At 55.4% G+C, this 452,273-nt stretch carries 421 protein-coding genes, 9 tRNA genes and 1 pseudogene; 196 read left to right on the top strand and 235 right to left on the bottom strand.

The features are described from left to right. Positions 1–184, top strand: a 184-nt coding sequence (locus ABJN86_RS01170) for an antirestriction protein ArdA (RefSeq protein WP_348364655.1), incomplete at its 5' end; no start/stop codon positions are given. 11 nt (positions 185–195) lie between these two features. On the opposite strand, the gene ABJN86_RS01175 is transcribed toward ABJN86_RS01170, so the two are convergent. The 3 genes from ABJN86_RS01175 to ABJN86_RS01185 are packed head-to-tail and all read right to left on the bottom strand — an operon-like array spanning position 196 to position 1,340. Then, entirely contained in the window at positions 196–375 is a 180-nt protein-coding gene (locus tag ABJN86_RS01175) for a hypothetical protein (protein ID WP_348364654.1), read from the bottom strand. Between the two features lie 36 nt (positions 376–411). After that, positions 412–960 (bottom strand): relaxase/mobilization nuclease domain-containing protein, encoded by a 549-nt coding sequence (locus ABJN86_RS01180; protein WP_348364652.1) that lies wholly within the window; start codon positions 958–960, stop codon positions 412–414. After that, positions 957–1,340, bottom strand: a complete 384-nt coding sequence (locus ABJN86_RS01185; RefSeq protein ID WP_348364651.1) for a hypothetical protein — start codon at positions 1,338–1,340, stop codon at positions 957–959. Before ABJN86_RS01185 ends, ABJN86_RS01180 begins: the two co-directional genes overlap by 4 nt. Before the next feature lie 440 nt (positions 1,341–1,780). On the opposite strand from ABJN86_RS01185, the gene ABJN86_RS01190 reads away from it, so the two are divergent. Further along, positions 1,781–2,152, top strand: a complete 372-nt coding sequence (locus ABJN86_RS01190; protein ID WP_348364649.1) for a hypothetical protein — start codon at positions 1,781–1,783, stop codon at positions 2,150–2,152. Here the strand turns inward: ABJN86_RS01190 and ABJN86_RS01195 are convergent. The 3 genes from ABJN86_RS01195 to ABJN86_RS01205 all read right to left on the bottom strand — a co-directional run bounded on the left by ABJN86_RS01195 (position 2,137) and on the right by ABJN86_RS01205 (position 6,245). Beyond that, positions 2,137–2,568 carry a universal stress protein gene (locus ABJN86_RS01195; protein ID WP_348364647.1) on the bottom strand — a complete coding sequence of 144 codons (432 nt, stop codon included), beginning with the start codon at positions 2,566–2,568 and terminating at the stop codon, positions 2,137–2,139. The two genes, ABJN86_RS01190 and ABJN86_RS01195, sit on opposite strands and share 16 nt — an antisense overlap. Next, entirely contained in the window at positions 2,565–5,180 is a 2,616-nt protein-coding gene (locus tag ABJN86_RS01200; protein ID WP_348364646.1) for a TRAP transporter permease, read from the bottom strand. Before ABJN86_RS01200 ends, ABJN86_RS01195 begins: the two co-directional genes overlap by 4 nt. A gap of 93 nt (positions 5,181–5,273) precedes the next feature. Next, positions 5,274–6,245 carry a TAXI family TRAP transporter solute-binding subunit gene (locus ABJN86_RS01205; RefSeq protein WP_348364645.1) on the bottom strand — a complete coding sequence of 324 codons (972 nt, stop codon included), beginning with the start codon at positions 6,243–6,245 and terminating at the stop codon, positions 5,274–5,276. A 225-nt stretch (positions 6,246–6,470) separates the two neighbouring features. Between ABJN86_RS01205 and ABJN86_RS01210 the strand changes: the two genes are divergently transcribed. The 5 genes from ABJN86_RS01210 to ABJN86_RS01230 all read left to right on the top strand — a co-directional run bounded on the left by ABJN86_RS01210 (position 6,471) and on the right by ABJN86_RS01230 (position 11,770). Then, on the top strand, positions 6,471–7,802 hold the full coding sequence (locus ABJN86_RS01210; protein WP_348364643.1) for an aspartate aminotransferase family protein: 1,332 nt from the start codon (positions 6,471–6,473) through the stop codon (positions 7,800–7,802). Positions 7,803–7,838: 36 nt separating this feature from the next. After that, a complete protein-coding gene (locus ABJN86_RS01215; protein WP_348364642.1) occupies positions 7,839–9,779 on the top strand; it encodes a cache domain-containing protein in 1,941 nt (646 codons plus the stop codon). Positions 9,780–9,812: 33 nt separating this feature from the next. After that, the gene (locus ABJN86_RS01220) at positions 9,813–10,451 is read left to right on the top strand and encodes a response regulator (RefSeq protein WP_348364640.1); all 639 of its coding nucleotides are present in this window, start codon (positions 9,813–9,815) and stop codon (positions 10,449–10,451) included. Between the two features lie 294 nt (positions 10,452–10,745). Next, positions 10,746–11,192 carry a hypothetical protein gene (locus tag ABJN86_RS01225; protein WP_348364639.1) on the top strand — a complete coding sequence of 149 codons (447 nt, stop codon included), beginning with the start codon at positions 10,746–10,748 and terminating at the stop codon, positions 11,190–11,192. A gap of 107 nt (positions 11,193–11,299) precedes the next feature. Then, positions 11,300–11,770, top strand: coding sequence for a DNA starvation/stationary phase protection protein (locus ABJN86_RS01230; RefSeq protein ID WP_348364638.1), 471 nt, complete (start codon positions 11,300–11,302; stop codon positions 11,768–11,770). A gap of 30 nt (positions 11,771–11,800) precedes the next feature. On the opposite strand, the gene ABJN86_RS01235 is transcribed toward ABJN86_RS01230, so the two are convergent. The 6 genes from ABJN86_RS01235 to ABJN86_RS01260 form a co-directional block, all read right to left on the bottom strand. Continuing rightward, positions 11,801–12,058 carry a DUF1289 domain-containing protein gene (locus ABJN86_RS01235; RefSeq protein WP_348364636.1) on the bottom strand — a complete coding sequence of 86 codons (258 nt, stop codon included), beginning with the start codon at positions 12,056–12,058 and terminating at the stop codon, positions 11,801–11,803. 126 nt (positions 12,059–12,184) lie between these two features. Then, the gene (locus ABJN86_RS01240; RefSeq protein ID WP_348364634.1) at positions 12,185–12,712 is read right to left on the bottom strand and encodes a YcnI family protein; all 528 of its coding nucleotides are present in this window, start codon (positions 12,710–12,712) and stop codon (positions 12,185–12,187) included. 240 nt (positions 12,713–12,952) lie between these two features. Beyond that, positions 12,953–13,420 (bottom strand): hypothetical protein, encoded by a 468-nt coding sequence (locus ABJN86_RS01245; protein ID WP_348364632.1) that lies wholly within the window; start codon positions 13,418–13,420, stop codon positions 12,953–12,955. A gap of 146 nt (positions 13,421–13,566) precedes the next feature. Beyond that, positions 13,567–14,334 (bottom strand): TIM barrel protein, encoded by a 768-nt coding sequence (locus ABJN86_RS01250; protein ID WP_348364630.1) that lies wholly within the window; start codon positions 14,332–14,334, stop codon positions 13,567–13,569. Then, complete coding sequence (locus tag ABJN86_RS01255) at positions 14,334–14,978, bottom strand: aldolase (RefSeq protein WP_348364629.1); 645 nt, start codon at positions 14,976–14,978, stop codon at positions 14,334–14,336. Before ABJN86_RS01255 ends, ABJN86_RS01250 begins: the two co-directional genes overlap by 1 nt. 71 nt (positions 14,979–15,049) lie before the next feature. Continuing rightward, positions 15,050–16,240, bottom strand: a complete 1,191-nt coding sequence (locus ABJN86_RS01260; RefSeq protein WP_348364628.1) for a crosslink repair DNA glycosylase YcaQ family protein — start codon at positions 16,238–16,240, stop codon at positions 15,050–15,052. 104 nt (positions 16,241–16,344) lie between these two features. Here ABJN86_RS01260 and ABJN86_RS01265 point away from each other — a divergent pair, with 104 nt between their 5' ends. Then, positions 16,345–17,529, top strand: a complete 1,185-nt coding sequence (locus tag ABJN86_RS01265) for an FAD-dependent monooxygenase (RefSeq protein WP_348364627.1) — start codon at positions 16,345–16,347, stop codon at positions 17,527–17,529. A 21-nt stretch (positions 17,530–17,550) separates the two neighbouring features. Here ABJN86_RS01265 and ABJN86_RS01270 read toward each other — a convergent pair whose 3' ends face one another. The 22 genes from ABJN86_RS01270 to ABJN86_RS01375 all read right to left on the bottom strand — a co-directional run bounded on the left by ABJN86_RS01270 (position 17,551) and on the right by ABJN86_RS01375 (position 47,247). Beyond that, a complete protein-coding gene (locus tag ABJN86_RS01270; protein ID WP_348364625.1) occupies positions 17,551–19,158 on the bottom strand; it encodes a hypothetical protein in 1,608 nt (535 codons plus the stop codon). After that, positions 19,155–21,365 (bottom strand): hypothetical protein, encoded by a 2,211-nt coding sequence (locus tag ABJN86_RS01275; protein ID WP_348364624.1) that lies wholly within the window; start codon positions 21,363–21,365, stop codon positions 19,155–19,157. The genes ABJN86_RS01270 and ABJN86_RS01275 overlap by 4 nt, the downstream gene beginning before the upstream one ends. Next, a complete protein-coding gene (locus ABJN86_RS01280; protein ID WP_348364622.1) occupies positions 21,362–22,537 on the bottom strand; it encodes a patatin-like phospholipase family protein in 1,176 nt (391 codons plus the stop codon). Before ABJN86_RS01280 ends, ABJN86_RS01275 begins: the two co-directional genes overlap by 4 nt. 3 nt (positions 22,538–22,540) lie before the next feature. Continuing rightward, positions 22,541–26,401 (bottom strand): DUF4157 domain-containing protein, encoded by a 3,861-nt coding sequence (locus ABJN86_RS01285; RefSeq protein ID WP_348364620.1) that lies wholly within the window; start codon positions 26,399–26,401, stop codon positions 22,541–22,543. 90 nt (positions 26,402–26,491) lie between these two features. Then, positions 26,492–29,848 carry a DUF6519 domain-containing protein gene (locus ABJN86_RS01290; RefSeq protein WP_348364619.1) on the bottom strand — a complete coding sequence of 1,119 codons (3,357 nt, stop codon included), beginning with the start codon at positions 29,846–29,848 and terminating at the stop codon, positions 26,492–26,494. A 21-nt stretch (positions 29,849–29,869) separates the two neighbouring features. After that, a complete protein-coding gene (locus ABJN86_RS01295; protein ID WP_348364617.1) occupies positions 29,870–31,510 on the bottom strand; it encodes a hypothetical protein in 1,641 nt (546 codons plus the stop codon). Continuing rightward, complete coding sequence (locus ABJN86_RS01300; RefSeq protein ID WP_348364615.1) at positions 31,503–34,508, bottom strand: hypothetical protein; 3,006 nt, start codon at positions 34,506–34,508, stop codon at positions 31,503–31,505. The genes ABJN86_RS01295 and ABJN86_RS01300 overlap by 8 nt, the downstream gene beginning before the upstream one ends. Next, positions 34,505–35,713: a hypothetical protein gene (locus ABJN86_RS01305; protein WP_348364613.1), complete on the bottom strand. Its 1,209-nt coding sequence runs from the start codon at positions 35,711–35,713 to the stop codon at positions 34,505–34,507. The genes ABJN86_RS01300 and ABJN86_RS01305 overlap by 4 nt, the downstream gene beginning before the upstream one ends. Then, the gene (locus tag ABJN86_RS01310) at positions 35,713–36,111 is read right to left on the bottom strand and encodes a GPW/gp25 family protein (protein WP_348364612.1); all 399 of its coding nucleotides are present in this window, start codon (positions 36,109–36,111) and stop codon (positions 35,713–35,715) included. The genes ABJN86_RS01305 and ABJN86_RS01310 overlap by 1 nt, the downstream gene beginning before the upstream one ends. Beyond that, on the bottom strand, positions 36,111–36,935 hold the full coding sequence (locus ABJN86_RS01315; RefSeq protein ID WP_348364610.1) for a phage baseplate assembly protein V: 825 nt from the start codon (positions 36,933–36,935) through the stop codon (positions 36,111–36,113). The genes ABJN86_RS01310 and ABJN86_RS01315 overlap by 1 nt, the downstream gene beginning before the upstream one ends. Before the next feature lie 11 nt (positions 36,936–36,946). Then, positions 36,947–38,116: a hypothetical protein gene (locus tag ABJN86_RS01320; protein ID WP_348364609.1), complete on the bottom strand. Its 1,170-nt coding sequence runs from the start codon at positions 38,114–38,116 to the stop codon at positions 36,947–36,949. Next, positions 38,116–38,451, bottom strand: coding sequence for a hypothetical protein (locus ABJN86_RS01325; RefSeq protein WP_348364607.1), 336 nt, complete (start codon positions 38,449–38,451; stop codon positions 38,116–38,118). Before ABJN86_RS01325 ends, ABJN86_RS01320 begins: the two co-directional genes overlap by 1 nt. A 4-nt stretch (positions 38,452–38,455) precedes the next feature. Further along, positions 38,456–39,085, bottom strand: coding sequence for a hypothetical protein (locus ABJN86_RS01330; RefSeq protein WP_348364606.1), 630 nt, complete (start codon positions 39,083–39,085; stop codon positions 38,456–38,458). Beyond that, entirely contained in the window at positions 39,075–39,287 is a 213-nt protein-coding gene (locus ABJN86_RS01335) for a hypothetical protein (protein ID WP_348364604.1), read from the bottom strand. Before ABJN86_RS01335 ends, ABJN86_RS01330 begins: the two co-directional genes overlap by 11 nt. Then, a complete protein-coding gene (locus ABJN86_RS01340) occupies positions 39,284–40,669 on the bottom strand; it encodes an ATP-binding protein (protein ID WP_348364603.1) in 1,386 nt (461 codons plus the stop codon). Before ABJN86_RS01340 ends, ABJN86_RS01335 begins: the two co-directional genes overlap by 4 nt. After that, positions 40,666–41,625 carry a Pvc16 family protein gene (locus ABJN86_RS01345; protein WP_348364602.1) on the bottom strand — a complete coding sequence of 320 codons (960 nt, stop codon included), beginning with the start codon at positions 41,623–41,625 and terminating at the stop codon, positions 40,666–40,668. The genes ABJN86_RS01340 and ABJN86_RS01345 overlap by 4 nt, the downstream gene beginning before the upstream one ends. Position 41,626: 1 nt before the next feature. Further along, positions 41,627–42,607: a hypothetical protein gene (locus tag ABJN86_RS01350; protein ID WP_348364601.1), complete on the bottom strand. Its 981-nt coding sequence runs from the start codon at positions 42,605–42,607 to the stop codon at positions 41,627–41,629. Then, positions 42,604–43,401, bottom strand: a complete 798-nt coding sequence (locus tag ABJN86_RS01355) for a hypothetical protein (RefSeq protein WP_348364600.1) — start codon at positions 43,399–43,401, stop codon at positions 42,604–42,606. Before ABJN86_RS01355 ends, ABJN86_RS01350 begins: the two co-directional genes overlap by 4 nt. Further along, positions 43,401–43,913, bottom strand: a complete 513-nt coding sequence (locus ABJN86_RS01360) for a phage tail protein (RefSeq protein ID WP_348364599.1) — start codon at positions 43,911–43,913, stop codon at positions 43,401–43,403. The genes ABJN86_RS01355 and ABJN86_RS01360 overlap by 1 nt, the downstream gene beginning before the upstream one ends. A 54-nt stretch (positions 43,914–43,967) precedes the next feature. Further along, positions 43,968–45,566: a phage tail sheath C-terminal domain-containing protein gene (locus tag ABJN86_RS01365; RefSeq protein WP_348364597.1), complete on the bottom strand. Its 1,599-nt coding sequence runs from the start codon at positions 45,564–45,566 to the stop codon at positions 43,968–43,970. 515 nt (positions 45,567–46,081) lie between these two features. Next, complete coding sequence (locus ABJN86_RS01370) at positions 46,082–47,056, bottom strand: ROK family protein (protein ID WP_348364595.1); 975 nt, start codon at positions 47,054–47,056, stop codon at positions 46,082–46,084. Between the two features lie 5 nt (positions 47,057–47,061). Next, a complete protein-coding gene (locus ABJN86_RS01375; protein ID WP_348364593.1) occupies positions 47,062–47,247 on the bottom strand; it encodes a family 1 glycosylhydrolase in 186 nt (61 codons plus the stop codon). 152 nt (positions 47,248–47,399) lie between these two features. On the opposite strand from ABJN86_RS01375, the gene edd reads away from it, so the two are divergent. Next, positions 47,400–49,205: a phosphogluconate dehydratase gene (gene edd, locus ABJN86_RS01380; protein ID WP_348364592.1), complete on the top strand. Its 1,806-nt coding sequence runs from the start codon at positions 47,400–47,402 to the stop codon at positions 49,203–49,205. Positions 49,206–49,281: 76 nt separating this feature from the next. Next, positions 49,282–49,923, top strand: a complete 642-nt coding sequence (gene eda / locus ABJN86_RS01385) for a bifunctional 4-hydroxy-2-oxoglutarate aldolase/2-dehydro-3-deoxy-phosphogluconate aldolase (protein WP_348364591.1) — start codon at positions 49,282–49,284, stop codon at positions 49,921–49,923. 8 nt (positions 49,924–49,931) lie between these two features. Here eda and ABJN86_RS01390 read toward each other — a convergent pair whose 3' ends face one another. Further along, a complete protein-coding gene (locus tag ABJN86_RS01390; protein WP_348364589.1) occupies positions 49,932–50,429 on the bottom strand; it encodes a thioredoxin family protein in 498 nt (165 codons plus the stop codon). A 112-nt stretch (positions 50,430–50,541) separates the two neighbouring features. Here ABJN86_RS01390 and ABJN86_RS01395 point away from each other — a divergent pair, with 112 nt between their 5' ends. Beyond that, positions 50,542–51,246 carry an SOS response-associated peptidase gene (locus tag ABJN86_RS01395; protein WP_348364588.1) on the top strand — a complete coding sequence of 235 codons (705 nt, stop codon included), beginning with the start codon at positions 50,542–50,544 and terminating at the stop codon, positions 51,244–51,246. Between the two features lie 6 nt (positions 51,247–51,252). Here the strand turns inward: ABJN86_RS01395 and ABJN86_RS01400 are convergent, their stop codons facing one another. The 4 genes from ABJN86_RS01400 to ABJN86_RS01415 form a co-directional block, all read right to left on the bottom strand. Then, entirely contained in the window at positions 51,253–52,815 is a 1,563-nt protein-coding gene (locus tag ABJN86_RS01400) for a trimethylamine methyltransferase family protein (protein WP_348364586.1), read from the bottom strand. Between the two features lie 223 nt (positions 52,816–53,038). Beyond that, positions 53,039–54,193, bottom strand: coding sequence for a TPM domain-containing protein (locus ABJN86_RS01405; RefSeq protein WP_348364584.1), 1,155 nt, complete (start codon positions 54,191–54,193; stop codon positions 53,039–53,041). Between the two features lie 40 nt (positions 54,194–54,233). Next, complete coding sequence (locus ABJN86_RS01410; RefSeq protein ID WP_348364583.1) at positions 54,234–55,028, bottom strand: isocitrate lyase/phosphoenolpyruvate mutase family protein; 795 nt, start codon at positions 55,026–55,028, stop codon at positions 54,234–54,236. Then, positions 55,025–56,197, bottom strand: a complete 1,173-nt coding sequence (locus ABJN86_RS01415; protein WP_348364581.1) for a pyridoxal phosphate-dependent aminotransferase — start codon at positions 56,195–56,197, stop codon at positions 55,025–55,027. Before ABJN86_RS01415 ends, ABJN86_RS01410 begins: the two co-directional genes overlap by 4 nt. Positions 56,198–56,457: 260 nt before the next feature. On the opposite strand from ABJN86_RS01415, the gene cysS reads away from it, so the two are divergent. From cysS to ABJN86_RS01430, 3 genes are read left to right on the top strand one after another with little or no spacing between them, the layout of a single operon-like run. Beyond that, the gene (cysS, locus tag ABJN86_RS01420; RefSeq protein ID WP_348364579.1) at positions 56,458–57,798 is read left to right on the top strand and encodes a cysteine--tRNA ligase; all 1,341 of its coding nucleotides are present in this window, start codon (positions 56,458–56,460) and stop codon (positions 57,796–57,798) included. After that, a complete protein-coding gene (gene cimA, locus ABJN86_RS01425; protein WP_348364578.1) occupies positions 57,795–59,411 on the top strand; it encodes a citramalate synthase in 1,617 nt (538 codons plus the stop codon). The genes cysS and cimA overlap by 4 nt, the downstream gene beginning before the upstream one ends. Further along, positions 59,401–60,153: a squalene/phytoene synthase family protein gene (locus ABJN86_RS01430; RefSeq protein ID WP_348364576.1), complete on the top strand. Its 753-nt coding sequence runs from the start codon at positions 59,401–59,403 to the stop codon at positions 60,151–60,153. The genes cimA and ABJN86_RS01430 overlap by 11 nt, the downstream gene beginning before the upstream one ends. On the opposite strand, the gene ABJN86_RS01435 is transcribed toward ABJN86_RS01430, so the two are convergent. Genes ABJN86_RS01435 through cobA form a run of 3 tightly spaced genes read right to left on the bottom strand, consistent with a single transcriptional unit; the run spans position 60,146 to position 63,528 of the window. Continuing rightward, complete coding sequence (locus ABJN86_RS01435) at positions 60,146–61,384, bottom strand: MFS transporter (RefSeq protein ID WP_348364575.1); 1,239 nt, start codon at positions 61,382–61,384, stop codon at positions 60,146–60,148. The genes ABJN86_RS01430 and ABJN86_RS01435 overlap by 8 nt on opposite strands. A gap of 9 nt (positions 61,385–61,393) precedes the next feature. Beyond that, on the bottom strand, positions 61,394–62,680 hold the full coding sequence (locus ABJN86_RS01440; protein ID WP_348364573.1) for a cobyrinate a,c-diamide synthase: 1,287 nt from the start codon (positions 62,678–62,680) through the stop codon (positions 61,394–61,396). Beyond that, complete coding sequence (cobA, locus tag ABJN86_RS01445; RefSeq protein ID WP_348364687.1) at positions 62,677–63,528, bottom strand: uroporphyrinogen-III C-methyltransferase; 852 nt, start codon at positions 63,526–63,528, stop codon at positions 62,677–62,679. The genes ABJN86_RS01440 and cobA overlap by 4 nt, the downstream gene beginning before the upstream one ends. A 97-nt stretch (positions 63,529–63,625) precedes the next feature. Between cobA and ABJN86_RS01450 the strand changes: the two genes are divergently transcribed. From ABJN86_RS01450 to ABJN86_RS01465, 4 genes are read left to right on the top strand one after another with little or no spacing between them, the layout of a single operon-like run. Next, positions 63,626–64,669, top strand: a complete 1,044-nt coding sequence (locus ABJN86_RS01450) for a cobalt-precorrin-5B (C(1))-methyltransferase (RefSeq protein ID WP_348364572.1) — start codon at positions 63,626–63,628, stop codon at positions 64,667–64,669. Continuing rightward, on the top strand, positions 64,666–65,397 hold the full coding sequence (locus tag ABJN86_RS01455; RefSeq protein ID WP_348364571.1) for a cobalt-precorrin-6A reductase: 732 nt from the start codon (positions 64,666–64,668) through the stop codon (positions 65,395–65,397). Before ABJN86_RS01450 ends, ABJN86_RS01455 begins: the two co-directional genes overlap by 4 nt. Next, a complete protein-coding gene (locus ABJN86_RS01460; RefSeq protein ID WP_348364569.1) occupies positions 65,384–66,007 on the top strand; it encodes a DNA-3-methyladenine glycosylase 2 family protein in 624 nt (207 codons plus the stop codon). Before ABJN86_RS01455 ends, ABJN86_RS01460 begins: the two co-directional genes overlap by 14 nt. Further along, positions 66,004–66,675: an alpha/beta fold hydrolase gene (locus ABJN86_RS01465; RefSeq protein ID WP_348364568.1), complete on the top strand. Its 672-nt coding sequence runs from the start codon at positions 66,004–66,006 to the stop codon at positions 66,673–66,675. Before ABJN86_RS01460 ends, ABJN86_RS01465 begins: the two co-directional genes overlap by 4 nt. Here the strand turns inward: ABJN86_RS01465 and ABJN86_RS01470 are convergent. Next, entirely contained in the window at positions 66,641–67,156 is a 516-nt protein-coding gene (locus ABJN86_RS01470; protein WP_348364566.1) for a hypothetical protein, read from the bottom strand. The two genes, ABJN86_RS01465 and ABJN86_RS01470, sit on opposite strands and share 35 nt — an antisense overlap. Positions 67,157–67,382: 226 nt before the next feature. Here ABJN86_RS01470 and ABJN86_RS01475 point away from each other — a divergent pair, with 226 nt between their 5' ends. Continuing rightward, complete coding sequence (locus ABJN86_RS01475; RefSeq protein ID WP_348364565.1) at positions 67,383–67,967, top strand: HNH endonuclease; 585 nt, start codon at positions 67,383–67,385, stop codon at positions 67,965–67,967. Here the strand turns inward: ABJN86_RS01475 and ABJN86_RS01480 are convergent. Then, positions 67,964–68,923 carry a radical SAM protein gene (locus tag ABJN86_RS01480; protein ID WP_348364564.1) on the bottom strand — a complete coding sequence of 320 codons (960 nt, stop codon included), beginning with the start codon at positions 68,921–68,923 and terminating at the stop codon, positions 67,964–67,966. The two genes, ABJN86_RS01475 and ABJN86_RS01480, sit on opposite strands and share 4 nt — an antisense overlap. Before the next feature lie 194 nt (positions 68,924–69,117). Here ABJN86_RS01480 and zwf point away from each other — a divergent pair, with 194 nt between their 5' ends. Genes zwf through pgi form a run of 3 tightly spaced genes read left to right on the top strand, consistent with a single transcriptional unit; the run spans position 69,118 to position 72,811 of the window. Beyond that, complete coding sequence (gene zwf / locus ABJN86_RS01485; RefSeq protein WP_348364562.1) at positions 69,118–70,569, top strand: glucose-6-phosphate dehydrogenase; 1,452 nt, start codon at positions 69,118–69,120, stop codon at positions 70,567–70,569. Beyond that, entirely contained in the window at positions 70,569–71,216 is a 648-nt protein-coding gene (pgl, locus tag ABJN86_RS01490; RefSeq protein WP_348364561.1) for a 6-phosphogluconolactonase, read from the top strand. The genes zwf and pgl overlap by 1 nt, the downstream gene beginning before the upstream one ends. Then, positions 71,216–72,811 carry a glucose-6-phosphate isomerase gene (pgi, locus tag ABJN86_RS01495; RefSeq protein ID WP_348364559.1) on the top strand — a complete coding sequence of 532 codons (1,596 nt, stop codon included), beginning with the start codon at positions 71,216–71,218 and terminating at the stop codon, positions 72,809–72,811. Before pgl ends, pgi begins: the two co-directional genes overlap by 1 nt. On the opposite strand, the gene ABJN86_RS01500 is transcribed toward pgi, so the two are convergent. The 3 genes from ABJN86_RS01500 to ABJN86_RS01510 all read right to left on the bottom strand — a co-directional run bounded on the left by ABJN86_RS01500 (position 72,808) and on the right by ABJN86_RS01510 (position 75,430). Next, a complete protein-coding gene (locus ABJN86_RS01500; RefSeq protein ID WP_348364558.1) occupies positions 72,808–73,278 on the bottom strand; it encodes a thioesterase family protein in 471 nt (156 codons plus the stop codon). The genes pgi and ABJN86_RS01500 overlap by 4 nt on opposite strands. A gap of 9 nt (positions 73,279–73,287) precedes the next feature. Continuing rightward, positions 73,288–73,361: transfer RNA gene (locus ABJN86_RS01505), tRNA-Gly, on the bottom strand. A 35-nt stretch (positions 73,362–73,396) separates the two neighbouring features. Beyond that, a complete protein-coding gene (locus ABJN86_RS01510) occupies positions 73,397–75,430 on the bottom strand; it encodes an ASKHA domain-containing protein (RefSeq protein WP_348364557.1) in 2,034 nt (677 codons plus the stop codon). 381 nt (positions 75,431–75,811) lie between these two features. Between ABJN86_RS01510 and ABJN86_RS01515 the strand changes: the two genes are divergently transcribed. Beyond that, the gene (locus ABJN86_RS01515; RefSeq protein WP_348364555.1) at positions 75,812–76,126 is read left to right on the top strand and encodes a hypothetical protein; all 315 of its coding nucleotides are present in this window, start codon (positions 75,812–75,814) and stop codon (positions 76,124–76,126) included. A 13-nt stretch (positions 76,127–76,139) separates the two neighbouring features. On the opposite strand, the gene ABJN86_RS01520 is transcribed toward ABJN86_RS01515, so the two are convergent. After that, entirely contained in the window at positions 76,140–76,901 is a 762-nt protein-coding gene (locus ABJN86_RS01520) for a helix-turn-helix domain-containing protein (protein WP_348364553.1), read from the bottom strand. A 113-nt stretch (positions 76,902–77,014) separates the two neighbouring features. Here ABJN86_RS01520 and ABJN86_RS01525 point away from each other — a divergent pair, with 113 nt between their 5' ends. After that, entirely contained in the window at positions 77,015–77,449 is a 435-nt protein-coding gene (locus tag ABJN86_RS01525) for a hypothetical protein (protein WP_348364551.1), read from the top strand. Between the two features lie 47 nt (positions 77,450–77,496). On the opposite strand, the gene ABJN86_RS01530 is transcribed toward ABJN86_RS01525, so the two are convergent. From ABJN86_RS01530 to ABJN86_RS01545, 4 genes are all read right to left on the bottom strand, one after another. Then, on the bottom strand, positions 77,497–78,639 hold the full coding sequence (locus ABJN86_RS01530; protein WP_348364549.1) for a sterol desaturase family protein: 1,143 nt from the start codon (positions 78,637–78,639) through the stop codon (positions 77,497–77,499). 100 nt (positions 78,640–78,739) lie between these two features. Further along, the gene (locus ABJN86_RS01535; protein WP_348364547.1) at positions 78,740–79,822 is read right to left on the bottom strand and encodes a methyltetrahydrofolate cobalamin methyltransferase; all 1,083 of its coding nucleotides are present in this window, start codon (positions 79,820–79,822) and stop codon (positions 78,740–78,742) included. Positions 79,823–79,834: 12 nt separating this feature from the next. Continuing rightward, entirely contained in the window at positions 79,835–80,764 is a 930-nt protein-coding gene (locus ABJN86_RS01540) for a methylenetetrahydrofolate reductase (RefSeq protein ID WP_348364546.1), read from the bottom strand. A 31-nt stretch (positions 80,765–80,795) separates the two neighbouring features. Beyond that, positions 80,796–81,095: a virulence factor gene (locus ABJN86_RS01545; protein WP_348364545.1), complete on the bottom strand. Its 300-nt coding sequence runs from the start codon at positions 81,093–81,095 to the stop codon at positions 80,796–80,798. Positions 81,096–81,357: 262 nt separating this feature from the next. Here ABJN86_RS01545 and ABJN86_RS01550 point away from each other — a divergent pair, with 262 nt between their 5' ends. After that, a complete protein-coding gene (locus ABJN86_RS01550) occupies positions 81,358–82,500 on the top strand; it encodes a Ppx/GppA phosphatase family protein (RefSeq protein ID WP_348364543.1) in 1,143 nt (380 codons plus the stop codon). Positions 82,501–82,572: 72 nt separating this feature from the next. Continuing rightward, positions 82,573–83,316: an RlmE family RNA methyltransferase gene (locus ABJN86_RS01555; protein WP_348364541.1), complete on the top strand. Its 744-nt coding sequence runs from the start codon at positions 82,573–82,575 to the stop codon at positions 83,314–83,316. A gap of 245 nt (positions 83,317–83,561) precedes the next feature. On the opposite strand, the gene ABJN86_RS01560 is transcribed toward ABJN86_RS01555, so the two are convergent. Next, on the bottom strand, positions 83,562–84,707 hold the full coding sequence (locus ABJN86_RS01560) for an AraC family transcriptional regulator (protein ID WP_348364539.1): 1,146 nt from the start codon (positions 84,705–84,707) through the stop codon (positions 83,562–83,564). A gap of 185 nt (positions 84,708–84,892) precedes the next feature. Here ABJN86_RS01560 and ABJN86_RS01565 point away from each other — a divergent pair, with 185 nt between their 5' ends. Next, entirely contained in the window at positions 84,893–85,588 is a 696-nt protein-coding gene (locus ABJN86_RS01565; RefSeq protein WP_348364537.1) for a hypothetical protein, read from the top strand. Positions 85,589–85,713: 125 nt separating this feature from the next. After that, complete coding sequence (locus tag ABJN86_RS01570; protein WP_348364535.1) at positions 85,714–86,235, top strand: hypothetical protein; 522 nt, start codon at positions 85,714–85,716, stop codon at positions 86,233–86,235. A 52-nt stretch (positions 86,236–86,287) separates the two neighbouring features. Here the strand turns inward: ABJN86_RS01570 and ABJN86_RS01575 are convergent, their stop codons facing one another. Continuing rightward, on the bottom strand, positions 86,288–87,232 hold the full coding sequence (locus ABJN86_RS01575) for an alpha/beta hydrolase (protein ID WP_348364533.1): 945 nt from the start codon (positions 87,230–87,232) through the stop codon (positions 86,288–86,290). 84 nt (positions 87,233–87,316) lie between these two features. Between ABJN86_RS01575 and ABJN86_RS01580 the strand changes: the two genes are divergently transcribed. Beyond that, positions 87,317–88,030 carry a WYL domain-containing protein gene (locus ABJN86_RS01580; RefSeq protein ID WP_348364531.1) on the top strand — a complete coding sequence of 238 codons (714 nt, stop codon included), beginning with the start codon at positions 87,317–87,319 and terminating at the stop codon, positions 88,028–88,030. A 25-nt stretch (positions 88,031–88,055) separates the two neighbouring features. Here the strand turns inward: ABJN86_RS01580 and ABJN86_RS01585 are convergent, their stop codons facing one another. Both ABJN86_RS01585 and ABJN86_RS01590 read right to left on the bottom strand, forming a co-directional pair. Next, positions 88,056–88,280 carry a hypothetical protein gene (locus ABJN86_RS01585; RefSeq protein WP_348364530.1) on the bottom strand — a complete coding sequence of 75 codons (225 nt, stop codon included), beginning with the start codon at positions 88,278–88,280 and terminating at the stop codon, positions 88,056–88,058. A gap of 333 nt (positions 88,281–88,613) precedes the next feature. Beyond that, positions 88,614–89,069, bottom strand: coding sequence for a YaiI/YqxD family protein (locus ABJN86_RS01590; RefSeq protein WP_348364528.1), 456 nt, complete (start codon positions 89,067–89,069; stop codon positions 88,614–88,616). 112 nt (positions 89,070–89,181) lie between these two features. On the opposite strand from ABJN86_RS01590, the gene guaB reads away from it, so the two are divergent. The 3 genes from guaB (at position 89,182) to ABJN86_RS01605 (ending at position 94,187) form a co-directional block, all read left to right on the top strand. Then, on the top strand, positions 89,182–90,630 hold the full coding sequence (guaB, locus tag ABJN86_RS01595; protein WP_348364527.1) for an IMP dehydrogenase: 1,449 nt from the start codon (positions 89,182–89,184) through the stop codon (positions 90,628–90,630). After that, complete coding sequence (locus tag ABJN86_RS01600; RefSeq protein WP_348364525.1) at positions 90,631–91,812, top strand: RsmB/NOP family class I SAM-dependent RNA methyltransferase; 1,182 nt, start codon at positions 90,631–90,633, stop codon at positions 91,810–91,812. 101 nt (positions 91,813–91,913) lie between these two features. Next, positions 91,914–94,187, top strand: coding sequence for an ATP-binding protein (locus tag ABJN86_RS01605; protein ID WP_348364523.1), 2,274 nt, complete (start codon positions 91,914–91,916; stop codon positions 94,185–94,187). 7 nt (positions 94,188–94,194) lie between these two features. On the opposite strand, the gene ABJN86_RS01610 is transcribed toward ABJN86_RS01605, so the two are convergent. Beyond that, entirely contained in the window at positions 94,195–94,809 is a 615-nt protein-coding gene (locus ABJN86_RS01610) for a sulfotransferase family 2 domain-containing protein (RefSeq protein ID WP_348364521.1), read from the bottom strand. Positions 94,810–94,989: 180 nt separating this feature from the next. On the opposite strand from ABJN86_RS01610, the gene recA reads away from it, so the two are divergent. The 3 genes from recA (at position 94,990) to ABJN86_RS01625 (ending at position 99,194) form a co-directional block, all read left to right on the top strand. Continuing rightward, positions 94,990–96,084, top strand: a complete 1,095-nt coding sequence (gene recA, locus ABJN86_RS01615) for a recombinase RecA (protein ID WP_348364685.1) — start codon at positions 94,990–94,992, stop codon at positions 96,082–96,084. Between the two features lie 169 nt (positions 96,085–96,253). Continuing rightward, entirely contained in the window at positions 96,254–98,902 is a 2,649-nt protein-coding gene (gene alaS / locus ABJN86_RS01620) for an alanine--tRNA ligase (protein ID WP_348364683.1), read from the top strand. Between the two features lies 1 nt (position 98,903). After that, positions 98,904–99,194 carry a DUF1330 domain-containing protein gene (locus ABJN86_RS01625; RefSeq protein ID WP_348364520.1) on the top strand — a complete coding sequence of 97 codons (291 nt, stop codon included), beginning with the start codon at positions 98,904–98,906 and terminating at the stop codon, positions 99,192–99,194. Between the two features lie 56 nt (positions 99,195–99,250). Here the strand turns inward: ABJN86_RS01625 and ABJN86_RS01630 are convergent, their stop codons facing one another. Then, positions 99,251–101,659: an FAD-dependent oxidoreductase gene (locus tag ABJN86_RS01630; RefSeq protein ID WP_348364519.1), complete on the bottom strand. Its 2,409-nt coding sequence runs from the start codon at positions 101,657–101,659 to the stop codon at positions 99,251–99,253. A gap of 184 nt (positions 101,660–101,843) precedes the next feature. On the opposite strand from ABJN86_RS01630, the gene ABJN86_RS01635 reads away from it, so the two are divergent. Both ABJN86_RS01635 and ABJN86_RS01640 read left to right on the top strand, forming a co-directional pair. Next, complete coding sequence (locus ABJN86_RS01635) at positions 101,844–103,400, top strand: right-handed parallel beta-helix repeat-containing protein (protein WP_348364517.1); 1,557 nt, start codon at positions 101,844–101,846, stop codon at positions 103,398–103,400. A 98-nt stretch (positions 103,401–103,498) separates the two neighbouring features. Then, positions 103,499–105,910 (top strand): FAD-dependent oxidoreductase, encoded by a 2,412-nt coding sequence (locus tag ABJN86_RS01640; RefSeq protein ID WP_348364516.1) that lies wholly within the window; start codon positions 103,499–103,501, stop codon positions 105,908–105,910. On the opposite strand, the gene ABJN86_RS01645 is transcribed toward ABJN86_RS01640, so the two are convergent. From ABJN86_RS01645 to ABJN86_RS01680, 8 genes are all read right to left on the bottom strand, one after another. Beyond that, positions 105,907–106,269 carry a DUF1304 domain-containing protein gene (locus tag ABJN86_RS01645; protein ID WP_348364515.1) on the bottom strand — a complete coding sequence of 121 codons (363 nt, stop codon included), beginning with the start codon at positions 106,267–106,269 and terminating at the stop codon, positions 105,907–105,909. The genes ABJN86_RS01640 and ABJN86_RS01645 overlap by 4 nt on opposite strands. A gap of 72 nt (positions 106,270–106,341) precedes the next feature. Continuing rightward, positions 106,342–107,646 carry a branched-chain amino acid ABC transporter permease gene (locus tag ABJN86_RS01650; RefSeq protein ID WP_348364513.1) on the bottom strand — a complete coding sequence of 435 codons (1,305 nt, stop codon included), beginning with the start codon at positions 107,644–107,646 and terminating at the stop codon, positions 106,342–106,344. Next, on the bottom strand, positions 107,643–108,653 hold the full coding sequence (locus ABJN86_RS01655; RefSeq protein ID WP_348364511.1) for a branched-chain amino acid ABC transporter permease: 1,011 nt from the start codon (positions 108,651–108,653) through the stop codon (positions 107,643–107,645). The genes ABJN86_RS01650 and ABJN86_RS01655 overlap by 4 nt, the downstream gene beginning before the upstream one ends. Next, positions 108,653–109,015 carry a hypothetical protein gene (locus ABJN86_RS01660; protein WP_348364509.1) on the bottom strand — a complete coding sequence of 121 codons (363 nt, stop codon included), beginning with the start codon at positions 109,013–109,015 and terminating at the stop codon, positions 108,653–108,655. The genes ABJN86_RS01655 and ABJN86_RS01660 overlap by 1 nt, the downstream gene beginning before the upstream one ends. A 1-nt stretch (position 109,016) precedes the next feature. Beyond that, the gene (locus ABJN86_RS01665; protein WP_348364507.1) at positions 109,017–109,763 is read right to left on the bottom strand and encodes an ABC transporter ATP-binding protein; all 747 of its coding nucleotides are present in this window, start codon (positions 109,761–109,763) and stop codon (positions 109,017–109,019) included. 39 nt (positions 109,764–109,802) lie between these two features. Continuing rightward, on the bottom strand, positions 109,803–110,309 hold the full coding sequence (locus tag ABJN86_RS01670; protein ID WP_348364505.1) for a hypothetical protein: 507 nt from the start codon (positions 110,307–110,309) through the stop codon (positions 109,803–109,805). After that, the gene (locus ABJN86_RS01675; RefSeq protein ID WP_348364503.1) at positions 110,306–111,085 is read right to left on the bottom strand and encodes an ABC transporter ATP-binding protein; all 780 of its coding nucleotides are present in this window, start codon (positions 111,083–111,085) and stop codon (positions 110,306–110,308) included. Before ABJN86_RS01675 ends, ABJN86_RS01670 begins: the two co-directional genes overlap by 4 nt. Before the next feature lie 74 nt (positions 111,086–111,159). Further along, complete coding sequence (locus ABJN86_RS01680) at positions 111,160–112,344, bottom strand: ABC transporter substrate-binding protein (RefSeq protein WP_348364501.1); 1,185 nt, start codon at positions 112,342–112,344, stop codon at positions 111,160–111,162. A 200-nt stretch (positions 112,345–112,544) separates the two neighbouring features. On the opposite strand from ABJN86_RS01680, the gene ABJN86_RS01685 reads away from it, so the two are divergent. The 5 genes from ABJN86_RS01685 to ABJN86_RS01705 all read left to right on the top strand — a co-directional run bounded on the left by ABJN86_RS01685 (position 112,545) and on the right by ABJN86_RS01705 (position 118,076). Further along, positions 112,545–113,630, top strand: coding sequence for a PQQ-dependent sugar dehydrogenase (locus ABJN86_RS01685; protein ID WP_348364500.1), 1,086 nt, complete (start codon positions 112,545–112,547; stop codon positions 113,628–113,630). A 219-nt stretch (positions 113,631–113,849) separates the two neighbouring features. Continuing rightward, complete coding sequence (locus ABJN86_RS01690) at positions 113,850–114,599, top strand: aldolase/citrate lyase family protein (RefSeq protein ID WP_348364498.1); 750 nt, start codon at positions 113,850–113,852, stop codon at positions 114,597–114,599. 62 nt (positions 114,600–114,661) lie between these two features. Continuing rightward, the gene (gloB, locus tag ABJN86_RS01695; protein ID WP_348364497.1) at positions 114,662–115,417 is read left to right on the top strand and encodes a hydroxyacylglutathione hydrolase; all 756 of its coding nucleotides are present in this window, start codon (positions 114,662–114,664) and stop codon (positions 115,415–115,417) included. 29 nt (positions 115,418–115,446) lie between these two features. After that, positions 115,447–117,096, top strand: coding sequence for a sulfatase-like hydrolase/transferase (locus ABJN86_RS01700; protein ID WP_348364495.1), 1,650 nt, complete (start codon positions 115,447–115,449; stop codon positions 117,094–117,096). Between the two features lie 581 nt (positions 117,097–117,677). Beyond that, on the top strand, positions 117,678–118,076 hold the full coding sequence (locus ABJN86_RS01705) for a hypothetical protein (protein ID WP_348364493.1): 399 nt from the start codon (positions 117,678–117,680) through the stop codon (positions 118,074–118,076). Between the two features lie 178 nt (positions 118,077–118,254). Here ABJN86_RS01705 and ABJN86_RS01710 read toward each other — a convergent pair. Next, a tRNA-Ser gene (locus tag ABJN86_RS01710) sits at positions 118,255–118,344 on the bottom strand. A 182-nt stretch (positions 118,345–118,526) separates the two neighbouring features. On the opposite strand from ABJN86_RS01710, the gene ABJN86_RS01715 reads away from it, so the two are divergent. From ABJN86_RS01715 to ABJN86_RS01750, 8 genes are all read left to right on the top strand, one after another. Beyond that, the gene (locus ABJN86_RS01715; RefSeq protein ID WP_348364492.1) at positions 118,527–119,348 is read left to right on the top strand and encodes a DUF2059 domain-containing protein; all 822 of its coding nucleotides are present in this window, start codon (positions 118,527–118,529) and stop codon (positions 119,346–119,348) included. Positions 119,349–119,559: 211 nt separating this feature from the next. Further along, positions 119,560–120,249, top strand: coding sequence for a 50S ribosomal protein L21 (locus tag ABJN86_RS01720; protein WP_348364490.1), 690 nt, complete (start codon positions 119,560–119,562; stop codon positions 120,247–120,249). 11 nt (positions 120,250–120,260) lie between these two features. Then, positions 120,261–120,530, top strand: a complete 270-nt coding sequence (gene rpmA / locus ABJN86_RS01725) for a 50S ribosomal protein L27 (protein WP_073141622.1) — start codon at positions 120,261–120,263, stop codon at positions 120,528–120,530. A gap of 81 nt (positions 120,531–120,611) precedes the next feature. Further along, positions 120,612–121,211 (top strand): LysE family translocator, encoded by a 600-nt coding sequence (locus ABJN86_RS01730; protein ID WP_348364489.1) that lies wholly within the window; start codon positions 120,612–120,614, stop codon positions 121,209–121,211. After that, positions 121,211–121,747, top strand: a complete 537-nt coding sequence (locus ABJN86_RS01735) for a GNAT family N-acetyltransferase (RefSeq protein ID WP_348364487.1) — start codon at positions 121,211–121,213, stop codon at positions 121,745–121,747. Before ABJN86_RS01730 ends, ABJN86_RS01735 begins: the two co-directional genes overlap by 1 nt. Before the next feature lie 55 nt (positions 121,748–121,802). Then, entirely contained in the window at positions 121,803–122,840 is a 1,038-nt protein-coding gene (gene obgE / locus ABJN86_RS01740; protein ID WP_348364485.1) for a GTPase ObgE, read from the top strand. Further along, a complete protein-coding gene (gene proB, locus ABJN86_RS01745) occupies positions 122,828–123,946 on the top strand; it encodes a glutamate 5-kinase (protein WP_348364484.1) in 1,119 nt (372 codons plus the stop codon). Before obgE ends, proB begins: the two co-directional genes overlap by 13 nt. A gap of 31 nt (positions 123,947–123,977) precedes the next feature. Continuing rightward, the gene (locus tag ABJN86_RS01750) at positions 123,978–125,243 is read left to right on the top strand and encodes a glutamate-5-semialdehyde dehydrogenase (RefSeq protein WP_348364482.1); all 1,266 of its coding nucleotides are present in this window, start codon (positions 123,978–123,980) and stop codon (positions 125,241–125,243) included. A gap of 125 nt (positions 125,244–125,368) precedes the next feature. On the opposite strand, the gene ABJN86_RS01755 is transcribed toward ABJN86_RS01750, so the two are convergent. The 14 genes from ABJN86_RS01755 to ABJN86_RS01820 all read right to left on the bottom strand — a co-directional run bounded on the left by ABJN86_RS01755 (position 125,369) and on the right by ABJN86_RS01820 (position 139,984). Then, positions 125,369–126,550, bottom strand: coding sequence for a Hint domain-containing protein (locus tag ABJN86_RS01755; RefSeq protein WP_348364480.1), 1,182 nt, complete (start codon positions 126,548–126,550; stop codon positions 125,369–125,371). Between the two features lie 1,061 nt (positions 126,551–127,611). Next, positions 127,612–128,307 carry an RraA family protein gene (locus ABJN86_RS01760; RefSeq protein ID WP_348364478.1) on the bottom strand — a complete coding sequence of 232 codons (696 nt, stop codon included), beginning with the start codon at positions 128,305–128,307 and terminating at the stop codon, positions 127,612–127,614. Next, a complete protein-coding gene (locus ABJN86_RS01765) occupies positions 128,304–128,990 on the bottom strand; it encodes an alpha/beta hydrolase (protein ID WP_348364477.1) in 687 nt (228 codons plus the stop codon). Before ABJN86_RS01765 ends, ABJN86_RS01760 begins: the two co-directional genes overlap by 4 nt. Before the next feature lie 42 nt (positions 128,991–129,032). After that, on the bottom strand, positions 129,033–130,004 hold the full coding sequence (locus ABJN86_RS01770) for a cupin domain-containing protein (protein WP_348364475.1): 972 nt from the start codon (positions 130,002–130,004) through the stop codon (positions 129,033–129,035). A 3-nt stretch (positions 130,005–130,007) separates the two neighbouring features. Further along, on the bottom strand, positions 130,008–130,976 hold the full coding sequence (locus tag ABJN86_RS01775) for an ester cyclase (protein WP_348364473.1): 969 nt from the start codon (positions 130,974–130,976) through the stop codon (positions 130,008–130,010). Continuing rightward, on the bottom strand, positions 130,973–131,992 hold the full coding sequence (locus ABJN86_RS01780; protein WP_348364472.1) for a LacI family DNA-binding transcriptional regulator: 1,020 nt from the start codon (positions 131,990–131,992) through the stop codon (positions 130,973–130,975). The genes ABJN86_RS01775 and ABJN86_RS01780 overlap by 4 nt, the downstream gene beginning before the upstream one ends. Further along, positions 131,992–132,756, bottom strand: coding sequence for an SDR family oxidoreductase (locus ABJN86_RS01785; protein ID WP_348364470.1), 765 nt, complete (start codon positions 132,754–132,756; stop codon positions 131,992–131,994). Before ABJN86_RS01785 ends, ABJN86_RS01780 begins: the two co-directional genes overlap by 1 nt. Then, positions 132,753–133,787 carry an ester cyclase gene (locus ABJN86_RS01790; RefSeq protein ID WP_348364468.1) on the bottom strand — a complete coding sequence of 345 codons (1,035 nt, stop codon included), beginning with the start codon at positions 133,785–133,787 and terminating at the stop codon, positions 132,753–132,755. Before ABJN86_RS01790 ends, ABJN86_RS01785 begins: the two co-directional genes overlap by 4 nt. Continuing rightward, on the bottom strand, positions 133,788–135,116 hold the full coding sequence (hisD, locus tag ABJN86_RS01795) for a histidinol dehydrogenase (RefSeq protein ID WP_348364467.1): 1,329 nt from the start codon (positions 135,114–135,116) through the stop codon (positions 133,788–133,790). Further along, complete coding sequence (locus tag ABJN86_RS01800) at positions 135,116–135,649, bottom strand: ester cyclase (RefSeq protein WP_348364465.1); 534 nt, start codon at positions 135,647–135,649, stop codon at positions 135,116–135,118. Before ABJN86_RS01800 ends, hisD begins: the two co-directional genes overlap by 1 nt. Beyond that, positions 135,646–136,527, bottom strand: coding sequence for a carbohydrate ABC transporter permease (locus ABJN86_RS01805; protein ID WP_348364463.1), 882 nt, complete (start codon positions 136,525–136,527; stop codon positions 135,646–135,648). The genes ABJN86_RS01800 and ABJN86_RS01805 overlap by 4 nt, the downstream gene beginning before the upstream one ends. Continuing rightward, positions 136,527–137,558 (bottom strand): sugar ABC transporter permease, encoded by a 1,032-nt coding sequence (locus tag ABJN86_RS01810; RefSeq protein ID WP_348364461.1) that lies wholly within the window; start codon positions 137,556–137,558, stop codon positions 136,527–136,529. The genes ABJN86_RS01805 and ABJN86_RS01810 overlap by 1 nt, the downstream gene beginning before the upstream one ends. 56 nt (positions 137,559–137,614) lie before the next feature. Next, on the bottom strand, positions 137,615–138,850 hold the full coding sequence (locus ABJN86_RS01815) for an extracellular solute-binding protein (RefSeq protein WP_348364459.1): 1,236 nt from the start codon (positions 138,848–138,850) through the stop codon (positions 137,615–137,617). Positions 138,851–138,934: 84 nt separating this feature from the next. Continuing rightward, complete coding sequence (locus tag ABJN86_RS01820; RefSeq protein ID WP_348364457.1) at positions 138,935–139,984, bottom strand: ABC transporter ATP-binding protein; 1,050 nt, start codon at positions 139,982–139,984, stop codon at positions 138,935–138,937. A gap of 157 nt (positions 139,985–140,141) precedes the next feature. Between ABJN86_RS01820 and ABJN86_RS01825 the strand changes: the two genes are divergently transcribed. The 11 genes from ABJN86_RS01825 to ABJN86_RS01875 all read left to right on the top strand — a co-directional run bounded on the left by ABJN86_RS01825 (position 140,142) and on the right by ABJN86_RS01875 (position 152,244). Further along, entirely contained in the window at positions 140,142–141,137 is a 996-nt protein-coding gene (locus ABJN86_RS01825; protein ID WP_348364455.1) for an ester cyclase, read from the top strand. 1,318 nt (positions 141,138–142,455) lie between these two features. Beyond that, entirely contained in the window at positions 142,456–142,887 is a 432-nt protein-coding gene (locus tag ABJN86_RS01830) for a recombinase family protein (RefSeq protein WP_348364453.1), read from the top strand. A 15-nt stretch (positions 142,888–142,902) separates the two neighbouring features. Then, positions 142,903–143,034: a helix-turn-helix domain-containing protein gene (locus tag ABJN86_RS01835; protein ID WP_348364681.1), complete on the top strand. Its 132-nt coding sequence runs from the start codon at positions 142,903–142,905 to the stop codon at positions 143,032–143,034. Between the two features lie 178 nt (positions 143,035–143,212). After that, the gene (locus ABJN86_RS01840; RefSeq protein ID WP_348364451.1) at positions 143,213–144,091 is read left to right on the top strand and encodes a LysR family transcriptional regulator; all 879 of its coding nucleotides are present in this window, start codon (positions 143,213–143,215) and stop codon (positions 144,089–144,091) included. Positions 144,092–144,185: 94 nt separating this feature from the next. After that, positions 144,186–145,010, top strand: coding sequence for a putative hydro-lyase (locus ABJN86_RS01845; protein WP_348364449.1), 825 nt, complete (start codon positions 144,186–144,188; stop codon positions 145,008–145,010). Between the two features lie 22 nt (positions 145,011–145,032). After that, on the top strand, positions 145,033–146,064 hold the full coding sequence (locus tag ABJN86_RS01850; protein ID WP_348364447.1) for a TRAP transporter substrate-binding protein: 1,032 nt from the start codon (positions 145,033–145,035) through the stop codon (positions 146,062–146,064). A 27-nt stretch (positions 146,065–146,091) separates the two neighbouring features. After that, positions 146,092–146,640 (top strand): TRAP transporter small permease, encoded by a 549-nt coding sequence (locus ABJN86_RS01855; protein ID WP_348364445.1) that lies wholly within the window; start codon positions 146,092–146,094, stop codon positions 146,638–146,640. Next, positions 146,637–147,920, top strand: coding sequence for a TRAP transporter large permease (locus ABJN86_RS01860; protein ID WP_348364443.1), 1,284 nt, complete (start codon positions 146,637–146,639; stop codon positions 147,918–147,920). The genes ABJN86_RS01855 and ABJN86_RS01860 overlap by 4 nt, the downstream gene beginning before the upstream one ends. 69 nt (positions 147,921–147,989) lie before the next feature. After that, positions 147,990–151,568 carry a hydantoinase B/oxoprolinase family protein gene (locus ABJN86_RS01865; RefSeq protein WP_348364441.1) on the top strand — a complete coding sequence of 1,193 codons (3,579 nt, stop codon included), beginning with the start codon at positions 147,990–147,992 and terminating at the stop codon, positions 151,566–151,568. 105 nt (positions 151,569–151,673) lie between these two features. Continuing rightward, a complete protein-coding gene (locus ABJN86_RS01870) occupies positions 151,674–151,886 on the top strand; it encodes a DUF2848 family protein (protein ID WP_348377609.1) in 213 nt (70 codons plus the stop codon). Then, positions 151,858–152,244 (top strand): DUF2848 family protein, encoded by a 387-nt coding sequence (locus ABJN86_RS01875; RefSeq protein ID WP_348364438.1) that lies wholly within the window; start codon positions 151,858–151,860, stop codon positions 152,242–152,244. The genes ABJN86_RS01870 and ABJN86_RS01875 overlap by 29 nt, the downstream gene beginning before the upstream one ends. Before the next feature lie 768 nt (positions 152,245–153,012). On the opposite strand, the gene tdh is transcribed toward ABJN86_RS01875, so the two are convergent. From tdh to ABJN86_RS01890, 3 genes are all read right to left on the bottom strand, one after another. Beyond that, positions 153,013–154,041, bottom strand: a complete 1,029-nt coding sequence (tdh, locus tag ABJN86_RS01880) for an L-threonine 3-dehydrogenase (RefSeq protein WP_348364679.1) — start codon at positions 154,039–154,041, stop codon at positions 153,013–153,015. Between the two features lie 11 nt (positions 154,042–154,052). After that, the gene (locus tag ABJN86_RS01885; RefSeq protein WP_348364437.1) at positions 154,053–155,240 is read right to left on the bottom strand and encodes a glycine C-acetyltransferase; all 1,188 of its coding nucleotides are present in this window, start codon (positions 155,238–155,240) and stop codon (positions 154,053–154,055) included. Positions 155,241–155,339: 99 nt separating this feature from the next. Further along, positions 155,340–155,903, bottom strand: a complete 564-nt coding sequence (locus ABJN86_RS01890; RefSeq protein ID WP_348364435.1) for an XRE family transcriptional regulator — start codon at positions 155,901–155,903, stop codon at positions 155,340–155,342. A 214-nt stretch (positions 155,904–156,117) separates the two neighbouring features. Here ABJN86_RS01890 and ABJN86_RS01895 point away from each other — a divergent pair, with 214 nt between their 5' ends. From ABJN86_RS01895 to ABJN86_RS01920, 6 genes are all read left to right on the top strand, one after another. Continuing rightward, positions 156,118–156,927 carry an alpha/beta fold hydrolase gene (locus tag ABJN86_RS01895; protein ID WP_348364433.1) on the top strand — a complete coding sequence of 270 codons (810 nt, stop codon included), beginning with the start codon at positions 156,118–156,120 and terminating at the stop codon, positions 156,925–156,927. Between the two features lie 87 nt (positions 156,928–157,014). After that, entirely contained in the window at positions 157,015–158,733 is a 1,719-nt protein-coding gene (locus ABJN86_RS01900) for an ATP-binding protein (RefSeq protein WP_348364432.1), read from the top strand. Further along, positions 158,726–160,030 carry a sigma-54 dependent transcriptional regulator gene (locus ABJN86_RS01905; RefSeq protein WP_348364430.1) on the top strand — a complete coding sequence of 435 codons (1,305 nt, stop codon included), beginning with the start codon at positions 158,726–158,728 and terminating at the stop codon, positions 160,028–160,030. The genes ABJN86_RS01900 and ABJN86_RS01905 overlap by 8 nt, the downstream gene beginning before the upstream one ends. 110 nt (positions 160,031–160,140) lie before the next feature. Further along, positions 160,141–161,151: a TRAP transporter substrate-binding protein DctP gene (gene dctP, locus ABJN86_RS01910; RefSeq protein WP_348364428.1), complete on the top strand. Its 1,011-nt coding sequence runs from the start codon at positions 160,141–160,143 to the stop codon at positions 161,149–161,151. Positions 161,152–161,225: 74 nt separating this feature from the next. Continuing rightward, complete coding sequence (locus ABJN86_RS01915) at positions 161,226–161,849, top strand: TRAP transporter small permease (RefSeq protein ID WP_348364426.1); 624 nt, start codon at positions 161,226–161,228, stop codon at positions 161,847–161,849. Continuing rightward, the gene (locus ABJN86_RS01920) at positions 161,849–163,249 is read left to right on the top strand and encodes a TRAP transporter large permease (RefSeq protein ID WP_348364424.1); all 1,401 of its coding nucleotides are present in this window, start codon (positions 161,849–161,851) and stop codon (positions 163,247–163,249) included. The genes ABJN86_RS01915 and ABJN86_RS01920 overlap by 1 nt, the downstream gene beginning before the upstream one ends. A 54-nt stretch (positions 163,250–163,303) precedes the next feature. Here ABJN86_RS01920 and ABJN86_RS01925 read toward each other — a convergent pair whose 3' ends face one another. After that, a complete protein-coding gene (locus ABJN86_RS01925; protein WP_348364422.1) occupies positions 163,304–164,062 on the bottom strand; it encodes a PhnD/SsuA/transferrin family substrate-binding protein in 759 nt (252 codons plus the stop codon). 302 nt (positions 164,063–164,364) lie between these two features. Between ABJN86_RS01925 and aroQ the strand changes: the two genes are divergently transcribed. Both aroQ and ABJN86_RS01935 read left to right on the top strand, forming a co-directional pair. Beyond that, the gene (aroQ, locus tag ABJN86_RS01930; RefSeq protein WP_348364420.1) at positions 164,365–164,802 is read left to right on the top strand and encodes a type II 3-dehydroquinate dehydratase; all 438 of its coding nucleotides are present in this window, start codon (positions 164,365–164,367) and stop codon (positions 164,800–164,802) included. Next, on the top strand, positions 164,799–165,572 hold the full coding sequence (locus ABJN86_RS01935) for a LuxR family transcriptional regulator (RefSeq protein ID WP_348364418.1): 774 nt from the start codon (positions 164,799–164,801) through the stop codon (positions 165,570–165,572). Before aroQ ends, ABJN86_RS01935 begins: the two co-directional genes overlap by 4 nt. A gap of 383 nt (positions 165,573–165,955) precedes the next feature. Here the strand turns inward: ABJN86_RS01935 and tsf are convergent, their stop codons facing one another. Continuing rightward, a complete protein-coding gene (tsf, locus tag ABJN86_RS01940; RefSeq protein ID WP_348364416.1) occupies positions 165,956–166,831 on the bottom strand; it encodes a translation elongation factor Ts in 876 nt (291 codons plus the stop codon). 79 nt (positions 166,832–166,910) lie between these two features. Beyond that, positions 166,911–167,672 (bottom strand): 30S ribosomal protein S2, encoded by a 762-nt coding sequence (rpsB, locus tag ABJN86_RS01945; protein WP_348364415.1) that lies wholly within the window; start codon positions 167,670–167,672, stop codon positions 166,911–166,913. 450 nt (positions 167,673–168,122) lie between these two features. Here rpsB and ABJN86_RS01950 point away from each other — a divergent pair, with 450 nt between their 5' ends. The 4 genes from ABJN86_RS01950 (at position 168,123) to ABJN86_RS01965 (ending at position 171,300) form a co-directional block, all read left to right on the top strand. After that, positions 168,123–168,683, top strand: coding sequence for a hypothetical protein (locus ABJN86_RS01950; protein ID WP_348364413.1), 561 nt, complete (start codon positions 168,123–168,125; stop codon positions 168,681–168,683). A 40-nt stretch (positions 168,684–168,723) separates the two neighbouring features. Next, positions 168,724–169,599, top strand: coding sequence for a PfkB family carbohydrate kinase (locus ABJN86_RS01955; protein WP_348364411.1), 876 nt, complete (start codon positions 168,724–168,726; stop codon positions 169,597–169,599). Further along, positions 169,596–170,510: a pseudouridine-5'-phosphate glycosidase gene (locus ABJN86_RS01960; protein WP_348364410.1), complete on the top strand. Its 915-nt coding sequence runs from the start codon at positions 169,596–169,598 to the stop codon at positions 170,508–170,510. The genes ABJN86_RS01955 and ABJN86_RS01960 overlap by 4 nt, the downstream gene beginning before the upstream one ends. Before the next feature lie 91 nt (positions 170,511–170,601). Continuing rightward, positions 170,602–171,300 (top strand): DUF502 domain-containing protein, encoded by a 699-nt coding sequence (locus ABJN86_RS01965; protein ID WP_348364408.1) that lies wholly within the window; start codon positions 170,602–170,604, stop codon positions 171,298–171,300. A 99-nt stretch (positions 171,301–171,399) separates the two neighbouring features. Here ABJN86_RS01965 and ABJN86_RS01970 read toward each other — a convergent pair whose 3' ends face one another. Together ABJN86_RS01970 and ABJN86_RS01975 are read right to left on the bottom strand one after the other, a co-directional pair. Then, positions 171,400–173,211 carry an extracellular solute-binding protein gene (locus ABJN86_RS01970; RefSeq protein WP_348364406.1) on the bottom strand — a complete coding sequence of 604 codons (1,812 nt, stop codon included), beginning with the start codon at positions 173,209–173,211 and terminating at the stop codon, positions 171,400–171,402. Between the two features lie 234 nt (positions 173,212–173,445). Next, a complete protein-coding gene (locus ABJN86_RS01975; RefSeq protein WP_348364405.1) occupies positions 173,446–174,345 on the bottom strand; it encodes a calcium-binding protein in 900 nt (299 codons plus the stop codon). Between the two features lie 127 nt (positions 174,346–174,472). Between ABJN86_RS01975 and ABJN86_RS01980 the strand changes: the two genes are divergently transcribed. From ABJN86_RS01980 to ABJN86_RS01990, 3 genes are all read left to right on the top strand, one after another. Continuing rightward, on the top strand, positions 174,473–175,258 hold the full coding sequence (locus tag ABJN86_RS01980; RefSeq protein ID WP_348364404.1) for a 3-hydroxybutyrate dehydrogenase: 786 nt from the start codon (positions 174,473–174,475) through the stop codon (positions 175,256–175,258). 31 nt (positions 175,259–175,289) lie between these two features. Continuing rightward, a complete protein-coding gene (locus tag ABJN86_RS01985) occupies positions 175,290–176,318 on the top strand; it encodes a patatin-like phospholipase family protein (RefSeq protein WP_348364402.1) in 1,029 nt (342 codons plus the stop codon). Positions 176,319–176,410: 92 nt separating this feature from the next. Next, complete coding sequence (locus ABJN86_RS01990; protein WP_348364400.1) at positions 176,411–177,067, top strand: MIP/aquaporin family protein; 657 nt, start codon at positions 176,411–176,413, stop codon at positions 177,065–177,067. Here the strand turns inward: ABJN86_RS01990 and ABJN86_RS01995 are convergent. Beyond that, a complete protein-coding gene (locus ABJN86_RS01995) occupies positions 177,051–177,674 on the bottom strand; it encodes an XRE family transcriptional regulator (protein ID WP_348364399.1) in 624 nt (207 codons plus the stop codon). The genes ABJN86_RS01990 and ABJN86_RS01995 overlap by 17 nt on opposite strands. A 57-nt stretch (positions 177,675–177,731) precedes the next feature. On the opposite strand from ABJN86_RS01995, the gene ABJN86_RS02000 reads away from it, so the two are divergent. The 4 genes from ABJN86_RS02000 to ABJN86_RS02015 are packed head-to-tail and all read left to right on the top strand — an operon-like array spanning position 177,732 to position 181,510. After that, positions 177,732–179,216 (top strand): class I adenylate-forming enzyme family protein, encoded by a 1,485-nt coding sequence (locus ABJN86_RS02000; protein ID WP_348364398.1) that lies wholly within the window; start codon positions 177,732–177,734, stop codon positions 179,214–179,216. Then, positions 179,209–179,853 carry a DsbA family oxidoreductase gene (locus tag ABJN86_RS02005; protein ID WP_348364396.1) on the top strand — a complete coding sequence of 215 codons (645 nt, stop codon included), beginning with the start codon at positions 179,209–179,211 and terminating at the stop codon, positions 179,851–179,853. The genes ABJN86_RS02000 and ABJN86_RS02005 overlap by 8 nt, the downstream gene beginning before the upstream one ends. Beyond that, on the top strand, positions 179,850–180,326 hold the full coding sequence (locus tag ABJN86_RS02010) for a metal-dependent hydrolase (protein WP_348364394.1): 477 nt from the start codon (positions 179,850–179,852) through the stop codon (positions 180,324–180,326). Before ABJN86_RS02005 ends, ABJN86_RS02010 begins: the two co-directional genes overlap by 4 nt. After that, on the top strand, positions 180,323–181,510 hold the full coding sequence (locus ABJN86_RS02015; RefSeq protein WP_348364392.1) for a multidrug effflux MFS transporter: 1,188 nt from the start codon (positions 180,323–180,325) through the stop codon (positions 181,508–181,510). The genes ABJN86_RS02010 and ABJN86_RS02015 overlap by 4 nt, the downstream gene beginning before the upstream one ends. Here ABJN86_RS02015 and mfd read toward each other — a convergent pair whose 3' ends face one another. Both mfd and ABJN86_RS02025 read right to left on the bottom strand, forming a co-directional pair. Next, on the bottom strand, positions 181,511–184,954 hold the full coding sequence (gene mfd / locus ABJN86_RS02020; RefSeq protein ID WP_348364390.1) for a transcription-repair coupling factor: 3,444 nt from the start codon (positions 184,952–184,954) through the stop codon (positions 181,511–181,513). Between the two features lie 31 nt (positions 184,955–184,985). Continuing rightward, positions 184,986–185,507 (bottom strand): component of SufBCD complex, encoded by a 522-nt coding sequence (locus ABJN86_RS02025; protein WP_348364389.1) that lies wholly within the window; start codon positions 185,505–185,507, stop codon positions 184,986–184,988. Positions 185,508–185,673: 166 nt separating this feature from the next. Here ABJN86_RS02025 and hemB point away from each other — a divergent pair, with 166 nt between their 5' ends. From hemB to ABJN86_RS02045, 4 genes are all read left to right on the top strand, one after another. Next, complete coding sequence (gene hemB, locus ABJN86_RS02030) at positions 185,674–186,672, top strand: porphobilinogen synthase (protein ID WP_348364677.1); 999 nt, start codon at positions 185,674–185,676, stop codon at positions 186,670–186,672. Continuing rightward, entirely contained in the window at positions 186,669–187,055 is a 387-nt protein-coding gene (locus tag ABJN86_RS02035; protein ID WP_348364388.1) for a hypothetical protein, read from the top strand. Before hemB ends, ABJN86_RS02035 begins: the two co-directional genes overlap by 4 nt. A gap of 127 nt (positions 187,056–187,182) precedes the next feature. Beyond that, complete coding sequence (locus tag ABJN86_RS02040) at positions 187,183–187,740, top strand: YSC84-related protein (RefSeq protein ID WP_348364387.1); 558 nt, start codon at positions 187,183–187,185, stop codon at positions 187,738–187,740. A 565-nt stretch (positions 187,741–188,305) separates the two neighbouring features. Continuing rightward, positions 188,306–189,022, top strand: coding sequence for a hypothetical protein (locus tag ABJN86_RS02045; protein ID WP_348364385.1), 717 nt, complete (start codon positions 188,306–188,308; stop codon positions 189,020–189,022). A gap of 65 nt (positions 189,023–189,087) precedes the next feature. Here ABJN86_RS02045 and ABJN86_RS02050 read toward each other — a convergent pair whose 3' ends face one another. Then, positions 189,088–189,966, bottom strand: coding sequence for an NAD(P)-dependent oxidoreductase (locus ABJN86_RS02050; RefSeq protein WP_348364384.1), 879 nt, complete (start codon positions 189,964–189,966; stop codon positions 189,088–189,090). A gap of 100 nt (positions 189,967–190,066) precedes the next feature. On the opposite strand from ABJN86_RS02050, the gene ABJN86_RS02055 reads away from it, so the two are divergent. Then, the gene (locus ABJN86_RS02055; RefSeq protein WP_348364382.1) at positions 190,067–192,535 is read left to right on the top strand and encodes a penicillin acylase family protein; all 2,469 of its coding nucleotides are present in this window, start codon (positions 190,067–190,069) and stop codon (positions 192,533–192,535) included. Positions 192,536–192,546: 11 nt separating this feature from the next. Here the strand turns inward: ABJN86_RS02055 and hflX are convergent, their stop codons facing one another. The 9 genes from hflX to dusB all read right to left on the bottom strand — a co-directional run bounded on the left by hflX (position 192,547) and on the right by dusB (position 204,501). Then, a complete protein-coding gene (gene hflX, locus ABJN86_RS02060) occupies positions 192,547–193,824 on the bottom strand; it encodes a GTPase HflX (RefSeq protein WP_348364676.1) in 1,278 nt (425 codons plus the stop codon). Then, a complete protein-coding gene (gene hfq / locus ABJN86_RS02065; protein ID WP_298256306.1) occupies positions 193,817–194,056 on the bottom strand; it encodes an RNA chaperone Hfq in 240 nt (79 codons plus the stop codon). Before hfq ends, hflX begins: the two co-directional genes overlap by 8 nt. A gap of 142 nt (positions 194,057–194,198) precedes the next feature. After that, complete coding sequence (locus tag ABJN86_RS02070) at positions 194,199–195,659, bottom strand: potassium transporter TrkG (protein ID WP_348364380.1); 1,461 nt, start codon at positions 195,657–195,659, stop codon at positions 194,199–194,201. An 89-nt stretch (positions 195,660–195,748) separates the two neighbouring features. Beyond that, complete coding sequence (gene trkA / locus ABJN86_RS02075) at positions 195,749–197,125, bottom strand: Trk system potassium transporter TrkA (RefSeq protein ID WP_348364379.1); 1,377 nt, start codon at positions 197,123–197,125, stop codon at positions 195,749–195,751. Positions 197,126–197,261: 136 nt separating this feature from the next. Beyond that, the gene (locus tag ABJN86_RS02080; RefSeq protein WP_348364377.1) at positions 197,262–198,683 is read right to left on the bottom strand and encodes a sigma-54 dependent transcriptional regulator; all 1,422 of its coding nucleotides are present in this window, start codon (positions 198,681–198,683) and stop codon (positions 197,262–197,264) included. A 25-nt stretch (positions 198,684–198,708) separates the two neighbouring features. Next, on the bottom strand, positions 198,709–200,967 hold the full coding sequence (locus ABJN86_RS02085; protein ID WP_348364375.1) for a PAS domain-containing sensor histidine kinase: 2,259 nt from the start codon (positions 200,965–200,967) through the stop codon (positions 198,709–198,711). A gap of 86 nt (positions 200,968–201,053) precedes the next feature. Then, positions 201,054–202,424, bottom strand: coding sequence for a response regulator (locus ABJN86_RS02090; RefSeq protein WP_348364373.1), 1,371 nt, complete (start codon positions 202,422–202,424; stop codon positions 201,054–201,056). 26 nt (positions 202,425–202,450) lie between these two features. After that, positions 202,451–203,527 (bottom strand): ATP-binding protein, encoded by a 1,077-nt coding sequence (locus tag ABJN86_RS02095; RefSeq protein WP_348364372.1) that lies wholly within the window; start codon positions 203,525–203,527, stop codon positions 202,451–202,453. Beyond that, positions 203,524–204,501 carry a tRNA dihydrouridine synthase DusB gene (gene dusB, locus ABJN86_RS02100; RefSeq protein WP_348364370.1) on the bottom strand — a complete coding sequence of 326 codons (978 nt, stop codon included), beginning with the start codon at positions 204,499–204,501 and terminating at the stop codon, positions 203,524–203,526. Before dusB ends, ABJN86_RS02095 begins: the two co-directional genes overlap by 4 nt. A gap of 170 nt (positions 204,502–204,671) precedes the next feature. Here dusB and ABJN86_RS02105 point away from each other — a divergent pair, with 170 nt between their 5' ends. The 8 genes from ABJN86_RS02105 to ABJN86_RS02140 all read left to right on the top strand — a co-directional run bounded on the left by ABJN86_RS02105 (position 204,672) and on the right by ABJN86_RS02140 (position 210,533). Continuing rightward, on the top strand, positions 204,672–205,811 hold the full coding sequence (locus ABJN86_RS02105) for a bifunctional 2-C-methyl-D-erythritol 4-phosphate cytidylyltransferase/2-C-methyl-D-erythritol 2,4-cyclodiphosphate synthase (RefSeq protein WP_348364675.1): 1,140 nt from the start codon (positions 204,672–204,674) through the stop codon (positions 205,809–205,811). 4 nt (positions 205,812–205,815) lie between these two features. After that, a complete protein-coding gene (locus ABJN86_RS02110; RefSeq protein ID WP_348364368.1) occupies positions 205,816–206,304 on the top strand; it encodes a phosphatidylglycerophosphatase A in 489 nt (162 codons plus the stop codon). Next, entirely contained in the window at positions 206,297–206,767 is a 471-nt protein-coding gene (locus ABJN86_RS02115) for a CinA family protein (RefSeq protein ID WP_348364367.1), read from the top strand. The genes ABJN86_RS02110 and ABJN86_RS02115 overlap by 8 nt, the downstream gene beginning before the upstream one ends. 158 nt (positions 206,768–206,925) lie before the next feature. Further along, positions 206,926–208,107, top strand: a complete 1,182-nt coding sequence (locus ABJN86_RS02120) for an ammonium transporter (protein WP_348364365.1) — start codon at positions 206,926–206,928, stop codon at positions 208,105–208,107. A 139-nt stretch (positions 208,108–208,246) separates the two neighbouring features. Then, the gene (locus ABJN86_RS02125; RefSeq protein ID WP_348364364.1) at positions 208,247–208,660 is read left to right on the top strand and encodes a DUF2852 domain-containing protein; all 414 of its coding nucleotides are present in this window, start codon (positions 208,247–208,249) and stop codon (positions 208,658–208,660) included. A 63-nt stretch (positions 208,661–208,723) separates the two neighbouring features. Next, complete coding sequence (locus tag ABJN86_RS02130) at positions 208,724–209,185, top strand: RDD family protein (RefSeq protein WP_348364362.1); 462 nt, start codon at positions 208,724–208,726, stop codon at positions 209,183–209,185. A gap of 119 nt (positions 209,186–209,304) precedes the next feature. Beyond that, the gene (locus tag ABJN86_RS02135; RefSeq protein WP_348364360.1) at positions 209,305–210,132 is read left to right on the top strand and encodes an arginyltransferase; all 828 of its coding nucleotides are present in this window, start codon (positions 209,305–209,307) and stop codon (positions 210,130–210,132) included. Beyond that, positions 210,129–210,533 (top strand): VOC family protein, encoded by a 405-nt coding sequence (locus ABJN86_RS02140; protein WP_348364359.1) that lies wholly within the window; start codon positions 210,129–210,131, stop codon positions 210,531–210,533. The genes ABJN86_RS02135 and ABJN86_RS02140 overlap by 4 nt, the downstream gene beginning before the upstream one ends. On the opposite strand, the gene ABJN86_RS02145 is transcribed toward ABJN86_RS02140, so the two are convergent. The 4 genes from ABJN86_RS02145 to ABJN86_RS02160 form a co-directional block, all read right to left on the bottom strand. Continuing rightward, a complete protein-coding gene (locus ABJN86_RS02145) occupies positions 210,510–211,217 on the bottom strand; it encodes a Crp/Fnr family transcriptional regulator (protein ID WP_348364357.1) in 708 nt (235 codons plus the stop codon). The two genes, ABJN86_RS02140 and ABJN86_RS02145, sit on opposite strands and share 24 nt — an antisense overlap. Positions 211,218–211,459: 242 nt before the next feature. Then, positions 211,460–213,814 (bottom strand): TRAP transporter large permease subunit, encoded by a 2,355-nt coding sequence (locus tag ABJN86_RS02150; protein WP_348364355.1) that lies wholly within the window; start codon positions 213,812–213,814, stop codon positions 211,460–211,462. Between the two features lie 12 nt (positions 213,815–213,826). Further along, entirely contained in the window at positions 213,827–214,738 is a 912-nt protein-coding gene (locus ABJN86_RS02155) for a TRAP transporter small permease subunit (RefSeq protein WP_348364353.1), read from the bottom strand. Positions 214,739–214,901: 163 nt separating this feature from the next. After that, on the bottom strand, positions 214,902–215,987 hold the full coding sequence (locus ABJN86_RS02160) for a TRAP transporter substrate-binding protein (protein WP_348364352.1): 1,086 nt from the start codon (positions 215,985–215,987) through the stop codon (positions 214,902–214,904). A gap of 256 nt (positions 215,988–216,243) precedes the next feature. On the opposite strand from ABJN86_RS02160, the gene ABJN86_RS02165 reads away from it, so the two are divergent. The 4 genes from ABJN86_RS02165 (at position 216,244) to ABJN86_RS02180 (ending at position 220,234) form a co-directional block, all read left to right on the top strand. Next, on the top strand, positions 216,244–217,689 hold the full coding sequence (locus ABJN86_RS02165) for a cache domain-containing protein (RefSeq protein WP_348364350.1): 1,446 nt from the start codon (positions 216,244–216,246) through the stop codon (positions 217,687–217,689). Further along, a complete protein-coding gene (locus ABJN86_RS02170; RefSeq protein WP_348364348.1) occupies positions 217,686–218,330 on the top strand; it encodes a response regulator transcription factor in 645 nt (214 codons plus the stop codon). Before ABJN86_RS02165 ends, ABJN86_RS02170 begins: the two co-directional genes overlap by 4 nt. A 73-nt stretch (positions 218,331–218,403) precedes the next feature. After that, a complete protein-coding gene (locus ABJN86_RS02175; protein WP_348364347.1) occupies positions 218,404–218,769 on the top strand; it encodes a hypothetical protein in 366 nt (121 codons plus the stop codon). 70 nt (positions 218,770–218,839) lie between these two features. Continuing rightward, on the top strand, positions 218,840–220,234 hold the full coding sequence (locus ABJN86_RS02180) for a PepSY domain-containing protein (protein WP_348364346.1): 1,395 nt from the start codon (positions 218,840–218,842) through the stop codon (positions 220,232–220,234). Between the two features lie 55 nt (positions 220,235–220,289). Here ABJN86_RS02180 and ABJN86_RS02185 read toward each other — a convergent pair whose 3' ends face one another. The 4 genes from ABJN86_RS02185 to ABJN86_RS02200 all read right to left on the bottom strand — a co-directional run bounded on the left by ABJN86_RS02185 (position 220,290) and on the right by ABJN86_RS02200 (position 222,024). Beyond that, complete coding sequence (locus ABJN86_RS02185; RefSeq protein ID WP_348364345.1) at positions 220,290–220,808, bottom strand: redoxin domain-containing protein; 519 nt, start codon at positions 220,806–220,808, stop codon at positions 220,290–220,292. Positions 220,809–220,914: 106 nt separating this feature from the next. Then, positions 220,915–221,277 carry a Lin0512 family protein gene (locus tag ABJN86_RS02190; RefSeq protein ID WP_348364344.1) on the bottom strand — a complete coding sequence of 121 codons (363 nt, stop codon included), beginning with the start codon at positions 221,275–221,277 and terminating at the stop codon, positions 220,915–220,917. Beyond that, a complete protein-coding gene (locus tag ABJN86_RS02195; RefSeq protein ID WP_348364343.1) occupies positions 221,277–221,624 on the bottom strand; it encodes a Lin0512 family protein in 348 nt (115 codons plus the stop codon). Before ABJN86_RS02195 ends, ABJN86_RS02190 begins: the two co-directional genes overlap by 1 nt. A 13-nt stretch (positions 221,625–221,637) precedes the next feature. After that, a complete protein-coding gene (locus ABJN86_RS02200; protein ID WP_348364341.1) occupies positions 221,638–222,024 on the bottom strand; it encodes a VOC family protein in 387 nt (128 codons plus the stop codon). Between the two features lie 297 nt (positions 222,025–222,321). Here ABJN86_RS02200 and ABJN86_RS02205 point away from each other — a divergent pair, with 297 nt between their 5' ends. The 3 genes from ABJN86_RS02205 to ilvN are packed head-to-tail and all read left to right on the top strand — an operon-like array spanning position 222,322 to position 225,038. Then, positions 222,322–224,082: an acetolactate synthase 3 large subunit gene (locus tag ABJN86_RS02205; protein ID WP_348364673.1), complete on the top strand. Its 1,761-nt coding sequence runs from the start codon at positions 222,322–222,324 to the stop codon at positions 224,080–224,082. Positions 224,083–224,086: 4 nt separating this feature from the next. Then, entirely contained in the window at positions 224,087–224,455 is a 369-nt protein-coding gene (locus ABJN86_RS02210; RefSeq protein WP_348364340.1) for a hypothetical protein, read from the top strand. A gap of 19 nt (positions 224,456–224,474) precedes the next feature. After that, positions 224,475–225,038 carry an acetolactate synthase small subunit gene (ilvN, locus tag ABJN86_RS02215; protein ID WP_348364339.1) on the top strand — a complete coding sequence of 188 codons (564 nt, stop codon included), beginning with the start codon at positions 224,475–224,477 and terminating at the stop codon, positions 225,036–225,038. 2 nt (positions 225,039–225,040) lie between these two features. Here the strand turns inward: ilvN and ABJN86_RS02220 are convergent, their stop codons facing one another. Further along, complete coding sequence (locus ABJN86_RS02220) at positions 225,041–226,846, bottom strand: hypothetical protein (RefSeq protein ID WP_348364338.1); 1,806 nt, start codon at positions 226,844–226,846, stop codon at positions 225,041–225,043. 176 nt (positions 226,847–227,022) lie between these two features. Further along, positions 227,023–227,262 (bottom strand): hypothetical protein, encoded by a 240-nt coding sequence (locus tag ABJN86_RS02225; protein WP_348364336.1) that lies wholly within the window; start codon positions 227,260–227,262, stop codon positions 227,023–227,025. A gap of 349 nt (positions 227,263–227,611) precedes the next feature. Between ABJN86_RS02225 and ABJN86_RS02230 the strand changes: the two genes are divergently transcribed. Further along, complete coding sequence (locus ABJN86_RS02230) at positions 227,612–228,766, top strand: SRPBCC family protein (protein WP_348364334.1); 1,155 nt, start codon at positions 227,612–227,614, stop codon at positions 228,764–228,766. A gap of 11 nt (positions 228,767–228,777) precedes the next feature. Beyond that, the gene (locus ABJN86_RS02235) at positions 228,778–228,969 is read left to right on the top strand and encodes a hypothetical protein (RefSeq protein WP_348364333.1); all 192 of its coding nucleotides are present in this window, start codon (positions 228,778–228,780) and stop codon (positions 228,967–228,969) included. A gap of 306 nt (positions 228,970–229,275) precedes the next feature. Here the strand turns inward: ABJN86_RS02235 and ABJN86_RS02240 are convergent, their stop codons facing one another. Further along, positions 229,276–229,818, bottom strand: a complete 543-nt coding sequence (locus tag ABJN86_RS02240) for an AAA family ATPase (protein ID WP_348364332.1) — start codon at positions 229,816–229,818, stop codon at positions 229,276–229,278. 421 nt (positions 229,819–230,239) lie between these two features. Here ABJN86_RS02240 and ABJN86_RS02245 point away from each other — a divergent pair, with 421 nt between their 5' ends. Beyond that, entirely contained in the window at positions 230,240–230,962 is a 723-nt protein-coding gene (locus ABJN86_RS02245; RefSeq protein WP_348364330.1) for a dienelactone hydrolase family protein, read from the top strand. 268 nt (positions 230,963–231,230) lie between these two features. Here the strand turns inward: ABJN86_RS02245 and ABJN86_RS02250 are convergent, their stop codons facing one another. Beyond that, positions 231,231–232,109, bottom strand: a complete 879-nt coding sequence (locus ABJN86_RS02250) for a LysR family transcriptional regulator (protein ID WP_348364328.1) — start codon at positions 232,107–232,109, stop codon at positions 231,231–231,233. Between the two features lie 134 nt (positions 232,110–232,243). Here ABJN86_RS02250 and ABJN86_RS02255 point away from each other — a divergent pair, with 134 nt between their 5' ends. From ABJN86_RS02255 to ABJN86_RS02310, 12 genes are all read left to right on the top strand, one after another. Beyond that, positions 232,244–233,278 carry a TRAP transporter substrate-binding protein gene (locus tag ABJN86_RS02255; protein WP_348364326.1) on the top strand — a complete coding sequence of 345 codons (1,035 nt, stop codon included), beginning with the start codon at positions 232,244–232,246 and terminating at the stop codon, positions 233,276–233,278. 10 nt (positions 233,279–233,288) lie between these two features. Beyond that, positions 233,289–233,822 carry a TRAP transporter small permease gene (locus tag ABJN86_RS02260; protein ID WP_348364324.1) on the top strand — a complete coding sequence of 178 codons (534 nt, stop codon included), beginning with the start codon at positions 233,289–233,291 and terminating at the stop codon, positions 233,820–233,822. After that, complete coding sequence (locus ABJN86_RS02265; protein ID WP_348364323.1) at positions 233,819–235,099, top strand: TRAP transporter large permease; 1,281 nt, start codon at positions 233,819–233,821, stop codon at positions 235,097–235,099. The genes ABJN86_RS02260 and ABJN86_RS02265 overlap by 4 nt, the downstream gene beginning before the upstream one ends. 15 nt (positions 235,100–235,114) lie before the next feature. Next, a complete protein-coding gene (locus ABJN86_RS02270) occupies positions 235,115–235,768 on the top strand; it encodes a DUF2848 domain-containing protein (protein WP_348364321.1) in 654 nt (217 codons plus the stop codon). Further along, positions 235,765–237,009, top strand: coding sequence for an amidase family protein (locus tag ABJN86_RS02275; RefSeq protein WP_348364320.1), 1,245 nt, complete (start codon positions 235,765–235,767; stop codon positions 237,007–237,009). The genes ABJN86_RS02270 and ABJN86_RS02275 overlap by 4 nt, the downstream gene beginning before the upstream one ends. After that, complete coding sequence (locus tag ABJN86_RS02280; protein ID WP_348364318.1) at positions 237,002–238,195, top strand: M24 family metallopeptidase; 1,194 nt, start codon at positions 237,002–237,004, stop codon at positions 238,193–238,195. Before ABJN86_RS02275 ends, ABJN86_RS02280 begins: the two co-directional genes overlap by 8 nt. Beyond that, positions 238,192–239,082 (top strand): LysR family transcriptional regulator, encoded by an 891-nt coding sequence (locus ABJN86_RS02285; protein ID WP_348364317.1) that lies wholly within the window; start codon positions 238,192–238,194, stop codon positions 239,080–239,082. The genes ABJN86_RS02280 and ABJN86_RS02285 overlap by 4 nt, the downstream gene beginning before the upstream one ends. 168 nt (positions 239,083–239,250) lie before the next feature. Continuing rightward, positions 239,251–239,919, top strand: a complete 669-nt coding sequence (locus ABJN86_RS02290) for a hypothetical protein (RefSeq protein ID WP_348364315.1) — start codon at positions 239,251–239,253, stop codon at positions 239,917–239,919. A gap of 76 nt (positions 239,920–239,995) precedes the next feature. After that, on the top strand, positions 239,996–240,955 hold the full coding sequence (locus ABJN86_RS02295; RefSeq protein ID WP_348364313.1) for a TRAP transporter substrate-binding protein: 960 nt from the start codon (positions 239,996–239,998) through the stop codon (positions 240,953–240,955). An 88-nt stretch (positions 240,956–241,043) separates the two neighbouring features. Further along, positions 241,044–241,553 (top strand): TRAP transporter small permease, encoded by a 510-nt coding sequence (locus tag ABJN86_RS02300; RefSeq protein WP_348364311.1) that lies wholly within the window; start codon positions 241,044–241,046, stop codon positions 241,551–241,553. Between the two features lie 2 nt (positions 241,554–241,555). Continuing rightward, positions 241,556–242,854, top strand: coding sequence for a TRAP transporter large permease subunit (locus ABJN86_RS02305; RefSeq protein ID WP_348364310.1), 1,299 nt, complete (start codon positions 241,556–241,558; stop codon positions 242,852–242,854). Then, a complete protein-coding gene (locus tag ABJN86_RS02310) occupies positions 242,854–243,717 on the top strand; it encodes a hypothetical protein (protein WP_348364308.1) in 864 nt (287 codons plus the stop codon). Before ABJN86_RS02305 ends, ABJN86_RS02310 begins: the two co-directional genes overlap by 1 nt. Before the next feature lie 185 nt (positions 243,718–243,902). Here ABJN86_RS02310 and ABJN86_RS02315 read toward each other — a convergent pair whose 3' ends face one another. The 5 genes from ABJN86_RS02315 to pdxH all read right to left on the bottom strand — a co-directional run bounded on the left by ABJN86_RS02315 (position 243,903) and on the right by pdxH (position 250,147). After that, a complete protein-coding gene (locus tag ABJN86_RS02315) occupies positions 243,903–247,589 on the bottom strand; it encodes a vitamin B12-dependent ribonucleotide reductase (RefSeq protein WP_348364306.1) in 3,687 nt (1,228 codons plus the stop codon). Between the two features lie 672 nt (positions 247,590–248,261). After that, positions 248,262–248,338: transfer RNA gene (locus ABJN86_RS02320), tRNA-Pro, on the bottom strand. A gap of 46 nt (positions 248,339–248,384) precedes the next feature. Then, positions 248,385–248,870, bottom strand: coding sequence for a DUF192 domain-containing protein (locus ABJN86_RS02325; RefSeq protein ID WP_348364305.1), 486 nt, complete (start codon positions 248,868–248,870; stop codon positions 248,385–248,387). Beyond that, positions 248,851–249,381 carry a cold shock domain-containing protein gene (locus ABJN86_RS02330; RefSeq protein WP_348364672.1) on the bottom strand — a complete coding sequence of 177 codons (531 nt, stop codon included), beginning with the start codon at positions 249,379–249,381 and terminating at the stop codon, positions 248,851–248,853. The genes ABJN86_RS02325 and ABJN86_RS02330 overlap by 20 nt, the downstream gene beginning before the upstream one ends. Positions 249,382–249,541: 160 nt before the next feature. Then, positions 249,542–250,147: a pyridoxamine 5'-phosphate oxidase gene (gene pdxH / locus ABJN86_RS02335; RefSeq protein ID WP_348364303.1), complete on the bottom strand. Its 606-nt coding sequence runs from the start codon at positions 250,145–250,147 to the stop codon at positions 249,542–249,544. A 239-nt stretch (positions 250,148–250,386) separates the two neighbouring features. Here pdxH and fabI point away from each other — a divergent pair, with 239 nt between their 5' ends. The 6 genes from fabI to trpE all read left to right on the top strand — a co-directional run bounded on the left by fabI (position 250,387) and on the right by trpE (position 256,968). Further along, on the top strand, positions 250,387–251,190 hold the full coding sequence (gene fabI / locus ABJN86_RS02340; RefSeq protein ID WP_348364302.1) for an enoyl-ACP reductase FabI: 804 nt from the start codon (positions 250,387–250,389) through the stop codon (positions 251,188–251,190). A gap of 7 nt (positions 251,191–251,197) precedes the next feature. Next, the gene (locus tag ABJN86_RS02345) at positions 251,198–251,812 is read left to right on the top strand and encodes a LysE family translocator (RefSeq protein WP_348364300.1); all 615 of its coding nucleotides are present in this window, start codon (positions 251,198–251,200) and stop codon (positions 251,810–251,812) included. 14 nt (positions 251,813–251,826) lie between these two features. Beyond that, a complete protein-coding gene (gene gpt, locus ABJN86_RS02350; RefSeq protein ID WP_348364299.1) occupies positions 251,827–252,327 on the top strand; it encodes a xanthine phosphoribosyltransferase in 501 nt (166 codons plus the stop codon). A gap of 23 nt (positions 252,328–252,350) precedes the next feature. Further along, entirely contained in the window at positions 252,351–253,529 is a 1,179-nt protein-coding gene (locus ABJN86_RS02355) for an aminotransferase (RefSeq protein WP_348364670.1), read from the top strand. Positions 253,530–253,596: 67 nt separating this feature from the next. Beyond that, positions 253,597–255,453 carry a peptidyl-prolyl cis-trans isomerase gene (locus tag ABJN86_RS02360; RefSeq protein ID WP_348364297.1) on the top strand — a complete coding sequence of 619 codons (1,857 nt, stop codon included), beginning with the start codon at positions 253,597–253,599 and terminating at the stop codon, positions 255,451–255,453. A gap of 3 nt (positions 255,454–255,456) precedes the next feature. Then, a complete protein-coding gene (trpE, locus tag ABJN86_RS02365; protein WP_348364295.1) occupies positions 255,457–256,968 on the top strand; it encodes an anthranilate synthase component I in 1,512 nt (503 codons plus the stop codon). Positions 256,969–257,889: 921 nt separating this feature from the next. Here trpE and ABJN86_RS02370 read toward each other — a convergent pair. Then, entirely contained in the window at positions 257,890–259,470 is a 1,581-nt protein-coding gene (locus ABJN86_RS02370) for a divergent polysaccharide deacetylase family protein (RefSeq protein WP_348364293.1), read from the bottom strand. Positions 259,471–259,656: 186 nt separating this feature from the next. Here ABJN86_RS02370 and ABJN86_RS02375 point away from each other — a divergent pair, with 186 nt between their 5' ends. The 6 genes from ABJN86_RS02375 (at position 259,657) to lexA (ending at position 264,501) form a co-directional block, all read left to right on the top strand. Beyond that, positions 259,657–260,250, top strand: coding sequence for an aminodeoxychorismate/anthranilate synthase component II (locus ABJN86_RS02375; RefSeq protein WP_348364291.1), 594 nt, complete (start codon positions 259,657–259,659; stop codon positions 260,248–260,250). Beyond that, positions 260,247–261,266: an anthranilate phosphoribosyltransferase gene (gene trpD, locus ABJN86_RS02380; protein WP_348364290.1), complete on the top strand. Its 1,020-nt coding sequence runs from the start codon at positions 260,247–260,249 to the stop codon at positions 261,264–261,266. Before ABJN86_RS02375 ends, trpD begins: the two co-directional genes overlap by 4 nt. Then, positions 261,263–262,078, top strand: a complete 816-nt coding sequence (trpC, locus tag ABJN86_RS02385; RefSeq protein ID WP_348364288.1) for an indole-3-glycerol phosphate synthase TrpC — start codon at positions 261,263–261,265, stop codon at positions 262,076–262,078. Before trpD ends, trpC begins: the two co-directional genes overlap by 4 nt. Before the next feature lies 1 nt (position 262,079). Beyond that, complete coding sequence (gene moaC, locus ABJN86_RS02390; protein WP_348364286.1) at positions 262,080–262,562, top strand: cyclic pyranopterin monophosphate synthase MoaC; 483 nt, start codon at positions 262,080–262,082, stop codon at positions 262,560–262,562. Further along, positions 262,559–263,731, top strand: coding sequence for a gephyrin-like molybdotransferase Glp (gene glp, locus ABJN86_RS02395; RefSeq protein WP_348364285.1), 1,173 nt, complete (start codon positions 262,559–262,561; stop codon positions 263,729–263,731). The genes moaC and glp overlap by 4 nt, the downstream gene beginning before the upstream one ends. 83 nt (positions 263,732–263,814) lie before the next feature. Beyond that, the gene (gene lexA / locus ABJN86_RS02400; protein ID WP_348364283.1) at positions 263,815–264,501 is read left to right on the top strand and encodes a transcriptional repressor LexA; all 687 of its coding nucleotides are present in this window, start codon (positions 263,815–263,817) and stop codon (positions 264,499–264,501) included. Positions 264,502–264,507: 6 nt separating this feature from the next. On the opposite strand, the gene ABJN86_RS02405 is transcribed toward lexA, so the two are convergent. Continuing rightward, positions 264,508–266,607, bottom strand: coding sequence for a ComEC/Rec2 family competence protein (locus ABJN86_RS02405; protein WP_348364282.1), 2,100 nt, complete (start codon positions 266,605–266,607; stop codon positions 264,508–264,510). Positions 266,608–266,707: 100 nt separating this feature from the next. On the opposite strand from ABJN86_RS02405, the gene gltX reads away from it, so the two are divergent. Together gltX and gltA are read left to right on the top strand one after the other, a co-directional pair. After that, a complete protein-coding gene (gltX, locus tag ABJN86_RS02410) occupies positions 266,708–268,111 on the top strand; it encodes a glutamate--tRNA ligase (RefSeq protein ID WP_348364280.1) in 1,404 nt (467 codons plus the stop codon). A 116-nt stretch (positions 268,112–268,227) separates the two neighbouring features. After that, on the top strand, positions 268,228–269,517 hold the full coding sequence (gene gltA, locus ABJN86_RS02415) for a citrate synthase (protein ID WP_348364279.1): 1,290 nt from the start codon (positions 268,228–268,230) through the stop codon (positions 269,515–269,517). Positions 269,518–269,573: 56 nt separating this feature from the next. Here gltA and ABJN86_RS02420 read toward each other — a convergent pair whose 3' ends face one another. The 8 genes from ABJN86_RS02420 to ABJN86_RS02455 form a co-directional block, all read right to left on the bottom strand. Further along, on the bottom strand, positions 269,574–270,350 hold the full coding sequence (locus ABJN86_RS02420) for an enoyl-CoA hydratase-related protein (protein ID WP_348364277.1): 777 nt from the start codon (positions 270,348–270,350) through the stop codon (positions 269,574–269,576). An 80-nt stretch (positions 270,351–270,430) separates the two neighbouring features. Then, positions 270,431–270,895, bottom strand: coding sequence for a holin family protein (locus ABJN86_RS02425; RefSeq protein WP_348364275.1), 465 nt, complete (start codon positions 270,893–270,895; stop codon positions 270,431–270,433). Further along, the gene (locus ABJN86_RS02430; RefSeq protein WP_348364274.1) at positions 270,886–271,497 is read right to left on the bottom strand and encodes a holin-associated N-acetylmuramidase; all 612 of its coding nucleotides are present in this window, start codon (positions 271,495–271,497) and stop codon (positions 270,886–270,888) included. Before ABJN86_RS02430 ends, ABJN86_RS02425 begins: the two co-directional genes overlap by 10 nt. Positions 271,498–271,554: 57 nt before the next feature. Beyond that, the gene (gene ccmE / locus ABJN86_RS02435) at positions 271,555–272,001 is read right to left on the bottom strand and encodes a cytochrome c maturation protein CcmE (RefSeq protein ID WP_348364272.1); all 447 of its coding nucleotides are present in this window, start codon (positions 271,999–272,001) and stop codon (positions 271,555–271,557) included. A gap of 10 nt (positions 272,002–272,011) precedes the next feature. Continuing rightward, entirely contained in the window at positions 272,012–273,040 is a 1,029-nt protein-coding gene (argC, locus tag ABJN86_RS02440) for an N-acetyl-gamma-glutamyl-phosphate reductase (protein WP_348364270.1), read from the bottom strand. Positions 273,041–273,094: 54 nt separating this feature from the next. Continuing rightward, a complete protein-coding gene (locus ABJN86_RS02445; protein ID WP_348364268.1) occupies positions 273,095–273,907 on the bottom strand; it encodes an aspartate/glutamate racemase family protein in 813 nt (270 codons plus the stop codon). 169 nt (positions 273,908–274,076) lie between these two features. After that, positions 274,077–275,018, bottom strand: a complete 942-nt coding sequence (gene speB / locus ABJN86_RS02450; RefSeq protein ID WP_348364267.1) for an agmatinase — start codon at positions 275,016–275,018, stop codon at positions 274,077–274,079. Positions 275,019–275,152: 134 nt separating this feature from the next. Then, positions 275,153–276,313 (bottom strand): M20 aminoacylase family protein, encoded by a 1,161-nt coding sequence (locus ABJN86_RS02455; RefSeq protein WP_348364265.1) that lies wholly within the window; start codon positions 276,311–276,313, stop codon positions 275,153–275,155. A gap of 58 nt (positions 276,314–276,371) precedes the next feature. Between ABJN86_RS02455 and mazG the strand changes: the two genes are divergently transcribed. Further along, complete coding sequence (gene mazG / locus ABJN86_RS02460; protein WP_348364264.1) at positions 276,372–277,181, top strand: nucleoside triphosphate pyrophosphohydrolase; 810 nt, start codon at positions 276,372–276,374, stop codon at positions 277,179–277,181. Here mazG and ABJN86_RS02465 read toward each other — a convergent pair whose 3' ends face one another. After that, entirely contained in the window at positions 277,182–278,741 is a 1,560-nt protein-coding gene (locus tag ABJN86_RS02465; RefSeq protein WP_348364262.1) for a helicase HerA-like domain-containing protein, read from the bottom strand. A 431-nt stretch (positions 278,742–279,172) separates the two neighbouring features. Between ABJN86_RS02465 and ABJN86_RS02470 the strand changes: the two genes are divergently transcribed. Then, positions 279,173–279,823, top strand: coding sequence for an invasion associated locus B family protein (locus tag ABJN86_RS02470; protein WP_348364261.1), 651 nt, complete (start codon positions 279,173–279,175; stop codon positions 279,821–279,823). A gap of 53 nt (positions 279,824–279,876) precedes the next feature. On the opposite strand, the gene ABJN86_RS02475 is transcribed toward ABJN86_RS02470, so the two are convergent. Beyond that, positions 279,877–280,161 carry a hypothetical protein gene (locus ABJN86_RS02475; protein WP_348364260.1) on the bottom strand — a complete coding sequence of 95 codons (285 nt, stop codon included), beginning with the start codon at positions 280,159–280,161 and terminating at the stop codon, positions 279,877–279,879. Positions 280,162–280,218: 57 nt separating this feature from the next. After that, complete coding sequence (locus ABJN86_RS02480; protein WP_348364259.1) at positions 280,219–282,993, bottom strand: glutamine-synthetase adenylyltransferase; 2,775 nt, start codon at positions 282,991–282,993, stop codon at positions 280,219–280,221. Positions 282,994–283,069: 76 nt separating this feature from the next. On the opposite strand from ABJN86_RS02480, the gene ABJN86_RS02485 reads away from it, so the two are divergent. Then, positions 283,070–283,540, top strand: coding sequence for a YbaK/EbsC family protein (locus ABJN86_RS02485; protein WP_348364257.1), 471 nt, complete (start codon positions 283,070–283,072; stop codon positions 283,538–283,540). A 2-nt stretch (positions 283,541–283,542) separates the two neighbouring features. On the opposite strand, the gene lpxB is transcribed toward ABJN86_RS02485, so the two are convergent. The 12 genes from lpxB to pyrH form a co-directional block, all read right to left on the bottom strand. Continuing rightward, entirely contained in the window at positions 283,543–284,715 is a 1,173-nt protein-coding gene (lpxB, locus tag ABJN86_RS02490) for a lipid-A-disaccharide synthase (RefSeq protein WP_348364256.1), read from the bottom strand. After that, positions 284,712–285,575: a UDP-2,3-diacylglucosamine diphosphatase LpxI gene (lpxI, locus tag ABJN86_RS02495; protein WP_348364254.1), complete on the bottom strand. Its 864-nt coding sequence runs from the start codon at positions 285,573–285,575 to the stop codon at positions 284,712–284,714. Before lpxI ends, lpxB begins: the two co-directional genes overlap by 4 nt. Beyond that, positions 285,575–286,360 carry an acyl-ACP--UDP-N-acetylglucosamine O-acyltransferase gene (gene lpxA / locus ABJN86_RS02500; protein ID WP_348364252.1) on the bottom strand — a complete coding sequence of 262 codons (786 nt, stop codon included), beginning with the start codon at positions 286,358–286,360 and terminating at the stop codon, positions 285,575–285,577. Before lpxA ends, lpxI begins: the two co-directional genes overlap by 1 nt. Continuing rightward, the gene (gene fabZ / locus ABJN86_RS02505) at positions 286,357–286,812 is read right to left on the bottom strand and encodes a 3-hydroxyacyl-ACP dehydratase FabZ (protein WP_348364250.1); all 456 of its coding nucleotides are present in this window, start codon (positions 286,810–286,812) and stop codon (positions 286,357–286,359) included. Before fabZ ends, lpxA begins: the two co-directional genes overlap by 4 nt. A 66-nt stretch (positions 286,813–286,878) precedes the next feature. Beyond that, positions 286,879–287,499, bottom strand: coding sequence for an OmpH family outer membrane protein (locus ABJN86_RS02510; RefSeq protein WP_348364249.1), 621 nt, complete (start codon positions 287,497–287,499; stop codon positions 286,879–286,881). Between the two features lie 2 nt (positions 287,500–287,501). Beyond that, on the bottom strand, positions 287,502–289,841 hold the full coding sequence (gene bamA / locus ABJN86_RS02515) for an outer membrane protein assembly factor BamA (protein WP_348364248.1): 2,340 nt from the start codon (positions 289,839–289,841) through the stop codon (positions 287,502–287,504). A 330-nt stretch (positions 289,842–290,171) separates the two neighbouring features. Beyond that, entirely contained in the window at positions 290,172–291,506 is a 1,335-nt protein-coding gene (rseP, locus tag ABJN86_RS02520) for an RIP metalloprotease RseP (RefSeq protein WP_348364246.1), read from the bottom strand. A gap of 30 nt (positions 291,507–291,536) precedes the next feature. Further along, positions 291,537–292,712, bottom strand: a complete 1,176-nt coding sequence (gene dxr, locus ABJN86_RS02525) for a 1-deoxy-D-xylulose-5-phosphate reductoisomerase (RefSeq protein WP_348364245.1) — start codon at positions 292,710–292,712, stop codon at positions 291,537–291,539. Further along, a complete protein-coding gene (locus ABJN86_RS02530) occupies positions 292,712–293,500 on the bottom strand; it encodes a phosphatidate cytidylyltransferase (protein ID WP_348364243.1) in 789 nt (262 codons plus the stop codon). Before ABJN86_RS02530 ends, dxr begins: the two co-directional genes overlap by 1 nt. Positions 293,501–293,533: 33 nt before the next feature. Further along, positions 293,534–294,259 carry a polyprenyl diphosphate synthase gene (gene uppS / locus ABJN86_RS02535; RefSeq protein WP_348364241.1) on the bottom strand — a complete coding sequence of 242 codons (726 nt, stop codon included), beginning with the start codon at positions 294,257–294,259 and terminating at the stop codon, positions 293,534–293,536. A 103-nt stretch (positions 294,260–294,362) separates the two neighbouring features. Beyond that, positions 294,363–294,926 (bottom strand): ribosome recycling factor, encoded by a 564-nt coding sequence (gene frr / locus ABJN86_RS02540; RefSeq protein ID WP_348364239.1) that lies wholly within the window; start codon positions 294,924–294,926, stop codon positions 294,363–294,365. A gap of 98 nt (positions 294,927–295,024) precedes the next feature. Beyond that, a complete protein-coding gene (pyrH, locus tag ABJN86_RS02545; RefSeq protein ID WP_348364238.1) occupies positions 295,025–295,750 on the bottom strand; it encodes a UMP kinase in 726 nt (241 codons plus the stop codon). Positions 295,751–295,883: 133 nt separating this feature from the next. Here pyrH and miaA point away from each other — a divergent pair, with 133 nt between their 5' ends. From miaA to ABJN86_RS02580, 7 genes are all read left to right on the top strand, one after another. After that, a complete protein-coding gene (gene miaA, locus ABJN86_RS02550; RefSeq protein ID WP_348364236.1) occupies positions 295,884–296,762 on the top strand; it encodes a tRNA (adenosine(37)-N6)-dimethylallyltransferase MiaA in 879 nt (292 codons plus the stop codon). 114 nt (positions 296,763–296,876) lie between these two features. Beyond that, positions 296,877–297,659, top strand: a complete 783-nt coding sequence (locus tag ABJN86_RS02555; protein ID WP_348364234.1) for an AraC family transcriptional regulator — start codon at positions 296,877–296,879, stop codon at positions 297,657–297,659. A 270-nt stretch (positions 297,660–297,929) separates the two neighbouring features. Further along, positions 297,930–299,612 (top strand): ABC transporter substrate-binding protein, encoded by a 1,683-nt coding sequence (locus tag ABJN86_RS02560; protein WP_348364233.1) that lies wholly within the window; start codon positions 297,930–297,932, stop codon positions 299,610–299,612. A gap of 126 nt (positions 299,613–299,738) precedes the next feature. Next, positions 299,739–300,788: an ABC transporter permease gene (locus ABJN86_RS02565; protein WP_348364232.1), complete on the top strand. Its 1,050-nt coding sequence runs from the start codon at positions 299,739–299,741 to the stop codon at positions 300,786–300,788. Continuing rightward, positions 300,788–302,239: an ABC transporter permease gene (locus ABJN86_RS02570; RefSeq protein WP_348364231.1), complete on the top strand. Its 1,452-nt coding sequence runs from the start codon at positions 300,788–300,790 to the stop codon at positions 302,237–302,239. The genes ABJN86_RS02565 and ABJN86_RS02570 overlap by 1 nt, the downstream gene beginning before the upstream one ends. Further along, entirely contained in the window at positions 302,235–304,328 is a 2,094-nt protein-coding gene (locus ABJN86_RS02575) for an ABC transporter ATP-binding protein (protein WP_348364669.1), read from the top strand. The genes ABJN86_RS02570 and ABJN86_RS02575 overlap by 5 nt, the downstream gene beginning before the upstream one ends. Next, the gene (locus tag ABJN86_RS02580; protein ID WP_348364229.1) at positions 304,329–305,018 is read left to right on the top strand and encodes an SMI1/KNR4 family protein; all 690 of its coding nucleotides are present in this window, start codon (positions 304,329–304,331) and stop codon (positions 305,016–305,018) included. 55 nt (positions 305,019–305,073) lie between these two features. Here the strand turns inward: ABJN86_RS02580 and ABJN86_RS02585 are convergent, their stop codons facing one another. From ABJN86_RS02585 to ABJN86_RS02595, 3 genes are read right to left on the bottom strand one after another with little or no spacing between them, the layout of a single operon-like run. After that, entirely contained in the window at positions 305,074–306,543 is a 1,470-nt protein-coding gene (locus ABJN86_RS02585) for a carboxypeptidase M32 (RefSeq protein WP_348364228.1), read from the bottom strand. A gap of 5 nt (positions 306,544–306,548) precedes the next feature. Next, positions 306,549–307,685, bottom strand: coding sequence for a heme A synthase (ctaA, locus tag ABJN86_RS02590; RefSeq protein ID WP_348364227.1), 1,137 nt, complete (start codon positions 307,683–307,685; stop codon positions 306,549–306,551). A 54-nt stretch (positions 307,686–307,739) separates the two neighbouring features. After that, positions 307,740–308,513, bottom strand: a complete 774-nt coding sequence (locus ABJN86_RS02595; protein ID WP_348364226.1) for an RNA methyltransferase — start codon at positions 308,511–308,513, stop codon at positions 307,740–307,742. A 115-nt stretch (positions 308,514–308,628) separates the two neighbouring features. Between ABJN86_RS02595 and ABJN86_RS02600 the strand changes: the two genes are divergently transcribed. Further along, positions 308,629–309,270, top strand: coding sequence for a thiamine phosphate synthase (locus tag ABJN86_RS02600; protein WP_348364225.1), 642 nt, complete (start codon positions 308,629–308,631; stop codon positions 309,268–309,270). On the opposite strand, the gene ABJN86_RS02605 is transcribed toward ABJN86_RS02600, so the two are convergent. Genes ABJN86_RS02605 through ABJN86_RS02615 form a run of 3 tightly spaced genes read right to left on the bottom strand, consistent with a single transcriptional unit; the run spans position 309,230 to position 311,153 of the window. Further along, a complete protein-coding gene (locus ABJN86_RS02605) occupies positions 309,230–310,084 on the bottom strand; it encodes a lysophospholipid acyltransferase family protein (RefSeq protein WP_348364223.1) in 855 nt (284 codons plus the stop codon). The genes ABJN86_RS02600 and ABJN86_RS02605 overlap by 41 nt on opposite strands. Continuing rightward, a complete protein-coding gene (locus tag ABJN86_RS02610) occupies positions 310,081–310,866 on the bottom strand; it encodes a GNAT family N-acyltransferase (protein ID WP_348364221.1) in 786 nt (261 codons plus the stop codon). Before ABJN86_RS02610 ends, ABJN86_RS02605 begins: the two co-directional genes overlap by 4 nt. 23 nt (positions 310,867–310,889) lie before the next feature. After that, positions 310,890–311,153 (bottom strand): DUF3553 domain-containing protein, encoded by a 264-nt coding sequence (locus ABJN86_RS02615; protein ID WP_348377612.1) that lies wholly within the window; start codon positions 311,151–311,153, stop codon positions 310,890–310,892. On the opposite strand from ABJN86_RS02615, the gene ABJN86_RS02620 reads away from it, so the two are divergent. Next, positions 311,065–311,715, top strand: a complete 651-nt coding sequence (locus ABJN86_RS02620; RefSeq protein WP_348364219.1) for a histidine phosphotransferase family protein — start codon at positions 311,065–311,067, stop codon at positions 311,713–311,715. The two genes, ABJN86_RS02615 and ABJN86_RS02620, sit on opposite strands and share 89 nt — an antisense overlap. Here the strand turns inward: ABJN86_RS02620 and ABJN86_RS02625 are convergent. Genes ABJN86_RS02625 through ABJN86_RS02635 form a run of 3 tightly spaced genes read right to left on the bottom strand, consistent with a single transcriptional unit; the run spans position 311,712 to position 313,752 of the window. Further along, on the bottom strand, positions 311,712–312,239 hold the full coding sequence (locus tag ABJN86_RS02625; protein WP_348364218.1) for a gamma carbonic anhydrase family protein: 528 nt from the start codon (positions 312,237–312,239) through the stop codon (positions 311,712–311,714). The two genes, ABJN86_RS02620 and ABJN86_RS02625, sit on opposite strands and share 4 nt — an antisense overlap. Next, entirely contained in the window at positions 312,236–312,877 is a 642-nt protein-coding gene (gmk, locus tag ABJN86_RS02630) for a guanylate kinase (protein ID WP_348364216.1), read from the bottom strand. The genes ABJN86_RS02625 and gmk overlap by 4 nt, the downstream gene beginning before the upstream one ends. 2 nt (positions 312,878–312,879) lie before the next feature. Beyond that, on the bottom strand, positions 312,880–313,752 hold the full coding sequence (locus ABJN86_RS02635; protein WP_348364214.1) for a YicC/YloC family endoribonuclease: 873 nt from the start codon (positions 313,750–313,752) through the stop codon (positions 312,880–312,882). Positions 313,753–313,938: 186 nt separating this feature from the next. Here ABJN86_RS02635 and ABJN86_RS02640 point away from each other — a divergent pair, with 186 nt between their 5' ends. After that, positions 313,939–314,637, top strand: a complete 699-nt coding sequence (locus tag ABJN86_RS02640) for a PAS domain-containing protein (protein WP_348364213.1) — start codon at positions 313,939–313,941, stop codon at positions 314,635–314,637. A gap of 53 nt (positions 314,638–314,690) precedes the next feature. Here the strand turns inward: ABJN86_RS02640 and ABJN86_RS02645 are convergent, their stop codons facing one another. Beyond that, complete coding sequence (locus ABJN86_RS02645) at positions 314,691–316,061, bottom strand: 3-deoxy-7-phosphoheptulonate synthase class II (RefSeq protein WP_348364211.1); 1,371 nt, start codon at positions 316,059–316,061, stop codon at positions 314,691–314,693. 175 nt (positions 316,062–316,236) lie between these two features. Between ABJN86_RS02645 and ABJN86_RS02650 the strand changes: the two genes are divergently transcribed. Then, the gene (locus ABJN86_RS02650) at positions 316,237–317,247 is read left to right on the top strand and encodes a GlxA family transcriptional regulator (protein ID WP_348364209.1); all 1,011 of its coding nucleotides are present in this window, start codon (positions 316,237–316,239) and stop codon (positions 317,245–317,247) included. A 21-nt stretch (positions 317,248–317,268) separates the two neighbouring features. Here ABJN86_RS02650 and ABJN86_RS02655 read toward each other — a convergent pair whose 3' ends face one another. Continuing rightward, positions 317,269–317,718: a DUF4399 domain-containing protein gene (locus tag ABJN86_RS02655; RefSeq protein ID WP_348364208.1), complete on the bottom strand. Its 450-nt coding sequence runs from the start codon at positions 317,716–317,718 to the stop codon at positions 317,269–317,271. A 135-nt stretch (positions 317,719–317,853) separates the two neighbouring features. Between ABJN86_RS02655 and ABJN86_RS02660 the strand changes: the two genes are divergently transcribed. Together ABJN86_RS02660 and ABJN86_RS02665 are read left to right on the top strand one after the other, a co-directional pair. Next, entirely contained in the window at positions 317,854–318,324 is a 471-nt protein-coding gene (locus ABJN86_RS02660; protein ID WP_348377618.1) for an RNA polymerase sigma factor, read from the top strand. After that, positions 318,321–319,052, top strand: coding sequence for a hypothetical protein (locus ABJN86_RS02665; protein WP_348364206.1), 732 nt, complete (start codon positions 318,321–318,323; stop codon positions 319,050–319,052). Before ABJN86_RS02660 ends, ABJN86_RS02665 begins: the two co-directional genes overlap by 4 nt. On the opposite strand, the gene ABJN86_RS02670 is transcribed toward ABJN86_RS02665, so the two are convergent. The 4 genes from ABJN86_RS02670 to ABJN86_RS02685 all read right to left on the bottom strand — a co-directional run bounded on the left by ABJN86_RS02670 (position 319,049) and on the right by ABJN86_RS02685 (position 323,346). Next, positions 319,049–320,257: a beta-ketoacyl-[acyl-carrier-protein] synthase family protein gene (locus ABJN86_RS02670; protein ID WP_348364205.1), complete on the bottom strand. Its 1,209-nt coding sequence runs from the start codon at positions 320,255–320,257 to the stop codon at positions 319,049–319,051. The genes ABJN86_RS02665 and ABJN86_RS02670 overlap by 4 nt on opposite strands. Before the next feature lie 7 nt (positions 320,258–320,264). Next, positions 320,265–320,528, bottom strand: coding sequence for an acyl carrier protein (locus ABJN86_RS02675; RefSeq protein ID WP_348364202.1), 264 nt, complete (start codon positions 320,526–320,528; stop codon positions 320,265–320,267). Between the two features lie 67 nt (positions 320,529–320,595). After that, on the bottom strand, positions 320,596–321,660 hold the full coding sequence (gene lpxD, locus ABJN86_RS02680; RefSeq protein ID WP_348364200.1) for a UDP-3-O-(3-hydroxymyristoyl)glucosamine N-acyltransferase: 1,065 nt from the start codon (positions 321,658–321,660) through the stop codon (positions 320,596–320,598). Positions 321,661–321,735: 75 nt separating this feature from the next. Continuing rightward, positions 321,736–323,346, bottom strand: a complete 1,611-nt coding sequence (locus ABJN86_RS02685) for a L,D-transpeptidase family protein (protein WP_348364198.1) — start codon at positions 323,344–323,346, stop codon at positions 321,736–321,738. A gap of 341 nt (positions 323,347–323,687) precedes the next feature. On the opposite strand from ABJN86_RS02685, the gene ABJN86_RS02690 reads away from it, so the two are divergent. Beyond that, positions 323,688–324,257: a DUF882 domain-containing protein gene (locus ABJN86_RS02690; RefSeq protein ID WP_348364196.1), complete on the top strand. Its 570-nt coding sequence runs from the start codon at positions 323,688–323,690 to the stop codon at positions 324,255–324,257. 71 nt (positions 324,258–324,328) lie between these two features. Here the strand turns inward: ABJN86_RS02690 and ABJN86_RS02695 are convergent, their stop codons facing one another. The 12 genes from ABJN86_RS02695 to ABJN86_RS02750 form a co-directional block, all read right to left on the bottom strand. Further along, on the bottom strand, positions 324,329–325,009 hold the full coding sequence (locus tag ABJN86_RS02695) for a hypothetical protein (RefSeq protein WP_348364195.1): 681 nt from the start codon (positions 325,007–325,009) through the stop codon (positions 324,329–324,331). Positions 325,010–325,053: 44 nt separating this feature from the next. Beyond that, positions 325,054–325,130: transfer RNA gene (locus ABJN86_RS02700), tRNA-Arg, on the bottom strand. A 54-nt stretch (positions 325,131–325,184) separates the two neighbouring features. Beyond that, positions 325,185–326,405, bottom strand: coding sequence for a cysteine desulfurase (locus ABJN86_RS02705; RefSeq protein WP_348364193.1), 1,221 nt, complete (start codon positions 326,403–326,405; stop codon positions 325,185–325,187). Then, positions 326,398–326,994: a Yip1 family protein gene (locus ABJN86_RS02710; protein WP_348364192.1), complete on the bottom strand. Its 597-nt coding sequence runs from the start codon at positions 326,992–326,994 to the stop codon at positions 326,398–326,400. Before ABJN86_RS02710 ends, ABJN86_RS02705 begins: the two co-directional genes overlap by 8 nt. Beyond that, positions 326,994–327,482, bottom strand: a complete 489-nt coding sequence (locus ABJN86_RS02715) for a YIP1 family protein (RefSeq protein WP_348364191.1) — start codon at positions 327,480–327,482, stop codon at positions 326,994–326,996. Before ABJN86_RS02715 ends, ABJN86_RS02710 begins: the two co-directional genes overlap by 1 nt. A gap of 3 nt (positions 327,483–327,485) precedes the next feature. Further along, a complete protein-coding gene (locus ABJN86_RS02720) occupies positions 327,486–328,757 on the bottom strand; it encodes a SufD family Fe-S cluster assembly protein (protein ID WP_348364190.1) in 1,272 nt (423 codons plus the stop codon). 1 nt (position 328,758) lies between these two features. Beyond that, on the bottom strand, positions 328,759–329,514 hold the full coding sequence (gene sufC / locus ABJN86_RS02725; RefSeq protein WP_348364188.1) for a Fe-S cluster assembly ATPase SufC: 756 nt from the start codon (positions 329,512–329,514) through the stop codon (positions 328,759–328,761). A 79-nt stretch (positions 329,515–329,593) separates the two neighbouring features. Beyond that, entirely contained in the window at positions 329,594–330,175 is a 582-nt protein-coding gene (locus tag ABJN86_RS02730) for a hypothetical protein (RefSeq protein ID WP_348364186.1), read from the bottom strand. A 93-nt stretch (positions 330,176–330,268) separates the two neighbouring features. Continuing rightward, positions 330,269–330,697: a hypothetical protein gene (locus ABJN86_RS02735; protein WP_348364185.1), complete on the bottom strand. Its 429-nt coding sequence runs from the start codon at positions 330,695–330,697 to the stop codon at positions 330,269–330,271. 9 nt (positions 330,698–330,706) lie between these two features. Then, positions 330,707–332,233 (bottom strand): Fe-S cluster assembly protein SufB, encoded by a 1,527-nt coding sequence (sufB, locus tag ABJN86_RS02740; RefSeq protein ID WP_348364184.1) that lies wholly within the window; start codon positions 332,231–332,233, stop codon positions 330,707–330,709. Positions 332,234–332,247: 14 nt separating this feature from the next. Further along, positions 332,248–333,294 carry an aminotransferase class V-fold PLP-dependent enzyme gene (locus ABJN86_RS02745; protein WP_348364182.1) on the bottom strand — a complete coding sequence of 349 codons (1,047 nt, stop codon included), beginning with the start codon at positions 333,292–333,294 and terminating at the stop codon, positions 332,248–332,250. Between the two features lie 3 nt (positions 333,295–333,297). Then, positions 333,298–333,759 carry an Rrf2 family transcriptional regulator gene (locus ABJN86_RS02750; RefSeq protein ID WP_348364180.1) on the bottom strand — a complete coding sequence of 154 codons (462 nt, stop codon included), beginning with the start codon at positions 333,757–333,759 and terminating at the stop codon, positions 333,298–333,300. 174 nt (positions 333,760–333,933) lie between these two features. On the opposite strand from ABJN86_RS02750, the gene ABJN86_RS02755 reads away from it, so the two are divergent. From ABJN86_RS02755 to ABJN86_RS02770, 4 genes are all read left to right on the top strand, one after another. After that, on the top strand, positions 333,934–334,590 hold the full coding sequence (locus ABJN86_RS02755) for an alpha/beta hydrolase (RefSeq protein WP_348364178.1): 657 nt from the start codon (positions 333,934–333,936) through the stop codon (positions 334,588–334,590). Next, complete coding sequence (locus tag ABJN86_RS02760) at positions 334,590–334,838, top strand: hypothetical protein (RefSeq protein ID WP_348364177.1); 249 nt, start codon at positions 334,590–334,592, stop codon at positions 334,836–334,838. The genes ABJN86_RS02755 and ABJN86_RS02760 overlap by 1 nt, the downstream gene beginning before the upstream one ends. Positions 334,839–334,873: 35 nt before the next feature. Beyond that, positions 334,874–335,452 (top strand): HD domain-containing protein, encoded by a 579-nt coding sequence (locus tag ABJN86_RS02765; protein ID WP_348364176.1) that lies wholly within the window; start codon positions 334,874–334,876, stop codon positions 335,450–335,452. Between the two features lie 113 nt (positions 335,453–335,565). Then, complete coding sequence (locus tag ABJN86_RS02770; RefSeq protein WP_348364174.1) at positions 335,566–336,774, top strand: NADP-dependent isocitrate dehydrogenase; 1,209 nt, start codon at positions 335,566–335,568, stop codon at positions 336,772–336,774. Between the two features lie 3 nt (positions 336,775–336,777). On the opposite strand, the gene ABJN86_RS02775 is transcribed toward ABJN86_RS02770, so the two are convergent. After that, entirely contained in the window at positions 336,778–337,986 is a 1,209-nt protein-coding gene (locus ABJN86_RS02775; RefSeq protein WP_348364173.1) for a DUF4375 domain-containing protein, read from the bottom strand. Between the two features lie 159 nt (positions 337,987–338,145). On the opposite strand from ABJN86_RS02775, the gene ABJN86_RS02780 reads away from it, so the two are divergent. After that, positions 338,146–338,739, top strand: a complete 594-nt coding sequence (locus tag ABJN86_RS02780) for a nucleotidyltransferase family protein (protein ID WP_348364171.1) — start codon at positions 338,146–338,148, stop codon at positions 338,737–338,739. A gap of 111 nt (positions 338,740–338,850) precedes the next feature. On the opposite strand, the gene ABJN86_RS02785 is transcribed toward ABJN86_RS02780, so the two are convergent. Then, entirely contained in the window at positions 338,851–345,261 is a 6,411-nt protein-coding gene (locus ABJN86_RS02785; RefSeq protein WP_348377613.1) for a cadherin-like domain-containing protein, read from the bottom strand. Between the two features lie 1,084 nt (positions 345,262–346,345). Further along, a tRNA-Leu gene (locus ABJN86_RS02790) sits at positions 346,346–346,429 on the bottom strand. Positions 346,430–346,754: 325 nt separating this feature from the next. Between ABJN86_RS02790 and ABJN86_RS02795 the strand changes: the two genes are divergently transcribed. The 5 genes from ABJN86_RS02795 to gluQRS all read left to right on the top strand — a co-directional run bounded on the left by ABJN86_RS02795 (position 346,755) and on the right by gluQRS (position 353,020). Beyond that, complete coding sequence (locus ABJN86_RS02795) at positions 346,755–347,330, top strand: YqaA family protein (RefSeq protein WP_348364167.1); 576 nt, start codon at positions 346,755–346,757, stop codon at positions 347,328–347,330. Continuing rightward, complete coding sequence (locus ABJN86_RS02800) at positions 347,327–347,791, top strand: disulfide bond formation protein B (RefSeq protein WP_348364165.1); 465 nt, start codon at positions 347,327–347,329, stop codon at positions 347,789–347,791. Before ABJN86_RS02795 ends, ABJN86_RS02800 begins: the two co-directional genes overlap by 4 nt. 98 nt (positions 347,792–347,889) lie before the next feature. Further along, positions 347,890–350,661 carry a DNA gyrase subunit A gene (gene gyrA / locus ABJN86_RS02805; RefSeq protein WP_348364163.1) on the top strand — a complete coding sequence of 924 codons (2,772 nt, stop codon included), beginning with the start codon at positions 347,890–347,892 and terminating at the stop codon, positions 350,659–350,661. Positions 350,662–350,736: 75 nt separating this feature from the next. Then, positions 350,737–352,086 carry a methylenetetrahydrofolate--tRNA-(uracil(54)-C(5))-methyltransferase (FADH(2)-oxidizing) TrmFO gene (gene trmFO, locus ABJN86_RS02810; RefSeq protein WP_348364162.1) on the top strand — a complete coding sequence of 450 codons (1,350 nt, stop codon included), beginning with the start codon at positions 350,737–350,739 and terminating at the stop codon, positions 352,084–352,086. A gap of 76 nt (positions 352,087–352,162) precedes the next feature. Continuing rightward, positions 352,163–353,020 (top strand): tRNA glutamyl-Q(34) synthetase GluQRS, encoded by an 858-nt coding sequence (gene gluQRS / locus ABJN86_RS02815; RefSeq protein ID WP_348364161.1) that lies wholly within the window; start codon positions 352,163–352,165, stop codon positions 353,018–353,020. Here the strand turns inward: gluQRS and hisI are convergent. Beyond that, entirely contained in the window at positions 353,017–353,379 is a 363-nt protein-coding gene (gene hisI / locus ABJN86_RS02820) for a phosphoribosyl-AMP cyclohydrolase (protein ID WP_348364159.1), read from the bottom strand. The genes gluQRS and hisI overlap by 4 nt on opposite strands. A gap of 82 nt (positions 353,380–353,461) precedes the next feature. Here hisI and ABJN86_RS02825 point away from each other — a divergent pair, with 82 nt between their 5' ends. Beyond that, a complete protein-coding gene (locus ABJN86_RS02825; RefSeq protein WP_348364157.1) occupies positions 353,462–353,914 on the top strand; it encodes an iron-sulfur cluster assembly scaffold protein in 453 nt (150 codons plus the stop codon). Positions 353,915–354,082: 168 nt separating this feature from the next. Here the strand turns inward: ABJN86_RS02825 and ABJN86_RS02830 are convergent, their stop codons facing one another. From ABJN86_RS02830 to ABJN86_RS02850, 5 genes are all read right to left on the bottom strand, one after another. After that, positions 354,083–354,205, bottom strand: a complete 123-nt coding sequence (locus tag ABJN86_RS02830) for a hypothetical protein (RefSeq protein WP_348364156.1) — start codon at positions 354,203–354,205, stop codon at positions 354,083–354,085. A gap of 120 nt (positions 354,206–354,325) precedes the next feature. Then, positions 354,326–356,416 carry an ATP-dependent DNA helicase RecG gene (recG, locus tag ABJN86_RS02835; protein ID WP_348364664.1) on the bottom strand — a complete coding sequence of 697 codons (2,091 nt, stop codon included), beginning with the start codon at positions 356,414–356,416 and terminating at the stop codon, positions 354,326–354,328. 5 nt (positions 356,417–356,421) lie between these two features. Beyond that, positions 356,422–358,647 (bottom strand): NAD-dependent DNA ligase LigA, encoded by a 2,226-nt coding sequence (gene ligA, locus ABJN86_RS02840; RefSeq protein WP_348377614.1) that lies wholly within the window; start codon positions 358,645–358,647, stop codon positions 356,422–356,424. A 72-nt stretch (positions 358,648–358,719) separates the two neighbouring features. Continuing rightward, the gene (locus tag ABJN86_RS02845) at positions 358,720–359,442 is read right to left on the bottom strand and encodes a response regulator transcription factor (protein ID WP_348364152.1); all 723 of its coding nucleotides are present in this window, start codon (positions 359,440–359,442) and stop codon (positions 358,720–358,722) included. 87 nt (positions 359,443–359,529) lie between these two features. Next, positions 359,530–359,814, bottom strand: a complete 285-nt coding sequence (locus ABJN86_RS02850; RefSeq protein ID WP_348364151.1) for a DUF1153 domain-containing protein — start codon at positions 359,812–359,814, stop codon at positions 359,530–359,532. 129 nt (positions 359,815–359,943) lie between these two features. Here ABJN86_RS02850 and mnmA point away from each other — a divergent pair, with 129 nt between their 5' ends. Beyond that, entirely contained in the window at positions 359,944–361,092 is a 1,149-nt protein-coding gene (mnmA, locus tag ABJN86_RS02855; protein WP_348364150.1) for a tRNA 2-thiouridine(34) synthase MnmA, read from the top strand. A 3-nt stretch (positions 361,093–361,095) separates the two neighbouring features. On the opposite strand, the gene ABJN86_RS02860 is transcribed toward mnmA, so the two are convergent. Next, positions 361,096–361,551, bottom strand: a complete 456-nt coding sequence (locus tag ABJN86_RS02860) for a type II toxin-antitoxin system RatA family toxin (RefSeq protein WP_348364149.1) — start codon at positions 361,549–361,551, stop codon at positions 361,096–361,098. Between the two features lie 76 nt (positions 361,552–361,627). Between ABJN86_RS02860 and hpt the strand changes: the two genes are divergently transcribed. Together hpt and ABJN86_RS02870 are read left to right on the top strand one after the other, a co-directional pair. After that, positions 361,628–362,164 (top strand): hypoxanthine phosphoribosyltransferase, encoded by a 537-nt coding sequence (gene hpt / locus ABJN86_RS02865; RefSeq protein WP_348364147.1) that lies wholly within the window; start codon positions 361,628–361,630, stop codon positions 362,162–362,164. Continuing rightward, a complete protein-coding gene (locus ABJN86_RS02870) occupies positions 362,161–362,340 on the top strand; it encodes a hypothetical protein (RefSeq protein ID WP_348364146.1) in 180 nt (59 codons plus the stop codon). Before hpt ends, ABJN86_RS02870 begins: the two co-directional genes overlap by 4 nt. Here the strand turns inward: ABJN86_RS02870 and lipA are convergent. Both lipA and ABJN86_RS02880 read right to left on the bottom strand, forming a co-directional pair. Beyond that, positions 362,337–363,296, bottom strand: a complete 960-nt coding sequence (gene lipA / locus ABJN86_RS02875; protein ID WP_348364144.1) for a lipoyl synthase — start codon at positions 363,294–363,296, stop codon at positions 362,337–362,339. The two genes, ABJN86_RS02870 and lipA, sit on opposite strands and share 4 nt — an antisense overlap. A 163-nt stretch (positions 363,297–363,459) precedes the next feature. After that, positions 363,460–364,347, bottom strand: coding sequence for a DUF6456 domain-containing protein (locus ABJN86_RS02880; RefSeq protein WP_348364143.1), 888 nt, complete (start codon positions 364,345–364,347; stop codon positions 363,460–363,462). A 495-nt stretch (positions 364,348–364,842) separates the two neighbouring features. On the opposite strand from ABJN86_RS02880, the gene ABJN86_RS02885 reads away from it, so the two are divergent. Further along, the gene (locus ABJN86_RS02885) at positions 364,843–365,166 is read left to right on the top strand and encodes a DUF6477 family protein (protein ID WP_348364141.1); all 324 of its coding nucleotides are present in this window, start codon (positions 364,843–364,845) and stop codon (positions 365,164–365,166) included. Positions 365,167–365,172: 6 nt separating this feature from the next. Here the strand turns inward: ABJN86_RS02885 and ABJN86_RS02890 are convergent, their stop codons facing one another. Then, positions 365,173–366,714 (bottom strand): trimethylamine methyltransferase family protein, encoded by a 1,542-nt coding sequence (locus ABJN86_RS02890; RefSeq protein WP_348364140.1) that lies wholly within the window; start codon positions 366,712–366,714, stop codon positions 365,173–365,175. A 174-nt stretch (positions 366,715–366,888) separates the two neighbouring features. Here ABJN86_RS02890 and guaA point away from each other — a divergent pair, with 174 nt between their 5' ends. From guaA to ABJN86_RS02945, 11 genes are all read left to right on the top strand, one after another. After that, positions 366,889–368,469, top strand: a complete 1,581-nt coding sequence (gene guaA / locus ABJN86_RS02895; RefSeq protein WP_348364138.1) for a glutamine-hydrolyzing GMP synthase — start codon at positions 366,889–366,891, stop codon at positions 368,467–368,469. Positions 368,470–368,586: 117 nt separating this feature from the next. After that, on the top strand, positions 368,587–369,474 hold the full coding sequence (locus ABJN86_RS02900; protein ID WP_348364137.1) for a DMT family transporter: 888 nt from the start codon (positions 368,587–368,589) through the stop codon (positions 369,472–369,474). A 150-nt stretch (positions 369,475–369,624) separates the two neighbouring features. Next, positions 369,625–370,740, top strand: coding sequence for an outer membrane protein transport protein (locus ABJN86_RS02905; RefSeq protein WP_348364136.1), 1,116 nt, complete (start codon positions 369,625–369,627; stop codon positions 370,738–370,740). A 136-nt stretch (positions 370,741–370,876) separates the two neighbouring features. Further along, the gene (locus tag ABJN86_RS02910) at positions 370,877–371,788 is read left to right on the top strand and encodes a DMT family transporter (RefSeq protein ID WP_348364135.1); all 912 of its coding nucleotides are present in this window, start codon (positions 370,877–370,879) and stop codon (positions 371,786–371,788) included. A 54-nt stretch (positions 371,789–371,842) separates the two neighbouring features. Beyond that, a complete protein-coding gene (locus ABJN86_RS02915; protein ID WP_348364133.1) occupies positions 371,843–372,706 on the top strand; it encodes an ATPase in 864 nt (287 codons plus the stop codon). 40 nt (positions 372,707–372,746) lie between these two features. Beyond that, positions 372,747–373,667, top strand: a complete 921-nt coding sequence (gene metA / locus ABJN86_RS02920) for a homoserine O-succinyltransferase (protein ID WP_348364132.1) — start codon at positions 372,747–372,749, stop codon at positions 373,665–373,667. Further along, on the top strand, positions 373,660–374,625 hold the full coding sequence (locus tag ABJN86_RS02925) for an alpha/beta hydrolase (protein WP_348364130.1): 966 nt from the start codon (positions 373,660–373,662) through the stop codon (positions 374,623–374,625). Before metA ends, ABJN86_RS02925 begins: the two co-directional genes overlap by 8 nt. Positions 374,626–374,673: 48 nt before the next feature. Further along, on the top strand, positions 374,674–375,549 hold the full coding sequence (gene ppk2, locus ABJN86_RS02930; RefSeq protein WP_348364663.1) for a polyphosphate kinase 2: 876 nt from the start codon (positions 374,674–374,676) through the stop codon (positions 375,547–375,549). Continuing rightward, a complete protein-coding gene (locus ABJN86_RS02935) occupies positions 375,542–376,159 on the top strand; it encodes a TetR/AcrR family transcriptional regulator (RefSeq protein WP_348364129.1) in 618 nt (205 codons plus the stop codon). Before ppk2 ends, ABJN86_RS02935 begins: the two co-directional genes overlap by 8 nt. Then, complete coding sequence (locus tag ABJN86_RS02940; RefSeq protein ID WP_348364127.1) at positions 376,156–377,124, top strand: hypothetical protein; 969 nt, start codon at positions 376,156–376,158, stop codon at positions 377,122–377,124. The genes ABJN86_RS02935 and ABJN86_RS02940 overlap by 4 nt, the downstream gene beginning before the upstream one ends. Positions 377,125–377,303: 179 nt before the next feature. Then, a complete protein-coding gene (locus tag ABJN86_RS02945; RefSeq protein WP_348364125.1) occupies positions 377,304–378,689 on the top strand; it encodes a DUF3179 domain-containing (seleno)protein in 1,386 nt (461 codons plus the stop codon). Between the two features lie 101 nt (positions 378,690–378,790). Here the strand turns inward: ABJN86_RS02945 and rpsI are convergent, their stop codons facing one another. The 3 genes from rpsI to ABJN86_RS02960 all read right to left on the bottom strand — a co-directional run bounded on the left by rpsI (position 378,791) and on the right by ABJN86_RS02960 (position 381,344). Next, positions 378,791–379,285: a 30S ribosomal protein S9 gene (gene rpsI, locus ABJN86_RS02950; RefSeq protein WP_348364123.1), complete on the bottom strand. Its 495-nt coding sequence runs from the start codon at positions 379,283–379,285 to the stop codon at positions 378,791–378,793. A 2-nt stretch (positions 379,286–379,287) separates the two neighbouring features. Next, on the bottom strand, positions 379,288–379,749 hold the full coding sequence (rplM, locus tag ABJN86_RS02955; protein ID WP_348364122.1) for a 50S ribosomal protein L13: 462 nt from the start codon (positions 379,747–379,749) through the stop codon (positions 379,288–379,290). A 152-nt stretch (positions 379,750–379,901) separates the two neighbouring features. Continuing rightward, entirely contained in the window at positions 379,902–381,344 is a 1,443-nt protein-coding gene (locus ABJN86_RS02960; protein WP_348364120.1) for a PLP-dependent aminotransferase family protein, read from the bottom strand. A 97-nt stretch (positions 381,345–381,441) separates the two neighbouring features. On the opposite strand from ABJN86_RS02960, the gene ABJN86_RS02965 reads away from it, so the two are divergent. Next, positions 381,442–381,675: a DUF1127 domain-containing protein gene (locus ABJN86_RS02965; RefSeq protein ID WP_348364118.1), complete on the top strand. Its 234-nt coding sequence runs from the start codon at positions 381,442–381,444 to the stop codon at positions 381,673–381,675. Positions 381,676–381,768: 93 nt separating this feature from the next. Here the strand turns inward: ABJN86_RS02965 and ABJN86_RS02970 are convergent, their stop codons facing one another. Beyond that, on the bottom strand, positions 381,769–382,191 hold the full coding sequence (locus tag ABJN86_RS02970; RefSeq protein WP_348364116.1) for a PaaI family thioesterase: 423 nt from the start codon (positions 382,189–382,191) through the stop codon (positions 381,769–381,771). Positions 382,192–382,260: 69 nt separating this feature from the next. Here ABJN86_RS02970 and ABJN86_RS02975 point away from each other — a divergent pair, with 69 nt between their 5' ends. Continuing rightward, complete coding sequence (locus ABJN86_RS02975; protein ID WP_348364115.1) at positions 382,261–383,046, top strand: enoyl-CoA hydratase; 786 nt, start codon at positions 382,261–382,263, stop codon at positions 383,044–383,046. On the opposite strand, the gene ABJN86_RS02980 is transcribed toward ABJN86_RS02975, so the two are convergent. From ABJN86_RS02980 to ABJN86_RS03010, 7 genes and pseudogenes are all read right to left on the bottom strand, one after another. Next, positions 383,043–383,999: a DUF3179 domain-containing protein gene (locus ABJN86_RS02980; protein ID WP_348364113.1), complete on the bottom strand. Its 957-nt coding sequence runs from the start codon at positions 383,997–383,999 to the stop codon at positions 383,043–383,045. The two genes, ABJN86_RS02975 and ABJN86_RS02980, sit on opposite strands and share 4 nt — an antisense overlap. Positions 384,000–384,075: 76 nt before the next feature. After that, positions 384,076–384,624 (bottom strand): peptidylprolyl isomerase, encoded by a 549-nt coding sequence (locus tag ABJN86_RS02985; RefSeq protein ID WP_348364112.1) that lies wholly within the window; start codon positions 384,622–384,624, stop codon positions 384,076–384,078. A 64-nt stretch (positions 384,625–384,688) separates the two neighbouring features. Beyond that, positions 384,689–385,192: pseudogene (locus tag ABJN86_RS02990) on the bottom strand (peptidylprolyl isomerase); the annotation flags it as partial. Positions 385,193–385,289: 97 nt separating this feature from the next. Next, positions 385,290–385,781: a pantetheine-phosphate adenylyltransferase gene (coaD, locus tag ABJN86_RS02995; RefSeq protein WP_348364111.1), complete on the bottom strand. Its 492-nt coding sequence runs from the start codon at positions 385,779–385,781 to the stop codon at positions 385,290–385,292. A gap of 87 nt (positions 385,782–385,868) precedes the next feature. Further along, positions 385,869–386,309, bottom strand: coding sequence for a GFA family protein (locus ABJN86_RS03000; RefSeq protein ID WP_348364110.1), 441 nt, complete (start codon positions 386,307–386,309; stop codon positions 385,869–385,871). A 4-nt stretch (positions 386,310–386,313) separates the two neighbouring features. Further along, positions 386,314–386,748, bottom strand: coding sequence for a CBS domain-containing protein (locus ABJN86_RS03005; RefSeq protein WP_348364108.1), 435 nt, complete (start codon positions 386,746–386,748; stop codon positions 386,314–386,316). Between the two features lie 71 nt (positions 386,749–386,819). Then, positions 386,820–387,719, bottom strand: coding sequence for a LysR family transcriptional regulator (locus ABJN86_RS03010; protein WP_348364106.1), 900 nt, complete (start codon positions 387,717–387,719; stop codon positions 386,820–386,822). Between the two features lie 98 nt (positions 387,720–387,817). On the opposite strand from ABJN86_RS03010, the gene ABJN86_RS03015 reads away from it, so the two are divergent. From ABJN86_RS03015 to mmsB, 4 genes are all read left to right on the top strand, one after another. After that, entirely contained in the window at positions 387,818–389,317 is a 1,500-nt protein-coding gene (locus tag ABJN86_RS03015) for a CoA-acylating methylmalonate-semialdehyde dehydrogenase (RefSeq protein ID WP_348364104.1), read from the top strand. Between the two features lie 77 nt (positions 389,318–389,394). Then, positions 389,395–390,531: an acyl-CoA dehydrogenase family protein gene (locus tag ABJN86_RS03020; protein WP_348364102.1), complete on the top strand. Its 1,137-nt coding sequence runs from the start codon at positions 389,395–389,397 to the stop codon at positions 390,529–390,531. A 370-nt stretch (positions 390,532–390,901) separates the two neighbouring features. Beyond that, positions 390,902–391,933 (top strand): enoyl-CoA hydratase/isomerase family protein, encoded by a 1,032-nt coding sequence (locus ABJN86_RS03025; RefSeq protein WP_348364101.1) that lies wholly within the window; start codon positions 390,902–390,904, stop codon positions 391,931–391,933. Further along, positions 391,930–392,802, top strand: coding sequence for a 3-hydroxyisobutyrate dehydrogenase (gene mmsB, locus ABJN86_RS03030; protein WP_348364099.1), 873 nt, complete (start codon positions 391,930–391,932; stop codon positions 392,800–392,802). The genes ABJN86_RS03025 and mmsB overlap by 4 nt, the downstream gene beginning before the upstream one ends. A 159-nt stretch (positions 392,803–392,961) precedes the next feature. On the opposite strand, the gene ABJN86_RS03035 is transcribed toward mmsB, so the two are convergent. The 7 genes from ABJN86_RS03035 to ABJN86_RS03065 all read right to left on the bottom strand — a co-directional run bounded on the left by ABJN86_RS03035 (position 392,962) and on the right by ABJN86_RS03065 (position 396,694). Next, positions 392,962–393,038, bottom strand: a tRNA-Asp gene (locus ABJN86_RS03035). Between the two features lie 34 nt (positions 393,039–393,072). Further along, positions 393,073–393,149: transfer RNA gene (locus ABJN86_RS03040), tRNA-Asp, on the bottom strand. Positions 393,150–393,414: 265 nt separating this feature from the next. After that, a tRNA-Val gene (locus ABJN86_RS03045) sits at positions 393,415–393,490 on the bottom strand. A 76-nt stretch (positions 393,491–393,566) separates the two neighbouring features. Further along, the gene (locus tag ABJN86_RS03050) at positions 393,567–394,145 is read right to left on the bottom strand and encodes a histidine phosphatase family protein (RefSeq protein WP_348364097.1); all 579 of its coding nucleotides are present in this window, start codon (positions 394,143–394,145) and stop codon (positions 393,567–393,569) included. A 122-nt stretch (positions 394,146–394,267) separates the two neighbouring features. Then, entirely contained in the window at positions 394,268–394,699 is a 432-nt protein-coding gene (locus ABJN86_RS03055) for an HU family DNA-binding protein (RefSeq protein WP_348364096.1), read from the bottom strand. Positions 394,700–394,796: 97 nt separating this feature from the next. Beyond that, positions 394,797–395,987: a class I SAM-dependent methyltransferase gene (locus ABJN86_RS03060; protein WP_348364094.1), complete on the bottom strand. Its 1,191-nt coding sequence runs from the start codon at positions 395,985–395,987 to the stop codon at positions 394,797–394,799. Then, positions 395,984–396,694, bottom strand: coding sequence for a DUF3445 domain-containing protein (locus ABJN86_RS03065; protein ID WP_348364093.1), 711 nt, complete (start codon positions 396,692–396,694; stop codon positions 395,984–395,986). The genes ABJN86_RS03060 and ABJN86_RS03065 overlap by 4 nt, the downstream gene beginning before the upstream one ends. Positions 396,695–396,877: 183 nt before the next feature. On the opposite strand from ABJN86_RS03065, the gene dddP reads away from it, so the two are divergent. Both dddP and ABJN86_RS03075 read left to right on the top strand, forming a co-directional pair. After that, positions 396,878–398,215 carry a dimethylsulfonioproprionate lyase DddP gene (dddP, locus tag ABJN86_RS03070; protein ID WP_348364091.1) on the top strand — a complete coding sequence of 446 codons (1,338 nt, stop codon included), beginning with the start codon at positions 396,878–396,880 and terminating at the stop codon, positions 398,213–398,215. A 102-nt stretch (positions 398,216–398,317) separates the two neighbouring features. Further along, a complete protein-coding gene (locus tag ABJN86_RS03075; RefSeq protein ID WP_348364089.1) occupies positions 398,318–399,526 on the top strand; it encodes an alpha/beta fold hydrolase in 1,209 nt (402 codons plus the stop codon). 12 nt (positions 399,527–399,538) lie between these two features. Here ABJN86_RS03075 and ABJN86_RS03080 read toward each other — a convergent pair whose 3' ends face one another. From ABJN86_RS03080 to ABJN86_RS03120, 9 genes are all read right to left on the bottom strand, one after another. Next, the gene (locus tag ABJN86_RS03080; protein ID WP_348364087.1) at positions 399,539–399,904 is read right to left on the bottom strand and encodes a hypothetical protein; all 366 of its coding nucleotides are present in this window, start codon (positions 399,902–399,904) and stop codon (positions 399,539–399,541) included. Further along, positions 399,901–402,780, bottom strand: coding sequence for an excinuclease ABC subunit UvrA (uvrA, locus tag ABJN86_RS03085; protein ID WP_348364085.1), 2,880 nt, complete (start codon positions 402,778–402,780; stop codon positions 399,901–399,903). The genes ABJN86_RS03080 and uvrA overlap by 4 nt, the downstream gene beginning before the upstream one ends. Before the next feature lie 92 nt (positions 402,781–402,872). Then, positions 402,873–403,982: an MFS transporter gene (locus ABJN86_RS03090; protein ID WP_348364083.1), complete on the bottom strand. Its 1,110-nt coding sequence runs from the start codon at positions 403,980–403,982 to the stop codon at positions 402,873–402,875. 156 nt (positions 403,983–404,138) lie between these two features. After that, positions 404,139–405,536: a dihydrolipoyl dehydrogenase gene (gene lpdA, locus ABJN86_RS03095; RefSeq protein WP_348364082.1), complete on the bottom strand. Its 1,398-nt coding sequence runs from the start codon at positions 405,534–405,536 to the stop codon at positions 404,139–404,141. 112 nt (positions 405,537–405,648) lie between these two features. After that, positions 405,649–406,344, bottom strand: a complete 696-nt coding sequence (locus ABJN86_RS03100; RefSeq protein ID WP_348364080.1) for an SGNH/GDSL hydrolase family protein — start codon at positions 406,342–406,344, stop codon at positions 405,649–405,651. A gap of 13 nt (positions 406,345–406,357) precedes the next feature. Next, positions 406,358–406,933, bottom strand: coding sequence for a DUF924 family protein (locus tag ABJN86_RS03105; RefSeq protein ID WP_348364078.1), 576 nt, complete (start codon positions 406,931–406,933; stop codon positions 406,358–406,360). Positions 406,934–407,020: 87 nt separating this feature from the next. Then, positions 407,021–408,316: an MFS transporter gene (locus ABJN86_RS03110; RefSeq protein WP_348364077.1), complete on the bottom strand. Its 1,296-nt coding sequence runs from the start codon at positions 408,314–408,316 to the stop codon at positions 407,021–407,023. A gap of 108 nt (positions 408,317–408,424) precedes the next feature. Next, positions 408,425–409,462, bottom strand: coding sequence for a tRNA preQ1(34) S-adenosylmethionine ribosyltransferase-isomerase QueA (queA, locus tag ABJN86_RS03115; protein ID WP_348364076.1), 1,038 nt, complete (start codon positions 409,460–409,462; stop codon positions 408,425–408,427). A gap of 10 nt (positions 409,463–409,472) precedes the next feature. Next, positions 409,473–412,847, bottom strand: coding sequence for a DUF3971 domain-containing protein (locus ABJN86_RS03120; protein WP_348364074.1), 3,375 nt, complete (start codon positions 412,845–412,847; stop codon positions 409,473–409,475). A 113-nt stretch (positions 412,848–412,960) separates the two neighbouring features. On the opposite strand from ABJN86_RS03120, the gene bcp reads away from it, so the two are divergent. The 5 genes from bcp to ABJN86_RS03145 all read left to right on the top strand — a co-directional run bounded on the left by bcp (position 412,961) and on the right by ABJN86_RS03145 (position 417,746). After that, on the top strand, positions 412,961–413,422 hold the full coding sequence (gene bcp / locus ABJN86_RS03125) for a thioredoxin-dependent thiol peroxidase (protein WP_348364073.1): 462 nt from the start codon (positions 412,961–412,963) through the stop codon (positions 413,420–413,422). Positions 413,423–413,424: 2 nt separating this feature from the next. Beyond that, a complete protein-coding gene (locus tag ABJN86_RS03130; protein WP_348364662.1) occupies positions 413,425–414,237 on the top strand; it encodes a ferritin-like domain-containing protein in 813 nt (270 codons plus the stop codon). Between the two features lie 173 nt (positions 414,238–414,410). Further along, positions 414,411–415,757 carry a M23 family metallopeptidase gene (locus ABJN86_RS03135; RefSeq protein WP_348364072.1) on the top strand — a complete coding sequence of 449 codons (1,347 nt, stop codon included), beginning with the start codon at positions 414,411–414,413 and terminating at the stop codon, positions 415,755–415,757. Then, entirely contained in the window at positions 415,747–416,265 is a 519-nt protein-coding gene (locus tag ABJN86_RS03140; RefSeq protein ID WP_348364070.1) for a polymer-forming cytoskeletal protein, read from the top strand. Before ABJN86_RS03135 ends, ABJN86_RS03140 begins: the two co-directional genes overlap by 11 nt. A gap of 5 nt (positions 416,266–416,270) precedes the next feature. Next, positions 416,271–417,746, top strand: coding sequence for an MFS transporter (locus ABJN86_RS03145; protein ID WP_348364069.1), 1,476 nt, complete (start codon positions 416,271–416,273; stop codon positions 417,744–417,746). A gap of 9 nt (positions 417,747–417,755) precedes the next feature. On the opposite strand, the gene prfB is transcribed toward ABJN86_RS03145, so the two are convergent. The 4 genes from prfB to ABJN86_RS03165 all read right to left on the bottom strand — a co-directional run bounded on the left by prfB (position 417,756) and on the right by ABJN86_RS03165 (position 424,033). Continuing rightward, positions 417,756–418,883: a peptide chain release factor 2 gene (gene prfB / locus ABJN86_RS03150; protein ID WP_348364067.1), complete on the bottom strand. Its 1,128-nt coding sequence runs from the start codon at positions 418,881–418,883 to the stop codon at positions 417,756–417,758. A gap of 101 nt (positions 418,884–418,984) precedes the next feature. Then, on the bottom strand, positions 418,985–421,507 hold the full coding sequence (locus tag ABJN86_RS03155; protein ID WP_348364065.1) for a penicillin-binding protein 1A: 2,523 nt from the start codon (positions 421,505–421,507) through the stop codon (positions 418,985–418,987). Between the two features lie 119 nt (positions 421,508–421,626). Further along, complete coding sequence (locus ABJN86_RS03160) at positions 421,627–422,835, bottom strand: N-acetylmuramoyl-L-alanine amidase (RefSeq protein ID WP_348364064.1); 1,209 nt, start codon at positions 422,833–422,835, stop codon at positions 421,627–421,629. A gap of 61 nt (positions 422,836–422,896) precedes the next feature. Next, entirely contained in the window at positions 422,897–424,033 is a 1,137-nt protein-coding gene (locus tag ABJN86_RS03165) for an aminotransferase class I/II-fold pyridoxal phosphate-dependent enzyme (RefSeq protein WP_348364063.1), read from the bottom strand. Between the two features lie 89 nt (positions 424,034–424,122). Here ABJN86_RS03165 and ABJN86_RS03170 point away from each other — a divergent pair, with 89 nt between their 5' ends. Beyond that, complete coding sequence (locus tag ABJN86_RS03170; RefSeq protein WP_348364660.1) at positions 424,123–425,457, top strand: M48 family metalloprotease; 1,335 nt, start codon at positions 424,123–424,125, stop codon at positions 425,455–425,457. A 57-nt stretch (positions 425,458–425,514) separates the two neighbouring features. On the opposite strand, the gene ABJN86_RS03175 is transcribed toward ABJN86_RS03170, so the two are convergent. From ABJN86_RS03175 to purC, 7 genes are all read right to left on the bottom strand, one after another. Continuing rightward, the gene (locus tag ABJN86_RS03175; protein WP_348364062.1) at positions 425,515–428,433 is read right to left on the bottom strand and encodes an Rne/Rng family ribonuclease; all 2,919 of its coding nucleotides are present in this window, start codon (positions 428,431–428,433) and stop codon (positions 425,515–425,517) included. A 512-nt stretch (positions 428,434–428,945) separates the two neighbouring features. Beyond that, positions 428,946–430,277 carry a sigma-54 dependent transcriptional regulator gene (locus ABJN86_RS03180; protein ID WP_348364060.1) on the bottom strand — a complete coding sequence of 444 codons (1,332 nt, stop codon included), beginning with the start codon at positions 430,275–430,277 and terminating at the stop codon, positions 428,946–428,948. Positions 430,278–430,305: 28 nt separating this feature from the next. Continuing rightward, complete coding sequence (locus tag ABJN86_RS03185) at positions 430,306–432,147, bottom strand: ATP-binding protein (protein ID WP_348364058.1); 1,842 nt, start codon at positions 432,145–432,147, stop codon at positions 430,306–430,308. A 54-nt stretch (positions 432,148–432,201) separates the two neighbouring features. Then, positions 432,202–432,870: a phosphoribosylformylglycinamidine synthase subunit PurQ gene (gene purQ / locus ABJN86_RS03190; RefSeq protein ID WP_348364056.1), complete on the bottom strand. Its 669-nt coding sequence runs from the start codon at positions 432,868–432,870 to the stop codon at positions 432,202–432,204. Between the two features lie 62 nt (positions 432,871–432,932). Then, a complete protein-coding gene (gene purS / locus ABJN86_RS03195; RefSeq protein ID WP_348364055.1) occupies positions 432,933–433,163 on the bottom strand; it encodes a phosphoribosylformylglycinamidine synthase subunit PurS in 231 nt (76 codons plus the stop codon). 2 nt (positions 433,164–433,165) lie between these two features. Next, positions 433,166–433,549 carry a ribonuclease E inhibitor RraB gene (locus ABJN86_RS03200; RefSeq protein ID WP_348364053.1) on the bottom strand — a complete coding sequence of 128 codons (384 nt, stop codon included), beginning with the start codon at positions 433,547–433,549 and terminating at the stop codon, positions 433,166–433,168. Between the two features lie 13 nt (positions 433,550–433,562). Then, on the bottom strand, positions 433,563–434,327 hold the full coding sequence (purC, locus tag ABJN86_RS03205) for a phosphoribosylaminoimidazolesuccinocarboxamide synthase (RefSeq protein WP_348364052.1): 765 nt from the start codon (positions 434,325–434,327) through the stop codon (positions 433,563–433,565). Between the two features lie 194 nt (positions 434,328–434,521). Here purC and ABJN86_RS03210 point away from each other — a divergent pair, with 194 nt between their 5' ends. The 3 genes from ABJN86_RS03210 (at position 434,522) to ABJN86_RS03220 (ending at position 436,747) form a co-directional block, all read left to right on the top strand. Next, positions 434,522–434,836, top strand: a complete 315-nt coding sequence (locus tag ABJN86_RS03210) for a DUF1476 domain-containing protein (protein ID WP_348364050.1) — start codon at positions 434,522–434,524, stop codon at positions 434,834–434,836. A 240-nt stretch (positions 434,837–435,076) separates the two neighbouring features. After that, a complete protein-coding gene (bmt, locus tag ABJN86_RS03215) occupies positions 435,077–436,090 on the top strand; it encodes a betaine--homocysteine S-methyltransferase (protein WP_348364048.1) in 1,014 nt (337 codons plus the stop codon). A 171-nt stretch (positions 436,091–436,261) separates the two neighbouring features. After that, the gene (locus ABJN86_RS03220) at positions 436,262–436,747 is read left to right on the top strand and encodes a hypothetical protein (RefSeq protein ID WP_348364046.1); all 486 of its coding nucleotides are present in this window, start codon (positions 436,262–436,264) and stop codon (positions 436,745–436,747) included. A gap of 72 nt (positions 436,748–436,819) precedes the next feature. On the opposite strand, the gene ABJN86_RS03225 is transcribed toward ABJN86_RS03220, so the two are convergent. From ABJN86_RS03225 to ABJN86_RS03250, 6 genes are all read right to left on the bottom strand, one after another. Further along, positions 436,820–437,899 (bottom strand): DUF1513 domain-containing protein, encoded by a 1,080-nt coding sequence (locus ABJN86_RS03225; RefSeq protein WP_348364045.1) that lies wholly within the window; start codon positions 437,897–437,899, stop codon positions 436,820–436,822. Position 437,900: 1 nt separating this feature from the next. Beyond that, positions 437,901–438,917: an imelysin family protein gene (locus ABJN86_RS03230; protein ID WP_348364043.1), complete on the bottom strand. Its 1,017-nt coding sequence runs from the start codon at positions 438,915–438,917 to the stop codon at positions 437,901–437,903. Further along, positions 438,914–440,467 carry a di-heme oxidoredictase family protein gene (locus ABJN86_RS03235; protein WP_348364041.1) on the bottom strand — a complete coding sequence of 518 codons (1,554 nt, stop codon included), beginning with the start codon at positions 440,465–440,467 and terminating at the stop codon, positions 438,914–438,916. The genes ABJN86_RS03230 and ABJN86_RS03235 overlap by 4 nt, the downstream gene beginning before the upstream one ends. 141 nt (positions 440,468–440,608) lie before the next feature. Next, positions 440,609–441,871 carry an imelysin family protein gene (locus tag ABJN86_RS03240; protein ID WP_348364039.1) on the bottom strand — a complete coding sequence of 421 codons (1,263 nt, stop codon included), beginning with the start codon at positions 441,869–441,871 and terminating at the stop codon, positions 440,609–440,611. Between the two features lie 11 nt (positions 441,872–441,882). Beyond that, positions 441,883–442,374, bottom strand: coding sequence for a hypothetical protein (locus tag ABJN86_RS03245; RefSeq protein ID WP_348364038.1), 492 nt, complete (start codon positions 442,372–442,374; stop codon positions 441,883–441,885). Beyond that, positions 442,371–442,538 carry a hemin uptake protein HemP gene (locus ABJN86_RS03250; protein ID WP_348364037.1) on the bottom strand — a complete coding sequence of 56 codons (168 nt, stop codon included), beginning with the start codon at positions 442,536–442,538 and terminating at the stop codon, positions 442,371–442,373. Before ABJN86_RS03250 ends, ABJN86_RS03245 begins: the two co-directional genes overlap by 4 nt. Before the next feature lie 674 nt (positions 442,539–443,212). On the opposite strand from ABJN86_RS03250, the gene ABJN86_RS03255 reads away from it, so the two are divergent. The 3 genes from ABJN86_RS03255 (at position 443,213) to ABJN86_RS03265 (ending at position 444,843) form a co-directional block, all read left to right on the top strand. Continuing rightward, complete coding sequence (locus ABJN86_RS03255; RefSeq protein WP_348364035.1) at positions 443,213–443,917, top strand: B12-binding domain-containing protein; 705 nt, start codon at positions 443,213–443,215, stop codon at positions 443,915–443,917. A gap of 115 nt (positions 443,918–444,032) precedes the next feature. Further along, positions 444,033–444,224 carry a hypothetical protein gene (locus ABJN86_RS03260; RefSeq protein ID WP_348364033.1) on the top strand — a complete coding sequence of 64 codons (192 nt, stop codon included), beginning with the start codon at positions 444,033–444,035 and terminating at the stop codon, positions 444,222–444,224. A 25-nt stretch (positions 444,225–444,249) separates the two neighbouring features. Next, on the top strand, positions 444,250–444,843 hold the full coding sequence (locus ABJN86_RS03265; protein WP_348364659.1) for a DUF1638 domain-containing protein: 594 nt from the start codon (positions 444,250–444,252) through the stop codon (positions 444,841–444,843). A gap of 7 nt (positions 444,844–444,850) precedes the next feature. Here the strand turns inward: ABJN86_RS03265 and ABJN86_RS03270 are convergent, their stop codons facing one another. Then, on the bottom strand, positions 444,851–445,258 hold the full coding sequence (locus ABJN86_RS03270; RefSeq protein ID WP_348364032.1) for a SufE family protein: 408 nt from the start codon (positions 445,256–445,258) through the stop codon (positions 444,851–444,853). A gap of 139 nt (positions 445,259–445,397) precedes the next feature. Here ABJN86_RS03270 and ABJN86_RS03275 point away from each other — a divergent pair, with 139 nt between their 5' ends. After that, positions 445,398–445,856, top strand: coding sequence for a hypothetical protein (locus ABJN86_RS03275; RefSeq protein WP_348364031.1), 459 nt, complete (start codon positions 445,398–445,400; stop codon positions 445,854–445,856). A 22-nt stretch (positions 445,857–445,878) separates the two neighbouring features. Here the strand turns inward: ABJN86_RS03275 and rnd are convergent, their stop codons facing one another. The 4 genes from rnd to ABJN86_RS03295 all read right to left on the bottom strand — a co-directional run bounded on the left by rnd (position 445,879) and on the right by ABJN86_RS03295 (position 449,311). Further along, positions 445,879–447,039 carry a ribonuclease D gene (rnd, locus tag ABJN86_RS03280; protein ID WP_348364657.1) on the bottom strand — a complete coding sequence of 387 codons (1,161 nt, stop codon included), beginning with the start codon at positions 447,037–447,039 and terminating at the stop codon, positions 445,879–445,881. A 113-nt stretch (positions 447,040–447,152) separates the two neighbouring features. Continuing rightward, the gene (gene purN / locus ABJN86_RS03285) at positions 447,153–447,743 is read right to left on the bottom strand and encodes a phosphoribosylglycinamide formyltransferase (protein WP_348364030.1); all 591 of its coding nucleotides are present in this window, start codon (positions 447,741–447,743) and stop codon (positions 447,153–447,155) included. Continuing rightward, positions 447,740–448,792 carry a phosphoribosylformylglycinamidine cyclo-ligase gene (gene purM / locus ABJN86_RS03290; RefSeq protein ID WP_348364028.1) on the bottom strand — a complete coding sequence of 351 codons (1,053 nt, stop codon included), beginning with the start codon at positions 448,790–448,792 and terminating at the stop codon, positions 447,740–447,742. The genes purN and purM overlap by 4 nt, the downstream gene beginning before the upstream one ends. A gap of 60 nt (positions 448,793–448,852) precedes the next feature. Further along, on the bottom strand, positions 448,853–449,311 hold the full coding sequence (locus ABJN86_RS03295; RefSeq protein WP_348364027.1) for an ABZJ_00895 family protein: 459 nt from the start codon (positions 449,309–449,311) through the stop codon (positions 448,853–448,855). A gap of 112 nt (positions 449,312–449,423) precedes the next feature. Here ABJN86_RS03295 and ABJN86_RS03300 point away from each other — a divergent pair. Then, positions 449,424–449,500: transfer RNA gene (locus ABJN86_RS03300), tRNA-Ile, on the top strand. 19 nt (positions 449,501–449,519) lie between these two features. On the opposite strand, the gene ABJN86_RS03305 is transcribed toward ABJN86_RS03300, so the two are convergent. Both ABJN86_RS03305 and ABJN86_RS03310 read right to left on the bottom strand, forming a co-directional pair. Next, positions 449,520–450,626 carry a tyrosine-type recombinase/integrase gene (locus ABJN86_RS03305; protein WP_348364025.1) on the bottom strand — a complete coding sequence of 369 codons (1,107 nt, stop codon included), beginning with the start codon at positions 450,624–450,626 and terminating at the stop codon, positions 449,520–449,522. Further along, positions 450,623–450,796: a hypothetical protein gene (locus ABJN86_RS03310; RefSeq protein WP_162798509.1), complete on the bottom strand. Its 174-nt coding sequence runs from the start codon at positions 450,794–450,796 to the stop codon at positions 450,623–450,625. Before ABJN86_RS03310 ends, ABJN86_RS03305 begins: the two co-directional genes overlap by 4 nt. A 420-nt stretch (positions 450,797–451,216) precedes the next feature. Between ABJN86_RS03310 and ABJN86_RS03315 the strand changes: the two genes are divergently transcribed. Next, positions 451,217–451,633, top strand: a complete 417-nt coding sequence (locus ABJN86_RS03315; RefSeq protein ID WP_348431977.1) for a helix-turn-helix transcriptional regulator — start codon at positions 451,217–451,219, stop codon at positions 451,631–451,633. A gap of 2 nt (positions 451,634–451,635) precedes the next feature. After that, positions 451,636–451,911, top strand: a complete 276-nt coding sequence (locus tag ABJN86_RS03320) for a hypothetical protein (RefSeq protein WP_348377616.1) — start codon at positions 451,636–451,638, stop codon at positions 451,909–451,911. Positions 451,912–452,273 lie beyond the last annotated feature (362 nt).

Consider the following 452,273-nt stretch of genomic DNA (forward strand, 5'->3'; position numbering starts at 1 on the left):
TGATATTTATCATGCCCGCAGCATGAAGGACCTAGCCGAGGAGTTCGTGGCGGAAGGTCTATTCGGTGACATCCCAGACCATCTGGCCCATTACATCGACTATGACGCCATCGCCCGCGATCTGGCTGTGGATTACAGCGAAGTTAATGTTGCGGGTGATTTTTTGATCTATCGGAACGCTTGAACAGCTATAACTTAATCAAGACCTATCAGACTAGAAAGAGTGTCATAGTCGAACCAGAACACACCTACGACAGCGATGACCACGCATGCTATGGCATGAACATTGCCATCGACATCCAATGCGACAAAGCCGCGACGATCACCACGGGCAAGGAAATAGCCACGACCTTTGAGGGCATTCTTGAATCCCATCTGGCTGTCACATCGCTCCCATGCTTGCTGAAACGCCTACTTGATCTCACGGGGATCAATGCCTTGCCGTTTGGCTTGCTGCCATTCTTCTAGTGTGAAGTTCAGGGGGCTTTTGTTGCCGTAGTTTGCGAGGCCGTTTGGCAGCACCCAGCCATGATCCAAAAACAGATCACGCGACAAATCCCGCAGCTTGGTTTTGAAATGCGGCAAGTTGATTGCTTTCATCTCATCACCATCAATGCGCGACCACACGACATGCGCGTGGCGACGACCGTCTTTCTCGTGAATGACGATAGCGCGGGGCTGACCATTGAGACCCAATTTGTCTTCGGAGCGATCTGCTGCATCCATGAAGTCGGCTTCTGTCGCAATATGATCTTGCGGCGGGCTCAGGCTAAGAGAAAACATGAACTGCTTACATTGAGTAGCCTTGGATATGGCGAGGGCTTCTGACAGCGCTCCGTGCAGGTCATTTGCTACAAATCCCCTTAGTTCCAAAACGCTGACATGATCGTTGCCGCGCTCATTCATCAAGTGATCTGCCAGTGCCGATGCGCCCGCACGCTGAGAACCTTTCAAGATCATGACTTGATCCCTAGAGCCTGCATCAATGTGGCGCGCATCCACGCGACTTCGGCGATTGCGGCATTCAAATCTGCCTCCAATTCTTCATCAACAACAAGCGTGCCTTGGTTCAACCCCTTAGCAATCTGATTGAGGTTGCTTGCCGTGCGGCTAGAGCCAAGTTTAGCCAGAACCGCAGCAAGAAGCTGTTGCTCCGCAACAGGTGGTCTAGTCCTCTTACGGTATTTGGGGGCCTCATCGGACAAAACCACAGACTTGATATATGACGCCAAGGGCATCGCCCCCGATTGCGCTTCAAGCCGTTCCCGTTCCTCTGGCGTCAACCGCAGGGAAAATGGTGCAGGGCGCAAAGGTTTGGAATTTGATTGCGAGACACTCATGGCCGTGGTCCCCGCAGATGTTTTTTGTGGGGTTTGAGAACCTTGTTCCAGTTTTCCAATTCGTCAAATAAGGTGTTCGAACAAAGTTGCTCTTTGTCCGCCACCACCCTTTATTTTTGAGTTTTATCGGTCGCCTTTGGCGGCAGTTTTTGTTGGTTTTAGGATTGTAGTTGCAATTGTTGTTTTGATTGAATTTTTTCGATGTTGCCTAAATTCGTTCCTTAAATTGCATGAATAGTGGTATTTTAGAATGGCTCTGACGGGGAAGCTGTCAAAGAAGCCGATCGAGAACCTTGATGCGGGCCGTTATGGCGATGGTGATGGCGCGTTGGTCTGGATTCGCAGCAGGAAATGGTGAAAAGAATGGTTGAGCTTTCCACAGTCCTTGAGATCATCGACTACAAGAGTTTCCCAAGTCATTAGGGGCTGGAGCCATTGGAATGGTTTTTGATAAGCTCACCAATGGGCTGGCTGATAATTTTTCGGAACTGATCTATCCTTTCCACCTAGACGCCAACGGGTATCCGTCAGTCGTCATTGGCTTTGGCTCAACGCTATCAATTCCAACGCAATGTCAGAGGTGCTTGTTGCAGCTCGATACTTGCACGGTCACGGATGGTTTGAGAGCGAAGTTGAATTTTTTACAAATGGTTTGGACCCATATGATGAAATTCTCTGCAAAAGGCGGAAAGAGTGAAAGAGGCTCTGGTGAGGAAGCAGACGTACACCGCAGTCGACAGGAATGGCGCAACTCAAGTGCAAAGCGAGCAATTCGCAAAATCGCAGCGAATTTCGGCTACCTTACAACATAGACAGAACATTCTGAATGTCGAACAACACGTGCCGCATTTGGTCCGAGCAGGTAGTCTTTGAGATCAGCTCGATTTGCGCCGATCACGATCAGGCCTGCGTCGGAAATTTTGGCAGCTTTCAACACTTCTTCGTAGGCGCTTCCGACGGCGACCAAATGTCGAACTTTCTTATTTGCCTCCGTGCCTATCGCATCCACGACCATCTCATTGAGCAGGGTTGCTGCGCCGTCTTGGGCAGACTTAATGTCATGGTCCTTAAAATAGGCACTCACGACGTTTGCACCGAAATCAGGGACGACCGTAATTACGTCCAGCTGTGCCTTATTCAAATCGGCCATCTTCTTGGCTTCCTTGAGTAATGGAACTTCTTCTTTGGGGCGGTTGATGTCTACTGCACAAAGTACTGTTTTGGTCATGCCGCTTCTCCTTCACGTTGAACATTTGCTGCTGCACGGTTCTTTTGTAGGTATGCGATCAATGCAAGCAGCAGCAGGGCTGGGATCCAGATGAGCTCCTTTGGCATCTGGTTGGAAGCGACCTGCACAGAGCTGATTGCAACGGGTTCGTCGCCATAGAAATCAAAGGATGACAGCGCGTCAGATAGCTCCGTGCCGAAACCCGGTTCATCCATATTCTGCGCGTCACCGTCTGGAATCAGGGTGATCCCAAGAGCGCTAAGGCGGGCGTCGGCCCCGTCGACATCTGGAACGGTCAAAGGCACGGTTACATCCTTCATTTCGAACGTGTCAAAATCAGGCCCTGAGATGATCGTTCGCAACGTGCTACCGGGTTCAGCATTGGCCAAGGCCTGTGAGAATCCAGCGGGCTCGATCTGTTCGAATGGTGGTTGGATCTGGTTCATGAAGAACCCTGGGCGGAACAGCGCAAATGCAATCACCAACAGCCCAACTGTTTCCCAGATGCGGTTCTTCGTCAGGAACCAATTCATCGTCGCAGCCGTGAACACCAAAATACCGATGGTCGCAGTGATGAAGACAATTATGCCTTGGGTCACGGTTACATCAATCAACAGCAGATCTGTGTTGAAGATGAACACGAAGGGCAGTGCCACGGTCCGCAGGCTGTAGAAGAACGCGGTAAAGCCGGTGCGGATCGCGTCTCCGCCAGAGACGGCAGCGGCTGCGAAACTTGCCAAGCCAACAGGCGGCGTCACATCCGCCATAATGCCAAAGTAGAACACGAAGAGGTGGACCGCGATGAGTGGCACCACAAGGCCGCTTTGTGCGCCGAGTTCGACCACAACAGCCACCATCAGGGATGATACAACAATGTAGTTCGCCGTTGTCGGCAGCCCCATACCAAGGATCAGAGACAAGATTGCCACGAAGATCAGCATCAGGATCAGATTGCCGCCAGAAAGGAATTCGACAAAATCCGCCATCACTTGGCCGATGCCGGTCAAGGACACTGTGCCAACGATGATACCTGCCGTCGCGGTCGCGAGGCCGATACCGATCATGTTGCGTGCGCCGTCGATCATCCCGTCGATCAGATCCATAAGGCCAATTTTCAAACGGCTGATCGGATTGTCTTCGCCGCGGAAAAATGCCTTGACCGTTTTCTGTGTCAACAGAATGCCGAACAACAGGAACGTAGCCCAGAACGCCGATAATCCGGGGGACTTGCGTTCGATCATCAAGAAGTAGACCAAGACGACAATCGGCAGGAGATAGTACAGGCCGGACTTGTAAATTTTTGCGAGGTCCGGAAGCTCTACGACCTCTGCATTCGGGTCATCGGGTTCTAGATCTTCCACTTGTGAGGCAAGGTATACCAAGCCGACATAAACCACTCCGAGCAAGGCGGCCAAAATCCAACCGGATCCTTCAGGGAACAGAGATACGATCGCTGCCACCGGATATTGCGTGGCATAGCACAGCAGCGCGAAACCGGCGAAGAAGCCAAACATCCCAAGCACGGTATTGAACATGTTAACAACTTTGTTGCCGATGGTTGGCATGTTGTTTTTCACGGCTTCAAGGTGAACGATGTAGACCAGAGCAATATAGCTGATGATCGCTGGCAGGAATGCGTGCGTAATCACTTCCACGTAAGAAATGCCCACATATTCCACCATCAAGAAGGCCGCAGCCCCCATAACCGGAGGCATGATCTGGCCGTTCACTGATGACGCAACTTCAACGGATCCCGCTTTCTCAGCGCTGAATCCAACGCGCTTCATCAATGGAATGGTGAAGGTACCTGTTGTCACAACGTTCGCGATGGATGACCCAGAAATCAGGCCTGTCGCAGCGGATCCAACAACTGCCGCTTTGGCAGGGCCGCCGCGCAGGTGGCCCAAGGCACCAAAGGCCATTTTGATGAAGTAGTTCCCCGCACCAGCCTTATCTAGCAGTGCGCCGAACAGAACGAACAGAAAAACAAATCGGGTCGAAACGCCAAGAGCGATACCGAACACGCCCTCGGATGTAATCCACATGTGGCTCATGGCTTTGCGCAGTGATGCACCGGCCCAACGTATCTGATCGGGGACGACTTCGGATGAGCCAAAGAAGACGTAGCCGAGGAAGACCACCGCCAAGAGCACCATAACAGGCCCCAGTGTCCGGTAGGCTGCGATGAACAAGAAGATCAAACCCGCCAAAGCAAAGTAGGAATCCGAATGATCAGCAAGGCCGCCGTTGCCGACGATCTTGTCGTAGAAGAAGTAGCCATAGAGCGCGAGGAATGCGCCACCTATTCCTAGAATCCAATCGTACCAAGGGATTTGGTCACGTGGACTATTCTTGAAAAGGGGGTAGGCCATTGCAGACAAAAAGATAGCGAATGCGAGGTGGATCTGGCGGGAGTTGTTGATCAAATCCCCCGGCAAAACATAGGGACCAATTGGGGACGCCAACAGAACCTGAAAGGACGACCATAACAACGCGGTAATCGCGATCATTTTACCGACCGCGCCGGTGGGGCTTCGCGCGCCACTATCGCTGGCAGCGACGAGCTCTTGAAGTTCTTCTTCACTCAGCGCACGGTTTTCTGAATTCGTCATAATGTCCCCCAGTCGCCGCTATTACGGCTAATCGTCGTTGGAATTCCGGGGGCAGGGTTAGCTGCCCCCGGACGTGTTCACTCAAGAGTGCTGTTATTCGATCAGACCAGCTTCTTTGTAGTACTTGGCAGCGCCGTCATGCAGCGGTGCGGACAGGCCAGCGGATGCCATATTTGCGGCTTTCAAGTTTGCGAATGCTGGGTGCAGACCGCGGAAGTCGTCGATATTGTCAAAGACGGACTTCACCAAAGTGTATACGACCTCTTCAGAAACATCGGCAGAGCTCACAAACGTTGCACCGACACCAAACGTTGCAACGTCGTTGTCGTTGCCGCGGTACATGCCGCCGGGAATACTCGCGGACCGATAGAAGGAGTTTTCTTCGATCAACTGAGCCACAGCATCGCCGGACACTTCAACCAGTACGGAATCACAAGCTGTTGTTGCTTCGGAGATTGAGCCAGACGGGTGGCCAACTGTGTAAACCATCGCGTCAATCTGGTTGTCGCAAAGTGCTGCGGACTGTTCAGACGCTTTGAGTTCTGTTGCCAGAGCGAAATCGTCAGTTGTCCAACCAAGTGCTCCCATCAGGACTTCCATTGTGCCGCGCTGACCTGAACCCGGATTGCCGATGTTGACGCGCTTACCTTTGAGGTCTGCGAAGTTTGTGATGCCACTGTCGGCTCGGGCCACAACCGTGAACGGCTCAGGGTGGACGGAGAATACAGCCCGAAGGCCTTCAAAGGCACCAGCCTCTTCAAACCGCGAACTGCCGTTGTATGCGTGGTACTGCCAGTCGGATTGGGCAACACCGAATTCCAATTCGCCTTCGCGGATCGTGTTGATGTTGTAGACAGAACCGCCTGTGGATTCGACTGAACAGCGAACGCCGTGGTCGCGGCGGCCTTGGTTCACCAAGCGGCAGATTGCGCCACCTGTTGGATAATAAACGCCGGTGACGCCACCGGTACCGATGGTGATGAATTCTTCGGCCATAACAGCAGGGGCCGACAGTGAAGCCGCCACCGCAACAGCGGCAAAGGTTGAGATTTTGATTTCGAACATAGACGTTCTCCCAAAAGACTAAGTTGTTTCAGGACGGGAAAAACGCGGACATGGGCTGTGTGCCGTTGTCCGTCTCATTGATCCACCCCAGTGCAGCAGCAGGGGATTCCTGCTTCTCCCTTGACTGTCTCAGCGGCAACGAAACCTGTCTATGCGCGTAACTACCTATATCCAGTTTTGGTGAGCCATGAGAAAGTTCGAGGAAAATAGGTGAGAGTTCCCGCAATGAATCACGTCTTTCCTCGTCATTCAAAGTCCCTGCCGCCGATGGGCCACGCAGGTGACGGCGTCTATCTTGTCGATACGAACGGCAAAAGTTACATTGACGGTTCCGGAGGCGCAGCTGTGTCTTGTCTGGGCCACAGCGACCCAGACGTGATCAATGCGATCAAAGATCAGCTTGATGCCATGGCTTTTGCTCACACCAGCTTCTTGTCGTCGCAACCAGCCGAAAAACTTGCGGATAAACTGATCGAGCATGCACCAAAGGGCCTAGACCGCGTTTACTTCGTGTCTGGTGGCTCCGAAGCCGTTGAAGCCGCGCTCAAGCTGGCGCGCCAGTATTTTGTTGAGACCGGACAGCCTGAACGGTCCAAGATCATCGCCCGCAGGCAGAGCTACCACGGCAACACCTTGGGCGCGTTGGCGGTTGGGGGCAACGAGTGGCGGCGCGCGCCGTTTGCTCCGCTGCTCATGGACGTCAGTCATATCTCACCCTGCTACGCCTATCGTGGTCAGCATGAAGGAGAGAGCGAGGCCGAATTTGGTCTGCGTATGGCCAATGAGCTGGAAACAGAAATTCTTCGACTTGGTACGGATAACGTCATGGCCTTTGTCGCCGAACCTGTCGTCGGGGCAACCCTTGGGGCGGTGCCCGCTGCGGACGGCTATTTCGCGCGTGTCCGCGAAATCTGCGATCAGCATGGCGTGCTTCTGATCCTTGATGAGGTCATGTGCGGCATGGGGCGCACGGGCACATTGTTTGCCAGTGAGCACGACAAAATTAGCCCTGATATCTGCACTATCGCAAAGGGTCTCGGCGCTGGATACCAGCCCGTCGGGGCTATGCTGTGTTCCGCGAAGATCTACGACGCAATCGAGCAGGGCAGCGGTTTTTTCCAACATGGGCACACTTATGTTGGGCATCCGACGGCCTGTGCGGCGGGGTTGGCAGTGCTGGAAAAGCTCACCTCCGGATTGGTCGATGGCGTCTCAGCCAAAGGCAAGATGTTACAAGACATGCTGCGGTCGGTCCTTGGTCAGCATGCCAATGTAGGGGATATCCGCGGCCGTGGATTGTTCGTTGGAGTTGAATTCGTAAAAGACCGCGACACAAAGGCCTGCCTTGATCCGGAAATGAAGTTTAATGCCAAGCTCAAGAAAGCGGCCTTCGCACACGGCTTGATTTGTTATCCCATGGGCGGGACGATTGATGGTGTCCAAGGGGATCACGTGCTGCTCGCTCCCCCCTTCATTTCCACGCAGGATCACTTGGGCGAAATCGTGCAAAAGCTGACGTTGGCTGTTGGCTCGGTGACAGTGGATCTAGGTCTATGACTTGATCTGCAACAAAGAAACAATCACAGTTTGAGCATGAAGTACTCATTAGGGTTTATCCTAGCTCTGAGCCTTGCGGGGCTTCAGTTCGTCGCGATCTTAATCGTTGTATCCACGTCTTACGTGTCGTCCGAGCGCGCCATGCTCGAACATGCACGCGGGTTGATGGATGAGGCAGGCGCGAACGCGGCAGAGCACACCAAACAGTTTCTAGAGCCGGCCACCGAAATCACTGAACAAGCCCGCCGTATTTTGAATGAGGGGCTTGTCTCTACGATGGAGCCGGGAGTGATGGAGCAGTACTTCTTTCAATTGCTGCGCACTGAAACTCAGCTTGCCGGGATCTACTACGGCGACGAAGACGGCAATTTCATTTACGTCATGAACAGTGATGGCCCGGGCCCATATCGCACCAAATTCATTGCCGTTGAGGACGGACAACGTTCAACGGAGTATATTTGGCGCGATGATGAATTTGCGATTGTCGAACGTCGTTTTGACTCCAGCGATACCTTCGACGCGCGGGGCCGCCCATGGTATATTGAGGCGCGCCAGCTTGGGTCTCGTATTTGGACTGACCCCTATATCTTCTTTTCGTCCCAGCAACCCGGAATCACTGTGGCGGCGTCGATCCAAGGCAGCGAAGACGCCCCAGATGGCGTTGTGGGGATTGATCTCGATATCGCGGACATCTCTCTTTTCCTTTCCGACCTTACCATAGGCGACTCAGGAGCTGCCTTCATCCTCAGTGATGATGGTCGCGTCATCGCCCACCCTGATCCAGCGCGCATAAGCACACAAAACGAGGACGGAACGATCGGCTTCATCGGTGTCAACGACTTTAGTGACCCGATCGTCCGAGCAGCTTTTGCGGGTTTTGACAGCAGTGTTTCAGCGCCGAACCAATCGGTGCGGGACGAGTTTGAGTTCGCGGGCGACAAGTTCATGACGTTGCTGCTACCCATCCCAGATATTGACCTGCCGTGGAACATCGCTGTCTTTGTCCCGGAAAACGATTTCATCCACGGCATCCGGGACAATCTTTTCCGCAATATCTGGATCGCCGCAATTATATCGATAGCGACTGCGGTTGCTGGTTTAATCCTTGCAGAACTCATCCTGAAACCTGTGCGGGCCTTCGCCGTAAGGACGTCGTTGGTATCCCAAGGAGAGGTTTCAACCAATGATCCACTGCCGCGGACGTACAAAGAACTCAGTGCGGCGAATGCAACCTTGATCGATGAGATTGCACAACGGCGGCGATTGGATGGGAAACTGCAGAAACTTAATCGCGAACTGTCACATGTGACCCGTGTGAACATGATGGGGCAAATGGCGACTGGCCTGGCCCATGAACTCAGCCAACCTCTGACCGCGATCTCGCAAAACCTTGATACAGCGCTTTCCATTGCCAAGATGGATACGGCGCCCAATAAAGAACTGGTCGCTATTCTATCCGAACTTGACGAGCAGGCGCACCAAGGCGGCGACATCATTCGCGCATTGCGCAGCTATATGCGCAAAGATATTGGCCAGGCTCAGCCCTTCGATTTCAAAGAGCTCGTGGAACAAACCCAACGACTGCTTCGTCAAGAATTGGAAGGCGGCGACGTCACCATCGATACCCAGATACCGGATCTACGACTGGCATTCGGCAACCGCGTGCAAATCGCTCAAGTTCTGATCAACCTTCTTCGCAACGCGATCGATGCCATAGTTATGGCGGAAAGCACGACAAGAGAAGTCTCGATCATCGCGGTGCAATTGGACCATATGATCGAGATCAGGGTGCACGATTCCGGCCCGGGAGTTGACGCCGAAATGACGTTGTTCAAAGAGTTTAAGACCAGCAAACCTGACGGCTTGGGATTGGGGCTTTCAATCTCGCGGACTATCGTCGAGACGGGGGGCGGCAACCTTTGGTATGATGCGCCGACACACCAGTTCCGTTTTACAATCCCATCTGAAGCGCCATAAAACTTGCCAACCATCGAACCGAGAAAGTCCACTATGATAGATGCCGCCCGTAACACTTCGATAGTCTTCTTGATCGATGATGATGTTAAGGTCCGCACAAGCCTGTCTCGGGCCCTTATCACGCGTGGCTTTAAAGTTAAGACGTTTGAGACAGCGTTCGATTTCCTCGACGCATACGATCCGTCGCAACCCGGCTGCCTAGTGTTGGACTATGGTCTCCCTCAAATGGATGGTCTGAAACTGCAACAAGTCCTCGCAGAGAGGCAGATCAATATTCCAATCATCTTTATTTCTGGCCATGGTGGCGTTCCGGAGTCTGTCCAAGCGATGAAGGCAGGGGCGGTTGATTTCCTTGAGAAGCCGTTTCGGCAAGGCGCCCTAGTTGACTGTATCAATGCGGCAATTCTGGCTGATGGGGCAAAAAGAGCTGAGGACAATCAGCGCATTTCGGCGCTACAACGATTTGCTAGGTTGACGCTTCGGGAGAAGGAAGTCGCTAATTTCATGATCGCTAATCCGTCCAGCACCGCAAGCAAAGAAATCGGAAGAGAACTAAACATAAGCCCTAGAACTGTGGACCATCATCGTGCACGCATCCTTGAAAAAATGGAAATCGGGTCGGTGGCAGAATTAATTGATCTCTCAATCCCTGAGGCTGATCGCATGGGCTGAAGTGGGTACAGTGAACGACCGCTTAACGAGCCGCCGCACAGAATTGTTGTGACGGAGTGAACATCAGTTAAGGGCCGGGAACGTCGATCGACGCGAAGGACAGCAAGCAATCGAGTTTAGCGTCCCAGACATAGGTGTAGCGATCATCCCTAAAGAATAATGTGGTACACAAAAATATTGACCAGCTTCATTTGCAACTTCTTGTGACACAGATTGTAAAATGCACTAATTCAGATAGATATACTCAGGTATGTGAGAATCTACAGTGGTATCAACCGGAAGCTGGCGAATTTAATGCTGAATACTCAAACAAGTTTAGACTTCACCGGTGTTGAAAAGGCGTCGCTACGCCCAGTGTACCTGTCAGACTATCCGAAAAGTTCACAAGCGTTCCTGAACCACCTTCGATTGACGGCGCGTGAGTGCCGCAGTGCAGCTCATACTGATCTGTTTACCGCCTGTGCCGTCTTGTCGGTATCGGCGCCAGTGTCGCGCAATGCCCACGCTCAGGTGCTTATGAAATGTCTCGCCCAAGCCTTGGGGAAAACCCCGTTGATGTACCGCCCTGACGTGGAAGAGGTCTCCTTCGACGAGGCGTGGCTGATCCGAACAGGGGAGGCGGCCGCGTCAAAGGATTGGGACTCATTTGAGTTCCTCATCCGCTCGCGGGTGCCCAAAATATCTAGGCGTAATGTTGGTGCGCTGCTTGTGTCCATTTCCGATCAATTCGCCCTGACTTAGAATTATTCTAAAAAGGCTTGGCTTTTGAGATTGAGGCGTTAAGTTAGCGTCAAGCAAGCCAGCATCCCGCCAGCCAGCATTTTTATTGATTGCTTGGAGATAGCACAATGACGCAGCCCGCAGCCGCTCTTTCAACTGATGCAAAAACTCAAATTGTAGAAGCGCTGAACCAATCAGTCGCTGAAACCGCCGTGACAACCATGTTGGCGCAGAACTTCCATTGGAACGTCAAAGGCATGGCATTTGGCCCGCTGCACGAGATGTTTCAAAAGATCTACGAAGACCACTTCGTCGCGCAAGATGATCTCGCGGAGCGTATCAAAGCCCTCGATGCCCATGCTGAGGGCACCCTTGCAGGGATGATCGCACGTTCAAAGGTGCAAGAGAACGATGGTCACGCCACCGACAAGCAGATGATCAAAATGATGCTTGATGCGCAAGAAACACTGGCGGCAACCCTTGCCGGCTGCGGCGAGATTGCGTCAAAGCACGGCGATACATTGACGGAAGATCTATGCATTGCGCGTGGGCAAGAGCACGAAAAACTGGCTTGGTTCTTGCGCTCGCATCTGGCCTAAGCGAGACCAAATCTTACAAACTCTTGTCGCCTAGTCTTTAGGCGACAAGAACGCCATCGGCTGAACCTTCTTCTTCTTTAGTTTCTTGATGTAAGCTTGGTTCCAATGGTCGTATTGCCCCATGCTGCCTTGTTGAGTGACCACCATTTCTACAAATGCCGTGCGATGCGAGTTTTTCTTGAGCTCTTTGAACAGGGATTTTTGTACTTTCGTCATAGAGCAGCCAAGGCAATGGCCTTCGCGTTTGAATTTGCAGACATCAATACAAGGGCTGGGAGTTTTGGGCATGTCTGTTCTTGCCTTCAAAATAAGCGAGGCAGCATATCCAAGCTGCCATTAAATGCCGTCGTTCCCCAAAAGAGCGCGTAGATGTGGCACCTTACGAAACCTGAGGTGTTTCGCAAGGTGCTGTTCTCAATGGTTGTGGTGGTGCTCCGGCTTGGTGATCTTCAAACCGGGCGCGGGGTCGTCAATGTCATGGGCGTCTTGACCGGCTGCGGGGATGTAGACCCAGTCGTGTGACCCGCTTGCGCATTCCTGAATGGTAGGGAAATAGATCGTCGATCCAGCTTCAAGCGTATCGGTCAGTTTACCACGAAAAGAGAACTGATCGAAATGCGCATCTGACAGCTCGCCTGTCCAGATCAGTTCTTTCACGCCTTCCGACGTAGGGGTGCCGAAATAGTCATAGGTGTTGGCGTAGGCCCCTGTGATTATTTCAACGGACCACCCGGCCTTCGGCACTGGCTTAACTGCAATCACACCTTCAGGGATTTGCACGCGAACTTTTAGCGTCGGCTCGCCCTCACACCCGTGGCCAATCCCCAATGTCCCAATATATGTTGAGCCTTGTTGAGCTTGCTTGGTCTCAAAATTTACATGCGCAAAGGCCGCAGGAGCAGTGACTGCAATGGCTGCTAGGATGGTAAGAACTGTCTTCATATTACGTTTCCAACGGGCAAGATAATTTGAAAGTGCAGGGGCCCCAACCTGCCTTTTCATCACGGCCTGTTTGGCCAGCGAATTTGCCTCCGCGCAATACAGGATGTGCGAAGGGGTCGCGGCAATACAAACGGAAATTGGCGAGGTTCCACAAGGCAAGTTTCAGGGAAATTGGTAACGATTCTGATACTGCCGCCCGATGGTGAGTAAATCCCTACAGCTTTGTTAATGCGTAGCGTCCTACAGCCACCACTTATCTTCCCAATTCCGCTTTAGCCACCCGCCAACCGAGAAATGGTCGCGGTGGATCAGCAGCAGCAACACGATGAATGCGCACATAACGGCCGCACTGTCCGAGACGTTGCGGTTTACCGGAAATCCACGGGCATTGATCTCGAAGGGGTCGATGTAGCGCTCCCATTGGCGAAAGATTGTGAAGGCATGGGTGATCGCCATGGCGCCGTAGGTGAATGGCCTGAATATCCCGATCAGCGCCAGAAACAGCACCGCGATCTGCACCGCGCCGATGATTTGCACCGTGCTTGCGTCGATCTCCATCTTGTCAAAGTTGCGGGCAAGATTTTGGTATTGCCCCGTCGCCAAGATCTTGTGGATGGCCCAAAGAAAAAGGAACCAGATAAGTCCCACGCGTAGAAGCAAGACCGCAAATGCATCTCGTTGGTCGACGGCTGTCAGTTTGTCGTTCATCTTGGCGCGGTACCTCTAATTCATTGCCTTGGTGCGGGCAGGTTTGGGTCAGTGCAATCTTATATCTGCGCAGTCGAAAAGGGCCAAGACCAATAGGCTACACGTCAAGAGGCCTGATTTCACCAATGGTCCGAGGGCGTCTACAGCTATTGGTAGGCTTTCATCCAGCCAAGCCCATCTTCCATCTTGGAGCGCGGCTTGTATTCCGCGCCCATAGGGGCGTCCCAGCCTAATTTTACCAATTCTGGCAATAGCTGCGCGTAGTTGACGTCGCCTCTGTCAGGCTCGCCGCGATCAGGCACGGCGGCGAATTGGACATGGCCGACTTGTGACTGGCAGGTCTTGAACAGAGGCAACAAGTCGCCCTGCGTGACTTGCAGATGGTAGCAGTCGAACATGATCTTCAAGTTGGGAAGGTCGACAGCCGCGAGCGCGTCTTGCGCTTGAGGGACTGTGCTGAGGTGGTAGCCCTTGGCGTCTATGTGGTTCAGCGGCTCGATCAGTATCGTGCGCTGCGTAAGGGCCGCTTGGCCGCAGGCGTAGCGCAGGTTTTGAGCGAAGGTGGCTTTGGCGGCGGCGCTTTGGTCCGTAAACCCCGCCATGACATGTACATTCTTCGCGCCGATTTCGCGGGCGTAGGCCAAGGCCTCGTCAATGTATTTGCGCGCCTCGGCCTCGCGGCCCGGAATGGCGGCGCATCCGTTGTCACCTGCGGCCACATCGCCGCGCTGCGTGTTTAGGCCCAAACAGGGCAGGCCGGTCTCTTCCAGTGCGGCGTTCACGTCTGCGGAGGGGGTGGAGTAGGGCCAGTGCAGCTCCACAGCCTTAAAGCCCGCATCTTTGGCTTTGCGGATGGCGTCCGGCAGCGGCAAGTCATTCCACAAAAAGCCAAGGTTGGCGGAAAATTCTACCATCAGTCCCACTCCACATCGAATTTGGTCACAAGGTTTTGCACCTGTTCTGGGCTAAGTGCGTTCGCGTCAAAGCCGCGCATCATCATGGCGAGGCGGGCTGTATCTTCAAGTTCCTCAATGGCATTGCATGCGGCCTCGATATCCTTGCCCGCAACAACCGGCCCGTGATTGGCCAGCATGACCGCCGAACGCTTGCCCGCAAGTCCACGCACGGCGTCGCCCATCGCGGGATCACCCGGCATAAAGAAAGGCAGCAACTTGACCTTGCCCAGTTTCATGATCGCGTAGGGTGTAAGCGGCGGCAGGAAGTTGTCGGCGTCCACATCGGGCATCATTGACAGAGCAACCGAATGGCACGAGTGCAAATGTACCACCGCACCTGCGGTGGAACGGGTGTCGTAGAACGCCATGTGCAGCGGCATTTCCTTGGTCGGCTGATCGCCTGAGATATGCTGCCCAGACGCACCAAAGCGCGACAGGCGGGCAGGGTCCAAACGCCCGAACGACGTCCCCGTGGGCGAGACCAGCAAGCCGCCATCATCGGTGCGCGCAGAGATGTTGCCGGTGGACCCACCGGTTAGGCCGCGATCGAACATGGATTTGGCAAGCAAGCAAATTTGCTCGCGCAGTTGGGTCTCTGACATGGGGCCTCCGTGTACGCTGCCATCTGCGTGTTGCCATGTTCATCGCCGCAAAAGGGCTTTCAATCAAGCTTTTAGCGCACCCAATCGGTGGCGAACTCCAGCTCTGTGACATCTGCCAGCTTTGTGGTGCGCTCTATCGCCGTAATGAGCGATTTCACGCGGCCAGCGCCCATGCGCACGCCGTCCTCTGGCCAGAATGCCCGCACGGTCATTGTGTCGCGCGCGCGGTCAGCCTTCATGTCAATGCGTCCGATCAAGCGCTCGCCTTCCAATACGGGGAAAACGTAGTAGCCATATTGGCGTTTGGGCGCGGGGACGAAGACCTCAATGCGGTAGTGGAAGCCGAACACGCGTTCGGTGCGTTTGCGGTCCCTTAGAGCTGGATCGAACGGGGACAGGATGCGGATGCGCTTGGTTGGCTCGATTGGGTTTGAAGCCAACACATCTGGCCGCGCGAAGGAGCGCCGTGGCTTTCCCTGTGCAGTTTCCAGCATGACCTCGATCAGGGTTCCTTGGGCCAATTCTCGTGCACACCATTCCTTGGTCTCGGCGGGAGAGAGGACATCCCAAAAGGCCGCGATCTCGCCAGAGGTGGCAAAGCCGAGCCGGTTCAATGCAGTAGCGCAACAATGGTTAATGGTGTCCTCCACTGCGAACTCAGCCTCAAGGTGGCGTGCCGGGATCACGCGTTCGGTCAGGTCGTAGAACTTGCGAAACCCCTGCCGGTGGGTGACCGCGATTTTTCCCGACCGCCACAGATACTCCAACGCGGTTTTGGACGGGTGCCAGTCCCACCAGCCGCCCGATCCCTTCTTCTCATCCGTGCCCACATCCGACGAGGAGCACGCCCCATGGTCGGATATATGCTGCAACACGGTGTCAAACTTCGCCTCAAACCCGTCGCGACGCCAGTTCTTATAGCGGGATTTCAAGGTCACCGCATCGCGGGTGAATTTTAGCTTCCAATGGCCGAAGTTTTCCATGTCGATGACGGAGGCATCATGGGTCCAATGCTCGAACCCCAACCGCTCAGACATCAGTTTATCCAACGCTTTGGGGCGGTAGTTGGTGCGCCGTGCATGCATGATCATGTGATGGGCACGCGAGACGGTGTTGATGCTGTCGAGCTGCACAAACGTCAGGTCTTGGAACAACTCGTGTAGGTCATCGCCTTTCCCCGTGCCTGTTGGGGCTTCGCATAGACGGTGGCGCGCCAAATGATGCAGTCGCACAGTCGATAGAGGGATCAGGGGCAGTGTCATTTTGGCGGCTCCGGCAGTGTTTCGCCACTATGGGCAGCAGGGGCCTTTCGCGCCACCCGTATCCTGCGTATCTTCCCGAAAAACAAATCGAGGCAGCGGAATTCATGACCAATAGACGCGCGGTGATTGCTGGGGGTGGCATCGGAGGGCTGGCTTGTGGGCTGGCGTTGGCGCTGAAGGGCTGGAAGGTCGAGGTGCTGGAGCAGGCTCCCGAACTGGCCGAGGTCGGCGCAGGCATCCAGATTAGCCCGAACGGTATGGCTGTGTTGGACCGCCTTGGGGTAATCCCGCGCATTGAGGACACGTTGTTCGAGCCGGAAGCGATAGAGTTGCGCATGGGGCTGTCGGGGCGCCGCGTGTTTCGTTTGCCGATGAAGGGATATGCGCAGGATCGCTGGGGCCAGAGGTTTGTCCAAATCCACCGCGCGGATCTGCACACCGCATTGCTTGATGCTTTGCGTGCGCACCCCACGGCACGACTGCGAACCAACGCCAAGATTACCGGATATGTGCGCGAACGCGGCGGGGCCTCGGTCTATTTGGAGCGCGCGGACCGTGTGTTTGGCGACGTGTTGATTGGCGCGGACGGGGTTCGCTCGGTCATACGCGATCAGATGTGTGGCTCGGATCGTGCGCGGTTCACAGGGCAGGTGGCCTGGCGCACGGTGGTGCCGGTTGATGCTTTGGGTGACGACGCCCCGCCACCGTTCGGCGTCATCTGGGCTGGTCGTGGCAAGCATGCGGTCACAACGCGGGTTCGTGGTGGCAGTCACGTCAACTTCGTGGGCATCGTGGAGCAAGACAACTGGACCGAAGAAGGGTGGTCTATCCCCGGTAGCACGCAAGATGCATTAGAGGATTTTGGCGATTGGCAGCCCTGCCTGCGCGCTGTGTTGCAAGCCTCAAGTGGCTTGTTTCGTTGGGCGTTGTTCGGGCGGCCCACATTGGCGACATGGTGCGACGGGCCGGTGGCCTTGCTAGGGGACGCGGCGCACCCGATGTTGCCATCCATGGCCCAAGGGGCGGTTATGGCATTGGAGGATGCGGTGGTTTTGGCAGATGCTTTGGAGAGCGAGCCTGACCGCGAAGTTGCGTTGAAAACCTATGAGGCGAGGCGCAAACCCCGCACGTCGCAGATGCAGGAACGATCTTTGACCAATGCGCATATGTTCCATCGGCGCACGGGGCTCAAGCAGGTGGCGACTTACGCCCCCATGGCAATTGCGTCGCGGATATCTGCGGCAAGCATCCATCGCCAGCAAGATTGGATTTACTCATATAAAACATAATATTGTGATGCGTATTTGAAGTTAAATTGGCGTATCTGCGACGCTGTATTCAACGGCGAATTGCTCCGCCTTCACAACCTTCTCAAAGTCCTTCCACATGGTGTTGAATTCGGGGCCGGAATGCGCCTCATGGCGTTCCGGCTCATGCGGTTCAATCATCAAGACACGAGACTTGGATTTGCCGATCAAAGCCTGTTCGATGGCCTTCATCGGGTGCCGCCATGGCCGCTTTTTGCCCCACGCCCATGTTTTGTTGGATGGGACCATGGCCACGAACTCATCCGCGTATTTGCCCAGAGCCATCCAACTCAGGTTGGCATGAGGGCTGTCTTGTGAGCCATTGAGCGTGGCGTTATGTGATCCGTGGTGGCCCGCTTTGTAAAATGTGCAGCGTGCCAAAAGGTCTTTGGCCGTGATGGTATTCCCGTCGATATCCCAAGATAAATCAGACCACGACACCCAAGATCCGCGTTGAGCATCGCCGGTGAACAGCAATGTGCGCCCGCTTTTCTCCAACTCAAACGCTAGGACAAGGGAGGTGTTGTTAACTTCAGAATTCAACCTCAAAGCCAAGGCCTGCGCATCGCCCATCCAATCCCCATCGATCCGGCGGGCAGCGTCTTCAGGGTTGAGGTATGTCTCTGACATATAACCGTTTTCCGCATCGTGCGTACCCTCAAAAATCTTATCTTGCGGGATCACATAGCGCGGAGCGAAGGGGGAGGAGCTTGCTGTGTGCTCTCCTCCTTGGAAGGCCGCGAACAAGCCCGCACCTACGTCCCCCAATGCGAAAGGTCCGACATGGAATTCCTCGGCTTTGCGCGGGTTGAGGCTGGTTAACAACTTAGGGTCGCGAGGCGGTCCAAACGGAAAAGCCCGCACGCCTTTGACCCCCTTTAACGGCAATGGCGGATCACCGGGAGATATGAAATGAATGTCACCCTTCACCATCGCACGCAGCCCCGCGAGGCGTTCCTTGTAGCGTTTCCCACGAATTTTAACGCCAAGAGCAGCGGCGAAGGCCGTCTCGGGGCCGGCTTGAATGTCGCGCGGGGCCACACCCATCTCGATGGCTGCTTCTTTTAGCACCGCCTCGCCAGTGGTGTGACCTGTTTCGAGTTCTAGAAACTCGGCGATTTCGTCTGCCATGCCCTCAGGCTCGCCAATTCCCTTGAGTGCGCGCAGCTTCTCATGGGCCAAGGCCAAGGTCAGAAGTTTATCGCCATATTTCTCGCGTATCTCATTGGCAAGCTGATCGGTGCCGTCTTCAGTCCAAGCCAGCCACAGGTCCTCTACGTGAAAGCGGGAAAACGGATGCGTATCATCGCCGTTCTTAGGAAAGCCTGACACGTGATCTTCATGCTCATGGGTGACCACGACAACGTCCAGCTTGCCACCTGTATCCGTCCAAAGCGCATCGATGATATCATCCATGCCCAGATCGGCGTCTTTCAAACCCGCGGGGGTGCTGCCTTTCTTGCGACCACAATCGATGAGCATGAAGAACGGTGTGTTGCCTTGGCTTCGACGAAAGGTCAGCAAGAAGCAGTCCCCATGTCCTTGGCGATACATACGGATACGGACACCGGACCTAGGGGCTTTGATGCGGGGGGATGGGGCGGTGTTCATTGGAAACCGTCCTTGATATGGGCCGGATGATGCAGGTCGGTGAAAGCGGTGCTGCTAGACGATCTTCCCGAATGAAACGCATTGGGAGCCTGCGCGTCCGTGCCGTCCACATATGCGCGGCAGGCGGCGAGGCCTGCGGGGTCGTCCACGCTATGTTTGGTTCTGATCAAGCGCCGGATGTTGAAATTGCGTGCATCGACAAGAAACGTGGTGCCAGCGCGGTATTTGAAGTCGCATGCACGCTTGGAATCATTGGGGTCCACGTCGCGGGCATCCTCATGGGCTTGGCGGTCAGGGTCCAGATAGCCGCGGCGGGTTTGAATGACCTCGATGACATACTCCCGCTCGGGCTGCCCACGTTGACCTTGCCTGCGCGAAACCCGCACGGAGGCCACATGCAATGAAGGCAGGCCGGTTGTGAGAGAGCGGCGAACGGTCGGGGGCGTATCTTCTGACAAGGTCAGTCCGGTCAGCTCGGCAAATCTTGCGGAACTGGTGGAATTCATCATCAGCCACAGCAACCTTTGGTAGTGGGCAGAGGCGTGATAGACGACTTCGCGATCACGGCTGTCGTCAACCTCCAGAAGGTTCACATCCAGCTTAAGGGCGTTGGCTGGCTGATCGTGCAACGTCATCGTGGTACTGGCGTGATTGAACCGGCTGAGGCGTTCGTGAATGAGCATGCCCACTCGATGCGCCTCGTCCTCCGCGCGCTCTACTTCAATTTGGTAGCGCTTGCGGCGCTCGACGCCTTTGATGCTCATTGGGCTGGCGAGGTGGGACAGCATCCTGCGAGGTTGCGACAGCATGAGGCCCAGGTTGGAATGGACCTTGTCCAACCATCCCATATCTTCAGATATGCCGCGCAGTGCTTGGCGGTCGGCTTCGGCATTTCGCAACGTGGGCCAGCAAAGCGCTGGAACCGACACGCTGCTGATCTCCTTTGGTAGAATACCCCAACAGGCGAAGGCCTCGATAAATGCCGCGCGGTATCCTTGGGCATCTACGGGAAACAGGTCGCGGTCAGCTGTGATGAGTGCCCGAAGGTAATCGCCGAAGCTGACGTTGACCGGAGGGGTGTAATCCATCGCGCGGATGCAAATACGCATAACGCGGCGCGCGCATTGGGCGGCCTCCGCCGCGAGACGCCGCTTTAGGTCTGGATCAATGGCCCCGTCGCGCAACACGCCCGAGCCATGAGAGGCGATGCGGAATAGATCGCTGACGCGGGTTTTATAAATCGTCAAGAACGCGCGAAACACCGCCGCGACCAGCACCGCACCTCTGTCGTGCGGCCCACTTGCGTTTTGAAGGGCAGAGGGGTCGGGCTCTTTTGGGACCCACACCCCATGCTCGTTGGTGCTGCCAAGAAAGTCGCGCAGTGCGCAGCCGCGCCCAACGGATTGGCCGAACTCTTGGGCGAGTTCACCCAACAGGTTTTGTCTACTCAGGTCGCCGCGGGTTTTGGCAATCTGATCCTCCAGCACTGAGGGGAAAGAAAACAGCTGAAACAGAGCTATGATGTCGGCAAAACCCTCATGCAGGGCACGCATGTCGGGGTTTGCGTCCTCGGCAAATTTGGGATGCAACCCGTCTAGAATGGCGTGGACGGTCTCATGCACGATGATGTCATGGCTCAGGCAGGTAAACACCGTTGTGCCAGCGGGGGCGCCCGTGCTTGTCTCACCGGCTTGGAAGTAGCCAAACAGCAGCGCCTTCTTATCGGGGTGGTAATAGGCGTTGGCCTCGCGCAAGGCGTGCGGATAGATGCGCAGGCGCGGGGTGAAGTTGTAATTCCACTGGCTGCCGCCTTTGGGGGTAGTAGTTTTGGTCTCTGTCGGCGCCCATTGGATTGAACGGCCCAATGCATCCTCAAAACTGGCAATCGTGTTCATCGAGACGGCGTACACCATCTGCTGGTGGAATTGCGGGTTCTCGGGAGACGGGTCCAGCCCATCACTATACATCACCGCATCGTCGTTCAGGTCAATTGGAGCGTAGAAAGCCTTGCTGGCTGGATCGAAGTCGACGACCTCGACGTAGTTGCCTTTGGGACCAAGGAAGGGCTTGTTCAGCTCGGGAGGGTCCAACTCATAGGGCAGGGTGATCGTGACCGTGCGCGCGTTGCGGTTTGCAAAGCTGCGCGCGGTGGAGGGATCAAAGGCGAAGACATTCAGCTTACGCGGGGGGCGAAAATCTATATTCATGGCAACACCGGCTTGGCTTGTGGTGCAGGTGCATCGGGGCGCAAATATTTGCGGATAGTGCCATCGGTGTAGGAATATCCGGCCAGTACCGCAGCGTGTTGGGTCTCAATCGGGAATTTCTTAAGTCGCGTGGCCATGTCAGCGGCCAATTTCAATTGTGCGGGGCTGGCCTTGTAGCCATCCCATGCCAAGCGGTTGGTCGGGGTCTTAATGGTCCAATAGGCCCCGTTACGTTCCTTCAACCCATCCGCCAACTCATTGCGGTACATGTTGACCAACATTCGCTCTCGCCAATTGACTGACACGTCGAGGAACGTGGAGAGCACACGCGGCATCATGCCCAGCCTGAATTGTGAAACTTTCGCGGGATTGTTGGACCCTGCATTGGAGGCAATCAGGATGCCACAGCGTTTCCAAATGGGTTCCAACCCGATGTTGTCGTAAACCCCGCCATCTACCAAAACAGGCCTTTCTCGCAGGGCAATCGAGTCGTAGCGGGCCCCTTTGGGCGCGGTGACCGTCTCACCGCGCAAATCCAGACGCATGGGGGCCAAGATCGGTGGAAACCCTGAGGAGGCGGCCACAGCGTGGCTCAACTTGATCGTGTTGGTGGTCGAGAAGAAGGCCTGCCAATCGGCGACGTAGTCCTTGGTGAAACGGACCAACCCACCTGTCTGCAGGTTCGCGGCGCAAAACAAGAAGCGGCGGGTGTTGGTGATCTCATTCAGTTTTACGTCATGGAAAATATGTTTGTCATATGTGCGGGCCAATTCGTTGCCGCCGGATATTCCGGGCACAAAGCCAAGCACGGATACACCAATGTCGATGCCGCGAGCGGTGGCGTCCATAACTGGCTTCAGGACGTGTTGGATCATGTCGTCATGAGTGGCCACACCCTCTGACGCACCGTTCCAATCAATTTTGTCCCAGTTCATAGCAAGGATGCCGGTCGTGATTGAGCCTCCTGACACCGAAGAGATGCGGCTGGCTTGGGACAAGATGCCCAACTCGTTTAACCTGAGCAGGGACCCCGCATGAAACAACGTCGCGCGGTATCCACCGCCAGAGAAGGCTAGGCCAATGGCGGAGGGGTCATATTTGCTATCAGGCGCTTGGGAGGCACGAAAGAAACCGGTCTCAGATGAGGCTTGTGGGATAGTGAGCTGGGGCATTTATCAATCCTTTGGTTCCGTGGGTCGGTTGGGTAGCAATAGAATTGTCTCGGTGGATGCGCGGGACAGGCTTAGTCTTGCGCGGCCTATGATGATCGCCATGGCAGTCGCCGCGGCCTTGTTCCCCCCAGGAGAGCCTTGGCTGTTAGAAACAAGGGTTTTGTTCGCGTCATAGCGGTTTTTCACGTAGGTCGCATGGGTTTGGGTGCGTGTCTCCAGCACCTCATTTACAGGGGATTGCGACAGGGCCGCGCCGGTGGCGTAATGAGTTTTTGCTTTGGCAACGTCGGGTTCCAACACGTAGTCGCGAAAGGCGTTCAGGGCGGCCTCTGGCTGCTGCTTGCTGGCGTTGGCGACGTTGCTGGCGGGGGAGCCTTCCCCGGCGAGGTCTTGCTTGACCTCCTCGTTCAAAGTTTTGTGGATGGCCACGGTCCAGCCCGCTTTTCCGCCATTGTCATACTTCGCGATATTGCTGTGCTTGGGGTATAATTTAGAATTCGATAGCCTTGCTAGCCTGCGGCTCATTGTTGTGGTTTTAGTGGTGCCACGCGCAGCCAAAGCGGCATCGACTTTGGCCGAAAGGCGGTCCGCGTTGCCTTCTGGCAGCATGGCCGTGTCGCGGGCTTTTTTGGGGTAGGCTTGGTCGAGAATATGGTCGTTCTCCATGTACCCTTTGATCCCACCTAGGGGTTTTTTGTAGAAGCGGCCGCTGCCCTCATCCATCAGAAAGTTGGGGATCTTTGCATTCCCCTCGAAGGTTTGAAGGTTGGAAGAGACATCACCTGTGTCGACGCTGTTGTCGGGCCCCGCGGCGATATCAAACCCGAAGATATCGGCATTGGTTTTATAGGTGACGTCCAAGCCTTCTTTGATGCTTTGCACCATGACCTTGTCAATGGTCGGATCGGCCTTGGCGCGAGACAGGATGTCTTTGTACTCCATATCCATCTGCTTTTTCAGCGCGGCGGTGATCGCGGCAGGGGCCTTGTCCGGATCGGATTTGATCGCATCTTGGATGATGGCCTGTGGGCCGCCGGTGAAGGTGCTCTTGTTCGGGTTGTGAAGCGTTTGGTGCAAGGCAATCGCGGGCAGCTGGTTGCCTTTTTCATCAATTTTTTCAAAGGAGCCGCCGGCTTTGCCAATTTGCCCCAAGGAGAACTTGTTGGTTTTGTCGGCACGCGCGGTTTTGTCGTTGGGCTGGCCGTTGCCAACATTGCGCTTGGCTCGCCCGGGATTGGCCGGCACGTTTGCGTCTTTGCCTGCGGCCGCATTGGCAGGATCGATCAAATGCAGGCTTTCCAAAACGATCTTGAAGAATTGCTTCTCGATGGTGTGGTCCAGCTCGTAAAATCCGGCCAGATCAGGGTGGGCGGCGAATTGCTGCTTTTTGACATCCTTGAGTTTTTCGTAGCTGGCAGCGACACCCTCAAAACTTTTCATGCGAGGCGGCACGGCGCGGATCAGTGCGTGCTTTACTTCGCCAGGATCGCTGGAGGTTGAAAGCTGTTCGTCAACGCGCATGGCGTCCTCTTGGATTTCTTTCGCGTTGCGCGTCAGCAAGACCCCAACCTTATCATTTATGCGCCGGTTGTTTTGTTTCTCGCTGTCGACCACGACGTTCTCAAACTTGTCGGTTTCTTTCTCGGCTTGATCCAGTTCTTCGAGGGGTTTTTGCGCCTCTGCCTTCTCTGCTGGTAGCTCGATCTTCGCGACTTCCGCCTTGGTGGCTTTCAGCTTTTGTTCCTCTGTTGCTTCCTCAGAGGCGATCATGAAGACCATCTTCTTGCCGGATTTTTTGGCAAAATACTCATGCGGAGTTTTGCCGATCTTGAAACCGACACTCGGCAATTTGCGTTTACCATTGAGCTTGCCGATGATCTTGGAAAACAGCTTTTTGGCCTTTTTAATAACGAAGGCAATCATTTTGCCCATGGCCTTTTTCACAGGGGCCTGAAGCTTGGTGATGACAGCTTTGATTTTGGAGGATATCCCCCCAAGCCCCAATGCCGCAGCCAAAAAGGCGATAACGACAGGGACGGTCCGACCTATGGTTTGTTCGACAAAGTTCGAAGCAGCTTCGGTTTGCCCCCGCGCGATGGCGCCAATGGATGAAAAGATTGACTGTGCCACATCCATGATCTGCTGCAAGCGCTCAAGAAAAGCGACGATCATATCATAAATGCCTAAGACGACCTTTACCACGGCCCCCACGGGGTTCGACAGACCCGCGAGCCACGAGATACCCGCCTTGATCACCGTCGTTACAACCATGCTGGATATGCCGCCAATGAGCGTGGCTTTGAAATTTTCGATCAATTCCAACATCTTTTGCCAGATGCCAGCGAAGCCCTCTTTTAGAAGCACCTTAACGATCTCTACGGACTTTTCGATCATCGCCACCTTGCGCTCGCCGGAAGGGCCAAGTTGCTTGACCAATTGGGCGCGGAAGGTGGCGTAGGTCAGGCCAAGGATTTGCATGACCAATGACATCAACCCCTTGAAATCAAATTTCTCTGGTAGGGTGATCCCTGCGCCAGCTATCGCCCCGAAGAGCCAGCCCAACAGGCCTTTCTTCAGGTGAGTTAGTATATTCGCGCCGAACTTCATGAATCCGCCAACGACGGCTTTGATTAGGTTCTTCGCGAAGGCCAACGGGTTCTCGATGATCAAGTCGAGCACATCTCCCGCTTGCTGGATGATGGCCCAAACCTTGTCAGCATACGGACCGGCCAGTCGCAATGCGCCGCGCACGGTGAATTCCAAGACCTTCTTGCCAACACCGACAACAAAAGTGCCAATGTCGCGCATAAGCGGCACGAACAAGTCTGCGATGTACTTCCTTGCGCCAATTAGGGGCGGGCTAAGTGCCTTGTCGATCACGCCTTTCAACCGCGACCAAGACAGATTGAGATCACTCAACCGCGATTGGACCCATTGGAAGGCTTCTTCAACCATGTTGGTTTCGCGAAGCTTATCGAACAATACGGTTCCAAGTGGGTGTAACCCGAACAAGCCGCCAAGCAAGTTGGTCGCGGTCTTCAATACCCGTGCGCCGGAAAACAACGTGCGCCCCATGATGACCGTGATCAAGGAATATCCCGGCACATAGCGCGCCAACTTCTCGATCGCGCCTGAGCCAAAGCCACCGGCCTCGGGCGCTGCCTCCTCGCGTTGCGCTATTTCGCGCCTCAAGGGGAGTGCCTTAGAGCCTTTGGTTTGCTGGACCACATGGGTTAATTCATGGGCCATTAGTCGCGTGTTCGTCGCACTCTCGCCACGTCCCAACCAAATGCGGTTCTTGTGCGCGAAAGCACGCGCGCCGATGCGCGCGGCGGCATCTTGATCTGCGGGGGTGTCGTGAAGGCGGACGTCTTCGAAACTCGTGCCAAAATGTGGCTCGATACGCTTTCGCACACCACTTGGCAACGCACGTCCGGGGCCGGGGTTGGCAACGATGCGCGACACATCTGCGGGAGCGGCCCCACCGTCGCGCCCGACCACGGCCCTAGGATTTGCAAAGGCCTGAACTTCACCCTCGCCATTGCTGTCAACGGGGTCGCCGCTTTCCAATTCCGCCATATCGGAGGCGTCCAAGCCGTCGGTGGATACGTCGTTTTCTGTTGGAAGATCGAAATCCTGTTGCTCAGTTGGGGCAGGTACTGGGGTTAACTCGTCCAAGTTGGGTTGGGCCTCAGCATCGCGCCTCAAGGGGGCTGCGTTTGCAGGTGTGTTGGGTGCGGCGAGTGTCGGGGCAGGTGCAGAGGCCCCAACGACGCGGGCGGCCATGGCTTCGGCTTCGTGTTCGGCAGGGTCGTTTGACGCGCCAACGATCAATGCAGGTTGTAGCAAGGTTGTGGGGCGCACGACCGGCGCCGGCGGGCGAACAGGAACACTCGGCCGGACGGGCCGAGCGGTCCTAGTCACAATGCGCGACTTTGCGTTCACCCCAAGCCCCTAACGTTTGGGCTTGCGGCGGCTGCCGCGCCCTTTGGTTCCAAGACTAACCTTGCCAATTTTTTTGGCCGCCGCCGTCTCACCGTTTTTTTTGGCCGTGTTGGTCGTCTTATCGCGTTTTCCCACCTGATCTGCTTTGATCTTGGGATTGGGTTTGGGCTCAACCTTTAACGGGATTTTCTTTATCGGTCGGGTGTCTAGCGCCGACTTGATGTCCTTCCGTTCCAAGGTCTTTTTGACCTCTAGGATTTCTGTCTTGGGTCGGTCCTTAACGAGGTCAGTTTGCGTTTTTCCAATGTCTTTGCCTTTGGGCGGGTTCTTTGCTGGTTTGGGGTCAGGTTGCTTGACGTCTTGAGGAGTGATTTTGATGTCTTTCAACGAGATTTCTTTTTGGGGTTCAGCGATGTTTTTCAGGCCGTCCGCAATCTGCGCTCCGAATTTTTTAAGGTCGAAAAAGTTCGTTTTTTGCTTGATCACGATGAACTCAACGGCGCGGCTTTCCTTTTCATTTTGATCAACAATTAACACCACCCCATCACCGGCCTGAGGGCGGCGGTTGAGGAGCGGTGCGTTGCCTGCAAGCTCTACGAGTTGACCAATGTTTGAAGTGCTCAAAACCTCCAGTAGATCGAAGCCCGCTCCTTTCAAGTGTTCTTGTGCGTCTTGGCTGGTCATCCCTGTCACGTTCAAGATTGTCGGGTTATCCGCGCGTTGCCATGTATTGAGCACGGAAAACCCTGTCCCAGTTGAGGAGCCGTACATTGCAGCTCCTCCGTAAGTGGGTTTTGCGGGCCAATACGGCGTGGATTGTGGCGGGTCCCAAGGCGCTTGCCCCGCTTCGCGTAGCCAACGGCGAAGGCGTGACGATGGGCCGTTGTCGTTTCTTAACTGTTCCTCAGAGCAAAGTTCTTTGAAGCCCGACAAAATCTGGCCGACCATATCGCCATTATAGTAGCGATGGCTGCGCGGTGTGTTGGCCTGCTTGCGGCACCACATCATGCTGATGTCTTTTGCGCTCAATCTCCCAGGATCGAAGCTCACCATGTCCACGCAGGCCAATGGGACCAGCGTCCAACCTTCCTCTTGTGCGGGGCAGTCGGGCACGACGTTGGCGCATAAGCAGTCTAGGCGGAACTCCTCGTCTTTCTTCATGATCGCGGCGTATTTCAGGGTGCTACTGACGAGCGTCAGCTGGTCAGATGATCCATTTAGGCCAGAGTTTTTCAACTCTAGGTCCAACGCCTCGTTTATCTCGCGTAGGTCGTTCGCTTTTTCTTTTGCTAGCGGGTCGCCCGTGGCTTTCAACCTATTTTGGTACTCCTTGATCAAGTCTTCAAGAAATGCGTTGGCGAGCTTAATCTCGGCCCCGTTAAACGTCATGTCCGGGAGGGGCCTGATATCATTGCGAAGACACACATGTAGCTTCGTCAGGACCGCGACCATTTTGGGGTTCTTGGACAGGCTTGCAAACAACTCGCTTTGGGTCAGGCTGCCTTTCCCCTTGAGACATGCGTTGACTTGCTCATCCAATGTCAGCTCATTCTGGTCGTTGACCAAATAGGCTGGGGATAGGAAATACGCCTGATCATCGCCGCGAATGCCAAGCGACAGACACACCTCTTGATTGCGGCCTTTGAGGTCTTTGAAGGTCTCTGCATCGGGAAGGAGCTGCTTTTCGTCAAATTTCTCAAGCAAGACGGTCTCGGGGCGGATCTCATGCAGCACGCCTGTGCGGTCCAAGGCCACGCCGCCGCTGACCTCAATCCCTTTGTTGCCAAGGCCGACAGACAGGCCACAAACCACGCCCCAATCCATCATGGTGCGCAGCATCAGCTTTAGCTGTTTATTGTTGTCCGCTTTACACAAAGCGTTCAGCGCCTCATCGACCGATTTGGCGTCGCCAAGGCTTTCACAATCTTTATCTGACGGAGTGAATCCAACATGCGTGGCGTCAATTTCACACACACGATCAAGGGCTTGTTGGACGTTGTTGGTGTCTCCCAATAGATCGCACTCTGGATTGGCATCATAGCCGACATGGGTTGCGGGAATGTCGGTGAGTGTCGGGAACGACATGCGACGGCGGAGCGTATCGGGCAAGGGTTGAATTGTTTCGCCGTCGGAAAACCCGATTGGGCAGAAGTGATGCGTGATACCCAGTGGCGGCTGTGGTTGGCCCAATGGTTGCCCGTTGAGCAACGCTTGCTCGTCCTCGGGGGCGTAACGGCGCAAATCGACCAGCCAGTAGTCGCCAGCAATTATCTGTGCGTCGTCATGCTCCAACGTGAGTTTAAAGAATTCGGTGTCCAAGGTGATATTGGCGGTGGTGACTGTTGGCTTCGCGGTGGCAGCACTAGGCCCCGCAGGCCGACCGCGGGTGTTGAGAGCCACTTGAACCATGCCGTCCCACCTGCGCACATGGGTATAGCCCAGTTTTTCTTCAGCATTGAGCGTGGGGTCGGACGGGGTCTCGGATTGCAGATCGGAGGAGAAAGCTCCACGCAATGGTTTGTGATCGTTGTGGAAATACCCGAGCTGAGTTTCCGTCGCCAAGGAGAAATATTCGTAAACCGCGTCACTTCGCTGGAGCAAGGTGCGGGTTTCAATCGGCTCAATCGCTTCGGCATTCTCGGAGGACCATGCCAAGCGAAGGGAGGTCGCCGCGCCGCTTTTATCACGCTCCACCGATAAAATTTCAACACGGATCAAGGCATTGGGAAGAAGGTTCTCGATACTAATTTGATCTGCGCAGGGGTCGCATGCATCCTGCTCAGTCGCTGCTTTTGCAAGTTGAATGCTAAGGCGGGCATCCCCGTGCGGCATGAACGCAGGGTGGTGCAGGAAAAATTTGGGCAGCTCGCTGAGCTGATTTACATCAGGCAGCGATTTGACCTGCACCATGGTTTGCGTCCGGTAAGATGTCTCCGCGCCGTGAAGCCCAGCATCGGCCAAATAGGGGGCCTCATATGCCATGACAGGCCGCTCCCACAGGTCGACATAGACCAATCCCTTGGTGATATTTGGGCCTTGGGGTAAGTCGATTTGATGGGCGAAGACTTCGGGGAGCTGCTCGGTGGAGCTCAGCTTCTCGTTCAAGCGGAAATGGCCTTGCTTTCCTTGTGCAAACACGGTGCCAGCAGACAACTGCACACGGCCATCATCTTGCAAGGTTACCATGCCCCCAGCCGCGGGGATGCCCGAGCCAGCAAATGCGGCGCCTTGGGCTTCATCGCGGTCTTGATGAATTTGAGCGGCCTCGGTTAGGTCGGCATCGGTAATCATCGCGCCTTGGACGTGTGCCACGTTGGAGTAGCGGTGCGCCTCTTGAAAACTGAGCCTGGAATGTGAGCCCTTCATGTGAAAATCCCTTCTTTGTAATTAGGTTTCGGCGGGGTCCAAAATGGGTGGACTCAGGGCCAGCATTGGATCGTAAAAAATGGCAATCTCTTGCCCAAGGGGCAGGAATTGTTCGAGCTTGTCGCGCAATGCACGCAGGCTGGCGGCGTGGTGCAGGTTGTGACCAACGCCGATCTCGCCTTCATCCTCAGCGCCAGCGGTGATGCTACTGGGGGTGTCAGTGTCCAGAACGGCGTAACCTGCCTCTCCGTAGGTGGAGATGCGCTTGATGCAGCCGTCTTTTTGCTTGTGCCAACGGTCGATGAACTGCGGTAGCGCCGTCGTGTTCGAGCTGCCTTTTGCATCCAAGCAACGGCGTTCCTTGGCGTCTCCTAGGTCGCGCGGGGCAAACCGTGAAAACCGCAAGCAGCTTTGGGGGGCCTGCTTGTCGCCGCAAATGAGCGTATCGGATAAGGTGCCAAATAGGCAATCTGAGGCATCTATGCGCGTCAACTCGGTGCTGCCCATAACGGTGCAATAGGTCATCTGGGCATATCGGGCGGGGGCGAAGATTTCTTCGAAGACCGAATGCTCCGCTAAAACGCTTGGGGCTTTCAGCTTTGTTTTCGCCGGTAGCGAGAGCTTATGCACCGCGCAATCCAAGAAGGTCACGCTGGTATTGGCAGCACCGGATAGGTTGGCCGCTCCCTTGGGGCCTTTGAAGCGAATGCCTTGCAAGGTTATGGCGCGATTGGGCAGGTTTAATTTCGCGGGGACATTTGCAATGACTGCGGGCCCCGTGATGCCGTCGCCGGGAATTTCCTCCCCCAGTAGATCGCTCGCACGGAGGACGTCCTTGTGCTCTTTGAGCAAGGCATTGAATCTTGCTTGTGTCAGCTTAACCTCTGGCAAGCCCTCGTGGAAGATGCCCTGCGGAGGACGCACGTGAATGAGTGTGCGGCGTGGGTGCGGTCCAATGCGGCGGGTGCGTTCAGGGTCGCGCAAGTCGGGGGTGCGGGCCGTGTTGTCGTCATATGCCCGCGGGAAACATGGCACGCCATTGGGGGCAGACACCCGCCAGTAAAGCCCCGCTTCATCAGTTTGGTGGCGCGAAGGTGCTAAATGAAACAACGGGTTGGAGCCGTCTTCATCCACAACTGCGCGGCTGCTTTTGCGAAAGTCGGGTGTGACGATGTTTGCACCTTGCGAGACGTCAGGGCGTTGGGTGAAGGGGGGTAAATCCATGCGCGGGGTTTGCGCCGTCATGCGCCAACCTTCTTTAGCCACGGTTTCGGTGCGGGCAACGACATCCCCAATGTCGTCGATTGAGGCTAAGGTCCCTTTGGATTTGTACCACGAGATGGACCGGTTCAATTCTTGCGCCCGCGCAACGGGATCTGGGGCGGTTAACTCGGCTCCTAACAGCTCCGCCAGATATGGGACGACCCACGGTTGGATGCTGCGACCGTCATCCAGAGGTTCTGCGAAGCTGTCCGCGTGGGCTTGCTCGGTGGTCGCGCGGATTTGGTCCAACAGATGGCCAAAGCCATGCAGCAAGGCCTCTAGGTCACCGAAGTCTGTGCCATCACCATTATCGCGGTAACGGTATTCCTCGGGCAGCTCGTGGTAGAGGATGCGCCCTGCGCGAGACCGAAGCGGATCTATGTCAACGGGATCAGTCATGGAGACCTCGTATGTTTACGGAAATGGATGGAGCCCCCGACAAAGCATCAGCCGCGGAATTCTCGGCGATATGGGCGACCTCATTGGCGCGGGGAAAAATGGTGACGATTTGCGCGTCGCGCACCATGACACGGGGCAAATCACGCGGGGTGTTTGGGCCGTAATCAAAGCGCGTGATTATGCTTGTCGCCACGCCTGTCACGGCCTCCAAGGCGGCGGTGGCCTCCGAGATATAGGCGGGTTGGCCGAAGGTGCGAGCTGACAGGGCAAAACGGTGACGCAAAGCGGCGTCGCAAGCCCCCGCAATATCAGTTGCATCGTAAGACGTCAGGTCCGCGCGTATATCAGCCCAGATGCGCAGGTAGAGCGGGCTATAGGGCGCAAAGGTTAACGCGACACCGGGCAGCATTCTGCCGCTCAGGGCTTCGTGCAAGTTTATGCGCAACAACTCGCTAAGTTCTGCGCCCCCAGCGGGGACGACGTGGAGTTGCACAACGCGGGACCTGCTGGCGCTGGTTACTTCTTGGGCACGAGCGCTCCAGACGGCGGCATGTCTGGTGCATAGCATTTCGATATCGCGCAGGGACACCGCGCGCCCATTGGATGACAGGCGGGCAGGGGCCGAGGTTCGCAAGCTGTCCACCGGTTCACGGTCCGCGCCACCAGATGAGGCAAAGGGTTGATGCACGGCCTGCACATGAGGGTGCTTCTTGGAGGGGTCTTGCAAGGAAAGCGGTGGCATGTCGGAGCCACGTGCACCGGTGCCGATCCGGTGGCGTAGCAAGGCGACATTGTTGGTGCCGGTTGGTAGACGTCTGCGAAAATGAATGGTCAGGTTGCCATCATCCCCTAGGGTAGAGGACCAGCTTTTGGTGCCATCTGCCGCGGGATCAATGTAATCGCTATAGGGCCAAACCTCGCCCTCAACGGTAACATCTAGCGCAGGCATCACGCCGCTTTCAGCAACCGGAGAGGCGACATGAGAAATATCGCTCAATTGCAGTAAGAAACTTTGGCGTAGCTGCTCGCCATCGCCCGATCCCAGTGTTTTTGGCCCCTTGCTTTCGCCGTGGCCCGCAGTGACAGCATTTAAACGGAACACCGTGTCTCCTCGGGTCATTTGGGCCATCGATCCCGCGATTTCCAACCCGATTTCAACCTGAGCGCCGCCCAACGGTTTGATGGAGGTCAGGCTGGCCTGAAGATCAGTCTCCCCGTCGCTGACAATGAGCGCACGTCCCGGGCGCAGAATGTCGAGGGCTGCATCGGGAATGTCTGTCAGCGTGAGCAAGGCGAGATCGCCAAAGGCACGGGGGTTATGATCATGACCAAAGGGGCGCAGCGAATTGCGCATGGGGCCGATGAATTCGGAAAGATGAGGCGCGCCGATTGAGGCGTCGAACTCTATATGGAACTGGCCTCTGTCTTGGCGCAACCCGCGTACGCGCAATGCCTGATGGGTGCCTGTGCGGCGATTGCGCCGGATGAAATAAGACCCGCGACGAAGCCCCTTTGGCAAGGCCCCACGAAAGGACGCCACGCGCGAGCTGTCATCGCTCGTGACCTTGGGGCTGCCAACAAGGCTGACTTTGACCGATTTTTCGCCCTGCTGACGAAGGTACACGACGTCTGGCTTCGATGAGGGCTTGAAGCTGTAACCAACAACTGGCCTTCCGGATTTGTCGGACTGGATTTCTTCGACGCCATCGCGAAGAACGCTGACGTTTCCATGTTCTACGGCGCTTTCACCCCATGCTTGCGCGACGATGGCGTCCTTCCCTTGGTAGAAAACGGTATCAACTTCGGTGGTTGAGGTCTCGAAGCGACCATCCTTGGCAGCGGCAAGCGGGGTGAGCGCGGTGAGGAGAAAATTCTTCGGTAACTTGAGGCCATCGGGCAGCTCGAAAGCCAGTTGGTTCTCATCACGTTGTGTGATGGCGACGATTTGGGGGGGCTCTAAGCCTTGTAGTTCCACCAAATTGCCAGATTGCAGACCAACGGGGGATGAAAGCTCTACGACCACTTGAGTGGAGGAGCTGCGTGGCAAGGCGTTGAACACATCCTTAGGATCGCGCAGCAGCCGTGCATTTGAGGTCTGCGGCCTGCGCGTTAAGGCGGAAGTAAGCCCCAGCTCTAGCACGCTGTCGTCATCTTCAAGGCTGGCGTCAGTGACGTTTGATAGGGTTGCGACCTGTTCGCCCCCTTGGCCGATTATTATCACCAATTCACCTGGGGAAATGCTGTGGCTGTCGGGATTTTCCCATAGCGCGTTTTGGGCCGCGATAGGCGTGGTGTTTTCGTCCCAACCAGACACGCGCGCGGCGTTCAATGAGGGATGTGCCACAAGCTTGCCCAAGGTCTCAAACACCAATGGCTTACCCTCAGGGGGGATGTGTTTCATCGCAAACCCTGCTTTGACTTCAGCGGTGCCTGCGTCAGGCTTCAACTCCAAGGCGACCAAGGCGCTGGCAGATGCGGCAGGTGTGGGCTGGTAATTCACCAAACTTGCCATGCGTCGAAGGTTGTCCCATTGGGTGGCCGTGCGCAGATAGCCTTCGTTTTGGTAGGCGTTTAGGTGCCCGAGCGTCACATGGCTGGCCCGCGCGAATGCCCGCAAAAGATCCCATGCGTAGTCCCCATCGCTCGTTGCCCTATACTGGCTGCGAATACGCTTGGTGCGTTGGCCGCGACTTTCCAGTTTGGCGCCCTCGTCGGTGGAGGGGGGCAGTGCATCTGCGAGGCGTTGCCATATCAAGGCGGCGCGCAAGGCTTCTGTGTCCACCTCATTGCGCATCAGATCGGATGTCTCGCGTAAGAACAGGTCCCGCATGGCATCGGGCTGGCGCATCTCTGCGGGCACGCCCTTGGCATAAAGTCCGGTGAGAATCTCGCGCAGCCGTTCAAGCCACACAGACGCATCACCGTCTACATAGTCAAAGCGGCTACGTCCTGCGCGGTTCCAACGGGTCAAATCGGTGGGGATGTTTAATTGGCTCATCCGACTTCGCCCCCTTGTACGGTTATGCGTAGAACACCTTGCTCGGGAGTGTGGGGATCGCTTTCGCATAGGGCGTAGCTGTCGATATCGATTGGGATAAAGCCCTCGCCACTGCGATCTGCGAAGCCGGAGCCGACACGGCGAAACCGGTTCAGACAAGCGACGGCCACGCCTTCGATTTGCATAGCTGTCTCGATGATGTCGGAGGCATAGACCGTTTCGCCGAAACCAAAGCGGCCCGGCTCGAAGAAGCCGCCTTGATCAGAGGTGAAGACCTCAGCCACGGCCTGACGCAATTCGGAGCGAAAGAAACCGGGTTTGGCGCGAATGGACAGGGTGACATTGATCGGGGCTGGGCGCGCTGGCTCCAAGAACACCTCCGAGCCGATCATCCGGTAAGCCTCTATTAACACGCGTAAAATGGCGCGTCCGGTCAGTTGCGGTCCAACGCGTGGCAAGGCTAGGTTGCGGTTGGAATGGTAGGCCACGATCTGGTCCCAAAGCTCCGCACGCAGCTTGTTTGGCCGTGGCGCATTTAATGGGCCGTCGTGTAGGGCCGCGTCCATGTCAACGCCGTCTTCCAGCAATGAGGCAATGAGGATCGAATTCCATGCCCCTGACCAGACCAGTCGTGCCTGAGCCAACGCCACAAAAGGGTGAGCTTGCAGGGTGGCGCTGTGGTCATCCAAGGTGACCATGCGGTGTTGGGTGGCGATTTGGCTTGGGCCGTCTTGTCGCGCGCGTTCCATCGCAGATGGAGTACGTTGCCAGTACTGCTCAATCGCTTGGGCATCCTTTGGCTCCGCGCCTTCTGGGCGGTAAAGCCTGCGCGCATTCTCCATGTCTGCGTCATCAGGTTGCCAGCCAATCATCGCCAGCAATCTGCGCACCGAGCCAGGGCGGCGGGCCGTGTCCAAGAAACGTTCGGCTTGCACGCGGTCTAAGGCATGGGAGGCGCGGTCTAGGGCGGCTGACAACACCTCGACCAAGACCACTTCCATATCAGCAGGGCTCCAGCGTCTGCGGTCAGGATAGCGCGAGGCGAGTTCTTGCATCATGAACAGGCGGAAACTGTCGTAGTCACGGGTTTTCCAATCGAAGTCGTCTTCTACGCCCGGCAGGGGGAGGGGCAAAATCTGCTCTCTGATCCCGCAATCGGGGCAGGTGCCGTCAAAGACCAGTTTGGCTGGCGCGAGTTGTGCCATTACGTCACCTCAAATCTATGGGTTTCTTCGCGAGCAAGGGCCGCGATCGTGTACCCAATCTCGACCATCAAGACCTCTGGCTTGTCTGGTGGCGCGCCGACATTGACGCGAATGGATTTGGGGTCGACCTCACCGGCCAAGGTTTCAGCTAATGCGCCATAAAGCCGGTTTTGAGCCAACTCCCACATGCCCGTGGAATTGGGCTCAAACACGTGCTGACGGGCCCCAAAGCCGTATTCTGGGCGAAAGACGCGCTCGCCGGGTGAGGTGAACAAGACCTGTTCCACTTGCTGGCGGATATGATCGTATCGAGTCACTTGAGCGCCCCCGTTTTGCGTGATGCGAAACGGGAAGGCCATATAGCCAATGCGCGGTAGGGTGCTTTCATATTGGGACATCAACTTGCCGTGCTTTTGGTGGTTAATACGGACGGGGTGAGTGGGATCAGCGGTGGCGAGGTCGGCGCACCAATAGAGGTCGCGTTATGGGTGTGAGCGTTAAAAAGAGAGAGAAAGGTCGAGCCCTTAATGAGCGGCTCCCCACCAGATCCGGCGATAGTAACCATGGACCCTTGGATGTTGATTGTTGCGGAGGATTTCACTTCAACCCCGCCACCTGACGCGCTGATTTCATTGCCATTTACATCGGTGCATGTAATGCCGGACGAGGTCATTTTCAGCTCGTTCCCATTCCCGTCAACAACAAGCAATTCTCCCGCTGCGGCGTCTAGGGCGACGGTTGAGCCGGCGGAATCAGTTAACACGATGGATCCATCTTCATCCATGACAATTGAGGCATCTGCTGAGGATTTGACGGTTAAGACTTCTGTGTCACCAGTGTCATCGAGAGACAGGACATGCCCGCTTTCGGTTTTGATGAGCTTGATCGCTTGGTCGGTATACTCTTCAGGGACTTCTTCACTGGTTCGCCAGAACGTGCCCGTCCACATCGGGCTTGCGGCATCTCCCTCTAAGAACTCTGCAACCACTTGAGCCCCGAGCGGCGGGACCGCGATCATGCCAAAGCCTTGCCCCCCGCCATAGGGCAGAACGGGCAGCGCCCAATCCGAGGTTTCCGTGCCCAAAACAGAAGGTATTACGAGTTTGCAACGGCCACGCAGCTCTGGGTCATCCACATCCGCGATGAAGGCGCGGTATTTCCCAAAGTAGCTGCGCTGCTGCTTTTTAATCGTGTTTTCTAGGGCTTGGAATATCTCGGACATACAGGGACCCCTCAGAACAGGTTTTTGATAGCGGACAGAACCGTGGACAGCGGGGGAGCGCCCACTGCATCGGTTTCGCCCACCGCGTTTCGGATGAGTTGGAATTGTTGACGGTAGCCGTCCGGGTTGAACTGGTGGGTGACGCTATCCACGTAATAGATCCCGCCATTGCGTGAGCCGACACCGTCCACGCTCACGGTGCCGCCAACACGTAAAACGCGGCCGTAAAGCGTGCCGTCCAACTCGCCGCTGGCTTTGACGCGAAAGCTTGCCTCGTTGACCATGCCTTGGGCGCGGGCTTCAACTTCTTCGACGGTTTCGTCGCCTTCGCCCTTGATGCGGGTAATTGCGGGGGTGCCAAGTCCAGCCCCTTCAGACGCCGCCGCGAATTGACCGAGCAGGGGGAGATCTGCCGTGGCCTCGCCGGTTAATGTCTCATCGCCATCGACGGCGGGGGCTTTTTCCCATGCGACGACGTCGGGCTTGTTGGCTTCATCAGAGACAGAAAAGTTAAGACAATTCGTGGCGTCGCCCGCGTAGACCATGATGGCGGCTTGGGCGTCACCTTCCAAGCGTTTAGGGCCAAAGTAGACCTCGCCGCGTTCAAAAATCATCTCGTACCCATTGGCCTTGGCGCGATCTTGCAGGAATGCAATCGGCGTTGCGTCTTGGGTTAAGGCACGTGTGTTGGAGCCGTCAGGCCCGCCAACGAGTTTCAAGGGCAGGGGCTGGATGAGCTCTTCCAATATGGCGCGATCAGTCATTGGGTTGGTCTCGTTGCCCCATGGTTTTCGCTGATGTTCTCGCGAGAGCGCCGCGCTGTCGTCGAGGCATTCAATGACAAGCTTCGCCTCACCGCCGTTTTGCGGGTAGCTTGGCTTCAACTCCATGATGTAGCCGCGAAAGACCTCCTCTATGTGGGTCTGAAAATCGGCATTGATGACAATTGGCTCCCAGCGGGCAAAAATTCCGGCATCGGCGGCCATGAAGTCACCGTTGGTATCGCGCCGGTCATCAATGGTAATGGTTGAGCTTGCAGCTTCCATGCGCGCGGCGCGGACCTCGATTGAAGAGATCAAGTTTGCAAGCGACCCGAGGTCGGTTTTCCCGCTACCCACCAAAATCTCCACGGAGGCAGCTTGGCGAAATCCAGGATCCAATAGTTGATCAAGCAACCCCATCAGCGCACCTCGCGCTTGCGCGGGACAAGCAACGTGAAGCCGGTTTTTTTCGCGGAAACTTCCGGCTTGTCTGGGTGGGCTTCAGGGCCGTAGATCATATCTTCTGGAAAGATGAGGTCTGGATTGCAATCTGCGAGGCGACGCCAATCCTTTGAATTCGCGTAATAATTTTGGGCCATCTGATCAAGCCGGTCACCAATGGCAACAGAATGTTCTAAGACGGCTTCCGGGTTGGCAATGGCGCGCCCTCGGAGCCCGCGAAATCCGTGTACGCCATCTTCTGGAGGCTCAAATACGGCGGTGGTTTCGTAATAGCTGCCTTTGAAAAATGCCATCGTGCTATCCTCCCAAACCGGACACAAGGTTTAAACCGGTGCCAATGGTCTGGCGGGTTTTGTCAGCAAGGAAGAAGGGGTTTGCACTCTCAATGACCTGCATCGTCAGCCCCATCTCGGCGCGGTAGGGCATAAGGTTTGGCAGGTGGAATGCCTCCTTCTGGGTCACTCCGGTCAGAAATACGGGCAACAATTGCATTCCCCATGCAAAGACCAAGACCGATGCGGTTTCGTCGCGTTCAAACGCCCGCGACCCTGACAGGCCTAGGGAGGCAAGAACCTTCACACCGCCGGGACCTTGCACTTTAGGCTCGGCCATGGACCTGAGAGTATCGATCTGGGGTTGGACCCCAAAAGTCTTTGCGATGGCCTCGCCGTCGTTGAGCGCGTCAGTGGCATCAAGCAAGATGGTGACCGAAAAGCTCTCGGCTTGCATCTCGACGCCTTGCGATACGCGGGAGGTCTCTAGTGGGGACACAAAGTCGTACCCGCCACGCGACCCCGGGGCGTCCCCCGTCTTCACCGTAACGGTGCGCGAGCGGCTGATTTCTTGGGGGTTGAATTGGAACCTCAGCGCCAAGGGGGGCACCGTTAGCCCGTATTCAAACAGCATGCCTTTGGTTTCAATGGCCATGGCGACCACCTTTCAGTCCTGCACCGACTTGACTGGCCAACACGGATCCATTTTGCCCGTGGCTGTTGATATGCACGGGCCCGTCGGGAGAGGCGCCCTTCGCCAATGCTTCCCCCACGGCTTGGGCAATAGCACGAGCATCATGAGGTGCGGTGTTAGCCATCGAAGCAGGCAGCTTTAAGGTGAGGCGTTTCAGTTTCATTCTGCCACCTCAAGGAATTCGGCCAGATAGCCGACTTCGCTGGGGCGCACATGACGTGCATCCTTGGTGAGTTCCGCCCAAATCGCGCGGGAGATGTGGGGAAGATCAATCGTCCCTGTGTCGGAGTAGGACAACACGGCCGCATAGGTGGCTGCGTTGGATATGCTGCCGCCCGATAGGCGGACGGCTGACCCCAACTCCTCTAGATCCACGCGCGCGGCGAGAGGGGCCTTGGGCGGGAGAAGCGTTTTCCAAAGTGCGGCGCGCGCGGCATCATCTGGAGTTGGAAAGTCGACGACCAATTGGAACCGCCGCAAGAAAGCTGGATCGACGTTGGCACGCAGGTTGGTGGTTAAAATGACGGGGCCGCTGTGGCGCTCAAAGCGCGCGAGCATATGGCTGACCTCCAAATTCGCGTAGCGATCACGCGCGTCGGAGACCTCGCCACGTTTCCCCAAAAGCCCGTCGGCCTCGTCGATTTGCAAAATGGCGTTGCGCCCCTCTAAGCTGTCGAGCAGCGCGTTGAGGTTCTTCTCAGTCTCGCCCACATATTTGGACATGATGCGCCCAAGGTCGAGGCTGTAGAGCGCCCAAGGCGCACCTGTCCGCATCCCCAATTCAGTGGCAAGTACAGTCGCGGCAAAGCTTTTCCCCGTGCCCGAAGCCCCAGAAAACAAGGCCAATGGTCCGTGAACCGCGCGGGCGCCCCAGTCGCGGGTCATGGCGTGACGGTGCTCCACCCATGATGCGAATTCGCGAAGTTGACGCAAGGTGGCTGAGGGTAAAACCAGTTGATCCCATGTCCCGCGTGCGGATGAAAGTGACGCGCCGGGGGGCGGGGACAGCTCTGGATCACGATCAAGCATTGTGCGGATCAGAACCGGGCCTGGGCGCAAGGTTTGTGCGGGCGTATCGCCCTCAACCTTGATCAGGCCCGATGTCACCAACGGAGAGGTTGGTGTAAGGCGGGCGATGAGGCCCGCGATATCTTCGGTCGTCTCCAAGAGCAGCAACTCTTGCAACAAGGCCAAGCTGGGCCAAGGGGCCCCAATTTGAGGCTGCAGAGACTGGATGCGCGGCGCGAAAGCTGGGCGTGCAACGGGGGCCAAAGCAAATGCCATGAGGTCCACATCCAACGCGGTGAATTGGTCTAGCACGTCGCCCTCAATTATCGCGCCTAGCCCTTCCCAACTACCAGCATTGCGCGTGGTGCTGACGGTTTCGTTGAGCGCCGCGAAACGCTTCGAGAACCCGTCGTCCAAGCTTGCATTCGTGCGTTGAGCCTCGGCTAGGGAAAGCATCTCGTGGATGCGGGCCCATTCCAAATCCATTGCGGATGACAAAAGTTCGGTGATCTCAAGGGGCGGAGGGGCAAGTGTCATGTGACCTCAATTCCTACGGTATTGCCTGCTGGCATGTCGGCTCCAACAGGACGAATGACCAATGTTGCGACGTCACCAGACGCGGCGTTTTGCAGATCGACAGCAATGAGGGCAGTTTGCAGATCAAGCGCGTTTGATGTGATGACCGCGTTCTGGGGCGACTGGGACTGCGTGGTTTCATCCGCGCGCTGCCATTGAACGGAGATCGCAACCTCTGCGTCGGGCTGGCCCGCAATGGCGAGCTGTACCTGAGACGTTCCCGGCGCGACTGAGGTCTGTGATGTTAACATGTCTGCGACACGGATCATCGAGAAGGGGAGCCAGCTGTGGTTCGAATTCGCGGGCGTGATGGCTATAGGCGTTGAGGAGAATTTGCTGTCCGGCTTCGCATCTGCGCTTAGATCCAAGACCGCATTTTGCACCGGAACTGGTGGTGGGGCATAGGTCAATGGCTCGACGGGGATAAGCGCCAATTCGTACGCCACGGAGAGCCTATAGGATGTGTCGCTGCCTTGGATGGACCAGATATGGTTCATTTCCTCCATCTCGGTTGCCTGAAGGACCGCTTGGATGCGGTATTGGCTAACCTGAGGGGCCGGCGAGTTTCCCGGGAGGACGGTGGGGATCACCGGTTGCGATTGCAGCACCCGCAACGCATGGCCCAGAACCCGTAGATCCTTGTCCTTTATGGCCGCATCTGTTGCATCCGAGAACGCAGTTAATAATACGTGCGCACGAATGAACGTAGGCTCGTTCGGGGTTAAATCAGGGTGGATGCCGGAGGGCGACAAGCGGTAGCAAAACACGTTGAGGACCGCCTTGTCAGAGCCTTTGGCCTGATCGGCTGCAATGTTGGGAGTTCCAACAGTCACGGTGACGTCTTGGGTGAAGCTCGCCGCCAGATGGTCGGCAAACCCTTGAATGGCGATGGATAGGGAACTGGCATCTAATGCCATATCAAATGCCCCCTAAGTATCTGCGCCGGGCCATGGCGGACAAGTCATGTGATGGGGACGCAGGCTGCGCGGCGCGCGCGGGTTCTTGGATCACGACATCAACTTGATCAATCACAACCTTGGCGGGACCTTCGAGGATGTCAGATGTAGGTTGCGGGGATGGGTCAAACGTGGGGGGCGCGTCGTGGAGATCTGGCAAAGTTTGCTCAAAGGTTGGCTGTGGCTGCTCAGGTTGCGGTGCTGGTGTGGCCTCCGGTGCGGGTGCGGGGATGGCTTCCGGCGTTACAGGCGCATTCGGCGTGTTCGACACGGCAGATGATATGGCTGATGGCGTCACCTCGCGGTGAAGTGCCATAGCTGGTGGCGTTTCTTCTAAGTCGGGTAAGGGCGTGTGTGATGGGGCGTCGGGGGGCATTAGGGTGTCGTCTTGTATTTCGGCACGGCTCAGGTCTGGGCTGGATGCGCGGCGTAAAGGTTGCAGGTCTTCGTCCATGCGCATCATTGGCGCGGCCTCAGGTTCATCTGCGGTATCCGTGCGGCTCACATTGGATTTCATGGTCGCATTGGGGGCCGCCATTGGGCGCAAGGCTTGGGCGTCGGCCTCTTCGCTTTCTTCCATACGGTGCAAAGCTTGGACGCTTTCTGTCTCCTCAGGCTCCTCAAGGCGGTGCAGAGGTTGGGCTTCTTCCTCTGTTGATCGACGCATTGGCTGCAGGTCTTCCTCCGGTGCGCGGTGAAGCGGCAGAGCCTCGTCTGGTGCTGCGGCCTCGCGGCTCAGGTCGGCTTGTTCCTCGTCTTGCCGTCTTAAGGGGGCCGCTTGCTCCTCTAGCTCCTCGCGGCGCATGGGGTGCGCTTCTTCATCCTCCATCCGCGACAGAGGGGACGTCATTTGGTGGCTGCTTGGCTGAGGCATACCTTTAGGGCGGATACTGGTCGCCGTGACGTGGCCCGCACGGGGCAAAAGACGGTTAAGTAAACTCATCTGCGCGCGCCTTGAGACATTTGCGTGATGATTTCGGCATAGCGCCGACGCCGCGAGGAGGGCATGTCGAGGATGTCACGTTCATCCCAGTGGTAGGCCCGCGCGATCAGGTGAACTTGGCCCAATAGGTTGCGTGCATCGGGGAAGGCGAAGTTCAGCGGGTCTATATGCGCTGAGGTTTCGGCATCACACAGGGGGCAATGGGTCGTAAGGGCGTCAGGTATGTCTGGGGTCGCGGCGTCCAGTTGGGCTTCGATCAGGTCTAGGTCAGACCGGTTGAACCGAGATGCCTGATCAGCGGCGGCGTGATCCAACCCACATGACGCGGCCAGAACGCGCAACGCGGTGGGGGCGGAGGCGTCTACAAGGGCCCGCTCCGTGGTGCCATTTGGAACCTCGAAACGGCGCGGCCCTAGGGTGGTCTCAACCTCGATAACGGGGAAGGCTTTGGGTATGTCAGATCTTGGGGTGTCGGCCAGAGAGGCTGATATGTCATAGGCTTCGCCGCATGCGCTACAACTTGCTTGGAACCACCGTAAGCCGGGCTGAAACAGCAGGGCGGCCCTTGTCAGGCACCATGCGCGCGCGCCGGTGGCCAAACGATCCACCAACTCGCGGGTGACGGGCAGGCCGCCGATGGTGGAAAACATCGCACCCAAGACGCCGCTTACCTGTTCGGGGCGGGTTGGCAGCTGCAAGGCATCGGCCAATGCGAGCTCAACCCGCCCCGTCAGGGAGCGCGGTGTTGCGGTGGGAAATCCCACGGCAAGGGTCATGGGGGCGCGGTCTGCCATTAGGACTCAGCTGGCTCGGCCACGGCCGTGTCACGTGTGAAGCCTTCATAAGCCAGCGTAATGGACTGAATTCCAACGGCATTCATGCTGTTGGCATCCATTTCAGGTAGGGCTTGGTACTCAGTCACGAAGGCACGGCGCAGCACATATGACATTGCGGGGGTGCCTTGCAAGTTCAACACGTTAATGACCACGTCGCGGCGAAAGTTGAGCAGGCTCATGCCCGCGTCACCATCGGCGACGTTGTTGACGGCGTTGGCCCACTCCTCAAACACTGGATCATGGCTTAGACCTTGCTCGAGCGTTACGTTCTCAAACTTGGTGCCGCCGGGCATGGCGCGTTGGTAGCTGGGATCCCCAGCAGCACGCCAATTGACCACTTCGGTGGTCTTTTTCAAGGCCCCCATTTTGGAGAGGCCTGCGACGGTTTTGCCCGCGATTACCACCTGAAACTTGAACGTTCGATAGGGGTCGTACCGGTGGGCATTTGCGGGAAACATTGGGGCTGTCATTGGACAAAATCCTTCTGAAAAAGTCTTTTAAATCTGAAAACTGGAGCGCTTTTCTTAGGCGGTTTGCCCGACCTTCTGGCTGATCTGAACCACCACAAATTCGGCAGGTTTCAGCGGGGCAAAGCCGACTGACACACGTACAATGCCTGCGTCAATGTCGCCTTGGGTCATGGTCGATCCCAAGCCGCAATTCACGAAATAAGCATCACTTGCCTTCTCTCCTTGGAAGGCGCCGGATCGGTGCAACCCATCCATGAAATTGCCCACAGAGGCGCGTAATCCACCCCAAAGCTTGTGATCATTTGGCTCAAATACGACGGCCTGCAAAGCGTTGTAGAGGCTTTCACCAATCATGTTCTGGGTCCGTCTGACCGAAATATACCGGTATTGCGGTTTTGCTTTCGTGGCTGTGGTGCGGGCGCCCCAAATGACGGTTGGGCCGGTGATTGAGCGCAAGCAATTGACGCCCCATTCATTGAGATTGTCCTGCACGCCATTGCCGACCAAACGCTCAGGCCCAAACGTGCCGCGCACGCCGGCCTCTAGACCGGCAGGAGCCTTCCAAACCCCGCGAGTCCCATCGATCCGTGCCCACATCCCAGCGGCAACCGCTGCGGGACCAACGAGAAAACTGCGCGGCTCTTCTGGGGTCAGCTCTGCATCGAAATGTGGATTTCCCAGCTCCACGCGCGGGTAATACAGCGCCGCATAGGGCGAGTTGGTGAAGACAGCGGCCTGTGCCTGTTTCGGGGTCGTGATTGCCTTGTCGTCTGGATCGACAATGACCATGCGGTTTTGCATTTTTTCTGCATGAGCAATGGCCTTTTGATAGATGACTTCTCTCCCAACGGTGGCCGTGACGACATCAGGCAAGACGATGATTGACACATCGCGATAATCTTCTAGACGGCCTAAAGCTTCGGTGTATTGCGCGTCGGCTGGGGAAGCGGAGTCGGTCCCATTCTCGGTGATGTCCTCGACGGATTTGTCAGCGTTTGGCATCGCGACATCTGCGCCAAAGGAGATATCGATCAAGGTGGATCCCTTATTCACCGCAGCGGTGGCCAAATCGATTGCGGCCTTGAGCTTCGCCGCAGCGTTTCCATCGCCCACTTCCCAGTCAAAGCCGGTGAAGCTTTCAATGGCTTGCTCTAGTTTTTTGGAGCCATCAGGCTGCAAAGCCCAAGTGCCAATCACGAAATCAAAGGTCTTGGTGTCCTTATCGCTGGTCATGGTGACCATTAAATCATTGGCCCATGTGCCAGTATCTTTCGCAACAACACTGACTGACTTGGCCTCAGGCGCGCCACTGATTTTCAGCTGAGCGGCGGCTTTGGCACCTCCCGATCCTTGAACCGGCACAACATAAGCCTTGGTGCCGCCATTGGCGAAATAGGTGTTCACCGCAAGGCCAAACAAGTCTGCTTGCTCGCCGCTCAGGTTTTTTACCCCTCCTGCAGACCCATCACCGGGGCCAAACAGGGTATTGTATTGTGCAGGTGAGGTAATGAAGGTCGGAGTGCCTGCGGATTTGGTGACTGGGGCACCACGGCGGACGTGGCCGATGAAGGCTGTGACAGATGTGGATGCGGCCTCAATGGCCAATGCGTTAGATGGGACATGTTCGATGTAGACGCCGGGATGTTGGTACATGAGGCTCTGGCTCCTTGGCAGTGTGACGGTCAGCAGAATTGGTCCAGCCCCGAGCCGACAGGCACGGAACAGGGGCTTCAAATTTTAGCTTTGCCGAAATCCCGAAGCCTTCGGTCCTCTCGACTGGGAAGAGCTCAGCGAGAGGACCAGCATTTTGGCGGTTTTGGGACAGTGCAGGGATGCACTTAGCGCCAGAATGCGGGCTTGCGGTGCCCGGCGGCCTGCAAAGGGAAAATCCTCGTCGAAAGCAGTGCGGCCGGGCGGCAAGTAGAGTTAGGTAATAAAATAAATGGATCACTCACCATCTATGAAAAAACTCTGCGATATTCCTCGCTGGCCGATCAAGAGTGGAATCTGCGCACGTGGAGTTCATCGTTAAATTTACATTAAAAACAACATGTTAATAGGTGTGAATAAGGTGTGAAATGAATTTCACACCCGAAATTAAGACAATTTCGCTAGAGTTTTGTGGGAATGTTGCGACTGCGGCGACGCCGTTGCAGTCGGATTCTTTGCTAGCTGAGGGCGCAAAGATAGTTGGCGCAGCCCGTGAGTGCTGCGTAGTCATCCTCGATTACGCCAACTTCAAATTGGGTTATGAAGTCGGTAAATCGACCTTTATCGCGAAAGGCCTCCTCGAAGCCCAATGGGGCGAAGTGTTGGGCAAAGGCCCGCGCCACGCCACCAGAGAAGTAAATACCGCCAAAGGGAAGGTGGATGAGGGCCATATTTCCCGCAACAGTCCCAAGCATGCGCACAAACATTGTCGCGGCCTCGCGGGCGCGATCGTCGGTTCCAGCCTCGAAGCCCGCCATGATGTCAGCCGCATTTATATCGCGGGGCTCACCGGCCTCTATTCCAAGCCATGAGTAGAGGCGCTCCAATCCGCGGCCCGATAACATGTCTTCGACGGCGGGAAATCCGTGGGTGGTCTCAAAGTACTGCGCTAATCGCAGGTCCTGGGCATTTCGAATGGGTAAGTTAATGTGGCCACTTTCGGAAGGGGGCACATGGCGGCCGCCGCGCGTTTCATAGACGGGGGCTACGTTGAACCCGGTGCCAACGCCGATCACCAGTTTGGTGTCGCTGGCGGAAGGCTGATCGCTGCTTGCGGCGACCAAAGATGTGACAGCCCCTTGAGACAGTGAGCCCAAAGCATAGCCTTGGGCTTGCAAATCGTTCAACAGATAGGCGGTCTTGGATTTCGTCGCCCGAACCAATGTAGCCTCGTCCAACTCCCAGTCCAAGTTTGTCATGGAGCCACGCCCGTCCGCCACAGGACCAGCCAAGGCCACACATGCACCTTGGCAGTCCACGCTTTGCGCGTCGATGTATGTACTGAGGACGGCCTCCAATCCCGGGTAGTCCACATTGGAGTAGCGGGTGACTGTGTCTTTTAGCAGCCGTGTCCCTTGTGCGAGGGCGACACGCGTGTTGGTTCCGCCTATGTCGGCAACAAGGGAGTATGTACTATTGGCTGGGCGGGTCATCTTGATCAGGCTTTCAATGGCGTTGCCAACGCGTGGTAAGAGGCTTTGGGCGCGCGTTCAAGCGTCTCGAAGTTCACAGGAGCAAAACCAAAGCATTTTTCACAACCCAACACCCGTTCAAACTTGCCCAACAGGACCCAAAATGTATAGCCCTTCAGTGGCGCACCATAGGCGATGGATTTCTGCGTCATCAACGGTGCATTCGTTTGTCGAACAGCAATTGATGCTCTACCGTTAATACATGGGCCATAGGCGCGACAATCAGGCGCAATAGTATCAGCCGTCTAGTGTTTACTGTTAGCGCTAACGGTTTTATACGGAAGCCAGCCCCAAGGAGGATGCCATGCCGCTAAATTCAACCGTTCAAACTGTCACGCAACGGATCATCGATCGCTCTAAAGGCACACGTAGCGCTTATATGGCGCGTATGCGTCAAGCTATGGACGAAGGCCCGCGTCGAGCGCATCTGACATGTGGCAACCAAGCGCACGCTTATGCGGCGATGGAAGGCGATCAGGCTCCAATGCTTGAGGGGCAGGGCGGCAATATCGGCATCATTTCCGCATACAATGATATGCTGTCTGCGCATCAACCGTTCAAAGATTACCCAGACCTAATTAAGGCGACCGCACGCGCCAACGGCGGAACCGCGCAAGTCGCGGGCGGCGTTCCAGCGATGTGTGATGGCGTCACGCAAGGCCAAGTGGGGATGGAGCTGTCGCTATTTTCGCGCGATGTCATCGCGTTGGCGGCGGGGGTCGCGCTGAGCCATAACACCTTCGATTCTGCCGTGTACCTTGGTGTGTGCGACAAGATTGTACCGGGCCTTGTCATGGCAGCGGCAACCTTTGGCTACCTTCCGGGTATCTTCCTGCCCGCAGGTCCAATGGCCTCTGGCCTGCCCAACGATGAGAAAGCTAAGGTCCGCCAGCAATTCGCTGCGGGTGAAGTCGGCCGCGACAAGCTTATGGAAGCGGAGATGGCGTCCTACCACTCGCCGGGCACATGTACCTTCTATGGGACGGCCAACTCCAACCAAATGCTGATGGAGTTCATGGGGCTGCATTTGCCGGGTTCTAGCTTCGTGAACCCGAACACCGAGATGCGCGACGCGTTGACAAACTACGGCGCTAAGCGGGCGTTGGAGATCACGGCGCTTGGCAATGAGTTCACTCCGGTGTGCGACATCTTGGATGAGAAGACATTCGTGAACGGGCTGGTTGGCCTCATGGCAACAGGTGGATCGACCAACTTGGTGATCCACATTATCGCGATGGCGCGGGCTGCGGGCGTGATTTTGGACCTGCAAGATTTGTCTGATCTGTCGGACGCGACCCCATTGATGGCGCGAGTTTATCCAAACGGCTTGGCGGATGTGAACCACTTCCATGCAGCGGGCGGGCTGACCTATATGATTGGTGAGCTGCTTGAGGCAGGCTTGCTGCACCCCGACACGCGCACGGTTATGGGCGACGGGATGGGGCTTTACGCCAGAGATCCGAAGCTGCGCGACGGCGTGTTGACATGGGAAGACGCCCCGCGCGAGACCCAGAACGACCGCATTTTGCGCCCCGCAAGTGATCCCTTCGCACCTGAGGGGGGCTTGAAGCAGCTGCAGGGCAACTTGGGGCGCGGGGTGATCAAGGTCTCTGCCGTGGCACCTGAGCGCCGCGTGATCGAAGCGCCTGCACGCATCTTCCACACGCAAGATGCGGTGAAGGCGGCGTTTAAGAATGGCGAGTTCACCCAAGACACCATCGTTGTGGTGCGCTTCCAAGGGCCAAAGGCCAACGGGATGCCAGAGCTTCACGGCTTGACGCCTGTTCTTGCGGTTCTGCAGGATCGCGGGTTGAAGGTGGCTTTGGTCACGGATGGCCGCATGTCAGGTGCCTCGGGCAAGGTGCCGGCGGCGATCCACGTGTGTCCAGAGGCGGTTGACGGTGGACTTATCGGCAAACTGCAAGACGGTGACCTGATCCGATTGGATGCAACAACCGGCACATTGCAGGTGCTAACGGAGGGTGTGGATGCCCGCACCGCAGCTAGCCCAGACCTGAGCGACAATTCGCACGGGATTGGCCGCGAGCTGTTCTCGATCTTCCGCGAAACGGCGGGTATTGCGGCTGATGGTGCGGGGGTGGTGGTCTAATCGGGCGAGTTGTTTTAAAAGGCGCCCGACAAGGCCGCTTACGCGGCTATTCTGACCTCCTAAAAGGACTTTGACTATGACACCTATGCAAGCCAGCCAACTCGCCCGTGAAATTTGCGAACTTGCGCCAATCGTACCGGTATTGGTTGTTGATGATGCAAAAGACGCGCAGCCGTTGGCAAAAGCACTGGTCACCGGTGGCTTGCCTGCACTGGAGGTCACACTTCGCACGCCTGCTGCGCTCGACGTGATCGCTGAGATGGCAAAGGTAGAGGGCGGCGTTGTTGGTGCTGGCACTTTGCTGACGCCCGAAGATGTTCACGCGGCCATCGATGCGGGTGCTAAGTTTGGCGTGTCCCCGGGCGCGACGGATCGTTTGTTGGATGCGTGCGAGGAAGCAGGCCTGCCATTGCTGCCGGGTGTTGCATCCGCGACCGAAGCTATGCGCCTGTTGGAGCGTGGCTACACCATGCTGAAGTTCTTCCCAGCTGAGGCTGCGGGCGGTGCACCTGCTGTTAAGGCAATCGGCGCGCCAATCCCACAAGTGAGCTTTTGCCCGACAGGCGGCGTAAGCCCCTCCAACGCAAACGGCTACCTCAGCTTGCCGAATGTGACTTGCGCTGGCGGGTCTTGGGTTGCACCAAAAGACAAAATCCAAGCAGGCGACTGGGATGGTATCACGGTGATCGCCAAAGACGCCGCAGCACTGAAGGCCTAAGTCAAAATCTACCCGTGCGCGTCCTCATGGGCGGCCAATGCTTGTTGCAATTGGTCGTCCCCAATCGGGCCGCGCACGACCCGCACCATCTCGCCATCGCGGTCGAACAACAGCAAGGTGACATGCGGCACGCCGTATTTTGCAGCAAATTCTGCCCCGCTAGGTGACTTGATGTTAGCAACTAGGAAGTTGAACTTACCCTGCCTAAAGTCCTTCAAGGCCCTGCGGGTTTGGTTTTGCAATGTCTTGCAAAGCGGGCATTGCGGGTCATGAATTTGAACAACGCTCAATGACCCGTTCCCGATTTTGCTGAAATCCCCCTCACCAATCGTCGCTTGGACGGAGCGCACAGAAAAATAGCCGACAGCGCCGAGCACAGGTAGAGCGATAGCGCCATTGCGTGCAAGTTTCAGAAAGTCGCGACGGCTGCGCTTGGCAGGTTGCGGGGCGTTTTGTTCAGCGTTCTTTGACTTCTTGCCCTTGGGTTTTCTGTTTTGCTTTTTCATGTAGCGTTCCTTCACAAGGGGCAGAACTTCGCGCGATCTGGCGGGGAGGGCAAGTCACATTTCGTTGAATCCGTCGCTGGACAAGGGCACGGTAAGTTCTCATTCTGCGACCATGTGCGGAAGACTTATAGGTGGCGACAGGACGCAAGCCGAGATGGCGGAGTTAGTTAACGGATTTTTGTATCCGACTAAGGCCATTTCAATTGATGCCTCCGCCCCAGATCCCGCGACCGGATATAACATCGCGCCGACCCAGCAGGTCAGTCTGCTTTACCCTGAGGCCGATGGGCAGTTGATCGCCAGCAGCGCGCGGTGGTGGTTTGTCCCGCCTTGGCACAAGGGCGATGTGAAGGACTGGAAGGCCACCACCTTCAACGCTAAGATCGAGACGGCCTTTGAGAAGCCGACGTTTCGGCAATCATGGAACAGCGGTCGCTGCCTGATCCTTGCATCTGGATATTACGAATGGAGCGGGCCTAAAACAGATAAGCAACCGCACCGGATTTATGTTGAACAAAATCAGCCGATTATGCTGTTCGCAGGGCTTCAGTCCAAACGCAGGGACGGTATGCGGTCCTGCACCATCCTGACGCGTGCCGCTTTGCCCGAGATACAGGAGCTGCATCCGCGCATGCCAGTTGTCTTGAATAGCGATGAAGCGGAGCGGTGGCTTAGCGGGGCGGATAGTAACGATACCATTCAGGCCGAGTATGGCACCCAGTGGCAGGGCCGTTTTCGCCATCACCGCGTGGCCAAATTTGGCGCGCGCGATGATGGGCCCGAACTGATTGAAGAGTTCAACGACAGGTTGTTTTAAGCCGGATTATTGAGGCAAGTGAATGTTGAACCGCTCGCGAATGGCTTGATCCAGTATCGGGTCAAACTGCGCTATCGATGGCTCGGCTAAAATCGCTTCTTTCTTTGCCGTAGCGTTCACGATCAGGTCGGGTTTTTCGTTCTCAAGCCATTCCTTTGGCGAGGTTCGGTCACCTAAGTTGGGGTAGACATAATCGCTTTCCATCCGGCCCAAGGTCTGCTGTGAGCCCAGATAATGGCCAACGCCGTCGGTCCCGTCGGTGCCAAGGCAAGTCTTGCGCATCACGTCTAGGGCAAGGGTTTCTTCATTGACTTCAATGCCGCGTACGCAACGCAAGGCCTGACCGATCAAGTCGTCCCCAAGGATTAGGCTTTCATGGCAAAACCCAAGCAGTGACGCATGCATGCCAGCGGCCTCATATACCATATTCAGCCCCGATAACCCAGCCATGACGCTGGAACACATCTGCTCCCAACCTGCCTGCATGTCCGGCAACTTGGAGTCTGATGCGCCTGCCGCCGCACCGCCCGGGATGCCGTAGAACTTATGCATCTGAGCGCAGCCCGAGGTCAGCAATGCCTGCTCGCCGGAACCCACCGACATAGCGCCCGTGCGCAGGTCCAACCCGAGGGGCCAAGTGCCAAAGATCGCCGGATGGCCCGGTTTGATCGCGTTGACATAGACGACACCTGCCAAGCATTCCGCCACTGCTTGCACGATGGCGCCCGCGACGGTGGATGGGGCCGTGGCGCCCGCCATGCCGGCTGAGAGCAGCAAGACGGGCATACCGCCCGCGATACATTCCTCCATCACGCGGCAGGCCTCGGTGGCGAATTTCATCGGAGGGACGACAAAGCAGTTGCTGTTGGACACGAAGGGCCGCGCGCGCCATGCTTCCTCGGAGCCTGCGATCATGTGCAACATGTCCAAAGCGCCCGCGACGTAGTCGGGTTCCGTGAAGGACACGCCGATATGTTTGGTTGTGCCGCGCGAGCAGGCATAGATCGTGTTGAGGTCCATCTCGTAGTTGTCGAGGATGTCGCGACACACCATTGGGCGTTGCAAGAAGTGCAGATTGTCCAGACGGTCCGCGATGCGCGCCGCATCAAACAGGTCTTGCACCGTGCTTTCGCGGTAGTCGCGGCCATTCACATCCACCAAGTGAACAGCAGCGCCTGCGGTGCCGAAATGCACGCGTGCGCCGTTGAGGTGCAGGTCGTTTTCGGATTTGCGCCCATGAAGGGTCACGTCCTTACAGGCCACGCTCAACATGTCCTCGACCAAAGCGCGGGGGAAGCGGATACGGCCATCATCGCCCAAAATGGCACCTGCACCGGTCAGGATTTCGACCCCTGTGTCTGGGGCGTCAGCGAGGCCGATGTCCTCAAGCGCTGTTAGGGCCGCCTCGTGGATGTTGGCGATGTCGATGTCGGAGAGGACGCGCAACTGGCCGCCCTGCATTCCGGGGGAAACGGCGCGTTTTTCGGCCGATAGGGGGGCAGCACGCAGTGCGCGGCGCGCGGCGCGACCGCCAGAGCGGCGGGAGGTCGTTGGAGTTTGATCATTCATGATGTAGGCCTTTGCAAAGATGTCAGGGCTGGCTATTCGCGCTCACATCTTTGTCGGACGCCCTCGGGCGGCACGGCCTCTGCGTGCCCCAATGGTGCGGGCCACAAGAACGGTTTTGCATCCGTGTCGTTGCATTGGTCTCCTCCTAGGGCCAGCATTTGGCTGAAAAGGAGGGCAATCTGTTCTATTTACGCCAAATCAGTCTATTTGCGTCATCAAAACGCTACCAGCTGCCTGATGCGCCGCCTCCAGAAGAGCTGCCGCCGCCGAAGGACGAGGAGGACGAGCTGCCAATGCTTGACGACCCGCCATCTGAATTGTTTTCGGGAAGGCGCGGGGTAGAGACCTTCTCGCTGGCAGTGTGATCGCAGTTGTGGCAGCGGTGATCGAGTTGATCTATGCCCATGCTGGCCGTGGATGCTGGGGTGACTACAAATCGTGTGGTCTCATAGGTGTGGTAGTTACAGTTGGGGCAGGCGGACTTCTTGGAGAACAGCGTTGAGTAGCCGATGACCGTGATATGCTCGTCGTTGGGGCAAATCCAAACGCCATAGTTTTTTGATTTGATCCTTTCCTCCACCAATTGGCCATGGTCCAGATATTGGTCTTCCTGCGCGTCACCTAACCGCAGCATTATGGTGCCGCATTCGGGGCACTTCCTCGGGCGATATTGCTGCACACCGCGAAAGCCGAAAAAACCGCCCAATGACGTGAGAACAGCCACGATGATGGCCCCCAGCGGATTGCCGGAGATATAAGCGAGAATGTTCGCTATGATCCCAACGGGGCGTGGTTCAGGTGGCTGCTCTAGAACCACTGGTTGCGGTGGTTGCGGGACTTGAGGTTGCGACGCTTTCGGTGTCGCAGCTTGAGTGGGTGCGTCGTTGGGATGTTTGATCCTGCTAAGGCTTGCGTTTGTTCCAGCCAAAATACCGTCTGCAATGCGTCCTTCGCGAAAGGCAGGAAGGATTTGGGTCTGGATGATGCGCGCTGCAATGCCGTCTTGGCGGGCAGGGTATCCCGCGCCCAAGGCAATGCGAATTTCGCGGTCCTCGATTGCGACCAAAAGCAAAATGCCGTCGTTCAGCTCGGCGTTACCGATGCCCCATCCATTGAACAGGTCTTTTGAAAAGCTGGTGATGTCATTTGAGGGCAGGTAATCCTCTCGCGAGCGTATCGTCACGACGGTCATCTCGCGGCCACGTTCCTCACGTGCCGTCAGCAAAACCGCGTTGATCTGGGCTTCTGCCTCATCGCTAAGGATGCCCGCAAAGTCGTTGGTCAGGACGGTATAATGCTCGGGGTAGGGCAGCTTTTCTTGTGCCGTGGCAAAGCAGGGCAGCATCAACGCGATCAAAAGAGCAAAAAAACGAACCATCAAATTATCCTTGTCGAAACACTTGATGGTGTGATGCCCCTTAACCCATGAGCTTGTCCACCTTTGCGCTAGAAATTCCTTTTGTTAACCCTGTGAAATCGCCATCACCGAACATGGATTGGCCAGCTTCAACAATCACACGGTGCGTTGCACTCGCAAGAGCCGAGCCCAGAGATATACGCGCAGCGCCCAACGCGGCGAATTCGGCGAGGCTATGTTTGGCGTAAGGGCCTGCCGCCAAGACGTTCACCGGTTTGTCTGTGGCATCGATCACCCGCTTTAAATCGTTCATTGTTTTGGGGATAGGGACATAAAGCCCATCAGCGCCAGCCTCGTCAAAGGCACGGATGCGGCGCAAGGCCTCTTCAATGTCATATGCGCCGGTCAGGACGCCGTCCGCACGGGCCACAAAGAAGAAATCATCTTTAAGGGCGCGTGCAGCACTCGCGGCGGCGCGCACACGTTCCACCGCGAGGTCAAAATCATAGACGCGATTGGAGGCCTCGATGGTGTCCTCTATGCAAATGCCAGCCAAGCCAACCTCGCCAGAGAGGCGCACGGTCGTGGCACATTCATCCGGGGCTTCGCCAAAGCCATCCTCAAAGTCACCCGACACTGGGACGCTGACGGCACCAATGAGGTCTTGCGCGTGGGTCAAGGCCTCGTCCCGCGAGACATTGCCGCCGTCGGAGCGGCCCAAGGTGAAGGCATGCGCTGCGGAGGAGGTGCCGATCGCCTTGGCGCCCAGACCTTGCAATACCTTTGCAGAGCCAATGTCCCATGCGTTGGCCAAGATAAATGGCTCACCGGGTTTGTGCAGGTCGCGAAACGTCATGGTTCTATCTCCTTTGCAAAGTCTACGATGGACTGAAGGGCGGTCTCAAAGGCGGCGTCCTCTACGGTCATTGCGACGCGGACATGGCCTGCAGCAGAGCTGCCGAAGCTTTCACCGGGCATGACTGCGATGTGGTGTGTGTCCAGTAATTTATCCGCGAAGTCCTCGCCGCTGAGGCCAGTGTTGCGAATGTCGAGCATCATGTACATAGCGCCCGAAGACGGCACCAAGCTGACGGCGTTCTGTTTGGCAATAACAGCTTTGCCCAAGGCGCGGCGGCGCTCGAACGGTGCGCCAACGTCTTGCTCCAGCGCGGTGCCCTCGCCCAAGGCGAAGGTGGCCGCGTCTTGGATGTAGCCCGGAACGCCGTAGGTTGTGTGGGTGGCGAGGGTGACCAAATGCGTGATGACCTCCTTGGGTCCTACGACCCAGCCCACGCGACTGCCGGTCATCGCGTGGCTTTTCGACATGGAGCCTATGACCAATGTGCGCTCGGCCATCCCGTCAAGCGTGCGGGGGCTGATATGGGTGCCGTCCCAGATTTGGGTGTCATAGACCTCGTCCGAGATGCACCACATGTCATTGTCGCGGCATGCGCGGGCGATGCCCTCAACCGTGTCCTTGGAGTAGACCACGCCAGTTGGGTTGTTGGGGGTGTTGACCAGCAGCGATTTGGCGCCTGCGCAGTTGTCGGTGATATCCGCGTAACTGGGTTCAAAAGCGTTTTCAGGATGACAGGGCACCGCACGCGGAATCGCACCTACGCCGCGCAATGTGCCGGGGTAGGTGGCGTAATAGGGGTCGCAGAACAGCGCCACGTCACCTTCGTCGCACACCGCGCTATGGGCCGCAAACAGGGCTGATTGCCCGCCTGGCGTGATCAGCACATTGTCGCGGGTCGTTGGCACGCCGGTGCGTGTTGTGAGCCGTTCTGCGACCGCGTCGCGCAGGGCGTCGGTTCCCGGAACCATAGCATAGCCCGTGTGCCCGCCACTGGCGGACCGGTGCATCGCGTCTAAGATGCTTTGATGTGTGCGGATGTCATGTTCTCCGATGGTCAACTCGATCACATCGGTGCCGTCAGCTACCATTCGGCGGGCCTTGTAGAACACATCCCACCCATCCGAGCCGCCACCCGTTAGGCCTTGTATCCGCTTTGATAAATCCATCGGTCACTCCTGTGGTATTGTCGCGAGAAGGCACTGCCAAAGTCGTGCCTGTCAATTCGATTTTTGTGATAGTCAATATAACTGACCTAAATACGCACTCGACCCCGCGCGGCGTGACTGCTATCGAAGACATATGACGACACGCACACTCATTATTTGCTGCTGTATTACCATCTGAGAATTCTCAGGCGGGTCGTTTCTGTTTTCCATCTTAGGTCAGTTTCGCTAAACCCGCCGCAACACCTGCGCGCGAGGCCACCATGACGATCAAGCTATATAACACCAAGACCCGCTCTAAGGAGGTCTTCACGCCGATCGAAGCTGATAGGGCGAGCATGTATGTCTGCGGCCCAACCGTCTACGATCGCGCGCATATGGGCAACGCACGCGCCGTGGTGGTGTTTGACACGCTTTACCGCTTGCTGCGCCATGAATTCGGCGCGGACCATGTCAAATATGTGCGTAATTTCACGGATGTGGACGATAAGATCAACGCGCGTGCAGCTGAGACCGGCCGCGCCATTTCCGACATCACCGAAGAAACCATCGGCTGGTTCTTGGACGACATGGGCGCCCTGGGCGCGCTGGAGCCCACGGACGCGCCACGGGCCACGAATTACATCGACCAGATGATCGCGATGATCGAGGATTTGATCGCCAAGGGCCATGCCTATGCGGCGGAGGGACATGTGCTTTTCAAGGTGCGCAGCTACAGCGATTACGGCACCCTGTCTGGGCGCTCGGTCGACGATATGATCGCGGGCGCGCGCGTGGAGGTTGCTCCTTATAAAGACGATCCAATGGATTTCGTGATGTGGAAGCCGTCCTCGGATGATTTGCCGGGATGGGACAGCCCTTGGGGGCGCGGGCGCCCGGGATGGCACATTGAATGCTCGGCTATGGCCTTTGACCTGCTGGGCGGTACATTTGACATCCACGGCGGGGGCAACGACCTGACCTTCCCGCACCACGAAAACGAGATTGCGCAAAGTAAATGCTGCGGCCACGACTTCGCCAACGTCTGGATGCACAACGAGATGTTGCAGGTGGAGGGCAAGAAGATGTCCAAGTCCTTGGGCAACTTCTTCACCGTGCGCGACCTGTTGGACCAAGGTATTGCGGGCGAGGTGATCCGCTTTGTGATGTTGAGCACGCATTACCGCAAGCCAATGGACTGGACCGAGAAGAAGCGCGACGAGGCGGAGAAGACGCTTCGCAAATGGGCGCAACTCGTCGACGGTGTGTCAGCGGGGCAGGCGGACGCGAAGTTCATCGAGTTCTTGTCTGACGACCTGAACACGTCGGGGGCCATTTCGCGTTTGCATGAGCTTGCGAGCGCCAATGAGCGTGAAACCCTTGCAGGGTCTCTCCAAATGCTTGGCTTCGAGTTAAAGGCGGAGGCTGGCGTTGATCTATCCGAACTCGCAGCGCAACTTCATAGCACTAGGGTGGCCGCAATGGAATCGAAGGATTTCTCGCAGGTGGACGCAATGAAGGCCGCCCTGGCTGAGGCTGGCGTCGAAGTCCGCATGAGCAAAGAGGGCGTCGAGCTGGACGCAGGTCCTAGTTTTGATGCGTCCAAGCTGGAGGGGCTGTCATGACGCGTGAACGCCTAACACTTTTCGACACCACATTGCGTGATGGCCAGCAAACACAAGGCGTGCAGTTCTCTACGCCAGAGAAGCTCGAAGTCGCCCAAATGCTCGACGGCTTGGGTATCGACTACATTGAAGGCGGCTGGCCCGGAGCGAACCCCACGGACAGCGAGTTTTTCGCCAATGCTCCCAAAACAAAAGCCACGATGACGGCCTTTGGGATGACCAAACGGGCGGGGCGCTCGGCCGAGAATGACGATGTGTTGGCGGCGGTTATGAATGCGGGGACGCCAGCGGTCTGCTTGGTGGGCAAGACCCATGAATTCCACGTCACAACGGCGCTTGGCATCACGCTTGACGAGAACTTGGAAAACATCGCCAAGAGCTTTCAGCACCTTGCAGCTCAAGGCCGCGAGACTTTGTTTGATGCCGAGCATTTCTTCGACGGTTTCAAATCCAACCCTGACTATGCGCTGTCATGCATTCATGCGGCCTATGACGCGGGCGCGTTGATTGTTTTGTGTGACACCAATGGCGGCACATTGCCGGCAGAGATGGCTGAAATCGTTGGGAAAGTCATTGAGAGCGGCATCCCCGGGGCGCGCCTTGGTATCCACACCCATGACGACACCGGAAATGCGGTGGCTGCATCGCTGGCGGCGGTGGATGCGGGCGTGCGCCATATCCAAGGCACGTTGAACGGGTTGGGGGAGCGTTGTGGCAACGCAAACCTGACGTCGATCATCCCAACCTTGCTGCTCAAGGAGCCTTACAAATCACGCTATGAGATTGGCGTGAAGGAAGAGAATTTGCCTCTTTTGACACTTGCCTCGCGGAAGCTAGACGACATTTTGAACCGTGTGCCCAACAAGCACGCGCCTTATGTCGGTGGCTCAGCGTTCGCACATAAAGCTGGGTTGCATGCCTCGGCGATCCTGAAAGACCCGACCACATATGAGCACATCGACCCTGCCAGTGTGGGCAACGCGCGCATCATCCCGATGAGCAATCAAGCAGGGCAGTCAAATCTGCGCAAGCGCTTGACTGAGATGGGGGTAGAAGACTTTGATGCTAGCGCCTTGCCGCGTATTCTTGATGTGATCAAGCAGCGTGAAGATGCAGGGTACTCCTATGACACGGCACAAGCGTCCTTTGAGCTGTTGGCGCGGGGCGAGTTGGGCCTGTTGCCAAACTTCTTCGAGGTGAAACGCTACAAGGTCACGGTGGAGCGTCGCAAAAACAAATATGACAAGATGATTAGCCTGTCGGAGGCCGTTGTGGTCGTAAAAGTCGGCAAGGAAAAGATGCTGTCCGTGTCCGAAAGCATGGATGAGACGGGATCGGATCGCGGGCCTGTGAACGCCCTGTCGAAGGCCTTGGCGAAGGACCTTGGCCCGTACTCGTCATTGATCGACGACATGCGGCTGATCGACTTCAAGGTGCGCATAACCCAAGGCGGCACCGAAGCCGTCACGCGGGTCATTATCGACAGTGCAGACGACAAAGGCCGCCGCTGGTCAACGGTTGGCGTATCTCCAAACATCGTTGATGCCTCCTTCGAGGCATTGATTGACGCGGTCAACTGGAAGCTGGTGCAAGAGGGTGCGAATGTCTCTTGAGGCCTGCCGCGCCCTAGTCGAGCGCGCTGATCCAGACCGCTTTGCGGCAGCAGAGCTGGCACCAGAGGCCGCACAACGCGTGCTTTGGCCGCTATACGCGATGAACGTGGAAGTCAGCCGCGCCCCTTGGGTCACCAAGGAGCCGATGATCGCCGAGATGCGCCTTCAATGGTGGCGGGACGCGTTAGAGGAAATTGCAGACGGCAAACCGGTGCGCGCGCATGAGGTGACGACAGCCTTGAGCGTGGCGATTGGTACCGACGAGGCGCGGCGCTTGGACAGTTTGGTGTCGGCCAGACGTTGGGACATCTACCCTGACGCCTTTGAGGATGAATTGGACCTGCTGAGCTACCTTGACCAAACCACAGGGTGCTTGATGGGTGCAGGGGCCACGGCGTTGGGTGCCCCAATGGAGGTGCTGCCTAATGTGGTCCTATACGGGCGCGGAGTTGGCCTTGCGCGCTTCTTGCAAGCAGCCCCTGAGCTGGAGGCCCGTGGCAAACACCCTCTGGTGGATGGTCGCCCCGAAGGTATCGCGGCCCTGTGCTATCAGGTGTTGCAGAGCATGCCCAGCCTTGGCGCGTTGAAGCGCGAGCTTGGTCCCCAAGCGGCACCTGTTTTGCGAGAAGGCTGGCAGGCACGCGGTGTGCTCAAGCAAGCCATAGCCAACCCAACCCGCGTGGCCGAGGGGGCTTTGGGGCTTAGCGAGTTCGGCAAGCGTTGGCGTTTGCTGCTTAGCTAGGGGCGGCGTCCTTGGGGCGTAGCGCCAGCCAGATCAATGCCGCACCTGCCAAGGTTAGGAATGGGATCATCGCGATGTTCACGGAGCTCCAACCCTGAGCGGCGTCCGCGCCGGAATTAATCAACCCGCCAGACGCCAGTGACGCCAGTGTGACGCAGCCAAACACGATCGAGTCGTTCATGCCTTGCACGACCCCACGCTCCGCCGTGGTGTGGGAGGATGCCAACATCGTCGTCGCACCGATGAAGCCGAAATTCCAACCAAAGCCCAGAAGGATCAAGGCGATAAAGAAGTTCTCGAGCGTCACTCCAGTTAGCGCGACAACCCCAGCCAGGCCAAGGATGACGAGCCCCGCGGCCACGATCTTCTCTACGCCGAAACGATTGATCAAATGGCCTGTGAAGAACGAGGGGATGAACATGGCGAGTACGTGGGCCGACACAATGTCGTTGGCATCATCAGACGAGAACCCGCAGCCCATGACGGCCAAGGGGGTGGAGGTCATCACCAAGTTCATGAGCGCATAAGACACCATGCCACAAATCACTGCCACGGCCACGCGAGGGGTTTTTAGCAGCTGCATTTTGCTCCGCACAGGCGCATCTGATCTGGCGGCGGCCATGGCTGCAGCATTGGGCAGATCGAGCAAGAAGAACAAGAAAAGGCCTGCAAGGTTCAAGACCACAATCGCCACGTAGCTGCCCAAGAAGGGGATGACGCTAAAGTCGAACATGAATTTGTTGAGCTGCGGGCCGATGATGGCCGACATGAGCCCGCCCGCCATAACGTAGGAAATCGCCTTGGCGCGGAATTGGTCCGAGGCTCCGTCGGCCGCCGCGAAACGGTAAAAGCCTTGGGCGGACATGTAGATGCCGCTGATGTAGCTGCCCAAAAGCAGCAGCAGGAACGAACCCAGATAGAGGCCAATACCCGCAACTAATGCGCCCGTTGCACCCGCGAGCGCTCCGATGATGAAGCCGGTTTGGCGGCCTCGGCGCTGCATCAAGGGGCTGATCCACAGGGCTGTGGTCATGGAGCCGAACACGATCAGAGAGATCGGTAGCGTGGCAAGGTAGGGGTTGGGCGTCAGGGCATTGCCAACCAATCCGCCCACCACAAAGAGCATTGGCATCTGACTGCCTAAGATCGCTTGGGCTGCGACCAGCACCGCGACGTTGCGGCAGGTGCGGGGATCGGATTTGGCGGGGGCTATTGTTGCTGCATCACTCATACGTAATGGCTAAGCCTTGTCGCGGGATGTGTCCAGACGATCAATGACATGCGCGAAAGAGCCGCAGACGCGCCCTTGGCGTAGTCCCATCGCGGGCAGCGACGTCCCTTCGGCATCACTGGCATGAAACAGCGGCAGCCCTTCGGCCTTTATCGTGGTGGCGTAGTGAAACTCGTGGCCTTTCAAATGCCCCTTGAATGGTCCATCCTGTGCGGTGAGGTTTCGATAACCCAGATGCAGTTTTCGGTGCGCGAAGCTAGTCTGCAACTCCAACAATTCCGCCATTTTATGTGTGGTGCCATCGGCGTCTATTAGGCTTTCTCCCAACATCATGTACCCGCCACATTCTCCATATATATCAGAGCATTGTGACGCTTTTCTCAAACTGTCTAGGAAGATCGAATTGCTAGCCAATTGGGCCGCGTGAAGCTCTGGGTAGCCTCCTGGAAGGAAGATTAAATCGCTCTCGGGGACGGGGTCGTCGTTTAGTGGAGAGAAGGTTTTGATTTGGGCCCCACCAGCCCGCCAGTCCTCAAGGAGATGCGGATAGGCAAAGGCAAAGGCCTGATCTTGGGCCACCGCGATGCGGCTATAATGAGACCTAAACGGTTGAGGTGCACTTGCGCGGGTAATTGGAGCCGAAGGCAGGGCATCAAGATCAACATGCGCCTCAATCATATCCGCGACTTGGTCCAGCCACCAAACAAGGTCGGGCCGCTCGGCGGCTTGCACCAAGCCCAAATGACGCGAGGGGTGTGCCAGATCGCTGCATCGTGGCACAGCGCCAAGCACCGGAATGTCGTCAGGAAAATGACGCCGCAACATCGCCTCATGTCGGGGGCTGGCAACCTTGTTTAGAATGACGCCCGCCACATGAAGGCCCGCGCGGTGCATGGCAAAGCCTTGCGCAATGGCGGCCGCACTTTGCCCCATGCCAGAGCCGTCGATGACCAGAACCACAGGAATGCCTAAGATTTGCGCGACATCTGCCGCGGATCCCTTGCCATCGGGCATGGCACCATCAAAGAGGCCCATGGCGCCCTCAACAACTAGGAAGTCGTCGCTTCGGGTGGCCAATGTGCGGATTCGGCTGGGTGACATGGCCCAAGCATCGAGGTTGGGGCAGGGGGTGCCACAAGCGGCCTCATGAAAGCGCGGGTCAATGTAGTCGGGGCCGGATTTGGCCCCTTGGACCTTACCACGCCGTGAGAGCGCGCGCAGCAATCCTAATGTGACGGTGGTTTTGCCAGTGCCGGACGCAGGTGCCGCGATGAGCAGCCCATGACCGGGTTTCATGCGCTCTCAGCGGGGCGACCCCGCCCAAGTGGGTCAAGGTTGCGCGGCTGGGTGCCGCCAATTTGTGATTGCCAGTCAAGCACTTGGCGCATGGAGACCGCATGCCCGACGCAAATAATCGCGGGGGGCTGCATGTTGGCCGCCTGCGCGTCGGCTACGCATGTGCCCAAGGTTGTCTCTAGGACTTGTTGGTTTGGGGTGGTGGCGCTGGTGACAATCGCCACAGGCTCTGAGGTAGGGCGTCCAGCCTCGATCAGTTGCGCGGTGATGTGGGCGATGTGCTTCATCCCCATGTAGATCACCAACACTTGCGAACCCTTGGCGATTGAGGCCCAGTCAAGGCTACCTGTGGCGGCGCCGGATTGGTCATGGCCCGTGACGAAGGTAACGGATTGGTTCACGTCGCGGTGGGTGACGGGGATGCCCGCGTAGGCCAAGCCGCCAATGCCGGCGCTAATACCGGGAATAATGCGGATGGGGATGCCGTGCTGCACAAGGGTTTGCCCCTCCTCGCCGCCACGCCCGAAGACGAACGGGTCGCCCCCTTTGAGGCGCAGCACGCGTTTGCCCTCCTTGGCCAGCTCGACCAGTCGCAGCGAGATGTCGCGTTGCTTTGCGGATGGTTTGCCACCGCGTTTGCCCGCGTAGATATGTTCGGCCTGCGGGGCCCAATCCAAAATGGCCTCTTGCACCAAGGCGTCATAAATCACCACATCCGCCTGCCGCAAAGCGTTCAGCGCATGTAGGGTCAGCAGTCCCGGATCACCGGGGCCTGCGCCGCAAAGCCAAACCCAGCCAGGTTCAAGAACCGGCCATTGGCTGTCGGGAAGGGGCATTGAGTCGTTCATAGGCTCATTATGACCTGTAAGCCGCCGATGCAAAAGCGAAAGAGCGACCCCGCAATGGCCATTGGCGGCGCGGTGGCGCGGCGTTAAGGTCGCGGTCATGACGAATGAGATCGCTCCACAATTGCGCCGAGGCTGGACCACGGGCGCCTGCGCCACCGCCGCCGTCAAGGCGGGGTTGCAGATTTTGTGGGGGGGGCGCGTGCCCAACGACGTCACAATCACCCTGCCCAAAGGCGAGACGCCGTTGTTTGCCTTGGCCCACATGGCGCAGGGCGACGGTTGGGCTGAGGTGGGCATCGAGAAGGACGCGGGCGACGACCCTGACGTCACCCATGGCGCGCTTATCAAGGCGCGAGTGTGCGCCTCCGATGGTGGGGTGGTGTTCCGCGCGGGCGAAGGTGTGGGGACGGTGACCAAAGCAGGGTTGCCAATTGGGGTCGGTGAGCCTGCGATCAACCCCGTGCCACGCGCGATGATGGATGAGGTCGTGGCGGAGATGGCCGTGGAGTTTGGCCAAAATCCAGATGTGGAGATCACGATATCTGTCCCTAATGGCGCGGAAATCGCCAAGAAAACGTGGAACCCGCGGCTGGGGATCAAGAGCGGCCTGTCGATCCTTGGAACCACGGGCGTGGTGCGCCCGTTCTCTTGCGCGGCTTGGATCGCGTCTATTCATCGCGGTGTTGATGTCGCGCGCGCCGAAGGGCTGCGTCACGTCGCAGGCTGCACAGGCGCGACCTCCGAGAAGGTTGTGCAGGAGCTGCTGGGCCTACCGGAGCAAGCGATGCTTGATATGGGGGACTTTGCGGGCGGCTTGCTGAAATACTTGGCGCGCCATCCGGTTGAGCATGTGACCATCGGCGGCGGCATTGGCAAGATCAGCAAATTGGCCCAAGGGGCGCGGGATTTGCACTCCAAACGGTCTCAAGTTGACTTTTCCTTGCTGAATGAGTGGGTTGACGTCGATATCTCAGGTGTAAATACGGCGCTGGAGGCGGTCACGATTGCACCCGAATTGGCGTTGCGCGTCGCGGATGAAGCCTTGGCGCAGGTGAAACTTATCCTGAAGGATGCGCCGGTGGAGCCTAGCATCGTAGTGATTGACCGCGCGGGCAATTTGCTCGCGAAGGCTGGGCTATGAAGATACTGCTGTTGGCGGGCACCAGCGAAGCACGTGATTTGTCGCGGGCGCTTGTGGCGCGGGGGCACCATGTCGTGGCCTCGCTTGCGGGCGCAACACGCGCCCCGCGAGATTTGGGTTGCGAGACCCGCGTGGGCGGTTTTGGCGGCGAGCAGGGGTTTCGTGACTGGCTGGCGAACAATCCGGTTGATCTGGTAATTGACGCCACGCATCCATTCGCGACGAATATTACCAAGCGCACGGCGCGGGTTTGCGGCGACCTTGGGGTGCAGAGCCTGCAGGTGCGTCGCGGCCCTTGGGCGCCGGAGGCGGGTGACAATTGGCGCTTCATTGACCACCCGCAACAGGCCGGCGACGTTATTCCAAACGGATCACGGGTGTTTCTTGCCACGGGGCGTCAAACGCTAAAGCAGTTCTCTGGTCTTGCCTCCTGCTATCTGATTTGCCGCCAGATTGACCCGCCGGAAGGGCCGTTCCCCTTTGAAAATGGGGAGTTCCGTGTCGGCCGCCCGCCTTTCTCGGTGGAGGATGAGGTGGGGCTGTTCACAGACCTGAAAATCGACTGGTTGGTTGTCAAAAATGCGGGTGGGGCGATGTCACGCTCGAAACTGGACGCGGCGCGGCGGATGGGGATGCCTGTGCTGATGATCAACCGAACAGCGCCCCCTGACGGGCCGCAAGTGGCCACTGTCGACGCAGCATTGGAGTGGCTAGATGCGCATTATTAAGGGTGACGACTGCGTGGCCGAAGGGGCCGCGTGGTTGGCCGAGAAAGAGCCGCTGTTTGCACAGGCCTTGTCTGAGGTCGGGCCACTTCCACTGCGGTTGAAGCCGGAAGGGTTTTCGCAGTTGTTGTCGGCGATCATGGGGCAGCAGGTCTCCATCGCTTCTGCTGCAGCGATCAACGGGCGCTTGCAGGATGCGGGATTGATCGACGAGGCCAGCGTCGCGGCGGCCAGCGAAGACGACTTGCGCGCGTGCGGATTGTCCCGTCAAAAGATAAAATACGCCCATGCCTTGGCCAATTCAGGCATTGATTTCAATGGATTGCGCGGCCAAAGCACGGCAGAGGTCGTCAAAACCCTCACCGCCGTATCCGGGATCGGGTCGTGGACGGCCGAGATCTACGCGATGTTCTCGTTGGGGCATGCGGATGTGTTTGCATCGGGGGATTTGGCGTTACAGGAAGCCGCGCGCATCCTGTTTGAGCTGCCTGAGCGCCCGAAGGAAAAGCAGATGCGTCAGATGGCGTTGGACTGGTCCCCGTGGCAAAGCGTTGCAGCCCGCATCTTGTGGGCCTATTACCGAGTTGCAAAAGACCGAGAGGGGATCACATGACACGGATTTTGGAAAGCAGCCGCAAGGCATCGAAATCGGGCGAAGACAGCTCGTTGGTGATTTTCTTGCACGGCTACGGTGCGGATGGCGCTGACTTGTTGGGCCTTGCGGACCCATTGTCCGAGCATTTGCCTGACACCGTATTCGCGGCCCCCAATGCGCCGGAAGTGTGCATCGGCAATCCTGCGGGCTTCCAGTGGTTCCCGATCCCTTGGATCGATGGCTCCTCGGAGGAAGAATCCGAGCGTGGCATGATGCAAGCGGTGGACGACTTGAACGCCTATATCGACGCGACAATGGAGGAAGAGGGGCTGTCCGAGGCGGAGACAATCCTCGTCGGTTTCTCGCAAGGCACGATGATGGCGCTGCATATCGCGCCGCGCCGTGCGGATCAGTTCGCGGGCATCGTTGCGTTCTCTGGCCGTTTGTTGCGCCCTGAGTTGCTGGCGGATGAAGCCATATCAAAGCCGCCCGTCGTGTTGATCCACGGGGACCAAGACGATGTCGTGCCGCCGGTGTCCATGCCGGAGGCGGGTGACGCGCTGCAAGAAGCGGGCTTCCCAGTGTTCGGGCATGTCATGAAGGGGACTGGCCACGGCATCGCGCCAGATGGCCTAGGCGTCGCACTTTCCTTTATCGGGCAGCAGCTTGGGTTGGACCTCGGCTAAGCCGTTTTGCCGCGCCCTTTAACAGGGCGTGGGAATACGCAACATGCAGCCACGTTGTGGCCTTGATGAATAGGCCTACGGTTTCACTTTCTTGGTTTGGGGTGACTGCGGAGCCGAAAAACAAATGTGTGCCGCCCTCATGGGGGCGGGTCATGAACCATGATCGCGTTTTTGATGCCAAGTCGCACATCAGCAGTTGGGTTTCGGTGCGGTCTTCGACGTCCCAAGCTGAAAACCGAGTTGTCGCCCCATGGGCAACATCAACAGCGTCCTCGTCGGTGGATGGACGGTTCACAGCAAATCGCAGGATAACCCGCTCGCTGCGAAACAGAGGCGCTGTATAGAACGCGGTCACAAATTGAGGCAGGGTGACGATGCCATCCATGTGGCAGCAAAAACAATCGGTGTAGTTTCCTGCCTTAGTTGCATAGCGCTGAAGTAAGGCGTCAGCGGGGAGGGGGTGGGCTGCCGTGTCGGGCATTGTAAGCGCCTTTCAGTGTGATGACTGGAAGCTACATCGCAGGTGGATCTGTAACAACGAGGTGATGTGTCACGCCTCAATCGAGGAGCTGCCTAAAATTGCACCACATTCCGTTATGTAGCGGGGTTGTCAGGTTAAAATAACGATATATAGTTTTAAGGGACTGGGGCGGGGCTCCCCGCTCTGGTGTTCTAACAGGCACGACAGAGCAGGAGACTTCTTCTCTATGGACGGCGACTTTAGACACGATTTTGTCCGAGAACCGGGCAGTTTGAAACATAATCCGGCACTTGTACTCAACGCGGATTACCGCCCTTTATCTTATCTGCCGCTTTCACTTTGGACGTGGCAGGAGGCCGTGAAGGCCGCGTTCTTGGATCGTGTGACGATTCTGAGCGAATACGAGCAGGTGGTGCGATCCCCTACGATGGAAATCCGTATCCCCAGCGTGGTGGTGCTGAAGGACTATGTGAAGCCGCAAAAGAAGGTGGCTTTCACGCGGTTTAACTTATTTCTACGCGATGAATTTTGTTGCCAATATTGCGGGGCACGGGGCGAATTGACGTTTGATCACGTGGTCCCGCGGGCTCATGGTGGAGTAACGTCGTGGGAAAATGTGGTCGCGGCTTGCTCGCCCTGCAACCTGCGTAAAGGGTCGCAGTGGCTGCACAAATCGGGCATGTCGCTTCGCAAGCCACCGGGGCAGCCAAGCGTGGGGCAATTGATGAATGCAGGGCGAAAGTTCCCGCCGAACCACCTCCATGACAGCTGGATCGACTTCTTGTATTGGGACGCGGAATTGGAGCGTTAAGCGGAGCAACTCGCGCCGCCAAGAACGCAGAATTTGGCGCAATGGGGGTGGTTGAGCTGCACATCGCGCTCAGCCTCCTCCAAGGTTTCGCCAAGTTCAAATTCTGGGCTGTAGGCCAGCAAAGTACACGCCAAAACGGCAGGCTTTTCCGCGCCCTTACGTTTGACGACCATGCGTGAGGAGGAGCACATGATGGCGTCAGGCGACTTGTCGAGGATGCTCCAACACTCGGACGTGATTTCCGGCACTTCAACCGTTTCATCCATTTCAGGGAAAAGTACTGTTATCCCAGGGTCTTGAGCATCGATATTGAAGTTATTTTTCGCGAATATTTCCGCATATCCCTCGCGGGCTTGGGCGTCGCTTTCGGCCCAGATGGAGCGCCCAGCAACAGCCATGCGTGCACCTTCGTCGCGTAGCCATTCCATGCCCTCGATGGTGCGCGCAAACGCGTCTTTGCCACGCTCTTTATCATGAACTTCGGGGGACCAGTGATCTAGCGAGATGCGGAAGGTCAGTTTGTCGCCAAATTCCGCGATAAGCTTGCTCAGCTCTACACGGACGGATTTGCGCATCATCGGGCGCATTGCGTTCGTCAAGATCAACACGTCATAGCCACGATCCAAGGATGCACGGGCCATGTCGCACATGTCAGGGTTCATAAACGGCTCGCCACCAGTGAAGGCGATCTCGTTTACGCCCCATTTGCGCGTATCCAGCTGGTCCAAGTAGTCTTCGACCTCAGCCGTGGTGATATAGACTAGTGCGTCATTCTTCGGCGATGACAGGATATAGCAGTTTTCGCAGGCAATGTTACAAAGGGTTCCGGTGTTGAACCAAAGCGTTTGCGGATTGGTAAGTGCTACAGAAGCCCGAGTTTCACCCTTTGCGGTGACGAGGGGATTTGTGAATTTACCAGCATTGGCCAATTGTATTGAATCGACTTGGTCTTTCATTCGGCCTGCTCCGTTTTATGTCTACCGATGGCTAACGCGTCGAGATGTGAAGAGAAAGTACTCTGTGTATCATCTGACAAGCTTGTGACCGGTGGTGGGAGTGTTAGGATCATTTCGTGCAGAATGCACTAGAATAGATAGCTCGTTAGCGCTAACAGTGCGGCGATCTTAATCCATAGAGTAAGGGTAGCCCAATGGTCTCACGCGTCATTCCAGTCGAGAGCTTTGATCTTGTGATTTTTGGCGGGACAGGCGATTTGGCCCGTCGCAAAATTTTGCCGGGGTTATATCGGCGATTCCTGTCTGGGCAGATGCCTGAGGATGCACGCATCATCGGTGCGGCTCGCAGTGATTTGGACGACGAGGGCTTCCGCGCCATGATCCGAGATGCGATCAACGAGTTCGTCGCGAAGGAAAAGCGCAAACCCAAGGTGATTGAAGCCTTCCTTGCGCAATTGCACTACACCCCGATCGACGCCAAAGGCGAAGGTGGGTGGGATACACTGTCGAAACTGGTTCGCAAAGACAGGGTTCAGGCCTTCTACTTCTCGGTTGGTCCAAGCCTGTTTGGTGATTTGGCAACGCGCCTGCACAAGCACGACATTGCCAAAGACGACAGCCGTATCGTGGTGGAAAAGCCGTTTGGCCGCGATCTGGAAAGTGCCAAAGCTCTGAACGCCGTTTTGGCTGCCAGCTTTGACGAGCACCAGATTTACCGCATCGACCACTATCTCGGCAAGGAAACGGTGCAAAACCTTATGGCGGTTCGTTTCGCCAACATGCTGTTTGAGCCACTGTGGAACGCGCAGTACATCGATCACGTCCAAATCACTGTGGCTGAAACGGTCGGTGTCGGCGGGCGCGGGGGCTACTACGACAAATCTGGCGCGATGCGCGATATGATCCAAAACCACCTGATGCAATTGCTGTGCCTGACCGCAATGGAGCCGCCATCAGAGTTTGAGCCAGATGCTGTTCGTGACGAAAAGTTGAAAGTTATCCGTGCCTTGGATGCCGTAACTTCCGAGAATATCGTGCGGGGACAATACGAGGCGGATAAGGATCAAGACAGCTACATCACCCATTCCGAGAACCCGGATAGCAAGACCGAAAGCTACATTGCGATGAAGGTCGATATCTCGAATTGGCGCTGGAAAGGGACACCGTTCTACCTGCGCACAGGGAAGCGTCTGAAAGGGCGCATGTCCGAAATTGTTGTCCACTTCAAGGAAGTGCCACACTCGATCTTTGGTGAAGACGCGGGCAGCAAGGCCAATGTCTTGGCCATTCGCCTGCAACCAGATGAGGGTATGGACCTGCGCGTCACCATTAAGGAGCCTGGCCCAGGCGGCATGCGCTTGGTTGATGTCCCGCTTGATATGACATTTGCCGATGCCTTGGGGCCGGAGGGGGCGGATGTACCTGACGCCTATGAGCGGCTGATTATGGACGTGATCCGTGGCAACCAAACATTGTTCATGCGCGGTGATGAAGTTGAGGCAGCATGGGCATGGACCGACCCGATCATCAACGGCTGGAAGGACCGCGGCGATAAACCGGCGCAATACGAGCCGGGGACAAGCGGGCCGGAGGATGCGTTGATGTTGTTGCACCGCGACGGGCGACGCTGGCGGGAGATAAAGTAATGGAATTCGTTGAATACCCAGACCGTGACCTGATGATGATCGACCTTGCCAACCATTTGGCGGGGGAGCTGGCTGAAACATTGATGACCCATGATCGGGCCAGTTTCGTGGTGCCTGGCGGCTCCACCCCCGGACCGGTTTTTGACGCGCTTTGTGCAGCTGATATTGACTGGTCGCGCGTCGATATTCTGGTCGGTGACGAGCGGCGCGTGCCTGCGGACCATGAGCGCTCCAACGAGCGGATGATCCGCGCGCGTATGCTGACCTCTCGGGCGGAGGCCGCGAATTATGTGTCGATCAGGCCGGATGGGGATCAACTGCCTGATATCTCGGCCTATCTGCCAATCTCGGTTTTGGTCGTTGGTATGGGGGCTGATATGCACACGGCCTCCTTGTTCCCCGGCTCGCCTGATTTAGAGGCCGCCTTGGCGCCCGACGCTGCTGATTTAATGCTGGTCGAGGCCTCCGACGGGCTAGAGCCACGGGTCACTTTGACGGGTCGCGTTTTGGCTGAGGCCATGAATGCACATGTTTTGATCACCGGAGCCGAAAAACGCGAAGCGTTAAATCGAGCGACTGATGCCACGCGCCTAGACGCCCCGATCCGAACCGTTCTTCCTAACGCAACAGTACACTGGGCCCCGTGATGAACTGGACTGACCTAAAGAACCGCGCCGACAACCGAGCGACCCTCGCCACGCTGTTTTCGCAAAATGATACCCGTGCGCAGGACTACTCGGTCCGTCACGGGGATATGTTATTAGATTTCTCCAAGACCCATATCGGTGCCGATGACCGCGCGTTGCTTTTGGCAATGGCTGCGAACGCTGGTGTCGAGGCGCGGCGTGCGGACATGTTTTCGGGCGTGAAGATCAACGAGACCGAAGACCGCGCGGTGCTCCACACGGCGCTGCGCAACATGGGCGACGACGACATCGAGGTTGATGGCGAAGGCGTCATGGCAGGCGTGCGCGAAACCCGTGGCCGTATGGCCGAGTTTGCGACTGCCGTGCGGTCGGGTGTGATCAAAGGGCAGGGCGGCCAGATCACGGATGTGGTCAACATTGGCATCGGCGGCTCTGACCTTGGGCCCGCAATGGCTGTGCTGGCCTTGGCCCCATATTGCGACGGACCACGGGTCCATTTCGTCTCCAACGTCGATGGCGCGGACATTGCGGACACGCTGCACGGGCTTGACCCAGCGACAACGCTGGTCATTGTGGCCTCCAAGACCTTCACCACCATTGAGACCATGACCAACGCGCGCACCGCGCAGGCGTGGATGGGTGAGGTGGTCAAAGACACAGGCGCGCAATTTGCAGCGCTGTCGACTGCTGAGGAAAAGACCGCAGAGTTCGGTATCGCGCCCTCAAGCGTGTTTGGCTTTGAGGATTGGGTCGGCGGGCGGTATTCCCTTTGGGGGCCGATTGGCCTGTCGATCATGATCGCCGTTGGGGCGGATGACTTCGACGCGTTTTTGCGCGGCGCATATGATATGGATTGCCACTTCCGCGACGCGCCATTGGATGAAAACCTGCCGATCTGGCTGGCGCTTACTGGTGTTTGGAACAACCAAGGTTGTGGCCATTCAACCCGCGCCGTGCTGCCATATGACCAGCGTCTGACACGCTTGCCCGCGTATTTTCAGCAGTTGGAAATGGAGAGCAACGGCAAGTCGGTTGCGATGGATGGCTCCTCGCTAGAGGTCAACTCAGGCCCCGTAGTTTGGGGCGAGCCGGGCACCAATGGTCAACATGCGTTCTACCAGCTGATCCACCAAGGCACGCGGGTGATCCCATGCGAATTTATGGTGGCGAAAAGCGGCCATGAGGAAGACTTGGCGCATCAGCACGAGTTGCTGGTTGCAAACTGCTTGGCGCAATCCGAGGCGCTCATGGTCGGCCGATCCTTAGAGGAGGCCACGGGCATCATGGCGAAGCGCGGGCTAACCGGCGCCGAATTGGACCGCCAAGCCCGCCACCGCGTGTTCCCAGGCGACCGCCCGTCCACCACGCTTGTGTACCCGAAGCTGACACCGTTCGTTTTGGGCCAGATCATCGCCCTCTATGAGCACCGCGTGTTTGTGGAAGGCGTGATGCTGGGCATCAACTCCTACGACCAATGGGGTGTGGAGCTTGGCAAAGAGCTGGCGAATGCCTTGACGCCAGTGCTGCGTGGCGAAGCGTCAGAAGAGGGCAAAGACAGCTCGACCCGCATGTTGCTGGATTACTTGCGCAGTTAAGCGTCGGTCGCGCCATCACGATCTTTGAAAATCTCGCGTAGATTGGCGGGGATGGGGTATTTCCCATCCTCGTTCACCATCACCAAAACCGCGTTGGACGTCGTGCGCAAAGCGCCACCTGACCACACGGCATATTCCATCTGAAAGCTGGAATTGCGAAGCCGCGTAGTGCGCCCTGTGACGACGTAATCATCGTCCAGCTTCATCTCGGCAAGATAGTCCACCTGCACTTGGCGCAACACCACCATAAGGGCGTCGCGGCCCGTGAGAGGCACGCCATAAGTCTTCATATATTGCAGGCGGAAGTTCTCGAACCACCCCAGATAAGCGGCGTTGTTCACATGCCCCAATGGGTCCAACTCGGTGAAACGCACACGGTCGGCAAAGCCAATTGGCCACGGCTCGGGGATGCCCAGCGTTCGCAGGGCGTTGGCGTCGAGCGGGGTGAGATGGGTAAGGTCAGTCATAAGAATTTTTGGAGCGGGTAACGAGAATCGAACTCGTAACTAAAGCTTGGGAAGCTGCCGTGATACCTTTTCACCATACCCGCTGATAGGTTTGAATTAAGTGAGCCACAGCGCGGCGTCAAGAGCGCCTGCGCCTGCGACGGCCACCTTCTTTGTCGCCACCACCCGTGTTGAAGTTCACATCGGGTAGTGTGACGATTGTGGACAGGATCGGGAACGGCTCCACTGCGTTGGGGATGTTGGAGGCATTGACGAAATGCTCCTGAAAACGCGGCTCAATGGCGGTTTCGATCTTAAGGATGTTGTGCACGGTCTGCTCGATTTCACGGCGAGCCTTGGTGTTGAGAAGTGCTATACGCGCGCCCGTGCCAGCCGCGTTGCCTGCCGAGGTGACCTTATCAAGTGGCGCATCAGGGATCATGCCCAGCACCATCGCGTGTTTGGGGGAGATATGTGCCCCAAACGCGCCCGCAAGTACCACGTGGTCGACGTTATCGACCTCAAATTTGTCCATCAACAAACGCGCCCCCGAATAGAGCGCAGCCTTGGCCATCTGGATTTCGCGAATGTCGCGGTTAGTGACTGTGATTTGGCGCTCGCCATCCTCATAGATCAAATAGCTGTAGGTTCTTCCGTCAATAAAACAACGACTTGTGCCGGTTTGTTCAGGTGATCCAATGAGGCCGGGACCATCGACAATGCCCGCCATGCGCATCTCAGCCACCATCTCGATAATGCCGGAGCCACAGATGCCCGTGATGCCAGTGCTGGCGATGACCGCGTCAAAACCTTCCTCATCCGACCAAACGTCGGAGCCAATCACGCGAAAGCGCGGCTCTTTGGTGACCGGATCAATTTCCACGCGCTCAATCGCACCAGGGGCCGCACGTTGGCCGGAACTGATCTGAGCACCTTCAAATGCTGGGCCTGTTGGGGAGGAACAGGCAAGCACCTTGTCCTTGTTGCCCAGCAAGATTTCCGCATTGGTGCCCACATCGACGACCAAAACGAGATCGTCGGACTTATCGGGGGCCTCGGACAACGCCACGGCGGCCGCATCAGCGCCCACGTGGCCCGCGATGCAAGGCAGCAGATAGACGCGCGCGGCGGGGTGCAGGTTTAGGTCCAACTCTATGGCGCGCAAGGACAAGGCCTCGGATGTGGCCAACGCAAAGGGGGCTTGGCCCAACTCGAAGGGATCAATGCCAAGGAACAAGTGGTGCATCACAGGGTTACACACGAAGACCGCATCGACGATCAGGTTGCGGTCAATCTCCGCCTCGGAGGCGATTTGCACAAACAGCGCGTTCATGCCTTCACGAACGGCTTGGGTCATTTCATCGGCGCCGCCCGTGTTCATCATCGAGTAGCTGACGCGGCTCATCAAATCCTCGCCGAAACGGATTTGCGGGTTCATGATGCCTGATGAGGCTACAACTTCGCCGGTCGTCAGGTCACACAGGTGCCCCGCGATGGTGGTCGAGCCCAGATCGACGGCAAGCCCATAAACTGTACCCTCATAGAAGCCCGGCCAGATGTGCATGATGCGAGGGCCGAACATCTCATCGCCCATGTGCACGGCACAAGTTACCTTCCATTCGCCTTTGCGCAGAATAGGTTGCAGGGTTTTCAGCAAGCCTAAATCGGCCTCAAGTGCGGGTAGGTCCCATTCTTTGCGAAGCGCTTTGATCAATCGCTCTAGATCGCCCGAAGGCTCGTGCATGTCGGGTTGCTCCACCTCGACATAATAGAGCTTGGTGGAGGGGTTTAGGGTGATGTCCCGCGCCTCGGCCCGTTTTCGAACCACTTGGCGGTGGACTTGGCTGCTTTCGGGCACGTCGATGACGATGTCGCCTTGAACTTGCGCTTGGCACCCAAGACGGCGACCTTTCGTGAGGCCACGCTTGTCGTCGTAGCGTTGCTCAACGCTGTTCCACTCGCTAAGCGCGTCGTCTTTAACGGTCACACCATGCTTAGGGAACTCCCCAAAGGACGGGGTGATCTGACATTTCGAGCAAATCCCGCGCCCGCCGCACACGCTATCAAGATCCACGCCCAATTGCCTTGCAGCTGTCAGCACAGGCGTGCCCGCAGGGAAATGCCCGCGCTTGCCGGATGGGGTGAAGATTACGAGAGGGTCTTTGTCGGACATTTTGGCACCGAAGCAGTTGTATTCACGTTAAAGTAGTAGGGGATTGGCTGGCCGGTGCAATGGCTGTCTGCGACGTGATATTGTCGGATTACGCATGGTTTTTATGAATGTTTAGGAGGGCTGGCTTTGCATGTGTCAAAGCCAGCGACCAAATGGTATTGATGAACTATTATGAAAAATTACTTTATTACATCTGCTTTGTTCATGGTTTTAGCGCCGTGTTCACAACTTTTTGCGCAGGACTTTCGATACCCTCAGTTTCAAAGCGAGCCGACGTGTGGGGACGGTCCTCCGCTTCCGGAGAAGCATCAGTTCAAATTGGGGGAGGTCACCGGAACTACTTATATCGCGCATTACCGTAGAGATGGTCGTGTGAAGGAAATGACGTTCTCTGTCAAAACCCCTGGCGCGTTTCAGGGGGATGAATTTCCCAATGATATCTGTGGTTCCAAAATAGTTTTGTCCATGGATGGCGGGCCAGACATCCGTGGTGTGATGGAATACATGCCTCCCGATCCCAAAAGCGAGCATCGGCCTTGGCCCTACGCTATAAAGTTGGAAGGAAAACCCATGCGTGAAATGCGGTTCGCTGGAAGCTACTTCACTGCAATTCGTGGGGCGGTTGAGACGGTTGGTGTAGATGGCAGCGTTGAGCGATTGTTTTTCACCGGAGCGGCGGAACATAAGTGGGAGTAACTAGGCTTTTAGCCTAGGCCATGCTTTGCAACAGCTTCGCCGTGTCTTCGTCCGCAGGAAACATCAACTCGATCTTCAGGTCGGTTATAGTGAGGTCCTCCGCGCCACCAAATTGCGCGATTGTGGAAAACATCGGCAAGCGTAAACCGCCCACGGAATAGATCGTAGAGATCACAGGTGGCAGTGGCGTTGGCGGATCATAGGCCGCAATCATGGGGTCGCGGGATAGGGCGTCTATGGCCTTGTCCAATGCGCGCAACCCACCCGCTGCGCGGCTTTCAGCGTTGAGGCGTTGTAGCATGTGGTAGCCAACCTCGCCCCAATTCTCGATGGCCTGTTTTGCGACGCCGCTGCCTGCAATAAAGTCGAGCAGGCTCGAGCCACACCCAAGCCCCACCACTTTGAACAGTAACTCTGCAGGTGCATTTAGCTGCACGATCACCCAGTTGGCATCGAAGACCATAGCGGGGTAAGGCGCATGGCGCTCCAGCATATGCGCCATTGCGGAGGACACCATTTGCATATGCTCATCGGTGAGGGCGGATTGCGTGTAATAAGGTGAAAAGCCAGCCGCATCATAAAGATCGTTACGGCGCGCTTGGGGCACATCGAGAATATCGCTTAGATGGTGGACCATGTCGCGGCTGGGTTTGGCGCGACCGGTCTCAAGAAACGATATGTGGCGCGAGGAGACGTCAGCCTCAGTCGCGAGTTGCAACTGGCTTAACCGGCGGGCTTTGCGCCAGAACTGGAGTTGGGGTCCGAATTTGCTCATGGAGTTAAGCTACACCATGAAGGAAAGGGTATCACTTACTTTAGAGGTAATTGTTTTGCGTCAAATGGGATGGGTATGGTCGCCCAGATAATAATTTTGCTGGAGTGCATCCTATGACGACTGAAACCATGAGCCGCCGCTTAAAGATTGTGGGGGTGGTTAACCTGATCTTTGGAGCGAGTTTCGCCTTGGCCGCTTTGCCAGCGCTGAGCCTGCCCGCCATGCTGTTCGCAGATGTTGTGATTTGGCCCATTGGCGGCGCGGAGGACGGCACATCTCCGGTCGCGCGGCTAATGCTGGCAATTGCCGGTGGGGTGATCGCGGGGTTCGGCGCACTCTGGTACGCCGCATCTGGACGCGCGTGTGAAGAGGCCCCATTGTTGGTGAGAAAGATGCTGATGACGGGGGCATTGACGTGGTTTGTCGTCGACAGCCTTGGGTCCGTCTTGGCAGGGGCGCCGGTCAATGTTCTTGGGAACGCAGGCTATTTGGCGTTTTTGCTTTGGCCAGTTTGGAGTGTCGGGAAGGTGAAGACCGCAACCGCTTAATAGACAAGCTGGCCCTAATCGACAGGGCCAGCTTGTTGTCTGGGCGCTTACTTCGCTTCAGGCTCTTTCTTCTTGGTGAACGGGTGGAGGAACTGCTTCACAAAACCGCGCGGAACCTGCTCACCAGCCACGCCGTAGCGCTTGGGCCAGCGGCCTTCCGGCATGTGGTAGGTGCCAAACATGCGGTCTAGGATTGGGAAGTGGATGGCGTAGTTTATGTCGATCGCTTCACGCTCCGCCCCGTGGTGCCAGTGGTGGAAACGGGGGGTGGCGAAAGTGCTTTCCACGGCTTTCAGGTCCCAACCAATGTTGGAGTGAATGAAGTGCGAGTAGAAATACACAATCAAAACATAGGCTTGGATTGCGGCCGGATCGAATCCCAAAGTGAACATCGGAACGGCGGTGAAACCACGTAAAATAGCGATCTCAATAAAATGCATGCGCGAGCCGGCCAGCCAGTCAAGATGCTCCACCGAGTGATGTACCGCGTGGAAGCGCCATAGCGCTGGCACCATATGGAATGTGCGGTGCACCCAGTATTGCACGAAGTCCGAAAAAATAAGGATCGCGATGAGCTGCACAACGAAGGGCAGGGCATAGACCCAGTCCTGTATGGCGCTCATGTCGATGTAGCTGGTGATTAGGTTGGACGGCATGAACGTCAGGAAGGTCAGGACTTGCACCATCAAGGATGACACGAGATAGTAGAACATGTCCTCCTGCCATTCGGGGCGGAAGACGGTTTGGTCTTCGTCTTGGGGGAAGTAGCGCTCTAGTGGGACAAAGAGGAAGCCGAGGAAAACCACGTTCAGAATGAAGAAATCGAGACCAAAATATAGCGGTGCGGTTGTGACTTGGCCATCGTCTGGCGTGCCGATCAGCGAGACGCTGATGATCAGGAATAGGGCGGTCCAGCCTAGGATTTTGTCCCTTGATAGCAACAAGGACAACAGTGCGAAGGCGTAGCCAAGGAGCAGCACCACTTGTAGCAGGAATTGAAGGTTCGCAGGTGTCGCGACTGTCTCCAGATCTGGGGTGGAGAACAGCCCTGGATAATACATGATCGCCAGTAGGGCGGTGGCGGTCAGGCCTGCAAGTAATGCGCCACCGCCAGATAACCAACCGCTGCCAAAGGGGCGATCCTCGCGTGGGCGTTCGAGTTGAGTTTTAAGGCGTCGAATAAATGACATTAACAATCTCCGGAAATTATCCAAAGAGATTGCCAAATGTTTAATGGCGGGCAAAGCCTATAGTGTCACTTCGCCCGCTTTTAGAATGCAGCGTGTCAGATTAACCGCGACGGCGGCGACCACCTGCGCGCCCACCGCGTGCAGAAGCCACGGAGCCGTCAGCGTTCTTTGGCTTGTTGAAGTCGATCCATGCACCTCCCGACGGGTCTTGGTTCATCAAGAAATTCGCGGCGCGGATGGCCTCCATCTCTTTGCCGGGTTGTGGCTTGGTCGAGCCCATGCCGGTGAGCTGCGCCAGCAATTCAGGATCAATGTCGTCTGGAACAATGATGCCAGCCTTGGCCAATGCATCCAGCTTTTCTTGCATCTTCTTTGGCCCAACAGGCAGCGCCACCGGGTTCATGATCGCGGAAGTCATGCCCGCGGCCATCGCCATCGGCAAGAAGGCGTTGTTGATGCCGTGGCGGTTTGGCAAGCCAAAGGAGATGTTCGACGCACCGCAAGTGGTGTTGACGCCCAGCTCCTCGCGCAAACGGCGCACAAGGGTGAATACTTGCAAGCCAGCCGTGCCCATCGCGCCAATAGGCATAACAAGAGGGTCGACCACAATGTCGTGGGCAGGGATGCCAAAGTCAGCCGCGCGTTCCACGATCTTCTTGGCAACCGCGAAGCGCACGTCTGGGTCTTCCGAGATGCCGGTGTCATCGTTCGAGATTGCTACAACGGGGACGTTGTATTTCTTCACCAGTGGCAGAACCAGCTCAAGGCGTTCTTCCTCACCAGTGACGGAGTTCAGCAGGGGGCGGCCCTCGGCGACCGCAAGGCCATTTTCCAACGCACCGGGAACCGAGCTGTCGATGCACAGCGGGATGTCTGAGACCTTTTGAACCCGTTCAACCAGCTCTTTCATCAGTGTAGGCTCAACAAAGTTATTGTCGGCGTAACGCGGATCTTCCGCCATTTTGTTGGAAAAGACCGCGCCGGAGTTGATGTCCAGCACGTTGGCCCCAGCCAAAGTTTGGGCAATGGCGTCAGCCTCAACGCGGGAAAAATCGCCTTTTTCTAATTCCTCATTGAGGATTTTGCGGCCAGTTGGGTTGATGCGTTCACCGATGACGCAGAACGGTTCGTCAAACCCGATAACTGTCGTTTTAGTTTTAGATTCCAGTACGGTACGGGTCATTGTTGATCTTTCTTAAGCTTGGTCGGCTGGGACGGCAGAAGCGCCGCCATTTGAGATGGCCCAGTTGGCGTTGGTCTTGATCCCGCCAAGTGGGAAGAAGTGGACGGATTCGATGTTGAAGTCAGGATTGTTGGCCTTGTGCGCGGCCAATGTGTTGATCACATCCGTTGGCTCGTAAGGCAACAGCAGTTTCGTGACATCCATCGCCCGCTTTTGCAGCACTTTCAGCGAGGGACCGACGCCGCAAGCGATCGCGAATTTGATCAAGGTTTGCAGCTTCGCGGGGCCTGCGATGCCAATGTGGACGGGCAGATCGATGCCGGCGGCTTTGATCGAGTTGGCCCAGTCGATGATTGGATCAGCCTCAAAGGCGAATTGTGTGGCCAGTGCCATTTTGGCGTCGGATGTCTCGGAAAAGCGTTGCTTCCACGCCAGCGCCTCATCGACGTTTTTCATGCCGCCGTCAGGATCGATGTCGCGATTTCCCTCAGGGTGACCTGCAACGTGAAGGCGCTCGAAGCCAGCTTCGCCGAACAGGCCAGTTTCCAGCATTTGCATGGAGCTGTCGAATTCGCCATGCGGCTCCGTCACGCCGCCAGCCAGTAGCAGCGCCTGTTTCACGTCGGCCTCGCCTTGGTAGCGAGCGATCCAATCTGCCAAGGTGGCTTTGTCCTTGATGATACGCGCAGGGAAGTGCGGCATGACCTTAAAGCCGTCCTCATTGAGGCGGGCAGCAGTCGCGACCATGTCCTCAATTGGAGTGCCTTCGATGTGCGCGACATAGACGCGGGTGCCTTTAGGTAGGAGGGTGCGGAAGTTTTCTACCTTCTCGGCGGTGCGGGGCATCACCTCGATGGAATAGTCTTGTAGAAAGCTCTCAACCTGCGGGTTGACCGTGGTGGTAGTGGCATCCGTCTTACGTTTGAAATTCAACAAGGCCATGAGCCCCTCCTTTATGCGCGTTGCGATCGGGTCAGGCGGCATTGCCGTCGTTCGCGATCAGTTGCTTGATCTTTTCGCCGTCGTATTCGGCTTCCAGACGTGCCGCTTCTGCCTTTGCGACCTCTTGGGGGTCGCCATCGACAGAGTAGGGCGCGGCTTTACGCCAATCGGCCAAATATGCGTCGGCATCCTTGGCCCCAACCTTCATGGCGGCGCGGTCAATGGCTTGCTCAAAGCGTTCCTCAAGCTGAACCTTATGGCCGCGTCGGCCTTTGCCCACGATGACCTGAGCAGGAATATCGCGCCAGTAAACTATGGTCACATCAGGCATAGGTTCGAATCCTTTGTTATCGAGCCGTTTGGTTGAGACTAGGCGTCCACAACTGCAAGCTAAGGTGCATTTTCGACATTTAATTAGGGCAGAGCGACCCCAACGCGTCATACGCCCTTGCTATGTGGGATCGGGAATGGGGGCCAGCTATCCCGGTCCTCATATTTCTCATGGTTTTTATGAGCTTGCCGCAGGTCTATGCTTGCCTCAGCGCATTTGCGCTCATACGGTGAGGGTAACCCATCATTGGAGGCCTAGCGCCATGGCGAAGAGACCGCCACATAGCGCGGGCCCGTTCGTCAAGCCGGCTTTAGTGCCGAGCGCGCGGCCCGCGACCAAGCCTGCAACAGCGGGCAAACCTGACCCAGCCGACCTTTACGCGGCGCTGGACCTCGGGACGAACTCATGCCGTATGCTGGTTGCCCAACCCAAAGGCAGCCAATTTCACGTCGTCGACAGTTTTTCCAAGTCGGTGCAACTGGGCGCGGGCCTAGAGAGCACGGGCAAGCTGTCGCGCAACTCCATGGCGCGGACCGTGGGCGCGCTGAAGATCTGCCAAAAGAAGCTGCGTCACCACGAAGTGAAGCGGATGCGCCTTGTCGCAACCGAGGCCTGCCGCCGCGCAAGCAACTCGGATGAGTTCTTGAAGCTGGTGCACCGCGAGACGGGCATTGACCTTGAGATCATCAAACCGGAGGAAGAAGCCCGCTACGCCGTGATTTCTTGCGCACCATTGGTGTCGGTGAATACGGAGCAGTTGCTGGTGGTGGACATCGGCGGTGGCTCCACCGAGCTGGTATGGATCGACCTGAGCCGTGTTCCTAAAGTGGATCGCCCACGTGCCATCATGCGGCTGCACACCGGCTTTGACAGCAAGGACAGCGAATTTCCGGCCGCCAAGGTGGTCGACTGGATTTCCGTGCCATTGGGCGTGGCGACGCTGCGCGACCAATTTAACGACGTGGATGACGACGGGGCGCGGTTTGCGTTGATGTCGTGGTTCTTTGAGGAAAACTTGGCCGAGTTCACGCCCTACATAGATGCCGATCAGGTACGCGAAGGCTTCCAGATCGTGGGCACCTCGGGCACAGTGACCACCGTTGCGGCGTCACACCTTGGGCTGAAACGCTATGACCGTAACAAGGTGGACGGGCTGCGGATGACGTCCGACCAGATCGACCACGTGATCCAAGGTTACCTGCATATGGGGCCGGAAGGTCGCCGCGCTGATCCGCGTATTGGCAAGGACCGCCACGCGCTCATCATGTCTGGGGCGGCGATTTTGCAAGCCTTGCTGCGGGTTTGGCCCACGGATCGCTTGTCCGTGGCGGATCGTGGCCTACGTGAGGGGCTGCTTTATGCCCAAATGTCCAGCGACGGCGTGCTGGAAGAGGGGCCTTACTAGGCTGGTCTTTAGGGGCTTAGGCAGGTAGGGAGTGCCTTCGCGGTTCAACAACAGCTAAGTGAAGTAGACATCATGGCCAAATCACCAACCGGACCAAAAGGCGGCAAGGGCGGCAATACTTCGGGGCGCGGGCAACGCGACTTGAAGGTTAAGGTGAAATCTGCCCGTGGGCGGACCATGTCCTCCACGCTTTGGCTGCAACGCCAGCTGAATGACCCTTACGTGAAACGCGCCAAGGCCGAAGGGCTGCGTGGCCGTGCGGCGTATAAAATTTCCGAGACGGATGACAAATACCGCTTCCTGACGCCGGGCAAGCGCATCGTAGATCTTGGCTGCGCGCCCGGTGGTTGGTGCCAAGTCGCCGCTCGCCGTGTGAACGCACTGGGCGAGCGTCAAGGCAAGGCCCAAGGCACCGTGCTGGGGATTGACATACAAGAGGTCGAGCCAGTTCCGGGGTGTGATATCCATGTGTTGGATTTCCTCGAAGAAGGGGCGGACGATAAGGTTAAAGAATGGCTGGGCGGTACGGCTGACGTGGTGATGAGCGACATGGCCGCCGCATCCTGCGGCCACAAGCAAACCGACCACCTGCGTATCATCGCGTTGTGTGAGGCTGCGGCGTATTTCGCTTTCGATGTGTTGGACGAGGGCGGCGTGTTCGTGGCCAAGGTTCTGGCTGGTGGCGCCGAGGGTGAGTTGCAACATATCTTGAAGCAAAAGTTCAAGAAGGTGGCGAACTTCAAGCCGGGGGCAAGCCGCTCTGACAGCTCCGAGAAGTTCGTGGTGGCGACGGGCTTCAAGGGGCGCGACGCTTAGGGGGCAGTTTCAGGTGGTTTCGTATTATGGGTAGCATCGAATGACTGCTTCGAGCCCAACTTGTAACTTGGTTTTCTCGCTGCGTGCGCTCGCAGCGTCAGTAATGCCGCGTGAGCAAAGAAAATGGTGCGTTCGCGCGGCAGAAGAAACGGTCATTCATGTAAACCGCAGCGAAGATCATAGCTCGGATCTACAAGTCGTGGTAAATGGTCCTGTCGCGATTTCGTATCGCCCAAAGCGCTCGTTTAAGTCGTATGCCGTGCCGCTGCATCTCGATAGGCCTTAGGTGTCACGCCAGTTGCCCGCTTGAACGCTTTGTAAAACGTTGAGCGTGAGTTGAAACCAACATCCAAAGAGACCGTCAGTGAGTTTGCCACGCCCTCAGCAATCAACGGCTTAGCAACCTCAATTCGGTGATGTGCAATATAGTCGAAGAACGTTGACCCGATTTGTTCGTTGAGCGTCTGGGAAACCTGATTGGGTAAAGCGCCTACGTGGCGTGAAAGTTTTTGCAAAGATAGGTTCGGATCAAGATACAAAGCATCTTGTGTCATTGCTGATCTAATCCGCGTCGCAAGCTGTTCCGCGTGCGCTTCTGTCAGAGCAGATCGCGCATACTTCGGCTCCGACGTATCGTTTGATGGCGCAGGTTCTTCAATTTCCGCTTTTGGTGGTGCAATTGGCGCAAACGCCATCCCGAACAACAGCAAGCAGGCCGTCAGAACGTAAAGGAGTTCCTTAACGACGACCCGTTCGAATCCTGTATTATCGGCGACAAACATGAATGCTGTTACGGTCCACAAGCTCACGAGTGAAACCACAAACCAGTCGAGCCACCGCAACTCATGGTCATCGAGGTTGGAATAGAGCGACCGAAGTTTGGTCCGGTAGCTGTGCAATCGCCTAAGTGTCGCGACGAGATACAGACAAGATGAAATCACCCAACAAAAAATCAGGATGAACGTGACCAAAACCAGCGTTGAAGAAACAATCCCTGCTGGCAGTTCCCCCGCTATGAACATCTCAGTTTTGGCTTGTGCGGGCTGCAACCAGTAGCCGATCATCACCATACCGCCCACTATCGGCAAAACGATGTCGCGTCGCCGCATAACCGTGGATCGGAGTTCAATCGTCTTTGCTGCAACGTAATAAAAAACTGCGGGCGGCAGGATCAGAAGCAGTACCAATACAACCGGCAAGTAGAAGCCGTATATCGATGGGACGTAGGCAAATACGAGCGGTATTGAAACGATGCCACCTAACACACCAAAAATCACCGTGAGGTAAAAACGTGCAGGCCCGTCTTGCGCGCCACGAACTGCAGACATTGCGCCCGCCAGCGCGATGCCCAAGCAGGCGGCAGAAAGGGCTATGGTTCCATCAGCTTGCATACTGATGGATAAGCTCAATGCTCTACCAACATCAATGCTCTACCAACATCATTGTACGAAATGCCACTCCGGACATGCAAATGTGTTCGCGCCGTCACTCGCGGACGAAAGACAAGAATCCCTGGGGCAGAAAGAGTTCTAATTTCACGGCCATAAGTGTTGGGCCACAGCCGAAAAGTACCCCAATGACTATTCTTGTGACACTCATCACCATCGCCCATATCGCATCCGGCACCATCGCCGTTGGGATGGGCGCCATCACACTCGCCGCCCAAAAAGGAGCGAGGTCCCATATCAACATTGGCCGCGTGTTCACTGCCTGTATGGTCCTTTCGTCACTCCTTGGTGCGGCGCTCGGGTTGGTCAAATTTGAGACCTTCTACATCACGTTTCACGCAGGTATGTTGGGAATGACCTTGGTCCTGAGCGGACGGATACTTGCAAGGGTGCAGAACCGCGATCTCGGTGCTCCGTTCGTTGCAATTGGATCTGTGAACTTTCTCAATACCGCAGGCTTGGTCGCCGCCGGTTTCTGCGCGTTGACTTTACCAGAGCAAACTCTGCGTGGATTTGCTGCCGCCGACTACTTTTTCTTGGCGGGAATGGCGAGTGTCGCCTTGCTCAACGACCTTGTCATTCTCTTGCGAAAGACCCTGTCTGATAGACATCGGATCGCCCAGCACTTGTGGCGCATGTGTATCGGGTTTTTCATCGCAGCGGGCTCCGCGTTCACGGGGCCGGGAGCGGGCATTTTCCCCGAGGTCGTGCGCAACAGTGGCGTTCTTTCGCTGCCCGAACTCACAATCATCCTGCTCATGCTGTTTTGGCTTTTCCGCATCCTGTTTGGGAGGCACCGCTGTACGCTCCTGACGCCGGCTTGATCCAAGACATACTTGTTCGGTTTTGTATTCCTCGTGTCCGTCTTGGCCCCTTTGAGATTCGGCAGCGGTAACACGGACGCATCCGCCATTGTAGCATTCATTGACGCGCACCTGAGGGGTTGATCGTGTTTAATACTGTCATCCATATTCTAAATGCCTTTGCCTTGGCGGTCTTTGTCGTCGCACTGGAAGCACGCCTCAAATCCACCACACCTGATTGGGCGGCCATCACCCGTGCACTCGAATTGATGTGTGCAACTTTAGTCCTTGATGCAGGTATGATGGCGATCGTAACAGCCGAACACGCGGCTGCCCTTTTTGTAATTAATCCTATGCAAGCCGCAGAAGACTGGGCGCTGCTCCAAGTTGTTGAGACGGGTCTTGGCGGCGGCAATGAAATCGCCGCTGGGATGTGGATCTTGCTCGTGAGTATCGCCGGCATGATGGGTCGCAGCTTGGGCAAGATCTCAATTGGCCTAGGATTACTGACCGGTGCGGGTGGCCTTGCAACCCTTATGCCAGCAATCGAGGATATGGCGGGTGCCGTATTCGGGTTGGGCGCAATCGGATGGTTTATTGCTATTAGCCTGTCCCTCACCTTTAAACGGCAGGCAATGGTGGAACCAAGAATTGCATTGCGAACATAGAGACTATTTGCTGCGGCCTGAATTACGGGCCGCAGCCAGTTTGATTCAAAATCTACGTCGCGGTGTTTGCCCCCAACCACTCAAGCATCGCACGCGTCGTTTCGCTTGGCTTTTCCTGCTGAATCCAATGCCCGCAATCAAGGCTGACCACATCCGCGTTTGGCACGAAGTCCGCCAGAGTTTCGGATTTGGGAATCATGTCCTGCTCACCATAGATCATAAGCGTAGGCTGCTTGATGAACGGGGTAACGTCAGTCAAAATCTGCCAATTGCGATCCATATTCCGGTACCAATTGATGCTACCTGTAAATCCGGTTTCCTCAAAGGCCGCGACGTAGACGGCCAGTTCGTCTTCTTGCAAGATTGGCTCACCCACTGGTGTTTCGGCTTGTGCAAGATTAATCATCATCATGCCCGGTTCAGGCGGCATTGGCGGGACGTTCTTGCGGTACAAATTACGCAGGAACCGAGCCGTATTCCGGTCGAGCACGGCATCAGCAACACCCGGCTGCCTGTTGAAATGAACGAAGTAGTTGTCAGCCCCAAAGAACTCTTCCATGAACGCGATCCAAGGCTTTGGGGTACGTGCCTGATACGGCAATGCGAGGTTGATGATCTTTGACACCCGTTCTGGATGCAGCCGAGCCAAGCTCCACACGACATTCGCGCCCCAATCGTGGCCAACAAAAACAGCTTCCTCATATTCGAAATGATCAAGCAGGGCTGCAAAATCTCCAGTCAGTTGTGTGATGTCATAGTCTGCGACCTGATCGGGACGTGATGACTTGCCATAACCCCGTTGGTTCGGGACGATGACATGGTATCCGGCTGCGGCAAAGGCCGGCATCTGGTGGCGCCAGGAAAATGCGTGCTCTGGCCAACCATGGCAAAGGACAATCGGGTTGCCCGCATTTTCCTGTCCCGCTTCAAACACTTCGAGTTCGACACCGTTCACGGGGATGATTGTGGGGGTTGGGAAGTTGGCGATCTTTGTCATTTTCAGGTTCCTTTTTGATTGTGTCCTGATCGCCTAAGATAAAAACATTCCAAAATTTGACACCTTTTGTGCTAGGCTCGCGTTATGAAGACACGCAGCCGACAAGACGCCATTGTGCGTAACCTCCGACGGAATAGCGCCTCAACGATCGAAACGCTTGCATCAACGGTCGGGGCCTCACGCAGCACGATCATCCGCGACATCGCTGCATTGCGTGACGAAGGGTTCGTCATTCAAACCGAACCGGGGCGCGGTGGCGGGCTCAGCCTAGATGGGTCATCCATCCAAACCACCGCGCGCCTATCTGTGGCTGAGGTATTCGCATTGATCATCGGTGTGTCAGCCATGCGTGCTGCGGGAAACCTGCCGTTCTCAAGCCTTGCTGACGCGGGACTATCCAAAATCGAGAAAGCCCTTCCAATTGACAAAGTCCGCGATCTACGCCGCTTGCTGGATTGTCTTTATGTCGGGCCTCTCGCGCCGCAAGTCGACACATCCAACCTCGCAGAGATGGAACCTGATTTGCTTCCCGCGTTTGAAGCAGCATTTCTCAAAGGGTTCTTCTTACAGTTTCGATATCGCGACGCAAAAGGGGCGGAAACCACGCGGCATATCGAACCGCAAGCGATGCTGATCCTTCCGCCACTTTGGTATCTGGTCGCTTGGGATCCGACACGTAAGGATTTTCGCCATTTCCGCATGGACCGAATCCGCGACCCTCAATTAGTGGAGGGATCCTCATTCCGCCGGCGCGCTGTTCCCTTTGATGATGGTGTCCGGCCCATTCGCATCGTTTAGCGCCAATCTACCCCGTGCGCCGAACTCATTGTACCGCCGTACAAAACCCAATCAAGATGGTAACAATCACTGCGATTGTCGTCAGGCCAGATTTGGCGATCGTCGCAATGCTGCTTGCATGGACTAGCGATGCAGAGAGATTGGGCGAGCTCAAGATCATGGCGGTAATGCCAAGGTTTTCAACATAGTCGCAAAGAGCCGCCCCGACCGAAAGGATGATGCCAAGCCGGACGAACCGATGGGCGGGCATGTTTTGTCCAAACCACCGCCTCAAAGATACGAGAGTAAGTGCAAACAAAGTGGGATAGATAGAATTGATCTTAGCTGGTGGAATGCATCCGCAGTCCGCCAACTCGGAAGCAAACACGGGCGCACCTCGGCACTATTTTATCCCGGTTGGCTATCACAGCAACAGCAACGACATTTTTATATCGAATGGCCGATCTGGTGAAATACCAGACTTCGAGGCAATAGACATGTCGCACCTGCAAAGAAATGCTACGTCAGCAATAGCCGCATCTGCAAAAGTCCGCTTTGTCCGCACAGCGGCCATCTGTCACTTTTAGATGAAGGGCAGTGGGGCCTAAAATCCCTCCCGCTTTAACCTCTGCAACTCCCGATCCAAGGCGTTCAAAAACTGGGAGCGATCTTTGTTGGAGAACGGGGCAGGACCGGAGGTCTGCTCTAAACCTGCCCTCAAATCTGCCATGATCGCCCGCGTCGCAATGGCCCCGCCGATGTTGGATGTGTTAAACGGCTTGCCTGTTGGCCCAAGCACTGTGGCACCCACCTCGATGCAGCGGCCCGCCAGCAAGATGTCGGCGGTAATGACCACGGATGACGGCGTGGCGTTCTCCGCGATCCAATCATCCGCCGCATCAAACCCGTCGGAGACCACCTGCATGGAAATCAACGGGTGATTGGGCGTGCGCAGGTAGCTGTTGGCCACCAAAGTGACCGGTGTGTTTAGGCGGTAGGCGACCTTGAAGACCTCCTCCTTCACGGGGCAGGCGTCAGCGTCGACGAGGATATTGGGCATAAATGGTGCTCCGAATGCGTTTGTGCCCCTTTGCCACAAAATCTGCCCTTTCGCATCTGCGAAATCCATGAAATAGGAAACTGCCAAACGAACCCTCCCCAAGGAGTACCCCATGGAGATTCGCGAGGCCCTCACCTTCGACGACGTATTGCTTGTTCCAGGCGCATCCAACGTGATGCCGTCCACCGCGGACACGCGCACCTTTGTGACCAAGTCGGTTGCGATGAATATCCCGCTTTTGTCCTCTGCGATGGACACGGTGACCGAAGCCCGCATGGCGATTGCCATGGCGCAGGCAGGGGGCATTGGCGTGATCCATCGTAATCTGGATTTGGACGAACAGGCCCGACAGGTGCGCCGCGTAAAACGGTTTGAAAGTGGTATCGTCTACAACCCGATCACTTTGACGGCGGACCAGACACTGGCCGACGCCAAAGCGCTACAAGAGCGCTACAAAGTGTCCGGCTTTCCCGTGGTGGATGGTAGCGGCCGCGTTTTAGGCATCGTGACCAACCGCGACATGCGCTTTGCCAGCGACGATAACACTCCGGTCTCTGCGATGATGACCAACGAAAACTTGGCCATGCTGCGCGAACCGGCTGATCTGGGCGAGGCCAAATCCCTGATGGAAGCCCGTCGCATCGAGAAGCTCTTGGTCGTTGACGGTGACGGCAAGTTGACTGGCTTGTTGACGATCAAGGATCTGGAGCAAGCGGTTCTTAACCCGCAAGCATGTAAGGACGACTTGGGTCGCCTTCGCGTGGGTGCTGCCACGACGGTTGGCGACGCAGGGTTTGAGCGCTCCGAAGCCTTGATCGACGCTGGCGTTGATCTGGTGGTGATCGACACGGCGCATGGGCACTCCGAAGGGGTGGCCGTCGCGGTGGAACGTGTGAAAAAGCTGTCCAACACCGTGCAGGTTATCGCGGGCAACGTGGCCACCGCTGAGGCCACTCGGGCGTTGATTGGTGCGGGTGCCGACGCGGTGAAAGTCGGGATCGGACCGGGGTCCATTTGCACCACACGCATGGTTGCAGGTGTCGGTGTTCCGCAACTGACTGCCATCATGGATTGCGCATCTGGTGCGGGTGATATCCCCGTTATCGCTGATGGGGGCATCAAATTCTCCGGCGATTTCGCCAAGGCGATCGCGGCGGGCGCCAATTGCGCCATGGTTGGATCAATGATCGCTGGCACGGACGAGTCACCGGGGGAAGTCATTCTTTATCAAGGGCGTAGCTTCAAAAGTTACCGTGGTATGGGCTCGCTGGGTGCGATGGCGCAAGGCTCGGCTGATCGGTATTTTCAGAAGGATGCGGCCTCAGACAAGCTGGTGCCTGAAGGGATCGAGGGACAAGTCCCTTACAAAGGCACCGCCAACGCGGTGATTCACCAGATGGTTGGCGGATTGCGTGCAGCAATGGGCTACACGGGTGCGGCAACGATCCCCGATATGCATGAGCGGGCGAACTTCGTACGCATCACAGGCGCGGGGCTAAAGGAAAGCCACGTTCACGATGTGCAGATCACCCGCGAGTCCCCGAACTACCGGATTGGTTAAATGACCCCTTCGGCACGCCTGTCGGCGGCAATCGAGGTGCTTGACCAATATCTGTCGGGCACCGCCGCCGAGAAGGCATTGACCAACTGGGCGCGCCGGTCCCGTTTTGCTGGATCCAAGGACCGTGCGGCGGTTCGCGACATCGTATTTGATTGCCTGCGCAAGCGGGGTGCTTATGCGCGAATTGGGCTGACAGGACGCGGGCTGGTTTTGTGCCATGCCGTGGAGGTTTGTGAAACCCATGACGAGGTCAAAGCGCTGTTTGATGGAGAGGGCCATGCACCCTCCGTGATAACCGTTGAGGAAGACACCAACCTATTTCAAATGCGCCATCAGGCGAGCGATGAAATGATGTACAACATGCCTGCTTGGTTGTGTGGTGAGTTGAAGGCGTCGTTGGGGGATGACGCGGCGGTGGTTGCACATGCATTAACGGCCCGAGCCGCGGTCTTTCTGCGCGTCAATCTATCGCGGGGTTCTGTGAATGCGGCGATAAAATCCTTGGCGTCGGATGAAATCAAAACCCAGCAGCATGAGCTGTCGCCAAATGCACTTCAGGTTGTTGAAAACCCACGTAAAGTAGCGGGCAGCGCTGCTTACAATTCCGGCAAGGTCGAGCTGCAGGATGTGGCATCTCAAGCCCTTTGCTTTGGTCTTCCAGCGGCCAGCCGCATGCTGGATTACTGCGCAGGTGGCGGGGGTAAAGTGCTGGCTTACGGGGACGCAAATAGCGCCGCTTTGTTTGCACATGACGCCAACCCGCAGCGCCTTCGTGACCTAGAACCCCGCGCCAAAAGGGCTGGCGTAAAGATACGTGTTCTAAGTAAGAAAGCGTGCCAAAAAGCCGAACCATTTGACCTCGTGCTTTGCGATGTTCCGTGCTCCGGAAGTGGCGCTTGGCGGCGCTCACCTGAGGGGAAATGGGCCCTCACAGAAGACGCTTTTCATAAGCTTCTAGACGTTCAACAAGACATTTTACGCGAAGCTGCTCCATTGGTTGCAGAAGGCGGGGTTTTGGCCTTTGCGACTTGTTCTGTATTTCGGCGGGAGAACGAGGAACAAATCCAAAGATTTTGCGCCGAGAATGACGGCTGGGAATGTACTTTTCAGCACCGATTTTCTCCACTTGATGGTGGTGACGGGTTCTATATTGCTTACTTGACGCGCTCTCCACAGGGTTAATAGTGAACAAATATCACCTGTTAATGGCCGCTTAATGGTTATGCAGGAAGATTTGTGAAGTTGATTCTTGTGGGAGTATAGGTGTGGGCCGAAGCATCGGAATGGGCGACATCAGACGTCGGATGCGTCACGGCTTTTTCCCTTGGTCACGAGAATTGATTGCAATTGGGGCTGTCACGGCATTGGCGCTTATTGCAATTCCGGACGTAAAGATTGCATTCCTAATATCGATGTCCTGTGTGGTAGCTTTGCTATCTTGGAAGCTTATGGTCCCTAAAAGGGCCGACACCGTACTGACCGAGGATTTCATCTCCTATGACGAACGCGCCGTTTTCGTCACCAATTCAAGCGGATATGTGATTGCTAAGAACTCGGCAGCCGAAAAATTACTACCCGTTGATGGTGTGCAATCCTTGGATCAAGCATTGGCTCACTTGATCAGTAACGCCAGCGCCATTGCATTCCGCCTCCAGGCTAAGGCCCATAAAGCTGGCGCAGCACATGAGGACGTCGTCACAAGGCAAGGGAGTTTCAGAATCTCCGCCCACCGCATTGCAAATTGCGAAAACTTGATCTGGCGCATGCATGCACAAATTGAGCAATCAAACCCCGGACATGCTGCGGATCGATTGTCTTTGCCAATGTTCACAGTCGGGGGCTCAGGTAGCATTCTATACATGAATGATCCTATGCGGAGGCTGGTTGGTGGGCGCGCTAAAACATTAGATGAGGTTTTCACTGACGTTCCGCTAAACTCCGGCCAAGCAGCGATAGTTGCAGGGCAGGAGGGGCCGACGGATGTTATGGCAATCATCGTGCGTGGCTCTTTGGGACGGACAGAGTACTTTCTCGCGCCTCTAACTGATGTTAGCGCCCCGGAAACCACGATGGCGCAGTTAGAGGATTTTCCAATCGCACTGTTGGAACTCGACGTGTCCGGTCAGATTGTAGACTCAAACAAAAACGCGCGCAGATTGTTGGATTTAAGCGAAGAGCCTGCCAATACGTTTAGTGATTTGATTGAAGGTCTTGGTCGACCAATTTCCGACTGGCTCTCAGAGGCTGCGGAGGGGAAGGGCTTGCATCGCCCAGAAGTGTTAAAATGTAAGCGCGGCCCCGAAGAAATGTATGTGCAAGTTTCCATCGGACGAGTTATCCGAGGTGGGGAAGTGTCGCTTATTGTTTTGTTGAATGATGCTACTGAATTGAAGTCTTTGGAAAAACAATTTGTTCAAAGTCAGAAAATGCAGGCCATTGGCCAACTTGCGGGCGGTGTGGCGCATGACTTCAATAACCTATTGACGGCTATTTCAGGTCATTGCGACCTGTTGATGTTAAGACATGATCCGGGTGATAACGATTACTCAGATCTTGAACAGATAAACCAGAACGCCAACAGAGCAGCATCACTCGTTGGTCAATTGTTAGCATTTTCGCGCAAGCAGAACTTGCAACTCGAAGCACTCGATATGCGCGACACGCTGTCTGACTTGACCCACTTGCTGAATCGTTTGGTGGGGGCGCAAGTTACTCTTTCGTTGTCACATGACCCAAATCTAATGGCTGTTCGAGCTGATCGACGACAGCTTGAGCAAGTACTGATGAATTTGGTGGTTAATGCGCGAGATGCATTGGGCGGGCAGGGAAAAATTGGAATTGAAACGAGGAACGTTAAGTTATCTTCTGATTTGCGCCGAGATCGCGCAGTTGTTCCAGCAGGAGACTACGTGATTGTCAAAGTTAGTGACGATGGGTGCGGTATTCCTTCAGAGAAACTACCCAAGATTTTTGAGCCCTTCTTCACGACCAAAAAAACAGGGGAAGGGACAGGCCTTGGCCTATCTACGGCTTACGGAATCGTGAAGCAGTCCGGGGGGTATATTTTTGCAGATAGTGAAGTGGACATGGGAACTAGTTTTACGATCTATTTCCCGACTTACGACAAACCTGTCGTGACGGTAGAAGCGGCGCAACCGCCGGCTGCACTTTCATCCACACGTGAAGATGGAGTCGTTTTGCTTGTTGAGGATGAGGCGCCAGTAAGAGCGTTTGCTAGCCGTGCATTACAGTACAAAGGATTTCAGGTCGTCGAAGCCGATTGCGGGCAAACTGCTTTGGATTTGCTAAAAGACGATGCTTTTAACATCGATATCGTGCTTACAGACGTGATAATGCCGGGGTTGGATGGCCCTGCTTGGGTGAAAGAAGCGCGAAAAATGCGGCCAACTCTTCGCGTGGTGTTCATGTCAGGCTATGCAGATGGCAGCGCTGTTGAAGAACAGCTTACTTCATCTGATTCGACGTTCTTACCTAAACCGTTTTCCCTGGATGAATTGACGAGCACTGTTCGCAAGCATCTGGCGCCTGCGGCGTAAATTATCGTCATGAGATTGACAAAGGACCATCTTGTAAAGCCTGATAAATCTCATAGTCCAGTTTGCATTCTGAGATGAGTTGGTCGCGCAATGACGAGGAAAGAACCAATTTTAGATGTTGCGATTGATTTACCGACTTAAGTGCTATCGAACAATTTAAACGGCGTTCCATAAATTGGACTGCTGATGTGAAGTCGGAATAGGCAAAAAGGTGGTTGACCAAAAGATCGCCTCCTGCGTCGGTTACGAAGCGAGATTGTCGACCAACTTGTGCATACGGAGGCTGATTGTGGTTTAGGTATGCAGATACGAACTGATCAAAAGTGACATTTTCAGTACTATTTGGATGGCCGCTTAGGGCCGATCGTTGGCGGTACCGGTACCAGCTACCGAGCCACTCTTCGGGTTCTCGAACGATTGCCATTGTCTCCAATGGTGCAAGATCTTTGCGCTCAAACAGCCTGCGAAATTTTTTCTCGAAGCTGCGGGCATTGGTATGTTTGATGCCCGGAGGGTCCCTAAATGTAGCGGAGGCTTTCCCTCCCAATGCTCTCTCCAATGCGGATGTTCCGGTTTTGGGGACCGCTAAATAGGCGAGCCGTTGGGCGAAAAAGATCATCATGGAAGGGTGTGTCCAGCTTATTTTATTGAAGTTTAAACTAGTCCTTAACCCTATGTCTGAAAAGATGCTGGAAGAATTAGCTTGATATGTTCTTATTTTGTACCCATAAAGATGAGAACAAGAAGAGAACGTAAGCAGTCATTGCCGCAATCTGGGTGGTGTGAAATAAGGGACGAAATCATGGCAACAGCAGAACTCCTTAAAATGAACGCAAAAGATCAAAACAATAAACAAAAAGCACTGGATTCGGCGCTCGCTCAAATTGAGCGTCAATTCGGTAAAGGGTCTATCATGAAGCTGGGTGGCGAGAATGCTATTCAGCAAATTGAAGCAACGTCGACCGGTTCTTTGGGACTGGATATTGCACTTGGGATAGGCGGTCTGCCCAAGGGGCGAATTGTTGAAATCTACGGTCCAGAATCCTCTGGTAAGACGACTTTGACACTGCATTGCGTTGCCGAAGAACAGAAAAAGGGTGGTGTTTGCGCTTTTGTAGATGCTGAACACGCTTTGGATCCACAATACGCTAAAAAGTTGGGCGTTGATCTGGATGAACTGTTAATTTCGCAACCCGACACGGGCGAGCAGGCGTTGGAGATTGTTGATACGCTGGTACGTTCCGGTGCGGTGAGCATGGTCGTCGTGGATTCGGTTGCGGCTTTGACGCCTAAGTCGGAGCTTGAAGGTGACATGGGCGACAGCTCGGTTGGTGTGCATGCCCGTTTGATGAGCCAAGCGATGCGTAAATTGACCAGCTCCATCGCGCGATCCAATTGCATGGTGATCTTCATTAACCAAATCCGGATGAAGATTGGCGTGATGTTTGGCAGCCCTGAGACAACAACCGGTGGTAACGCGTTGAAGTTTTACTCATCGGTTCGCTTGGATATCCGCCGCATTGGCGCCCTGAAGGACCGCGATGAAATTGTTGGTAACCAAACCCGTGTAAAAGTGGTGAAAAACAAAGTTGCGCCACCGTTTAAGCAAGTCGAATTTGACATCATGTATGGCGAAGGCATCTCAAAGATGGGTGAACTGCTTGATCTGGGTGTCAAAGCTGGTGTGGTTGAGAAATCCGGATCTTGGTTCAGTTATGGCGATGATCGGATCGGGCAAGGCCGTGAGAACGCGAAGAATTTCCTTAAGGAAAACAGCCATATTGCGCTGGATATCGAGGATAAAATTCGCGCGGCACACGGACTTGAGTTCGATATGCCAGAAATTGAGAAAGGCACACATGCTGATGATGACAAGGACGATCTTGTTGAAGAGTAGTCTCTCAGTGTAGTGTGGCTGTTAAGCCAATATCGATGACGAAGAATTCGAGAGGGACAGTCAAAGGACTGTCCCTTTTTTCATGCGTATTGGGCTATTCGTCACGGATGGGTTTACCTGCACGGCGAGGGGGGATATTTGCTGGTATAAACAACGCAAAGTGATCCAGATGCCAAGCCTGAACGACATCCGCTCGACCTTCCTTCACTATTTTGAGAAGCAAGGACACTCCGTACAAGCCTCCAGTCCTTTGGTGCCGCGCAATGACCCGACGCTTATGTTTGCGAACTCGGGGATGGTGCAGTTTAAGAACCTGTTTACCGGTGTTGAAACGCGTGACTACCAGCGTGCAACAACGGCGCAGAAATGTGTGCGGGCAGGGGGTAAGCACAACGATCTGGACAACGTTGGCTACACGGCCCGCCACCACACATTTTTCGAGATGTTGGGGAACTTTAGTTTTGGCGATTACTTCAAGGATGAGGCGATTGCTTTCGCGTGGGAGCTGATCACGCAGGACTTTGGTATCGACAAAGACCGCTTGTCGGTGACCGTTTACCATACTGATGATGAAGCCTACGACATCTGGAAAAAGCTGGGTGTGCCCGAGGAGCGGATCATTCGCATCGCCACATCGGATAACTTTTGGCAAATGGGGCCAACCGGTCCTTGCGGTCCATGTACCGAAATCTTCTATGATCACGGCGAACATATCTGGGGTGGCCCTCCGGGTAGCCCGGAGGAAGACGGTGATCGTTTTATTGAGATCTGGAACATCGTTTTCATGCAGAATGAGCAATTCGAAGACGGCTCTATGAGTGCGTTGGATATGCAAAGCATCGATACCGGTATGGGGTTGGAGCGGATCGCAGCCCTCATGCAAGGCAGCCACGACAACTATGACACCGACCTGTTTAAGGCACTGATCGAGGCTTCGGCTAATGCGACGTCCACTGATCCGTTTGGCGACCAGAACGTACACCACCGCGTGATTGCGGACCATTTGCGCTCCACTTCCTTCCTGATTGCGGACGGCGTGATGCCATCCAACGATGGTCGCGGATACGTTCTGCGCCGCATCATGCGCCGCGCGATGCGTCATGCGCATTTGCTTGGGGCCAAGGATCCTGTGATGCACCGATTGGTTCCGTCGCTTGTTGGTCAAATGGGGGCTGCCTACCCGGAATTGGGTCAGGCTCAAGCTTTAATCGAGGAGACACTGCGCGCCGAGGAAACCCGATTCAAACAAACATTGGAGCGTGGTTTGCGTCTGCTTGACGATGAACTTGGTGGACTGACGGAAGGCGCTGACCTTCCGGGTGCCGCAGCGTTCAAGCTTTATGACACCTTCGGATTCCCGCTTGATTTGACGCAAGATGCGCTTCGTGAAAAAGGTCGCGGCGTTGACGTCGAGGGCTTTGATGCTGCCATGTCCGAGCAAAAGGCTAAAGCCCGCGCGGCGTGGTCCGGCACTGGCGAAGCCGCGGATAGCACCATTTGGTTTGATATTGCCGACACCCACGGCACGACCGACTTCCTTGGCTACGACACCGAGGTGGCGGAAGGCCAGCTTTTGGCAATCCTTAAAGACGGTACGCAAGTTGACGCTGCAAAGGCCGGCGAGACCGTGCAATTGGTCTTCAATCAAACACCATTCTACGCTGAAAGTGGCGGCCAAGTCGGTGACATTGGGACGGTGAAGACCGACACGGGCGCTGGCACTGTGACTGAGACGCGCAAAGCGGCTGGCGTATTTATCCACTTCGTCGATGTAACCAAGGGCGAATTCAAGGTCGGCACAGGGACCGAACTTGTGGTCGATCATGCGCGTCGTAGCTCTATTCGTGCGAACCACTCGGCGACGCACCTGCTGCATGAAGCGTTGCGTGATGCCTTGGGCGATCACGTTGCTCAGCGTGGCTCGTTGAATGCAGATGATCGTCTTCGGTTTGACTTCAGCCATAGTAAGGCCCTGTCAGCTGATGAATTGAGGAAGGTTGAGGCCGATGTGAACCTCTACATTCGTCAAAATTCCGCTGTTGAGACGCGTATTATGACACCAGACGACGCGCGTGAGATCGGCGCGCAGGCTTTGTTTGGTGAGAAGTACGGTGATGAAGTACGTGTTGTTTCTATGGGCAAAGCGTCGACGGGCAAGGGCACGGACGGCCAAACATACTCGTTGGAACTGTGTGGCGGTACACATGTGAAGCAAACCGGTGACATTGGTTTGTGCGTTATCCTTGGCGATAGCGCGTCGAGTTCTGGCGTTCGCCGGATTGAAGCTCTCACGGGGCAAGTCGCTTTTGATTACCTGCGTGGTCAGGCAGACATCGTGAGCGCTGCAAGCGGTGAGTTGAAAACCACCTCGGATCGTCTTGTCGCGCGGATCAAAGGCGAAGCATTAAAGCTCAAAGAGTCCGAGAAAGAGAACGCACAACTGCGCCGTGACGTGGCGATGAGCGGCGGGGCGGCACAAGTCGCTGACGAAGACGTCAACGGTACGGCCTTCTTCGCGCAGGTTCTGACTGGAGTGTCTGGCAAAGAGTTGCCTGCGTTGATCGATGAGCACAAAGCCCGCATGGGATCTGGCGCAGTTCTGTTGATCGCTGATGCGGACGGCAAGGCTGCAATTGCCGCAGGTGTAACGGATGACTTGACCGACAAGCTTTCTGCTGTTGATCTGCTGCGTGCAGCGGTTGCGGAGTTGGGTGGAAAAGGCGGCGGTGGTCGCCCATCTATGGCTCGCGGCGGCGGCGAGAGTGCCGAGAATTCGGACGCAGCAATCAGCGCGGCCAAGGCCGTCATTGGAGGATAGAATGCCAACAGCTTTGTGGATCGCCCATGTGAAAGTAACGGACCCTGAACGCTATGCCAAATATGCGGCAGGTGCGACGGGCGCAATTGCGGAGCATGACGGTGTGTTTTTGGCGCGAAATGGCGCGTATGAGCAGCTAGAAGGTAATGATCGGGCGCGCAATGTCGTCGTCCGCTTCCCATCGCTTCAACGAGCACATGAGTGTTACTATTCAGATAGTTATCAGGCCGCATTAAAGCACGCTACGGGCGCTGCGGAACGCGATTTGGTGATCGTCGAAGAGCACGAGTAGACGTAGCTACCCTAGACATTTAAAAGCCCGCTAAGATCTCCTTTGGCGGGCTTTTTTCAACCGCGCATGCGCGCGCCATCCGCATCAAATGGTGGTGTGGTCATCAGTTTGGCTGAGCGCATTTCGCCTAGGATTTCAATTTCCACCTGTAGCCCTTCCTTGACCTTCTCACGTGGGATCAAAGCCAATGCGATTGACTTGGCTGAATGATGCGCAAAGCCGCCGGATGTGCAAAACCCTTGGACTTGGCCATCTATGAAGACCGGCTCATAGGCCACAACATCGGCGTCGTTTGCGTCCACCTCAAAGGCACAGAGTTGGCGATCTGGGGGAGTTTCCCGCTCTGCCTCTGCTGCGGTTCTTCCAATAAAATCAACGTCTTTCTTGAAACTGATAAAGCGATCCATGCCCGTTTCAGCTGCCGTATAATCGGGCGAAAACTCCGACAACCACGAGCCGAAGAACTTGTCTAAACGAAGCGACATCATGGCGCGCATGCCAAATGGTGTCAGACCTTTGGGTTGGCCTTCGGCCCATAGGGTTTCCCATAATTGGCGTTGATCCATTGGGTTGCAGTAGATTTCGTAGCCCAAATCACCTGTGTAGCTGACGCGCTGCACGCGGCATGCCACTTGGCCCACGGTCATATCTCGCACGTCCATAAAGCGCATAGCCGTCACGTCGTCGCGGGTGCAGGCCTGCAATATCTCGCGAGACAAAGGGCCCGCAATTTGGAACCCAGTAAGCGCGTCGGAGATGTTTTCGACTGTGACGCCGTCCACTGCGTGCTGTTCAAACCAGCGCTTATGGTAGGATTGTGAGCCGTAGGATGCAGTGAGGTAGAACTCTGCCTCGGAGGTGCAAGAAACGGTGAAATCTCCTATCAAGCGCCCCTTATGGGACAACATTGGCGTGAGCGACAACCGCCCAGCCTTGGGAATGCGCCCCGCCATGATCCGGTCAAGCCATGCGCGTGCACCTGCTCCACTGATGCGGAACTTGCCAAAATTTTGCACCTCATTGATCCCAGCTTTGCTGCGTACGGCCGTGACTTCACGCGCGGTTGCTTCAAACGCGTCGGAGCGGCGGAAGCTTGGGGTCTCAAACGTCGGCTCGTCGCCTTGGGCAAAGTAGTTGGCGACCTCTAGGCCGAATTGTTGGCCCCAAACTGCACCCATCTTGGTGAAAATGTCATACATCGGCGTCGTGCGGTGGGGACGCGCGGCTGGTAGTTCCTCGTTGGGGTAGCTGACCGAGAAGCGGCGTTGGTAGTTTTCGATCACCTTGGGGCGCGTGTAGCCCGGCGTGATCCAATCGCCAAACCGCGATACATCCATGGCGAAGGTGTCGCGCTCGGTTTCACCCTCGATCATCCATTGGGCCAGCATCAAGCCGACTCCGCCACCCTGCGAGAACCCCGCCATGACACCGCAAGCGGACCAGTAGTTGCGCAAACCGGGGACGGGGCCGACCAGCGGGTTGCCGTCAGGGGCAAAGGTGAAGGGCCCGTGGATCACGGATTTGACGCCCGCGCGTTCCAACACGGGGAAGCGTTTAAAGGCAAAATCGATGCTGTCTTCGATCTTGTCGAAATCGTCGGGCAGCAACTCGTGCCCGAAGTCCCACGGCGTGCCATCAACCGCCCACGGGCGGCAAGGCTGCTCGTAAAACCCGATGCACAAGCCGCGACCTTCTTGGCGCAAATAGCTTTCACCAGCGGGGTCCATAACGTGGGGGTGTTCTTCGTCGCGTTCATATATCTCGGGGGTTTCCTCGGTCACCAGATATTGGTGCTCCATCGGGTGCAAAGGTAGGTAGACCCCCGCCATCGCTCCCACTTCACGCGCCCAAAGACCTGCGGCGTTGACTACGTGTTCCGCGTGGATTGTGCCCTTGTTGGTGATCACATCCCATGAGCCGTCGGGGCGTTGCGTTGTGGTCTCTACCTTCACATGGGTCTCAATTGTAGCACCTCCCATGCGGGCGGCCTTGGCGTAAGCGTGGGTCGTGCCAGACGGATCAAGATGCCCATCCAGAGGATCATATAACCCACCAATGATGCCGTCAGTGTTGGTGATGGGGGCAATCTTGGCGATGTCTTCGGGGGTGATGATTTCGGTCTCAAGCCCCATGTAGCGGTGCTTGGCCCGCTCCGCGACGAGCATATCAAAGCGGTCTTTGTTGTCGGCCAAGGTCACACCGCCCACATGGTGCAGCCCGCAAGACATGCCGGTGATTTCCTCTAACTCGCGGTAAAGCTTGATGGTGTAGCCTTGCAGCGCCGCCATGTTCGTATCGCCATTTAGCGTATGAAACCCACCAGCCGCGTGCCACGTAGAGCCTGACGTCAGATCAGAGCGTTCCAGCAGCAAGACGTCGGACCAGCCTAACTTTGTTAGGTGGTACAAGACCGAACATCCGACAACGCCGCCGCCAATGACGGCTACTCTGGTGGTGGTTTGCATCTAGGGTGGTCCTTCTCTGATTGAGCTGTTTTTAGTCTGGCTCAGGGGGCTTTGGGCGCGCTGTCCCGAATGCGACTTATGGTGTCGTGTCTTTGCTAACGGAGGCTTATTGGCTGGAAGGGCTGCGTCTTTTGACTGTATCATTTCAATTAGAATTCATCCACGAATACCGAAGGACCCCGCAGTGAAATACGTGATTGGAATTGGAACCATGCTTATCGCGTTGGCGGGGGGATGGTTTGTGCTGTCTCCGACGCCCGTGGATCGGCCGGAATTTGATCTGTCCCGCATACCGGTCGCCGAGCCGGAGGGATGCGATTTTGTAATCCAGCCAAAGTGGTTCGGCGAAAACAAGGGCGTCATCAGCGCCGCAGTCGCTGAGGCGCAGGAGGGTGCGCGTATTTGTGTGGGGGCGGGCGATTATGTGGATGCGATCCGGGTTGATAAGCCGCTTAGCCTCATCGGGTTTGGTGCGAAACTGCCTCTTATCATCTCCAACACCCCTGCCGATGTGGTGCAATGGCACGCAGACGGCGGCACGTTGGAGAATGTGTTGCTCTTGCAGGCAGGCGGAGTTCCAAGCGGCTCCCCAGTGACGGGACAAAATGGCGGTGCAGCCTTCATTATTGGACAGCCGGATTATTTCAACGACGAGACGCATTCGGGGCTGACCATCATAAACAGCCGCGTATCCATGACAAATGTGGGGATCCAGAATGACGTGTTTTCTGGGGTCTTTGTCAGCGGGCCTAAGGCTGAGGTGCACATGTCGAACTCAGCAGTTTCAAAGAATGCCGAGGCTGGGATTCTGATGATCGGACAGGCCTCCGTTTCGCTGCAAGACACAACCATTGCAGACAACCGCAATGAAGGGATCAGGTTGGATATCGGCGCGCAACTGACGGCCACGGGGCTATTGGTAAAAGGCAACGGAGGCAGTGCTGTGTACAGCCAGAACAATGCGACGTTTGAGATTGCTGGCTCTGTCTTCCAAAACGGGCGTGCTGCGGGAATTTTGATGGGGCACAGGGCAGGGCCTGCGTCAGTCTTTGACACCGAAATCAGCGGGTACCCCGGCCTTGGTGGGATTGCGATGCGGGGAGGGCAGGATTTGGCGCTTCGCGGAGTGAGTGTTTCTGGCGGGGCCACTGGTATCTTGTGCCTGCCCACTATTTCAGGACCCGACAGCCAACCGCAGCGCATTGAGATGCGAGACAGTAAAATTTCGGGAAACAGCCGTTGGGGGGTGTCCACGTCTAGGATCTGTGATGTCCGGATTGGGAACAGCACGATTGCCAACAACAAAGCCGGCGGCATTGAAAATGGCGGTGTGTTGGTCTTGTCAGGGTCCAGCGTCAGCCAGAATGGCGACAATGAATGGGCCGCGGGCATTACGACGGGCCATGTGTCGGTGCTGAAGATATCTAAGAGTACGATCGCAAACAACAGATGGCACGGATTGCTTTTGAAAAGCGGTGCGGCGGTCGAGGTTGAGACCTCACAGATTACCAACAACCAAGACACAGGGGTAATCGTGCCAGTGTTGAACAACTCGGAAGTGAGCAGACAGCAGCAAGGCATGGAGGCATTAATCGCGCGACACGGGCTCAGTGACCTGGGATCAGACATCGTATTTCGCGACGTCGAGATCGGCCCGCACGCGGTCGCCCCTTGGCGGTATGACGAGGGATACGTCCCAGACCCGTCAGACGTGAAGGCCAATGTGGTCGGGCTAAACTAAAGATGTCGCAGTGAGCAAAGCATTTGTCGTCGCAGGGCAGGTTTTTCTGTCGCTGCAACGCCTAGGGTTGGGGTGAACCAGAAAAAGGGATGCTCCTCATGAAAACCCATGCGCAAGCCGTTGTTATCGGGGGTGGGGTCATTGGGTGCTCGATCCTATATCACCTGACCAAATTGGGTTGGACGGATGTGGTTTTGCTGGAGCGCGACGAGTTGACCTCCGGCTCTACTTGGCATGCAGCGGCGAATATTCACGGGCTGCACGACAACAACAACATCACCCGAATCCAGAACTACACGATGGATTTGTACAACGCGCTAGAAGCCGAGACGGGGCAATCTTGCGGTGTGTTCCAGCCCGGATCACTTTATCTGGCGCAGACGGAAGCGCGGGAGCACCAGCTTCGATTGCAAGCGGCCAAAGCAAAATATTACGGGCTGAATTTCTTTGAAGTAGACCGCGCAGAGGCCGAGCGTCTGCATCCATTGGTCAACTACGACGGCATCCGCTGCATCATGTATGAGCCGTCGGGGGGCAATGTGGACCCCTCGGGCGTCACCAATGCCTACGCCGCAGGGGCGCGTCAAAACGGTGCGGAAATACACCGCTTCACCCCTGTGACCGCAACGGACCAACAGTCAGATGGCACATGGGTCGTGAAAACGCCGAAGGGCGATATCGTGACACCGGTGGTTGTGAACGCGGCGGGTCTTTGGGGGCGTGAAGTGGCCGCGATGGCGGGGATTGAATTGCCGCTACAGCCGACTGAACATCAGTATTTTGTTACAGAAACCATTCCTGAGATTGCTGCCTTGACCGACCGCCTGCCATCCGTGGCCGATCGTGACGGCGAGTATTACCTGCGCCAAGAAGGGCAGGGTTTGCTGGTTGGTGCCTATGAGAAAGATCTTCGGTTCTGGGCCGAGGACGGCACGCCACCCGACTTCGGGCATGAGCTGTTTGCCGACGACTTAGAGCGGATCGAAGACAACATGATGCGCGCGATTGACCGCGTACCAGTGGTCGGGACGGCGGGCATCAAGCGGGTCATCAACGGCCCAATGATCTGGTCGCCGGATGCGAATGCGCTGTTTGGGCCGGTGCCCGAGTTGAAAGGATATTTCTGTTGCAATGGCATCATTCCAGGGTTCTCTCAGTCGGGTGGCTTGGGCTCGCTCACGGCGGAATGGATCGTCACTGGCGAGCCTCATTTGGACATGTTCCCGTGGGATATGGCGCGCTTCGGGGCTTGGGCGGATAAGAAGTTCACCAAGGCCAAGGTCGGGGATCAATATGCCAATCGTTTCTCGATCCATTTCCCGAATGAGGAACGTTCGGCGGGGCGCCCCGCCCGCGTGCGCCCGATCTATGAGATGCAACAAAAGATGGGCGCGGTCTTTGGGCTGAACTACGGCTGGGAGCATCCTTTGTGGTTCGCGGAAACCGCTGGGGTCACGGACACCAACGGCTTCACCCGCCAAAATTGGTTCGAACCTGTTGGCAAGGAATGTCGGATTCTGCGGGATAAGGCGGGGATCATCGATATCTCCAACTTCGCGAAATACAGTGTCAAAGGGCAGGGTGCCTCTGAGTGGTTGAATGCGGTCTTTGCCAACAATATGCCCAAGGCCGTGGGGCGGTCTTGCTTGACGCCCTTGATTGGTGTGAGGGGCGGGATAGCGGGGGACTTCACCGTCACCAAACTGGGCGATGAGGATTTCTTGGTCATCGGCTCAGGCATGGCGGAGCGTTACCACCAACGGTTCTTCAACATGGTGCAGCGACCCGACGCGGTGTCTTTCACATCGATGACCGAAAGCATGTGCGGCTTCAACGTGGCCGGACCAGAAAGCCGCGCGATGTTAGCGCGGTTGACCAATGCGTCGTTGGAGACGGAGGATTTTCCTTTCATGCGGTCCCAACAAATCACCCTTGCTGGGGTAGAACTGATTGCTTTGCGGGTGTCGTTCACTGGCGACTTGGGCTGGGAGTTGCATTGCAAAACCGAAGATCAACAACGTCTGTATGAGGCGTTGATTGATACCGGCAAAGAGTTTGGCGCAGGCCCAGTTGGGTCTCGGGCCTTGATGTCGCTTCGGGTCGAGAAGGGCTACGGCAGTTGGTCACGCGAATACAGCCCCGAGTATTGGCCGCAAGAGGTGGGCCTTGATGCGTTGATCAAAACCGACAAGGAGTTCTTGCACAAAGCCGCTTACATGGATGTGAAGGACAACGCCCCGCGCGAACACTTAAGCATCATTGAGGTGCTTGAGGTGGACCAAGCGGATGCGACGGGCGGTGAGCCGATTTTTCTGCCAGACGGGACACCCGTTGGGCGCGTCAGTTCGGGCACTTACGGCTACACTGTAGGTAAGTCGCTGGCGCTTGGGTTCTTGAAAGGTGTCGAGGCTGGGGCTGAAGTGGAGGTGATGATCCTAGGTCGACCCCACCGTGGTATCGTGTTGGCAGAGCCGCCGTTTGATCCCAAAGGTTGGAAGCTTCGCGCTTAGGTCAGATATACTGCCAATAGGGCTGCAACGGCTGGGACGGTTTGCACATAGATGATCCGCTTGGACACTGTTGCGTAGCCGTATGCGCCCGCGATGGCGACACAGAGCAGGAAGAAGGTGGCAACATTCGCCCCCCAACCCGGCGCTTGGATCAGCAGCGACCAGATCAGGCCTGCGGATAGGAACCCGTTGTAAAGCCCTTGGTTGGCAGCCATCGATTTGGTTGGCTCAAACAGATCTTTCGGGAAGCTCGCAAAGATTTTCGGACCACGAGATGTCCATGCGCACATCTCGAACCAAGTGATATAGGCGTGAAGGGCGGCGATCAGAGCGACAAGGATCATGGCTAAAATGGACATAGGAATGCTCCGGTATGTTGGGGAAAAGAGACGCCGACGCGGATAAAGCCGCGTCGGCGTGCGTGTATAGTTCTACCGCTCCGGTATCAAGCCACGCGGGCTAAAGCGCAGCACCAGCAGCAAGACGATACCCATGGTCAGCAGGCGCATATGTGCCGCACTCTCGATCAGGTGGTCTTTTAACCAGTAGCCATCCGACATACCTGCGGTGATCAGGTTCATCAGCCCGAGGCCCATTGGCTCCACCTGAACCCACAAGAACCAGATCAGGAACCCGCCAAGGACCGAGCCGAAGTTGTTGCCGGACCCGCCGACAATCACCATCACCCAGATGAGGAAGGTAAAGCGCAGCGGTTGGTAGCTGGTCGGCGTCAATTGGCCATCCAAAGTGGTCATCATCGCACCAGCAATCCCGCAGATCGCGGAGCCTAGGATGAACACCTGAAGGTGACGGGCGGTGACGTTTTTGCCCATCGCCTCGGCCGCAACCTCGTTGTCGCGGATCGCGCGCATCATGCGGCCCCAGGGAGAGTTCAGCGCCATCTGCGACAACCATAGCAACAGGATCAACACGACCGCGAACAGCACCGAGTAGCCCAGCTTCACGTAAAGCGTCGAGGCGGTGGCCGGATCAAGCCCGAAGCTTGCGGCCTTTTCCACGAAGCCGGCGCTGTTTTGCAGATCAACCTCAAGTGGGACGCCTGTTGGGCGTTTCAGCCCCACCACGTTCTTTACGCCGCGCGCAAGCCACTCCTCGTTCTTCATCACGGAGATGATGATTTCGGCTATTCCCAGTGTGGCAATGGCCAAGTAGTCAGACCGCAAACCTAGCGCCGTTTTGCCGATGACCCATGCAGCACCTGCGGCCAGCAAGCCACCCACGGGCCATGACAGTAAGATCGGTAGGCCAAGCCCGCCAAGGTTGCCAGTGGCCGCAGGGTTCACCGCCTCGATGGCTTCCACGCCACCATCAAAAACGTGGCGGAACAGGAAGAAACCGCCGATGAGAATAGCCACCATCGTCACGTTGCGTGTGCGCCCTTGCGGCAGCTTTTGGTGAGCCATGATCGCCGCAATGATCGTGCCCGCGCCCAGCAAAAGACCGAATAAGACGCGCACACCACCGACGCTCCATTCCTCGGTGTTGGCTGGCATGGAGGTGATCACAGTGGCGAGGCCGCCAAGCGCTACGAACCCCATAATCCCGACGTTAAACAGCCCCGCGAGCCCCCATTGTAGGTTAACGCCCAATGCCAAAATGGCCGAAATTAACCCCATGTTAAGGATGAACAGCGCGGTGTTCCAAGATTGGACAAAGCCCGTGCCAAGGATCAGCAAGGCAACGAATACGAATAGAAGTGCGTCGCGACGGGTCATACGGTTTGTCCTTTGAACAGGCCTGTTGGCTTAAACAAAAGCACGATGATCAGGATCGAGAAGGAGACGGCAAATTTGTAGTCGGTGCTCATCAACTGCGCGAGGCCGTCGGGTGCCAACGCGTCTGGTAGCACGTAGTTGGCTACCTTCTTGAAGGCGTAGGTCACCGTCACCTCCGAGAAGGCGATGACGAAACCACCCGCGATTGCGCCCAATGGGTTGCCTAGGCCACCCACGATAGCGGCGGCAAAGATGGGCAATAGAAGTTGAAAATAGGTGAATGGCTTGAAGGACTTGTCTAAGCCATAAAGCGTGCCTGCAATCGTCGCCAAAGCCGCAACGATCAACCAAGTGTACAGCACCACGCGCTCGGGGTTGATGCCGGACAGAAGCGCCAAATCCTCGTTGTCGGAATAGGCGCGCATCGACTTGCCCGTGCGGGTGCGGTTTAGGAACCAGAACAAAACGGCCACAACGATAATCGCGGTAATCACGGTTAAGCCTTGGCTGCTTTTGATCGCTAACCCTTCCCTAAGGCCTGTCATTTCCTTGAAGTCGCGCGCGGAGATGATGAAACGCTCCCCATCGGCAAAGCGTTGATCGCCTGGCCCAATGATAAAGCGGGTCAGCCCGTTCATGATGAACATGACGCCCAGCGAGACCATCACAAAGACCACGGGCTTCACTCTCCGCCGCCTGTAGAATTGGTAAACCAACTTGTCGGTCCCGATCAGTAACAGGCCGGTCAGCATGATCCCAAAGGGCAGGGCGAGAAGGGCGGTTGGCAGTGGGCCGAAGTTGATGCCGACACTTTGGAAGCCCCAAGTGATCAGGATCACAAACATCGTCCCCATCGCCATAGTGTCCCCATGGGCAAAGTTGGAAAAGCGCAAGATGCCGTAGATCAACGTCACCCCAAGCGCGCCAAGTGCCAGCTGCGCACCATAAGCGGTGCCCGGGACGATGACGAAATTTAAAAGGGCCACAATGGCGTTCAAGAAGTCCATCAGTTGCTCCCTTCGCAGGTGCCAAGGTAGTTCACCATGAGCGGCCCTCCGTTAATGTGGGTGGAGTAGCGGGCGGTGCCATCTGAGCCGAGGCTGAGTAGATGGTAGGCGTTCTCGTTGCCCCCCGCATAGATGCGGAAGTCATCGTTGCCGCTTGAGGTTACTGGAACGGTTTCGGCATCGCTGACCAGCGATACTCGGCCGCTCTGGGCCTCAATTGAGAGGTTGAACGCGGTGTCAGAGCAGCTTTCGGCTTCAAAGCACTCAGCCGTGAAGGTGCATTGATGCGTCTGAGCGGCGATTGGCGTGGCGAGTAGGGCCAAAGCCGTCGCGTAGGTGAATATATGTATGCGCTGTGTCACGTCAGCCTCCCAAGAAACTTTTGCGAACTTCGGGGTCGTTCAGCAAGGCTTGCCCCGTGTCGGTGAAGCGGTTGGCGCCTTGGACCAGAACATAGCCTTTGTCTGCGATCTCTAACGCCTGCCGCGCGTTTTGCTCGACCATAAGGATCGAGATGCCTGTGCGGGCCACCTCGATAATTCGGTCGAACAGCTCGTCCATAACAATGGGCGACACGCCCGCCGTTGGCTCATCCAGCATCAGCACCTTCGGCTGGGTCATCAACGCGCGGCCCACGGCCACCTGTTGACGCTGCCCACCGGACAATTCGCCCGCCGCTTGGTTGCGCTTTTCCTTGAGGATTGGGAATAGATCATAGATCTGCTCGATTGTGCCGCTCAGATCGTCGCGGCGCAAGAAGCCGCCCATCTCTAGGTTTTCCTCGACGGTCATGGAGGTGAAGATGTTGGAGGTTTGCGGCACAAAGGCCATGCCCTTGGCCACACGCGCTTGCGGGGTGAGGGCGGTGATATCCTCGCCTCCCAGCCGCACGGCCCCTTGGCGGACGTTCAACATCCCAAAGACCGCCTTCATAGCCGTCGATTTGCCTGCGCCATTGGGGCCAACGATGACGGCGATTTCGCCCTCGTTCACGGCAATGGTGCAGTCGTGCAGGATGTCGGGTCCTTGGCCGTAGCCGCCGGACACGGCGTCGCCGATGAGGTAGGGTTCGGAGGCTCCGTTTGAGCTTTGATTTTGGTTAGCGCTCATTTCTGTTCCTTTGGGCCTGTATCATCTGAGCCTGTTTCATCAACGCGTTCCCTTCAGCTTAATTAAGGCTCCGAAGGCGCGATGCGCTACTCTATCTGCGTCCGTGACTTGAGTGCCGCGTTGCCACGTCGTAATGCGCAATGTTTCCTTTGCGCCCATCGATAGGGTTGTTACATAAATGTAATCGGTACCGTCTCGCTTGGCGTGAGAGGTGAAAACGATATTTCCGGAAGGCATTTTGCCTCGCGTGAGTATTTCATACTCTTCAGAAGATTTTTTATCACTTTGAGACGCGGATGCTGCTGCATCTTCGACTTCAAGACCATCACCCGTGCCACCTTTGTAAACGAGCAGTTGGCCTTTGAAGGTGTCAGTGTCTCGGAAAAGTATCTCGCCATCCTTGTCGACAACAGCTTCCCACTTTGACCCATCGGTGCAGACAGATAGCCAGTCTTTCACCTCAGTGCATGCCGATGCCGGTGTAGACAAAAGAAACAGCACAGCTATGCCGCAGCAGGCCTTATGCATTTTAGTAAGGACTGTCATCCTGCGGCCACCTTGTTCTTCAGGCCCGTGCCCAAGTAGGCCTCAATCACCTGCTCATTGGCTTTGATCTCGTCCAATGTGCCTTCGGCCAACACGCGCCCCTCGGCCATGCATATCACGGGGTCACACAGGCGGCCGATGAAATCCATGTCGTGCTCGATCACCACGAAGGTGTAGCCGCGTTCTTTGTTCAGGCGAATGATTGCGTCGCCGATGGTGTTGAGCAGGGTGCGGTTCACGCCGGCACCCACCTCGTCTAGGAACACGATCTTGGCGTCGACCATCATGGTGCGGCCCAACTCCAGCAGCTTCTTTTGCCCGCCAGAGATGTTGCCAGCCCGCTCGTCGCTGATGTGGTCGATGGTCAGGAATTCAAGCACCTCGTCGGCCTTGGCAGCCAGTGCGCGTTCCTCATTGGCGATACGTTTTCGTCCCACCCAAGTGTTCCAAAGCGTCTCGCCCGCTTGGTTGCCCGGCACCATCATCAGGTTCTCGCGTAGGGTCATCGACGAGAATTCATGCGCAATCTGGAACGTGCGCAGCAACCCTTTTGAGAACAACGTGTGGGGAGGCAGTCCGGTGATATCCTCGCCGTCCATGATGACTTTGCCAGAAGTGGGTTTAAGAACCCCAGCTATTACATTGAAAAGAGTTGTTTTTCCTGCGCCATTGGGGCCGATCAATCCGGTGATTGATCCCTGCTCAATGGTCAGGGTCGATCCGTCAACGGCATGAAAGCCGCCGAAATGTTTATGGAGGTCGTGTACTTCGATCATAAGGTGCTGCCCCGTTGCAAAAAACAGCCCGAAGCGTTGTGGCCTCGGGCTGCTTTCATAGGTTTTAGATAAGGTTAGCGGTACTTGATCGTGGAGTACGCGCCGTCAGAGAACTCAATCTCCTGGTAGTTGCCAGCGGATTCGCCTGCACCAACCAGCTCCACGGCAGAGGCGCCGACGTAGTTAACCTCTTGACCGTCTGCGATCAATTTAAGCGCCTTTTCCAATTCGCCTGGGAAAATCTCAACACCCGGTGCGTTGGCGACGTCAAAGATGTGGTCCTTGAAGTCTGCGGAGGCCGAGGATTTGGCAGCCTGCATGGACAGCATGATCAGGGCCGCAGCGTCGTAAGATTCAGCCGAGAACGCGGATGTGCCATCAAAGCCAGCGGCTTTCGCCATCTCGCCATAAGTCGCTGCACCAGAGCTGTCTGTGCCAGGGTACGCGCCGTAAGAGCCGTTCAGCTCCGCGCCGAAGACTTCATTCAGCTTTGTGCCAACCATGCCGTCTGGCAGGTAGAACGTATCGAACGCACCTGAATCCAATGCGCCGCGGATCACGCCGGAACCGCCTTGGTCAACGTAGCCAGCAACAACCAGAACGTCGCCACCAGCGGAGGCCAATGCGCCAACTTCAGCGGAGTAATCTGCCTTGCCGTCTTCATGCGCCGCAGAGATGGTGACTTCGCCGCCAGCGGCTTCGAACTCGGCTTTGAATGCGTCAGCCAGACCTTTGCCGTAGTCGTTGTTGGTGTAGGTTAGGGCAACAGACTCGACGCCGCGATCTTGCAAGATGTTGGTGATGATCACGCCTTGGCGTGCGTCAGATGGGGCTGTACGGAAGAACAACCCATCGTCTTCAGCGGTTGATAGGCCAGGAGAGGTTGCAGAAGGCGACACCATGACCACTCCGTTTGCGCGGGCGACGTTTTGCAAAATAGCGCCCGTCACGCCCGAGCAGTCAGCGCCCATGATGGCATTTACTTTATCGGAGGTGACCAAACGCTCGGCTGCGGCAGTGGCGGCCCCCGCATCGATACATGTGCTGTCACCACGGATGGATTCGACTTTTGCGCCACCCAGTAAGGCACCGGAATCGCTGACCTCTTTAATCGCCAGCTCTGCGCCGTCGCCCATTTGAGGTGTGATTGATTCAAGCGGGCCAGTGAAACCCAAGATGACGCCGATTTTAACGTCCTCAGCAAAAGCGGAACCGGCCATGAGTGCGGTTGCTGTTGTTGCTAGCAGCAGTTTTTTCATTTTTTGATCTCCCTGATCACTATTTATTCTTTTTGTGGGAAAACTCTACGCAGCGATTCCTTAAAAGAAAAGAGGGCTTAAGGAGGCCTTCCGTTAGGTTCTACGCTTGTCGTGCGGACTAGACCGCTCACATCTTGTTAAATCGACACCATCCGACATGATGCTATGCTACCGCCACATAGAACAGGTTGGAGTAGATAATGGTCTTGAAAATCGCCGCTTTCGCTGTCGCATTGACAATATGTGGCCCCGCCTTTGCGATGGAGAGCAGCGTCGGCTCGTTGAAGGTATCGCTGATCGCTGACGGATTTGACCAACCATGGTCTGTTGAGCCGCTGCCAGATGGGGCAATATTGGTCAGCGAGCGGGGCGGTGCGTTGACCTTTTTGCGTCGCGATGGCCATCGGACAAACGTTAGTGGTGTGCCAAAGGTGGTTGACCGTGGGCAGGGCGGTCTCTTGGATATCATGATCCCGCGTGATTTCGCAAAAAACCGCGAAGTGTATTTAAGCTATTCCAACATTGACGGGGACAGCTACGGCACAGCCCTAGGCCGTGGAAAATTAAGTAAGGATGGATCGAAACTCATAAACTTTCGACGCATTTTTCAACAAGCGCGCGGCAATACGGACGCCAAGCATTTTGGCTCCCGGATTGTGGAGGCCAAAGATGGCAATATCTTCTTAACCATCGGGGAGCGGGGGCAGCGCAAACAAGCACAAAACCTAGGGAACCATAATGGCACCGTGGTTCGCTTGCAGCGCAGCGGTGCCGCGGTTTCGGACAATCCGTTCATTGGACAGTCCGCGCAGCCGGAAATCTATTCGTACGGTCACCGCAATCCGCAAGGCGCGGCGCTTGATCTCAACGGTAATCTCTATGTCGTTGAGCATGGTGCGCGTGGCGGCGACGAGGTGAACAAGATCAAGGCGGGGGCGAATTACGGCTGGCCGGTCATCAGCTATGGGACGCATTACTCTGGCCTCAAAATCGGCGAGGGGACATCTAAGGCAGGGATGAAGCAGCCAGAGCATTATTGGGATCCGTCAATAGCTCCTTCGGGGATGATGATCTATTCGGGCAAGCTGTGGCCGCAATGGAGGGGGGATATCTTCGTGGGCTCCCTTAAATTCGACATGATCTCGCGTTTGGACGGGAAGTCGTTGGCCGAAGAGCGCCTATCTTCCACCGAAACCGGCCGCGTTCGCGACGTTGTTGAAGGACCAAACGGTGAGATTTGGTTCCTGTCGGTAGAGGACGGGGCGCTGTATGAAATCACAAAATAATCCCAAGTTGGCATAGGGCGCGCCCGCATGAGTTCTAAACAGGCCATATATCTCCATTTGGTACCAAATACTCAAACTCAAAGGCCACTGAGAGCCACCATCTGTTGTTCCCATGATACCAGAATTCGAGCACAAATTTCGCCCCATATGTAAATCTGGCTTGTAAGTTCGCCTCGGGAATGGCCTTCATGTGCGCATGGCATCAGGAGCAGTAACGCAATGGCGACACTAAAGACCCGTTTGACACATGACGTCTGCCTTCGTGGGTGCTGGTTGGGGTTAGGCTCCGCCGCCTCAGCCGAGATTGCGGCGAGTGCCGGCTTTGATTGGTGTTTGATCGACGCAGAGCACGGTGCTTTCGATATTGATGCCATCGCGACACAAGCTCGTATTGTAGGGCCGGATGTATGCGTTCGTGTCCCCAAGGATCGCGATTGGATGATTAAGCAGGTGCTTGATCTCGGAATGCACACGGTGGTCGTGCCGATGATCGACACCGCTGAGCAGGCCCACCAGATGGCCTGCGCGATGCGTTACCCCTCTAAGGAGTTTCCCCAAGGGACGCGCGGCATTGGCGCCTCAATCGTTCGAGCGTCGGGCTACAATCATGACGCGAATTACCTGATGGAGGCCAATCAACGGGTAAGCTTGTTCGTGCAAGCCGAAACCGCGACTGCGCTTGAGAACCTAGAGGACATCTGTGCGGTTGACGGGGTTGACGGCGTTTTCATAGGGCCCGCAGACTTAGCCGCATCTTTGGGGTATCTGCATGATTTGGATGCAGAACCCGTTCAAGCTGCAATCGATGATGCTCTGCGTAGAATTGTGGCGTCTGGCAAGATCGCAGGTTGCCTTAGCTTTGATGCTGAACGTGCTGATCATTATGAAAAAATGGGAGCAAAATTCTTAGCTATTGCCTCCGACGTTGCCTTGTTAGCGGCCTCTCTACGTTGGGTTGCGAGCCGTTAGCTTCACCATCCCCGAAACAAATTATAAACCCTACCGCCAGTCCAAATGTCAAAGGCTTCGAAATGCTCAAAATTCACCAGTTTCCGCATCCACCTTTGGAAAACTACGGCGTCCTACTCCACGACGAGTTGACCGGAGAGACGGCGGCCATTGATGTCGGGCATGGGCCCTCATACATGGACGCGATCAAAGCGACGGGTTGGACGCCGACCCAGATTTGGCTGACACATCACCACCACGACCATGTGACGGGGTTGGACGAAGTTGTAACTGCGACAGGTGCTACTGTTCTTGGGCCATCGGGGATTGCGGGTGTTGATCGGATAATGTCAGGCGGCAACAGCTTCGAGTTTGCCGGAAGGCAGGTAGACATTCTCCATACCCCTGGGCACACGATGGATATGTTGAATTTTCATATTGCATCAGAAGGCATTGTTTTCACAGGAGATACCCTGTTTGTCATGGGGTGTGGCCGATTGTTTGAAGGCACGCCTGCGGATATGTGGAGCAGTTTGCAAAAGCTTATGGCGCTGCCAGAGAACACGGCAGTTTATTGCTCCCATGAATATACATTGGCGAATACACAATTCGCCGTTTCAGTGGATCCGGACAATATAGCACTTCGCAATCGCGCAATTGAGGTAGAGCAGCTGCGCGAGCTAGGTGACCCTACGGTCCCAACCTCTATCGGTGCAGAGCTGGCCACCAACCCGTTCTTTCGCTGCAATGATCCTGCTATCCGTGTAGGGCTAGGATTAACCGACGCAAGTGGCGGCGCTGTCTTCGCCGAATTGCGTCGGCTAAAAGATAATTTCTAACACGTGGGGATAACAAAGAGGGCCCAACCGTGAACATTCTATTCATCATGTACGATCAGTTGCGCTTCGACTATCTGAGCTGCGCGGGCCACCCACATCTGCACACCCCAAACTTTGACAGAGTGGCGGCAATGGGTCTGCAGTTTTCGCAATGTTATGTGCAGTCACCCATCTGTGGCGCAAGCCGGATGAGCTATTATACAGGGCGCTACACCTCTTCGCATGGTGCGCAATGGAACGGCTTCCCTTTGCGGGTTGGTGAGGTGACGCTTGGGGATCATTTGCGCAAGCTTGGCATGCACTCTTGGCTCATTGGCAAAACTCACATGAAAGTGGACGCGGACGGTATGGCGCGGCTGGGTTTGGCAGCCGACAGCATCATCGGGGCGCGGCAGGCCGAATGTGGCTTTGATGCGTGGATCCGCGATGACGGGTTGTGGGGGCAGGGGCCAGAAGGCTTTTATGACGCTAAAAGATCACCTTACAATGAATACTTAAAGTCAAAGGGTTACGATGGCGAGAACCCATGGTCGGATTACGCCAACTCTGGGATTGATGCGGATGGGGACATGGCGTCGGGCTGGATGTTTAAGAACGCGGATAAACCTGCGAACATTCGCGAGGAGGACAGCGAAACCCCGTGGTTGACCAGCGAAACCATCCGCTTCATCGACCAAGCCGAAGGCGATTGGTTGGCACACGTTAGCTATATCAAGCCACATTGGCCCTACATTGTTCCAGCTCCATACCACGATATGTATGGACCACAGCATGTCCTGCCAGCCAAACGCGCCGACCGCGAACGCGAGGAGCCGCATCCGGTTTATGGCACTTTCCTGAGCAACAAGATCGCCGCCGCCTTCCAGCAAGATGCGGTGCGCGAGAAAGTCATTCCCGCCTATATGGGATTGATCAAACAGGCGGATGATCAATTGGGGCGTTTGTTGGATCACTTGGATGAAACGGGGCGTATGAAAGATACGATGATCGTGCTGTGCTCGGATCATGGGGACTACCTTGGGGACCACTGGCTGGGTGAGAAGGACTTGTTTCACGAGGCCTCGGTTAAGGTGCCGATGATCATCTATGACCCGCGCTCTAAGGCCGATAGCACGCGCGGCACCACTTGCGATGCGCTGGTGGAAAGTATCGATCTGGCTGCGACCTTCATCGAGGCCGCAGGCGGGGAGGTGCCGGATCACATCGTTGAGGGGCGCTCGTTGATGCCGTGGCTGGAGGGCAGGGACACCGACTGGCGGGAGTATGTAGTCAGCGAATACGATTATTCGGCGACGCCGATGTGTGTGGCGCTTGGAGTGGCGCCCAAGGACGCGCGCTTGTTTATGGTCTTTGACGGGCGCTGGAAGCTGATCCATGCGGAGGGCGGCTTTCGCCCTATGCTGTTCGATCTTAAGACTGATCCTGACGAGTTCGATGATCTGGCCAAAGGGGCGGCACATTCAACCGAGATCGCCCGACTGTACGATATGTTGGCTGACTGGGGGCGGCGTTGCAATCAACGGGTTACGCGCTCGGACGCAGACATTGTGGCGTCGCGCGGCGGCTCTGCAAAGAAGGGCATCTTGCCCTTCATGGTTGATGGCAAGGAAGTTCCCCAAGAATGGACCGAAAAATACCGAGGTCCTGCGCGCCAGAATTATACAAAGAAGCCGCAATGAACTTAGGGGTATTGGTGGCGGAGAGACAGTCCTCAATACTAATGGTCTATAATATTGTTTTTGATGAATTTATTTGAAATAACTGGCAATTACCCACCTAATAGCCCACCTAAAAACAAGAAGCTAATGAAAGTGTGAAGTATCCGCATCTATTCTTGGCTTTCACAATTCAATCTGAGCGCACCGCACCTGGGGGGCATGCCCTTGTGGCTAGAAGAATGGCAAAGCTACTGAAGGAGGCACAGGATCTGAATTTTTTTAAAAAAAATTGGAAAACAAAACTGACGCAACTGCTCCTTGAGGCAGGCTGGTCGAGTGGGCCGCAAAGCACACACTAACTTATGTTTATACTTCCTGAAGTTCATTTAGAAGAGTCATAACGTGTTCAACATGGAGCAACTACCGATAGCGACAAATCGCCCAATCCTGACCTTAGCTCTTTTCCTTTGATGCTGTGGCTCGGTCCGCCGAATCTGACATTCGTTGTTACAAATACTAATCCATTTGTTTACAAACGCGGCAATGTTAAACAACCTTATCAATTTAGCCCGTATCACTGCTCTGAAATGAGGGAATACAAAATGAACACGCTACTCCCTTCGGCAGCTGTGTGTGTTGCACTATCAACCCCGGCTTTGTCCCAAACTTATAGCGAGGATTTAAACTATGTTTGGGCGGTCAACAGCAATGAAGCAAATGCACAGTTCTGTTATGCCGAAGGCTTTTTGGCCGAAGATCGTATGCATGATATTTGGACCCACCAAGAGCACGCGCGCCGCTACAGCATTGAACTAGGGTATTCCATCGAAGAGATTGATAATGCTGAGATGGCAGGTGCCGATAGCTTTCGCAGCTTTTCTGGACCTTTTTTTAAGGGATTCCCAGAGAAAATTGAAAGCGCCTGCCGCGACTTTGTTCTGCAATTTGATTGGGCTGCTCTCAAGGCCGAAGCCCGACAGATTCTGGCAGGACAACGATAGCTCATCAACATATTTCCCACATTGTAGAGCGCATTTCGGTACCTTGAGTAGCTAACACTGGCTGTATTCCAAATGGGCACAGCACCGAACCGAACCATCGTTTGGATAGAGTTGGGTCATTGTCGGCATGGATAATGGGCACTTAGGGTATTTGTGGGGGTTTCGATAGATGTAGGTGTGGCGGAGAGACAGGGATTCGAACCCTGGGAACCCTCTCGAGCTCAACGGTTTTCGAAACCGTCCCGTTCGACCACTCCGGCACCTCTCCGCAAAGGCTGACATGTGATCAGATGCGCGGGGTTTAGCGGGCTACTTCGTTCGCCGCAAGCCCATCAGTGCCGATTTTCACGCATGCATGTGCCACTCGCAATAAATTCAGAAGCCTAACCATTGTAGCAAGGGGGATTGAGGCATATCCTAGGGGGATAATTCGTCCAAAAAGGATATAGCATGCGTCTTCTTTCCGCCGGTTTTACAGCATTGATGATCTCGGCCTCTGCGGTGGCCGCGCAAAGTGCGACATTGATCGATCGCTACTTCACTGCATTGGACATGGATACGGTTTTCAAGGTGTTGCAAGATGAAGGTGTGGCCGCGGGGCAAGACCTATCAAGCCCAGATGGGGTCCCGCCATCCCCGGCCTGGACCGCTCGTTTGAAGCGCATCTATAGCCCAGAGACAGCCAAGATCGCATTTCTCGAGGGGATGGAGAAGATCAAGGGGATTGAGGAGTCTGAGGCCGCTATCGCGTTTTTTGAAAGCGAATTGGGGGCGCGTATCGTCCAGATCGAGCTTGATGCACGTGAGGCGCTGAACTCTGATGCGGGGGAGGAGGCTGCACAAGCTAACATTGAAATCCTTCGCGCAGAGGATCCAGCACTCTACTTGATGTTCCAAGAGTTCATCCAAGTGAATGATTTGGTTGAGAGCAATGTGGCGGGGGCGTTGAATTCCAACCTTGCGTTCTACCGCGGGATGGCCTCCAACGAGAGTTATACTGAAGGGCTGACAGAGAGTTTCATGCTGTCGACAGTTTGGGAGCAAGAACCCGAAATACGCCAAGAGATGGAGGATTGGACGATCAACTTCTCCTCGGTGGCCTATAGCGCGCTGAGCAAGGCGGAGCTGCAACGCTACATTGATATCTCCAAAACTCCCGCGGGGCAGCGCCTGAACGCGGTTTTGTTCTCCGGCTTTGACCAGATGTTTGAAGAGCAAAGCTATGAATTGGGCCGTGCGACGGCTGAATTCATGGTGGGCGAGGACACATAGGCGCGAAAGCGCGAATTAAGGCTGTATTGTAGACCGCAGCCTGTTGACAGGCGTACGCAATTCCAACATAAGCCCGCATCTGCGCATGATGCGTGGAATTTTTGCAATGACGTCCCGATCCGGGGACGCGCTGTCCGAGGTGGCCTGAACAGGCCCATGAACGCCGTGAAATGCGGGGCCACAGGACGCGGAAGATAAAAGGGTATGCGATATGTTCGCGGTTCTAAAAACCGGCGGCAAGCAGTATAAAGTCGCTTCTGGCGACGTTCTGCGCGTCGAGAAACTGGACGCCGCCGCTGGCGACACAGTTCAATTCAATGAAATTCTGATGGTAGGTGGCACTGTAGGTGCTCCTTTGGTCGAAGACGCAGGCGTTCAAGCCGAAGTTATCGACCAGATCAAAGGCATCAAAACGATTAACTTCGTTAAGCGTCGCCGTAAGCACTCCTCCAAGCGCACCAAGGGCCACCGTCAGCAACTGACGCTGCTCCGCGTGACCGACATCCTTGAAAAAGGCGCGGGCAAGTCCGGCGTTAAAGCTGCCATCAATGGCGCGGGTGTTTCTGTTGCTGCTGTTGAAGCTGCTGCTCCTGCCAAGAAAAAAGCCGCTCCTAAGAAGGCAGCTGCGAAAGCCGCTGCTCCTAAGGCAGAAGCTGCACCGAAGAAAGCCGCTCCTAAGAAGGCAGCAGCCAAATCTGACGGCGCAGATGATCTGACACGCATCAGCGGTGTTGGCCCAGTTATCGTGAAGAAGCTTCACGCGCTGGACGTCACTACATTTGCCCAGATCGCAGCATGGACCCCAGAGGACATTGCTGATATGGACGACAAGCTGAACTTCAAAGGCCGCATCGATCGCGATGAATGGCTGAAGCAAGCAGCAGAATTCGCTAAAGGCTAAGGAGAACACAAATGGCACATAAAAAAGCAGGTGGTTCATCCCGGAACGGTCGCGACTCAGCGGGTCGTCGTCTTGGCGTGAAGAAATATGGCGGCGAGCTCGTCATTCCAGGCAACATCATCGTGCGTCAGCGCGGCACTGTTAAGTGGCCTGGCGAAGGCGTCGGCATGGGCAAAGATCACACGATCTTCGCCAAAGTCGAAGGCAACGTGAAGTTCCATAAAGGCCTGAAAGGCCGCACCTTTGTCTCGATCGTTCCGATGGCCGAGGCCGCCGAGTAACCGAGACCCACAAGGTTTGAAAAATTTGAGGGATCGGTTGAAAAACCGGTCCCTTTTTCCTTTTGTACATAAGGCATGACCATGAGCGTCGCCGCTATTTCATTCGCAGTCTTTGCCGCCTCGCAGGTAGGCACGCCGGGGCCGGCTAATATGACCCTATTGGCCACAGGCGCGCGGTATGGTTTGCGTCGTGCGCTTCCTTTTGTGTTTGGTGTGTGCCTTGGCAAACAACTGGTCATTTGGCCTGTTGGTTTTGGGCTAATGCAACTGGCTGAAACGGTTCCATGGGCGTTTGAGGCCCTGAAATGGGGATCTGCGCTGTATATTATCTGGTTGGCGTGGCGCGTGGCGAATTTGCGTCTGACCGTAGATGCAGATGCGAAGGCACCAGGGTTCGCCGCGGGGCTATTGGTTCACCCGCTGAACCCCAAGGCATGGGCTATTATTACGGCTGGGTTCACTGCGTTCAGTGCGCCCGGTACACCTAGTTTTGAAGCCACAGTTACAATTGCCCTGATATTATTAGGTGTACAGCTTCTCTTTCACCCTATGTGGACTTACGGCGGGGAGCGGATTGCGCGCCTTGTGGCTGGAAAGCCCGAAGAAAAATATTTGATGTGGAGCTTGGCAGCGTTGACCGTAGCAAGTGTCCTTTTTGTACTATTTGCGGGAGGCAAATAATGAGCTTTGAAGGTGTTTATACGCAACCAACTATACAAGCCGATGGCTTTGTGTTGCGCCCGTTGCGCAAAGCGGATGCAGGCCCCATCGGGCTTTATGCGGCAGATGAGCGTATTGCAAAGGCAACCTCGTCCATTCCGCACCCTTTACCTCCGGGCACAACCGAGGGGTTTATCGCGCGCTCGCTTGCTGAGGAACGCGATGAAGACGTTTGGGTGATCGACCCGTCTGATGATCGCTCCGAGGTTCTTGGAGTGATTGGCCTGACCCGAATGGACCGCGAGCAATCCGAGATCGGCTATTGGGTCGCCCCGCAGCTGTGGGGGAACGGGTTGGCGTCCAAGGCTGTTGAGGCGTTGGTTCAAGCCAACCCACAAGCATGCCGCACGTTATTTGGCTCGGTCTTTCAGGACAATCCGGCCTCGGCGCGGGTTCTGACCAACGCGGGCTTTGAGTACATTGGCGACGCGGAAACCTTCTCGGTGGCCCGTGACGCATCTGTATCGACTTGGACCTATATTAAGAAGCTTGATTGAGCGCAGCGGAGGAGTGCGTTAAGGCTGCGCAACCCCGCTTGAAAGGCCAACAGTTATGAAATTCCTCGACCTTGCAAAGGTATATGTTCGCTCTGGCGGCGGTGGCGGTGGCTCTATCAGCTTTCGTCGTGAGAAACACATCGAATATGGCGGTCCTGACGGTGGGGACGGTGGTGCGGGCGGCAATGTGATTGCTGAAGCGGTTGAGGGTTTGAACACCTTGATTGATTTTCGCTATCAGCAGCACTTCTTCGCCAAATCCGGCCAAGGTGGCATGGGGCAGCAACGCACAGGCGCCAGCGGTGATGATATCATCCTGCGCGTGCCCGTCGGCACCGAGATCTTGGATGAGGACGAAGAGACCGTAATCGCGGATGTCACCGAAGTTGGTCAGCGTATCGTTTTGGCACAGGGCGGAAACGGCGGCTGGGGCAACCTGCATTTCAAGTCGGCCACGAACCAAGCGCCACGCCGCGCCAATCCGGGCCAACCGGGGGTGGAGCGTACGCTGTGGCTGCGCCTGAAACTGATCGCCGACTCTGGCCTATTGGGTTTGCCGAATGCCGGTAAGTCGACCTTCTTGGCGGCGTCTTCAAATGCCCGCCCGAAGATTGCAGATTATCCCTTCACCACGTTGCACCCCAATTTGGGCGTTGTGGGCGTGGATCACGCCGAATTCGTTATGGCCGATATTCCGGGTCTGATTGCAGGCGCATCCGAAGGCAAAGGCATCGGCGACCGCTTTTTGGGCCACGTAGAGCGCTGCTCGGTCTTGCTGCATTTGGTGGATGGCAGCTCCGAGGCTGTGGGCGAAGATTACCAAACCATTATCACAGAGCTCGAAGCCTACGGGGGGGAGCTGGCGGATAAACCACGTGTCACCGCGCTCAACAAGATTGATGCATTGGACGACGACGAGCGGGCCGAGAAAAAGGCCGAACTTGAGGCGGCGTGCAGTGGTCCAGTTATGATGATGTCGGGCGTGTCCCGTGAAGGGTTAACAGATGTGCTGCGCGCCGTGCGCGCTGAGATTCAGGAGGATCGCCTGCGCATCGCCAAAGCCAGCGAGGAGCCTGAGCCATGGCGTCCGTAAGCACCACACTTCAAGACGCCAAGCGCGTCGTTATTAAAATTGGCTCGGCCTTACTTGTAGACCGTGACACCGGTTCGCTTCGCCAAGATTGGTTGCAAGCGCTGGCCAAGGACGTGCTTCGGTTGAAGCAGCGTGGTCAGGACGTCGTTTTGGTGTCTTCCGGCTCCATAGCACTTGGCCGCGGGGTGTTGAGCCTTGGGGCAGGGGCCTTGCCACTGGAGCAATCGCAAGCGGCGGCGGCTGTTGGTCAAATCCGACTGGCCCGCGCTTACGAGGACGCGCTTGCGCCGCATGATGTGACGACGGCACAGGTTCTGGTGACCTTAGAGGACAGTCAAGACCGGCGCCGCTACCTCAATTCCCGTGCAACGCTACGCCAACTGCTGAGCATGGGCGTGGTGCCGATTGTGAACGAGAATGACACCATTGCCACAGACGAAATTCGCTACGGTGACAATGACCGTTTGGCGTCGCAAGTGGCGGTGACTGTTGGCGCGGATTTGGTGGTTCTGCTGTCCGATGTGGATGGGCTGTATACGGCCAACCCAAGCGAGAACCCGAGTGCGACGCGCCTTGAGGTCATCAATGACATCACCCCAGAGATTGAGTCGATGGCAGGCGATGCGGTCTCCGGCCTGTCCAAGGGTGGCATGAAGACCAAGGTGATGGCCGCGAAAACCGCGATGGCGGGTGGTGCGGCTTTGGTGATCACAGAAGGCTCGGTTACGGGGCCATTGGATGCGTTGGAAAACGGCGCGAATGCCAGTATGTTTATCTCTGAGACAAGCCCGCAGATTGCCCGCAAGCGTTGGATTTCCGCAATGAAGCCACAAGGGGCTTTGACGCTGGATGACGGCGCAGTGACGGCCCTTGGGCGTGGAAAATCCCTGCTTCCGGCTGGGGTGACACATGTTGAAGGCCCGTTTGAGCGCGGTGATCCGGTGTCTTTAATCGGTGCGAACGGCGCAAACATCGGCATGGGGCTTGCACGGTATAAAAGCGAAGAAGCCGACATGATTAAAGGTCGTCAAAGTACTGAAATAGAAGATATTTTGGGATACCCGGGCCGTGCGGCCCTTGTGCATCGAGACGACATGGTGCTCTAAAGAAACGTTATAAATTCAAAGGCCTGTACTCATGACCCAGATTGACAATATCCCCGCCGCCATGACTGAGATTGGTAAAAAGGCCCGTGCGGCTGCGGCTGAGCTGTCTTTTGCCTCGGCCGAGCGCAAGCACGCGGCGTTGATTGGCGCGGCTCAGGCTGTTTGGGAGAACCGTGCCAAAATCATCGAAGCGAATAAGAAAGACCTAGAGTTTGGCCGCGACAAAGGGCTGTCGCCAGCCATGATGGACCGTCTAATGCTCGATGAAGACCGCATCCGCGCCATGCAAGACGGGCTGCGCACTGTGGCCGATCAGGTTGATCCGGTGGGCGAGGTGATCACCGAATGGGATATGGAATCTGGCCTTCACATCAAACGGGTTCGCACGCCGTTGGGGGTGATTGGCGTCATCTATGAGAGCCGCCCGAATGTAACTGCGGACGCAGGTGCGTTGTGCTTGAAGGCGGGCAATGCTGTTATTCTGCGCGGTGGCTCCGAGGGATTCAATTCATCGCGCGAAATTCATGCATGCCTTGTGAAAGGTTTGCGCGATGCCGGTTTGCCTGAGGACAGCGTGCAATTGGTGCCGACCCGTGACCGTGCGGCAGTGTCTGAGATGCTGACAATGACCGATTACATTGATGTAATTGTTCCTCGCGGCGGCAAAGGGCTTGTCGGACTGGTACAGCGCGAGGCTCGTGTGCCTGTGTTCGCGCATCTCGAAGGGATTGTGCACATCTACGTCGACAAAAACGCCGACGCCGAGAAGACGATGAAGGTTGTGATGAACTCCAAGACACGTCGCACGGGTATTTGCGGCGCTGCGGAATGCCTGTTGATCCACAAGGACGTGGTGGAAACCATCGGTCATGACGTTATCCGTGCCTTGCTGGACAAAGGTGTCACGGTGGATGCAGACATGAACCTGTCGAGCATCTCTGGCGTCAACCCAGCGAGTGCGGAGCATTGGGGGCGCGAGTTTTTGGACATGGAGATTGCAGCCAAGGTGGTTGGCAATGTTGAGGAGGCGATGGATCACATTCGCCAATACGGCTCAAACCATACGGACTGTATTATGACCGAAGATCAAGCGACGGCGGATCTGTTCTTGTCGCGCCTTGATAGTGCGATTTTGATGCACAATGCCTCCACACAGTTCGCCGATGGTGGAGAATTTGGTATGGGCGCTGAGATAGGTATCGCCACGGGCAAGATGCATGCACGTGGCCCAGTTGGGGCTGAGCAGCTGACGTCGTTCAAGTATATCGTCACTGGCGACGGAACTGTGCGGAATTAGGTTTAAATTTTAATGCTTACTATCAGTGAGTTGAGCTTCGTAGTTTTAGTACATGCTTGCGTTTCGTAGAATCTAAAAAGGCCCGCCGTTTGGCGGGCCTTTTTCATCTCTCGAACTGGTGCCTGCTATGCGGACGAAAGTATTGATTTTGCAATATTTGCTTCGAACTTACGCAAGGTTGGGCGCGATGCATTGAATCGCAACGATAAGGCGGGATCATGTAGTTCGGGGAACAAGGCGAAGATCTCGTTTGATTGACCTTGTTCCATGCCGTTCATAATGAAATCACCGGGTTGAAAGCTCTCGGTCCACGTCCCATCTACCAAAAGCACTTCGTGGCGGTCACACAATATGTGAATGTATGACACGTCTTGGGCACCCATCATTTCAACGCCAGGCAGGCCAACAAGATACTTGGCTGCAATCAACATTTCATCCTGGCCAAAGAGAACAACCAATTCCGGGCGGTTGATCAGCATACGGTGGTTGGGCGACACCAACATGTCGGCCATAGGCATATCTGGGCCCAATGCACTTTTGCGGATGCGGATCGGCCGGAAACGCACGTCAGCAACCAATCGGGACTGAGGCAATAGCTTGCTGCCAAGCCAACGTACCTCTTGCAGGCCGTTGTCGCGTGTCATGACGCGGTCACCGATAAGTAGGTCTTCGATGGCGACGAACCCACGAATCGTGCTGACACGCGCCCCAGGTGTGAAGCAAGGTACAAAGGTTGAGTATTCTGTATCACCCTTGCTGGTCCCTGAGATTTTTACGTATCGCACTCCATGTTCCAACTGAACGCTGGAGGTCATGGCCCAGACGTCTGTTAGATTGCCACCTTGCGATAAAACGTTGATGATGATTTCGGGACCTGTAGGGTCGCCGTTTGAATCAAGCGCTCTGACGGTGTGAAAACTCTCAGATTCCACCAGCGCACCATCTTCTATAAGACCACTACCATTGATGATAACGTGGTTCGCTGATTGATCATCATTAAACACATCGGGGGTGGTGCTTAGGTCGTCCAGTCGAATGGTTTGATAGTGAAATCCGTCTGTGAACTGGAAAATTGTTCCAACAGGTGTGTTCGAATTGTTGATAATACCAGTACCCGCAGTAAGAAACGGCGAACTAGGGTCAACAGTAAAGGCTTCGTTATCAAAGGCTGCGAAGTGGCGCACCACCATTTTGGCTTCTCCTGTTTCAACTTTGAGCTGTCTAGTGGCCCAAGGTTTACCAAGAAAATCTACAGGTATTTTTAAGCCGATGAGTTGTACTACAACATGATCTCTCAAGCGCGTCATTGACCGTGCGTCTCGAGTTTTGACTATTTTTGTTGTTGTGTTTGGAGGCTGCGCGCCCGATGAGAGTCATGCGATTTAGGGTTCTGATGTCTATGGCGGTTTCTGTTTTCGGGGGCTCCAACTTGAGGCTAGGCAACAGCTTACCAAAAGAACCAAACTTGAGACCGAACGCGCCTTTAATCCTTGTGCGCGTATTCTTTGAATGTTGCACTGTGTGCATCTACAGGATCGAGTACATTAAACGGATATTTCCCAAGTGACTTTGTATTGTGACGATTCTGACGGTTTCAACCTTAAAGCATCTCGCTTTTAATTTGACGCACATCCAGCTACGCAGAAGTAGTTCCAGCATTCTCGGGGCGTGAACAGATCGCAGACTTCCGCGAGGGCGTCGTTCTTGAGGCGTTTTACAAAGGCTTTGTCGTATTATGCAGGAATGAGACGGACTTCATGAACAGCAGCTTGAGCGATGCGGCGCAGTGATGCGCGGACCCACAGGCTTCCATGATAATGATGCTTGGCGGTAGTTCTAAGAGCGTTTTCTGGAACTGCGGGCGGATCAACTTTTACCGTAACTTTACATAATACTGATTATAGGCGCATTGTATTAAACACGCAGCTTCTGTCGGAACTCGCTAATACTGAGACTCCTCTTTGCGGAACTTCAACAATCTAGAAGATCTGAATATTACCGCAAACTCTCACCAACAACTATTGCCAACCTTTGCGATGCATCAATCATTAGCGGCCAATCATCCTGCATTGCGCTTCGTTGAGGATCTTCGAAGGCAAGTTACTCTGACGTTTGTCAATGTAGCCCGTTGCCGGATCCATCGGGTCATCGCGTGAGAAAACAACAACGATATCCGAAAGTTGCAAGATGCATATTGCAGTTCGGCTGACACACATCAGAGGCTACGGGCGCCCCTGCCCTGATTTCGATGCTATCGGCCCATTTCTGCCGTTGGTTCAATTGGTTGATGCTGCGCAGCTTTCCGATAGCGGACCTTTGTCGCGCTCATAAGTTCGTTCAAAGGAAGAGTGAATCTTCCCCCCCTTGATCAGGTTCGTTGCTTTTCGAATTCTTCCCAAGCCGCTTGAAAGGCTTTGAAGTCGAATCCTTCCCGCTTGGCAGGTTCCAAGATGAGGTTTTCGGTCGCGAGAAGTTTGGAAATTGCTGCTTCAATGCTGTTATAAACGTCGGTTGGAACAACGACAGCACCATGGCGATCTGCGTGGATTAGATCGCCTTCGGAAACACGTAATCCAAAGACCTCAACCGGCGTCTTGATTTCCTTTACATGAACGAAACCGTGACTTGGCCCTATCGATCCTGCGACAACAGGATATCCCGTAGGTACATCGCCAAGGTCGCGCATCACGCCGTTTGTTAACGTCCCCGCAAGTCCGAAACCTTTGTGGACGGTCGTGTTGATTTCGCCCCAAAATGCACCAATGCAGTCGGGAAAATCAGTATCTTCTATCACGACAACCGAGGGATCAGATGCAGATGCCATATACTCATAATATGCCATACGGCGCGTTTTGATGACCTCTGGTTCCTCACTCGGCGGGGCAACCGCCGCGATTTTTGCCGTACGCGCGTAGCCAACAATCGCGAGTTCATCAGGCGCGCTACACAACATTGTTCCGCGCGTAAATCTGTCAAAGCCACGTTGGCCTTGCGCGACCTCGATTGCGTTGCACACTGTTGGGGTGTCCACCGACCTTAATAGTTTAAGCAATGAAGGTGTCATGAAATCTCCAACCAGCGGGCAATCGCTGCGTTTGTGTGTGACGGTTGTTCAAGCGTTGGTAAATGTCCTGCGCCTGCGACGTTTTCTAACGTCGCCTGAGGGATCAATTCAGCCATTTCTTCGTGCGTCAGGACGGGGCAAAGTCGATCCTCGATCCCACACAAAACCAAGGCTGGACAAGTAAGATTACGAAGCGTTTCGCTTTGGTCTGGGCGATCCATCAACGCATGCGATTGATTGACGAAAGCAGCCGCGCCTAAGTCACTCGCCATTTTCAAACACAGATCGATTACCCTATCGGTGTTTGAGCCACCGCTCGCCAAATATCTCGGCACCATAACATTACGCATGATGTCCATCATTTGGCCGTTCTGTGCAGCCTCGATTTGGGGAAAGCGCGCTTGGCGCATTGCTTCCTTTTCGGCAAGGTGATTTGTGTCGAGCAAGGCAATCTTGCTGACCCGTTCAGGGGCCAGTCGCACGACTTCCATTGCAATGATGCCGCCCATAGACAGCCCGAGTAGATCAAATCGATCAGGGCTCGCAGCAAGAACGTCTTGGGCCATCTCTGTAATGGTGGCGAAGTCTGTTGACGTGACAACAATGCTATCGGGAAAGGCATCCAGTTGGGGTTGAAACAATCGCGCATCACACATCATTCCGGGTAAAAATACCAATGTCATCAATTGCTCCCTTTCAAGCCCTTAGTTGTAGTCAACGATGTTTCAACTGTAGGCTGTCCATGTTGGACCCGCAGGATCATCATTTGAAACGACACGGTATAGGCTTGCCTCACCGGTCATCGCAGGGACAAGCGTATAGGGAAAACCGCTGGGCAAAAGGCAGGTATCGCCAGGGTTCAACGTTGCCTCCGCGCCGTCCCATGCCAATTTCCAATGCCCGCGCATTGGCATCAACACTGTAAACTGATCAACTGCGCTTGGTGTTTCAACGGCCGATCCGCGCGTAATGAAATCGACATCAAATCCCGGCTTGTCGGGCAGCAACGCATCGCGACCGATGACTTTGGCGGGGCTTTTTCCCGCTAGCCCCATCAAGTCCAAATACCGCGCGACATGGCGTGGAATAACGTCGATAGTAGAGGGTTCGGGCATTTTCGCTAAGTCGTCATCAGACATAACCGGCATTGCCGCGACGCCGTTTGGGAGGGTCTCCCCTTTCTTGGTGTCATAAAGTTTGCCGTTTTCACCCAAGAGCAACCCATGATCTGCAGCGTCTTCGATAACCTGAGGTGCCCACGTCACGCCGCCCCCAGCATCGTCACCGCCGAGCACGGCCATGATCATTCCGTAATCCGTGCCGATGTTTTCGAACCCTCGGAAGATACCAGTAGGAATGTTGATGATATCGCCCTCTTCTAGCGTAACTTCACCAGCATCACCCCAACGGCCCCAAAAGAATCGCCACCGACCCTTCAGAACAAAGAAAACTTCAGCGGTCGTGTGACTGTGCAGCGAGTTGAGGCATTTAGGAGGCTGTCCAGCGGCTCCGATATTGAAACCGGGCGTGTCACGAATATGAACATGCTGATCGGCACTTTCGCTTACGCCCCCACCAACAATCGTAAAGTTTTCTTTCTGATTGCTGCCCGGTGTGTGCGCATCAATGAACGCTGTTTTGCAGGGTATCAAATCGCCGTAGCGAACGATCCGTTTTTCGATTTCTGCAGGTGTCATAACTTATCCTGTCTTCATTACGATTTGCTTCCAGATCGCGGTCTCATCAAACAACGTGTATTCGCGGCGAATGCCCCATGGTCCGAATTCCACGTGACTTGCGCCCATGACATGAACCTCGGCCCCGCTTGGAGGGCCAAATACACCCCAGCCATCATGATTGCCTGTTAAGCTCCAACGGATTGCTGCACGGGGTGGCATCATTGGATCATCGCGCCCAATTTGGTGTTCGATCTTGAATTCTGCATGCGGAAACGCAGAGCGCAAACCAATCCAAAAACTGTCTACTCCGTCTGTGGAAATCAGCTCCTGCCCGCCCGGATAGTAACCCGTTACTGCGCGGTCATACGCGTTTGGAATTACATTTAGGTCAGCGCCCATGATGCGGTTCAAAACATCTGCATATTTTGTACCCCATTCATTGTCATTGCCGCGACCGGTATAAGGCCCCGCTTTGTCGATAGAAGGATGGAAGGGCGCGATGCATTTGTCTGCGCCGCCCTCGCGTTCAATGAGATCTATCGCGTATTGCTTGGGATCCCAGCCCATCTGACGCACAATTGCGCCTTGGTCGCGGATCAGCCATTCATCGTTGATCTGATTGTTGGCCGCATGGCAGTCAGCGATTATCCGGTAACGCAATTTTTTACCGGTCGCTTTGCCGTAAACGCCATCCCCCAAATGGGTCGCAGTTGAAAGAATGCGGTGCGAGGACAACATCCCCTCTTCGGGGGTGCCGGACCAAATCACGTCTTCACCCAGTAATCTGCGATCTGGAAACTCTGCCAATGTGGCCATTGTCGCCGCTATGACATTTTCGTTTCCGCACACCATCGAGCCGGGTGAGCGAACAGGGATGTCATTGGAATAGTATTCATGGAGCGTCGAAAGCCCGCGATCCTCCCAAATTTCTTTTGTGATACCAACGATATAATCGGGAAAGTCTTTGAACTTGTTCGAGAAACCCTTCATGCGGTCCACCCTTTGGGTATGTTTGCCGACCCTCGTACAATTAGGGGGCTTTCGATCTTGATGTGCTTTGGTTGCGATGCGGGATTGTCTATTTTGTCGATAATCAATGAAACGGTTTCCTCGACCATGACGTTCGCCCGCTGGCGCACAGTTGTCAGATCATAAGCCGCCAACGATGCGGGCGGCACGTCATCGTATCCCACGACACTAACATCCTGTGGAACGCGCAAACCCAACTCGCTGCGCAGAACATCCATAACAGCGAACGCCATGTGATCTGTTGCTACAAAAACCGCGTCAGGCCGGTGTTCTTGTATAAACATCTTGCGCGCCGCATCTTTCGCTCCATCGACAGTGAATTCACCCAAGGCGTGATCGCAGAGCTCAAGCCCCGCTGCGTTTAAACCTTCGCGGAATCCCGCTTCGCGGTCGCGTTGCGTGGATGCGCCTTCCCAACCGCCGATATAGGCGATGCGATGGTGACCACCTGCCGCAAGAAATGTGGCAACTGATCGCCCCCCTGCATGGTTATCCGAGGTCACAGCGGACAGATTGGCAGAATTCTGTGATCGGTTAAACAAGACGACAGGTACGCCTGCGGCCTCGCAACGGTCTGTCAAATCGCTGGAAAATCCGACGCTTGCGGTAATAATTCCATCAACTTGGTAATCTAACAGTTCTCCGATGACCTGATCCGTGGACCCACTGTCATTCGAGGCCATAAAGATCAAAACATGATACCCTTGAGCCTGCAGCGCGTTGGACAGCTTTTCCAAGGCGACCGGATAGAAATAGTTATCCAAGTAGGCCACGACCAATCCGATCATGCGGCTTTTTCCGGTGATCAAAGACCGTGCAAGGACGTTCGGGCGATAGCCCAGTTCCAACGCCGCTTCGCGAACCTTTAACTTGGTTTCGCGGCTGACTGAGGCTCCGGGCGTAAAGACGCGACTGACCGCAGATTGGCTTACGCCCGCTTTTTGCGCGACTTGGGATGATGTAATACGTTCAGCCATTAATCTGCAGTCCAACCCCCATCGACCAGCAAAGACGTGCCAGTCACCATTGCGGATGCCTCGGACGCTAAAAACACCGCTGCCCCCATTATATCTTCGACTTCGCCAACGCGACCAAGTTTGATTTTGCTTTCAATCCACGCCCTTTTTTCAGGATCATCAAAGGTCGAACGCGTCAAATCAGTTAGGATAAATGTCGGGCAAATTGTGTTCACACGGATGTTGTGCTTGCCCCACTCTATGGCCATCGATTTTGTCATTCCCTCGACCGCATGCTTGGTCGCCGAATAGACCGCTCTGTCCTGACCGCCGACATGCGCCATTTGACTGGAAATCGTGATAAGGCTGCCCGATTTGCCAGCCTTAACAAGCCCATGCGCGACCGACTGACTCACAAAAAACGCACCGCGTAGATTGATGTCGCTTACCGCGTCAAAATCAGAGGCCAGCGTGCCAAGCGCGGGAGTATGTCGCGCAAGGCCAGAAGCGTTTAACAAGATATCGAAGGGACCGTTCGTTGCGATCTGCTCTTGTGTGCGCACGGTGTTCGCGACGTCCATCACAAGTGTCGAGGCTTCGATCCCACTCGCCTGAATCTCTACCTGCAGCGTGTTCAATTTTTCCTCTCGACGCGCAGCCAATGTGACAGTTGCACCGGCCTGCCCTAAGGCGACAGCGCAGGCTTTGCCGATGCCGGAAGAGGCCCCAACAACAAGCGCGCGTTTCCCATTTAATTTGAACGAAGGTGTCTGCGGAAGCGTCATACCCGATCTCCAAATGCCATACCAACACGAGCCTTATTGAATTCCAGCAGTCTTGCAAACACATCGACCCCAATCTGATGATATAAATCAAGAAGGTCGACCATGACCCAGTTTTCCCGGATTTTGTTTCCTTCAATTCGCCAGAAATCTAAGGACCGTAACGTGACCTTCTGCCCCGTCGGCGCAATGCCCATCAAACCCGAACCGCTGAGTGTTTGGGCCATATCTGGCCATCCAGTTACAGCGACATAATTCCCTTCGGCGAAGAAATGAAAACTGACCTCATCTGGATATTGCCCGCGATCGGGCATGGCGTTGAGAAACGGGATTTGATGCCAATCGCGAAACCCCTGAATGCCGCGCGCGGTGCCGATACCCGCGGGGCCGTACCATGTCATCTTTGGGTGCCAGAACTTTTCGAGTTCCATCGCCTCAACAGGTTCGCACGGATGGCGCGACAAAGCCGAGAGCATGTCCAACACATGCTGCATGGATTGCTCTGCTAGTTGGGTCTTATCGCTAAAGTCCGTCAGCCCGTCCTGCTCGATCGGGCCGGGAATATGCCATTCGCGCCCAAGGCTCGGTGCCATGGGCCATGCATTGGCCTGCATCATAAGTTCAGGAATATCCCAAATCGCCTGCACTTCGACGATTTTCTGGCCTTCAAACCGATAGAATTCGTGAAAGCGCATGTGGGCCAAATGCCCCGTCGGCGGAATATACAGAAACGGGGCGACGAAGGTTCCGATGTAGGAGCCACAACACCCGACCCAGTCGGCCCCAACATCTGTTTGTCCCGCGAGCACAATAGTGTCGCGTCGTTCAACATCCGGCATCGCCGTTGCAAGTGGCTCAAAGCAGGTCTCAAAAAATTGATTGGCCTTTAGATCACCAAACGGATGGCACATATGGATAATAGCCGCTTCGTCCAACAGCGCCGACACTGCATCTGTCACCGCAGCGCGATCAAAGTCACGCATCGCAGTTAGCAATGGCGCAATAAGTGATTTGTTGGCGCGGGCCGTGTTCATTTACTCAGATCCATCTCGGTAAGGAGCTCCGGTGCCGTAAGGCACATTGATCCCGCCGTAACGACGTACCCGAATGTTGCATTGCTCAGCGTGGCCCATGAACCCTTCAAGCATGCATAATCGGCTGCCATATTCGCCTATAAGAGTTGCGGCCTCATCAGTTGTGATCCTTTGATACGAATGGGTTTTCAAAAACTTGCCAACCCACAACCCACCCGTATAGCGCCCTGCTTTTTTTGTCGGCAAAGTATGGTTCGTGCCAATCACTTTGTCCCCGTTAGACACATTTGTCCGTGCACCCAGAAACAACGCGCCATAGCACGTCATTTTTTCCAAAAACCAATCGTCCCGATCCGTCATGACTTGCACGTGCTCTGATGCTATATCATCGGCCACGGCTAGCATTTCGTCATAGGTCTCGCACAAGATCACTTCACCGTAATCGCGCCAGCTGACTGATGCTGTATCAGCGGTTGGCAGAATACCAAGTAAGCGATCTATTTCACGCAAAGTATCATCCGCAAGAAGGCGCGAATTGGTCAACAAGACCGCAGGGCTATTATAGCCGTGTTCGGCTTGTCCAAGCAGGTCAGTCGCACAAAGTTCACCATCCACCGTATCATCAGCAATAACCATCGTTTCCGTAGGTCCGGCAAATAGGTCGATCCCAACACGCCCAAAAAGCTGTCGCTTCGCCTCTGCTACAAATGCGTTCCCCGGTCCAACCAACATATGAACAGGATCGATGGTTTCAGTACCGATTGCCATCGCGCCAACCGCTTGAATTCCGCCCATGACATAAATCTCATGAGCGCCACCTAAGTGCATCGCTGCAATCACAGCAGCATTTGGCTTACCATGAAACGGCGGTGTACACGCAACGATACGCGGCACGCCTGCCACCGAAGCCGTCGCAACCGACATATGAGCAGAAGCAACCATCGGAAACTTGCCACCCGGCACGTAACACCCGACAGATTGCACAGGAATGTTCTTGTGCCCCAAAATAACGCCCGGCATGGTTTCGATTTCGATATCCAGCATACTATCACGCTGCGCCTGAGCAAAATTGCGGACCTGTTCTTGAGCAAACTTGATATCTGCCAATTCACGTTCTGTTAACGATGCAATCAGCGTCGAAATTTCATTCTCGGATAACTTAAATGATGCAGGCGAGTACCCATCGAATTTTTCCGACAAGGCACGCACGGCTGCATCGCCATTGTCTTCGATCTCTTTCAAAACGGTCTCAACGATCGCTTTAGTTTTTGCATCATCTTGCGCACGTTCCGTATCAGGTTTGCCGCGTTTTAGGTATTCTATTGCCATCACTTGTTCCTTGGTGTCGGCGGCGTCTTTCCACCTCGGTCATAGGCTTCCCAGCCCTGACCGTTAAAAACATCCACGCCCAATTGCGCGAGCACATGAGGAAAATCGACCATCACCCAATTGTCAGTGATTTTACCGTCTTCGACTTTCCAAAAGTCCATGTACCGTATCTGTATCTTCTTACCTGAAGCAGGTACGCCCATAAAATCACCGGAATGCACGGCCTCTTGCCGGCCAAAGGCTGCAGCCCATTCCCCCATATAAAGACGTGCTTCGTCGACGCAGGTCTTATCGGAAAACGCCGCTTGGAATGGTTTTTGCCAATTGTTTTGGAATTCCTTCAGTCCAATCTTGGTGCCACACCCTGTATTGCCCATCCAACGAAACCCTTCGTTGAAAAACTCACCGATGTCGGCAATACGGTGGTCATTTAACCCATCGACCATACCTTCGATCACCGCGCGCGTTTCAGCAGTTTTGGCCATATCGGTGTCGCGACTGAGTGTCGCCTGTTCTGGTCTTGCGCCACTCATCCTTTGACGGCTCCTGCGGTTAGGCCACTTACAATCTGGCGTTGGAAGAAAAGCACCAGTACAAAGAGCGGCGCGGTGGCGGACACAACGGCGGCAACGGCGAACATGACGTTGCCTTCGGTCTGGGTCGTCCCCAAGAAGCTGGCGATTTTGGGCACCATCGTTTGATTGGCTTGGCTCAACAGCGTCGCAGTCACAGTAAAATCGTTGTAAGCCAGCAAGAAAGAAAACAGTCCCGTGGTGATCACGCCGGGCCACATGACAGGCACAATCACGTGGCGAAAGGCTTGGAACCTCGTACATCCGTCGACCATGGCGCTTTCATCTAAATCTTTGGGAATGTTCAGGAAGAAGCTGTGCAACATCCAAAGAGTAAAGGGTTGATTGATCGCAACCATAACGATGATCGCTGTGGGGAGATGGCCCCAAAGGTTCCACTCAAAGAAAGGCAGCAAGTATCCCGACACCAAGGTGATATGGGGCATGGCGCGGAACACCAACGCGAGCATCAAAAGGTAAAACGCGTATCGTTTGCCCGAACGTGCCAGCGCGTAACCACCAAGTGTGCCAAGCGTCAGGGAAATGACAACTACGCAGACGACAACAATGCCAGTATTGAGCGCGGCGCGCCAAAACTCATTGCTCACCCATGCGCCGAAATATCCAGCGCCAGCAAACGCTCCGCCAGTTTCGACCTGCGTGCGCACGCCCGTCAGCGCATTGGTCCAATCCGCCTTTGAAAAGAAATCCCCCTGCACTTTGAAAGAGCCCCAAAGGGTCCACAAGAATGGGAAACCTGCGGCCAAGATCCAGATGAAGACCAGCCCCCAAATGACCGAATTCAGCCAAGGCGATTTACGATGAGCGACGTCAGACATCAGACCACCTTCCTATTAAAGTCACGCCACGTGCGGATCAAAACAGGGATTAACAAGATCGCAACGCCAATGATCGTCAGAACCGACGTTGCCCCGGCCGATCCAAAGCGTTGCTCTACCCCGCCCGCAAGATCATTGTAGATAATCCACGACAACGAGGTTGCGCTTGCTTGCGCGGAAAAGCCTACAATTGGTTCAAATACGCGGAAATTATCCATCAGTTGGATAAGCGCGATGAAAACCGTCAGCGGCATCAAATGCGGCAACACAACGTAGCGCGTGCGCTCCCAGCGCGACGCGCCATCTATCATCGCGGCTTCCATCGTGTCGGCAGGAACCGTCTGCAAACCCGCGTAGAAAACGATAAAGGCGAATGGAGCAGAGTGCCAAACCCCGTACACCATTAAAACGATCCACGTCAGCTTCGGCGAGGCTTTGAGCGACAAGTTCGGATCATCAAACATTCGTTGCAGTGTAGCACCCAATATCCCTTCTGCATCGATCATCCAGAACAGGATAAGAGAGCCAATCAAGGGTGTAACAATCATCGGTAAAAGAGAAACGAAAATCGTTGGACCTTTGATGCGCTTGGGCAAGCTGTTAACGCCAAGCGCCACGAAGAACCCCAAGACTAAAACCAGCGGCGTGACCACAAATGTATAGGTCAACGTGAATGCCAAGGCGCGGTAGAACGGCAAATTCATCGCCTTAGAAATAAATCCGCCTAGACCAACGCTCTCTTGCCAAGCTTGACCTATTTCCATGAAAGCCAAATGATTGCGGTCGGTGTAGGTGCCAAATCCGTTGAACTGCCCAAGCGGTCGCTCCGCCTTGAGTACTTCTGTGGCTTCAACATTGATTTGCACCTCTTGCTTACAGCCAAACGGTCCGCAGCTTTCCACCTCAACAAACACCGCTTCGTGTTCGATATGAAGAGATTGCAAAAAGACGGAAACGATTGGCAACGCAATGAAAAGCAGCATCGTAAAAAGCGATGGTAGAATGAACCAAAAGAAGGTGCGGTTTTTCATTGGACTGCCTGATAAGGATCGAAAAGGAAGGGGAAAACCCCCCTTCCCGATTGGATTTACTGCAAGAAACCTTGCTCTTTTGCTGCTGCGGTATATGCCGCCTCAACATCAGCCAATGCTTGCTCCGCGCTTTCAGAGCCTTGGAGGAAATCAGAAATTTCCGCGCCAAGCGCTGTGTGCAATGCGCCCATAAATGGCAGCATTGGATATGGCGCGGCACCGCCGTTAGCCGTTGCTGTTACACCTGCAGATGCAGGGCTTGCCTCATAGCCATCGATCAACCACACAGCCGCGTCGTTGTTGGCTTTGACCACTTCAGTGGTGATACCGTTCATCATTGCCATGAAGGTTGCTTCAGCATCCGCGTCAGACACGTTTGCGGAAATCGCAATGCCATCCCACCAAAGTGTAGATGCAGGGCGATCGCCCCTGCCCCATGTTGGCGCGCCTGTTAGAACGGTGTTGGACGTCACCATTTCTGTCGACCCTTCAGCGTCCAGAACCGCGTCTCCCCGAGAGCCCCACATAATCGCCAAAGCAAGGTTGCCTGCTTCCCACTCTGCTTGTGTCGCGTTTGAGTCAAAGGTTAGGTAGTCTGGGTTCGAATAAGCCACCAAGGATTTCAACATCTCCAGTGTGGCCACGCCATCTGCGTTATTGATGGCAGCTTCTGCAGTGCCCGGCTTAAAAAATTCTGCGCCTGTCCCCATGTACATGTTGACGAATTCTTCGGCGAGGTTCCAACCTGCTTTGGTGTTCAAAGCGACGGGATGCTCCATTAGCCCAGAAGCGCGAATTGCCTCGGCCGCAGCAATCACATCTTCATATGACGCAGGAATGCCTTCAACACCCGCTTTTTCCAGAACGTCTGTGCGTGCGAACAAGTGCTGTGCGTTTGCCATAAACGCCACTGCCATGACTTCACCGTTTACAGTGATCATTTGACTCTTGTTGAGATGCGCGCCGTGTTCCGCGACTAGATCATCCAATGAACGCACCAAACCGTCATTCATAAGTGTGACCAAGGTCGAGTTGGATACAACAACAGATGAGTACTGCGCAGGGTTGGCGGTCAGAGCAGCAACCATGATGTCCTTGTGATCTTGAGTCAGATTTGCTTCGACGTTTATGCCGTCATCAGCGCATTCTGCTGCAGCGGCTGTTACCGCCTGAATTGCCGGAAAGTCATTCGAAAGGATACTAATGTTGCCAGCTTCAATGCCGCAACCGGCCATAGCTGTGCTTCCCAAGAGCGAAACCGCCCCTGCAAATGTAATCGATCTTAGAAACATGTGTTTCTCCCTGTTATATGTAAGCTGCGCCTTGCAAGTCCGCACCTTGGTTTCCCCCAGTTGTTCAGGGGTTTCGGTTGGGGATTAGCCCCCAATTCGCGCACCTGTTTCGTCATCAAACAGATGGCAAATCTCTGTCGGTATTGAAATTTTGACGATGTCGCCAATTTCGGCGCGGTATTCTTTGCTGGCTTTCACTGACACCAAATCTCCGTTTACGCGGATGGTGATCATTGTGGCTTCGCCCAACAGTTCCATTGAATAAACGGGCGCGATAATTTCGCCGCCAGTTTCAACGATTTCGGCATCTTCAGCGCGAAACCCAAGTTGATACAGACCGTCATTCGCAACTATCCCTGAAACGTGCAGATCACCTGCCGTAAAACTTCCGGCCTCAACGCGGCCGGATACCAAGTTCATTGCTGGTGATCCGATAAAGCTCGCGACGAATGCATTCGCTGGGCGATCATAGATGTCAGTCGGGCTTCCGACTTGTTGAACAACCCCGCCCTTCATCACAACAACGCGGTCGGCCAATGTCATGGCTTCAATCTGGTCATGCGTCACATAGATCGTCGTAACCTTGAGTTCGTGACTCAGGTTTTTGATTTGCGCACGTGTCGAAACCCGCAGTTTTGCGTCGAGATTGGAGAGCGGCTCATCCATCAAAAACACATTCGGTTCGCGTACAATCGCGCGCGCCAGTGCAACGCGTTGTCGTTGACCACCCGATAATTCAGCAGGTTTTCGGTGCAAAAAGTCGTCTAACTCGACCATCGCAGAAGCCCGTCTCACGCGCTCATCGTGTTCCGCTTCGGGAATTTTTCGGACCTTCAAAGGGAAGCGGATGTTCTCATAGACATTCATATTCGGGTACAGCGCGTATGATTGGAACACCATCGACACATCGCGGTCCTTCGGATCCAGATCGTTTACGCGCTTCCCATCGATAAGAATGTCGCCGTTAGTGACATCTTCTAAACCCGCAATCATACGCATCGTCGTCGTTTTACCGCAGCCGGACGGCCCAAGAAGCACAAGAAATTCCTGATCAGCGATAGTCAGATTGAAATCATCAACGCCGACAAAGCTGCCCCACCGCTTGGATAGATTGCGCAATTGAATTTCGGCCATGCGGTCCCCCAGTGAACGACCAGCGGTCGCTTTGCATACGAATGCAAAAAAGATAGACTTGAGAAAGCCTTTGCTGCAAGATATTTTTGCATACGAATGCAAAAAATGCGACGTACCACGAATAAGATATTGATATCAATAATATTTAGGGAATATCATGCTCGACTTTCAGCGAGAAAAAAACACAGTTCTCGGGTACTATGCCGACCTAGATGCAGCCGAAGGGCAAGGAATCACCGACGTTTTGAATGCCCACACGACAGCTGATTATACGTGGCGCGCGTTCCATCCATTTCATTTACAATCAGACGTCGAAACCGTGTCAGAATTGTTCTGGCAGCCGTTCAAACAGGCGTTGACACATAGCCAACGTCGTATGGATGTTTTCTTTGCCGGTCAAAATTTCATGGATGATGGTGCCTCAACATGGGTGTGTTCAATGGGGCACCTGATGGGGCTATTCGATAGCCCTTGGCTTGGCATCAAACCCACTGGCAAGATGACCATGTTGCGTTACGCCGAATTCCATAAGATCGAAGAAAGCAAGATCGCCGAAACCGCCTTCTATTTTGATATCCCTCATTTCATGGCTCAAGCAGGCGTAAATCCGTTTCCGCACCAAAGCGCCGCTCAACTGGTTCAGCCTGGCCCCACGACTCACGATGCGTTGCTATTTGCCGATGCAGATCCAGTAGACGGGCAAAAGACTATGGACGCGATGAATTTCATGATCAGCGATCTTGGCCAATGGCAAAGCGAGCTCCCGCTTGAGGAAGAGCTCGCCCGCAGCTGGCACGATGATATGATTTGGTGGGGACCAACAGGAATAGGCGCTACATTTACTATCGCAAGATATGCCCGACAGCATTCTGGCCCTTTTCGCGCTGGACTAAGTGATCGATCAGGTACAGGACACATCGCGCGGATTGCCGAAGGCGCGTTTAGCGGTTTTTTTGGATGGCCCAACTTCACCGCACGAAACACTGGCGGCTACCTCGGGTTGCCCCCTAACGACAAAGAGTGCGAATTTCGCGTGATCGACATCTATAGGCGCGAGGGCGATAAGCTAAAAGAGAATTGGGTGTTCATCGACATGCTGCATTTCTTCATGCAACAGGGTGTCGATATCTTGGAGCGAGCGCGAGCGACGTAAATTTGACCGATCGCCAAATGGACCGCGTAAAGGCACGAATAATTAAGCCAAGTCATTTCAGTAGTCACACACTGCTTTAGCGTACGTGGTCGCGTATTCGCCCAAAATAGCGACTACTTTTTTTGCTAACTCATTCTGAAATCATAAGCTAGAACGCTCATAATTCTGGACCATTGTTGATCTCTTGGAGAGACTAAATCTCCTTTTAATGCCGAAAGGTTAGAAGGTTCGCATTTGCAGCGAAGGTCTGCTTTCCGTCCCTTTAATACCATTTAGCTGGAAACCTCAGTAATAGTCGGTCCAGCTCCGCATTCTGTTCCGGTTCCAAGTCTGCGCGTAACTCCTGAAAAGTGGGGTCCCTGCCCCACATGCCTCGTCGCAGTCCCTTGACCGAAAACAAGTTTACGCGACATTTCAATAGTGCTGCCATGAGGCCGTGTGTTTTCCGCTGAACAGCAATGGGGGATGCACGGCATGGTCGATCCATGGAAGTTATATTGCGCGGATTGGGACGTGTAGGGAACGCGGCGCTAGCGAACACTTCGATGGGAGCATGTTCACCGTCGCGCGATTTCATCAATATGTTGGCAAACGCGAATGCAAAATCATGAAATTCGCTTTTGTTCTTCTTTTTTCATCGAGCTGCTAGGCTAGTTTCAAGCGCACGTTCAAATTGGATCGTAGTGTTCGATGCCGCTTGAACGCGATTGTTTTTGCTAATGCTCTTCGCCGTTGAAGCGGACATATCCGGTAGCCCGAGCTGTCTTGCATACAGTGACCCACACACACAGCAAGCCAGCGCGACATTGCGGCCGCCAAATACGAAAGATGTGCCAGCCTGTCGATCATTGTATGCAAGACAATGGGTTGTGAGATGCCTTCAATGTGTGTGGCAAAACGTTCGCGGCATCATCCTCCATGACAATCGGAGATATTGATCACCGCCTTCGAGGCCATCGGTCAAAAGACAGCGCGGACACCAAGCGAAAGCAGGGTGTTCACCAAAGCTGGCTCCATTTGCGTTGTTAGGTATCTGACATTTAATCTCCAAGACGAGATTTTTTTGTAGTGGAATCTGTCATGGAAAAAACTTCAAGTAATTGACTTTAATGATAATATTATAGCGCTACCATTGCTCCCAATACCCGCCAATGCCAGTGCAGTAGAAACACGACGAGTGTATCAATATTTTTTGTAACAATAGGCTACACCCAAAGGCGGCATTTAGATGTGACGCCTATAAGTGTCACAAATGGGTGGTCCGATATGTATTGTTACGGCATCAGGGAGAGAACTACCCTAAAGTGACAGGTTACCTATGCCTCGTATCGGATACGCCCGTGTCAGTACATCGAACCAAGATCACGGTATCCAGATAGACATGTTGAAAGGCGCGGGATGTGAAATTGTCCGTTCTGAGATTGTGTCAGGGGTATCCCACGATGATCGCACCGAACTTGAAACGGTTATGGAATTCTTGAGAGCAGGTGATGAACTGGTCGTGCACCGTCTGGATCACCTGGGACGATCTACCCGCGACGTGCTGAACCTCGTGCATGAGTTGGACGCCAAGCGTGCTTCGCTCCGAGTGCTTGAACCTGACGTAACAACCGCAGGCGATATGGGTCGTGTGGTTATCACGGTTCTTGGTATGGTCGCGGACATGGAGCTTAAATTTGTTCGCGATCGCCAACGTGCCGGGATTGATGCTGCCAAAGGCAAGGGTGTTTACAAAGGGAGGCAGAAATGAGTCGATGATGGCGAAATTCGCAGACTAGCATCTGATGGTGTAACCAAAGCCCAAATCGCCCGGGATCTAGGGGTATCGCGTATGACAGTGTACCGAGCGTTAGAAAACGAACAGGGCGAAGCGGAACTCAGCATAAATTGCAGCTAATGGCTCTCAGATCCGATTTTACTCGGCACAGCAACGCACACGAATGTCAACTTTAGGAAAGGCACTAGAGCGGGTGGCCAGCGTGAGATGAGATCCAATAGGTTTTGGGTGTACTATCTTTTTTAGAAGGCGTTCTCTATAGATGTGGGTGCCTTTTGATATGTTTTGCGAATGTGTAATGACCTTTGAACAAATCCGGACCTTTCTTTGGGTCGCTCGGCTCGGTGGCTTTAGGAAAGCAGCAGATCGCCTGCATCTCTCGCAACCTGCGGTGTCCACTCGGATATCTAATCTTGAGCAAGAACTTCGAGTCACTCTGTTTGAGAGAGGAAGTGGAGACCTTGTACTGACAAAACAAGGGATGCTGTTGCTGTCCTACGCAGAGCAGATGCTTTTTGTAGAGGAAGAGATCAAGCAGCGGGTCGCCAATCCAGCCGAGACAGAAGGGCTTTTTCGGGTTGGTGCTTCAGAGACAATCGCACAGGCTTGGCTGCCTGAATTCCTCAAAGCGTTCAGCAAGGAATACCCGCGCGTCAATGTTGATCTCACCGTCGATATTTCCTTGAATTTGCGTACGGCGCTTCTTGATCGCAGGCTTGATCTGGTCTTTCTAATGGGACCTGTGTCTGAATTTACCGTGGAAAACGTATCCCTGCCGTCCTTCGACTTACATTGGTACCGCGCAGCGACTAATCCTATCACCGACATGGCCCAAATTCCTGTCATTTCCTATTCAAGTCAAACGCGCCCTTATCGGGAACTAATCTCGGAGCTTTCTCGTACAGTTGGACCGAAAGCGAGGGTGTTTGCGTCAGCATCTTTATCTGCAAGTTTAAAGATGATTGCGGCGGGAATCGCAGTTGGACCCTACCCCAGAGCGCTTGCGAATGATTTTTTGGCGTCTGAGCAGATCGTCGAATTTGACCCGGGCTTTCAACCGCAGCCCTTGGAGTTTACAGCCTCGTATCTGTCCGAACCGCGTAGCTTTCTTGTTGAAAACAGTGCGGAAATCGCTCGTTCGATCGCGTTAGAATGGGACTCGACGTACCCCAAGTAGTTCCAATTTATTTATCACCTCTGATATAAAATGATAATTTGAATAGATGGATTATCTCATGTGAAGATATTGTAGCATCACATGGACGTTAACAATGAACTCAAAAGCCATAGCTTATTCGGACCTAAAACCGTCATCCGCTGAGCAGGTTCGAGCGGCAATCCGTAGGGGTTTGTATGATGGTCATACTGCTGGTTTAGCGCCAGGTAAGCTCCAATGTAATCTCGCAATTCTCCCTGAAAAATACGCATTGGACTTTCTGCGGTTCTGTCAACGAAACCCAAAGCCTTGCCCTGTCGTCGGTGTGGGCGACACTGGTTGCCCAAACCTGCCAACTCTCGGCCATGATATTGATATCCGTAGCGACGTATCCAAATACCGCATCTTTCGCGATGGGGTGCTGAATGGTGAATTTACAAACGTGTCGGACGTCTGGTCAGATGATCTTGTGACTGTCGCACTTGGGTGCTCGTTCACGTTTGAAAACGCACTTTTGCGCAATGGAATTCCAGTCAGACATATCGAGACGGGGCGCAATGTGCCGATGTATCGATCCAACGTTGATCTGGCACCAGCGGGCCGGTTTTCTGGGCAAATGGTCGTCACAATGCGGCCGATCCCCGAGAACCAAGTTGCGCAAGCGAAAGCGATCAGTAGCAAATTTACTCAGGCGCATGGGTCGCCAATCGCGGTCGGTGACCCCGCGCAGATCGGCATCAAAGATCTATCCAAGCCGGATTGGGGCCATGCTGTCGAAGTTAAGGCGGGCGAAATCCCAGTTTACTGGGCTTGTGGCGTCACGCCCCAGAATGTCCTTCTCGATGCAAAATTACCGATCTGCATAACACATTCACCGGGTCACATGCTGATCTCAGACGTCGCTGAAGATGCTGAAACGACAATTCTACCAAAAAACTAAATCAACACGGAGAACCAAGAAAGTGAAAAAAACAATCGCATTACTCATCGCAACAACGGCACTGGCTTCACCTGCCATTGCTGAAGATCTTTCTGTTGTAGGCAGTTGGTCCAGCCTTCCGCTGCACAATCAATATGAAGCACCATTCTGGAGCACCACTTTGCCAGAAGCGTCTGGTGGAAGCATCAATGTTGAGCTGACAACCCACAACGCTATGAGCCTCGGTCTTGGCGATATTTATCCGTTGCTTGGTCAAGGCGTTTTTGATGTCGCAATGACAGTTGCAGATTACGCCGTCGCTGATGCGCCTGAGCTGGAAGGCTTGGACGTGCCTTTGCTCGCGCTGACAGCCGATGAAGCCCGTGCAATGGTTGATGCGGCTCGTCCTATGGTGGCAGATATCTACCGTGATCGTTTTAACTCGCACGTCCTCGCAATTGCACCATACCCGCCGCAAGTGGTGTTCTGTAACGCAGAGATTTCCAATCTTGCCGACCTTAAGGATCTGAAGATCCGTGCGTCTGGCCGGATGACTGCAAAACTACTGGAGGCTCTTGGTGCTGAAAGCGTCAGCGTTTCGTTTGGTGAAGTTCCTGGGGCCTTGCAAACTGGCACGGTTGACTGTGCCGTCACAGGTGCTGGATCTGGCTACAGTGCGGGCTGGTGGGAAGTGTCGACCCATCTTATGCCAATTCCACTGGGGGGCTGGGATTCAGTCGTAACAGCGATCAACTTGGACAAATGGAACAGCTTGGATGCCGATACGCAGGCCCTTATTTCAAGTGAGGTCGTCAGTGGGTTTGAAGACCCTGCTTGGGCCAGTGCACAAGACGCATTGGTTAACGATATCGCTTGCCTCACTGGAAACGGTGAATGCCCATCTGGTGATGCGCGCTCTATGACCCTTGTTGACGTCAGTGACGCAGACTTTGACACTGCACGTAACATACTGACCAGCGAAGTTTTGCCAGAGTGGGCCGAGCGTGCTGGCGGTGATTGGGCGGAGCGTTGGAACGACAGCGTTGGTAAAGTTGTTGGCGTAACAATCAACTAATCGACAGATCGAAGGACGTACTGAGTTATGGAACTAAGAATGATAAATAGCCTGAGGATTATCAACAAAGGGGTCGCCCTTGTTGTTGGCTTCGGCTTACTGCTTTGCGCAGGATTTGTGCTGGCAGACATCATCATGCGCCAGATCGGTACGTCCTTTGGTGGCACTGAAGAGATCGCGGGCTACGCGATGGCGCTCGCAACCTCATGGGGCATGTCCTTTACATTACTTGAGATGGGGCATGTCCGAATTGATCTTTTACGTAGTCGCGCAGATAGCTTTAAACGCGCGTTATTTGATGTCTTTTCGATGATCGTGATGTCGGGCGTCGTCGTTACAATAGCGATTAAGGCGTGGCCCGTGTTGGAGCGGTCGATCAATAATGGATCACGGGCAAACACGCCGCTTGAAACACCGCTTGTCTGGGTGCAGATCCCATGGTTCGCAGGTTGGGTCTGGTTCGCAGTGATGACGACATTGACGACACTTGCCGCGCTAAGCCTTTTACTGAAACGCCGCCACGCAGAGATGGAAGATTTCGTTGGTGCGTTTGCTGAGCAGGAGACATTGCAATGATCGCATATGTATCCGTAGGGCTATTGGGCCTGCTCGCGCTCTCTATTCCTGTCGGCATTGTGTTGTTCCTATTGGGGTTTGGGATTGATACGTTCTTCTCAAACTTCCCGCTGACCCGCGGTCTTGGCAATATGGTTTGGTCATCTTCAAACTCGGCCACGCTGATCTCAATTCCGTTCTTTGTGCTTCTTGGCGAAATCCTCGTGCGCAGCGGCGTTGCAACCAAAACCTACGCCGCTTTGGATCGTTGGGTATCTTGGCTACCGGGCGGATTGGTCCATGCCAACGTCGCAACGGCGACGATGTTTTCGGCCACGTCTGGGTCATCCGTTGCGACTGCCGCGACAGTGGCAACGGTGGCGATGCCGCAGGCGGAAAAGCTGGGTTATGACCCCAAACTATTCTCGGGCGCAATCGCGGCTGGCGGCACCTTGGGCATTATGATCCCACCGTCGATCAATCTGATCGTCTATGGGTTTCTGACCCAGTCCTCGATCCCGCAACTGTTCTTGGCGGGTCTCATTCCGGGCCTTGCTCTAGCGATCGGCTTTATGGCGATCACGGTCATCATTTGCCTGATCCGGCCTGATCTGGGCGGTACACGCCGCACCTTCCCATTCCCGCAGATGCTACGCGCTTTGATCGATCTGGTTCCGATCCTGATCTTGTTTGGGCTGATTGTCGGTTCAATCTATGCGGGCTGGGCGACCCCAACAGAGGCTGCCGCAGTAGGCGTCGCAGGGGCACTCATCATCGCGTTTGCCTTTGGAGGTGTGTCGTGGTCGATGCTCACGCAGAGCCTCACTGGGACGGTCAAGATCACATCCATGATCATGTTGATCGTTATCGGCGCGTCCTTCCTCAACTTCACGCTGGCCTCAGCTGGGCTTGGTCGCGAGTTGACAGAATTCATGACGGGCCTTGGCCTTACGCCGCTGAAGACAATTCTTGTCGTTGTAGTGCTTTACATCGTCTTGGGGTTCTTCATCGAAACGCTGTCGCTGATGGTTGTGACCATACCGATCATTGTCCCGCTGGTGGTGGCCCAAGGGTATGATGTAGTCTGGTTTGGTATCTTGATGATTGTTCTGATCGAGATGGCGCTGATTACGCCGCCCGTTGGTCTGAACCTCTACGTCGTGCAGGGTGCGCGCAAATCTGGAAGCCTGAATGAGGTCATGCTGGGTGCGCTGCCATACTGTCTGACCATGTTGGTGATGGCCTTCTTACTTATCGCTTTTCCAAGCATTGCTCTCTTCCTGCCAAACGCTTTGCAGTAAAAGAACTTCCCTTCAAAAACTAAACGACTGCGGGCCGCATGGCGCCTGCAAACAAAGGAGATATCTCTCATGTGGCAATTTTGGGTAGATCGTGGCGGCACATTTACAGACATCGTGGCCAAGACGCCCGAGGGTGAATTGCAAACGCATAAACTGTTGTCCGAAAATCCAGAAGTTTACCCTGATGCTGCCGTACATGGCATTCGCGAACTTCTGGGGCTCGGCCCCGATGATGCCATTCCAAGTGGTCAAATCGGTGCAGTAAAAATGGGAACAACCGTTGCGACCAATGCCTTGTTGGAACGTAAGGGCGAACGGACATTGCTGCTGATCACCAAAGGCATGCGCGATCTGTTGCGCATCGGGTATCAGAACCGCCCACGGTTGTTTGATCTTAATATCGAACTCCCCGAATTGCTTTATGAAGATGTGATCGAAATTGAAGAACGGATCGGCGCCGATGGTGAAACCATTGCTGCGCTTGATACGACCCATGCCCGCGAAGCGTTGTCGCGCGCATATGGTAAAGGATACCGATCGGTCGCGATTGCGTTAATGCACAGCTACCGATTTCCCGATCATGAGCAAAAACTCGGGCAGATGGCCGAACAATCTGGCTTTACCCAAGTTTCCCTAAGCCATGAAGCCAGTCCTCTCATCAAGATCGTATCGCGCGGCGATACGGCAGTGGTCGATGCCTACCTGTCTCCGATTTTGGGGCGTTACATCAAACAAGTGGCTGATGCGTTGGGGACTGCAAAAGGCGGCTGCGAACGTTTGATGTTCATGCGTTCAAACGGTGGCCTGACCGACGCGTCCCTTTTTGAGGGGCGCGATGCGATCTTGTCTGGTCCCGCTGGCGGTGTTGTTGGCATGGTTCGCACCGCAGCTGAACTTGGGTACGATAAGCTGATTGGCTTTGACATGGGGGGCACGTCTACGGACGTCTGCCACTACGCGGGTGAGTTCGAGCGTAGTTTCGAGACCGAAGTTGCGGGCGTGCGTATGCGGGCACCGATGATGTCCATTCACACTGTCGCGGCGGGTGGTGGGTCAATCCTGTCTTACCGCGATGGACGTATGCAGGTTGGTCCTGAAAGTGCGGGGGCAAATCCCGGTCCTGCGGCCTACAGGCGTGGCGGCCCCCTTACGGTGACTGATTGCAACGTGCTGCTGGGTAAACTGCAACCAGATCTGTTCCCTCCGGTCTTTGGGCCGAATGCCGATCAGCCATTGGACGTTGATATCGTACGGGCAAAGTTCGATGCCCTCGCAGCCGAGATTGGCAGCGACATGTCCGTTGAGGAACTGGCCGAAGGTTTCTTGCGGATCGCAGTTGAGAACATGGCAAATGCGATCAAGAAAATCAGCGTGCAACGTGGCTATGACGTTACCAAATACACCATGAATTGCTTTGGTGGTGCCGGCGGACAGCACGCGTGCTTGGTGGCTGATGCGCTTGGGATGGAACGCGTATTTATTCATCCGTTTGCGGGCGTCTTATCTGCATTTGGTATGGGTTTGGCCGACGTGCGCGCAATGCGCGAACACCAGTTCGGACATGGGGTTGTCCAAATCAAAGATGCGGAGGACGTGCTAGCTCAGCTGATCGCTGCGGCTGAGGCGGAAGTCATTGGTCAGGGCATCGCCTCTGAACAGATCACAATAGTAACGATGGCGCATATCCGCCCTGATGGCGCGCAGCAGACGCTAGAAGTCCCGTTTGGGACGATGAGCCAGATGACAGAAGCGTTTGAGACTGCACATCTACAAAGGTTCGGGTTCGTTCCTCAAAACGCGACACTTCTGATTGATGTTCTTACCGCCGAAGCAATCGGTGCGACGGGTGAAACCGTGACGCTACCAGACGCGGGCATGACTTCTGGCACGCTTACGCGTTCTCAGATGTGGTCAAACAGTAAGGTGTGCGATGTGCCGGTGATCGACCGGACAACAATGTGTATCGGAGACATCTTTCACGGACCGACAATCATTACGGAACCCACGGGTACCAACATCGTTGAACAGGATTGGGAGGCGGAATGTGTCAGCGGCGGAAACCTCGTGCTACGCAGAACGACTGCGGTTGCGCGCCAAGAGGCCATTGGCACTAAGGTCGATCCCGTCATGCTTGAGGTATTTAACAACCTCTTTATGTCGATTGCTGATCAGATGGGGGCGACGCTTGCCAACACCGCTTATTCGGTCAACATCAAGGAACGCTATGACTTCTCTTGCGCGATTTTTGATGAAGCAGGCGATTTGGTCGCCAACGCGCCGCATGTTCCAGTTCACTTGGGCAGCATGAGCGAAAGCGTGCGGGTCATCTTGCGTCAAAACGCAGGCAAGATCCGCCCCGGTGACGTGTTCATGATGAACAATCCCTTCAACGGCGGCACCCATTTACCCGACGTGACGGTCATCACGCCAGTATTCGATGAAGCTGGAACGCGGATCATCTACACCGTCGCTAGTCGTGGGCATCACGCCGACATCGGCGGCAAGACGCCCGGATCAGCCCCACCAGACAGCCGCGTCATCGAAGAAGAAGGCGTGCTAATCGACAATTTCCTATTGGTCCAACAAGGCCAGTTGCGCGATGCTCAGACTCGTGAATTGCTTGCCTCGGGCAAATACCCCTGCCGCAATATCGATCAAAACATGGCTGACTTGTCCGCCCAGGTTGCTGCCAATGCAACGGGCGCAACTGAATTGACCAAGATCACGCAGCAATTCGGGCTGGTCACAGTTCACGCCTACATGACCCACGTGCAAGACAACGCCGAAGAAAGCGTGCGCCGTGTACTTGATGTGCTGCGAGACTGCGATTTCACCTATCCGCTCGACAGTGGGGACCAGATAAAAGTGGCGATCACAGTCGATAAATCGGCGCGGCAGGCAACCATCGATTTCACCGGAACCTCTGGACAGAATGAGTTCAATTACAATGCGCCAATGGCGATCTGTCGCGCGGTTGTCTTGTATGTGTTCCGCACTTTGGTCGGTAGTGACATCCCAATGAACGAGGGGTGCCTTAAACCTCTCAATCTCGTTGTCCCTGAGGGCAGTATGATCAATCCCAATGCGCCAGCTGCCGTTATCTCGGGCAATACCGAGGTCAGTCAGGGCATCGCTGACACGCTGTACGGCGCGCTTGGGATCATTGCAGGCAGCCAAGGCACGATGAACAACTTTGTCTATGGCAATGATGTGCACCAAAACTACGAAACCATTTGTGGTGGTACTGGGGCTGGCGACGGGTTTCATGGCACAAGCGCGGTTCATAGCCACATGACCAATACACGCATGACGGACCCTGAAGTTTTGGAGACACGGTTTCCGGTGCGAGTTGATGAGTTTTCGATCCGGCAAGGCTCTGGTGGCCTGGGCGAATACGTCGGCGGGAACGGGATTGTCCGTCGGTTGCGCTTTCTTGAACCGATGACAGTGACAGTTCTGTCTTCTCATCGCAAAGTTGCACCGCACGGTGCTGCAGGTGGTGGAGAGGCCTCCGTTGGTGAAAACAGCGTCGAGCGAGCAGATGGGCTTATCAATGAACTGAAAGGCAACGACGAGGTGCAACTTACGATCGACGATGTGTTTGTGATGAAAACACCCGGCGGTGGCGGTTACGGCAAGGCAATGTGAGATCGGTAACGACTGACGCAAAATATCATACGCGTCGGTCGTTGAAATCTTCCGCAATCGGCACGCCTTGGCGCGGGTTGAGAAATGTTAGAAGAGGATGAATTCATGAAATTCTCCATTGGGTCTACGCAAACTGAGACCGATTTAAATCGCCTTGCTGTTGCAGGTTGGACAGGGTGCGATTTAACATCGGTACAGGAGCATATTGATGAACTGAGCAAAATTGGCGTAGCGCGTCCATCTACGACCCCGCTCTTCTATCAAGTATCGAGTTCGTTATTGACGCAGGATGAATCTGTCCAAGATCCATGGATCTGACACATCCGGTGAAGCAGAACCACTCTTAGTTAATCGCGGTGGTAAATTGTGGCTAGGATTGGCATCGGATCACACTGATCGACTTCTCGAAACCGTATCCCTTGCAGCGTCAAAACAAGCCTGCGTAAAAGTTTGTGCGACCGCCTTGTGGGATATCAATGAGATACGCGTCCATATCGATCAACTGAGGTTGCGTTCCTGGATCAAAGAGAAAGGAGATTGGGAGTTGTATCAGGATGGCCTTCTGGAACAAATCCTGCCGCTTACTACGCTAAGCGCCCAAATGCGAAAGCATCGATCATTCGGCGATGTTGCACGGAACACTTCCGGCTATTGGGGGCGTTCGCCCAACGGCTGAGTCTCGTGCCGAACTTTATGATCCCGTTTTAGATTAAAGCACTGAACTTCAATATAGGTCCGAATTCCTAGATTGTATCAGTTGAAATCCAGTCATTCATTGCGATGGTTGGCGATAAAACCCGAACTGCCTTCATGCCAAGAAAGTCAAATTATTTGAGTCCCGCGCATCAAATAGTTGGCATTAGGTTACTCTTGTTTGCTCGCGAAAACGGCCTTTGGAATGTTATCTGCGAGCGGCAACTAAGTCCGCAATGCTGTCACTCGATCTTGAGTGATCTATGACTGCCTCATAGCATAGCATAGCATAGCATAGCATAGCATCGCATAGCGTCGGCGGGAGGTGCGAGAAAATCAAAGGTAACAGTATCATGAAAAAAATAACTGACTATGAACTTGGAAACGATATAGCTGCGCAAGAAAACCCTCTGATGCGCGCGTTTGTGAGTAAGGATGACGAAAATATCGAGTAGGCGCTGATAAGCGTGACGTAGTTTCGCCACATGAAACCGAATGGAACATTAGATTGGCAACGCCCTGAAGCTGAATGAAAAGGTGTGCGTCTTCTTTCGAAACTTTGCTGTCTTCACACTTAAAAGGCGGTTTTGTTCTGTTTACGTCACGAACGTTTTCTTACTCGGGCTTCCTCTCTTCAGGGTATTCAAAGGCAACACTTGAATTTTCCCCCTAGGGTTGAAAAATTCAGTGGAATCCCGAGTCTCACGATTAAAGAACTCCGACAGTTTCCGGTTCACGGCGCTCTATTCGACTAGTTCCAATCCAAGACAACCTTTCCTGAACGGCCTGATTTCATTTCCGAAAACCCGATCTCAAAGTCTGCGACTTTGTAGCGGTGCGTGATGACCCGACTGACGTCTAACCCGTTTTGCAGCATTGCGATCATCTTGTACCAAGTCTCAAACATCTCGCGACCATAGACGCCTTTGATGGTGATGGCCTTAAATACAATGCGGCTCCAGTTCACCGGAGATTTCCCTGGCGGAATACCAAGCATCGCGATCTTGCCGCCCATCACCAAGGTTTCAACCATTTGATCAAAGGCCACTTGATTGCCGGACATCTCAAGCCCGACATCGAACCCCTCGGATAACCCCAATTCATGAGTGACATCGTTTAGATCTTCAGTAGTGACATTTACCGTGCGTACCGTTGGCACTACATGTTCAGCCAGCGTTAACCGATCCGCGTTGATATCAGTTAGAACCACATTGCGAGCGCCAGCATGGCGAGCGACTGCAGCGGCCATGATCCCAATCGGACCGGCGCCGGTGATCAGCACGTCCTCTCCCAACAGGTCAAAACTAAGCGCGGTGTGGACGGCGTTCCCTAATGGATCAAGAATTGCGCCGATCTCGTCGGGAACATCATCGGGAAGTGGCACCACGTTGAATGCAGGCAGTTTCAGGTACTGTGCAAAGGCCCCCTGCTCGTTCACGCCAATGCCACATGTGCCTGGATCAAGGTGGAAGTTTCCTGCGCGCGACTGGCGGCTGACTGTGCCAGTTAAATGTCCTTCACCGGAGCAGCGCTGACCTAAAGTAAGACCTGTAACATTACGGCCCAACTCAACAATTTCGCCTGCGAACTCATGTCCAGTGATCATCGGAACAGGCACTGTGGCCGCTGCCCATTCATCCCAATTCCAGATGTGGATGTCAGTCCCGCAGATGCCTGTTTTCTTGATGCGGATCAAAACTTCGTCTGGGCCGATCTCTGGCACAGGGGCGTTAACCATCCACAAGCCCTCCTCAGCCTTTGACTTGGCCAATGCGATCATCGTGTTGGCGGTCATGAGATCACCCCTAAATCCCGCCCGACGGTGGCGAAGGCTGCTAATGCCCGATCGAGGTCTTGGGTGGTCAGAGCAGCGTTCATCTGTGTCCGAATGCGGGCTTGGCCGTGCGGGACGACCGGAAAGAAAAAGCCAGAGACATAGACGCCTTCGTCAAAAAGGCCCGCCGCCATTTTCTGGGCTAAATGCGATTCGCCCAACATAACGGGAACAATAGGATGCTCGCCAGGAAGCAGGTTAAAACCCAGCTTAGTTAGGCCTGCGCGCCAATGTTTGGCGTTGGCAAATAGTTTAGCTCGCAAATCGGCCCCCTCCTCTACCAGACGAATGGCTTCGATACCCGCTGCGACAATGGCTGGGGGCAATGAGTTGGAGAACAGATATGGCCGTGCCCGTTGGCGCAGAAGGTCGATCACCGGTTGCGGGCCTGCGATATAGCCGCCGATAGCACCACCAAGAGCCTTGCCTAGGGTGCCTGTGACAATCTCAATATCCACATTGAAATGATCGGGTGTGCCAGCGCCATGAGGTCCCATGAACCCCGTAGCATGACAATCATCTACCATCACAATCGCATCATATGTGTCGGCTAAGCCTCTGATTTTCTGCAAGTTAGCCAAGGTCCCGTCCATGGAGAAGACCCCGTCCGTGGCAATCATGATATGACGTGCACCGGCGGCTTTGGCGTCCTGAAGTTTCTTCTCTAGATCGGCCATGTCGTTATTCGCGTAGCGGTACCGTTGGGCCTTGCAGAGCCGAATGCCATCGATAATCGAAGCGTGGTTCAAGCTGTCCGAAATGATCGCATCATCTGGTCCCAGCAACGGCTCAAACAAGCCACCGTTAGCGTCAAAGCAGGCGGCAAACAGGATTGTATCGTCTTTACCCAAAAACTTCGCCAATCGTTGTTCTAGAATGCGATGACCATCTTGGGTGCCACAAATAAACCGGACACTGGCCATGCCGAACCCATGTGCATCCAACGCCATCTTGGCAGCCGAGATCAGATCAGGGTTATCAGCAAGCCCGAGGTAGTTATTGGCGCAAAGATTGATGACGTCACGCCCAGCAACGGACACCGTCCCAGCTTGTGGTGAGGAGATCAGGCGTTCACGTTTATAGAGACCTTCGGTCTCGATTTGGGACAAGGAATTAGTAATATCGGCAATGAATGTGCTAGGCATGAGGTCTCTCCTTCAATGCCTAATAATCTGTCATAACGGAATAATCTGTTCAACCAATTTTCCGTAATTGCGTACAAATTTCCGTTATTGTGAATTTCATTACGACTTTACGATAAGAAACACACGTGCAACACCGTCCAGAGCTGCAATTTCATGAGGTACATCGGCGGAATAGCGTGCCGTATCACCTTCATGAACCTCCACTTTTGCAGTCCCGGAGGTTACACGGACACCGCCCTTAAGGACAGTTAAGTGTTCAACTGCCCCGCTTGCATGAGGTTGACTTTTCAGTGAGCCTTGTTCGGCGAATTTGATGTCATAGACCTCATGCCCGCCCGCTTCTTCAGGCGGTGATAGAATGGAGATGCAACACCCCTGCCCCATATTATCAATGGTTGGGACTTCATCTGCTGTCAAAACGTCAATGCTGTCGCCCTTGTCGCTTTGCTCCAACAGGCCAGCGAAATCCACATTTAATGCGCGGGTCAAATTCCACAGAGTTGCAATCGTAGGGCTGCTTTCACCGCGTTCAATTTGGCTAACCATAGAGCGAGACACGCCACTAAGATTTGAGATCGCATCAAGCGAAAGGCCTTGCGATTTACGGGCGCTTTTCAACCGTGCAGGCAGAGCCGCTAAGATAGTGTTTGAGTTTTCCGTCATGGTGGAAAAATACGGGTGATGGCACCGTTTGCAAGTGTGAAGATTGTTTGGGGTGGAAAAACTTGGCCGATGTGTCGCCTTTGAGGCTTAAGGGCACAGATCAATGGGAACGCGTTTTCAAAGCCCTAGTCAAAACACAATCGTGAAGCCCTGCCCTGTTGACCTCACGAAGCGTTGTCGGCAGGTCTTGGGCGGAATTACCGGAGATCTATGAATGCTACGTCATTTGGCCACTGCTTTGATCATGCTCACCCCCTTCGCTGCGTCAGCGCAAGAATGCGGCCCCACAGTCCCTTGCGACATAGAAGGAGGCAACTATCATTTGCGGCTGCCTGAGGGCAAAGGCCCTCATCCGGTTCTCATCTGGTATCACGGGCACAGAGGAAACGGCGCGTCGATCCATCGCTCGGGGGGGCTACAGCGGGATTTCCTTGAGCAAGGTTACGCGTTGTTGGCCCCAAATGGGTACCGGTCTGGGGATGGGCCGCGCTCATATCCTGCGCGTGACGGTGCGCCGCGTGATGATGTCGCTTTTACCTTCGCCGCATTGGCTGACGCTGAGGCCCGTGCGCCGCTTGATCTGGACCGTGTGTTTGCTGGGGGTTTCTCGGCCGGTGGGTCCATGGCTTGGCTATTGGCTTGCGAAGCTGGGGATCACTTATCGGGAATGGTCAGCGTTGCGGGGGCGCTACGACGCCCCAATGGGACGGATTGCGCGGGGTTGGCGGGGCTGCCAATAATGCAGGTCCATGGCTTTGCGGATGGACAGGTTCCCTTTGAAGGACGCGCCATCCGAGATTGGCATCAAGGTAGCTTGTGGGATTCGTTGGAATTGGCGCGTGCTGCAAATGGCTGTCGTTCAAACCCTGACAACATCAGCATAGACGACGGTTTGCGGACGCGCTCATGGGGCGCGTCGTGCAGCGGCGCACCTGTGAGCTTTGTGATGCATGACGGTGGTCACGGCTTGCCAAATGGTTGGACGGCACACGCAAAAGAGTTTTTTGACACCTCAACCGAGTAAACCTGACAACCACTTGAGTTGGGAATATTGCCCTCACCTGCCATGGGTGAGGTTGATTTTGCCGCGCCTTACCTTCATCCATGGGCGATGCGGCTTTCAAAGATCCTTTCTGTCTTCATAATCTTGTGCTTTGCGACACTCCTCTATTGGGCGTCCTTCAGTTTCTTCAAGTCGCAAGAGATTGAAAAGGCACAGGCGCGACTGACGTTGTATCGCTCCACACTTGAAACTGAGTTGCGCCATTTCGCCCATCTCCCGTTCTTGTTGTCGCTTGACCCCGTCGTAAATAGCACATTGGCGGGGGGCGCGACGGAGCTGTTGGATCATCGGCTTGCTCGCTTTGCACAAAGTGCGGGGTTGGACGCAATCTACTTGATGGACCGTGATGGATACACGATCTCAGCCTCAAATGCGAATAGCACCAACAGTTTCAAGGGGCAAAATTATGCCTTTCGCCCCTACTTTCAGGCGGCCCAAAACGGGGAGATGGGGGAGTTCTACGGCATCGGTGCCACGACGGGAATTCCGGGATATTTTTATGCGTTGCCTGTTCAGCCGGCTGGCGCCGATCTTGGCGGCGTGATTGCGATCAAGGTCGACCTTTCTGGGTTGCAAGACACCTGGCAGGCCTCAGGTGAGCGGATCATCCTGTCCAATGACGATGGCGTAGTCTTGCTCGCCTCGGACCCCGAATGGCGCTATACGACCATGTCCCCGTTATCGTCCGAGCAACGCGCGCGCATGCTGGCCTCGCGTCAATTTGGGGGCGAACAGCTGAATTCGCTAGATTGGTCCTTTGATGCCGAAAAACAGACGGCAAAGATCGTGGATGAACGCCTTCTCTACCTCAGCACATCAGACCTTCCCAACAGCTGGACTTTGCATTTCTTCGTGCCCAATGATCAGGCCATAACGCGGGCATGGTTGGTGACAGGCGGCTTCTTAACCTTTGCTTTGCTGGCCTTCAGTCTATTTCAACTCAATCGCTTGCGCAGCGTTCGCTCTGCTTTGCGAAAGTCTGAACGCGAAGAGACCGAATTGAGATCCGCAAACACGCGCTTGGCTGTTGAAATCGAGGAACGCCTTGCGGCTGAGCGCAGGTTGCAAAAGACCCAAGCAGAGCTTGAACGGTCGGGACGTTTGGCCGCCCTTGGGCAATTGGCCTCCTCCGTGACGCATGAGTTGGGCCAGCCGATCGCGGCTATGAAGAACCAGCTTGTGGCATCCGAGTTAACCGTCGGGCCCTCTACTCTAAGTGATAAGATGCAAGGGCTTGTTGAGCGAATGGAAAGCATCACCCGCCAGTTAAAATTCTTTTCTCGTAAGGGCCGAGACAGTTTTGAGAAGTTTGACTTGGTGGACGCGATCAACGGCGCGCTTGAGTTGCTGGAACCCAGCATCACTGACCGGCGGGCCACGGTGAGATTTCACCGCTCTGAGCAACCTATTATGCTGACGGCCAATCGGTTGCGGATAGAGCAGGTCGTCACCAACATCGTAAGAAACGCATTGGATGCTGTTCAGGACGAAGAGACGCGCCAGATCGACATTACCATTGGGCGCGCTTCAACGGAGGCGTGGTTCACCGTCTCTGATACGGGCCATGGCTTACGGGGCAAGACACTAGGCGATCTGCAAGAACCGTTCGCGACGACCCGTGAGAGCGGTGAGGGAATGGGGCTAGGGCTCACAATCACAGCAGGTGTTGTGACAGATCATGGCGGCACAATTGAAGCACATGATACCGCCACGGGCGGGACGGAATTTCGGGTGGTATTGCCAATTGGGGAGCAGACAAATGACTGACAACAGGGTTCTGATCATTGATGATGATCGCCTTATGCGAAACTCGTTGGTCGATCTCGTCGAGGCCGCGGGCTGGAGCGCCAAGTCGCTGGCGCGAGCCACGGACGCGGAGCGCTGGATCTCGCAGTTTCGCCCCGATGTCATTTTGTCCGATGTGCGTATGCCCGAAACATCCGGATTGGATTTGTTGCGTTCATTGATCTCCGCGCCACCTGTTGTTTTGATTTCGGCTCATGGCGACATCCCGACCGCGGTGGCGGCGATGAACCACGGGGCCTACAGCTTTGTTGAAAAGCCGTTCGATCCCAAGCGGTTGCTGCTGATCTTATCCCACGCAGCCGAAGCTCACCAAATGCAGCAAAGCAATTTGCGCCTGAAGGAACGACTTCGCCAATTGTCGGGGGTTGACCGGATATTGCTCGGGCAGACACCCCAAATGCACCGATTGCGCGACACGATTGCCATGGTTGCGGGCACGAACACGAGTGTTTTGGTGAAGGGAGAAACAGGCACGGGCAAGGATTTGGTGGCAAGGATGATCCATGATCTGTCCCCCCGATGCGATGCCCCCTACATCGCGGTTAACGCGGCTCAAATCAGCGCTGCACACCTGCCCCATATCGCCAAGGAGGCATCTGGCGGCAGCCTATTGCTGGATGAAGTCGGCGCCTGCCCCGCAGATGTGCAACCCGCCTTGTTGCGCTTGATTGATGCGGGCGAGGTTTTATCCGCAGAAACGGGCGTGCCCGAAAAGGTCGACTTGCGGATTATTTCAGCCACAAACGAGGACACGGATGCGGCGGTAAGGGCTGGGACGTTGAGGGCGGATCTTATGTTTCGACTGGATGGGTTCTCTATCGAGCTTTCGCCGCTTCGGGACCGCCGTGATGATATCGCGTTGCTGGCCATGCGGTTTAGCCAAGAGTTCGCGACGATGTATGACAGCGACCCTCCGGTGTTGCGCGATGACGAGTTGACCGCGCTAATAGCCCATGAATGGCCCGGAAATGTCCGTGAATTGCGAAACCTGATGGACCGGCGTGCGATGATGGCCCGTCACGGCATGTCGTCAATCCAAGAGGCACTCAGCGATGGGGAGGCAAGTTCTATGCAGCCCTCAGGGCAAAAATCCGGTTTGCGTGAAGCTGTTGCTGCATTTGAGCGACAAATGATCGGTAAGGCGATCCAATCGCATGCGGGTCGCATGGATGATGTGGCGCATGACTTGGGCATTGGGCGGCGCACATTGAACGAGAAAATCGTCAAACTGGGTCTGGATAAAGACGCACTCTTGTAGCTATGCGGAAATCCGCAGGGCATCACGCGATGGCTACGCATTTTTCTTCATAAGATACTTCGCGAGAATCGTGTTCAATAGGCGCATAATTTTCTTGGGAGGAAAATATAATGAAAAGCATCATGACATCTGCTGCAGTTGCAGCCCTTACTCTTGGCTTTGCCACATCCGCGCAAGCCGAGGAGTGGAACGTGTCCCTATGGGGCAAACAGCGCGCGTTTACAGAGCACGTTGAGAAGCTGGCCGAACTGGTATCGGCCAAAACAAACGGCGAATTCACACTCAACATCAGCTATGGTGGTCTGTCCAAAAATCGCGAAAACCTTGATGGCATCTCCATCGGTGCATTTGAGATGGCGCAGTTCTGCGCTGGCTATCACCGCGACAAAAATCCGTCGATCACCGTCCTGGAATTGCCATTCTTAGGTGTGTCGTCCTTGGAGCAAGAGATCGCTCTATCTATGGCCGTTTACCAACACCCCGCAACGGTAGCGGATTTGGCACGCTGGAACGCAACACTTCTGATGCCGTCCCCACTGCCGCAGTACAATATCGCTGGCGTAGGTGACACTCCTGCGACGCTGGCCGATTTTGAAGGCCTAAGCGTGCGTGCAACCGGTGGCATCGGTGCCGCAATGGAGACCGTTGGCGCTGTTCCAACGTCCATGTCCGCGAGCGAAGTGCGTCAGGCGATGGATTCAGGCGTGGTAAAGGCCGTGGCTTTCGCTCCGCACGCTCACATGTCTTTCGGCACGATTGAGAACGCAACGTGGTGGACCGAGAACCTGAACCCTGGCACCGTAAACTGCCCGGTTGTTGTTAACTCTGACGCTTTAGACGGGTTGTCCGACGATCACCGCGCGGCCTTGATGGGCTCTGTTGAGGAATCCCTAGATCATTACGTTGCCAACTATAACGGCGCGACAATGGAAGCATGGGGTCCCGCGTTGAGCGAGCGAAGCATCGAGGTTGTTAGCTTCTCGGATGCTGAAATCGACGGCTTCAAAAAGGCCGCCGCAGCCCCAGCCGCTACTGCTTGGATCGAGCAAAACACAGCCGCTGGGCTGCCTGCTCAGGAACTTTATGACCTTGTCACAGGCATGATTGCCGAAGGTCAATAAACTTCCCTTAAGCCCCGCGCCACCCATGGCGCGGGGCTGTTTCGAACGTTCCCTACATTCCGGTGGAGGCCACAATGGCTACAGCGTCACTTGTTCTGTCAGACGACAGCAGGCTCAGTAAATTCGACCACAAGTTGCTGCGACTAGAGCGTGGTTTTGCACTCATCAGCGGGCTTAGTGTTTTCTCGTTAATGCTGATGGCCGTGGTGTCAGTGTCTGGGCGAAATGCACTAAACACCCCCCTGCCCGGCTATGTGGATTGGATTGAGCAGGCCATGCCGCTTATTGCGTTCATGGGCGTCTCTTACGTCATGCGCGAAGGCGGGCACATTCGCATGGATATCGTTGTTGGGCGGCTTCGCGGACGGGTCCTGCATATTGTTGAGTTGATAACGACCCTCTTTGTTCTACTGCTCATGGTGCTTCTCGTTTGGGGCAGCTGGGCGCACTTCGATCGCAGCTTTGATTTTACGGCCCCCTTGTGGAGCCGCGACAGCTCCATGGACATTGCCCTCCCCATTTGGCCCGCAAAGCTAATGGCGCCCTTGGCCTTTGGGGTGCTGTGTTTGCGGCTGTGTTTACAAGTCTGGGGATACGCGCGCGCTGTCGTCACAGGTGACGCGATTGCTGTGCCCTTGATCGCAGACGCTGCAACGCAGGCCCGTATGGAAGCCGAGCAATTGGAGGGACAAGACTAATGGAACCGATTGAGATTGGACTATGGGTCACTGGTGGGATGCTGGTGTTTGTCGTCTTGGGCATGCGGGTGGCCTTTGCCGCTGGCTTGGCAGGCGTTATTGGCTTGGTTTGGATTTTTTGGGCCAAGAAAGACTACGCATTTGATGACTTCGGCTGGGCGTTGGAGGTTGCGGTGAAGACCGCGGGCCAAGTCCCACATTCCAAGGTGTCGAGCCAAGAATTGTCCCTGATCCCCACATTCATTTTGATCGGCTATCTCGCCTATTATGCGGGCCTCACAAAGGCGCTGTTTGAGGCTGCCAAGCGTTGGATCGCATGGGTGCCGGGTGGTTTGGCTGTTTCAACTGTCTTCGCGACAGCGGGTTTCGCGGCCGTGTCAGGCGCATCTGTCGCGACCTCTGCGGTCTTCGCTCGTATTGCGATCCCTGAGATGTTGAAGATCGGGTACAACAAGCAATTCGCTGCAGGCGTCGTCGCGGCGGGTGGCACATTGGCCTCGCTAATTCCGCCATCTGCGATTCTTGTGATCTACGCGATCATTGTTGAGCAAGACGTGGGCAAACTGCTGCTCGCGGGCTTCATTCCGGGGGCGTTCTCGGCGATTGTTTATGCGGGATTGATCATCGGTATTGCGGTTATTTTCAAATCGGTTGGTCCACCCGTGCGCGGGTTCACGTGGCGTGAGCGGTTTGAATCCCTGCCGCCTGCATTGCCCATCGTGTTTGTTGTCGTGACGATTATCTGCTTCGTCTACAACCCCTTTGGCGGTGACGCTTGGGGCACTCCTACCGAAGGTGGCGCTATCGGGGCTTTCGTGGTCTTCCTGATGGCTCTCTACCAAGGCATGCGCTGGCCTCAACTGAAGGACGCGCTACTAGAGACTGCGAAGCTCAGCGTGATGATCTTTACCATCATCTGGGGTGTGTTGATCTACGTGCGGTTCTTGGGGTTTGCGAACCTTCCCAGTGCGTTCTCGGATTGGATAACCTCGCTTACTATGACGCCTATGGTGATCCTCATCTGCATCTTGCTGGCTTATGCGGTGCTGGGCATGTTCATGGACGCCATCGGCATGTTGCTGTTGACCTTGCCCGTGGTCTATCCAGCCGTCATGGCCCTGAACGGCGGCGAGGCAGTAAGTGCAGCCGACAGCGCCTTCGGCATGTCTGGCCCGATGTGCGCAATCTGGTTTGGGATACTGGTGGTGAAAATGGCGGAGTTCTGCCTGATCACCCCACCTATTGGCCTAAACTGCTTCGTGGTGGCAGGTGTTCGTGATGACCTTTCCGTGCAGGACGTGTTCAAGGGCGTGACGCCGTTCTTCATTGCCGATGCGGTCACGATCGGCCTTTTGGTCGCCTTCCCTTCGATTGTGCTTTGGTTGCCTAGTCTGGCGTAAGTGCTGCTGACAAGTCTGCAAATCTATTGGAGAAATGGCCCTACTCTGCGGGGGTCATTTCTCTAATTCTTGTGGTGGGTTTGGGATTTCTAGGTACTTGGCTTTGGGTATCTCCAGAATGCCTTTAAGTCCCAAATCCTGCCGGTCTGCCTCTTCCAGATCGAAGATTGCGCCTTTGACGGCCTCAAAGATTTTACCGGCGTCGTTGTGCAGTGCGGTGATCAGCGGCAATGCGGGTGTGGGTGTCGTCCAGTCGAGAACCCGCAACTTTTCGGCAAACGCCTCGTAGCGCTGGATTAAGCGCCAAGTCACGGCATCAATTGATGCGATGTCAGCACGGCCATCTGACACCGCCCGAGCAGAGTCTAGATGCTGGCCCGTCTCCAATCGCTTGGTGAACCAGCTCCCCTGCTCGTCTGTCATTTTGGTATAGGGCGCGGCATATCCGGATTGCGAGAAGGTCTGGTTGTAAGCAAAGGTCTCATTTTGGAATGAGGTTAACCCCGTACGGTCATCATCCCTGCGAACCACCAATGCGCTGCGGTAATATCCGGCTGGGCAATCTTTTAGGTCGTAGTCCGGCGTGCCAACCAAAGAGACCTGATCATGCAGCCACAACCGATACGGCATCCCGCAGGTTTGACTAAGCAGTAACTGGGGGTGCTTCCAGACCCAAAACTCATCTCGGTCTTGGGATAGCGTCTTGGGAGCTTCAATCCCCAAGTGTGCCAGATGCTGTCTAACCAGTTCCCAGTAACTTTGATGGGCTTTTATAAGCTCTGGTCGATGATACATCATCAAACTCGCGACCATTTTGTTCAATCCTTAGGTTATAGCTTCACAAGATTGAGATTCGGTTCTTGGAACATTCAAACTGCGGTTCTGGATGTCTTACCACTACAGGTCGTGTGACCTCGTACTTTGATAGCACTTTCACCGATGTTTGGACTGTAGTTAATTCCGGGGCGACATGTGATCGTATATAGAGGCGCTCCTTGGTCTTATCGCCGTAAATTGTGGTGAGATATATGCTAAGGCCAGTTCACGTCACGTATATTACTCGACAGCGTAGCTTTCTCACCTTAGACAAATAGATGGAATTTTAGGGAAACCCAATGTCTTCTGTGCTTGTCTTAAACGGCCCAAATCTTAATTTGCTGGGAACACGCCAGCCAGAAGTCTACGGCTCTGTGACGTTAGCAGATGTCGAGGGAATGTGCATCGCACATGGTAACTCCTTGGGTTTGAAAGTGAATTGCCTTCAATCCAATCATGAAGGAGTGATGATTGATGCGATTCACAATGCGAAGGGAACGCATCAAGGAATAGTGCTAAATGCGGGGGCTTATACCCACACGTCCGTAGCCCTTATGGACGCGATTGCATCGGTGGAGCTGCCCGTTGTGGAGGTGCATCTGTCGAATATTCATGCCCGCGAAGCGTTTCGACATAAATCCTACATCGCCCCCGTCGCCTTAGGGCAGATTGCCGGGTTTGGGTCGCAAGGGTATGTCCTTGCTCTAGATGCACTGGCAGCGCAATTCGCGACATGAGCAGCATTCAAGATCACCTGAATTCCCTAATTTCCTCTAACTCGCTTGAGGAGATGTGGCAGCTCCACACTGACAAAATGGCTGAGTTCGGGTTTGACCGTATCGTATATGGCTATACCCGCTTTCGGACGGGTAGCACTTTGGGCGACCTTCAAGATGCCCTCATTCTAACAAACCACGATGCGCCTTATGTTGACCACTTCGTGGGCGACGGCGGGTACTATCAAGGGCCAATGGTCGCGTGGGCCGCCGAGAACGTTGGCGCATGTAGTTGGAGCTATATGCGCGACCTCGCGATGAACGGGAAGTTGTCGCAGGGTGAGTTGGAAGTGGTTGCGCTAAATCAACGCCTTGATGTCACCGCAGGCTATACGATTAGTTTTCACGATGTCTCCATGCGTGCAAAAGGGGCTACTGGCCTGACAGCGCGACGCGGTTTGACGCAGGATGAGGTTGACGAGATTTGGGTCAAATCCGGTGTAGATATAGAGCTCGCGAATAAGGTGATGCATATGAAAGTTATGCAGTTGCCACACACGACTGGGCAACGCAGAACTTTGACGGCGCGTCAACGCGAAGTGTTGGAGTGGGTCGCCGATGGGAAAACAATTCAAGACACTGCGACGATTATGGGGCTAAATCCAGCCACTGTTGAAAAGCACCTTCGATTGGCGCGTGAAACTTTGGATGTGGATACGACCGCTCAGGCGATTTTGAAGGCATCAAGCCAAAATCAATTCTTCCTGATCGAAAGCCTGAAAAAAAAATAGCTGCTTGAGTTGAGAGCGCTCAATAGCGTGCAAATTTTTATCAACTATTTCAGATACTTACAAGCCAATATGGATCTCGGAAATTCAAGGTAAGGAAACGCTTACTTTGAACTTTGGCACGGCCAAGTATTACTTAATTCATGTCCTATGAGTGACGGTTTCGGCCGTGGGGCATACCCAAGGGTGCACCTTGTAATTTCAAGGAATACTGCTGATTGGAACATGGTTCCATTGGCACACTTTTCCGAAATCCTCGACAGGTTTCGGCGAAGATGCTCTCCTCCCCGTCGGGCAACATCATCCCCAGCATGGGGCCTGACACAAAGAAACGGCGCGAAGGGTTTCCCCCTCGCGCCGTTTTTATTCCAGAGATGAAGTCAGGCTTAGCCTTTCAGCGTTGCCGCAACTTCTTCTGCGAAGTTCTCTTCTTTTTTCTCAATGCCTTCGCCAACTTCCAAACGTACGAAGCCAGTGATCTCTACGCCTGCTTCTTTCGCAGCCGCTTCAACGGTCAGGTCTGGGTTCACAACGAAGGCTTGGTTCAACAAAGTAACCTCGGCCATGAATTTCTTCATGCGGCCTACGATCATCTTCTCGATCACGGCTTCTGGCTTGCCGCTTTCGCGAGCGATGTCCATTTGAACCGTTTTCTCTTTTTCCACAACGGACGCATCCAAGTCGGCCTCGGACAGCGACGCAGGGTTCACGGCTGCAACGTGCATTGCAACTTGCTTGCCGAACGCTTCGTTATCGCCGGACAGTGCAACCAATACGCCGATTTTGCCCATGCCGTCAGCGGCCGCGTTGTGCACGTAGGACACAACCGATGTGCCTTCCAAGCGAGCCATGCGGCGCAGGGACATGTTCTCGCCGATTGTGGCCACTTTAGCAGTGATCACGTCAGCGACGGACTTGCCGCCCATGTCGGCCGCAGCCAGCTCTTCGGTGTTCTGTGCATTGATGGCAACGCCAGCAACGTCAGAGACCATGGCTTGGAATTCGGCGTTCTTACCAACGAAGTCGGTTTCCGAGTTCACTTCGACAGCAACACCAACGCCGCCTTCTACTTTAACGGCCACAAGGCCTTCAGCAGCAGTACGGCCGGATTTCTTGGCAGCTTTCGCCAAGCCCTTGGTGCGCAGCCAATCAACAGCGGCTTCCATGTCGCCGTCAGATTCTGTCAGCGCTTTCTTAGCGTCCATCATGCCTGCGCCAGTTGAATCGCGCAGTTCTTTCACCATTGCAGCGGTAATCGCCATCTTGGTTCTCCTAATAGAATAAGGTTAGCCCCGAAGGCCGCTGTGGCCCTCGGGTAAAGATTTAAGTCACGAAAGGCGCTTAGCCTTCAGCAGCAACGGCCTCTTCAACCGGTGCTTCTTCCATCGCGCCCAGATCAACACCAGCGTCGCCCATTTGAGCTTGCATGCCGTCCAGAGCCGCACGTGCAACCAGATCGCAGTACAGGCCGATGGCGCGCGATGCGTCGTCGTTGCCTGGGATCAGGTAGTCGATGCCGTCTGGCGAACAGTTGGTGTCAACTACAGCAATAACTGGAATGCCCAGTTTCTTTGCTTCGGCGATAGCCAAGTCTTCTTTGTTTACGTCGATCACAACCAGCAGGTCAGGAACGCCGCCCATTTCGCGGATACCGCCGAGGGAAGCCTGAAGCTTGCCTTGGTCGCGTTCCATGCCAAGACGTTCTTTCTTGGTCAGGCCAGTGAAGCCGGATTCTTGGGCTTCGTCGATCTTCTTCAGGCGGTTGATCGAGTTGGAAACTGTTTTCCAGTTGGTGAGCGTGCCGCCCAACCAACGGTGGTTCATGTAGTACTGTGCGCATTTCTCTGCGGCTTCTGCGATCGGGCGCTGTGCCTGACGCTTGGTGCCAACGAAGAGGATACGGCCGCCTTTTGCTGTGGTGTCGCGCACAACTTGCAGCGCTTGGTCCAGCATTGGGACGGTTTGGGTCAGGTCCATGATGTGGATACCGTTTTTAGCGCCGTGAATATACGGGGCCATACGCGGGTTCCAGCGTTGGGTTTGGTGACCAAAGTGAACGCCAGCTTCCAAGAGCTGACGGAGCGAAAATTCTGGCAGTGCCATGTCCGTTTTCCTTTTCCGGTTTATGCCTCGGCGGGGTGTTAGAGGCGGATGCCTCAACCGGTGGACGTCATGGGATTTCTCCCCCAATCGGCCCGACCCCGCCTGCGAAGTGAGCGCCAGATAGCCCAAGAACCCCTGCCCCGCAAGCCCGAAAGTAGCGTAAGGCCTTTGAAAAATGGGTAAATGTGCAATTGGTTGAGTGATAGTTTACGGGTTTGGTGAAGGTTTTGCGGGCATGCACTGGTTATAACTGGTTGACCGCTCCACATTGGATACAAGGTAATCGTTTGTTTGCAGGGTGTTACCTGCGTATCTTGGGCTGTCCGCTGGGGTAAATCTACCAAGTTTCAACAACATAGGACTGCTTGGCCAATTTATGCTATGAAGACGGCACAATTTTAGCCCAATACCAATTTTCAAACCGCCAATAGCTACTTTGGAGGATTTATAATGTTCAGTGTTTTCGTTCACGGTGTGCGTATCGAGGTTCGAGCTCATCGCTCGTTACAGCGAAACAATCTTGAGTTGACCAAAATGCAGCTGCACCGGATTGAGACCACGTTGCAGGTCTTGCCGGCCCATCACTTAAGCCCTTTGGCGCGGATCGAGGTGCGGCAGCGAGCTGGTGCTGGTGGGAGTGCAAATTCCATGCCGGATGGGTCGATTGGCCCCACACATTTCGTTGTGCTCGACATCGATACCTTTGTCTCCCCGTGGAACAACACTGACAATGGGTTGCTCTATACGTTGCTGCACGAGATGGGGCATGTGGTGGATTGGAGCCACCGCGCCTTTACCTACATCCGCCAGCATGATCGCGCGGGATATGACGCGATTTGTCGACGTATTCACCACGGGCGCACCCAAAACCAGCAAGAAAAATTTGCCGACAGCTACGCGGACATCCACTTTCCAGGCGCCAGCGGTGCGCAGCGCTGGCCAGAGTCGTTGGACGTCCTGCGAAACTGTCCGATATGGACCGAGTCAGAGTCCGCTCGAATGAGGCGTTGATGGCTAGACGCCCCGCTCGCATCTGCGCATAAAGCAGACCATGAGCCAATCACCTGACATACTTTGCATCGGCGCGGTCCTATGGGACATCATCGGGCGTCATGACCAAAACATGGAGCGCGGTCATGATCGCCCCGGCCACATCACACGCATTCCCGGTGGCGTGGCGATGAACATTGCAATGGCCCTCAAGGCTTATGGCATGTCTCCGGCTTTGCTAAGCGCTGTTGGTAAGGATGATGAGGGCGAGGAGTTGCTGCGCGCCTGCGCCGGTTTGGGTATGAACACGCAGTACATATACCGCCCCGATGATTTTCCCACGGACCGCTACATGGCGATTGAGGGGCGCAACGGGCTGATTGCCGCCATCGCTGATGCGCATTCGCTTGAAAAATCCGGAGATGCAATCTTGTCGCCTTTATCGGCAGACTTGGAGGGCTGGACGGGCTTAATCGCCGTTGATGGCAACCTAACGGTCGAATTGCTGACGCAAATTGCAACCGATCCGGCCTTCGTCCAAGCTGATCTGCGCCTAGCGCCGGCATCCCCGGGAAAAGCCGAACGGTTGCGCCCGTTTCTCACACATCCTACAGCCACGCTCTATGTGAACTTGGAGGAGGCCGGATTGCTCATGGGGAAGGACTTTGACGACAGCGCCACAGCGGCGTCCGCACTATTAGCCAATGGTTTGCACCGTGCGCTGGTTACCAATGGGGCAGAGACCGCATCACTTGCGTCCGGTAGTGTATTGTTAACATTGCAACCTCCCAAAGTTCAGGTGAAGCGTATCACTGGGGCTGGGGACACATTCATGGCCGCTCACATCTCCGCCGAGGCACAAGGCGCAGATGCCGAGACCGCATTGCAAACCGCGATGAAGGCCACCGCAACATATATATCCGGAGATAGCTATTGATCCCTTTGCATTACGCCCCTGAGGTTGAGGCCGCCAAAGCTGCGGGCCAACCGATTGTAGCGCTCGAAAGCACCATTATTACGCATGGTATGCCCTATCCTCAAAACGTGGAAACCGCGCGCAGTGTGGAGCAAACGATCCGTGATCATGGGGCGGTTCCTGCCACCATCGCAGTGATAAAAGGCCAGCTGCACATAGGCCTGACAGAGGCTCAATTGGAAGAACTGGGCCAAGCCACCGAGGTTGCGAAGCTGTCGCGTGCCGACATCGCGGCCTCTATTGCGACGGGCGGCACGGGGGCTACGACCGTTGCGGCCACAATGATTGCCGCGCGCTACGCCGGGATCGAGGTCTTCGCGACTGGCGGCATTGGCGGTGTCCACCGCGGCGCGGAGTTGAGCTTTGACATATCTGCCGACCTGCAGGAGTTAGCCCAAACTGCGGTGACGGTCGTGGCGGCGGGTGCCAAAGCCATTCTGGACCTGCCCAAAACGCTGGAGGTTCTGGAAACCCTTGGGGTGCCGGTCATCGCATACGGGCAGGACGCCCTGCCCGCTTTTTGGTCCCGTGTGTCCGAGCTCAAAGCCCCTTTGCGGATGGATGATGCGGCAGACATCGCGAAAGCACATCGGATGCGTGGCGCATTGGGGTTGCCCGGCGGGCAATTGATCACCAACCCAATCCCCGCTGAGGCTGAAATCCCTGCCGCCACCTTATCGCCTATCATTGAGCAGGCCCTGTCGGAGGCTGCCGCGCATGGCATTGACGGAAAGTCCGTCACGCCATTTCTATTGAACCGCATCTTTGAGCTGACAGAGGGTGCATCTTTGAAGGCAAATATCGCTCTCGTGCTCAATAATGCGCGTCTTGCAGCAGAAATCTCACGAAATTTGACCGAAATCCCACGCTAAATTGACCAAGGATACGTCTGAGTTCTTGTCGGACGCCACGCCGAGACATAGATATGTTACCAACACATTTGCAAAGAGACCTTAATCCCCCATGCTGCTGGACGAATTAGATCCTGAACACAACAAGCCCCGCAGACCGGGGCTATTGGCGCGAATGCGTGGCAACTTTCTTGCGGGTCTCGTGGTCATTGCCCCTATCGGGCTGACCATCTGGTTTATCTGGAGCATTGTTGGCTGGATCGACAGCTGGGTGCTGCCCTTCGTTCCCTACCATTACCGGCCAGAGCAATACATCGGCATCAATCTGCGCGGTGTCGGGGTGGCGTTCTTCTTGTTGTTCACCATGGTGATCGGCTGGATGGGCAAAGGCTTCCTTGGCCGCTCCCTCCTGCGGTTTGGTGAGCGGTTGGTCGACCGGATGCCGGTGGTGCGGTCTATATACAATGGGCTCAAGCAAATCGCCGAGACGGTGTTCTCGCAACGCGAAACCTCGTTCGAGAAGGCCTGTCTGGTTGAATACCCACGCCGTGGCATCTGGGCGATTGCCTTCATATCGACCAGTGCGAAGGGCGAAATCGATGGGGGTATCCCTGTCGAGGGCGAGATCATGTCGGTCTTCTTGCCCACAACTCCGAACCCCACATCTGGGTTTTTGCTGTTCGTGCCAAAGGCGGATGTGGTCGAGCTAGACATGTCCGTTGAGGACGCGGCGAAATTGGTGATCTCGGCTGGCCTAGTTTACCCCAATAAGGACGACCCATCCAAACCTGTTGAGTTGGCGGCGCAGTAAAGGGGGCGCAGTAAACTCGGCATCTATGCCGCTGCTTGCTGGGTAACCAGTGCAAGAGCGGCATAGCATGAATTTACCGGCGTTCGCCTTACTTGGTGCCTATTCTGACCACCACACATCTGGCTGAAACCCGATCCAGTCACCGTAAACCGGTAGCTCTTGAGAGAACTTCAGGTTCGCGTCATGCGCCAACATGGACACATTGGAGTACCAAAGCGGCACCACATAACGCCCTGCGGTCAAAATACGGTCAAGGGCCTTCACCGCCGCACGGTAATCGCCTTGGCTTTCAGATGTCAGCATCTTCTGGATCATGGCTTCGGCGGCAGGGCTGTTCATGCCCATCAGGTTAAGCGACCCTTCATTCTCAACGCCTGAGCTGCCCCAATAGGCCATCTGCTCGTTACCGGGGCTAAGGGACAGGCCGCGAATAAAATGCGTCATATCAAAGTTATAGGCGTCTGTTCGCTCGCGGTATTGTGCACTGTCGACTTGGGTTATCGTCGGGAATATGCCCAAGCGTTCCAGATGCTCTTTGTAGATATTGGCGATGGATTGATGCTCGGCGCTGCCTTGCTTGAGTAAGATATCGAATACGAAGGGTCGGCCGTCTGATCCGGTAAGAACGCCGTCTTTAACCACCCATCCTGCGTCTTCCAGCAGTCGTGTTGCTTCGCGGATTCCAGTGCGGTTGCGCGCAGATCCGTTGCTTTCCGGAAGGCTGTAGCCCTCTACCGCTCCGGGCAAAAGTTGTTCTTTAAACGGCTCCATCAATTCGGCGACTTTGCCTGTGGCGGGGCCTGGATCCATGGCTAGAACTGAGTTGTGGAAGTAGGAGGCGATACGCGGCTGGCCCCCTTCGCCGTTCAACTTCTCATTGATGAATTCGTAGTTGAAAGCGTGAAGCATTGCCTCGCGGACGCGCCAATCTTTGAAGATGTCGCGACGGGTGTTCATCACAAAGCCGTCCATTCCGGTGGGGCGTTGGTGCGGGATCTCGGACTTGACCACCTCGCCGTTGGTGACGCGTGGGAAGCCATATTGTTGTTCCCATTTGGCGCTGCTGGTTTCGCGAATGGTATTCAGCTCACCTGCCTTGAAGGCTTCGAACATCGCGGTGGCGTCGCCGTAAAACTCCATGCGCAGTTCGTCAATATTGTTGGTCCCACGGCGAAATGGCACGTCGCGGCCCCAATAATCGGGGTTGCGCTTCAGGGAGACGAAACGGCCCGCCTCGAAATCATCGATGACATATGGGGCGGATGAAATCGGGATAGTGTCCAGCCCGCTTTCCTCGAAGTTGGCCCCTTCCCACTGCGCCTTCTTCAGGATTGGGCGCATGCCCATGATCAAGGCCAATTCGCGGTCTGGCTCATTGAAGGTGAAGCGGATGTTGCCGCTGCTGGTGATCTCGGATTTGGCGATTTTGGACCATGTTCCCGCGTAACGCGGGTGCCCTTCTGTACCCAGAGTTTCATAGGACCAGATCACATCTTCGGCAGTTACGGGGCTGCCATCAGAGAATCGGGCCTCGGGACGAAGCTTGAATTCGACCCAGAGATTCGTCGAATCGGTCTCTACGGTCTCGGCCAAAAGCCCGTAAAGTGTGAATGGCTCGTCCCAAGATCGGCCCATCAAGCTCTCATATGCGAGGAATCGTAGCTGCCAAGGCACACGTCCTTTTCGGATGTGTGGGTTTAGCGAATCGAAGCCTCCCACCTCACCAGTAACGATTTTCCCACCTGTCGGTGCATCTGCGTTGGCGTATGGGAGGGACACAAATTCTGGTGGAAGGGCCGGTTCACCATACATAGCTATGCCATGCTGAGGTTCAGCAAATGCGGCGGATGCGGTAAGAATGGCAACTCCTGAAAGGCCATTGCGCATGGTTCGGAAATAGTTTGATTTCATTTTGGTAACAATCCTTCGGTGCCCTACCCTAATTGTGCTCCATGCTACTGAGGGTTTGTAACCTTTTCAAACTTTTAGCTTGGCGGGTGGCGGAGGACGGCTTATAAAGAGGGCACTGCTCGATAGGTTTCTTGCCTGTATGAAACCTGCCTCAATAACTTAACGCCAGCTTCGTGCTGGCGTTTTTTTTTTGGCTGCGCGTGATGGTGGGGTGATCGACCTTGCTGTGGCGATCTAGAATAGGTCGGCGTCGCTTCCAAGGAACTCGGCGGCTGATAAGTCGTCCAAATCAATTCCTCGCAACCGGATCGTGAGCGTCGTGGACGAGGCGAGTTGATCTTCGGGCATTTCAAATACGGTGCTGGGACCAGCCTGCACGGCATTGGCTATGAAGAACGTGAAGGTATCAGGTACATCTTCGGCATTGCCGCTCTCACCCATTAACTGGAGCGCTAAGCGATCCTCACCCAAGGTGAAGTCGTTGATGATCATATGGCTCTCGCCAACCAAATCGTCGGTGGCAAACACGAATTGATCCTCCCCAGCACCGCCCAAAAGCGTATCTTGGCCGCCAAACCCATATAGGATGTCGTCGCCACTGCCGCCGTCCAACCGATCATTGCCAAGACCGACACGTAAAACATCACTCCCCGCACCGCCGCTTAGACGGTTGTTCCCTGCGGAATCTGAGATTAGGTCGTTCCCTGCTTGACCGTAAAGGCGGTCGTCACCACGATTGCCTTCCATGACGTCGTTGCCCGCGCCGCCGTAAATTCTGTCATTGCCTGATCCTCCGCGCAGATTGTCCTCACCTAGGCCGCCTGCGACAAGATCATCGCCGTCGCCGCCGTCCAATGTGTCGTCCCCGTGCCCGCCATTTACCCTGTCGTTGCCCGTACCGCCTTGAATATTGTCATTGCCGTCTTGGCCCCACAATTCGTCGTCGCCTTCCAGCCCTCTAATTGTGTCGTCACCAGCCCCACCGCGAATGTCATCTATGCCGGATGTGCCGATCAGCTCATCGTCGCCTGAGGTGCTTGACCGAACGGTTATCGAAACTTGAACCACCTCAGTAAGTTCGAGAGTTTCGAGCGAGCTTGATGAAATCAACGGCAGTGTGAGCAAATTATCCATGCAGGCAGATAGCCACTGAGTTCGCAATAAATGGTAAACTCAACGCGACAAACTCTATTCACGCTTCATTTTGCACGTGCAGCATTGTAGGTTCCAGCATCGAGTTTGCATTTTGAAGGATTGCTCCATGACCTCTGCCGCGCCACTAAAAGGAAAAACCGCCGTCATCACAGGTTCCAATTCGGGGATTGGTCTTGGCATCGCACGTGAGTTGGCCAAGTCGGGCGCGAATGTGATCCTGAACTCCTACACTAACTCTGACGAAGACCATGCGTTGGCGGCCGAGATCACCAAAGAGTCCGGCAATGAGGCGCGCTACATCCAAGCGGACTTGTCCAACGGCGACGCGGCGCGCGACTTGGTCGAGCAGGCCGGCCAGTGTGATATCTTGATCAATAACGCAGGCATCCAGCACGTCGCCCCTATCGATGAGTTCCCCGTGGGCAAATGGGACGCGATCATCGCGATCATGCTCAGCTCGGTGTTCCACACGACGGCTGCCGCCTTGCCGATGATGCGGGCTGCGGGCTGGGGCCGCGTGATCAACATCTCATCCGCGCATGGGCTGACGGCCTCCCCTTACAAATCTGCCTATGTGGCCGCGAAACACGGCGTTGTAGGCATGACCAAGGTTGTCGCGCTGGAAACGGCCCGCGAGCCGATCACGGCCAACGCCATTTGTCCGGGCTATGTGATGACGCCACTGGTTGAGTCGCAAATCCCCAACACCATGGAAAAATACGACATGGACCGCGAAACGGTGATCAGTGAAGTCATGCTGGAGCGCCAGCCCTCCAAAGAGTTCGCCACCACAGAGCAGCTTGGCGGTGTGGCCACATTCCTGTGCTCCGAGGCAGCCATCCAAATCACGGGTACGACCATAAGCGTCGATGGCGGCTGGACGGCTCTTTGATCTCAATATTCACTTCAGTAGGCATCTACACATGAAGAAAAGTATCAACTTGGCCTTGCAGGGTGGCGGCGCGCATGGCGCCTTCACGTGGGGCGTGCTGGACCGCATCTTGGAAGATGACCGCATCGAGATTTCCGCAATCAGTGGAACCTCGGCGGGGGCTTTAAACGGTGCGGCGCTAAAATCCGGCCTGCTGGACGGCGGCGCCGATGGTGCGAAGGCCAAGTTGGATTGGCTCTGGGGCGAGATCGGGGCATCTGACCAGTCGCATCTTCAAAGCTGGATGAAAGGTGTCTCGCCAGGTGTCGTGAGCCACGCGGTTGAAGCCTCTCCGTTCTATCAAGCGCTGGACATGTATAGCCGTGTGGCGAGCCCCTATAACCTTGGCCTGCTCTATTCCAATCCATTGCGCCCGATTGTGGAGCAGCTGAACTTTGACGAGGTTTGCGCCATAGATGGCCCAGAATTGTTTGTCTGCGCGACCAACGTGCGCTCGGGTAAAATCCGTATCTTCGGGCGTGAGGACACAGATACGGACGCAATTCTAGCGTCGGGTTGTTTGCCCACGATCTTTAAGGCGGTCGAAATCTATGACCCTAAGACGGACCGGGTCGAGGCCTATTGGGACGGCGGGTTCATGGGCAACCCTGCCCTGTTCCCACTGTTCGAGCCGGAGCTGCCCTCGGACTTGGTGATCGTTAATATCAACCCGCTTCACCGCGAGGAAATTCCGCGCAAAGCCACGGAAATTCACAACCGGATCAACGAGATCAGCTTCAACGGGTCACTGTTTCGCGAATTGCGCGCCATTCAATTCGTCCACGACCTGATCGACAGCGGCAAGCTGACGCGCGGATCAATGAAGGACGTGTTGGTGCATATGATCGCGGATGACGATCTGATGACCCAATTGTCCGTGGCCACCAAGAGCATCCCGACCCCATATGTGCTGACGGAGTTGAAAGACGCGGGACGCAAAGCGGCCCACGGCTTCCTTGACGCGCACTTTAAGGACTTGGGCCAAAAATCTACCGTCGATCTTCGTGCGATGTTTGAGTAGGTATAGTCGAAAATACGACGCTACATCTACGCATCCGGAGGCCCCATGCAGTTCTTGACCTATGTTACCACGCCATCCCATGAGGCGCTCCTATGAACGGGCGCAAGCTGGCGGCAGAAGGCTTGGGAACGGCCCTATTGCTCATTTCGGTGGTCGGGTCCGGTATCATGGGCGAAAGCTTGGCGGGCGGAAACACGGCCATAGCACTTCTGGCCAATGCAATTGCCACGGGGTGCATGCTCTACGCGATTATCACGGTGCTTGGCCCGATCTCTGGCGCACATTTCAACCCTGCGGTGAGTTTGGCCTTTGTTTTGCGCAAGGAACTGACGCCTGCGTTGGCGTTAGGCTATGTGGCGGCGCAGATCATCGGTGGCGTTCTTGGGATTTGGGTGACCCATCTGATGTTCGATCTGCCGATTTTGCAGCTCTCCACCACGGAGCGCGCGGGCATAGGCCAATGGAGCGCCGAGTTTGTCGCGATGTTTGGCCTGTTGTTCGTGATTTTCGGCGGTATTCGCGCCAACGCGGCGGCGGTTCCCACGCTTGTAGCGCTTTATATTACCGGCGCCTATTGGTTCACGGCCTCGACTAGCTTTGCAAACCCCGCAGTCTCCATCGCACGTAGCTTTAGCGATACATTCGCGGGTATCCTGCCTGCTCATGCGCCTGCGTTCATAGCGGTTCAGCTGGTGGCTACTGCGATCTCGGTGCCGTTGCTAGGGTGGCTCTTTAGGTCATCGAAGTGACCCATAGGATCAGCGCGTCCTCCGCGCTGGTCGACACCACATTGTGCCCCATTGAGGCGTCGTAATAGGCGCTGTCGCCGCGCTTCATCTCAACGGGTTCATAGAACTCGGTGAACAGTTGGACCGCGCCGGTAAGGACATACAGAAATTCCTCGCCGTCGTGGCGGATCCAGCCGTCGAATTCTTCAAAGCTGCGGGCGCGAATACGGGCTCGGTACGGCAGCATGGCTTTCTTTGTCAGCCCCGCGTTGAGCAGCTCGTGCTCGTAGGTGGGGGTCACATGGGTCGACCCATCGTCAGAGCGTGTCACATCCATGCGCCCGTTGACTTGGGCTTTCTTGGGCGGGGTGAACAATTGCGGCATGCCGATGCCCAAGCCGTCCGCAAGCTTCTTCATCAGCTCATAGGTCGGGGACATCTGCTCGTTCTCGATCTTGGAGAGCGTGGAGCGTGCAAGCCCAGCTTCATTGGCAGCCTGCTCCAGCGTCCAATCGCGGGCTTTGCGCAATTCGCGCACGCGGGCCCCAAGGTTTAGAGGCTCCACAGGGCTGTTCTCACCGTTGGCGCGGGCTAGTCGGATAAGGCTGGGTTCGTCTTTACTGGTCATGCGGATGTCATAGCGCCCTCTTGCGGCTTGTTGCAATGGGGACTAGCCCTTTTGGGTATGCAATCTGTTTTCGATCAAGGCCCACCGCTCGCCTGCCCCGCGCCGTTTAATATGGCGGCATATGTGCTGTCGCACGCGGTGGCACTGGCGGATAAACCTGCGTTGGAGGTTGTCGGTGATACGCGCCAGACCCTGACCTATGCGGCGTTACGGCAAAGGGTCACACGGGTCGCGGGGGGATTGCGAGCGTCCGGCCTGACCGAGGGTGATCGCGTGCTGTTTCGCCTTGGAAACACTGCCGATTTTCCAGTGGCTTATCTGGCCTGCATCTGGGCGGGATTAATCCCGATCCCCGCCTCATCCCAGCTGACCGCACCCGAAGCGAGCGAGGTTGCCCGTCAAACAACACCTGCATTGATCCTGCACCAAGACGGTGTGTCCCTACCAGAGCACGCAGCGCAAGTTATGGGCGAATTGCCCGAGGCGGAGCCGATTGAGCCGGTTATGGGAGACCCGAACCGATTGGCCTATATCATCTTTACGTCCGGTACCTCCGGCAAGCCCAGCGGGGTGCGCCACGCCCACCGTGCGATTTGGGCGCGAAGAATGATGTGGGACGGCTGGTATGACCTAAGCGCACAGGACCGTGTGATGCATGCAGGTGCGTTTAACTGGACCTACACCTTGGGCACAGGCTTGATGGATCCATGGAGCGTCGGGGCAACCGCGTTGATTCCAGCCGAAGGCGTGATTTCCGATGCGTTGGCCGCTTTGATTGCCAAGCATGACGCGACCATCTTCGCAGCGGCCCCTGGGGTTTATCGCCAAATCCTGAAGTCCAAGCTGCCCATGATGCCGTCCTTGCGTCATGGGTTGTCCGCAGGGGAAAGCCTGCCTCATGTCCTGCGCGAGGCATGGCAAGCGGCCACCGGTACGGATATTCATGAAGCATTGGGGATGTCCGAATGCTCGACCTTCGTTTCCGGCAGGCCATCAGTGCCCGCCCTTGCCCATACGTCTGGTCGACCGCAAGCGGGACGCCGGATCGCGGTGTTTGAGAACGGCAAACCGGTCCCCGTGGATACCGCGGGCCTTTTGGCAATTCATCGCAGCGATCCGGGGTTGATGTTAGGATATCTCGATGAAGATTTGCCTGCTGAGGAGTGGTTCGTCACGGCTGACACCGTTCGGATGAGCGCTTTGGGTGATGTCACCTACTTGGGCCGCGCAGATGACATGATGAATGCGGGGGGCTTTCGCGTCTCGCCGCTTGAGGTCGAGGGCGTGTTTTCCGATCTCTCAGGTCTAACCGCATGCGCCGCCGTAGCTGTTGAAATCAAGGCCAATACACAGGTAATCGCGTTATTCTACACCTCTGACACCCCTTTGAGAGATGACGACATGCGCACTCACGCACACGCTTTGCTCGCACGTTATAAGCAACCACGCCTTTACATCCACCGCGACACCTTGCCAAAAGGGGGCAACGGTAAGTTGAACCGACGCTTGCTCCGAGACACATTTGAGGTCCCCAATGATTAAACTCGACATTATCTCCGACGTGGTTTGCCCGTGGTGCTATATCGGCAAGGCCCACCTTGACCGCGCATTGGAGGCCAATCCAGATCACCCGTTCACCATTGAATGGCACCCGTTTCAGTTGAACCCAACTATGCCGGAAGCTGGCATGGACCGCCGCGAATACCTTGAGCATAAGTTTGGCGGCAAAGACGGCGCATTGCGCGTGTACGGCCAAATCGCAGATGCCGCCGTGGCGGCGGGTTTGGATGTCGATTTTGGGGCGATCCAACGCACGCCTAACACGGTCAACGCACACCGCCTTATCCATTGGGCAGGTCTAGAGGGGCGCCAAACGGCCATCGTCTCCAAGCTGTTCAAGGCCTATTTCAAGGACGGGCTTGATATTGGCGATACTGAGGTGCTGCTTGATATCGCTGAGGCCGCAGAGATGGACCGCGATATGGTTGCCCGTCTCATGGCCACGGATCAAGACGTCGAGGACATCCGTGCTCGTGACGCAAACGCTCGTGAGCGTGGGGTAACTGGCGTTCCGACCAACATCGTGGCCAACCAGCATGTCCTTCCCGGCGCGCAGCAGCCAGAGCTTTGGGCGAATGTCATCAAGGAACTGAACGAGCAACTCGAAGCGCAGTCATGATCACGGCGCATCTGCCAGCGGGATATGTGGTGGGCCGGACGGCTCAACGTTACGGCGTTCACCCGTGGTTGATGGCGGCGGCGCTTGTTGGCGGGATCCTACCTGACTTTGACCTGATCTGGTTCTACTTCATTGATGGCCGCGCGTTTCACCACCACCATTATTGGGTCCATATTCCCGGATTTTGGCTGCCGATCGCGATCCTGACGTTGATTGGGCTCCACAAGTGGGCCCCGCAATGGCTGCCCCCTGCCCGTGTGTTCTTCGCGGCGATCCTTATACATCTGCTTCTGGATGCGATTGCTGGCGGAGTGGCTTGGATGTGGCCCTTTAGCAATGAGCTGTTTCATATGTTCACTGTGCCCGCGACGCATAGTCACTTCATCTTGTCCTTCATCTTGCATTGGACGTTCTCGCTAGAGCTTATGATCTGGGCATTGGCTATCTATCTGTACACGAAGGCCAATCATTGATCGTGCCAACACGCCGCCTGTCCCAATCGGAATTCATCGGCCTCATCGCCGCGCATTTTGCCATGGTGGCATTCAGTATCGACTCGATGCTGCCTGCATTGCCGGAGATAGCAAACGTCCTGTCACCTGAGGCCCCAAACCGTGCGCAACTGGTCCTGACGAGCTTTGTTTTGGGGATGGGGGTCGGCACCGTCTTCACTGGCCCCCTGTCTGATAGATTTGGGCGCAGGCCCGTGATCTTTGCAGGCGCGGTTTTGTTCATCATCGGGGCGGTCATGGCTGGTCAGGCGCAGTCGCTTGAAACCATGCTTGCCAGTCGGGTGCTGCAAGGTATCGGTGTCGCGGGGCCACGCATTGTGGCATTGGCCATCGTTCGCGACGAATATGAAGGGCGCGTCATGGCGTCGATCATGTCCTATGTGATGTTGATCTTCACCATCGTCCCTGCGCTTGCTCCTTTGGTGGGAAGCTTCATCATTGCCGGTTTCGGTTGGCGCGCGGTGTTCTACAGCTTCGTGTTGTTTGCCGTTTTGGTGGTAGGTTGGTTGATGATCCGGCAGCCTGAAACTTTGCCCCCAGAGGCGCGTCGCGAGTTCTCGTTTAAAGTGTTGGTAAGTGCCACGAAGGAGTGCTTTTCCCATAGGGTCTTCACACTCTCTACCTCGGTTCAGATCCTAGCGTACGGAATGCTATTCGGCTGCCTAAGCTCAACCCAGCAAATATTCGAGGAAACGTTCGGGCGTGGCCCAGAGTTCCCATATTGGTTCGCTTTGATCGCAGTCGTTGCGGGGTCCGCATCGGTATTAAACGCGCGTCTTGTGGTGCGTCTGGGCATGCAGCGTATGGTGGCGATTGGGTTCGGTTTGCAGATCGTGGTGTCGTTGGCGGTTCTGTCGTCTGCGGTGTTGGGCGAAGTTCCCTTCGCGCTCTATGTTATCTGGACCATATCCTTGTTCTTCAAGGCGGGTTTGGTCATCGGGAACCTAAACGCCCTCGCGATGGAGCCTGTGGGCCATATTGCGGGCCTTGCCGCATCCGTCATCGGGTCGGCCGCGACAATCTTGGGGGCACTCATCGCCGCGCCGATTGGCTTGGCCTTTGACGGCACACCCTTTCCCCTCGCTGTGGCAACCATGATCCTATCCGTGCTGGGCTTTACGCTGGTGCAGCGCGGCCTGCGGTAGCTACTTGGCCTTCTTGGCGGGTTTGAACGTGCCGGCTTGCTCCGCCAGATCACGGGCAATAGCGAAGGCGCCTTTGATCTTGTCGGCCTCTTTCTTCCAATCCCTACGAACCACGACCTTGTTGTCTTTCAGCTTGGCCATGTTCCGCTCGTCCTGCAGGTAGGCCACCAGCCCTTCCGGCTTGGCGAACTTGTTGTTGTGGAACTCGATTGTGGCCCCGCGCTCGCCTGCACTCAGCTTGGCAATCCCTGCCCGTTTGCACATCGATTTGATCCGCACGACCAGCATCAGCGTGTTCACTTCACGAGGCAATTTGCCAAAGCGGTCAATCAGCTCGGCGGCGAAGCCTTCCAGCTCTACCTTGCTCGTCAGGCCCGATAGGCGACGGTAAAGTCCAAGGCGGACGTCCAGATCAGGCACGTAGTCGTCTGGGATCAGAACTGGCACGCCAAGGTTAATTGTGGGCGCCCATTGGTCGTCGGTCTCGGTTAGGCCCTCCATCTGGCCGGAGCGGATCTTGGCGACGGCTTCTTCCAACATGGATTGGTACAGCTCGTAGCCAACTTCACGCATGTTGCCGGATTGCTCCTCGCCTAAAACGTTGCCTGCGCCCCTGATATCAAGGTCTTGGCTGGCAATGTTAAAGCCCGCGCCAAGGCTGTCGATTGAGCCAAGTACGCGCAGGCGCTTCTCCGCCGTGGTGGTAAGTTTCTGGCGTGGCTTGGTCGTCAGATAGGCATAGGCGCGGGTTTTGGAGCGCCCGACACGGCCGCGAATTTGGTAAAGCTGGCTAAGCCCGAACATATCGGCGCGGTGCACAATCATGGTGTTGGCCGTTGGTATGTCGATGCCGGATTCCACAATTGTAGTGGCCAGCAGCACATCGTATTTGCCGTCGTAAAAGGCGTTCATGCGGCTGTCCAAGTCGCCTGGGGCCATTTGGCCGTTGGCCACCAGATAAGACACTTCCGGCACATGGGTCTTCAGCCATTCCTCTATCTCAGGCAGGTCCGAGACCCTTGGCACCACATAAAAGCTCTGCCCGCCGCGGTAGTGTTCGCGCAAAAGGGCCTCGCGGATGGTGACGGTGTCGAACTCGGACACATAGGTGCGGATCGCCAAGCGGTCCACAGGCGGGGTCCCGATGATCGACAACTCGCGCACGCCGGACAGGGATAGTTGCAAGGTGCGCGGGATCGGAGTGGCGGATAGGGTCAGGACGTGGATGTCGGAGCGAAGCTGCTTCAGTCGCTCTTTATGTTGTACACCAAAGTGTTGTTCTTCATCAATAATCAGCAGCCCGAGGTTCTTGATGTTGACCTGCTTGGACAAGACCGCATGGGTGCCGACGACGATGTCGATGGTCCCGTCAGACAGACCTTTGCGCGTCTCAGCGGCCTCTTTTGTGCCCACAAAGCGGGACAGTTGGCGCACGTTGATGGGGAAGCCACGGAAGCGTTCTTTGAAGCTTTGGGTGTGTTGGCGCGAAAGCAATGTTGTGGGGGCCACAACCGCGACCTGCATCCCACTCGCAGCGGCGATAAAGGCCGCGCGCATTGCGACTTCAGTTTTGCCAAAGCCCACGTCGCCGCAGATCAAACGGTCCATGGGGCGGCCTTTGGCGAGGTCGTCCATGACCGCCTCAATCGAGGTGAGCTGATCTTCGGTTTCCTCGTATGGAAAGCGGGCGCAGAAGGCCTCCCACATGTCTTGTGGGGCTTCTACGATGGGGGCACGGCGCAATTCGCGTTCGGCTGCGATGCGGATCAGGCGGTCGGCCATATCGCGGATGCGTTGCTTGAGGCGGGCCTTCTTGGCCTGCCACGCGCCGCCGCCCAGCTTATCGAGCAGCCCTTCGTCATGGCCGTAGCGCGACAGTAACTCCACGTTCTCAACCGGGAGGTACAGCCTGTCGCCGCCCGCGTATTCCAGCAAGATGCATTCATGCGGGGCGGCGGCGGCAGTGACGGTTTCCAAGCCGATGTAGCGGCCAATGCCGTGGTCGACGTGAACGATCAGCTCGCCTTGCGACAGGCCTTGCGCCTCGGTGAGGAAGTTCTCCGCCCGCTTCGGCTTCTTGGCGCGGCGGATAAGGCGATCGCCTAACACGTCTTGCTCGGAGATCACCGCAAGGCCTGCGGCGGTGAAGCCCTGCTCCAAGCCCCAAACGGTCAGGTAAACGCCCGCCTCGCCCACGTCTTTGTAGGTTGAGACGAGTTTCGCGTCATGGATTTCTTGGTCGTCCAAAAGCCCGTGCAGCCGTTCCCGCGCCCCATCGGAGAAACTGGCTACGACCACGGCGCGCCCTGCGCGCAGCTCATTAACATGGTCGGCCAAGGCGCTGAATATGTTGCGATCTTCGGCTTGTCGCTCCGGCGCGAAATTGCGCCCGATGCGCCCGCCCGCATCCGTGACACCAGCGCCCGTGGCTTGCGGGAGTGCGGCCAATTGCAAAACGCGCCGTTGGCCCAAGGCCGACACAAAGGCCGCATCATCAAGATACAACAGCTGCGGCGGCACGGGTTTGTAAACGCTGTCGACGCGGGCCTTGGATTTCAGGGCCTCGGCGCGGTTGTCGTATTGGTCGGCAATGCTGTCCCAACGGGCAATGCGCGCGGGCTGTGATTGGTCATCAAGGGCCACAACCGCATCCGGCAGGTAGTCGAATATGGTTTCCAGCTTCTCGTGGAAGAACGGCAGCCAGTGCTCCACACCTTGATGCTTGCGCCCAGCGGACACGGCTTCATAGAGCGGATCATCGGTCCCCGCCGCGCCAAATTCGATGCGGTAGTTTTGGCGAAACCTTGTGATTGCAGGCTCATCAAGGATGATCTCGGAGACAGGTGCCAACTCAACGCGGGTCAGCTTTTCCGTGGTGCGTTGGGTGGCGGGGTCGAAGCGGCGAATGCCGTCCAATACATCGCCAAACAGGTCCAGGCGGATCGGGCCAGTTTCCCCCGGCGGGAAGATGTCGATAATGCCGCCGCGAATGGCATAATCGCCCGGCTCCATAACCGTGGGGCTTTGTGAGAATCCCATACGCACAAGGTAGTCGCGCAGTTGTTTTTCATCGATTTGACGGTCTACTTCTGCAACGAAAGAGGCCCCTGACAACACGCCTCGTGCGGGAACGTATTGGGTCGCGGCGGCCAATGTGGTCAGCAATATGAACGGACCTTTGACGCCACTTGCCAAGCCCGCAAGCGTCGCCATACGCGCTGCGGCCACATCTGCGTTGGGCGAGACGCGGTCATAGGGCAAGCAGTCCCATGCTGGGAAGTCCAGCACAGGCACCTCGGGGGCGAAGAAAGACAACGCCGTGCGCATGGCGACCATGCGCTTGTCATCACGGGCCACATGGATAACAGGGCCGCGGTCCAACTCTTTGAGCAGTAGCTTTGCGTCAAAGCCCTCTGGGGCGCCGGAAATTGTGATCATATTCATGGCTGTTGACCTACGTTATGAGGCGCGCGTGTCAACCGCCCAGAACGCCCACGGACAGGTTGTGGAACATGCCCCACATGGACGTCACAAAGATAGAAATCATCCCGATGACCTGAACCGCAAGCCTTTGGCGTCGCAACTTAAGACGGATGTCCGCCAGAGATGTGGGGTCAATGTTCCGCGCACAACGCACCGATAACGCAAAGACCAACGACATAGGGGCGAAAACCAAGAACAAAGCCTGACAAAACTCAATCCGGTAATAGAAACCGAGCATGGCGAAGGCCGTTAGCGTAAAGAATGAGAACCCTACCAACCAGCCCCCCGCACGGTCAGCGATGAACGAGAAGCGGTTGGAGTTCACCCGTACCAAATCCTTCAAATCTTGCTCTAGCTGCCCGCCGTATTTCACGGCACGCGCGACCACATCGTAAGGCACGCCAATCACATAGTGAGACGCGGCAGACCATGCGTAGGCCAAGGTGATCCAGAACCACAGGTTAGAGAAGGAGCGCATGTCGATAACTTCGAAAGCGGTTGAGTAGATGTTCACGCTTATGCGCCTCATTGGTGGGAGTGTCTTGGACGCGCACCCTAGTGGGGTAATGAGGCGATGAAAAGGCCAGCATGCGGCTTTTCCAGCCTAGGACTTGAGGCGCTGCATTAATCGTGCGACCACTGGCAAGACACCTTCAATTGCAGGCCGTATCCTTATGTCTATCACGCCGATCAACGCCCCCTTCCCGTCCACGCGGTTGCGCCGCTTGCGCCGCACTGCTGCTTTACGTGGATTGGCTGCCGAGAATTCGCTTAACGTGAACGATCTGATTTGGCCGATCTTTGTGATGGAGGGTGATAATGAGGCTCATGCTATCCCCTCCATGCCCGGAGTATTCCGGCTGACAGTAGATCGCGCGGTTAAGGCGGCCAAAGAGGCACACAGCCTTGGCATTCCCGCGATTTGCATATTTCCCTATACTGACCAAGCCGCCAGAACCGAGGATTGCGCCTTGGCGTGGTCGCTTGACAACATCTCCAATCGTGCAATTGCGGCGATCAAAGCGGCGGTGCCCGAGATTGCTATTATGTCTGATGTGGCCCTTGATCCGTATAACGCCAACGGCCACGACGGGTTTGTGCGCGATGGGGTCATAGTTAATGATGAAACGGTCGCGGCATTGGTGAAGATGACACTGGCGCAGGCTGCGGCTGGCGCAGACATCATTGGGCCATCTGACATGATGGATGGCCGCATCGGTGCCATGCGTGGCGCGTTGGAGGCTGACGGTTATCAGGACGTAGCGATCCTCAGCTACTCGGCCAAATACGCATCCGCATTTTACGGGCCATTCCGCGATGCGGTGGGCGCATCCGGCGCTTTGGTGGGCGACAAAAAGACCTACCAGATGAATCCCGCCAACTCGGATGAGGCATTGCGCCTTGTTGCACGAGATTTGTCGGAGGGCGCGGATATGGTCATGGTGAAACCGGGCATGCCGTATTTAGACATTTGTCGCCGGGTCAAAGACCAGTTTGGTGCGCCGACCTATGCGTACCAAGTCAGCGGCGAATACGCGATGATTGCGGCGGCTGGTGCCAACGGATGGGTCAACGAGGAGCAGGTGATGATGGAAAGCCTGATGGCGTTCAAACGCGCTGGCTGTGACGGCATCCTGACCTATTTCGCTCCGCGTGCGGCCAAGCTGTTGCAAGCATGAGTTATTGTGTCGGGCAAGTCTGGACCTTTCCAGAAACCGAAGACCGCCCGCAATTGGTTGTGACCATCGGGCGGATCGATACGGCGGCGGACTTAGGGGCGGAGGCATCGAACAGTTCGGTCCTGTCGGTATCAATGACGCCCAGCGAAGAGGCACGTAAGCTGGATTGGCCCGAAGTTGGTCACACCCCAATCGCCGAGACCGCATTCAACGCAGATGGTCAGGGCGAGTTGGTGATGGATGATGTTACGCCACCAAACGGGTTTAGCGACGGGTATGCGGCGTGGCGTGAATCCTTCGATGAAGGGCGTGCTGGGGTGTTTACAGTGTCACCACCTGACGCTTATGCCGCCATTTTGCAGATTTACGCTGACAACGCCTGATCACGATTGGCGATTTGCCGCCCATTTTGGGGTCAATTTGCGTGACAACGCGCTGCAATTCACCTATTTTATCCACAAGGCCCGATATCAGAGGCCAACGGCAGTAATTAAAATATAGGCGGACACCATGAATATTCTTTCTCGGCGCAATTTTCTTGCGACTTCCGGCAGCGCGACGTTGTTGGCGGCCTGTGGCAATGGCGTGAACTCCCAAGGAAGCGCTAAGATTGACGCTCGCGTCGATAGCGCTTTGGATTTTATGTACAACAACGTCGGTGGAACAACCGATTTGGCTAATAAGGCGAGTGGCATTTTGATGATGCCATTGGTGTCTGAGGCCGGCTTTGGCGTTGGCGGCTCATATGGTCGCGGTGCGTTGCGTGTGAACGATGTGACGGTTGATTATTACTCCACCACCGCAGCTAGCTTTGGTTTTCAAATCGGCGCGCAGCAATATGCCCACGCGTTGTTCTTCATGACAGAGAACGCTTTGTCTGATTTCCGCCGCTCCCCCGGTTGGACGCTTGGCGCCGACGCGCGTTACGCGGTCGCCAACGAGGGCGGAAATCTAGGCGTAGATACCACAACAGCGTTGACGCCCGTGATTGCGGTCGTATTCGGCCAAGCGGGGCTGATCGCCGGCGCGCAGGTTGAGGGCAACAAATACAATCGTATCATCCCGTAAGTTGATAATAATGCTCAGCCGTGATCACGGAATTTTGGCTGAGCATTCATTCCTAACTAATTCAAACCAAATATATTTATCTCCTAAAGGCTGCTTTGATGTGGCCGTGGCGTGTTCGTTTCTCGACACCTTGCGATAAGAGGCGATTTGCTCGGGAATTGGCACAGTGGTTTTGTTTGGCTTATGCCACCTCTTGCTCTTCGGGAAATGCAAATATTTGACTATTACTAATTGGTTTCAATTACCTACGGCACAATATTGCCTTAATTGATTAACTTGAAAATGTGCAATCTACACACATATTGTTTGTATGATTATATTAAAAACATTCCCGCTTTCGTTCTCTATTTTCTGGCGCTTCATGCTCGTTCTGCCTTTGTGGGCGGTCTTCTACATGGTGATAACCGTCATCTCTTTTTATGGCGTGTTGCACCTGTTCAGTGGAATTCCTGTAGTCGGCATATTGTTCTTAATCCTTGCGCCTTTTGCCCTATTTGCAATTGTCAGCATCATCGCAATTCATCCCTACTTGATTGGAATAGGCATTGGGTTGAAGGTGTTAGGCGTGAAGTCTAAAGCTTCGCATAAGTCATTGCTGGGCTCGGCAGTCGGTTACGGCGTCATTGAGGGTCTTGCCGCCTATCTCTTCTCTATCACCATCTTCGCGGCGGCTTTCTACCTGCTTCAAAGTGACGGCGAGCTGGCGGACGCGCTGAATGCCAAAAGTTTCCGCGACCCGATGGCCGCATTGTCGCGCCAGATTGCCTTTGGCACACTTACAGTCTTGGGGGCGCTTAGCGCCATTTTCGGGATGATCCTCCGTGCGGCATTGCTTCCTGCATTGGCCAGCGCTGCCGCTGGTTGTGACCCGAATAGCCATAGGCATACTGTGTACGATGGCGTAGGCGAAAAATTCCCTCAAATGATGGGCTTACTTGCCATGATTGCGGTAATTTCCACCGTGCTGTTGCCGTTCATTGGCGAGGCATCGCAGTACATTGGACTTACCAGCGTTCTTGTTGAGAAGCTGCAAACCCTCCTTCAGGCCGTCACAGGTGACCGCGATCTGGTGTTTGATCTTACACTCGCAATCGCGATCTTTCTGGCGATCTCGTTCTCGGTTTGGCTGTTTTGCCTGCAATGTGCGGGGGCCGCGCTCAGCTACGAGAGCCGGGTCACCGATGAGGTGCAGGTCAAGATGGAAGCGGTGAAGTCGCGTGAGGCCAGCCATGTCGACATCGCGGCCCTGCGCCGTGCACGAATGAACAACATCGGCAGATAACGCAGCTCACACGGACAGTGGAAAGTGGGCATCGGGTCTTTTTGCAAGCCCCGATGCCTGATGTGTTATTCGCTGTCCAAAGCACGCAGGCGTTTGATCAAAGATGACGTGTCCCAACGCCCGCCGCCGATCTTTTGGACGTCTTTGTAGAATTGATCCACCAAGGCGGTCACAGGCAGGGAGGCGCCATTCTCATCGGCTGTATCGAGGCAAATCCCTAGATCCTTGCGCATCCAATCCACCGCGAAGCCGTGCTCGAACTCGTCATCGATCATGGTTTCATAGCGGTTCGCCATTTGCCACGAGCCTGCCGCGCCTTGCGAAATCACCTCAACGACGGCCTTGCCATCCAAGCCAGCCTTGTCGGCGAAATGCAGAGCTTCGGATAGGCCCTGAACGACACCCGCGATGCAGATTTGATTGACCATCTTGGTCAACTGCCCTGCCCCGTTGTCTCCCAGACGTTTGCAGGCTTTGGCGTAGGCGTCGATGATCGGCTCCGCGCGGTCATAGGCACCTTGGTCACCGCCACACATCACACCTAACTGGCCATTCTCGGCCCCCGCTTGACCGCCCGAAACAGGCGCATCAACGAAACTGATCTGCTTTGCATCGGCATCCGCATAAAGCTCGCGGGTGACTTTGGCGGACACGGTCGTGTGATCCACAAACACCGAGCCTACGGGCATACCTGCGAAAGCCCCGTCGTCGCCCAAGCAGACCGAACGCAGATCGTCGTCATTGCCCACGCAGGCCATCACGAAGTCCGCGCCGCCCGAGGCCTCGCGCGGGGTTTTGGCAAATGCGCCGCCATGCTCTTCAGCCCATTTTTGGGCTTTCGCAGCGGTTCGGTTGTAAACAGTGACCTCATGGCCCGCTTTGACCAAGTGGCCCGCCATCGGATATCCCATGACACCCAGCCCTAGAAAACTAACTTTTGCCATCGAACGGCCTCCTCGGTTCAAGTAATTGATTATGCGTGCTAACCGATGTAACGACAGAGGCTGAGGCGTCAATAGCAAGGCGCAAGACTATGGCGGGTGAATGGGTCTAATATTCAAATGGTCGTTGCGGCTTTTTATGCTGCTTGCGCTGCTGGCTGGACTGGCATTGATGTCGGTGTACTACCTCGCCTCGCGCTCGCTGATTGACTACAACGCTGACTATACAGTGCCGGGCATCAACAGTCAGGTCGAGATCATTCGGACCAATTCCGGCGTGCCTCATATATTCGGCGGCACGGATGAGGATGTGTACTACGGCCTTGGGTTCGCCCACGCGCAGGACCGCTTGTGGCAAATGGTGATGCTGCGCCGCACGGCGCAAGGCCGGCTGAGCGAGTTGTTTGGTGAGAGAACTTTAAACATTGATACCTTGATCCGTAGGCTTGATGTTTACGGGCTCGCGCGGCGGTCTGTGTCTGCCCAAGATGATGAGACCAAGGCTGCGTTGGACGCCTATTCTGCCGGTGTGAACTCTTGGCTGCGCATTGTGAACAGGGAAGCTTTGGGGCGCGGCGCGCCTGAGTTCTTCGTGTTCACGCCGCAAATTGCCCCTTGGCAGCCCGCCGACAGCATCGCCGTTATCAAGATCATGGCATTGCAACTTTCTGGCCATCTAGAAGAAGAAGTCGTGCGAGCCCGTGCGTCATTGCTACTGGAGCCAAGCCGCGTGACCGACCTTCTGCCCGACGCACCGGGAAATGGTATCGCGGCCTTGGATTACGCGGCGCTGATGCAAGGCTTGGACCTTCCACGTTACGCCTCCAACACCAGTGGCCCTAAAAATCCGCTGTCCCCCTTCCCCGAACGGGAACTCGCAGGAGCCTCTAACGCCTTTGCGGCCGCTCCGGAGCGCTCGGCAGCTGGCGGGACCTTGCTTGCCAATGACCCGCACCTTGGCCTGTCTGCCCCGTCGATTTGGTATCTGGCGCGATTGGAGCTGACATCAGGGGGCGTGATCGGTGGAACCGTTCCAGGGATGCCGGTCGTGTTAACCGGTAGGTCGGACAAGTTGGGATGGGGCCTGACGTCTGCTTATGTGGACGACCAAGATGTGCTGATCGAGAAGCTGAACCCAGAGAACGTAAACGAATACCTGACCCCAGACGGCTACAAGCCCTTCAGGACGGCGCAATCGATCATCGACATCAAAGATGCTCCGTCCCAGACGATTTCCCTGCATTGGACGGACAATGGGCCCGTCTTGCCTGAGACGCATTACAACCTTGGGACGATTACGCCGCTTGGTCACGTCTCCGCGTTAAGTTGGACGATGCTGACAGATGAGGACACATCGCTGCAAGCGGGCTTGAAGCTGATGCGGTCGCAAAATGTGGCTGAGGCGATTGTAGCGGGCGCGGATTACGTCGCCCCTGCGCAAAACCTGACGTTGGTGGATCAATCCACCATTGCGTTGAAAACCATTGGCCACATCCCGCGCCGCACGGCTGCGCATCAATCTCAGGGACGCATCCCGTCGCAAGGCTGGTTGGGGCAAAACCGCTGGTTGGGCGTGCTGCCCTATGTCTCCAACCCGGAGTTCACGCGGCCATCAGGCGGGATCATTGGCAATACGAACAACATGGTGGTCAAGCGCGACTTCCCCGACCACGTGAGCTTCACCTACGGCGACACGCAGCGGGTTCAACGTTGGCGTCGCCTAATGCTAGACCGGCAGGTCCACACCCGTGACAGCTTTGTGGAGGCGCAGCTTGATACGGTGTCGTTCACCGCACGCTCCATGCTACCACTTATCGCGGCCGATCTTTGGTTCACAGGCGAAGCGGCCCCCGACGGCACGCCGGAGCGCCAAAGGCAGCGCGCGCTAGAGTTGATGGCGCAATGGAACGGCGAGATGTCCGAGCATCTGCCTGAGCCGTTGATCTATGCCGCATGGATGCGTGCGCTTCAATCACGCCTGATCCGCGACGAAATTGGACCATTAGAGAGCGAATTCACCCATATGGAGCCGCTGTTCATCGAGCGGGTATTCCGCAACGCTGATGGTGCGGGCGTTTGGTGTGACGTCCTGCAATCCGCGCCAATCGAGACCTGTACCGACATCTCACGGCTTGCCTTGGATGACGCACTGGTCTGGTTGGGCGAGAAATACGGCCCCGCCATCGAGAGCTGGCGTTGGGGCGACGCGCATGAGGCGACCCATGACCATCAGGTGTTGGGCAACATCCCGCTTTTGTCGGCCTTCGTGAACATCCGTCAATCGACCTCTGGTGGGGACAACACGATGCTGCGCGGGCGCACGTCTGGCACTGGGCCTGATCCGTTCCAGAACGTCCATGCGGCAGGCTATCGCGGGGTCTACGACTTTGCTGATCCTGACAGCTCGCTGTTCGTCATGGCGACAGGCCAGTCGGGCCACCCGCTGTCGCGTCACTACGATGATCTGGGTGTGTTATGGCGCCGTGGGGAGTACATCCCGATGTCGCTGGATCCTGAGCTTGCCCGTGCGGGCGCTGTTGGGACAATTACACTGGTGCCGTCTGGCGAATAGCTTCGCTTGCGCTATAGCTTCTCGAACTGACCCTTCTGGGTCGGCTTCCACGTGACCGTGAGCTTGAAGCCGGTCTCGGTCTGCTCTTCTTCGTCGACTACCTCTTGGCCAAAGAGCCATGCGCGTGCTTTGCCTTCGGCGAAACCCAGCTCAATGATTTCTGTGGTGGAACCTGCACGCAAAATGGCGGACACCTCCGCGAGCAATTCGTCCATCCCTGCGCCCGTGACGGCGGAGGTCAGGAATAGGGCCTCGTCACGCTCTACCTTGTTGGTGACGGTCTCCAGCTGCTCCGCATCCAGTTGGTCGGATTTGTTCCAGACCTCAAGAACCGGCACATCTTTGTCGACGCCAAGGTCGGCCATGATAGTGCGCACGTCGTGGGCTTGGCCTTCGGATTCGGGGTGCGAGATATCGCGCACGTGCAAGATCAAATCCGCACTTAGCACCTCTTCCAACGTGGCGCGGAAGGCCGCGACCAGTTGCGTTGGCAGATCAGAGATGAACCCAACGGTGTCGGACATGATGATCTCTAGGCCGTCCGGCAGCTCAACCGAGCGCATGGTCGGATCGAGTGTCGCGAACAGCATGTCCTTGACCAGCACTTCAGCACCAGTCAGGCGGTTAAACAATGTCGACTTGCCCGCGTTGGTGTAGCCCACGAGGGCCACAACCGGATAAGGCACCTTGGCGCGCGCGGCACGGTGCAATTCGCGGGTTTTGACAGTTTTCTCTAGCTGGCGGCGGATGCGCACAATGGCTTCGTCGATGGCGCGACGGTCGGCCTCGATCTGCGTCTCACCGGGGCCGCCGACAAAACCCAATCCGCCGCGTTGCCGCTCTAGGTGGGTCCATGCGCGCACCAAGCGGGTGCGTTGGTAGCTTAGGGCCGCAAGCTCGACCTGCAACACGCCTTCGCGGGTCGCCGCACGGTCCGAGAAAATCTCTAGGATCAATCCGGTCCGGTCTAGGATTTTGACGCCCCATTCCTTCTCTAGATTGCGTTGCTGAACCGGTGTCACGGGGCCATCGATCAAGACCAGTTGGACTTCGGCGTCATGCAGCCGCGTCTTTAGCTCGGCGATTTTGCCGGTGCCGAACAACGTGCCCGCCTTGACTTTGGGCAGTGGCACCACTTCGGAGCCCGCGACCTCAAGTCCGGGCAAAGCGTCCGCCAGCGAAACGGCCTCAGACAGCGCAAAGCTAGGCAGCCTGCGGGTCTGTATGTCTTTGATGTTGGGGTGAATCACCCAAGCGCGGGTGAGTCCGGCCTCTTCAGTCTCAAGAATTATCTTCACCGTCGTAAAGGTTGATCGGTTGAGACGGCATGATCGTGGAGATCGCGTGCTTGTACACCAGTTGGGACTGACCATCGCGGCGCAAAAGCACGCAGAAGTTGTCGAACCAAGTGATCACGCCTTGCAATTTAACGCCGTTGATTAAGAAGATCGTCACCGGAATTTTGGTCTTGCGAACGTTATTGAGGAATGCGTCTTGCAGGTTTTGCTTATCAGCGGCCATTTTTTATTGCCTTTTTTATTGCGCTTGGAATGCGAATGCTGGTCGGGCCAACATTTGTCCGTGATGAGTTAACAGTATGTCGTGGCTTTTATTGGGCGTCCAGCCCTGAAATTCGGGATTCGTTTCGATCGGCGGGAGCGTGTTATCTGCGCCAGAAATCAGGGTTGAACAGTGCAATAATGGCCAAAGTCTCCATCCGGCCCAGCACCATGGCGCCAATCAAAAGCGCCTTTGTCCCCACCGCAAGTTGCGCATAGGTGGCTGAATCATCAAGGGCGACATGAACAAGCGGCCCCGTCGTCGATAAAGCTGCGAGTGCAAAGATCGTGGCCTCGTCGAAGGACAAGCCGGTAAAGGCGAGTGCGGTAACAGTTCCCGCGATCGATAGCGCGAATAGCATGAAGAAAATCCACGCAATAAATGCACCCTCGCGCCGCATGCCACGCCCCAACCGTCCGCCGCTGCCAATGGAGGAAGGATGCACCAAACGTCCCATCTCGCGGGTGCCATGTTTATAAAGCGCGTAGAACCGCAAGAGTTTGACCCCGCCCGCCGTGGTCGCGACACCGCCGCCTATGATGGCCAAGCCCGCAAGCAGCAAGCCCGGGGTTGGCAGCGCGGACCAATCGCGTGCGGTTTCCCAGTCGCTGGACACGAAACCCGTCGTGGTGAGGAACGATTGCACCGTAAAGACGGCCCCCCACAATGCACGGAATGCCGAAACCAAGTCACCTTCCTCGTTTAACTCAATGGCCCCGACGAAATGCCGAAACCACAAGGCCAGTGGGACGGCGAATAGGAAACACACCGCTACGCGCATCTCCGCGTCATTTCGCAAAAGCGGTAGGTAATTCTTGTCTACGGGAGACCACAAAACTTGGCGGGTGACGGCGGCAAAGAGGAAGACGAAGATTACGAACTCGCCGCCAATGTTGACGTTCAGATCGCCCAAGGTGGGCATTGGCAAAATGCCGCTCGTTGACATGGTGGCGAATGCGACCATGAGCCCTTGAAAGCTGCTTGTGCCGGTTACGACCTGTACCACCCAAACGGCCAACGTTAGCGATAAGTAGACGGGTAGGATTTGCGAGGCATATCTGACGACGCGCTCATTGGGCTCAGTTGCGCGGGCAAGCTGCGCGCCAGAGCCGGGTAGCCCCCCCGCCGAGGCGTTCGGGCGCAAGACCTCAAAGCCGCCAAGCGTCATTGGGCCCAGCACAGCCACCGCCGTGACAAGAACCAAGAACCCACCCAGCCATCCGACCAGTCCGCGCCACAAGTGGATTGGGTCTGGCACCAGTCTTGGGATGTCAAAGATGGACGCGCCTGTGGTGGTCATGCTGGAAACCATCTCGAAGTAGGCGTTGAAGAATGACATTGATGGTCGCGCTTCGTGCAAAGGCACGGCGAGCATGATTGGCAACACCAGATAGGCGGCGACCAGGGTCAGAAGCTGGCTGCGCGCGACGTTACGAATGGGTTGGCGGTATGTGGCAAGCGCTACAAGTGCGGTAAACACTGAGAACAAAACCGCGCCGTAGAAAAACGGTTGCGCGATGCGATGTTGATCCAACGCGAAAGCTTGGATTGCCGGCAGCAGCATCGAGGCCGATCCGATCAGCATAAGTTGCACAAACAACGGAAGCCGAAGCAGTATAGGGAGCTTGGATGCTGATGTGGCGTGGACCATGTCTAGAAGAAATCTACTGAAACCTGCAACAGGCGCTCAACTTCGGGGACGTCGTCGGCAAGGGCGAAAATGACGATTGTGTCGCCCTCTTCTACCCGTGTGCCACCGACGGGGCGCACGACCTTATTGCCCTTCTGGATCGCGCCGACCAATACCCCTTCAGGGAAGTTGATGTCGCGAATGGGCTGTCCCGCAATAGGTGAGGTCGACAAAACCTGCGCTTCGATAACTTCCGCCTCAGCGTCTCCGATGGAATAGATCTGGCGAACGCGCCCGTGGCGGATGTGACGCAAAATCGAGGACACGGTGGTCGCGCGCGGGTTGATGTAGGCATCCACATCAAGCGGTCCCATCAATGGAACCAATGTCGGGTCATTGACCAAAGCGATGGTCATCGGACAGCCCTCGGCCTTGGCGCGAACGGCGGCTAGCAGGTTGGTTTTATCATCGTCTGTGACGCAGAGCACGGCGTCCGCGCGGCTGATGCTGGCCTCATTAAGCAAGTCGGCGCTAAGCCCGTCGCCGTGTAGAACAATGGTTCGTTCCAGATTGTTGGCGGCGTTCTCGGCGATGCTGCGGTTCTTCTCGATCACCTTGGCGCGAACACGCTCGGTTCGCGCTTCGAGCGCTTGTGCCACCGCCAAGCCGACGTTGCCGCCGCCGATTATGACGACACGTTCTTGCTTGGATTGCGTTTTGCCAAAAATCTCCATCGCGCGGGGCACGTCTTCGCGGTTGGTCGATAGATAAATTTGGTCGCCGGCAAAAAGTTGGTCGCCGGGGGCTGGTGCGAATAGATTGCCTTCGCGGCGCACGCCCACAACAACCGCGCGCAGGGTTGAGAACAGCTCGGTCAGCTGGCGCAGCGGCGTGTTGAGGACGGGGCAGTCCTCTTCCAGCTGAATACCCAACAATTGAACCTGACCGGATAGGAAGTTCTCAGTGTCAAATGCGGCGGGGTCGGCAAGGCGTTGCAACGCAGCCTCTGCCACTTCTTTTTCGGGGCTGATCACCACGTCGATGGGCATGTGATCGCGGCGGTAAAGGTCGGAGTAGATCGCGGTCAGATAGCTTTGCGAGCGTAGCCGCGCAATCTTTCGAGGGACCGAAAAGGCAGAGTGCGCAACCTGACAGGTGACCATATTCACTTCGTCCGAATAGGTGGCCGCGATGATCATATCGGCGTCGCGCGCGCCTGCGCGGTCCAACACGTCGGGGTAGCTGGCAAAGCCAGTGACGCCCTGAACATCCAGCGTCTCGGTCGCGCGCGCGACGAGCTCTGGGTTGTTGTCTACGACGGTCACATCGTTTTTCTCACTAGACAGGTGGCGTGCGATTTGCCAGCCAACCTGCCCTGCCCCGCAGATGATTACTTTCATCTCAGTACCCCTAGTTCTTAGAGAGATAAGCCATGGCAGAAGGTCGGGGTTGGGTCAATTGGAATGCGCCAATCTGGTATACCAGTCTAAGGGTACCCGCCCGGTGTGGTTTTCGAGGCACGGCCATAAGCGCCCCCTATTCGGAGGCGCTTTCGGCAAGATCTTCGTCCTGAACCTGAGCAACACGTGCACCAGCCTTGTTGGACGTCACAACACCGAGTGATTTAAGCTTACGGTGCAACGCGCTACGCTCCATCCCGACGAAGGCCGCCGTGCGCGAGATGTTCCCGCCAAAGCGGTTGATTTGCGTCATCAGATATTCACGCTCAAACAGCTCTCGTGCTTCGCGAAGAGGCAAAGTTGCTAGGTTTCCGCCGATGGTAACCCCGCTTTCGCTTTCAACGGCACCTTCCGACTGAGGAAGTTCCTTGGCGTCGATGTCGCCCTTGTCAGGCCCTAGGATCAGCACCCGCTCAATGACGTTCTTTAGCTGACGGATATTGCCGGGCCATTGCATGGTTTGCAGCAGTGTCACGGCATCATCGGCCAATTCACGAAGTGGCAACCCTTGGGTCGCGTTGAACATTTCAATGAAATAAGAGGCCAATGTGGGGATATCTTCGCGACGGTCTTCCAAGCTTGGGACCTCGATCGGAACCACGTTCAGGCGGTGGTATAGCTCTTCGCGGAAGGTGCCCGCCTCAATGGCTTGGTCAAGATTGCGGTTGGTCGAGGAGATCACCCGCAGATCCACACGCACGTTGTCATTGCCTCCAACACGTTGAAATTGCTGCTCGACCAACACACGCAGGATTTTGGATTGTGTGCCTAGGGGCATATCCGCCACCTCGTCGAAGAAAACGATGCCGCCGTGGGCTTGCTCCAGCAGGCCCGGCTCAATGCCTCGCTCTTTGCTTTCGCGCCCGAACAGGACCTCTTCCATGCGCTCAGGCTCTACGGTGGCGCAGTTGATCGTCACAAATGGCGCATTTGCGCGGTTGGAATTCGCGTGGATGTAGTGGGCTGCCACATCTTTTCCCGAACCCGCACCGCCCGTCAGCATAACGCGGCCGTTGGAGCCTGTGACCTTGTCGAGCTGCGATTGAAGGGCCTTGAACGCGGCACTTTCACCGATGGTTTCGGCAATGACGGTATCGCCGCGCTTGAGTTGGTTGTTCTCGCGACGCAGACGTGAAGTTTCCATCGCGCGGGTGATCACCACCATGAGCTGGTCGATGTTGAACGGCTTCTCAATGAAGTCGTAAGCGCCTTGTTTGATGGCGGCGACGGCGATCTCGATGTTGCCGTGACCGGAGATGATCACGACGGGCACATCCGGATTGTCGCGTTTGACGTGCTTGAGGATGTCGATGCCGTCCATGGCGCTGTCTTTAAGCCAAATATCCAAGATCATCAGGGCTGGGGGCTCTGCGTTGATCTCGGCCATGCAGGCCTCAGAGGTGCCCGCCAGCCGAGTGGTGAACCCTTCGTCCTTCAGAATGTCCGAGATCAGCTCTCGGATGTCGCGCTCGTCGTCTACGATCAGAATATCGCCCATATTTCTGCTCCTTTGTAGCGGCCGTTCAGGCCACGTTCTTGCGTTTTGCAGCCGTCAGGCGTGGCAGTTTTATGACTGCCTTGGCGCCTTTGTGGCCAGTGTCGTCGAAAGGCTCGGCGTCGCGCAGCACCAAACTGCCGCCATGCTCTTCGATAATCTTCTTCACGATGGGAAGGCCAAGGCCTGTGCCCTTCGCGCGGGTCGTTACATATGGCTCAAAGAGCCGTGTGCGGTCTTCGGGAAGACCGATGCCATTGTCTGAAATTGTGACCGTTACATCCTTGTTCGAGGTGAGGACGGCCAGCTTGATCTGGGGCGTGTGACCTTCATGTTCGCCCTTCTCGACGTAGCTCTCGATCGCCTCGCCTGCGTTCTTGATCAGGTTGGTCATTGCTTGCCCAATCATGGTTTGATCCAACTCGGCAAGAATGGCGTCTTCGTCGCTTTCCAGTGTGATGTCCACATCCGGCTGACCGGAACGTTGCAAGATCACGGCATCTTGGACGAGCTTCATCAGGTCGATTTCACGCAACTCCGGCTCTGGCATTCGGGCGAATTTGGAGAACTCGTCCACGATGCGGCGCAGGTCATTTGTTTGGCGCACGATGATGCCGGTGTATTGCTCAAGGCTTTCCAGCTCGTCGCCAGCAAGGGGGGTGAACTTGCGCTTAAGGCGCTCCGCCGAAAGCTGAATGGGTGTGAGCGGGTTCTTGATCTCATGCGCAATTCGGCGTGCCACATCACCCCAAGCGGCCATTTTCTGAGCGCTCACGAGTTCGGATACGTCATCAAAGGCCAGCACGTAGCCCTCTAACTCACCGTCTTCTGAGACACGGGTCGCGATGCGCACAAGCAAGCTCTCAAGTTGACCACGGCGGGTGATTTTCACCTCTTCGTTAGCTGTTTCCGCGCCACTGGTATTGAGCTGCTTCAGGAGTGAGCCAAATTCAGGAACGATCTTAGATAAGGTCAACGAGATATCGGTATCATCATTGATGTCCAAAAGTCGGCGTGCGGAGCGGTTCATAAAGGTGATGTTATTGTCCGCATCCAAACCGATAACCCCAGCTGTGACAGAGGATAAAACCGAATCGAATAATCTGCGGCGACGCTCGATTTGCTCGGTATTGCTTAGCAGTGTCTCACGTTGGACCTTAAGCTCACGTGTCATCTGGTTAAACAAACGGCCAAGCAGCGCTATCTCATCCGCGCTCTTGGCCTCCACAACCTGAACGTCCAGATCCCCTGCCCCGACACGTTGCGCGGCACTTGCCAATTGCCCGACGGGGCGCGCCAAACGTTCGGCGAACCACAGTCCTAACCAAATGGCTGCCAAAATGAGGATCAATGCGAAGCCGAGGTAAAGCAGCCCAAACTCAAACAGCAAACGTCCGCGATCATTCTCAAGTTGCTGATAAAGGCGCACGGTTTCTTGGGTTTGATCTAGCAGGCTAAGGATTTCGCCGTCGACTGTGCGGCTAATGTAAAGGTAACGGTCCGGGTATGCCGTCAGCTTTTGGAGCGCGCGAAATTCGTTGTTGGACCAATCCTCGATGATGATTGGACGGTTGTTCTGGGCATTGGTGAAGGCTACCTCGGGTACGGGTTCAAAATCGAAGCGGTAGGAGCGGTTGCCGCGCGCCATCAGCTCACCGGAACCATCAACGATGAAGGCTTCTTTTAGCCCGCGCTGCACCTGCTCCTGCGCCTGCGTTAGGACTTGGCGAAGGTCGGAATCTGAAATAAAATTAGTAGCCTGCTTGGCAATGTTCATGTACCCAGCCAGCCGCAACGAGTCTTCGCTTAAATCGTCGTGTTGCTTCTTCTCATAGGCTTGCGCGGCGGACAAAGAGGTTCCCACAACATTTCGCACTCGGTCCGAGAACCAGCCCTCTAAGCCGAAATTTAGCGTCACCACCGCGAATATCGCAACAAGGACCGTCGGGATCAGCGCCACGAGGGCGAAAACGCCGGTCAATCTTAAGTGCAACTGCGATCCGGCTGAGTTTGCTCGGCGGGACGCGACGATTTTGCCAACTTTTTGCGCGACCAGTGCGGCAACGACCAAAACGTAGATGAGGTCCGCCAATAGGATAAGGCGGATACCCTTGGATGATGGGTCCAATTCGAAGGGGCCGAGCCCCATATATGTCAAAACGGCGAGGACCGGCCCGAGCACAACCAACCCAAGGGTGGCAAAATTTTGCACCCTACGCTGTTTGCGCAACCGATTCATCCTGTCCCAAGACGCAGTGCGCCCTCGGCTCCCATTTGGGGTTTTCATCTGCTTTCTTACCGCCTTGCCACGTCTGGTTGATGTGATCGTTGAACCGTCCATGCGGCCCAATCGTCACGGTGACTGTTGCGGTTTTACATCAACTTACGGCGGCGTGTCACGTGAATATCGAGGTCTGTGACCTTTTTTCTCAAGGTATTGCGATTGATGCCAAGTAAATCAGCACATTTAGCCTGATTTCCGCCTGTTGCGTCCAACGCAATCTCAAGCAATGGCCCCTCAACTTCGCGCAAAATACGCTGATATAGGCCCGGTGGCGGCAGTACACCTCCGTGAAGGTCGAAATATCGGCGCAAATGCAACGCCACACTGGACGACAATTTGTCAGCGCTGCCACCCCCCATAAGCGGCTCAATTTCGGGTTGATTACCAAGCACCATTTCAACGTCACTGCGCCCGATTTCCTCCTCGGATGCGGTGACGATCAGGCGGCGAACCGAGTTCTCCAGTTGGCGAACATTGCCGGGCCAGCTGTATGCGCGGATCATCTCGCGAGCTTCACTGCTGAATTGGCGCGTAGGTGCGCCCTCTCGCTCTGCCTTGAGCAAGAAATGCGCGGTCAGCAACGGGATGTCTTCGACGCGTTCGCGCAATGAGGGCACATTTACCGTGACACCGCATAGGCGGTAGAACAGGTCTTGACGGAATTCGCCGGCTTCCATCTTGGACATCAGGTCTTGTTGGGAGGTTGCCAATATGCGCGGCGCATCGTCGGTTAAGCTGTCGAGCATGCGCACGATCCGCGCTTGGGCGTCGTCGTCAAGATCGGACACTTCGTCAAATAGGATGGAGCCGCCACGTGCACGGCTTAGGATCGTGGCTGGCCCTTCCATCGCGGATAAATCACTTGGTGTCGCGGTAACGAACGGCAAGTTCCGACGATCGGAGAAGTCATGGATCGCGCGCGCAATCAGGCTCTTTCCAGTGCCACTTTCCCCCGTGATCATCACCGACAGGTCGGTGTTCATGACCCGAGCCACAAGCCGGTAAAGCTCTTGCATAATCGCAGTTCGCCCAATCAAGGGAAGATCGCCCGCCTCTTCATTTGTCGCATCCGCAGTGCGGGTTTTGGTGACCACGCGCTTGCGCTCTAACGCACGCGCAGAGCGTTTCATCAGGTCTGGTAGGTCGAAGGGTTTAGGCAGGTAGTCGTAGGCATCGGCCTCGGTCGCCTGAATGGCTGTCATAATGGTGTTCTGCGCCGAGATGATAATGACCGGCAGCGAGGGGCGTTGCTCGCGGATGGCAGGCAACATTTCCAGCCCGTTTCCGTCAGGCATCATGACATCGGATATGACCAAATCGCCTTTGCCCTCGCTCACCCAACGCATCAACGTGGTCAGGGAGGATGTGGCGTGAACCTTGCACCCTGCCCGCGTTAGGGCTTGGGTCAATACAGTGCGGATTGTGCGGTCGTCGTCAGCGACAAGTACGGTGCCGTCCATCTTTTACGCTCTCTCTTTCGGGTGTGTCATAGGTCTAAAATCTTTGGAACAAGTGGTAGGGAAATACGAAATACGGTTCGGCCCGGTGCCGAGGTGACTGAGATCCAGCCGTCATGCTCTGATACAATTTTGGACACCAAAGCGAGACCAAGTCCCGTGCCGTTTTCACGCCCAGAGACGAACGGTTCAAAGACTTCGCCGGCCAAATCACTGGGCAGCCCGGGGCCGTCATCAATGATCTCTACTTGCAGTGGAACAGCCGCACGGGTGCCGTCGGGGCGTTGCACGCGCAGGGACATCTCGTAGAAGGTTCGTATCTCGATGGTGCCGCCTGCGGGTGACGCCGCCTCGGAGGCGTTCTTGAGCAGGTTCTGGAATATTTGCAGCAACTGGTCCGCATCCGCGTAGGTTGGCGGCAAGGACGGGTCGTAGTTTTCCTTGATCTTCATGTTGGCGGCGAAGCCCACGGCGGCGCTTTTCTGCGCGCGGTCCAGCACATCGTGAAGGTTAACTGACTTGCGCAGTGGCGGGCGCAGGTTGCCGAATTGCTCGACCTGATCGAGCAACTTTACGACCCTGCGCGATTCCTCGACGATCAGGTCGGTCAACTCGATGTCGTCGCCAGACAGCCCCATACTTAGCAATTGCGCGGCTCCAGTGATCCCCGCCAGCGGGTTCTTGATCTCATGAGCCAGCATTTCAGCCATGCCAATGGCGGACTTAGCTGCGGTTTTGGACTGCATATCGCGCCCCATTTTATGGGCAATCTCGCGCGGGTCCAGCAGGATCAGGATATACCCTGGGCGATCCACAATGGTGGTGAGCTGGACGTTGCATTCCACTGGGGGCTTCTCGCCTGAGCCCACATCCACAGTGTTTACAAACAAGGCGGAGCTGTCTCGGCGTACACGCATCACCGCTTCATCCAGTGGCGCATTCACATGCAGCTTGTCCCACACCGGAGCGCCTCGCAGGGACTTGGCCGAGGCGTTCATGAAGGTCTCGCCGCTTGGGTTGATTTCAACGATCTTATTTTGGCCGTCGATCACCAGACAGGGAACCGGAAGGGAGGTCCATAGGGTATCAAAAAAACTGGCGGTCATGCAGCAGTGCTTTCTTGGAGTGCGGTGGGGAGGAGTTTTAACGTGTTTGACGATGACTTGGAGGTCAGCACTTCGCGGCGCAATGCGGGAGGTGTCCCTGCCCCGTCCATGTACCAGCCAAGGTGCTTTCGCGAGACCCGCAGGCCCAGCTCCTCGCCATAGAAGCCCAGCATGTCTTCGTAGTGGCTGCACACCATATCGTTCAGCGCCGCGCCTTGCGGAATGTCGGGGGCCTCCGTGCCATGTAGATCGTGGGCCACCTTTGCCAAAATCCAAGGCTTGCCTTGCGCGCCGCGCCCGATCATCACGCCGTCTGCGCCCGATGCCTTAAGCGCTTCTTGCGCGGTGTCCGAATTCGTTATGTCGCCATTGGCGACCACTGGAATGTCCACAGCATCTTTGACGGCACGAATGGCGTCCCAATCCGCGTGGCCCTTGTAGAACTGGCATCTGGTGCGCCCGTGGATGGTGAGCATGCGAATGCCCGCGTCCTCGGCCCGTTTTGCGAGCGTGGGGGCGTTTAACAAGGCGTCGTCCCAGCCTAGGCGCGTCTTAAGCGTTACGGGGACGTCAACGGCCTCGACCACTGCTTCGATCAACGTCAGGGCGTGGTCCAAGTCCTTGAGCAGCGCCGAGCCGGAATACCCGTTGGTCACCTTCTTGGCGGGGCAGCCCATGTTGATGTCGATCACCCGCGCGCCGTTCGCAGCGACCACACGAGCGGCCTCGGCCATCCAGACGGCCTCGCGCCCCGCAAGTTGCACAGATGTGTTGGCAAATTGCATGCCCAGCTCGGCTTTTTCGCGGACGCCGGGCTTGGCTTGAACCATTTCTTGGCTCGCGACCATTTCCGACACGACCAACCCTGCGCCGAAGCTTGAGACCAATTTGCGAAACGGCAAATCGGTAATCCCCGCGAGCGGAGCCAGTAATACCGGCGGGTCAATGGCGTGTTCTGCCAGAAGAATGGTCAAATGCTTAATCCTTGAGCAATTACAGAAATGGCTACTCCCTTCACTGGGGGCTGGCAACGATATGAAGCAATATTAGCGGAGTGAGAGGCGCATTATTAGCAGTTGCCTAAAATTTAGGCGCTGCGCATGGGGGCATTGTTCTCTGCTTGCGCACATCATACACATCTTTCATGATTTCGGAGCGTCCAACAGTAGCAGCAGTGATCGTAGCCGCAGGCCGCGGGATCAGAGCTGGCGGGGAAATTGCCAAGCAATGGCAACCTCTTGGCGGCCAAAGGGTCATAGATGTGACCTGTGCCGTCTTCAACTCGCATCCGCGTGTTGATGAGGTTGTGCTTGTGCTGCCTGAAGACACGCCCTCTGAGATGCACCCAAGCGGGGTTACCTGCGTCACAGGCGGGAGCAGCCGCGATGTGTCGGTGCTGAACGGCTTGAGGGCTGTTGAGGGGCGATTTGACCTCGTGTTGATCCATGATGGTGCCCGCCCGCTGGTGGAGCATGATGTTATCCACAGGGTTCTGGAGGCATTAGATAGCTCTGAGGGTGCCGCCCCCGCCCTTGCGGTCTCAGATGCTTTGTGGAGCGGTGATGCGGGGCTGGTGACTGGTACGAAAGATCGTGTCGGCTTGTTCCGCGCCCAAACCCCGCAAGGGTTCCACCTGAGTAAAATTATCGATGCGCATCAATCCCATAGCGGCGGTGCTGCGGATGATGTTGAAATCGCGCGCGCGGCTGGGTTGACTGTTGCAATTGTTGACGGCAGCGAGCGAAATATGAAAATAACAACGCCCGAGGATTTTGCGCGGGCTGAGAAATATTTGGAGAAGACGGTGGATATACGGGTTGGCAACGGGTTCGATGTGCACCGTTTCGGCGATGGTGATCACGTCGTGCTTTGCGGCATTGAGGTTCCTCATGGGCGCGGGTTGCAGGGACATTCGGATGCCGATGTGGGGCTGCATACTATCACTGACGCGATTTATGGCGCTTTGGCGCAGGGCGACATCGGCCAGCACTTCCCGCCAAGTGATCCGCAGTGGAAAGGCATGGCCAGCCATGTGTTTCTGGAACACGCACGTGATCTGGCCGCGAAGATGGGATTTGTAATATCCAACGCAGACTGCACGCTTATATGTGAAGAGCCAAAAATTGGCCCCCACGCTTTAGCAATGCGCCGTAAGGTGTCGGAATTGCTAAATATTGACTTGGATCGAGTGAGCGTCAAAGCGACCACATCAGAGCAATTGGGTTTCACTGGGCGCCGTGAAGGCATTGCGTGTATGGCGACCGTCACGCTTATCAAAGGGTAGCGCTATGTTCTCCGTTTCCAAGCTTTGGGCCACCTTCTTCTATGTAGGGCTATTGCGCCCTGCGCCCGGCACATGGGGTTCTGCTGCGGCAGTGATTGCAGCTTGGGGTATCATCGAATGGCGCGGCTATGTGGGGTTGGCGGTTTTGACGCTGGTTATGTTCATCCTTGGATGGGCCGTCACGGCGATGGAAACCAAAGGTAAGGACGACCACGACCCCTCAGAGATCGTTATCGACGAAGTTGTTGGTCAATGGATAGCACTTTTGCCCGTCGCAGTCGGGTTGAGCCATAGCGGGGCGGCGTTCTGGACGCTTTGGCCGGGTATTTTGACCGCATTTGTGGCCTTCCGAGCCTTCGATATTTTGAAACCCGGCCCTGTTGGCTGGGCTGACCGCAAAGAAGGCCCGCTTGGAGTTATGCTGGACGATGTGATTGCGGGTGTTCTAGCGGCATTGGTTGTTGGGCTTGGGGCTTGGTTGGCCCATGGTTGATGCGGCTGAGGTTTTGCAGGCTGCGCGCGTCAAAGGTTGGCGAATTGCAACGGCTGAAAGCTGCACGGGCGGATTGATTGCGGGCGCTTTGACCGAGGTTGCCGGCTCGTCCGATGTGGTTGATCGTGGTTTCGTAACTTATTCCAACACCGCCAAGCAGGACATGTTGGGCGTAAAGGCTGAAACGCTGGAGGCCTTCGGCGCCGTGTCTGAGCAGGTCGCGGGGGAAATGGCTGAAGGCGCGTTGCGGGCCTCCGGAATGGAGCTTGCGGTTTCGGTCACGGGCATTGCTGGTCCCGGTGGGTCCGATGTGAAGCCCGAGGGCATGGTGTGCTTTGGGTTGGCCTCCGCCGGAGTTCTTGAGGTTGAGACGGTGCAATTTGGCCCGCTTGGTAGGTCTGGTGTTCGGCAGGCGACGGTGGAGCATGCCCTAAAATTACTCTTGAGGCGCTGCCTTTCGTAACTGCCTAATCTTAGTGCGCGCGCTCTAAAACCTGCCTAAAATACGTGCACTGCGAGTATTGCATAGGTTTTGGGCGATGTTTGCCCCCTCTGCCTCTTTATATTGCGACCCTCACGCGGTTTGTGCCTTCAACGCTATTTATATAAGGGGATGGACCCATGAACGGAGCGGATACCGCTTGGATACTTGTCGCGACAGCATTGGTGCTGTTTATGACCCTGCCGGGGTTGGCGCTTTTCTACGGGGGCCTTGTGCGCGCACGCAACGTACTCAGCGTGTTCATGCAATGCTTCTCCATTGCATGTGTCATGAGTATCTTGTGGTTGGTCGCGGGGTACTCCATCGCCTTTGGGGACGGCAATGCATATTGGGGCGGCCTTGGTAAAGCGTTTCTGAACGGCGTAACGGCTGACACATTGTCGGGTACGATCCCGGAAGTGCTGTTCTTTGCTTTCCAGATGACTTTCGCAATCATCACCCCTGCCCTGATCGTTGGTGCTTATGTAGAGCGCATCGGTTACGGCTTCGTCATGGTGTTCTCGTCGCTATGGATGCTGATCTGCTATGCGCCTGTCGCGCATTGGATCTGGGGTGGCGGCTTGCTGGCTGGCGAAGAATGGTCACTTTTTGAGGATGGCGTAAACGACTTTGCGGGCGGCATTGTGGTTCACCAAACCGCAGGTATCGCAGCTTTGATCCTGGCGGCCTTCCTTGGCCCACGTAGCAAAGCCACAACACCTCCTCATAACCCAGGTATGGTTATGATCGGTGCGGCAATGCTGTGGGTTGGTTGGTTCGGCTTTAACGGCGGCTCCCAATTGGCGGCAGACGGCGGTGCGGCGATGGCAATTACAGTGACTCATATCTCGGCTGCTATGGCGTCGATTACTTGGGCCGCATGGGAGCGCTTCCGCTACGGAAAAGCCTCACTGGTTGGCATGGTCACGGGTACAATTGCTGGTTTGGCGTCGATCACGCCTGCGTCCGGCTCGGTTGGTCCCATGGAAGCCATGTTCATTGGCGCTATTGCTGGTGTCATGTGCCAAGAGCTGTGTAGCGTTGTGAAGAACGTCCTCAAGATCGACGATACGCTGGACGTATTCGCGGTTCACGGCGTTGGCGGCATCTTCGGTATCATCATGTTGGCCGTGTTCGGTCACGCCAGCTGGACGGCTCAGCTTGGTGGTTTGGCAGTGGTTGGTATCTGGACGACAGTTGTGACCATCATCTTGGTGGTTCTGGTCATGATGGTCTTCCCGATCCGCGTGTCGGAAGAGGAAGAGATTAACGGTCTTGACCTGTCGTCCCACGGTGAACGGGCGTATGATCTGTCCTCATAGGGGGTAAATTAACCAATGAATTCAAGAAGGGCGCGGGAAACCGTGCCCTTTTTTCGTTTTTCTTCGCAAATCTCTTGAATATGCGCTCGGCGTTCTTAAATATGTAAATGTAAATAACATTCACATAAAGGAGCGACAGATGACCCCTACCTCAACAGCCACCCACACAATGCCTCGCATGGGCTGGTTTGCCCGGGCTGAAGCCTGGTTGGACGAGCGCGGCAAAGGTGCTTGGATTGCCGCCATGGTATTCGGGTTCATCTTTGTCTGGCCGGTTGGCCTCGCTCTTCTTGCATATATGATATGGAGCAAACGCATGTTTAATTCGTCTTGCAGCCGCCGCGCTATGACCTTCAACCGCTCTCATAGCGTGACACCGACAGGCAACACGGCCTTCGATGCCTACAAAGCTGATATGCTGAAGCGTCTTGAGGATGAGCAGCACGCCTTTGAAAGCTTCCTTGAACGTCTGCGTGACGCCAAGGACAAATCCGAATTCGACGCCTTCATGGACGAGCGCGCAGACGCCGCCAAATCCAACGAAGACGCCTAAGACGAGGAAAGCGCCCCGGTTTTGGGGCGCTGTCCCCCCTTTAAATTTAGGAGACCACGCCCCATGTCTTTCACCATGAATGACAGCTTTGACGCCCTACCCGACCCTGCTACACAACCTGCCTTCTACGAAGGTGTGGGCGTGAAACGCCTGCTCGCGTGGGTGGTCGATACGGTCTTGATCGGCATCATCTCAGCCGTGGTTGCCAGCATCCCGTTGTTTTTGTTGTGGTTCGTGTTTCCTTTGGTGTTTCTTCTGGTCTCGTTGATCTACCGTATCGGAACAATTCGCTTGTTCTCGGCCACTCTGGGGATGCGGGTCTTCAACATTGAGCTGCGTGATCACGCGGGGCAAAAACTGGATGGTCAGACCACCGCGTTGCACACCATTGCGTTCATGATTGCCAGTGCATTTTTTATTCCGCAAGTTGTGTCAGTTCTTATGATGTTAATGTCGGATCGCGGCCAAGGCTTGCATGATATGTTCACCGGCGTTGTCGCGATTAACACACCGGGGCGTTTCTAAGGTCTAGGTGGGACTTTTAAGTCGATCTTAACGCAACTGCGTGAGGTTGCTGAAAAAGCAATTGTGACTCGTCTGGGGCGTTGCTAGGTTCAACTGCACTCGCGCAGTACAGAGGTTCCATGCGTCACACACTACCCATCGCCCCACAGTTCTATGTAACGGCCCCGCAGGCCTGCCCATATCTGGATAGCCGCCGCGAGCGTAAGCTCTTTACGGCGCTTCAAGGCGAGCACGCGGATACTTTGAATAACACGCTGAGCAAGCAGGGTTTTCGCCGTTCACAAAACGTATTGTACCGTCCATCCTGCGCTGATTGCTCGGCCTGCTTGTCCGCGCGTATACGTGTGGCCGATTTTGAGCTGACACGCAGTCAAAAGAAATGCTTGCGCCGCAACAAAATGCTGGAGCGCAACGCCACCTCCCCTTGGGCCACGGAAGAGCAATACGAGCTGTTTCGCAGGTATCTGGATACGCGCCACGCTGATGGCGGTATGGCGGATATGGATATCTTTGAATTCGCTGCAATGATCGAAGAAACCCCAGTGAAAAGCCGTGTGGTGGAGTATTGGGACCGCTCGGGCGATCGTCCACAACTTATTGCGACGTGCCTAACCGATGTGCTCGATGACGGGCTGTCGATGGTTTACTCGTTCTATGACCCTGATTGGGCCCGCAATTCCTTGGGCAGCTACATCATTTTGGACCATGTGCGTATCGCGCAAGAATCCGGTCTTCCCTATGTCTACCTTGGCTACTGGGTGCCCGGATCTCCGAAGATGGGATATAAAGCCGGCTTTAGTGGCTTGGAGATATTCCGTCATGGCCGGTGGCAGAACATGAGCGACACTGAGGATTATGAGGCCGATACCCACCCATTGTCGGTTGACCCGATTGCGGAACAGGTCGCAGGGATTTCCCTACCGGATACCAGAGCGCCGCAGGAATGAGCCGACATATATCGGCGTTCGCAATCGTTGTTCCAAACTATGACGAAGCGATTGAGTTCTATGTCGATTGTGCGGGTTTTCATCTCATTGAAGATACAGATATGGGCGATGGAAAACGTTGGGTGCTTATCGCGCCCTCACCTGTTTCAGAGACCCGTATCTTGTTGGCGCAGGCTAAAGGGGATGTGCAATCTGGCGCCATCGGCAATCAAACCGGTGGACGCGTCGGGTTCTTCCTGCATACCGACGAGTTTGATGTCGAATACGCTCAGATGATGTCGGCTGGCGTTCACTTTGAGGAAACGCCGCGACATGAGCCCTATGGCAAGGTCGCAGTTTGGTGTGATCCATGGGGCAATCGTTGGGACTTATTGCAGCTAACAGTTGCCGCCCCTCTTTGACTCTTTTTGCGTGTCGCTCAGCTGTGTCAATCGGTTGGACAACGCGGAGTAGTCCAGAATAAGTACGCCCGTTTTGGTGATCTCGATGATCCCCTGATCGCGAAGGCGGCCCAGTTCTTTGTTGACGGTTTGGCGAGTGCAGCCAATAACATCGGCTAAATAGCTCTGACTTCCAATGACTACGGTTCCGTCGCTGGCGGATAACTTCTCAAGGTAGACGCAAACTTTCTGCTCCGCAGTGTAAAACTGATCTATGGATTTATACAGATTGTCGTGGACCAAAACATCGTGAAGGTCTTCTGCAAAGTTTCGAATAAATACAGGGTTTTGCATGTGCTCATACAGGGCACTGCGCTTGCAGGTTAAGATATTTGTATCAGTCAAAGCGGTGCAGGTTCCGGCACATGCTCGCTCGGAGAGCGTCTCCACAAAGCCCAGCACGTTGCCTACAAACGCGTGATAGATGATGGTTTTATGCCCGGTTTCGCTAATATAGCTAATTTCTACGCGACCTTCGGCGACCATAAGCATTTTATCGGTTTGCTCACCTTGAGGCAAAACGATCTCGCCACGTCTAAATTTCCGAAACCCACAGCTATCAATGAATTGGTTCTTATATTCACCTGTCAGGCCGCGGAAGATTTTTGCGTCTAGGACTGAGGGGAATCTATCGGAGTTTTTCAAATGCAAATCCTGTTACACGAAGCCTTGTGTAACAGGATGCAAACAAAACTAGTTCTGTGCAAGAAGGTAGTTCGAACTCGTTAATGTACTGTCCCGCTTTTAGAGCGAGTCGAAAAATTAGGGTGTCAGCTAGTTTACATCAAAACCGTTATTTCGGGTGAATGGCGAAAAAGTATTATATGAAAATTGATGGCCACCGAGAGGGTAATCTCGGTGGCCATCTGTGTTCTATTTTCCGTGTTCTACTTGCCGATGAGGTTCGGAAGAATTGTCACAATCGATGGGAACGTAGCCAACAGCCCCAGTGCACCGACTTGGATGAGCACAAACGGGATGATGCCGCGGTAGATGTGACCTGTCGTGACCTCTTTGGGGGCCACGCCCCGAAGGTAGAACAACGCAAAGCCAAAGGGCGGTGTCAGGAACGACGTTTGCAGGTTCACCGCGATCATGATCGTAACCCACTTTGGATCCATCGTGCCGCCGTAGATAACCGGCCCCACGATTGGGATCACGATGTAGATGATCTCAAGGAAGTCCAACACGAAGCCCAGAACGAAGAGCACCAGCATCACGATGATGAACACCTGCAACTCGCTGTCGAAGGACTTCAGGAACTGCTGGATATAGTGCTCGCCCCCGAAAGAGATGACCACGAGGTTCAGCAGTTGCGATCCGATCAGAATGGTAAAGACCATCGACGTCACCTTCGCAGTCTCGCGGACCACTGGGCTTAGAACGCCGTGGTTCCACAACACATAACAGCTGAACACCAGACCAAACATTGCGAACAAGTAAGACGCTTGCGCCACAAGGAATGCGATGCGGTTCTCGACGGTAACGTCGTCGATGTTAACACGCAGATCGAAGTTCACACCCAGAAGGATCATCATGGTGATCGCAAAGGTGGTCAGGATCACTATCCGGCCGGAATGCCCTTGATCTTGCAGCTTGCGGTAGGCCGCGAGCATGATCGCCCCGCCTGCCCCAAGTGCGGCTGCCGGTGTCGGGTTGGTGATGCCCCCAAGGATGGAGCCAAGCACCGCCACGATCAGAACCAACGGTGGGAACACCACGCGGATCAGTTCGTTCTTCCCAAGGATGCCCGCCGCATGTTTCGCGCCATAGAGCATCAACCCTAGCGGGATAAGCAACAGTATGAGGGTCGTGCCCGGTGTCGTTGTTGGCGCGACAAACAAAGTGTCGACCAACATCGTGAGCAAGATACCCCCGACCCCGACAATCAACGGAACGGTGTTCGCCGACATGGAGATACCACGTGCAACCACGATCATCAGGGACAGCATCAGCAGGCCAATAGCAACACCTGTGCCAATTGGCGCGGCTGCAGCGACCTTGTCTTCGATTGCCTGTGCCAGCTCCTCCTCGGTCAGTTTGACCGATTGTGTCACGCCGCCCGCGTCGTCGATGATTTTTTGCTCTGCAAGCGCAAGGTCCCAAGCCTCTTGGCCGTGCAGCTCCAACATGGCGCCCGCACATTGCTCGGACACATTCGTGCGAAGCGATGCGGTTTGACCGGCGTCAGAGAAGCTGTCCACTTGGTAGTTTTGCGACCCAACGATGTTCACTTGCATCATCAAGATAAGGCCAACAACCAAACCAACTGGCGCAAACAAGAACCATGTCAAAGCTTCAGAGCGGCGGATTGGCTCGTTGTTCGTAGCCCCCATCGCAACCGCTGGGGCTTTGGATGGGTTGAAGACCGCGTAGCCGAAGGCGTAAAGCGCATAGAGCAGTGCCAACATGATGCCGGGGATCAGCGCCGCTTGGAACAACGTCCCAACCGATACAACCGCAGGCTCGCCTAAATAGGTCAGCGCGTCGGAGCAGCCCGCCTCTTGAGCGCGCGCCTCTTGTGCGGCGGAGTACAAGTCACCCGCCAAGGTGCCCAAAAGTACGATCACGATGGATGGTGGGATGATTTGCCCCAAGGTACCCGACGCCGCAATGACGCCGGTTGCTAGCTCTGGTGAATACCCGTTGCGCAACATGGTCGGCAAGGACAGCAGGCCCATTGTCACAACAGTCGCACCAACGATTCCTGTGGAGGCCGCCAAGAAGGCGCCCACAACCACCACCGACACGGCCAAACCACCTGGTAGTGGGCCAAAGACCCGCGCCATTGTAGTTAGAAGGTCGTTGGCGATCTTGGAGCGCTCCAAGGTGATGCCCATCAAGACGAACATCAAAACCGCCAGCAGAGTCTCGATGGACTGGCCCGCGAACACACGCTCGTTCATGCGGTTCACAACGAAGGATACATTGCGATCCAGCGCCACTTCCCAGCCTTGCGGGAACACGGGTTGCGATATGCGCGGTAAGTCGGGATACCTGAAGACGGATATTGCGTCCTCTTTTAAGTAAGTCGCCGCGACCTTCGCGTATTCCGCGCTGTCGGTGTCAATCGCTTGGTGAATAAGTAGCCCTGCGCTGTCCAATGCGACAATGATCCCGAAGGAAATGACCGCAGCACCGGCGATGGTAAAAGCCACTGGGAAGCCTGACAAAATCCCGCCAAACAGGCATAGGAAAACGATAATCAGGCCGATCTCGACGCCGTCTAATCCAAATAACATCTGATCTGCCCCTTAGTGTATGTCAGCGACCAGCTCGGCGTCTGCATCGCCAAGCACGTCTTTATCTAGGTATTTGCCTTCGCTCTCTGGTCCCTCTTTGTATTCAAGGAAGGAGCGCCAGAAGAAGGCCATGGCCTGCAACAAAACCATTGCGGTGAAAGCCACCATCAAGATTTTGAACAGGAAGTATGCGTTAAACCCGTTGGGTGAGAAGCCGATCGTCTCCACGTTCCAGCGCAGGGCGCGGGCCTTGTTGATAAGGCGGTCCAGCGTGTCGGAGGCCGACGGCTTTGGAACGATCAGGTGGCGCCACAAGAACGGCCAAGCGTAGATCCAGATCAGCAATGCGGCCGGTGCCATGAAGATCATGGAGCCAAACATGTCGATCATCCGCTTCGCACGAAAGCTCACCGCCGAGTAGACCAAGTCAACCCGCACGTGTCCGCCCTGCACGAATGTATAGGCACAGCACATGGCCACAACCAAGGCGTTGTATAGTTTAAGTTCTTCCGCGTACCAGCTGATATCTTTGGAAAAACTTATGCCGAAGCCAATGGATATTTCGGCGCGCGCGAAGATACGTTGCATGAAGATAACAACGATCTGCTGCAGCACCATGATTAGGCCGGCCCAAGCGAAAAAGCGGCCTGTGGCGTTGGCAAAACCTTCCAACACCCGAACGCACCCCCAAAGGAATTGGTTCTTGAAGACGCCTACAATCGTAATGAGCAGGAAAATCGCAAGGATTACAAAGAACAGCTCCGCGCTGGCACCATAGTAGATGAAGCGCATCAAGGACTGCTTGTCCTCGGTTGTGTTGTCCCAAGTGAGCCAATCCAACCAGACTGATGGATTCAAGATCGCGTAAGCGAAATTGTAGAACGCCAAAATTAGATTTTGGAAAAAGCTAAGGATCACATCCATGCGCTATAGGCCCCCACGCCTGTCATCGCGGCCGATCTACGTCATGAGTCACTCATGGACCCAAGGCGGAGGCCTGTCGATACCGGTCTTCGTTTAGAGATACTGTACAGGATCACCCCCCAGCTTGCGCCGGAGGGTGATTTTCTGTCGTCTTCAGAACAGCTTAGCCGCCGAGAACGCGTGTGCGCTGCTCTACGTAGTAGCCATCAGACTTTTGGATCCAGCTTGCGGAGGATGCCAAAGACGCCTCAAAGCTTGCACGTGTACGTGCGAACAGATCGTCGTCCATGTTTTCGTCCATAACCTCAGCAGAAGCTTTACCGAACGCATCCCAAACATCGTCAGGGAATTGCAGGGTTTTAACGCCTTGCTGCTGCAGACGCTCAAGCGCTGCACCGTTGTTGGCCAAAGTTTGGGACAACTGGTAAGCTGTTGTGGCTTTTGTTGCGTTGTCGATGATCGCTTTGTGCTGATCAGACAGGCTTTCCCATACTTCGAGGTTCATACCACACGACAGACCGGAGCCTGGCTCGTGGAAACCAGCTGTGTAGTAGATTTTCGCAACTTCTTGGAAGCCAGCGCGTTCATCTGCGAATGGGCCAACCCACTCTAGACCGTCCAAAGCACCGGAAGACAGCGCTTGGTACAGCTCGCCACCTGGGATGTTTTGAACAGACGCGCCCAATTTACCCAGCACCTTGCCGCCAAGACCAGGCATACGGAACCGCAGGCCGTTCAGGTCGTCAGCAGAGTTGATCTCTTTGCGGAACCAACCACCAGATTGGGAACCGGAGTTACCACACTGGAAGGATTTCAGGCCAAAGATGGAGCCCAGCTCGTCGTGCAGGTCCTGACCGCCACCGTGGTAGTACCAGTTTGTCAGCTCTTGAGCTGTCGCACCAAATGGCACGGCGGTGTAGTAGGCATATGCAGGGTGCTGGCCGATGAAGTAGTAGTCGGCAGAGTGGTAGAGGTCTGCTTGACCGGACGAAACCGCATCAAACACCTCAAAAGCGCCAACCAGCTCACCAGGAGCTTTTTTGTCGATGGTCAATTCGCCACCGGACATCGCGTTAACCGCTTCGTTGAAGTAGCTTGCAGCGTCATCCAGAACGGCAAAGCCGCGTGGCCAAGATGTGACCATAGTCAGTTGACGTTTGCCTTGAGCAACAGCTGGTGCTGCCAAAGTAGTCGCCGCAGCAGCAGAGCCGCCAAGCGCAGAAGTTCTCAGAAAAGAACGACGATCCATTAGGTATCCTCCCTAGTATTTTATCATCTAATCCGGAAACTCCCCCCGGACAGATGGACTGTTTAGTGTGGATGACCATAGATTCGTCTACGTAAAGGTAAATACCCAGTGACGGGTAGATTTTGCCTAAAAAAGAGGTTTTTTGCCTCTTCCGTACTCAAATGCGCAAGATCGGTGCTGGATACCTGCGCCCGCAGCTGTTGACGCGTTGTTATCCCGCCGATTACACAGAGCACATGGTCGGGAGGGACCACCTGTGTCACTACTGAAGCTGTTTCAGCACGAAAATTGGCGTTTGAACTACTCTCAGAAGATCTTTCTTCTGACCACCCTCCCCCTTGTTCTTGCCGTAACCGCCATCGCATTGGTCGTGAATAACCAATCACGCAAGTTGGCCGAGATCGAAATTAAAGCCCTTGAGACGCAACTGATTGAAGCCAAGAAAATTGAGCTGCGGAACTACGTAACCCAAGCGAGAAACGGATTTTACTACATTTACGGCAATGCCGCACCGGATGACGTTGAGGCCAAACAGGCGGTCGCGAACATTCTATCGGCGATGATCTACGGACAAGAGGGCTTTTTCTTTGTGCTCGAGTACGACGGCAAGGCCGTCGTTCACCCACGTCAAACCGAACTGATCAATCAAAACCTGTTAGGTCTAAGCGATAGCCGCGGAACTCCCGTGGTGGCAAAGCTGATTGAGGTAGCACGCACCGGAGCCGGATATCACACCTATATGTGGCCGAAACCTTCCACGGGTGAAGAGGCCTTGATGGTCACCTACGTCACCGGTTTTCAAAGCTGGCAATGGGCCGTGGGCACGGGCGTCTTTATCGATGACATCCTCGCGACGGTTGCAAATGCCCGTGCTGCAACGGAAGAACGTATCAGATCGACCTTTCTCTACATCGTGTTGATTGCGGTGGCCGCGTTGATCGGCGTTTTCATCACGGGCCTTTGGATCAACTTGCGCGAACGCCGCCTCGCTGACGCAAAACTCAGAGCATTGACCGAACGTATCCTTGATACCCAAGAAGAAGAACGCGGCCGCGTTGCGCGAGAATTGCACGACAGTATTAGCCAGATCTTGATTGGCATTCGCTACACTTTGGAGCTTGCAAAGCGGCGGGTACTTGGCGGCGACGTGAAGGCGGATGAGAGCATAGACAAGGGCATCACAGGTCTGACGGAGGCTATTCACGAGGTCCGACGCATCTCCTCCGACCTTCGCCCCGGTGTTTTGGATGACTTGGGCCTCGGCCCTGCCCTGAAATCCTTGATTGATGAATTCTCTCAGCGGACTGGCATTGAGACCGAGTTTAAGACCGTTGTGTTCAGGAACCTATTGGACAAGGATTCCAAAATCGCGCTCTACCGGATTGCACAAGAGGCTTTAACCAACGTAGAGCGCCATGCCGAAGCGACACATGTCTACATCGAAGTCTTGGGGCACCGCTCAGGTGCCACAATGCGGATCGAAGACAATGGGCGCGGAATAAGCGGGCCAAAATCGCGCAGCGTGATAGGCGGGTTGGGCTTGCGGAACATGCAAGAGCGTCTGGATCAACTGAAAGGCAATCTTCGTGTATTGTCGAGCCCAGATGGAACAACTATTGAGGCCTCAGTTCCACTAAGCCATATGCTGTCCGTTGAAAGCACTGCCTCAACACCAGCAGCCAAGCCAAGGAAGTCCGCATGACAGATGCCGTTAAAGTTGTAATCGTTGATGACCACCCGATGGTTGCCGACGGAATTTGCGCCATCTTGTCGAGCTACGACGACATCGATGTCATCGCCAAGCTTTGCAATGGTCAAGAGATATTGGACCGCGTAGCTGAGTTGTCGCCGGACGTGATCTTGATGGATTTGAACATGCCGATGATGGGGGGGCTGTCTGCGACAGAACGTCTTTTGGAGCGGAACCCGAACACCCGCATCCTGATCCTATCGATGCACAACGCACCGGAGTATGTCTCGACCGCGATGTCGCATGGTGCACGCGGGTATTTGCTCAAAGACGTCCCCACAGAGAATATCATCGACGCGATCCAAGCGGTCATGCGTGGCGAGACCTACCTATGCGAAGGCGCCTCGGCATCTTTGACCCCCACCTCAAAAGACGGGCGCGAAGGGCTGACCGCGCGGGAGCAAACAATCCTGCTCCAGCTGGCTCAGGGAAAGTCCAACAAGGAAGTCGCGATCGAGTTGGATATCTCCGTGCACACCGTCGAGACGCACCGCAAAAACGTCAAACGCAAGCTTGGCATTAGCTCTACGGCGGGCCTGACACGTTACGCGATGGAGCACGGCGTTCTGCAAGGAACCGGCGTAGAGTTCTAGACGTTGTGACATTTTGACAGGTTTGAGCAATGCCCACTCGCGCAGCGCTATAGACTAAATTATCCGTTTCCACATGCGATTCCAATTGCGCCTCTTTGGTCGGTTTTTTACGACGTTTATGCTGCTCATGGCGTTTGCGGTGTCCGGTTTCGCGCACAGCAATATGGCTGAGCGAGTGTCGCCGGAGCTTGCAGAATATGTGGCCAACGGCGGCTCGATAGCTGACATCTGTGGCAATGAGGGCGGTGAACACTCCCCCAACCTGATGAAGTGCGAATCCTGCCGGTTGATCAACTCTGCGGCCATGCCTGACGCGGCCTTTTTGTTGCCGGAGATCCAAACAAGCCAAACGCGCCGCTTTTTGCTTGTTGCAAGGATCATTCACCAATCCCGCCCGCTTGATCCAAGCCGTCTGACCCGCGCCCCTCCCCAAGCCTGACCTCAACTTCCATCGAGATCAAACAGACCCCCGCCGATACCGGTGGGCCGAATTGGCTTGGAGCCTAGACATGACATCTATCGACACTGACACGCAGCCTGAAGGCAGCGTCAATAAACTATACTTTGCCGCATGGCGGTGGCATTTTTACGCGGGATTATTTGTAATCCCATTCCTCACAATCCTCGCCGTCACAGGTATGTCCATGCTGTGGATTGCATGGATCGATGGCCGCGACGGGGAGCGCACGGCCGTTGCCATTCAGGCCAATGTCGCAGCCCTATCCGCGCAGGCGGATGCCGCTGTCGCGTCAATCCCTGACGGGGTTTTGAAGCAATACGTTGCCCCAAGAACCCCAGATGTTGCGGCCCTGTTCCGCGTGGACCTTGAGGGCGAAGCCACAATGGTCGCCGTAGATCCCTACACTGCAACAGTGATCGAGAGCTTTCCGCGTCGCACCGGATGGTACGACTTCTTCGACAACGTGCACGGAAGCCTGTTGCTAGGTGTCACTGGGGACCGCTTGATCGAGATCGCGGCGTCCTTGTGTTTGGTGTTGATTGCGACTGGTTTGTACATGTGGTGGCCGCGCAAATCCGGTTGGCGCGCGGCGCTGATCCCGAGCTTTACCCGAGGCCGCGCCTTATGGAAGTCGCTTCACGGGGTCATTGGCATTTGGGTGTCCTTGATCATGGTGTTCTTCTTGATCTCTGGCCTGTCATGGGCCGGTATCTGGGGCGGAAAGTTCGTACAGGCTTGGAGCCAGTTCCCCGCTGAGAAGTGGGCAAATGTTCCTTTGTCGGATGTCACCCACGCCAGTTTAAATCATGAACGTCGTGAGGTGCCTTGGGCCTTAGAGCAAACGCCGCTGCCCGCTTCTGGCAGTGATGCTGGTACTGCCGGTATTGAGGCGCGGACCACTCCCGTCACGTTGGATACTGTTGACGCCTTGGCGCGCGAGATCGGGTTCGATGCGCGCTATCAGCTGAACGTCCCAAGTGGAGAAACGGGCGTTTGGACGCTGAGCCGCGATTCCATGAGTACTGACAGCTCGGACCCTATGACAGATCGTACCGTTCACGTGGACCAATACACAGGCAACGTATTGGCCGACGTGCGCTTCGAGGATTATTCGCTGTTCGGGAAAGCCATGGCTGTTGGTATCGCGCTGCATATGGGGACAATTGGGCTGTTCAGCGTGCTCGCGAATACGCTGTTCTGCCTGTCCGTCTTGTTCTTGTGCCTTAGTGCGTTGGTGTTGTGGTGGAAACGTCGTCCCTCTAAGGCAGGTCGATTGGCCGCGCCGCCCATGCCCAAGGAGCTGCCGCTATGGCAGGGTGCTGCATTGGTCGGTCTTGGGGTTTCCATGGCATTCCCGATGGCGGGCCTTGCTTTACTGACAGTCTTGGCGGTGGATACGTTGATCTTGTCGCGCATCCCCAAATTGCGCCGCGTGCTGACCTAAAACAATCGCGCCGCCTCAACACTTGTGGGCGGCGCGACATCTTGTTCAAAGAGAGCTAGATAGTCCCGCGCGGCGGGCGGGCGTTTTCTACAGTGAAGATCATGCCGTCCAACAGCTCTACCAAGTCGGGGCGTGCCGATGGGCCGTTGGAGATCGAGATCAACAAAATGCTGCCATCGGGGCGCATAACAAAGGTGCCAGGCTCCGCGAAGTTGCGGTCTGTTTCTGTTGGCGACAGTGGCGAGGACACATACACGCCAAGCGTTTCCATCTGATCCTCGGTCAAGCCGTAGCCCAGATCAAATTCCCAACCAAACTCGTCTTTGTCGGCTTGCGCCTTCTCGGCCGTATCCGCAGACACAACGGCCACGTCAAAGCCGGCTGCCGCCCAATCGCCGCGCATGTCGTTCAGGATTTTCAGGTACTTCTTGCAGCGGCCACAGTGCTTACCGCGGTAGACGATAAATAAAGTCCAGTTGTCGCGCGCGCCGCCAACGGACAGCTCGCCACCGCCCAGCTTCGGGAAGGACATTGGGGCAAGCACGCTGCCAGCGACGGGTTTTGAGGTAGGCATTATAATTCTCCAAGGATAAAAGTCGCGAGAGCTTAACTGGGATACCAGTCGATCTCAAGACGGCTCGATTGCGGTCGCATTTATGTGAAACGTCACATAGGGCCGGCTAGCGGGACAGCTTCCATTTTGTTGCATCTATTGGCACGAAAGCCTCAATGGCGGCAGTCGCGATGACATGGGTTTGATCGTTGTCAGGGTCATGCACATCCAAACCACCCAACACACCAGTTACCTGCGCCCTGCCCCGTGGCAGCTCGGACGTGAGCGCCTCAATGTCCAAACGCTCAGGATGCTGAACGCCAATCGTCACCTGCACGCGCATTTCCTCATGTGGGATGTTGAGTGATTTAAACATAACGATGGAGGAATGATGCAACGCGTCCTGAATGGCCCGTTTTGCCGCTTTGGTATAGTCGAGCCCGTAAAGGTCGTTGCCAGTGCCCATCTCTAGTATAATGCGATGCTCCATTACGCGGCCTCCATATCGAAGCTGACCATGACGGCCGCATTCACCACCACCGTGACGCCGGAGCCGTCGGGTTTGGGGATATCAAGCCCGCCTTTGGTGACGGTGATGGAGGGCTGGCCGTAGGGGAAGATGCCCAGCAGCTGTTCGGTGTCCACCGCATCAGGGTCTTGTGCGCCGATCTCGACGTCCACAATCATGTCGGATTTATCAAAGCCAAAGGCCTCCGCGATGTTGACTGAGTTGTGCCAAAGGGCGTCGCGAATGGCGCGGGCAGCGGCCTCGGTGTAATCTAGGCGGCGCAGGGAAGTTCCCATGCCAAATTCGTGGATCATTCGTGTCTTCGCCATACCGCCCTCTTTTCTAGTCCTCAAAAGGGTGGGCCATGCCAAACATCAAAAGGCAAGCACCTTCGTCGATGACGTGGAATTCACGTTGGTTGTAAACTTGATTGAATGGCGCCCGAACTCGACCATCTGGGAGATCGGAAAGCTTCGGTTCTAATTCGGCCCAAAGCGCATCGACGTCATCAACATCAATGTACACCATCTGTTGGCGGCGCTCATCTGTGAAATCCGCATCGGATGTAAGCAGGCGTACCGCGACATTCTCACGCCGCATATAGGCGTAGCCAATACCGTCTTCAGACTTGAAGCCCAGTGTGAACCCAAGCCGATTGTGAAAGAAATCGATCTGCTGCACTAAATCGCGACACATTAGAAATGGAGTGATTTGATTCATGCTTGCCATGGATAACCTCTCAAAGTTTGCTTCATTTCGTCAATTTACCTTTTCGCGCAACAAAAATACAAGAAAAATGCATCCAGAGACATAAAATATTGAACTTTGACTGTTGACCCCCCTGAATCGGCTGGTAATGTCGCCAAACACTCACGAAGGAGCAGCGGCATGGCCGATGTAGTCGTCATTCTAGTCAAACGGTGCATGGGTCGGTAACGACACTCCATAATTGGAACCATGCGCCCCCGTTAAAACGGGGGCTTTTTTGTGAGCAAACGTAGAGACGGTAAAGTTAAGGACAGCACGATGGCAAAGAAGCAAATGACCGGCGCGGAGATGGTGGTTCAAGCCCTGATTGATCAAGGCGTGGACACAGTATTCGGATACCCCGGTGGCGCTGTCCTACCGATCTATGACGAGATCTTTCAGCAAACCAAGATCAACCACATCTTGGTGCGCCACGAGCAAGGCGCGACCCATGCCGCCGAAGGCTACGCGCGCTCCACTGGCAAGCCCGGTGTTGTGCTTGTGACATCGGGTCCCGGCGCCACGAACGCCGTGACGGGCATGACAGACGCGTTGCTAGACAGCATCCCGATGATCGTTTTGTCGGGTCAGGTTCCGACCTTCATGATCGGCAATGACGCCTTCCAAGAGGCCGACACCGTTGGCATCACGCGCCCCTGCTCCAAGCATAACTGGCTGGTGAAAGACACCGACCAGCTGAGCGACGTTATCCATCAGGCGTTCCACGTTGCGACCACAGGTCGTCCAGGGCCGGTTCTGGTTGATATCCCAAAGGACGTGCAGTTCGCCAAAGGCAGCTACACAGGCCCTAAGGACGCCAACACCGCGCATTACGCCCCAAGCGTTAAAGGCGACATCGAAAGCATCACTGAGCTGGCCGAAATGATCGAAGCCGCAGAGCGTCCGATCCTTTATACGGGCGGTGGGGTTATTAACTCTGGCGACAAAGCAACTGCGTTGCTGCGCGAATTGGCCAATGAGACGGGCTTCCCTGTGACCTCCACTCTGCTGGGCTTGGGCGCGTATCCGGCGTCGGGCAAGCAGTGGTTGGGTATGCCCGGCATGCACGGTCTTTACGAGGCCAACATGGCGATGCACGGCTGCGACCTGATGATCAACATCGGCGCGCGCTTTGATGACCGGATCACGGGACGCGTGGATGCGTTCTCGCCGAATTCCAAGAAAGCCCATATCGATATTGATGCCTCCTCGATCAACAAGATCATCCATGTGGATGTTCCGATCGTTGGAGACGTGGCGAATGTTCTTGAGGACCTTCTGCGCATCTGGAAGTCTCGGGGTAGCAAGACCAACAAAGCGGGCTTGTCCAAATGGGACAAGCAGATTGAAGAGTGGCGTGCACGGCGTTGTTTGGCCTATAAAAATTCCGAAACCATCATCAAGCCACAATATGCATTGCAGCGCCTTGAGGCCCTGACTAAAGACCGTAAAGACCGCTTCATCACTACTGAAGTGGGTCAGCACCAAATGTGGGCCGCGCAATACCTTGGTTTTGAGGAGCCGAACCATTGGATGACCTCCGGCGGCTTGGGTACGATGGGCTACGGCCTGCCCGCCTCTGTTGGGGTGCAAGTTGCGCATCCGGACGCCTTGGTGATCAACGTCGCCGGCGAGGCATCTTGGCTGATGAACATGCAAGAGATGGGAACCGCACGTCAGTACAACCTGCCGATCAAGCAATTCATCTTGAACAACGAGCGTCTTGGCATGGTCCGCCAGTGGCAGCAATTGCTGCACGGCAACCGCTACAGCCACTCGTGGTCCGAAGCCCTGCCCGATTTCGTCCTTTTGGCGCAAGCTTTTGGGGCCAAGGGTATCAAGTGTTCAGACCCGTCTGATCTGGATGATGCGATCATGGAGATGATCAACCATGACGGCCCCGTGGTGTTTGATTGCGGCGTTGAGAAGCACGAGAACTGCTTCCCGATGATCCCGTCGGGCGCGCCGCACAACGAGATGCTGATGGGCGACGACACAGGCGAAGACGCAATCGGCGCGTCAGGCGCGGTGATGGTCTAGGGTCATGTGGGAGTGGGTCACTTCACTCTTTGCGGCCTCCCTGCCCCCAGCCGTGGTGCCGGACTTCGACCTGATCCGTGACGTGTGGCAGCAAGAGTTGCGCTTCACCCAAGCGGCTGAGGTTTGCGTGTGCGGTATCGGGTGCGGGGATGCCCCTGAGGGCGGTTATCTGGTGACGGCCACCGCCACGGGATCGGGGGATGCACAGGTTTTGCATTTCGCGGGCCAAATTGAGATCGAAGGTGCTCCGGTGACGCTACGCCCCGACAGCATCTGCCTAACAAAGCAGGCGCAAGACCCATTGCGCCTGACACTACTGACAGCAACGGGATATCCGGCCAAGTCCGGCACCCCCGTGATCGACATACGATAGAGAAGAAAGAGAGACCGCAATGTCCCCGCTAAAGATCAAAAAAGGTTCTTCCAAGCATTCCGCCTATGATTTGCGGGATCCAAACGGCGACGTGATTGAACGCCACACCTTGGCCTGTGTGGTCGCCAATGAAGCTGGCGTTCTGGCGCGGGTAATCGGGCTTTTCTCCGGACGTGGTTACAACATCGAAAGCCTAACAGTGGCTGAGGTAGACCATGAAGGGCACCGCTCTCGCATTACGATCGTGACGACGGGCACGCCTTCGGTGATCGCGCAGATCAAGGCGCAGCTGGCGCGTATGGTTCCGGTTCACGCCGTCCACGACCTCACCGAGGAAGGTGCGAGCGTCGAGCGCGAGTTGGCATTGTTCAAAGTAACCGGCACAGGGAACGAACGCATCGAAGCGCTACGTCTGGCAGAGATTTTCCGCGCGAATGTCGTCGATAGCACGCTCGAGAGCTTCGTGTTCGAGATGACGGGTCATTCCGAAAAAATCGACGCCTTCGCAGAGCTGATGCGCCCGTTGGGCTTGGTTGAACAAGCCCGCACAGGGGTCGCTGCTTTGTCTCGCGGTAAAGAATAGTCCTAACGGCTTCTCGTCCCCGATGCGAAGTTGTCCACGCCGTGAACGATCGAAACCGTGTCTGTCCCTAGCGGGGCAGGAATTCCTTCCGGAAGAACAATTTCAAATGCGCTGTGGGCCCCTAATAGGCCCGTTGGCAAGTTGAACTTGCGGTTGGCCAAATACTGCTGCGCGGATCTCGCGACCCATTTTCCAGGCTCTTCCTCAGTGTACATGAGGGACCCCACGGTGATGAGGTCGTCGCCTCCTCTGGGGGTGAAATTTTTGCCCGCCAAGCGCACCGATCCAGGCTGGTGTTCCATAACGATGTCGCGAATTGGGGGACGTGGCCCTGCCGTAATTGCACCTTGTTCCATCAATGTGATCATACCTGCCATTTGAGGCATCAGCGGGTAGATGTCATTGAAGGTATTTGATTGCAGTCGAGTATTACGCAGGTCCAGAACACCGCCGGGGTTGTTGCGCAGGACCTGTTCCCAGAAAGCTTTGTATTTTCCTTGGTCGTCGGTTGGCTTCGCCCCCGTAAAGAGGCTGGTCGCATCATTGGAAAGGGTCGATAAATCTACCGTTCCAACGGTGTAGGCTTGAACGGATCCAACGACTGTGTGTCGAAACAAATTATGGACGAATGGGGCCACGCTGGGTACGGGTTCGCTTCTCGCAGGCCATGTATTTTGTCTGCAGCTCTCATCCAGCTTGACTAATGAAATTCGCGCGCGAGATGACGCTGAGATCACGGCATTAAAGTCAGTCACCACATGCTTTAGGCGCTTGGTCGCACCGGAAAAACGCAACACGGTTGGGCTGTAGAATGACGCATAGAGTGTCATCGCCCCATCCCCTTCAGGGATTTTTACGTCAACAACACTGGTCGTTGTCGTGCTGCTGCGCCCTATCTTCAGGTTTGACATGGCTGCGCCTTCGTAGCCAGCAATGGCGTAAATTTCACCCCAATCACGAGGGGTTGGCGCTTGGCATCCGACGGGAATTGGACCGCCTTGAGTTTGAAACGGGTCGCGAGATTTCGGCAATTGAGCACGCGGTTTTCGGGTAAGTTGTCTTAGCAACCGGTCTGTTGATTGGTTGTTCGGGCGGGCTTGTCGCTGGCGGCGCTCTCGTGTCAATTTTTGAATCAACTCAAGTTCAGCAGGATCAAGCTGGTCATCGTCATTCTGGTCCACCAAAGACTTGAATTGTTCAAAGGCGGCGAGAATTTCGCCACGATCAACAGTTCCGTCCGAATTGTTATCGAACCTCATAAGGTTAAACGGTTCTCTGGTTTGCCGATTCTGAAGAAGCGTTGCAATGATTTCAGAGACGACGATCATGCCGTCCCCATTGGTGTCCGGCTCCATAAACTTCTCTAGCGCATTCTCGTACACTTGCGCACGCTGCTCTGAAGTTGGCTCAATGACCACATTACCCGAACGCAAGAACCGTCCAGCTTGCTTATAAGCAAAGGCGGACATCTCGGAGCGTGAAACCTTACCATCGGCATCTAGATCATACTGTAGATAGTTAGACAGTTTGGATGACCGGCTTTTGGCTTCCGTAATCTGATGCGCCAGCTCCAAGTCTAATTCTTGGATACCGGGAATGGCATCTAAATCAGCACGGCTCCAAGTTTGAAGCATTTGCTCGCGCACACCGTCCAGCCCACCCCTTCGGCTCACCATTGGCGAGGCAAAATCGAACGCTCCTATTTTGTCTTGGGGGATGCGCTCTTCTTGCGAAAAGCCTGCGCCAACGCCAACAGACATGGCGAGTAAGAAAGACAGAGCAAATTTTGTTTGAAAATGTTTATGCATATCCGGATCCATAACTAAAATATGAATACCAGCTTGCCATGTGAATGTGGCCGAATTTTGTACGGTTAACCCGTTTGATTCGATGACCCGCGCCCCTGCTCTACCCGAGGCAGGTCGAGAATTTGCAGGGACGCGGACACATCACCACGCGCGTGGAACACGTGGTGACGCAAAGGTTAGGCCTCAGGGATCAGGCCGCCTTCTGTTGCTGCTGTCAGCTCTTCTTCGTCAACAACGCCGTCGCCATTTGTATCAATCGCGCCGAAGCCCTCTTCCGTAATGGTCGGGTAGACCGCCAGCATTTCTGTAAACGACACAACACCGTCACCGTCAGTGTCTAAATCAGCCACGGCTGCGGAAGCCATTGTTGCAAGCATCGATGCTGTCGTCAGTGTGATAAGTGTAGTTTTCATCATTGGTTATCTCCAAAATTACTTCAGTGTGGCCCCGTGACTTCCGAGGCCAAGACCCCTGATTGGTGATCTCGATGCTGTTGTGGCGGCTTCAATCATCGATGTGCAGTGATGTCCTTAAATCGCGTCAAAACGGGCCAATTGCGGCCTGTTGGCTGGATTTTTGCGAGCATTAGCCCGCCGATAAAATCTCGTTTGCGCGTTTCAGCGGGAAGCCTCCTACCCTCAGCGTGGAAATCGGCAAGAAGCCGATCATGCGTCGCGGTAAGGCCAACGGTGTCGCAGTGATACAAGTGAGCCCTGCCAGTTCGTGCAAGGGTTAAGGAAGAAACCACCAAGCCGGAGGACACAAATGTTCAATGATCTTGAAGCCGTTATAGCACCGATTGAGACCGCACGTGGCCTCCCCAACGCGCATTACATCGATGAGGCGACCTTTGCGCAGGAAAACAAAGCGGTTCTGTTTGGAACTTGGGCCGGATTAGCCGTCGGCGCTGATGTTCCTGAGAATGGTGATGCGAAACCGATAGAGCTGCTGGGGCTCCCGCTGCTCTTGATCCGCGACAAAGATGGTGATGTTCGTGTGTTCCAAAATACCTGTCGTCACCGCGGTATGATCTTGGTGGAGGAGCCGCGCAAAATCGAAGGTGCGATCCGCTGTCCCTATCATTCGTGGTGCTACTCGACCAAAGGCAAGCTGGTGGCCACCCCGCATGTCGGTGGTCCGGGGATGAACACCCATGACGCGGTGGACAATGACACGCTGGGTTTGATCGAGGTCCCCTCCCACATTTGGCGCGATGTGATTTTTGTGAACATCAATGGCAATGCCGCCCCCTTTGAGCAGGTCCACGCCAATCTGATCGCGCGGTGGTCAGAATTTGACCAACCCATGTATCACGGCGGCGCGGACAGCACGTTCCAACTGGCAGCGAAGACCAACTATAAGCTGGCGGTTGAGAACTACTGTGAAAGCTACCACCTGCCTTGGGTCCACCCTGGATTGAACAGCTACTCACGCCTTGAGGACCACTACAACATTAACGAGCCGGACCAATACTCTGGCCAAGGCACCTATGTGTACCGCCAGTTTGAGGGAGAGAACGGCACGCGGTTCCCCGACTTCAAAGGGCTTAGTGGTAAGTGGGATGAAGGCGCGGAATACATCACCGTCTACCCCAATGTCCTACTGGCTGCACAACGCGACCACGGCTACGCGATTATTCTAGAGCCCAAGTCGATCAACGAGACATTGGAACATGTCCACATCTACTACGCGGCCCCAAAGGTGGATAGCACTATGCGCGTAAAGAACACCGCGCTTTGGAAAGAGGTGTTTGAGGAGGACATATTCGTCGTCGAAGGCATGCAGCGCGGCAGATATGGTCCCGGTTTCGACGGCGGACGGTTCTCCCCCGCGATGGATGGCCCGACACATTGTTTTCACGCATGGGTGGCGCAGCGGATACTTGATCACCGCGGGTCCGAAGCCGTGGCGGCGGAGTGAGCCTAGATGCAATGTTACTGGCAGCGCACGCCGCTGGTGACTTAACCGCGTTAACCGAACTTTATGCAAAGGCTGCGTCGCAGGCTGAGACCAATGTCGCGCGGGGGTTCTACCTCACTCAAGCCTATATTTTCGCGCTTGAGGCCGGAGACACACGGGCCGAGGCGTTGGCGGTGTCTCTTAAGAACCAAGGACGGCTTTAAGTGGCAGGGTAAGGATGAAATGCGACCGCTCTAGCGCCGGATTTTCCGAATTGAGGAGTTTTATAGCGAAGAGCACCACCAAGGTGTTCAAACTGCAAAAGTGGCGGCGGCCCAGATTTCGCGAGCTGCTCCAGCCCCACGCTAAGCCTATTTCACGGTGACATAGCTACGAGTGGCGATCAAACGGCATCGCATATTATCCGCAGAGCGGACGAAGTTGCCTCCCATGGCACGTTCGTCAATGTCTGGTTTGGCGAACCTTTCCAAAGAAGGTCCTTTATTGGAACTACGTCGATGCCGCAAAAATTAGGAAAGACACTCCAGAACGAAATCAGCCCGCGCCTCGACATCGATCTTCGGCAAGCTGACCGTATCGTATCCAAGTTGCCCGAAGGCATCGAGCAACCGATGGTATTCGCCGAAACCTTCCTCCATGCTGTGCTTTCGTTCGCCGTCCACTCGGTAGATTTCAGGCCAAGGCGGGGTCATGAAAACCTGTTGGTGGAAGCGGCTTCCTGCTGAAACAGTGTCAGATGCGGCTATCCCAGTTGCGTGCTCCAGCGCGACGGCTGCATCCACAAGCCCGCGATCGAAGAACACCCAATTTTCCGTATGTTTTATGCCCTCTCGGTCGTGATATGCCATTTCGATGGCCCGTCTTGCGAACGCCTCCAGATCGACCCAAGGAAGCGCCTTGCCCTCGCCGCGCATTTCCTCCGCGACGATCCTTCGGCCGGGTTCCTCGACAGTGACGAAGCCCCGTCGCCTGAGTACAGCCAGTAGCGTCGATTTTCCTCCGCCGGAACATCCGGATAGGATGACATGTCGGCTGGCGGTGTCGTTCTCCATCAAGCTATCCTTCGGTGTTGGCGTGCGCATGTATATCGCAGCACGGCTGGATATCGAACTTTCCAGCGTGTTCTAAAAAAACCTCGTTTTTGGGAGGCAGTAAAAAGTCCTCGTTTGATATTCCCACAAACCCCACTCAAAACCGAAGTGATTGTTGAACGTTTTGCCCATCCACACAATGCGTTCGCGGCATGACAGAAATTCAGTAAAAGAGCTCAAACCGCTCCTTCACTGCAATCTCCGTAAAGGCCCGCTTTGTCGGCTGATTTGTATAGGTCTGCCGGCTTCCATTGCAAATTGGTATCGGTTTGAAGCGATCATAGGTGATCGTTTCAAGTTCGCTCGGAAATTATCTCTAAATCGTTATCTGAGGCTTTCAGTCGAGCTGCTATGTAGGGTCCAACAGAAGAAAGGGCCCACCATGAAAAAACTGTTAACCGCGTTGAGTATAGTGCTTTTGTCCACCTCATTGGCAGGTGCGAAAACGGTGCAGTTTGAGGCGTCGGATGGGGTCACGGTCACTGCAGATTTCAAGGAGCCAGATGGGAGCTACAAATCAGTCGTTGTTTTGTTCCACATGGCCGGAGCAAGCCGAGGTGAGTACACCAACATCTCCAAGCGTTTGAATACCCTAGGTTATGCCACTCTTGCGGTGGACCAACGCTCCGGCGGGAGCTTCAATGGCGTTCGGAATGAAACAGTAAGATCGGCGGGCGGCAGTACGGATTACGTCGGAGCAATTCCTGACCTTGTCGCGGCCTCCCATTGGGCGCGGAAAAATGCGAGTGCGAGCCACGTCGGCGTCCTTGGCTCCTCCTACTCTGCGGGCCTCGTCTTGGTGCTTTCGGCGCAGGACCGAAAATTCGCGGATGCGGTCATGTCGTTCTCTCCGGGCGAATATTATGGTTCCAAAAATTATGTCGCGAAGAAGGTTGGCGACATCAAAGCGCCCACGTTCTTGACAAGTGCGCGCGGCGAAGCGCGCCAATGGCAGAAGTTCGCGGGACGAATTGGTTCTCCGGTTGTCGGATTTATCCCGAAGGGCTCTGGTCGTCACGGTGCATCGTCGTTGGATGGGAATGGCGCGGCTGAATATTGGGTTGCGCTTGAGGGATTCCTGGGCCGTTACCTTCCAGCCAAATAAGGTGTTCTTGGCGGGCCAAATGGAAGTGTAAGTGTGAGATGCCCCAATTTCATAATTACCTATGTTTTCAAAGATAAAGAAAAACCCCGTCACTGAAACAGCTACGGGGTCATCCCTTTTTTGTCTTTAAACTCGTAGGCTGCCTTGATGACGGTGGCCGCAGGGCTGGGGATCAGATCTCGTGCGGTAAGCACGCGATGCACTGTGGATTTCGACAAATGGGTCCAAACTGTTCTCGCGATATAGGTTGAGGGGCGACCAAACATGTTCACATAGCTTGTTGGGATGCCGAGCCACACGCGACGTCGTTTAGACATTGCACAGCCTTCTCGATGAAGGTGCCCTCATATTCGCGTAAATATGATGCTGACATCGCTAACGAACTGGGCGTCCAGCCGGGGTTAAACAGCGCGACTCGCCCGCTTTCAATACTGCGGTACGACGCAAGCTTGGGAAATGCCCCCGCGCCGATCCCTGCCCCAACCATTTCAAACCCAGTCGATAACGCACTAGTAGGAAAAACCCGTACTCCCGACCCATAAAGGCGCGTCAAATTGGCGTGAATTTCTTGAAACGGACGAGACTTACGGTGAAACGTGATGACGGGTGTTTTGGAAAGATCAGGATCCTTGGCATCCGACCGCTTAAACCACCCCATCTCTACGGATGGCAAGGCTACGTTGGTAACTGTGTAATCCGAGATCGGCCCCATCAAGACAACAAGATCAAGCGAACGTTCCAAAACTTGCTCGCGCAGATTTACAGAAATATCGACAGACACTTCGACCAAAACCCGAGGATACAATCGGTGAAAACGGGTCAGAAACTCAGCAAGCCAGCTTTCAGCAGCGGTTTCAATTACACCAAGTCGCAATACAGACTCGAACAGTTCTGACGGGGCAAGTTCTAAACTGATTCTGTTCATAGTTTGCTCCAAGACTTCAGCGTGCGGAACCAGCAAAACACCTGCACGGCTCAGCTGCATCCCGCCACCGCTGCGGTCGAACAAAGTGACATTCAGCTCCTTTTCCAATGCCAAAATTCTATTTGAAACGGCAGGTTGCGAGAGATTCATCGCAGCTGCCGCACGCCGGACAGCTCCCAAACGCGCAACAGAAAGAAAGGTAAGTACTTGGTCGAAGTTCATGAGTGTAGCTCACCTAATGATAGCGATTCATTATCACTTTATATCTAAACATAAAATTTGACAAAATCACCCCTGCCACAGAGCTTAACCGCAAGGATGCTGCAATTGCGTCCATTTCCAATAGGGGTCTGCCAATGAACAAGTTTACATTCACACTCACAGCACTATTTCTGGGCACCGCTGCCCAGGCACAAGACAACCTTTCCGTTGTCGGCAGTTGGAGCGGCTTGCCGCTGCACAAGAACTACGAAGCGCCTTTCTGGACGAAAGGCCTGCCAGACGCCGCTGGCGGAGATCTTGAGGTAGCTCTGACGACCCATGACCAGATGGGTATTTCAGGTGGCGATGTCTTTCGCATGATGTCCCAAGGCGTTTTCGACGTGGGCATGACTGCGGCAGATTATGCCGTCTCTGACAGCGCGGCACTTGAAGGCCTTGATGTGCCATTGGTCGCCAGCGATGCAAATGAAGCCAAAATCGCTTTGGACGCAGCTCGTCCGATGATGAATGACATTTTTGAAACCGTCTTTAATGCCCATGTCATCGGCACTGCACCCTACCCCGCGCAAATCGTTTTTTGTAACGCGTCAATTGCCGGGCTCGCTGATCTTAAAGGTTTAAAAGTGCGCGCGTCTGGCCGCATGACCGCAAATGTTCTTGAAGGTTTGGGCTCTGAAGCTGTTACGATGTCATTCGGTGAAGTTCCCGGAGCACTGCAACGCGGCGTTATCGATTGTGCCGTCACTGGCGCTGGATCAGGGTACAGTTCAGGTTGGTGGGAAGTTTCTACGCACCTGCTGCCTCTCGCACTTGGTGGTTGGGACCCAGTTGTTGCAGCGATCCGTCTGGATCGATGGAATGCACTGGATGGTGAAAAGCAAAATGCACTAACGACATCCTTCGTTGAACAGATCGAAAAGCCTGCATGGGCCGAAGCACAGGCAAATATGTCTTCCGAAATCGCCTGCCTGACAGGTGGAGAATGCACCTTGGGCGACACGCGTGACATGACTTTGGTTGAAGCAACGCCGGCGGATGAAGCGATTGTTAAAGAGTTGTTGGTCACAACAATTTTGCCTGAATGGTCTGAACGCGCGGGCGGTGACTGGGGTCAACGTTGGAACGACACCGTTGGTGCGACCACTGGCGTTACTTTCGTCGCAAACTGAGGCGATCCCCATGCAAGGTCTTGTTGAAACATTGGCGCGCATCAACGGCTATATTGCCCTGAGCGCGGGTATCATGTTGTTGGTCGCAGTTGTCGCAATCCTTACAGATGTGGCGATGCGTGCCTATGGACATCCATTGGGCGGTACAGATGAATTGTCCGGTTACGTGATGGCCATCGCAACCGCTTGGGGGGTGAGTTACGCGCTCACCGAGCGGGCGCATGTTCGCATCGAACTGATCCGCAACAAACTGATCCCAGCAGGACGCGCTGCAATGGACTTGATCTCGCTTGCTGCCTTGGCGGGTACCGCGATTGTAATCGGATGGCGGGGGTGGGGCGTTCTAGCGTCCACCCTCGCCAACGATTCACGCGCAAACACTGTTCTGGCAACACCGCTGGCATGGCCTCAAACCCTTTGGTTCGCTGGGTGGTTGTGGTTTGCCGTCTCTGCCCTACTTCTTTTGGCGTCTTGCCTGGTTTTCGTGATCAAACGCGACTGGTCCGCGGTTGACGATGTCGCGGGGGTAAAGGCGGAGCTATGATCCTATTTACCACATCAGGGCTGTTTACGTTGCTCTTAGCTTCGATCCCTGTGGGCATCATCTTGATCCTTCTATCAATTGCCCTCGACACGTTTTTCTCTCCATTTCCCTTAATGCGCGGGTTGGGCCAAGTGGTCTGGTCCTCGTCCAACTCAGGAACGTTAATAGCTATTCCGTTCTTTGTGTTGCTTGGCGAAATCCTTGTACGCAGTGGCGTGGCCAGCCGCACATATAACGCACTGAACAGCTGGTTATCGTGGCTACCTGGTGGGTTGATCCACGCGAATATCGCCACATCAACGTTGTTCTCGGCGACATCCGGCAGTTCAGTTGCGACCGCTGCGACCGTGGCGACAGTTGCAACGCCGCAAGGCGACAGGCTTGGCTATGACCCTCGTCTTTTCACCGGTGCAATCGCGGCAGGCGGAACTTTGGGGATTATGATCCCGCCATCCATTAATTTGATCGTCTATGGCTTCCTAACCGAAACCTCGATCCCGCGCTTGTTCTTGGCGGGGTTACTTCCAGGCATCTTACTGGCGCTCTTATTTATGCTCATCGTAGTCGCATTATGCGTTTGGAAACCATCGCTTGGTGGTCAAAGCCCCGAATACGATTGGGGCCAACGCATGCGCGGCTTACCTGACCTACTGCCAGTGATGGGCTTGTTCGTGACCATTGTTGTCACGATCTACGCTGGGATCGCGACCCCCACTGAATCCGCGGCCCTAGGCGTAGTATTTGCCTTGATTATCGCCGGATTAAATCGCGCATTGACGTTGGACATGTTGAATGAAGCGTTGCGCGGAACGATCAAAACCACGTCGATGATTATGCTTGTGGTGATTGGGGCTTACGTTCTGAACTTTGCCCTTACCGCGTTGGGCATAAGCCGCCAACTGCAACAACTACTCGAGGGATTGGGGCTGGGTGCCTATGGAACCCTAATGGTGATCGTTCTGATCTACATCGTCCTCGGTTTTTTCATTGAAACGCTATCGCTCATGGTCGCGACTATTCCTATCGTTGTCCCAATCATCGAAAGCTTCGGCTTTGACAAAATCTGGTTTGGCATTCTGATGATTGTGTTGATCGAAATGGCGCTTATCACCCCGCCTGTAGGGCTCAACCTGTACGTTGTTCAATCTGTCCGTAAACGCGGAAAAATGGCCGATGTCGTCGCTGGAGCGCTGCCATTTGTCCTCATCATGCTTGGTATGGTTGGCCTTCTCATTCTCATTCCCGGTTTGGCCCTTTGGTTGCCTGCCGCCCTCTAATTTCACAGGACATTTATGAAATTTGAAACACCAAACGGCCCCGTCAGCTTTGATCTCGATCACCTCGTGGTGGCCGGCTGGACCGGTCGCGACCTAGACAAAGTTCAACATCACATTGACGAGCTTGCGGCGATTGGCGTGGCACCGCCATCGCAGGTTCCCTTGTTTTACCGCACGTCCGTAAACTTGCTTGGGCAAGGCAAACAAATTGAAGTTTTGGGCCAAGGTACATCAGGCGAGGTCGAACCATTAATCATACATGCAAACGGAGCCTTATGGCTTGGGCTGGGGTCAGATCACACAGATCGCCTACTAGAGGCCCATTCTGTCGCCGCTTCCAAACAGGCCTGCGCCAAACCCGTTGCAAAAGCGATTTGGCCGCTTGCCGAAGTCAATCCTCATCTGGATGAAGTGGAATTGCATTGTGAAATTAATGAAGAGGGTAAGTGGGTTACCTACCAGACGGGTACCCTCTCCAGCATTAGCCCGCTTGCGGAGTTGATTGCAGCCTCGAGCCTTCCAGAAGGTGGTGCGATGCTGTGTGGGACATTAGGCGCAATTGGCGGCGTACGGGAAAGCAGCGCATATCGGTTGCGCATGACAGACCCTGTTCTAGAACGTGAGATCAGCTTAGAATACAATGTTACAACTCTACCGGTGATCGCATGACACTGCATGATTTTGCCTCTCCAACAGACGCCGAGCGCATCGCAAGTGCCAAAGCCAGCGAGGGTGTTTTCACCAAGCTAATGGCCGACGAATTTCTCCAATCGGCAGGACGTGATGGCCCCCTCCACAACAAGGTCCTATCCGTAAAGGACCTATTCGACATCAAAGGACAAACCACGCGCGCGGGAAGCCCAATTTTGGCTAATGTCAAACCCGCAAGCAAAGACGCGACCGCTGTAGAACTTTTGCGGACTGCTGGCGCACGAGTTATCGGTCGAACGACCATGACAGAGCTCGCATATTCTGGCTTGGGCCTAAACCCGCATGACGGCACTCCGGAGAACCCGCTGTTTTCCCGATGTATTCCAGGCGGGTCTACCTCTGGCGGTGCCGTGTCGGTAGCGACAGGTTTGGCAGACATTGCCCTTGGCAGTGACACTGGCGGTTCATTGCGTATTCCCGCAGCATTTTGCGGACTTGTTGGATTCAAACCGACACAAGCCAGCGTTTCAATGTCGGGTGCTGTGCCATTGTCAGAAAGCCTCGACAGTGTTGGCCCTATGGCACGCGATGTCACAACATGTGCAATCTCATGGCAGGTAATGGCAAAGCGCCCTGTTGCAACGATCGCCAAACAGCGGCCCAAACTGATCATTCCTCAAAACTTTGGTCTCACCGATCTTGATCCCGCCATCACAGCCGGATTTGCAGAATTACGTGAAACACTAAAGACCAAAGGTTGGGAACTTCGCGATGTAACACTTCCGGTTTTGGAGGACTACGGCACTCTGCCTGTTTGGCAATTCAGTGCCTATGAAAGCCTGCGCCGTTTTGGAGACAAACTGGGCGAACATGGCGCACATATGGACCCCCGAGTGCGTCAACGTATGGAGCGTGGGCGTGAAATTTCGGAAACAGTTTTTGCGACAACTCTGTCTCAGCGTGCGGAACTAATCGCTTCGTTTCGCGCTGAAATCGATGATGCAATCGTACTTTTGCCTACCGTCGCCATCCAGCCTCCGCACTTTGACGATGTTGCGACCGATGACGGTTTTTCTAAATTGAACTTGTTGGCCTTAAGAAACACCAGTTTGGCGAATGTCATGGACGGGTGCAGCATTAGCATACCCTACGGACGGGGTGAGGCCTTGATGGGTGCCATGCTGACCAGTTTTGGCGGCCAAGACGAAACCATCTTTGGGGCCGCCTTGGCAATGGAATCTGATTTGGGCAATGGATAGGCTTCCCCCCAAGCTGCGCGACCTTGACCCGACAATTCACGCGAAACGACGAGCGGCGCTGCTCAAGTTAACAAGCGGAATGCCGATTGTAGTGTTCGGTATGGGCAGCGCGCTTGGGGCTGGTACGCAATCACACGGCGGAATGCGTTTCTTGACTGGCTGGGACAGTCACGAATCCAGCGCTCTACTTTTGCTAAAGGAAGGCTCATCGCGCCTTTTGCTGACAAGTCCATTTATGGTCCCATCAGCGCTTGCCGCTGTCGCCGATTTGTCCCCTGAGTACATTCCCAAGTTGCTTTGGCCACAAACGGTGGCGGACTTTCTAACAGGACAAGCACCTGCGTTGATCGGCGTGGATGAAATGCCGTTAAAGATATACCGAGACCTCGCTTCACATCTGGACAATGGACTTGATGTCACGTCGCGACTTGATGGGCTGCGGCAGATCAAGGGGTCCGCGGCGCTGGACGTACATCGTTTCGGCGCTGCGATATGTGACACCTTGTTCGCGGCATTGCCTGATGCCATAAAAACAGGCCGTAGAGGATCTGAAAGCCAACGCATTCTTGAAGACCTCGCACGTCAACATGGTGCCGAATACTGCCGCAGTTGGCTAACTTTACGCCCGCAGGCGGACCACCCCCGATATTGGCCTGAAGAAACAGAAAAATGCGCGGAAATGGGCGACCAGATGTTGTTTGGTGTCGCCTTAACTGTTGATGGTCACTGGGCGCACGGCCTACGAACAGGGCATGTCGGCTCCGTGCCCTCAGCCATAATCGATCTTCATAAACAAGTTGAAATGGCCCTTCAGCTTGGACGGGCTGCGTTAGGACCGGGCCGCTCAATTTCTGATGCCGTGAAAACGATGTCAGATGCTGTTGGCACTTCAAATGGCGTCGCAAACGGCCGCGATACGACAAGTTTTCGCGCGGGACATGGACTTGGACTTACGTACGAAGAACCCGGTCTGACGGCTGTCTTTGCGCAAACTTTTGGGGCATATCCAGAACCTTTGCCAAAGGACGTCGGACCAATCCTTGAACCCGGCATGGTTCTCGAACTTCATCCTAACCTGTTCGTTGACGGTGTCGGTGGCGCGGCATTGGGGCAGATGTTTGAGATCACGCAAACCGGAGCGACCCCCCTATTGAAAGCACCGCTTGAGTTGGTACCGCTGAAATGAATACGCGGTTCTTAGAAACCTTTGTCGCCGTTGCAAACTTGGGAAGCTTCCGCGCAGCAGCAGAGCTGTTAAACGTAAGCCAAGCAACGGTATCTAGCCGGATATCCGCACTGGAGACAGAGCTGCGGGTGGGGTTGTTTGATCGCGAATTTCACGCCACTCGGATCACCGTCGCTGGCGCGCTAATTCTAGACAAGGCGCAAGAAATTTTGGCGACGGAACAAACTCTGCGCAATACATTGTCCGACCCAGCCACAGCCGTGGGACGGGTTCGTCTTGGGATCGTGTCCTCGGTTGTCCATACGTGGTTGTGCGATCTCATCGAAGAGGTCGCGCGCTGTTACCCTCGTCTGGAATTAGAATTGACGGTTGAATCTACACCCAACATCACCGCGGCTTTCGAACGCGGGACGTTGGATATGTTGCTGACCACTGAGGATCGCTATGACGAATCCAGCGTCTGTGCCGAATTGCCGCCCCTAGCCATGGGATGGTTCGGTCCTGAGGGAATGCGCGACGAGACATTGACGCTCGCCGATGTCGTGAGCAGCCCATTGATTACCTTCACCAGAAATTCTCGTCCACATACCAACGTCTTAGGGTTGTTTAGTGAACAGGGCCTTAGGCCCTCCATCGTGCATTGCATCACGTCTATGGCCGCGATTGCGCGGCTGACACAACGCGGATTGGGGATAGCAACGCTTCCATTGGCCAGTGACCTATCAGGGCCGGAACTGTTCCCTATTGATGTGGATGCGCAATTGCCGCCGTTGCCGCTTTATTGTATCTGGCGGCGCAGTTCTGACGCTGCCACCTACAAGGCAATAGCTGATCTCGCACAAGCCTGCGCCGAACGCCATCAACGGTTGGCGCACTCACCCGCATGACATCAACACCAAACCCGATCACCCCCCCCTGAATTATTCCGTTTGTGGGAAACTCGCTTTATGGCGAAGCTCACTTAACAGAAATCGACATCACTGCCCTTTACCAAAACGCGCGTGGATTTTCCCCGCCGCGTAGCGGGGAAGTTTTGTCAAAATACAGGATACAGAATGACGAATATCCGTACGACAAATCAGGCACAACTTTTTGTCTGGAGCGATATCGACCCGGACCATGAAGCTGATTTCAACCTTTGGTACGACCGCGAGCATATGGAAGAACGCGTTCGTATTTCTGGGTTTACCGGTGCCCGTCGATATCGCGCAATATCAGGCTCCGCGCGGCGTTACCTCGCGCTATATCGCGCAAGCGGCCTCGCAGATTTCACGACCGCGGCCTACCGCAAAGCTTTTACCAAGCAAACTCAATGGTCGGTCACCAATTTTGGCCGCATGTCGAACACTCGGCGTCGCGTCATGCATGTCGCTCAAGAAGGTGGCTTTGGTTGGGGCGGTGCGCTTGTGCTGATCGAACTTGTTCCTGATGCCATGTCATCTGACGACATTACGCCAGTTCTGGCTGAAATGATGGCAAAGGACGGTGTTTTGCGGGTCCACTACATGACCCCAGATGAAACCCTTTCAACACCTCTTCCTTCCGAAAATTTGGAAGGACGTGTTCTTGCTCCCTGCATTGCGGTTGATGTGTCGTCGGAACCCATAGCTGAAGCCACGTTGCGCCAATTGCGTGAACAGCTTGGTGGCGCCGTACGCGAAGCCGAGACCTTCGGCCTAATGTGGTCGCTAGACGAAACTGACCTCCCGCAACTTGAAGATTAAACGAACCACCCTGTCTCAGACGGAGTGCACGACAAGACAAAAAGACTACGAACCAAAACCAACAAGGAGACCAACAATGAAACACTTCCTAATCGGAACGGCGATAGCAGCCCTGACAACGAGCTTTGCCCATGCCGAAACATGGCAGATGTCAGCTGACGCACCAGATGGAAACTATTTGACCCAAAATATCCGCGCTTTCGCTGATGATGTCGCCCGCCTTTCTGGTGGAGATTTGGAAATCGACGTGGTTTCCAACTCAGTGCTGCTTGCACGCACCGAACTTAAACGCGGCGTTCAACGCGGTATCGTCCCAATCGGGGAAGTCTTGATTTCCGCACTTGGCAACGAAGACCCGATTTATTCAGCAGATGCTGTCCCGCTGATGGCAACTACGTTTGACGAAGCGCGCGCTCTTTGGGCCGCATCACGCCCGATTTTTGAAGAAAAACTCGCGGAAGACGGGCTTGTGTTACTTTACGCAGCGCCGTGGCCACCGCAGGGCGTCTACATGAACGCCGAAGTGACCGATGCATCCTCATTTGAGGGGGTGAAATTCCGTGCCTACAACCCGTCGACGGCACGTCTAGCTGAGCTTTTGGGCGCTGTTCCGGCCACGATTGCATCCTCTGAAATTAGCCAAGCGTTTTCCACAGGTGTCATCAACGGCATGATCACGTCGCCATCAACAGGCGTCGACAGCCAGGCGTGGGATTTCGTGGATTACTATTACGACGTACAGGCCTTCCTGCCCAAAAACATGGTGATCGTAAACCAAAGTGCCTATGACGGCTTGTCCGATGGAACCAAAGCCGCCGTCCAAGAGGCCGCTGCATTGGCCGAAGATCGTGGGTTTGAATTGGCAGAAACCGCCACCGTCGAAGCCACTAAAATCATGGCAGACAATGGCATGACTGTTTTGCCTACCCCTCAGGGCTTGATCACTGACTTTGAGGCAATTGCTACCACGATGAGCGCCGAATGGTTGGAGCAAGTTGGAGAAGACGGTCAAAAAATCGTCGACGCCCTGAACTAATCACAATGGCCCGGGCATAATCCGCCCGGGCCTTTTTTGGGTGTTTTCCGAAACACCTCAACGCCCCTACCCTTCGGAGCCCGCAGACATGTTACTAACCCGCCATATACTCAATTTCTGTGGTTCATTGGCCGCGTTGTCCCTTGCGGGCATTGGCGTCTTGATCCTGTCGCAGATTGGGCTGCGCTTGCTAGGTAGTCAAATCCCATCGGCTGATGACTTCGCCGCTTGGGCGCTCAGCGCGTCAATCTTCCTTGCTTTACCCGCTACTCTGATCCACGGCGATCATATCCGTGTCACGTCTCTGTGCCAGCTTCTGCCACCGAAAATAGCCCATATCGCTGACATTGTGGCTGCGGGTTTTGCTACTGTGATGATGGGATGGGTCGCTTGGGCCATCTTTGGTTACGTCTCAGAGAGTTGGACGTATCATGAGCTCAGCCAAGGGGTGATCGCTGTGCCGCTTTGGATTCCGCAATCCGCGATGGCACTTGGATCAGCGTTGTTTGCAGTCGCCTTTGCAGAACGTACTGGACGTTTAATCTTTGGTCTTCCGGTCGAGCTTGAAAAAACTGATACCTTGTCGGGAGGAGAATGATCATGGATCTCCTTCTTCAATCGGGCGTCCTTATTTTTACTCTCTTCGTGCTATTGGGCTTAGGGGTTTGGGTCGGCGTTGCGCTTATGGCCTCTGGGGTTGTGATCTTTACGGTCTTCACCTCCACGCCGGTCGAGGCAATTCTTGGGACAGTAATGTGGGTGCACTCAGCAAGCTGGACCCTGACCGCATTGCCGTTGTTTATCTGGATGGGTGAAATTCTATATCGAACACGTTTGGCCGAAAATCTGTTTTCGGGCCTTGCGCCATTGGTCGGGCGCCTGCCCGGCGGGTTGGCTCATGTAAACGTTGTTGGCTGTGGAATTTTTGCAGCCGTTTCTGGCTCATCCGCTGCGACAACCGCCACTGTGGGTCGCATCTCACTGCCAGAACTTAAATCACGAGGATATGCCGAACGCCTAGCTATCGGTTCATTGGCCGGCTCCGGCACATTGGGTCTGTTGATCCCACCATCGATCGTAATGATCGTCTACGGTGTTGCTGCTCAGGTATCGATCAACCGCTTATTCATTGCCGGTGTGGTCCCTGGATTGATGCTGATGGCGTTGTTTTCAACTTATATCGCAATCTGGTCTAAGATGAATCCATCTGGCGTGCCAGCACCAGACCCCCGCATACCAATGGGTGAGCGTTTGCGCAGGCTGCGTATGCTATTCCCTGTCGTGGGCCTGATCATCGGCGTAATCGGGTCGATCTATGCCGGTGTCGCCACAGCAACCGAAGCGGCCGCCATCGGCGTTTTGGGCGCACTTGTCATCGCTGCTTTTGGCGGATCACTCTCCATTCAGAACCTTATCGCGTCGCTGATGGGGGCTACACGCACCTCTGCCATGATTGGGCTGATCCTACTTGGCGCCGCATTTCTGACCTCAGCCATGAGCTTTTCCGGCCTACCAAGCGATTTGGCTGAACTCATCTCGGCCAGCGGCCTTGGAACGACCGGCTTGATCGCTGTCCTCACTGTCTTCTTTGTGCTGCTCGGGTGTTTCCTTGATGGGATTTCAATTGTCGTGCTCACGACTTCCGTGGTTCTGCCAGCCGTAATCGCCGTGGGGATCGACCCTATCTGGTTCGGGACTTATCTCATCATCGTTGTCGAAATGGCCCAGATCACCCCGCCACTTGGGTTTAACCTCTTTGTGATCCAAAATCTGACAGGAAAATCCATCTTCGAGATTACCCGCATGGTCGTGCCCTATTTCATGATCCTTGTATTGGCGGTCATCTTGTTAACCGCATTCCCTCAAATCGCTACTTGGCTCGTAGAGCAAACTTATTGATGCAACGCCGCGACACTATAGCGAGGCGCACCGCTGCTTATGTTTCCTTAGGGCAGCAACGCTATCGGGTTGAACATATTGCTGATCCCGCACTTGCTGGGATCAGCGACGTTGCAACGTTGGGTGACAAGATAATTGTGCTTCGGAGGCAATCGCCTCAGCTGATCGTGCTCGGACCTAATGGCACCTCGCTAGAGACCTGCGTCGAGCTTCCACAACTAGTATGCGGACACGGTCTGCGCAAAATCGGTTGCGATCGGTTGGCTGTGACAGATATGGACGGGCATAAGGTAATCGTAATTGACGGCACGCTGAATGAAGTCACGCGGATGGATTGCAACGATCACCCGCAATTGGGGCGTCCCTTTAATCACCCATGTGATTGCGTGCAGGGACCAGATGGTCGGTTCTATGTGGCTGATGGTTATGGGAATAGCACCGTTCACATTTTCAGCGCTAACCTTGAGCATTTGAGAACTTTCGGGGAACCCGGCTCTGGCAAGGGCGCGTTCTCGACCCCTCATAGCCTGCTGTTCGATGCAAAGGGACGGCTTTGTGTTGCTGATCGAGAAAACGATCGGGTCCAAATTTTCGATCCCGATGGCAACTGGTTATCGCAAATCAATGGGGTTCACAGGCCCATGGCTCTTGCCCTGACAATCGAAGGTTTGTTACTGGTCACGGACCAAACGCCAAGATTGTCAGCCTATGATACCGAGGGTAATTTGGTTGGTCGTTGTCGAACCTTTTCAACTTACGGGCACGGCTTGGCGCAGCTGCCAGATGAAACGATCATTATTGCTGACATGGCTCCCGACCGCCTAACTCTTCTTAAGCCAGTCGCAGCAGCACTTGATATCTGACGTCATCCCCAATTGTCGATCACTTCAAAAGAAAAAGGCCCCTTCCTAAGAAGGGGCCGAGGTTCACTGATCAGGCTCGTAATTATACCGCTCAAGTTTTTTTGCCTGCGGCCTGATCTGCGTCAGGGGCGAGCGCACCCGCCCCGGAAATCCGACACCACTCTTAAGCAGCGCCGGTATCTTGTTTAGCTACACCCAGACGTCCCGCCGCAGGTGTTGCACTTCATGCATGTGCCGTTGCGCACCAGCGTGTAGTTGCCGCATTCGCCGCATGCTTCACCCTCGTAGCCCTGCATCTTGGCCTTGGTGCGTGCGTCCATCGTCACAGAGCCGCTTGCGAGCGCTGCAGTGGTGTCGCCAGTTTCAGGCACCAGGGTTTGCAATGCTGCAACGGGGTCAGTTGCACTGTCCAGCGCGGTAGCACCCATTGACGCCATACCGCCCTGAAGCACTTTCAGCTCTTGTGGAACCCGCTTACGCAGGTAACCGGTGGAGCTAATTTGTTTCAGCACTTCCAAGGACTTAGAGGCCGCGGTTTCCGACAGGTCGTCGATGTTTTGCAGGTTCTCTTCCTCGCCACGACCTAGATCGTCGAAAGTAGCGCCTGTTGGTTTCACATGCGCCAGATCGGTGCGGTCCAAGTAAGACACGGCCAGCTCGCGGAAGATGTAGTCAAGGATCGACGTGGCATTCTTGATGCTGTCATTGCCTTGAACCATGCCCGCAGGCTCGAACTTGGTGAATGTGAAGGCATCCACGAATTCTTCCAGCGGCACGCCGTATTGCAGACCAACAGACACTGCGATGGCGAAGTTGTTCATCATGGCGCGGAAGCCTGCGCCCTCTTTGTGCATGTCGATGAAGATTTCGCCCAATTGGCCATCTTGGTACTCGCCTGTGCGCAGGTACACTTTGTGCCCACCCACGACCGCCTTTTGGGTGTAGCCCTTGCGGCGCTCAGGCATTTTGCTACGTGCGGTGGCTTTCTCAACCTCTTTGATGATGATCTTCTCGATCACCTTCTCGGCCAAAACGGCTGCCTTTTGCTCGTTGGAGCCGCTTTCGAGAATTTCAGCCGCCTCATCGTCATCCTCGACCAAAGCGGCGGCCAGAGGTTGCGACAGTTTGGAGCCGTCACGGTACAAAGCGTTCGCCTTGATGCCCAAAGACCAAGACAGCTCATAGGCTTTCTGGCAGTCTTGGATGTCGGCATCATTTGGCATGTTGATCGTCTTGGAGATCGCACCAGAGATGAAAGATTGTGCCGCCGCCATCATGTAAATGTGGCTGTCCACTGACAAGAAACGTTTTCCTTTCTTGCCGCATGGGTTGGCGCAGTCGAACACAGAGTAGTGCTCTTCTTTCAGGTGCGGTGCACCCTCCAAGGTCATGGTGCCGCAGACGTGGTCGTTCGCATGCTCGATTTGCTCCTTAGAGAAGCCGAGGTGGCGCAACATGTCGAAGCTTGGGTTGTTCAGCTCGGCCTCTGGGATACCCAGCGTGCCTGTGCAGAACTCTTCGCCCAAGGTCCATTGGTTGAACACGAAGCGGATGTCGAAGGCACTTGGAAGTGCGGCTTCGATCTTGGCCAGCTCAGCTTCGCCGAAGCCGTGGCCCACAAGTGCGGTGTGATTGATGCCCGGTGCATTGCCGATCGTACCGTGGCCTACTGCATAGGACACAATCTCTTCGATCTGGTTGCTGGCATAGCCGAGGTTTTCCAAAGCACCCGGAACGCCGCGGTTGATGATCTTGAAGTAGCCGCCACCCGCAAGCTTCTTGAACTTCACCAGTGCGAAGTCAGGCTCAATGCCGGTGGTGTCGCAATCCATAACCAGACCGATAGTGCCTGTTGGCGCGATCACTGTGGATTGGGCGTTGCGGTAGCCGTGCTTCTCGCCCAGTGCCAGCGCTTCGTCCCAAGCGGCCATTGCAAGGCCGATGAGGTCTTGGTCAGGGCAGTTCGCGTGGTCCAGTGCCAGCGGCTTGATGTCCAGCTTCTCGTAGCCGTCGTCATTGCCGTGGGCCGCGTTGCGGTGGTTGCGGATAACCTTGAGCATATGCTCGGAGTTCTTGGCGTAGCCAGGGAACGGGCCCAGCTCTTTGGCGATCTCGGCGGATGTTGCGTAAGACACGCCAGTCATCAGCGCAGTCAGGGCGCCACACATCGCGCGGCCTTCCTTACTGTCGTAGCCGAAGCCCATGTTCATCAGCAAGCCGCCGATGTTGGCGTAGCCCAGACCCAAGGTGCGGAAGTCGTAAGAGCGCTGCGCGATCTCTTTGGACGGGAACTGTGCCATGGTGACGGAGATTTCCAGCGTCAGCGTCCACAGACGGCTGGCGTGCATGTAGAGCTCCGCGTCGAACTTCTGGTCCTTTTGGTAGGTCAGCAAGTTCATCGACGCGAGGTTACATGCCGTGTCGTCCAAGAACATATACTCGGAACACGGGTTGGAGCCGCGGATTTCGCCGTCTTCCGGGCAAGTGTGCCAAGCGTTGACGGTGTCGTGGTACTGGATGCCCGGATCGGCACAGGCCCATGCTGCGTGGCCCACTTGTTCCCACAGGTCGCGGGCTTTGATGGTTTTGCAGACTTTGTTGTCCTTGCGGTTCACCAGATCCCAGTCGGCGTCGGCCTCTACAGCCTTCAAGAAGGCATCGGTGACGCGGATGGAGTTGTTGGAGTTCTGGCCGGAGACCGAGCTGTACGCCTCAGAGTCCCAATCGGTGTCATATGTCGGGAACTCGATGGAGGTGTAGCCCTGCTTTGCGTAATCCAACACGCGTTTGACGTAAGTCTCTGGGATCGCAACTTTTTTGGCTTCGCGGATCGCGTCTTTCAGCTGATCATTAGCCTTCGGATCAACAGCATCTTCGATCTTGCCGTCCCATGCTTTGATAGCTTGGAAGATGGTGTTGAGCTTCTGCTCGTGCATCTTGGAGCCAGCAACAATGGAGGCCACTTTTTGCTCTTCAAGAACCTTCCAGTTGATGAATTCTTCGATATCAGGGTGATCCGCATCAACGATGACCATCTTAGCTGCGCGGCGGGTTGTGCCGCCCGATTTGATGGCTCCTGCAGCGCGGTCACCGATTTTTAGGAAGCCCATCAGGCCGGAGGACTTCCCCCCGCCTGACAGGTTCTCACCGGCGGCGCGAAGGGAGGAGAAATTCGTGCCAGTACCGGAGCCGTATTTGAACAGGCGTGCTTCACGAACCCAAAGGTCCATGATCCCGCCCTCGTTGACCAGATCGTCTGAGACAGATTGAATAAAGCACGCGTGTGGTTGTGGGTGCTCATAGGAAGATTTGGATTTGGTCAGCTTGCCGGTTTGGAAGTCGACATAGTGGTGACCTTGGGCCGGCCCATCGATGCCGTAAGCCCAGTGCAAGCCAGTGTTGAACCATTGTGGGGAATTGGGCGCGGCCATTTGCTTGGCCAGCATCAGGCGCATTTCGTCGAAGTAGGCTTTTGCGTCGGCTTCGGTGGTGAAGTAGCCACCTTTCCAACCCCAATAGCACCAAGCACCGGCCAAACGGTCGAAGACCTGCTTGGAAGAGGTTTCGCCGGTAAAGCGTTGATCTTCGGGCAATTTGTTTAAAGCCGCGTCATCAGGAACCGAGCGCCACAGAAATTCTGGCACGCCCTTCTCTTTAACTGTTTTGGTCGCGGCGGGGACGCCAGCTTTTCGGAAGTATTTCTGTGCAATCACGTCAGAAGCCACTTGGCTCCAACCGGCGGGAACTTCCACATTATCTAGTTTGAATACGATCGTCCCGTCAGGGTTGCGAATCTCAGACGCGGTAGAGGTGAATTCTAACGACGCATATGCGTCTTGTCCGGCTTTCGTCAGCTTACGGTCGATCTTCATTCTTGTTTTCCCCGAAATCCCAGGCGCAAAAACTGCGCACGATATTATTACGTTTGACCTGCCTCATGCGGGTCGTGGCCTAAATTTAAAGACGAAGACACTGACCTTACGCCTAAGGCATAAGTGAGCGCGAAATGCGCTTCTGAGTGTCTGGAGTGCGTCCCCGTCCCCTTGTCACCGCCTGCCACTATATGTGGTGGCTTCGTCGGTAACTCGTACTAAGTGACGTATTGCCCCCCGTGTGGTCAACGAATTTTTTACCATGAAAGACCACAAAAATCTGTTGACCAATGTCTTTTGGAAACCCTCCCGATTCCCGTGAACCTAAGTGTCGAAATTGGTTCACAGGTGGGTCGAAATTGAAAAACCGTGGGAAACATATGGGTTACCTTCAAAACCTCTCACTTTAAGTGAACTATCCACAGGGTTATCCACAGGTGTGGATGCTCGAAAATAATCAGCTTGTCTATATTTAGGCGGGTTTGCAAAAAAGGCACAATATCTTGCGGTTTGATTTTCTTTTCTGCTGAAAGCTAATTGAAGAAACGCATATAGACACCTACCAGAATCGGCGGATGTGACAAAACAAGCATCAGCGCCTGCTTGGGCGATACCAACGTCGCAATGTGATCTATGGGGAGGATGTCGTCTGCTTATGCAGAGACTTTAAGATGGTCGGGGCGAGAGGATTCGAACCTCCGACCCCCTGTACCCAAAACAGGTGCGCTACCAGGCTGCGCCACGCCCCGACTATCTTGTGCGCTTCCTAACCCCAGTTTCTCCGATTGAAAACCCCTAACCGCAGGGCCAGAGCGCTTCATTTTGATTAAAGCTCGAATGTCTAAGGATATCGCCTTCGGAAATGCCAAATTTAGCTGCCAAACCACCGCCAATTTCTAAAACATGGGTTAAATGGTCCCCGCCATGAATCGCAGATTCGTCGAGTGGCACGGCATTGGGGTGAATTTTGGCGATTCTTCCGCTTGGCTCGACGAAAATCATATCGAGGGGAATCAGTGTGTTGCGCATCCAAAACGAAAGTGGCTGTGGGCGATCATAAACAAACAGCATCCCCGACAGCGTCGGCATGCTTTCACGGTGCATCAAGCCTAAGGCGCGTTCTTGAACGTCGTCAGCTATCTCGATGCGAAAACTCATAGACCCGAAGTCGCCGCGAATGCTCACATGGTCATGATCGCAGCTCTCTGCAAAGCTGGCCCCCGTGAAAAGGGAAGCGAACAGCGCAGCAGTTATAGTGGTTCTATGTGTTTGTAATCGCATGATCCCATGCATGTACTTCAGCGGCCATATCGCCGCGGTCGCCATGGACGACGCGAATGCAGATAGCCTCTCCTGCAAGAAGGTCGGCAAGGCCGCAGCGGTGCAGGACTTCGACGTGAAGGAAGATATCGTTGTTTGATCCATAGGCATTGGCAAATCCGAAGCCCTTGCCCTTGTCAAACCATTTCACCCGCGCGGGGATCAGATCAACGTCTTGTGACCCGCTAATGGCTTCGGTGATGCCTTCTTCATGATCTTTCAACGCCGGAGGTGTAATCGATAGAACCTCTACGGCTTGCAAGCCACGTTCAGTTTTCTGGACGCGCAGCTCAACGTTGCTGGCATCCGCTACGGAGCCCTGTCCAAAATTGCGAAGGACATTGGCGTGCAGGAGAATATCGGGCCCACCTTCATCAGCGACGACAAAGCCAAAGCCCTTCACCGCATCGAACCACTTAACCTGACCGACCACAAAAATTGTGGCGTCAGCGACTTCATTCTCTGTTGTCATCAAAATTGCGTCGAATTTTCCAACGCCTCCAAGACTGCCCATGGAGCCCCCTAACTAAGTATTAAGGTACGTTCTCACATAGTGTGGTTTCAAGATAGGTAAGGGTTTCCTGCCCCTGTGATCGGGGCATGTACGTCAATTACCTTTATATTATCAAAGCTTATGGATTTAGCCTCGTGATTTTCCAAGGCTCGTCGGCACTATCTCGCTCCCAGCGAAACCGGTCATGTAACCGTGCAGCGCCATCGGCCCAAAACTCGATCTCCACGGGGTGAATGCGAAAGCCGCCCCAAAAAGGGGGGCGTGGGGGATTAAGCCCTTTGCTTACAGTCACTTTTGCGACTTCGGCCATTAAGGTCGCGCGCGACTCCAATGGTTGAGATTGCTGTGATGCCCATGCGCCTAAACGACTCTTGAGGGATCGTGATTTATAGTAATCATCCGCCAATTGCCCTTCTTCGCGGCTTACCACACCGCGCACACGGACCTGCCGGCGCAACGACTTCCAGTGCATGACAAATGCAGCGCTCTTCGTGGCATCCAACTCGCGGGCCTTGCTGCTCTCATAGTTGGTGTAGAATACGAAGGCATCATCCTCGATATCCTTGAGCAGAACCATGCGAACATTTGGCATGTCGTTGCTGTCGACAGTCGCCAAGGCGATTGCATTTGGATCATTCGGTTCCGTTGACTCGGCCTCTTTCAGCCATTGTCTGGAAATCTCAAACGGGTCATCTCCCTCAAATTTTCCTGTTCTGTCGATCATAGTGCGCTTTCCCATACGTGCAAAACAGACTTACCGCGCATATTTTAAGGTCTCAACAGCGGTTTCCGCGATTCTGGAATTTCCGTTACGTGTTTTGGGAAACTAATGGTTATTTGGGGGGGATTGAGCGGTATTCTGCTCGCACAGTTATATCGCGGTTCTGTCTCGTGCGGCTTGAAGCACCGATTGCTTTGGCCTAAACCGACCTAAATATAACAAAAGTGGTCTCGGGGAACTTTATGTCTAATGGATTGATGGCGGGCAAGCGTGGCCTGATCATGGGGGTGGCAAACGACAAGTCCATCGCGTGGGGAATTGCGAAAGCTTGTGCGGATCAGGGTGCTGAAATCGCGTTCTCCTATCAAGGGGATGCGTTGTTGAAGCGCGTTCGTCCCTTGGCCGATAGCATTGGCGCCAAACATGTGCTGCCTTGCGACGTAGGTGATGGTGCCTCGATCGATGCGTTGTTTGAGACATTGAAGGAGGACTGGGGCACGCTTGATTTTGTGGTCCACGCCATCGGCTTCTCCGACAAGAACGAATTGCGTGGCCGCTACGTCGACACCAGCGCCGAAAATTTCCGCATGTCGATGGACATTTCGGTCTACTCCTTCACCGCCGTTGCACAGCGCGCCGAGAAGATGATGACTGAAGGCGGCTCCATGCTGACGCTCACCTACTACGGTGCTGAGAAAGTCATGCCGCACTACAACGTCATGGGCGTGGCCAAAGCCGCACTTGAGGCGTCTGTTAAATATCTGGCCGAGGACTTGGGCAAAGACAACATCCGCGTCAACGCCATCTCGGCGGGTACTATTAAAACGCTGGCCGCATCTGGCATTGGCGACTTCCGCTACATTATGAAGTGGAACGAATACAACTCGCCGTTGCGCCGTACCGTAACGCAAGAAGAAGTCGGTAAATCCGCCTTGTACCTGCTGTCTGATCTGGGATCTGCAGTCACCGGCGAAGTTCTGCACGTGGATGCGGGATATCATGTCGTCGGCATGAAGGCCGTGGACGCGCCAGACATAGCGAAATGATCAATAGATGAGCTTTGCGGCCCTTTTCACCATCTGGTTGTTGCACCTCTTCGCTGCAATCAGCCCCGGACCATCGGTCCTGATGTCGGCGCGTGTCGGCGTGGTGCAAGGCATGCGGGCGGGCTTATTCGTCGCCATAGGAATAGGCGTGAGCGCCGTGATTTGGGCGGCCGCCGCGCTATTTGGCTTGGCGATTGTGTTTGAAGCGGCTCCAGCCTTGCTTTGGTCACTCAAGATCGCCGGCGGCGCATATCTGTTGTGGCTTGGGTGGAAGATGTGGAAAAGCGCGGATGCGCCGATTGAACAGGATGACGCCGCCGCCCTGCCCCAAAGTGACTGGTCGGCTTTTCGACTTGGTGTGATCACACAGCTAGCCAACCCCAAACCTGCGATCATGTTCAGTGCGATCTTCCTTGGCACCGTGCCAGAAAGCGCCCCTGTTTGGGTGTACGGCGTCATCTTAGCGCTCGTCTTTGTTAACGACACGCTGTGGAACGTCTTCGTTGCGCGCCTGTTCTCGTTTGACCGGAGCCGCAAGGCTTACCTTGGTCTCAAATCTCGCCTCGACCGCTGCTTTGGTGGTTTGTTGGCCCTTCTAGGCGTGAAAATCGCCGCTACCTAATTGGAGCCCATCCCATGAACGACCGTTTGCCCCACGAAAAAGGCTTTCACATCAGCTGGGATCAAATCCACCGCGATAGCCGCGCATTGGCCTGGCGCTTGGACGGACACGGGCCGGATGACGGCGCATGGCGTGCGGTTGTTGCGATTACCCGTGGTGGGATGGCTCCGGCTATGATTGCGGCACGCGAGTTAGATATTCGCATCGTCGATACAATCTCTGTGAAGTCCTACGACAACCAAACGCAATCCGATGCCGCGGTGTTAAAAAAGCCGGATGACGAGCTGATGGGCGATGGCACGGGCATTCTGATTATCGATGATCTGGTCGATAGTGGTAAAACCCTGGAAATCGTGCGCAGCCTGTACCCCAAGGCCCATTTCGCAACGGTCTACGCGAAGCCAAAAGGCCGCCCGCAGGTTGATACGTTTATCACCGAGGTCTCTCAGGATACGTGGATTTTCTTCCCGTGGGACATGGCCATGCAATACGTGAAGCCTTACCGAGGCGAGTGAACCCCAAGCTGTAAGGCAATATTATTATTATGCAGTTTAATCCCAATATCATGGCGACTTTTCCTCCTCCGGTCATGGAGGCGCGTCGCTGGATTGAAGGGGTTGAATTCCCCGCTGATCGTCCGTTGATCAACGTATCGCAAGCGGCCCCAGTTGATCCGCCCCCTACTGCTTTGCGCGAGGCAATGGCGCAGTTTGTGCTGGAAGACGACGAAACTCACCTCTACGGGCCGGTTTTGGGTTTGCCGGACCTTCGCGCCGAAGTCGCAAGCCAGTGGAATGTGGCCTATGGCGGCGACATCGTCGAGGCCGAGGTCGCCATTACATCGGGCTGCAACCAAGCTTTTGCGGCGATCATCTCAACCTTATGCGCCGCTGGCGACGAGGTGATCCTCCCGACCCCTTGGTATTTCAACCACAAGATGTGGCTTGATATGGGCGCGATCACCGCGACGCCGCTAGAAACGGGCGATGGATTGTTGCCCGATGTTAAGGCCGCTGCGGCGCTGATTACATCTAAAACACGGGCCATCGCATTGGTATCGCCTAATAATCCCGGTGGTGTTGAGTATCCTTCCGAGCTGTTGGGCGCCTTCTTTGATCTGTGTCAGACGCGCGGGATCGCACTGATCGTAGACGAAACCTACCGCGACTTTGATAGCCGAACAGATGCGCCACATGATCTGTTCACGCGCCCCGATTGGGAGCAAACGCTCATCCAGCTCTACTCTTTCTCCAAAGCCTACCGGCTGACCGGACACCGCGTCGGGGCCATGGTGACCTCAATGGCGCGCATGGCGGAGGCCGAAAAATTCCTCGACACAGTTGCGATCTGCCCCAATCAGTTAGGCCAGCGTGCCGCCCTTTGGGGGATGCAAAATCTTGAGGAATGGCTCGGCGAGCAGCGTTCCGAAATTTTGGCAAGACGCGCGGCGATTGACGCACATTTCCCTAAATTGGCTGCCAAGGGCTGGAAGATTCAGGGCAATGGCGCTTACTTCGCGTATGTGACCCATCCGTTTGATGAGCGCTCAGACCTTCTGGCGCAACGTATGGTGCATGATATTGGCGTTCTGTGTCTGCCGGGTACAATGTTTGTGCCGGAAGGGGATCCGTCAGGGGACAAATCCTTGCGCATAGCCTTTGCAAATATCGACGCACAGGGCATTGCACAGTTATTTGAACGCATGGAAACCCTGTGATCCGCTTGCCCCGCTCTTTGCAACGGTCTAACAGGTTTTAACGGGTATTCTTCTGGGAAGGTAAGACATGGCCAAGTCAGGCAAATCTAGCGCGTCGCGCATTGCGGTTTGGGGCATTTTGCTCCTTTTGGTTTTGGGCCTTGCAGGCTTTGGCGCGGGTGGCTTAGGTGGCAATATCACCACCATCGGCAGCGTTGGGGAGACCCCAATTACCGTCCAAGAATACCAGCAAAGCTTGCAGCAGGAAATGAACCTGGAAACGCAACGCCGTCAGCAACGGGTTTCCATGCAAGTTGCTTTGCAAGAAGGGCTGGACGTCCGCGCCCGTGAACGCATCGCAGGCATTGCCGCACTTAGCGAAGAAGCACGTGTCCTTGGCATATCGGTAGGCGATGACGAAGTTCTGAGCCAGCTGCAACAAGTACCTGCATTCCAAGGCCCCAGTGGTACGTTTGATCGCGAAAGCTATGAGTTTGCGCTGGAACGCAACCAGACCCGCCCTGCCGAGTTTGAGGATTCCCTTCGCCTGACCGCAGCACGCCAGTTGTTGCAGCAATCAGTCACTGGTGGTTTGACCGTTAACAACGGGTACGCCGAGACGATTTATGGCTACCTTGGCCAGCGCCGCTCCTTTCGTTGGGCAACCTTGAGTGAGGACCTGCTGGAAACACCCAACGCAGTGCCTACGGACGCGCAGCTGAGCGAGTACCATTCCGAGAATGCAGCGCAGTTTGAAACTCCTGAGATCCGCAAGGTCAGTTACGCTTGGTTAACGCCGACTATGCTCGAAGGTAGCATCACGCCGAACGAGGACGAATTGCGCGCGCTCTATGAAGAACGCTCCAACGAGTTCAACCAACCCGAACGCCGCATTGTTGAGCGTTTGGGCTTTGCTGACCAAGCCGCCGCCGAGGCTGCAAAAACCCAATTGGATGCGGGCGAAGTGACCTTTGATGAGCTTGTCACAGAGCGCGGATTGACGTTGGATGACGTCGACCAAGGCGAATTGGCACGTGACGATTTGGATGGCCCTATAGCGGATGCTGTATTTGCGCTGACTGAGCCAGGTATCTCGGCACCGGTTGAGACATCTTTGGGCCCTGCCCTTTACCGTATCAACGCTGTTCTTGAGGCACGTGAGATCACCTTTGAAGATGTGCGTGACGAATTGGTTGAACAAGCAACCGCTGATCAAGCGCGCCGCGAGGTTTTGAACCGCTTGGACGAAGTCGACGACCTGCTGGCTGGCGGTGCTACCTTGGAAGAGCTGGGCGAGGACACCGATTTGGAGTTCGCCCAGATCGATTTCTCTGCTGGTTTGACGGATGGGATTGCTGGATACGATAATTTCCGTGAGGAAGTTGCCCGCATGAACGAAGGCGACTTCCCCGAGGCCCGTGAACTATCCGACGGAGGCATCTTCGCCGCCCGTTTGGAAGAGGTCGTCTCCCCAACAGTCCCGCCATTGTCAGACATCCGTGAAGACGTTGTGGCTGCTTGGAACGTCAGCGAAACCCAACGTCGTTTGACGCAAATGGGTGAAGAGCTGAAGGCCAAGGTAGATTCCGGTCAAGCCATGGAAGACTTAGGCCTGACAGCTAGAACCGAAACAGACCGTGGCCGCACGGAGTTTGTGGAAGGCGTCTCTGGCGCGTTGTTGGTTGGGGTCTTTGACATCAAAGATGCCCCGCAGACGGTTATCATCCCATCCGACGATGGCACGATGTTGGTCAAGTTGCTGGATATCTCCGCCCCTGACCTCACCACTGATGAGGCGCAAACATTCCTGACACAGCTGTCCCAACAAGGCAGCGCCGGTATGGCCGCTGACGTGTATGAGTTTTACGGGCAAAGCGTTCAAACGCGCCACGGGCTTAGCTTGGATCAAGTGGCCATCAACGCCGTGAACGCGAGTATTCATTAACCTATGAAGCTGTTTCCCGAATATGACGATTTCGCCAAACGGTTTGACGCTGGCGAAAATCAGGTGGTCTATACGCGACTGGCCGCTGACCTAGATACGCCTGTGTCTTTGATGCTGAAACTCACGGCAGCCCAGCCCGACAGCTTTGTGCTGGAATCGGTCACTGGCGGCGAAGTGCGCGGACGCTATTCCATCATCGGCATGAAGCCGGATTTGATCTGGCGTTGTCGCGGTGAGACGAGCGAGCTGAACCGCTCCGCGCGATTTGACCGTGAAGCGTTTGAGCCATGTGAAAGCGATCCGCTCACGGCCTTGCGTGAAGTCTTGGCCGAAAGCCGCATCGATTTACCTGACGGTCTACCAGCGGCCTCCGCAGGGTTGTTTGGCTATTTGGGCTACGACATGATCCGCTTGGTGGAGCATCTGCCGAATGTAAACCCCGACCCGCTTGGCCTGCCCGACGCAATCATGCAACGCCCCTCCGTTGTGGTGGTGCTGGACGGCGTCAAAGGCGAAGTGATCGTGGTAAGCCCCGCGTGGGCATCAGGCGGGCAATCCGCACGGGCAGCCTACGCGCAAGCCGCAGAGCGCGTCATGGATGCGGTTCGCGATCTGGACCGCCCCGTTCCCACAGAAGCCCGCGATTTGGGCCAAGAAGAAACCACGTCAGAGCCCGTGTCGAACTTCACCTACGACGGCTATCTTGGCGCGGTTGAGAAGGCCAAGGAATACATCCGCGCAGGCGACATCTTCCAAGTGGTGCCTTCGCAACGCTGGACGCAAGACTTCCCGCTGCCGCCCTTCTCGCTCTACCGCGCGTTGCGCCGCACAAACCCCTCGCCATTTATGTTTTACTTCAACATGGGTGGCTTCCAGATCGTCGGCGCTAGTCCCGAAATTCTAGTCCGCGTGTTTGACCGCGAAGTTACAATCCGCCCCATCGCAGGCACTCGCAAACGCGGGGCCACGCCTGAGGAAGACCTCGCATTAGAAGAAGATCTTCTAGCTGACCAAAAAGAGCTGGCCGAGCATCTGATGCTGCTGGATTTGGGTCGCAATGACACGGGCAAAGTCTCAAAGATCGGCACCGTCAAACCAACCGAGAAGTTCATCATCGAGCGCTACAGCCACGTGATGCACATCGTCTCCAATGTGACGGGTGAGTTGGCCGAAGACCAAGATGCATTGTCTGCCCTGCTGTCTGGCCTGCCTGCGGGCACAGTGTCTGGCGCGCCAAAGGTCCGCGCGATGGAAATCATCGACGAGCTGGAGCCAGAGAAGCGTGGCGTCTACGGCGGTGGCTGCGGGTATTTCTCAGCCAATGGAGACATGGACATCTGCATCGCGTTGCGCACTGGCGTGATCAAGGACGAGAAGCTTTACGTGCAAGCTGGCGGCGGCGTTGTGTATGACAGCGATCCGGCGGCCGAGTTTGAAGAAACCGTCAATAAGTCCAATGCCTTGCGCATGGCCGCGCGGGAAGCGGGGCTATTCCTAAAGGGCGGCAATAGCTGAGATGCGGTGAAGCTCTAGTAGTAAGGACCCGATATTATTCCTTTCTGGCAGTATTGACATTCCTTTGACCCCGCTCGAGCTGTCAGCGGTCGTTGGTGTCTAGTATAGCGAACGGCAGGTTTGAGCCCATTTTGCTGAATTTCTGCAACGCCGCGAATGTCCGATCTTTTGAGTTAGCTCGTTCGCTGATAGTCTCTTTGGCATGTATATTTCGCAATACCTTGAGACCCCAAGACTCATTCTGCGCCCACTCTTGGCACGAGACGTTTTGTTCTTTTACCGCTTAGTCGGCAACCAGGAAGTTCGGCGATTTCTTGGAGGTCCGGTGCCTTGGAAGCAAAGACTTCCATGCTTCCGGTCCTATCTGTGCAGTCCAGCAGACGTAGGTATTTGGATCGTCCAGACCCGACAGTATAGTAAACCGGTGGGGTTGATCGATTTAAGTCCTCACAAAGATGGTAAGGACTATGAGATTTCATACCAATTTCATCCAGAGGGGTGGGGCAACGGATTTGCTCGGGAAGCAACAGCCTGCGTGGTTCAGCACTCACTTACCGGTTCAAGGCAGGATCGAATTATTGCTGAAACGCAAAGTGCGAACCTTGCATCATGTCGGCTGTTAGAACACCTCAAAATGGTAGAATTGAAACGGCTTCAAAGATTTGGCGCAGAGCAAGTAATTTTCGCCATTCAAAGTTCTGGTACGTATAGCAGTCACTCAGGGGATGAGAGCCGATAGTCGCTAAGTCCCGCACCGCGGCCAACTAAGCATCACATGATGAATGTCGGCTTTCTCATTGGTGTTTGAAGGAATGTCTATGCTGCCAAAAAGGAAACTTGGCTGCGCAACTCGAAAATACCCCCCCAAGTTTCATTGCATTCTTTGAGCTGAAAAAAGAACTATTATGAGTTCCTGATCACCTAAGGGGCTTCATCTGCCAGCATCACCGCAGAAACTGGGACCATTGCTATGCCGGATTCCTTCTTCTCAAGAACCCATTCAACAATGGCCTTCACGGTCTCAGGATAGCTGCGCCCCACGACGACGACCTTCCCATCACGGTTGGCATTGAATGCAGCGCGGTCAAGGTAGCGTTTGATCTTGGGACCCTCTTCCAGATCGGCGTCGAGCACGCGGAAAACCGTGGCCGCAGGAATGTCCTCGCGACGTGCGGCCTGCTGGGCCGTATTTAACCCACGGTCGTATGTGATCAGCCCGTGGCCACTGTTGCGAATTGCGCCAAGTACCGGTTGCAGCAAGCTCCGGTTTGATTGAATGCGGCCATCTAAGGGGTCCATGATGCCAACCGACTGTGGAAGATTGGTAAAATAGGCCTCCACGGCGACAGCAACATCACTTGGCGATGATGCCGTGGGCAACTCATTCGCGATTGCGACGATCTCGATGCCTGCGCCTCGGTAGGCTTCCATGATTTCTTGGGCGTTATCCGCTGTTGGATCAATCGCAATGGTAACAGGCACCGAAAGCTGCAACAGGTCTTCGCGCGGGATGCCATCTTCGCCGCTGTCGATCAAGATAACGCCAAACAGAGCCTTGCCTTCAATTCCCTCAACCGTGGTGCCATAGGTGCGCAATGCCCCAAGGTCGACATCGGCTTCAGGTGAAATGGTGGAAGTGTCAGATGGCGCTTCGGGCTCAGGCGCCCCTGCGCCATTGATACTTGGCAAACGGTTGGTCACGACACTGGAATCCACGGTCGGGAGCGTGATCGGAGTATCAGCGGAGGCGATCTCGGCCCCGCCAATGACATCAGGTGTCGTGATTGTGGGAAGCTTTGGTGCACTTGGTGCTGCGGCGGTTTCTTCCGCCGGTTGTTCCGTGCCAATGACTGTGGGCGCTTCTAGCGCGCTTGGCTGAACTGTCGGCGAGACTGTGCTGCCGGTTACCTCAGTGCTTGGGGCGCTTTGTGCTGCGGTCGTTTGCTCATCGGTTTCAGTGACTGCCGCAGGCGCAGATTCTGGATCAGCACGTGCGACCACGATCTCGTCGCCGGTCTCGGCTTGAACGGAGGGAGTGTCTGACAACAGGCCGGACGCTCGCGCATCGGAGCTGGCAATTTCAGCCGTTGGACTATCGGCGCCTTCGACCGATGGGCTGCCCTCTAGGGTTGGCAATTGCGCAGCGGCCTGGGCTGTGTCCGCTTCGGATGCAGTTACTTCGGGTTCGACGACCTCAGCCTCAACCACTTCTGCTTCCTCTGGCACGTCCGCAGGGTTCGCTTCCGCAAGGTCTGCAGCTACGACGGGCGCGGTATTGTCTTGGGGTTCTGCGGCTACAGTTTCGCTGAGGTTTGCCTCAGGTGCCGCATTTTTGCCTGAGGCCTCCGGCGTGACGGCCTCGGACTGCTGGGTCTCGACATCGACCACCGGAGCCGACGCAATCGGATCTTTCGCAAGCGGCGCGTATAGAGACAACATGGCCATAACGACCGTGCCTACAAATCCGCCAGAAACTAGTCCTGCACCAATACCTTTAACCATCGCTGTGATCCTCGCCCGACCAATTGCCTGTGTTTCCTCAAAGCATAGGCCTATTTTGAGACGTTTTCGCCCCTATTGTTTAAGATCACCCGTCATAAGCGGCCTTGACCCCAGCCCGTAGCTCTGAGCATTTATACCTCGACACGGAAGGCACTGGAAAGCTCTTTCGGAGCAAAGGGTAAGATGATGCTGCTATTGATCGATAATTACGACAGTTTCACCTATAACTTGGTGCATTTTTTCGGAGAGTTGGGCGCGGATGTGAAGGTTGTGCGCAATGATGCGATCGATGTCCAGGCCGCGATGGGTCTAAACCCGCGCGGGATTGTGCTTAGCCCTGGCCCCAAAACGCCCACCGATGCTGGCATCTGTCTGGCGCTTACAGCGGCGGCGGCAGAAACCAAGACGCCGCTGTTTGGCGTGTGCTTGGGTCATCAAACCATTGGCGAGGCCTTTGGCGGCAAGGTCGTGCGCCACTCCGAGATCGTGCATGGCAAGATGGGCCGCTACATCCACGAGGACAAATCGGTCTTCAAGGGCCTGCCTTCCCCGTTTGAAGCCACGCGCTACCACTCATTGGTGGTGGAGCGCGACAGCCTGCCGGACGAATTGGAGGTCACGGCCACTTTGGAAGACGGCACCATCATGGGCCTGCAACATCGCGAACTGCCCATTCACGGGGTCCAATTCCACCCGGAAAGCATCGCGTCTGAGCATGGACACCAGATGCTACAGAACTTCCTTGATATTCTGCCCAACAAAGCCGGAGTAGCAGCATGAGCGACAGCTTAAAACCGCTCATCGGGATCGCCGCTGATCGTGCTTTAACGCGCAGTGAAGCTGAGGTCGCATTTGAGGTGTTGTTTAACGGCGAAGCCACGCCAAGCCAGATCGGCGGTTTGCTGATGGCGCTACGTACTCGCGGCGAGACGGTGGATGAATTCTCCGCTGCTGCTGCGGTGATGCGGTCCAAATGCAATGCGGTCGTAGCCCCCGAAGGTGCGATGGATATCGTCGGTACCGGCGGCGACGGCAAATGTACGCTGAACATCTCCACTGCGACGGCCTTCGTTGTCGCGGGTGCCGGCGTTGTTGTCGCCAAGCATGGCAACCGCAATCTATCGTCCAAGTCTGGTGCCGCCGATGCGCTTGGGCAAATGGGTATCAACGTCATGGTTGGTGCCGACGTGGTGGCCGAGGCGATCAAAAACATCGGCATCGGCTTCATGATGGCGCCAATGCACCACCCCGCGATTGCCCATGTCATGCCAACGCGCGCAGAGCTTGGGACGCGCACGATTTTCAACATCCTTGGCCCTCTGACCAACCCCGCTGGCGTGACGCGCCAACTGACGGGAGCATTCTCCGCCGAGTTGATCCGCCCCATGGCCGAGACTTTGTTGGCCCTTGGCTCCGAGAAAGCATGGCTGGTGCACGGCGGCGACGGCACGGACGAGCTGGCGATTTCTGCGCCCTCCAAAGTGGCTGTGCTGGAAAACGGCACCGTGCACGACATGGAAGTGGCCCCTGAAGACGCGGGCCTGACGCCGCACCCGTTTGAGGACATCATCGGCGGCACCCCTGCGGAAAACGCGGTGGCGTTCCGTGCGTTGCTCGCCGGAGAGGCGTCGGCCTACCGTGACGCAGTATTGTTGAACTCCGCCGCCGCTTTAGTTGTCGCCGAGAAAGCCGCCAACTTGCCTGAGGGTGTTGAGATGGCCCGCGAAAGCATCGACAGCGGCGCTGCCAAATCCAAGGTGGATGCCTTGGCCAAACTCACTTCGGAGGCCGTATGAGCACCCCAACCGTTCTAGAAAAGATCAAAGCCTACAAACTTGAAGAAGTGGCCGCTCGCAAAGCGGAACGCAGCTTTGAGCAGGTGGAAGCAGACGCCGCCAACGCCCCTGCCCCACGTGGCTTTGCCAAGGCTCTAAGCGAAGCCGCTCGCAGCGGATATGCGCTGATAGCCGAGATCAAGAAAGCCAGCCCATCGAAAGGTGTAATCCGCGAAGACTTTGATGTGCCGGCCTTGGCCCGTGCCTATGCCGACGGCGGGGCCACCTGCCTGAGCATCTTGACCGATGCGCCGTCCTTCCAAGGCGCGGACGAGTTCTTGGTCGCCGCCCGTGAAGCCTGCGATCTACCAGTTCTGCGCAAGGATTTCCTCTACGATACCTACCAAGTCTATGAGGCCCGCGCCCTTGGGGCCGACTGCATTCTTATCATCATGGCCTCCGTGGACGACGCCTTGGCGCATGAGCTTGAAGCGGCCGCGATCAAGCTGGGCATGGATGTCTTGGTCGAGGTTCACAACAAAGAAGAGTTGGAACGCGCCCTGATGTTGAAAAGTCCCCTGTTGGGGATCAACAACCGCAACTTGCACAACTTTGATGTCACCTTGGACACCACCCGCGAATTGGCGCGTCTGGTTCCCGAGGATAAGTTGATCGTGGCCGAAAGCGGATTGTTTGAGCCAAGTGATTTGTCCGATCTCGCCCGCTATGGCGCGCGCAGCTTCCTGATCGGTGAAAGCCTGATGCGCCAAGACGATGTGACCGCCGCGACGCGCCACATCCTGAGCGACAAACCCCAAGCAGGTGGTCTTTAAGATGCCCGAGCTGACCCATTTTGACGGTGACGGCCATGCCCATATGGTCGATGTGTCGAACAAAGAGGTGACGTCGCGCGTGGCGGTGGCCGAAGGTTGGGTGAAGATGCTGCCCGAAACCTTCGCCTTGATCACCGAAGGGCGCGCTAAGAAGGGTGATGTGCTGAGCGTGGCGCGTTTGGCTGGGATCATGGGGGCTAAGAAGTGCTCCGATCTGATCCCGCTGTGCCACCCGTTGCCCATCACCAAGGTTGCCGTTGAGATGATCCCAGATGCGTCACTGCCCGGCATACGGATTGAGGCCACGGTGAAAACCACCGGCCAAACCGGCGTCGAGATGGAGGCGCTCACTGCCGTCTCCACCGCAGCGCTGACAGTCTACGACATGGTGAAGGCCGCCGAGAAAACCATGGAGATTTGCGACATTCGCTTGGTGCGTAAAGAAGGCGGCAAGTCGGGTCTGTTCGAGGCACCACGCGGATGATTTCGGTGGCTGAGGCCCTAAGGGCAGTTCTCAAGCTCGGCACGCCCACTGACATTGAAATGGTGCCGTTGATACAAGCCGACGGGCGCATGTTGGCCCAAGATGTGACTGCCACCCGCGAGCAGCCTCCCTTTGCGGCCTCAGCCATGGACGGCTACGCTATACCGACCACGGACGCCGCCCAAGGCGACAGTTTCACCGTGATCGGAGAGGCCGCCGCGGGGCACCGTTTTGACAGCGCCGTCACCTCAGGCCAAGCAGTTCGTATCTTCACAGGTGCGCCGCTGCCCGAAGGGGCAACGCGAGTCATCATCCAAGAAGACGTAATCCGTGACGGCGACACGATCACCCTGCGCGCAAACGTGGATGCGGGGACCCATATTCGCCCCTCCGGTGGGGATTTCAAATTCGGCGACACGATCTCCGCCCCTCGGCTGCTGACCCCATCTGACGTGGCTTTGTTGGCCTCTATGAACATCGCCAACGTTCCCGTGCGGCGCAGGCCTGTCGTGGCCGTCATCGCGACGGGGGATGAATTGGTGCAAGCGGGCGAGACACCGCGCGACGACCAGATAATCGCGTCTAACTCCTTGGGCCTTGCCGCGATGTTTCGTCGTGCAGGGGCCGAGGCGCGTATTCTGCCCATCGCCAAAGACACGCCCGCATCGCTTGAGATGGCGTTGTCCTTGGCCAAGGGCGCTGATCTTTTGGTGACCATCGGTGGCGCGTCCGTGGGTGACCACGATATTGTGGCGGAGGTCGCAGGCTCGCTTGGCCTAGAGCGCGAGTTCTACAAAGTTGCCATGCGCCCCGGAAAGCCGCTGATGGCGGGCAAGATTGATGGTATGGCGATGGTTGGGCTGCCGGGTAATCCGGTGTCTTCCATGGTGTGCGGCGAGATATTTATCCGCCCGCTGATTGATCGCTTCCTTGGTCTGACCGCAGGCCCACGCGCACGGGTATTCGTTCCACTTGCTCAACCCATGGGCGCCAACAAACAGCGTGAGCATTACATGCGCGCGGTTATTGCGGACGGTGCGGTCACAGCATTTGAGCGCCAAGACAGCTCGCTCCTAAGTGTTTTGGCCAGCGCCAACGCCCTGATTGTGCGTCCGCCCAATGATCCAGCACGCCAAATTGGGGAGCTGGTAGAGGTCATAACCCTCTAGGCGTTGACACAAAGCGAGAACAGCAGTAGAACATTGGAGAACATGGCGCGATTTATGCGTCGGTATCAGGGAGTTCTAAGACAATGCTGACGAAGAAACAGCTAGACCTGTTGAAATTCATCCACACCCGCATTCAACGCGACGGCGTGCCACCTTCATTTGATGAAATGAAGGACGCGTTGGACCTGCGCTCCAAATCCGGCATTCACCGTTTGATCACCGCGCTAGAAGAACGTGGCTTCATTCAGCGCCTCGCCCATAAGGCGCGGGCCTTGGAAATCGTTAAGCTGCCAGATGCCATCGACAGCGGCGGCTTTAAGCCACGGGTCATTGAGGGCGACCGCCCTGCCCCCAATCCCAACGCCGTCGCCCTTGAGGCAGTGCACGCCATGGAAGTGCCAGTGATGGGCCGAATTGCAGCGGGTACGCCGATTGAGGCGATTAGCGAGATATCGCATCACGTGGCTGTTCCGGGATCTATGATGGCGGGGGCTGGTCACCATTACGCGCTGGAAGTCAAAGGCGACTCGATGATTGAGGCCGGAATTAACGACGGTGATGTCGTTGTGATCCGCGAGCAAATTACCGCGAATAACGGCGATATCGTTGTTGCTTTGGTCGAGGATCAGGAGGCCACGCTGAAACGCTTCCGCCGTCACGGCTCCTCCATTGCGCTGGAGCCTGCCAACTCCGCCTATGAGACCCGCGTTTTGCCGGACAATATGGTGAAAGTTCAGGGACGCTTGGTCGGACTTATCCGCTCTTACTAAGTGATTTCACTTTGCCACCCACAGCCGGTCGCCTTGCCGCGATCGGCTGTTCTCATGTCTGAGTTTTGAATTTTCCAAGTATATAGCAACGGAGCCATGGGTTTTGAAATCAAGCGCAGTCCAACCCTCGCATCCATTTGGCAGCTCAGTCTCTACCCGTGGTAGAATGACCAGATCAAACTCTGCGCAGTAGGCAATTTCGTCGATCTTATCCGGATTTGCGGCGTTAAATCCAAAACGTTGCCCCGACAGGTTTACTTCTAACAGATTAGCCTCGAACCCTGACCGCGCTGCGGCTTGGGCTTGATCCGACTTATCCCCATCATTCTCCAGCCAAACGCGGGCTGCGAACCCGTCTCCTTTGGGTTTGTTCAACCCGCGTACACCGTTTTTCAAAATACCAATCAGGCGGCCACTCTCTGCGATAAGGACAATGGGGCGTTCTTGTTTGACCCAGAGCACACAGGCCAAAGCGATTGGCACGAGCCCCACTACGCGCCCTACCCCTTGCCATATACATAACGTCAATCCGCCCAATGAGATAAGCGGCAATACCCATGGGTTGGGTGCTATGATGGCACTTGTGCTGCCATCTAGGTTTGCCACGAATTGCGAGACGCCCAGTATCCATGACAGGCCCTGTTCCATGACCCAAAGGCCTGCGTACTCCCCCCCCAGTGGCGTCAGAACAGCCGCAATCAAGGCGCCTGGCATGACGACAAACCCCATTACCGGCACGGACAATAAATTCGCCAGTAGCCCGTAATGCGCCAATTGATTGAAATGGGCGGCGCCAAAGGGCGCTGTGGCGGCTCCTGCAATGAATGAAGACAACAGCAAGGCCACAAACCCCCTCATCCAGCGCGGTAAGCCAAGCATGGTGCCGCGATCTCTGAGATAACCAAACACCGCGACTAAGGCTGTGGTTGCGGCGAAGGACATCTGAAATCCTGGTCCCACAAGGGATTGGGGGGCGAGGACGAGGATGATCAAACCAGCGATTGCCACTGCACGCAGTGACAGGGCTGGCCGCTCCACACAGATGGCGAGTAACATCACCGAAACCATAATGAACGCGCGTTGCGTCGCGACGTTCGCACCTGAGATGCCGAGATATAAAATGGCGGCGATTAACGCGGAGATTGCTGCTATCTTTTGAACAGGCAGCCGAACTGCGGCCTTAGGCACAGTGCTCAACATGAGCCTTACAATGAAAAACACAGCCCCCGTTAGAAGCCCCATATGTAGCCCTGAGATGGCTAGTAAATGCGCGAGGTTCGAGGCCCGCAAGGTCTCCAGCAGATTCTGATCCAAACTAGACCGGTCCCCTGTGACGATAGCTGCGGCGAAGGGGCCTTCAGTTGCGCTCATTCGATCTTGAATGCCTTGCGACAAAGACCGTCGGACGCGGTGTAGTGCCAGCCCCCAACTTGATTGCTTTGCGTCCATTGAGCGAAGTACAGGGTTACGGGTATATCCAAGAGCGCCAATTTGCTGAAACCAAAGATGGCGTTGAAAGTCGAAGCCCCCTGGCTCCACTGGTCCCGAAGGCGGCCCAAGGTGACCCGTCGTCATCACATAATCGCCCAGCCCAATTGGGATCGGCAGGGTTGGGCCATGCAACGAAACACGCACATGTTTGGGCGTTCTTTTAGGCGGCACACGCGAGAGATTAACCTGATCAAGCGTCAGACGGGGCTTTTGTGATGCGGAGGTGTCGATCGCGACCACTCGTCCCTCGATTGGGCCATAGTAGCGGTAGGACAAAACTGGTGCGGCCAAGCGATGTGAATGGAAGCTCGCAACACATAGGCCCGAAATGACCAAGCTGACGCCCCAAACAACTACTATGAGACCGCGTGATCTTGCATATCCGCGGACCAGTACAAATGCCCACATAAAGGCAACCATGAACGCTGCCCCAGCGAGGGCTTCCCAAGCTGGCTCTCCCTTGAGAGAAAAGTATAGCCCAACGCCGATGCCGAATGCGACAGGCGACCATGTGAACAAATGCCTGTGCTGTTTCCCGACGTCATCGCTGATCAGTTGGAAAACCCGCTTTCGGCCGGACAATTGATCGGGGTCACCTGCCCTTGTCTCTATCACGTCAATTGCCTAAACCTGATCGCAAATGGGTCAGCCAGTCTGGCCTAGCCTTCAAGGGCAGATGCTGCCCGAACATGCTTTCCAAAAGGTTAATTGAACCATGACAGACGCCCCTGTAGTCACTCGCTTCGCCCCATCGCCAACCGGCTATCTTCATATTGGGGGCGCGCGCACCGCGTTGTTCAACTGGCTGTATGCCCGTGGGCGTGGTGGCAAGTTCGTCCTGCGGATCGAGGATACAGATCGCGCCCGCTACACCCCAGAGGCAACCCAAGCCATTTTGGACGGGTTGACGTGGTTGGGCCTAGATTGGGACGGCGATGCGGTAAGCCAGTTTGAAAGCGCCGAGCGCCACGCTGAGGTCGCCCGCGAGATGCTGGCGGCGGGTAAGGCCTACAAATGCTTCGCCACTCAAGACGAGATCGAAAACTTCCGAGAAAATGCGCGGGCGAAGGGAACATCGACGCTTTACCGCTCCCCTTGGCGAGACACGGCGCAGGCGGATCACCCAGACTTGCCATATGTGGTCCGCATCAAGGCACCCAAAACCGGCGAAATTACCATCAAAGATCAAGTGCAAGGCGATGTGACTTGGAAGGCAGAAGCGCTGGATGACATGGTTCTTCTGCGCTCGGATGGTAGCCCCGTTTATATGCTGGCGGTTGTGGTTGATGACCATGATATGGGCGTGACCCATGTCGTTCGCGGGGATGACCACCTAGCAAACGCCGCGCGTCAATCGATGATCTACACCGCGATGGGCTGGACCTTGCCGACATTCGCCCACATCCCTTTGATCCATGGCCCGGACGGCAAGAAGCTGTCTAAACGTCACGGGGCGTTGGGTGTCATGGAATATGCGGCGATGGGCTATACCCCTGCTGGCATGCGGAACTATCTGGCACGGCTGGGGTGGAGCCACGGCGATGATGAGGTCTTCACCACAGACCAAGCCTTGGAGTGGTTTGATTTCGACGGTGTTGGAAAAGCACCTGCGCGGCTTGATTTTAAGAAGATGGAAAACATTAACCGCCATCAGATCAGTATGAGTGCTTCTGATACAATGGTAAATGATGTGCAAAACTATCTGAGCGCTGTGGGCGAACCTCAGTTGCCAGATGCAAAGGCCAAGGCTTTTGGTGACGCTTTTGCACAGCTGGACGTAGCGGATAAAACCGTAGGTGCGTTGGTCGATAAATTCGCATTTGTTTTGGACGAGCCGCCGTTCACGCGTGATCAAAAGGCCGAGAAACTGCTCGACCCGGTATCCCGTGGTATACTGAATCAATTGACGCCGCAGCTGCAAACAGCTAAATGGGACCGCGAGACGCTAGAGCAAACCGTGATGGAGTTCGCCGAAGCTCAAGATCTCAAATTTGGGAAACTTGCTGGCCCCCTTCGGGTCGCGCTTTCGGGCCGTGCAACTTCGCCAAGCGTCTTTGACATGATGATGATCATAGGAAGGGACGAAACACTCGCACGACTAGCGGCTGTTACGACTTAATTGCCCCCTGCCACCTCTTGGTAGGAACGTTTGATCTATAACTATAGTGACGACGAATCTAAATATAACAGGAGGTTGCGACCGCGCTCGCCTCCAGTCACACGAAAGGTGAATGTATGTCCAACAAATCAGCGAAACTGACTATTGGTGACAAGGAAATCGAGTTACCAATCCATAGCCCAACAGCTGGACCCGATGTTGTCGACATCACCAAGCTTTATGCCCAAGGCGGCGTCTTCACCTATGATCCGGGATTCACGTCCACTGCAGCCTGCGACAGCACTATTACATTTATTGATGGCGATAAGGGTGAATTGTTGCACCGCGGCTATCCTATCGATCAACTTGCCGAGAAGTCGCATTTCTTGGAAGTTTGCTACCTGCTGCTCTACGGTGAGCTGCCGTCCGCAACTGAGTTGGAAGACTTTGAGAACCGCGTCACGAACCACACAATGGTTCACGAGCAGATGCACAACTTCTTCCGTGGTTTCCGCCGTGATGCGCACCCAATGGCGACGCTTGTTGGCGTTGTGGGCGCGATGTCCGCGTTCTACCACGACAGCACCGACATCAACGACGAATGGCAGCGCGAAGTCGCCGCGATCCGTTTGATTGCGAAACTGCCGACAATCGCTGCGATGGCCTACAAGTACTCCATCGGCCAGCCATTTGTGTACCCACGCAATGATCTGGATTACGCGTCGAACTTCCTGCATATGTGCTTCTCTGTGCCTGCACAGAACTACGAAGTTGACCCGATCCTTGCCCGTGCGATGGACCGTATCTTCACATTGCACGCTGACCACGAGCAAAACGCGTCCACCTCGACTGTGCGCCTTGCATCTTCGTCGGGCGCGAACCCCTTCGCATGTATCGCGGCCGGTATCGCTTGCCTGTGGGGCCCTGCTCACGGTGGTGCGAACCAAGCTTGCCTCGAGATGCTCAAGGAAATCGGCACTGTTGACCGCATTCCTGAGTTCATTGCTCGTGCGAAAGACAAGAACGACAGCTACCGTCTGATGGGCTTTGGCCACCGAGTCTACAAAAACTTCGACCCACGCGCGACTGTGATGAAGCAATCCGCTGACGAAGTTTTGGAACTGCTTGGTGTTGAAGACAACCCGTTGCTGCAGGTCGCTATGGAGCTTGAAAAGCAGGCTTTGGCGGACCCTTACTTCGCTGATAAGAAACTGTTCCCGAACGTCGACTTCTACTCGGGTATCATTCTCGAGGCGATGGGCTTCCCAACATCCATGTTCACACCGATCTTCGCATTGGCACGTACAGTTGGCTGGATTTCCCAGTGGAAAGAACAGATCTCTGATCCGAAACTGAAAATTGGTCGTCCTCGCCAGTTGTACAAAGGCGATACAGCGCGCGATTACACGGACATCGAGAACCGCTAAAACACAAAAGGCCACCCTCGCGGGTGGCCTTTTTCTTTGGGTTTTGAAGCGTGTTCTTACCGGCCTTCAAAATTGGCGGCCCGCTTATCAAGGAAGGCCAACACGCCTTCACGGAAGTCATGTGTCTTCCCGCATTCACCCTGCAATTTGGCCTCAAGCAACAGTTGCTTTTCCAAGTCGTTGTCAAAGCTAGAGCGGATGATTGTCTTTACACGGTTGTAAGCCTCGGTCGGGCCATTCGCGAGGAACTCTGCACGGCTTTTCCAGCGTTGCTCAAATTCGTCGTCAGGAACGGCCTCCCAAATCATCCCCGCCGCACTGGCTTGGTCTGCAGTCATAGGCTCTGCAAACAATGCAGCACCCATCGCTTTGGCCATCCCGACTTGGCGTGGCAGGAAGTAGCTGCCTCCAGCGTCAGGGATCAGCCCAATCCGCGTAAAGGCTTGCAAGAACACTGCCGACTTCTTGGCGATCACGACATCTGCGGCCAAGGCCAAGTTCGCCCCTGCCCCCGCTGCCGGACCATTCACCGCCGATATCGTTGGGATGCTACAATTGTAGATCGCCATCAGCATGGGCACATATTCGTCCCGCAAAGTTCGCTCCAAATCGGTGGAGGCGACAGTGGCACGATCCCCAAGGTCCTGCCCTGAACAGAATGCACGCCCCTTGCCGGTCAAGACCAACACACGGGCATTTTTCTCGGCGTCTTTCACCGCATGCAATATCTCTGCCCGCATCTGAGTGTTCAGGGCATTCATTATCTCGTCGCGGGTGAATTCTATCACCGCGATACCGTTACTGACCTTTAGTCGAAGGGTCTCATATTGCATTGCAACTCTCCAATTCGTTTGGAATGTAGATTAACGAACTGATCAGTTTAGAAAAGCGAAACGCGCCGTCACTCATAAAATTATCCGCCTCGGGTTGAACGCCAGGCCTCTAACGCTTGGTTGCTGGTGGGCCGTTCCGGTTTCGGTGGTGCCACCTTCCCCCGCTTGTAGTGCAACTCCCGCGCCCCAAAGTAGAAGCTGACTATGGCGCCAAGCAACCACCATAAAGGCTCCGGGACGTAGGCTAGACCCTGCATTCGGCCTGCAAAGCCTAAGGGGTCGATCATCGCGTAAACAAACAACCCCATGGTCCCCAACGCCAAGAATGGGCGCGGCAAACGGTTCAACCCGTTCATAAATGCGTCAAACCATCCAGTGCGCCCGTGCTGAAACTCCTGACCGTATTGTGACAAGACTGCTTTGTAGGCTTCATGACCCAGTTCCATCTGACGTGTGGCGTTGGGGCGAAACACCTCTGCGACGTCCACGGTGGCGTCAGCCACGCTCTTCACACCACCTTGTAGGACCTTCGCGATCAACCCCATGATGCCACCCGCTTGCGATGATCTGAGATCGGCAGATGGTAATGTGGCGATAGGAATTCCTCAGCACGCTTGATCCAACCACCTTTGCCTCCGTCACGGCGACGTGCATATTTTCGGGATGCTGGTCTGTGATCGGCGAGATCATAATAATACGAACGGCGCGCGATGCTGTATGCGTCCGCCATAAAATCCGGCGCATCGTGATAGGCTGCATAAGTGGCGCGGATACTATGTGGCCCAAGTATGCCATCTATAGCCACGACTTGCCCCATATCGTTCAACAAGCGCTGCAATATTTTGATCGAGTTGGAACCTGCGTTGACGTTCATATCGAATACCGTTGCCTGCAAAGGTTCAGGTAGCGCATCAATGCGCGGTGCACGGTAGTAATGATCGATAAAAATTTGCACAGCTTGCGCCGAGGTCAACGCCTTCACGTCTTCGCGGGTCACCTGGCCATCTTGTGTCAGATCGAGACCTAGCCTGCGCATTGTGTGGATGGTAACGCCATGGTTCGTCGCCCCACCCGGATCGTCAGGATCGTCCACATAGCCGCCTTCGCGGCGCACGATATCTTGGGCGATTTCATCTACTGTCTGCATTGTTAGCCTCCGCTGGAACGCGGGGACTAAGCTGCTTCAAATAGGTTAACGACGCTGTTAGGTAGCGTCCGGTTCTTGGTAAATGCCTTGCTCTTTTAGGGCATCAATGACCTCAACAGGCATATAATTTTCGTCATGTTTCGCAAGTATTTCAGAGGCTTGAAAGACGCCTTGAATGTAATTTCCGGTTCCGACCATGCCTTGGCCTTCCTCAAACAAGTCCGGCAAAATGCCCGTATATGTTACGGGCACCACCGCGTTTCCATCGGTTACGTTGAAGGTGATTTCTTCAGAGGCGTTGACCTTAAGGCTACCGATCTCAACCAGCCCGCCGATGCGGAAGGTCTCATTTTCGCTTGGTGGCGTCTCAGACACTTCCGTTGGCGAGCGAAAGAAGTTGATCCCGTCGCGCAGCGCGTAGCCAATCAATGCCGTTGATACGACCAAGGCAACCGCCGCCATCGCGATCACCTGAATACGGCGTTGCTTCTTCAGACCCTTCATAGCGCGTCCTTTATGGGAACAAGGGGGCCATCATCAGCCCCTCGGTTTCCTCTAGACCTAGCATCAGGTTGGCATTTTGCAACGCCTGTCCCGATGAACCTTTCGTTAGATTGTCCAAGGTCGCGACCACAATTGCGCGGCCTTCAATACGGTCGTCAGTGACGCCAATATGCACGAAGTTTGACCCGCGCGTATCATGGGTCGACCCGGTCTGACCGAAGGGCAAAACTTCAATGAACGGCTCCCCACCATAGGCACCGGCCAATGTCGCGTGAATTTCGGCCGCGTCCCCTTTTAGGTAGATCGTCGCCAAAATTCCGCGGTTCATAGGGACCAAATGCGGGGTGAACTGCACCTTAACAGGGCGACCTGCGATGGCCGAGAACTCCTGATCGAACTCGCCCAAGTGCCGGTGCGTGCCGCCAACTGCATAGGCATTGCTGCCTTCGGACAACTCCGCATGAAGCAGGTTCTCTTTTAACGAGCGCCCTGCCCCAGACACGCCGACCTTCATGTCGATGATGATCTCGTCCAAATCAACGACTCCAGCCTCAATCAAAGGGCGCAACGCAAATTGGCCCGTCGCCGCGTTGCAACCCGTGCCCGCCACCAAGCGCGCCTTGGCGATGTCGTCGCGGTAGAACTCGGTGAGGCCGTAGACCGCCTCTTGCTGGATGTCGACGGCGGAATGGTCGTTGCCGTACCATGTTTTGTAGGCCTCAGGATCGCGCAGCCGGAAGTCTGCAGACAGGTCCACGATCTTCATCGTTTTGGGCAGCTTCGAGATCACTTCTTGTGAGGTTTTATGTGGCAAGGCGCAGAAGCACAGGTCGATGTCATCGAAATTAATCGCGTCGATTTTCACCAAGGTCGGTAAGGCAAGGTGGCGCAGGTGTGGGAACACATCGGCCATTTCCATGCCGGCTTTGCGGTCTGCCGACAGCGCGGCGATCTCGATGGACGGATGAGACGAGATCAATCGGACAAGTTCTGCGCCCGTGTATCCGGACGCGCCTAGGATGGCGATTTTGTGGGTCATTGGAGACTCCAATATGATTTAATGCTGTTTAGAAGAAAGATCGCTGTACGGCAATCATGCCGCTTGAAACTGGATCTTTCGTCGCAGGAACTGGGTTGCACGATCCGTGACTTGCGCGGGATCGCCCGTGGTTAGGAACTTGGTCTGCGTCCCCTCGCCCAGCATGTTGGGGTGCCGCTTGAGGTAATCCGCAAGGCTGTTCGACACCAAATCAGCTTGGCTAAAGACTTTCACATCTTCCCCCAAGGCCGCTTGAAACGCCTTTTGCATCAACGGGTAATGGGTGCAGCCCAAAATTGCGGCCTGCGGCATTGGCATCCGGCGTTTTAATGCATCCACGTGGGAGCGCACCAAGGCCTCCGCCAGCATCTCGTCGCCGTCTTCCAACGCATCGACAACTCCGCCACAAGGTTGCGCCTCGACATCAACCCCGATTGCGCGGAAAGCCAGTTCACGTTGGAAGGCTCTTGATGCGACAGTTGCGGGTGTCGCGAACAAGGCCACGTCGCGCACATCCACTTCCCGCGGAGGGGAATTGTCGCCCCAATTGCGTTCAGTCAATGCCTCGATCATCGGGACAAAAACGCCCAACACCCGTTTATCTGCTGGAACCCAGCTTTCTTGCATCCGGCGCAAGGCGGCTGCGGACGCAGTGTTACACGCAAGGATGACCAAATCGCATCCCGCATCAAACAAGGATTGAGTGGCATTGCAGGTCAGCTCGTAAATATCGTCGGCGGTGCGAACTCCGTAAGGTGTGTTTGCACTATCGGCGAAGTAGCAGACCGGAAGGTCGGGCATATCTGTTGCGATTTGTTGGTAGACAGTCAACCCGCCAAGCCCACTGTCAAAAATTCCTACTGCCATGATCTACAACCATTTTTCTTAATTTTTCGCGCTAATCTCGAACACATAGCCACCATATGGCCAAGACGGAGCGCCTAGGTACAACTAGCTATGTCGATAGCTCAAAAATGTCCATCACAGGTTTGAGGGTTTTGCTGTAAGCTTCTTGTGAAGCCTTTATCGTGGAAAACTAGCGGTACGGCACCCCGGGCAGAATAGAGAGCATCTCGAACATGATGTTCGCCCCCGTCAGGGCGGTATTGCCTGACGTGTCATAAGGCGGGGCAACCTCAACCATATCGCACCCTACGATTGGTAACCCTCTCAACCCTCGGATAAGCTCCAATGCTTGCGGAGTTGTAAGCCCGCCGATCTCTGGAGTACCCGTCCCTGGCGCAATTGAGGGGTCCAAGCTGTCGATATCGTAGGTGATGTAGACAGGGCCTGCGCCCATATTTTCCTTGATCTGCGCCGCTAAGGGAGCCGTAGACTTATGCCAAAGTTCCTGCGCCAAAGTTAGGTTGAAGCCCCATTCACGCGGCTCGTCAAAATCCTCAGCCGTGTAGCCGGTGCCACGCAGACCAATTTGGTATACATCGCTTGGGCGTAGCAAGCCTTCCTCAAAAGCACGGCGGAAAACGGTGCCATGGCATTCACGCTCGCCAAACATCTCGTCGTTTACATCCGCATGGGCATCGATATGAATAAGCCCCACCGGTCCATGCTTTTTAGCAATCGCACGCAGGATTGGCAGCGTGATGGTGTGGTCGCCACCAATGCTCATCGGGATAACATCGTTCTTTAACAAGTTATCGTAGTAGTTTGATATAATTGAAATACTTTCTCGAAGATTGAAGGTATTGATTGCAACATCCCCCACATCCGCGCATTGCAATTTATCAAACGGCGCGGCCCCAGTTTGCACTGCGTAAGGACGGATCATCGAGCTTTCATTGCGCACTTGTGCTGGTCCGAACCGTGTACCGGAGCGCCAGCTGGACCCGTGATCCATAGGGATACCCACAAAGGCCACATCCAGATCAGCAGCGCTTTCAACCTTTGGAAGGCGCATAAACGTGCCTTGTCCGGCAAATCGTGCAAGGTCGTTTCCTGAAACTGGTTGGTTTGGCATAGCAAAGGTTCCTGTTCTTAAAAGCGAAACATATCTGTCTTGATCACCTGACCCGATGTTCGATCCATTGTCGAGCTTTAGAGGTTCCTTGCGCCAGAATTCCACTTATCGGTTCGAAATTGGCTTTCACCTGATTAGAGCGGTTGCGCCGTCTCGACGAGCTTGGCGAAAAAGGATGCGCCAATCGGAGCCACGTCGTCGTTAAAGTTGTAATTTGGGTTGTGCAGGCCTGCCCCCTCTCCTTGGCCCAAGAACAGATATGCACCGGGACGGCTTTGCAGCATGTATGAGAAGTCTTCGGCCCCCATCTCGCGTCCGGCCTTATCGTTAACGGCCTCATTTCCAGCAATGTCGCGTGCCACATCAGCGGCAAAAGCGGCTTTTTGCGCGTCGTTGATCGTTGCGGGGTAATTGCGGTCGTAGTCTAGCCGCGCGGTGACACCGTAGCTTGCGGCTTGCCCCTCCACAATTTCGTTCAGGCGGCGCTCAACCATGTCCTGCACAACCGGATCAAATGTGCGGACGGTTCCATTGATATATGACGTATCGGGTATGATGTTGTCGGCGGAGCCCGTGTGGATTTGCGTGACAGAAACCACCAGATCATCCAGCGACTTGTGGTTGCGCGACACGATGGTTTGGATCGCATTACAAATACCCAAGGTCGCAACCACAGGATCGCAAGTATCATGCGGGTATGCCCCATGCCCACCAACGCCGTCGATATGGATCGTAAACGTGTCGACCGCTGCCATGATCGGGCCGGGGGTCGTCTCAAATTGACCGAAAGCGACGCCGGGGTTGTTGTGAAGAGCGTAGACCTCTCCGATATCGAAGCGCTCCATAATGCCTTCCTCCACCATAACACCGGCCCCACCGCCGCCTTCTTCGGCGGGTTGAAAAATCAGCGCGACGCGTCCTTTGAAATTGCGGGTTTCGGCTAGATATTTCGCCGCGCCCAACAGCATCGTTGTGTGCCCGTCATGCCCGCAGGCATGCATCTTGCCCGCGACCTTTGACGCGTAATCCAGCCCCGTGGTCTCTTGCATTGGCAAGGCATCCATATCGGCGCGCAGGCCAATCGTCGGGCCATCGCCCTGCCCCTCGATGATTGCGACAACGCCAGACGTGGCAATCCCTTCATGAATCTCAGCGATGCCAAATTCTTTCAAACGCTCCACAACGAATGCCGCTGTTTCATGACAGTCGAATTCCAATTCAGGGTGTTGATGCATCCAACGGCGCCATGCGGTCATGTCTTCGGCATAATCGGCGATGCGGTTCACGGGTGGCATGGTGGCGTTCCTTCTGATTATCTGTCCGCAACGTTCCTCCAAACACAAAGACTCTGCAATGACCAATCTTGTTTACGACACCTCCCAACCCATGCCCCGCCTCATCGAGATCATGCGCCGTTTGCGTGATCCTGATACGGGATGCCCTTGGGACATCGAGCAGGATTTTGCCTCCATCGCGCCTTACACCATTGAGGAGGCCTACGAGGTTGCCGACGCGATTGAGCGTGGTGATATGGAAGAGCTTGAAGGCGAGTTGGGAGATTTGCTTTTGCAAACGGTCTATCACACCCAAATGGGGGCTGAGGCTGGCGTGTTCGACTTTGCCTCCGTAGCGAACGCCATCTCGGACAAGATGATCGCCCGCCACCCACATGTATTCGGGGATGAAAGCCGCGATAAGTCCGCTGAGCAACAGGTCGCGGATTGGGAAAAGATCAAAGCGGCAGAGCGTGCTGGTAAGGCCCAAGGTGGCACCCTTGATGGCGTGGCTGTAGGGCTTCCGGCCTTGCTACGTGCGCTGAAGTTGCAAAAACGGGCGGCGCGTGTCGGGTTTGACTGGCCTAGCTCCGACGAGGTTCTCGACAAGATCCTTGAGGAGTCGCGCGAACTGGTTGAGGCCCGCGACACGCTTACCCAAAACGAAGTTGAAGAGGAGTTTGGTGACTTGATGTTTGTCATGGTCAACCTTGGCCGTCATCTTGGGCTAGACCCAGAGGCGTCCTTGCGCGCCGCCAACGCGAAGTTCATCCGCAGATTTGAGGGCGTAGAAGCCAAATTGGCCGAGCGCGGCAAAACCCCGTCACAATCTGACCTGGCAGAGATGGACGCCCTTTGGGACGAGGTGAAGCGCGAAAGCCGTAGTTGATCAACGCGCTTTAAACAGGCTCCCCATAATTCCGCGCACAATTGCAGTGCCGGCCTTGGTTCCAATGGAACGCATCATCGATTTCGCGAAGGCCTCGCCGGTGCTGTCACCACGGCGTTTGCGCGACGTGGTTTTCTTGGAGGTTGATCGCTTCACGCGGTTACCGGAATAGCGGCGGCCAGTTTGGTATTCGCGTTCACGCGCCTCCATCTCATCTTCTTTGGCTTCCGCTTCCTCTGCGGCCTTAGCGGCGGCGTCCGCACGTTTGGCCAACATCTCAAATGCAGAATTTCGGTCCATTGCCGTGTCGTATTTCCCAGCAACGGGCGACGATGCCATAGCCTGACGACGCTCATTGCTGGTGATAGGTCCAAGCTGTGACGAAGGAGGACGGATCAATGTGCGCTCCACCATTGCGGGCACACCCTTTTTCATCAAGAAGGATGTAACGGCCTCGCCTACGCCCACTTCCTTGATCGCGTCTTCTACATCAAAGCGCGGGTTCATACGGTAAGTGTCAGCGGCGGCGCGCAAATTCTTTTGATCTTTACGGGTAAAGGCGCGCAGCGCGTGCTGCACGCGGTTGCCAAGCTGCCCCAAGATATCCTCGGGAACATCCGCAGGTTTCTGGGTGATAAAGTAAACACCAACACCCTTGGAGCGGATAAGCCGCGCCACTTGTTCAACTTTGTCGACCAAGGCTTTGGGTGCGCCATCGAACAGCAAATGCGCCTCGTCAAAGAAGAAGACAAACTTCGGCTTATCCGGATCGCCCACTTCTGGAAGGGTCTCGAACAACTCCGACAGCATCCAAAGCAAGAAGGTCGCGTAGAGCTTCGGGGCTGACATCAATCGGTCGGCCGCAAGGATGTTGATCTGCCCGCGTCCGTCCGCGTCGATGTGGAACATGTCTTCAAGGTCCAAGGCAGGCTCACCGAAAAAGTCGCTGGCACCTTGGTTTTCCAGAACCAGCAAGCGTCGCTGAATTGCCCCGACCGACTTGGACGAGACAAAGCCATACCGCAACGCCAGATCTTTCGCGTTTTGCCCGACCCATACAAGCAAGGCTTGCAGGTCCTTCAGGTCCAGAAGTGGCAAACCTTCTTCATCCGCGACGCGGAAGGCAATGTTCAGGATTCCTTCTTGGGCTTCTGACAGATCCAGAAGACGAGAAAGCAGCAAAGGCCCCATCTCACTGACGGTTGTGCGCACAGGATGCCCGTGCTCGCCATACATATCCCAAAAGGTGACGGGGAACGAATCGTAGCTGAAATCTGTGAACCCGATCTTGGTCGCACGCTCCACAAAGGCACCGTGTAGTTTGTGCGTCTCGGTCCCAGCTTTGGCCAAGCCAGATAGGTCGCCTTTAATGTCGGACATGAACACTGGCACACCGGCGTTTGACAAGCTTTCAGCGAGTATCTGCAAGGTGACGGTCTTGCCTGTGCCTGTAGCGCCTGCGATCAACCCATGACGGTTCGCGTATTTGAGCAAGAGGTCTTGTGGGGTAGCATAGCCTTCGCCACCTCCGCCGACAAAGATGCTGTCAGTATTTGCCATGTAAGATTGCCCCTTGGCTCAAACGTTCCGTTAAATTCATGATCACAATAGCCTGTTAACTTCTATGTGCCAGTATGAACATCATGCTGGTGTGCACGTCTTGGCAGTACACTGCATGACTTCCTCCCTGTTGACTGGGCCGTGTCTGTGAGGCACGGCCTTTTTTTCCATTTGAAACTGGGAGTTGTACAAATTGTCGCAGGTTTACTGTTGACCGAGTAGAATATGGGACATAGAGTTTCTCGCATAAGTCGGCCTAGTTCGACGGGGAGAAAAAAATTGGGAAAAGGGTCTGCTTGCAGGCCCTTTTTTCTTTGCGTCCAGTTCGGCAAAAATCCTCTTTGGGCCTACACAACTGCGTTTTCCGACCTGACAGTGTTATTCGCCCATGCTAAACCACATAAGAAGTTAAAAAAGAGTAGCAGGATCCTATGTCTGAGTATTTGAAAACACTGATGATCAGCGCAGCATTGAGCGCAGCTGTAGCTACGAATGTAGCGGCGCAAACAACGACAGAAACAACTGGCGAGGCCGCAGCTGAAGCCGAAGCCCCCGCAGACGACTCCTCGGCCGATGCCCCACGGGACGACGGCCTGAGCACCGGTGCAGAAATCATCGAAGCTGGCACAACCTACAAAGTGTCCGACCATGGTGATTGGGAATTGCGCTGCATCAAAGCGCCTGAGGGCGGCAAAGACCCCTGTCAACTGTACCAACTGCTGGAAGATCAAAGCGGCAACTCGGTTGCAGAAATCAACCTCTTCAACTTGCCAGAAGATGACAGCCTTGCGGCGGGTGCGACCATTGTGACCCCGCTTGAAACGCTGTTGACGCAGAACGTTCAGCTGACCGTAGATGGCGGCAAGGCGAAGGTTTACCCCTTCACATTCTGCACAGCAATCGGGTGTTTCTCACGCGTTGGCTTTACAGCCGGTGACGTCGCTTCGTTTAAAGCGGGCAACATAGCTAAGATCGTTGTCGTACCTGCGCAGGCCCCTGACCAAAGGGTTGAACTCACGATGTCTTTGAGTGGCTTCACCGCAGGCTTAGAGGCGGTGAAAGCCGCAACTGCAGCCGAGTAAATCAAGCAACTGTTTTTTGACGCCGCCGTATCGAAAGATTGCGGCGGCGTTTTCTATTTGTGAGGCTTGTTTTCCTCAAGCCGCGCTTTACGCCCGCCCCGTCTCGTGGCTGTTGGCGTTTTGGCCAAACCTTCGTGCAGAACCTCGTTCATCGGATGGGCCGCAGGCTCTTTCGAATATGCCTCCAGCAGGTAGGCAATGGCGTCTTGATTGTTGTGATCCGAGGACAAATTCAACGCCCAGTCCAAGAAAATGGAGCGGCACTCACCCAAGGTAATTCCGTCAATTCGGTAGGCCTCACGTATTAGGCCTTTGCGGTCAATTGCGTTCAGGTCCATTCCTTGGGCTCCATGTTAAACGGTTTTGCAACCCCTACCCCATACACCAAAGGCCAGCTAGTTAAGAACTTGCTCTACGACGCCAGCCGCCAATTTGCGACATTCTGTGATCTTGTCTTGCAAGCTGGTCAAATTTAGACACCCGCAATCGCGCAGCAGCAGTTCTGTTGCACCGGCTCCTAAGCTATTCGGGCTTATCGGTTTGTCCGACAATAAACGCGCCGCCAGCTGAACGTTAGAGAATAGCGTATGCGCCTCCGCTAGGATCGAGACCTGATCATGTGTCAGCAGCCCAGCCAAATGAGCCTCATTTAATTGCGCCCGTATTTGGCGGGCTGTGCCCTTGCAGATCAGGCTAAGGGCTTGTGACACCAATTCGATATCTTGCCGTCCACCTGCACCGGACTTCACATCCCACACATCTACATGACCGGAGGCTTCTGCCAACCGATCTCGCATCTCTTTGGTATCGGTTTTGATTTTCGCTTCTTCATAGCCGCTGGACAGGACATGGCTGCGTACCTCTTCAACATCGTGTTGTAATGAGAGCTCCCCTGCGATCGCCTGCGCGCGGGTAAACGCCAGATGCTCCCAAACCCACGCGTCGTTGGATTGATAGGTTTTGAACGCTTCAAGTGATGTGGCCACCGGTCCAGACTGGCCTGAGGGCCTAAGCCGCAAGTCCACCTCATAAAGGCGTCCCTGTGCCATCGGGGCTGTTAATGCGGTCACGAAAGCCTGCGTGAACCTCGCAAAATAAGTGCGAGTGTCCAACGGTCGGCGCCCAGTGCTGGCGTCTACCTCCATGGGGTCATAGATAACAATCAAGTCCAAGTCGGACTGTGCGGTTAATGCTCCCGCGCCAACAGACCCCATCCCCAAGATCATCGCCCCACGCCCCGGGGCTTGGCCGTGTTTACGGGCAAATTCGGCCTCAACCACCGGTAGTAATCCCGCTAAGGTTGCACGGGCAAGATCCGCATATTGTGCGCTAGCTGCGTCTGGCGACAAAAGCCCCTGAAGGTGGTGAACGCCAATGCGAAAGTGCCATTCTTTCTGCCAGCGCCGAGCGGTGTCAAGCTTGCCTTCATAATCATCGACCAAAGACACTTGTTCGAACAACAACTGCGTTAACCCGTCTGTATTTGGCCAAGACGCAAAGAAGCTACCACCAATAACGGCATCCAACACCGCAGAGTTCCGCGACAGATATGTGGCCAAAGCGGGAGACGTAGCGCAGATGTCGACGATCAGCTTGGTCAGCTGCGGGTTGGCATCAAAAAGGGAAAACACCTGAACACCAGCAGGCAGGCCCGACAAGAAACGCTCAAATTCAACCATGGCTTCGTCGGGTTTACTGGCTTGCGCCATCTGGCGCAGAATAGATGGAAACACTCGATTAAATAAGGTCTCCGCGCGGTCTGATCGAAGTGCAGGGAACGCGCGCCACCGCTCCAAGTACACATCCGCAGCCTCTAAGCCCTTTATCTCCTCAACCTCTTCGACCTCATCGGGGGCAAAGAAGCTATCGGTCACATCCGCCACCTGCTCCAATCGCGCCATAAGTGTTGCGCGGTACTTGGTGACGTCCTCTTCCCCCATGAAGCGCGACAGGCGTAGAAATCCGTGCTCGTCTTTGGGCAATTCATGGGTTTGCGCATCACCAATCATCTGCAATCTGTGCTCAACTTCGCGGTGCGCTACATATGCGTCCTGAAGCTGTTTCGATGCCTCCGCAGGGACCCAATTGGCCTCCACCAAGCGGTCCAATCCCTCACGAGTTCCACGCGCACGCAGGCTTGGATCGCGCCCACCGGCAATAAGCTGGCGGGTTTGGGTGAAAAACTCGATCTCGCGGATACCGCCCGCACCAAGTTTCATATTGTGCCCGTCGAGGCGCATCTCGCCACCCAAACCTTTGTGGTTTCGGATCTTGAGCCGCATGTCATGCGCATCTTCAATCGCCGCGAAGTCCAAATGCTTGCGCCAAATAAACGGGCTGAGGCGATCAAGGAAACGGTCCCCTGCGTCTAAGTCTCCGGCGCAGGGTCGTGCCTTGATAAACGCCGCGCGTTCCCAAGTGCGACCGACACTCTCGTAATACCGCTCCGCCGCTTCCATCGCGATGCATACCGGTGTCACAGAGGCATCAGGGCGCAAGCGAAGATCGGTTCTAAACACATAGCCATCGCCTGTGACATCGGACATCAACCCCATCAATGATCGGGTGATTTTCACGAAAGTTTGCCTGACCTCAAGATAATCATCGGGGTCATATCTGGTCTCATCAAACAAGCAGATCATGTCGATGTCGGAAGAGTAATTTAACTCATAGGCGCCCATCTTCCCCATGGCCAACACGCACATGCCTGCCCCGATCTCAGCATCGGCATCTACCTGTCCAGGCAATTTGCCACGCGTGATCTGTGCAAGCGTCAGGTCACGTAAGCCCCGTTGCAGGCACTTGTCCGCAAGGTCGGTTAAGGCGCGGGTCACGGTTTCTAGTGGCCAAACACCTCCGATGTCTGCAATGGCCGCCAGCAAGGCTATACGTCGCTTTGCCTGACGAAAGGCAGTTTTCAGATCAGCATCCGTTTGGGCAATGTCGCGCCAAACCCCATCGCGCAAGGCCTCGGCGCTGGTATGTTCCAGCTTGAAAATCCAATCAGCCTCGCGCGACATCAGGCCAGCCAAATAGGGGCTACATCCGGCGGTCGTCTCCAACAGCAACGCGAGCTTTTCCGAGCACCCCGAGAACAGGTCACGTGCTTCACGGCAACGCTCAAGGTTATGCGCAATCGGGTGTTTGGAGATAAGGTCGTTAAAGGTCATATGATCAAGATTAAATTTCTAACATGTGCAATCAACATGCCCTTGAAGCAATCCAAAGACAACTTATCTTGTCGCAATGAGTAAGAGTTTAAAGCGCGTTATCAAGGCCCTCGCAGATGCTGGGATTGATGCTGAAATCATTGAGACCAACGATCAGACACGCACAGCGGCGCAGGCCGCCGAGCAAGCCGAGTGCCATGTCGATCAGATCGCCAAATCCATCATCTTTCGCGGCGAGGATAGCCAAAAAGCGGTGTTGTTCCTGACCGCAGGCGGCAATCAAGTTGACGCCGAAAAGGCCAGTGCCATCGCGGGTGAACGTTTAGGCAAAGCCGATGCCGCGTTGATCCGCACACAAACAGGGTTTGCGATTGGCGGGGTCTCACCCGTAGGGCACCTCAACCCCATTCGTGCCTTTGTTGATCCAAGGCTGATGGAGTTCGACACCATTTGGGCGGCGGCCGGCACACCGCGCCACATCTTCGCATTGTCGCCGGATGTGTTGATTGAGCTGACTGGTGGGAAGATCGAGCCGTTTACCAGCTAAATTTACACGGAGCCTTTGGCCACACGCGCCACCACCTTTGCGGCGCGAAATCCTGGGGCTTCATCGCCGCGTCCCAGACGCTCCATCGTGATCTCAGCTGCGACCGCTTGGGCCGACCGCTCCGCGCCCGCATTTAACACCAAGTGCAACGCGCGCGCGATATCGTCTGGTTTGCACGCGTCCCCTAAGAACTCCGGCACGGTGCGGGTCTCGGAGACCAAGTTTACCAGAGTTACGGTGTCGACCTTTAGCAATGCCGCAATCAATTTGCGCGACATCCAGTTCATGTCGTAAGCGATGACCATGGGCACAGCGTTCGCCGCCAGTTCCAGAGATACCGTCCCCGAAGCCGCTAACGCGACATCCGCTGCCGCAAAGGCCGCCCGTTTCTCAGACAAGGCTAGATCTTGGGGCATTCCGCGTGGATCAAGGACGATGGGATCGCCGGGCCAATTCTTAACATGCTGCCGCACAAGCACGGCCACAGGGGCGGCTGCGGGGACCACCACCCGAATGTTCGGCTGTTTGACCGCCAGCTTTCGCAGGCTTTCTCCAAACACATCGGACAAACGAGAGACCTCGCCGCGGCGCGATCCCGGCAATGCCAGCACAACCGGTGCATCCCCCAAATTATGGGCGCGTCTAAAATCTGCGGCGTCCCCTATATCCGCTAAGGGTTCCGCCACCACAGGATGCCCTACAAAGTCGCAGGCAAGTCCAGCCCGTTCCATGTAAGGCGGCTCGAACGGCAACAACGCCAAGACATGGTCAACAATGCCGACCATCTTATCCGTGCGCTTAGATCGCCATGCCCAAACCGAGGGGGCCACATAATGCACAGTCGGCACCATGGAAAAGCTGCGTAGTTTCTTAAGCACACGTAAGCAGAAGTCAGGGCTGTCGATGGTCACGACCACGTCAGCCCCAGAGCCGATAATGTCCTCGACGGTTTCGTCGCGCCGGCGAAACAACCCGCGAAGCTTGGGAAGCACTTCGGCTATTCCCATGACGGAGAGCTCCTCCATGGGGAACAGCGACGTCATGCCCTCCGCTTCCATTAGGGGGCCACCAACGCCTTGGAACTCGGTCATTGGGTCCAGTTGCGCAAGGCCTTCCATCAGGGCTGCACCCAGCTTGTCGCCCGAAGGCTCCCCCGCGATGAGGTAGACCTTCACCCGCGCACCCAAATAAACAAATTGTTGCTGTCGGCCAGCTTGACGCAGTCATCGCAGTTGAGGATGATTACTCGCCCCGCTTCGACAATGATCCCATCAAGCCCGACTTGGATCGCACGCAGAATAGTATCGGGGCCGATGGTGGGCATATCGATGCGCAGTTCTTGCCCTGGCTTGGCGGCCTTAACTAAAACTCCGCCAGCCTTGGGTATACCTTTTGCACGGGATTGGGGCGAGATACCCATCGGGTTCTTCGCCCAAGGCAATGGAAGGCGTGCATTTAACACGCTTTGCATCATGTAATCAGTGCCGGGCTGCGCCTCTATGGCGAGGGCTTGGCCCTTTTGCACGATGCAAGCTTGCCCGACGTCCGCCGCGGCCATTGCACCGATGATTTGCACCGCGCGGTCCGCGTCGCGCTTGTTCTCATCGCTGGGCTGCTTGGCCGTCAAGACGCCAACGGCTGGCAAGACATCAGGTCGAACTTCATGTGCGCCGACAGGTTGGATACCCGCCTCCTCAAAGAAACCAAGCACAAGGCGCAAAGCCGCGTCATCACCAAGTTGCAACGCCTGCATCATACGTGGGACAAGCGGCATTGTTTGCGGGTCAATCTTGCTGGGGTCCAACGGAGGGCGATCCACGCGTCCCGCAAAGCAAATGCGGTCGACCCCAACGTCCTTCAACCACTCGATGAAGCTGCCAAGGGTCTCAATACGGAACCTCTTTACGGGCTGGTTGTCACGCGCATCCGCGTCCTGCCACTCCATCTGGCATAGATGGTAAGGCGTTCCAGTGTCGCGCAAATGCTCCATCAACGTTTTGGGAAGTTCGCCCTCCCCTGTCACCAGCGCAAGCATCAGCGTGGTGTCAGGTACGACCGGCCACTGTCGCCCAAGATAAAGTCCACAACCTCGCGCACATATTCGCTGTCGGTTTCCTCAGACAGGCGTTTAGCGCGGTCTTGAAAGGCCCCGTCGCCTTGACGAAGCATTTGGTAGGCAGCCCGAAGTGCGGTGATATCCGCACGCGCGACCCCTGCCCGTTTCATGCCGACATAGTTCAACCCATCCAGTTCTCCACGAGGGGCCTGAACCAAGCCGTAAGGGATGACGTCATTGGTCACCATAGTCACTGCACCGATGATGGCACCGCGGCCGATACGCACAAACTGGTGAATGCCAGCAAGGCCGCCGATGATGACCTTATCCTCGATCACGCAGTGACCAGCCAAGGCAGATTGGTTCGCCATGATGACACCGTTTCCGACAATCGCGTCGTGGCCAACATGAGAGCCGGTCATAAACAAGCAGTCATCGCCAACTTTGGTCAGACCGCCACCGCCAGATGTTCCGGTGTTCATGGTCGCACCTTCACGAATGCGGTTTCTGGCGCCGATCTCTAGACGGGTTTCTTCACCGTCGAACTTCAGGTCTTGCGGGATCTCACCAATAACGGCGAAGGGAAATACGATCGTATCCTCGCCGATGCTGGTTTTCCCTGTCACCACAACATGGCTTTTCAACTCCACCCCAGAGGCCAGCGACACTTGGGCCCCCACAGTGCAAAACGGGCCGATGGTTACGCCATCAGCTATTTGCGCGCCCTCTTCAACATAGGCGCTTGGGTGGATTGAGGCGCTCACTTCGGCAGGTCCATCATCGCCGTGAACTCGGCTTCTGCGGCCATTTCGCCTTCAACGGTCGCCACACCTTTGAACTTCCAAACCTTGGCGCCAGCTTTGCCGCGCGTAACTTGCACGTCGAGGTGCAACACATCACCGGGCACGACTTTGCGGCGGAATTTGCAGCCATCGATGGCCATGAAATATACGAGGAAGTTCTTGTCAGCCATGTCCATTGTCACGCCGACCATCACTGCTGCCGTTTGGGCCATGGCCTCGATGATGGTGACACCGGGCATAATTGGCGCGCCTGGGAAGTGACCTTGGAAATGGGGCTCGTTAAAGGTGACGTTCTTGATGCCGCGCGCACTTTCACCTGCTTTGATGTCTTCGACTTTGTCAATCAGCAGGAACGGATAACGGTGTGGGATGATCCGTTGAATAAGGTGAATGTCTGCGGAGGTCTGCGTCATTGGGGTATCCTTTGGCTTTGGCTCTTTTGGGTAGCATCAGCACTTCTTTGGTACAAGTTTGCGGCACTAGTTGTCTTTTGCCGAGACAGGGTCCGTCTCTCCATCATTCACCACGGGATTCGGGCGTTGAACCGGCAGCAAGCCCGGATCAATTGGCAATGGCGACGATCCAATTGTTGCGTCAATTCGGGCAATAGCCGCATCGGTGATATCGATCTGCCGTACCGAAAAGATAACGGCCGTGTTGTTCAAGATCGCGACCGCACCAGTTTCCTCTACCAATTCCAGCAATACGGGAAAGGCGGCCTCAAAAAACCGCGCGCGTTCCTGATCTGCTTGTCGCTGAATGCTATCTGACTTTTGCGATTGGGCACGTCGAATGCCCGTCACACGCTCATCGAAATCTGCGGCGAGTGCTTGAAACTCTTCGGAGTCCATAGAGGGGCGCTCAACCGTCAGACGGCGCTCCTCTTCTTCGAGGGCCGCTTCGATCTTCCGGTTCTCTAGCGACAAATCTCTGGATTGCGCCGTGAGATCCGCTTGAACCCGTTTTCCAAACTTTGATGCAGCATACATTCGGTCCTGATCCAAGGTCAGAACCGGACTAGACTGGACGGTCTGAGCCAGAACAGGTGTCGACACGAGCAACGCCGCGACCAATACACCTGATGCGCGACGCAAATTCATGATTAGAACTGCGTTGAAACGGTCAAGTCGAAGCTTTGCTCTTCATCGAAATCTTCCTTAACCAGCGCTTTTGAGAAGTTAAAGCGCAGCGGTCCCAAGGATGTATCCCACAGCAGTGACACCCCAATGACGGAGCGAAGTTTGAAGCTGTCATCAACAACGACACCGTTGGTGCCAATCGTATCATCCAATCCCCACAGAGAGCCTACGTCAAAGAAGGCACCGCCGCGGATTCCGTATTCCTCTGGCAAACCCAGTGGGAAGTCCGCTTCAAACCGCGCAACAGCAAAGTAGTTGCCGCCCAGTGCGTCCTGATCCGTGCTGGCCAAATCACGCGGGCCAACACCGGCCCCCTCAAATCCGCGCAGCTGGCTAGAGCCGAGGAAGAACCGTTCTGTAATCCGGCTGTTTCCGGTCAGTCTGGTATTGGCCCCAAAATCAAATCTTGCACGTAGGGTTACTTCTTCACGGGCAACCTTGGTTTCAGCTCCGATGGAACCGGTTGTTTGGAGGTATTGAATGCCGCCACCGATACCGCCAATTTCTTGGCCAAATTGCAGAAGAACACCGCCATTTGGATTAAGGCCCGTCCGGCGGGTATCGTAGGAATATTGGTAACCGAAGGCCGATGTATAGGCAGAACCATCGTCGCGTTGGATGATCTCTGATACGGAGTTACTGACGTTTTTAATCGAATCTCTCGACAATTGATAATTCAACCGAAGGCGGCCGTTTTCAGAGACAGGGAATTCGATGCTTGGCTCAAAGCCGATGTTTTGCGTGTCAAAATCAGAGAACTGACTATCTGTCGTCGTGTAATATGTGCTCAGGCTCAACGATAGGTCACGTCCCAAGAACGCAGGTTCGGTGAAGCTAACACTCGTACTTTGGTTGTCCGATCCAGTATCGAAGGAAAACGCCAAGGTTTGGCCGCGACCTAGGAAGTTGCGCTCTCTGAAGCTGACATTCAGGGATGCGCCGGAATCGCCGTTAAAGCTAACCCCGAACCCAAGCGAGCCGGTTGTTGTCTCCTCGACATCAACGTCGACGACTACCTGTTCAGGGCCACTGCCCTGACGTGTGTTAACATCCGCTGTAGAAAAGTAACCAAGCGCACGAATACGCTCTGCGGCATCACGGATCGCACGAGGGTTGAAAGGGTCACCCTCTACGGTATCAAACTGGCGACGAATGACGCGATCGAGTGTTGTCGCGTTGCCTTCAATATCAATGCGTTCCACAAATACGCGCGGGCCACGAATGATGGCGAATTCAACATCCAGCGTCACATCCGCATCATTACGCGTGATACGTGGCTCAACACGGATAAAGTTAAGACCATTTTGTAACGCGAGGCGTTCCATTCGGGTGATTGTGTTCTCGATTTTCGAGGGTGAGTAGACCTCACCATCTTTAAGACGCGCTACCTCGTGGTACTCATCGGCGTCAATTTCCGGTAAGTCGGAATAGGTGGAAACCCGCCCGACCTTAAATTGCTGCCCTTCGCGAACATTAAAGCTGACGAAGTAGCCGTCGCGCTCACGGGTTAGCTCTGGTGTCGATGATAGAACCTGAAAGTCCACGTAGCCGCGCGACAGGTAGAAATCGCGTAAAAGCTGGCGGTCGAAGGCGATACGGTCTGCGACAAATGTGTCTGATTGAATGACGGATCTTAGTAAACCGGCTTGTTTGGATTCGATGACACGGCGCAGGCGACGATCTGAGTATGCGCGGTTGCCGATAAAGCTAATGCGCTCAACCTCAACAACGTCACCCTCGGCAACTTCAAAAATCACGTCCACGCGATTGTTGGAGCGAGCAATGATCCGCGGTGTAACAGTCGCCGCGATCCGGCCCGCTTGCGTGTATCCTTCGGCGATCAAAGCCGCGTCGGCTTCGGCGGTTGCGGGGCTGTACACACGACGAGACTGCGATTGCAGCAATGGAACCAGGTCAGCGTCCTTAAGGCGCTTATTGCCCTCAATGTTCACGCGGTTGATCGTCGGAAATTCGTTAACCGTCACAACTAGACGGTTGCCAACTGGCACAACATCTACGGTCTCAAACAGGCCTGATCGTTGCAAGCGCTGAACCGCGTCGTTCAATTGACCTGCCGATGCGCTTTGGCCTCGCTCGAGCCGCAAGAAGCTCAAAATGGTCGCATCATCGATACGTTGATTGCCTTCGATTTCAATCGAGGAAATTGGAAAACTCTGTGCATATGCTGGAGAAAGCGACACGGCGCTCCCGACAGCAGCAATAGCAAGTCCTGACAATGCCGCTCTAACGCACTGAATTTTAACGAATTGGCGTGCGTTCTGCGTCGCTGATGCGATCTTCATGTATGTAGGTCCCGCTCTGACACTCTATGTTGTGCCAATGGTCTAGACCGAGTCTCTACAGTTGTCAAAACGATGACCCAAAAAGACCCCCGAAAAACGGAGGCCATCGGTCGCGAATTGTTACAGATATTTCAGTGGCTCAAAGACCTGCAAGCAGGCCCGCAGTTGAAAGCGCACAAAGAATGGCGACGGGCCAAATCAAACGGTCCCAGTTGAGACGGAAAAGAAGGCTCAGCCCTTGATAGCTTGATTGAATAGTTTGCATGTGCCCGATACCTCTTTGAAGTTCGGGCACTAATGCTATTCAAATGTGGCGCAAGTTTGACAAACTTAGGTGCAAAAGAAGTCATTGGTTAAAGCGAACACCATTAATGACAGCAACAAAACCAAGCCCGTTGTCATCATCACGTTCAGCGCTTTATCCGATGGCGGGCGCCCTACCACAGCCTCATATGCGTGGAACACCAAATGTCCGCCGTCCAACACAGGAATGGGGAAAAGGTTCAATAAACCAACGGCCGTAGACAACACCGCGATGAACCAGATGAACTCTTTCGCCCCTTGAGACGCCATATCACCTGAAGTTTGCGCAATTCCAATCGGGCCTTGAATGTTGCACGAACTAATCGCGCCAGTAATCATATGCCACATGCCTGAAAGGCTAGAGGTCGCGATGAACCATGTTTGGGACACCCCGCCCCAAGCTGCGTCCCCTACCCCGAGCTTCACACGTGGTGGCTCAAAGAACGCCCCGCCAGAAAAGCCGATGAGCCAGCGCGACTCGAATCCGTCGCCACTTGGTAAATCACGTTGTCTTGGGGTCAGGGTTTTCTCCAAAACTTCGCCATTGCGGTACACCAGCAGTTCCAACGGATTGTCTTCATTGGCCTGAGCCGCGTCTTGAACTTCACTAAGGGCGAAGACCGGTTTGCCGTTTACGGATTGAATAACGTCACCAACCTCAAGGCCGCCGTCCATTGCGGCGGATTTAGGCTGAAGTTGATCGATCACAGGCGGGAATGGGAAAACGCTGTCGAAGGTTACGTTCTGTCCGTCACGCTCAACCTCGTAAGAAACAACTTCAGAGGCTTCTTGCTCGCGTGCAGCGGAATAGAAATCACTCAGATTGCCAATTGGGGTTTCGCCGACCCGCAAAATTCGATCGCCTTCTTGGAACATTTCAACCGGCCCCGGCAGTGGTTTCAGCTTCCCGATAACCGCGTCCTCGGTGGTCGTGCCTGAGAACAGAAAAATGCCGGAAAATACAAAAATGGACAAAATGAAGTTGAACACAGGGCCTGCGGCCACGGTTGCCGCGCGCCGCCAAAGGACCGCGCCGTGCATCGTGCGCTTGAGCTCAGAATCGCTCAGGCTGGTCATCGCCTCGCCATCCTTGCCCGATGCCGCATCAGCATCGCCTAAGAACTTGACGTAGCCGCCAAACGGCAAAGCCGCGATCTGCCAGCGCGTGCCACGTTTGTCCACGCGCGAATAGAGGACGGGACCGAAGCCAAGCGAAAACACCTCCGCGTGAATGCCGCACCAGCGTCCGACAATGTAATGGCCGTATTCATGGATGGCGACGATAACGCTCAAAGCCACAACAAAGGCGAGCATAGCGCCCAAAAAGCCACCAAATGAGGGAAGCGTTCCCAATAAATCCATAGTCCGCCCTTTCGCGTCCTTCTTCGGCGTTTAACGCGCCGCTATCTTTTTAACCAACTCGCGTGCTGTCTTGCGTGCCAAGTGGTCAGTCTCGAGCACCTTATCAAGGGTAACTATGTCGCAACCAAGGCTATTTTCGCCTTCAAGGGCACTCAAAACTTCGTCAACAAGCTGCGCCATGTCCAGAAATCCGATCTCAGAGGCGAGAAACGCATCTAACGCGGCCTCCTTCGCGGCGTTGAACGCAGCCCCAGACAGGCCGCCGTTATCCATCACTTCTTTGGCGATACGCAAAGCGGGATAGCGGGTTTCATCAGCATGTTGAAAATTCAGGCTGGCGATCTTTGCAAGATCAAGCCTCTCGACAGGCAAGTGACTGCGATCTGGCCAGTTCAGTGCGTACCCAATGGCGTGCCGCATATCATGTGGTCCGATATGTGCCATCAGTGCTCCGTCGTTAAAGCCAACGAGCGCATGGATTAGGCTTTCTGGATGGACGATGGTTTCGATTTGCTCAGGCGAAAACCCAAAGAACTCTTTTGTTTCAATGAGCTCCATAGCCTTGTTAAACATAGAGGCGCTGTCGATGGTGATGCGCTGCCCCATGTTCCAATTTGGATGTGACGAAGCTTGGGCAATCGTTGCTTGCGCCAGTTTTTCCATCGGCCAATCTCTGAACGCGCCGCCAGAGGCCGTGATAATCACACGTTCCACCGCAGACGTATCCTCGCCCACCAAGGCCTGAAAGACAGCGGAATGCTCGCTGTCTACGGGGAGAATGGTTGCCTTGTGTTTTGCCGCTTCCGCCATCAAATGTGGACCGGCTGTGACGAGGGATTCCTTATTGGCCAAGGCCAACGTGGATCCATGCCGCAGCGCCCTCAGCCCAGGGACAAGCCCGGCGGCGCCCACGATGGCGGACATGAATAGATCAGCGTGCCGATCAGCCGCCTCCGCAACTGCGTTTTGGCCTGCCGTGACTTCGATCTTGGTACCCGACAGTGCCGCTTTCAAATCCACGTAGCATTCATCGAAAGCAGTGACGGCCACATCGGCGTCAAGAGCTATCGCCTGCTCCGCCAGTCTGGAAATGTTCCGACCACCGGTCAAAGCTACCACATCGTATTGATCAGGCGCACGGGCGATGAGATCGACAGTGTTTTCCCCGATCGACCCAGTTGAGCCGAAAACCGTAACCTTGCGCATCAGTTAACAATCGGTGGAAAGCGGAGCAAGATCATGATCGGCAACAAGATAACAGCAGCCCCAAGCATCCCGTCAAAGCGGTCAAAGAACCCGCCGTGACCGGGAATGAGATTGGATGAGTCCTTAACCCCCATCTTCCGTTTCAACGCGCTTTCAGCAACGTCACCGGCTTGGGATGCCATGGACACCAAGACCGAGAACATAACGACCTCAAAGCCCACGCCACGAACGCCAATGAAGAACGCCCCGACAACCGCCGCCGCGACCCAACCGGCGGATGTCCCCGACCAGGTTTTCTTTGGTGAAACTTTGGGCCAAAACTTCGGCCCGCCGATGATCCGCCCTGCAAAGTAGCCCAGTACATCTGTGGCTATCACGACCAGTGCCAGCCACAGCATCCAAACTACGCCGTCAACACGCAGAATCAACAGCGCCATGCATGCGATCATTATCAAAAATGCGAAAGCTGCATGAAGCAACCGGTGCTTATCGAAAGTCACAACACCCGCAATCGCGGGAATGAACAAGAACAACAGCCCTGAGCCCGAAAACAGGCTCCAGCTTGCGAACAACGAGGCGACGGCAACCGCTGCAAGCGCTAATGCCACGTTTTGGACGATGCCCAACATGCGCGTCAGCTCCCAAACCAAGGCGCCACAGATGACGTAGACGAGCAAGGTGAACCACGCGCCCCCTACCCAAATGGCCCCAATGCCCACAACCGCCATAACAGCGGCGGAACTCATGCGTGCCGTCAGATCAGAAAATTTGTCGGATGATGCGCTCATGTCGCCTCTCTCATTTACAGATGGCGAGGCCAATTATGCCTTAACAGCGCCAAAGCGGCGGTCGCGGCTGCCGTAACGGGCGACCACACTTGCGAATACCTCTGGCGTAAAGTCGGGCCAATGCGTGTCGATGAATTCATATTCTGCATAGGCCGATTGCCATAGCAGAAAGTTGGAAATACGTGCTTCGCCAGATGTTCGGACCACTAGATCGGGATCAGGCAAAACATATGTGTCAAGGAAAGAGGCCAGCACTTCAGAATCGACCTGCTCGGGACGCAGGCGTTTTTCCGCGATCTCAACAGCCAAACGCTGTGTCGCGCGGGTCACCTCGTCGCGTGCCCCGTAGTTCAAGGCAACGGTCAGGTGGGTTGTGTCGTTATTCTCGGTCAGCTTCTCAAGATAATCCATCAAAGCCTGAAGCTTCTTGTCCAGCTTCTCGCGGTCGCCAATAAAGCGCACACGGGTGCCCAAGCGATGCATGTAGTTTGCTTCACGTTGAATGTAGCGACGAAACAGCGCCATCAATCCGGCGATTTCGGACTGCGTTCGCTTCCAGTTCTCAGTAGAAAACGCGAATATTGTCAGGTATTTAATCCCCAAGCTGGGGCATGTTTCAACTGCTTGGCGGACACGTTTGGCCCCCGCTTGGTGGCCGAACAGTCGAGGGCGATTGCGTTGCGCGGCCCATCTGCCATTGCCATCCATAATGATGGCGACATGCTTAGGCCCGTTCGAGTTAATATCCTCAACGCTCATCTCAGCACCTCAATCTTGCTTCACTCAATATAATATTGTTGTTTTTATCAGTATATCGCGAAAAGCCGCTGTTGTCAGGCGGCCTTTACGGGGAAACCAGCAGTTAGACCTGCATGATCTCCTCTTGCTTGTTATCCAGCGCTTGATCAACCAGCTTGATTTGCGCGTCGATCATCTCCTGAACCTCAGTCTCCCAAAGTTTTTGATCGTCCTCGCCCATGCCGTCCGCTTTGGCTTTCTTGATCTGATCCATTGCATCACGGCGAATGTTGCGCACGGCCACGCGGGCGTGCTCGGCATATTGGCCAGCAACCTTGGTCAGCTCACGGCGACGCTCCTCGTTTAGCTCCGGAATAGGCAGCATGATGATCGTGCCGTTTAGTTGAGGATTGATCCCCAAGCCACTCTCACGAATGGCTTTTTCCACCTTGTTGACCAAGCCTTTGTCCCAGACATTGATCGTCACCATACGTGGCTCCGGCACGTTCACGGTCCCAACTTGGTTAATCGGGGTCATGGAGCCATAGGCGTCGACCATCACAGGTTCCAGCATGGAGCCAGAGGCGCGGCCCGTGCGAAGCGAGCCGAACTCGGTGCGCAGCGAACTCATGGCACCGTCCATGCGGCGTTGAATATCGTCTGTGTCTAGGATGAAGTCGTCGGACATGGTTCGGTCCCATCTTGATATGGTTTGCTCGTTGCCCGAGTGTCTAAAGCAAGCGGACGTCTGTGGCTAGAGGTTCAAAACAACCACTTAGCCGCCAATTAGTCCTTCACGATGGTATAGGTCCCCTCGCCCGCGAGGATCCCCTTAAAGCCACCCGGCTCGTCCAGCGAGAACACAATGATCGGCAAATCGTTGTCGCGGGCCAGCGCGATGGCCGACGCATCCATGACCCCCAAGCGCTTTTGCAGCACATCATCGAAGCTAACTTCGTCGTAGCGCACCGCATCATCGTGCTTGGCTGGATCTTTGTCGTAGACGCCGTCGACCTTGGTGCCTTTGAAAATGGCTTCGCAGGACATTTCATTGGCCCGCAGCGTGGCGGCGGTGTCGGTGGTGAAATACGGGTTGCCCGTGCCTGCGGCAAAGATACAAACACGCTTCTTTTCCAAGTGGCGAACCGCACGGCGACGGATATATGGCTCGGCCACCTCATTCATCGTAATCGCCGAGATCACACGTGTGTGGATGCCTAGACTTTCCAGCGCCCCCTGCATCGCCAGAGCATTCATCACTGTCGCAAGCATCCCCATGTAGTCGGCCGTGGTCCGCTCCATCCCTTGGGCGGAGCCTTGAAGCCCGCGAAAGATGTTGCCGCCGCCGATGACCATGCAAATTTCAACGCCCATGTCGTGCACGGTTTGCACTTCACGCGCGATGCGCTCCACGGTTGGTGGGTGCAGGCCGAATCCCTGATCCCCCATCAGCGCTTCGCCGGAAATCTTCAACATTACGCGCTTGTATGTGGTTTTGGAGGCATCAGACATGGGGGCGGCCTTTCTCGGAGCTGCTAGAGCTGTTGCAAAGTGACCATAAAATGTCGGAAAACCCCGCGAGATTCAACGGCCAAGCGACAGCCAAACGAAGACAATCAAAGATTTATTGGATACCACCCGTCTTATGCAGCAATTGCTTGAACAAATAGGCCTCGAAAAACCCGTGCTTATCGCGGGGCCAACGGCGTCGGGAAAGTCCTCTTTGGCGCTTCGCATTGCGGCTCAGTTGGGCGGCACGATTATAAACGCAGACGCCCTTCAGGTGTTTGATTGCTGGCAGCAGCTGTCTGCGCGCCCTGACGCAAGTGAATTGGCACAAGCCGATCATGCGCTCTACGGCCACGTATCTTACCGCGACACCTACTCAACGGGTCACTGGCTACGTGACGTGGTCTCGCAACTCGACAAGCCGAGCAGACCGATCATTGTCGGTGGCACAGGGTTAAACTTTACCGCCCTCACCCAAGGACTGGCAGACATCCCCGCAATACCCGCAGGTGTACGGGAAGAAGCCGAGGCCCTGACACGCGAAGATATGCTAGAAGCTTTGGACGTCGTCACAACCGCACGCATCGATGTTTTGAACCGCGCCCGCGTGCAGCGCGCATGGGAGGTGTTACGCGCCACTGGCCGCTCGATCACCGATTGGCAGGCAGAAACGCCGCCCCCCACTTTGAAGCGCGAAAATTGCACCGCTATTGTTATGAACGCGCCAGTCCCTTGGTTGGACGACCGCATTATACGCCGATTTGACCAAATGCTTGATAATGGCGCTTTGGATGAAGTTCGAGCCTTGCAATCGGATTGGGACATTCAGCGCCCTTCCGCCAAGGCAATCGGCGGTCCTGAGCTTATGGCCTACCTAAATGGCGGGTTTTCGCTGGAAGAAGCCCGCGAAAGGTCAATCACCTCTTCGCGCCAATATGCTAAGCGTCAAAGAACTTGGTTCCGCGCCCGAATGAAGGACTGGTCGCAGATATCCGCTGATGAGTTGTCGAACTGACACAGAGTGGTCTAAATTGTTTGTTTGACAGCCAGAAGATGCGCCAACTACAATTTTGCTTGTATAGCCTAAACAAGCACGCCTGCTTTGCGCTCCATATTGATCAGGATTTTCATGACCCGCCACACGCTTCCTCAAGTCGAAACCCTCGCGACCCATCAACGGTCCGAGGTATGGCGAACGGATGCAGCGCAGTCACTTGACTACCCTATCCTATTTTGGATCACCCGCGGGCAAGGCCGCATTATGGTCGATTGCCGCATGCGTGGCATTGGGCCAAATACGGCCATCTACATCCCCGCAAACACGCTGTTCAGCTACGAGATGTTTGCCAGCCCCCAGGGTATGGTTGTCTCGCTTCCGAGTGACGAAACCGTGGGATTTCCGCGCAGACCGGCCTTGTTGAAGCCCACCACAGTACATGCGCAAAGCGAGATCACTGGCCTTATCGATGCGTTGTCTCGCGAGCTGGCGGAGCTAAGAACCGGACGGCGCCGCGCTGTTATGGCCTATGCCATGATGATTGGCGTATGGCTGGATCGCGCTTTGAGCGAGCAGCCTCAAGGTGAGTTGGGTAAGTCAGATCGTGTGCTGCGCAAGTTTAGCCGTGTGGTCAGTATCGGCCACCGTGATGGCAAATCTTTAGGTGAATTTGCCGCCGACTTGCAGGTCACCCCTACGCATCTTACCCGCCTGACACAGAACGCAGTGGGTAAGCCCGCATCAGCCCTGCTGCAAGAGCGGATCATACAAGCGGCCTGTGAAGCATTGCTGCACACGGATCGACCGGTCCAAGACATCGCAGACAAGCTTGGATTTTCCAGTCCAGCGTATTTTACAAGGGCTTTTCAAACACATACCGGGAAAAGCCCGTCTGCGTTCCGAAAAGCCAAGTAAACGCGCTCTAACGCGTCTTTCTCACGAAAACTTTTTCAGCCAAACGGACCAATTTACGGGCAAATGTCGCTTTTCGACATTGCGCTTGTCGCTTTTGTGCTGCACCCTGACGTTTCCAGCCGTTGACGCGCGACCAAATCTGTTGCGCTATGATGTGCAGTGAATTGCCGCAGAACGGGTGCATACCCGTTTCTGTAATCCACAAAGACGGCCAGACCGGGAAACGTCGGGACAATGGCTGATTAAATAACGTCTTCAGGGAGACAAATAATGACCAAACAAACCTTTAACGGCGGACCAGTGCATCCCGCAGTGGACATGTACGTCGATGAGCACAAAGCCGGCAAATTGGATCGCCGCGAGTTCATGACCCGCGCAACCATGATGGGCGTTACCGCGACCGCCGCTTACGGCATGATCGGCGCGACCCCAGCAAAAGCTGACGGTCACGCCGCCACGCCAGAGCAAGGCGGCACTATGCGCATGCAGATGGAAGTCCGCGCGATGAAAGATCCGCGCACGTTTGACTGGACGCAAATGGCCTATGTTTCCGCAGGCTGGTTGGAGTATCTGGTTGAGTATAACTCTGATGGCTCCTTTGAACCGATGCTCCTTGAGGCTTGGTCCATCAACGACGATGCAACCGAATATACATTGAATGTCCGCAAGGGTGTGAAATGGAACAATGGCGACGACTTCACTGCAGAAGATGTGGCGCGCATGGTTGCAAACTGGTGCGATAAAGAAGTTGAAGGCAACTCGATGGCCGGCCGTTTTGCGGTTCTTGTCGACGCCAACACAAACAAAGCCCTTGAGGGCAGCATTAGTGTAGTGGACGGCCACACAGTTAAGCTGAGCCTTCCTGCGCCGGATATCACACTGATTGCTGGCATGTCCGACTACCCAGCTGCGGTTTACCACAGCTCGGCTACTGGCACTCCGGAAGATCTTATCGCGAACCCAATCGGCACCGGCCCTTACAAGCCAGAATCGTTGGAAGTTGGCGTGAAGGCTGTCCTCGTACGCAACGACGGCTTCGATTGGTGGGGCTACGCTGCGGGCAAAGGCGCATACCTCGACCGTATCGAATACATCGATTATGGCACAGACCCTGCGGCTTGGGTTGCAGCGGCAGAAGCCGAAGAGGTCGACATCTTGTATGAGACCGTTGGCGAATTTGTTGACGTCATGAGCGGCTTGGGCTGGGAGCAATCCGAGGTGCCATCTGCGGCTACCATCGTTATTCGTCCAAACCAAGTTGCCGAAGATGCGGACGGCAAGAAGCCATACGCGGATGTTCGCGTTCGCCAAGCCATCGCCAAAGCCGTCGACCGCAACGTGTGCCTCGAGTTGGGCTATGCGGGCCAAGGTCAGATTGCTGACAACACGCACGTGGGTCCAATGCACCCAGAGTATGCGGACGTTCCTGGCTTCGAGCACGATCCAGCGGGCGCTAAAGCGCTTCTCGATGAAGCAGGCATGGCCGATTACGAGTTCGAACTGATCTCGATCGACGATGACTGGCGCAAGAACACAACTGACGCCGTTGGCGCCCAGCTGCGTGATGCGGGCTTCAACATCAAGCGGACGATTATTCCCGGCACGACGTTCTGGAATGACTGGACCAAATATGGCTTCTCCTCCACGAACTGGAACCACCGCCCACTTGGCGTCCAGATTTTGGGCCTTGCTTACCGCTCCGGCGAAGCGTGGAACGAAGCGGCCTTCTCCAACGCTGAGTTTGATGCGGCACTTGCCGAAGCCAACTCCATTGCCGATGCAGACAAGCGTCGCGAAGTGATGGTTAAGTTGCAAACTATCATGCGGGACGAAGGGGTTACGATCCAGCCATACTGGCGTTCGCTCTACCGTCACATGAAGCCGGGCATTGTCGGCGCCGATATGCATATCGCCTATCTGCCGCAGATCTATAAATACGGCTTCTCTGCATAAATCCATCACGTCAGGGCCGCGCCGCAAGGTGCGGCCCTTTCACTAATACCGCGTGGCCAAGACTGCCTTGGCTTCAGACGCCCAAAAGGGTGCATCCAACGCGGCCAGCAAACAGGGACCCCACGAATGGGAATGTTCATCCTACGACGTGTAGGCGTGATGCTGCTGACGGCTTTCTGCCTGACGTTCATCGTGTTCTTCATGACGAACCTTTACCCCAACCTTGAAAAGCTAGCTAAAACCCAAGGCAACTTCCGCATGTCTGATGAGGCCGTGGTCAGCTATCTTACGCGCGAGGGCTATATGGCCCCGCTGCCCGTCAAATATGGGCGCTGGCTTGGTGTGCTGCCAAACCACGTCTCTACTGACGAGGATGGTAAGACCACCGGCAAATGCATTCGCGAAGGGGTCAACACGCCAGAGACAGCGCCAAGCTACTGCGGTGTTATCCAAGGGGAATGGGGATATTCCTCGGTGTTTAAAGATGACGCTGGATCGATCATTTCCAAACGCCTGGGGCTGACGGGGTGGCTTGCACTTCTTGCTTTCGCGGTCATGATCCCGCTGGCGCTTATCATTGGTGTGCTTGCTGGCATGCGCGAAGGCAGCCGGATGGACCGCAGCCTTTCAACGTTCTCGATCGCGTCCTCTGCCACGCCCGAATATGTATCTGGTGTGATATTTATCGCGGTCTTTGCCTCCTCGGCCTTCGGGTTGAAGTGGTTCAAGGGCTCCGCCACCTCCGCGATGGACGACTTCACATGGGCTAACATCACCCTGCCCGTGGCTACCATCGCCCTTTACGGGGTTGGATATGTGGCGCGGATGACCCGCGCCTCCATGGCCGAGGTCATGACCGCGCAATACATTCGCACCGCGCGCCTCAAGGGCGTCAGCTTTGGCAACATCGTCGTCAAACACGCGCTGCGCAATGCGCTGATTGCGCCTTTCACGGTCATCATGTTGCAGTTCCCTTACCTGCTAACCGGCGTCGTCATCACCGAGACCCTGTTCAACTACAAAGGCTTCGGTTGGATGCTGGTGCAAGCGGCGTCGAACAACGACATCGACTTGTTGCTCGGTGGCTCGGTTGTGGCCGTGGTCGTCGTTTTGCTAACGCAGCTGATCTCAGACATCGGCTACGTGTTCCTCAACCCACGCATTAGGATTTCATAATGGAGCCGCTCACTTGGACAGGTGCGCTAGGCACCATTTTGAACCCGGTCTTTACATTTGCGGTGTTGGGATTGATCCTTTCTGTTGCAGGCTATGTTCTGCTCAACACCTTTGAGAATGCGCAGACTGCCTTTGGTGTCACCGCAAATCGAGCGTCTGGGCCGAATTCAGAATATGTGTTGAAATTCATATTCCCTATAGCTGCCTTCACTATACTGCTTTGCGCCGTGTATCTGTTGACGGGTATCCTTGCGCCATATGGCACTGCAGGCATCATCGGAGAGTTAGGCGTTCGGTTACTTCCGGTTTGGATCGCTCTTGTCGTGACCTTCTATCTGTCGATCACCTACAAGCGTAAACTGGGCCTTTACGGCAAACTGTTCGACAGCCCGATTGGCATGATCGGCTTCGCCATCGTGATGTTCTGGGTCTTTACAGCTGTCTTTGTAGCCATGGATTTGATCATCACCCATGATCCGCTTGGTCAGGTCTCCGGCATGAAGAACAAAGTTCCCGGCACACCGCTGCGCGGCGCTGAGGATGGAGACTATGCCCACTACCTACTTGGTGGCGATAACCTTGCTCGCGATGTGTTCTCACGTGTTGTGAAGGGTAGCCAAGTGGTACTTGTCATTGCGCCAGCGGCGACCCTGTTTGCCTTTATGGTTGGTATCACCTTGGGCCTGCCTGCAGGCTATTTCGGTGGCAAGCTGGATACAATTATCAGCTTCGTTGCGAACTTGGTCTTGGCCTTCCCTGTGATCTTGTTGTTCTTCTTGCTGGTGACCCCAGAAATTCGCGCCGCAGGTATCCCGATCCCTGGCACGGAATATATCTGGAAGGTGCCCACGATCATGGCGTCCATTTTGTTCCTGTTCCCGCTGGTGTTCTTGGTTGTGCTGTTCGACTCGCGCTACTTCACCCAGCCAGCCAAGCGAAACCTCTACGTTGGGCTGACCGTCCTAATTGGGGGCTATATCTATCTGGGCATGGCTTGGAATGCTGACCCTCTTGGCATCATCTCCATCGATGACGGCGTGTTAATCGTCTTCGTCGCCGTGGTTTTCGTGAACTCGCCCACTGTGTTCCGGATCGTGCGCGGCCTCGTGCTCGACATCAAAACACGTGACTATGTGGCGGCTGGGCAAACCCGTGGCGAGGGCCCTTGGTACATCATGCTGTGGGAGATCCTACCCAACGCGCGTGGGCCACTGATCGTCGATTTTTGCCTGCGCATTGGCTACACCACGATCCTACTGGGCACCTTGGGCTTCTTTGGCCTTGGTCTGTCTTCGGAAAGCCCTGATTGGGGCACCACAATCAACTCTGGCCGCCGATTGCTGAGTGTGTTTCCACACCCTGCCATCGTTCCAGCCCTTGCATTGATGAGCCTCGTGCTCGGTCTCAACCTTCTCGCGGATGGTCTGCGTGAAGAAAGCCTGAAGGATTAAGCCCATGTCTGATGATACATACACTGGCCCGATCCTCGAGATCGACCAGCTCTCCATCTCGTTCTTCACGCGGTTACGCGAAATCCCTGCTGTGATGGATTTCTCATGCACGGTGCAACCCGGCGAGGCCATGGGCCTCGTGGGCGAATCCGGTTGTGGCAAATCCACGGTGGCGCTTGGGGTCATGCAGGACCTCGGCGTCAATGGCCGTGTGGTTGGCGGCTCGATCAAGTTCAAAGGGCGCGATCTGGGGACGATGAGCGCGGAGGAGCTTCGCGATATTCGCGGCTCCGAGATCGCGATGATCTACCAAGAACCCATGGCGTCCCTGAACCCCGCTATGCGCATCGGCAAGCAGCTGATGGAAGTGCCGATGATCCACTTTGGTACCTCCGAGAAGGAAGCCTATGAACGCGCCTTGGAAGTGGTCACGGACGTAAAACTCCCCGACCCTTCACGCATCCTCAACAGCTTCCCGCATCAGCTATCAGGCGGCCAGCAGCAACGCATCGTGATCGCGATGGCGTTGATGTCAAAGCCGTCATTGTTGATCTTGGACGAGCCAACAACTGCCCTTGATGTGACCGTCGAGGCCGCCGTGGTTGAACTAGTTAAGGACTTGGGTAAGAAATACGGCACATCGATGCTGTTCATCTCTCACAACCTGGGATTGGTGCTGGAAACCTGCGACCGCATCTGCGTGATGTATTCCGGCGAGGCGGTCGAGACAGGCTCCATCGAGGATGTCTTTGACGACATGCAGCACCCATATACACAAGCGCTGTTCCGCTCGATCCCCTTACCAGGAGCAGACAAAAACTCACGGCCCTTGGTGGCCATTCCAGGCAACTTCCCCCTGCCCCATGAGCGCCCGCAGGGCTGTAATTTCGGGCCGCGCTGTGATTACTTCCAAGACGGGCTATGCAATCAAGGTGACATCCGAATGCAGCCCATTAAAGGCGATGATCGCCATGGATCGCGCTGTCTTCGCATTGACCAGATCGACTGGAGCGCGCCTATCGAGATTGGCGCACAGACGGAGAAACCGGAACCCGGTGACGTTGTCCTAAAAATGGACAACCTGAAGAAATACTACGAAGTCGCCGCCTCCGCCCTCTTTGGTGGGGCCAACAAAAAGGTGGTCAAGGCCAATGAAACCCTCAGCTTTGAGGCCCGCGAATCCGAGACCCTCGCTATCGTTGGCGAATCCGGTTGTGGCAAGTCCACCTTTGCCAAGGTTCTGATGGGCCTAGAGACGGCAACTGAAGGGCAGATCCTGCTCCACAACCAAGAAATACAAGCGACCCCGATTGAAGAGCGCGACACAAAGACTGTGTCAAACGTCCAAATGGTGTTCCAGAATCCGTTCGACACACTCAATCCATCCATGACTGTGGGACGGCAAATCATTCGGGCCTTGGAAATCTTCGGCATCGGCGATGATGAGGCCGCGCGCGAGCAACGCATGTTGGAGCTTTTGGACCTCGTGAAACTGCCCCGCGAGTTTGCCACACGAATGCCGCGACAATTGTCGGGTGGTCAAAAGCAACGGGTCGGCATCGCTCGCGCCTTTGCAGGTGACGCCAAGATCGTGGTGGCAGATGAGCCCGTGTCGGCACTTGATGTGTCAGTGCAAGCGGCCGTGACGGATCTGCTGATGGAGATCCAACGCGAGAACAAAACCACGCTTCTATTCATCTCGCACGACCTTAGCATCGTGCGCTATCTATCTGATCGTGTTATGGTGATGTACCTTGGCCACGTCGTGGAGCTCGGCACAACGGATCAAGTCTTCCAGCCGCCATATCACCCTTACACGGAAGCTCTCCTCTCCGCAGTTCCAATCGCGGACACCTCCATAGAGAAGCAACACATCGTGCTCGAAGGTGACATCCCGTCCGCGATGAACCCACCTCCGGGCTGCCCTTTCCAAACACGGTGCCGCTGGAAGGATCAGGTCTCGGACAACCTATGCGAAAAAGACATCCCGCCCGTGCGCGACATGGCCCAAGGCCATCAGGTCAAATGCCACCTCGCAGACGATATCTTAGCCCGCATGGAACCGGTGATCAAAATCGCGGCGGAATAAATGAAGCCAATTTACGTCGTACTTGCGGTGGTCATCCTTTTGACCACCGCAGCTATTTGGGGTTTAAGGCCGTCAAATCAGACCTCCGCGTGGTCGCAATACACTGAAGCCGTATATAAGGCCTTCCCATCTCAAAAGGGCACATTGGCCAAAGGCGCTACAGATACTCAAATAGATAAGCTGCTGGCGGCAATCCTCCACCAACTCCCACCTGAGCTCATCGCCGCTTTAAAGTTAAACAATGGAGGTGCGGGGCGTCACGGCAGCAACAGCATCTTCTTTGGCACACAAATGCTTAGCGTTGATGGAATTATTCGCGACTATGAGAATTGGGTCCTCATCTCGCGCGAAGACCCACAAGACTATGCCGATGACTATACATCTGTGCCACATGACACGATTAAACCGATGTATACCAATAGCGCTTGGGTCCCTTTTGCCGCCGATGGCGCGGGCAACAACATTGGCATCGACTTTGATCCCGGACCGAATGGCAGGTCTGGCCAAATCATCTCCTTTGGGGCGGATGAGATCGAGAAATTGAAAATCGCTGATAGTTACCCAGAGTTCTTGACCCTAATGCAAAGCCTGCTCACACATCCCAAGACTCGCGCCTCGGAATCTCGCGGGTTTTCGCTTTCTGACATCTACATCGTGGACGCCTTAAAGGAAGTCCGCCCCCACAAGTAAACTAGGCGCGGCCTTCAACATCATTGCTTCAAAAATACCTCCCCCGGAGGGTCCGTCAAAGGCCGTAAAGGGACCCGAATTTTTGGTCTAAATACGCCAACAACGGTTTTTCCGACGGCTCAAATCCGCAGGCATGCGTGATCGTATCTCGAGGTGTGCGAAGCCCGCCAAACTGCTGCAAGTTCTCACGCAACCATGTCGTCGCCGCAGAGGTATCGCCACGCGCCAAATCGCTGTCCAATGCAGGCACCGCCTCGCGCAACGACTGGTACAAGCAGCCCGCATAGACGTTCCCCAACGAGTAGGTCGGGAAGTAGCCAAATAGCCCAAAGGACCAATGCACATCTTGCAAAACGCCATTGGACGGCTTGTCGACGGTCACGCCGAAATCCGCTTCAAACCGCGCATTCCAAGCGTCCACTAGGTCCGCCACCTCCAGCTCGCCAGAAATCAACTGCCGCTCCAGATCAAAGCGCAACATCACATGCAGGTTGTAATGCACCTCATCCGCCTCGGTCCGAATGAAGCCAGAGCTCACGCGGTTCACGACACCGTAGAACGCATCTTCATCCGCCACGCCAAAATCACCGAACTGGTCACGCATCTGGCCATATAGCCAGCCGGTAAAGGCCCGTGAGCGGCCCAATTGGTTCTCATAGATCCGCGACTGGCTTTCATGAACACCCATGGACACCCCCGCCCCAAGCGGCGTCAGCGCGTAATCCGCACGTACGCCTTGCTCGTAGCACGCATGCCCGACCTCGTGGATCGTGGAATAGAAGCAATTGAACGGATCGCGCGGGCTGGTGCGCGTGGTAATCCGCACATCCGTCCCCGACCCGCTCGAGAACGGGTGGACCGCCTTATCAATCCGGCCATATTTCAAATCATAGCCAAAGACCTGCGCCAGCTTAGCCGTCAACGCCATTTGGCCGGCTTCGTCAAACTCGCGGTCTAGGGCAGCGGGCGCGTCTGCCGCCAAAACCTGTGCACGCAGATCAACAAGACGCGGGCGCATGCGGTCGAACAAGCCTTGCAGCTCGGCCCCTTCCATCCCTGGTTCGTAGTCATTCAACAGTGCATCATATAAGTCGCCGCCCGCAGCAAGGCAGGCCGCCTCCTCGCGCTTGAGGTCAATCATCCGCGTAAGTGTCGGCGCAAAGCTGGCGAAATCATCCTCAGCGCGCGCCTTGGCCCAAATCCCCTGCCCCGCAGAGGTGTGACGCGCCAAATCCGTCGCCAGTTTCTCTGGAACCTTGGTGTTTCGCTCGTAGGACCGCTTCAGCTCGCGCAGGATCGCGGCCCCCTTCTCGTCTGGGGCCTCGGCCTTGGCCAGCCAATCGCCAATCCGCCCATCGGTGCGGCGTGCGTGCAAAACGGCCTCAAGTGCAGCCATCTCTTCGGATCGCAATTCAGCCGCACCCTCCGGCATAACCGTTTCTTGGTCCCACCCCGTGCGCCCCGCCACCGAGGCCAAAGCTTGCGTGGTGCGTTCATAGGCCATCAGGTCTTCATATGCAGACATAGGGTTTAGGTCCTTACAGATTGTGCAGGTGGGTAAATACTTGTGAAACGCGCGTGCAGGATCAAGCAGATCAGCACCACCGCGCCCAGTTGGTGAACGATGGCCAAGTGCCATGGGGCGGCATAGATCACGGTTGTGATGCCCAAGGTCATCTGTGCCACCATCATCACCGCGACCAAGTCAAACGCACGTTTCACCGCACGACTGGCCGAACCGCGAGCGCGGGACCAAACGAACATGCCGAACAGGAACAGCACATATCCCAGCGTGCGGTGGTTAAATTGCACCAAGGCCTCGCTTTCAAAGAAATTCCGCCAAAGGGGGCTGTACTCAAACGCCAACTCGGGGAAGACGTCCCCCCCCATCAATGGCCAATCCGTGTAGGTGCGGCCCGCGTCGATCCCCGCGACCAATGCGCCGACCACGATTTGCAAATATGCCAATGCGATCAACCAAATGCTCAGCTTACCCAAGCGCACGGACCCCGAGCGGCGCGCCTGCAACAAGTCGGCGTCCGTGCGGCCCAATGAGAACACATACCACGCGATCAGGCCCAGAATAACGAACGCCAGTCCCAAGTGGGTCGCTAACCTGTAGGACGCCACGTCCACCATCTCGCCCGTCAGGCCAGAAGCCACCATCCACCAGCCAATTGCACCTTGAAGCCCCCCAAGTGCGCCGATGATAACCAAGCGACCTGTCCAGCCCGTGGGAATTTGTTTGCGGATCAAGAACCAGAAAAAGCCCACGGCCCAGACCAAGCCAATCACGCGGCCAAGTTGGCGGTGGCCCCATTCCCACCAATAGATGGATTTGAACTCCGAGAGGCTCATGCCTTTGTTTTGCAGTTGGTATTCTGGAATCGTGCGGTACTTATCCAGCTCCGCATCCCAAGCGGCCTCCGACATGGGCGGCAAGGCTCCTGTCACCGGCTTCCATTCCGTGATCGACAGGCCGCTGTCGGTCAGGCGGGTCAAGCCACCCACGACAATCATCACCACAACCAAGGCAAATAGCACCATCAACCAAGTCCGCACCCCGCGCCTGTTGCCGCGGCTGGCGGCGCGATCAATTACGCCCGTTTGGATGGTGGGTTTCTCGGCCGTTTCGACCTCTTCGAAGATGCTGCGTTTGCCTGACATAACCTGCCTCACTTGTTCGCGCTCAACCTAAGGCGCGCGAGGCGGCGCGACAAGTCAATCGCCGCGTTCTTTCCACCGCACAAACTGTCGCAGCATGCCGTGAAATGTCTGTATGTCTGCCTTGGTCATTGGCAGACGCGACAGCATGTTGCGCAGGTTCAGGCGCATCGAGTCCGCCTTGTGATCTGGGTAGAAGAATTTCGCCACATCCAAGCGTTGCACGAAATGCTCGTACAGCTTCTCGACCTCGACTTGGCTGGCGAATTCGGTGCCTGCCATTTCCACCACTTCCGGCGCGTCCTCGCCCGATTGGCGGCGCCACTCGTAAGCGACCAGCAGCACACATTGTGCAAGGTTCAGCGAGGCAAACCCTGGGTTCACCGGAACTGAGATCAGCGCGTTGGCTTGCGCGATGTCGACGTTTTCTAACCCTGCGCGTTCTGGGCCGAACATGATGCCGACCTGTTTTCCTTGGGCGATCATGGCGCGGGTGTGCTCCATCGCGCGCTCGGGCGTCATCACCGGCTTGGTCAAATCGCGTGAGCGTGCGGTGGTGGCGAAGACATAGTCCATATCCCCCAACGCATCCGCCGTGCTGTCGAACACCCGAACATGGTCCAACACCCGCGACGCGCCAGACGCGGTCGCCACTGCCGCCGGATTGGGCCAGCCATCGCGCGGCGTGACAAGGCGCATGCGCTGCAGCTCAAAGTTCCACATGGCGCGGGCGGCGGAGCCGATGTTTTCGCCCATTTGCGGGGCAATTAACACAACTGTGGGTTGTGCTCCGCCCCATGGGGCTTGGGAATCGTGGTCGGTGCCGGACATGTCGCCTCTGTCAAATAAGGTAATGCAGGGTTTATGCCCGCATGCCTTCTCCCGCAACACCCTTGTGAGCGACGTCGACCCTCGCTATGACGTGCAAAACAACGGGGAGACCGACATGGCCCAGAACGATACCGCCCAACAGGGTCCTGAAACCCCACAAGTATATCTGATCACGCCCCCCGAGTTTGAGCTGGAGAGTTTTCCAACCCAACTGTCGCGCGTGCTCGACGATGTGGAGATCGCCTGCCTGCGCCTAAGCCTTGCCACCAAGGACGAAGACAAAATCGCCCGCGCTGCGGACATGATCCGTGAAGAAGCGCATTCGCGTGACATTCCCTTGGTGATCGACAGCCATTTCTTGCTGGTCGAGAAGCTGGGGCTTGATGGGGTTCACCTGCTCGATGGATCGCGGTCGGTGCGTTATGTGCGCAAGGAGATCGGCGACGACGCGGTTATCGGCGCGTATTGCGGCCCGTCGCGTCACGACGGTATGAACGCTGGCGAAAGTGGCGCGGATTACGTGGCCTTGGGCCCTGTCGGTGAAACGACTTTGGGTGACGGGCAAATGGCCGAAACGGAAGCCTTCGAGTGGTGGTCGCAAATGATCGAGCTGCCGATTGTCGCGGAGGGCGCAGTGAACATCGCCGCCGTGGAACGCCTTGCCCCCTACACCGACTTCTTTGCCGTGGGCGAGGAAATCTGGGGCAAAGACGATCCTAGCGCTGCTTTGAAAGCATTGCTTGCGCCGCTGGGCTGATTTTCAAGCCGGACCGAATGATCTTTTCACAGGCAAAGGCGAGTTCTTTGCGTGTCTCGAAGTCGGACACCTTTAGCGGAGAATGGTAGGTCACAGTAACTTGGCCTTGGCTTGTCGCCGCTAAGGTTTGTAGCAGGTGCGGCGCGAAATCCATGTCGCCCCACCACCCGTATAACCTTGGGTCAGTGCCGTTGGGCGCTTCGTAGGACAATGTGACAGGCTGCACGTAAAGTACATCACGCAACTCAGGCGTAAAGAATGCCGCAAAAAGCGTTGATTTGAATGGTAAAACTCTAATTCCGTCGGAGCTGGTGCCTTCTGGGAAAAACAACAGCTTGTGACCTGCAAGAAGACGGGTCTCAAACACCTCTTTTTGTGCACGGGCCTGTTTGGGATCGCGGTCTATGAACACGGTACCCGTTGCACGGGCAAGCCATCCGATGCCCGGCCATTTAGCGACCTCGGACTTGGACACGAAATAGACCAGCTTTCGGGCATTCAGCGAGAAGATGTCCAACCAACTGCTGTGATTGGCGACCACGGCGCCCTGCTCGGTCATTGGTGTTCCCTTTGTGAAAAACTTTATGCCCAACAAGACGAACGACGCCCGACACACGAACCGCGTGATATGCGGCGTCCAAGGTCGTTGCATCCCATGTCTTGGGCTCTCAACCAGCCGAACAAGCAGCAAAACCAACAATCCGCCAAACACCAACAAACCGAGCGGCAGCCCCCGCAAAACAACCAGCAGCCACTGAACCGGCCCCATTTTCACATGCGCAGGTGGATCACCACTGTCCCAAGTCCCGCTCATAAAACGACCTGCTCTTTGACGCGAGATCGCGAATAGATGTCTTTGTGTTTCTTCGACAAATTTAAGGTATCCATAATCAAACACACGTCTATCGTGTTGAAATCATGATCTATATAAGCGCCATCCCCAACCTTTCCACCCAACCTGAGGTAAGCTTTTATCAAGGCCGGCGTATCTTTCATCGCTTGGACGCGGTCTATGTCCTTTTCCTCGATCAAATCCATCGCTTGGTAGAGTGTAGAGCGCGGGCGCAACTCCTTCGGGGCCAGATACGCGTGGTGCAGATTCGACAGGGATTGCGCAACCTCGTCAATCTTAGTTCCGTGAAATGATGCCACGCCGAACATGACCTCAATTTGGTGGGTCTCCACATACTGTGCCAACCCTTGCCACAGATGGTACATCGCGGCCCCGCCACGGTAGTCGGGGTGTACGCATGAGCGCCCCAACTCCAGCAACCGCCGGCCAGAGGCCTTGAGAGGCGCTAGATCAAATTCAGACCCGCTGTAGAACCCCATGCCATTGCTGGCAACATCACCGCGCAGAAGCCGGTAGACACCAACCACTTGATCACGGTCATCTTTACGCGAATGATCCAGCAAAATAAGGTGATCGAAGAACGGATCGAAGCGGTCGCATTCCAGTTGCGCCTCGTGGTCCACGCCTTCGCTATGTCCGCCAAGCTCCTCCACAAACACACGGTAACGCAGGTGCTGTGCCGCGCGCAAATCTTCGGCATTTTGGGCCAGCCGAGTAGAAAATTTCGGGGTATCTTTTGCCATAAATTTATCGTCGTTCGGCATAGCTAAACATTACGTTCTTGAAGCAATGTAATTTTAGCACTTTCCAAAGTCATTTTGCCCATATTCTCAAAATTAACCGTTAATTTACCGTTTATGTTAGATTGAACTTGTCCAAGACCCCATTCAGGCTCGGCTGGATTGCGCACCAGCATACCAGGTTCCAACAAGGAGTTCATATTGTCCGACAAAGCCCGCTCCAACGTAGCTGAAAGTGATTTCCAGCATGATACCCTAAAGGATGCCACTTCGCTATTGGCCTCCCGCATTTGCCACGACCTAATTAGCCCAATCGGCGCGATCAGCAACGGGCTTGAGCTGCTTATGATGTCTGGCCTGCAACGCACGCCTGAGCTTGAGCTAATAGAAGAGAGCATTTCCAACGCCAATGCTCGTGTACGCCTGTTCCGGCTGGCCTTTGGCTCTGCCACCGCCGGTCAACGTATGGCCCGTAGTGATATCGTTAGATTGTTGGGCGATTGCTATAAGACCGGACGCATCCAAGTGATGTGGGAACCCACTTCCGATGTCAGCAGAATAGAGGCGAAGGTCGCGTTATTGGGCGTTCTATGCTTGGAAGTTGTTTTGCCGGCGGGTGGTAAGATCGTGGTTCGAGAGGATCGCGGTCAATGGCAGATGCAGGCTTATGGCACCAAGATCAGGGTTGAGGAGAACCCTTGGAGCCGTCTAAACGGCGCGGTCATAGACGTCGATGATATACAGCCCGCCCATATCCAGTTTGTGTTGCTGCGCGAGGCGCTCGATCAGATGGGAAAGCCCATCATGGCAGGCTATTCCGACAGCGCCGCGTCATTGCGGTATGAGATTTAGACAGGTTTAAGACCAGCGCGAAACCGACGCATGTTGGCCTGATAAGCCAGCGCAGAATTGATCAGCCCTTGCTGCGCTTGAGCATCCAACTCGCGAATGATCTTGCCGGGTGCACCCATTACAAGTGAGCCGTCTGGAATTTCCTTGCCCTCGGTCACGAGCGCCCCTGCCCCGATCAAGCACCCTTTGCCGATCTTGGCCCCGTTCAGGACCGTTGCCCCCATGCCGATCAGGGAGCCTTCGCCGATAATACAACCATGCAGCATCGCCTTATGGCCAATCGTGCAATTGGCGCCGATCATCAGCGGGTAACCCATGTCGGTGTGTAGCACGCAGTTTTCTTGAATGTTGGAGCCTTGGCCCACGGTGATGCGTTCATTGTCACCGCGCAAGGTGCTGCCAAACCAGACCGAGGCGGCCACCTCGATCAGCACGTCGCCAATCAGGTTGGCATCTGGTGCGATCCAAAAGTCATCGCCCTTGGGGAGTTTTGGTGAGACACCGTCCAGCGCGTACAAGGTCATTGACGCGCCTCATATTGCTCATTCAAGTCGCGCACCAAGGTCATCAGCCCCGGTTGGCGCGACCGTTTCAGGCGCTCTGCGGTTAGGATTGCACGCAACTCCTGCTCGGCCACGTCAATGTCATGGTTAATCAGGCAGTAGTCATATTCAGCCCAGTGGCTAATCTCATCGCGGCTTTTCTGCATGCGGGCCGCGATCACCTCGTCGCTATCTTGCGCACGCGACCGCAGGCGCTTTTCAAGCTCAATGATAGATGGTGGTAGGATGAAGATCGACACAACGTCTTCCGCCAGCCCAGAGTTGCGCACTTGCTGCCCCCCCTGCCAGTCAATGTCGAAGATCACATCACGCCCGTCACTGATCGCCTCCTCAACAGGCCCCTTCGGAGAGCCGTAGAGATTGTCGAACACTTCAGCGTGCTCAAGCATGTCATCTTCATCGACCATCCGCCGAAATTCATCATGAGTGCGGAAAAAATATTCGCGCCCGTCCTGTTCCCCTTCACGGGGTTGGCGCGTGGTGGCCGAGACCGAAAAGGACAACGTGTCGTCCCATTTCATCAAGCGGCCCGCCAAAGTTGACTTCCCCGCCCCTGATGGTGACGACAAGATGATCAGAATTCCGCGACGGTCGGTCATGGCTACTCCACGTTTTGAACTTGCTCACGCATCTGGTCGATCACAGCTTTAAGGTCAAGGCCAACCCGAGTGAGTTCCGGTGATCCAGACTTGGAACACAGAGTATTCGCCTCGCGGTTGAACTCTTGCATCAGGAAATCCAGTTTGCGCCCAACAGGGCCGTCGCCTGCCAGCAAGGTTTCTGCGGCAACCACATGCGCAATCAAACGGTCGATCTCCTCGGACACATCTGCCTTCACCGCCAACAAGGCCAATTCTTGTGCAACACGGTCAGGGTCCGCGCCGTCCACGTTATCCATCACGCGGGCCAGATTGGTCTTTAGCGTTTGTGCCACTTGATCTTTTCGAGCCTCCGCCAGCTTGGCGGCCTCTTGGGTTAGGGAGGCGATCTGGCCGAGTTGATCACGCAAGACAACACCCAGTGCTAGTCCTTCCGAGGCGCGCATCTCACCGAAGGCATCAATGGCCTCATCGAAGCTTTGCAATATCTCGGCCTCAGGCAAGGGACCAGAATCGATGTCACTGCGCATCACCCCGCGCAGGCCAAGATAATCCGGCGCGGACGCTTCGGTGAGTTTCAGCCCCTTGTTCTTGGCAATCGTGCGCACCCGAATGGCGGAATTGATGTAGCTTTCCAGCACATCCTCATCCATCTGCACAATGCCGTCGGCTTTGTCGTCCTCGACACGCAGCGTCACGCTGATGTTGCCGCGCGAGAAGGCTTTGGCGATCTTGGCACGTATGGCTTGCTCTTTGGGCATCAGACGCTCTGGGAGCCGCAGACGGATATCAAGCCCTTTGGCGTTCACCCCGCGCATCTCAAGCACCCATGCCGACGCGCCGGCACGGCCTGTGTTAGAAGCGAAGGCGGTCATGGATCTGATCATAGTGGATTAACCTATTAACACTTTAGAAACCCACTTAGGGCAACTTTCATGCCATATTAAGACAACAGAAATCTTTATCAACTTCGAGGTAGCAAACCGCGAAGTTTGCCGCAACGTATTCCATCAGCGGCCAAAGCAACACGACGGCCGGGGGGCCGAAAAAGGAGTAGACAGATGGCGCAGCAAGGTAGCCCTAATCCACATAAAGCAGAGGTCGTTTCCCTGTGGCAACATCAGGCCAAGCGCGATGTCTCTGCATTAAGCGAAATGCGCGGATACTGGGAGAGCCTGCGATGTGGCCGTTTGGTACCTTTACGATCCGAAATTGACCCGCGCGAGATCGCCGGCGCCTTGGAATACGGCTTCATTATCGAACGCCTTCAACCGGGCGCAATACGGTTTCGTCTGGCTGGTATGCACCTGAATGACCTCATGGGGATGGAAGTGAACGGAATGCCACTACGCTCCTTCATATCCCCAGAAAGCCGCACACGTTTTTCGGCGATGTTGGAACGCGTTTTCACTCAGCCTGAAATTCATGAATATATTCTATCGTCTGACGACATGAACGTGACGCCTTTACGGGCTCGACTGCTTATTTTGCCTTTAAAAAGTGATGCGGGGCAGATCAATCGCGCGATTGGCTGTTTGGTTTCAGAAGGGGTTGTAGGCATCTCGCCTCGTCGCTTCAAAGTGCTGGAAACCCGCGTCACAAGCTTACTGAACGGCGAGCAGACACGCGAGATTGCCTCCGACACTTACACACAAGCCCCATCCCCTCGGGTCGCGGCCTTCGCAGAGGCGCAAGAAGGCTTCACCAGCGAGCCACGCCCTGCCCTTCGACTTGTGGTAAGCGACGACGCCGATAGCTAATAAAAAAAGCCGGGCACTAAGACCCGGCTTTTTCAATTGGATTTGCCTAACGCTTACACCGCTGCGCGCTTCTTTTCGCTGCGAAGTGCTGATAGCTCTTCGGACACCAAGAACGCCAGCTCAAGCGATTGAGACGCATTCAAGCGTGGGTCACAAGCCGTGTGGTACCTATCCGACAGGTCCTCGTCTGTGACAGCACGGACACCGCCGGTGCATTCTGTCACATCCTTGCCGGTCATCTCGAAATGCACGCCACCTGGGACAGTGCCTTCCGCAGCATGAACCCCAAAGAACTCGCGCACTTCGCGCAGTACGGAATCGAATGGGCGCGTTTTATAGCCCGTGGACGATTTGATCGTGTTGCCGTGCATTGGGTCACAGGTCCAAACGACGTTGGCGCCCTCTTCTTTCACGGTTTTGATCAGACGTGGCAGGTGCTCACCTACGCTACCAGCACCAAAGCGCGCGATCAGGGTCAGACGACCTGCCTCGTTCTCTGGGTTCAGCTTGTTCATCAGAACCTTGAGGTCTTCGGCCGTTGTTGTCGGGCCACATTTCAAACCGATGGGGTTTTGAACACCGCGTGCAAATTCCACGTGGGCGCCATCAGGCTGACGTGTGCGGTCGCCGATCCAGATCATGTGACCTGAGCCAGCTACAGGCAGGCCGGATGTGCTGTCGATGCGGCAGAGAGCCTCTTCATACTCTAGAAGCAGCGCTTCGTGCGATGTGTAGAAGTCCACGGATTGCAACGTGTGTGCAGTTTCTTGCGTCACGCCTGCTGCCTTCATGAAGTCCAGCGCATCGGAGATGTTATTCGCCAGCTCACGGTATTGCGCGGCCTTCTCGCTTTCGGTAAAGCCGAGGGTCCAAGCATGCACTTGGTGCACGTCAGCGTAACCACCCGTAGAGAATGCGCGAAGCAAGTTCAGCGACGCTGCGGACTGCGTGTAGGCCTGCAACATTTTGCTGGCGTTCGGGATCCGCGCTTCAGGTGTGAAATCCAGCTCGTTGATGATGTCGCCGCGGTAGCTTGGCAGCTCCACGCCATCCTTCGTCTCCGTCGGAGCAGAGCGTGGCTTGGCGAATTGGCCAGCCATGCGGCCAACTTTGACCACGGGCACTTTCGCGCCGTAGGTCAGAACCATTGCCATCTGCAGCATGACCTTGAAGGTATCGCGAATGCCATCCGCAGAGAATTCCGCGAAACTCTCGGCGCAATCGCCGCCTTGCAGCAAGAACGCTTCGCCGCGCGAAACGGAGGCCAAAGACGCTTTCAACTTGCGGGCCTCGCCAGCAAAAACCAACGGCGGATACTGTGAAAGTTGGGCCTCAACCGCCGCGAGAGCGTCTGCGTCCAAATAGTCGGGCATCTGTACGCGTGGTTTGTTGCGCCAGTCCGACTTCTTCCAAGCCTGTGCCATGGTCTCATACTCCAAAAATGATAGCGGTATCGCTAATAGGCCCTGTGTATAACCTCACACTCAGGGGCTTGCCAATGACGAAAACTCAGCTAAGGCTTGAACGGTGGATTGTCCCTCCTGCTGAACCGGATCAATCTGAATTCCATGTGGCTATCGTAATCGGGAGGTCTGCCGCTTGTCTTACTCAAATACACCTAATCCGGACACGGGATCTTCGCATAAGAAACGGCGTTATATTTTCGTTTTAATGGAAAGTTTCACCATGTTGAGCTTTGCAGGCGCGGTTGACGCGCTGCGCATCGCGAACCGAATGGCCCCCGACAGCTATGAGTGGGTGTTGGCCGGCGAAGGTGGCGAGAGCAGCACCTGTTCATGCGGCATTAGCTACAAATTGGACATGGATCTTGAAGAGGTTCCGCGTGATTCCACGGTAATTCTGTGCGGTGGCACCAACATTCAGGATGCCACGACAAAACGCCTACTCAATTGGATTCGCCGCGAGGCCCGTCGTGGGGTGACCATCGGGGCCCTTTGCACCGCGGCGTATTCTTTGGCCCGCGCCGGCCTTCTAGACGGCAAACGCGCGACCATTCATTGGGAAAACCAAGACAGCTTCATGGAAGAATTCGATGAGGTCGAGTTGACCAAATCGGTCTTTGTCGTAGACGGCAACCGGATGACCACAGCTGGCGGAACCTCGTCGATTGACCTGATGCTGAAGATCATCGCCTCTGATCTTGGTGAAGAAGTGGCCAATATGGTGGCTGATCAACAGATTTATTCATCCATTCGAACGGATCAGGACCAACAGCGCTTGTCGATTCCCACGCGGATCGGTGTGCGCCACCCGAAATTGAGCCGCGTCATCCAGATGATGGAGACCAATGTAGAGGAGCCTATCAGCCCCTCGCTTTTGGCCAAAGAGGTCGGGATGTCCACTCGCCAACTCGAGCGCCTGTTCCGCCGCTACTTGAACCGCTCGCCCAAGCGTTACTACATGGAAATTCGGCTTCAAAAAGCCCGCAACTTGCTCATGCAGACCGATATGAGCGTTATCAACGTCGCTTTGGCCTGCGGCTTTGCCTCACCGTCGCATTTCTCAAAGTGCTACCGTGCGCATTACAACACCACCCCCTACCGCGAACGAGGCGCGCAAGCGGGCCGCATAGTTAAGACGGAGACCTAAAACAGGTCTCCGCCAAATCGATTACTCGGTAACGGTAATTGTGATGATAGAAGTTTCAACCGTCGGCTCGAATGGCACGTGGTTCAAATCTCCAAAAACAAGCTGCAACGTATGCTCGCCCGCAGGTAACTCCAGTGTAGTTTCGGTTTGACCACCACCATAATGGATCAAGTTGTCCGACCCTACGAGGCCGTAGTCATATTCCTCCATCCCATCCTCGCCTTTTCCCAACGCCGGACGATCGATCAACAAATGATGATGCCCTGTGCCTTCCTTTTCAACGCCAGCAGGTGCCACGCCCATTCCACTTATGCCGAACAGCACTTTCACAGGGCTTGTGACCGTATCACCATCACTTAAGTTGATGAAATATTGCTGAGCGCCAGGCACAGGGGCGATGTCGCCTGAAAATGCCGGAGTGCTCACAATCGCGGTACATGCGACGATAGCAGCGATAAAAGTCTTTTTCATTTTGGGTCCTCTCATTATGTTCCAGCCAAGCGCAATTGAAGCGTCCGACACCGAGGTAACCCTTCAGAGGTAAATTTTATTCGCCTGTTTTCAAAAAAATCCCATCTGGACGAAGTTCGAAACGGGCTACCAAGCATAACGCCTCGCCTTTGGCGGTACTGTGTCGTTTTGACGAAAAGCTCTGATATTGCGCATGACCTGACACAATCGACTTGTTTGCGCGCACTCGAAAAAGCGCATCAGTTTGAGAAAGGGACCCATCTTGACCGATGGGTTTTCCGCATCGCCCAACGCATTTGGTTTAATGAGTTGCGTGCAAAATCGGTACGTCACGGCGGTGGCATTGTAGCTGTGGAAGACGCGAACCTTCCATCCAATGAGCCATCAGCTGAAACGAATATTTTCGTCAGTGAGGTGTTATCCCATGTACAAGCCCTACCTGAAGCACAACGAACAACCGTAATGCTTGTTTACGTAGAAGGGTTCAGTTACCGCGAAGCAGCTGATGTATTACAAATTCCAATCGGAACCGTTATGAGCCGTCTCTCAGCGGCTCGAAAGACATTGAAAACCAATTTACCTCTTTCTGAAAGCCGGATCGCATGACGCAAGACACAAACATCAGCGATGAAACGTTAACCGCCTACCTTGATGGCGCGCTCAGCAAACTCGAAATGCAACGCATTGAAGATGCGTTGTCGCATGATCCGAGCTTGCAGGCACAACTAGATGCACTGGACGCGCCGATTGAAGGCTTGCGCCCTGCGTTTGATACGATGCTTCGTGACATGCCTGCAGATTTGATACCAAACGGGCCGGTCTACACAGGAATTAAAGCTAGAACCGCGTCGATTGCAGCCTCGGTAGCATTAGCTGCAGGCGTAGCCTTAGGCGTATTTTTCGGAAACTCACCGTCCGCCAACTCATCTTGGCACGACTATGTGGCGGCGTATCAAGCCCTCTATGTCGCGGATACCTTAAGTGTTGTGGAACAGACGCCGTCAGAAACATCCAGTCAACTGACCCGAGTTTCACAAACTCTTGGGCGTGAATTGAATTCTGCAACCGAAGTCCCTGGCTTGACTTATAAGCGGGCGCAACTGCTGGGCTTCAAAGGAAAGCCATTGGTGCAACTTGCATATGTCACCGAGAATGGAGCACCTATTGCGCTTTGCATCATCAAATCGAAGGATAGCGCGAAGTTGGCAACCATGAAGCTAGAGGATCTAGAAGCCGCAAGCTGGTCTGACGGAACTTACGCTTATTTGTTGATCGGGGGCGATAGCTCAGATCAAATCGAAGCTATGGCGGCACATCTGCAGGCCGAACTTTAGACCTTGCGCAACGCCAAAACCGCGTTCATTCCGCCAAACGCAAAGGCGTTGGAAAGTGCCACATCAACAGAGGCATTGCGCGCCTCATTTGGAACCACGTCCAACGCACATTCAGGGTCAGGCTCGTCGTAGTTGATAGTTGGCGCGACGACCCCTTCACGCAAAGCCATAATGCAGGCCAAAAGCTCAATCGCGCCGGTACCCCCGATGACATGTCCATGCATCGATTTGGTCGATGACATCATCAATTTGTCCGCATGTGCGCCAAAAACATCTGCCACCGCCGCGCATTCGGTCTTATCGTTGGCCGCCGTGCCGGTGCCATGCGCGTTAATATAAGCCACATCCGACGGGTTTAGTTTCGCATCGTGCAAGGCCCCTGAAATGGCGCGTGCGGCCCCTTGTTTTGAGGGCATCACAATGTCAGCGGCATCCGACGACATCGCAAATCCAATAACTTCGGCCAGAATGTCGGCGTCACGGGCTTTGGCGTGCTCATATTCCTCAAAGACGAAGATCGCCGCGCCCTCGCCTTGCACCATTCCATTGCGGTTGGCCGAGAACGGGCGACAGGTATCCTTGGTCATGACGCGCAGACCTTCCCACGCCTTCACGCCGCCAAAACACAACATCGACTCGCTGCCACCAGTGACCATCGCCTTGGCCATGCCAGAGCGTACGAACTGAAAGGCCTGCCCCATTGCGTGATTGGACGACGCACACGCCGTGGCCACGGTAAATGAAGGTCCCTTGAGGTTATATTCCATCGACAAATGCGACGCGGCAGCGTTGTTCATCAGTTTAGGCACCACGAAGGGGTGAACGCGGTTTTTGCCTTCCTCGTATACGGCGCGGTAATTTTCGTCCTGAGTGTTCATCCCGCCGCCAGCGGTCCCTAGGACAACCCCCGCTTCCGCTGCCAACTGCCCCGAAAACGTCAACCCTGACTGGGCAATGGCTTCGCGCCCCGCAAGAAGGGAGAACTGTGTGTAGCGATCATAAAGAGCGATTTGCTGACGGTTGAACAGCTCATTGGGCTCATAATTTTTGACTTGGCCACCGATTTTGATCGCCAACCGGTCCACATCGCGAATGTCCAACACATCGATGCCGCATCGCCCTGCCTTGAAGGCATCCAAGGTACTCGCGACATCCGCGCCAAGTGCGTTGATAGTCCCCTGCCCAGTGATGACGACCCGATGCATCGTGCCGCTACCCTTTTTGCGCGGCCACAAGGCCCTCGACGGCGGTGACAATGCTGGTCACGCTGGTGATATCAAATTCACTGGACTTAGGATCATTCGCGTTAAAGGGCACGGATATATCAAAGGCTTCTTCGATGGCGAAGATGCTCTCCACCAGCCCTAGACTGTCTATGCCCAAGTCTTCGAGTGTGGCGTCCATCTTCACGTCTTGCACCTCCAGAACGGCTTGTTCTGCGATGATTTCGATCACTTGATCTTTGACGGTCACCATTACTCTTCCCTCGACATTAGGTTGTCTGGGGACAGATTTAAGCATTCATGTTAGGTATTGCTACAAGCTATTTGTCTTGTCTTAAAACCTTCATAAACCTCGGCAGCCGGCGCAATGACTTCTGCATCTCTATATGGCTCTCCATTTTCACCGCAGGATAGCCAAGCAAAACTCGACCCGCTGGCGCATTGGTGAAAATTTTGCTGGCACCGCCCGCGATAACATCATCGCCTACGAAGATATTATCGGTCACCCCGCACTGCCCGGCTAAAACGACGCGGTTGCCGATACGTGACGACCCTGCGACCCCTGCCTGACCACAAAACAGGCAATCATCGCCAACTTGAACATTGTGTCCGATATGGACGAGGTTATCGAGCTTAGTGCCGTTCCCAATGGAGGTGTTCCTAATTGTTCCGCGATCAATCGTGGAGTTCGCACCAACTTCCACATTGTCGCCGATTGTGACCCCACCCAAAGAATGAATTCGTGTCCAGCTTTGCTGCGACGCCTCGCCTTGATCTCCCAAGGATTGACGCGCATTTTCAACGCCGCTTTTCTCAGGTGTGACGAAGGAGAAGCCATCAGCACCAATCACACATCCGGGTTGCGCGATGAAGTTTGCACCAATTTGAACACGCGCACCTATACGAACACCGTTCAGTATCAAGGCGTTATCGCCTATAGTTGATCCCTCTGAGATCGAGACATGCGACGCAATGCGTGCGTTAACACCAACCGTCACATCGCGCCCGATTGTAACAAAGGGTCCGATTGCGGCACCCTCGCCAATGTTGGCGCTTGGATGAACCACGGCCATCGCGTGAATGCCTTCGTCTATTTCAGGTCCGGGATCCATCAACGTGGTTAAGCCCGACATGGCGTAACGTGGACGCGGCACGAAAATACCAGCCTTCAGACCAAGCGCTTGCCAATCAGCGCCCTGCCACAAGATCGCCGCCTGAGCCGCACCCTTCGCCAATCCGTCCGCGTATTTCGGATCCATGGCCAAAGCCAGCTGATCGGCTTTAGCTGTCGCGGGCTCTGACGCGCCCGACATGACAAGATCACCGTTGCCCTCTAGCGTTGCGCCAAGCGCGGTAGCGATTTGGGTCAGGGTAAATTCTGTCATGTCATATGCTCTCCGCAAAGAAAAAGGCGCACCGTGGTCAGCCCACAATGCGCCCGAAAGACCTAAGTCAGATGTTTAGCTGGCTACCGAACGCAGCGAAACCCCAGCACGGCTCAGGGCAGCAAAAATCTGCGTATCACGCCTGTAAACGTCATCGCGGTAATGCGCGTTGCCCTTAGCATCGACCCAAGCAGTATAGTAGACGAGGTGCACTGGCAGAGGTGTTTGCAAGTTCACGCGGCGCTCGGACTTAGTGCGCAACACGCCTTGGAAAAAGCCTTCTGGGTCTGATTGCTGGTTCGCCAAAAGCGCATAGGCAAAGTCAAACGGCTTATGCACACGGATACACCCATGGCTAAACGCACGCGACTCGCGCCCAAACAAGGACTTGGACGGCGTATCATGCAGGTAAATGTTGTGCTGGTTTGGGAAGATGAACTTCACCAAGCCCAAAGCATTCCCCTTGGACGGAGGTTGCTTCATCGAATACGGGAAGTTCTTCTCGTTATATTTTGAGAAGTTGATGGAATTCCGGTTCACCGGCTTGCCGTTGCGCCCAATAATCTGCAATTGCCCCGCAGCACCTTTGTTACGTTTCAGCAAAGGTAGATATTCTTTCGTCACGATGGAGCGAGGGACATACCAGCTAGGGTTAATCACCATATATTCCATAACGTCCGAGAATTCAGGCGTCCGGCGATCGCCAGTATCCTTGCCGACAACAACCCGCGAGCGGAACGTGGATTTGCCGTTTTTCATCAGGTCGACGTGGAAGTCAGGAATGTTAACCCAGACGTGGTTCTTCTCAACGGGACGGCTATTCCAGCGTTGACGCTCCATCGCGACGAGGACTTGTTGCAGCCGCTCTTGTGGGTTCTTGTTGAGCTGCGTAATGGTCGAGCTGCCAGCCACACCGTCCGGAGACAGGCCGTGGTTGACCTGAAACTTCTGAACTGCGCCTTGGATCGATGCATCATAGCTTTGCGACGCAGACTTGCGCAGATAGCCCATACGGATCAAGCGGTTGCGAAGTTGAACAACGGTAGCTCCGGACTGGCCTGGCTTCAGTGATTTGGCTTGAACCTTGTCGCCCCAACCACCTTTAGCGAGTAGCTTTTCAAGCTTTAGTTTTTCTTTTTGCAAGCGCACATATTCGGGCTTGCTAGGTGCCATCTTCTTTAAGAAAGCCGCAGGGTTGGACTTGGAAAACGCATCAATCGTGGAGGCACGATCATAGTGCTGAACCTCCATCACAATAAGGTTGTCGACACTGCGCGGGTTAATCACACCAGAGCGCATGTGATCTGCATAATCCAACATGCGCTTCGCTGCTTCAACCTCAACACGTCCGCGGTCGCTTGGGTTCTTTGCGGCCTTCATTGCGGCCTTCAGACCATCAACGTCATATGCTTTTGCCGGCAAACCGTGATCATCAGCGGATCCCAGTGCCTTCAACAGTGCGCTGCGACGACGTCCATCACCGTTGCCCACGAACACTGGCTTGTAGTTGCGTTCGCGGTAGAAGGCCGACAGGGACTCATCGCGCGCGGCAGCTTCAGCAATGGATTGCTTGAGGGCGGTAACAGCGGCGTCAGCGCGCCCTGCCCCAAATACAGGCAAGACAAAGCTTGCGGCCCCTGCGGCCAGAAGCTTGAGCGTCGAGCGACGGGTTGGGGAAAGGGTCATGGCAGTGCACCTCAAATACTATACAAAATTTTGCCCAAATACATTTCACCCGCGCGTAAGAGTCCATTCACATTCAATGAGAACATGCCTTTTTTCCGCCACGTTGCCCTTAAGCCACCTAAAAGGGTTTATCTATGCTTAAGCATTGGCTGATTTTCTTAAGCGACACCTTAAAAGCTGTGAAGAAACTGCGCAAATTTCCGCTTATTCTTACCTTATTAACGCCCATCTTTAAGACTGTACTTGGTTATAGAATCGAAATGTGGCATAGGTTTCGCATCTGGGGACCAAAAAGACGACGCCGTGGCAACGGCTTAGGGCAATACGGGACAGGCACGAACATGGGCAAAACGAATTCCGCACTTGTTACGCGGCGGGCACTTTTGGGTGCATTCGCAGCAACGACAGTCACAGCGGCTCCAGTCTACTCCAAAGCATTTGGGTTTCTAAAAGGCGCAGGCGATGTTCGCCGCCTTAAGATGTATTCCGGTAGAACCGGCGAGAAGATCGACATGATCTACTGGATTGAAGGTGAATACATCAAAGAATCGCTCAAAGAAGTTAACTACTTCATGCGCGACTGGCGCCAGAATAGCGCCATTAACATTGATACACGTACCATCGACATCATGTCTGCCTCTCACAATCTGATGGGTGTTTCAGAGCCTTACACCCTACTGTCCGGTTACCGCTCCCCGAAAACAAACAACATGCTACGCTCACGGTCCCGTGGTGTGGCAAAGAACTCGCTGCACATGAAGGGCCAAGCTGCCGATCTGCGTTTGGCATCGCGTTCCGTGGGTCAGATTTCACGCGCAGCAGCGTCGTGCTCTGCTGGTGGTGTTGGCCGTTACTCCAGCTCTAACTTCGTGCACATGGATTGCGGCGACGTCCGCACTTGGGGCCGGTAGGACTTCCCAAAATCTTGAAATTCAAATGAGCCGCCTACATTTTCTGTAAGGCGGCTTTTTACATGCTCAGCTTAGGCTGCTTGCTGGCAGATTAAATCCGCGCTCAACCGATGCGCCATGACATGCTCTGCGTTGGGAATATCATTGAGAAGAGCACGGGCTTCGGCCCCTGCCATATCATATCCATGCTCAATCCACCGCTCGATCAGACGAGAGCGAAGTTGATCAAGTGACGCTTCTATAAAAATTGACAGATCAAACAAGCCCTTTAGCTGATGCCAAGGATTCCGATCTAACAAGAGGTAGTTTCCCTCGGCTACGATGGTCCGCGCTGTCTCGGGTACGGACCTTGCACCGGCGACAGATATATCAAGAGCGCGATCAAACACCGGAAGGTAATGCTCCACCGACGAGTTCCGCACCCGAGAGAGCAACGACGCAAACCCTTCAAAGTCAAATGTTGGCGGCGCCCCCTTCCGATCCAGCAACCCCTTTTGATCCAACATAGCGTTGTCCAAATGAAACCCGTCCATCGGAAGCAAAACAGCCGTGTCGGGCGCATCGGCGTTCAACCGATCAACCAGAGTTTCGGCAAAGCTGGATTTTCCAACGGCAGGCGGCCCCGCAACAGCGACCAGATTACGTTGGCCATCACCGAGACGCTGAGAGATTAGCGACTGTGCCGCCGCGAGATGCTCGTCCAGAGAGCCTGCAACGGTTAACGGCTCATTATCATCGTTGAGGTCCATCATTGCATCATCCCTTCAAATCAAATCTAGCAGATAAAATTGGGAAATGGTGCACCCAGTAGGATTCGAACCTACGGCCTCTGCCTTCGGAGGGCAGCGCTCTATCCAGCTGAGCTATGGGTGCCTGCCAATGGCTATACAAGCGGCTCCAAGTTGCCGCAACGCCAAACTTTAAGGGTTATGCGAACAGCTCGTGACACAGCTCTAACGCGTCAATCAATGCGTCGACCTCGTCGGTTGTGTTGTACATCGCGAAGGAGGCTCGGGTCGTCGCAGTCAAGCCCATGTGCTCCATCAACGGTTGCGCACAGTGCTGTCCCGCCCGCACCGCGACGCCCTTTTTGTCGAGCACAGTGGAGATGTCATGCGCATGCGCAGCCCCATCAATGGTAAACGAGAATATTGCCCCTTTGTTCGCGGACTGCCCCTGAATATTTAGCCAATTCAGACCATCCAGACGAGACCGTGCATAGTCGCGCAATACAAGCTCATGCGCCGCGATGTTGTCCATCCCGACATCCATCATGTAATCGAGCGCCACCCCCATACCGATCATTTGAACGATCCCGGGGGTACCTGCCTCAAACTTCATGGGCGCGTCGTTGTAGATCACCTCATCCTTGTGGACGTCGCGGATCATGTCGCCACCGCCAATGAAGGGCTGCATCTCGGCCATCCGGTTCGCACGCACGTAAATCGCGCCGGACCCCGATGGACCATAGAGCTTGTGCCCCGTCACTGGATAAAAGTCGCAGCCCAGATCAACCACATCGACCGGCATATGAACCGCCGCTTGCGAGCCATCGACCATTACTGGAACACCGCGCTCCCGCGCTGTGTCACAAATGGATTTTATATCCACAACCGTGCCAAGCACGTTGGACATATGCGTGACAGCAATCAACTTGGTGCGCGGGGTGATTGCATCGATTACGCTTTGTGGGTCCAGATCACCATTGGTGTCCACATCCACCCACACCAATTTCACCCCAAGGCGCTCGCGCAGGAAATGCCAAGGCACAATGTTGGCGTGATGCTCCATCACGCTAAGGATGATCTCATCACCGGCCTGCATACGTGGGGCAGCCCAACCGTAAGCGACCATGTTGATGCCTTCGGTGGTGCCGGAATTGAAGACGATCTCGTCCTCTGAGGCGGCGCTTAGGAAGTTTGCGACCTTGCCGCGCACCGCCTCATACTTGTCCGTGGCAAGGTTGGAGAGGTAGTGCAACCCACGGTGAACATTGGCGTATTCATGCGCATATGCATTGGTGATCGCATCAATCACAACCTGCGGTTTTTGCGCCGATGCCCCGTTGTCGAGGTACACGAGCGGCTTGTCATTCACCATCCGGTTAAGGATAGGGAAGTCTGCCCTGATTTTCTGGACATCATACATCGGCAGCCAACTCCACTCCGAAAATCACTGAAATAACCGCGAGGATAACCCCCAAAGAGAGCATTATCCCGATAAAGCCGATCACCGCCCCAGCAACAACACCGCCCAAAGATTTGAAGCCATGTAGCACTTGGACGAAAATCAAAAATACACCGAACATATACAACGCACCTGCCCATCCGAACATCAACGCAATCGGCGGTGCAACCAAGAACAACCCAATTTGGACGACCTGCATTGCTAGCAAAACAACCTGCATCCAGATCGTCGCCAGCAGGCTTTCATCAAACGAGCCCTCGCCGTCAAAAGCGCGCCCGATAAAATGCGAAGCTAAGGCCGTAATCGTCAGTAAGGCCCAAATCACGAGTGCTAGCACGATGGGGCTGCTAGGCAGCGGGCTTTGTTCCGCCACCATCACTGTTGGAACGAACACCAGCGTAAGCTCGCTCATCAAGGAAGAAATCACAGCTGTCAGCGTCAATACCGTCCATAGCGATCGGCGGTCCAAATCCAACTTAAGAACTTTTCCCGCGGCCTCACGCGGACTGCGCAGGGTCAACAAGATCAACGATAGGAAATACTCAAACATCAGGCCGCCTTTTCCAACTCTATCAAGCTGTTGATCCAGACCCACAAAAAGACAGCAAATGACGCAAGAGCCACCATGTTGGCCTGTAATCCTGCCCCGATCATCGCCTTGACCAATCCTTGGAACAACACCAGCGGCGTTGATGCAAGCAAGCCCCAGAACATCGCCAAACGCGCATCCGTTGGGGTGCCCTGCCCGCCAAAGGCCTTGGCCACGAGATGGCTCATGCTTGCAACGACATAGAAAAAAATCGGTGCCAGAAGCAGTGTCCCGAAAAACGTGCCCAGAGCGAGCCCGAACAATGGAGCGTCACCGTTGCTTAGGTGTGACGTACGGGCCAAACTTGGCAGAAGCGCGACAAAGAACAAAATACAGGCGGCAAAAAGCCAGCCCAACCCTGTGCCTTCATCCGCGCCCGCGTCACGGAAACGGCGCGCTACCTTGCGTGGTTCGCGGTAGCTTTCAAAGATGATTTGCGCCGTTGCCATAGCTTAGCCGTTACGGCGCTCAAACCACGCCTCAAGGCGGCTCAAAAGCTCCGCCGCGAGGTCGTCGTTGTCGATTTCTTCCAAAGCTTCGCCAAGGAACGCCAGAACCAACAGATTTTGCGCCTGTGCCTCAGGAACCCCGCGTGACCGCAGGTAGAACAAGGCATCCTCGTCGATCGCGCCAGACGTCGAGCCGTGCGAACACGCCACGTCATCCGCGTAAATTTCCAGCTCAGGCTTGGCCAAAAACTGGCTATCACCGTCCAGAAGCAAGGCTTGGCTGATTTGGTAGCCGTCGGTTTTCTGTGCGCCGTCTTTTACAAGGATCTTACCTTGAAACACGCCAGTGGCCCCGTTGCGCAAAACCTTCTTGAACACCTGACGGCTTTCGCAATTCACCGCATCATGGGTGATGAATACCGTGTCGTCATGATGGAAGTCGCCATCCCCGACAGCAGCACCTGCAACATGTGCAATTGCGTCATCGCCGGTCAGCTCCATGATGCATTCGTTGCGTGTCAGCACACCGTTCACAGTCAGGGTAAAGCTTTTGAACGTGCTCTCGGTTCCAAGACGCGTAAAGATATGCGTCACAGCACGGCGTTCATGATCGCGACCTTGTGCCCGCACATGGTGGAACGCGCCGTTGTCAGCCACATCAGCTTCCAAGACTTGGTTAAAGCGTGCCGCAGCAGGTCCGTTTTCAATCAGCGTCATTTCCGCGCCATTTTCGACCTTCACCACGTGGTGGAGGATCGCATCGGAACTGTTTGATTTATGTAGGTAAACCACCTGAACGGGCTTGCTGACTTTCGCCGTCGCGCGGATTAAAACGCCGTCCGTCGCAAAAGCCGTGTTGGCCGAGGCCAATGGGCGCTCAACTGGGGTCTGACCGTTGGTTTCCAAAACGCCATAGAGATCTTTTGCCCAGTGAATGTCAGCTTGTACCGCGTCAGCCAATCGCGAGATTTCCAAGCCCTCAAACGCCAAATCGTCAGAGGCCGCCGGATCAAAAACGCCGTCAACGAAGACGATTTTCAAGGTGTCGATCTCGCCAAACACGGCCGCTTCGTCAGAGACGAAGACCTCGGCGGGCGTCGCAGTCGCGTCAGTCAGCGTTGTTGGGTTGGTGTATTTCCAATACTCGTCTCGACGCCCCGGCATGCCCATCTTAGTCAAACGAGCGGCGGCACTTTCGCGTGCGGATTGCGCCCATGCGCCCTGCCCGTCCGGCAGTGCGCGCGGTGCGACGGTCAATTTTTCAGCGGCACCCATCTTAGGCCACCTCTGCCAGCAGATCAGCGTAGCCGTTGTTCTCAACTTCCAACGCCAACTCTGGCCCGCCAGTTTTAATGATGCGGCCGTTTGCCATGATATGCACAACGTCCGGTTTGATGTGGTCCAACAGGCGTTGGTAGTGTGTGATTACAAGGAAGGAGCGCCCTTCAGAGCGCAGCGCGTTCACGCCCTCAGCGACCAGTTTCATCGCATCAACGTCCAGACCGGAATCCGTTTCGTCCAAGATGCACATCTTTGGCTCGAGCATCGCCATTTGCAGGATCTCGTTACGCTTCTTCTCACCGCCCGAGAAGCCCACGTTCACAGGGCGCTTCAACATGTCCGCGTCAATCTTCAGGCTCTTGGCCTTTTCACGTACGAACTTGAGGAAGTCGCCTGCGGACATCTCGTCTTCGCCACGCGCTTTGCGTTGCGCGTTCACAGCCGTACGCAGGAAGGTCATGTTGCCCACACCTGGAATTTCAACCGGGTATTGGAACGCCAAGAACAAGCCAGCGGCGGCACGCTCTTCTGCGTCTAGGTCTAGCAGATCAACACCGTCGAGTGAGGCCTCGCCATCGGTTACCTCATAGCCGTCCTTGCCGGACAAAACGTAAGAAAGCGTGGACTTACCAGACCCGTTAGGCCCCATGATCGCATGCACTTTGCCCGCCTCAACGGTCAGGTCGACACCTTTGAGGATTTGCTTGTCCTCGTCTTCAAGTTGCACGTGCAGGTTTTTGATTTCCAACATGGTTTCTCTCTCTTTCAACGCAAGCGACCCCGCATGGGTGACCCATGCGAGGCGCGTTTAACTGTGATTGTTGTTTGGTTTATTCCGCCACAGGCTCGGCTGCGGGTGTTAATTCTGCGGGCGGTGCTACGCCCCAATTGGCCAGTTGCGCGAAGGCTTGGAACTTCAAGCTGTCCGCATGTTCCGGCGAATACATTTGCGACCAGATGCCCGGTGCAGCGCGTGCCATATGTGGCTCGGCGTAATGCGTGGCGTAGAAGCCCGCAATGATGACCCCCACCAATATGACCGAGCGCAGGCCCGACACATAGAGAAGGAAGAACGCGATTAAAGCCGACATGCCGAGCGGACCCAAAGCCTCGACCAGCAGTCGGAAGTTGTCGAATTCCGATGCCGCACCCTGCGTCGCGTGAAACGCGCTGAGGCTTCCGCCGAAGAACGACACGATGCCAAGGATGAAGGCCGTGATGATCGGCTTGATCTCGAGCTTCTTCTTTTCGATCACACCAATGGTCGGAGCTGATTTCGATCCCTTGCCAGAAACCTGACGCGCACGAATTTCGTTCAGCTCGCCGCTGCCCAAAACCCCTTCGGCAACAAAGCCCTTGCCGGAATTGATCCGCTCCAACCGTGCCTGAAAACCTGCGTCTGCCATGCTCATGGGTTTCCCCTCCATCTGTATTCACAGACAGATATAGGGGGGTAACTGGGCCGGAATGTGGCGAGAAGCGGGAGTTATTTTGCGGAAGAAACATCATGACTTAGTGTTCCAACGATCCAAATCGCCGTTTTTCTTAGCCAGCTCTACACGAAGCTTAAGCTCCTCTTGCTCAAGCTCATGTATCTGAAGCTGCATTTCTTCTAGTTTCGTACCGTTCCGTTTCCTTTGCACAATCAAAAATGAAACCAACCCGAAGCAATAAAGCACGAATGCACCTACGCCAAAGCGGCCGGCAACTTCGGACCCTAGATTGCTTGCAGTAACACTCGCCACTAAGAAAACAAACAACCCTACGCCAAGGAACAGCATTACCCGCCCGGTGCCCAACCGACCATCCATCATGTGATAGCGATAGGAACTTGGGTCAGCATCCGCTTTTACGTGCCCCATAGCGTTGGTGACAGCGTTGTCAGCTATGTTTTCAATAGCTGCACTTTCTATATGTGAGTTGGATCGATACATCGTTTTGGCTTACCCAACAGACCCTTCCAGCGAGATCGCGACCAGTTGCTGCGCTTCCATGGCGAATTCCATCGGCAGCGCTTGCAGCACCTCCTTGGCGAAGCCGTTCACGATCAATGCGACGGCCTCTTCTTCGTCCATACCGCGTTGGCGGCAGTAGAACACTTGGTCGTCGTCCACTTTGGAGGTCGTCGCCTCGTGCTCAACACGGCTCGAGTTATTCTTCACCTCGATGTAGGGAACCGTGTGCGCGCCGCATTTGTCGCCGATCAGCAAGCTGTCGCATTGCGTGTAGTTGCGCGAGTCCTTGGCTTTGGGGTGCATGGACACCAAACCGCGGTAGGTGTTTTGCGCCTTACCGGCAGAAATTCCCTTAGAGACGATGCGCGATTTGGTGCGCTTGCCAAGGTGGATCATCTTGGTGCCAGTGTCGGCCTGTTGCATATTGTTCGCGATGGCGATGGAGTAGAACTCACCCTGAGAGTCGTCGCCGCGCAGGATGCAAGACGGGTATTTCCACGTCACGGCAGAGCCAGTCTCCACTTGCGTCCACATCACCTTGGAACGATCGCCACGGCAATCGGCACGTTTGGTCACGAAGTTATAGATGCCGCCCTTGCCTTCTTCATCACCCGGATACCAGTTCTGAACGGTGGAGTATTTGATTTCCGCGTCGTCGAGCAGCACCAGCTCAACCACAGCCGCGTGCAGCTGATTGGTGTCGCGCATTGGCGCCGTGCAGCCCTCAAGGTAGGACACGTAGGACTCTTTGTCGGCGATGATCAAAGTGCGCTCAAACTGGCCGGTGTTTTCAGCGTTGATGCGGAAGTATGTGGACAGCTCCATTGGGCAGCGCACACCCGGTGGGATGTAGACAAACGAGCCATCCGAGAAGACGGCCGAGTTCAGCGTCGCGTAGAAGTTGTCGGTTTGTGGCACCACGGAGCCGAGGTACTTCTTCACCAACTCTGGGTGATCTTTGATCGCCTCGGAGATGGAGCAGAAAATCACGCCAGCTTTCTTCAACTCTGCTTGGAAGGTTGTCCCAACAGACACGGAATCGAAGACCGCATCCACCGCCACTTTGCGCGGCTCGTCGGTCATGTCTTCAGCACCCTCAACACCCGCAAGGATCATTTGCTCCTTCAACGGGATGCCAAGCTTCTTGTATGTTTCTAATAGCTTAGGATCGACTTCATCCAAGGACTTAGGCTTCTCGGCCATAGATTTTGGCGAGGCGTAGTAATATTGGTCTTGGAAGTCGATCTTGGGGTAGTGGACCATCGCCCACTCCGGCTCTTCCATCTTCAACCAACGGGCGTAGGCTTCCAGACGCCAATCCAGCATCCACTGCGGCTCGTCGTTTTTCTCGGAGATCAAGCGCACGATGTCCTCGGACAGGCCTTTCGGCGCGTAGTCCATTTCGATCTCGGTTTCCCAGCCGTATTTATACTTGCCGCCCACTTCGCGCACGGCATCTACGGTGTCCTGATCTACGCCTTCTTTGACGTTGTCGCCTACATCCTCAAGTGACATGTCAGTCTCCCTGCTTATCGCGCCGCTTTGGCGTTAAATTTTTGCTCTGCCTTCAGCCACGCATCTGCGAAGCGAAGGATTTGTTCTTCCGTCGTGTCGGGGCCAAGTGACACGCGCAACGTGCTTGTTGCCAACGCATCGTCGAACCCCATGGCCGCAACAGTGCTGCTGGCCTTTACTTTGCCGCTGGAACACGCTGATCCGGCAGACACAGCAAACCCGGCCAAATCCATAGCCATGACTTGCGTCTCGCCTTTCCAGCCCGGCGTGGCAAAGCATGAGGTATTAGGTAACCTCTGCGCTTCTTTTCCGATAAAAATCGTATTCTCTGTTCGCGTCGTAATGGTCTTTTCTAGAATGTTTCTAAGTTTTGCAACCCGATCCCATTCACCATTTGTCAAATCACGCGCAGCTGCCTCAGCCGCAGCACCAAATCCGGCGATACCGATCACGTTCTCAGTGCCAGAGCGACGGCCCATTTCTTGCCCCCCGCCCTTGATCTGCGTCTCCACGTCCAACCCTTGTCGCAGCACCAAAGCGCCTACACCCTTTGGGCCACCCAGTTTATGTCCTGATATCAAGGCCATCTGCGCGCCTGACCACGAAAACGCCACTGGCACTTTCCCAAAAGCTTGGGTCATATCCGCGAGCGCCAATCCTTCTGGGATGTCCTGCAAAACGCCGGTCTCCGAGTTGGCGAGTTGCAGCACGCTGCTTACCGGATCGTTCACATCTACTTTACCGAGAGCATCGACTGCCAAAGTGCCCGACGTCCAAGCGCCCACCGCATCATGCTCCACCGCACCACTTTGCAAATCGCGCCCCGCGCAGGCCAATGCCGCAGCCTCGGTGGCCGACGAGGTAAACACAATGTCAGCACCTGATGCGCCAAACGCGTTGGAAATCTGCAACCTTGCTCGCTCCACTATAGATTTGGCGGCGCGGCCTTCAGCATGAACGGACGACGGATTTCCCACCGCGTCCATTGCCGAAATCATTGCCTCGCGGGCCACTTGCCGCAACGGCATGGTCGCGTTGTAGTCAAGATAAACGCGCGACATGTGCTAGTCCTCGTCTACCACTGTAAACAGCGTGGGCACGGCTGGGCACGGTGTGAGGTCATTCTCAATCACGTCAGACAGTCGGGTTTGATGCAAGAACACATAGACATGCGCCGACAGGCTTTCCCACAAGCGGTTGGTCATGCTTTGTGCTTTTGACCCGCTCGACGCCCCAGACGCCCCTGCGCCCGTGTGCATGGCGCTGACGGTTTCATCCACCGCTTCGAGGATTTCCGACACGCGCATCGCATCTGGTGACTTGGCCAAGCGGTATCCGCCGCCCGGTCCGCGCACTGATTCCACCAATCCTGCGCGGCGAAGTTTTACGAACAACTGCTCCAAGTAGGGCAAAGATACGTCTTGGCGTTTGGAGATTTCCCCTAAAGAGACCAAGCCTTTGTCCTTGCTTTGGGCCAAGTCGGCCAAGGCAACCATGGCGTATCTGCCTTTGGTGCTAAGTTTCATGGCGTTATCCCTCTAGTTCAGGCGAATATCGTTGACGATGGCAGGCGCAGACCTTAACTCAGTTTGACTAGTCCGACGACGTATGATCGGGCGATTTAGAATAATTCTAGGTTCTCCGAGCGTTCTCGTCAACTATATGGGAGCCTTGATGAGCAGACGCAAGGAAAGACGCATATGCCCGAAGTGATTTTCCCCGGACCGGAAGGCCGCCTTGAAGGCCGCTACCACCCCCACAAAGGTATGCGTGATGCGCCCATCGCGATCATCTTGCACCCGCACCCACAATTCGGCGGGACCATGAACAACCGCGTGGTCTACAACCTGCATTACACGTTCCATAACATGGGCTTCAACGTGCTGCGGTTTAACTTCCGCGGCGTTGGTCGCAGCCAAGGGGAGTATGACCAAGGCGTGGGCGAGCTGTCTGATGCAGCATCGGCATTGGATTACTTGCAATCGATGAACCAAAACGCCAAGCACTGCTGGGTTGCAGGTTTCAGCTTTGGCGCATGGATCGGTATGCAGCTTCTGATGCGCCGCCCCGAGATTACCGGTTTCATCTCGGTCTCGCCTCCTGCGAATATGTACGACTTCTCGTTTCTGGCGCCCTGCCCCGCGTCTGGTCTGATGATCAACGGCCTTGGTGACCGCGTGGCCCCGCCACAAGACACCGTCAACTTGGTCAACAAGCTGCACGAGCAAAAAGGCATCACGATCACGCACCAAGAAGTCGAAGGTGCCGGCCACTTCTTCGAAAACGACCACATGGACACACTCACCGGATCGGTTGAGACCTATGTTCAACGCCGCCTGACCGAGAACACACGCTAATGGGTATCACCGAGGATATCGCCGACGGCCTTGCCAAGAAGGCAATCGCAGTTGAAAACGAGTTGGATGATGAAAGCGTCATCCCGCATGTTGCGACGTTGATCGGCGCATCCTCGCAGACCACCCAAGAAGCTTTCCTAACTGCCGTGCGCGTTCGCAAAGCCGAGGCGCGCGCGATAAAGTTCCTCAAGGATAAGCTGGCAGGCAAACAGGGTGAGAAATTGCCCACCAGTGGCGACAAAGGTTAACACCGCGTCGCTCTAGCATCAGGACCCCTCCCGACATGAGCGACAGACTTTCCCAACAATTTGCCTTCCTGATCGAAGCGGACAAGCTGAAGTCCGTACTTCGCGGCACAAATCTGTGCGACGGCTCGCGGCGCGAGAACTCGGGCGAGCATAGCTGGCACATCGCGCTCTATGCGTTGATCATGGCGGAGCACGCCACCCGACCGGTGAATATCGACCGCGTTATCAAAATGTTGCTACTCCATGATCTGGTTGAAATCGACGCGGGCGACAACCCAATCCATGGCGACCATGACCCTGCGGAGATGGAGAAGGTCGAGAAGGCTGCCGCTGATCGCATCTTCGGTCTTCTGCCGCAGGATCAGGCCGCTGATTTTCGCAACCTCTGGGATGAGTTTGAGGCAGCCGAGACAGACGACGCCGTCTTCGCCAAGTCAGTGGACCGCGTGCAGCCCGTCGTTAATAATCTGGAATGCGGCGGTGGAAGCTGGCCCGAATACAAAGTCACGCCTGAGCAATTGGAAATCCGTGTGGGCGTTAAGGTTAAGCGCGGGGCACCTGCCCTTTGGGCTCATCTGAAGACCCGCATAGATGCTTGGTTTACCGCAGAATGAACGTCGCATTCTTGGCATGAATCTTATTCGTATACGAAGGTATACATCCTTCACTAATCACCGAATTTACAATATGGTGATTTCAAAGAACATCCATTTGGCCGGAGAAAACCATGTCCAAAATTAAGGTAGAGAACCCCGTCGTAGAGCTAGACGGTGACGAGATGACCCGCATTATCTGGGACTTCATCAAGAAAAAGCTGATCCTGCCCTACTTGGACGTTGATCTGAAGTACTACGACCTCGGGATGGAAGTCCGCGACGAGACGAACGACCAAATCACCATCGACGCCGCCGAAGCGATCAAGAAATACGGCGTTGGCGTCAAATGCGCGACGATCACCCCCGATGAGGGCCGTGTGGAAGAGTTTGGGCTGAAAGAGATGTGGCGCTCCCCCAATGGGACGATCCGCAACATCCTTGGCGGCGTGGTGTTTCGCGCCCCGATCATCTGTAAGAACGTGCCGCGCCTTGTCCCAGGTTGGACCCACCCTATCGTGATTGGCCGCCACGCGTTCGGCGATCAATACAAAGCCACCGATTTCTTGATGCCCGGCCCCGGCAAACTGACGATGAAATTCGTCGGTGAAGACGGCAAAACCATCGAGCGTGAAGTCTTCGACGCCCCCTCCGCTGGTGTCGCCATGGGCATGTACAACCTTGATGCCTCCATCATCGATTTCGCGCGGGCCTCGTTCAACTACGGCTTGAACGTTGGCTGGCCAGTGTATCTGTCCACCAAGAACACAATCCTCAAAGCCTATGACGGTCGCTTCAAGGATATCTTCCAAGACATCTACGACAAAGAGTTCAAAACCCAGTTCGAAGAAGCTGGTCTTTGGTATGAGCACCGCCTAATCGACGACATGGTCGCCTCGGCAATGAAGTGGTCAGGCAAGTTCGTTTGGGCATGTAAAAACTACGACGGCGACGTGCAGTCCGACACGGTGGCGCAAGGATTCGGCTCACTTGGCCTGATGACATCCGCATTGATGACACCGGACGGCAAGATCGTGGAAGCCGAAGCGGCACACGGCACTGTCACGCGTCACTACCGCCAGCACCAAGCGGGCGAAGCGACCTCCACCAACTCCATCGCGTCGATCTATGCGTGGACCGGCGGATTGAAGCACCGCGCCAAGTTGGACAGCAACGAGCAATTGATGGGCTTTGCTGAAACGCTGGAGAAAGTCATCGTCGACACGGTTGAGAGCGGCTTCATGACCAAAGACTTGGCCCTACTTGTTGGACCAAACCAAAGCTGGCTCACCACCGAAGGGTTCTTGGAAAAGATCGATGAGAACCTCAACAAAGCGATGTAGCGGCTAGGTCAATTTGCTGGTGTCCTCGGCTTTCAACGCCTTGAATTCCTTTCCCTTAATGCTGCCCAACAATGTCTCCCCCGCGAGGTCGCACATCACTGCGGCGTCGCGTTGGAGCAATAGCAGATGTTGGGCGCCGCTTTGCGTCACGACGAAGTAATAGCATTTCTCGGCGGCTTTACTCTCCGGTCCCTGCTCGGCTTCAAGAAAGCCAAGGCGAGCAACCGGATCACCGGGGAAGGCTTTTTTGCCAATTTCATAAGCATAGCGCGCAGGTTTTTGCACCTTGGCCAACTCGATCTGCTCGTTCACCCGAACTGTCGGGCGATTGAAAACGCTGTGATGCATACCGTCTTCAGAGTTCACTACAAAAATCTCGACCTCACGTTCGCCGATCACCCCGACCAATGGGCCAGTGGTTGTCTCCAAAGACCACATGATGGGCTGGGTATTTAAAGATTCGTCATCCAGCGCAGTCGGATTTCCAAATGGACGCCCGCCTTTTATCACCTTCACATCAAACGGCTTATCCTTCGCAGTGGCCCCTGCCACGCAAGATCGAAAGGATGCAATCGTGTCGGTGGTCAGCCCTGAATCAAGTGCCGCAATGTCGTTGATGCGGCGGCGGGCCGGCAATTGAGAGTTCGCCGCTGCAAACCCTTGCAACGCTTTTCCCACGTCCTCCTTGGGCAAAACCTCGACCACGGGGCTGTTTCCCATCCAATCGTTGGCCGTGGTGTAGAACAATTCGCGATCTAGCGCGTAGAAATCCGCATCCAAGTCATCCAGCGCTTCTGCCCTGTTCGAGAACCCGTTTTGTGCCGCCGCTTCCTCAGGGTTGGCCTCAACCCAATATTGTAACTTATCCAGCAACTCCGCCAAAGGTGCACAGCCGATCAGCTCCATCCCCTTAAGCGCCATCGGCAATGCTTTCGGTCCACCGGGTTGTGCTCTGTCGTTGCTCAAGAATTGCGAATGCCCGCCGTTGGAAACCTCTGCCATGTAGAAATCAGCGAGGTAAAGCCATTCAGCCTCTACGGGAAATTCGCCCGATAGATAGAGAGCCCCATGGAGCGCCGAGTTGGTATAATCAACCAACTCCATCATGCCATCGTAATATTTTGCGTCAGGCTCCAAGGATTCTTGCGATATGTAGATCGCCGGAATATTCGGACGTGCGTTTCTGGTAATCCGCTTCAACAAAGACAACATCAAGTACATGCTCCAATAAGGTCGACTTCATATCTTTGACGCGCAACTGTGTCCAATCTAGGGTGCAATTATGACGCAAGATAACGCGCCAATACCTGCGACAGAACGGATACTTATGCCCAACTTACCCCATGAAAATGCGATCCCTGAGGTCGCACGATGAAGGTAGCAGCGTTACTTCTAGCCGGTGGGGCTTCGTCACGCATGGGGGCACGTGACAAACTTCTGGAGCAGATCGACGGCGTTCCATTATTGCGGGACCGCGCCTTGATGAGCCTCAATTCAAAGGCTGCGTTGGTACGGGTGGTGCTACCGCCCAATCGTCCGAACCGCGAGGATGCGCTTTCGGAGTTGGACGTGGAGGTCGTGTTTAACGGCGGCTCCGAATTGGGGATGTCCCATTCCATCCAGATCGGGATCGAAGGGATGGACGCAGATGCGGTGCTGATCGTTCTGGCCGACTTACCTGACCTGACGACGACTGACCTGAACAAACTTATCAACGCTGCAACCGCTCACCCGCTTGCCAATGTGTTGCGCGGGGCAAATCAGGCCGGAAAACCCGGACATCCGGTACTTATCCGCCGCGCGTTGTTTGGCGAGCTTTCGCAGCTGTCGGGCGATACTGGCGCACAACCCGTTCTAAAACGCCACCTGTCGGATACCGTCTTGGTGCCAGTTGGAGCGGCAGCATTGCGCGACCTCGATACCCCCGAAGAATGGGACGCGTGGCGTGCGGAGCGCACGACATAAGTTAGAGACCGCTCAATAAAAAAGGCCCCTCTTTGCAGAAGGGCCTTCTTAATCAATCACTAGTTACCCCCCAGATACGCCCCAATTAGGGGCGCAACTGAAACTCTAACCTTACTTAAACAGCAACTTAGCTTCGTGCTTCTTCAGGGTCAGGCGGGCGGAAGCATATGCTTCGCGGCCGGCTTCGCCTTGCAGCTCTGGGAACAAGTCGAAGATTTCGTTCCGTTGCGAGTTGCCGATGCCTTTCAGCGAGTAGTCACCAGGTTGGAAGCTCTCTGTCCACGCGCCGTTCGACAAGACAACTTCGTGGTTGTCGAACATGAAGTGGATATAGGTCGTGCCCATTGATGCAATGGTCTGGACACCCTGCGACGGGTTAACCAGGTGCTTGGCCGAAACCAGAACCTCGTTCTCCTCGAAGTAGAGGGCAACGCGATCGTTGTTCACCAGCATCCGGTGGTTCGGGCTTACCAGCATATCACGCTCTGGCAGACCGTTCCCGAGGGAGCCTTTCTGGATCAGGACAGGTTGCAGGTGTGGGTTGTTTTGCAACTCACGACCATCCATGCGCTTGGCACCGATCCAACGGATCTCTTGGATGCCATTGTCACGTGTGATGATCTTGTCACCGACCATCAGGTCCTCAACAAGGATTTCACCACGTACCGTCGCAATCGAAGTGCCCGGTGTGAAGCAAGGAACGATGCTTTCGATCTCGGAGAACTGAAGTGTCCCGATCACGTCACCGCCAACACCGTCGAGGAACTCAACAGTACCTGAAGTGCTGTCGCCGTCCGCATCCACAGTTTCGCCAACGACACGCAGTGGGCCTGCACCAGTCAGGTCCAGAACATCGTTGTCGTCGCCTCCAGTGCCGCCGTCGATAATGTCACCAGCACCGTCTTCCGCGCTGCTTACGATGATCGTATCAGCATCGTCACCACCATCGATCGTGTCAGCGCCTTGGCCACCGATCAACGTATCGTTCCCAGTGCCACCGTTGATATCGTCCGCATCCACGCCGCCGTCGATGAAGTCATCGCCCGCATCGCCGTTCAGCGTGTCATCGTCGTCAGCACCGAAGATCGTGTCGTTGCCGTCACCGCCGTTGACCACATCCATACCGTTGTTAAGCACCAGATCGCCGTCAACATCAGCGATGTCGAGGTTATCAGGCAGTCCCAGATCAGGGTCGATGCCAGCGAAGACGATATCATCGCCTGCGCCCGCATTGATCACGTCGGAGCCTTCGCCCCCCACGATACGGTCATCGCCGTCGCCACCATCGATAGTATCGGCGTCTAGGCCACCATCGATTGTGTCGTTGCCAGCGCCACCGATAATAGTGTCAGCGTCGTCACCGGTAGAGATCGTGTCGTCACCGTCGCCACCATCAACAAAGTCGATGTCGTCGTTCGGGTCCAGATCACCTGGGAACAAGCCCGGGTAGCCAAGATCAGGACGTGGGCTGTCGCCGGAAGTGTCGATAACGTCGTCACCGTCGCCACCCTCAACGGTGTCGTTACCGTCGTTGGTTTCGATTGTGTCGTTGCCAGCGCCGCCAAGAACGGTGTCATCGCCAGAACCGGTTTGAGCAATATCATCGCCCTCGCCCAGATCAACGGTGTCATCGCCAGAGCCGCCCATGACGTTGTCGTTGCCGTCGCCACCAATGATAGTGTCGTCGCCAGCGCCGCCCCAAAGGAGGTCATCGCCATCGTCACCTTCGATAGTGTCGTCGCCGTCACCACCTAGGATTTCGTCGTTACCAGCACCGCCAGACAGGAAGTCGTCGCCTGCTTCGCCGTGGAGCGTGTCGTCACCCTCTTCGCCGAAGACTTCGTCGTTGCCTTCGCCAGCAAATACGGTGTCATCGCCGTCACCAGCCAACACGATGTCGTCTTGTGGGCCTTCGCCCGGCAAGAATTCGTCGTTGTTGTCGATCAGATCGCCTTCCGGATCGTCGAGGTAGTTTTCGTCGATCAAGTCGTCGCCAGCGGTGCCTTCAACGATACCGTCGTTCACGCTAACTGTGACTGTCGCGGTGTCAAAGCCACCGTTGCCGTCTGTGATTGTGTAGGTGATCGTCGCCACGCCGCCAAAATCTGGTTCAGGAGTGTAGGTCAATGTGCCATCAGCGTTGATGGTTACTTCGCCTTCGTCCACGGAGGCTTCGGTCACTGTCAGATCATCGTCCTCTGGGTCAGTGTCGTTGCCAAGAACTACGATTTCAACTGGCGTCAAGTTGTTGGTCGACGCTTCGTCATCCACCGCATCAGGCCCATCGTTAACCTCAGTAACCTCAATGGTGTGCACTGCGTTGTCGGTGCCGCCATTGCTGTCGGAGATCTCGTAACTGATCGTGGCCGTGCCGTTGAAGTTCTCGGCAGGTGTGAACGTCACTGTGCCGTCGCCGTTGTCGACCAAGGTGCCTTCGTCAGCAGGAACAGTTGCGTTGATCACTGTCAGATCGTCGCCGTCCGCATCAGAGTCGTTGGCCAGCAAATCAACGGTAACCGCTGTGTCCTCGGTGGTGACATCGCTGTCATCCTCAGCCACTGGGCCGTCGTTAACCGCACCGACAGAGACCACCGCTTGGCCTTCGTCTTCGCCGCCATTCCCGTCAACAACCGTGTAGGTGATTGTCGCTGGGCCATTGAAGTTCGGAGCCGGAGTGAAGGTCACTGTGCCGTCGCCATTGTCCACAACCGTGCCCTGCTCGGCAGGAACAGTCACCGAACCGACGCTCAGGTCATCGCCGTCAACGTCTGTGTCGTTGGAGATCAAGTCGATGGTGATCGGCTGGTCTTCGTCTGTGGTCTCAAGGTCATCAACCGCAACTGGGTCGTCGTTCACAGGTGTGACTGTGACGATGACTTCGCCGATATCTGCCCCGCCGTTGCCGTCGGTGATACCGTAGGTGATGGTCGCTTCGCCGTTGAAGTTCTCGGCAGGTGTGAACACCAGCTCGCCGTCAACAACCTCAACCATGCCTTGATCGGCCGGAACAGTCGCCGTTGTGATGCTCAGGTCGTCGCCTTCGGTGTCGAAGTCGTTGTCCAGCACGTCGATGGTCACCGGAGTGTCTTCGTCGGTTGTCACCGCGTCATCCACAGCCTGTGGGCCGTCGTTTACGCCGATAACTTCAACGTTAACAACCGCTTCGCCGCTGTCTTCACCGCCCTGGCCGTCTTGGACCGTGTAGGTGATTTCCGCCGGACCCGTGTAGTTCGGAGCAGGCGTGAAGGTGACCGTGCCGTCGCCATTGTCGACAACTGTGCCCTGCTCAGCCGGAACCGAAACGGTGCCGATGTTCAGCGGATCGCCGTCCACGTCGGTGTCGTTGCCGATCAGATCGATAACAACCGCTTCGTCCTCGAAGGTCTCCGCGATGTCGTCAACCGCCACGGGCGCGTCGTTCACTGGAAGCACTGTGACCGTGTGGATCGCAGTGTCCGTGCCGCCGTTGCCGTCGGTGATCGCGTAGGAGATCGTCACTTCGCCGTTGAAGTTCTCGGCTGGAATGAAGGTCACTGTGCCGTCGCCATTGTCAACGAGCGTGCCTTGGTTCTCAGGTACAGTCGCACCGGTCACTGTCAGCGTGTCGCCATCCAGATCCGTGTCATTGGCCAGCAAATCAACCGTGATCGGGGTGTCTTCATCCGTAACATCAGCGTCGTTAACCGCGTCAGGGCCGTCATTGATTGCGCCAACCTCGATGGTGTGGGTCGCCCAATCCCGGCCGCCGTTGCCATCTGTGATGTCGTAGTTGATGGTCGCCGTACCGTTGAAGTTTTCGGCTGGCGTGAAGGTGACTGTGCCGTCGCCATTGTCGACCAAAGTACCCTGATTAGCAGGAACAGTCGCGTTGGTGACAGTCAGTGTATCGCCGTCAACGTCAGTGTCATTGGCCAGCAAATCAACCGTGATCGGAGTGTCTTCATCCGTCACGTCGCTATCGTTGACCGCATCAGGCGCGTCGTTGACTGCTTCGACCGTTAGCTCAACAGTGGCCGTGTCCGTGTTCCCGGCTTCATCTTCAATTGTGTAGGTGATTGTCGTGTCACCGTTGAAGTTTTCAGCAGGTGTGAAGGTGATCGTCCCATCAGCGTTGATCTCAACTTCACCATTTGGCGATGTTGCGTCGATCACTGTCAGGTCATCATTTTCAGGGTCAGTGTCGTTGGCCAAAACGTCGATTGTGACGCTTTCGTCTTCTGTACCGGTCGCAGTGTCGTCAACTGCGTCAGGGCCTTGGTTTACGAGGTCGCCAATGATTTGCTCGATCTCGGTGAAGACCAAAGACCCAGTGACGTCACCATTGTCGTCGAGGAACTCGACAGTACCCGAGGTGCTGTCGCCGTCTGCATCAACCGTTTGGTTCACGATGCGGAATGGGCCTTCGCCTGTCAGATCAAGAACGTCGAAGTCGTCGCCGGTTGTACCGCCGTCAACTGTGTCGCCATCGTTGCCGCCAAGGATGGTATCGCGGCCAGAGCCACCAAAGATCGTGTCTGCACCTTCGCCACCTGTCAGCTCGTCATTACCAGCGTCACCGTAAAGCGTGTCATTGCCAGCACCACCGAACAGGGTGTCATTATCGTTCATGCCTTCGAGAACGTCGTTTCCGTTTCCGCCCATAAGCGTGTCGTCGCCGTCGTTACCGCAAAGGACATCGTCGTCGTCGCCACCTGTGATGGTGTCGTCACCGTCGCCACCTATAAGGAAGTCATCGCCAGCGCCGCCTTGAATGGTATCGTCCCCAGCTTGGCCAAAGATGTCGTCATCACCGTTACCGCCGGACAAAGCATCGTTACCGTCGCCGCCTTCGATGCGGTCGTCGCCGTCTTCGCCGAAGATCATATCGTCGCCGGATCCACCATTCAGGGTGTCATTACCAGATTGACCGTGGATCCAGTCGTTGCCGTCGCCACCGTCAACAGTGTCGTTACCGGAGCCCATCCAAATTTCGTCGTTGCCAGCGCCACCTTGTGCGGTGTCGTTGCCCGCGCCGCCGATGATGACGTCGTTGCCGTCGCCACCGTCCAATGTGTCGTCGCCATTGCCGCCTTCGAGACGGTCGTGGCCGCCTTCACCGAAGATAATGTCGTTGCCATCGCCACCGCGCAATAAGTCATTGCCGTCAGGGCCATCGTCGACAACGTCCGCATTTACGTCGAAGAACACATCCGTGATGTTAATACCGGAGTTATCGCTACCAACTTGATCGTGCAGAATCTCGATGCGGCTTACTGGACCAGCAATAGAAACCACAACCGAGTAGTTCGGCGATGTGTCTGCTGCGTAGCCGCCATTGGACGTAGCAGTGTCATTACCCACTACACCGTCGGTGTTGCTTAGTGTCAGGCTGTTGCCAGCGTCCAACTCTACAACAATTGCGTTGCCGTCTTCGTCAAATGCGCGAACGCGAACAACGCCGTCGCCATCAATGTCATTGATGCGGAACTCAACGTTTTCAACGGCGTCGGAGTAGGATAACTCGTATTCCGCCCGACCGCTATCCCCGTTCGTTACCGAGAAAAGCGAGCTGTTGTCTTCTACAGTCTCGGAACCGCTATCGATGCCGCTAACCAGTTGTGTGTCTGTCTCAAATTCAGTTTCAGCGTAGCCGCTTTCGGACAGAATGGAGAATGTCACTTCGACATTACCAGTATCTTGGGTGAAGCCATTGGCGTCGTTGCCATTGCCAAAGTTCGGTGCATCGTCCCAGTTCAGGCTCTCGCGAACAGTATTGCCAGCGCCAGCGCCGTCATAGTTGCTGTCACCGTAGATGATATCGTCACCGGCACCGCCATTTACAGTGTCATCGCCCGAGCCCGCGTAGACTTCGTCGTTGCCTTCGCCCGAGTTTATTGTGTCGTTGCCACCGAACGCGTCCACGATATCGTCGTTCGGGCCTTCGCCTGGCAGGATCTCGTCGTTCGCATCGATGAAGTCGCCATCAGGGTCGCCATCGTAGTTCACGTCGATAACATCGTCGCCAGCCGACCCCTCGACGACGCCGTCCAACATGTCGTCATCTTCAGGTGTAATGAAGCAAATATTGTCGATCGCACCGGAGCCGTTGAGCTCAACTTCCATACGCGAGACGTTCTGCGCGTTAATGTTAACCGTGGCTTGGCCGTTGTTGCCTGTTGGTGAGATTGTAATCGTGTCGATCAGATTGCCATCCGCATCGAAAAGGCGAACCACGCCAGATTCTTCAACATCCAGCACGTTGAAGTTGACGACATCAGAAGGCTCATCGAATTCAAAGATGAACTCGCCACCACCTGCGTTATCGTCCGGATCGTTGCTATCACCGTCTTCCGACAAGATCAGCACGTTGCCAAGGTTGTTGGTTGCAAGGTCTGAGTCACCGCCAGTTGGGTTATCCGTGTCGAACACCATAGGAGGCGTGCTCGGATCGCCAGAACTAATAGTCACGCCATTAGCAGCGAATTGGCCGTTGACGATATCGCCAGCTTGAAGGTTTTCAAACGTAATTAGTACGTCGGGCATTCTCAGTCTCCTACGACATTACCGAGGCGGAACGAATTACAGTCGTTCTCAACGGCAAATTTGAACTCATTGATGCACACTCCAGAAGCCATCACGCGGCAAGAGACAGCGCTTAACGCTGTCAGCAGAACCAATAATGTGAATTCTATAGCCATGTTCTTTCCCAGGCTTCGTGCAGTTATCAAATCCGGAAGAGTGAAGACGCCACAAATGCGGCCACACTAAACGCGGCGCCAAAAAGAGGGGAAAGATGGGCAATGAAGCCCAATGTTCGGTGTCAGCTTGTAATAAGCATTCGTTGAGACCCAACGAACCACGCAAGCGTTCACACGAATTCCCTCGCATTCGGCAGGAATGCGTCATCGTGTGGCCGCCCCCGTGGCCATATGTCTTCACCCCCCAGATGGGTGTGCTTTTACTTACCTTTATAAAAGCTCACCCAACAGTGGTATTTTTGAAAGCTCGTCACAAACCGGCCTTCTTTCGACCTATTGACTCGAACTTTAGGGAACTTGATTCGCCACCCCTACAAAACAAAACGTCCAAAAATTGGTACTTTTCTTACATACGGAAATCATATCATCACGCCCCAAAACTGGGTGTAAGTACTTATTATTTAATGGTTATTTTATAGAGTTACCTAACGTCAGCGCGAAGAATCCGACAATGTTGTGACTCAAGGGTAAGGTAAGTTTTTCCTTACCATTTGGAAGAAGCGCGGTTTTCTTACAACTTTTATTCCCCGCAAATATTTGCGGTACAATTGTGTAGATCTTCGGAAATTGTTCACAAAATGAGTGGAATGCCGCTGATTGCGCGTAGAATCAGTTTTCGCTACGTGACGTCATTCTCGCTTCTAAAGAGCTCAAATCCACGATTTTAGAAACAGTTGTTAGAATTTGAACATATTGTTTCCTATTCGGAACCCAACCCAAAATACAAGAAATAACCTCATAAAAACAATGGATTACAACCCAACCCACCCAAACAACCAACTTTATGCGAAAAGCGGGATCTCGATACCAACCGACCGACCAAATTAGAGGTTGAGGCATTCTGCCTGAGATTCCAGATTTGTGATTATTGGTACCCGAGGCCGGACTTGAACCGGCACGCCTCGCGGCAACAGATTTTGAATCTGTCGTGTCTACCATTCCACCACTCGGGCCCCTGTCTCGTGCGGTGACGCGGTAGTCGTCACCAGAGGTGGGTGCGGTTTAGCCAAAGCTTTCGGGCGCGTCAATTCGTCGTTTGCAATATCTGGCAGTTTTTAACGACTAACTTGTTTGGAAACAAAACATCTAGGCAAACACCGGTCCATCGACGTCTCTATAAAGCGAGTCCCAGTCGCATCCGCCAATGCCTTAAACCTCTTTATTCACACGCCATAGCTAGACTTAAGCCCCCTCTAGGGCCATTATAGGCCTAAGGCACATTACCTAGTCGACGCTTGCAGTATAAGCGGGCGCGACATTGGCGAAGCAGGACACAACATGAAACGGCTATATAACTGGACGCTCTCTTTGGCGGATCACCCCTATGCTATGTGGGCATTGGTGTTGGTGGCATTTGCCGAAAGCTCCTTCTTCCCTATTCCCCCGGACATTTTGATGATCCCAATGATCATTGCCCGCCCGAACAAGGCATTCTTGATTGCTGGCGTTGCAATGGCAGCATCCGTAATCGGCGGCCTCTTGGGCTACGCTATCGGCGCGCTGGCCTTTGAACAGATCGGCCAACCAATCCTGCAAGCGCTAGGAAAAGGCGATGCGGCAGCCGAGTTCAATGAACGCTTTAACGACATGGGCTTTTGGCCGGTGCTAATCGCGGGGATGACCCCCTTTCCCTATAAAGTTATCACCATCATGTCCGGTTGGACCGGAATGCCGCTGGGCACCTTTATTGTTACCTCTATTATCGCACGCGGCGCACGCTTCTTCCTTGTGGCGGGTTTGCTGTGGAAATTCGGTGATCCGATCCGCGACTTCATCGAGAAACGCCTAGGCTTGGCGCTATCCCTCTTTCTTGTCGTCTTACTGGGCGGCTTTGCACTGGTAAAATTCATATGAAAACGTCCCGCACTCAAATGGCTATTGTTGCCGCTGGTGGCTCCTTCTTGCTGTTGGGCGGTGCATTCGTGTTTCAGATCATGGGGTATGCCCCCTGTAAGATGTGTCTGTGGCAGCGCTGGCCGCATGCCTTCGCTTTTGTTCTGGGCATCGCATTCATCGTGATCCCAAGTCGCATCATTGCCCTTTTGGGTGCCCTTGCCGCTGCAACGACTGCCGCAATTGGTTTGTTCCATGCAGGGGTTGAGCAGTCGTGGTGGGAAGGCCCAAATAGCTGCACCTCAGACGATATCACGGCGCTGACGCCCGAGCAGCTCCTTGAGCAAATCATGGCCGCGCCCATGGTGCGCTGCGATGAGATTGCCTGGTCATTGGCTGGTGTATCTATGGCGGGCTGGAACGCGATCCTGTCGTTGGTGTTGGCCCTGATCTGGATCACGGCGGCACGGCGGGCCAGCTAAGGCAAACCAATCACACCCGCCCCATTGCACCCTAAACCTAGGTTAGTCTATAGTAGCACCAACTATATATAGACGCCCTAAGGCGCATCAAAAGACAGATGGGACGCTACGTGAACGACACGCCGGAAACACCTGATAACGAAGAAGAAAATACCCCGTTCCGCATGCATCATGACGGACCGCAGATCAACATCTCGGATGAGATGAAGACCTCCTTCCTCGAATACGCCATGAGCGTCATCATCTCGCGTGCGATTCCCGACCTTCGCGATGGTCTAAAACCAGTCCACCGCCGCATTCTTTACGCGATGCATGAGACCGGCAACACGCACGATAAATCCTACAAAAAGTCCGCCCGCCCCGTCGGCGACGTTATGGGTAAATATCACCCCCACGGCGATAGTGCGATCTACGACGCGCTTGTGCGTATGGCGCAAGACTTCTCAATGTCGCTGCCTTTGCTGGATGGTCAGGGCAACTTCGGCTCCATGGACGGCGATAACCCTGCCGCGATGCGCTATACCGAAGTGCGAATGGACAAGCCTGCGGGCTCCTTGCTGGCAGATATCGAAAAAGACACCGTCGACTTCCAAGACAACTATGACGGCAAGGACCGTGAGCCTACCGTTCTGCCTGCCCGTTTCCCGAATATGCTGGTCAACGGCGCTGGTGGTATCGCGGTCGGTATGGCCACAAACATCCCGCCACATAACTTGGGCGAAGTGATCGACGCCACATTGGCGCTGATCGAGTCCCCCGATTTGGACGAACACCAGTTGATGGAATACGTCCCCGCCCCTGACTTCCCGACAGGCGGCATCATCCTTGGGCGCACAGGTGCTATTAAGGCGTATACTGAAGGGCGCGGCTCCGTCATTGTGCGTTCCAAAACCCACGTTGAAGAGATCCGCAAAGACCGCTTCGCAATCATCATCACCGAGATCCCGTATCAGGTGAACAAAGCCACGATGATTGAGCGGATTGCAGAGACCGCCCGCGACAAGAAGATCGAAGGCATCAGCCACGTCCAAGACGAATCTGACCGCGTCGGCGTGCGTGTTGTGGTCGAGCTGAAGCGCGATGCAACGGCTGAGGTCGTGTTGAACCAATTGTTCCGCTTCACGCCGATGCAGACCAGCTTTGCGTGCAACATGTTGGCGCTGAACGGCGGCAAGCCCGAGCAGTTGACCCTGCGCACCTTCCTGACCAACTTCATCGCCTTCCGCGAAGACGTAGTGGCCCGTCGCACAGCGTTCGAGCTGCGCAAAGCGCGTGAGCGTAGTCACGTCTTATGTGGTTTGGCCGTGGCCGTGACCAACATCGATGAGATCGTGGCGACCATCCGTTCCTCAAACGACGCCGCCGAAGCGCGCAGCCGCTTGATGACCCGCGCATGGCCAGCCGCTGACATCGCGCAATACATCAAGCTGATCGACGACCCGACCCACACCGTCAACGACGACGGAACCTACCACCTCTCTGAGACCCAAGCCCGCGCCATTCTTGAACTACGTCTGCAACGCCTGACACAGATCGGTGTAAAAGAAGTCACGGACGAGCTGGAAGAGCTTGCCAAGAAGATCACCGAATACCTCTCAATCCTGCGCTCGCGCGAACGGATCATGGAGATCATTTCCGGCGAGTTGACAGAAGTTAAAGAGCAATTCGCCGTTCCACGCCGCACCGAGATCGTTGAATGGTCCGGTGACATGGAAGACGAAGACCTCATCGAGAAAGAGGACATGGTCGTCACGATCACCCAAACGGGTTGGATCAAACGGACCCCGCTGGCCGAATTCCGTGCGCAACGCCGTGGCGGCAAGGGCCTGTCCGGCATGTCCACCAAGGACGACGATGTGGTCACGCAACTTTTCGTGGCCAACACCCACACGCAACTGCTGTTTTTCACCACGGACGGCATGGCCTATAAGCTGAAAACATGGCGCCTGCCCCAAGGTGGTCGTACCGCCAAAGGCAAAGCCATCGTTAACATTTTGCCAATCCCAACCGGCGTCTCCATCGCGGCGATCATGCCCGTAGACCGCGACGAGAAGGAATGGGGCGACCTACAGATCATGTTCGCCACCACCGCAGGCGACGTGCGCCGCAACGCGCTGTCGGACTTCACCAACGTCATGCGTAACGGCAAAATCGCGATGAAACTGCCTGAGGGCGTTGAGCTGGTGAATGCCCGCATCTGCGACGAAAACGACGACGTCATGCTGATCTCCAACGCGGGCCGTGCCATTCGGTTCCCATCGACTGATGTGCGGGTCTTCTCCTCACGCAACTCGACGGGCGTGCGTGGGATCAAACTGCAAGACGGCCAAAGTGTCGTCTCCATGTCGGTTATCCGCCACTTCGAGGCTGACCCGTCTGAACGCGTTGCATATCTAAAAATGCGTCGCGCAGTCATGGGCTTAGCGGACGACGTTGAAGCAGAGGATGACGACGCACCGGCAGGTGACATTACCCAAGAACGCTACGCCGAGATGTCCGCCTATGAGGACTTGATCCTGACCCTCACCAAAGGCGGCGCGGGCAAACTAAGCTCCTCGCACGACTATCCTGTTCGCGGTCGCGGCGGCATGGGCGTCACGGCGATGGACAAGGCCATGCGCGGCGGTGAGATCATTGCCTCCTTCCCTGTTGAAGGCAGCGACCAGATCATGTTGGCCACCTCCAAAGGCCAGTCCATTCGCTGCCCCGTTGATGGCATCTCGTTCAGGTCCCGCTCCGCTGGTGGTGTGAAGGTGTTCGACACTGGCAAGGGAGAGGAAGTTGTCTCCGTTGCGTGGATCGCCGACCAAAGCGAGGATGATGAGGGCGACACAGGCGACGTCGAAGAGACCTCAACCGACGAGAGTTAAAACTTCAAATGGCCGTCCTTATATGGGCGGCCATTTTGCTTTGTGCTCCCTCGCGCACTGCGCTACACGCACCTCATGACAGATAGCATCCTCAATATCATCGGTGGCGGCATGGCAGGCTCTGAAGCCGCTTGGCAGGCCGCAAACATGGGCGTCAAAGTGGTTATCCACGAAATGCGCCCAAAGGTCGAAACCTTCGCGCACCGCACAGGTGATCTGGCGGAGATGGTGTGTTCCAACTCCTTCCGCTCTGACGACCACGAGCAAAACGCAGTAGGCTTGCTGCATTGGGAGATGCGCCAAGCGGGCGGCATCATCATGGAAATGGCCGATAAACACGCCCTGCCTGCTGGCAGCGCTTTGGCCGTGGACCGTGATCCCTTCGCGCAATCCGTGACTGAAAAGCTGACGGCGCATCCAAACATTTCCGTATCATATGAACCGATTGATGAGCTGCCGACGGATGGCAACTGGATCATTGCCACGGGGCCTTTGACCTCGCTGAAACTCGCCACAGCCATCGCGGCAGAGACGGGCCAAGACGCGTTGGCATTCTTTGATGCCATCGCCCCGATTATCTATTTCGACACCATCGACATGGAAAAGGCGTGGTTCCAATCGCGCTACGACAAGGGCGAGACCGAGGAAGACCGCACGGCCTACCTCAACTGCCCCATGGATAAAGAGACCTATGAGGCCTTTATCGACGCCTTGCTGGCCTCCGACAAAACCGAGTTCAAGGAAGGCGAAACCGCCGGTTACTTCGACGGCTGCCTACCGATTGAGGTCATGGCAGAGCGCGGCCGCGAGACCCTGCGCTTTGGTCCGATGAAACCTGTTGGCCTGACCAACCCGCACCAGCCGCAGATCAAAGCACACGCCGTGGTGCAACTACGCCGCGACAACGCTTTGGGCACTTTGTTCAACATTGTCGGCTTCCAGACCAAGATGAAATACGGGGCGCAAAAAGAAGTACTGCGCATGATCCCCGGGCTTGAGACCGCTGAATTTGCGCGGCTCGGCGGCATTCACCGGAACACCTTCATCAACTCGCCCACCTTGTTGGATGGCCAGATGCGTTTGAAATCCAAACCGCATTTGCGATTTGCGGGGCAGATCACGGGCGTCGAAGGCTACGTCGAATCCGCCGCGATGGGTTTGCTTGCGGGCAGATACGCCGCTGCAGAGATGTTGGGCAAAGAGCTGGATACGCCATCACCCGACACCGCAATGGGCGCCTTGGTCACCCATATTACCGGCGGCGCGGAGGCGAAAACCTTCCAGCCGATGAATGTGAACTTCGGGCTGTTCCCGCCAGTAGACGCCAAAGGTGGCCGCCGCAATCGCAAGACCCGCTACAAAATCTATACGGACCGCGCCAAGGACTCGTGGGCGCAATGGTTAGAAGCCGCGCAACTAGACTAATCTAAGGGGATTTGCGACGTTGGGCCGATGACAACAAAGGTGGCGTAAATCCCGTGATTAAAGTGTTGATCCTTCAGTGACATATCGCACCCGCTTCGCCCCTTCGCCAACTGGCCCCTTGCACCTTGGCCACGCTTACTCGGCGCTTTTGGCGAGTGACATGGCTCGCGAGACGGATGGCGAATTTTTGCTGCGCATTGAGGACATCGATCAGTCGCGAGCGCGCCCAGAATGGGAAGCGCAGATTTATGAAGATTTAACATGGCTGGGGTTAGACTGGCCCAAGCCAGTCATGCGCCAATCGGACCGTTTGAAGGAGTATCACCATACGTTGCGGCGGCTATGGGACGAAGGTGCGATTTATCAATGCAGTTGCAATCGCAAAGACATCTTGGCTGCCGCTTCAGCTCCACAAGAAGGTAGCACGCCCATTATGGGACCAGACGGGATCGTCTATCCTGGAACCTGTCGCACCAAAGCCACCGATGGTCCCTTCCCCGATAATGCCGCACTCAGGCTGAATATGATGAGCGCCGCAGCGGGACAACAATTTTCCTTCATTGAGATAGGCACGGGCCCAAACGGTGAAACCGGCCTGATTGAGTTCACCGGCGAAGATGTGATTGAAACCATCGGCGACGTAGTTGTTGCCCGTCGCGACATGGGCACATCCTACCACCTATCCGTCGTATTGGACGATAATGCGCAAGACATCACACATGTGGTGCGCGGATCAGATCTGTTCGAAGCCACCAAAATTCACGTTGTTTTACAGAATCTTATGGGGCTTCAAACTCCAATATATTATCACCACGAATTAATCCGTGACGATGCGGGTAAGCGATTGGCCAAGCGCGACGACGCCCGTGCCATCGCGAAGTATCGCGAGGACGGCTTAACTGCTGCTGATGTCCGTATGAAAGTCGGGCTTTAAACCTCTGGCTTCATCAACTCGTGCTCGGTGCCATCAATAACGGATGTGTAGAAGCAGCTGCGGCGGTTGGTGTGACAGGCCGGACCGGTTTGATCTACAATCGCCAAAAGGCAATCGCGGTCACAATCAACGCGCAGATCAATCAACGCCTGTACATTGCCGGAAGTCTCGCCCTTAATCCAGAACGCCTGACGCGATCTTGACCAATAGGTCACTTTCTTTGTCTCTAAGGTCTTTGCAACAGCCTCGGCGTTCATCCAAGCCAACATAAGAATTTCGCCAGTTTCATGATCTTGAGCGATGACAGGCAGTAGCCCCTTATCGTCGAAGGTCAACTTATTGGGATCGAACTGTGTCATGTGAATTACCTTTTGCAAACGCTGCACAAGCCCTTATCTATGGTTAGGACTTGGTTGAAAAGCCGATAATGGGACTACGAAAATGTCTGAGAACAACGATCTCATCAAGCTCTACTCTGGGCAAATTTTGGCGCTTGCAGCGGACATACCGCATACAGATCGTCTTCAGAATCCCCATGCCAGCGTTAAACGCCGCTCTCCTCTGTGTGGATCAACGATCACCGTTGATTTGAATATGGCAAACGACTGTGTCAGCGAATTTGGTCAAGACGTAAAAGCCTGTGCCTTGGGGCAAGCGGCGGCCTCTGTTGTTGGTGGCGCGGTTGTCGGGCGTAATGAAGACGAAATTCGCCGCGCTCAGACGCAACTCAAGGCGATGCTGAAATCTGACGGCCCAGCCCCAGACGCCCCTTTTGATGAATTGAAAGTTCTGCTTCCCGCAAAGGAATTTAAGAACCGCCACGCCTCCATAATGTTGGCCCTTGATGCCACGGTCGAGGCCATTGAACAGGCTCGAAACGCGAATTGCGCATAAAAAAATGCCGCCACGTCCGGGCGGGACGCAGCGGCAAGTCGCTTGTCTAGTCAGGTCATATGCGCATACCGGAAAGCAGCCGGTGAAGTTGGGGACATTGCGCACCCCCGACGGGTAACGGGACAAGAAACCAGTCGGGCCTAGTAAAAAGACAGCAGGCAGTTAACTCTAGAAAAGCGTTGGCAAATAGAGGGCGACGGTCATCATAACGCCGATAGAAGCGATCCCAGCCGCATCATGCATAAGGGCTTTGGGGGACCGAGTTAGAACGTCGCGGAAATCTTTGATCATGTTGTTTACTCCCTCAATTCGTTTTCTTGTTGCACCTTTGTTCTCATTTATGACTAGCTATGTAAAGAACTTTTTAAGAACATTTGTGAACAAGTTAGAACAAATATGTGAGACATCAACCTAACCCACTGATATTAAACGAATTGCCTTATCCTGCTCCATCAACCAAAGAAGAACACGCGCAGCCTGGCCGCGCGGAGATTGGAGCGATGGATCATCCGCCAACAGTTTACGCGCGTCACTTTGGGCAATCGCCATCAACGAAGACTGGCGTTCAATATCTGCGATCCGGAACCGTGGTAGTCCACTTTGAGCCGTACCGATCAAATCACCGGCCCCGCGAATGGCGAGATCTTCTTCTGAGATGCGGAACCCGTCTTCGGTCTCGCGCATAATACGCAACCGTCTCTTGGCCGTCTCCGACAGCGGGTCTTGGAACAGCAGCAAACAGGTCGACGCCGCGTCCCCGCGTCCGACACGCCCACGCAACTGGTGAAGCTGCGCCAAGCCGAATGTTTCCGCCCGCTCTATCACCATAATCGTCGCGTTGGGCACGTTGACCCCAACCTCAATCACCGTAGTTGCCACCAGCACGGATGTCTCGCCTGCGACGAATTTGGCCATCGCGGCGTCCTTGTCTGCAGGCGGCATTTGGCCATGCACCAACCCCACGACGCCTTCGCCCAAGGCTGCTCTCAAGCGTTTGAACCGGTCCTCGGCTGCAGTTTTGTCGCTAAGCTCGCTTTCCTCAACCAAGGGGCAAACCCAATAGGCCTGTCGCCCTTCGGCGATCACGCCCTGTAGTTTGGACACCACCTCATCAATCCGGCCCGTTGAGACCGTCGCCGTCGCAATCGGTTTTCGCCCCGATGGCTTTTCGTCCAGCACCGAAATGTCCATGTCGCCGTACTGCGCCAATGACAAGGACCGTGGGATCGGCGTGGCGGTCATTACCAACACGTCAACTGCTCGCCCTTTTGCCCCTAACTCGGAGCGTTGGTTCACCCCAAAACGGTGCTGCTCGTCTACCACCGCCAATCGCAGATCATTGAACTCGACATCTTGCTGGAACACCGCATGTGTCCCGACCAAGACATGAATTTCACCCGCCGCCAGGGCCTTTAACTTAGCTGTACGTTCCGCCCCTTTGTCGCGGCCAGTGAGCAGTTCCAAACCCACACCTGCGTCGGATGCCAATGGGACAAGGCTTTCATGATGCTGCCTTGCAAGAATTTCGGTCGGTGCCATCATCACCCCCTGCCCGCCAGCCTCCACCGCTCCTAGCAAGGCCATGAATGCGACCAGCGTTTTGCCCGCGCCCACATCCCCTTGCAGCAGCCGGTTCATCCGAATGGGCGCCTGCATGTCGCCCGCGATCTCCGCGATGGCCCGCGTTTGCGCGCCCGTTGGGCTATAAGGTAGGGCTTCCAAAACCAGCGCCTGATGAGCGCCCGTGGCCGTACTTGAAATACCCGGTTTGGCGCGAACCGTTGCTCGCGCTAAGCCAAGGGTGAGTTGATGCGCGAACAGTTCATCGTAAGCCAGACGTTCGCGCACAGGATCAGCGACGTTGATGTCCGAAAGTTGTGACGGGTTGTGCGCAGCGCGTACCGCGTCCGCCCAATCCGGCCATTCAGCTTTCGCCTTTTGCGAGGCATCAATCCACTCATCCAACGTTGGCACTCGCGTCAAAGTTGATTGCGCGGCCTTATGAATGACCCGCTGCGTGACACCGTTGGTTAGCGGGTAAATCGGCTCAAACTCTGGAATTTCCGACGCCTTCGAGACGGGCAGCATATGGTCGGGATGCACCATCTGCGCTTGCCCATCGAACATCTCAACCTTGCCAGAAACGACGCGGCGTTGTCCCGTAGGCAGTTGTTTTTGCAAATAATCCCCATGCGCATGGAAGAACACGAGGCGGAACTCCAGCTTATCGTCGCGCACATGCACATGATATGGCCGCCCACGTGTGCGAGGTGGCACATGCATCCCAATCTCAACCTCCACTGTGACCACGTCAGGTAGAACCGCGTCTTGAACAGATGCTTTCACCGCACGATCAACACCGGACTGTGGCAATGTAAACAGAAGGTCGCGCGGCTTTTCAACGCCCAGTTGTTCGAAGTTTTTTGCAATCTTGGGGCCTACACCGTCCAACTCCGTCAACGCGCAGAACAGTGGATACAGGATTTCAGGACGCCCGCTCATCGGCCCTACGCGTCGCCGATAAGGACGAGCCATGCGTCCTCATCGATCACCTCTATGCCCAAAGCCGCGGCCTTTGTGGCTTTGGATCCCGCTCCTGGTCCCGCGACCAACAAGTTCGTTTTCGCCGAGACGCTTCCCGAGACCTTGGCACCTAAGGATTCCGCGCGCGCTTTCGCTTCCGCACGCGTCATCTTTTCCAACGATCCGGTGAATACCACCGTTTTCCCCGCGACTGGACTGCCATCTTGCGACGGACGCTCAACCGATTGAATGTCCAACTCGGCCACCAGTCTGGAAATCGACGCGTACTCTCTCTCTTGTGCAAATGTCTGCGTTAACGATGCGGCCATCACTGCCCCCACACCGTCAATCGACATCAAGTCATCCCATGCAGGGCCATCTTGAGGCTCAGCATCGCGAACCGCTTTGTTGAAGTCCTCCCATGTTGAAAAGTGGCGCGCAAACAAGTTCGCCGCACTTTCCCCCACGTGCCGAATACCGAGCGCGAAAATAACTCGGTTGAGCGGAATCTTTCGACGCTCATCAATGGCATCAAACAAATTACTGACCGAAGTATCGCCCCAGCCATCACGGTTCTTAAGCTTTGTTAACCCCTCCGCATCCCGGGATTTGAGGGTGAATATATCAGCCGGTTCCAAGACCTTGAGTTGGTCGTCATGATAGAAAGCCTCGACTTGCTTGGCACCAAGCCCATCAATATCGAACGCCCCTCGACTGACAAAGTGTTTCAGCTTTTCAACAACTTGCGCCGGGCATATCACGCCACCGGTACAGCGACGAACGGCGTCCCCTTCTTCGCGAATTGCGGCTGATCCGCATTCTGGACAAGTTACCGGAAACTCGAAAGACAGCGCGCTTTCGGGTCGTTTGGCCAAATCAACATCCGCCACTTTCGGGATCACATCGCCCGCCCGGTAAACCTGAACAAAGTCACCTTCACGCACATCCTTGCCACCACGTATTTCTGCGCCCTTGCTGTCCAAGCCCTTGATGTAATCTTCATTGTGCAACGTCGCGTTGGACACGACCACACCGCCAACCGTAACTGGTGACAGGCGCGCAACCGGTGACAAAGCGCCTGTTCGTCCGACCTGAATTTCAATGGCCTCAAGATGCGTCCAAGCAAGCTCAGCCGCGAATTTATGCGCGATCGCCCATCTTGGAGTAGTCGATCTGAAGCCAAGTCGGCGCTGCAAATCCAAATCGTTAACCTTGTAGACAACCCCGTCGATGTCATAGCCCAGATCAGGGCGTGCCATCTCAATGTGTTTATAATGCGCGACCAATTCCTTTGGGCCGGCACATAGCTTCGTCAGAGGGTTGATTTGGAACCCAAACTTCCCGAGCCGCTCAATTGCATCCAGTTGTGCCTTCGCCAATGGCTCCGACAGCGCCCCCCAAGCGTATGCGAAAAAGGCCAAAGGACGGGCTTTTGTTATTTTTGCATCTAGCTGTCTCAACGAGCCAGCGGCAGCATTTCTTGGATTTGCAAAATTCTTTGCGCCCACAGATTCTTGCGCACGGTTCAAAGCCGCAAAATCCTCATGACTCATGTAAACTTCGCCGCGCACTTCCAGTAATTCGGGTGCATCAGCTATTGTTTGCGGGACATTGGCGATCATCTTCGCATTTGCTGTGACGTTCTCGCCGACCTCACCATCACCCCGCGTGGCCGCAGACACCAATTTTCCATGCTCATACCGCAATGACAGCGAAAGCCCGTCTATCTTTGGCTCGGCCGTATAGCTCAACGGATCAGCTTCACTTAAGCCCAGATACTTCCGAATGCGCGCATCGAATTCATCAACATCATCGGGATCAAATGCGTTTCCAAGCGATAACATACGCACATCGTGGCGGATTTTTGAGAACCCTTCGGCCAAAGGTCCCCCAATCTGTTCTGACGGGCTATCTTCGCGCTTGAGATCTGGAAATTGCGCCTCAATTGCGGTGTTGCGTATTTTCAGGAGATCATACTTGGCATCAGTGATCACCGGCTTGTCTTTACCGTGATAATCCGCGTTTGCTTGCAACAGCTCAGCCGCCAGCCTCGCCAATTCCACAGCAGCTTGCTCACGCGAAAGCTTTTGCGGGTCAATTTCTTCAACTTTCGTCGCGTTTTTCACCGATTGCCCCCAATTGCTCACAACCTTGTTGATATTGTGAGAACAGCAGGGCGTCCAGACATACAGGCTGTCAAATTCAGCCATTCATGTCTGACGTAAAACGGATAGCACACCACCTGTAGCGCGCTATCCGATAATTCATACGACCGTTTTGATCTAAGCGTTCGCTGCGATCAATTGATCATTCTTAGTATCAGCTTCGTTTTGTGGGTCTCGCAGAACATATCCACGGCCCCAAACGGTGTCGATATTGCTCTCGCCGCCCGTAGCCGTGGCCAACTTCTTACGCAGCTTGCAGATAAAAACGTCAATAATTTTCAGCTCAGGCTCGTCCATTCCACCATAGAGATGGTTCAAGAACATCTCTTTGGTCAATGTTGTCCCCTTACGAAGGCTCAACAACTCAAGCATTTGATATTCTTTACCAGTAAGGTGAACAGGCGCCCCTTCGACATCTACAGTCTTTGCATCCAAGTTTACGGCAATACTTCCCGTTTTAATGATGGACTGAGAATGCCCTTTAGAGCGTCTGATAATCGCGTGAATGCGCGCAACTAATTCTTCGCGGTGGAAAGGCTTTGTCAGATAATCATCGGCACCGAAGCCGAAACCCTTCAGCTTGCTGTCAGTGTCATCAGCGCCAGATAGGATTAGAATAGGCGTCTCTATCCGCGCTTGACGCAAATGTCGCAACACCTCGTGGCCGGTCATGTCCGGGAGGTTCAGGTCTAATAGGATCAGATCGTAATCATAAAGCTTTGCAAGATCGATCCCTTCCTCCCCTAAATCTGTCGAATAAACATTTAAATTAGCGTGCGTAAGCATCATAGAAATGGATTTGGCGGTAGTTGGGTCGTCCTCAACGAGTAGCACTCGCATAATGTTTCTCCGATATACGTCCCCTCAAGAAGTTAACAGTAAAGTGTAAAAGGTTAATTTGAGGTTACGGTAACAATGATAAACAGATTAATTCCCATTTTGCCTATAATTTTGAATAGCAGTAGCTCTTAATGCTTTTGAGCCATGATCTGTTAAGGCCGAACGCCATGATGATAGCTCTTCACTCGATAAATCATACATTTTGCAGGCTTCTTTCTCCGAAATCAGGCCCGCCTCTACTCCTTTAACCACACGAGCCTTGCGGCTGGCCACCCAACGTCGCGTTTGGACATCGGGCAGGTCGGAGCGACTCATACTTGTCCCGTCGGACAAAGTGACCATTCGCGGACCCGTTTCTCTTTTTAAATACATCACCATTCGCCTTGAATTCTTACACTTTTCATACGATATGCAGCCTTGCCTTAAGAGGAAATGAAGCGTGGTCTTGCGACTGGCTAAGATTTTCCTATATTTTCGCCTATCCCCTCAACGGAGGCCATCATGGCATTGGATTGGACATCGGGTCGTCTAAACTCGCTTGGATTTGCCAAGCCCCCATCGGAAACACGCGTCGTCGTCGCTATGTCGGGCGGCGTTGATAGCTCTGTGGTGGCCGCGCAGTTGGCCGAAGAAGGCTACGATGTTGTCGGGGTTACGCTACAGCTCTATGACCATGGTGCCGCCCTTTCCAAAAAAGGGGCTTGTTGTGCAGGCCGCGACATCCATGATGCGCGCCGCGTGGCAGAGGATATGGGCTTTCCGCATTATGTTCTCGACTATGAGAATGTGTTTAAAGATGCGGTCATCGATGAATTCGCCGACAGCTATCTGGGCGGGGCAACTCCTGTGCCCTGCATCCGTTGCAATGAGCGCGTGAAGTTCAAAGACCTGTTGGAAACGGCCAAAGACCTTGACGCCGATTGCATGGCCACCGGCCACTACATTCAACGCAAAACCGGCGAACATGGTGCCGAGCTGCACTCCGCCGCCGATGCGAACCGCGACCAAAGCTATTTCTTGTTCTCGACCACATCCGAGCAATTGGACTACCTGCGGTTCCCGTTGGGGCATCTTGCGTCCAAGGACGAGACCCGCGCGCTGGCGTCTAAATATGGGCTGTCGGTCGCGGATAAACCGGACAGCCAAGACATTTGCTTCGTGCCTAATGGCGACTATGCGTCTGTCATCGAAAAGCTGCGTCCGGGTGCTGGGGAGCCGGGCGATGTGGTTGATATGGAAGGCAATATATTGGCGCAGCACAACGGGCTGATCCACTACACGATCGGTCAACGTCGGGGTCTTGGGATCGGTGGGCTGTCTTCGCCTTTGTATGTTGTGAAACTAGATGTCGACAAAAAGCACGTCGTTGTCGGCCCGAAAGAGGCCTTGGCCACGCGCAAAATACCCGTTCGCGAGATCAACTGGCTGGGCGACGTGCCCTTTGACAGCAAGGAAGCATGGCATGTTGGTGTAAAAGTCCGCTCGACCCGCCCACCGGCTTCCGCGATCATTCGCCCGATCTCCGCGACCGAGGCGGAGGTGGAGCTTTTGACGCCAGAGGAAGGTGTCTCGCCGGGTCAAGCTTGCGTGTTCTACGATGAGGGATCCAGCCGCATCTTTGGTGGCGGGTGGATTTGGCGCGGCTACTGACGCTTACGCTCCGGCGCCATACAAGTCATCCGCGCGTTCTTCAAAGGCGCGCACTACGCGCTGCATCGCCTCATTAAAGAACAGCCCCGCAGCGCCCTGCAAAATCTTGTTCTTAAACTCAAAGTCGACGTTGAACTCTACTTCGCAGCCCTGCTCGCCATCGTCGCGGAATTCCCACGTGCTTTTGAGGTATTTAAACGGGCCATCAAGGTATTCTGTGTCGATCTGCATGTCGTTCGGCCACAGCGTAACCTTGCTGCCAAACCGTTCGCGAAACACTTTGAAGCTTATCACCAAATCCGCCAACATGATTTCAGCCGCATCCTCTTGGCTACGCGACCTTATGCGGGCCGCCGAGCACCACGGTAAAAACTTTGGATAGTTGGCAACGTCCCCCACAAGAGTGTACATCTGCTCTGCGCTATAGGGCAGCTTGCGTTTTTCACGGTGGCTTGGCATAGGCGTTAGGGGCTCGGTTTGCTCGATTTGTTCAGGCGGGTGTCCCTTAGTCGGGCACAAAATTCAAGGGTATAACATGTCTCATCCAGCTTATGTGATCGACGAAATGATCTCGGCCAAATCCATCGCGGCCCGCATCGAGGTTTTGGCCCGCGAAATACACGACCGATTTGCTGATACTGATAAGCTGGTGGTTGTAGGGCTTTTGCGCGGATCATTCGTCTTTATTGCCGATTTGGTGCGGGAATTGGACCTGCCTGTGGAGGTCGACTTTCTAGAGGCATCCAGTTACGGCGACGGTATGGAAAGTTCCCGCGAGGTCCGCATCCTGAAGGATTTACGCGGAGAAATCGGCGGCCGCGATGTACTCGTGGTGGAAGACATTGTGGATACAGGCTTCACTCTGTCCCACGTATTGCACCTGCTAGAAAGCCGCGCCCCTGCCCGCATTGAGACCATCGCCTTGCTCGACAAACCCACCCGCCGTGAGGTCGACATCAAGGCGACATGGACAGGGTTCGAGATCCCCGATGAGTTCGTGGTCGGCTACGGCATCGACTACGCGCAACGCAACCGCAACCTGCCCCATATCGGTAAGGTTCGCTTCATATGAGCTGGCGCTGGTTGTTGCGGGCCTCCATGTGGGCCCGCCGCCCCCCGTCCGAGAAACGTGTAAAGCTTTTCGTTGGCTTGATCGCTCTGTGCATCACGATCGCATTGCTCGAGCATTACGTCGGGTGGCCCGAATGGGCCAAGTTGGACCGTATGCCCCGCGCGCCTCGTTTTTAGGCTTTGCCCATTTTGGCCAAACGTGCGTCCCGCAGTTTCGCAAAATCATCCCCTGCGTGGTAGCTGGAGCGCGTCAGCGGTGTCGAGGATACCATTAAGAAGCCCTTGCCGAACGCCGCTTTCTCGTAAGATTCGAACTCTTCAGGCGTCACAAAACGGTCAACGCGGTGGTGCTTGGGGGTCGGCTGCAAGTATTGCCCGATTGTTAAGAAATCGATGTCAGCCGCACGCATGTCTTCCATCACTTGCACAACCGATTGGCGATCTTCACCTAGCCCAACCATGATCCCCGATTTCGTGAACATCGTTGGATCAAGCTCTTTAACCCGCTGCAGCAAACGTAAGGAATGGAAGTAACGCGCACCCGGGCGCACTTCTGGGTACAGGCCCGGAACGGTCTCCAAATTGTGGTTAAACACGTCTGGGCGTGCTTCAACAACGATCTCCAACACCTTGGGATCACATCGAATAAAGTCCGGCGTCAGAATTTCAATGGTCGTGTTGGGGGATTGGCGACGAATGGCTCGGATGGTCTGGGCAAAATGCTCCGCACCACCGTCTTCAATGTCATCGCGATCAACAGACGTGATCACCACATGGTTCAACCCAAGTTTCTTCACCGCATCCGCGACACGGCCAGGCTCGAACACGTCTAAGGCTTCCGGCGGCTTACCTGTCGCGATGTTGCAGAAGGTGCAAGCCCGTGTACAGACCTCGCCCATGATCATCATGGTGGCGTGTCCTTGGTTCCAACATTCACCCACATTCGGGCAACCCGCTTCTTCGCAAACCGTTGTAAGCTTGTGTTCGCGCATAATATTGCGGGTTTCTTTATATCCCTCACCTACTGGTGCTTTCACTCTGATCCAAGATGGCTTTCGAGGTTGAGCATTATCCGGACGCTTGGCCTTTTCAGGGTGGCGTTGGCTTGGGATTTTCAGGTCGCGGGTGGCCATTATTTCGGCTCCTGTAGGGATGACACGGCGTCTATGACATAATTTAGTTCAATGCTAAACGAAGTAATGTCACAGGTCCACGTGTCAACGCGCCAATCCTGCCGAATTGTAGGGGGCTAGCGCTGCAGCCCCCAATGTTCAGGCCCAATGTCTAGCGCCCAAATTAGCCAATCATGGCGCTGACATGCCCTGTTTGCTCCACGTAATGCGCGTGGAGGCGCTGCAAGGCGATCCGCAACACTATCTTGCCAGACCGAGCAGACCACCCCATTCGCTTCTCTGCAGTCTCCAACCCTTCAAGAAAACAGCAGCAACGCATAATGATATCGCTCAAACCCGGACCAAGATCGTCAAGTGCCGCAATCATCCGTGTGCGCGCGTCCTTTGAGCCTTCTGCGACGCCCTCTTCACCGGCCCATTCGGCCTTATCCCCTGTGCACATGAAGCGGTCCCAATTTTGCGCAGCGCCATGGCCCATCTGCGACAGCTCATAATCTTCGCGAAACCGCTCGCCCGCTTGGACAAGTTCTGCGGATAGGAAGGCGCGGCCTTCTTTGTCACGGCGCCGCGCGAGCATCGCCAAAGGGCTCTCAGACGTCATTGGGCGTGTCATGCGATTCACCCAGTCAGATTGCCCGTCGACGAATGGGTCACGACCATCTTGCGCGCCCCTCATGCGCCGCTTATGCGCCAAATCTTCGGAAAGATACTGCTTCAACGCGACACGCCCCGCCGCCGTGATGGTATAGCTGGACACCCGCCCCGTTCGCGAGCAAGTGATCCAGTTCTTCAACGCGAAGGCTTGCGCCACATCGCGAGAGACGACCGCAGTACGCGTGGGTGGTCCATCCTTTAGCGTGCGCAACACCACTGCCTTGTCCATATCCGCAGCTAGAGCCAGCACCGCACCTGTCTCACTCAACCGACGCAAGACACGTCGCGCTTCTCGGCCAAGTGTTTCATCACCTTCAATTGCGTTGGCGGCATGTATGCCACTGAGCGCAGAGCTGTTAGGAAAGGTTTCTGAATGGTTACGGTTATGCGCTGTCATATTTACTCGTCCTTTGGCTTTATCAATTGGTTCGGATGACGTCAGATTGTTGCTCAAACGTCGAAGAGCTTCATCGACTAACGGGTCATCTCGGCGGTTTTCAAAATGGCGAACTTGGCGCAAAATCGTAGAAGCGTGGCACCCTTCTCGGCGCGCCAAGTCCCTGAATGACAACCCTTTTTCAGTATGGAACAAATATCGTCGGGCTGCTTTTGGAGTCCAGTTTGGGAGGATGGAATCCGATGGCGGAACTACGGCAGAATACATATGTGAATCCCCTAGGTCGGTAGGGCGAAGGCGGCTAAAGCCCCTTGGCAACGCATACAACTTGAGGTTGCATTGCTTACGAGATCGTTAACAGAAGACCTCAATCCATTAATTTGTTTCAAATTCGTAAACAGTGAGCCAACTAGCGCTCGCTCGGCAATTTCAAGCGCAACAGCGCCACCCCTTGGCATAATTTTGAAAGTTCAATTCCAGCCACGGAGCACTGCCATGACCAACCTTCCCGAACAGCTTACCAACCTTCGCCGCCCACGCCTTTTGATCCGCGCGGCCCGCCACGGCGTATCAAGCTACCGTCGTTCCCGCGACTTGCAACGCATCACGGGACAAGCACAATCGGCGTCCTCCCGAGCGGTGGTTGAATCTCTATTGCTGCAAGAAGAAACGGCCGAGCAAACGCGAAAAGCCCACGACGGAACCTATAGCGCGGGCAAACACATCGAAATACTCATCGCCCTAATGGCGGAAAGCCGCAATTTACCGGTTGAAACCCGTCCCGCGACGCGCACCGGATGGCGTCCCAAGACGGTTTGACTAACCCTAGGAAAAGGCGTCAGGCATGCTCTCTTTTTTCGTGCGCACATAGTCACGAAGCGCCGCATCAATGGCTGGATCCAGATGAGGTTGCTGATAATCGCCCAGCATCTTTTCAACTCGCGCCGAGGCCAAAGAGACCGTATCGCGCTCGCCCTCGTCCGCCCACGTCTCGAAGGGCTTGTAGTCGAACAGATCGGAGCGCCAGAACGCCGTCTTGAAATTCTCTTGTGTGTGCTCACATCCAAGGAAGTGGCCGCCCGGTCCGACCTCGCGCAATGCGCCCATCGCTTGCGCATTCTCGTCCATGCTGACGCCCTTAGCAAAGTGGTGCAGCGTTCCAAGCTGGTCCGCGTCCATCACAAATTTCTCGAAGGACGCGACAAGCCCGCCTTCCAGCCAGCCACAACTGTGAAGCATGAAGTTCACGCCCGAAAGTAGCCCCATATTCAAACTGTTAGCTGTCTCATAAGCCGCTTGAGCATCCGGCAACTTCGAGCCACAAAACGACCCAGCTGAGCGGTAAGGCAGTCCAAGACGGCGGGCCAATTGCCCTGCCCCATATGTGATATGCGAAGCCTCTGGTGTCCCGAAGGTCGGCGCGCCCGAGTTCATATCAATAGAGGTCACAAAGGCCCCCATGATAACTGGCGCCCCTTTTCGCACCAGTTGGCTGTAAGCCACACCCGCCAAAACTTCGGCCAACACCTGCGTCAAGGTCCCCGCCACAGACACAGGCGCCATGGCCCCGCCCACAATGAACGGCGATATGATGCAGGCCTGGTTGGCGCGGGCATAAACCTCCAGCGCGCCCATCATGATGGAATCGAAGGTCATGGGCGAGTTGATGTTGATCAGTGACGTCATCACCGTGCGACCATCCAAACCGTCGAACAGTATCTCGCACATATCAACAGAGTCTTGCGCGCGCGACGGCTCGGTCACCGCGCCCATGAACGGCTTGTCGCTCAGGGACATGTGGGAATATAGCATATCAAGGTGGCGCTTGTTCACCGGTACATCCGTCGGCTCGCACACCGTGCCGCCCGAGTGGTGCAACCATTTGGACATATAGCCAAGCTTCACGAATTTATCGAAGTCATCCATAGTCGCGTATCGGCGACCACCTTCTGCGTCGCGCACAAAGGGCGGACCATAAACGGGGGCTAGGACAAGGTTCTTGCCGCCAATCTCAACGGAGCGTTCTGGATTGCGGGCTGTTTGGGTAAATGTCGAGGGCGCAGTTTTGCACAACTCACGCGCCAAACCGCGCGGGATGCGTACGCGCTCTCCGTCGATCTCAGCCCCGGCTTTACGCCAACGCTCCAATGCTTCTGGGCTATCGACGAAATTAACGCCGATCTCGGCCAAGACAGTTTCGGCATTCGTCTCGATGATCTGCAAGGCCTCTTCGTTGAGGACTTCAAAATTGGGAATGTTGCGTTCGATATATTTCGCCGTCTCAACGGAAACCGCCGTCCGCTCCGCCCGACGCGCAGCACCGCCGCCGCCGCGTGTTCGTCTGCGTGGTGTGGCTGTATCGGTCATAACGTGCTCCTCAATTTCTCACCTATTTGATTACCTCATGGGGGGCTCGACCGAGGGCAAAAACCGCCCCTTACGACGAAAAAGCGACATGAGAGCACGAATATGGATGTGCAAGGTGCAAACAGCGCGCCCCAGCCCCTTGCAACGGGGGCGTTTGCCTCATAATCAGCGTGCATGACAGATCATCTCATTGACCCCGCCGCCACCCATGAAAAACTTCTGATCATCGACTTCGGGTCGCAGGTCACGCAACTGATCGCGCGCCGCTTGCGCGAATTGAGCGTTTACTGCGAAATCCACCCTTATCAGAACGTCACTGACGCTTTCTTGGCAGAATTTTCGCCCAAAGCCGTGATCCTTTCCGGTGGACCTGACAGCGTAACCCGCGAAGGCAGCCCACGCGCCGCAGATGGTGTTTTCACTTTGGGCGTCCCAGTATTGGGCATTTGCTACGGCCAACAAACCATGATGACACAGCTTGGCGGGCAAGTTGACAGCGGGCACGGCACGGCAGAATTCGGTCGCGCGTTTGTAACACCGTCCGACGACAAGATTGAGCTGTTGAAGGGTTGGTTTGCCGACGACAAAGAGCAAGTCTGGATGTCGCACGGCGACCACGTCTCGAAAATCGCACCGGGGTTTGAGGTCTACGGCACCTCCCCCAACGCGCCTTACGCAATCACCGCGGATGTGTCGCGCAACTTCTACGCGGTGCAATTTCACCCCGAAGTGCACCACACCCCGAACGGTGCAAAGCTCTATGAAAACTTCGTCCGTATGGCTGGCTTCACAGGCGACTGGACCATGGGCGCCTACCGCGAGCAGGCAATCGCAGCGATCCGCGAACAGGTTGGCAATAACCACGTGATCTGTGGCTTGTCGGGCGGCGTAGACAGCTCTGTTGCGGCTGTATTGATCCATGAGGCCATCGGCGATCAGCTGACATGTGTATTCGTTGACCACGGATTGCTGCGCAAAGGTGAGGCCGAAGAGGTCGTCACCATGTTCCGCGACAACTACAAAATGAAGCTGATCCACGCCGATGAACAGGATCTGTTCTTGGGCGAGCTGGACGGTCAATCCGACCCTGAAACCAAGCGCAAAATCATCGGCAAGCTGTTCATCGACGTGTTCCAAAAATACGCCAATGGGATCGACGACGCCAAGTTCCTTGCCCAAGGCACCCTATATCCTGACGTCATCGAGAGCGTCAGCTTCTCCGGCGGCCCGTCGGTGACCATCAAGTCCCACCACAATGTTGGCGGCTTGCCCGAGAAAATGGGCCTGAAGCTGGTGGAACCATTGCGAGAGCTGTTCAAAGACGAGGTGCGCGCCTTGGGTGTGGAACTTGGCCTGCCCAAGTCCTTCATCGGCCGCCACCCCTTCCCCGGGCCTGGCCTTGCCATTCGCTGCCCCGGCGAGATTACCCGCGCTAAGCTCGACATTCTGCGCGAGGCAGATGCGGTCTACATCGACCAAATCCGCAAGCACGGGCTGTATGACGACATCTGGCAGGCCTTCGTGGCAATCTTGCCAGTCAAAACGGTTGGCGTCATGGGCGACGGTCGCACGTATGACTACGCTTGTGCCCTGCGTGCGGTGACCTCGGTGGACGGCATGACGGCGGATTACTTCCCGTTTGAGCACGACTTCCTAGGCGAGACCGCAACCCGCATCATCAATGAAGTGCCGGGCATCAACCGCGTAACCTACGACATCACCTCGAAGCCTCCGGGCACCATCGAGTGGGAATAAGCACATCTTGCCGAGCGTTTTTTGCACCATTGCTAAGAACGCTCGGTAGGGACTGCGACCGCCCCAGACACTCTAATTCAGCTTGACCACAGACCGCTAAACGGATTTGCAGGCTGTATGACCAAAGCACCGCCCTCAAACATGATCATGGCCGCCCTTTGGATGGCAGGCGCAGTCGTGTCCTTTTCGACCATGGCGGTGGCGGGCCGTTTGGTTAGCATCGAGCTTGATACGTTTGAGCTGATGACCTACCGCTCGGTTATTTCCTTGGTCTTGGTATTGGTCATCGGCGGGGTTGCGGGCACACTTGGGCAAATCGACGCGCGAAATCTGAAATTGCACAGCCTGCGGAACCTGTCGCATTTCACGGGGCAAAACCTGTGGTTCGCAGCAATCACAATGATCCCACTGGCGCAAGTGGTAGCTATCGAGTTCACCTCACCCATCTGGGTCGCCCTGCTCGCGCCGTTCTTTTTGTCAGAGCGTTTGACACCCTTGCGGATATTTGTGGCGGTGCTGGGCTTCATCGGCGTTTTGATCGTTGCCCGCCCCGACATGAGCAATCTGGAGCTTGGATCCATTTTCGCAGCAGGCTCCGCAATCGGATTTGCCGGCTCCGCAATCGCAACAAAGAAGCTGACCGCCACCAGCTCCACCACCTGCATTCTGTTTTGGTTGGCTTTGATGCAAGCCGTCTTTGGGATTATCACCGCGGCTTGGGATGGCGATGTGGCCGTGCCATCGGCGGAGGTGATCCCTTGGGTTGCTGTCGTGGCGTGCACAGGTCTAGGCGCGCATTTTTGCCTGACCACCGCCCTTACCCATGCTCCTGCTGTGGTCGTAATGCCTATGGATTTCGTCCGGCTCCCCCTCGTCGCAATACTGGGAATCATCATTTTCGGAGAGAATCTCGAGGTTTGGGTATTCGTTGGCGCGGCCATAATTTTCGGCGCCAATTATTTAAACATCAGCTCAGAAGCGCGCAAAAACCGCCGCCTGACGTAGAGGCAATGTGAGATTTTGGCCACGCAGAGCCTGCTAGTTTCCTGATTCTTGGCATAAATCGCCTGTGACGCTGGGTCACAAATTGACGCAGGCGGAAACTCGCCTCTAGGGTGGTGTAAATAAGCATTCAAGTGTTTCGGGGAGGAAACCATGAAAAAGATACTCGGCGCCACGGCACTGCTCGCCGCAAGCACGACACTGGCTTCGGCAGGCAACCTTGACCGATCCGGCCAATCGATCGCCCCTTTGTTCGAGAAAGGTAACTACGCTGAATTTAGTTTCGGATACGTTAACCCGAGCGTTAGCGGAAACGATTTAGCTCCTTTTGGTAACACGGCCACCGGCAACGTTGCCGACAGCTTTAGTCAGGTGGGGCTGGCCTATAAGCATCAGCTCAATGAAAACCTGTCATTCGCCTTTATCATCGATCAACCCTTTGGCGCTGATTTGCTGTACCCAACCGCTGCCGCAGGTGGTTCTGTCGGGTTGGGAGGCACTTTGGCCGCTTTGGACACTGAAGCATTCACTGGCATCCTTCGTTACGATTTCGGCAATCGCTTCAGCATTCACGGCGGCTTAAAAGCACAACAATTGTCGGCCAATGTTGCTCTGAGCGGCTTGGCTTATGGGGGCTTGAATGGCTACACCGTAAACTTCGATGACGATATCGGATACGGCTACTTGCTGGGGGCCTCTTACGAAATTCCAGATATCGCTTTGCGTGTATCCCTGACTTATAACTCAGAAGTTGATCATGACGTCGACACCCGTGAGAGCTTCGCACCTGGCGTCGTCTCCAACACAAGAATTACAACGCCAGATTCGTGGAACCTCGATTTCCAAACGGGCATTGCAAAAGATACCTTGTTGTTTGGTGGTGTTCGCTGGGTCGATTATTCTGAAGTCAACGTGATCCCATCAACCTTTGGCGCTGTAACTCCTGCTGGAACCAGCCTCGTAACCATCGAAGACACGACAACATTCACCTTAGGTGTCGGTCGCAAGTTTACCGAGGCATTTTCGGGTGCAATCTCAGTTCAATACGAAACCGAGAACAGCCCACTCGTCTCGCCTCTTGCGCCAACAAACGGTAGAATTGGCCTGACTGTCGGTGGCAGCTACACACATGAGAGCATGAAAATAAGTGGCGGTATCAACTACAGCAAACTTGGAAATGCAACACCGCGTACCGGTGGTACGGCCCGTGCAAACTTTGACGGCAACGACTCGATCGGTTTCGGCATCAAAGTCGGGTACAGCTACTAATCTCATTGCACGCGAAAGCCTAAGTAGCCACGAGTAACCCATCCAACACTTAAAAGGTCCATGCCGCAAAGCATGGGCCTTTTTTGTGAGCATGTTTCGGGTCGCCTTTTGCATCGATTCCTAACAATGTGCCCAAATGAACACCCAAAAAACCATGACCACCGGCGCGTGGCTAGAGCTGACACTGCTTTCCCTCATCTGGGGCGGGTCGTTCTTGTCGATACGCTTGGCATTGAACGAAATCCCAGTGATGACTGCTGTCGCGCACCGCGTGTTCTGGGCCATGCTCATCCTGTGGTGCTATATTTTGATCCGAAAACACCCCATCCCCCGTTCGCCCAAGATTTGGGGTGCCTTCTTAGTCATGGGGGCGCTGAATAATGTCATACCCTTTGTGCTGATGGGCTGGGGGCAACTGCATATTGAAACCGGCCTCACCTCCATTATGAATGCGACCACCGCCGTGTTCGGTGTCGTCGTGGCATCCATTCTCTTCGCTGACGAGCGGCTGACGTGGAATCGTGCCGCAGGCGTTCTCCTTGGATTTCTTGGTGTGACGACGGCAATCGGGTTGCAGAACTTGACACAATTCGACATTCGCTCCACCGCGCAAATAGCTGTTATTGCTGGAACTTTATCATATGCACTTGCAGGTGCATGGGCGCGAAAAACCCTAAGCTCCCTCCCCCCGCAAGTCGCGGCCGCAGGTATGTTAACCGGAGCAGCCTTGATCATGCTTCCATTGGCCTTCGCTGTAGATGGCGCCCCCTCGCTAAACCTAAGCCTCACCGCATGGGGGGCCGTCGGATACTACTCCATCATCGCCACGGCTGGTGCATACTTGCTTTACTACCGCATCCTGAGCATGGCTGGCAGCGGCAACCTGATGCTATGCACCCTATTGGTAGCGCCGGTTGCGATCGTGTTGGGTGCCCTTGTTCTCGGTGAAGACCTTGCCCCGCGGGCCTATGCGGGCTTCGCATTGCTTGCTCTGGGCTTGCTGGTGTTGGATGGCCGCATCTTCGGGATTTTGCGCAAAGCCCCCTAGCAAGCCCGCGCTGGCAAGGCTACCTATTTGCCAAGGGACGAAGGAGCGCCGCGCATGATCTATAATTCAGGACAAGATTGGCTTCAGGCTGATGCAAAGAAAGTGCTGTTCTTCGGCATGTCCGGCCTTGGAAAAACGTATATCTCCAACATGTTACGCGCCAGTGGTGAATGGTTCCACTACAGCGCGGACTACCGCATTGGCACGCGGTACATGGGGGAATACATCACCGACAACTTCAAACGACGCGCTATGCAGGATCCGTTTTTAGCGGACCTCCTGCGCTCGGACAGCATTTACATAGCCTCAAACCTGACATTTGAGGATTTGTCGCCTCTGTCCACCTATCTTGGAAAACCGGGAAATCCTGCCTTGGGCGGACTTAGCTTCGCAGAGTATCAAAACCGCCAAGCCCAGCACCACCGTGCGGAGGTGGCCGCACTTTATGACGCCACACACTTCATTCAGCGTGCCCAAGACTTATACGGCTATGGCAACTTTGTTTGTGACACCGGGGGCTCGGCCTGCGAGGTCGTGGACCCGTTCACACCCGACGACCCGCTTCTGACAGAACTCGCGAAGAACCACCTGATGGTGTGGATCGAAGGCTCCACCGATCACGAGGCCGAACTCGTGCGCCGTTTCAAATCCGCGCCAAAACCGATGTGCTACCGCCCCGACTTCTTGGCGGAGCTGTGGTCCGAGTACTTAGAAGCCAACAGATGCACCGAAGACGAGGTCAACCCCAACGACTTCATGACCTTCACCTATGCGCGCGCAATCTCGCAACGCGAGCCACGCTACCGCGCGATGGCGGAAAATTATGGCATCAAAGTTTCCCACACAGATTTGGGCAAGGTCACCTCACCTGCTGGTCTCAATGAGTTGATCGCGGCCACTCTTGGCAACAAAGCCTAAGCCACCTAACTACCAATCCCTACCTGCAACGGATACGACAATGCCTATCAAACTGCCCTCCTCCTCGCTTCCTGCCTTCGACGTGCTGTCGCGCGAGGGCGTGAGCGTGATGAGCGCCGATCAAGCCGCAGTGCAAGATATCCGTCCGTTGCGAATTGCCTTGCTCAACTTGATGCCGAAAAAGATCCAGACCGAGAACCAGTTTGCCCGCCTCATTGGCGCGACCCCATTGCAAATCGAGCTCAGCCTGATCCGCATGTCGGAACATCGGACCAAAACCACTGCCGCCGAACACATGGCCGAGTTCTATCAACCCTTCCAAGATGTGAAGGACCAAAAGTTTGACGGCCTTATCATCACCGGCGCCCCGATTGAGCATTTGCCGTTCAATGATGTGACCTATTGGGACGAGTTGCGTGAAGTCATGGATTGGACGCAGAGCAACGTGCATTCGACCTTCGGCGTGTGCTGGGGCGGCATGGCGATGATCAACTACTTCCACGGGGTCAAGAAACACCTGTTAGACGACAAGCTATTTGGGTGTTACAGGCACTGCAATCTGGATGAGACCTCGCCCTATTTGCGTGGCTTCTCGGACGATTGCGTGATCCCCGTGTCGCGCTGGACCGAGATGCGCCAAGATGAGATTGATGCGGCGGATGGGTTGAAAACACTGCTTGGAAGCGAGGAAAGTGGTCCCTGCTTGGTAGAGGATGACGCGCACCGTGCGCTCTATATTTTCAACCATTTTGAATATGATAGCACCTCTTTGAAGGACGAATACGACCGCGACGTCGCAGCTGGCGTTGCGATCAATGTGCCCGTGAACTACTACCCCAACGACGACCCCACGCAAAAGCCGTTGAACCGCTGGCGCAGCCACGCCCACCAGCTTTATGGCAATTGGATCAACAAGATATACCAAACGACCCCGTTCGACATGGAACAGATTGGTGCTTAAGACGGCAATAGCGGTCGGGACGGCTTGTGCATTGCTGGGCAGCGCCGCTGTTGTAAACAAACGCATTCAATCTCGCGAGGTCGCCACCCTGCGAGACCACCCACCCGAGGGACAGATTTTAGACGTCAACGGGACACCCGTGCATGTCTATGTCGAAGGCACAGGCCCTGACGTGATCTTGATCCATGGCGCGGGGGCAAATTGGAAGGATTTCACCTTCTCCCTGATCCCCATTCTCAAGCAAAATTTTCGCCTGATTGCCATAGATCGCCCCGCGCATGGCTACACAGGGCGGATCAAGGATCGAGCCGGTGACATCGAAAGCCTCGCAGAACAAGCCGACCTGATCCATGCGGCGGCCCAAATGGTGGCGGCAAAGCGCCCGCTAGTGGTTGGGCAAAGCTATGGCGGCGCGGTGGCTCTATCCTACGGGCTGCGATATGGCGCGGAGACCTCCGGGTTGATGATCATCTCAGGTGTGTCGCATCCTTGGCCGGGCAAACTGGACCGCTGGTACCGCATCATGGGCAGCGCTGTCGGTCGCCACCTGTTAACACCAGTCCTGTCAGCTTTCGCGACCGAGCAACGCGGCATCGACACGGTGAACGCGGTTTTCGCGCCAGATCCCGCTCCGCAGGGTTATCTGGAACACATAGGAATGGGCTTGGCCGTGCGACCGTCCCAAGTTCGCGTCAACATCTCCATGGTCAACGCGCTGCTGCCTCAGATCAAAGAGCAATCCAAACGTTATGACGAGCTGCAAATGCCCGTTGAAATCCTGCACGGCACCGCAGATCAAACCGTCTTGCATGAAATCCACGCCCTGCCGCTGTCCAAACAAATTAAAAACGCGGAGTTGTCCATTCTAGATGGCATTGGCCACATGCCTCACCACACAGCAACCGACGAGGTCGTTACCGCGCTGTACCGATTGGCAAAACACGCTGGCCTGCAATAGGGTATCACGACATACTGCACGGCGAATAACATGAGCGAGGCCCAATCCATGACGCTGCCCTTCGACGGTGCCATCTCTAAATTCTACAAGGAAGAAATTCCCGAAAACGTCCGCGAAGCCATTCGCAACGCGGGCAAGAATGACATCTTGGCCCAAAGCTACCCTTATACGAAGCGCATGGACCGCGACGACTATGAGGACACCATGAAACGCCTTCAGGTCGAGCTGATGAAGCTTCAGGCTTGGGTTAGAAAAGAGGGCAAACGCGTGGCCATCGTCTTTGAAGGGCGCGATGCATCCGGCAAAGGCGGCACCATCAAACGGTTCCGCGAGAACATGAACCCACGGGTTTGCAAGACCGTGGCGCTGTCAAAACCCACGGACGACGAGCGCGGTCAGTGGTATTTCCAGCGCTACATCAAACATATGCCAAACGCGGGGCAGATCACTTTGTTTGACCGCAGCTGGTACAATCGCGGCGTGGTGGAAGACGTGTTCGGGTTTTGCTCTATTGGGGAGCGGACTCATTTCTTCAACCAAACGCCCGACTTTGAGAAGATGCTTGTCGATGACGGCATCATCCTGATCAAGCTGTGGCTAAACGTCGGGCGCGCCGAGCAGTTGCGCCGCATGTTGGCGCGTGAAAGCGACGAGTTGAAACAGTGGAAGTTGTCCTCGATCGACGTCGATGGCTTGGGCAAATGGGACGCCTACTCCCGCGCAATCTCCGAGACGTTTGAAGCCACAGATGCATCCCACGCGCGTTGGACAGTGATCCGCTCTGATGACAAACGCCGCGCCCGCATCTCAGCGCTGCGCCGCGTGTTGAACGCGGTCCAATACACCAACAAAGACGACAGCATCGCAATCCGCCCTGATGCCAAAATCTGCGGCGGCGTGGATATGTGGTCCCCGAATGCCTAAACGCGGCTATCATCACGGCAACCTCAAGCAAGCGCTGATTGAAGCGACCTTGAGGCTCATTGAGGATAAAGGCCCCACTGGCTTCACCGTGGCTGAGGCCGCGAAGCTTGCAGGCGTGACACCTGCCGCCGTCTACCGCCACTTCGTGGGCCGAGAAGCCTTGATCGCGGAATGCGCCTTACAAGGACACCGCATCTTTGGCGACCTGATGGAGCACGCTTACGCCGACGGCCGCCCCACTGCCTTGAAGGCCTTTGAAGCCACCGGTCGCGCCTATCTGGCCTTCGCCCGCAAATTCCCCGGCCATTACATGGCGATGTTTGAAAGTGGCGTGAACGTACAGTCCAACCCCGATCTGGCCTTGGCTGCGGATCGATCACGCGGCGTGCTGGAGCAAGCGGCCATGCGGTTGAGCGAAAACATCCCCGAAGACAAGCGTCCACCGGCTAAGATGTTCTCCAGCCATATCTGGGCCATGTCGCACGGTGTGGTTGAACTTTTCGCCCGCGGCACACCTGGGTCGAAATCACCCTTCCCCCCCGAGGATCTGCTTGAGGCGGGTATCGGAATTTATCTGCGCGGCTTGGGGTTGATCGAGCCCGATCAATGAGCCTGCACAAACGCTACATGTCCGGTGAGACAGAGGATGTTTGGCGAGACATAGAACGCACCCATGATGCGGCAGACATCGAAGCCGTCATGCGCGAAACCTACGGGCGCGTTTCACGAAATGTCGACATCATTATCGAACGCCTGCGTGAAACGGGTTATCGCTTTGAAAGTGAATCTGGGCGCCACGGCGAAGGGCTAGCGCCGCACAGAAAAATTTCCGTCCACCTAGGGAATGCGGAGGATGTCCTTGAGGAGCGGTTCGGCGACCTACCTGCATTAACTTACGCCTCCACATTTTTGCCGACAGCGTTGCACTTCTTTGCGCTCGTCGTCGGCGTCATTGATTTGCGACAACGGTATCCGTTCAAGGAACAGAGCAACGAGCGATCGGCCCAGTCGAAGGCCCCTGCAAGTGCGGGGGAACGCGCACTGCTAGAAGCTATGGAGAATGCGTTAGGAGGCTTCCAACAAAGGCAAGCCGACGAGAGAGCCATTCTGGAGTCCGAGGACAAACGCCCTCACCCATCCAACGATCCCGTGGTTGCGCGGCTTGGGGATTGGAACCCTCTCGTCGTGGACCTCGAAAACCTGAAGGATCTTGCCGAGGAACGCGAAGCCGAGATCGTCCCACTGCCTATGGGGGGAATTGGTCTTGAGCTAGACATCGCCCCTAGCTTTGAGAGCAAGTCAAACGTCCCTGTCGGAGACGGAGACGGAGACGGAGACGGAGACGGCGCGCGTCTGTTCCTGCCGAACCTTCGCCAAGACCCAATGATTTTTGAAGCAGGGCGGAACTTGCCCTTCATCGACTATCTTCGGGCTGCAGTCTTAAGCGGTGGATTTATTGGGGTCTCTTATCCCATTCATCCAACGTCGCTAGATCTACGAGATGCTAAATCCGGCCTGCTCCTTCCCGAACACCCAATTTTCGCGACACTCCAAGACGGCCTTGAAGCCTTCTAGCGGAAGTGATCACCAAATTGTGCCACCATTGATTGTAAACGTGATTAGCCGCTTTAAAGCTTTCGCGGGTAGCCTGCGGGATGTGTAATGGCGTGATGCCGTGTGCACAGGGTGTACGGCTTGCCGCCGCGAGCTGACGCACCGGAGGATCAATCAAGCACGCGAAAGGCTTCTTTCACATGTCGTTAACACTCGGCTCCTTTACCCGAATACTAGTATTTACATCTTTGGCAACGCTATCGGCGTTTTGGTCAAATGCGTCGCAAGCACAACGGGCCCAAGACTTGGAAGGCTATGTCTTTGAGGACTTTGGGCAACCGCCCGCGGTGCCAACAGGCAGACTGTCATCCAAGGTCAAGGCCGCGATCAAGGTCGCCTTGGTCGACAGCGCAAGCAATTCACGCTGGCAGGCTGAGCAGACAGAAGCCCTGAATGTCATCGCAGCCACAAAAGACCCTCGCATCGCTTGGATCATTAGCGACCTGATGCGCTTCATCTCCAGCCCACGGCTTGATGCAGAACTCGCAAGGGCCGCATCAACGCTTCTTGGAAAAGAACTTCGCGCTGCGAATTCATGGGGCATCGTCACCGATCACCTGATCGCATGGGACATCCCCGCGCCGCCGAACTACTTGAAATATAAGCGCGATATATTCACCGCCTTGGTTCCGGGTTGGGAGAAAATCTTCGTTAAAGGCGATGTCGACTGGAGATTTGTCTCTTGGGGCGGTGTGCTAATTGATAACCGCGCCTATGACACCACCGATGAGCGTTGCAACTGCATCCCCGCCGCAGACAACCCAGAAGTCACCAGCGCCAAGGACGCGAAATGGCTAAGGAACAAAGACATTGTGTTCGGCATTGAAGTGAACGGCGAGTACCGCGCCTACCCACGCCAAATCATGGAAGTGCGTGAGATGGTGAATGACACATTGGGCGGCCGCCACCTTGGCATCCCTTATTGCACTTTGTGTGGTGCTGCTCAGGCCTATTTCACGGATGAACTTCCGCGTGGGATTAAGCGGCCGATCTTGCGCACCTCGGGCCTTTTGAACCGATCGAACAAGGTGATGTATGACCTCAATACCTACTCCGTGTTCGATACGTTCTTGGGGACTGCCGTGACGGGACCATTGGCGCGCAAAAACCTAACGTTGAAGCAAGCGACCGTGATTACCACCGACTGGGGCACGTGGAAGAAAGCGCACCCCGAGACGACCGTTCTGGCTGAAAGGCACGCCCTCGGACGCGATCCAGATTTTCGCAACACCCGCGATGCGAACGGGCCGATCTTTCCGGTTGGAGATGTGGACCCCCGCCTCCCCGTACATGAGGACATCATTGGCGTGATCACAGCCTCAGGCAAGCCCGTGGCCTTCCAGCGCAGCAAAGCCTTTGTGGCCCTGCAAAGAGGTGCGACGATCAGCTATGAGAACGTGCGTTTGGAGCTTGATGCGGGCGGGATCCGCGCAGTTGATGCCAATGGCACCGACCTTGGCAGCCATCAGGCGTTCTGGTTTGCGTGGTCCCAGTTCCACAAGAAGACGGCGCTTTGGCAGGGGTAAGGTAACAGGCGGCTCTGAAAGGTCGCTGAACCAACCAACAGCCCAACAAAAAAGGCCACCCGCATCGGGTGGCCTTTTCCAATTCTGGTAGAACTCGAAGCTTAACGCTTGGAGAACTGGAAGCTCTTACGAGCTTTCGCTTTACCGTATTTCTTACGCTCAACAACACGGCTGTCGCGTGTCAGGAAGCCAGCAGCCTTCAGGGCGCCACGCAAGGATGGATCGTACAGCTGCAGCGCTTTGGAGATGCCGTGCTTAACCGCACCAGCTTGACCAGACAGACCGCCGCCTTTGACAGTTGCGTAAACGTCGAACTGATCTTCGGTGCCGGACACTGTGAAAGGCTGGCGCAAGATCATTTGCAGCACTGGGCGTGCAAAATATGTGTTCTGCTCTTTGCCGTTCACAACAACTTTGCCGGAACCTGGCTTGATCCAAACGCGGGCAACCGCGTCTTTACGTTTACCAGTTGCGTAGGAGCGGCCCAATTCGTCACGAACTGGCTCACGGGAGATGGCATCTGCCACAGCTTCTGCTGGGGTGACGCCTTCAGCGACGGTGTTCAACTCGTCGAGGGATTTGATTTCGTCAGCCATTCTTATGCGCTCCGAGTGTTTTTCTTGTTCATGGCCTTAACGTCCAGAACTTCGGGAGATTGAGCCTCATGCGGGTGATCAGCCGATGCGTATACACGCATGTTGGTCATCTGCTGGCGCGACAGTGGACCGCCTGGAAGCATGCGCTTCACAGCTTGGGTCAAAACGCGCTCAGGGTGCTTACCCTCAAGGATTTCGGCGTTCGTGCGGGACTTGATGCCGCCCGGGTGGCCTGTGTGCCAGTAGTTTGGCTTTTCACGCTTGTTGCCTGTCAGCTGAATTTTGTCAGCGTTGATGACAATAACGTTGTCGCCCATATCCATGTGTGGAGTGAAGGACGGCTTGTGCTTGCCACGCAAGCGCATCGCAATGATGGACGCGAGACGACCCAGAACAACGCCTTCAGCGTCGATCAGGATCCATTTCTTGTCGATATCGCTAGGAGTAGCGGTAAAGGTTTTCATGGGTTTTCCTCAAGAATTGTAGCCTTGGGGCAAGAAACCCCTTGGGATGGCGTGGTTCTAACGGAACTGACGGCACAGTCAACGACAGTTTTGTCGGAAAACTCAAGCAAAAACAAACGATTACAAATAAGGTATCAATTTACCCCATCACATCAGGACATTATTTGCTCTGGCGGATTGTCCAGCAGCACCTTCAGGCGCGCAATCGCCGCTTCAAAGCTCTTCAGGCTCACGCCCGCGTTAATCGCAATGCGCACAGCATGCAGCGTAGGAGCCGACCTGCCCTGATAATCCTCTGCAGACCGAATTTGCACACCTTCAGCCTCCGCCGCTTGGCAAAACGCATTGGCGCGCCACCCTTCCGGCAAAGTCAGCCACACGAACAAGACATCCTCGCGCCACTTCAAATCATAGGTTCCCAAGATGTTGACCGTCGCGCGCACGTATTTCGCGGTCTCTATACGCACTTCCTCCATCAAGCGTGGCGTCTGGGGGTGTTGCAACAGCTTCGTGCATAGGTCCGCCAACGGGGTGGCCAAGCCAAAGAACGAATGCTCCGCCGCGCGGCGCAACACCGCTTCCTTTTCAGGCGGTGTCACCGCAAACCCAATCCGCAAAGCGGGCGTAAGCGTCTTGGACAACGACGCCACAAACCAACAGCGTTCAGGTGCCAGCATTCGGTAGGCAGGTGTCTCCGCGATCGACATCCTGTAGCAATCGTCCTCCAGGATATCGAAATCCAGCCGCCGCGCGATATCCACAATTTGGCGGCGGCGGGATTCAGGCGTGTAACCACATGTAGGATTATGAACCTCAGGCGATGTACACAAGATTTGCGCCTCATGGGTACGGGCAGCCTCCTCTAGCGCGTCTGGGATGATCCCGTCCTTATCGGTTGCGACCGGCACAACCTCAGCCCGAATAAGTTCCGCTGCACGGCGAAATCCAGGATACGCCAAATCCTCTACAAGCACCGTTGGTTTACGCCCCCGCAAAATCGCCTGAAAGATCAACAAAATGGCGTTCTGCCCACCGTGGGTGAGAACGACCTGCTCCTCAGACACGGGGCCGATGGGGGCTGAGGCCAGCCACTCGGCAACTGCGATCCGCGCAGGCGTTGCCGCAGCACGGCTAGGATAATGCATCACACCTGAGGGCGGATTTTCAGCCACCTCAACCAACAGCTGTTTGATCAGGCTCGATTGGCCAACGTTGCGAAGATGTGGGGAGATCATGTTCACGCGAAAACTGCTACCGCCAGAGTTATGCGGCATCGCGTCGACCTCAATCGCGTCATCGAAGATCGGACGCCGGTACGCGTCCATATCAGAGTGCCCCATCTGGGGCGGATTGGTGGATACGAAAGTACCCCGCCCCACCACGGCCTCAAGACAACCCGCATCAACCAGCCGCGAATAGGCTCGCGCCACAGTGCCCGGCGTTATGCCCATTTGGTAGGCCACTTCACGCACGGGGGGTAGCTTCTCCCCCAACTCCAAGCCGCCATTTTGCACCGCCTCACGGATCGCATCTGCTAAGGCTAGGTACTTTGGACCGTTGATTGTAGCGAGGTCGGGAAACCATATTGTATTCATAACAATCTTTCTATGGACGCATACAATTTAGGATTGTACCTTCATATTGTAGCGGAGCCGCTACATTGTATCAATACAAATATTGGAGGCCATTCCCATGGCAACGTTTACACAACCGCTCTCACTTGACCTGAACGCCTTGTCCGCACGCACAACAGTTGCGCCCGCAGTCCGCGCGACCGTCAAACTGGCGTTTGTGATGATGACGTGGGATGAGGCCTACCGCAGCCGACGCGCGCTCAAACAGTTGACCGCTGAGCAATTGAGTGACGTCGGGCTTACACGCCAGCAAACCGACGCTGAGGCGCGCCGCGGCTTTTGGCAGTCCTAAGTTACTTGAAATTCAGTTCCTGATGCTCGACATGACATTCCCTGTCCGTGTCGGGGTCAAACTTGACCGGACGTTCGCGTCCGGTCCTTTTGCTTATGACGCAGGCGGGATCGAATAGGTAAGCGAGGCCCGAGCCACTGGCTTATCCGGCTCCGCTTCGGAATAAAGCCGCCCTTCGGTGACAGCCAATACCCGCCCCAATTTCAGCAACTCCATCCGACACAACAACCGCCCCGGCGCGGGTTTTCGCATGAAATCAATGGAACAATTCGTTGTCACAGCCAGCGCCACAGGCCCCAAAGCGCTCAGAATACAGAAATACGCGCAGACATCGGCCAAGGCGAACATCGATGGTCCGGACACTGTACCACCGGGGCGAAGATGCTTCTCGGACGCCGCCAACGCCATTGTCACGAAGCGTGGTGCAATCTCAACGAACTCGAAGTCATCCGCAACTTGCGTAAAGTCTCGCTTGAGAAACGCCTGAAGCGCGGCTTTATCCATCTTAACTTCCATACTTCCCCCCTGCCCTTGATCCACTTAGGCTTGCGCCACAGCGGAGCAGATCGAAAGTGGAATGACAAGATGAACGAAGCGTTAATATTGCGCGAAGACCATGGCCCCATCGCACGGCTGACCCTGAACAACCCCGCCAAGCTAAATGCGTTGTCTGACGCCATGCTTGCTGCACTCCATGGCAGGTTGGACGATATTGCCAAGGACGACACCATCCGCGTTGTGATTTTGAGCGGAGCTGGCAAGGTTTTTTGCGCCGGACACGACCTTAAAGAAATGCAAGCCGCACGCGCTTCGCAGAATGGCGGGCGTGAAGCATGGGTGAACCTGTTCGAGCGGTGCTCCGCAGTTATGGCGCGCATTCAATCCCTTCCGCAGCCTGTCATTGCACAAGCGCACGGGATCGCCACCGCCGCTGGCTGCCAATTGGTGGCGACATGCGATCTGGCAATTGCCGCACCCGATACGAAATTCGGCGTGAACGGCGTGAATATCGGGCTGTTTTGCTCCACCCCAATGGTTGCGCTGAGCCGAAACATCCCCAGAAAACAAGCCTTTGAGATGTTAACAACCGGTGAATTCATCTCCGCCGAGCGCGCGCGGGAGGTTGGATTGATTAACCGCATCGCAAAAGATGATCTGGCGAGAGAAGCTATGGAGTTCGCGCAGACCATCGCGGGGAAACTCGGCTCCGCTGTCCGCATCGGAAAGCAGGCCTTCTACGAGCAAGCGCAAATGACCACCGCGCAGGCCTATGCCTTCACTGGCGAGGTCATGGCCGTAAACATGGCACGAGACGACACTGATGAAGGCATCAAAGCCTTCCTAGAGAAACGCAAACCTGACTGGGATTAGTGCCAAGACCCGTTGGGGTGGAAAGCGTGAAAGGCGAAGGCAAACATCACGTCATGCACGATATCACGCCCCTGCCCGTTGCGAACACGAACGGCGCCAACGCTGCGTCCTTTATCGATCTTGCGGCTATCTAGGGCGGAGGCTTGCTCGCCACTCCACACCAACTCAACACCATGTTCGCGAATGGCCTTCTCGCGGCGCAACCGCTCCATCGACCATGCGCGGTTCCCGACACGGATCACCCGCGCCATCGGATCCACCCCATTGGGCGGCAACGCACCATCATAAAGGAACGGACGGCTGGCCGTGTCATAACGGACGTAAGGGTTTGATCCGTAATTGAAACCTTTTCGCGGGGCGTTCAACACAAGCCCATCGGGGTTGCGGGTTTTGAACTCCTCCCAGCTTTCCATCCAGCTGGGAATTTGCTTCAAGGCGCGGCCCGCCATTTGCCCCACAATGCCTTCACCCACCGCTTGCTGCCACCAGCTTTCGGTTTGGCGGTCATACATCACCATGTCGGAGTTTCGCAGGTTGCCAGAGACGCCGAACGACAAGGTGCGCCCACCCACACGTCGGTCGAACACCACGCCAGAGTTGCACAAGGGACAAAAGGTCACCGCGATGGGCAATCCGCCGACCACATCATTTACGATCTCATGGACCATAAAGTAGCGGATCGGATATGCACGCGGCTGCTGACCTTGGAGCTCCACCGTCATGACGGGTTCTCGCAAGCCAATCCGCCTCTCATCTGCGACCTTCACAAATGTCGGATCATCAACAGCTGGGATACCGTCTTTGCCCGGACCACCAGAGCGAATTTCGCTTAGGTCCACAGTCGTTTTGGTGAAATCTGTATTCGGCCAACCAGCCGTTAGATACGAGCTTTGGGCAAACGCAGCAGTGGCTGACATGCACAAAACAGTCAGAAGAATATAAAAACGGGCCATGCTTAACTCCTCCCAAAGAAGCATGGCCCGTTCCTCGCAGCCAGGAAACTCCCGCTCACGCAGGTGTTACGGCGCGTTACTCGGTGACGCGAACAACCTTCATTTGATCAGGCGCCCCAATGACTGAGCCATTTGGCCCTGCCCCAAGCTTGATTTGATCAACAACATCCATGCCGGACGTCACCTTACCTACAACGGTATATTCGCCGTTCAGGAAAGAGCCCTCATCAAACATGATGAAGAATTGGCTGTTTGCAGAGTTGGGGTTCTGGCTACGCGCCATACCGACAACACCGCGGTCGAAATTCAAGTCGGAAAACTCAGCCGGAAGGTCAGGACGTTCAGATCCGCCCCGCCCAGCACCACTGGTGTCACCATCAGCCTTACCGAACTGCACATCGCCTGTTTGCGCCATGAAGCCTTCGATCACGCGGTGAAAGACCACACCATTGTAAGCGCCTTCCGACGCCAAACCGGTGATTTGCTCAACGTGCTTGGGAGCGACATCTTCAAACAAGTCGATCACAATGGTGCCTTTGGCCTCGCCGTCGACATCCACTTCCAGACCGGTTGCAAGCGCAGGGCTCGCAACCAGAACGGCACATGCTGCTAGAAACTTATTCACCGTCGCCACCATCTGCTTCTGCATCTGCTTCAGGTGCGTCGGCAGGACCTGCATCAGCGCCGGTCGCATCTGCTGCAACCACTACCGAGATCATGCGATCCGGGTTCATCGGCGGCTCGCCACGCTGAATTGCGTCAACATGATCCATGCCTTCAATCACGCGGCCATAAACGGTGTACTGGCCGTTCAGGAAAGCGTTGTCGGAAAAGTTGATGAAAAACTGGCTGTTAGCCGAGTTCGGGTTTGCAGAACGGGCCGCACCAATGGTGCCACGATCATGTGGCAGTTTGGAGAATTCTGCTGGTACATCAGGCATGTCGGAGCCGCCTGTGCCCGCCATGCGGATGTTGAAATCTTTTTCCATGTTGCCATTGGCCACGTCGCCAGTTTGCGCCATGAAGCCGTCGATCACGCGGTGGAAAGCCACGTTGTTATAGGCACCAGACCGCGCCAGCTCTTTCATGCGAGCCGTGTGCTGAGGAGCAACATCAGGCAGCAATTCAATAGTGACGGTACCGCCGGTGAGTTCCATCAGGATAGTGTTTTCGGGATCTTTGATATCGGCCATTATAAGGGCGCTCCTAAGCGTTTTGATTTGGCGACAAACTAGACCAGTTGGGGGCGGTGTAAACCCCTGCCCGCATGACCAGCGTTTGCGGACTGTGTCAGGTCAGACGTTCAAGTAAAGCTGTTTGAACAGATGGGGTTACGAACTTGGAGATGTCCCCCCCTAGTCTGGCGATTTCCTTCACCAGCTTTGAGGCAATGGCTTGGTGCTGCGCCTCCGCCATCAAGAACACCGTCTCAACAGTGTTATCCATAGCGCGGTTCATGCCCACCATCTGGTACTCATACTCAAAATCCGACACCGCACGCAGGCCACGAATGATGACCGAGGCTTCCACATCGCGGGCGCAATGGATCAACAGATTCTCGAACGGGTGTACGACGATCTCACAGCCCGTTTCCTCGCTGATCTTCGCACATTCGGCTTCGATCATCGCCGTGCGCTCCTCCAAGGTAAACAAAGGCCCTTTGTCGCGGTTGATAGCAACCCCAATGACCAACCGGTCCACTAGGGAGCATCCTCGGCGGATGATGTCAGAGTGCCCAAGTGTGATGGGGTCGAAGGTGCCGGGGTATAGTCCAATGCGCATGTGTTGGGCCTTTATTCGTCTTAAGCATCACCACGCAACAATATTGCGCATCGAAATGCAAGCTGAATACGTTTTCACCTGATTGCCTTACCCGATAGCAGAGCTGCCAAATATCTCTTCGACTTGGGATGCCGTAAGATCGGCAGTGGTCTCGCAAAAGGAATATCCGCTGGGCTTTTGATCAATGAACAATTGCTGAGAAAGAGTAATCTCCATCTGATCGTCCATCGTCCCCGCGCCAATGTGGTAGATACCTTGCTCCTCCCCCGCCGCTGTCACGCGGTAGAAGAGATTAGACCCGCATATTTTGCAAAAAGCGCGTTCGGCCCATGGGGAGGATTGGAAGATTTGAATGTGTTCTTCGCCTTCATAGGCCATGGCGTCAGGCATGACCGAAAGCCCCAAGAATACTCCACCCGTCCAGCGGCGACACATGGAGCAATGGCACGCGCCCAACTCCGGTTCTATAATTTGGGCGCGATAGCTTACCGCGCCGCACATGCATTTACCGCTGATGTCCACTTCCACAGTGTTAGTGCCCCATAATCATGCCTTCGAGCGCGTCTTTTTCCATGGCAAGTTCCCTGAGGCGTGCCTTCACGACATCGCCCAGCGTTACCAATCCCACCATGGTGCCGTTCTCAACGACAGGCATGTGGCGAAAGCGCCCTTCGGTCATTTTTGTAAGAACGGTGTCCGCGCGCTCGCCGCTGGTGCATGTCACAAGCTTCTTGGTCATCATGCTTTCTACGGTTTCAGTCAGGCAGCCTGCCCCACGTTTTCCGATCTCGCGAACAATGTCGCGCTCAGACAGAATACCAAGCGCAGATTTATCATCCGAAGACACCACAATTGAGCCGATCTTGCGAGATGACAACACGTTTGCCGCATCTGCAACTGATGCCTCCGGTCCAATTGTGACGACCCCATCATCCGCTTTTAGCTTCAAAATATGGCTAACCAGCATGTACGCATCTCCTGTTTATGTTCAAGTATTCGTGATCAATACGTTACTGTCGTCTCAATTCTGGGCATCCGTCAAGTCTGGCCTTCCAGACGCGCGACCTCTTGCCTAACTCTTCGCCCCAGTTCCTGCGCGAAAAGTCTTAGACGAGAAATGTTTCGATCATCCGCATGTCGAACGAGGTAAAAGCTTCGTTTCAGGGAAAACTCGTCGGTCAACACCCGCGTCAATTCGGGTGCGGACGGCAGTGCAAAATCATGCCCGATAACCAGCCCAGCCCCCATTCGCGCCCAGTTCAGTTGCACCGAAACGGAATTGGACGAAAAGCTGGTCTGCGGGCTTCCAATCTCGGAGAGGTAATCAAGTTCAGCGTCGAAAATCAGGTCCGAGATATAGCCGATAATTTTGTGGTTCTTCAGGTCTTCCAACCCGTTCAATGGCGGCGCCTTGGCAAGGTAATCCCTGCTCGCCACGAGATGCAGATGGTAGTCGGACAGTTTTTGACTGATCAACCTGCCCGCCGTCGGCGCAGACACCGTAATCGCCATATCTGCCTCACGCTTGGACAAGTTCAGCACCCGAGGCAGAGCCACAATTTGCACCTCCAAGCCCGGGTGGTCGGCACAAATCGCGGCGCAGACTTGCGGTAAAAGATAGTTGGCCGATCCATCCGGCGCACCAATCCTGATTTGCCCCGTTAAGGCTTCGGCCCCACTGGATGTGTCTTCTTGCGCGTTTATGATCGCCGTCTCCACGACCTGCGCCCGCGCAACGAGCCGTGCTCCTGCTTGCGTCAGGGCGTAGCCTTGCGGGGATTTCATAAACAATGTGGCTTCTAAAGAGGCTTCAAGCCGTGCGATCCGCCGCCCCACAGTTGCAGGGTCTAGGCGCAAGGTTTTTCCCGCGCGAGATAGGCTTTCAGTGCGCGCCACCGCAAGAAAAACCCGCAAATCATCCCACTTTGGCTCCGCCATACCCGTACCTATATTTTTGCAAAATGGTTTTGGGAAACTCACCCTTTTAGCTGCATAATTGCAAGTATAAACTGCCATGGTCATTCAAGGAGGATTTCATGCAAGAGCTTACCCATTACATCAACGGCGCCCACGTCAAAGGTACGTCCGGCCGTTTTGCCGACATTTTCAACCCCGCAACAGGCGAGGTTCAAGCAACAGTTCCTTTGGCCAGTGCTGCTGAAATGGATCACGCGGTTCAAATCGCGGCAGCCGCGCAGCCGGCATGGGCCGCAACCAACCCTCAGCGCCGCGCGCGGGTTATGATGAAATTAGTCGGCCTGCTGAACCGCGACATGGACAAACTGGCCGAGGCCCTGTCACGTGAGCACGGAAAAACCCTACCAGACGCGGCAGGCGACGTGCAACGCGGCCTCGAAGTCGTTGAATACTGCATCGGTGCGCCGGAATTGCTGAAAGGCGACTACACCGATAGCGCGGGTCCTGGCATCGACATGTACTCGATGAAGCAAGCCTTGGGCGTGACCGCAGGCATCACCCCCTTCAACTTCCCCGCCATGATCCCAATGTGGATGTTCGCCCCAGCTATCGTGTGCGGCAACGCCTTCATCTTGAAGCCGTCCGAGCGTGACCCATCCGTCCCCTTGATGCTGGCCGAGCTGATGGAAGAAGCTGGCCTGCCAAAAGGCATCTTGCAGGTGGTGAACGGTGACAAAGAAGCCGTAGACGCCATTTTGGAGCATGACGTGATCCAATCCGTGGGCTTCGTTGGCTCCACCCCCATCGCCGAATACATCTACAGCACAGGCTGTGCGCACGGGAAACGGGTTCAGTGCTTTGGCGGCGCGAAGAACCACATGATTATCATGCCAGACGCCGACATGAATCTGGCCGCCGACGCACTTGTCGGTGCTGGCTATGGGGCTGCGGGCGAGCGTTGCATGGCAATCTCAGTTGCAGTTGCCGTAGGTGACGACACCGCTGACCGCCTGCTCGAAAAACTGGTTCCAAAGGTAGAGGCCTTGAAGGTCGGCCCCTACACCTCCGGCAATGACGTGGACTATGGCCCCGTTGTCACCGCAGCCGCGAAAGCCAACATCGAGCGTTTGGTCCAAACCGGCATCGATCAAGGCGCAAAGCTGGTCGTGGACGGGCGCGACTTCAAACTGCAAGGCTATGAGGACGGCTTCTTCGTAGGCGCGCATCTGTTTGACAATGTGACCACCGACATGGACATTTACAAGCACGAGATTTTCGGGCCTGTCCTGTCGACCGTTCGTGCCGACACATATGAGGACGCGCTGAAAATTACGATGGATCACGAATACGGCAACGGCACGGCCATCTTCACCCGTGACGGCGACACCGCCCGTGACTTCGCGAACCGCATCAACATCGGCATGGTCGGCGTCAACGTCCCGATCCCTGTTCCGTTGGCGTACCACACGTTTGGCGGCTGGAAGAAATCCATGTTTGGCGATTTGAACCAACACGGCCCCGACGCGTTCAAATTCTACACGCGCACAAAGACGGTAACGTCTCGCTGGCCGTCGGGCATCAAAGAAGGTGGCGAATTCTCTATCCCAGTGATGGAATAAATTGACAAAATGCGCCCTTGCCTTTTCTAGGCTGGGGCGCGAATTTACCATGCGTTCAATTCTTTTGGGAGGAAGACATGGATTTCGCATTATCGGATGAGCAAACCGCCATCTTTGATATGGCCAAAGCATTTGGCGACGAGTTCATCGCTCCACATGCGCTTCAATGGGAAAAAGACGAAAACATCCCCAAAGAGCTGTGGCCTCGCTTAGCTGAACTTGGCTTTGGTGGACTTTATGTGTCCGAGGACAGCGGCGGCTCCGGCCTGTCGCGCCTAGACGCAACATTGGTGTTCGAGGCTCTGTCTATGGCCTGCCCTTCCGTCGCCGCGTTTTTGTCCATCCACAACATGTGCGCCGCGATGATCGACAAGAACGGCTCCGACGCGCTCAAGGAAAAATATTTAGAACGCGCCATGACAATGGAGACATTCTTTTCCTACTGCTTGACCGAGCCCGGTTCCGGCTCTGACGCCGCCGCCCTTAAAACCCGCGCAGATCGCACCAACGAAGGTTTCACGCTGACCGGAACAAAAGCGTTCATCTCTGGCGGCGGATATTCCGACGCCTATGTGGTCATGGCCCGCACTGGTGATGCAGGTCCCAAAGGGATCTCGGCCGTGGTGGTGGATGACGCGAGCGATGGGCTGTCGTTTGGGGGATTAGAAGACAAAATGGGCTGGCGCGCACAACCCACACGCCAAGTCCAGTTGGACAATTGCAACATTCCATCGGAGAACTTGCTAGGTGATGAGGGACAAGGTTTCACATATGCAATGCAGGGCCTGAATGGCGGCCGATTGAACATTGCCGCCTGCTCCCTAGGGGCCGCGCAATCCGCATTGGACAAAACGCTGGCCTATATGGCCGAACGCGAGGCCTTCGGCAAACCCATCAACCAATTCCAAGCCCTGCAATTCCGCCTCGCAGATATGGAGATAGAGCTGCAAGCCTCCCGCGCCTTCTTGCGCCAAGCAGCTTGGAAATTGGACACAGGCGCACCCGATGCCATGCAACATTGCGCAATGGCCAAGAAGTTCGTCACCGAGGCCGGTTCCCGCGTCGTCGACGGCTGCCTGCAACTGCACGGCGGCTACGGCTATCTGGCGGATTACGGCATCGAGAAACTGGCCCGAGACTTGCGGGTACACCAAATCCTAGAGGGCACGAATGAGATCATGCGTATGATCGTTGCGCGAGGCATGATTACCTGATGTACCTTCCTGCACCTCAATGGCTGTATCGCTGGCAGCTTAAACGGGAGATTAAAATGTTGAAGTTTCGAAGCTCAATGCTAGCGTCGTCTAAGCAATCAACGCAGCACTATCAACACCTCTGGCACAGTAATTGGCTTACCGGAATTGCGGCTCTTTGCGGGTTGATCCTTACCCTAACTCCCAACGACTTTCTTCAAGTCGATGACCTGAACGTCATCATCTTCATTGTCGGTTTAGCCCTGTTTTCATACGTACAACTTCTTTTGTTCATTTGGTCATACAAAGCCGATAGAGTTTTCCGAAACGGAAACTTTGCTGAAGTTCACCTTCTCCTTCAAAACCGAACAAAAGAGCTGGAGTACCTTCAATGACCGACATTTCCATCCGTATCGAAGGCCGCGCAGGCCGGATCACCTTGCAGCGTCCTGATGCGTTGAACGCCCTCACCTATGACATGGTACTCAAAATAGAGGCCGCATTGGATGAGTGGCGCGACGCTGATATCGACCTTGTTCTGCTGGACGCCGAAGGGGATCGCGCCTTTTGCTCAGGCGGGGACATCGCCGATATGTACACCTCCGGCCAAGAGGGAAACCTCGACTATGGCCGCCAGTTCTGGCGCGACGAATACCGCCTTAACGCTAAAATATTCGAATACCCCAAACCCATCGTCAGCTTCCTGCAAGGCTTCACCATGGGCGGCGGCGTGGGCGTGGGCTGCCACGGCTCGCTGCGTATCGTCGGGGACAGCAGCCAGATTGCCATGCCCGAATGCGGCATTGGTCTTGTGCCTGATGTGGGCGGCTCGCTCATGTTGGCGTTGGCACCGGGCCACTTGGGCGAGTACTTAGGCATGACCGCCACCCGCATGAACGCAGCCGACGCAATCTTCGCAGGTTTTGCGGATGCCTATGTGCCGGAGGCGGATTGGCCCGCACTTAAGGCAGAAATGATCAGCACCGGCCATGTCCCTACCCTGAACACCTCTGCCTCTGGCGGCACTCTCCAAGACCAACTCCCCTACATAAACTACCACTTCTGTGCCGGCGCCGTGGGCGATGTCGCGCGCTCCTTGGCCACCGACGACAGCGACTTCGCCAAGAACGCCATGAAGGCGCTGAACCGAAATGCCCCATTGGCCATGGGATGCGCTATGACCATCGTGCGACGTTTGCGCTCCGCCAATTCGGTACGTCAGGTCCTAGATATGGAATTCCGCTACACCTATCGCGCGGTGGAGCAAGGCGACTTCATCGAAGGCATCCGTGCGGCAATCATTGACCGCGACCGTAGCCCCAAATGGGCACATGATGGACCCGAAGCCGTTACCGGAATGGACGTAAGTCAAATGCTACTCCCCCTCGGGGACAACGCTCTTAACTGGGAGAACATGCCATGAAAATCGGATTTATCGGCCTTGGAAACATGGGGGCTCCAATGGCTTCCAACCTGTCAAAGGCGGGCCACGAGGTCACCGGACACGACATCGCCAATGCGCCACCTGAAGGGGTTAACGCCGCTACGACAGCCGAACAGGCCGCGATGGATATGGATGTTGTCATCACCATGTTGCCCAACGGCGATATCTTGAAAAACGTCGCGCAGCAAATCATCCCCCATATGAAGGCGGGGGCGACATTGCTCGACTGCTCCACGGTTGATGTTGAAAGCGCGCGCATCGTGGCGGGCAAGGCGGAAACCGCGGGATTGAACGCGGTGGATGCACCCGTCTCGGGTGGTATCGGCGGGGCCGCAGGCGGCACCCTAACCTTTATGGCTGGTGGCAGTGACGTCGGTTTTGCCGCCGTTGCCCCCTTGTTCGACATTATGGGGCAAAAAGCGGTTCACTGCGGCCCTTCCGGCAACGGGCAAGCTGCTAAAATTTGCAACAACATGATTCTCGGCGTCACAATGATCGGCACATGCGAAGCCTTCGCTCTCGCAGATAAACTCGGATTAGACCGCCAGAAAATGTTCGACGTGGTCTCCACATCCTCAGGCTACTCGTGGACGATGAACGCGTATTGTCCTGCTCCGGGCGTTGGTCCTCAAAGCCCAGCCGATAACGGTTACCAGCCCGGTTTTGCCGCGGATCTGATGCTCAAGGACCTCCGCTTAAGTCAAAAAGCCGCCCAAGACGTAGATGCAGACACTCCGATGGGGAAACGTGCCACCGAACTCTACCATCAATTCGTTGATGAGGAAGACGGATCAGGCCAAGATTTCTCTGCAATGCTGCCAAGGTTCGTCTCGCGCAGGCGGCCTTAACTGGTGAAACTATCATTGCTTCATAAATACCTCGGGGAGTGCGAGGGGCTGGCCCCTCGCTTGGCCTCAGGTTTTGGCACAGGTAATTAGGCGCAAGTATTATCCTCAAGGAAACGCGGCACGCCACCCTTCAACGAAATTCAAATTTAGAAGAAGGAGTGGCGCGGTTGACGGGACTCGAACCCGCGACCCCCGGCGTGACAGGCCGGTACTCTAACCAACTGAGCTACAACCGCGCATCAGCCTGTGTGGGTTTGATTTGTGCAGCGGTGGCGCGGTTGACGGGACTCGAACCCGCGACCCCCGGCGTGACAGGCCGGTACTCTAACCAACTGAGCTACAACCGCCCGCTGCACGCCCAAACCCTCAGGCGTGGGCTGGTATTATGTCCCCACCTGCCCCCCGTCAAGCGGCGATACGTCCTCATATGAATTTTTTGGCATTTCTTCCAAAACTGACACAAAAACACGAGCGCCACCGTGCTGAAATACAACGATTTAATGCAAGCAACGCACATGTTCCCGTAATCGGTGCAAGGCCGCAAGAATACAAGAAATATGGGATACCCTCGATACGCTAGGAGTGTTGGTAAGCGTATACAATCAGGGGGAATGGTGGGTCGTGAGAGGCTCGAACTCCCGACATCTTCGGTGTAAACGAAGCGCTCTACCAACTGAGCTAACGACCCGATTGGCGATCAGATACCGGATATCGGGGGACATCCGCAACCCCCAAAACGCGGCTCTTTTCATGTTCTTGCAAATTTATTGCAAAACTTGCTGCTGACCGTCTTTCAGGTGGAAAACCACGCCCTGTCCGCCGGGCAAATCAACCATCGCTTCCGACGGCAACCCCAAGGCCACTGTGCGCAGCATCCGAGACGTTATCCCGTGTGTCACAAGGACCGCTGGTCCACTCAAAGCGTCAAGAAAGGTCTGGCATCGCTGTCTAAGGGCTGGAAACCCCTCCCCGCCTTCCGCCTGCTCATAAAATGCGAGCGGGCCGTCAACGGTCACCTTTGGGTCGCCGGAAATTTGCAATTCGCTACGAATCCGCCCCTGCCAAAGCCCCGCATCTATTTCGCGCAAAAGTGGGTCCGTCCGAATCTCTGCTCGCGACTGGGAAAACACCTCGACCGCCGTATGTATAGCGCGGGTCTGTGGGCTGGAAATAACATCGAACCCAGTCAGATCGACATCAGAAAGGATTCGGCGCTGCTCATGGGCTTGTGAAATACCTTTGGCCGTCAGGGGCGAGTGCAGCCGGCCTTGCATCCGGCCAGAGGCGTTCCACTCCGTCTCGCCATGTCGCAGAACGTAGAGCTCTGGTCTGTGTTGTGTCATCAATACCTTGCCTCGCAAATGCAAAACGCGCCCATCGCGAAAGTCGCGGGGCGCGTTAAATCTATCAAATGGCGTATCTGCCAACTGTCGCTAAAAACGCCCAAGCTAAGGGCGATTTAACTTTACTCGGCAGCCTCTGCAAGCGGCTCCTTAGGCGTTGAAGACTCAGGGTCTTTCAGCTTGGCCCGCATAACAACCATCTTACCGTTCGGCGTATCTTTAGTGCGCGCGATCTTGATCTTCCCCAACGGTGGAAGCGACATGTTGTGCCCCTCGCGCAGCGCCTGAGCCAGAACTTCCATTGTCGCCTCAAACGCACGGCGCGCCTCGCCCTTTTTCATGCCAGAGCTGGCAACCATGCGCTCAACCATTTCCTTTTTGCTCAACTCAACCACTTCGGCGCCATCCGCTTGGGCAACAACTGGTGTCGACTTGGTCGAGACCACCTTGGCCTTCGACGACTTCTTCGTAGCAGCTTTAGGTGTCGTGCTTGCGGCACGCGTCGTTGAACGCTTGGTTTTTGTAGTCTTCGTAGGTTTAGGTTTGCTCGCCATGTGAATGCTCAATCCCGCAATTTAATCTTAGGCAACATTACCGCGATTTCCTGCATCACGCCAGATGATTGTTTCCAAAGTAGAAACTCTATGGGCATTACGCCAACAGTTTCGAATAAAGCAACAATCCAAACTGTTCTAGTTTCCGAGACGTTTTCGGCCAAGTCGCGGCCCACATCAAAGGATCCATCCCTGCCCCAGCCTGCAACGCCTCCAAGCTGCGGCGCCCATCGATACCAGCCAATATTGGTGCCGATTGCTTTGCCAGTTCCAAATTATGCCTCACACCATTCAAAGTCACTGGTATTTGGCGCCCTGCAGCCACCGCCTTTGCCAACGCCATGCCGGACATGCCTCGAAGATGTGGAACCGAATCCCCGCTTTGTCCTGCTCGCGGGCTTGGCGCCCCAGTTGGTCGCGCATAGACCACGTGGGTTTTGACCGTCCCGTCCAGTTTTTCTGCCAATGCCATCGCGTCAATCGTATCGATCTCGTCATGGCCCTTAGAGAATCGAGACAAATCATACAGGTACGGTTGTGGAACCCCACAAACCGTTAATCCTGCTGCCACCAATGACTCTGACAATTGGTCAATCGTGTAGGGGCGATCCTGTGAGTGAAGAAGCAGGTCATAAAACCCAGCGTCGCTTTGCTCGTGATCAACCAGATGCGGGTTGCGCTTAAAGGCGTGGTTTTCGGGAAGCGCCTTATAAATCGCTTTCGCTTGCGCCAGCTGCTCCGCAGGAGGCAAACCTTTGGTCAACGCACCGAAGGCTTCTTGCAACGGATACACCCCCGAGCGGCCATAAGGCGCGTAGACCATCACCCCGATCCCACCTGTCGGGCTTAAGGCCGCAGCCAGCGCATCAAATCCTTCTTGCGGATCAGGCAGATGATGCAAGACCCCGCAGCAATCAATGTAGTCGAAAGGCCCATACTGCGCTGCGTCCAGCAAGCTGCCAGTTATGAAGGTGATATTTTTCAGACCGCGCATTTTGGCACGAGCCTGTGCTACTTCGCGTGACGCTTCCGAGAGGTCAATATAGGTAATATCGTATTTTTTACGGGCACTTGTGAGCGTTTGTGCAAGTTGAATTAGCGCGTCACCTGTTCCGCCACCGGCCACCAGAATGCGGGTGACCTTTGACCAATCCCTGCGCCCGCCAAACAGATGGTGATCCAATTCGAGCGGATGCGACGGAGAGCCAGTGATCAGCCGCTTCTTTTCATCCCTCGGGTCACGTTCAGGATAAGGGAAGGCCTCGTATTGGGCTTTGACCTCGCTCATGACAGTGCCTCCTCTTGGGTAATCGGATGTGACAATAACCCTTCGGCTTGCTCCGCCGTCAGGTCTTCCTCACGCAGTAGATAGGTATGAATCGAAAACACCACGGCCTGCGTTTGGGGCAAGCGCAACATGCATTGCCGCTCGGAGCGGATGTAGCCCGCCTGCCCCGCCTCGCGCAACGTGTCAGAGCCACGATGCGGATGATGCAAATCTGGGTCGGCGTAGATCAAGGCGTTGCTGCGGGTCAACGGTTGCGCGACGCGGATCATGGAGAACATCCGCTCCACACGCTGCGCGATCATGTCGTCGTATTCCAGCACGGGATCATGAATAGCCGTCAACGGTTTGTTAAACTTATCTGCCAGTGTCCAGCTCGCCGGAAAGCACAAAAGCGCGCCCGTCATGACATGCGCATCGCCCTGCTTTTGCAAAATGATGAAGTCCTCTTGGAACAACTTGGACAAGCTCTCGAACGGAGCATTGTCATCCGGCTTAACCCTGCGCCCATCGGGGCAACCCACAATATCCCCACGCTCAAAAATCGCGGGCATATGCTCCATGGCCACAGACAGCAGCTCTTGCGCGGGCTCCATGCAGCACGGGGCCGCCATCAGAACTTTGTCGCGCCGCGCCCCGAGCAATTCAGCCTTATAAGCCAACTGACCCGTATAAGCCTCATCGACCTGCAACCAGTCATCATAGGCCATAGGCACGACCCCTGGCAGGCGTCGGGTGCGATGCTCCATCCAGGGGGCGAAGGGCAGATGGGTTTGAAGAATAGGTATCATACAGCCTTTAACCACTCAAATTCGACATAATCCATGCCGTTTTCAAACCAGCCACTCCCTGAAATAGCGCCCACTCTCTTCAGCATAGCGGGAGGTATAACGATGGACCATTACAGCGACACGCGAAAGATCGATCCGACCAAGGGGACGCATCTAGGTGACGGCAACCTGAACGACAACAACCGCGTTGAGATCGGCCCAACCATGCTGGCGTACAACGAATGGGAGCACGCAGGCCTGACACTTCCCAATCTGGACCGTATGCGCGAGTACAGATGGAAGCGCTTAACCCAGCACATCGTGGACCGCGATCTTGGTGGGTTGTTAATGTTCGACCCGCTCAACATCCGCTACGCAACCGACAGCACCAACATGCAGCTTTGGAATACGCATAACCCGTTTCGCGCCGTTTTGTTGTGTGCGGACGGGTATATGGTAATGTGGGACTACAAGAACTCCCCCTTCCTGTCCGAGTTCAATTCCCTCGTGCGCGAGCAACGTTCCGGCGCGTCGATGTTCTACTTCTCCAATGGCGACAAGGTGCAACAAGCCGCGTCAAACTTCACCGCAGAGGTCGAAGACCTGATGCGTGCGCATGGTGGCAACAAGCGGATTGCGGTCGATAAGATCATGGTCGCAGGCCTCAAAGCCCTAGAAGCCCGCGGATTTGAGGTCCATGAGGGCGAAGAAGTGACCGAACACGCACGGTCCGTAAAAGGGCCCGATGAGATTTTAGCCATGCGAGCCGCCTGTCATTCTTGCGAGGAGGCCATGTATGTCATGGAGGGATATGCCCGAGAGCATGGCCCAAAGGGAGCCGTATCCGAAGATGACGTCTGGGCCGTACTTCACGCCGAAAACATCCGGCGCGGCGGCGAATGGATCGAGACGCGGTTGCTGTCATCTGGCCCTCGCACCAATCCGTGGTTCCAGGAATGTGGTCCGCGCGTTCTGCAGAACAACGAAATCTTGGCATTTGATACGGATCTTGTTGGCCCATACGGCATTTGTTGCGACATCTCGCGAACGTGGTGGATCGGAGATCAAAAGCCACGCCCCGACATGATTGAGGCGATGAAGCACAGCGTCGAGCATATTCAAACCAACATGGAGATGCTGCGCCCCGGTGTGACCATCAATGAGCTGTCTGCGAATACACACAAACTGCATGACAAGTTTCAGGATCAAAAATACGGCTGCCTGATGCACGGCGTCGGTCTATGTGATGAATGGCCCTTGGTGGCTTACCCCGACAAACATGTAGACGGCGCCTTTGATCACGAACTGAAGGCTGGCATGGCAATTTGTGTAGAAGTGCTGGTTGGGGAGGTCGGTGGAGACTTCTCAATAAAACTCGAAGATCAGGTCCTGATCACTGAGGACGGATATGAAAATCTCACGAAATATCCATTTGATACCGCTCTCATGGGGGAAAGCTGACACATCCGCTCACCTTGCCGTGACAATCACATCCAAGGCCTTGTTTGACACGCCCAAGATGCGCATTCCTGTAAACTTAGCATTCCAGCAGGATCGTGAATTATGGGCATTGAACGGATTAATTTTACTGGCCACTCTGGCGAGAAATTGGCAGCGCGGCTAGATATGCCGGACGGCCATCACTTGGCGACGGCGCTTTTTGCGCATTGCTTCACCTGCTCCAAGGATATCGCCGCCGCCAAACGCATCTCGGCCCGCCTCGCAGGTATGGGCATTGCGGTCATGCGCTTCGACTTTACCGGTCTTGGCCACTCTGACGGCGAATTTGAGAACACGACCTTCACGTCCAACGTCAAAGACCTACTGCTCGCAGCAGAGCATTTAGACTCGATTGGCAAAGCCCCAACGCTGCTGATCGGGCACTCATTGGGCGGGGCCGCGATCTTGAAGGCCGCCCCTATGATTGATTCTGCTAAGGCCGTCGTCACGATCGGGGCACCATTCGATCCGGGACATGTGACGCATAACTTCGACAACGCATTGCCTGAAATTCAGGAAAAAGGCGTGGGCGAAGTTATCTTGGGTGGACGCCCCATCCGCATTGGCCGCGATTTTGTTGAGGACGTATCGGCGGAAAGCCTATCGTCCTCCATCCTCAACCTGAACAAATCGCTGTTGGTCCTCCACGCGCCTAAGGACACAACCGTCAGCATCGACAATGCTTCGCAGATTTTTCAACACGCCCAACACCCAAAAAGCTTCGTTACTCTGTGCCACGCCGATCACCTGATCACACGGGCCGAGGACGCGGAATACGTGGCGACGGTCATTGCGGGCTGGGCCTCAAAAGACCTGAACCTGCGCGCACCAGCACCACCGATTGGCGCACCTGAGGGCGTTGTTCGCGTGGTCGAGGCTGATCCTGACGGCTTCTTGCAAGACATCAATGCGGGCCCAAAACATCACGTGCAAGCAGACGAGCCTTTGGCCTATGGCGGCACCAACCGTGGCATGTCGCCTTATGGGTTGCTGGCTTCTGGCTTGGGGGCCTGTACCTCGATGACGATCCGCATGTACGCACGCCGCAAGAAGTGGCCCCTGACCCGTGTTTGGGTGGATGTGACCCATAACGCGATGCACGCGCAAGACGCTGGCGGATCGTCCAAGATCGACTGCTTCAAACGCGAGATCCACCTAGAAGGTGATCTAACCGATGAGCAACGCCAACGTATGTTAGAGATCGCGGATAAGTGCCCTGTTCATAAGACCTTGGAGACTGGCGCCAAAATCCAAACGGTTTTGGCAGGTTAACCCTTCACAGGGTTAATCACGCCAAAACCTTAGGTAGTAAAACGCAAAGAACAACTCCGCGGCGACAGCAACTAACATGCCTATACCTGCAACGCCGCGGAGCAACTCAAACATCCCTAAGATCGCCAAACCGGACATCGCAACTGCCATAGACAGCGATACGGTTTGGCGCAGCTCATCACTTTCCGTGTCCACTGTCATGAACGTCAGCACCGATAGGCCAGCAAACAGCATTGCCGTCCGTCGCGCGATAAAGTCGGCTGTCTCGCTGGCCTCAACACCGAACAACCAATAGACAATTCCCGGCGCAAAAAGCAGTATTACACAAAGTAAGGCAGTGACGACGAAGGCCAGTTTGTTCAGAATCTCAAAACTCATTCCGCCGCCACTTTCTTCTTCCCGCCCTTAAGAGGCTTCTTCGCCTCCAACATCGGCTTCAGGTAGTGGCCCGTGTATGACCCCTCCACTTCCGCGACTTTCTCGGGTGTGCCAGTGGCCACAACCGTCCCACCACCGTCGCCGCCCTCTGGGCCGATATCAATAATGTGGTCGGCGGTTTTTACCACGTCTAGGTTGTGCTCAATCACCACGACCGTGTTGCCCTGATCCACCAATTCGTGCAGCACTTCGAGCAGCTTTTTGACGTCCTCAAAGTGCAGGCCAGTCGTCGGCTCGTCCAAGATATATAGCGTGCGACCAGTGGAGCGTTTCGCCAGCTCCTTAGACAGTTTCACCCGCTGCGCCTCCCCGCCCGACAGCGTCGTCGCCTGCTGGCCAACCTTGATGTAGCCCAAGCCCACGCGCATCAACGCGTCCATCTTCTCGCGGATGGAGGGCACCGCCTTGAAGAATTCCTGTGCGTCTTCCACGGTCATGTTCAGCACGTCCGCAATGGACTTGCCCTTGAACTTCACCTCTAGGGTTTCGCGGTTGTAGCGCGCCCCTTTGCAGGTTTCGCATTCCACATAGACGTCCGGCAGGAAGTGCATCTCGATCTTGATCACACCGTCGCCCTGACAGGCCTCGCAGCGCCCGCCTTTGACGTTAAAGCTAAAGCGTCCAGGTTTGTATCCGCGCGCTTTGGATTCCGGCATGCCCGCGAACCAATCGCGGATCGGGGTGAAGGCCCCCGTATAAGTCGCAGGGTTCGAGCGCGGCGTGCGCCCAATCGCCCGTTGGTCAATGTCGATCACCTTATCAAGGTGCTCTAACCCTTTGATCGTCTCACAAGGGGCCGGCGTCTGGCGCGCGCCGTTCAAGGTCATCGACGCGGTTTTAAACAGCGTCTCAATGGTCAACGTTGACTTGCCCCCGCCTGACACCCCCGTGACGCAGACGAATTTACCCAACGGGAAATCCACCGTGACATTTTGCAGATTGTTGCCCGAGGCCTTCACGACCGTCAGCTTCTTCTTGTTGCCTTTGCGCCGCTTCGGGTTCACCGCAATTTCACGCACGCCGGTCAGGTAATCACCGGTAATCGAGCCGCTCGCCGCCACTTCCGCAGGTGTGCCATGCGCTACGACTTCGCCGCCGTGCACGCCAGCCCCCGGTCCAATGTCGAAAACGTAATCCGCCTCGCGAATGGCTTCTTCGTCGTGTTCCACCACAATCACGGTGTTCCCCTGATCGCGCAGGTTCTTCAGCGTGGTCAAAAGCCGGTCATTGTCGCGTTGGTGCAGGCCAATCGACGGCTCATCCAACACATAGAGAACCCCCGTCAGGCCGGACCCGATCTGTGAGGCCAGCCGGATGCGCTGGCTTTCCCCGCCCGACAACGTCCCCGCATTGCGTGACAATGTAAGGTACTCCAAGCCGACGTTATTCAAGAATCCAAGACGCTCGCGGATTTCCTTCAAGATCGCTTGGGCAATCGCATTCTTCTGTTTCGTCAAGGCAGCAGGTACGGCTTCACACCAGTCAAACGCCTCCTTGATCGACATCTCAACCACCTGCCCCGCGTGCAGCCCGTCAATCTTCACTGCCAAGGCTTCAGGGCGAAGCCGAAAGCCATCGCATGCACCACATTTGCGGTTGTTCTGGTAGCGTTCAAACTCTTCGCGGATCCAGTTGCTATCTGTTTCGCGGTAGCGGCGTTCCATGTTGGGGATCACGCCCTCAAAGCTGCGCGTCACTTGGTACACGCGTCCGCCTTCGTCATAACGGAACGGGATCTCATCCTCGCCAGAGCCATATAGGAACACCTGCTTCACATGGGCGTCTAGGTCTTTCCACGGGGTGTTCTTATCGAACTCGTAATGCGCAGCAATGGCCTCGATGGTTTGTAGGAAGTACGGACTTTTACCTTTGCGCCAAGGAGCCAGCGCCCCGTCATAAAGCTTCAACGTTTGGTCAGGAACCACAAGGCGCTCGTCAAAGAACAGCTCGACCCCAAGCCCGTCGCAGTCCGGACAGGCCCCGAACGGCGCGTTGAACGAGAACAAGCGTGGCTCGATCTCAGGGATGGTGAAGCCCGACACTGGGCAGGCGAATTTTTCCGAGAAGGTGATGCGCTCCGGCTCGCCCTCTTTTGGCGCGGTCTCAAGGATCGCAATCCCGTCTGCCAAGTCAAGCGCAGTGCGCAAGCTGTCGGCCAATCGGGTCTCCAGTCCTTCGCGCACCACGATCCGGTCCACAACCACGTCGATGTCGTGGCGGTATTTCTTGTCCAAGGTCGGCGCGTTCTCCAGCTCGTAGAATTCGCCGTCGACCTTCACCCGTTGGAAGCCGGACTTGGCAAGCTCCTGAAATTCTTTGCGGTACTCACCCTTCCGGTCGCGGATGATCGGGGCCAGAAGGTAGCCGCGTGTCCCCTCCTCCATCGCCATGATCCGGTCAACCATGTCTTGAACCTGCTGCGCCTCGATCGGCTTGCCAGTCGCGGGGCTGTAGGGCGTGCCGACGCGGGCAAACAGCAAGCGCATGTAGTCGTAAATCTCGGTAACGGTGCCGACGGTGGAGCGCGGGTTCTTCGAGGTCGTCTTCTGCTCAATCGAAATCGCAGGCGACAGCCCAGAGATATGGTCAACGTCCGGTTTCTCCATCATGTCGAGGAATTGGCGCGCATAGGCGGAAAGGGATTCCACGTATCGACGCTGCCCCTCAGCATAGATCGTGTCAAACGCCAGCGACGACTTCCCCGACCCAGACAGCCCAGTGATAACCACCAGCTGATCACGCGGAATATCCACGTCGATGCCCTTGAGGTTATGCTCGCGCGCGCCGCGCACTTCGATGTTTTTCAACTCGGCCATTTAATCCATCCCAGATGCGTTACGTCACACATAAGCCGTCTGACGGTGAGGTACCAATCCGTTACCAGAACATTAAGCGAACATCTACGAATTTATTTTATCTTCGCTCGCAACAAAGTCGTCAGCAAGATCCCTAGCCCGAAAAACAACACCATAATGACAAGAGCACCGTTCAAACCGAAGTAATCAAACGTCAATACGAACACAGGCGTTCCCAGCGTTGTGCCCACATTTCCCAGTTGCGCAATGCCTCCAGTGGCCCGCGCTCGACCAATGGTGCTGTCGTTGAAATGGGATATCCCAGCGAATGATGCGGCGGGGATAAAGGACATCACGAAGAACAAGCCATAGAGCGGCCAAATCGCAGGGCTGGCAAGGAAGATCACCCCACTCATGAATATCGATGCAATGAACCCAAGTCCGACAAGCCGGTCGGGGGCGATCCGTTTGCCAACGAACCCCGCGATAAGTGTCCCGACAATACTGACGAGCGGCAGAGCCGTGATCGCCCAAACCGACAGATCCAAAGCGACCGGCAACACGGCCAGCAATGCCACATAGGTGATTGTGTACCAAACAAAGCCCGCCCCCGGGATCAACAGGCGCGGCGTTGAATAGATCGCGCGGTGCTCGGCCAGGTATGAAATCGGGGCTGGCTCCGTGGTGTCAGATTTTGGCAGCATCACATAAAGGATGGCCGCAACGACCAACATCCCTGACCCATGCCCTATGAACACCGCCGAAAGCCCACCAAGGGACAATAACCAAGGCAGCAGCATCGCAGTGATCGCAACGGATATGCCAAAGAATGCGGCCCAGATACCCATAACGACAGGGCGATCGGCATCAGATGAAATGCTTGCCATCAACGTCGGAGCAGCCACAACAATCGCGAGGTGGGATACACCTTCCAGTGCCCTAAGAACTGAAAAGATGTATATATTTGGCAAGGCCGCCTCAAGCAGCGAGATGATCCCGCCCATTAGCAATGCCCCGCTCAGCGCACGTGTGACCCCAATCTTTGCAACAACAGCCCCCGCCACCGCGCCTAAGACTATGCCCATCATCCCGACAATGGAGATCAAGACAGGCACGAAGGCACCGCCCTCCGGGTAGGTATCGCGCAGGATTGGCAGGGTCAGCGTGAGTTTTCCAAATTGGGCGGCAGCAAAAAGTCCGGCAACCAAAAGCGCAAAAATCATACCCCAATTTGTTCTTTGAAATGACATGCCGCATAGCTGCGCCTCAATGCACGCGAGGTCAATCCGCATTCACGCACAGAAAAGGCGCGCAGGTCTCCCCGCGCGCCCAATCAAGAATATAGCGCCGCGCAAGCGGCCCCTTTAGGTCAGACCAGCTTAGAAGTGGATCGCGCGGCCGTAGGCGTCCAGCACGGATTCGTGCATCATTTCGGACAAGGTCGGGTGCGGGAAGACCGTGTTCATCAAGTCTTCTTCCGTGGTCTCAAGTGCGCGGCCAACGACGTAGCCTTGGATCAGCTCGGTGACTTCCGCGCCAACCATGTGCGCGCCCAGCAATTCGCCAGTTTTTTCGTCGAAGATGGTCTTCACCATGCCCTCAGGCTCGCCCAAGGCAATCGCCTTACCGTTGCCAACGAACGGGAAGCGGCCAACTTTGATCTTGTAGCCCGCCTCTTTCGCCTTGGCCTCGGTAAACCCGACGGAGGCCACTTGTGGGTGGCAGTAAGTACAGCCAGCAATGCTTTCAGGGCGCACGGGATGCACATCCTTCTTGCCCGAAATCAGCTCGGCGACCATGACCCCCTCGTGGGAGGCTTTGTGGGCCAGCCAAGGTGCGCCCGCGATATCGCCAATCGCGAACAGACCCTCGACGCCGGTGCGGCAGTACTCGTCCACCACCACGTGAGTGCGGTCGATCTTCACTCCAAGCGCCTCTAGGCCAAGGCCCTCAACGTTGCCAACGATGCCAACGGCCGAGATCACCGTGTCAAACTCAGCCGTCTCAACTTTGCCGTTCGCCTCAATATGCGCCACGACCTTGCCTTTGCCACGATCCAGCTTCTTGACCATGGTTTTCTCCATGATCTTCATACCTTGCTTGACGAACTGCTTCTTGGCGAAGGCCGAAATTTCGGCGTCTTCAACAGGAAGCACACGGTCCATCACCTCTACCACGGTCGTGTCGCAGCCCAGTGTGTTGTAGAAGCTGGCGAACTCAATGCCGATGGCGCCGGAGCCGATGACCAGCAACTTCTTTGGCATGCGCGTCGGTGTCAGCGCGTGTTTGTATGTCCACACCAAATCACCGTCGGCCTCAAGGCCAGGCAATTCGCGGGCACGTGCGCCAGTTGCCAGAACGATGTTCTTCGCGGTCAGCTCCTCGGTGCCCTTGTCAGTTTTGACCGATACTTTGCCCTTCGCAGGGATCGTCGCCTCCCCCATGATCGTGGTGATCTTGTTCTTCTTCATCAGATGGCCAATGCCGCCAGATAGTTGCCCTGCGACCCCGCGAGAGCGCTTAACCACCGCATCAAGGTCGTACCCGATGTTGTCGGCTTTCAGGCCGAAGTCCTTCGCCCGTTCCATCAGGTGGAAGACTTCGGACGAACGCAGCATCGCTTTCGTTGGGATACAGCCCCAGTTGAGGCAAATGCCGCCCAAGTGCTCACGCTCGACAATGGCAACCTTCAGGCCCAGTTGCGCGCCACGGATAGCTGCAACGTAGCCCCCCGGCCCCGCGCCGATAACGATAAGATCGAAAGATTTAGCGGCCATGTGTTCTCACTCCCAAGGCAAATTCAAAGTAGTTTAACGCTAAACTACTTTCTTCAAAGGCGCAAAGCAACGTAAGATTATGCCCACGCCACTTGCACCTGACGCATAGCAGCTAGCGGCGGTTAGCTTCGAGTTTTTTCAGAGTATGCGCAAGCAGCACCCCGACCCTACGTGTCCCTTTTCGCGACAAGTGAATGCCATCAAGCGCAAAATGGCTGCGATTTGCAGGATCAATGGCAAACTTGGAGCGCACAATATCAACGCCGTCCAGCCTTGCGGCTAAGGCCCGCTGACGACGTGTCAGCTCCTTCACCACCCGCTCACATCGTGAAAACAGGTTCGGCCGTTGATTGCCTTGATAATAAGCCATCAACATCACGCGCGGACCATCCTTGCGAATGCGGTCAACAAGGTCGCCCAAAATGCCCCCGGTACCGTCCTTCTTAATCAGCCGGTCTAGGACGGCATCGCACCTGTTGCATCCACATTTGACGAATAAATCATTGGCGCCACCGTTTATAACAACCCAATTCCAATCACCTTTGGTGTATTGCGATGGTATGACGCTACGCGCGTTGCCCTCGGCACCAGATAGGTACAACTTGGCACCAGAGGCCGCACGATTTTCCACATTCCGTTTGGTTTCTTTTGCAAGAACATGAGGAATCGAGGCTCGCTTGGCACTTTGCCACTCAAGCATGCTGTCCCCAATTACCAATATGTCGTCATTGGGGGCGGCCAGCATTATCGTTGGAACGCACAAGGCCACGAATGCAGCGGTCACCCGACTGCGATAGTAATTTTTCACGTTTTATTGGTCCTTAACCAGTCGCTTTAACGGCCTCTACGGTCATCCCGTACCCGCCATCTTGGATGTAGGCATTTTCGGTCGGTGTCGTGCGGCGGTCAAGAGCATCATTGCGATATGGAAAACGTCCAAACTGCCGGATGACCTCGCGGTGCGCTCTGGCGTGCAGTAGATTGCTTTCGGATTCCTTCATTCGCGTCAGGATAAGCCGCACACAGCGCCCTTGATCCGATAGAATTTCAGAGTGCATCAATGGAAGGTAGATAAACTGCCGTGCGGCGCCGTCGATTTTGAGATCCCATTTCTTACTTATGACAGACTTGGCCACAGACAAAGCTAAACGATCGGACGCGAAAGCGGCCCGCGTACCCCTGAACATATTTCGTGAAAACTGATCTGTTAGAATGATGTAGGCCAGCGCGCCACTTGGGTCAGTTAGCCATTCCCTCAGGCCGCCTTGCATCGCTTGCTGCCAAAGTGGCTCGAACCGGTCGCGAATTTCGGCGTCAAGCGCCTCGCCACCGGTAAACCAACCTTTTGGTCCTTGCTCGTCCAGCCAAAAGCTAAGGACGTCCTTAGGTGTAGACATGGCAAACCCTCCTATGCCGTCGCCCCCAAGCGTTAACAAACCGTTACCCAACTTGGAGCGAACTGCAAGTATTTTTACAGCCCCTCGCTAACTAGAGGATTCATCTTCCTCACCTTCAGAAGACTCGGCAATTTCCTCCGCGGCCTCAACCCAAACCTCTTGGGCAACCTCGGCGATGAACGGCGTCGACCCTGGGCCAACGGCGGCATATGGCACTGCTTCATATTCCCCTTCATCGGCATAGGCAGATTGACGCCTTGTCATACGGAAGACCGCATATAGAGTTGTCGCTAGCATGGTTGCCATGATGATCAACCAAAAGCCTTGCGCCCCGAAATGTGTCATCAACCACCCTGTCAAAACAGGTCCAGCAATTGCCCCCAAACCGTTGATAAACAGCAACCCACCTGACGCGCCTGCCATATCATCTGCATCAAGATAGTCGTTCGTATACGCGATCAACAAAGCGTAAAGCGGATTGGTCATCCCCCCGATGACGAATGCACAGGCTAACAATACTGGGAAATTCATCCCAAACTGCCAAGCCACCAATGCCGCCAAAGTTGCTACCGCTGACACTCCGAGGATCAACATTCGCCGGTCAATCCGGTCTGACAACCACCCGATAGGGAACTGCAACACCATCGCACCAACAAATATCGACGATACGAAGACAGAAATTTGCGCGACGCTAAACCCAGCTTCTGTCCCATAAACGGCTGACATACCAAACTGAGCCGAAAAGACCCCGCCCAGCATCAGCATTCCGACCACCCCCAAGGGTGAGATCTTGTAAAGATCGCGGAAGCTCAGCTGCCGCGTGCTCCCGAATGCTGGCGTAGGCGTCACTGACAACAAAATCGGCGCAAATGAAATGGACACCAACACCGAAGGGATCACGAACAATATATATCCCGCTGGATCGGCGACATTGAGCAGCCCTTGCGCGGCGACAACCCCTGCCATTTGAACGATCATATATAGCGATAGCGCCTGGCCTCGGGTCTCGTTGGATGCGGCGTTATTCAACCAGCTTTCAGCCGTGACATACACGCCAGAAAGACAGAATCCGATCACGACTCGCAAGAACATCCAAGCGACCGGATTGGTCACCGCAGGATACAGGATCAACGCGGCGGAGATGAATGACGCAAGTGCCGCGAAGACCCGCACATGGCCGACACGTTGAATGAAATTGGGGGCCATCCGCGACCCGCCAAGAAAGCCCAAGAAATAGCCGGAGGTTATCAAAGAAAGCTCGAAGGTGGTGAACCCTTCAATCCCGCCGCGCACCCCGATCAATGACCCCTGAAGGCCATTCCCAACCATCAGCAGCGCCATCCCCAGCAGCAAAGCCCAAGACGATTTAAGAACCTCAAACATCCAACGAATCCGATCTCAATTCTAAGATTGTAATAGAATCGAGTTAAGCCATCATGAGGCGCGATTGATCGCCTACAACGACCACGAGTGGTCTAACCGCGTCAAAAACTACGGAAGCAGCAGCGAGGAATCTCCGTAGGAAAAGAAGCGGTATTCGTTCTCGATTGCATGCTCGTAAATCTCGCGAACCCGTTGCTGTCCCATCAGTGCTGATACCAACATCATCAACGTCGATTTTGGCAGGTGGAAATTCGTCATCAGCGCATCTGCAATGTTGAAATGAAATCCGGGGTAGATGAAAATCTCCGTCTCCCCCTGCCAAGGCGCGATTTTGCCAGCAACCGCAGCAGCGCTTTCGATAAGCCGCAGCGCAGTGGTTCCGACAGGAATTACTCTGCGCCCCTGCGCCTTTGCCGCATTAATCTGCTCTGCCGCCTGCCCCGAGACCTGTCCCCACTCCGCATGCATTTTATGTGTCTTCACGTCGTCGACCTTCACCGGCAAAAACGTCCCCGCCCCAACGTGCAAGGTAACATGGGCGAATTCCACCCCCAGCACCGTCAGCCGCTCCAAAAGCTCGGTATCAAAGTGCAAAGAGGCCGTGGGAGCAGCCACAGCACCCGTGGTTTTGGCAAATACCGTTTGATAATCCGTCTTGTCTTGCGCATCGGCGGCACGTTTGGCCGCGATATATGGCGGCAACGGCATCTGCCCAGCCAGCGCCAAGGCCTCATCAAATGCATCACCGCTGTGGTTGAACGCCAACACGGCCTGCCCATCGGCGCGGGATAGCACTTCCGCCTCAAGTCCAGCCGCGAATGTGATCACCTCTCCGTCCCGCACCTTGCGCAACGGCTTGATCAACGCGCGCCATTGACCGTCAGGGGTTGGCGACAATAGCGTCACTTCCATTTTGGAGACATTGCCGTCTCGTTCACGATGACCAAACAACCGCGCTGGAATAACCTTCGTATCGTTCAGGACCAGAACGTCGCCAGCTCGAAGGTAATTCACCAGATCGGTGACACCCTTGTCGTCGATTTTGTCGGGGGTGGCGACCAACAACCGCGAAGCGCTACGCGGCACAGCGGGACGCGTCGCAATCAACTGCTCGGGCAGATCAAAGTCAAAATCACTTAGTTTCATGTGTTTAGGCTCAGTTCTTCAACTTTGGTGGCGGTTGCCGGAAAATTTCGCGGAAAACTCCGGGTGTAAGCACGGATAGCGGGTTCACCCCGACACGCGGCCCATCTGAGGAGCCTTTAAGCGTGTAGTTGAAGCCAAACAAGCCCTCACCTTTGCGCGGCGAAAACAGGGCTCCGAACAAACCGTTCACGGCATAGATCGGCGAGACCACACCGCGCATGTCCATTCGCCGCGTGTTGGTGTCAAAGACACCGTCCATTGTAATCCCCATCGAGGGGCCAACCGCAGAGGATCTGCTCAGCGTCACCCCACTTGGAGCCAGAAGAAATCTCGCTTCCGTTTTGGTGAATAATATTCCGTCGCCGGTAAGCTGCTCTAACAAGCCGATCACGCTCAAGGCTGACAACAGATCAGCCAAAGCTGGCGCTTTCTTCACCCGTGCATTCGTGATTTCGAGTGCCCCGTCAAACTGGCCGGGTTTTCCGTTCGGTTGCAGGGTCAAAGACATATCCCCGCCATTTACGTTCTCTAATATCCCTGAGGCCGAAATTACTCTCCCGCCGTTGTCAGATAAAATGCGAACCGCTGGCCCTTTGTTGGTTGGGATTACCGTGCCTGTGATCGGCGCCTTACCGTTCAAATTGGCCTTAAAGGTCCCATCCATTCCCTTCTCATTTCGAAAGCTCCCTCGAAATTGATCCATGGCAATGGTGTCCGTTACAACCAAGCGATCCAGTTCAAATTCCAGCGGTGGGCCACCTGCGCTGCTGCCACCAGTCGTCACCCCAAACTTGCGAATATCAATCGTGCCGCCTTTGATGGACACCTGAGGTTGACGGTTGCCTCCACGGCCAATGACCTCAACGCGTGAATTCAGTTTTCCAGCAATCCGAAGAGGCGTGAAGATAGCCTTGTCCAACCCGCCGCCATTTGGCTTCAATGTCACCGAGCCTGTCGCCTCCAAGCCGCTGGCATTAACCGTGACGTTGTTAACCCTAGGTGTGTCCCCCATGGTGAGATCTAGCGATAGAGATCCACTGGAACCTCTGGGCTTCGACCATCCTAGCGCAGAGATATTCAACCCAACCCCGCGCAAGTTCGAAGTTAATTTCGCTTCCGGAGCAGCTCCTTGAACAAGACTAATTTCTATATTTCCCTGCCCTTTGCCTGTGACCGACCCGTCTGGAAGCCCCACATTGAAGACATCCAACATCTTCGGTGAAAGCTCTATCGTGCCTTCAACTTTGCTGTTTTTTCCCGTTCCAGCTCCAATGTTCCGCGACCATTGAACATCCATGGGAATGCCATCGATCGTCCCTTTACCGCCAATGGAAAGCGATCCATCTCCGGCTAAAACCTCCATAAGATCGGATCGAATTTTACGCCCTTTAACCAATGTGTCTGACACCACTTTGCGAACCTCGGCTGATACGACATAGCCGACATCCTCAATCTCGACCTTTGATCTCAAAGGTACAGTCAATCGGGTGCTGATCTTGGCCGTTCCTGTCGCAATATCAGTTGAAAGCCCCGATTTTGACAAGAATTCGAACGGCTTTTGGTCCAACAGATATAGCGCGGTGGACGCGGGGCCGGTAATCGCCAGATCAAAAATTCCGACGGCAGGTTTACTAGTCATGTCGGGAATTTGCATAACCGATCCGCCAGCTTCCATCGGTGCATCATCCCCTGCGATCACCTGCCCGCTTTGAAGGCTAAGGTTAAAGGCATTCCCAGAAATTGAGGCGTACCCCATAGCGTTCTGCACAGGCGGCAAGGTCTTCAGAAATTTCACAGAAGCGTCCATGAAATCAAAACTAACCGCAGCCGAAATAGGTTTGTCCGGCAGAGCGCGGATAGCAGCGCGTGCACGCCGAACCTGCCCGCCTTGAATGTTGTCGGTCAGCCATTTTCTCGTTTTTGCCACCGCATTTTCCGGCCATAAGGCCATCAACCGGATGTGGTCGATCTCGTCAATCCCTGCATCCAGCGACACGGCCCAGCCCTCGGGCAAAACATCCACAGCACCGCTGGCAACCAACTCAGCGCCATCATTGCGCAAAACCAATTGCCCGATATCAAGCGCCAACTCTTTCGGCTGATAACGCAAATCCAAAGACCCATTGGCAAAGCTCACCGGGGCTTCAAAAAACCCTTCAGGTGCAAGGCGCACGTCCGTAAAGCGAAACTGACCCAGTAGGGTTTCAGGAATGCCCGCGACAAAATTGGAAAGGTCAGCATGCCCTGTCGCGTTTAGGCGCATTTGCGGGGAATCCAGCAAGATTTGGTCGAACACCAGACGACCCGTCGCCGCTTGGTATCTAAGATAGCTTTTGGCCGAGTTGAACGGAACCGGCTTGGCCTGCTCCGTTGGCCGCAACACGCCCTTGTCCAGATTGAGCGTCCCTGCGAGACTTGCAACCTGTCCATTCTCGTCAATCTCAGCTGTCAGTGCTCCCGATGCGGGGGCGTCCAATACGTTAAGGAAGTTCAAAGCGGAGACTTGCTCTGCCAGATCGCGGGCACGCAAATCGGTAAATTTACCGACCAAGCGAGCCCCTTCCGAACCTTTCGCTTTGTCTGCTGAGAAGAACAATTGTGCAGGCGTCCCGCTAGGTTGATCCAAATTGAATGACACATTCAACGCGATCACGTTTTCCTCGTTAGTGAGCTTCAGCAGCCCCTTCTCAACTACGGTCACATCATTGGTTCGCTCGTCCGTTAAGCGAATAGTCAGATCGTGGGCGCTCGCTTCTTCCAGCTCTTGCATCCAAGGTTCCGCAAACCAAACGTCAATCTGCTTCAACACTTCCGCCATGGAGCCTGTTTTGACTTTCCCGTCCCCCATCTGTGCCCCAAAGGCCAAGGCGATCTGTCCGTTCTCGTCGCGGGTTAGCTCAAGGCTGGCGCCGTCCAGTTCAATCGTTTCCAATTTGACCCGACCAAAGAACAGCTCCGACGTGTCCAACTTGCTTGTGAGCATAGGCAGCTCTAGCATTGGCACATTGTTCCTATTGAAAAGCTCAAGGCCCTCGACATTCACCGTTGGTCTAAAGGCCTCGTCGCGAAGGCCGAAGGATATGGACTCCAACTCAATCCGTTCGTCCTTGAGGTCCGCGTTTACTCTTGTCTCAACGCGGTCAACGGCCCATTTCGGAAGCGCCACGCTACGCCCCATCAACGTTAACAACGCAATGGCAATTACGAACAAGAAGATAGTTAGAAGGCCCTTCAAAACGAAGAAAGATCGCGCGAAAGGCTTCCGTTTACGAGGTGCGGGTTGAACATGGCGGTGCGCATGTTGCGGCGCGAGCTTATCCACGCCGCCCGAGTTCTCCTCGGGGGGAAGTTCGTCTTCCTCAATTTGCGTGGCGTCGTCTGCCATGCCACCTCGTTGTTGCTTCGCGTCCGGCAAGCGGTTGCGTTTGTGCCTTTAACTTTACATACAGCGCCTTACCCTTGGCGACACATCAATTCTATATCAAAGGACCAGCCCACATGTCACAGATTGGTAAGATGGCTCCGGATTTCACCCTCCCACGCGACGGGGGCGGCAGTGTGACACTCTCGGGCATGCGCCCGTCAAAGGTCGTACTTTACTTCTACCCCAAAGATTCCACTCCCGGATGCACCACGCAAGCTATTGGCTTTACCGAGCATTTACAGGCCTTTACCGACGCTGGATGTGAAATCATTGGCATTTCCAAAGACAGCGTTAAGAAACATGACAACTTCGTCAAAAAGCACTCGCTTGGCATAACTCTAGCCTCCGACGCAGATAGTGACGTCTGCGAACAATATGGCGTTTGGAAAGAAAAAAGCATGTACGGCAAGACCTTCATGGGGATTGAACGTTCAACCTTCCTCATTTCCGTCGATGGAACACTTTTGCAAGAATGGCGTAAAGTTCGCGTAAAAGATCATGTCGAAGCCGTACTCGAAGCGGTGCAAGCCCTATGAGCATGAGCTTGCGCGACATGTCGATGGAGGTGCTCTCAACCGCTGATCCCCTCAAGAAGACGGCGCTATCGCGTGAGTTTGCAAAAATCTGGCGCGACGCACGCAAAGAAGGGCAAGTCATTGATCTTGGGCAAGCCTCACCTCCCGATTACCCCGCGCGCCCACCTCAACCCGAACTTTTGGCCCCGCGCGACGTGCCTTCACGCAAACCTGGCACAGCTGAAGGACGCACCGCGATGCTGCATGCCATCGCGCATATCGAATTAAATGCAGTCGACCTTCATTGGGACATCATCGCACGTTTCGCAGACATTGATTTTCCTTTGGGGTTCTACGACGACTGGGTTCAAGCCGCCGACGATGAATCCAAACATTTCAACTTGATGGAAGACTGCCTTAAACAACGAGACAGCTTTTACGGGGCGCTGCCAGCACATGCTGGCATGTGGGCGTCAGCCGTGGATACCGCCAGCGACATCATGGGCAGATTGGCCGTTGTTCCCATGGTATTGGAAGCTCGCGGCCTTGATGTAACCCCGAGCATGTTGGCTTTGTTCAAGCAAGCGAAAGACACCGCCGCCGTAGACGCCTTGGAGGTTATTTATTCCGAGGAAGTCGCACATGTCGCCTATGGCTCAAAGTGGTTTCACTTCTTATGTGGCCGACGAAACCTAGACCCCACCCCCACGTTCCATGCGCTCGTCCGTGAATACTTCCATGGACAATTGCGCCCGCCATTCAATGAGGAAAAACGCGCCGAAGCAGGCATTGCGCCTGACTTTTATTGGCCCTTGGTGGATCAGGCCAAGCGTTAACACCCCTGAAATCGGCAAAAACCCGCCAAAAACACCAAAAAGAGCGATAGCTTGCTGCGCAACAATGCTTAATTGTTGCGCGTTTTCCCCTCAAAGTTTATGCAATGCGGACTGGCAGTCAGGTGGGGACCCTTTGTCAGTGACTACGACAGGGGAATACGGGAAGAAATACTGTGAAATCACGCCTTTTCAGCGCATTAGATCATGCACTTGAACGCAAGTTGCCTGAACAACGACTATTCCTCAAATCCGAGGATGGGACGCGGTTCATTCGCCTTCGCCCCTCATTGCAGGCCGGCGTCATTTTTGGCGCCGCAGCAATCGCCTGTTGGACATTCGTTGTCACAGCGATTTTCCTTATGGATACGATCAGCTCCGGCAACGCCCGTGAGCAAGCTCAACGCGAACGCGCGATCTATGAAGCGCGCCTGAACGCCCTATCAAGTGAACGCGATGACCGCGCCATTGAAGCCTCGGCGGCGCATGAGCGATTCTATGTCGCCTTGGAACAGATCTCCGAGATGCAATCGTCGCTTCTAGCCTCAGAGGACCGCCGCAACGAGTTGGAAACCGGCATCGAGGTCATCCAAACCACCCTACGCAAAACAATGAAGGACCGCGACGCGGCCCGCGATGAAACTGACGTTCTGACAGCGCAATTGAACGCTGGCGACAATCCTGACGCCCCCCTACTGGCCCGTGCCAAAAGCACTGACGGCTCCGTAGCATTCCTGACAGCGGCATTGGAACAGACCGCCGCAGAACGCGACCAGATCGAGCGTGACGCCCAAGACGCAATCGATGCGGCAGAGGAGTTGCGCTTTACGCTGAAGATGAATGACGACCGCAACGAGCAAATCTTCACACGTCTGGAAGAAGCCGTCACAGTCTCGTTGGAGCCATTGGACAAGATGTTCCGCGCCGCAGGTATGCCAACAGAAAGCATTCTGCGCGAAGTGCGTCGCGGCTACTCTGGCCAAGGTGGACCGCTTTTGCCTGCAACCATGTCCACGTCCGGTGGCGGCACTATTACCGACCACAGCTCCACCCGCGCGAACAAATTGCTTAAAGAGTTGGACCGGATCAACCTGTTCCGCATTGCTGCTGATAAATCTCCTGTGTCTATGCCAGTGCGTGGCAACTTCCGTTTCACCTCTCCTTTCGGCTACCGCCGCGACCCCAAAGGCGCTGGCCGTCGCATGCACGCAGGTGTTGATTTCGCCGGTTCGCGCGGCTCCCCTATCTATGCGACCGCTGACGGAGTTGTGACCCACGCAGGCTGGCAATCGGGCTACGGCAAACTTGTTAAGATAAAACATGCTTTTGGTATTGAAACCCGCTATGCCCATAACTCCACTATTCGTGTAAAAGTGGGACAAAGGGTATCGCGTGGCGACCGTATCGGTGATATGGGAGCCACTGGCCGTGTCACCGGCACCCATCTTCACTACGAGGTCCGTCTCAACGGAACTCCGGTCAACCCGATGACCTATATCAAGGCAGGACGAGATGTTTTCTAAAAGTAAAATCAACGACCCAAGCGCAAAACCAACCGAGGAAGGTGCTGCAACTGCTCCGGCTAAGCCCGCACCTGCCCCCGCTGGTGCTGCACCCAAAGGCGACTTTGCGGCATCCGCACCTCGCCCCAAAGCCCCACCGTCGACGCTATCCACAGATCTGACAATCACTGGCAACATGAAAACAACTGGCGACATTCAGGTTGAAGGCAATGTTGAAGGCGACATCCACGCCCACTTGCTGACAGTTGGAGAAACCGCTGTAATCAAGGGCGAGATCGTTGCAGACGATGTTGTCGTCAATGGCCGCATCATCGGCCGTGTCCGCGGCTTGAAAGTACGTCTGACGTCTACTGCACGTGTTGAAGGCGACATCATCCACAAGACAATCGCAATTGAAAGCGGTGCCCACTTTGAGGGTTCAGTTCAACGTCAAGATGACCCCCTGAACACTGGCGCTGTGAAAAGCAAGCCGCCCGTCAGCCCGGCTTCTGAAACACCAAAAGCCTAAAGCAGATGAGTGATACTGCGTCCTTGGAGAATTTTGATCCAAGGACGTTACCTCTTTGCGCACCTGAGCATCGTCCGTATCTTCTTGCGGCGGCGATCCTTGCATCTTCTCTTGGATTTATTGACGGCTCAATCGTGGCCATTGCCCTGCCCACTATTAGAATGTCCCTTGGTGCATCTTTGGTTGAGGCCCAGTGGATATCCAATGCCTATATGTTGACGCTCAGCGCGCTTATCCTTGTCGGTGGCGCGGCTGGTGACCGCTGTGGGCTGGCACGAGTTTTTGGCGCTGGTATTGGGGTATTCGTAATCGCCTCGTTGGCCTGTGCCTTCGCACCAACTCCAAAAATTTTGATCGTCGCGCGCGCCGTGCAGGGTTTGGGTGCTGCCTTTATGGTTCCCGGTTCGCTCGCACTCATCAGTCGCGCCTATCCAAAAGGGCAAAGGGGCAAGGCCATTGGCATATGGGCGGCCAGTGCTGCAGTGACCTCGGCGCTTGGCCCTATCATTGGTGGCGTTGCACTAACCTTTGGCGGAAGCGACGCTTGGCGATGGATTTTCGCAGTGAACCTGCCTCTCGGCGCACTGGCTCTTTATTTCTTGTTCTCAAAGCTTGATCAGGACCCCAGCCAGCCGGACCGAGGGATCGATGTACTCGGTGGGGTTATGGCCGTCTTGGCACTGGGTACACTTGCATGTGCATTAACAGCCTTTGAATATGGTAACGCATTTTCTCAAACCTCATTGGTGGCTGGTATCATAGGCCTAATACTCTTTGCTGCCTTCTTATGCATCGAGGCCAAGAGCCCCCACCCGATGATAGCCTTGTCGCTGTTTTCCAACTGGGGATTTTCAACAGCCAACCTCGCGGCATTTGGGATCTACTTCTCTTTCGCAGCAATCTTGATGTATTTGCCAATGCTGATCGTTGGCGCTTGGGGACACTCTGAGATCGCGGCGTCCGCAGCCTATGCGCCACTGTCGATCTTCATAGCACTGCTCTCTGGCAAATCAGGACGGCTTGCAGACCGCTTTGGACCAACGCCCTTGATGGTTACAGGCTCTCTGGTTCTTGCTGCCGGCTACGCGACCCTCGCCTTGGTCATTCCTACCCAAAGCTTCTGGGGCGCGGTGCTGCCAGCTATGTGTCTGCAAGGTATCGGAATGGGACTTATTGTAGCTCCACTGTCTACGGCCATCATGGGATCGGTCAGCCCCAGATCCACAGGAGCGGCATCGGGCATAAATAATGCCGTGACACGCATGTCAGCCCTTTTCGCAGTTACGATTATGGGGGGGGTTGTTGCATCCTGCTATAGCATCGCCAACGGACCTGCGACCTTTGGGGAGATCATGATTGATCCGGGCCACGCAGCGGCGTCCAACACGGCGTTCATTCGCGTCGCTTGGGGCGCATCATTGCTTTGCTTAGCATCTGCTGTGGTCTCCGCAGTGGGTGGGCGAAGCGTGGCTCGCGGCTAGGAAGCCTGCTTAATCTTCAGCCTGTGCTTCGGCGCGGGATTTACCCGACACATCCATCGCCAATGTCGCGCCCATAAACCCATCAAGATCCCCGTCCAGCACACCTTTGGTGTCAGAGGTCTCGTGGTTCGTGCGCAGATCTTTGACCATCTGGTAGGGCTGCAAGACATAGGACCTAATCTGGTTCCCCCAGCCCGCGTCTCCCTTGTTCTCATGCGCCTCGTTGATCGCGGCGTTTCTGCGATCCAGCTCCATTTGATACAGGCGCGATTTCAACGCCTTCATCGCGATGTCGCGATTCTGGTGTTGCGACTTCTCGGACGAGGTCACCACGATGCCGGTAGGTTCGTGCGTGATCCGTACGGCGGAATCGGTCGTGTTCACGTGCTGACCGCCTGCCCCAGAGGACCGGTAGGTATCGATGCGAATGTCCGAAGGGTTAACCTCAATGTCGATGTTGTCATCAACCACGGGATACACCCAAACAGACGTAAACGAGGTATGACGCTTCGCGGCACTATCGAACGGCGAGATACGGACAAGACGGTGCACCCCGCTTTCCGATTTCAACCAGCCATAAGCGTTATGCCCGCTGATCTTGTAGCCCACGGATTTAATGCCCGCCTCATCTCCATGCGAGATCGACTGCAGCTCTACCTTATAGCCACGCTTCTCGGCCCAGCGGGTGTACATGCGCGACAGCATCGACGCCCAATCGCAGCTCTCCGTGCCACCGGCACCTGCGTTGATCTCAAGGAAGGTGTCATTGGCGTCGGCCTCACCGTTCAGCAATGCCTCCAGCTCGGCGGCGGCTGCGCGCTCTTTCAGCGTTACAAGCCCCGCTTCGGCTTCGGAGACGACATCTTCGTCGTCCTCCATCTCGCCCAACTCGATTAACTCAACGTTGTCATCCAGCTCTTGCTTCATGCTCTCATAGCTGTCGATGGAATCGACCAAGGACTGACGGTCCCGCATCAACTTTTGCGCCGCCTCCGCATCGTCCCACAGGTTCGGGTCTTCCACGCGCGCGTTAAACTCTTCCAAACGGTAAGCTGCGGTTTCCCAATCCATGCGTTGGCGTAGCAAGGCCAATGATTTCTCGATGGCATCCACGTTATTTTGGGCATCCGCACGCATGGAAAAAGTCCTGTAATTCTGCTTAGATCAAGGTGATAGGCCAGAGGCCGCCGCCGCGCAAGCAGGCAACACAATGCACGTCGTCATGCCAACGAGATCGCTTAGTACAAACCACCCGCACTAAGTGTGCCGAAATTCGCGCGTTTTGGAATAACGGCCTTCTTGCCGGTCGAGGTCGTCACTTCTTGCACCGCAGTCACATCATTGTCGCCGCGCGTAAACAAGTTCAGGTTCGACCCCATCGCGAAACCACCATCGATGATAGACCCCAAACCGTAGACTGGCTCTTCACCATCACGGAAATACTCCACGACAACATGATCGCCGCTGGCGCTTTCCGGAAGGATCGCCCCCGTGAAACGGTCAATCTTCACGAAATACCCACCGGCAGGGACATCGAATTTTCCGCCACCATATTTGGCCGTCGCTTTCTTCATAAAGCGATCAAACACGGGGCCACAGGTGGTGCCACCACCTGCCCCACGGCCAAGTGCAGTTGGGCGGTCATACCCGATAAAGCACCCCGCCACGATGTTGGAGGTGAACCCCACGAACCAAACATCTTTGGCGTCATTGGTTGTGCCCGTCTTACCCGCCGTTGGAACGCTGAGATTGACGGTCCGACGTGCCGTGCCGCGTTGGACAACGCCCTGCATCATAGAGGTCAATTGGTACGCGGTGATCGCGTCCATCACCCGCTCGCGGCTGGAATTGATCGCAGGTGCGAAATTCGGGTCAAGCGACGCCAATTGGCAGTCTTCACATGTGCGCGTGTCGTGGCGGTACACAGTGCGACCCCAGCGGTCTTGCACGCGGTCCACAAGTGTCGGCTCCACGCGTTCGCCGCCATTGGCAAACATTGCATAGGCCGTGACCATCTTCATCAAGGTCGTCTCTTGCGCACCCAATGCGTTGGACAAAAACGGGTTCATGTCTTCATAGACGCCAAACCGCTCGGCGTAGCTGGCGACCGTGTCCATCCCGATTTCTTGTGCCAAACGAATGGTCATCAGGTTCCGCGATTGTTCAATCCCTGTCCGTACCGGAGAAGGGCCATAGAAACGGTTCGACGCGTTTTTCGGTCGCCACAGACCTTGCGGGGTGTTCACCTCGATCGGAGCATCCACAACGATTGTGTTTGGTGAAAACCCACTGTCCAAAGCCGCCGCATAAACGAAAGGTTTGAAACTAGAGCCGGGTTGGCGCGTTGCCTGCGTCGCACGGTTAAAGACCGAATGCTGGTAAGAGAAGCCTCCCTGCATCGCCAAAACGCGACCGGTGTTCACGTCCATCGCCATGAAGCCGCCTTGCACCTGCGGCACTTGCCGCAGAGACCATGTGCCGTCGTCACGCCCGCGCACGTGGACGACATCGCCTACATCCAGCAAGTTATCAGCATTCGACGAGGCCGAGCCAAGCCGACCTTCTTCATTCCGCGGACGCGCCCACTTAACATCAGCACCAAGGATGCTGCCAACTTCGGCTTCGCCCTCAACACCGACATTCGCGTTATTTCCGTCAAACCCAAGCACGACAGCAGCTTTCCAGCCCTCGATATCACGTGGGAAAGTCGTGTCTGACAAAGCCTCACGCCATGCGTCGCCCTCAAGCTGGTCGGCCTCGATCTTGGTCCGCACACGGTGAAAAACCCCGCGGCCACGATCATAGCTTTCCAGAGCCAGACGCAATGATTTGGCCGCCTCATCTTGCAACTCGCGGTCCACTGTCGCGCGAATTGTCAGACCACCACCGAAGAACTCGTCTTGGCCAAAGTCTTTGGAAAGTTGGCGTCGAATTTCATCGGTAAAGTAATCACGGTCCGGCAGATCGGATTTAAAGTTAGAGAAGCTGCCGCCTTGCACCGTCTCCAAAGGTTTCTCACGCGATTCAGCATACTGCTCTTCGGAGATGTAGCCATTCTCGAACATCTCACGCAGCACAAAGTTGCGGCGACCAGTTGCGCGCTCAGCTTGGCGCACAGGGTGGTAACGCGACGGGGCTTTAGGCAAGACAGCCAGATAGGCAGCTTCCTCGACATTCAACTCAGACAGGGTCTTGTTGAAATAGGTCTGCGCGGCAGCAGCAACCCCATAGCTGTTTTGACCAAGGAAAATCTCGTTCAGGTACAGCTCAAGAATTTTGTCTTTGCTCAGCGTCCCCTCAATGCGCGAGGCAAGGATCAACTCCTTGATCTTGCGCTCAGCGGAGCGGTCACCCGACAGCAAGAAGTTCTTCATCACCTGCTGCGTAATTGTTGACGCACCGCGAAGCCGCGCGCCTTGCGCAGCGTCCAACGCGGCCTTCGCCATCCCCAACGGATCATACCCTTTGTGGGTATAGAAGTACTTGTCCTCAGCCGAAATAAAAGCCTGCTTCACCATGTCCGGAATTTCGTTCGCAGGGGCGAACAAACGGCGTTCTCGCGCGAATTCATCAATCAATGCACCTTGGCCGGAATAGATGCGGCTAATGGTCGGCGGCGTGTATTGAGCAAGTTGATCCGTGTCAGGCAAATCACGCGCATACATCAAGAAAATCGCCCCGATGAGGATCGCAACCGCGACGGTTCCGATGCAAACCAGACTAAATATCGAACCGAAGAATGATAAAATCGCGCGCAGCATTAGCTATGCCCCCAAAAGCGTGTTGTATACGTATATATGTTGTGGGCGCTCCCACGTCAAAATGCTCATATGGGGAAAACAGGCCGAAAATGGCCAATTCTGATCACGTTTTTGATCCATCATTGCCGCCTCGCCGCGATTGCCTCGTCTTCAAGCACCCATTGATCCAATGCATCAACGATTCCCACAGCTGCCTGACTGCGCCAAACTTGGTCTTGCAGGCGTTCCAAATCCGTCTGCGAGGACATGAACCCCAATTCAATCAAAACGGACGGAATGTCGGGCGCTTTGAGCACAGAAAACCCAGCCTGCAACCTCGGGCGCTTGTGCAATTTGCCCAAGGTGTTCGTGAGCCCGTTAACCAAGGCTTCGGCCAAACGCTCCGTGCGCGGCGCGGTTTCGCGTCTCGCCAAGTCCATCAAGACGGTCGCGATTTGGTCATCTTGCGCCGTTAGGTCAACACCAGCCAGAATATCGCTGCGATCTTGTCGCTCAGCCAGTAGAGCCGATGCTTCGTCTGAGGCTTCCGCCGACAGCGTATAGATCGTGGTGCCTGTCGCGCGACCTTCGGCCAATGCATCTGCATGCAAAGAGATAAACACATCCGCCCCTGCAGAGCGTGCAACGGTAACTCTTTGTGGCAAAGAGATAAAACTGTCATCCTCGCGGGTCATGATGACATCGTACCGGCCTGATCGCAGCAACTGCTCACGTAATTCGCGGGCAAATTGCAGCATCAAATCAGCCTCATCCACGCCGGAGCGTTGCGCGCCGGGATCAACACCCCCGTGCCCCGGATCGACCACGATCATCTTTCGCAGATTGCCCACTTCAGCGGCCGCCCCCTGCTCCCAACCGGATAGTGCCGCAATGTCTGTCGCGGCTTTGGCCTCGAATTCTGTTTCACTGACAGGCGCCAGCCCCACGGTGATCACCGCGTCCCCGTCCTGAGGGTTCGGCACCATACCCGCTTTGCTCACCAACATCGGCTCTGCCAATTCCATGACCAACCGTGACCAACCATCGCGGATCACGCCTGCCCGCAATTGTGTCACTCGATCAGATCGATCTAACCCTTGCAGGTCCGCCTCAAAAGCGACTTCCCGAAAATCCAGCGCGATGCGCATTGGATTGTCCAGCACTTGCAGCCGGTAGGGCACGGCCTGCGTCAACGCCAGCGACAATGTTGTAGCGCCGCGACTGTCCTCCACGACGGAGGCCCCCATATCAACACGGGCCAGCGCACGCAGATCCTGCGAGGTCGCATCTGAGGCTCCCCCTGCGTAAAACAAGGACGCCGCAACTAATGATGAGATCAGCCTGCTCATGACCGCCTTTATTCTTTTGCGCGAACCCTAACAGGATTCCCTATTTGAACGAAGAGATGAATTACCCGCGTTTGCCCATGTATTCGGTCAACCGACGAAGCCCCTCCACGATATCCTCAGTCGCACGCGCATAGGAGAAGCGAAGCGTGGTGTGACCGCGTACCGGATCGAAATCCAAACCTGGTGTTACAGCAACACCAGCTTGCTCCAAAATCTCAGCCGCAAAGGCGAGGCTGTCTTGCGACAGATCTGAGATATCAGCGTAAACGTAAAACGCCCCGTCAGGTGGTGCAATCTTGTCGAAGCCCGCCTTTGGCAGGCCCTCCAACATCAACCTGCGGTTCTCACGGTACACATCCAACATCGCCTCGGTCTCGTCTCGAGCCTGTAGCGCACCAAGGGCCGCAATCTGGGCAGCATGTGGGGCGCAAATGAACATGTTCTGGGCCAAGCGCTCAATCCGGCGAATGTGGTCTTCGGGCACAATCATCCAGCCCAACCGCCACCCCGTCATGGAGAAATACTTGGAGAAAGAGTTGATCACATAGACGTCGTCAGACAGCTCCAGCGCTGACACCGCACGGCCCTCATATTGCACGCCGTGGTAGATCTCATCCGATATAAACGCCGTGTCGTTCGCCTGACATTTCGAGATCAACGCGTCCAAATCGTCTTTGGAGAGCATCGTGCCCGTCGGATTGGCAGGCGAGGCCACGATGAACCCTGCTAACTGCGCGTCCGGCAATTGCGGGACATGTCGATCAGCCGCGTGGGTTGGGATCGCATGTGGGGTCAAGCTAAGCGACTTTAATATTTGGCGGTAAGACGGATACCCCGGCTCGGTCACCCCCACGGCCTCCCCCGCCTCGAACAACGCGGTGAATGCCAAAACAAATGCCGCAGAGGATCCCGCCGTAACCACAACCCGCGCGGGGTCCAGATCAACGCCGTACCAATCCATGTACAGCTTAGCGATCCCTGCCCGTAACTCCGGCAGCCCCAAGGCCACCGTGTAGCCAAGTGCGTCTTGCTCCATCGCTTGGGCCAAGGCGGCCCGCGCGGCCGTGGGCGCAGGAGTTCCCGGCTGCCCAACTTCCATGTGAATAATAGAGCGGCCAGCGTCTTCCAAACGTCGCGCCTGCTCCATCACATCCATTACAATGAAGGCATCGACGTCGCCACGGGTTGAACTTCGCATGATATGCTCGCAGAATTGAGATGTTTCACGCTTCAAACCAGTCCCTGCCGTCAGGGTCAATCGCTTGAAAGGGCCAACCCTTGAAACTTATGCGTCTAATTCTTGTGGTGTTGGGCACCTGCATCGCATTCACTCCGGTGCATGCGATGGGGTTGATCCGCGACGCCGAGATCGAGCAAGCCCTTCGCCAGTTGGCCAAACCCGTTTTGCGCTCTGCCGGATTTGGCTCAAGTCGCATTCGGATATTGATCATTAACAACCCGACTTTGAACGCCTTTGTCATAGACGCAAATCACGTGTTTATTCACTCCGGCCTCATTATGAAACTGCACCGGCCCGAAGCCCTTCAAGCCGTCATTGCGCATGAATTGGCCCATATCGCCAATGGTCACCTCACGCGCCGAGCGACCAATGCACGTGTCGCGGGCCGTGTTACGGCTATTGGTCTGGCCCTTGCCGCCGCCGCCGCCGTCAGTGGAAATGGCCAAGCCGCCGCAGGGCTGGCAGCGGGCACCAGCAGTTCTGCAGCACGCCGTTTCTTTGCGCACACACGGTCTGAGGAATCCTCCGCCGATCAATCTGCGCTTCGCTATATGGCCAGCGCAGGAGTTGATCCCGAAGCGATGACAGACGTTCTGGAGCTGTTCAGAGGCCAAGAAGCCCTGCGCCCCGGCCGCCAAGATCCCTACACTCGAACACACCCGTTAACCCAAGATCGGCTGCGGGCAGTAAAAGGATATGTCGCGGGCTTTAAGAGCCGCACCAAACCCACCACACCAGAAGCAAAATACTGGTACGGGCGCATGAGCGCCAAGTTAAGCGGCTTTTTGCGCAACCCGCGCTACGTGCTCAGGCGCACCGAAAGCAAAGGCAACGGCGAAATTGCAATCCTGCGCCGCGCCATTGCGTATCACCGCACCCCCGACCTGAAGAAAGCAACGAAAGAGCTGAATGCCCTTTTGAAGATCCGCCCGCGTGATCCGTATTATCATGAACTCAAGGGGCAAATCCTTCTGGAGGGTCGGCAATTTGGCGGCGCGGTTGCAGCTTACCGGCAAGCCCTAGCACTCGCCCCCCGTGAGCCATTGATTGAAGCGGGATTGGGTCGTGCATTGTTGGCGGAAGGGTCGCGTGGGGCCACACAACAAGCCCTGAAAATTTTGATCAATGCACGCTCTCGCGACCCGGGTGATCCACAAATTTTGCGCAACTTGGCCGTCGCCTATGCAAAGAACGGACAGAATGCGCAGGCCTCCGTGGCGACGGCCGAACGCTATTCCATCCTAGGCCGCCACAAAGATGCAAGCGTCCATGCCAAACGCGCATTGGGGGTGCTGCCTCGCGGCTCCTCTGGTTGGTTAAGGGCACAGGACGTTTTGGCCGCCTCACAGGTCGCCACAAGTTCCAAACGCAAAAGACGGTAATCAACGAAAAAGGCCGGGCAATAAACCCGGCCTTTTCAATGAGATATGATCTGAACCTTAGCGGCCCAATGACCACCAGCCTTTGCGTTTCGGCTTTTCAGTCTCGGCAGGCTCGGCAGCAGCTGCCTCAACTTCAGGCGCAACCGGTTTTGACACACGAGTGCGCTTCCGCTTGGGCTTTGGCGCTTCTTCTTCAACCGCCGGCGCTTCCACCACGGCAGCTTCCGGTGTTGCTTCCACGAGAGCAGGTGCGACCTCGGCCTTGGCTTTCTCAGGCTTTGCCTTAGACGCGGAAGACTTGCGGGTGCGGGTCTTCTTTGGCTTCTCTTCAACCGCAGCTTCAGGTGCTTCTGCCGCGGGGGCTTCTGCAGTAGGAGCTTCGTCAGTGGCCGGAGCCGTTTCAACAGTGGCCGCTTTCTTTGAGCGCGACCGTGTGCGTGTTTTCTTAGGCTTCTCTTCCACAGCCGCTTCCGGCGCAGGAACCTCCTCAGCAACAACGTCAGCAGTCGCGGCATCTTCGGCTTTCGCCTTGGAGCGCGAACGACTGCGGCTACGGGGTTTGGGCTTCGGCTTCTCTTCCGCCTCGGATGCGACGTCCTTAGGAGCTTCCGCATCGTCAGCCGTCTCGGTAGGTGATGTGGTCTCTACCGGAGTAGCGTCATCCGCCTTTGTCTCGCCTTCGGTAGCAGGAGCGTCCTCAGCAGATGCCCCCTCTTCCGCACGTTGAGCCGCAGACTTGGAACGGCCACGGCCACCACGACGACGACGGCGCTTTTTCTTCTTCGGGTTGCCGTTCTCGTCAAGCTCTTGCTCAGGCGCTTTGGCTTCAACCACCTCTTCTTCGGCCTCGACCTCGGCCTCGTCTTCCATCTCGTCGATGTCAGACATGTCGATGCTGTCCATGGACACCACATTCGCCGCAACCGGATTGATCACGCGAGTGGCAGTTTTGAACTTCTCGATGGTGTAGTCGGGGCTGACCAAATGCGCGTCCGCTTCCAAACGCACCGCCATGTTGTAGCGGTTCTCGATTTGGGCCAGATGCTCGCGCTTTTCGTTCATCAGGTAGTTGATGACCGCAATCGGCGCTTTCAGCAGAACTTCTTTGGAGCGCTTGCGCGTCCCTTCCTCTTCCAACTGGCGCAGGATCGTAAGCGCAAGGCTGTCATCAGAACGGATCAATCCTGTGCCGTGGCACGATGGGCAAGGCTGTGTGGTGGCCTCAAGCATGCCCGGACGCAGACGTTGACGCGACATTTCCAGCAGGCCAAAGCCCGAGATGCGGCCAACTTGGATGCGGGCGCGGTCGGTTTTCAGCTTGTCTTTGAGCAGCTTCTCAACGGCGTTGTTGTTGCGGCGCTCGTCCATGTCGATGAAGTCGATGACGATCAAACCAGCCAAGTCACGCAAGCGCGCCTGACGCGCCACTTCAGCGGCAGCCTCGAGGTTGGTTTTCAACGCCGTCTGCTCAATCGAGCCTTCTTTCGTCGCACGGCCAGAGTTCACATCCACCGCAACCAAGGCTTCCGTCGTGTCGATCACGATGTAGCCGCCTGATGGCAGTTGCACGGTTGGGTTGAACATGCCCGACAGGTAGCTTTCCACCTGATAGCGCGCGAATAGCGGCATCGGGTCGGTGTAGCGTTTCACGTTTTTGGCGTGGGACGGCATGATCATCTTCATGAAGTCCTTGGCAACGCGGTAGCCCGCATCCCCTTCGATGATCACTTCGTCGATCTCTTTGTTGTAGAGGTCGCGAATAGAGCGCTTTATCAGGTCGCCTTCCTCATAAATCTGCGCCGGTGCGATGGACTTCAGGGTCAATTCGCGAACCTGCTCCCATTGGCGTTGCAGATATTCGTAGTCGCGCTTGATCTCGGTTTTGGTGCGTTGCGACCCAGCAGTGCGCACAATCAGACCCGCGCCCAAGGGCACGTCGATTTCATTGGCGATTTCTTTAAGTTTCTTGCGGTCGGCTGGGTTGGTGATCTTGCGTGAAATGCCACCGCCGCGTGCGGTGTTCGGCATCAAGACGCAGTAGCGACCTGCAAGCGACAGGTAAGTTGTGAGGGCCGCACCTTTGTTGCCGCGCTCTTCTTTGACAACCTGAACCAGCAGGATCTGGCGAACTTTGATAACTTCTTGGATTTTGTAACGCTTGGCGCGTGGTTTGCGAGGTTGGCGAATTTCTTCGGTGACGTCTTCTTGCGCGACGCTCTCGATGTTTTCGTCTTTCTCGGAGGCAGGGGTTTCCTCTTCCTCGTCGTCATCGTTGCTTTCAGCATCAGCATCAGCGTCTAAATCGACAACATCCATACCTGGGATAGCGGCTTTAGCCACTTCTTCGGAAGACAGCGTTTCTTCGGCCACGGCGGGAGCTTCGTCTGCTGCGGGCGCGGCTTCAGTTTGAGTTGCGTCCTCTGCTTCAGCCTCAACCTCGACAACAGTTTCAACTTGCGGCGCAGCTTCAACTTGCGGCGCAGTTTCAACAGAACCCGCATCAACGGAGGCTTCAGCAACGGGTGCCTCAGCGCCCTCAGCAAGTGTCACAGCCGCATCTTCGACGGGCTCTTTCACTTCTTCAGTGACCACCGCATCGTTGTTCTTAGACTTTTGCGACCGCGAGCGAGACCGCGAACGAGACCGTGACTTCTTCGGCTTCTCGTCTTCTTCAGCCTGCAAGCGGGCGTATTCCAGTTCCTCGTCGATCAGCGCCTGACGGTCTGCCATCGGGATCTGGTAGTAGTCGGGGTGAATTTCCGAATAGGCGAGGAAGCCATGACGGTTCCCGCCATAGTCCACAAACGCCGCCTGAAGCGAAGGCTCCACACGCGTTACTTTTGCCAAATAGATATTGCCAGCTAGCTGGCGTTTGTTTTCCGATTCAAAGTCAAACTCGTCAACTTTGTTTCCGTCTGCCACCACAACGCGGGTCTCTTCCGCGTGGGTGGCGTCGATAAGCATTTTCTTAGCCATGTTTTCCGATTGCATCCGGCCAAAACACTAGGCGCCCCAGGAGGCGCGTTGGGTCTGGAGGGATGTCTTGTTTGGGCGAGAGTGGACACAGATAGCTGCAACGCGGTGCGCGACGCGGGTGAACCCACGTCAATCCGTCCGTTGCTATGCCTGTCGCGTCTCATCGCGTTCTTGTCTCCGACGCTGGCCACAAATTCGGTGGCGAGGGCCTTACGAATGGTGCCACGGCGCGTTTTGCGAGCCAGCGGCTATGGCCCCTAAGGGCCGTAATCCTGCGGTGCTTAAGCTCGTTTTGTCCTTCGAGCATTGCGGCAGTGAAACTCTAACCGGTCCAATGCGCCGACTTGGGGCACCGGACCGTCCTTCACACATAGTATTGTTTGCATGTAGATTACAATGAGCAATCGCTTCTCATTGTGGATAAGTCTGTTTTGGGAGCTATCAATTGGCCCCCTGCCCCCACCAACTCGTGCCGCTGGGGGCTGCGATCTATTCCATGGCCTCGTGCAAATTCACACGTAATCCGCCCGTTGCAATCCGTATTTCGCCATCTTTTCATTCAATGTCCGGCGCGGCAGGCACAACTCCTCCATCACAGACGCAATAGAGCCCTTGTGCCGACGCATCGTGTTGTCGATCAACATCCGCTCGAACGCTTCGACGTATTCCTTCAACGGCTTGCCTTCCGTGGTGACCACCGGCCCCATCTCGGAGTTATCCGCCATCAACAGCGACGCGATCGACCCAGAGCCACGGCGGTTTTGCAGCACAGCGCGCTCTGCCACGTTGATCAGTTGGCGCACGTTGCCCGGCCAAGGGGCTTGCAACAGCTGTGCTGCCTCTTGTGCGGAGACCTCCGGCGCGTCGGAGCCATACTCCTCCCCGAATTGCTCCCCGAAGCGGTTGAACAGGGTCAAGATGTCCTCCCCACGTTGGCGCAGGGGTGGGATCGTGATTTTCATGGCCGCAAGACGATAGAACAAGTCAGCGCGGATCAGGTCCTCACAGGTCTTGCCCTGCTCTTGGGTGTTGCAAATCGCAATGATCCGCGTCTCGGCTGGAGTTCCTTGCTCATTTATCACCTGCAACAAGCGGGCTTGTAGCGTTTCCGGCAGCGCCTCGATGTCTTCCAAGACCAATGTGCCGCCACGAGCTTGCTCTATGAGCGGCAGCTCCTCCCCCTCGTCTACGGGGTCGAACAACTTGCTGGACAGAGCCACCTCATCAAACGCGGCGCAGCTTAAGGTGACAAATTTTTTGCCCGCACGTGGGCCAACCGCATGCAGGGCATGGGCCGTCAACGTCTTGCCTGATCCGGTTTCGCCGTCGATCAGAACATGGCCGTCCGCCTGACCTAAATCCAAGATGTCTTCACGAAGACGATCCATCAATGGCGACGACCCGATCAGCTTCTTCATCAAAGCCGCCCCATCCGACAATTCACGGCGCAACGCGCGATTGTCCAAGGTCAGACGCCGCGAAATCGTCGCCCGTTTTGCAAGCTGGGTCATCTTATCCGGGTTGAACGGCTTCTCAAGGAAATCAAAGGCACCGACTCGCATAGCCTCAACCGCCATAGGCACATCACCGTGACCCGTTATCATGATAACCGGCAAAGCGCTGTCTTGGCTCATCAATCGCTTGAGAAACTGCATTCCGTCCATGCCCGGCATTTTGATGTCGCTGACCACGATACCCGGATAATCGTTGCCGATCCCCTTCAACGCATCTTCGGCGCTGGAAAAGGTTTCAGTGTCATAGCCCGATAAGGCCAGCCACTGTGAGATCGATTGACGCATGTCCTGTTCGTCATCAACAATTGCGATTTTCAATGCGTTGGCCATGTGTAGGCTCCTTTTTAGTTTTATGCGCCTATTCGGCGGCCTCAACTTTAACGTCGGAGGCGGGTAATTCTGTCGGTGGGGTTGTTTTGATCGGCTCATGGCCGAGGATAGGCAATTGGACCTCGAAAACCGCGCCCCCTGCCTGCCCGTTGCGGGCTGTTAGCCGCCCGCCCAAGTCCGAAACGATGCCAGACGAGATTGCAAGTCCCAGTCCAACGCCATCGCCCGGCTGTTTTGTCGTATAGAACGGCTCGAACAACTCGTCCAAGTTATCCAGCCCTTCGCCGTTGTCACGCACGCTAAGCACTGCGGTCTCACCCGAATTCAGCAAGATTTCCACCTGCGGCCTTTCTGCTATTTTGGTCGCATCAAGCGCGTTGCGAAACAGGTTAATGATCACCTGCTCGAGCCGCACCCGGTCCCCAAGCACCAACACAGGATCATCAGGCAAGGTTGACACAACCCGAACGTCACCACGCTTCAACTGCGGCTCCATCATCGACAAAGATCCACGAACCGCGTCTCTTAGGTCAACCTGCTCAAGATCATCGCCACCTTTGCGTGCATAAGATTTTAGCTGACGGGTGATTGCCCCCATGCGGTCGATCAGGTCATCAATCCGTTGAAAGGATGCCTGTGCCTCATCGGGACGTCGGCGGCTCAGCAGCAACTTTGCCCCCGCCAAATAAGTTTTCATCGCCGCCAAAGGTTGGTTCAACTCATGGCTTACCGCTGCGGACATTTCACCCAATGCTGCGAGTTTTTGCGATTGGGCCAAGGATTGCTCCGCCACCTCAAGGTTCTTTTGCACCTTTTGACGTTCCGCGATCTCGCGGGACAAGCGTAGGTTCAACGCACGAAGCTCCTCGCTTTCGCGGCGGAAGAACCCAACTTGGGACTGCGCACGGCGCGACAGGACATAGAAAGTCAGCGCGAGCAGAATGGCAAAGGCCATGATTTCAATCGCCAACACCCCGTTCACACGTTCGCGCACGCTAGCGAACGTTGAATATGATGTAATTCGCCAGCCACGAAACGGAATGCGTCCCACCATTTCCATCACAGCCTCACCGCGGAAGTAAGCGTCTGGCTGATCAATGTCGAACAAACCACCCGTTGCCTCAAAGGCGCGCCGCAATGCACTGTTCGGCGTTTGATGTTCAAGCGCCTCCTCGATGCCAAGCCCGCGCCATCGAGGGTCCGTTGCGATCACGATTTGCCCCTCGGAGTTGGCCACCAGAACCGCTTCGGACGGCGACCGCCAGCGGGTCTCGAACTGGCGCAGATCAACGTCGACGACGATCACACCCAATCCCTGTTTTTCGGACTCAATCCGGCGTGCATAGGTGAATTTATAAGCGCCACTTTCCAACTGCGTCTCATTAAACACGGTATCATTGGTCCGCAGCGCGTCCACAAAGTAGTGCGAATTGCGAAACACCGCACCTAGCTCATTGCGATCAGATGAGGCAACAACGACCCCGCCACTGTCCAACAACCGCAATCCAGCCGCGCCAATTTCCTCGGAGAACGAGATCAAGCGACGCGAGGTTGCGGAAAAATCATTCGAGTTCAACGCCGCGATCATAATCGGGTCGCGCGACAACAACAGCGGCACCACGCGGTTGCGTTGCAGCTCCGAGGTTATGGCGTTCGAATACAGAGCAAGCCGGATTTCACCACGAGTACGGGTGGTCTCGGTAAACCTGTCGGTCAACCACAGGTTCGATATCCAGATGATTCCAACCGCAAGTACGATTAGCCCCGACACGACGCCACGCACCAACCACTTCGCCCGAAGGCGTGTGCGGCGTAAGTGTCGCGTCACTGGTTTTGCGTCAGTTTCGCCAAGGGGCGGAGTGGTCTTCATGCCGCATAAACTATGTCAGCACTCAGATACTCTCAAGCTCACCCCTCGTCAGAGCTATGCCAGCGCCAGAACTTGGGTCAAAGACTTGAACAAGCCCTGCCCATCTGTGCCGCCATGCACCGGATCACAGGCGCGCTCTGGGTGGGGCATCATCCCCAAAACACGACGATTTTCACTTAAAATGCCAGCAATATCGTCCGTGGAACCATTTGGATTGCCAACGTAGCTGAACGCCACGCGGTCTTCACCACGCAAGCGAGCGGCCAATTCGGCATCGGCGGAAAAGTTCCCATCATGGTGTGCAATAGGCACTGTGATCTGCGCATCTTTCGCATAAGCGTTGGTGAACGGGCTGTCGGCTGTGTCCACGCGCAGCACCTGCTCGCGGCATACGAACTTCAACGCCGCGTTGCGCATCAACACACCAGGCAACAGGCCCGTTTCACAAAGAACCTGAAAGCCATTGCAAAAGCCCAGCACATGGCCGCCCTTGTTTGCATACTCCACCACCACGCGGCAAATCGGGGACTGCGCCGCGATCGCGCCGCACCGCAGGTAGTCACCAAAGGAGAACCCGCCCGGGATGCCAATGACATCCATGCCTTGAGGCAGGGATGTGTCCTTATGCCAAACCATGGAAACCTCAAAGCCCGCTTGGCGGAACCCTTCGGCAAGATCACGGTCGCAGTTGGACCCGGGGAAGACGATGACAGCAGCTTTCATGGCAGAGCGGTCCTTTAGCTTAGAAAATCAGTGGTGCGGCCCCAAGATGGCGGCCGCGCGCATTAGGTCAATTCGACCGAATAGCTCTCGATAACAGTGTTCGCGAGCAGCTTCTCACACATATCGTTCACAGTCGCCTCACTGGTGCCATCGGCCAAATCCAGTTCGATAACCTTGCCTTGGCGAACGCCATCAACGCCCTCAAAGCCCAGCGTTCCAAGCGCGTGACGGATCGCTTCGCCTTGTGGATCGAGCACCCCGTTTTTCAACGTAATATGGACGCGTGCTTTCATGGTCATAGCTCCTCAGCCTTCAAGACGGCGCATTCCCAGCCGTCATATTCCCAGCCCATGCGTTCTAGGTCGTCGCGCAGGCCTTCAGTCAATGTGTTAAAGTCGTCGTCGGCCACAGCGGCATAATGCTCACCAAGGACGCCGTTTCTGTATTGCGTCTCTGAGACCTCAAAGCCCGCCTGTGCGTACAGATCCATAACGCGGTCCATGCCTGCGGCAACTTCGCCGCGCATTGGGTAGGCAAGATGGCGCACGTGACGCTCAAGCGTGCCATCGTCCCCGCGCTCAGCTATTTGATCCAGAACCAGCTTATTCGCCTGCACGCTGCCAATCATGACCGGTTTTCGAAACCGTTTCACGAGAGAAGTGAGCAAACGAAGAAGCATGGACCGTTATCCTCTAGTTGATCAAAGTGGGCTTGCCACCCGTGGGCGCATTGTTCGTTGGAAGCACCCCAAGGCGGCGCGCCACCTCGGTGTAGGCATCCGCCAAATTGCCAAGATCGCGGCGGAACACATCTTTATCCAGCTTCTCACCGGTTTCAATGTCCCACAAACGGCAGCTGTCTGGGCTAATCTCATCGGCCACGATCAGCCGCTGGAAATCGCCATCAAACTGACGGCCAATCTCAATCTTAAAGTCGATCAGCTTGATGCCAACGCCAAACATAACCCCGGACATGAAGTCGTTAACCCGCAGGGCGAGTGCTACGATATCATCCAGATCTTGCTGGCTCGCCCACCCGAGGGCGATGACATATTCCTCGGGCACCAATGGATCACCGAGTGAATCGTCTTTGTACGAGAACTCAACAATCGGGCGCGGCAGCATTGTGCCCTCTTCCATGCCCAAACGTTTCGCCATGGAGCCCGCCGCATAGTTGCGAACGATCACTTCCAACGGCACGATCTCAACGGCGCGGATCAGCTGCTCACGCATGTTCAAGCGTTTGATGAAATGCGTGGGAACGCCAATTTGGGCCAAGCCTGTCATGAAAAACTCGCTCAAGCGGTTGTTCAAAACACCTTTGCCCTCGATGATTCCATGCTTTTCGGCGTTGTTTGCTGTGGCATCATCTTTGAAATATTGCACCAAGGTTCCCGGTTCTGGGCCTTCATACAATGTCTTAGCTTTACCTTCGTATATCTTCTTACCGCGTGCCATTGGCGTCTCCTGTGGCGCGGCGTCCCGCGCAGGGTCGGGACTCACGCCCCTCGTTGACGCAGCCTATACGTCACCCGCGTGGGTCAGACAAGCTATCGCGATTGCATCACAGCGCCTTGCAGATGCGCCCCCCCCTTGCACCAAGCCAAAAGCATGGGCATATCAGGGGCAACTAACACTCACAGGAGCCTCCAATGACCACGTTTGACGATCGCGAAAATGCCTTCGAGAGCAAATTTGCCCATGATGCTGAAATGCAGTTCAAAGCAGAAGCTCGTCGCAACAAGCTTTTGGGCCTTTGGGCCGCTGACCTGCTGGGCAAGTCAGGTGATGACGCCGATGACTACGCCAAAGAAGTGGTTCGCGCTGATTTTGAAGAAGCAGGCGACGAAGATGTTTACCGCAAATTATCGGGCGATCTGGGCGACAAAGCCTCTGAGGAGGTCATCCGCGCTAAGATGGCGGAACTTGCAGCTGAAGCCAAAGCACAATTGATGGGCGAGAGCTAAGCCCCCTCTATACATATTCGGGCCGCCGATTGATTGCGGCGGCCCTCTCCCCTGCAGGCTGTGAAGCCAACGCCTATAAACTGGCTTCATACTTAAGGTCTTGATCGCGCAAGCCTCATATAGCCACGAAAACCATGTCCCAAAGCTCATGATCATTATGATAATTATCAATTTGATTCATCTAAGGGTGCGTGACAGTAAATGTCTTTGACTGACTCCGTTTCATGACAGGACACCCCAATGGGCACTACTAACGCACTCACACGCCTTCTTGCCGAACGCGATTGGATTCTCGCAGATGGCGCCACGGGGACGCAATTGTTCAACATGGGGCTGAGCGCCGGCGACGCACCTGAACTTTGGAACGCAGATCACCCTGAACGTATTCACAAACTGTATAGCGATGCGGTTAACGCTGGCTCTGACCTGTTTCTGACCAACACTTTTGGCGGTAACGCCTCACGTATGAAGCTACACGATTCACAGGACCGCGTGTTTGAATTGAACCGCCTTGGGGCTGAGATCGGCCGCGAAGTTGCTGATGCTTCGGGCCGTACAATTGTAGTCGCGGGGTCCATGGGGCCTACAGGCGATATCATGGTGCCGATGGGCACACTCACCTACGAAACCGCGGTGGAGATGTTCCACGAGCAAGCCGAAGGCCTAAAAGCCGGTGGTGCTGATGTACTGTGGTCCGAGACGATCTCGGCCCCAGAAGAATTGAAAGCGGCCTCAGAGGCTGCGAAACTTGCCGACATGCCTTGGTGTGGCACCATGAGTTTTGACACGGCTGGGCGCACAATGATGGGCGTGACCTCTGCCGATCTGACAAAGCTGGTAGGCCGTTTGCCACAAACGCCGGTGGCCTTTGGTGCAAACTGTGGGGTCGGCTCGTCTGACCAGTTGCGTACGGTGCTGGGCTTTAAGGGCACGGATATCCCGATCGCGTCCAAAGGCAATGCAGGCATCCCCAAATACCAAGAAGGCAGCATTCTTTATGATGGCACGCCAGAGTTGATGGCCGAATACGCCTGCCTTGCGCGCGATGCGGGTGCAGCCATCATCGGAGGATGCTGTGGCACAACTCCAGTGCACCTACGCGCAATGCGTACCGCCTTGGAAACCCGCCCACGCGGCGAGCGCCCGACTTTGGAACAGGTCTCCCAAAAGCTTGGTGGTTTCTCATCTGAGAGTGACGGCACCGATGGCGCAGGTCCCGCTGCCCGCGTCACCCGCCGCCGCGCCCGCGCATAGGTTTGCTGCTGGACGCCAGGCAGTTTTGAGCTTGGCGTCATAAACGGACCCCTGTGGTAGAGCGGCCCCTGACTTGAGGGGCTGCTAACAAAACACCGCCATATCTTTTATCAGGCACGTGGTTATTGTGCAGTGGCAATAGCCTCCTCAGGCGCCAATACTGATGAATATATGAAGCATGATTTGATTGATGAACTTCAGGCGCAGATTGATACCCTATGGGCAAAAGCCGAATTGGGTGAGGCAATTACGCTCAGTAGAGTCCGCTTGGACGACGGGTCCACTCATGTCGAAATCGTAGCTGGCCGATTAGATATTGTTGGCACAGAACGTGGCAGAGAGACCATGAGAAAAGCGTCTCTATCCCTAACCGAGGCCAGCCATTTTTATCTATTCGACATGGCCGTGTGGCATGCTCAACAAAGAGAACTCAGAGAGCGAAAGCCACCTGAGAATGCACCCCTCATCCGAAATGGCGCTACAGATGATGGTTATTCTCGTTGGAATTGGATGGCGCCAGCAATCGAAACTATGGGGCGAATAGATCCAGATTTAGGCGACTGGGCGATGAGGTATTACTCAAAGGCAATACGCAACTCCCAGCTGAGCGATTACGAGAAAAGAAACGCTAAATGGCCACTTCCACCGATGCTTTAACGGGTCTCGCACTGTCGCTGTTAACCTAGCTGACCGTTGTGATCTTTACTGGATATGGCTCGTTGATCGCGGTCAGATTTTGACCAAGTGATTATCCCACATCAAATCAGTCTGGGCCTTGTGTATTGAGGTAACGCCTTGCAATCGCCGCATCTCCCCGCCCCCTGTTGTGGCTGCGAAATGCCGCCCTACGGTGGCGACCCCGCAGACATCTTCCATTTGCGTCGCAGCTACCAATTGGCCCGCGTCGACATCATAGAGCTGCAATACGCCACCACGCGGTGACGTGACCGCAACCCTGTCTCCCGCAGATGAGAACGCGATGCTGCCTATGTAGCCGTCCATCCCACGCGTTTCTGCCTCATCGGCCCACAGTAGCTTCGCCGTCGTGCCGCGTTGATGCACCCCGACCAAGGCGCTCGGGTGCCCATCACCTTGCCACTGCATCCCGAACCCGACCATCCCATCACCACGAACCGCGAGATGCCTGATGGAGTTCTTGCGCATATTTGCAGGCAACTGGGCGACCTCAACCACCTGCCCGCTGTCGATGTAGGCAAGGTTGGGCTGCATGGTCGCGATGTTGAGCTTCGTGCGCCCAGAATCCGGATGCGTATCAATCCCGCCATTTGCAACGACCAAAACGTCCGATCCGGGCAACCGCTTGATGTCGTGAGGGCCGATCCCCCCGCTATCCCATTCGCCGATGCGTCTGTATCCGTTTCGCACGTCCCACAGGCCAACACGCCCCGCGCCTGCTTCATAGTCGTTCTCGGTTGTGAACAACACGCTGCCGTCCGATGAGAACGCCCCGTGACCATAGAAATGCCGCCCCTCGGGGGAGGTCAACATCGCCACTTGCGCCCCATTGCGGCAATCGATCACCACGGCAAAGGTGCCAGGGCGGCGCGCAAAGGCGACGGCTTCAGGACGCATCGGATGTGCAGCGGCGGCATGCCCACGAGCGGGCAGCGGCAATTCGAACCGGACAGTCAGGTCGTCGCCAATCCCGCACAAGACATAAGAGCCATCAAGCCCTGCAGCCGCAGATAGAAACGACGGCGACCCCGCGTCCGCCCATGTGGGTCTGGGAATGACACCCGCGGCAAGCAATCCGCCCAAGAATTTCCGGCGCCCTTTGGATGGTGCCATATCAGTCGCCATCCAACGAGTTGAAGCCCGCAGCAACCCCAAGGGTTGGCCCCAACTCCTCGCGCACATGGGCACGAATGGCGTCCACATCTTGCTGGATGATTTCGACCTTAAGGCGCGTAGCGGGTGAAGCTACACTGGCAAAAACCGGATCATCCAGCTTCCCCAAATCCGCCAGCGCCTTGGAAAAACTATCATCGATAGATTTAGCTAACTCTGCGTCATCGCCCGAAAGCATCGCCCCCAGCTCCCGAAGCGAGGTCAAGCTGACCGTAACGTGTTGGGACGAGCGGCCGGAGCGTCGCGCTTCTGCCCGCGTTGGGCGTGGACGATCGAAGGTTCCCAAGGGGCGACCAAGGCGTGTATCCGATGTGAATTGCAATCCCGTGGCCAGCGCCTTGAACAATTCCTGAAGGGATTCCTCCTCCGAGCGGTAAGTACCGGTTTCGCTAGGATGCAGAATAGTCTCGGCATAGCGCGAGGCCCAATCACCCAACACATCCTGTGTTGTATTGGCGATATCCGCAGTGATGGTTTTGACCAGTGCGCAGTGATATTCAGCGTCGCCCGCTGACATTAATGTGCTGTCATAAAGCAAAAACTCCAACGCATAGAACCCGCGCGCGGCGATGGAGACCTCGCCGTAATCTTCCACGTTTTGCGCAATAGGGTCCCGCGAGGCGATCAGCTCGGCCAACGTGCGCGGCGTCGCCCCCCTACTGTCGGGCCAAAACGCCAAGGCGAAAGCACGGTCGCCCACCTCCGTCGGACCGAAGCGCAAGTGGCTTGCGGCAATCCATGCGTCAAACGCGGTGTCATAAGCCTCTCGAAGCGCAGGAGAGCTTGGCTCGCAATCTTGAGCGGCAACCTCCGCCAAAGCGCCGGACGTACCCGCAAGCTGGTCAAAACGCGGAAGAATATGTTCCTCCACGACCTCTTTGATCATATCTCCAGAGGCATCCGCAAGGGCCGCCGCAGGGGTTGAAAGCATCAACGCGGCTAAGACGATCTGTTTCATAGGCTCTCCAAAAATGCGATCAATGCGTCGCGGTCGCTTGTGGTCATTAAGGCAACGGCGTCGCGCTGTGCCTGCGCTTCCCCACCATGCCACATGACGGCCTCCAACAACGACCGAGCGCGGCCATCGTGTAGGAAATAAGTATGCCCGCTCACCTGCTCGGTTAAGCCAATCCCCCAAAGCGGCGGCGTGCGCCATTCAGTCCCTGTCGCGCGCGCCTCTGGGCGGTTGTCAGCCAGATCAGGTCCCATGTCATGCAGCAGCATATCGGTATACGGCCAGATCAACTGAAAGCTCTGTTCGGGTTGATCCTTTAGGCGGTGCGTAACGTAGCTTGGCGTGTGGCAAGAGGTGCAACCGGAAGTGTAGAACAGCTCCTTGCCGTGCAGCACTTGAGCATCCCCAGCCCCACGCCGCGCAGGTACGCCAAGGTTGCGGCTGTAATGGGTCACAAGATCAAGACCCTCTGCGTCGATTTCCGTTCCACGATCGTCGCCGTCGCCGTGCAACGCGCTCTGGCATTCGGTCTGCGCCAAAGTGCATTCCCCCGCCCCTGCTGGAAACAACGGGCTGGAAACCCCAATGTCGCCGGAAAACGCGGCGGCTGATTGGTGCCTCAGTGTCGGCGCACCTGCTTTTAGGCCAAAACGGCCCAGCATGGGTTGATCAAATTCCAATGACCACACGACATTGGGCCGACCAGACACGCCATCCCCATTCGCGTCATCAGGGTCGGATTTGGCAAGGATGTCCGCTGCGGGGATCGCCTCCAACAGTCCCAAACCGATCATCTGCGGGGTGACGCGCGGGCTTAGCATCGCATCCTCATGCAGCGGGCCGTAGCCAAGATCAGCGGCCATATAGGTTGGATGGCGCAACGACACCTCAACACCGTCCGCCAAGGTGATGACCTCTTCTTCATAGGTGATGTCTAAACGATATTCGGAGGGATACCCCTGCACCCCGAAGTCTTGCAATTGCGACCCGTAGGTCGGGTCTGGACGCGTTGCAATATAGTCCTCGATTTGCGCGACATTATCCTCAATGGTTCCGGGAATTGATATCCGCAGGAACATCGAAACCGCGTTATCTTGTGCATTCTCAGGAGGATGCCCTCGACCGTCTTTGATATGGCACCGCTGGCAGGAACGCGCATTGAAAATGGGCCCTAGCCCGTCGGACGCCTTGGTCGACGAGGGGGAGGACACCCAAAGCTTGCGAAACAGCCCGTTGCCGACCTTGAAGTTCAACTCGTCCTCGAAGGTAGTGTTCCCTGACGGCTGTGAGAAGGCGTTGGAATTGCGCATCGCGCGAACCGTTGCCGCACCGGCGGATTTGGCTTCAAAGCGGTTGGGCTTGGAAAAGTCTGTGTCCAAGGCAGTCACGTCCGCAATACGCGACGCCTCTTCCGCCGTGCGAGGGATAATATTCAAATGAGGGTCACCGAGGTCCCAAACTTTTGTATCGGCGAATGCTGCGGTTCCGGAACCCAAGACCAACAGCACAAGGCTGCTTGGCTTGATCCATGCGTGGCGCGATATATTGTACATCGTATTCTTTTAGATAGGAGCCCTGATTAAGGCCGAGTTGCAGGATGGCTGTAGTCGCAAACCGGTACAGCGGATCTCGGGTTTCCCCGCAATCCGCTGCCCTTGCTCAATTAGGCTTTCGCCCGGATCAATGGCCCAGACCTACTGGAACACGGCCTCTGGATCATCAAGGCTGTCGGAGCCTTCAATCGCCAATTGGTCGAGACCCAAAGCCGAAACCACGCGCTCGATGGAACGAGTTTGATCGATCAAACCATTCACACCGCCCATGACCAAGGCTTCACCCGTGGCGTTGCCCCGCTCCAGCATTTGATCGTACGCAAAACCGGCTTCAGCAGTGGATTTGATGCGGCCCAGAGACAACATCGTTGTTGCCAGCTTGCTTTTCATCTCCACATCCAAATCCGCGTTGGCGACATGCACCAAGTCAGACAGTGAGGGGCCGGACACCAGCGTGCCGTCCAGACGGATATATTCACCCAAGTACACGTTCTGCACGCCCAAACCATCATAGTAATGGTCGTTGTGGGTGTTGTCTGCGAAGCAGGAATGCTCTTCCTCAGGGTCGTTCAACATCAGGCCCAAGCGCATACGCTCGCCCGCAGTTTCACCGTAGGACAACGAGCCCATACCTGTCAGGATCGCGGCCACGCCAGTGTCGTCGTTAGACATAACTTCTGCACGAGCGGCACCGCCCTCTGCCCATTGCGCTGCCATCCACTCGAGATCGGACACCAACAGATCAGTTGCAGCAGATAGGTATTCGCCACGGCGGTCGCAATTGTCATTCGTGCATGCGTCACCTGCCGCGAAATCGGTCCAAGCGCGTGCGCCTGCACCAGCGCCGTGGCCGTTCAAATCTTGCCCCCACAACAGGAATTCTACCGCGTGATAACCAGTTGCGACGTTGGATTCGACGCCGTCAGCTTCGTGCAGAGTCTCGGACAGCAACTCAGGTGTGATATGTGTCGCGTCCACTTCTTTACCCGACAGGGTGAACTTAGCGTTTGCAACAATGTTCAGCGCCGCAAAGGCGTTCTCGTCGGATGCACCGCCGTAGGAGGCGTCTACATAGTCGATCAGGCCTTCGTCCAGCGGCCAAGCGTTCACTTTGCCTTCCCAGTCGTCAACAATCGCGTTGCCGAAGCGGAAAACCTCGGTTTGTTGGTAGGGCACGCGGGCCGCGAACCAAGCGGCTTTTGCAGCTTGCAGGTTTTCGGCCGAAGGCGATGCGAGCAATGTGTTTACCGCAGTTTGCAGCGTCTTTGCTGTAAGCAAGCTGTCTTCATAGTTCGCGGCAGCGATATTCGCGTAAGTGGTCAAAACTTCCGTCTTTTCGGCAGCAAGCGTGGGGGTAGCGAAAGCTACCAGCAAGGCGGTAGTGGAAAGGTAAGAAGTCTTCATAGGGTGTCCGATCAGTGAAGTGTTGTGGAGTTTGGTTTTTGTGGGTGAGCCCTGCGATCCATTTCTTTAGGCGCACAGAGGTTCATACGCTCCAAGGCTAGGCCAAAATCGGCCGCCAAAGAGGTAACGAGGGGGGCGACATCTGGGCGAACCAGCAATGTAGCAATGAGCATGGCATCGTTGCGGTCGCCGGTCGCGGCGGCAGCCACGAAGTTGGCAAAGCAGGATTCGTCCGCGCCCAAACATTTGCAGCTTACCGAGTGGCGCATCAAAGGCCGCCGACCGTGCTGGGCACAAAGGCGGCACAAATCCTCAAAGCCTTTGAGAACTTTGCGCCCTTGATCCGCACCAAAGCTAGATGCGAAGTCATGCCACACGCTTTCTTGGCTTTTGGGACCGTCGCACCAAAGGCGCAAGTATATGACGGATGCGGCTTCTACACTCCCGAGTTCAGTGACGACCCCCACGGGCGCGCCGCCTCGGCTTTCAGCAGCAGACCTCATTTTGTCAAAATCAGTTTGCCAGCCCGCGTGATACGCAGTGTGTAAATTTGTTCCCCAAGCACGATCTGCGCTTGATCCCCACTCTTCGTGAGGTCTTGCGCTGAATAAGTCGGAAGAGTGTTGGTCACAGGGTTCATAACTTCTTTTGCCAGATGAAACGTCATGATGAGGTCCCTCCGTCGCCAAGGCCGTGTCGTGGCATTTGGTCAAGGACCCACTCCAGGCTAAACCCGTCCGCTACGCTGCTAAATTGCGCAAACTCTGCGGCCTGTCGGTTGAACTGGGTCGTGTGGGGACCGTGAATGTCGTCTTTCAATTGCTCTTTAGAATCGCGCATCTTGGAAGTCCTTCTATCAAACGATGATCGGGCTTCCCCAATGCTTGAATGGGGTGGCTGGATGTTGTGAATATATCTGACTGATTGAGTCGGAAACGTCAACCTGACTTTTTTACTCAGGTTACGTTTGGCCAATATTTACCAAAAGCTCAGCCACATCCCGCACGTACCGTTAATCGCTTACTAAGAAATGTCTCGGCAATTATGACCGAACTCGAACAACGTCATGAAAACAATTCAGGACCGCATGAATTGTAAAAGGCTGCTGATTAGCCTACCCGTCTTGCTTGAACGAGCGGTTGCGTCCCTTTCGCAATCGTTAAACGAATGCACCGCCTAGTGGTATGATGTCGCTACGTAATAAATTAAGATCAAAACGCTAAATCAAGTCGGTGCCAGCCATCGCTATGTCGCAAATCGTCGCGCCCGTCCCTGCCGTGCAGCGCATCACTTTATAATATTCACGATTGCGCTGTGGCGCACGCCTAGGAGTTCTAAGCCATGTCAGACGAAGAAGACGATATCATCCTGTCGGAACTCGATGATGAAGAACTTGTCGCGCAGATGTTCGACGACCTTTACGATGGCCTCAAGGAAGAGATCGAAGAAGGCGTGAACATCCTGCTAGAGCGCAAATGGGAACCCTACGACGTCCTGACCAAAGCACTTGTTGGCGGCATGACCATCGTGGGCAACGACTTTCGCGACGGTATATTGTTCGTCCCAGAGGTTCTGCTGGCGGCCAACGCCATGAAGGGCGGCATGGCCATCTTGAAGCCTTTGCTCATTGAGACCGGCGCGCCGCGCGTTGGCAAAATGGTCATCGGCACCGTGAAAGGCGACATCCACGACATCGGCAAGAACCTTGTCGGCATGATGATGGAAGGCGCAGGCTTCGAGGTTGTGGACCTTGGGATCAACAACTCGGTGGAGTCCTACTTCGAGGCCATGGAGGCGGAACAACCCGACATCCTTGGCATGTCCGCCCTGCTAACCACGACTATGCCTTACATGAAGGTTGTGATCGACACGATGGTCGAGAAAGGCGTGCGCGACGACTACACTGTCTTGGTTGGCGGCGCGCCCCTGAACGAGGAATTTGGCAAGGCGATCGGCGCGGATTCATATTGCCGTGACGCGGCTGTTGCGGTGGAAACCGCCAAGGAATTCATGGCCCGCAAACACAACCAGCTTGGCGCTGGCTAAGTCTGCGGCTCATCCCCATCAAAACGGGCCCTGCGGGGCCCGTTTTCGTTTCATATCCTCGCTTGACGCCCCAACCTCTAAGCGCAATCATCGGCCTTCATTGATGGAGATAGCCATGCCGTTCACCCGCCTAGCCCTTATCTTATGCTACGTTCTTGTGGCGGCTGGTTTGACTGTGTTCGTCTTCTCCCAACTTCAACCACAAGGGCAAGCCGCACAAGCTATCCCTGCCCTGCTACCCCTTGCAATGCTTGCTGGCTTGTTAATCCGCGCGCTGCACAAAAGGCTTGATCGTGACGACACCTGACGACATCGTCCTGCGAGACCAAGGCATGGCTCCAAACGATGCGGGCCAAGTCTTGCTGCTGGCATGCGGTGCCCTCGCGCGGGAAATCTTGGCGATCAAGGAAGGGCGCGGCTGGGATCACATGACCCTCGCTTGCCTGCCCGCTATTTTGCACAACACACCTGACAAAATAGTCCCCGCGGTGCAGGCCGCCGTCGAAAAGCACAAACCCCACTTCGACACGATCTTTGTGGTCTACGCAGATTGCGGAACCGGCGGGCAGCTAAAAGCCGCCTGTGACGAGATGGGCGTCGAAATGGTCGAAGGGCCCCATTGCTACAGCTTCTATGAGGGTAACGCCGAATTCGCCGCACTCGGAGAGATAACCTCCTTCTACCTAACGGACTTTTTGGTCCGGCAATTCGACGCATTCGTGACCAAGCCCCTAGGCTTGGACCGCCATCCAGACCTACGGGATATGTACTTCGGCAATTATGAAAAACTGGTCTACCAAGCCCAGAGCCGCGACCCCGCCCTTGAAGAAAAGGCCAAGGCCTGCGCAGATTTTCTGGGGTTAGACTATGAGTACCGGTTTACGGGGTATGGGGATTTGGAAGCTGCGTTAGGAGCGCAGTCTTAGCCAGGTTTTACGCGGCCGCCGCCACTTGGCGAATGCGCTCGACCATCGCCCGCACCCCGTTAGAGCGTTGGGCGGACAGGTGTTCATTCAAGCCAAGACGGCCCAGCTCAGCCAAGGCATCAACCTTGCCGACCTCCGCTAGCTCCAGCCCTGAATACAGCCCCTTCAGCACCGCGATTAGCCCGCGCACGATCATAGCGTCGCTATCGCCGTCGAAGGTCAGCAGGCCATCCTCTGTCTTCGTGTGCAACCACACCTGACTGGCGCAGCCATCAACCTTTAAAGCGGGCACTTTTAGCGCGTCGTCCAACGGATCCATACCCTTGCCCATGTCGATCACATGGCGGTAGCGGTCCTCCCAGTCGTCAAGGAATTCAAACGTCTCTACGATCTCTTCAAACGCCTCTTGCGCCATGGTTTGTGCACCTCTTGATCCGCGGTTGGTCCGAGTTAACCTGCCAAATGCACCCCGTCCAGAGCAGGCCGGACTTTTCAAGCCGCCCGTCATAGGCTACTTCATGGGGAAACACATGCGCAGGCAGGGACTTCGAGCAATGACACGTACTATTTTAGCCATTCTGGCGATGAGCCTGACTGTAACAGCCTGTGGTCGTATCCGCGATTCTCGGGCAAATCCGTTCAACTGGTTTGGCCGCGACCGCGCAGAAACGGTCGAAGTGACGGATGAAGCCTTCTTGCGAGACCCTCGCCCCTTTGTGGCACAGGTGATTTCACTAGAGATCAAGCAAACACCAGAGGGCGCGATCATTCAGGCCGTGGGGCTTCCCCCGGTGCAAGGGTACTGGAACGCGGAACTTCTTGAGGTGGACGTCGATGACCTTAGCACATTGACCTATGAGTTCCGTGTGAGCCCACCAAAGGTTCGAACCGCACAAGGCCCACAACGATCACGCGAAATCTTGGTGGCCGAAGCTGTAGCCACAACGCGCTTGAACAAGGTGCGCACCATCACGGTTATCGGCCAAGGCAACCGCCGCGCCGTCAACCGCTAAATCTATACATTAGAGGCTAGGCTTAAAGCTCTATTATCTTTACGGAATTTCCGGAGCAAGACAGGGCCAATTGCCCAGCACACAAACGCAGCGCGTCCTGCCCGAACACTTCAGAGCGCCAGCCTTGCAAGGCGAGCACGTCCCGTTCGCCCAGGGCGATATCGTCCAGATCAGACGCCGTCGCGATCAGTTTTTGGGCGATACCGACCTCTTCGGCCTTAGCCTTTAACATGACACGCAGCAGGTCTGCCAAAGCAGAGTTCATGTTTGATCGGTCACGCGCTGGTGGCACTTTTGGCATATTGTCAGGTGCGCAGGCCAAACCTGCGGCCACAGCCTTCACGATTCCGTCGGCGATTGGGCCCTTCCGCGCGTCGCGCAGTAGCAATCGGGATTTCCCCAAATCGCGCTCATCTTTGGGTTTCGTCGACGCCATCTCCAGCAATGCATCATCTTTGTAGACGCGGTTGCGAGGGACGTTGCGCTCTTGTGCATAGGATTCGCGAAACTTGGCCAGCTCACGCACGATGGCAAGGAATTTGGGCGCATTGGAGCGCACTTTAACCCGACGCCAAGCGTTTTCAGGGTCAACTACATAGGTCTCTGGCGCTCGTAGGATCGCCATTTCCTCTTCCACCCAAGGCTTGCGCCCCGTCCGCTCGATGCGTTTGGAAAGGTATTCGTAGATGTCGCGCAAATGAGTCACATCCGCCAAAGCATAGAGCTTTTGTGCGTCGGTCAATGGACGGCGGGACCAATCGGTGAAGCGCGATGTTTTATCGACGGAGGACTTGGCGATTTTGCGCACCAAGGTCTCGTAGCCCACCTGCTCGCCAAAGTCGCAGACCATAGCCGCGACTTGTGTGTCAAACAGGGGTTTCGGGATGACACCGCCCTCAACATAGAAGATCTCTAGGTCTTGGCGCGCGGCATGGAATACTTTGACAACGCTCTCGTCGCGAAACAGCTCATAGAGTGGTTCAAGCGACATATCAGCGCCCGCAATCGGGTCAACAAGTACCGCATCATTTCGATCATCACCCGGTACCGCCAATTGGATCAAACACAGTTTGGCGTAATATGTTCGCTCCCTCAGGAACTCGGTATCTACTGTTACGTAAGGGAAGCTTTTCGCACGTTCACAGAACGCTGCAAGTTCCTCAGTGGAGGTGATCGTGATGATGTTTGCTGGCATAGGGTCTCTTAGGGTAAACTCTTGATGTTGTTGTTCTTTGCAGACCGCCCCCAAAGGTTAGACCTTCTTAAGCGCTTTTTAACAAAAAGGGAAGCACCACATCAGGCCAGCTCTAAAAGCCCCATCTCACCACCTGCAAATCGACGCAAAACAGCCGGATACAAGCGATGTTCTTGCACCAGAACCTTGGCGGCGAGGGTTTCAGCCGTTTCACCAGCCTCCACAGTCACTTTCGCCTGCCCCAAGATCGGTCCATCATCCAGTTCAGGAGTGACGATATGAACAGAACACCCCGCTTCGGCATCCCCCGCCTCCAAGGCACGGGCATGGGTGTGGAGGCCTTTGTATTTCGGCAAAAGCGACGGGTGAATGTTCAGCATCCGGCTTGCGTAGCGTTCCACAAAACCCGCCGTGAGAACCCGCATGAAGCCCGCCAAGCAAATGATGTCAGGCTGGGCTGCATCAAGCAGCTTGACCAGCTCCGCTTCAAAAGCCGCGCGATCCTTGCCAAATTGACGGTGATCCACAGCGGCGGTGGCGATGCCACGCTCTGCCGCGCGCACCAACCCTTTGGCCTTGGGATCATTTGACAGCACCAAAACGGGTCGCGCCGGATGATCCCCCACCATGCTGTCGCATAGCGTCAGCATGTTAGAGCCGCCGCCAGACACCAATATGGCGACTTTGATCAAAGCAGGCGGCCTGTGTAGCGCACGCCCTCATTTGGGGTGACGGCACCGATGCGGAAGACTGTCTCGCCTGCGTCTTGCAGCAAGGAGGTCAGCGCCTCTGCCGCGCGCGGGTCAACCGCCAGCACCATGCCGATGCCAGAGTTGAAGGTTTTCAGCATCTCGGCCTCCTCGATGCCAGCCACGCCAGCCATCCAAGAGAACACACCTGGAAGCTCCCAAGTGCCAAGATCAATTTCAGCACCCAAGCCTTCGGGCAGAACCCGTGGCAGGTTCTCGGTCAGCCCACCGCCGGTAATGTGAGCCAGCGCATGCACGCCCCCTGCCCGCACCGCCGCCAAGGCGGATTTCACGTATAGGCGTGTTGGCGTCAAAAGCGCCTCGCCCAAAGACTGGCCTTCTGCGAAAGGTGCCGCGTCGTCCCAGCCCTTGCCCGATGCCTCAACAACCTTGCGCACCAGCGAGTAGCCGTTGGAGTGCACGCCTGCAGAAGCCAAGCCAAGCAGCACGTCGCCCTCGGCCACTCCTGCGGGCAATGCCGTGCCCCGCTCCATCGCGCCAACCGAGAAACCGGCCAGATCGAAGTCATCGTCGCTATACATGCCCGGCATCTCAGCGGTCTCGCCGCCGATCAGCGCGCAGCCAGAGGCCTCGCAGCCCGCCGCAATGCCGTTGATGATGGTTGTCGCCGTGTCCAAGTCCAGCTTGCCCGTGGCGAAGTAGTCGAGGAACAACAAAGGCTCCGCCCCTTGGCAGACCAGATCATTGACGCACATGGCCACAAGATCAACGCCGATGGTGTCGTAATGACCGGTATCAATAGCGATGCGCAGCTTGGTGCCGACGCCATCCGTGGCAGATACCAAGATCGGGTCTTTGAAGCCCGCATCTTTCAGGTCGAACAATGCGCCAAAGCCGCCCAAACCTTCCATCACGCCAGATCGCTTCGTGGCGGCGGCGGCGGGCTTGATCCGGTCAATCAGCGCGTTGCCTGCATCAATATCCACACCAGCATCAGCGTAGGTCAAACCGTTCTTGGGTGTCTTTGTCATGGGGTCACATCCGGCAGCAGATTAGAGTTGCGTCCGAGTATCAAGCCTTAGAGCGCGAGTCTATGGCTGCTTTTTGGCGGCCAATTTTTCTTCCAACTTCAACTGGTTTTTTGCACCAAGGCCGATGAAAAGACGGGTCACGAGAACGCCAACAAGCATCATTACAGCCAAAACAATCATGAAAACGGGATTTTCCATCGCTCCGATGAGGAGCACAAGCATTTCACTCGCCCCCATTACAGCGAACAGCAACGAGGTTAGTAAGACACCGATCACAAGGTTTACGATCATAAAGATAAACGACATTTTCCAAGCGAACCCATTGGCAGGCTTGCCGTGACCACGACGCACATAGGTTTGCCCCGCGTCCATTGCCGGGATGAACACCGCAATCATTCCCGACACAGAACCGATGTCGTGATTAAGAAACACCTCGATCAGGTAGCTCAAGACAGCCATGCCAATCATTGCGATTAAAGAAACCACCGCGTAGCGTTTGATAAGATATGACTTGTCCATAATTCTTCCTTAACCAAATTTTGAACATCTTTAGGCGAGTGGCGATACTTTCGCAAATCAATCGCTTAGAGGCTTGACGTCGCCTCTACGTCTGGTAGCCATCGCTGTTAGTGGGCCTGTAGCTCAACTGGTTAGAGCAGAGCGCTCATAACGCTTTGGTTGCGGGTTCAAGTCCTGCCGGGCCTACCAAACATCATTTATTATCCTTTTATTTTAAGGTGTTAGGTGATTTTTTGACGAACCTTTCAGGGTGGTTCGTCAAGTTTTGTTCCGCTTTCGTGCCTGTAAGTCGCAAAAATGCTGAATCAGCCATGTCCCGCCGCCCAAACGTCTCACAGTACTTTTGAGCCATCGCCAGCGTCACGTGGCCGCTAACCGCCATGATTTCGTAGGGTGTGCCACCCGCCTCGGCGATACGGCGGCAAATTGCTTTTCGTAAGCCATGTGAGGAACACAGCGGCAAGCCCGCTTTATCGCACCACTTGCGCATGGATGTTCCAAGGCCCTTGCGAGAGCGAGCCTTGTTATGGCCTGTCTCAAGGTAAGTGAACGTGACGGGCCTTGCCGCCAAAGCTTCTGCCAAGGCCGGATGTATCGGCAAGCTGATCAGCACCCCGCTTGGGTTCTTACTGGTTTTCTGACGGCGATATTCGATCCGCCCGTCTTTGACGTTCGCTGGTCCCAGCTTTACCGCGTCAACCTTCGCGGCCCCTGTGTAGAGCATCAGAGTCATGCAAATGTGCGCAGGCGATCCCAGCGGGTGAACTTCGTAGTAGCGTTCGATTTCGCCCTCGTCCCATGAGTGATACCCTTCGGACGTTGTCGCATACTTACTGACACCGAGGACCGGATTGGCGGCAACCCAATCCATCGTGACTGCAAGGTCCATCATTTGAGACAGCCGTTTGAGCATCTTGTTGGCCTGCATCGGCGTTTCGTGCATTTCCGCCTTGATGGCCATGACGTGCCGAATTTTCATATGCGCGATGCGCTTCTTGCCGTGTTTGAGCCTTAAAGGCTCGATGACACTGCGATAATCGGCCTGTGTGCTTTCGCTGATGGTCGGAAAGTGCAGCTTGTAGAAATGGGTGACCAGATCATCCAAAGATCCAGCTTTTGTGCGGGAAGCCCCTGCCCCTTCACTAGACTTCGATTTCTGGCGGTTACCGGCATCCTGATACCTTTGTTCAAACTCATCTGACCCGTAGTCAGACCCCAGTTCGGCAGTGAACCCGCGCGACCTATACCGCCAACGGCGTTTCCCGTGTCGATCCTTGTAGGAGCTTGCGCCCGGATATTTTTCTCGTTTTTTCAATCTGCGTCCCAATCATTTATCGTTGGTGGTGAGTTCTCACTCGCAGAATGTATCACCACCGTCCCATCTGGGCCAATTTCGGTACGCCCGACAGGAATCCCCGCGTCACGGTATGCGGCCAAATAGCGCTTCAGTTCTGTCTGGGTCAAAACAGCTTTTCTGGCGGGCATGGCAGATGTCTCCGTTTGGGCTGGCTTCTTTTTTCTCTCTAGCTCAGTTTTCACTTCCGCTCTGACGGTGAAACAAACAACGTCTCTAAGCCTTTTAGATCTTTCAAGGATTGCCCTTCTCATCAGCGAGGCAAGTCTCGACCATGTTTTGGGATAGAAATTCCTGGACGGCTTGTTCGGGGACAAAAAACTGCCTCCCAATACGAACGTGGCGCAGCTTCTTTGACGAAAGGAGCCGCCGCACACGGCGCACGGAAAGGCCAAGACATTCCGCAACATCTTTGGTTTCCAACATGGCTTCACTCATGACTTCCCTTTCTTTGCGGCGATGTTATACATTTTGAGACACTTTTGACCTCAAAGGCACCTTAATGTCCAAATTTGGACATTAAGGTCAATATATGGACCTACATATTACCAATGTCTAGCGAAAACACGAGCATCGGCATGCGCCTGAAAGAAATCAGAGCGAAAACCGGACTAAACCAGCAAGATTTTGCTGAAACGATTGGCGCGTCGTATCGGTCCTATCGGGGTTACGAGAGCGGTGAACGTGAAGTGCCAACATCGATATTAATCAAACTGCACAATCTGATGAACGAAGAACCTTTGTGGATTCTCACAGGAAAGCAAACCCCGCTTGGGGACACTGAGTTAGACATCGTTGAAAACGCACTGCTCGCAGGTCTTGGCACGGTTCCAACTCCGTTAATCGAAAAAAGCCCCGAAAAAGCTGCGGCTTTCTTGAAATTGCTTGTGAAACTGAGCCTCAAGCAGGGCGAAGGTTTAACCCAAGTCGATGCTCAGGAAATTGCACAGCAAAGCCTAAAGGAGTGATCATGCCGACACGTTTTTTCAAGAAACAGTACGCAGATGGTGCTACAGTATTGGAGGTGGCGCAAACCATGCACAAACAGGCCAAGGATGCGTTTCTTTCGAGCGTTGTATTGATTACATGCGCGACCATTGCCGTCGTTTGGACTGCAGGCAGTCTAGAGAAACAACTTTTGAGCCTTGGAGCTCTCGCATTTGCCGTGCTTGCAGCCAACCAGTTGAGAAGGATCAAACTCGATTGCCAAGAGCTGATCTGCCGCCTTCCATCTCAAACAAAGTAGCGAGCACGGCGTAGTTGGTTTGCAGAACCGACGGAACACTAAAAGAAGTGTGTTACTTTAGCGGCAATGGTCAAAGAGCCAAACGCAGAAATTCCAGCATACCAACCGTTTATGTGGGATGCCGTGAATGGCAAAGCTGCCAGACCAGCCGTTCATGGGAGCTGCGGCTAATGGCCGCGAAGAGCCCATTGCAGAAGTGTCAAAATTTCGCTGCATGCGCGCGCAGCAGAGATTTTTCCGAAGCGGCGAAAGGTTTTATGCTGCCTGGCAGCGGAAACAGCAGCCGTTCATGCAACGCGCAGCAAATCTGAAACCATGAATTCGAAAATTGCGGAACAATCCCGCCTTTTTGCTTTTGCCTC

Origin of the sequence: Litoreibacter sp. (assembly GCF_039974535.1) — a bacterium.
Taxonomy (GTDB): domain Bacteria; phylum Pseudomonadota; class Alphaproteobacteria; order Rhodobacterales; family Rhodobacteraceae; genus Litoreibacter.

Coding starts and splice junctions, on each gene's coding strand:
- ABJN86_RS02035 (WP_348364388.1), top strand. CDS start 186,669: ATGAGTTATTGTGTCGGGCAAGTCTGGACCTTTCCAGAAACCGAAGAC.
- ABJN86_RS01870 (WP_348377609.1), top strand. CDS start 151,674: ATGAAATTCTCCATTGGGTCTACGCAAACTGAGACCGATTTAAATCGC.
- ABJN86_RS01920 (WP_348364424.1), top strand. CDS start 161,849: ATGGAACCGATTGAGATTGGACTATGGGTCACTGGTGGGATGCTGGTG.
- ABJN86_RS02370 (WP_348364293.1), bottom strand. CDS start 259,470: ATGGTTAAAGGTATTGGTGCAGGACTAGTTTCTGGCGGATTTGTAGGC.
- ABJN86_RS01625 (WP_348364520.1), top strand. CDS start 98,904: ATGCCAACAGCTTTGTGGATCGCCCATGTGAAAGTAACGGACCCTGAA.
- ABJN86_RS03145 (WP_348364069.1), top strand. CDS start 416,271: ATGAGTGATACTGCGTCCTTGGAGAATTTTGATCCAAGGACGTTACCT.
- ABJN86_RS03170 (WP_348364660.1), top strand. CDS start 424,123: ATGCGTCTAATTCTTGTGGTGTTGGGCACCTGCATCGCATTCACTCCG.
- ABJN86_RS02690 (WP_348364196.1), top strand. CDS start 323,688: ATGGGCAAAACGAATTCCGCACTTGTTACGCGGCGGGCACTTTTGGGT.
- purM (WP_348364028.1), bottom strand. CDS start 448,792: ATGACAAAGACACCCAAGAACGGTTTGACCTACGCTGATGCTGGTGTG.
- sufB (WP_348364184.1), bottom strand. CDS start 332,233: ATGTCACTTGAGGATGTAGGCGACAACGTCAAAGAAGGCGTAGATCAG.
- ABJN86_RS01220 (WP_348364640.1), top strand. CDS start 9,813: ATGATAGATGCCGCCCGTAACACTTCGATAGTCTTCTTGATCGATGAT.
- aroQ (WP_348364420.1), top strand. CDS start 164,365: ATGTCTTCTGTGCTTGTCTTAAACGGCCCAAATCTTAATTTGCTGGGA.
- ABJN86_RS03320 (WP_348377616.1), top strand. CDS start 451,636: ATGCCGACACGTTTTTTCAAGAAACAGTACGCAGATGGTGCTACAGTA.
- ABJN86_RS02040 (WP_348364387.1), top strand. CDS start 187,183: ATGAATATTCTTTCTCGGCGCAATTTTCTTGCGACTTCCGGCAGCGCG.
- fabI (WP_348364302.1), top strand. CDS start 250,387: ATGTCTAATGGATTGATGGCGGGCAAGCGTGGCCTGATCATGGGGGTG.
- ABJN86_RS02715 (WP_348364191.1), bottom strand. CDS start 327,482: ATGGCAACGGCGCAAATCATCTTTGAAAGCTACCGCGAACCACGCAAG.
- ABJN86_RS03080 (WP_348364087.1), bottom strand. CDS start 399,904: ATGAGTTTTGAGATTCTGAACAAACTGGCCTTCGTCGTCACTGCCTTA.
- ABJN86_RS03315 (WP_348431977.1), top strand. CDS start 451,217: ATGTCTAGCGAAAACACGAGCATCGGCATGCGCCTGAAAGAAATCAGA.
- obgE (WP_348364485.1), top strand. CDS start 121,803: ATGAAATTCCTCGACCTTGCAAAGGTATATGTTCGCTCTGGCGGCGGT.
- ABJN86_RS02735 (WP_348364185.1), bottom strand. CDS start 330,697: ATGTATCGATCCAACTCACATATAGAAAGTGCAGCTATTGAAAACATA.
- edd (WP_348364592.1), top strand. CDS start 47,400: ATGCCGCTAAATTCAACCGTTCAAACTGTCACGCAACGGATCATCGAT.
- ABJN86_RS02605 (WP_348364223.1), bottom strand. CDS start 310,084: ATGAGCGGGACTTGGGACAGTGGTGATCCACCTGCGCATGTGAAAATG.
- ABJN86_RS01565 (WP_348364537.1), top strand. CDS start 84,893: ATGACTATTCTTGTGACACTCATCACCATCGCCCATATCGCATCCGGC.
- ABJN86_RS01210 (WP_348364643.1), top strand. CDS start 6,471: ATGAATCACGTCTTTCCTCGTCATTCAAAGTCCCTGCCGCCGATGGGC.
- ABJN86_RS02315 (WP_348364306.1), bottom strand. CDS start 247,589: ATGAAGATCGACCGTAAGCTGACGAAAGCCGGACAAGACGCATATGCG.
- purC (WP_348364052.1), bottom strand. CDS start 434,327: ATGGCACGCGGTAAGAAGATATACGAAGGTAAAGCTAAGACATTGTAT.
- lpxD (WP_348364200.1), bottom strand. CDS start 321,660: ATGACAGAATTTACCCTGACCCAAATCGCTACCGCGCTTGGCGCAACG.
- ABJN86_RS01985 (WP_348364402.1), top strand. CDS start 175,290: ATGAAGAAAAGTATCAACTTGGCCTTGCAGGGTGGCGGCGCGCATGGC.
- rpsB (WP_348364415.1), bottom strand. CDS start 167,672: ATGGCACTGCCAGAATTTTCGCTCCGTCAGCTCTTGGAAGCTGGCGTT.
- ABJN86_RS03250 (WP_348364037.1), bottom strand. CDS start 442,538: ATGACGTTTCATCTGGCAAAAGAAGTTATGAACCCTGTGACCAACACT.
- ABJN86_RS01830 (WP_348364453.1), top strand. CDS start 142,456: ATGCCTCGTATCGGATACGCCCGTGTCAGTACATCGAACCAAGATCAC.
- ABJN86_RS02870 (WP_348364146.1), top strand. CDS start 362,161: ATGAGCTGGCGCTGGTTGTTGCGGGCCTCCATGTGGGCCCGCCGCCCC.
- guaB (WP_348364527.1), top strand. CDS start 89,182: ATGGAGATTCGCGAGGCCCTCACCTTCGACGACGTATTGCTTGTTCCA.
- ABJN86_RS02980 (WP_348364113.1), bottom strand. CDS start 383,999: ATGGCCCGTTTTTATATTCTTCTGACTGTTTTGTGCATGTCAGCCACT.
- ABJN86_RS02185 (WP_348364345.1), bottom strand. CDS start 220,808: ATGCCTACCTCAAAACCCGTCGCTGGCAGCGTGCTTGCCCCAATGTCC.
- ABJN86_RS02915 (WP_348364133.1), top strand. CDS start 371,843: ATGATCTATAATTCAGGACAAGATTGGCTTCAGGCTGATGCAAAGAAA.
- ABJN86_RS01405 (WP_348364584.1), bottom strand. CDS start 54,193: ATGGTTCGTTTTTTTGCTCTTTTGATCGCGTTGATGCTGCCCTGCTTT.
- rpsI (WP_348364123.1), bottom strand. CDS start 379,285: ATGGCTGACGAAATCAAATCCCTCGACGAGTTGAACACCGTCGCTGAA.
- gloB (WP_348364497.1), top strand. CDS start 114,662: ATGCTCAAAATTCACCAGTTTCCGCATCCACCTTTGGAAAACTACGGC.
- ABJN86_RS01525 (WP_348364551.1), top strand. CDS start 77,015: ATGACGACTGAAACCATGAGCCGCCGCTTAAAGATTGTGGGGGTGGTT.
- ABJN86_RS02235 (WP_348364333.1), top strand. CDS start 228,778: ATGTTACTGGCAGCGCACGCCGCTGGTGACTTAACCGCGTTAACCGAA.
- ABJN86_RS02160 (WP_348364352.1), bottom strand. CDS start 215,987: ATGGATCGTCGTTCTTTTCTGAGAACTTCTGCGCTTGGCGGCTCTGCT.
- ABJN86_RS01340 (WP_348364603.1), bottom strand. CDS start 40,669: ATGACACTTGCCCCTCCGCCCCTTGAGATCACCGAACTTTTGTCATCC.
- ABJN86_RS01820 (WP_348364457.1), bottom strand. CDS start 139,984: ATGGCCGAAATTCAATTGCGCAATCTATCCAAGCGGTGGGGCAGCTTT.
- ABJN86_RS02445 (WP_348364268.1), bottom strand. CDS start 273,907: ATGGCAGTAGGAATTTTTGACAGTGGGCTTGGCGGGTTGACTGTCTAC.
- lpdA (WP_348364082.1), bottom strand. CDS start 405,536: ATGGCCGCTAAATCTTTCGATCTTATCGTTATCGGCGCGGGGCCGGGG.
- ABJN86_RS02750 (WP_348364180.1), bottom strand. CDS start 333,759: ATGAAACTTAGCACCAAAGGCAGATACGCCATGGTTGCCTTGGCCGAC.
- ABJN86_RS03105 (WP_348364078.1), bottom strand. CDS start 406,933: ATGTCTACACCTAAGGACGTCCTTAGCTTTTGGCTGGACGAGCAAGGA.
- ABJN86_RS01245 (WP_348364632.1), bottom strand. CDS start 13,420: ATGAACGACAAACTGACAGCCGTCGACCAACGAGATGCATTTGCGGTC.
- ABJN86_RS01280 (WP_348364622.1), bottom strand. CDS start 22,537: ATGCCCCAGCTCACTATCCCACAAGCCTCATCTGAGACCGGTTTCTTT.
- ABJN86_RS01435 (WP_348364575.1), bottom strand. CDS start 61,384: ATGAGTGATGCAGCAACAATAGCCCCCGCCAAATCCGATCCCCGCACC.
- ABJN86_RS01785 (WP_348364470.1), bottom strand. CDS start 132,756: ATGACGCTTCCGCAGACACCTTCGTTCAAATTAAATGGGAAACGCGCG.
- ABJN86_RS02555 (WP_348364234.1), top strand. CDS start 296,877: ATGACCCGCCACACGCTTCCTCAAGTCGAAACCCTCGCGACCCATCAA.
- ABJN86_RS01895 (WP_348364433.1), top strand. CDS start 156,118: ATGCTACGTCATTTGGCCACTGCTTTGATCATGCTCACCCCCTTCGCT.
- ABJN86_RS01430 (WP_348364576.1), top strand. CDS start 59,401: ATGTCTCTTGAGGCCTGCCGCGCCCTAGTCGAGCGCGCTGATCCAGAC.
- pyrH (WP_348364238.1), bottom strand. CDS start 295,750: ATGTCTGATGCCTCCAAAACCACATACAAGCGCGTAATGTTGAAGATT.
- trpD (WP_348364290.1), top strand. CDS start 260,247: ATGAGCGACAGCTTAAAACCGCTCATCGGGATCGCCGCTGATCGTGCT.
- ABJN86_RS02115 (WP_348364367.1), top strand. CDS start 206,297: ATGGTTGATGCGGCTGAGGTTTTGCAGGCTGCGCGCGTCAAAGGTTGG.
- dddP (WP_348364091.1), top strand. CDS start 396,878: ATGGACCATTACAGCGACACGCGAAAGATCGATCCGACCAAGGGGACG.
- ABJN86_RS01540 (WP_348364546.1), bottom strand. CDS start 80,764: ATGGCCTTGTTGAATTTCAAACGTAAGACGGATGCCACTACCACCACG.
- sufC (WP_348364188.1), bottom strand. CDS start 329,514: ATGTTGGAAATCAAAAACCTGCACGTGCAACTTGAAGACGAGGACAAG.
- ABJN86_RS01200 (WP_348364646.1), bottom strand. CDS start 5,180: ATGACGAATTCAGAAAACCGTGCGCTGAGTGAAGAAGAACTTCAAGAG.
- ABJN86_RS01175 (WP_348364654.1), bottom strand. CDS start 375: ATGGGATTCAAGAATGCCCTCAAAGGTCGTGGCTATTTCCTTGCCCGT.
- proB (WP_348364484.1), top strand. CDS start 122,828: ATGGCGTCCGTAAGCACCACACTTCAAGACGCCAAGCGCGTCGTTATT.
- cysS (WP_348364579.1), top strand. CDS start 56,458: ATGACGATCAAGCTATATAACACCAAGACCCGCTCTAAGGAGGTCTTC.
- ABJN86_RS01665 (WP_348364507.1), bottom strand. CDS start 109,763: ATGAGCGCTAACCAAAATCAAAGCTCAAACGGAGCCTCCGAACCCTAC.
- ABJN86_RS03185 (WP_348364058.1), bottom strand. CDS start 432,147: ATGAAGACCACTCCGCCCCTTGGCGAAACTGACGCAAAACCAGTGACG.
- ABJN86_RS03160 (WP_348364064.1), bottom strand. CDS start 422,835: ATGAGCAGGCTGATCTCATCATTAGTTGCGGCGTCCTTGTTTTACGCA.
- ABJN86_RS02665 (WP_348364206.1), top strand. CDS start 318,321: ATGACGCAAGACACAAACATCAGCGATGAAACGTTAACCGCCTACCTT.
- ABJN86_RS01555 (WP_348364541.1), top strand. CDS start 82,573: ATGGCCAAATCACCAACCGGACCAAAAGGCGGCAAGGGCGGCAATACT.
- ABJN86_RS01810 (WP_348364461.1), bottom strand. CDS start 137,558: ATGAAAAACCGCACCTTCTTTTGGTTCATTCTACCATCGCTTTTTACG.
- ABJN86_RS01320 (WP_348364609.1), bottom strand. CDS start 38,116: ATGGGGTTGCTTGATCAACTATTGGATCCTGGATTTCGCCAAGCTGCC.
- ABJN86_RS02975 (WP_348364115.1), top strand. CDS start 382,261: ATGAACGAAGCGTTAATATTGCGCGAAGACCATGGCCCCATCGCACGG.
- ABJN86_RS01825 (WP_348364455.1), top strand. CDS start 140,142: ATGCTCGACTTTCAGCGAGAAAAAAACACAGTTCTCGGGTACTATGCC.
- ABJN86_RS02675 (WP_348364202.1), bottom strand. CDS start 320,528: ATGGTGACCGTCAAAGATCAAGTGATCGAAATCATCGCAGAACAAGCC.
- lipA (WP_348364144.1), bottom strand. CDS start 363,296: ATGGCCACCCGCGACCTGAAAATCCCAAGCCAACGCCACCCTGAAAAG.
- ABJN86_RS02125 (WP_348364364.1), top strand. CDS start 208,247: ATGACCCCTACCTCAACAGCCACCCACACAATGCCTCGCATGGGCTGG.
- ABJN86_RS03310 (WP_162798509.1), bottom strand. CDS start 450,796: ATGCCCGCCAGAAAAGCTGTTTTGACCCAGACAGAACTGAAGCGCTAT.
- ABJN86_RS01415 (WP_348364581.1), bottom strand. CDS start 56,197: ATGGATTTATCAAAGCGGATACAAGGCCTAACGGGTGGCGGCTCGGAT.
- bcp (WP_348364073.1), top strand. CDS start 412,961: ATGTCACAGATTGGTAAGATGGCTCCGGATTTCACCCTCCCACGCGAC.
- hisD (WP_348364467.1), bottom strand. CDS start 135,116: ATGGCAATAGAATACCTAAAACGCGGCAAACCTGATACGGAACGTGCG.
- ABJN86_RS02050 (WP_348364384.1), bottom strand. CDS start 189,966: ATGGCAAAAGTTAGTTTTCTAGGGCTGGGTGTCATGGGATATCCGATG.
- ABJN86_RS02860 (WP_348364149.1), bottom strand. CDS start 361,551: ATGCCAAGCCACCGTGAAAAACGCAAGCTGCCCTATAGCGCAGAGCAG.
- ABJN86_RS02290 (WP_348364315.1), top strand. CDS start 239,251: ATGACGAATATCCGTACGACAAATCAGGCACAACTTTTTGTCTGGAGC.
- ABJN86_RS01310 (WP_348364612.1), bottom strand. CDS start 36,111: ATGTCCCAATATGAAAGCACCCTACCGCGCATTGGCTATATGGCCTTC.
- ABJN86_RS02005 (WP_348364396.1), top strand. CDS start 179,209: ATGATTAAACTCGACATTATCTCCGACGTGGTTTGCCCGTGGTGCTAT.
- ABJN86_RS01720 (WP_348364490.1), top strand. CDS start 119,560: ATGTTCGCGGTTCTAAAAACCGGCGGCAAGCAGTATAAAGTCGCTTCT.
- ABJN86_RS03180 (WP_348364060.1), bottom strand. CDS start 430,277: ATGGCCAACGCATTGAAAATCGCAATTGTTGATGACGAACAGGACATG.
- ABJN86_RS02850 (WP_348364151.1), bottom strand. CDS start 359,814: ATGTATTTAAAAAGAGAAACGGGTCCGCGAATGGTCACTTTGTCCGAC.
- ABJN86_RS01470 (WP_348364566.1), bottom strand. CDS start 67,156: ATGCCCGACACGGCAGCCCACCCCCTCCCCGCTGACGCCTTACTTCAG.
- ABJN86_RS02310 (WP_348364308.1), top strand. CDS start 242,854: ATGCAACGCCGCGACACTATAGCGAGGCGCACCGCTGCTTATGTTTCC.
- ABJN86_RS01640 (WP_348364516.1), top strand. CDS start 103,499: ATGAAAACCCATGCGCAAGCCGTTGTTATCGGGGGTGGGGTCATTGGG.
- ABJN86_RS02010 (WP_348364394.1), top strand. CDS start 179,850: ATGATCACGGCGCATCTGCCAGCGGGATATGTGGTGGGCCGGACGGCT.
- ABJN86_RS01645 (WP_348364515.1), bottom strand. CDS start 106,269: ATGTCCATTTTAGCCATGATCCTTGTCGCTCTGATCGCCGCCCTTCAC.
- ABJN86_RS01610 (WP_348364521.1), bottom strand. CDS start 94,809: ATGATGATCTTTTTCGCCCAACGGCTCGCCTATTTAGCGGTCCCCAAA.
- ABJN86_RS02825 (WP_348364157.1), top strand. CDS start 353,462: ATGTCTGAGAACAACGATCTCATCAAGCTCTACTCTGGGCAAATTTTG.
- ilvN (WP_348364339.1), top strand. CDS start 224,475: ATGTCCCCGCTAAAGATCAAAAAAGGTTCTTCCAAGCATTCCGCCTAT.
- gltX (WP_348364280.1), top strand. CDS start 266,708: ATGACAGACGCCCCTGTAGTCACTCGCTTCGCCCCATCGCCAACCGGC.
- miaA (WP_348364236.1), top strand. CDS start 295,884: ATGCAGCAATTGCTTGAACAAATAGGCCTCGAAAAACCCGTGCTTATC.
- ABJN86_RS02170 (WP_348364348.1), top strand. CDS start 217,686: ATGACAGATGCCGTTAAAGTTGTAATCGTTGATGACCACCCGATGGTT.
- ABJN86_RS03270 (WP_348364032.1), bottom strand. CDS start 445,258: ATGGCGCAAGAGGCGTTTGAAGAGATCGTAGAGACGTTTGAATTCCTT.
- purS (WP_348364055.1), bottom strand. CDS start 433,163: ATGAAAGCACGCGTCCATATTACGTTGAAAAACGGGGTGCTCGATCCA.
- hisI (WP_348364159.1), bottom strand. CDS start 353,379: ATGACACAGTTCGATCCCAATAAGTTGACCTTCGACGATAAGGGGCTA.
- ABJN86_RS02795 (WP_348364167.1), top strand. CDS start 346,755: ATGAAACGGCTATATAACTGGACGCTCTCTTTGGCGGATCACCCCTAT.
- ABJN86_RS01905 (WP_348364430.1), top strand. CDS start 158,726: ATGACTGACAACAGGGTTCTGATCATTGATGATGATCGCCTTATGCGA.
- ABJN86_RS01845 (WP_348364449.1), top strand. CDS start 144,186: ATGAACTCAAAAGCCATAGCTTATTCGGACCTAAAACCGTCATCCGCT.
- ABJN86_RS01460 (WP_348364569.1), top strand. CDS start 65,384: ATGCGCATTATTAAGGGTGACGACTGCGTGGCCGAAGGGGCCGCGTGG.
- ABJN86_RS02150 (WP_348364355.1), bottom strand. CDS start 213,814: ATGTTATTTGGATTAGACGGCGTCGAGATCGGCCTGATTATCGTTTTC.
- ABJN86_RS02200 (WP_348364341.1), bottom strand. CDS start 222,024: ATGGCAAGCATGAATCAAATCACTCCATTTCTAATGTGTCGCGATTTA.
- ABJN86_RS02360 (WP_348364297.1), top strand. CDS start 253,597: ATGGCCAAGTCAGGCAAATCTAGCGCGTCGCGCATTGCGGTTTGGGGC.
- ABJN86_RS02800 (WP_348364165.1), top strand. CDS start 347,327: ATGAAAACGTCCCGCACTCAAATGGCTATTGTTGCCGCTGGTGGCTCC.
- ABJN86_RS02595 (WP_348364226.1), bottom strand. CDS start 308,513: ATGTCCGGCACCGACCACGATTCCCAAGCCCCATGGGGCGGAGCACAA.
- ABJN86_RS01400 (WP_348364586.1), bottom strand. CDS start 52,815: ATGAATGATCAAACTCCAACGACCTCCCGCCGCTCTGGCGGTCGCGCC.
- ABJN86_RS02255 (WP_348364326.1), top strand. CDS start 232,244: ATGAACAAGTTTACATTCACACTCACAGCACTATTTCTGGGCACCGCT.
- ABJN86_RS01780 (WP_348364472.1), bottom strand. CDS start 131,992: ATGGCTGAACGTATTACATCATCCCAAGTCGCGCAAAAAGCGGGCGTA.
- ABJN86_RS01670 (WP_348364505.1), bottom strand. CDS start 110,309: ATGACAGTCCTTACTAAAATGCATAAGGCCTGCTGCGGCATAGCTGTG.
- ABJN86_RS01560 (WP_348364539.1), bottom strand. CDS start 84,707: ATGCAAGCTGATGGAACCATAGCCCTTTCTGCCGCCTGCTTGGGCATC.
- ABJN86_RS03165 (WP_348364063.1), bottom strand. CDS start 424,033: ATGCGAAGTTCAACCCGTGGCGACGTCGATGCCTTCATTGTAATGGAT.
- rplM (WP_348364122.1), bottom strand. CDS start 379,749: ATGAAAACCTTTACCGCTACTCCTAGCGATATCGACAAGAAATGGATC.
- ABJN86_RS03175 (WP_348364062.1), bottom strand. CDS start 428,433: ATGGCTAAGAAAATGCTTATCGACGCCACCCACGCGGAAGAGACCCGC.
- ABJN86_RS01335 (WP_348364604.1), bottom strand. CDS start 39,287: ATGAAACTGAAACGCCTCACCTTAAAGCTGCCTGCTTCGATGGCTAAC.
- ABJN86_RS01955 (WP_348364411.1), top strand. CDS start 168,724: ATGAGCCAATCACCTGACATACTTTGCATCGGCGCGGTCCTATGGGAC.
- ABJN86_RS01205 (WP_348364645.1), bottom strand. CDS start 6,245: ATGTTCGAAATCAAAATCTCAACCTTTGCCGCTGTTGCGGTGGCGGCT.
- rpmA (WP_073141622.1), top strand. CDS start 120,261: ATGGCACATAAAAAAGCAGGTGGTTCATCCCGGAACGGTCGCGACTCA.
- ABJN86_RS01530 (WP_348364549.1), bottom strand. CDS start 78,639: ATGTCATTTATTCGACGCCTTAAAACTCAACTCGAACGCCCACGCGAG.
- ABJN86_RS02890 (WP_348364140.1), bottom strand. CDS start 366,714: ATGACCGATACAGCCACACCACGCAGACGAACACGCGGCGGCGGCGGT.
- ABJN86_RS01690 (WP_348364498.1), top strand. CDS start 113,850: ATGGCGACACTAAAGACCCGTTTGACACATGACGTCTGCCTTCGTGGG.
- ABJN86_RS03055 (WP_348364096.1), bottom strand. CDS start 394,699: ATGGCGAGCAAACCTAAACCTACGAAGACTACAAAAACCAAGCGTTCA.
- ABJN86_RS01230 (WP_348364638.1), top strand. CDS start 11,300: ATGACGCAGCCCGCAGCCGCTCTTTCAACTGATGCAAAAACTCAAATT.
- ctaA (WP_348364227.1), bottom strand. CDS start 307,685: ATGTCAGGCAAACGCAGCATCTTCGAAGAGGTCGAAACGGCCGAGAAA.
- ABJN86_RS01705 (WP_348364493.1), top strand. CDS start 117,678: ATGAACACGCTACTCCCTTCGGCAGCTGTGTGTGTTGCACTATCAACC.
- ABJN86_RS02465 (WP_348364262.1), bottom strand. CDS start 278,741: ATGGCAAATACTGACAGCATCTTTGTCGGCGGAGGTGGCGAAGGCTAT.
- ABJN86_RS01480 (WP_348364564.1), bottom strand. CDS start 68,923: ATGAAAGACCAAGTCGATTCAATACAATTGGCCAATGCTGGTAAATTC.
- ABJN86_RS03265 (WP_348364659.1), top strand. CDS start 444,250: ATGGCTCCAAACGATGCGGGCCAAGTCTTGCTGCTGGCATGCGGTGCC.
- pdxH (WP_348364303.1), bottom strand. CDS start 250,147: ATGATCGACAGAACAGGAAAATTTGAGGGAGATGACCCGTTTGAGATT.
- ABJN86_RS02000 (WP_348364398.1), top strand. CDS start 177,732: ATGCAATCTGTTTTCGATCAAGGCCCACCGCTCGCCTGCCCCGCGCCG.
- prfB (WP_348364067.1), bottom strand. CDS start 418,883: ATGCGTGCGGATGCCCAAAATAACGTGGATGCCATCGAGAAATCATTG.
- ABJN86_RS01755 (WP_348364480.1), bottom strand. CDS start 126,550: ATGACGCGCTTGAGAGATCATGTTGTAGTACAACTCATCGGCTTAAAA.
- uppS (WP_348364241.1), bottom strand. CDS start 294,259: ATGAGCGTTGAGGATATTAACTCGAACGGGCCTAAGCATGTCGCCATC.
- ABJN86_RS02470 (WP_348364261.1), top strand. CDS start 279,173: ATGTCTGAGTATTTGAAAACACTGATGATCAGCGCAGCATTGAGCGCA.
- ABJN86_RS01965 (WP_348364408.1), top strand. CDS start 170,602: ATGCTGCTGGACGAATTAGATCCTGAACACAACAAGCCCCGCAGACCG.
- ABJN86_RS01270 (WP_348364625.1), bottom strand. CDS start 19,158: ATGAACACCGCCCCATCCCCCCGCATCAAAGCCCCTAGGTCCGGTGTC.
- ABJN86_RS01355 (WP_348364600.1), bottom strand. CDS start 43,401: ATGGCAGACCGCGCCCCCATGACCCTTGCCGTGGGATTTCCCACCGCA.
- ABJN86_RS02225 (WP_348364336.1), bottom strand. CDS start 227,262: ATGATGAAAACTACACTTATCACACTGACGACAGCATCGATGCTTGCA.
- ABJN86_RS02070 (WP_348364380.1), bottom strand. CDS start 195,659: ATGCTGCTGCCGGCAATCCAAGCTTTCGCGTTGGATCAACATCGCATC.
- ABJN86_RS01215 (WP_348364642.1), top strand. CDS start 7,839: ATGAAGTACTCATTAGGGTTTATCCTAGCTCTGAGCCTTGCGGGGCTT.
- ABJN86_RS02220 (WP_348364338.1), bottom strand. CDS start 226,846: ATGCATAAACATTTTCAAACAAAATTTGCTCTGTCTTTCTTACTCGCC.
- ABJN86_RS01515 (WP_348364555.1), top strand. CDS start 75,812: ATGACGTTCTCTGTCAAAACCCCTGGCGCGTTTCAGGGGGATGAATTT.
- ABJN86_RS01790 (WP_348364468.1), bottom strand. CDS start 133,787: ATGAACACGGCCCGCGCCAACAAATCACTTATTGCGCCATTGCTAACT.
- mnmA (WP_348364150.1), top strand. CDS start 359,944: ATGGCATTGGATTGGACATCGGGTCGTCTAAACTCGCTTGGATTTGCC.
- ABJN86_RS01855 (WP_348364445.1), top strand. CDS start 146,092: ATGGAACTAAGAATGATAAATAGCCTGAGGATTATCAACAAAGGGGTC.
- recG (WP_348364664.1), bottom strand. CDS start 356,416: ATGAGCGGGCGTCCTGAAATCCTGTATCCACTGTTCTGCGCGTTGACG.
- ABJN86_RS02090 (WP_348364373.1), bottom strand. CDS start 202,424: ATGGACGGCACCGTACTTGTCGCTGACGACGACCGCACAATCCGCACT.
- ABJN86_RS01370 (WP_348364595.1), bottom strand. CDS start 47,056: ATGACCCGCCCAGCCAATAGTACATACTCCCTTGTTGCCGACATAGGC.
- ABJN86_RS03140 (WP_348364070.1), top strand. CDS start 415,747: ATGTTTTCTAAAAGTAAAATCAACGACCCAAGCGCAAAACCAACCGAG.
- ABJN86_RS03120 (WP_348364074.1), bottom strand. CDS start 412,847: ATGGCAGACGACGCCACGCAAATTGAGGAAGACGAACTTCCCCCCGAG.
- ABJN86_RS02705 (WP_348364193.1), bottom strand. CDS start 326,405: ATGTATGATGTCCAGAAAATCAGGGCAGACTTCCCTATCCTTAACCGG.
- ABJN86_RS02945 (WP_348364125.1), top strand. CDS start 377,304: ATGTCGTTAACACTCGGCTCCTTTACCCGAATACTAGTATTTACATCT.
- ABJN86_RS03155 (WP_348364065.1), bottom strand. CDS start 421,507: ATGCTGCGCGCGATTTTATCATTCTTCGGTTCGATATTTAGTCTGGTT.
- ABJN86_RS01255 (WP_348364629.1), bottom strand. CDS start 14,978: ATGTCAGAGACCCAACTGCGCGAGCAAATTTGCTTGCTTGCCAAATCC.
- ABJN86_RS02775 (WP_348364173.1), bottom strand. CDS start 337,986: ATGTTGTCTTTGTTGAAGCGGATTACCAGAAACGCACGTCCGAATATT.
- ABJN86_RS02845 (WP_348364152.1), bottom strand. CDS start 359,442: ATGCGAGTGCTACTCGTTGAGGACGACCCAACTACCGCCAAATCCATT.
- ABJN86_RS01750 (WP_348364482.1), top strand. CDS start 123,978: ATGACCCAGATTGACAATATCCCCGCCGCCATGACTGAGATTGGTAAA.
- argC (WP_348364270.1), bottom strand. CDS start 273,040: ATGACCCACAAAATCGCCATCCTAGGCGCGTCCGGATACACGGGCGCA.
- ABJN86_RS02095 (WP_348364372.1), bottom strand. CDS start 203,527: ATGACCGCCAGTTTTTTTGATACCCTATGGACCTCCCTTCCGGTTCCC.
- ABJN86_RS01395 (WP_348364588.1), top strand. CDS start 50,542: ATGTGCGGAAGACTTATAGGTGGCGACAGGACGCAAGCCGAGATGGCG.
- ABJN86_RS02180 (WP_348364346.1), top strand. CDS start 218,840: ATGACATCTATCGACACTGACACGCAGCCTGAAGGCAGCGTCAATAAA.
- queA (WP_348364076.1), bottom strand. CDS start 409,462: ATGAAACTAAGTGATTTTGACTTTGATCTGCCCGAGCAGTTGATTGCG.
- ABJN86_RS02970 (WP_348364116.1), bottom strand. CDS start 382,191: ATGGAAGTTAAGATGGATAAAGCCGCGCTTCAGGCGTTTCTCAAGCGA.
- ABJN86_RS01235 (WP_348364636.1), bottom strand. CDS start 12,058: ATGCCCAAAACTCCCAGCCCTTGTATTGATGTCTGCAAATTCAAACGC.
- ABJN86_RS02055 (WP_348364382.1), top strand. CDS start 190,067: ATGGGTCTAATATTCAAATGGTCGTTGCGGCTTTTTATGCTGCTTGCG.
- pgi (WP_348364559.1), top strand. CDS start 71,216: ATGAACTGGACTGACCTAAAGAACCGCGCCGACAACCGAGCGACCCTC.
- ABJN86_RS02120 (WP_348364365.1), top strand. CDS start 206,926: ATGAACGGAGCGGATACCGCTTGGATACTTGTCGCGACAGCATTGGTG.
- ABJN86_RS02600 (WP_348364225.1), top strand. CDS start 308,629: ATGGCCCAGAACGATACCGCCCAACAGGGTCCTGAAACCCCACAAGTA.
- ABJN86_RS03015 (WP_348364104.1), top strand. CDS start 387,818: ATGCAAGAGCTTACCCATTACATCAACGGCGCCCACGTCAAAGGTACG.
- ABJN86_RS01305 (WP_348364613.1), bottom strand. CDS start 35,713: ATGGCACAACTCGCGCCAGCCAAACTGGTCTTTGACGGCACCTGCCCC.
- ABJN86_RS01580 (WP_348364531.1), top strand. CDS start 87,317: ATGAAGACACGCAGCCGACAAGACGCCATTGTGCGTAACCTCCGACGG.
- mmsB (WP_348364099.1), top strand. CDS start 391,930: ATGAAAATCGGATTTATCGGCCTTGGAAACATGGGGGCTCCAATGGCT.
- ABJN86_RS01775 (WP_348364473.1), bottom strand. CDS start 130,976: ATGAAGGGTTTCTCGAACAAGTTCAAAGACTTTCCCGATTATATCGTT.
- trpC (WP_348364288.1), top strand. CDS start 261,263: ATGAGCACCCCAACCGTTCTAGAAAAGATCAAAGCCTACAAACTTGAA.
- ABJN86_RS01240 (WP_348364634.1), bottom strand. CDS start 12,712: ATGAAGACAGTTCTTACCATCCTAGCAGCCATTGCAGTCACTGCTCCT.
- gmk (WP_348364216.1), bottom strand. CDS start 312,877: ATGACCGACCGTCGCGGAATTCTGATCATCTTGTCGTCACCATCAGGG.
- ABJN86_RS02585 (WP_348364228.1), bottom strand. CDS start 306,543: ATGTCTGCATATGAAGACCTGATGGCCTATGAACGCACCACGCAAGCT.
- ABJN86_RS01585 (WP_348364530.1), bottom strand. CDS start 88,280: ATGCCCGCCCATCGGTTCGTCCGGCTTGGCATCATCCTTTCGGTCGGG.
- ABJN86_RS02695 (WP_348364195.1), bottom strand. CDS start 325,009: ATGATGGACCTCAACGATGATAATGAGCCGTTAACCGTTGCAGGCTCT.
- ABJN86_RS01815 (WP_348364459.1), bottom strand. CDS start 138,850: ATGTTTCTAAGATCGATTACATTTGCAGGGGCGGTTTCGCTCTTGGGA.
- trmFO (WP_348364162.1), top strand. CDS start 350,737: ATGACAGATAGCATCCTCAATATCATCGGTGGCGGCATGGCAGGCTCT.
- ABJN86_RS02780 (WP_348364171.1), top strand. CDS start 338,146: ATGAAGGTAGCAGCGTTACTTCTAGCCGGTGGGGCTTCGTCACGCATG.
- ABJN86_RS02250 (WP_348364328.1), bottom strand. CDS start 232,109: ATGAACTTCGACCAAGTACTTACCTTTCTTTCTGTTGCGCGTTTGGGA.
- ABJN86_RS02155 (WP_348364353.1), bottom strand. CDS start 214,738: ATGGATGTGATCCTTAGCTTTTTCCAAAATCTAATTTTGGCGTTCTAC.
- ABJN86_RS02275 (WP_348364320.1), top strand. CDS start 235,765: ATGACACTGCATGATTTTGCCTCTCCAACAGACGCCGAGCGCATCGCA.
- ABJN86_RS02480 (WP_348364259.1), bottom strand. CDS start 282,993: ATGACCTTTAACGACCTTATCTCCAAACACCCGATTGCGCATAACCTT.
- ABJN86_RS01590 (WP_348364528.1), bottom strand. CDS start 89,069: ATGCCCAATATCCTCGTCGACGCTGACGCCTGCCCCGTGAAGGAGGAG.
- mazG (WP_348364264.1), top strand. CDS start 276,372: ATGACCAATCTTGTTTACGACACCTCCCAACCCATGCCCCGCCTCATC.
- ABJN86_RS02295 (WP_348364313.1), top strand. CDS start 239,996: ATGAAACACTTCCTAATCGGAACGGCGATAGCAGCCCTGACAACGAGC.
- ABJN86_RS02765 (WP_348364176.1), top strand. CDS start 334,874: ATGAGCGACAGACTTTCCCAACAATTTGCCTTCCTGATCGAAGCGGAC.
- ABJN86_RS01840 (WP_348364451.1), top strand. CDS start 143,213: ATGACCTTTGAACAAATCCGGACCTTTCTTTGGGTCGCTCGGCTCGGT.
- ABJN86_RS01190 (WP_348364649.1), top strand. CDS start 1,781: ATGGTTTTTGATAAGCTCACCAATGGGCTGGCTGATAATTTTTCGGAA.
- ABJN86_RS03090 (WP_348364083.1), bottom strand. CDS start 403,982: ATGATTTTTGCGCTTTTGGTTGCCGGACTTTTTGCTGCCGCCCAATTT.
- ABJN86_RS02325 (WP_348364305.1), bottom strand. CDS start 248,870: ATGCGATTACAAACACATAGAACCACTATAACTGCTGCGCTGTTCGCT.
- ABJN86_RS01715 (WP_348364492.1), top strand. CDS start 118,527: ATGCGTCTTCTTTCCGCCGGTTTTACAGCATTGATGATCTCGGCCTCT.
- ABJN86_RS01180 (WP_348364652.1), bottom strand. CDS start 960: ATGATCTTGAAAGGTTCTCAGCGTGCGGGCGCATCGGCACTGGCAGAT.
- ABJN86_RS02900 (WP_348364137.1), top strand. CDS start 368,587: ATGACCAAAGCACCGCCCTCAAACATGATCATGGCCGCCCTTTGGATG.
- ABJN86_RS03130 (WP_348364662.1), top strand. CDS start 413,425: ATGAGCTTGCGCGACATGTCGATGGAGGTGCTCTCAACCGCTGATCCC.
- ABJN86_RS01345 (WP_348364602.1), bottom strand. CDS start 41,625: ATGGCATTAGATGCCAGTTCCCTATCCATCGCCATTCAAGGGTTTGCC.
- ABJN86_RS02205 (WP_348364673.1), top strand. CDS start 222,322: ATGGCAAAGAAGCAAATGACCGGCGCGGAGATGGTGGTTCAAGCCCTG.
- ABJN86_RS02965 (WP_348364118.1), top strand. CDS start 381,442: ATGGCAACGTTTACACAACCGCTCTCACTTGACCTGAACGCCTTGTCC.
- ABJN86_RS01915 (WP_348364426.1), top strand. CDS start 161,226: ATGGCTACAGCGTCACTTGTTCTGTCAGACGACAGCAGGCTCAGTAAA.
- mfd (WP_348364390.1), bottom strand. CDS start 184,954: ATGAATATGATCACAATTTCCGGCGCCCCAGAGGGCTTTGACGCAAAG.
- ABJN86_RS02280 (WP_348364318.1), top strand. CDS start 237,002: ATGGATAGGCTTCCCCCCAAGCTGCGCGACCTTGACCCGACAATTCAC.
- gpt (WP_348364299.1), top strand. CDS start 251,827: ATGAACGACCGTTTGCCCCACGAAAAAGGCTTTCACATCAGCTGGGAT.
- bamA (WP_348364248.1), bottom strand. CDS start 289,841: ATGAAGATCGCATCAGCGACGCAGAACGCACGCCAATTCGTTAAAATT.
- dctP (WP_348364428.1), top strand. CDS start 160,141: ATGAAAAGCATCATGACATCTGCTGCAGTTGCAGCCCTTACTCTTGGC.
- ABJN86_RS02615 (WP_348377612.1), bottom strand. CDS start 311,153: ATGCGGGAGGCCAATAGCGAAGTGGCATCCTTTAGGGTATCATGCTGG.
- ABJN86_RS03240 (WP_348364039.1), bottom strand. CDS start 441,871: ATGAAGACTTCTTACCTTTCCACTACCGCCTTGCTGGTAGCTTTCGCT.
- ABJN86_RS01545 (WP_348364545.1), bottom strand. CDS start 81,095: ATGCCTGATGTGACCATAGTTTACTGGCGCGATATTCCTGCTCAGGTC.
- ABJN86_RS02190 (WP_348364344.1), bottom strand. CDS start 221,277: ATGGAGCATCGCATTATACTAGAGATGGGCACTGGCAACGACCTTTAC.
- ABJN86_RS01550 (WP_348364543.1), top strand. CDS start 81,358: ATGGCGAAGAGACCGCCACATAGCGCGGGCCCGTTCGTCAAGCCGGCT.
- ABJN86_RS01315 (WP_348364610.1), bottom strand. CDS start 36,935: ATGTCCGAGATATTCCAAGCCCTAGAAAACACGATTAAAAAGCAGCAG.
- ABJN86_RS01365 (WP_348364597.1), bottom strand. CDS start 45,566: ATGTACCAACATCCCGGCGTCTACATCGAACATGTCCCATCTAACGCA.
- ABJN86_RS03235 (WP_348364041.1), bottom strand. CDS start 440,467: ATGTACAATATATCGCGCCACGCATGGATCAAGCCAAGCAGCCTTGTG.
- ABJN86_RS02885 (WP_348364141.1), top strand. CDS start 364,843: ATGACCAACCTTCCCGAACAGCTTACCAACCTTCGCCGCCCACGCCTT.
- ABJN86_RS01950 (WP_348364413.1), top strand. CDS start 168,123: ATGTTCAGTGTTTTCGTTCACGGTGTGCGTATCGAGGTTCGAGCTCAT.
- ABJN86_RS01980 (WP_348364404.1), top strand. CDS start 174,473: ATGACCTCTGCCGCGCCACTAAAAGGAAAAACCGCCGTCATCACAGGT.
- ABJN86_RS02300 (WP_348364311.1), top strand. CDS start 241,044: ATGTTACTAACCCGCCATATACTCAATTTCTGTGGTTCATTGGCCGCG.
- ABJN86_RS02270 (WP_348364321.1), top strand. CDS start 235,115: ATGAAATTTGAAACACCAAACGGCCCCGTCAGCTTTGATCTCGATCAC.
- recA (WP_348364685.1), top strand. CDS start 94,990: ATGGCAACAGCAGAACTCCTTAAAATGAACGCAAAAGATCAAAACAAT.
- ABJN86_RS01535 (WP_348364547.1), bottom strand. CDS start 79,822: ATGACCCGTACCGTACTGGAATCTAAAACTAAAACGACAGTTATCGGG.
- hfq (WP_298256306.1), bottom strand. CDS start 194,056: ATGGCCGCTGATAAGCAAAACCTGCAAGACGCATTCCTCAATAACGTT.
- ABJN86_RS02110 (WP_348364368.1), top strand. CDS start 205,816: ATGTTCTCCGTTTCCAAGCTTTGGGCCACCTTCTTCTATGTAGGGCTA.
- ABJN86_RS02175 (WP_348364347.1), top strand. CDS start 218,404: ATGCGATTCCAATTGCGCCTCTTTGGTCGGTTTTTTACGACGTTTATG.
- ABJN86_RS01805 (WP_348364463.1), bottom strand. CDS start 136,527: ATGTCTGACGTCGCTCATCGTAAATCGCCTTGGCTGAATTCGGTCATT.
- ABJN86_RS01260 (WP_348364628.1), bottom strand. CDS start 16,240: ATGACACTGCCCCTGATCCCTCTATCGACTGTGCGACTGCATCATTTG.
- ABJN86_RS01195 (WP_348364647.1), bottom strand. CDS start 2,568: ATGACCAAAACAGTACTTTGTGCAGTAGACATCAACCGCCCCAAAGAA.
- speB (WP_348364267.1), bottom strand. CDS start 275,018: ATGCCAAACCAACCAGTTTCAGGAAACGACCTTGCACGATTTGCCGGA.
- ABJN86_RS03020 (WP_348364102.1), top strand. CDS start 389,395: ATGGATTTCGCATTATCGGATGAGCAAACCGCCATCTTTGATATGGCC.
- ABJN86_RS03075 (WP_348364089.1), top strand. CDS start 398,318: ATGGGCATTGAACGGATTAATTTTACTGGCCACTCTGGCGAGAAATTG.
- ABJN86_RS02135 (WP_348364360.1), top strand. CDS start 209,305: ATGCGTCACACACTACCCATCGCCCCACAGTTCTATGTAACGGCCCCG.
- ABJN86_RS01290 (WP_348364619.1), bottom strand. CDS start 29,848: ATGAAGGGCTCACATTCCAGGCTCAGTTTTCAAGAGGCGCACCGCTAC.
- ABJN86_RS02710 (WP_348364192.1), bottom strand. CDS start 326,994: ATGTTTGAGTATTTCCTATCGTTGATCTTGTTGACCCTGCGCAGTCCG.
- ABJN86_RS01410 (WP_348364583.1), bottom strand. CDS start 55,028: ATGACGTTTCGCGACCTGCACAAACCCGGTGAGCCATTTATCTTGGCC.
- ABJN86_RS01655 (WP_348364511.1), bottom strand. CDS start 108,653: ATGGACTTCTTGAACGCCATTGTGGCCCTTTTAAATTTCGTCATCGTC.
- ABJN86_RS02770 (WP_348364174.1), top strand. CDS start 335,566: ATGTCCAAAATTAAGGTAGAGAACCCCGTCGTAGAGCTAGACGGTGAC.
- ligA (WP_348377614.1), bottom strand. CDS start 358,647: ATGGCTGAATTTGACAGCCTGTATGTCTGGACGCCCTGCTGTTCTCAC.
- ABJN86_RS02285 (WP_348364317.1), top strand. CDS start 238,192: ATGAATACGCGGTTCTTAGAAACCTTTGTCGCCGTTGCAAACTTGGGA.
- ABJN86_RS01575 (WP_348364533.1), bottom strand. CDS start 87,232: ATGACAAAGATCGCCAACTTCCCAACCCCCACAATCATCCCCGTGAAC.
- ABJN86_RS01760 (WP_348364478.1), bottom strand. CDS start 128,307: ATGACACCTTCATTGCTTAAACTATTAAGGTCGGTGGACACCCCAACA.
- ABJN86_RS02640 (WP_348364213.1), top strand. CDS start 313,939: ATGGCGCAGCAAGGTAGCCCTAATCCACATAAAGCAGAGGTCGTTTCC.
- ABJN86_RS01265 (WP_348364627.1), top strand. CDS start 16,345: ATGACCAATAGACGCGCGGTGATTGCTGGGGGTGGCATCGGAGGGCTG.
- ABJN86_RS02655 (WP_348364208.1), bottom strand. CDS start 317,718: ATGAAAAAGACTTTTATCGCTGCTATCGTCGCATGTACCGCGATTGTG.
- ABJN86_RS02345 (WP_348364300.1), top strand. CDS start 251,198: ATGAGCTTTGCGGCCCTTTTCACCATCTGGTTGTTGCACCTCTTCGCT.
- ABJN86_RS01990 (WP_348364400.1), top strand. CDS start 176,411: ATGAACGGGCGCAAGCTGGCGGCAGAAGGCTTGGGAACGGCCCTATTG.
- cimA (WP_348364578.1), top strand. CDS start 57,795: ATGACGCGTGAACGCCTAACACTTTTCGACACCACATTGCGTGATGGC.
- ABJN86_RS02260 (WP_348364324.1), top strand. CDS start 233,289: ATGCAAGGTCTTGTTGAAACATTGGCGCGCATCAACGGCTATATTGCC.
- ABJN86_RS02085 (WP_348364375.1), bottom strand. CDS start 200,967: ATGAAAACCCCAAATGGGAGCCGAGGGCGCACTGCGTCTTGGGACAGG.
- ABJN86_RS02635 (WP_348364214.1), bottom strand. CDS start 313,752: ATGACCGCCTTCGCTTCTAACACAGGCCGTGCCGGCGCGTCGGCATGG.
- eda (WP_348364591.1), top strand. CDS start 49,282: ATGACACCTATGCAAGCCAGCCAACTCGCCCGTGAAATTTGCGAACTT.
- ABJN86_RS01465 (WP_348364568.1), top strand. CDS start 66,004: ATGACACGGATTTTGGAAAGCAGCCGCAAGGCATCGAAATCGGGCGAA.
- ABJN86_RS02745 (WP_348364182.1), bottom strand. CDS start 333,294: ATGTCGCGCGTTTATCTTGACTACAACGCGACCATGCCGTTGCGGCAA.
- ABJN86_RS01325 (WP_348364607.1), bottom strand. CDS start 38,451: ATGGCATTTTTCAAAGGCAGCTATTACGAAACCACCGCCGTATTTGAG.
- ABJN86_RS01935 (WP_348364418.1), top strand. CDS start 164,799: ATGAGCAGCATTCAAGATCACCTGAATTCCCTAATTTCCTCTAACTCG.
- ABJN86_RS02140 (WP_348364359.1), top strand. CDS start 210,129: ATGAGCCGACATATATCGGCGTTCGCAATCGTTGTTCCAAACTATGAC.
- ABJN86_RS01860 (WP_348364443.1), top strand. CDS start 146,637: ATGATCGCATATGTATCCGTAGGGCTATTGGGCCTGCTCGCGCTCTCT.
- cobA (WP_348364687.1), bottom strand. CDS start 63,528: ATGAACGACTCAATGCCCCTTCCCGACAGCCAATGGCCGGTTCTTGAA.
- ABJN86_RS02940 (WP_348364127.1), top strand. CDS start 376,156: ATGAGCCTGCACAAACGCTACATGTCCGGTGAGACAGAGGATGTTTGG.
- ABJN86_RS03230 (WP_348364043.1), bottom strand. CDS start 438,917: ATGAAACAGATCGTCTTAGCCGCGTTGATGCTTTCAACCCCTGCGGCG.
- ABJN86_RS02785 (WP_348377613.1), bottom strand. CDS start 345,261: ATGCCCGACGTACTAATTACGTTTGAAAACCTTCAAGCTGGCGATATC.
- glp (WP_348364285.1), top strand. CDS start 262,559: ATGATTTCGGTGGCTGAGGCCCTAAGGGCAGTTCTCAAGCTCGGCACG.
- lpxI (WP_348364254.1), bottom strand. CDS start 285,575: ATGCTTGCGCTGGTGACAGGGGAGGGCGAACTTCCCAAAACGTTGATG.
- ABJN86_RS01275 (WP_348364624.1), bottom strand. CDS start 21,365: ATGAATATAGATTTTCGCCCCCCGCGTAAGCTGAATGTCTTCGCCTTT.
- ABJN86_RS02530 (WP_348364243.1), bottom strand. CDS start 293,500: ATGAGCGCATCATCCGACAAATTTTCTGATCTGACGGCACGCATGAGT.
- ABJN86_RS02080 (WP_348364377.1), bottom strand. CDS start 198,683: ATGGGCGATATTCTGATCGTAGACGACGAGCGCGACATCCGAGAGCTG.
- ABJN86_RS02475 (WP_348364260.1), bottom strand. CDS start 280,161: ATGGACCTGAACGCAATTGACCGCAAAGGCCTAATACGTGAGGCCTAC.
- ABJN86_RS01250 (WP_348364630.1), bottom strand. CDS start 14,334: ATGGTAGAATTTTCCGCCAACCTTGGCTTTTTGTGGAATGACTTGCCG.
- ABJN86_RS01890 (WP_348364435.1), bottom strand. CDS start 155,903: ATGACGGAAAACTCAAACACTATCTTAGCGGCTCTGCCTGCACGGTTG.
- ABJN86_RS01875 (WP_348364438.1), top strand. CDS start 151,858: ATGAATCTGTCCAAGATCCATGGATCTGACACATCCGGTGAAGCAGAA.
- ccmE (WP_348364272.1), bottom strand. CDS start 272,001: ATGAAGGGTCTGAAGAAGCAACGCCGTATTCAGGTGATCGCGATGGCG.
- ABJN86_RS01975 (WP_348364405.1), bottom strand. CDS start 174,345: ATGGATAATTTGCTCACACTGCCGTTGATTTCATCAAGCTCGCTCGAA.
- ABJN86_RS02510 (WP_348364249.1), bottom strand. CDS start 287,499: ATGAATTTGCGTCGCGCATCAGGTGTATTGGTCGCGGCGTTGCTCGTG.
- ABJN86_RS03110 (WP_348364077.1), bottom strand. CDS start 408,316: ATGTTTGAGGTTCTTAAATCGTCTTGGGCTTTGCTGCTGGGGATGGCG.
- bmt (WP_348364048.1), top strand. CDS start 435,077: ATGGGCACTACTAACGCACTCACACGCCTTCTTGCCGAACGCGATTGG.
- ABJN86_RS01450 (WP_348364572.1), top strand. CDS start 63,626: ATGACGAATGAGATCGCTCCACAATTGCGCCGAGGCTGGACCACGGGC.
- ABJN86_RS01520 (WP_348364553.1), bottom strand. CDS start 76,901: ATGAGCAAATTCGGACCCCAACTCCAGTTCTGGCGCAAAGCCCGCCGG.
- zwf (WP_348364562.1), top strand. CDS start 69,118: ATGGTCTCACGCGTCATTCCAGTCGAGAGCTTTGATCTTGTGATTTTT.
- ABJN86_RS03260 (WP_348364033.1), top strand. CDS start 444,033: ATGCCGTTCACCCGCCTAGCCCTTATCTTATGCTACGTTCTTGTGGCG.
- ABJN86_RS01300 (WP_348364615.1), bottom strand. CDS start 34,508: ATGAGCCAATTAAACATCCCCACCGATTTGACCCGTTGGAACCGCGCA.
- ABJN86_RS02305 (WP_348364310.1), top strand. CDS start 241,556: ATGGATCTCCTTCTTCAATCGGGCGTCCTTATTTTTACTCTCTTCGTG.
- ABJN86_RS01995 (WP_348364399.1), bottom strand. CDS start 177,674: ATGACCAGTAAAGACGAACCCAGCCTTATCCGACTAGCCCGCGCCAAC.
- ABJN86_RS02430 (WP_348364274.1), bottom strand. CDS start 271,497: ATGCAGACAGTAGATGAAATCGCCCAAGATATCGTGCGCCGCGAAGGC.
- ABJN86_RS02905 (WP_348364136.1), top strand. CDS start 369,625: ATGAAAAAGATACTCGGCGCCACGGCACTGCTCGCCGCAAGCACGACA.
- moaC (WP_348364286.1), top strand. CDS start 262,080: ATGCCCGAGCTGACCCATTTTGACGGTGACGGCCATGCCCATATGGTC.
- gltA (WP_348364279.1), top strand. CDS start 268,228: ATGTCCAACAAATCAGCGAAACTGACTATTGGTGACAAGGAAATCGAG.
- ABJN86_RS01375 (WP_348364593.1), bottom strand. CDS start 47,247: ATGACGCAGAAATCCATCGCCTATGGTGCGCCACTGAAGGGCTATACA.
- ABJN86_RS02375 (WP_348364291.1), top strand. CDS start 259,657: ATGCTGCTATTGATCGATAATTACGACAGTTTCACCTATAACTTGGTG.
- ABJN86_RS02485 (WP_348364257.1), top strand. CDS start 283,070: ATGAGTAAGAGTTTAAAGCGCGTTATCAAGGCCCTCGCAGATGCTGGG.
- ABJN86_RS03295 (WP_348364027.1), bottom strand. CDS start 449,311: ATGGACAAGTCATATCTTATCAAACGCTACGCGGTGGTTTCTTTAATC.
- ABJN86_RS01330 (WP_348364606.1), bottom strand. CDS start 39,085: ATGGCCATTGAAACCAAAGGCATGCTGTTTGAATACGGGCTAACGGTG.
- ABJN86_RS01500 (WP_348364558.1), bottom strand. CDS start 73,278: ATGACTGACCTTACCCATCTCACCCCGCTCGACGCCAACGCCCTGCGA.
- ABJN86_RS03005 (WP_348364108.1), bottom strand. CDS start 386,748: ATGCTGGTTAGCCATATTTTGAAGCTAAAAGCGGATGATGGGGTCGTC.
- ABJN86_RS01925 (WP_348364422.1), bottom strand. CDS start 164,062: ATGGTCGCGAGTTTGATGATGTATCATCGACCAGAGCTTATAAAAGCC.
- ABJN86_RS01440 (WP_348364573.1), bottom strand. CDS start 62,680: ATGAAACCCGGTCATGGGCTGCTCATCGCGGCACCTGCGTCCGGCACT.
- metA (WP_348364132.1), top strand. CDS start 372,747: ATGCCTATCAAACTGCCCTCCTCCTCGCTTCCTGCCTTCGACGTGCTG.
- ABJN86_RS01185 (WP_348364651.1), bottom strand. CDS start 1,340: ATGAGTGTCTCGCAATCAAATTCCAAACCTTTGCGCCCTGCACCATTT.
- ABJN86_RS01675 (WP_348364503.1), bottom strand. CDS start 111,085: ATGATCGAAGTACACGACCTCCATAAACATTTCGGCGGCTTTCATGCC.
- ABJN86_RS02565 (WP_348364232.1), top strand. CDS start 299,739: ATGGGAATGTTCATCCTACGACGTGTAGGCGTGATGCTGCTGACGGCT.
- ABJN86_RS01970 (WP_348364406.1), bottom strand. CDS start 173,211: ATGAAATCAAACTATTTCCGAACCATGCGCAATGGCCTTTCAGGAGTT.
- pgl (WP_348364561.1), top strand. CDS start 70,569: ATGGAATTCGTTGAATACCCAGACCGTGACCTGATGATGATCGACCTT.
- ABJN86_RS03275 (WP_348364031.1), top strand. CDS start 445,398: ATGACACGTACTATTTTAGCCATTCTGGCGATGAGCCTGACTGTAACA.
- ABJN86_RS01510 (WP_348364557.1), bottom strand. CDS start 75,430: ATGTCCGACAAAGACCCTCTCGTAATCTTCACCCCATCCGGCAAGCGC.
- ABJN86_RS03225 (WP_348364045.1), bottom strand. CDS start 437,899: ATGGCACCATCCAAAGGGCGCCGGAAATTCTTGGGCGGATTGCTTGCC.
- ABJN86_RS01225 (WP_348364639.1), top strand. CDS start 10,746: ATGCTGAATACTCAAACAAGTTTAGACTTCACCGGTGTTGAAAAGGCG.
- ABJN86_RS02760 (WP_348364177.1), top strand. CDS start 334,590: ATGGGTATCACCGAGGATATCGCCGACGGCCTTGCCAAGAAGGCAATC.
- frr (WP_348364239.1), bottom strand. CDS start 294,926: ATGTCCGACGACTTCATCCTAGACACAGACGATATTCAACGCCGCATG.
- ABJN86_RS01685 (WP_348364500.1), top strand. CDS start 112,545: ATGGTCTTGAAAATCGCCGCTTTCGCTGTCGCATTGACAATATGTGGC.
- ABJN86_RS02330 (WP_348364672.1), bottom strand. CDS start 249,381: ATGACAACAGAGAATGAAGTCGCTGACGCCACAATTTTTGTGGTCGGT.
- ABJN86_RS02625 (WP_348364218.1), bottom strand. CDS start 312,239: ATGACCTTGTACGCGCTGGACGGTGTCTCACCAAAACTCCCCAAGGGC.
- dxr (WP_348364245.1), bottom strand. CDS start 292,712: ATGCGCAAGGTTACGGTTTTCGGCTCAACTGGGTCGATCGGGGAAAAC.
- gyrA (WP_348364163.1), top strand. CDS start 347,890: ATGGGACGCTACGTGAACGACACGCCGGAAACACCTGATAACGAAGAA.
- ABJN86_RS02755 (WP_348364178.1), top strand. CDS start 333,934: ATGCCCGAAGTGATTTTCCCCGGACCGGAAGGCCGCCTTGAAGGCCGC.
- ABJN86_RS01630 (WP_348364519.1), bottom strand. CDS start 101,659: ATGCAAACCACCACCAGAGTAGCCGTCATTGGCGGCGGCGTTGTCGGA.
- hpt (WP_348364147.1), top strand. CDS start 361,628: ATGTCTCATCCAGCTTATGTGATCGACGAAATGATCTCGGCCAAATCC.
- ABJN86_RS01605 (WP_348364523.1), top strand. CDS start 91,914: ATGGGCGACATCAGACGTCGGATGCGTCACGGCTTTTTCCCTTGGTCA.
- ABJN86_RS01735 (WP_348364487.1), top strand. CDS start 121,211: ATGAGCTTTGAAGGTGTTTATACGCAACCAACTATACAAGCCGATGGC.
- ABJN86_RS02610 (WP_348364221.1), bottom strand. CDS start 310,866: ATGGCAAAAGATACCCCGAAATTTTCTACTCGGCTGGCCCAAAATGCC.
- ABJN86_RS03010 (WP_348364106.1), bottom strand. CDS start 387,719: ATGGCGGAGCCAAAGTGGGATGATTTGCGGGTTTTTCTTGCGGTGGCG.
- ABJN86_RS02425 (WP_348364275.1), bottom strand. CDS start 270,895: ATGGGGTTGATCGCGAAGGTCCTACAAGGTGGTGTGAAGAGCGTGGCT.
- ABJN86_RS01455 (WP_348364571.1), top strand. CDS start 64,666: ATGAAGATACTGCTGTTGGCGGGCACCAGCGAAGCACGTGATTTGTCG.
- ABJN86_RS01765 (WP_348364477.1), bottom strand. CDS start 128,990: ATGACATTGGTATTTTTACCCGGAATGATGTGTGATGCGCGATTGTTT.
- ABJN86_RS01390 (WP_348364589.1), bottom strand. CDS start 50,429: ATGAAAAAGCAAAACAGAAAACCCAAGGGCAAGAAGTCAAAGAACGCT.
- ABJN86_RS01600 (WP_348364525.1), top strand. CDS start 90,631: ATGACCCCTTCGGCACGCCTGTCGGCGGCAATCGAGGTGCTTGACCAA.
- ABJN86_RS02265 (WP_348364323.1), top strand. CDS start 233,819: ATGATCCTATTTACCACATCAGGGCTGTTTACGTTGCTCTTAGCTTCG.
- ABJN86_RS03210 (WP_348364050.1), top strand. CDS start 434,522: ATGACCACGTTTGACGATCGCGAAAATGCCTTCGAGAGCAAATTTGCC.
- ABJN86_RS03255 (WP_348364035.1), top strand. CDS start 443,213: ATGTCAGACGAAGAAGACGATATCATCCTGTCGGAACTCGATGATGAA.
- ABJN86_RS02960 (WP_348364120.1), bottom strand. CDS start 381,344: ATGAATACAATATGGTTTCCCGACCTCGCTACAATCAACGGTCCAAAG.
- tdh (WP_348364679.1), bottom strand. CDS start 154,041: ATGATCGCATTGGCCAAGTCAAAGGCTGAGGAGGGCTTGTGGATGGTT.
- ABJN86_RS02880 (WP_348364143.1), bottom strand. CDS start 364,347: ATGACAGCGCATAACCGTAACCATTCAGAAACCTTTCCTAACAGCTCT.
- ABJN86_RS03025 (WP_348364101.1), top strand. CDS start 390,902: ATGACCGACATTTCCATCCGTATCGAAGGCCGCGCAGGCCGGATCACC.
- ABJN86_RS02195 (WP_348364343.1), bottom strand. CDS start 221,624: ATGGCGAAGACACGAATGATCCACGAATTTGGCATGGGAACTTCCCTG.
- ABJN86_RS02570 (WP_348364231.1), top strand. CDS start 300,788: ATGGAGCCGCTCACTTGGACAGGTGCGCTAGGCACCATTTTGAACCCG.
- alaS (WP_348364683.1), top strand. CDS start 96,254: ATGCCAAGCCTGAACGACATCCGCTCGACCTTCCTTCACTATTTTGAG.
- rseP (WP_348364246.1), bottom strand. CDS start 291,506: ATGGATTTATTGGGAACGCTTCCCTCATTTGGTGGCTTTTTGGGCGCT.
- ABJN86_RS02645 (WP_348364211.1), bottom strand. CDS start 316,061: ATGGCACAGGCTTGGAAGAAGTCGGACTGGCGCAACAAACCACGCGTA.
- ABJN86_RS02210 (WP_348364340.1), top strand. CDS start 224,087: ATGTGGGAGTGGGTCACTTCACTCTTTGCGGCCTCCCTGCCCCCAGCC.
- ABJN86_RS03220 (WP_348364046.1), top strand. CDS start 436,262: ATGAAGCATGATTTGATTGATGAACTTCAGGCGCAGATTGATACCCTA.
- trpE (WP_348364295.1), top strand. CDS start 255,457: ATGAAGCTGTTTCCCGAATATGACGATTTCGCCAAACGGTTTGACGCT.
- ABJN86_RS02420 (WP_348364277.1), bottom strand. CDS start 270,350: ATGCAATATGAGACCCTTCGACTAAAGGTCAGTAACGGTATCGCGGTG.
- ABJN86_RS01680 (WP_348364501.1), bottom strand. CDS start 112,344: ATGAAAAAACTGCTGCTAGCAACAACAGCAACCGCACTCATGGCCGGT.
- ABJN86_RS02720 (WP_348364190.1), bottom strand. CDS start 328,757: ATGGGTGCCGCTGAAAAATTGACCGTCGCACCGCGCGCACTGCCGGAC.
- ABJN86_RS02910 (WP_348364135.1), top strand. CDS start 370,877: ATGAACACCCAAAAAACCATGACCACCGGCGCGTGGCTAGAGCTGACA.
- ABJN86_RS02685 (WP_348364198.1), bottom strand. CDS start 323,346: ATGACCCTTTCCCCAACCCGTCGCTCGACGCTCAAGCTTCTGGCCGCA.
- ABJN86_RS01475 (WP_348364565.1), top strand. CDS start 67,383: ATGGACGGCGACTTTAGACACGATTTTGTCCGAGAACCGGGCAGTTTG.
- ABJN86_RS01885 (WP_348364437.1), bottom strand. CDS start 155,240: ATGCCTAGCACATTCATTGCCGATATTACTAATTCCTTGTCCCAAATC.
- coaD (WP_348364111.1), bottom strand. CDS start 385,781: ATGCGCATTGGACTATACCCCGGCACCTTCGACCCCATCACACTTGGG.
- purQ (WP_348364056.1), bottom strand. CDS start 432,870: ATGAAAGCTGCTGTCATCGTCTTCCCCGGGTCCAACTGCGACCGTGAT.
- ABJN86_RS01900 (WP_348364432.1), top strand. CDS start 157,015: ATGCGGCTTTCAAAGATCCTTTCTGTCTTCATAATCTTGTGCTTTGCG.
- guaA (WP_348364138.1), top strand. CDS start 366,889: ATGACAGATCATCTCATTGACCCCGCCGCCACCCATGAAAAACTTCTG.
- ABJN86_RS02730 (WP_348364186.1), bottom strand. CDS start 330,175: ATGAGCATGGCAGACGCAGGTTTTCAGGCACGGTTGGAGCGGATCAAT.
- ABJN86_RS02830 (WP_348364156.1), bottom strand. CDS start 354,205: ATGATCAAAGATTTCCGCGACGTTCTAACTCGGTCCCCCAAAGCCCTT.
- ABJN86_RS01360 (WP_348364599.1), bottom strand. CDS start 43,913: ATGACAGCCCCAATGTTTCCCGCAAATGCCCACCGGTACGACCCCTAT.
- ABJN86_RS02245 (WP_348364330.1), top strand. CDS start 230,240: ATGAAAAAACTGTTAACCGCGTTGAGTATAGTGCTTTTGTCCACCTCA.
- fabZ (WP_348364250.1), bottom strand. CDS start 286,812: ATGACGCAGACCTCCGCAGACATTCACCTTATTCAACGGATCATCCCA.
- tsf (WP_348364416.1), bottom strand. CDS start 166,831: ATGGCGATTACCGCTGCAATGGTGAAAGAACTGCGCGATTCAACTGGC.
- ABJN86_RS03065 (WP_348364093.1), bottom strand. CDS start 396,694: ATGGCCTATGATGACTGGTTGCAGGTCGATGAGGCTTATACGGGTCAG.
- ABJN86_RS01730 (WP_348364489.1), top strand. CDS start 120,612: ATGAGCGTCGCCGCTATTTCATTCGCAGTCTTTGCCGCCTCGCAGGTA.
- ABJN86_RS02105 (WP_348364675.1), top strand. CDS start 204,672: ATGATTTCGGAGCGTCCAACAGTAGCAGCAGTGATCGTAGCCGCAGGC.
- ABJN86_RS01295 (WP_348364617.1), bottom strand. CDS start 31,510: ATGACTGATCCCGTTGACATAGATCCGCTTCGGTCTCGCGCAGGGCGC.
- ABJN86_RS03200 (WP_348364053.1), bottom strand. CDS start 433,549: ATGCTTCTTCGTTTGCTCACTTCTCTCGTGAAACGGTTTCGAAAACCG.
- ABJN86_RS03060 (WP_348364094.1), bottom strand. CDS start 395,987: ATGAGCGAGGTCAAAGCCCAATACGAGGCCTTCCCTTATCCTGAACGT.
- ABJN86_RS02560 (WP_348364233.1), top strand. CDS start 297,930: ATGACCAAACAAACCTTTAACGGCGGACCAGTGCATCCCGCAGTGGAC.
- ABJN86_RS02230 (WP_348364334.1), top strand. CDS start 227,612: ATGTTCAATGATCTTGAAGCCGTTATAGCACCGATTGAGACCGCACGT.
- ABJN86_RS02455 (WP_348364265.1), bottom strand. CDS start 276,313: ATGCCACCCGTGAACCGCATCGCCGATTATGCCGAAGACATGACCGCA.
- uvrA (WP_348364085.1), bottom strand. CDS start 402,780: ATGGCCGAGTTGAAAAACATCGAAGTGCGCGGCGCGCGCGAGCATAAC.
- ABJN86_RS01350 (WP_348364601.1), bottom strand. CDS start 42,607: ATGAGTTTACTTAACCGTCTTTTGCCCCGTGCGGGCCACGTCACGGCG.
- ABJN86_RS01865 (WP_348364441.1), top strand. CDS start 147,990: ATGTGGCAATTTTGGGTAGATCGTGGCGGCACATTTACAGACATCGTG.
- ABJN86_RS02580 (WP_348364229.1), top strand. CDS start 304,329: ATGAAGCCAATTTACGTCGTACTTGCGGTGGTCATCCTTTTGACCACC.
- ABJN86_RS02935 (WP_348364129.1), top strand. CDS start 375,542: ATGCCTAAACGCGGCTATCATCACGGCAACCTCAAGCAAGCGCTGATT.
- lexA (WP_348364283.1), top strand. CDS start 263,815: ATGCTGACGAAGAAACAGCTAGACCTGTTGAAATTCATCCACACCCGC.
- ABJN86_RS01770 (WP_348364475.1), bottom strand. CDS start 130,004: ATGACACCTGCAGAAATCGAAAAACGGATCGTTCGCTACGGCGATTTG.
- ABJN86_RS03245 (WP_348364038.1), bottom strand. CDS start 442,374: ATGAGGTCTGCTGCTGAAAGCCGAGGCGGCGCGCCCGTGGGGGTCGTC.
- ABJN86_RS01650 (WP_348364513.1), bottom strand. CDS start 107,646: ATGACCCGTCGCGACGCACTTCTATTCGTATTCGTTGCCTTGCTGATC.
- ABJN86_RS01800 (WP_348364465.1), bottom strand. CDS start 135,649: ATGAGTGGCGCAAGACCAGAACAGGCGACACTCAGTCGCGACACCGAT.
- ABJN86_RS02240 (WP_348364332.1), bottom strand. CDS start 229,818: ATGGAGAACGACACCGCCAGCCGACATGTCATCCTATCCGGATGTTCC.
- ABJN86_RS02670 (WP_348364205.1), bottom strand. CDS start 320,257: ATGCATCGGGTCGTCATCACTGGGCAGGGGACTATCAACGCACTTGGC.
- ABJN86_RS03050 (WP_348364097.1), bottom strand. CDS start 394,145: ATGACACAACACAGACCAGAGCTCTACGTTCTGCGACATGGCGAGACG.
- trkA (WP_348364379.1), bottom strand. CDS start 197,125: ATGAAAGTAATCATCTGCGGGGCAGGGCAGGTTGGCTGGCAAATCGCA.
- ABJN86_RS02130 (WP_348364362.1), top strand. CDS start 208,724: ATGTCTTTCACCATGAATGACAGCTTTGACGCCCTACCCGACCCTGCT.
- ppk2 (WP_348364663.1), top strand. CDS start 374,674: ATGACGCTGCCCTTCGACGGTGCCATCTCTAAATTCTACAAGGAAGAA.